This window comes from Pseudomonas sp. Pseusp15 (genome assembly GCF_059492165.1).
On the sequence record NZ_CP168523.1, the window covers coordinates 5,161,027 to 5,622,399 of the forward strand.

Consider the following 461,373-nt stretch of genomic DNA (forward strand, 5'->3'; position numbering starts at 1 on the left):
GCAGGTGCAAGGACAGGAACAGCAAAATCCCGGTCCACAGCGCGATGACCACCACCAGCACATAAGGGCTCTGAACGAACATCGGCACAAAAAACACCGCCGCCGCCGCACCGAGCAAGGTACCCGCCGCGCGATACAACGCCTTGGAGCTGGTAGGGCCGAGGAACGGGCTGGAAACGATGTACACCGTGGCCATCGCCCAATACGGACGAGGCATTTGCATGAGCATGGCGATGTACAGCGCAATCATCGAGGCCGCGAACGTGCGCACACCGTAGAACCAGTCCCGCGCCGGGGGCACGCCGGTGAAAAAACCGCTCAAGGCTGAACCACCGGCAGATGATTGGCCGCTTCGAAGGCTTTGAGTACCCGCAGTGCCGCTTCCAGATCACTCTGGTCGATGCCTTCGAGCACGTCCTGGCGCAATCGCACCAACTCGGCTTCGACCGCCTGCACCAACTCGCGACCGGTCGCGGTCAGGCTCAGGCATTTGGCGCGTCGGTCATGAATGTCTTCGGTACGGCAGACGTAACCGGCATGACACAGCTGATCCAGCAACCGCACCAGCGACGGACTCTCCATCCCCGCCGCCTGCGCGACCGTCACCTGCCGCACACCCTCGCCCAAGCGCCCGATCATCAACAGCGGGACAGCGCAGGCTTCGGAGATTCCATAGTTGACCAGCGTGGTCTGGCAGATCTTCCGCCAATGCCTGGCGGCCACCACCATGGAGCTGCTGATGTTCATCTGGAGAGCGGCGAGGTTCTTTGGCACGAGGGAATGCACACACTGTTAGTTTGCTAACTATCAATATGGCATTCGAGGGGAAAGTTGGTCAAGTTTTGAAACAAATTGGCGAGCAACGGCCAGACGCGGAAAAAGCTAACAAACTCAGTTTCTGCCCAGTTTTTTTTACCACTCACCAGTTTTTTTTACATTTCGCCATTTCTCTCCAGATTTTTTTACACCCCCCGCCCCTTCCTCAGCATTACATCCAGCTGATCCACCACCTCCGCCCAATCCGCGTCATCCAGAATTTCCTCACGCAGCAACTCTGCCTGGCTCTCGCTCCAGAAGAACGCGTCCGCCAGGTGCAATTCGGGTTTGAGCGGCGAGTGGGTAGCGATGAATTTATCAATGCTTTCGGGGTCGTCAGGCAGGCCGAGTTGTTTGAACAGGGCCGGGAGGCTGTGGGTGGGGGATTCCATGTGGGGCTCCTTTGTGATCGCGTATTGGATGGGTGACTGTGGCGCGGCCATTCGCGGGCAAGCCTCGCTCCTACAGGGACGCGCGGTCGAATGTAGGAGCGAGGCTTGCCCGCGATGACGGCAGTTATGTCGACACTAGGCCGACAGACTCAACTCGCAGACCTCGGCATGCGGCACCATTTTCAGATATTCAGGCACGCTCATGTGTACCAGGTTGTTGTGGTTGCCGGCTTCGAGGTAGATGTCTTGCTGCCGGGTCAGCAATGGGTCGATGACCATGTCCAGGCCATAGGATTCGCCCAATGCAGGCACAGCGCCGCGTTCGCAATCGTCGAACAGGTGCGGCAGGTTGCTTTCCCGGGTGACTTGCCATTCGCTGCTGCCACGGACTTTGCTCAGGTCCAGGTGACGGCTGGCGGGCAGTACGGCCATCAAGTAATGCCCGTGGCGATCGTCGAGGATCACCGATTTGGCCACCCGTTCAGCAGGAATGCCTGCGAGCCGCGCCGTTTCAAGGCTGCTGGCCGAGTGCGGATGGGAAACGATGTCATATTCGCAGTGCGCCTTGTCCAGGCTGGTCTGCACGGTTTTTGCCATACGCATGATGCACCTCGGTGTCCGCAACAACGAATGGCGGACGATGGTTAGAATTTTTTCTCTCCATTAAAAGTCTAGGCCCGCGGGTGGAATCCGGCGGGAAATCCGCCCGTCGGAGGCGGTCAACAACTGGTCAAAATTCATACAGCCACAGGCTCAACTAGACTTGTACACAGAGCCACGAACGGCTCGCGGACGGATGACTCTCCCGGAGGGTCAAGTGAACATTCGTTGCTGTGTAATTACGCTGCTGTTGGCCTTGAGCGGACCGGTTTTCGCAGCGGACACCGTTGTAGTGCTGGTTCCCGACCCGATCGGGATCTGGCTGATCACCTTCGGCATCGTGTTTATGATCGCCGAGGCGGTCTTGCCCAATTTCGGCGTGGTCGGTTTTGGCGGCATTGTGATGTTCGTGATCGGCGCACTGATTCTGACCGATGCTGAAGTGCCTGTTCCCTTGATCATCGGCCTGGGGCTGATCAGCGCACTGCTGCTGATTTTCCTGCTGATCCGCGCCTTGAAAACCCGACCGCGCCGCAACTTCAGCGGCGACGCCGAATTACTGGGCAGCGTGACGCCGATAACGTCGTTGCAGGCTGGCAATGCTTATGTCGGCTGGGTGCACCTGCAAGGCGAACAATGGCAAGTCATGAGTGCCACACCGCTGAAACCGGGACAACAGGTCCGGGTGGTGGCACGCAAGGGTCTACTGCTGCAAGTGGCCGCGACTGACGCGGCACCGGGTGGAGAATAGTCATGGGTCTGCAATTGGGTTTTGCCGCGCTGCTGTTATTGCTGATTGCACTGGCGGGGTCGACTTTCCGCATTCTGCGCGAATACGAACGCGGCGTGGTGTTCCAGCTCGGACGCTTCTGGCAGGTCAAGGGCCCGGGTCTGATCCTGCTGATTCCGGCGGTTCAACAAATGGTTCGTGTCGACCTGCGGACCGTGGTGCTCGACATACCGCCACAAGACGTGATCACCCGCGACAACGTCTCGGTCAAGGTCAATGCAGTGCTGTATTTCCGCGTGCTCGATCCGCAACGGGCGATCATTCAGGTCGAGGACTTTCTCATGGCCACCAGCCAACTGGCCCAGACCACGTTGCGGGCGGTGCTCGGTAAACATGAACTCGATGAATTGCTGGCCGAACGGGAACGGCTGAACGTCGACGTCCAGCAAGTGCTCGATGCCCAGACCGATGCCTGGGGCATCAAGGTGGCCACCGTCGAGATCAAGCACGTGGACCTCAACGAATCGATGATTCGCGCCATCGCCAAACAGGCCGAAGCCGAACGGGAACGCCGGGCCAAGGTGATCCACGCCGAAGGCGAATTGCAGGCCTCGGAAAAACTCATGCAGGCTGCCGAAATGCTCGGGCGTCAGCCGGGGGCCATGCAGTTGCGCTACATGCAGACGCTGAGTTCGATTGCCGGTGACAAGAGTTCGACCATCGTCTTCCCGCTGCCGATCGAATTGCTCAAGGGGATGGCGGATTTGTCGTCAAAATCCTGATCCACCGATAACCTGTGGCGAGGGAGCTTGCTCCCGCTGGGTCGCGAAGCGGCCCCAACATCTGCGACTGCTACGCAGCCGAGCGGGAGCAAGCTCCCTCGCCACAATAAGATTATATTTTGCGCAATTGTTCCAACGCCTCATACGGTTCCCGCGCGCAGCGTTCCACCCGTTCATGAAGCAACGCCGAGGCTTCGCGACGCTTGTCATCGCTGTCGCCGACAAACACCTGCGACGGCTGCTTGGCATGTTGCCCCACCGCTGCAAACACTTGCCGGCGCTGCTCGATGTCCAACGCAAAGAACGCCGCCAACCGCCCCGCCATCGCCTGCGGCAGTTCGCTGTAATTCACCACCCAGCCACCAAATGCCTGGCATTGCGCCAACCCCGACGCCAGCAACCGCCCCAACCGCCGAGCGATGTAATCCTCACGGCCGCTGAATGGAAATTCGTCATCCAGCACACTGGCGCCGATCATCCCCGGCACCATGTGCACGCCCGGGCGACGCAGATGCGAGACAGCAATCTCCAGCGGATCGCGGTAAAGAAACAGCCACGGTGTTTCAGGGAAGCACTCGCGCAGTAACGGCAGTTCACCGATGTTCCAGGCGTCGAGTTTGATCACCAACCGTTGCTCCACGCCACGTCGACATTGCCCGTAGGCCGACAGTAACCCTTTGATCGCCGCACGGCGCTCGACAGCAGGCAAATCGCTGCGTAGCAACGCGTCCAGTGGCGGGGGTTCGCTGATGACAATGTGGTTGTCGAGTCGCGCCAGCATCTGGCTGACCAGGGTCGAGCCACAACGGGAGGCGTGAAAGATAAAGGCGCTCGGTGTCAGGCCGGGACTGCAAGCCTGCCAGTCCGCAAGGGTCGACAATGCCGTTTTTCGACGGAATGCCTGATTGAACGGCAGTCGCAGCGCATCCTCCACGGCGTCACGAAAAAACGGCTGATGCAGCCGCGTGTCACCGAACCAGCACCAATCGACTTGCCATTGCCCAGCCTCTTGCCACACGCGAATCGGCAACCAGCCTTCGAGGTTCAGGCGCTCCATTGTTCAGTCCACTGGCGGCGACCATCGCGCATCGCCGCACGCAGTTCTTCACGGGTAAACGCAAGGCCGCGCTCGGCGGCCAGCTCCAGAGTGCGGGCGACAAAGGCTTCGTTGTCCCGCAATCCCTGCAAGGTCTTGCACAGCTGCGGTTCGCCGGCCAGCAGTGCCTTGAATTGCTCTAAAGCTTGATCACCGATTAGCGGCGACGGCGTGGTTGCCACCCCATCGATAATCGCCTGCTCCAGCCAGGCACCGGGCCGGCAATCGAGCACCAGATGGATCCGTGCCTGGGTATCGCGATTGTCCACGCGATGAGGTCGCGCCAGGTCGAGGTACCAGCACTCGCCAGCGGCCATCGGCATGCGCTGGCCGTCCAGCATGAAGTCCACTTGAGAGGGGCTGAGCAGCGGGATGTGCAGGCGCAAGTCCGCATCCGGTTCGCCCAGGTCATAGTCGCGATGTTCATGGATACGCCCGCCCGGACCGAGTCGCAACAGGCGCGCGCAGACGATCTGCAGCGGCAGATCCCGCAGCCCTTGCTGCCATCGACCATCCCGTCGCCAGGGTTCGCGCACTCGAGGCTCACCGCTTCCGGGCGCCAGCTCGGTCAAGGCATCGGCCGCGGAAATCAGCGCCACGCCGCTCCAGTCACCTGTGTAGTAAGCGCTGTTGAAATGACCGTGCCAGTCGTCCTCACCGATCGCCGCCAGCGCCTGCAACAGCAACGGCAAATCCACCGTCACCGGCAATCGGGAGAATGCCGGCCGGCTCATCGTTTTGGCAGCACCGCGCATTCGCCGAGCCAGGTCAGCAAACGGTCAAGACAGGCCTCGACCGATTGCGCGCCCGTATCGAGCACCAGCGACGCACACGGCGGTGGTTCGTAAGGCGCGGAAACACCGGTGAAGCCCGCCAACTCACCCCGTCGAGCCCGGGCGTAATGACCTTTGGGATCACGCTGTTCACACACCGTCAAAGAGGCGCTGCACCAGACTTCGCGGTAATCCTCGCCCAGCCGTCGGGCAAACAGTTCGCGCAACTCCACCAAGGGCGCAATCATCGCGAGGATGACAATCTGCCCATTCTCGACCAACAGCGCCGCCACTTCGCTGGCGCGGCGGATGTTTTCCAGGCGATCACTGTCGGTGAACCCCAGATCGCGATTGAGCCCGACCCGCAGTCCATCGCCATCGAGCACCACACTCTGCACGCCATGTTCGAACAGCTCGGCGTGCAGTGCCTGGGCCAATGTCGACTTGCCCGCCGCCGGTAAACCGGTCAGCAGAATCGCCGTGCCGCGATGGCCGTTGCGGGCCTCCCGTTGGGCGCGGCTGATGCTCGCCGTCGGCGCCAGCAGGTTAGCGGACCGGGGCATGGGCCACCGGCGGTACTGAGATGTTGCCCGCCGCCCACGCCGCTTCGCGATTGGCCAGTGCGGTGGCGATGGACTGGACTTCGGTAGATTGCACCTCGTCCGGCAGCGGATCGAGACCGGCACTGGCGAAGATTTGCCCGTAAGCGTTGCGCAGGTCAGCGTAAGACAGGTCGCGACGCAGATCCGCCTGCAACGTGTTCAGTTCGCCCTGGATCAGATCCAGCTCACCCAGCCCGGCCGCCTGATAGCGGTTGCGCAGCTGGCCGATGATTTGCCCGTCGATGTTCGACAACTGCTGATTGGTCTGGAACTGCCGCAGTGCTTCGCGGTAGTTGGCGTTGGCCACGTAGAGCTGGGCCAACACTGCGATGGACATCGCCTGACGACGTGCCGCGGCGACTTCTTCGCCGGCCTTGGCGACATCGATCGCGGCGGGTGCGGAAATCACATTGAACAGGTTCCAGGTGACTTTCACCCCGTAATCCGCCCAGCTCTGTTCCACCAAAAACGAGTTGCTGTCGTAATGCCCGCCAGCGGAGAACTCCAGCCCTGGTAACAGGCGCAGCATGGCTTTGCGGGTTTCGGCCGCGCTGATGCGGGTCTGGTAATCCTGCTCGCGCAACTCCGGCCGACTGGTCAGGGCTTCCTGCTCCAGGCTGGCGAGGTCGACCTTGAGTTCCGGAATGTCGTAATCGTCCTGGGTCGCCAGCGTCAGCTCGGTATTCAGTGGCAGGTTGATCAGGGTCGCCAACTCGGTTTTTGCCAGCGACAGCGCGCGGCGTTGCTCTTCCAGTTGCCGGGTGGCTTCGATCAGCGAGCGCTGATAAGCCAACGACTGGATCGGATCACCGATACGCTGCTGGCTCATGCTCTGGCTATTCTCACGGGCGGTATCGACCCGGGCCATCAGGCTGTCGATTTGTTTGAGCAAACGTTCGGCGGCCACGGCTCGCCAATAGGCCGAGCGCACGTCCTGGACGATGGTGTTGATCACCTTGCGCCGACGTTCCTGCACGATCAGCCGCTGATCGCCCTGCTGCTTGGCGCTGATGTAGCTGACGCCGAAGTCGAGCACGTTCCAGACCATGGTCAGGTCCGCCACGTCACGGTCGCGGTCCTGGGAGGTCGACGGTTCCAGAGACTGGGTGCCGGTGCGCACGCTCTGGCTGCTGGAGGCGTTGACGTTGTTGCGCCCCACGTAACCGGCATCCAGCGCCATGCGCGGCAGCATGTCGAAACTGGCGAGGTCGAGTTGGCGCTTGGCCAGGGCTTCTTCCATGATCTTGAGCCGGCCTTCGAGGTTGTATTTCACCGCGCGGGCCATGGCCTGGTGCAGGGTCAGCGGGCCGCTGAGGGGCTCCTGACCCTTGTACATGTTTTGCAGATCGCTTTTGGCACGCTGTTGGCTGACGCTGCGTTCGATCGGTTGACTGGTGACTGCACATCCGCTGATCGCCAGCGCCAGCAGGCTGGCGCCGAACAATTTATGACTTCTTTTCATCCTTGTATTGCCCCCAGTGCCGTACTGCTTTAATGGTTTTTTCAGGCCTGCATTTCACTGATACCGACCTGTTGCAAAGCCGCGGCCAGGCTGTCGACCTGCCGTTGCTCGGTGTCTTTGAGCTGTTGTAATTGCTGGCCAAGACTCGGTGCGCCAAACACGCCGCGCAGCCCTTGGGAAGCATCCCCCGCCCTGATTGACTGATTACCAAAGGTGTTCAGCGAATCCCCCTCGCTACTGGTGGCCTGATTGAACAGGCTCGACAGCGTGCTGCTGCCGAAGACCCCGCCATCGCCCCCGCCAAAGCCGAGGAAGCCGTGGCCTGAGCCATCGCCACCGTTGTCGCTGCTGGTGAATACCTGGGCAATAAAACTCGGCGTCAGCGCCCCGTGGTTTATGAAAATGTCGCCCAGAGGCCGAATGCCATTGCCCATCACCCGTTGTTCAAACAACGGGGCAAAGGTCAGTGGCGAGCCGAGATCGCCAGTGGGTGGGGTGAAGATGATCGGTTGCAATGGCACGTTCGGCGGATCGGCGACGACCACCGGTGTCAACACCAAGGGGGGTGGCGTCGGTACGGTGTTGATTGTGTAGTTATTGGATACCGCGACGCTGGCGCCCAGGTTGCCCGCCAGGTCCGTCACATTGCTGGTGTCCAGCGCAATGAAGTTGCTCGGGTCGGTAATGTTCGCGGTGGGCGTGAAGGTCCCGGTCCAGGTCTTGCCGCCGTCGCTGCTGGCCAGATTGGTCAGTTCACCGTTGGTCACGCTCAGGTCCGACAAGTCGAAGTTGCTGACCGCTTCGCTGAATGTGAAGGTCACCAGTGTCGTCTGGCCAATTCCCAACACCGGATTGGCAACCACGATGCTGACGGTCGGACGGGTCGCATCAAGTGCGTAGTTGTTGGAGATGGCGATGCTGGCGCCGGCATTGCCCGCGGCGTCGAGCACATTGCCGGTGTCGAGCAGGATCAGGTTAGTCGCATCGTTGACGCTCGCGGTCGGCGTGAGTGTGGCGGTCCAGGTCACTCCGCCGTCGCTGCTGGCCAGGTTGGACAACACGCCATTGGCCACGCTGAGGTCGGACAGGTCGAAACCGGACACCGCTTCGCTGAAGGTAAAGGTCACCGTGGTGGTCTCGCCGATACCCAGTTTATTGTCCGCGACCACAATGGTCGCGGTTGGACGCACGGTGTCGATGGCGTAGTTGTTGGAGTCGGTCACGCCGACGCCGCTGTTGCCCGACACGTTGGTCACACCGCTGTTGTCCAGGCGGATCAGGTTAGTGGTGTCCGTGACGCTGGCGGCAGGCGTGAAAGTCGCCGTCCAGGTCACGCCGCCATCGCTGGAAGAAACACTGCTGAGGGTGCCGTTGGCGACCGTCAGGTCAGCATTGGTGAAACCGCTCACCGCTTCGCTGAAGGTAATGGTCACCAGCGAGGTTTCACCGGCCTTGAGGGCACTGTCGGCAACGACGATGGTGGCGGTCGGCACCTGGGTTTCCACCACATAGTTGGCCGAGTTGGTGGTGCCCGCTCCAGTGTTGCCGGCCACGTCCGACACGCCGCTGTTGTTCAGGGTAATGATGTTGCTGGCGTCGGTAACCCCGGCAGTCGGGGTGAAGGTCGCGGTCCAGGTGATGCCGCCGTCGCTGCTGCTCACCGCGCTCAAGGTCCCGTTGGCGACGCTCAAGTCACTGTTGTCGAAACCCGTCACCGCTTCGCTGAAGGTGATGGTCACCAGGGCCGTTTCCCCCGGTTTCAAGGTCGAATCACTCAACACGATGGTGGCCGTCGGACGCTGGCTGTCGATGGCGTAGTTGTTGGAATCAGTGGTGCCGCTGCCGGCGTTGCCCGCCAGGTCGCTGATCCCGGTGTTGTCCAGGGTGATCAGGTTAGTGGTGTCGTTGATGCCCGCCGAAGGCGTGAAGGTCGCCGTCCAGGTGATGCCGCCATCGCCGCTGCTCACCGCGCTCAGCGTACCGTTGGCGATGGTCAGGTCGGCGTTGGTAAAACCGCTCACCGCTTCGCTGAAGGTGATGGTCACGAGCGAGGTTTCGCCGATTTGCAGCGCCGTGTCCGCGACCACGATGGTAGCCGTCGGGCGCACGGTGTCGATGGCGTAGTTGTTGGAATCGGTAGTGCCGCTGCCCACGTTACCGGAGGCGGCCGCCTGCACGCCGGTGTTGTCCAGGGTGATCAGGTTGGTCGCGTCGGTGATGCTGGCGGTCGGGGTGAACGTGGCCGTCCAGGTGATGCCGCCATCGCTGCTGCTCACTGCCGTGAGCGTACCGTTGGCGATGGTCAGGTCGGCATTGGTGAAACCGGTCACCGCTTCACTGAAGGTAATGGTCACCAGCGACGTTTCACCGATTTTCAGCGCGTTGTCGGCCACCACGATGGTGGCCGTTGGCAGCACCGTATCGATGGTGTAGTTGCCCGAGTTGGTGGTGCCACTGCCGGTGTTGCCGGCCACATCGGTCACACCGGTATTGTTCAGGGTGATGACGTTGCTCGTGTCATTCACGCCGGCGGTTGGGGTGAAGGTCGCGGTCCAGGTGATGCCGCCATCGCTGCTGCTCACTGCCGTGAGCGTACCGTTGGCGATGGTCAGGTCGGCATTGGTGAAACCGGTCACCGCCTCGGAGAAGGTGATCGTCACCAACGATGTTTCTCCGGCACTCAGGGCGGCGTCCGCCAGGACGATGGTGGCCGTCGGGCGTTGGCTGTCGACGGCGTAATTGTTGGAGTCGGTAGTGCCGCTTCCAGTATTGCCGGCCCCATCGGTCACCCCGGTGTTGTCCAGGGTAATCAGGTTGGTCGCATCGGTGATGCTCGCTGCCGGTGTGAGGGTGGCGGTGTAGGTGATGTTATCGCTGGTGCTCAGACTGCTCAGGGTACCGTTGCTCACCGTCAGGTCGGCGAGGCTGAAGCCGGTCACCGCCTCGGAGAAGGTGATCGTCACTACCGAAGTCTGACCCACCGCCAGCGCCGAGTCCGCAACCACGATGGTGGCCGTCGGGCGCACGGTATCGATGGCGTAGTTGTTGGAATCGGTGGTGCCGCTGCCCACGTTACCGGAGGCGGCCGCCTGCACGCCGGTGTTGTCCAGGGTGATCAGGTTAGTCGCGTCGGTGATGGCGCTGGTCGGTGTGAACGTGGCCGTCCAGGTGATGCCGCCGTCGCTGCTGCTCACCGCCGTGAGTGTACCGTTGGCGATGGTCAGGTCCGCGTTGGTGAAATCGCTCACCGCTTCGCTGAAGGTGATCGTCACCAGTGAGGTTTCACCGATTTTCAGCGCGTTGTCGGCCACCACGATGGTCGCCGTCGGCAGCACCGTATCGATGGTGTAGTTGCCGGAGTTGGTGGTGCCGCTACCGGTGTTGCCCGCCAGATCACTGACCCCGGTGTTGTTCAGGGTGATGACGTTGCTCGAGTCATTCACGCCGACGGTCGGGGTGAAGGTCGCGGTCCAGGTGATGCCGCCGTCACTGCTGCTCACCGCCGTGAGCGTACCGTTGGCAATCGTCAGGTCGGCGTTGGTGAAACCGCTCACCGCTTCGCTGAAGGTAATGGTCACCAGCGAGGTTTCGCCCGCGGTCAGCGTTGTATCGGCCAGCACAATCGTGGCGGTCGGGCGCACGGTGTCGATGGCGTAGTTATTGGAATCGGTGGTGCCGCTGCCGGCGTTGCCCGCCAAATCGCTGATCCCGGTGTTGTCCAGGGTGATCAGGTTGGTGGTGTCGTTGATGCTCGCCGAAGGTGTGAAGGTCGCGGTCCAGGTGATGCCGCCGTCGCTGCTGCTCACCGCAGTGAGTGTGCCGTTGGCGATGGTCAGGTCCGCGTTGGTGAAACCACTCACCGCCTCGGAGAAGGTGATGGTCACCAGCGAGGTTTCGCCGATTTTCAGTGCCGAGTCCGCGACCACGATGGTAGCCGTCGGGCGCACGGTGTCGATGGCGTAGTTGTTGGAGTCGGTCGTGCCAGTGCCCACGTTACCGCTGGCGGCCGCCTGCACGCCGGTGTTGTCCAGGGTGATCAGGTTGGTCGCGTCGGTGATGCTGGCAGTCGGGGTGAACGTCGCCGTCCAGGTGATGCCGCCGTCGCTGCTGCTCACCGCCGTGAGCGTACCGTTGGCGATCGTCAGGTCGGCGTTGGTAAAACCGGTTACGGCCTGATCGAAGGCGATGGTCACCAGTGAGGTTTCGCCGATTTTCAGTGCGTTGTCGGCTACCACGATCGTCGCTGTCGGCGGAGCGGTGTCGATGGCGTAGTTGTTCGAATTGGTGGTGCCGCTGCCGGTGTTGCCCGCCAGATCACTGACCCCGGTGTTGTTCAGGGTGATCAGGTTGGTGGTGTCGTTGATGCCCGCCGAAGGCGTGAAGGTCGCAGTCCAGGTGATGCCGCCATCGCTGCTGCTCACCGCGCTCAGCGTGCCATTGGCGATGGTCAGGTCGGCATTGGTGAAACCGCTCACCGCTTCGCTGAACGTAATGGTCACCAGCGAGGTTTCGCCCGCGGTCAGTGTTGTATCGGCCAGCACAATCGTGGCGGTCGGGCGCACGGTGTCGATGGCGTAGTTATTCGAATCAGTGGTGCCGCTGCCGGTGTTGCCCGCCAGGTCGCTGATCCCGGTGTTGTCCAGGGTGATCAGGTTGGTGGTGTCGTTGATGCTGGCGCTCGGGGTGAAGGTTGCGGTCCAGGTGATGCCGCCGTCGCTGCTGCTCACTGCCGTGAGCGTACCGTTGGCGATGGTCAGGTCCGCATTGGTGAAACCGCTCACCGCTTCGCTGAACGTAATGGTCACCAGCGAGGTTTCGCCGATTTTCAGTGCCGTGTCCGCGACCACGATAGTGGCCGTCGGGCGCACGGTGTCGATGGCATAGTTGTTGGAGTCGGTCGTGCCAATGCCCACGTTACCGCTGGCGGCCGCCTGCACGCCAGAGTTGTCCAGGGTGATCAGGTTGGTCGCGTCGGTGATGCTGGCGGTCGGGGTGAAGGTCGCCGTCCAGGTAATGCCGCCGTCGCTGCTGCTCACCGCCGTGAGTGTACCGTTGGCGATGGTCAGGTCCGCGTTGGTGAAACCGCTCACCGCCTGATCGAAGGTGATGGTCACCAGTGAGGTTTCGCCGATTTTCAGTGCGTTGTCGGCGACCACGATGGTCGCGTTCGGCGGGACGGTGTCGATCATGTAGTTGTTCGAATTGGTGGTGCCGCTGCCGGTGTTGCCCGCCAGATCACTGACCCCGGTATTGTTCAGGGTGATCAGGTTGGTGGTGTCATTGACACTGGCCGACGGCGTGAAGGTCGCGGTCCAGGTGATGCCGCCATCGCTGCTGCTCACTGCGCTCAGCGTGCCGTTGGCGATGGTCAGGTCGGCGTTGGTGAAACCACTCACCGCTTCGCTGAACGTAATGGTCACCAGCGAGGTTTCACTCGCGGTCAGCGTTGTATCGGCCACCACAATCGTGGCGGTCGGGCGTACCGTATCGATGGCGTAGTTGTTGGAGTCGGTGGTGCCGCTACCGGCGTTGCCCGCCAGGTCGCTGACTCCGGTGTTGTCCAGAGTGATCAGGTTGGTCGTATCGGTGATGCTGGCGGTTGGGGTGAAGGTTCCCGTCCAGGTGATGCCGCCATCGCTGCTGCTCACCGCCGTGAGCGTACCGTTGGCAATCGTCAGGTCCGCGTTGGTGAGACCGGTGACCGCTTCATTGAAGGTGATGGTCACCAGCGAGGTTTCGCCGACTTTCAGCGCATTGTCCGCCACCACGATGGTCGCGGTCGGGCGTACGGTGTCGACCGTGTAGTTATTGGAGTTGGTGGTGCCGACGCCGGCGGTGCCCAGGCCGTTTATCACGCCGGTGTTGTCCAGGGTGATGACGTTGGTCGTATCGGAAATACTGGCGGTCGGGGTGAACGTTGCCGTCCAGGTGATGCCGCCATCGCTGCTGCTGACGGAGCTCAGGGTGCCGTTGGGGATAGTCAGGTCCGCGTTGGTGAAACCGGTCACGGCCTCGGAAAAGGTGATCGTCACCAAGGACGTTTCGCCGATGCTCAGTGTGGTGTCGGCGACCACAATGGTCGCGGTCGGCGGTGGCGAATACGCGGTGTTGAGTACGCCACCGTCGTTGTAGATAGTCGAGAAAGAGGTCGGCGAGGTGCCGGTTGAACCCCCGCCCTGAGCGGTACCGCCTGCGCCACTGGCTGCGGCATTGCCGGCCAGGGCCGCGAAGTTGGCGGCCGTCATCAGCAGCGTGCCCTTGTTCCAGATCGCACCGACGCCCCTGCCGCCAATGCCGCCATTACTGGCATTGCTGCCTTGGCCACCACCACCGCCACCGCCGCCACCGGCACCGATGTTGTTGCTGATGGTCGACGTGCCGATGACGGTGATGGTGCCGCTGCTGGCGTTGTAGATCCCGCCCACCGCGTTGCCGCCAGCGCCACCGACCTTGTCCCAACCGGACCCGCCGCCGCCACCGCCAATGGAAATCGTGCCATTGGTGGCCGTCGCACCGTTACCGCCATTGCTGTAATAGGAAACGCCCACCCCGCCAGCACCGCCAGTGGTGGAACCACCGCGACCGCCCATGTGGGTGGCGTCATAACCGCCGCCATAACCACCGACACCGGCGCTGCCCGCCTGGCCGCCCAATGTGCCGGTGCCCGGCCCTGCCGAACCGCCGTGCCCGCCGCCCTGGCCGCCTAAACCGCCACCGCCACCGCCGCCACCGCCGTAAAAAGCGCCCGTGACACCGCCGCCGCCACCGCCACCGGAAGCGGCGTTGGAGGTCACGGTAACGTTTTTCAGGGTCAGAATCCCTGCGTTGAAAATCCCCCCCGCCATCGCGCCCGTGGCACCGTAGCCACCGTTGCCACCGTTGCCCGCCACCAGGCCACGGGTGATCACCAGGCCATCGAATGTCACCGTGCTGCCAGACGCCACTTCAACCACTCGGGTCTTGTACTGACCATCAAGAGTCACATCTGCCACACCGTCGTTGTTCAAGTCGCCATCAACGTAGACGCTCTTGTTGATCAGCAACTCGGAGGTCAACTGCACCGTCATGCCGGTGCTGAATGTGACGATATCGCCGTTCTGCGCCGAGGCGAGGGCGGCACGCAACGAGCCGACGCCCGTGTTGGCGTTGTTGGTGGCGGTCCAGGTGGCCAGGCCCCAGTGATAGTCGTTCATGGCCGTGGTCGAGAGCACGTTGGCGCTTTCGATGTTGCCGGTGGCAATTTCCAGATTCCAGTCGCCACCCACCCCGGTGCGGTTGCTGGAAGCGGCGATATCACGGCCGGTCAGTTGCGCCAGCGAGTCGACGAAACTCAAGCCGCGCTCGCCTTCGGCGGTGTAGCAGCCGTAGATCATGATGTCGCCGCCGACGTTCATGTCCTTGCCGATTTCCGCCAGCACGGCGCTGCGGGCCGCGACGTTATCGGCCGACAGATAACTGTTACCCAGCCACAGATCGCCTGCGTTGCCGTGGGCGATGATCTGCACCGAACTGATGCCTTGATGGGTATCGAGGTAGTCGGCAATCTGCTGCAAGCCGTCCTTGCTCGCGTCCAGTTGAACCACCTGAGTGCCAGGTGCGACGCCTTTAAGCAGGCTGTCGGCGTCCTTGACCCGCGAATCGACGAACACCACGCTTTGTCCCGGTACCGCGACAGGCGTCGGGGTTGGCGTGGCATCGGCCTGGCTGTGGGTGTCCTTGCTGGCGACCGACTTGTCGGCAGTCGGTGCCTTGACCGCGTCGGCCGTGGTATGGGTGTCAGCCTGGGCAGTATCGGCCACTGTGGCGGCCACCGCACCATCGAACAGCATGCGCGGCTCCAGGGACATGATCATTGGCGAGGCCAGCGCTCGTGCGCCTTGAGTAACCCGCGACTTGCCTTTGCTCCACCACATGCTGCTCACCCGGACTCGAACTTTTTGACAGACCAATGAAAACGCCGCGATCAACTGATCGCGGCGTCGGCTTTCATACGAATGACATTGGCGGCGCTGGCTGAGCCATCGAGCCAAAAGGACAACTCGGCGTATTGCTTGAACAAATCCGGCGGCAGGATCGTGCGCCTGGACTGCAATTGAACCTTGGCCTTCACCTTGTGCAGTCCCGAGAGGCCAAGGGCCTGGTCGAATTCCGGCGCGTCGTAGGCCAAATGATCGAAATCATGTTCGAACCAGGGTTCACCGATGAAGTCGTAAACCAGCCGCATCACCCGCTCTGGCGCCTGGCTCAGCAGGTCGTAATCGATGATCAGCAGTGAGTCGGCGTGTTCGCCGTAATAGGCTTCCTTGAGGGCGGCCCAGGAAAACCCCACCAACCGATTGCGTTGGGCCAGGGTTTCGCAGCGGCTGTAGACCGTGTTGCGCTCAACCGCATCGCCGAACAGCTTGGTGTTTTCGAAGGGATTGGCGCGGTACAGGCGCTCGATGCTGTCCATGACCCAGGCGACATTGCGCACACAGGCAATGATCTTGGCTTGAGGGAACAGATCGCTGATCGCCGGCAGGCGCGAACTCCACAAGCGGTTGGTGTCGAACACCACCGGTTTGTCGGCCTTGTCGGCGTAGTAAGAATCGAACAGACCACGCAACAGGCGGCGACGCAGGTCGGTGTCGATCACCGCGCCGAATTCGCTGCCGGCGCTGCATTGCTCCAGAACGCCGGAAAAGAGTGCGCCCACGGGGCTGGTCATGCCGGCATGGAAACGCGGATTCTGCAAAAGAATGGCAGAAAGCAGGGTCGAGCCCGAGCGCGGCAAGCCGGAGATAAAGTGGAATTGTTGCAATCCATTCACCCGTCATTCAGTCCTTTGTACGACGGAGCGTAGACCATGAATGGCCTTACAGCTAGTGGTGTTTTGATATCAAATTGGAGCTAAATCGACTGGAAAACGCAATTGATATAACTGTTTAAAAGTTGAATCGTTTAAGCCCTGAAACCACGAATTACTTCAGCACATACAAGCGTGCCACGGCGCCTCCCCCCCGGGCTTCGTCGACGCGTTGCCAGCCCGCGGGCAATGGAGCGAACTCGTCCGCCCCCTCGAGGGTACCGACCAGCCATACCCGACCAGTGCCTTTGGGCAAGGCATCGAGGCTATCCAGGTAGATGTCATTGGTCACCAGCGTACCGAAACCGTAGGCGTTCGGCCGGCTCGACCGGCCATCGGCCAATGGTGGCGTGTACAGCATCGGTTTGGCGTTGGTCTGGTTGTAATAGACGTAACTCAGGTACCAGAGCATGTCACTGGTGACGATTCGGTCGCCGGGCATGAAGTGCTGGTTCACGTGTTTGGCCATGACGCTGATCTGATCCTCAGTATCCACCGTGGCATTGTTCTTCACCCCCACCAGCTCGACACCGACAAACAGCAGCAGCACGGCCAGTGCCAAGACCTTGAAGTCTGCGTACAAGCGATCGACGGCCAGTGCGACAACCATCGGCAGACCCAAGGCGTAAGCGGTCAGGTAACGCTCGATGAACACCGGCGAGACGAACGACACCGCAAACACCAGCAATAACGGGACCGCGGTGTAGATCACCGCCAGCACACTGCCACGGAACACACTGCGGTCGCGGGCCAGCGCCACGCCCGCCAGGGCCACCAATGCCAGTGGCAGCGCGATAAAAATCAGCGTGGGCAGGTTCTCGCCATCGTCCTGGATCAGGAGCGACCAGATCATCGACGGCAATGAGTCGAGCATGACGGGGGGCTCCCATCCCACATCACCATTGGCCTTGAGCAGATCCAAGTGCTGGATCAGATCGATCAGGCTGGGCACCCACGGCAAGTACAACAGCACGATGGCCACATTGGCCAGCCACCAGCCCGAGCGCTGAATGTGCCGCAGTCGGTACCCTGGCTGCACACGGATCAGGCCCAGATACAACCAGTGACACAGCACGCACAGCGCGGTGAAGTAATGGGTGTAGAACGCCGCTGTCATCAGCAGGGTGTAGATCACCAGATAGCGCGTGCGTTGTGGCCGTTTTATCCAATACACCAGGGCGATCGTGGCGCCGATCAGCCACATCCCCAACAGCGAATACATCCGCACTTCCTGGCTATACCGCACCGCCGTGGGCAACAGCGCCAGCAGAACCCCGGCCAGCAACGCGGCGCGGCGGGTCGCGAGCAGGTCCACCAGCCAGACACCGAGCCCGACCGTGGCAATCCCCGGCAGCGCGCTCAGGCAACGAATCGAAAGAATGCCGTCGCCGAACAGCCCGATCCAGCCGTGCAGCAGCATGAAATACAGCGGCGGATGCACATCATGGGCTGCATGTTCCCAGATCCCGGCCAGAGAGTACTGGCTCAACAACAGGCTGGACCCTTCGTCCCCCCAGATCGCCGCCGCCGTCAGGTCGTAAAAACGCACCAGCGCAGCCAATGCCAGGATCGGCAGCAGCCAGTGCTCCCGCGCCCACCGCAATAAGCGACGGGCAGCCGCCCATGAGCCCGGTGTCGCGTGCGGATCCTGAGTGTCACCCAGCGGTGTTTCTCTGCGCGCCTCCATTGCCTCCCCTTGTTTCAACCTGATGTGCCTCGACCTAATGAACTTCGACCAGTGAATACGCAATTTTCTCAAGCACTGTAGGACAGGCTCAAGCCCGTCGTCGATGCTGGCTTTACGACGGACGACGTCCGGCAATCATTCCGATCAGCGTCTACGCTTTGGCGTGGCGTGACCCAGCCACGGAGATGAACGGAGTCGGCTGATCACTGCGATCCGCCCGGATAACCGGGCCTGCGATGTGACATATCAGACACTAACCTGAGGGATGAGGAACTATGGAAGTATTCATGGGCACTATCCAACCTTTCGCCTTTAACTTCGCCCCCAACGGCTGGGCCCTGTGCTATGGCCAGACGCTGGGGATCTCGCAATACCAGGCGCTGTTCTCACTGCTGGGAACCTACTATGGAGGCAATGGCACCACCAATTTCATGCTGCCCAACCTGCAAGGCCGCATGCCGATTGCCCAAGGCAACGGCCTGGGCCTGACCCCGCGTGTCATCGGTGAGGTCTCCGGGACCGAAAACGTCACCGCAACCATCAATAACCTGCCCAACCACACCCACGCCCTGTCCGGGCTCACGGCCACCACCACCCTGCAACTGGCCAGCCCGGCGAGCAACCCGGTCACCAACCCGACCGCAACCAACTCCTACATCGGTGCCTCGGGCGGCGGGCCAGGCTCGGCGAGCATCTACTCCGATCAGCAAGGTGCTGCGGCGGTACCGCTCAAGGGTGTCACCAGCACCGTGACGGGGGAAATCTCGTCCGCCGGCAATGGTTTGCCCATGACGGTGATGAACCCGTTCCTGGTGCTCAACTTCAGCATCGCCCTGAACGGATTGTTCCCTTCACGTAACTGAGGGTCTGGCCGGGGGATGCACATCCCCCGGCCACTTTTGCTTGATGGAGGGATGCCATGCTGCAACAGGTTCAAAGCCAACACTTTCAGGCACTGCTGGGCAAGACCGGGACGCTGCGGCTGCCCGATGGCAGTGAATTGCCGATCCATATCGACACCCTTAAAGAAACGCCCCATTCACAGATGCCCAAAAGCGAGCGCATGCCGTTCAGCGTCGAGCTCAACAGCCTGCAACCCACCGACTTTGTCGATGGATTGTGTGCGCTAGAGTTGCCGGAACTGGGCCAGGTGGAAAATATTTTCGTCTCGCGAGTACCGACCATGGGGCGGGATCCCGACGTGGGTTATTTCTACATCGCCTTCAACTGAGACTTTGTGGGAGCGGGCTTATGTGGTGAGCCCCTCACCACAGTTTTTTGTATTGCTCTTAACCCTGCGGGTACCACACCAACCGCTCCGCCGCCGGGTTGCGCTCTTCAACCTGAAACCCCAGCGCCAGGTAATGCTGGCGCGCATGGGGATTGTTGGCCCAGACCACCGTCGCCACCGGGCAGCGGATTTGTTGCGCGGCTTTCTGCACGCCTTGCAGCACCGTCCGCCCGTAACCCCGGCCTCGGGCCTGGGGGATGAACGCCAGGTACAGCACGCGAATTTCATTGGGACCGAAGTCGGTGGTCAACGCGCCGATGGCTGTGTCGAGTTTCTCGATCACGTAATGCATGGCGTCGGGAAAGTTTTCCCCCAGTCCTTGTTCCTGCACGGTGAATTGCTGGGCAACCACCTGTTGGACCACTTCCTGCTCGCCGTCGATCCATTGCAGATCCGGCCGCGCCGCCTGGTAAAGGCTGTGCAGAAAAGGTCCATCGCTGGCGCGCGAAGGCCTGACCACCAGGCCGTCCGCTGCCACTGAATCGCTGTTCGCCATCGCTGTTCTCCCTAGAAACCGCTTTCCCTGACCCCCAGGGCTGCCATGCGCCGCCAGGCAACGCCCAACAACGATTCGCCGCTGCCCTGCAACACCACAATGCCGCGCAAAGGTTGCACCGGCGTCGGCGTCTCTTCGAGGACGCTCAACCGCGCGCCATACTGCGCCTGCACCGGCTCGGCGCGCTGATGCTCATCCCGGCGTACGGCAATCGGCCCGTGATGATCGGAAGTCAGCGCCTCTTGATCGACATAGGCCGCGCCGTTGGTATCGATTTCGCTTAATTGCACGGCAATCGCCGGGTGCATCGGGTCATCGGCGATGAACCGCCCGCGAGCACCCGAAGCAACACGCCAGAGCTCGGCTTCAGCCAGATAACCGCGCAACCGCGCGCCGTCTTCGACCACCCGCACCAAAGGATCTTTAGTCGAAAGCCAGCGACCGACCGTTAACTGCGGCAACAGGTCGCGCACCTTGCCGGCGCGGGGCGCACGCAATAGCAGTCGCTCACGCTGGGCGACCAGGCCGCGGTATTCAGCCACCGCTTCCGCCAGGCGCTGCTCGACGATTCCGGCGTCGGCCGCGGTTTCGCTACGGCTGGCCTGACGACGCATCTGCAACTGCTGAATCTGGATCTCGCGGCGGACGATGGCCTGGCGTGAGTCCAGGTCCGGTGATTCCAGCTCGATCAGCACCTCGCCCTGGGCGACAACCTGACCGTCATGCACATTCACCGTTTTTACCCGCGCCGCCACCGGCGCGTGCAAGGCGCTGGTGTGTCCCGCCTCCAGCATCGTCGGCAGCTCCACCGCGCTGCGCCACGGCAGCGCCAGCAGCAACAACAGCCCGAACAATGTCAGGCTGCTGAGCAGTACCCGAGGTGTATGCGCCTGTTCGCGACGACTCCACCATTGCCGCCACTCGCTCAGGATCGGCAGGAAGATGAACCACACCAGCTCCACCAGCATCAGGAAGATCCCCAATACCTTGAAGAACAGGTGATAAACCGCCAGCGCAATCCCGAAAAACAACGCCGCGCGCCATAGCCACGAGCCGTATCCCCAGATCAACAACCGCCGCTGCATCCTCGGCGCCCACGGCTCCGGCGCCGGGGCAGCGTAGCCGAACAGGAACTCGCGCAATCGCCAGCGACACAAGGCAAAGGCACGTCCCTGAAGGTTGTCCACTTCCCAGAAGTCGCTGAGCAAGAAGTAGCCGTCGAAACGCATGAACGGGTTGAGGTTGATCACCAGCGTAGTAATCCAGGTCGCACTGGCGAGCATGAACGCCGCCGTGCGCCCGGGGCCATCGGGCAGCAGTGACCAGGCGAGCAGCGCGATACAGGCCAGCACCAGTTCCGCCAGCACCCCGCCGGCGCCGATCAGCAAACGCGCACGTCTATCGTTGACCCGCCAGGCGTCGCTGACGTCCGTGTAGAACATCGGCAGCAGCACCATGAACGCCACGCCCATGCTCTGCACCCGACAACCGGCGCGCTTGGCCATGAAGGCGTGGCCGGACTCGTGGCACAGCTTGGCGAAAAACAGCGCCACCGCGAACGCCAGCGCACCACCGAGGCTGAACAGGTGTGGAAAGGTGGCAATGAATCGCTGCCAGTCCCGCGACACCAGAAACACCCCGAGCCCCAGCGTCGCGGGCAATCCGTAGCGCAATGCGCGCGGGCCGAAACGCTCCAGCCACGGCCAGACGCGATTGAGAAAGGCGTCCGGACGCCACAGCGGAATCCGGAAAAACAGGTATTGATGCAGCAGGATTTTCCACAGGCTCTGGCGCTGAGCCGCGGCCTTCAGGCTGTAACTGGCGCGCTGCGATGGGTCGAGGGCGCTGATCAGGTCGTGGCCGCGCAAAAATTCCAGCAATTGCTCAAGCGCCGCGCCGTCCAGCGGCAGCCCTGGCTCGCGGTTGGCGGCACGCAGCACCTGCTCGGGATCACCCAGGGACCAATGACGCAGCAAGCGCATCGCCGCCGCGCCGAGTTTGAAATAACGTCCACGCACCGGGTCGGCCAGGGTCCAGCATGGTGACCCGTCGAGGGCCGGCGCCGCCGTCGACAATTGCAGGTCTGCCCGCAGGCTCGGCAGGCTCATCTAAAGGCCTACGCTCTGACGCAACCCGGCCAGCGGTCGACGCAACAGGTACAGCGCCAGCGGCGCACGGTCACCGAAGACTTTCGCCGTGCCACGCAAGCCAATGCGCGGCGGTGCGCCGTCGAATGTCGCATCCAGTCGATAAGCCAGTTGCCCGCCAGCTGTTGGCTGCGCTTCATAGGCCGAACGTTCGAGCCTGGCCTGGTGCCGCTGCAGTGGATCGCTGTCGAGAAACAGTGCGACCTGCGCCCCAGGCTCCAGGGCGATCGCATCGCCCACGGCCAATTCGATGCGCAACTCGGCCTGATTCGGGTCGGCGAGTTCCATCAAGCGCTCGCCGGTCTGTACCGGTTTGCCGGTCCAGCGTTCGGCATCGGCGAACACCGCGATGCCATCCCGCTCGGCACGCACTTCGCTGCGTTTGAGCAGTTCACGGGCGTAATCCCGTTCGGCGCGTTTCTGCTCGACACGTGCGGCCAGCAGATCGATTTTCGAACTGGATTCGGCATCGGCGAAGGAACGTTGGGAATTGGCCTTGAGTTCCGCTTCGGCAACGCCCAGAGCGCGCTCGGCCACATCAGCCTGAGCCTTGAGCGTGGTGCTTTCGAAGCGCAGCAGCAGGTCGCCGGTCTTCACCGTCTGGTTGGGTTTGACCAGGAACTCGGCGATCACCCCGTCCAGCGGCGCCGCGACCACCCGACCGCCCAACGGGACGACCTCAGCCGGCGCCAACACCGATTGGCGCACCGGAATCAGTAACCCGAGCAACAACACGGCGACCAGTGCCACCTGACGCTTGCGCGTCCAGCGCAGTCGCCAGGGTTTGCGCGGTTGCAGCGCCAGCCAGGCATGGCTGTAGGTGTCGCCCAGTTGCGACAACAGCACCTGCTCGGCAGGGTTCCACGGCACATCCCGCGCCAGCCACAGCCCGCCGAAGATCTCGCCCTGATGATCAATCAGTGGCAACCAGAACACCTGAGCGGCCGACAGACTTTGCCAATCGGCCTGAATCGATTCACTGAGCAGATCGGGCGCGATCACCCGTGCCTGTTTCAGCACCTCGAGCTTGAACAACTGCGCGACCGCTTGCTCGACAAACGCCACAAACGGCGCATTCGGCTCCACCGCACTGACACCGGTCACCGCCTGCACCTTGCCGGCGATCAACAATGCGGCATGGCGGAAACTGAACAGCGACTGACCGTCATTGACCAGGCTGTAGGCCAGTTGCGAAGAATTACGAGCCGCGCGGGTCTGGCGTTCGAGGTCGAGAAACCTGGCGAACACCTGCTCGGCGCCGCCCGTTACCGGGGCGTTCACTTGAGCTCCGCGAAACGGGCCGTTCCGCTCATGCCGGCCAACAGGCCGCTGGCGTTGGGCAGTGTCGCCACCAGCAGCAAGGTCTGGCTGCCTTCGTCGATCCGCGCGCCGAGGCGCTTGACCGTGGCATCCAGCGGCTGACCGGTTTCATCGGGGACAAAACTGAACGTCTGGCCGGGCTTGAGCTTGCCCATCCAGCGTGAAGGCACCAACAGGTGAATTTCCAGGGTGCGGTTATCGACCACATCCAGCAACGGCGCACCGGCGGCAACGCTTTCGTAGCGCTTGACCTTGCGCTCGACGACCTGGCCATCGAACGGCGCGACCACGCTGCAGCGTTTGACCTGAACCTGATAAACCTGAGATTGCGCCTGGGTTTCGCTGACCTTGGCCTCGGCCCGCGCCACTTCAAAGCGCCCGACCGAATTCAACGCCGCCAGTTGCCGATTATGGGCCAGCTCCTCACCGGCGCCACGATTGGCGGCCTGTGCCGCGTTGAGCTGAGCCTGATAAGCCGAACAGTCAAACCGCGCCAGGGTGTCGCCCTTTTTGAACGACTCGCCCTCACTGAACGGCAACTCGACAATCCGCCCCGACAACTCACTGGCGAGCACCGCCTGATCCCGGGCTCGCAACACACCGCGCGCCTCACTGCTGGCTGACGCGTTACCGCCGACCGCGTTGCTTTCCAGCAACGGATCGTCTGGCGCAGGCGCTTGCGCCTGTACTACGCACGTTACAAAGGTCAATCCCGCAACCCAAACACGAAAACGCCGCATAACCGTAACTCCCTGACGGATGAGCGGAGTCTACGACAGCGGGGGAACGCGTCAAGCGGATGGCCATCATTGGTTGGAGCGCGCGTTGGCGGATAGGTATTAATTTCCTTACAAATCATCCATATCAACGCTGCGCCATCTCCGCCACCGGATACACCGACTCCCATTCCCCACCCAACGCCTTGTACAACCCCACCATCGCCAACGACACCCCGGTCGAGCTTTCGACCCACTGCTGCTGGGTCGCCAGCAATTCGCCTTGCACGGTGAGGATGTTGATCTGATCTGGATTGATTCAGACGCAATGCTAGCAAACATCCTTCTGACTGATGTATTGGCAGGTCTGCCGCCATCGCGGGCAAGCCCGCGAAGGGGCCAGATCAGACACCGCAAAACTCAGCGCTGCATCCCCCAACGCTTCACCGTCACCCGCTCCAACGTATCAAACACCAGATTCTCCACCAGCAAACCGATCAGGATTACCACCGCCAACCCGGCAAACACCTTGTCGGTGTACAGCTCATTACGGTTCTGGAAGATGTACCACCCCAACCCACCCTTGCCGCTGGTAGCGCCGAATACCAATTCGGCGGCGATCAATGTGCGCCAGGCGAAAGCCCAGCCGATTTTCAACCCGGCGAGGATCGACGGCAACGCGGCCGGGATCAGGATGAACAATACGAAACGCATGCCCTTGAGGCCGTAATTGCGCCCGGCCATGCGCAGGGTTTCCGAAACGCCAAGAAACCCGGCGTAGGTGTTCAACGCCAACGCCCAGAGCACCGAATGCACCAGTACAAAAATCAGGCTGTTCTGCCCCAGCCCGAACCACAGCAGCGCCAGCGGTAACAGGGCGATGGCCGGCAACGGGTTGAACATCGAGGTCAGCGTGCTCAGCAGATCGCGACCCAATTGTGTCGACACCGCCAACGTGGTCAGCGCAAACGCCAGCACAATCCCGATCAGGTAGCCCTTCAACAACACCACCAGCGAAATCCACACCTTGCCCAACAACTCACCGCTGAGCAGGCCGTCGTACAGCGCGCTGGCGGTTTGCAGAAAGCCTGGCAGCAGCAGGTCGTTATTCTGGTAACGGGCAACGGCTTCCCAGAGCAGCGCGAGCACAATCAGGATCAGGCTTTTACGCAACCAGCCCTGTTGCCAGAGACGCTGACCGAGGGCTAACTCACGCTCCAGCGGGACGCTCGTCAGCGGCTGCAAAACGGTTTCGTACTCTTTACGCGCGGATGATAGCGGGCTCATCGGGCACTCCTCTCAATGGCTCAATAAGCGATGCGAATATCGGCGAAATCCAGCTCACAGGCGGTTTCCGGGGACTGGCCTTCATCGAACAACAGCCGATGAATCCGCCGTGCCGATTCCTGGAACGCCACCCCCCCGAGGCTGTGCAAATCGTATTGATGGCTGTGGACTTCGGCTCGTACCCGCCCCGGATGAGGCGACAGCAGCAGAATCCGATTACCCACCACCAACGCCTCTTCGATGGAGTGAGTAACGAACAGCAGCGTGAAACGCACCTCTTCCCAGAGCAGCAGCAACTCTTCCTGCATCTTGCGCCGGGTCAGCGCATCGAGGGCGGCGAAGGGTTCATCCATCAACAGGATTTTTGGTTGCATCGCCAACGCCCGGGCAATCGCCACCCGAGCTTTCATGCCGCCAGACAGGGTATGCGGATAGGCATCGGCAAACGCCGCCAGACCGACCTTGTCCAGATAGTGCAGCGCCCGCTCTTCAGCCTCTTTACGCTTGAGGGTTTTGGAAGCGAGCAGCGGAAACATCACGTTCTGTTTGACGGTTTTCCACGGCGGCAGCTGATCGAACTCCTGGAACACCACGATCCGGTCCGGCCCCGGCGCATCGACCCGCTGGCCTTGCAGGCGAATCTCGCCCTCACAGGGCGGGATGAACCCGGCGACCGCCTTGAGCAACGTCGATTTTCCGCAGCCGGACGGACCGAGCAACACAAAGCGGTCCGCCGGATCGATCTCGAAACTGACCTGATGGGTCGCTCGAACCACACGCGCAGGCGTGCGGTATTCCAGGCTGACCTGGTCGACCGACAGCAGCGCTTGCGCGGCCGCGATCGGATTGCTGGCCGTGTGGCCTTGCAAGGGGGCGTTCATGTCGATCAGCTCCCTTGCAGCGGCTTGGCATCCTGGAAGAAGTAATCCTTCCACGAATCCGGTTTGTTTTTGATCGCGCCGACGCGGTAGAGGAACTCGGCCAGCGGGTAAGTGTTTTTCGGCGTGACGGTAAATTCGAACTGCGGGTTGTCGATGATTTTCAGCAATGCCGCACGGTCGATTTTTGCCTTGGTGACACGGATGTATGTGTCGGCCGCCGCGCCTTTATCGTTCTGCGCAAACTCGGCCGCTTCGGTCAGCGCCGCGATGAAGGCTTTATAGGTTTTCGGGTTCTCGTTGCGGAATTTCTCGGTGGCGAACAACACGGTCGGCGAGTTCGGGCCGAGCAGGTCATAGGTGTTCAGCACCACGTGCACGCTGGGGTTTTCCAGCGCCTGATCCTGGAAGGGCGGGTTGGAGAAGTGCCCGGTCAACTCGGTGCCGCCAGCGATCAGTGCCGCAGTGGCATCCGGGTGCGGAACGGCGATGGTGTACTTGTCGAGGCGATTGAACTCTTTGTCGCCCCATTGCTTGGCCGCTGCGTATTGCAGGAAGCGCGACTGCACCGACACCCCGACCGCCGGCACCGCAATGCGGTCCTTTTCGGTGAAGTCAGCGATGGTTTTGACCTTCGGATTATTACTCACCAGGTAGTAAGGGAAGTTGCCCAGGGAAGCCACGGCCTTGACGTTCTGTTTGCCGTGAGTGCGGTCCCAGATGGTCAGCAGCGGCCCGACGCCAGCGCCGGCAATGTCGATGGAGCCGGAGAGCAACGCATCGTTGACCGCCGAGCCGCCGGAGAGCTGGGTCCAGTCGACCTTGATGTCGATGCCTTCCTGCTTGCCGTATTTCTCGATCAGGTTCTGATCGCGCACCACGTTGAGCAGCAGATAAACGATGCCGAATTGTTCGGCGATACGAATTTCACCCTCGGCGTGGGCCACGGTCGGCGCCAACAGGCTGCCGGCGAGCAGGCTGAAACCCAGGCCGATAGCGGCGGCCAACGGTGCAAATGGAAGACGTTTGGACATGAGGGTTCTCCGAAATCAGAAAGGCGCGTCGCCCTGGATGGTGGTGCGATACAACTTGCGGCGCAGATGGCTGGGGCATCCGGCGGCGAGGTGAATCAGCGAGCGGTTGTCCCAGAACACCAGGTCGTGGGCCTGCCATTGATGGCGGTAAATGTTTTGCGGCAACACGCTGTGGGCGTAGAGCTCGTCGAGCAATTGTTTGCTCTCGTCTTCCGGCAAACCGACGATGCGGGTGGTGAAGCCCTCGCTGACGAACAACGCCTTGCGACCGTTTTCCGGGTGGGTGCGGACGATCGGATGAACAACTTCAGCGACCTGAGCCAGTTGCTCCGGCGTCAGGGTCGGACGCCAGTTGCCCTCGAATTTGCTCTCGCTGTAGCGCGCCGTGTAGGAATGCGCGGCCGAACGACCTTCGACGGCTTTACGAAGCGCCTCGGGCAAGCTGTCCCAGGCTTTGTGCATGTCGGCGAACAGCGTGTCGCCGCCTTCGGAGGGCAGCTCCTGGGCATGCAGCATCGAGCCCAGGCTCGGCAGTTCTTTATAAGAGAGATCGGAGTGCCAGAACTTGCCGGCATCACCGAGGCCGATGGATTGGCCGTTTTCGATGATGTTGGAAACGATGAGGATTTCCGGATGCCCGGCCAGCAGGAATTGCTTGAGCACGTGGATCTGCAACACGCCGAAACGGCGGCTGAAGGCGATCTGCTGTTCGGGGGTTATGCGCTGGTCGCGGAACACCACCACATGATGATCCAGGTGCGCACGGTGGATTCGGGAGAAGTCCTGGTCATTGATTGGGCGGGACAAATCCAGGCCGATGATTTCGGCACCGACGGCACCGCTGAACGGGCGGATTTCGAAGGCTTGCGACGCGAGGGTGGCGGCGCTTGTTGGCTCAGGCTTTGGGGAAAAAGAGACAGCTGGCATAAAAATCACTCCCACGCACGGCGCGCTCAAGGGCGCGCGTCGATCAGAAACTCACGGAGGTCCCGTGTTGGTTCGTGTCGTGCGGCGCGCCGATTGGTCGGCAGGTACGCAGGGAAGTGACTTTATAGGTATAAGAATTTAAATTTAAATACCGTTAGCGAATAACGATATGGCTTTTGAAGTGTGGTGTCTTTGAGGACGCTTTCGCGGGCAAGCCTCGCTCCTACAGAAGCCCCGCGTCCTGTAGGAGCGAGGCTTGCCCGCGAAGAGGCCATCAGCCTCACCCGAAAACTACCGCTCGTGCAACGCCTCGGCGCGAGCCCGGATAATCGGCTTGAGCAAATAACTCAGTATGGTCTTCTTGCCAGTAATGATATCCACCGACGCCACCATTCCAGGAATGATCAGCAACGGCTTTTCATCCGTCCCGAGGTGGCTGCGCTCGGTGCGCAGTTTGATGATGTAGTACGTGGTCTTCTTGTCTTCGTCGGTGATGGTGTCGGCACCGATCTGCTCCAGCTTGGCTTTCAGCCCGCCATAAATGGTGTAGTCGTAAGCCGTGAACTTCACCGTGGCGTCTTGCCCCGGATGCAGGAAGGCGATGTCTTGCGGGCGAATCTTGGCTTCCACCAGCAAGGTGTCGTCCAGCGGCACGATTTCCACCAGGTCGCTGCCCGGCTGGATCACGCCACCGATGGTGTTCACCAGCAACTTGTTGACGATGCCCCGTACCGGCGATGTCACCAGCGTTCGGCTGACCCGGTCTTCCAGCGCTTTGCCGGTAGCCTGGGCCTTGTTCAGATCGGTGCGCGCTTCGTTGAGTTGAGTCAAGGCTTCACTGCGGAATTTGCCGCGAGTCTCGTCGATCTTGCGCTGAACTTCCTTGATCGCCGATTCGGCGCGAGGGATCGCCAGGGTGGTGGCGTCCAATTGGCCGCGGGTTTCGACCTCGGCACGCTTGAGTCGCAATACCTCAACCGGGGATACCGCGCCCTGAGCCACCAACGGCTCGGACATGGCGATTTCCTGACGCTGCAAGGCCAGACCGCTGCGGTACTGGGCCTGTTTGGAGGTGAACTCGCGCAGCTCCTGTTGCTTCTGGATCAACTGCTCCTGCAAGCCACCGATCTCATCGTGCAGTTGCTGACGACGGCTGACGTACAACGATTCTTCGCTGGCAGCCTGGCCAGGCACGGCTTTGAGCACATCGGCGGGGAAATTCAACGGACGGTCATCGACCTCGGCGCTCAAGCGCTCCACGCGCAACAGCATCGACAGCCGATCGGCCTCGGTTTCGCCAACATTGGAGGCAAACCGTGTGTCGTCCAGACGTATCAGCGGCGCGCCAGCCTCGACGATTTGCCCTTCCTTGACGAACAGCTCGGAAACGATGCCACCCTCAAGGTTCTGGATTTTCTGGATCTTCGACGACGGAATCGCCTTGCCGTCGCCCTTGGTGACTTCATCGATCACCGCAAAATTGGCCCACAGCATCAGGAACACGAAGAAGCCGATGATCGCCCAGATCGTCAACCGCACCACGCGCGGGGCGTCCTCGATCAGCGCTTTGTTGACCTCGGGAAGGGGCTGGCCTTGCAGCGACGCGGAGCCTTTGAAGTAGCGGCGGATGGATTCTTTGACCCCGGACTTAAGCAACACTGATCTGCCCCTTTTTCAACGCTTCCATCACGGCGGCTTTCGGGCCATCGGCGAGAATCTGCCCGCGGTCGATCACCAGCAGGCGATCCACCAGCGACAACAGCGAGGCCCGGTGCGTCACCAGCACCACGGTCTTGTTTTCCACCACGGCAGCGAGGCGTTGTTTCAGGCGCTCTTCGCCAGTGTTGTCCATGGCGCTGGTGGGTTCGTCCAGCAACAGGATCGGCGGGTTGAGCAGCAGCGCTCGGGCCAGGGCCACGTTCTGGCGCTGACCGCCGGACAGGTTCTGCCCACGCTCACCGACTTGCAGCTCATAACCTTGCGGGTGCAGGCGGGCGAACTCGTGGACACCAGCCAGTTCCGCGGCTTGCAGCACCAATTCGTCTTCGACATAGCGCGCGCCCGACACCAGGTTGTCGCGCAACGTACCGGCGAGCAATTGGATGTCCTGGGGCACGTAGCCAATATTGTGGCGCAGTTCGCTAACGTCGATCTGGCGGATATCCACACCATCCACCAGCAACGCGCCGTCGTCCGGCTGATAGAGGCCCACCAGCAGTTTGGCCAGGGAGCTTTTGCCCGAGCCGCTGCGACCGATGATGCCGATCTTCTCGCCCGGCTTGATGATCAGGTTGATGCCCTTCAGCGCGGGGTTCTGTTGATTCGGATAGGTGAAGGTCAGCTGACGGCATTCAATGGCGCCTTGCAGGACCTTGCGGCTCAGCGGGCGCTCGTCGAAATTGCGCTCCTGAGGCAACTCCATCATCTGATCGACCGAGGTCATGGTCACGCGGGCTTGCTGGTAGCGGGTCAGCAGACCGGACAGCGAGGCCAGCGGGCTGAGGGCGCGACCGCTGAGCATGTAACAGGCGATCAAACCGCCCATGCTCAGGTTGCCGGCAATGATCTGGTACACGCCGAAGACGATCATGATCACCCCGGCCAATTGCTGAATCAGCAAGGTGATGTTCATCGCCAGACCAGACAGCATTTTCACCCGCAGCTCAAGGCGGCTGAGGGTGCCGATAGTCTGTTCCCACTGATACTGGCGTTCGCTTTCAGCGTTGTTGACCTTGACCGCATCAAGACCGGCGAGGGTTTCGATCAGGCTCGACTGGCGCTCGGCGCCCAGGGCCATGGTTCGCTCCATGGTCGCCACCAGCGGCTTCTGCAAGGCATAACCGATCAGCAGCGCAATCGGGAACGCCAGCACCGGAATCCACACCAGATGCCCGCCGAGGATCGCGATGACCAGGAAGATCAACAGCGTAAACGGCAGGTCGATCAGGCTGGTGAGGGTCAGCGACGCAAGGAAGTCGCGCAGGCTCTGAAATTCATGGATGTTCTGGGCAAAGCTGCCGACCCGCGCCGGACGGTACTTCATGGCCATGCCGACGATGCGCTCAAACAGCGTCGCTGAAATGATCAGGTCGGTTTTCTTGCCGGCCAGGTCCAGGCACAGACTGCGCAGGCTCTTGAGAATCAGGTCGAACACATAAGCGCCGGTGATGCCGATGGCCAGCACCCAAAGGGTCGATTCGGCCTGGTTCGGCACCACGCGGTCGTAGACATTCATCACGAACAGCGGCGCGGCCATGGCGATGATATTGATCAGCAGACTGGCAGCGATGGCGTCGACGTACAGCCAGCGCGAACGCTTGAGGGTGTCGCGAAACCACGAACGCGCGCGCGGGATCAGCGTGCCGTGATTGACGTCGAATTTGTGCTGGGGTTGGGCGAAGAACACTTTGCCGCTGTAGTCGTCGGCGAGCAGTTCACGACTGACGCAGACTTCGCCACCATCGCTTTCACTGAGCAGCAAGCGGGCCTGGTCTTCACCGTGCCAGCCGAGCAGCACCGCACTGCGTCCGTCCTTGAGCAGCAACAGCGCCGGCATGGCGATCGCTGGAATCTGCTCCAGCTTGCGTTGCAGCACCCGCCCTTGCAGCCCGGCACGAGCAGCCGCACGAGGCAGCAGTTCGACGCTCAAGCGCTGTTTGGGCAACGGCAGGCCGGTGGTCAGCATCGCCGCGCTGGCCGGCTTCTGGTGCAACGTGCAGAGGGCTAGCAGGCCGTCCAGTAACGGATCGTCATGCAGCGCGCGTGGATCATGAATGAGTTGCACTCGACTGACTTCTGATTCCACGCTCGACACTCTTGGCTAACAGTTGAAATGGGGCAGGACTCAATTCATCCCAGGCAGCTGGACCTTGGGCTTCACGTCATTCTGCACAACGGATGCCAACGGTGCGACCACGCCCTGACTTTTGAGCAATTCGCCCATGGTCGCCTTGATTCGGTACTGAGTAAATAACTGAATGTTTTTGATCTCGACCAGCCGACGGGAAGCGGTGAACAGCTCGTTTTCACTGTCGAGCAAGTCAAGCAGCGTCCGTTCGCCGAGGCTGAATTGCTTCTGATACGCGCCGCGCACGCTGGCGCTGCGATCGACATATTGCTGGGCGATCGGCACCTGGGCGTTGGCGTTGTTCAGGGCATTCCAGGCCAGGCCCAGTTCTTCATTCAACACACGCAGGGCGTTGTTGCGAATATCCAGCGCCTGGTTCGACAGGTAGGACTTGGATTCCAGATCGGCCTTGTTGCTGCCACCGGCAAACAAATTGAAGCGCATGCGCAGCATGGCCTGCCATTCGTTGTTGTGACCGTTCTGACCATCGAGGTCGTTGTCGGCGGTGCGACCCAGTTCGGCATCGAAGCGCGGGTAGAAGCTCGACTTGGCGGCTTCGTACTGTTTCTCGGCAGCAGCGATATCCGATTCGGCGGAACGCAGGATCGGGCTGTTTTCCAGCATCTGCGCCCGGGCTTCATTCAGGTTGGCTGGCAACAGCGCCATAAAATCGGCAGGCCGCTCCAGTTGATCGGGCATTTGGCCGACGGCACTGAGGAAGTTGGTCTGGGCGTCTGCCAGGTTGGTCTGCTCGGTGATCAGGTTGTTGCGGGCCTGGGCCATGCGTGCTTCGGCCTGATCGAGATCGGCGCCGCTGCCCACGCCGCGCTGGGTGCGCAATTTGATCTGGTCAAAAATCCGTTCGTGGTTTTTCAGGTTGTCTTCGGCCAGGCGCACGAATTCGCGGCGGGTCAGCACATCGAGATAAACCTGAGCGACGGTCAACGCGGTGCGTTCCGAGGTGCCCATCAAGGAATAAGCACGGGAATTAACGGTGGCTTGTTGACGCCCCACTTCGCTGGACGTCGCAAAACCGTCAAAAACCATCTGTGACAGACGTAAACTTGACTCGCTCCGGTTCAGCGTTTCCCAGTGGTTGCTGCCGCCAGCGGCACGGGTGGAGACACTGTCGGTGCCTTCGCGACCATAACCGCCCAGCAGATCGACCCGTGGCAGGTATCCACCTTTTGCAGCCTTTAATTGATAATCCGCGGCCAGCCGACTATTGACCCCTGCCTGGATTTCCGGATGGACATCCAGTGCCTGTTGCATGGCCTGCGGAAGGGTTTGCGCCTGAACAACGCTGGCGGCAAAGGCGAAGGGTAGAACCTTGAACAGGTGCAAACGCATAGTTGGAATTTCCCGGGACTTCTTGTCTTGAATCACTGCAGAACATGGCGCTGCATCGCATGGTGGCAACCGGAATGACCGTATGTCGGAAAGTTCAAAATCGGAACTGGATCACACGCTGTAGGACAGGTCGCCGCTTAAATATCAATGTGACATTACCTTGACGATTGTTTAGGATGACTCCCATAAGGTCAATAGTTTGGCATAAAGTTAATTTCGAAAAAATATAGCCAAATTATTGACGGTTACGCGTCAAAGCTATGTATCGAATTTTGTAAGAACGTCCAGCCCGATCGGCGAACACGCCCGAGCGGTTCATGGAAGTCAACTGAACGTGACACCCGGAGAGTCTTCAATGAGCAGTGTTGTTGCCATCGTCAAAAGCATTGTTGGTCAGGTTTTCGCGGTGTCCCCAGAGGGCATCCGCCGCGTACTCGTTGAAGGCGACCGGTTGTTTGTGGGCGACCAAGTGGACACCGGTGCCGCCGGCGCCATTACCCTTGAACTGGCTGACGGGCGGACCCTGGACCTGGGCCGCGACACTCAGTGGAGTGGCAGCAATCCGGACTCCAGCACCGACCTTGCACAAGCCACTGCACAAGCCGCGCCATCGGTTGACGAATTGCAGCAAGCCATCGCTGCCGGTGTCGACCCGACCACCGCTCTTGAAGCCACCGCGGCCGGCCCTACTGCCGCGAGCGCGGGCGGCTCTGCCGGTGGCGGCCACAGCTTCGTGGCTCTGGAGGCAACCGCTGCCCGGGTCGACCCGACCATTGGCTTCCCTACCGCAGGCCTCGCCACTGCGGCTTTGGCAACACAAAACACCACTGGCGGCCAGACCGCCAATACCAGCTCCAATGCTCTGCGCGAATCGACCCTGAGCCTGAGCGCCACGCCGACCATCACCGAGGCCGGTGGTGTACTGGTTTACACCGCGACCCTGACCCAGGCACCGCTGACCGACCTGACCATCACCCTGTCCAACGGCGCGGTGATCGTGATCACAGCCGGCCAGACTACCGGTACCGTCAACGTTCCTCTGGCGCCGAACGACACTGTTTATAACGATCCGACCCAAATCGACGTGACCGTCACTGGCACCACGGGTGGCAGCGGTATCGTGGTCACCCCGCCGACTGCTCCGGCCGTGACCCAGGTCACCGACACCGTCGACACCACTACCGTTACGCTGACAGCGGGTTCAAGCGTCACTGAAGGTGGCCAGATCACCTACACCGCCACCCTGACTAACCCGGCGCAAACACCGGTCACCGTGACCCTGTCCAACGGCTCGACCATCACCATCGAAGCCGGAAAAACCACCGGTTCCGTGAATGTCGAAACCCCGGCCAATGATGTCTACAACAACGGCAGCACCGTCAGCACCACGATCACTGGCGCTACCGGCGGTAACTTCGAAAACCTGGTGCCGAACCCGACGCCGGCGGTCACCACCATTACCGACTCGATCGACAGTACCGGCCTGACCCTGACTGCCACCGGCAGCGTCACGGAAGGCGGCCAGATCACCTACACCGCGACATTGACCAACCCGGCGCAGACGCCGGTCACCGTTACCCTGTCCAACGGTTCGACCATCACCATCGAAGCCGGAAAAACCACCGGCTCCGTGAATGTCGAAACCCCGGCCAATGACGTCTACAACAACGGCAGCACCGTCAGCACTACGATCACCGGTGCCACCGGTGGCAATTTCGAGAACCTCGTACCGAGCACCACGCCGGCCGTCACCACCATTACCGACTCGATCGACAACACCGGCCTGAGCCTCAGCGCCACCGGCACCGTTGTCGAAGGCGGCCAGATCACTTACACCGCCACCCTGACCAACCCTGCTGGCACGCCAATGACCGTGACCTTGAGCAATGGCTCGGTCATTACCATCGAAGCGGGCAAGACCACCGGCAGCGTGACCGTCGATACCCCGGCCAATGACGTCTACAACAACGGCAGCACCGTCAGCACCACGATCACCGGTGCGACCGGTGGCAATTTCGAGAACCTCGTACCGAGCACCACGCCGGCCGTCACCACCATTACCGACTCGATCGACAGTACCGGCCTGACCCTCAGCGCCACCGGCACCGTTGTCGAAGGCGGCCAGATCACTTACACCGCCACCCTGACCAACCCTGCTGGCACGCCAATGACCGTGACCTTGAGCAATGGCTCGGTCATTACCATCGAAGCGGGCAAGACCACCGGCAGCGTGACCGTCGATACCCCGGCCAATGACGTCTACAACAACGGCAGCACCGTCAGCACTACGATCACCGGCACCACCGGCGGTAATTTCGAACAACTGACCCCGAGCACCGAGCCGGCACTCACCACCATCACCGATTCGAAAGACGACACCGGCCTGAGCCTGTCGGCGTCCACCGAAGTGGCCGAAGGTGGTCAGATTCTGTACACCGCGACCCTGACCAATCCGGCGGGCACGCCAGTCACCGTGACCTTGAGCAACGGGGCCGTGATCACCATCGCTGCAGGCGCGACCACTGGCAGCGTGAGCGTCGCCGCCCCTGCCGATGACGTTTACAAAGACACCGGCACGGTCCAGGCCACCATCTCTACCGCCACCGGTGGCAACTTCGAGAACCTGGTGCCGAGCACTGCCCCGGCAGTCACTACCGTCAACGACACCATCGACACCAGCACTGTTTCGCTGACTGCGACCGCGAACGTCGCCGAAGGTGGGACCGTGGTGTACACCGCGTCCGTGTCAGCGCCAGTCACCGGCTCGCCAGTCGTTGTGACCCTGTCCAACGGCCAGACCATTACCATTCCGGTCGGCGCCAGCAGCGGCTCTGTCAATTTTGTTGCACCCAACGATGCGTTGGCGGGTGGCGGCTCCTTGAGCGTCAAGATCGACGACGCCAAGGGCGGCAACTACGAGAAGCTGGAAGTCGACGGCAAGTCGGCGGATACCTCGGTGACCGACACCCCAGACACCACCACCCTCAGCCTGAGCGCAACCGACTCGGTGGCTGAAGGTGGTTCCATTGTTTACACCGCAACCTTGACCAACGCCGCCGGCACACCCGTGACCGTGACGCTGAGCAATGGCGCCGTCATCACCATCGAAGCAGGCAAAACCACCGGTTCCGTAACCGTCGATGCGCCGAAGGATGACGTCTATAAAGACGCCGGAACCATTGAAACGACCATCAAAGACGCCACCGGTGGCAACTTCGAGAACCTGGTGCCAAGCACCACCCCGGCGGTCACCACCGTCACCGACACCATCGACACCAGCACCGTTTCGCTGACTGCGACCGCAAACGTGGCCGAAGGCGGCACCGTGGTGTACACCGCGTCCGTCACTGCTCCGGTGACTGGTTCGCCAGTCGTTGTGACCCTGTCCAATGGCCAGACAATCACCATTCCGGTCGGCGCGAGCAGCGGTTCTGTCAACTTCGTTGCACCCAACGATGCCTTGGCCGGCGGCAACTCCCTGAGCGTCAAGATCGACGATGCCAAGGGCGGCAACTACGAGAAGCTGGAAGTCGACGGCAAGTCGGCGGACACCTCGGTGACCGACACACCGGACACCACCAACCTCAGCCTGAGCGCGACCGACTCGGTGGCTGAAGGTGGTTCCATCGTTTATACCGCAACCTTGACCAACGCCGCCGGCACGCCAGTGACCGTGACCCTGAGCAATGGCGCCGTGATCACCATCGAAGCGGGTAAAACCACCGGCTCCGTAACCGTCCCGGCTCCATCCGATGACGTTTACAAAGATGCCGGTACGGTCCAGGCCACCATCTCTACCGCCACCGGTGGCAACTTCGAGAACCTGGTGCCGAGCACTGCCCCGGCAGTCACTACCGTCAACGACACCATCGACACCAGCACTGTTTCGCTGAGTGCGACCGCGAACGTGGCCGAAGGCGGCACCGTCACTTACACCGCGACCGTCGGTGCGCCAGTGACTGGTAGCCCGGTCACCGTGTCCCTGGCCAACGGCCAGACGATCACCATCGACGTCGGCAAAACCACCGGTACCGTGACCACCGCCGCGCCGAACGACGCGTTGACCGGCCACGCTCCGCTGACCAACTCGATCACCAACGTCAGCGGCGGCAACTACGAGAACCTGGTGGCGGACAAAACGCCGGTCAGCACCACCGTGACCGACACCGTCGACACCACGACCCTCAGCCTGAGCGCGACCGACTCGGTGGCTGAAGGCGGTTCCATCGTTTACACCGCGACCCTGACCAATGCCGCCGGCACTCCGGTCACCGTGACCCTGAGCAACGGCGCCGTCATCACCATCGAAGCGGGTAAAACCACCGGCTCCGTGACCGTCGATGCGCCGAAGGACGACGTCTACAAAGACGCCGGCACCGTTGAAGCAACCATCAAGGACGCAACCGGCGGCAACTTCGAGAACCTGGTAACCAGCAATACGCCTGCGCTCACCACCGTCACCGATACCATCGACACCAGCACCGTTTCGCTGACTGCGACCGCAAACGTGGCCGAAGGCGGCACCGTGGTGTACACCGCGTCCGTCACTGCTCCGGTGACTGGTTCGCCAGTCGTTGTGACCCTGTCCAATGGCCAGACAATCACCATTCCGGTCGGCGCGAGCAGCGGTTCTGTCAACTTCGTTGCACCCAACGATGCCTTGGCCGGCGGCAACTCCCTGAGCGTCAAGATCGACGATGCCAAGGGCGGCAACTACGAGAAGCTGGAAGTCGACGGCAAGTCGGCGGACACCTCGGTGACCGACACACCGGACACCACCAACCTCAGCCTGAGCGCGACCGACTCGGTGGCTGAAGGTGGTTCCATCGTTTATACCGCAACCTTGACCAACGCCGCCGGCACACCCGTGACCGTGACGCTGAGCAATGGCGCCGTCATCACCATCGAAGCAGGCAAAACCACCGGTTCCGTAACCGTCGATGCGCCGAAGGATGACGTCTATAAAGACGCCGGAACCATTGAAACGACCATCAAAGACGCCACCGGTGGCAACTTCGAGAACCTGGTGCCAAGCACCACCCCGGCGGTCACCACCGTCACCGACACCATCGACACCAGCACCGTTTCGCTGACTGCGACCGCGAACGTCGCCGAAGGCGGCACCGTGGTGTACACCGCGTCCGTGTCCGCGCCGGTGACTGGTTCGCCAGTGGTTGTGACCCTGTCCAACGGGCAGACCATTACCATCCCGGTTGGCTCGAGCAGCGCCAGCGTCAACTTCACCGCGCCGAACGATGCGCTGGCCGGCGGCAACTCCCTGAGCGTGAAGATCGACGATGCCAAGGGCGGCAACTACGAGAAGCTGGAAGTCGACGGCAAGTCGGCGGATACCTCGGTGACCGACACGCCGGACACCACGACTCTCAGCCTGAGCGCGACCGACTCGGTGGCCGAAGGTGGTTCCATTGTTTATACCGCAACCTTGACCAACGCCGCCGGCACGCCAGTGACCGTGACCCTGAGCAATGGCGCCGTGATCACCATCGAAGCGGGTAAAACCACCGGCTCCGTAACCGTCCCGGCTCCATCCGATGACGTTTACAAAGATGCCGGTACGGTCCAGGCCACCATCTCTACCGCCACTGGTGGCAACTTCGAGAACCTGGTGCCGAGCACTGCCCCGGCAGTCACTACCGTCAACGACACCATCGACACCAGCACCGTTTCGCTGACTGCGACCGCGAACGTCGCCGAAGGCGGCACCGTGGTGTACACCGCGTCCGTCTCCGCCCCGGTGACTGGTTCGCCAGTGGTTGTGACCCTGTCCAACGGGCAGACCATTACCATCCCGGTTGGCTCGAGCAGCGCCAGCGTCAACTTCACCGCGCCGAACGATGCGCTGGCCGGCGGCAACTCCCTGAGCGTGAAGATCGACGATGCCAAGGGCGGCAACTACGAGAAGCTGGAAGTCGACGGCAAGTCGGCGGATACCTCGGTGACCGACACGCCGGACACCACGACTCTCAGCCTGAGCGCGACCGACTCGGTGGCCGAAGGTGGTTCCATTGTTTATACCGCAACCTTGACCAACGCCGCCGGCACGCCAGTGACCGTGACCCTGAGCAATGGCGCCGTGATCACCATCGAAGCGGGTAAAACCACCGGCTCCGTAACCGTCCCGGCTCCATCCGATGACGTTTACAAAGATGCCGGTACGGTCCAGGCCACCATCTCTACCGCCACTGGTGGCAACTTCGAGAACCTGGTGCCGAGCACTGCCCCGGCAGTCACTACCGTCAACGACACCATCGACACCAGCACTGTTTCGCTGAGTGCGACCGCGAACGTGGCCGAAGGCGGCACCGTCACTTACACCGCGACCGTCGGTGCGCCAGTGACTGGTAGCCCGGTCACCGTGTCCCTGGCCAACGGCCAGACGATCACCATCGACGTCGGCAAAACCACCGGTACCGTGACCACCGCCGCGCCGAACGACGCGTTGACCGGCCACGCTCCGCTGACCAACTCGATCACCAACGTCAGCGGCGGCAACTACGAGAACCTGGTGGCGGACAAAACGCCGGTCAGCACCACCGTGACCGACACCGTCGACACCACGACCCTCAGCCTGAGCGCGACCGACTCGGTGGCTGAAGGCGGTTCCATCGTTTACACCGCGACCCTGACCAATGCCGCCGGCACTCCGGTCACCGTGACCCTGAGCAACGGCGCCGTCATCACCATCGAAGCGGGTAAAACCACCGGCTCCGTGACCGTCGATGCGCCGAAGGACGACGTCTACAAAGACGCCGGCACCGTTGAAGCAACCATCAAGGACGCCACCGGTGGCAACTTCGAGAACCTGGTAACCAGCAATACGCCTGCGCTCACCACCGTCACCGATACCATCGACACCAGCACTGTTTCGCTGACTGCGACCGCGAACGTCGCCGAAGGCGGCACCGTGGTGTACACCGCGTCCGTGTCAGCGCCAGTCACCGGCTCGCCAGTGGTTGTGACCCTGTCCAATGGCCAGACCATCACCATTCCGGTCGGTGCCAGCAGCGGTTCTGTCAACTTCGTTGCGCCAAACGATGCCCTCGCTGGCGGCGGTTCTTTGAGCGTGAAGATCGACGACGCCAAGGGCGGCAACTACGAGAAACTGGAAGTCGACGGCAAGTCGGCGGACACCTCGGTGACCGACACACCGGACACCACCAACCTCAGCCTGAGCGCGACCGACTCGGTGGCTGAAGGTGGTTCCATCGTTTATACCGCAACCTTGACCAACGCCGCCGGCACACCCGTGACCGTGACGCTGAGCAATGGCGCCGTCATCACCATCGAAGCAGGCAAAACCACCGGTTCCGTAACCGTCGATGCGCCGAAGGATGACGTCTATAAAGACGCCGGAACCATTGAAACGACCATCAAAGACGCCACCGGTGGCAACTTCGAGAACCTGGTGCCAAGCACCACCCCGGCGGTCACCACCGTCACCGACACCATCGACACCAGCACCGTTTCGCTGACTGCGACCGCGAACGTCGCCGAAGGCGGCACCGTGGTGTACACCGCGTCCGTCTCCGCCCCGGTGACTGGTTCGCCAGTGGTTGTGACCCTGTCCAACGGGCAGACCATTACCATCCCGGTAGGCTCGAGCAGCGCCAGCGTCAACTTCACCGCGCCGAACGATGCTCTGGCCGGCGGCAACTCCCTGAGCGTGAAGATCGACGATGCCAAGGGCGGTAACTACGAGAAACTGGAAGTCGACGGCAAGTCGGCCGACACCTCAGTGACTGATACCCCGGACACCACTACCCTCAGCCTGTCGGCAACCGACTCGGTCGCCGAAGGCGGCTCCATCGTCTACACCGCGACCCTGACCAATGCCGCCGGCACACCGGTCACCGTCACGCTGAGCAACGGTGCCGTCATCACCATCGAAGCGGGTAAAACCACCGGTTCCGTAACCGTCGATGCGCCGAAGGACGACGTCTATAAAGACGCCGGCACCGTTGAAGCGACCATCAAAGACGCAACCGGTGGCAACTTCGAGAACCTGGTGCCAAGCACCACCCCGGCAGTCACTACCGTCAACGACACCATCGACACCAGCACCGTTTCGCTGACTGCGACCGCAAACGTGGCCGAAGGCGGCACCGTGGTGTACACCGCGTCCGTCACTGCTCCGGTGACTGGTTCGCCAGTCGTTGTGACCCTGTCCAATGGCCAGACCATCACCATTCCGGTCGGTGCCAGCAGCGGTTCTGTCAACTTCGTTGCGCCAAACGATGCCTTGGCTGGCGGCGGTTCTTTGAGCGTGAAAATCGACGACGCCAAGGGCGGCAACTACGAGAAACTGGAAGTCGACGGCAAGTCGGCGGATACCTCGGTGACCGACACGCCGGACACCACCAACCTGTCGCTCACTGCGACCGGCGCTGTAGATGAAGGCGGTCAGATCACCTATACGGCGACCCTGACCAATGCCGCCGGCACTCCGGTCACCGTGACCCTGAGCAACGGCGCCGTGATCACCATCGATGCCGGTAAAACCACCGGCACCGTGACCGTCCCGGCTCCATCCGATGACGTTTACAAAGATGCCGGTACGGTCCAGGCCACCATTTCCACCGCCACCGGTGGCAGTTTCGAAAACCTGGTGCCGAGCACTGCCCCGGCAGTGACCACCGTCACCGACACGATCGACACCATCACCGTTTCGCTGACTGCGACCGCGAACGTCGCCGAAGGTGGGACCGTGGTTTACACCGCGTCCGTGTCAGCGCCAGTCACCGGCTCGCCGGTGGTTGTGACCCTGTCCAATGGCCAGACCATCACCATTCCGGTCGGTGCCAGCAGCGGTTCTGTCAACTTCGTTGCGCCAAACGATGCCTTGGCTGGCGGCGGTTCTTTGAGCGTGAAAATCGACGACGCCAAGGGCGGCAACTACGAGAAACTGGAAGTCGACGGCAAGTCGGCGGACACCTCGGTGACCGACACACCGGACACCACCAACCTGTCGCTCACTGCGACCGGCGCTGTAGATGAAGGCGGTCAGATCACCTATACGGCGACCCTGACCAATGCCGCCGGCACTCCGGTCACCGTGACCCTGAGCAACGGCGCCGTCATCACCATCGAAGCAGGCAAAACCACCGGTTCCGTAACCGTCGATGCGCCGAAGGACGACGTCTATAAAGACGCCGGCACCGTTGAAGCAACCATCAAGGACGCAACCGGCGGCAACTTAGAAAACCTGGTTCCGAGCACTGCACCGGCAGTCACCACCGTCAACGACACCATCGACACCACGACCGTGACCCTGAATGCCACCGCTTCGGCAGCCGAAGGCGGCACCGTCACTTACACCGCGACCGTCGGTGCGCCAGTGACCGGCAGCCCGGTCACCGTGTCCCTGGCCAACGGCCAGACGATTACCATCGATGTCGGCAAAACCACCGGTACCGTGACCACCGCCGCGCCGAACGACGCGTTGACCGGCCACGCTCCGCTGACCAACTCGATCACCAACGTCAGCGGCGGCAACTACGAGAACCTGGTGGCGGACAAAACGCCGGTCAGCACCACCGTGACCGACACCGTCGACACCACCAACCTCAGCCTGAGCGCATCCAACTCGGTAGCCGAAGGTGGCCAGATCACTTACACCGCGACCCTGACCAACGCCGCCGGCACTCCGGTCACCGTGACCCTGAGCAATGGCGCCGTAATCACCATCGACGCCGGTAAAACCACCGGCACCGTCACCGTCCCGGCTCCATCCGATGACGTTTACAAAGATGCCGGTACGGTCCAGGCCACCATCTCCACCGCCACCGGTGGCAGTTTCGAAAACCTGGTACCGAGCCCTGCCCCGGCGGTCACCACCGTCAACGACACCATCGACACCACGACCGTGACCCTGAATGCCACCGCTTCGGCAGCCGAAGGCGGCACCGTCACTTACACCGCAACCGTCGGTGCACCAGTGACTGGCAGCCCGGTCACCGTGTCCCTGGCCAACGGCCAGACCATTACCATCGATGTCGGCAAAACCACCGGTACCGTGACCACCGCCGCGCCGAACGACGCGTTGACCGGCCACGCTCCGCTGACCAACTCGATCACCAACGTCAGCGGCGGCAACTACGAGAACCTGGTGGCGGACAAAACGCCGGTCAGCACCACCGTGACCGACACCGTCGACACCACCAACCTCAGCCTGAGCGCATCCAACTCGGTCGCCGAAGGCGGTCAGATCACTTACACCGCGACCCTGACCAACGCCGCCGGCACTCCGGTCACCGTGACCCTGAGCAATGGCGCCGTAATCACCATCGACGCCGGTAAAACCACCGGCACCGTGACCGTCCCGGCTCCATCCGATGACGTTTACAAGGATGCGGGCACGGTCCAGGCCACCATCTCCACCGCCACCGGTGGCAATTTCGAAAACCTGGTGCCGAGCACTGCCCCGGCAGTGACCACCGTCACCGACACGATCGACACCAGCACCGTTTCGCTGACTGCGACTGCGAACGTCGCCGAAGGCGGCACCGTCACTTACACCGCAACCGTCGGTGCGCCAGTGACTGGCAGCCCGGTCACCGTGTCCCTGGCCAACGGCCAGACCATTACCATCGATGTCGGCAAAACCACCGGTACCGTGACCACCGCCGCGCCGAACGACGCGTTGACCGGCCACGCTCCGCTGACCAACTCGATCACCAACGTCAGCGGCGGCAACTACGAGAACCTGGTGGCGGACAAAACGCCGGTCAGCACCACCGTGACCGACACCGTCGACACCACCAACCTCAGCCTGAGCGCATCCAACTCGGTCGCCGAAGGCGGTCAGATCACTTACACCGCGACCCTGACCAACGCCGCCGGCACTCCGGTCACCGTGACCCTGAGCAATGGCGCCGTAATCACCATCGACGCCGGTAAAACCACCGGCACCGTGACCGTCCCGGCTCCATCCGATGACGTTTACAAGGATGCGGGCACGGTCCAGGCCACCATCTCCACCGCCACCGGTGGCAATTTCGAAAACCTGGTGCCGAGCACTGCCCCGGCGGTCACCACCGTCACCGATACCATCGACAAAACCGAAGTCAGCATCAGCGGCAGTACCTCGGTGACCGAAGGCCAGACCGCCAGTTACACCGTCAGCCTGACCCACCCGGCGCAGACCGAAGTGACCCTGAAAATCGTCTACAGCGGTACCGCCGCCGACGGTTCGGACTTCACCGGCGTGTACACCGTGAAGATCCCGGCCGGTGCCAGCAGCGTGAGCTTCAACGTCGCGACGCTGGACGACAAGCTCACCGAGGGTACCGAGAACTTCGTGGTCAAGATCGACTCGGCCACCGGCGGCAACTTCGAAAACCTCGCGGTCAGCAGCACCAACGGCAGCGTCAGCACCTCGATCATCGACAACGATGCCGCGCCGGTTCTCGACCTGGACGCCAACAACTCCAGCGGCGCCACCGGGGCCAACTACAACGTGACCTTCACCGAAGGCACCACCGGCCAGGGCGTCTCGATCGGCGACACCGACCTGAGCATCACCGACCCGGACAGCACGATGCTGACCGGCGCCACTATCGTGCTGACCAACCGTCAGCCGGGCGATGCGCTGAACCTCGGCAACAGTGTCAATGGCATCAGCATCAACGCCAACAGCCAGGACGGTACGGTCACCCTGACCCTGTCGGGCAACGCGACGCTGGCCGACTACATGCAGCAGATCAAAAACATCAGCTTCACCAACAGCAGTGAGGATCCAAGCACCGTGCCGCGGATCATCACCGTGACGGTGACCGATGGCAGCAATTACTCCAACACCGCAACCACCACGGTCAACGTGGTGGCCGTGAATGACGCACCGACCGCCGCGCCAGTTAACGTCACCGGCACCGAAGACACACCGTTGATCCTCGGCTGGTCGACCTTCGGCGTCAGTGATGTCGACAGCCCGACCGCCAACCTGGGGGTGAAAATCACTCAGCTGCCGGGCGACGGCAAATTGCAGTACCTGGACGGTACGACCTGGAAAGACGTAACGACCAACCAGACCATCAGCAAGGCCGACATCGACGCCGGCAAGTTGCGCTTCACTCCGGATGCCAACGAATCGGGTGTTGATGGCTACAACGGCAGCGGCGTGGGCAATAACCAGGCGGACTACGCGCAGATCAAGTTCCAGCCCACCGACGGTCAACTGTTGGGCAACACCGGCACGGTGAAAATCGACATCACACCGGTTGCTGACGCGCCATCCCTGAGCGTCGCGGACAACAGCGTCAAGTCCACCGGACTGATCAAGGAAGTCTGGACCGGCCTGTCGGGCCTGGGCACCGATGGTAGTGGCGCGCCGTCCGGCACGCTGAAATCGGTCATCGACGCCGCAGGCACGCCGAACTCCACCGGCACCGTGACCAACGTTCAGTCCGACGGCGGCGTCACCGCCGGCACGGCCTCGAAAACCTCCGGCCTGATCTACCTGGAAGCCGGCAAGACGTACACCTTCAGCGGTACCGGCGATGACAGCCTGTTGGTGACCATCGGTGGCCAGAACGTGGCCGCGACGACTTGGGGTGCAGGCGGCAAGCTGAATGGTTCGTTCACCCCGACCACCAGCGGTTACTACACCCTGGACATCTACCACCACAACCAGAGTGGCCCCGGCAGCTATGACGTCAACCTGTCGGTCAACGGCGGTACAGCGGTCGACCTGAGCAGCGCCGGCGTGCCGCTGTACACCGGCGTGGCGGATCTGGCCGCCTCTGGCGTGACGGTTTCCGACCTGCACGGCACCAATGGCGAAGGCTACTACAACGGCTACAAACTCAACGAAGGCGCCGAAGGCACCAGCGTTCATCTGTCCGCGATCAAGACCGCACTGACCGACACCGACGGCTCTGAAAGCCTGAGCGTGAAGATCAGCGGCATGCCGGCGGGCTCCGTGCTCAGCGATGGCGCGGGCCACACCTTCACCACCACCAACGGCGAAGCCAACGTTACCGGCTGGAATCTCGGCAGCCTGACCGTCACCCCGCCGCCGTACTACAACGGCCAGTTCACCCTGACCGTGACCTCGACATCCACCGAAGCACTCGGCGGTTCGGCACTGAGCACCGCGCAGATTCCGGTCACGGTATACCCGGCGGTCTACAACGCCGTGACCGCCACGGCGGCCGACGACACGATCACCGGCACCGACGGCAACGACATCATGATCGCCGACATCGGCGGGCTGACCGTGGTGCCAGGCACCAATTACAACATCGCGTTCATGGTCGACAGCTCGGGCAGCATGAGCAGCACGTCGATCAATGCCGCCAAGGATTCGTTGACGGCGGTGTTCAACACCCTCAAGCAAAGCCTGGGCGGCAACTCCGGGACCGTGAATATCTTCCTGGTGGACTTCGACACCCAGGTCAACAAATCAGTGTCGGTGAACCTGAACGACCCGAACGCGCTGACCTTGCTCAAATCCGTTCTGGATTCGATGTCGTCGGGCGGCGGCACCAACTACGAGGACGTGTTCAAAACCACGGCCAATTGGTTCCAGAGTGCTGACGCCATTGCCAACACCGGTGCGAAGAACCTCACGTACTTCATCACCGATGGCAAGCCGACCTACTACCAGAGCGGCGAGCAGACCAACCCGACCTTGTACGGCAACGTGAAGCTCGATGATGTCATCACCACCACCAACTACAAGTTGGGGCAGACCTATTCCAACTATCTGGACAGCACTCACTACCTGAGCATCGACAGCGCCGGCAACGTCACGCTGCAGACTCTGAAAAACTCTGGTCGCTGGAGCAGTTCCGAACTGGGCACCCTGCATGCCGAGGGTAACGGTACGTACGAATTGTCCTATCGCGATGGCACCGGCAGCAGCACCGATTCCACTACCATCGACAACTCCGGCAGCAGCTTCACGTTGCTGAGCAACGTGTCGACGGTGGAGGCCATCGGCCTGAACAAGGACGTCACCCTCACCGACCTCAAGCCGTACGATTCGGATCAAACGCCACAAACCAACATCGACCCCAAGGACCTGGCCAACTCGATCATCGGCCATACCGAAGCGACAATGCCGGGTGCCGACACGGTCAGCGGCGGTGACGGCAACGACCTCCTGTTCGGCGATCTGGTGAGCTTCAATGGCATTGCCGGCGAGGGTTATCAGGCGATGCAGGCGTTCGTCGCCCAGCAAACCGGCGTCGACGTCAGCAAAGTCACCACCAGCAACGTGCACCAGTACATCACCGAGCACTACACCGCGTTCGACGTGTCTGGCGCTCACGATGGTAACGACACGCTGCTGGGTGGCGCGGGCAACGACATTCTCTTCGGCCAGGGCGGCAACGACCTCCTCGACGGCGGCAAGGGCAATGACATCCTGCTCGGCGGCACCGGCAATGACTCGCTGATCGGCGGCCAAGGTAACGACATCCTGATTGGCGGCTCAGGTGCCGACACCTTCATCTGGAAGGCTGGCGACACCGGCAGCGACGTGATCAAGGACTTCAAGGCCAGCGAAGGCGACCGCATCGACCTGCGTGATTTGTTGCAGGGTGAAAGCGGCAGCACGATTGACCACTTCCTGAAGATCACCACCGTGGACGGCGTGTCGTCCCTGCAAGTCAGCTCCGCCGGCAAGTTCAACGGCGCCGATGCCGCAGCGACCACCCCGGACGTGACGATCAAACTGGAAGGTAACAATTGGTCCAGCGCCAGCATCAACTCGCTGATTGCCGGTAGTGACCCGACCATCAAGATCGATCACAACAACAGCTGATACGCAGGCTGACGGCCGCCCCAACCGGGCGGCCGTCATGTATGCCCACACCTCACGGGTGACGATTTCGTCGTCGCACCGCATACTCGCCTGCGTTGGCCTATGCTGCTGACAGCACGACGCTGGTCCATTTCCGAGGGATGCTTAATGTTTTACGTGCAACGCGATGCGCAAGGTCAGTTAGTGCGCGTGGAAGCCACGGCCTACGCCGAGGCCACGGAAACGCTGCCGGCCGACCACCATGAAATCCAGGCCTGGTTTGCCCACGAAGTGGTGGAGACCAGCCTCAAGCAGCTCAAGCAGAGCGACCTGGAGATGATTCGGGTACTCGACGACTTGATTCAGGTGCTGACCCAAAAAGGCGTGATCCGCGTCACCGACCTGCCGCCGGCTGCGCAAGCCAAGCTGATGGACCGGACCCAGGCACGTGAGGCGTTGGGCGGGTTGAGCCAGTTGATCGATGATGATGAGACGGGGTTGATTTAACCCCTGACGCCGATCATTCCCACGCTCTGCGTGGGAATGATGAGCGGGCTACTGCCAAGGCTTCGGCTCACCAAACAACTGCCCCTGAACCCCGTACAACCCCATCTCGCGAATCACCGACAACTCCCCTTCGGTCTCGACCCGCTCGGCAATCAACGGCAAATCGATGCTGTGCGCCGCTCGCTGAATCGCCTCGATGAACAGACGCTTGTCGCTCTCCTGATCAATCGCGCGGATGTAACTGCCGTCGATCTTCAGATACGCCAGCCCCAGCCGCGCCAGGTTGCCGATCATGCTGAAGCGCCCACCAAAACGCTGCAGACTCAGCGAGAACCCAAGCTCACGCAAACGCCGCGTCAGCTGCTCCAGTACCGCCTGCTCGGGCAGTTGCTCTTCGCCGATTTCCAGGGTCAGTCGTTCGCCAAGATTCGAATGCTGACGCAGGATATCGAACACTGCGTTCAGCGCCTGCGGGTCCGCCAGTGTCGCCGAAGACAGGTTCAGCGCCAGCGACTCCTCATGGTCGACCATCTGCTCGAGCACCAACTCCAGCATCAAACGGTCCAGTCGCGCGGTCCAGCCGAAACGCTCAAGCCATGGCAAGAAACGCCCGGCGGGAATGGTCTGGTCCTGCTCGTCGAGCAGGCGCGACAGCACTTTGTAATGCAGCACCAACTCTGTGTCGTGGCTGGCCACCACCGGCTGGAAATACAGCTCGAAACGCTGCTGGTCCAACGCCTGATCCAGCAGGGTGTGCCAGGCGTGGTGATCGTCGCCAACCCGCGCCGGCGCGCCCTGATCGAGGCATGCCCAGCTCGGTTCACCCTGGCTTTCTGCCTGGGCCAGTGCCTGATCCGCCAACCCGATCACCGCTTGCGGCGAGTCGCCATGGGCAAACGGCGCCAACCCGATTGAAGCCACCGAAGCCACGTCCGTGGCGCCCGTCGCATGCAGGCTCCCCAAGGCACTTTCGAGATTACTCGCCAGTTGCAGCGCTTCTTCACGCACCAGCCCCGGTGCCAGCACGGCGAATTCCCCGCCACGAATACGCGTCACGAGGTTCTGGGTTTCCGGGTACTTGGCACACTCGCGGGACAACTGCTCGCCGACCGCTTTCAACAATTCATCGGTACGCTGACCGCCCAGCCGCTGGTTCAAACCGGCCAGATCCTTCACCCGCAACAGCAGCAAATAACCGGAGCTGGCCTGCTCCGAGTTGTTCAAACGCGCGTTCAATTGCATTTCGAAATAGCGCCGGTTGGCCAGGCCGGTCAGGTTGTCCTGATAGGACTCGGCCCGCAGCTTTTCACTGCGTTCGGCCTGCTCCTGGAACAGCGCCTTGAGCTTCTCGACCATCTGGTTCATGGCCTGCACCACCCGGCGCAGTTCCGGGGTGCGCGGCAGTTCTGGCAGGCTTAAGAATTCCCGGCGAGCAATGGCATGGGATTGCTTGACCATGTAGTCCAGCGGCTTCAGTTGCCGACGCAGCAACAACGCGCCCAGCACCGCACTCACCGCGCCGCAGAGCAGCAACCAGCCGAGGCTGCCCAACGCGCTCTGCCACAGCTTGGCCAACGCGAACATCGGATGGCTGACCACCTCGACCCGCGCGGCCTGCTCCCAGCCACGGCTGACAATCGCATCGCCACCGGCCGGTTCCAGGCCGATCAGTTTGACGAACCAGTCGGGCACGTTGGTGACCGCGGGGATGCCGCTGCGCTCGACAATCGTCTTGTCATTGGCCAGATCGACCACGCGGATGCTCGCGTAGTAACCGCTGTCGAAGATCGAGCTGACCAGCAACTCGACCATCGCCGGGTCGTCGATGTTCGGCGTCAGGGACAGCGCCAATGCCGTCGCGGCGTCCTGGGCGTGAGAACGCAACTGGTTGACGTACTGGGTGCGAGAGCTTTCCAGACTGACCATGAAGCTGCCGGTGAAGGCGACCACCAGGAACAGACAAATAGCGATCAACAGCTGTTTGAACAAAGACATCTGAGCGCGTGCTCCTAGTTAATCGTCTCGACCGGGAAACCTTCGGCCTGCATTTTCTTCAACACGTCCTGCCAGCGAGACAGGCGTTTGGTGTCTCCGACCTTCTTGTTGCCCTTGGCACCCGGCAGCCACAACCCTTCGGCATTGAAAGAGTAGACCGGCAGCAAATCGGTTCGCTGGTTGGCGGGCTTGATTGCATCGATCAGGCTGTCGAGCACCAAAGGCATGGCCTCGGGGCTCGCGTAGTAGGTCAGCACCATGTGCGCGCGGTTCAGGCGCAAAGCCTTGACGTAGGTAATGCGCAGCTTGTCACTGGAGACACCAAGATGACGCAGACTGAAATACTTGGCGATAGCGTAGTCTTCGCAATCGCCGGCGCCCTTCCACAAGGCTTCGATGGGAGTTTCCCAATAATCGACCTCGTGCCACAGGTCGATGTCTTCTTCGTAGCGCATCTGCCTGTTGAAGAACTGGTTGACCACGTTGAGCTGCTCCAGCTCGCCGACTTGTTTTTGCGTGGCCAGCAACTGCTGCCAGGCATCAATGCGCTGCCGCCCTTCACCCAAAGGCCCGTACAATGCCTGCGCACGACGGCTGATCAGCGAAAAATCCCAGTCGGCATGCAGCCCGCCCAGCATGACGCCGGCCAGCAGCAGTGCGCAGCCTAGCCAGCGCAAAGTCCGAGGGATCGCGAAACGTACCGCCAATGCGAGGCATCCAGATCAGGCAGATGGAAATCTGGCTTGATGGTGAAGGTTAGTCTGCTAAAAGACAATGGCACGGTGAGATCACCGCCAACACGCTAAACTTTGCATTACGGGTGCAATAAAAAGATCGCAGCCTTCGGCAACTCCTGTGGCGAAGTCTGCAGGAGCTGCCGAAGACTGCGCCTTTTGACCGTTTGACAACCCGTCAGGCAGTCACTAGTGTCCATTTGGATCCAAATACTTCAGCCAATCAGGGTGCGTTTGTCGTGACACAGAAGCCCAACCCTCTCAGCAGCATCAAGGTCAACGGGCCGATTCCCGCTCATCTGGCACGCTCGGTGATCGAAGAAACCCTGCGCGCGGCCATTCTCGACGGTCGCATTCCTTGCGGCACCGCCCTGCGTCAGCAAGACCTCGCCGACCTGTTCGGCGTTAGCCGCATGCCGGTGCGCGAAGCCTTGCGCCAGCTTGAAGCGCAAGCGCTGCTCAACGTGATCGCCCATAAAGGCGCGGTGGTCGCACCGTTGGTTCAGGGCGATGCGGCAGAGACGTATGAGTTGCGGATCCTGCTGGAGTCCGAAGCCTTGCGTCGGTCGATCCCCCTGCTTGAAGACGCCGATTTCAAACAGGCTGCACACTACATCGACGAGTTGGAAACGGAACACGACTACACCGAGATCGGCCGGCTCAATCGCCTGTTCCACATGGCGCTTTACAACAAAGCCCCCAACCAGCGGCTGCTGAAGCTGGTCGAAGACGGGTTGAACGAAGAGGAACGCTTCCTGCGATTCAACCTGGAAGCCATGGGCCTGGGCAAACTGTCCCAGGAGGATCACCGAGCGCTGTTGCGGGCCGCCGAGGACCGGGATATCGAGCACTCGGTGATGTTGCTCGAAAACCACCTCAACCGGGGTGTCGAAGTCATTACGCACTACCTCGCAAGCCCTGAGGCGCAGCGCAGGAAAACCTCGAAGTAAACCGCAGTGACAACCCCGAGCGAGCCATTGAACGGCTCGCCGCGATTTCTGGTTGATCCGCCCCTGGACTGCTCGACGAACAAATCTGCTTACAAATCCCCCTTTCGCCCACACCGCGCCGGTGTGCAGCGACTTCATGCCCACTCCCAAAGCCCTGTCACCCACGAGCCCGATAATTGCACCTATCAGATCATGCAGGGGTGATAGCGAGCGCCGTGAATTACGCTCACTCTTGAGCTGCCAACGAATAATGACGGGCGACGCACCGCACCCCGGAGCAGTCACCCGCACCACAAGAACCAACGGAAGGAGTCTTGTCACGGGAAAGGAAGAACCGGCGTCGCTCCCAGCCAACTTCCACCCCCTCAGATCACATCAATGACCCAAGTAGAAAGTTGCTTCGAGTGAGGCATTCACTCTTTATTTGAATTTTGGCTTATATACGCCGAAAGGAGCAACTACGCCCAAATAAAACTTTATATAAAAGTCTTATTGGAACTTGTCGCACTCGAAAAAGTTAAACTTTCAATTAATTAAAAAAACACTTGCCCGACACTTTATTCATGCATTAGTTTTTCTCCGTCGCCCACAAACACCGGGGCCAAGCACTACTCAGCGATTGCATAACCCTAATAAGCATCAATTCAATTGAGGCACCCGCTCGCCAATAGAAAACTTCAAGCAACCGTTACTTATTGATCAACACCCCCTCAACGGTATTCCAGATCACTTATAGGCTCGCTCATGAAACCGACTAAAGATCGTCTTAATCAGAAGAAAGCAGAACTTAGTGCGCACCCGATCTTTTCTGAAATACATTCGTTATCGGTGCTTCAACGCTTCATGGAAACCCATGTGTTCGCAGTGTGGGATTTCATGTCGCTGACCAAACGCCTGCAACAGGAACTGACCTGCGTTCAGCTGCCCTGGCTACCGCCACGAGATCCGCAGGCCGCGCGTCTGATCAACGAGATCGTGCTCGGTGAAGAGTCCGATGATCGTCCCGCCCAAGGTCACTACAGCCATTTCGAGTTGTACCTGGATGCGATGCGCGAAGTCGGTGCAAGCACGGTCGCCGTCGAACGCTTCGTGGCGTTGCAAAAAGAAGGCGTGAGCTACGACGTGGCCTTGCAAAGCGTGGACGTCGACCCGGCGGCCGCACAGTTCGTACGCCACACCTTGCACACCGCGTTGCATGCGCCGGGGCATAGTGTGGCGGCGGCGTTTCTGCACGGCCGCGAGAGTGTCATCCCGCAGATGTTCCAGCGGATTCTCGACGACTGGGGCATTGGCATCGAACAAGCGCCGACCTTCCGTTACTACCTGGAACGGCACATCGAAGTCGACTCCGAAGACCACGGCCCGGCGGCGGAAAAACTCCTCGCACGCCTGGTCAATGGCGATCCGCAGCGCGAAGAAGACGTATACGCCAGCGCCATCGCCGCCGTGGAAAGTCGCATCGCGCTGTGGGACGGCTTGCGCCTGAGCATGAGCGAACCGGTTGCCGAGGTGAACGCATGAACGCCGCCGACTACCAATCCTTCGCCGACGCCTGGGAAAGCCGCGCAACCATTCGCACCCGCCCCCGGCGTGTGCTGGAGAACGACGACAAGCTGATCTATCCGCTGAGCCGCCAGCCGCTGGTGCTGAGCGAAACCTTCCTGCGCGAATGCCCGGAACAACGGGATTTCGCCCTGGTACAGACGCTCTACAAGTTCATCAATGACGTGGTGATTTTCGAAACCGAGATCGTCGACAAGACCGCCCGCAGCATCGCTAAAAACCGCTTCAGCGTGGCGTTCCCGTTCGCCTGTCGCTACGACGCCATGACCGTGGTGGTGGACGAGGATTACCACGCCCTGGTGGCCATGGACTTCATGCAGCAGACCGTCGCCATGACCGGCATCACCCCCATCGAACTGCCGGATGAAATCGAACTGAGCCGTGCCATCCCGGCGGCCGTGGCCCTCGCACCGGAGCACCTGCGCAGTGCCGTGGAACTGATCTGCGTGGCCATCGCCGAGAACACCGTGACCGGCGATGTGGCGGCGTTCGCCAAGGACGACACGGTCAAGCAATCGATCAAAGGCCTGATGGCCGACCACTTGCTGGACGAGGGCCGTCATTCCGGGTTCTGGTCGCGGTTGGTGCGCATCTACTGGCACACCGCAAGCGAAGACGATCGCCAGTGCATCGCGCACATCCTGCCGGTGTTCATCGGCCATTACCTGACCAACGACATCCAGAAGTCCTTCGACTTCCGCCTGATCGACGCCTTGCAGATCAGCGACGCAGCACGTCAGGCCCTCAAGAGCGAAATGTCGGGGCTGGCCTTCCCGATCAATCGCCATCACCCGCTGGTCGCCAACATCGTGCGGTTTTTCCGCAGCAGTTCGCTGCTCGATTCACCGTGCGTGCAAAGCGCCCTGAGCGACTACCTGGTTTAACGAGGAGAACATCATGAGACGTCTCGATATTTTGCTCATCGGGCAAAGCCAGGCCCTGACCGAACTGGCGCTGGAGCTCGAACAACACGGTCATTCACTGGCGCGACTTGCGAATGTGGAAGAACCACCGCCAGGCCTATTTGATTTGCTGATCGACGATGCGAGCCTGCCATTTCGGGACTTCGGCAATGCGCCGCACCTGATGCTGCAAGTGGGTGTCGGGGTGCCGGGAACTAGCGGGCTGCCACCGCTGGACCTGCTGTGCACGTACAACTCGACGCCGTTGAGTCGCGTGCCGGTCGCCGAAGAGTTGTCCGGCAACGGCCAGGCATTGCGCCTGCGAGCGGTGGCCGAGCTGGTCGATCATGTGGCGCTGCTGGTCAGCCGCTTCTCCCGGGATGCCGACTATTTCCTGCAGGCCGAGCCGACGATTTCCGCGCACTTCGAACAGGTGGAAAACCTGCTGTTTTTAGAGCACCTGGCCTTCGTCCACCGTCTCAACAACACGGCAGAACCACGACTTCTGCAACTTGGGCAGATCCCGATGATCGAGCGGCTTGAACAGCGCTTTATTCAGTCTGCCGAGCGTGCGGCGCTGAACATCGCCGGCACGTCGCTGACCTATCGAGAACTGCACGCCCACAGCCGCGCCATCCAACAGCGATTGCAACCGTTGCTCGATCAGCATCAAGGGCCTCTGGTGGTCGGAGTTTGCCTGCCAAAATGCAGTGCGTTGTATGCGGGGATTCTGGCGATCCTCGGCAGCGGTGCGGTGTACCTGCCGCTGGAGCCGAGCCACCCGCTGCAACGTCAGCAGTACATTCTGGAAAACGCTGGAGCGGTGTTGTTGCTGCATGACGGAGAGCATCCACTCAGCGAGACGATGCCGGGGCTGGACATCAGCCGTATCGACAGCGGCGATGTGAACCTCGATCAACCCTTGATGCGCCAACGCCCCGATCTCGACGCGCCATGCATGGCGCTCTACACCTCGGGCACCACAGGTCACCCCAAAGGCGTGCTGCTCAGCCAGGCCAACCTCGCGCACTTCACCGCGTGGTACGCCGACTACGTGCAGCTGACCGAACAGAGCCGGGCGTTGCAGTTTTCATCGTTGAGTTTCGACTCGTCATTGATCGATATCTTCCCGACCCTGCTGCAGGGTGCAGAGCTGATCGTGCCCAACGAGGACCAACGTCGCGACCCGCTGCAACTGGTCGAGCTGATCCGCCACCAACAACTCAGCCATGCCTTTTTGCCGCCAGCCTTGCTGAGCATCCTGCCGCTGGATCAGTTGCAGGTCCTCGATCATGTGATGACCGGCGGCGATGTCTGCGAACCCTACGTAGTCCAGCAACTGACCCGCCAAGGCAATCTCTACAACCTCTATGGCCCGACCGAAGCCACGGTGCTGATCACCGCGCGGCAACTGCGTACCGGCGACAGCAACCGGACCCTCGGTGCACCGATTGCCAACAGTCAGGTGCTGATCCTTGATGAGGATTTGCAACCGGTGACCGAGCAAACCGTCGGTGAGTTGTACATCGTCGGCCCGGGGGTGTGCCTGGGTTACCTGAACAATCCGCAGCAGACTGCCGAACGCTATCTGAACCTGCACCTGCCGAACGGCCAGAGCCTGCGCGCCTACCGCTCCGGCGACATGGCCAAGTGGACCGCCGACGGTATCGAGCTGTGCGGACGGCGAGACAATCAGGTGAAGATTCGCGGCTTTCGGGTCGAGCCGGAAGAGATCGAACGCTGCCTGCGCGACAGCCAGCTATACCGTCAGGTGGCAGTGGTCATCGATTGTCATCGACGGATTCTGGCCTTTCTCGCGCAACCCCAGGAAGCGCAACCCGGTGCCGCTCGCGAAGCCTTGAAAGCCCATGCGATGCAGTTTCTGCCGGACTACATGCAGCCGATCGCCTGGACTGAACTGGCGAGCATGCCGTTCGCCAGCAACGGCAAGGTCGACCGCAAAGCGCTGCTGGAATTGCCCGTCAACGTGACCGAAAACAGCCCACGGTGTTTGCCCGCCAGCGCCGATGAAGCGCTGTTGTTGGAAATCTGGGCTGAGCTGCTGGAGCTACCCGCCAGCGACATTTCCACCGACGAAAGCTTCTTCAACCTCGGTGGGCACTCGATCCTGCTGTCGCGCATGCTCCTGCGTTTGCGTGAGGAGTTCGGCCGCAGTATCTCGATCAACCGCTTCATCGAACTACCGACGATTGCGAAGCTGGCGACGTTGGTGCGCGGCTCCGGGACCGAGGAAGTGTTGAGTGAAAAAGCCCTGGCCGATGCCTTCCGTGAACTGGACATCGAGCCGCTGCCGATCAGCCGAATGGGCGATGTGCACAAGGTGATCGTCACCGGGGCCAACAGCTTTGTCGGTGTGCATATCGTCGAAGCGCTGCTGGCCTGGGGCGCCAGCGAAGTGGCGTGCCTGGTGCGCGATGGCGGTGGGCAATCGGCGGCGCAACGCTTTGCGGATGCGTTGCGGGAAAACCGCCTGGAGCATCTGGACCTGAGCCGGGTGCAGGTTTACGCGGCAGACATCACTCGCCCGCAACTGGGGCTCAGCGAAGCGGTTTACGAACGGCTGGATCGAGAGTTCGGCGCACTGGTGCACAACGCCGCCAACGTCAATCACGTCCTCGATTACGAGTCGTTGGCGCGGGATAACGTCGAACCGATTTTCGAGTGTCTGCGCCTGTGTGAAGGACGCAGCAAGAAGATCTTCAACTTCGTCTCGACGCTCTCGGCGTCCAGCACGATTTCCGACGATGGCCGGGTGCTGGAGTTGCCCGCCGCGCAGACACCGCCGATCTACATCAAGAACGGCTACAACCTGTCCAAATGGGTCGGCGAGCGGATCCTCGAAAGGGCGCGGGAACGTGGGGTTAAGGTCAATCTTTATCGCCCCGGCAACATCAGTTTCAACAGCCTCACCGGCGTCTGCCAGCCCCACAAGAATCGCCTGATGCTGATGCTCAAGGGCTCGATCCAGCTCGGTCAGGTACCGGAGTTCGCACTGAATTTCGACTTGATGCCGGTGGATTTTCTCGCCCGTTTCATCGCCTTCCATGCCAGCCGTTACCAGGCCGAAAAAGCGGTGTTCAACCTGCACAACCCCGAACCCCTGAGCTGGGACACCTACGTGGCTTCCTTTCGCGAAGCCGGTCGGGAGTTCTCGATGGTCAGCGTCGCCGACTGGCAGCAGCAATTGGGCCGGGTCGACAGTGATAACGCGCTGTTTGGCGTGCTGGGTTTCTACCTCAACGGCTTCGAGGAAGACATCGGCGACATCTCGATGATTGGCCACGACAACGCCCAGGCCGGTGTACGGCAGATGGGCGCGCACTACCCGGAAAAATCCCCGGCGCTGCTGCGACGCGGCTGCGACTACCTCAAAGAAATCAACTTCATCTGATTCACCCTAACCCCGCACGGAGCAAAAAACATGAATACTCTGCAACCCGATACCCTGATCAAAAACCCTCAAGGCTGCCACGTTGTGTCTTCGGTGGAAGTACCGGCCGACGCGGCGCGAGTCTGGACAGTGGTCGGCAATTTTGCCGGCTTCGACCGATTCATTCCGGCGCTGTCGCACATCGAGATGACCGGCGAAGGTGTGTCGTCGCTGCGCAAGAAGTTCTTTAAGGACGGCAACCTGGTGGTCGAGCAGCTCAACTCCCGCAACGACCAGGCGCTGAACATGACCTGGACCACGATCTACAACACCTTGGGCGTGGCCAATTTGTGGGCAGCGATGAGTGTGGAATCCCTGGGTACAGACAACTCGCGGGCGACCTGGACGATCATTGCCGAGCCGGCCCAGGGCGGCGCCGAGGCCCTGCCAGGGTTCAAGCAGTTCGTTCAGGGGTTTGCCGATGATGCGATGGGGAATGTGGTGAAGCTGTTTGTGTAGCACTTCGGTTCAGCGGTGACTGATCTACCGCTATCGCAGGCAAGCCTCGCTTCTACAGGTTAGCTCTTGTAGGAGCGAGGCTTTCACGCGAAGAACGATAACGCGATCCTACTGACCTCAATCAGATCTTGAAGCTATCAACCAGTTGCTTCAAACGATTGGCCTGCTGGGACAGCGCATCACAATCCTTCAATGTTTCATTGAGGTTGGCCACGCTCTGCTGGTTCAGCAGGTTGATCTGGTTGACGTCGACGTTGAGGGTTTCGACCACGGCCGTCTGCTCTTCGGTCGCCGCGGCCACCGATTGGTTCATGCCGTCGATTTCGCCGATGCGTTGGGTCACGCTGACCAGTCGCAGGCCGGCCTGGTTCGCTACTTCGACGCTCTGCTCGCTGGACACCTGACTGGCGTTCATCGTAGTCACCGCCTCGCGAGAACCGATCTGCAGCGAGCTGATCATCTTGTGGATCTCTTCCGCCGACTCCTGGGTGCGATGAGCCAGGTTGCGCACCTCATCCGCCACTACCGCAAAACCACGACCGGCCTCACCGGCACGGGCCGCTTCGATGGCCGCGTTGAGCGCCAACAAATTGGTCTGCTGGGAGATGCCTTTGATCACATCCAGAATGTGGCCGATGTTGTCGGTGCTCGCGTTCAGGGTTTCGATCTGCGTGCAGGACAGGCTGATTTTCTGCGACAGCTCGGTCATGGCCTGGATGGTTTGTTCCACCACCTGACGGCCGTCATCGGCCTGCTCGCTCGCGCCGCTGGCGTGTTGCGAAGCATCAGCGGCATTGCGGGCGATTTCCTGGGTGGCGGCGCCCAATTGGTTGATCGCCGCGGCCACGCTGTTGGTGCGGGCGCTTTGTTCGTCGGAGCCGATGATAGAAGCGTTGGACGATGCCATCACCCGTTGCGACAGATCATGAACCTGGCGGGTCGCCGAGGACACTTCGCAAATCGATGCGTGAATCCGCTCCACGAACTGGTTGAAGGAACCACCCAACTCGCCGAACTCGTCTTTGCTTTCTACGACCAGACGACGGGTCAGGTCGCCCTCGCCCTGAGCGATGTCCTGCATCGCACGGCCCATCGTGGTCAGCGGACGCATCAGCACGTTGATCAGCAAGCTCAGCAGCACGGCAATGGCCGTCACAGCGATGAACATCGCGATCAGCGCCGAGGTGCGGAACTGGCTCAGTGGTGCATAGGCCTTGGCCTTGTCGATCGATAGACCAACGTACCACTCGGCATTCGGCAAACCGCTCACCGGTGTGAACGAGAGGATGCGGTCCTGCTTGTTCAGTACGACTTCCTGGATGCCTTTCTCGATGCGAACACTGGAACCCGGATAGATGTCTTTCAGGTTCTTCATCACTTGGTCTTTGTCCGGACTGACGATCACCTGACCGTCGGCACTGACCAGGAATGCGTGACCGATACCACCGAAGTCCACCGAGTTGATGATTTTCACCAGGGTTTCCAGGCTCAGGTCACCGCCGACCACGCCCAGCAGTTCGCTGTTCTTTTTCACCGGTATGGCAACGGTCACCACCAGCCCGCCGACCGCCGCCATATAAGGCGGGGTCAGCATGGTCTTGTCGGCGACCACGGCTTGTTTGTACCAGGGGCGCTGACGCGGATCGTAGCCGTCTGGCATCTTCGCGTCGGGGCGCTGGGTGAACATGCCATTGGCCTGCCCGACGTAGGTGAACTGGAAGTTCGAGGTGAGGGCCGGTTGATCGACCAGCCCTGGCAAGTCAGCATTGGCACCCTGATGGGCGACGTTCTGCGCGAGGTTTTCCAGGACCAGCACGCGGCCGCTCATCCAGTTCTGCACGCTGCTGGCAGTCAGGTCGCCTGCTTGCTCAACGGAGGACTCGATGTTCTGCCGAATGGTGTTTCGTTGCAGATAGTCGTTGTACAAAGTGAACAACGCAAACGCCAACACCACGACGCCTGAAGCGGCCAGCAGGATTTTATGGCTGAACTTGAGATTCATTTCATGGGACTTCTTATGCCAAAAGTGGGGATGCGTTCCGGGTTGCAACATTCCATGTAACAGCGCAGACGGCATTCTGAAGCCGCTCTACTTTGGTGCACGCATGTCTCACCAGTCTTTCGGCACGAGCGGGAGAAAACTTAAGGATTTGTACAAAACTCGCCAGATAACCGCCGAACGGCGTGCTAGAAGGGACGGATTATTGGGCTTACCGCACGTCATGATCGCGGTGTTGGGTGTTTTGGCTGTGGTGTAACGATGAGGGGGGGTCTATATCTGATGCTACTGGCTCGAAGGAGTAGCGAGACACGCAGACCTGGATTTGACCCGCTTCAGACTTAGACTTCTATAAGCCCAGAAAGACAAAACCCCTGTCTGCATAAGCAGACAGGGGTTTCGGAATTTAATCTTGACGATGACCTACTCTCACATGGGGAAACCCCACACTACCATCGGCGATGCATCGTTTCACTTCTGAGTTCGGGATGGGATCAGGTGGTTCCAATGCTCTATGGTCGTCAAGAAATTCTGTGACCAGCCCGTTACAGCGGTAACGTGCCAGCAAAATTGGTGACTTCTACTAAAACAAAACCCCTACCTGCATACGCAGATAGGGGTTTCGGAATTTAATCTTGACGATGACCTACTCTCACATGGGGAAACCCCACACTACCATCGGCGATGCATCGTTTCACTTCTGAGTTCGGGATGGGATCAGGTGGTTCCAATGCTCTATGGTCGTCAAGAAATTCGGGTACCGAACCGTCTTTCGACGCTTCAGCAAATTGGGTATGCGATAGTTTGTGCGGTTTTTGTGAATGCTTGCGAACTTTCGGTTCATTGCGTCTTCACACACCGCAATCTGGTGCCCTTTCGCTTTTCAGCTCGAAGCATACAAATTGCTTGGGTGTTATATGGTCAAGCCTCACGGGCAATTAGTATTGGTTAGCTCAACGCCTCACAGCGCTTACACACCCAACCTATCAACGTCGTAGTCTTCGACGGCCCTTCAGGGGACTCAAGGTCCCAGTGAGATCTCATCTTGAGGCTAGTTTCCCGCTTAGATGCTTTCAGCGGTTATCTATTCCGAACATAGCTACCCGGCAATGCCACTGGCGTGACAACCGGAACACCAGAGGTTCGTCCACTCCGGTCCTCTCGTACTAGGAGCAGCCCCTCTCAAATCTCAAACGTCCACGGCAGATAGGGACCGAACTGTCTCACGACGTTCTAAACCCAGCTCGCGTACCACTTTAAATGGCGAACAGCCATACCCTTGGGACCGGCTTCAGCCCCAGGATGTGATGAGCCGACATCGAGGTGCCAAACACCGCCGTCGATATGAACTCTTGGGCGGTATCAGCCTGTTATCCCCGGAGTACCTTTTATCCGTTGAGCGATGGCCCTTCCATACAGAACCACCGGATCACTAAGACCTACTTTCGTACCTGCTCGACGTGTCTGTCTCGCAGTCAAGCGCGCTTTTGCCTTTATACTCTACGACCGATTTCCGACCGGTCTGAGCGCACCTTCGTACTCCTCCGTTACTCTTTAGGAGGAGACCGCCCCAGTCAAACTACCCACCATACACTGTCCTCGATCCGGATAACGGACCTGAGTTAGAACCTCAAAGTTGCCAGGGTGGTATTTCAAGGATGGCTCCACGCGAACTGGCGTCCACGCTTCAAAGCCTCCCACCTATCCTACACAAGCAAATTCAAAGTCCAGTGCAAAGCTATAGTAAAGGTTCACGGGGTCTTTCCGTCTAGCCGCGGATACACTGCATCTTCACAGCGATTTCAATTTCACTGAGTCTCGGGTGGAGACAGCGCCGCCATCGTTACGCCATTCGTGCAGGTCGGAACTTACCCGACAAGGAATTTCGCTACCTTAGGACCGTTATAGTTACGGCCGCCGTTTACCGGGGCTTCGATCAAGAGCTTCGCGTTAGCTAACCCCATCAATTAACCTTCCGGCACCGGGCAGGCGTCACACCCTATACGTCCACTTTCGTGTTTGCAGAGTGCTGTGTTTTTAATAAACAGTCGCAGCGGCCTGGTATCTTCGACCGGCGTGGGCTTACGCAGTAAATGCTTCACCCTCACCGGCGCACCTTCTCCCGAAGTTACGGTGCCATTTTGCCTAGTTCCTTCACCCGAGTTCTCTCAAGCGCCTTGGTATTCTCTACCCAACCACCTGTGTCGGTTTGGGGTACGGTTCCTGGTTACCTGAAGCTTAGAAGCTTTTCTTGGAAGCATGGCATCAACCACTTCGTGTTCTAAAAGAACACTCGTCATCAGCTCTCGGCCTTAGAATCCCGGATTTACCTAAGATTCCAGCCTACCACCTTAAACTTGGACAACCAACGCCAAGCTGGCCTAGCCTTCTCCGTCCCTCCATCGCAATAACCAGAAGTACAGGAATATTAACCTGTTTTCCATCGACTACGCTTTTCAGCCTCGCCTTAGGGACCGACTAACCCTGCGTCGATTAACGTTGCGCAGGAAACCTTGGTCTTTCGGCGTGGGTGTTTTTCACACCCATTGTCGTTACTCATGTCAGCATTCGCACTTCTGATACCTCCAGCAAGCTTCTCAACTCACCTTCACAGGCTTACAGAACGCTCCTCTACCGCATCACCTAAGTGATACCCGTAGCTTCGGTGTATGGTTTGAGCCCCGTTACATCTTCCGCGCAGGCCGACTCGACTAGTGAGCTATTACGCTTTCTTTAAAGGGTGGCTGCTTCTAAGCCAACCTCCTAGCTGTCTAAGCCTTCCCACATCGTTTCCCACTTAACCATAACTTTGGGACCTTAGCTGACGGTCTGGGTTGTTTCCCTTTTCACGACGGACGTTAGCACCCGCCGTGTGTCTCCCATGCTCGGCACTTGTAGGTATTCGGAGTTTGCATCGGTTTGGTAAGTCGGGATGACCCCCTAGCCGAAACAGTGCTCTACCCCCTACAGTGATACATGAGGCGCTACCTAAATAGCTTTCGAGGAGAACCAGCTATCTCCGAGCTTGATTAGCCTTTCACTCCGATCCACAGGTCATCCGCTAACTTTTCAACGGTAGTCGGTTCGGTCCTCCAGTCAGTGTTACCTAACCTTCAACCTGCCCATGGATAGATCGCCCGGTTTCGGGTCTATTCCCAGCGACTAGACGCCCTATTAAGACTCGCTTTCGCTACGCCTCCCCTATTCGGTTAAGCTCGCCACTGAAAATAAGTCGCTGACCCATTATACAAAAGGTACGCAGTCACCCAACAAAGTGGGCTCCCACTGCTTGTACGCATACGGTTTCAGGATCTATTTCACTCCCCTCTCCGGGGTTCTTTTCGCCTTTCCCTCACGGTACTAGTTCACTATCGGTCAGTCAGTAGTATTTAGCCTTGGAGGATGGTCCCCCCATATTCAGACAAAGTTTCTCGTGCTCCGTCCTACTCGATTTCATTGACAAGAGATTTTCGCGTACAGGGCTATCACCCACTATGGCCGCACTTTCCAGAGCGTTCCGCTAATCTCAAATCAACTTAAGGGCTAGTCCCCGTTCGCTCGCCACTACTAAGGGAATCTCGGTTGATTTCTTTTCCTCAGGGTACTTAGATGTTTCAGTTCCCCTGGTTCGCCTCTTGCACCTATGTATTCAGTACAAGATAACCATCTTATGATGGCTGGGTTCCCCCATTCAGACATCTCCGGATCAAAGTCTGTTTGCCGACTCCCCGAAGCTTTTCGCAGGCTACCACGTCTTTCATCGCCTCTGACTGCCAAGGCATCCACCGTATGCGCTTCTTCACTTGACCATATAACCCCAAGCAATCTGGTTATACTGTGAAGACGACATTCGCCGAAAATTCGCATGCTCAATTAAGAGCAACTCACAAATTTTACCTTAGCCTGATCCGTTACCAGTGAAAGTAACGTTCAGTCTATCTTTCTATCACATACCCAAATTTTTAAAGAACGATCTAATCAAAAGACTAGAAATCAATATTCACAGCGGAATATTCATTTCTAAGCTTTAACGATTCAAGGCCACCTCACATGGTCAGCCTATCGTCTTCTTCAATGAATCAAGCAATTCGTGTGGGAACTTATGGAGCAGCTGATGTCGTCGATTAAGGAGGTGATCCAGCCGCAGGTTCCCCTACGGCTACCTTGTTACGACTTCACCCCAGTCATGAATCACACCGTGGTAACCGTCCCCCCGAAGGTTAGACTAGCTACTTCTGGTGCAACCCACTCCCATGGTGTGACGGGCGGTGTGTACAAGGCCCGGGAACGTATTCACCGCGACATTCTGATTCGCGATTACTAGCGATTCCGACTTCACGCAGTCGAGTTGCAGACTGCGATCCGGACTACGATCGGTTTTATGGGATTAGCTCCACCTCGCGGCTTGGCAACCCTCTGTACCGACCATTGTAGCACGTGTGTAGCCCAGGCCGTAAGGGCCATGATGACTTGACGTCATCCCCACCTTCCTCCGGTTTGTCACCGGCAGTCTCCTTAGAGTGCCCACCATTACGTGCTGGTAACTAAGGACAAGGGTTGCGCTCGTTACGGGACTTAACCCAACATCTCACGACACGAGCTGACGACAGCCATGCAGCACCTGTCTCAATGTTCCCGAAGGCACCAATCCATCTCTGGAAAGTTCATTGGATGTCAAGGCCTGGTAAGGTTCTTCGCGTTGCTTCGAATTAAACCACATGCTCCACCGCTTGTGCGGGCCCCCGTCAATTCATTTGAGTTTTAACCTTGCGGCCGTACTCCCCAGGCGGTCAACTTAATGCGTTAGCTGCGCCACTAAGAGCTCAAGGCTCCCAACGGCTAGTTGACATCGTTTACGGCGTGGACTACCAGGGTATCTAATCCTGTTTGCTCCCCACGCTTTCGCACCTCAGTGTCAGTATCAGTCCAGGTGGTCGCCTTCGCCACTGGTGTTCCTTCCTATATCTACGCATTTCACCGCTACACAGGAAATTCCACCACCCTCTACCATACTCTAGCTCGACAGTTTTGAATGCAGTTCCCAGGTTGAGCCCGGGGATTTCACATCCAACTTAACGAACCACCTACGCGCGCTTTACGCCCAGTAATTCCGATTAACGCTTGCACCCTCTGTATTACCGCGGCTGCTGGCACAGAGTTAGCCGGTGCTTATTCTGTCGGTAACGTCAAAACAATTACGTATTAGGTAACTGCCCTTCCTCCCAACTTAAAGTGCTTTACAATCCGAAGACCTTCTTCACACACGCGGCATGGCTGGATCAGGCTTTCGCCCATTGTCCAATATTCCCCACTGCTGCCTCCCGTAGGAGTCTGGACCGTGTCTCAGTTCCAGTGTGACTGATCATCCTCTCAGACCAGTTACGGATCGTCGCCTTGGTGAGCCATTACCTCACCAACTAGCTAATCCGACCTAGGCTCATCTGATAGCGCAAGGCCCGAAGGTCCCCTGCTTTCTCCCGTAGGACGTATGCGGTATTAGCGTTCGTTTCCGAACGTTATCCCCCACTACCAGGCAGATTCCTAGGCATTACTCACCCGTCCGCCGCTCGCCACCAGGTACAAGTACCCGTGCTGCCGCTCGACTTGCATGTGTTAGGCCTGCCGCCAGCGTTCAATCTGAGCCATGATCAAACTCTTCAGTTCAAACATCTTTGGGTTTTTAAGAAACCCTAAACTTGGCTCAGCAATCGTTGGTTACATCTTTGATTTCTCGCGGAGTAACTTGTGATGCTGATAATCTTGTTGACTATCAGTCTGACTCCACAAGCACCCACACGAATTGCTTGATTCAGTTGTTAAAGAGCGGTTGGTTAAGAGCTTTCGTCTCAACCGAGGCGCGCATTCTACAGCAGCCTCTGTTGCTGTCAAGCGGTTATTTTCAGAAGTTTTCAAAGTTTCCTTTGCAACTTCAACCACTTGCGCTTCCGATCTCTCGTTAGCGGGAGGCGAATTCTACAGCGTTAGTCGCTGCTGTCAACACCTCTTTTTCTCCGCTTTCGACCGAGAAGATCGAACCGTCAATAAGGCGACAATACCCTGCCTTACCAACTCCTTCTGGCTTCGATGAACTGAAGCATAACCGCTGTCAAAAACTGCGTAACTCGTTGTTTACCAAGGAGTTTTCCGTTTCGACTGCGCCGGAAGTGGGGCGAATTATAGACGTCCAGAATCTGCCGTCAACCTCTAATTTGGCTTTTCTATCAATAGCTTGCAGAAAGCCGGAAAACCGCCCGTTTTCCTTCTATAGAGGAGAGCAAAACCACTCCCTCTATATAGAAGAGGACTTCAGAGCACCCCCGCCTCTTTGAAAGCAGCGACTGCACCGGCATCCAGACCCAATACCCGCTGCAAAACCTCCAGTGTGTGCTCACCCAATAAAGGAGGTGCGCTACGGTACTCCACTGGCGTCTCGGACAGGCGTATCGGGCTCGCAACTTGAGGTACGATCCCGGCCAAAGCATGAGGCAGCTCAATAGCCAACCCTCGAGCCTGAACCTGAGGGTCGGCAAACACCTGGGCCAAATCATTGATCGGCCCACACGGCACGCCTGCCTGCTCCAACTGCGTCACCCATTCAGCAGTGGTCTTGAACACGGTCGCCTGGCGGATCAGCGGGATCAGCACCGCCCGATTTGCCACCCTTAACTTATTGGTCGCAAAACGCGGATCATCCGCCCACTGCGGCTGCCCGGCCACCTCCGCAAATTTGCGGAACTGCCCATCATTACCCACGGTAAGGATGAAGTCGCCATCGGCTGTAGGGAAGTCCTGATAAGGCACGATATTCGGATGGGCGTTGCCCAGGCGCTTAGGCGCAATGCCCGTAGTCAGGTAGTTCATCGCCTGGTTCGCCAGACACGCCACCTGAACGTCCAGCAATGCCATATCAATGTGCTGACCGCTGCCACCATGATCCCGATGAGCCAGCGCAGCCAGGATCGCTACCGTTGAATAGAGTCCAGTCAGAATGTCTGTCAGCGCCACGCCAACTTTCACCGGGCCTGCACCTTCATCTCCTTCGGGGCGACCGGTCAAACTCATCAGACCGCCCAAGCCCTGGATCATGAAGTCATAACCCGCACGCTTGGCATACGGGCCGGTCTGACCGAACCCGGTGATCGAGCAATAGATCAGCTTCGGATTGGCCACCTTTAGCGACTCGTAGTCCAGCCCATATGCCGCAAGACCACCGACCTTGAAGTTCTCGATGAGGATATCCGACTTCGCCGCCAACTCACGCACCAGCCGCTGCCCCTCTGGTCGCGTGAAGTCGATGGTCACCGATTGCTTGTTGCGGTTGGCGGACAAGTAATAAGCCGCCTCGCTGGTGTTCTCGCCATAAGCGTCCTTAAGGAACGGAGGCCCCCAGGCACGCGTGTCATCGCCATTACCCGGGCGCTCGACCTTGATGACGTCAGCGCCAAGGTCCGCAAGAATCTGCCCGGCCCAAGGCCCGGCGAGCACCCGCGACAAATCCAGTACCCGTAGATGCGAAAGCGCGCCCATGGCCGTTCTCCTATTAATAGAACGCCTGGAGGCCGGTCTGCGCGCGACCGAGGATCAGCGCATGGACGTCATGCGTACCTTCATAGGTGTTCACCACTTCCAGGTTGACCAGGTGGCGAGCCACACCGAACTCATCGGAGATACCGTTGCCACCCAGCATGTCGCGCGCCATGCGGGCGATGTCGAGGGACTTGCCGCAGGAGTTGCGCTTCATCATCGAAGTGATCTCGACCGCAGCAGTACCTTCATCTTTCATACGCCCCAGACGCAGGCAGCCTTGCAGCGCCAGAGTGATTTCGGTCTGCATGTCGGCCAGCTTCTTCTGAATCAACTGAGTGGCCGCCAATGGACGACCAAATTGCTGACGATCCAGGGTGTACTGGCGAGCGGTGTGCCAGCAGAACTCGGCAGCGCCCAGTGCACCCCAGGAAATACCGTAACGCGCCGAGTTAAGGCAGGTAAAAGGGCCTTTCAAGCCACGGACATCCGGGAAAATGTTCTCTTCAGGAACAAACACGTTGTCCATGACGATCTCGCCGGTGATGGATGCTCGCAAGCCGACCTTGCCGTGTATCGCCGGAGCGCTCAGACCTTTCCAGCCCTTCTCCAGCACAAAGCCACGAATGTCACCCGCATCGTCCTTAGCCCAAACCACGAATACATCAGCGATCGGACTGTTGGTGATCCACATCTTGCTGCCGGTGAGGCTGTAGCCACCTTCCACTTTGCGTGCACGCGTAATCATCGCGCCCGGGTCGGAACCGTGGTTGGGCTCGGTCAGACCGAAGCAACCAATCCATTCACCCGTGGCCAGCTTCGGCAGGTATTTCTGCTTCTGCGCTTCGGTACCGAATTCATTGATCGGAACCATGACCAGCGAAGACTGCACACTCATCATCGAGCGATAGCCGGAGTCGACACGTTCGACCTCACGGGCAATCAGGCCGTAGCTGACATAGTTCAGGCCGCTGCCACCGTATTGCTCAGGGATGGTCGCACCCAGCAGACCCACCTCACCCATCTCACGGAAGATCGCCGGGTCAGTCTTCTCATGACGGAAAGCTTCGAGAACACGCGGTGCGAGCTTCTGCTGAGCAAACTGCTCGGCCGTGTCGCGAATCATGCGTTCTTCTTCAGTGAGCTGTTGATCCAGCAACAGGGGATCGATCCAGTTGAAGCTAGCTTTACCACCCATGAGTGAGTCCTCTCGAATCGGGTCAAATAACGTGGATTGATCCTAGGCCGGGTTCGGCGTCCCGGCAAACGAGGTTTTCGCATACTGTTGTGCTAATTTCTCACTTCGAAACGTTGCAAAATCGCCTTTATGCAATGCATTAGTGAGGTTGACGTACATGCGCAGGAAGATCCCCAGCACAACAGCCCTGATCAGCTTTGAAGCGGCAGCGCGCCACGAGAGCTTTACCAAGGCTGCCCAGGAGCTTTCTCTCACTCAGGGAGCGATTTGCCGACAGATAGCCAGCCTCGAGGAGTTCCTCAATGTCGAGCTGTTCCGGCGTTCACGGCGCGGAGTGAAGCTGACAGAAGCCGGGCTTTCCTACAGTCGCAGGGTGGCCACCCAACTCGACGCGGTTGAACGGGACACCTTGTCAGTGATGGGCCAGCAAGGCGCCAACTCGATCGAACTGGCGGTGGTTCCGACCTTCGGCACTCAGTGGCTGCTGCCACGACTCAAGGATTTCCAGCACAAACACCCGGAGGTGACGGTCAACCTCACCAACCGTACGCGCCCCTTCCTGTTTGCCGACACCGACTTCGATGCCGCCATTTATTTCGGCGACGCGGACTGGCCAGGTACCGAATCCCACAGGTTAATGGGCGAGAACCCGATGCCGGTGTGCAGCCCCACGCTGCTGGGCCAAAAAACCAACCTGAGCCCCGGTGAAATCGCCGAGCTTCCCTTGCTGCAACAGACCACTCGCCCTTATGCCTGGCGCCAATGGTTCAACTCCCAGAACCTGAATATCCCGCGAGACATGACAGGGCCGCGTTACGAGCTATTCTCCATGCTCGCCCAGGCAGCGATGCATGACATGGGGATCGCGCTGATTCCGCCATTCCTGATTCAGCGCGAATTGGCAGAGAAGCGCCTGGTCATTGCCAATACCCAAGCACTATCGAGCATCAAGGCCTACTACCTGATGATTCCTGATCGAAAGGTCGAATCAGCCTCTTTAAAGGCATTTCGCGATTGGCTGGTGAATCAGGCACACAGCTACAACCTAGAAGGATAAAGGCTCACAGCCATTAGCTGACCGCGTAGTCAGCAAAACAAAAGCACTACAGATATAAGTATTTGGCGCATATTGACAGACTGTACCGACAAACAGCACAAACGTCCCACAAGCGTTTGAGTACGTGGCTTTGAGCCTCTATTGGCAGGCAATGACAACCTATTCACCGTGCGGATGTGTAAATTCTTGAATTTTGGCAAAAATCCTTAGAAGCCACGGCCTGCAAGGGATTTAACGGAAAGGTGCGACATTCGGTCACGGGGTGACTTGTAGTTAATTTTCCGTCACCCGTCATAATCCCTTGAAGGGCACAAAGTTCGCCTGCAAAATGCCGCGCCCCGCCCTGATTTGGTGGGGTCGTGCTGATCGGCCGCCCCAGCCGCACCATCCGAAGTGCCTGGGTTTACTCAATAAGATCACGCAGGAGATTTGACGTGCACATTGGTGTTCCTCTCGAAACCCAGACGGGTGAAACACGGGTTGCTGCAACCCCGGAAACCATCAAGAAGCTGATCGGCCAGGGTCATAAGGTCACTGTACAAAGCGGCGCCGGCATTAACGCCAGCGTTGTCGACAGTGCTTATGAAGCGGCAGGCGCAACCATTGGCAGCGCCAACGATGCGTTTGGTGCCGAGCTGATTCTCAAGGTGGTCGCCCCCAGCGACAGCGAACTGACGCTGATCAAGAGCGGCACCGTAGTGGTCGGCATGCTCAACCCGTTCAGCAATGAAACCATCGCCAAACTGGCCGAATGCGGCATTACCGCGTTTGCGCTGGAAGCTGCGCCACGCACCTCCCGCGCCCAGAGCCTGGATGTGCTGTCCTCCCAAGCGAACATCGCCGGCTATAAATCCGTGCTGCTGGCCGCTCACTACTACCCACGCTTCATGCCGATGTTGATGACCGCCGCGGGCACTGTGAAAGCGGCGCGCGTGCTGATTCTCGGTGCCGGTGTGGCCGGTTTGCAGGCGATTGCCACGGCAAAACGTCTGGGTGCCGTGATCGAAGCGTCCGATGTGCGTCCTGCGGTGAAGGAGCAAATTGAATCCCTGGGTGCGAAATTCGTCGACGTGCCGTACGAAACCGATGAAGAGCGCGAATGCGCCGTCGGCGTCGGCGGCTATGCACGCCCCATGCCGGCCAGCTGGATGCAGCGTCAGGCCCTGGCCGTACACGAACGCGCCAAGCAGGCTGACATCGTCATCACCACGGCACTGATCCCGGGTCGCAAGGCGCCGACGCTGCTCAGCGCCGAAACCGTGGCGCAGATGAAGCCAGGCTCGGTGGTTGTCGACCTCGCCGCAGCGCAGGGCGGCAACTGCCCGCTGACCGTGGCGGACCAGGTCGTGGTCTCGAATGGCGTGACCATTGTCGGCCCGACCAATCTGGCCGGTGCGGTGGCGGCAGACGCTTCGGCGCTGTACGCACGCAACCTGCTGGACTTCCTGAAGCTGGTCTTCAACAAGGAAGGCCAGTTCGAAGTGAACCTAGAAGACGACATCGTCGCCGCGTGCCTGATGTGCCGCGACGGCCAAGTCATCCGCAAAAACGCCTAAGCAGGGATTCAGACGATGGAAGAGCTTATCTCCCCCGGTATCTACAACCTGATCATCTTCGTGCTGGCGATTTATGTCGGTTATCACGTGGTCTGGAACGTTACACCTGCACTGCACACGCCATTGATGGCGGTGACCAACGCCATTTCGGCGATTGTGATCGTCGGCGCGATGCTGGCGGCTGCCTTGACCGTAACACCATTGGGCAAAACCATGGGCACCCTGGCGGTGGCTCTGGCGGCCGTGAACGTGTTCGGTGGTTTCCTGGTCACCCGTCGCATGCTTGAGATGTTCAAGAAAAAAGCCCCGAAAGCCGTAAAAGAAGAGGCGCCCAAGTAATGAGCATGAACCTGGTAACGACGCTGTACCTGATCGCGTCGATCTGCTTCATCCAGGCCCTCAAAGGCCTGTCGCACCCGACCACGTCGCGGCGCGGCAACGTGTACGGCATGCTCGGCATGGCCTTGGCGATCCTCACCACCATCGGTCTCATCTATAAGCTGGCGGCGCTCTCCATTGAGCAAGGCGGTGCTACCGCCGGCATAGGCTACGTCATCGTCGGTCTGCTGGCCGGCGGTACCGCCGGTTCGATCATGGCCAAGCGCGTTGAAATGACCAAAATGCCGGAGCTGGTCGCCTTCATGCACAGCATGATCGGTCTGGCAGCGGTGTTCATCGCCATTGCAGCCGTCGTCGAGCCGCAGTCGTTGGGCATCGTTAAACATCTGGGCGATTCGATTCCGGCGGGTAACCGTCTGGAGCTGTTCCTCGGCGCGGCCATCGGTGCAATCACCTTCTCCGGTTCGGTGATCGCGTTTGGCAAGCTGTCGGGCAAGTACAAGTTCCGCCTGTTCCAGGGCGCACCAGTACAGTTCAGCGGTCAGCACAAACTGAACCTGCTGCTGGGTCTGGCGACGCTGGCACTGGGTGTCACGTTCATGCTGACCGGCAACTTCAGCGCCTTTGCCCTGATGCTGATCCTGGCCTTCGTGATGGGCGTGCTGATCATCATCCCGATCGGCGGCGCCGACATGCCCGTCGTGGTGTCGATGCTCAACAGCTACTCCGGTTGGGCGGCAGCGGGTATCGGCTTCTCGCTGAACAACTCGATGCTGATCATTGCCGGCTCGCTGGTGGGCTCAAGCGGTGCGATCCTCTCGTACATCATGTGCAAGGCGATGAACCGTTCGTTCTTCAACGTACTGCTCGGCGGCTTCGGCAACACCGCGGATGCTGGCCCGGCGGGCTCCAAAGAAGCCCGTCCGGTGAAATCCGGTTCGGCTGATGACGCCACCTTCCTGCTGACCAACGCCGACACCGTGATCATCGTTCCAGGCTATGGCCTGGCGGTAGCACGGGCGCAGCACGCCTTGAAAGAGCTGACCGAGAAACTGAGCCACCGCGGCGTGACCGTGAAGTATGCGATTCACCCGGTTGCCGGCCGGATGCCTGGTCACATGAACGTCTTGCTGGCCGAGGCCGAAGTGCCTTACGACCAGGTGTTCGAGATGGAAGACATCAACTCCGAGTTCGGCCAGGCCGACGTGGTGCTGGTGCTCGGCGCCAACGACGTGGTAAACCCGGCAGCCAAGAACGACCCGAAATCGCCGATTGCCGGCATGCCGATTCTCGAAGCGTTCAAGGCCAAGACCATCATCGTCAACAAGCGCTCGATGGCCAGCGGCTATGCCGGCCTGGACAACGAGTTGTTCTATCTGGACAAGACCATGATGGTTTTCGGCGATGCCAAGAAAGTCATCGAAGACATGGTTAAAGCCGTCGAGTAAACCCCTTCGGCAACCTGAACGCCCCGACTCGTCGGGGCGTTTTTGTTTGCGTCTGTTACCGATCCTGTAAAGGTGTTTTGCTTGAAAGCACCGGAATAGACGCCTCGAATGCGACCTTGGTAGCGGGACGGGCACGGCTCGAATTCACTAGACTGCGCATCTTGCTTCCGCTGCCCGAGATAACAATCATGTACCGTGACCGTATTCGCTTGCCTTCATTGTTGGACAAGGTAATGAGCGCCGCCGACGCTGCCGCTCTGATTCAGGACGGCATGACCGTCGGCATGAGCGGCTTTACCCGAGCCGGCGAAGCCAAGGCCGTGCCTCATGCACTGGCCGAGCGCGCCAAGGTCACGCCGCTGAAAATAAGCTTGATGACCGGCGCCAGCCTGGGCAACGACCTCGACAAACAGCTGACTGAAGCCGGTGTACTGTCGCGACGCATGCCGTTCCAGGTGGACAGCACTCTGCGCAAGGCGATCAATGCCGGCGAAGTCATGTTCATCGACCAGCACCTGTCGGAAACCGTAGAACAGCTGCGTAACCAGCAACTCAAGCTGCCGGACATCGCGGTGATCGAAGCCGTGGCGATCACCGAGCAGGGCCATATCGTGCCGACCACCTCGGTGGGCAACTCGGCCAGCTTTGCGATTTTCGCCAAACACGTGATCGTCGAGATCAATCTGGCGCACAACCCTAATCTCGAAGGTCTGCACGACATCTATATCCCCACCTACCGGCCGACCCGCACGCCGATTCCACTGGTGAAGGTCGACGATCGCATTGGCAGCACCGCCATTCCTATCCCGCCGGAAAAGATCGTCGCGATCGTGATCACTAATCAATCCGACTCGCCATCGACTGTGCTGCCGCCGGATGTGGACACCCAGGCCATCGCCGACCACCTGATCGACTTCTTCAAGCAAGAAGTGGCTGCCGGTCGCATGACCAACAAACTCGGCCCGCTGCAAGCCGGTATTGGCAGTATCGCCAACGCGGTGATGTGCGGCTTGATCGACTCGCCATTCGAAGACCTGACCATGTACTCCGAAGTGCTGCAGGATTCGACTTTCGATTTGATCGACGCTGGCAAGTTGAGCTTCGCTTCGGGCAGTTCGATCACCCTGTCGAGCCGGCGCAATGCCGATGTATTCGGGAATCTGGAGCACTATAAGGACAAGCTGGTGCTGCGCCCCCAGGAAATCTCCAATCACCCCGAAGTGGTGCGGCGCCTGGGCATCATCGGCATCAACACCGCGCTGGAGTTCGACCTGTACGGCAACGTCAACTCCACTCACGTCTGCGGCACGCGGATGATGAATGGCATCGGCGGCTCGGGCGACTTCGCGCGCAATGCGCACCTGGCGATTTTTGTCACCAAGTCGATCGCCAAGGGCGGGGCGATTTCCAGCGTGGTCCCCATGGTCAGCCACGTCGACCACACAGAACATGACGTCGATATTCTCGTGACCGAGATCGGCCTGGCCGACCTCCGTGGCCTGGCCCCGCGCGAGCGGGCCCGCGTCATTATCGATAACTGTGTTCACCCGGACTATCGCCAGGCCCTGAATGACTACTTCACTGCTGCTTGCGCAGTCGGCGGGCATACCCCGCATATCCTGCGTGACGCACTGAGCTGGCACATAAACCTGGAAGAAACCGGGCGCATGCTGGCGGTGTAATTGATACAGATAGCAGCTGACGCAAACACAGTTTCGTCAGCTTGCTATTGGAGTATTCTTTTCAATCAAAAACTGTACTGCTGTACCGGTCTTTTCCTACCGTAATTGCCTACCTTTTCCAGCCTAACCCCTATAAATGCACCACAATGGTGCTGATAGGTACAGTTGCTTCAATTTAGACCAGTACACCACCGTTTAACAGTTAACTGGTCTCTCACAATACAGGTGAACTGTATCTACAGAGACTGGCCAAACGAGAGGATCATTGGCATCAGTCAAAGTTAAACCACTACCTAATCCCGCCATAAGCGGAAGGATGTCAACCATGGAACGTACACTCAGTTCCGAACTGTTCTTCGAAGACACTGCTGCAAAAACCCAGGCTTCCCTGCCTTTGCGCGTTATCGCCAACCTGATGCTGTGGCAGCGCCGCATCTCCAGCCGCCATCAACTGGCTCGCCTGGATTCGCGTCTGCTGGCTGACGCCGGGATTAGCGAAGCACAACGCTACGAAGAGCTGAGCAAGCCGTTCTGGCGCTAAGTTAGCGTCGCTGGCTCTGACCCACCGGGTCCACCGCCAGCAACCCGAATTGAACAAACAGAACCCGTCGTGGGAAACCACGACGGGTTTTGTCGTTTTAGGGCTTCATATTGGGGGCGTACAGAAGAGAAAACTACCGACAGTTACAGTTTTTAAATATATAAAAACAACCAGTACAGTTTATTCTAAGGGTGTCTGCGCTCGCCTGCATGAACAAGCGGGACTGTTCTAACCGATGTACGCAGGCCTAATATCTGTATAAACCGTGGCGAACGCTTTAAGACGACAGGCGTCTGATCCTGTGCCACCTCTCTATCGGTCTATCCAAAGGAGCTACCTCATGTCCCCCCTTCGCCTGCTCAGCGCTGCAGCCCTGCTTGCCATGGCTGCCAATGCCCACGCCTCCAGTTTTATCGTGACCACCGACTCCATCGTTAATGGCCTGAAAGCTTCCTCCGACGCGACTTCGGATGTCTCGTCCTCCTTCCGCGACAACAAAATCGTCCGTGCTGCCCGTGACGATGCCGCCAGCTTCGTTGCCAGTGACGGTGCCATCCGTGGCGTGAAACTGGAAAGCGCGCTCAACCATATCCGCCAACAGGCTCCACAACTGAATGCGACCGACGCACAACTGGCCCAGGCCATCCTGACGATCTAGGCAACTGCGCTGAACCGGGACACGCCCGTCGTGTCCCAATGTTTCGGCGCTGGCTCTAGCCCGGGCATTGCGCTAGCCTTGGGGCTCGCTTTCAGCTATCGAGCCTCATGCGTTTTCTTTCAAGCCTGTTGATCACTCCGGTTTTTCTCGCGGCCTGCTGGTCGGGCTCGGCCCATGCCTTCGACGCTTTCAACCTGTCTACACAAGGCACCGTAGCCAGTGGTTACGCCACCAGCATGGTGACCTCCGCCCCCTTCGACCATAAAATGCTGATCGCCGCCCGGGATGACGCTGCAGCGTTCATCGCCAGTGACGGCCAACTGCGAGGAGCACAACTGGAATCGGCCTTGATCTACCTGCGCCGGACCCAGCCAAAACTTCATGCCAGCGACCTTGAACTGGCGCAGGCAATTCTCGTCCAATAGTTATCCTTGTTTCTCCGGAGTCACTCCATGCGTAGCCCGCTGATTGCTGCCACCCTTGGCCTGCTGTTGTTGGCCGACGTGGCCCAGGCCCACACCCTGGTAGCCACCAGTAACATGATCATTCGTGCCTCCCAGCGCACGCTTGATTTCACTTCCGATACCACCACGTCCATCCGCGATTCGAAGATCGTCCGTGAAGCCCACGACGATGCGGCCAGTTTCGTCGCCAGCGAGGGTGAAATCCGTGGTGCACACCTGGAGGCGGCCTTCGACACCTTGCGCACCCGCGTACCGGAAGCCCGCGACGCCAGTGATCAGGTCCTCGCCGAAGCCATCCTCGCACTGTGAAATCACTAAGCACCTGGCTGCTGGCCGGGGTTGTGTTGCTGCTTGGCAACACGGCCCAGGCCGGCCTGCAATTACGGCTCAAGACCGAAGGCCTGAGCCCCGCGCAACAGCAGGCCAGTCAGGCGCTGCTCGATGAAGCCATGCAGGCGTTACCGCCACGCTTCATCGAGCAGCTGGACCGGCACATCGATGTCGGCTGGACCGACAACATGCCGAGCAATGCCTATGGCCAGGCATCGCTGGTGTCCGAGCTCGACCTGAATCGCAACCTGCTCGCCAGCCTCACCGACGGCAGCGCCGCGACCAAAAAAACCTATCGTCCCCACGGCACCGTGCGCCAGGAACTGCTCGCCACGGTGTTGCACGAACTCACCCACATCTACGACCGCGCACGCCTGTGGCCGGACGCCGAGCGCACACTGATCCAGCGCTGCACACAACGTAACAGCAGCTCCGGACTGATCGGCATCCCGGATCAGTGCCGCGGACAGACCGACCGACGCTGGACCCTCAGCGACGACCCTCGCCTGCTCGATCTGGCCGGCTGGCCGCAATACGTCGGTCGGCGCGGTGAGCGCGAACAGCACAACCGGCAGATTGCCCGCAGCCCGGACATCTACGAGACGAGCAGCCCGAAGGAGTTCGTCGCGGTCAACATGGAGTACTTCCTCCTCGACCCAAGCTATGCCTGCCGTCGCCCTGCGCTGTATCGCTACTACAAAGAACACTTCGGCTGGGCGCCCGCCGCCAAAGACACCTGCGCCCGATCATTCGCCTTCCTCAATGCCGGTAATGATTTCGCCAAACAGCCCTTGGGCCAGGTCGATCCGGAACGGGTGTATGCCGTCGACTATCTGCTGGCAGAAGCCAATCAGAACTGGGTCAGCCGCTGGGGTCACAGCATGCTGCGACTGGTGATCTGCGCGCCCGGTCGGCCTCGCGGGCCGGATTGCCGCCTCGATCTGGATCAACATCTGGTGCTGTCCTACCGCGCCTTCGTCGGCGACGTACAGTTGTCGAGTTGGGATGGGCTGGTGGGCAAATATCCATCGCGCCTGTTTGTGCTGCCGCTGGCCCAGGTGATCGACGAATACACCAAGACCGAACTGCGCAGCCTGGCCTCGGTACCGCTGAACCTGTCGCGCAGCGAGATCGAAGACGTGGTGGAACACGCCGCCGAGATGCACTGGAGTTACGACGGCAATTACTTCTTCCTGTCCAACAACTGCGCCGTGGAAAGCCTGAAGCTGCTGCGCAGCGGCAGCAATAATGCCCAGCTGACAGGGCTCGACAGCATCATGCCCAACGGCTTGCTGGAAGTACTCAAGAGCCGCGGACTGGCGGATACCAGCGTGCTCGACGACCCTCGCGAAGCGTTACGCCTGGGCTATCGCTTCGACTCCTTCCGCGAGCGTTATCAAGCGATGTTCGAGGTGCTGAAAAAGCACTTGCCGATCAAGCAGGAAAAGGTCGAAGACTGGCTGGCATTGAAAGCTGATGAGCGCCGCAAATGGATTGACCAGGCGGACCTGCGCACCAGCGCGGCATTGCTGTTACTGGAGCAGGCGAGCTTCCGCCAACAATTAGTATTGGCCCAGGACGAAGTGAAGCAACGCTATCTGGGCGCTCAGGAATTGAACAACGGCAGCATGGATAAGGCCAACGCGACCTTGAAGCAGATTCTCGCCAACAGTGGCTTCCTCAGCCGTCCGGCCGAACTGCTCGGCACCGGTGGCTATGGTTTGCCGCAGCCGAACGAGTGGACACGCCTGGAGTCGGAAAGCAATCTGCGTCAGAAGCAGCTTCAAGTGCTGACCGGAGACCTCGACAAGGAAGTGCGAGCGCTGCTCGAGCCAAGCCGCGCTGCTGAAATGGCCGCCAACGAAGAGAACCTGAAACAGGTTGGCGAACATTTGAGGAAGTTGCACAAGGCTGCGGGTGGGTTGGAGTTGCCCTGAAGCATAGGCCCCCGAAAGAGCAGAATCACTGTGGCGAGGGAGCTTGCTCCCGCTGGGGCGTGAAGCGGCCCCCGAAATCGACCAGACACCATAGGATGATGGCTTCGCCGCCGAACGGGAGCAAGCTCCCTCGCCACAGCCGGTCTCCTGATCGCTTAGCTGTGTATCAATACAAGCCCCCATCGAGACATACAGCAAAAAGGGCTTCAGAACGTAGTCCTGAAGCCCTCGGTCTTGCTGTATGTGCTGTGCCGCGAGGCACTAATTCCTCTCTTACTTTCAGCTGACCCGCGCTTTACGCACGCCGTCGGACAAGGCCGCGCACAGGCTGAGTACGCCCTCCACAGCCTGATCAGGGGTCGAGGCGTTGGCGATGTGATCAATCAGCGCCGACCCCACCACCACACCATCAGCCAGACGCGCGATGGCCGCTGCCTGTTCCGGTGTGCGAATACCGAAGCCGATGCTGATCGGCAGATCGGTATGGCGACGCAGACGGGTGACGGCCTCTTCGACATGTTCCAGAGTCGCCGCGCCCGCACCGGTCACACCCGCCACAGACACGTAGTAAACAAATCCGGAACTGCCATTCAGTACGGTCGGCAGACGCCCATCGTCAGTCGTCGGAGTGGTCAGACGGATGAAGTCCAGGCCCGCCGCCTGTGCCGGGTCGCACAATTCAGCGTTATGTTCTGGCGGCATGTCGACCACGATCAGGCCATCGACACCGGCTTCTTTGGCTTCAGCGATGAAACGCGGCACGCCGTACATGTGAATCGGGTTGAAGTAACCCATCAACACCAGCGGAGTCTCGCTGTTGCCTTTGCGGAACTCGCGAACCATTTGCAGTGTTTTCGCCAGGTTCTGCTTGGCGCCCAAGGCACGAATGTTGGCCAACTGGATCGCCGGACCATCGGCCATCGGATCAGTGAAGGGCATGCCCAACTCGATCACGTCGGCGCCGGCACCGGGCAAGCCTTTGAGGATCGCCAGGGACGTGTCATAGCTCGGATCGCCGGCGGTCACGAAGGTCACCAGGGCGGCGCGGTTCTGTTCCTTGAGTTCGGCAAAACGCGTTTGCAGGCGGCTCATCAGTGTTTCTCCTGCTTGGACTGCACTTGTTGAGAGTTTTCCATGTGGTGCATCACGGTTTGCATGTCTTTGTCGCCACGGCCGGACAGGTTGACCACCATCAGGTGATCTTTCGGCAGGGTCGGTGCGCGCTTGAACACTTCGGCCAGGGCATGGGCGCTTTCCAGTGCAGGAATAATCCCTTCCAGGCGGCAGCACTTATGGAATGCGTCGAGGGCTTCGTCGTCGGTCACCGAGGTGTACTGGACGCGGCCGATGTCATGCAACCAGGCATGTTCCGGGCCGATGCCTGGATAGTCGAGACCGGCTGAAATCGAGTGCGCGTCAATGATCTGGCCATCATCGTCCTGCAACAGGAACGTACGGTTACCGTGCAGCACGCCTGGTACGCCACCGTTCAGGCTGGCCGCGTGCTTGCCGGTTTCGATGCCGTAACCGGCCGCTTCGACGCCGATGATCTCGACGCTCTTATCATCGAGGAACGGGTGGAACAGGCCCATTGCATTGGAACCACCGCCGATGCACGCCACCAGGCTGTCTGGCAGACGACCTTCCTGGGCTTGCAACTGCTCGCGGGTTTCCTTGCCGATGACGGCCTGGAAGTCGCGAACCATGGCCGGGTACGGGTGCGGACCGGCCACGGTGCCGATCAGGTAGAAGGTGCTGTCGACGTTGGTCACCCAGTCACGCAGGGCTTCGTTCATTGCGTCTTTGAGGGTGCCGGTGCCCGCGACTACCGGGATCACTTCGGCGCCCAGCAGCTTCATGCGAAACACGTTGGCTTGCTGACGTTCGATGTCAGTGGTGCCCATGTAGATCACGCATTCGAGGCCGAAACGCGCGGCCACGGTGGCGGTCGCCACGCCGTGCATGCCGGCGCCGGTCTCGGCGATGATGCGTTTCTTGCCCATGCGCCGCGCCAGCAGGATCTGGCCGATGCAGTTGTTGATCTTGTGCGCGCCGGTGTGGTTCAGCTCTTCGCGCTTGAGGTAAATTTTCGCGCCACCGCAGAACTCAGTCAGGCGTTCGGCGAAATACAGTGGGCTTGGACGTCCGACGTAATCACGCTGAAAGTAGGCCAATTCTTCTTTGAATGCCGGATCTTCCTTGGCTGCTTCGTATTCACGGGCCAGATCGAGGATCAACGGCATCAGGGTTTCGGCGACGTAACGGCCACCGAACGCGCCAAACAGGCCGTTGGCGTCGGGGCCGTTGCGCAGATTAGTCTGGGTCATGGGTCGCTCCAGTTGTATTCGAGAGGTGACGATGGGGTTCACTCTACCCCTGACATCCCACGCTGAAAACCGATAAGATCGCCGCAACCTGTCAGGAAAACTCACAGATCCCATGAGCCATGACCTCCCCCCGCTGAACGCGCTTCGCGCCTTCGAAGCCACTGCCCGCCTGAACAGCGTCAGTCAGGCTGCCGAACAGCTGCACGTCACCCATGGCGCGGTCAGCCGGCAACTCAAGGTACTGGAGGAACACCTCGGCGTGAGCCTGTTCATCAAGGATGGACGCGGCCTTAAACTCACAGATGCCGGCGTTCGATTGCGCGATGCCAGCGGCGAAGCCTTCGAGCGTTTGCGCAGCGTTTGCGCCGAGCTGACCCAAAGCACCGCCGATGCGCCGTTCGTGCTCGGCTGCTCGGGCAGTCTTTTGGCGCGCTGGTTCATTCCGCGTTTGGGGCGCCTGAATGCGGACCTGCCGGATCTGCGCTTGCACCTGTCGGCTGGCGAAGGCGATCTCGATCCACGACGGCCCGGTCTGGATGCCCTGCTGGTGTTTGCCGAGCCGCCGTGGCCGGCGGATATGCAGGTCTACGAGTTGGTGAGCGAACGCATCGGCCCGGTCATGAGCCCGCGATTTGCCGGCTACGAAAGGCTACGAAACGCACCAGCAAGCACACTGTTGAGCGAACCCTTGCTGCACACCACCTCACGTCCGCAAGCCTGGCCGATCTGGGCACAGCAAAGCGGCCTCGACGACAAGGCGCTGAAGTACGGTCAGGGCTTCGAGCATTTGTATTATTTGCTGGAAGCGGCAGTGGCCGGGCTGGGCGTGGCCATCGCGCCCGAGCCGCTGGTGGCCGAAGACGTGAAGGCCGGTCGCCTGGTTGCGCCATGGGGCTTCCGTGAAACCCCGGCGCAACTGGCGTTGTGGCTCCCCAAGCGCGCCGCGGACGGGCGCGCTCGGCAGTTGGCGCAGTGGCTTAAAAACGAACTGCGCCAGACACCTTAATGACCGCGCTTGAACAATAAATAGGCCGCAAGCAATCCCAGCGCACCAACGGCAACACCGGCTGTAGTCCAAGGGTGCTCCTGGGCGTAGTCACGAGTCGCGATCCCGGTTTCACGGGTTTTGACCTTAACCTCTTCATAAGCATCGGCGAGCAGATGGCGTGAGTGTTTCAGCGCGTTCTCGGCGTTGCTTTTCAACGTCTTGATAGTTTTACGCGACTCGTCCGAGGCGTCGTCCTTCAAGCTTTCCAACGATTTCAACAGACTCTCGATCTCGGCTTCCATGCTTTGCAATGAGGCGTTGCGTAACGACGTGTTGGCCATGATGGCTCTCCTGCATTGTTGATGAGTGACGTGTGTTGGTTGGGACTTCAGGGGTTCGAGAAAGTGCAGTAAATCTGAACGTCACTACGGATTGGTCGACAGAAGAAATAAGAAAAATCACTGCTAGGCTGTATTTCACACCTCAAGGAGAACGCCATGTCTGACCATCACACCTACAAGAAAGTCGAACTGGTTGGCTCGTCCACCAGCAGCATTGAAGACGCCATCAACAATGCCTTGGCCGAAGCCAACAAAAGCCTCAAGTACATGGAATGGTTTGAAGTGACCGAAACTCGCGGGCATATCAAAGACGGCAAAGCTGCACACTTCCAGGTGACACTCAAAGTCGGGTTCCGGATTGCCAGCAGCTGAGTTTGAGCCAGCCGTCTGAACTTGCGCGACGACTGAATGCCATAGGAAACAGCAAAGCGCTACAGAATGAGCGCATCCGGTAGCTGGATGCCCTCCCTCTCTTGATCCGACCAAGGAGTGCAACCCATGAAGAAGTTTATTCTGGCGGTAGGTTTGTTGAGCCTTGCGGGAACAGCCTTTGCCCAGGTCAAGTCGTGTGAAGAGCTGAAAGCCGAAATTGCTGCAAAACTGGACGCCAAGGGTGTTTCCAATTACACGCTGGAGATCGTCGACAAAGGCACTGCTGCCGGTGGAAAAGTCGTCGGGAAATGCGAGAAGGGCTCCAAGGTAATCGTTTACAAACAGGGCTGACTTCCCTCAATAACGAAAAGCCGACGCCATGGCGTCGGCTTTTTGTGGATGCCGTTTAAGTGTCAGCCCTTCATGACCTGCGCCAACAGTTCATAGGAGTGCACGCGATCGGCATGTTCATACAGGTCACAGGTGAAAATCAGTTCATCCGCCTGGGTCTGTTCGATCAGCACCTCAAGCTTGGCGCGGATTTTCTGCGGGCTGCCGACCATCGCCAGCCCCAGGAAATCACCGACCGCTTCTTTCTCATGGGGCAGCCACAGGCCGTCCATGGTCTTCACGGGTGGGCGTTGCACCAGGCTCTGGCCACGCATCAACGCAAGAATCCGCTGGTACACCGAAGTGGCCAGGTAATCGGCCTGCTCGTCGGTGTCTGCCGCCACCAGCGGCACACCGAGCATCACGTAAGGCTTATCCAACACCGCTGATGGCTTGAAGTGGTTGCGGTAGACGCGAATCGCTTCATGCATGAAGCGCGGTGCGAAATGTGAAGCGAAGGCGTAGGGCAATCCGCGCTCACCGGCCAGCTGCGCACTGAACAGGCTCGACCCCAACAACCAGACCGGGACATTGGTGCCGGTACCCGGCATGGCAATGATCCGCTGATCCGGCGTGCGTGGGCCGAGGTAGCGCATCAACTCGGCCACGTCTTCCGAGAAATCGTCGGCGCTGCCGGAACGCTCGCGACGCAAGGCGCGGGCGGTCATTTGATCGGAGCCGGGCGCGCGCCCCAGGCCCAGGTCGATCCGGCCTGGATACAGGCTTTCAAGGGTGCCGAACTGCTCGGCGATCACCAGCGGCGCATGGTTGGGCAACATCACGCCCCCCGAGCCGACACGAATGGTCGAAGTGCCACCGGCCAGATAGCCCAGCAGGACCGAGGTCGCCGAGCTGGCGATCCCGTCCATATTGTGGTGTTCGGCGACCCAAAAGCGGTTGTAGCCGAATTTTTCGACGTGCTGGGCCAGGTCCAGGGAATTGCGCAGAGACTGGGCCGCACTGCCGTTCTCGCGCACGGGCACCAGATCGAGGGTCGAAAACTTGATCTCAGACAGTCGTTTCATAAACCTGCTTCTCCAATGGGTAAGCAGGTTTTTTCACCAACGAAAACCTGCCGAGGCTATAAGCGTGTTCTCTGCAATGAGGGCATATACCCGAGTTTCAATAGGAGAGACAAAATTCCTGTGCAATTAGAGGACTGATCAGATGAGGTGAACTTTGCCCGACGGTCTATCCTCAGAACCCTGGTAACCGAAAACCACGAAGGCGCGACGTTTCGCACCGGATCTTGAGGAGGCAGACATGGCTATCACAAAGAAAGCATCGGCTCATTGGGAAGGTGACCTGAAAACCGGCATTGGCTCAATCTCCACGGAAACCGGCGTACTCAGAGAAGCCCCTTACGGCTTCAAGGCCCGTTTCGAAGGCGGTAAAGGCACCAATCCGGAAGAGTTGATCGGTGCGGCCCACGCGGGCTGTTTCTCCATGGCATTTTCAATGATTCTCGGCGATGCCGGCCTCAAGGCCGACAGCATCGACACCAATGCCGAAGTCACTCTGGACCAGGTGGACGGCGGCTTTGCAATCACCGCAGTGAAACTGATCCTCAAGGCGAAAATCCCTGGGGCGACCCAGGCGCAATTCGAGGAATTGAGCAACAAGGCCAAAGAGGGCTGCCCGGTGTCCAAGGTGCTGAATGCGAAAATCAGCCTGGATGCGACGTTGGTCAGCTAAACCGATAAAAGATCGCAGCCGTCGGCAGCGCCTGGATTATTGATTGATCGGTAGGCGCTGTCGAAAGCTGCGATCTTTTTTTGCGTTGGAACAAAACATGGCTGGCGTAATTGTGGTCGAATAAATGACAGCAGCTTTAGCGCATCACCGTGCGCGCTGCCTCAAGGGAGCTTCAACCATGAAACGTTTTGCCTTGGCGGTTATCTGTTGCACGCTGGCCACATCGGCTCTCGCGGTAACCAAATCGTGTGAGGAACTCAAGGCTGAGATCGAAGCCAAGATCCAGGCCAATAACGTCTCGTCCTACACCCTGGAAATCGTCACCAACGACGAAGTGCACGATCAGAATATGGTGGTCGGCACGTGCGACGGCGGCACGAAGAAAATCATCTACCAAAAAAATGACCGTTGATTCGCCTCACATGAGGCAGTAGCTCTCGCGATCTTCGGCGACAATCTCCCGCTTGGCGTTATACAGCCGGGCGCTGGGGGTGAACGCTATGGAGCGAGCCTCCAACAGATAACGCTGGCCGGCCTCGAAATGGTCGTAATTGATGGTCAGGTAGCATATTCGCTCCAGAGGAGTGTTCAGCAACCCCGGCCCTCCGCCAAACACTTCAAAGTCAAAACGTACCCTGAGCTCATGACTACCCGGGGTGACCTGAAAGTAACGGCCATCGCTCAACCGCTGGTTGTCCAGACGATCGGCCATCAGCAGTTTCCCGCCGGGAACTGGCGTAGCGAAGTCGACCCAGGCCATCTGCGGATTGACCGCCGGCAACGGACTCGTGCAGCCGACAAAGGCACCTGCAGCGAGCAACAGCAACAACCTGCGCATGATGAATATCCCAAGGACTGATCATTCAGCATAGCGCCGATCAGGTGCGTTGGCAGCCCGCTGGCTTACCCTGCCCAATCACTTTTCGCTGCTGATCATAAAGCTTTGCCCACGGCCGAAAGCCGATATTCCCCGCTTGCAGCTGATACCGCTGCCCGGCGTTGAAGTCCTTGAATTTCACATTCAACTGGCAGTCGCGCCACAACGGCTCGGCATCGGGGCCAATGTTGGTCGGCTGGACCGCGAACAAATAGCGAACCTTCAGCTCATGGCTGCCGGGCTGCACCTGGAAGTAGCGCTTGTCGATGGACGCCTTGTCATCGACTTTCAGCGCTTGCAGCGCGGCGTCTTGTTGTAATGGATCAAGATCGATCCAGGCCTGCGAAGGATCAGGGGTGGGCAATCCGGCACAGCCGGCCAGCATCAGCAGGCCTCCCGTCAGCATCAATTTGCGCATAGCGGAGCTCCAATAGGCGGGATAGTCTTGCGGGCAGACTTTCCAGGGATTTTTTTATTTTGATCAGGCCGCGTCCAAGCCTTGGGTTACTTGATCGCGTTTTACGCATTTTGTTTCCGGGTGTTTTTCTTTTGTCGCTCAATGGCTGCGCGAGCGTCAGCTATTACGGCCAATTGGCCAGTGGTCAGCTGCACTTGCTGCGGGCCCGGGAGCCGATTGCCAATGTGATTGCCGACCCCGACCGCGATCGGCAATTGCGTGCGCACCTGGCCCAGTCACAAAAGGCCCGAACGTTCGCCAGCCAACACCTGCATCTGCCGGACAACCAGAGCTACCGCTTGTACGCCGACATCGGCCGACCGTTTGTAGTCTGGAATGTCTTCGCCACGCCGGAGTTTTCGCTGAAGCCGCAGAACCATTGCTTCCCCGTCGCCGGCTGCGTCGCTTATCGCGGTTTTTACAGTCAGAGCGCTGCTCGCGGTGAGGCCGCCTTGCAACGCCTGCAAGGTATGGACGTGTCGATCGGCGGCGTCGAGGCCTATTCGACGCTCGGTTGGTTCAACGATCCGATTATTAGCTCGATGATGGCGTGGGGCGACGAGCGGTTGGCGACGCTGATATTCCACGAACTCGCGCACCAACGTTTTTATGTGAAAGACGACACCGAGTTCAACGAGTCCTTCGCCACGTTCGTCGAACAGGAAGGCACTCGCCAATGGCGCGCCTTCCGAGACATGCCGCCGGATAATGGAGCGTTGGTACGCCAACGCGACCAGTTCATCCAATTGATTCTGGACACCCGCACCCGGCTTGAACGGCTTTACGCCCTACCGCTGCCGGCCGACCAAATGCGTGAGCGAAAAGCGGCCGAGTTCGAACAATTGCGCCGTGAGTACAGGACCCTGCGTGACAGCCAATGGGCTGGCAACAATCGCTACGATGCATGGATCAACGCCCCGATGAACAACGCCCGATTATTGCCGTTTGGTTTGTATGACCAGTGGGTGCCAGCGTTTACCGCACTGTTCAGGCAGGTCGATGGTGATTGGGTGAGGTTTTATGCGGCAGTGGAGAAGGTGGGCACGTTGCCGGTTGGGGAGCGCAAGGCGGCGTTGAGGGCGTTGGCAGGATCAGCGAATTCCGGTGGCTGAACGGGCACCTTCGCGGACTTGCCCGCGAAGGGATTTGATCAGCGCTGCAAAAACGCCTGATGCAACTCATCCAGCGTCTCGAAGTGATACGCCGGTGCTTCGGCGCTCAACTCTTCCCGGCTGCCAAACCCATAACCCACCGCTGCCGCGTCCAGCCCATTGCTGCGAGCACCGATCAGGTCGTGCTTACGGTCGCCGACCATCAGCGTATTGGCCGGGTCGAGACCCTCTTCGGCCATCAAGTGTGCAATCAGCTCGACCTTGTTGGTCCGCGTGCCATCCAGCTCACTGCCATAAATCATCTTGAAATGCTTGGCGAAGTCGAAGTGCCGGGCAATTTCCCGGGCGAAAACCCATGGCTTGGAGGTCGCGATGTACAGTTGCCGCCCTTGGCCACCGAGGGTTTCCAGTAGAGGCGTGACGCCGTCGAACACGCGGTTTTCATACAGGCCGGTGACCTTGAAGCGTTCACGATAGAAGTTCACTGCCTCCCAGGCCTTGGGTTCGTCGAAGTCATAGAACTGCATGAACGCCTGCAACAATGGCGGGCCAATGAAATGTTCGAGCCTGGTCAGGTCCGGTTCATCGATACCCAGTTTGCTCAGGGCGAACTGGATGGAGCGGGTGATGCCTTCGCGCGGGTCGGTCAGCGTGCCATCGAGGTCGAACAGTACGGTTTGGTAATGCATGGAAATTCCTGAGCAATAGCGAGACGCTTTCCGTTATCAAGCGGCTTAGAGCTGGTCGTAGCCTTCGGCCAGATGCAGGTCCTTGAGCTTCACGTAATTCGCTGCACTGTAGGTGAAAAAGGCTTTTTCCTTGTCCGTCAGCGGCCGGATCTGTTTCACCGGGCTCCCGACATAAAGGAAACCGCTTTCCAGGCGCTTACCCGGTGGCACCAGGCTACCGGCGCCAATGATCACATCGTCCTCGACCACCGCACCGTCCATGACGATGCTGCCCATGCCGATCAGAATCCGGTTGCCCACGGCGCAACCATGAAGCATGACTTTATGCGCGATGGTCACATCGTCGCCGATCAGTAACGGAAAGCCATCGGGGTTGAATGGCCCTGCATGGGTGATGTGCAACACGCAGCCGTCCTGCACGCTGGTGCGCGCACCGATCCGGATGCGATGCATGTCGCCGCGGATCACCGTCAGCGGCCAGACGGAGCTGTCTTCGCCGATTTCGACGTCGCCGATCACCACTGCCGAGCCGTCGACAAAAGCGCCTTTGCCCAGCAGCGGCGTGTAGTTCTGATACTTGCGAAGGGTCACGATAGGGTTTCTCTCTGTTGCCGATAGCTGCGGTGAACGTCGATTGTAATTAAGATGGGCGCATGTTTCTTCCCGCATGTTTTCCAGCCAAGGTGCCAACCGTGAGCGTGAACAACCCTCTTCTGCAGTCCTACGACCTGCCGCCGTTCTCGGCGATCCGTGCCGAACACGTGCAACCGGCCATTGAAAAGATCCTGGCTGACAACCGCGCCGCCATTGTCGAAATCCTCAAGACCCAGGCCAAACAACCGACCTGGGCCGGCCTGGTGCTGGCGATGGACGAACTCAACGATCGTCTGGGCGCCGCCTGGAGCCCGGTCAGCCACCTCAATGCCGTGTGCAACAGCGCTGAGTTGCGCGAGGCTTACGAGTCCTGCCTGCCGGCCCTGAGCGCCTACGCCACCGAGCTGGGCCAGAACCGTGAACTGTTTCAGGCCTATGAAGCGCTGGCGAACAGTCCTGAGGCCGCCGGTTTCGACGTGGCGCAGAAAACCATCCTGGAGCACGCCCTGCGTGACTTCCGCCTGTCGGGTATCGACCTGCCTGAAGCCGAACAAAAGCGTTATGCCGACGTGCAGAGCAAACTGTCGGAGCTGGGCAGTCGCTTCTCCAACCAGTTGCTCGACGCCACTCAGGCCTGGACCAAGCACATCACTGACGAAGCCGCCCTCGCTGGCCTGACCGATTCGGCCAAGGCGCAGATGGCCGCCGCCGCGCAAGCCAAAGACCTCGACGGCTGGCTGATCACCCTGGAATTCCCGAGTTACTACGCGGTGATGACCTACGCCCAGGACCGCGCCCTGCGCGAAGAAGTCTACGCCGCCTACTGCACCCGTGCGTCGGACCAAGGTCCGAATGCCGGTCAGAACGATAACGGCCCGGTCATGGAAGAAATCCTCGACCTGCGTCAGGAACTGGCAAAACTGTTGGGTTTCACCAGCTTCTCGGAGCTGAGCCTGGCGACCAAAATGGCCGAATCCAGCGATCAGGTACTCAGCTTCCTACGCGACCTGGCCAAGCGCAGCAAGCCGTTCGCCGTCCGGGATCTGGAGCAGCTCAAGGCCTACGCCGCCGAACAGGGTTGCCCGGACCTGCAAAGCTGGGACAGCGGTTTCTACGGTGAAAAACTTCGTGAGCAGCGCTACAGCGTTGCCCAGGAAACCCTTCGCGCGTACTTCCCGATCGACAAGGTTCTGGGTGGGCTGTTCGCCATCGTCCAGCGGCTGTACGGCATCGAGATCGCCGAGCTGAAAGGCTTCGATACCTGGCACCCGGACGTTCGCCTGTTCGAAATCAAGGAAAACGGCCAGCACGTCGGCCGCTTCTTCTTCGACCTCTATGCCCGCGCCAACAAGCGTGGCGGTGCCTGGATGGACGGCGCCCGCGATCACCGCCGTACAATCAATGGTGTGCTGCAAAGCCCGGTAGCGAACCTGGTGTGCAACTTCACCCCGGCCGACAGCGGTAAACCAGCCCTGCTGACCCACGACGAAGTGACCACCCTGTTCCATGAATTCGGTCACGGCCTGCATCACCTGCTGACCCGTGTCGAGCACGCTGGCGTATCCGGCATCAACGGCGTGGCCTGGGATGCGGTCGAGCTGCCAAGCCAGTTCATGGAAAACTGGTGCTGGGAGCCGGAAGGTCTGGCACTGATTTCCGGTCACTACGAAACCGGCGAACCGTTGCCTCAGGATCTGCTGGAGAAAATGCTCGCGGCGAAGAACTTCCAGTCCGGCCTGATGATGGTCCGCCAACTGGAGTTCTCGCTGTTCGACTTCGAGTTGCACGCCACTCACGGCGACGGCCGCAGCGTGCTGCAAGTGCTCGAAGGGGTACGTGATGAGGTTTCGGTCATGCGTCCACCGGCCTACAACCGTTTCCCCAACAGCTTCGCCCACATCTTCGCCGGTGGCTACGCGGCGGGTTACTACAGCTACAAGTGGGCTGAAGTATTGTCGGCCGATGCCTTCTCGAAGTTCGAAGAAGACGGCGTGCTCAATGCCCAGACCGGTCGTGCCTTCCGCGAAGCGATCCTGGCACGAGGTGGTTCCCAGGAACCGATGGTGCTGTTCGTCGACTTCCGTGGCCGTGCGCCATCGATTGACGCACTCTTGCGCCACAGCGGCCTGACCGAGGACGCGGCAGCATGAGTGAGGGACCTGTGATTACCAAAAAACGCTTTATCGCCGGGGCGGTCTGCCCGGCCTGCAGCGAGCCCGACAAGTTGATGATGTGGAACGAAGATACCGTTCCACATCGCGAGTGTGTGGCCTGCGGTTATTCCGACACGCTGAATGAACAAGGCCTGTCGGTACCCAAGGAATTGGGCACCCGGGTTAACACCTCGGCACTCAAGGTGCCGGACGCCAAGGTTCAGGCCGTGCAGTTTTTCCCGAACCCGAAGCTGAAGAAAAAGCCTGACGAGCAACACTGAGTATCGAAAAACACCTTCCACTGCGCAACGCAGTGGAAGGTGTTACTTACTCGACATGGGCCGAGTTGAACCAACTCTTCATCGAACACATGGCAAACGGACTTGTGCTGCAATCACCATTGGCCAGCGCCGTACGAAGTTTGTCGACATCGGCCTGCATCATGTAGCGAATGCCGTCCTTGAAGTGGGTGCTATCGCCAAAACCGCCCTGAGTCATTTCACTCAGCGCATCTTCCTTACTCCAGCCCTGCACCACCACACGGTACATCGCCGCCATCAGGCCGGTGCGATCCGAGCCGTGTTTGCAGTGCATGAGCACAGGCCCTTTGGCCTCCGCGCTCTGAATCGTGCGAAGGGCCTTGAGCACATCACTGTCATCCACATGATTGGTGCGGTAGGGCAGTTGTATCTGGGTGATTCCGGGTTTTGACAACCAGCTCGAGTCCGGTTCAGGCAGGAAGTTGATGACGGTGGCGACCTTGAGTTTTTCCAGCAACGGCACCGCCCCCTTGTCCGGCAACGCACTGCGATAGAGGGTCGGGGACATCTGATAGAGGTTGTACTGAACCTCCACCGATTGAGCCCAGTCCGCAGGCCGGGATAGAGCAGCGTCGTCAGCGTGGGCCAGCGTCAGGTTGAAAAGTGCGGCCAGCGACAAAAGAAGCGTCGCAGGTAGAAGGCGCAGTAGGGACATGCTCAGGCGACCGTGAAGTGGTGGATAAGTGATCGATAGCCTGAACTCGGGACAGTCAAAGACCTGTGAGGGTACTGTCAAAGAATCGTGAATAGAACAGCAAATGCCCGAGGCTGGTTGTCATTCAGATCAGTCAGACTGTCCGACATCGCTAGTTGCCTGAGAGACACTATCCGGCAAGACCTTGAGTTAATAGACACCGATAAAACCAGGCCTGCATGGAGTTTCATGCAGACCTGGCAACAACTATCAACTTCAGGGATTTACGATACTGGAATAAGCCTTGGCCAAGGCCAGCAGTTTTGCTTTGTCATCACCATCGATATCGCCATCACCGTCCACATCGCTGTTAATGGTTTTGATCGTGAAGGACTGACCACCATCGCTGGAAACCGCTGTCACATAGATGGAATCGACCAGTGCCTCTGTCTGCACTTCATTTACCGCATCCCATCCCGGCTCTTTACGGGCAAGCTGCATCGATACTTGTGCTTCGCGAGGATTGGTTATGCTGGGCGCCAACAGTTGTAAAAAAATACCACGCTGATTAAAAAACGACATGACTAAATCCTTTTAATTAATAATCCACGACAACTTCGTGTGGCGAGGATAGTACTAACAGCCTTTGTAATTGCGCCACTTTATATATATTTCCAGTGATGACAGTTGCGCGATGCGCTTGATCCATAAACTTGTCTTGTTAGTTCCTTTATATAATCTCCGATGTTCACTCGCCGAACGGCACTGGCTTGTCGCTTTCCTCCTTGATACTGTATGCACATACAGCCAATGGGTTTTTATCGATGAACACGCCTCTGCCACCCCGCGGTCGCGGCACCGCCACCAACCCTCACAACCGTTTCGCACCGAACCGTTCGGTGGCCGAGGATGACGGCTGGTATCAGGAAGCGCCAATCACCCAAGGCACCGAGGTGCGCATCGAGACGGCGAAGACCATCATTACCCGCAACAACTCGCCGGACTTGCCCTTCGACCGCTCGATCAATCCCTATCGTGGCTGCGAGCATGGCTGTATCTATTGCTATGCTCGGCCCAGCCACGCCTACTGGGACATGTCGCCAGGGCTGGATTTCGAAACCAGACTGATCGCCAAGACCAACGCCGCCGATGTGCTGGAAGAACAACTGTCCAAACGCGGCTATCAATGCGCGCCGATCAACCTGGGCTCCAACACCGATCCTTATCAGCCGATCGAGCGTGAATACAAAATCACCCGCAGGACCCTCGAGGTGCTGCTGCGCTATCGCCATCCGGTGACCATCATCACCAAGGGCTCGCTGATTCTGCGCGATCTGGACCTGCTGGCCGAACTCGCCGAACAACGACTGGTGGCGGTAATGATCAGCCTCACCACTCTGGACGATCAGCTCAAACGCATCCTCGAACCCCGTACGGCTGCGCCCAAGGCACGACTGCGGGCGATCCGGGTAATGCGTGAAGCGGGGATTCCGGTGGGTGTCTTGTGTTCACCGATGATTCCGATGATCAACGACAGCGAACTCGAAAGCCTGCTGACTGAAGCCCATGCGGCCGGAGCGCAAACTGCGGCTTATATGATGTTGCGCCTGCCGCTGGAAGTGGCGCCGCTGTTCGAAGAGTGGCTGGCCGCCCATTATCCTCAGCGTGCAGCTCATGTGTTGAGCCTGATCCGCCAGAGCCGTGGTGGGGAGCTTTACGACAGTCGGTTTGGCGCCCGTATGCGCGGTGAAGGACCGTTTGCCGATCTGCTGGCGCAGCGCTTTTCCAAAACCATCAAGCGCCTGGGGCTCAACCGTCGGGAAGGTTTCGATCTGGACTGCAAAGCCTTTTGTCCGCCGGGTCGCCAGATGTCATTGATTTAAGGACAATCGGACCTATGGTGGAGTAGTGAAAAAAGTACGTCGCGTTCAAGCTGGTCATATTTCTTATGACCTGGAACGTACGTTCTAGAGCGCTTGATTCAGTTTGAGTTAAGCTTCGGCCGCTACCTTGTTCATCGAGTGACTGATGGGTCTGCTTTTCGACCTGGATGTTTTTTATACAGCCACTGGCTTCACATCGGACAAAACGGGAAAATTCCCTGACTCCGCCAAAGAGGATGAATCATGAGTGACAAGGATAAACAGCCTTTGGCTGCGTCGGCTTCAGCCCAACCCGAGGCGGAAACCGCCGATGCAGCGCTGCAGCATATCGTTGACGGCTTTTTGCATTTTCATCACGAGATCTTTCCGCAGCAGGAAGAACTCTTCAAAAAACTCGCCACGGCCCAGCGGCCTCGGGCGATGTTCATCGCGTGCGCCGATTCGCGCATTGTTCCCGAGCTGATCACCCAAAGCGCCCCCGGCGACCTGTTCGTCACCCGTAACGTCGGCAACGTCGTGCCGCCTTATGGGCAAATGAACGGTGGTGTTTCCACAGCCATCGAATACGCAGTGCTGGCGCTTGGCGTGCAGCACATCATCATCTGCGGCCACTCCGACTGTGGCGCCATGCGCGCAGTACTCAACCCGCAGAGCCTGGAAAAGATGCCGACGGTCAAAGCCTGGCTGCGCCATGCGGAAGTGGCGAAAACCATGGTTCAGGACAACTGCCATTGCTCGAATGAAAGCGAGAGCATGCACATCCTTACCGAAGAGAATGTGATCGCTCAGTTGCAACATTTGCGCACGCACCCGTCGGTGGCCTCGCGCATGGCCAACGGTCAGCTGTTTATCCATGGTTGGGTGTACAACATCGAAACCAGCGAAATCCAGGCTTACGACGCGGATCAGGGTTGTTTCCTGCCGCTCGATGGCAGCCATCCGATTCCGGTGGCGACGCCCAAAGCGCGCTTCTAAATCCTCTTCGTAGCCTGTCTCACAACAACGTTTGCGAGACAGGTCAACAGATCCCTGTGTGGTTTAGCCGAGGCTGCTGATCAGGCAGCCCGGCTTTGCCATGCCTGAAGAAAACTTCGGGAGAGTCACCATGCGTGCCGCTCAATTAAAAGCTGTTCTGCCACGGGAGCTGCTGGCTTCGGTGGTTGTGTTTCTGGTTGCCCTGCCTTTGTGCATGGGCATCGCCATCGCCTCGGGGCTGCCACCAGCCAAAGGCCTGATCACCGGCATCATCGGTGGGCTGGTTGTTGGCTGGCTTGCCGGTTCACCGCTGCAAGTCAGCGGTCCGGCGGCAGGCCTGGCGGTATTGGTGTTCGAACTGGTGCGCCAGCATGGTATCGCCATGCTCGGGCCGATCCTGCTACTGGCGGGTTTTCTGCAATTGGTAGCCGGGCGTTTGAAACTGGGTTGCTGGTTTCGGGTCACGGCGCCGGCTGTGGTGTACGGCATGCTCGCCGGCATCGGCGTGTTGATCGTGCTGTCGCAGGTGCACGTAATGCTCGATGCCGTGCCCAAGCCCTCAGGGCTGGATAACCTGGCGGCCTTTCCTACTGCAGTGATTCAGGCTTTGCCTTCGTTTGGCTGGCAAGCGGGTTTGCTCGGGCTGTCGACCATTGCCGTGATGTGGCTGTGGGAAAAATTCCGCCCGCATTCCCTGCGTTTCGTTCCCGGCGCATTGCTCGGGGTCGGTCTGGCAACAATCGCCAGCCTGGCGCTCGCCTTGCAGGTCAAACGTGTGGAGGTCCCGGCTAACCTGGCGGAGGCCATCGATTGGCTACGCCCGGCGGATCTGCTCAACCTGGCTGACCCAACCCTGCTGATCGCCGCCTTCGCCGTGGCCTTTATCGCCAGCGCCGAAACCCTGCTCTCGGCCGCCGCCGTGGATCGCATGCACAGTGGTCAACGCTCGGACTTCGACCGCGAATTGTCGGCACAAGGTGTGGGCAACATGTTGTGTGGCCTGCTCGGCGCGCTGCCGATGACCGGGGTGATCGTGCGCAGCTCGGCCAACGTTCAAGCCGGCGCCACCACCCGCCTGTCGACGGTGTTCCATGGCCTGTGGTTGCTGGCTTTCGTGTTGCTGCTATCGAGCGTGCTGCAAAGCATTCCGGTGGCGAGCCTGGCGGGCGTGCTGGTTTACACCGGTTTCAAACTGGTGGACCTCAAAGCCTTTCGCGGCCTGGGCCGTTATGGCCGGATGCCGATGTTTACCTATGCGGCGACTGCACTGGCAATCATCTTCACCGACCTGCTGACGGGCGTGCTGATCGGCTTCGGCCTGACGCTGGCCAAACTGGCCTGGAAAGCGTCGCGCCTGAAAATCAGCCTGATCGATCTACCGGCGGACGGCGAGATGGAGCTGCGACTGGTGGGGGCGGCGACTTTCCTCAAGGTGCCGGCGTTGACCCAGGTGCTGGGGAGCATTCCCGCTGGCGCGACGGTGCATGTGCCGCTCAATAACCTGAGCTACATCGATCACTCGTGCCTTGAGTTGCTGGAGGAGTGGGGCCGGGCCAATGCGGCCAAGGGTTCGAAGTTGGTGATTGAAGCGCGGGGGTTGAAGCGCAGGCTTGAAGGGCGGTTGCGGACCACCACCGGGGTAGGCTCAACGGCCGGTTGAAGCCCCCTGTAGGAGCGAGCGGTGCGGCGATCCGACTTGCCCGCGAAGCTTTTGGCGTACTTGGGGACGCCTTCGCGGGCAAGCCTCGCTCCTACAGGGTTGCATAGACTTACGCGGCTGGTTGATCCAGCTCCAGCTCCACGCCCAATTGGCGCGACAGGCACGGCCAGCGCTTCCACGCGGCGCCGGTGTCCGGGCTGTTGAGTTTCTCGCGGTAGGCCTCCACCGACTCCAGCGCGAAACTTTCATCGTCAAGCATCTCGTCCACGGCGTGATGCACCGCCTCATCCAGTTGGTTGGCAAATTCCTCGCCAATCAATTGGTGGGCAATCAGGTTGGCGACAGTCATGTCCAAGGGGATCAATGGCTGACCAAAATGCTTGATGTACAGGTCGTTGACCTCTTCGACCAGGCGGTGCGCCAGATAAGCTTCGTCCAGCAGGCTGTCCAGGCCAACGTGACCGGCCATGATCGCCGGCGGTTGGAGGAAGAACTGCTCGGCGATTGTCAGCACCGGCTTGATCTGCGATTCGATGCCCGCTTCCCTGGCGACTTCATTGGCTGCATCCAGCAGGTCTGGCACTTGTTCTATATACGCGGCCACAAAACGCGTCATCACGCCGTTAGCGTCGACATCCGGCAATTGGATGGCGGAGTGAAGGTGCGGCAGTTGGGTTTCCAGCTGACGAGTCAGCAGGCCGGTCTCGGCCTCGTGTTGTTGGGCTTGTTGGATCTGCTCGCGCAATGCGGCGGTGTTCATGAAAACTCCAGGAAACAAAGGCAATGAAATAGGGAAGACATAACTTAGCTGGCTCAGGAAAAAGGCTAAGACGCATTTGTCATAATTATTTCATCCTTGAGACATCGAAGTTATATCGATTTGCCACCACTCGTCTGCATCCTTCTCCATTCGTGACCTGGAACGCAAGTCCAACCTGTTTCAGCTGATTTACCCCATCGCGTTGCGAGGTGGCAGTCGCTGTCTATACTCGGTTCTGAATGGAGTTAGCTGATGACACCCGACTGCATACGCAGCAAGGCTCGGCGATTCAAGTTCGTGGTCTGAAAATGCCGCTCCCTTGCCGCAGGCGTTACGCCTACGGGATAACAAGAACGATAAGGGGAACCCGCAATGATGCGACATCCACATGTCTGGATGGGCCTCCTGTTGTGGTCGATTTTCAGTCAGGCGCAAGCGGCCTGGACTGTCAATATGGCGCCTGGAGCGACTGAGATCAGTCACGCAGTATTCGATCTGCACATGACCATTTTCTGGATTTGTGTGGTGATCGGCATCATCGTCTTCGGCGCCATGTTCTGGTCGATGATGATCCACCGCCGCTCGACCGGGCAGGTGGCCGCAAAATTTCATGAAAGCACCACCGTTGAAATCCTCTGGACCATCGTCCCCCTGCTTATCCTGGTGGCCATGGCGGTCCCTGCAACCGCCACACTGATCAAGATGTACGACAACACGGAGCCGGATATCGATATCCAGGTCACCGGCTATCAGTGGAAGTGGCATTACAAATACCTGGGTCAGGACGTCGAATTTTTCAGCAACCTGACTACCCCCGCCGATCAGATCCACAACAAGGAAGCCAAGGGCGAGCATTACTTGCTGGAGGTCGACAAGCCACTGGTGCTGCCGATCGGTGCCAAGGTGCGTTTTCTGGTGACCTCCGCCGATGTCATCCACTCCTGGTGGGTGCCGGCCTTCGCAGTCAAGCGCGATGCTATTCCGGGCTTCGTCAATGAATCCTGGACCCGTGTCGAAAAGCCCGGCATCTACCGTGGCCAGTGCGCCGAGCTGTGCGGCAAGGACCACGGCTTCATGCCGATCGTGGTTGAGGTCAAGGAAAAGGCCGACTACGAAAAATGGCTGGGCGAGCGCAAGGCGGAAGCCGCGCAACTCAAAGAGCTGACCAGCAAGGAATGGACCCTCGACGAGCTCAAGGAGCGCGGCGACAAGATTTATCACACCACTTGCGTGGCCTGTCACCAGGCCGAAGGCCAGGGCCTGCCGCCGATGTTCCCGGCACTCAAGGGCTCGAAAATCGCCACCGGGCCGAAAGAGGCTCACCTGAGCCTGGTCTTCCACGGCAAGCCCGGCACCGCCATGGCGGCGTTCGGCAAGCAGCTCTCGGAAGTCGATATCGCGGCGGTCGTGACCTACGAACGTAACGCCTGGGGCAACAACAAAGGCGACATGGTCACCCCTAAAGAAGTGCTGGAGCTGAAACAGGCGGAAAGCAAATGACCCGGTCTATTGCGTACTCAAGGAATCGGTCGGGGCATGACGTCCCGGTTCGCCCAGCCCAGCCGTTTGCAGGAGACAGGACATGACTGTTGTAGTCGATGACCATGTTCATACCGATACCGCCCACGCCCACGGCCCTGCCAAAGGCCTGATGCGTTGGGTGTTGACTACCAACCACAAGGATATCGGCACGCTGTACCTGTGGTTTGCATTCACCATGTTTCTGCTCGGCGGCTCGTTCGCCATGGTGATCCGTGCCGAGCTGTTCCAGCCGGGACTGCAAATCGTCGAACCGGCGTTCTTCAACCAGATGACCACCATGCACGGTCTGGTGATGGTCTTCGGCGCGGTGATGCCGGCCTTCGTCGGCCTCGCCAACTGGATGATCCCGTTGATGATCGGCGCGCCGGACATGGCCCTGCCGCGAATGAACAACTTCAGCTTCTGGCTGTTGCCGGCCGCGTTCCTGCTGCTGGTATCGACCCTGTTCACGCCCGGTGGCGGGCCGAACTTCGGCTGGACCTTCTACGCACCGCTGTCGACCACCTACGCGCCGGAAAGCGTGACGTTCTTCATCTTCGCCATCCACTTGATGGGGATCAGTTCGATCATGGGCGCAATCAACGTGATCGCGACCATCCTCAACCTGCGCGCCCCCGGCATGACGTTGATGAAAATGCCGCTGTTCGTCTGGACCTGGCTGATCACCGCGTTCCTGCTGATCGCGGTGATGCCGGTGCTGGCCGGCTGCGTGACCATGATGCTGATGGACATCCACTTCGGCACCAGTTTCTTCAGTGCCGCCGGTGGCGGTGATCCGGTGCTGTTCCAGCACGTGTTCTGGTTCTTCGGCCACCCCGAGGTGTACATCATGATCCTGCCGGCCTTCGGTGCCGTCAGCTCAATCATTCCGGCGTTCTCGCGCAAGCCGCTGTTTGGCTACACCTCGATGGTCTATGCCACGGCCAGTATTGCGTTCCTGTCATTCATCGTCTGGGCGCACCACATGTTCGTGGTCGGCATTCCACTGGTGGGCGAGTTGTTCTTCATGTACGCCACGCTGCTGATCGCAGTGCCGACCGGCGTGAAAGTGTTCAACTGGGCCAGCACCATGTGGCAAGGCTCGCTGACCTTCGAAACGCCGATGCTGTTCGCCGTGGCGTTCGTGATTCTGTTCTCCATTGGCGGATTCTCCGGGTTGATGCTGGCCATCGCCCCGGCGGACTTCCAGTACCAGGACACCTACTTCGTGGTCGCGCACTTCCATTACGTGCTGGTGCCGGGGGCGATCTTCGGGATCTTCGCCTCGGCTTACTTCTGGCTGCCGAAATGGACCGGCCACATGTACGACGAAACCCTCGGCAAGCTGCACTTCTGGCTGTCTTTCATCGGCATGAACATGGCGTTCTTCCCGATGCACTTCGTGGGCCTGGCGGGCATGCCGCGGCGGATTCCGGACTACAACCTGCAATTCGCCGACTTCAACATGGTGTCGTCGATCGGCGCGTTCATGTTTGGTGCCACGCAGATCTTCTTCCTGTTCATCGTGATCAAGACCATTCGCGGCGGCGAGCCGGCACCGGCCAAGCCGTGGGATGGTGCCGAAGGCCTGGAATGGAGCATTCCATCGCCCGCGCCGTATCACACCTTCACCACACCGCCGGAAGTGAAATGAACGCACTAGCCTTTGTGGAAGCGAGCTTTTGTGGCGAGGGAGCTTGCTCCCGCTCGGCTGCGAAGCAGACGCAAAACTTTTGGGGCTGCTTCGCGACCCAGCGGGAGCAAGCTCCCTCGCCACAAGGGCCTGCTCCCAGCGGGTTATGCGTAAAGGTTCGAAGCCATGGCTGACTCGATCTCGATGAAGAAGCTGGTCACCCGCCTGTTACTGGTGGTGGCGGCGATGTTTGTCTTCGGCTTTGCCCTGGTGCCGATCTACGACGTGATGTGCAAGGCATTCGGCATCAATGGCAAAACCGCCGGGCAGTATGAAGGCGAGCAAACGGTCGACGCCTCGCGGCAGGTTCGCGTGCAGTTTCTGTCGACCAACGCTGCTGACATGCCTTGGGACTTCTACCCCAAGACGGATGAGCTGACCGCGCACCCCGGGGCGGTGAACGAGATGATTTTTATCGCCCACAACCCCACCGACCGGCCGATGAGCGCCCAGGCGGTGCCGAGTATCGCGCCGAGTGCAGCTGCGGCGTACTTCCACAAGACCGAATGTTTCTGCTTTACCCAGCAAGTGCTGCAGCCCGGTCAACGCATCGAGATGCCAGTACGGTTCATCGTTGACCGCGACATGCCCAAGGATGTGAAGCACCTGACGCTGTCCTACACGCTGTTCGATATCACCGCACGTCATCCGCCCGTGGCTGTTGCAGCAAGCACGGGTGGCTAGGCGTTAAAGCGTGCCCGATAAGGAGAACAATAAATGGCAACTCATGAACATTATTACGTTCCAGCCCAGAGCAAATGGCCGATCATCGCCACGATCGGCATGCTGGTCACGGTGTTCGGCCTGGGCACCTGGTTCAACGACCTGAAGGCTGCGCGGCCGGAATCCCATGGCCCGCTGATCTTTTTCGTCGGCGGACTGCTGCTGGCCTACATGCTGTTCGGCTGGTTCGGGACGGTGGTCAAGGAAAGTCGCGCGGGGTTGTACAGCCCGCAACTCGACCGCTCGTTCCGCTGGGGCATGAGCTGGTTCATTTTCTCGGAGGTGATGTTCTTCCTGGCCTTTTTCGGTGCGCTGTTTTATGTGCGCAACATCGCGGGCCCGGCACTGGGTGGTGAAGGCACCAAAGGCATCGCCCACATGCTGTGGCCGACGTTCGAGTTCACCTGGCCGCTGCTGAACAACCCGGACTCGAAACTCTTTCCTCCCCCCAAGGAAGTCATCAGCCCCTGGGGCCTGCCGTTGCTCAACACCGTGCTGCTGGTGAGTTCCAGCGTCACCGTGACCATCGCTCACCACGCCTTGAAGAAAGGCCATCGCGGGGCGCTGAAAATCTGGCTGGCGCTGACCGTGTTGCTCGGTTGCGGCTTCCTGGGCTTTCAAGCCAAAGAATACCTGCACGCCTACCACGAGCTGGGCTTGACCCTCGGTTCCGGCATCTACGGCGCAACGTTCTTCATGCTCACCGGTTTCCACGGTGCCCACGTGACCATCGGCACCATCATTCTGTTCGTGATGCTGATGCGCATCATGCGCGGGCACTTCAATGCAGACCACCATTTCGGCTTCGAGGCGGCGACCTGGTACTGGCACTTCGTGGATGTGGTGTGGATCGGGCTGTTCGTTTTCGTCTACGTACTTTGAGCCTGGCACTCATGGCTACCAAGGCACGTGGGACACCAGTTGGCCGCTGAAAAAACCCCAGGCGATCAAGCCGACAGTAATGGCGGCCAGCGCAACACGAATACTCAAGGCGATGACCAGGCGATTCGAGCTGCTGTCGTCCTTGACCAGAAAAAACAGGCCGCTGAACAGGCTGACAACCGTGGCAATCAGCATCAGGACGATGGCTGCTTTGAGCATGGTGACACTCCGGGGGACAGGCGATGCATGTGAGTATAGCTATCGCGACGACCGACTTTCTGGCGACGCCATGAAGCGCTTCCGGCTGGGCCTCGTGCCGACTCTGGTGGTCGCGGTGCTGCTGCCCTTGCTGGTGTCACTCGGCTTCTGGCAGTTGAGCCGGGGCGCGGAGAAAAGCGCGCTGCTGCAAAATTACGCTGAGCGCCGGGCGGCCGAACCGATGGCCAGCACCGAACTGCAACACACCGAAGATCCGGCCTTTCGCCGGGTTCGCCTGCACGGCCAGTTCGATGCCGAACACAGCCTGCTGCTGGATAACCGGCAGCGCGACGGCAAGGTCGGGGTCGAGCTGTTACAACCGTTTCAGGATCAGGCAAGCGGGCTCTGGTTGCTGGTCAATCGCGGCTGGCTGCCGTGGCCGGATCGGCGTACCCCGCCGTCATTCACCACACCGACTCAGGTGTTGAGCCTCGACGCCTGGGTCTACGTCTCCCCCGGCGCAACGTTCCAGTTGCACGCCGACCCCAACACCACGACCTGGCCACAACTGATCACCGCCGTTGAACCGGCCAGGTTGTGGACGGCGCTTGAACGTGACGGTTTCGCCTACGAATTACGCGCGCAAAGTGGCCCTGCGACCTACCGCGCCGATTGGCCGGTGGTGGCCATGGGGCCGGAAAAGCACCTGGCTTACGCCGTGCAGTGGTTCGCCCTGGCGATCGCGCTGTTCGGCCTTTATCTCTATCTCGGCTGGCACAACGCAAAGGAGAACAATAATGGGAGTGGCCATGAATCCACCCGGCATGTCTGAGGCGAAAACACCGGTGAATCGGCGGCGCGGACGCTTGCAGTTGCTGCTGATTCTATTGGGGGTGATCGGTCCGATGATCCTCGCCACCGGCATGTACAAATTGCAGTTCTGGGTACCCGAAGGCCGCAGTTATCACGGTGAGCTGATCGGCAACGGCCAGACCCGCGCCGACATTGGCGTACAAGCGCAAGAAGAACGCTGGCAGTTGCTGGTGACGGCGCCCAAGGACTGCTCGGTGGACTGCCAACAGCTGGTTTATCTGGCGCGGCAGATCCAGATCGGCCTCGGTCGCGATGCTGCCCGTGCCAGCCATGCGCTGGCCATCGCGCAGCCGCTGAACAGCGATTACGAGACTAAACTTCAACGCGAGTACCCACAGTTACAACGCTATTCATTGGACCTGCCGTCCTACATCAAAGGCGCACAGAGCAATGACACGCCGCACCTGTGGATCATCGACCCTCACGGCAATCTGGTGCTGCGTTACGACCCGACGGTGAAGGGCAAGGATCTGCTCAACGACCTGCGCCACCTGCTGAAACTGTCGAACATCGGATAAGGGCATCGTCATGGCCAAACCTGGATTTCGCCTCGCGCTGTTTGCCACCTTGCTGGCACTGATTGTGGTGTTGCTCGGCGCTTACACACGCCTGACCCACGCCGGCCTCGGCTGCCCGGACTGGCCCGGCTGCTACGGTTTTATCAGCGTGCCGCAAAGCGAAGCCCAGCTGGCTCATGCCGAACTGCATTTTCCAGACACCCCGGTGGAAGCCCACAAGGGCTGGAACGAAATGGTCCATCGCTACTTCGCCGGCACGCTGGGGCTGCTGATCGCGGTGCTGGCGGGCCGCGCCTGGGTCCATCGTCATCATCCGGGGCAGCCGGTGAAGTTGCCGCTGTTCCTGCTGGCGTTGGTCATTGGCCAAGCGGCTTTCGGCATGTGGACGGTGACGCTCAAGCTTTGGCCGCAAGTGGTCACCGGACATTTGCTCGGTGGTTTTGCGACCTTGAGCCTGTTGTTTCTGCTGACCTTGCGCCTGTCCGGCGTATTGCCAGCGCTGACCGTGCCTCGACGTTTGCAATACTGGGCAACCGCCGGCTTGCTGCTGGTGATCCTGCAAATTGCTCTCGGTGGCTGGGTCAGCTCCAATTACGCGGCGGTAGCCTGCATCGACTTTCCGACCTGCCACGGCCAATGGCTGCCGCCGGCTGATTTCGCCAACGGTTTTCACCTGACCCAGCACATCGGCCCGAATTATCTGGGCGGGCAGCTGGACAGCGATGCCCGCACCGCGATTCACCTGACTCACCGCATCGGCGCATTACTGGTCACCTTTGTTCTGCTCGGTCTGGCCTGGCAACTGAAGGTCGTCGGCATGACGCGCCTGGCCGTCATGGTGCTGATCGCCCTTGCCGCACAAATCACCTTGGGCATCAGCAACGTGGTGTTCCACTTGCCGCTGCCGGTGGCCGTCGCCCACAACGCCGGCGGTGCGGCGCTGTTGCTGACGATGGTGCTGGTCAATTATCACGCGCGAACCAGCCTGGTTCGGGTCAAGCATCAGCCCCCTCGTCGCTGGCGTCTACGCCTGCGTAAACACTCGGCCGGGCCCATAACAATAAAAGGAGAGATGCCATGGCGACTCTGATCGGCGAACGTCACAGTCAGGCCATCTGGCGAGACTATCTGGAACTGACCAAGCCGAAAGTGGTGGTGTTGATGCTCATCACCTCGCTGGTCGGCATGTTCCTCGCGACCCGCGCCGGGGTGCCATGGACGGTGCTGGTGTTCGGCAATCTGGGAATCGCCCTGTGTGCCGGCGGTGCCGCGGCGGTCAATCATGTGGTGGACCGGCGCATCGATGCGGTCATGGCCCGGACCCACAAACGGCCCCTGGCCGAAGGCCGGGTATCTCCAGCCGCCGCGCTGACCTTCGCCCTGATACTGGCGATGCTCGGCCAGGCCTTGCTACTGACTTTCACCAACCCGTTGACGGCGTGGCTGACCCTCGCCTCCTTGCTCGGTTATGCCGTGGTCTACACCGGTTTCCTGAAACGCGCGACGCCGCAGAACATCGTCATCGGCGGCCTCGCCGGAGCTGCCCCGCCACTGCTCGGCTGGACCGCCGCCACCGGTCATGTCGGCGCCGAACCATTGTTGCTGGTGCTGATCATCTTCGCCTGGACCCCACCGCACTTCTGGGCGCTGGCGATTCACCGCAAGGAGGAATACGCCAAGGCTGACATTCCGATGCTGCCGGTGACCCATGGCGAGCACTACACCAAAGTCCACATCCTGCTTTATACCTTTGCGTTGCTGGCCGTCAGCCTGATGCCCTACGTGATCCACATGAGCGGCGTGCTCTACCTGATGTGTGCCCTCTTACTGGGCGCCAGGTTTCTGCAATGGGCCGTGGTGCTGTACCGTGGCACTCGGCCGCACGCGGCGATCAACACGTTCAAGTACTCTATTTACTACTTGTTCCTGCTGTTCATCGCGCTGCTCGTAGACCACTACTTACTGTTGATCCTATGACCCGAACCCAGAAAACCGTCTTCATCCTCGTTGCCCTGATCGCGCTGATCCTGGGCCTGACCGTCAATAAAGTACTGACCGGGAAGAACCAGGGCGACCCGACGGCGCTGATCGATGCAGGGATCATTCTGCTGCCCCAAAGCCGTAATCTGCCGGACGTGAAGATGACCGATCAGGACGGCAAGCCAGTGGCGGTCAACGAACTGAAAGGCAAGTGGAGTTTGCTGTTCTTCGGCTACACCTTCTGCCCGGACATCTGCCCGACCACCCTCGCCCAGCTGCGGCAGATCAAGAGTGAACTGCCGGCGGATGCGGTGAACAAGTTGCAGGTCATCCTGGTCAGCGTCGACCCTAACCGCGATACGCCCAAGCAACTCAAGCAGTACCTAGGCTACTTCGATCCGCAATTCATCGGGCTGACCGCAGCCTCGGTCGAAGACCTTCAGAAAATGGCCAACGCGGTGAGCATTCCGTTCATTCCGGCGGACACCAGCAAGCCGAACTACACCGTCGACCACAGCGGCAACCTGGCGGTGATCGGACCGGACGGGACTCAACGCGGGTTCATTCGTGCACCGCTGAATAACCAGAAACTGGTGGCGCAGTTGCCGGTGATGCTCAACCGTCAATAAGCACCACACTCTTTGTAGGAGCCAGGCTTGCCGGCGAAGGCGATCTCACGGGCGCCTTCGCCGGCAAGCCTGGCTCCTACAGAACGGGGCAAACAGACAAAAAAAGGGGCGCATTCAATTCAATGCGCCCCTTTTTCGTTTACGTCAGCCGATCAGAACGCCGGCAATACCGCGCCTTTGTACTTCTCGAGAATGAAGGCTTTCACTTCCGGGCTGTGCAGGGCAGCAACCAGTTTCTGCATTGCCGCGCTGTCCTTGTCGTCCGGACGGGCAACGAGGATGTTCACGTACGGCGAGTCGCTGCCTTCGATGACCAGCGCGTCCTTGGACGGATCGAGCTTGGCTTCCAGCGCGTAGTTGGTGTTGATCAGCGCCAGGTCGACCTGAGTCAGCACGCGGGGGATGGTCGCGGCTTCCAGTTCACGGAATTTCAGATCCTTGGTGTTCTCGGTGATGTCCTTCACGGTCGACAGGATATTTTTCGAATCCTTCAACTTGATCAGGCCAGCCTTCTCCAGCAGCAACAGCGCACGGCCGCCGTTGGTGGCGTCGTTCGGGATCACCACGTTGGCGCCGCCCGGCAGCTCTTCCAGTTTCTTGTACTTGCTGGAGTAAGCGCCCAGCGGCTCCAGGTGCACACCGGCAACGCTGACGAGGTTAGTGCCCTTGGCCTTGTTGAATTCATCCAGGTACGGTTGGTGCTGGAAGAAGTTGGCGTCCAGACGCTTCTCGGCCACCTGTACGTTTGGCTGGATGTAGTCGGTGAAGACTTTGACTTTCAGGTCCACGCCTTCTTTGGCCAGGGCTGGTTTAACGAACTCGAGGATTTCCGCGTGGGGCACCGGGGTGGCCGCAACGGTCAAGGTGTCGGCAGCGTGGGCGGAAAAGGCTGCAATGGCAGCGAATGCGACGAGTAGTTTTTTCATTCAGCTAACTCCTTGTGAGGCGCCAGTCTTCGGCGCCTGCCAGCGAATGGCCGGCTCATGTCTTAAGTGACGAAAACTGTTTATTTGCGGGAGAAATGAACCACCAGCTTGTCGCCGACGGTTTGCAGCACTTGAACCAGCACCAGCAGCAAGACCACGGTGACCACCATCACGTCGGTCTGGAAACGCTGGTAACCGAAACGGATCGCCAGGTCGCCCAAGCCGCCAGCGCCGACCACACCGGCCATTGCTGTGTAGGACACCAGTGTAATCGCTGTCACCGTAATCGCTGCGAAGATGCCCGGGCGGGCTTCCGGCAGCAAGGCGTTGGTGATGATCTGACGGGTCGTCGCGCCCATGGCCTGGGTCGCTTCGATGATGCCGCGATCCACTTCACGCAGGGCGGTTTCCACCAGTCGCGCGAAGAACGGCGTGGCGCCCACCACCAGCGGTGGGATCGCACCGGCGACACCGAGGGAGGTGCCGGTAATCAATACGGTGAACGGAATCATCACGATCAGCAGAATGATGAACGGCAGCGAACGCAGAATGTTCACCACCAGCGATAGCATCGCGTAGACGCCTTTGGCTTCCAGCAACTGGCGCGGGCTGCACAAGAACAACAGCACGCCCAACGGCAACCCCAGCAGCACGGTGAACAACAGCGAACCGCCAAGCATCAGCAGGGTGTCGCCGGTGGCCAGCCAGATTTCGTACCAGTCGATATTGGAAAAGAAACTCATCAGGACTTCCATCAGCGCAGCACCTCCATATGGACATCAGCTGCGGTGAAGTGAGCAAACGCCGCTTCCATGTCGCCACCGGTGACGGCCAGGGTCAATTGGCCGTAGGGAACCTCTTTGATGCGATCGATACGACCGGCCAGGATGCTGTAGTCCACGCCCGTTTCCCGGGCGACGGTACCCAGCAATGGTGCGTAGGTCGCTTCGCCCTGGAAGGTCAGACGCACGATGCGGCCCGGCACATGAGCGAAGTCGTCGCGCTGTTCGTTCTCGTCGATCTGCTCGTCTTCCTGGACGAAGCGCTTGGTGGTCGGGTGCTTGGGGTGCAGGAACACTTCGGCCACCGAACCTTGCTCGACGATCACACCGGCATCCATCACCGCCACCTGATCGCAGACTCGACGAATCACATCCATCTCGTGGGTGATCAGAACAATGGTCAGCTTCAGCTCGCGATTGATCTCGGCCAGCAATTGCAGAACCGACGCCGTGGTCTGCGGGTCGAGGGCACTGGTGGCTTCGTCGCACAGCAAAATTTTCGGCTTGGTTGCCAGGGCGCGGGCGATGCCGACACGCTGCTTCTGACCACCGGACAGTTGCGCCGGGTATTTTTTCGCATGGTCGGCCAGGCCAACCCGCGCCAGCAACTGCGCCACACGCTGGTCGATTTCGCTACGCGACAGCTCACCGGCGAGGGTCAGCGGCAGCGCGACGTTATCGGCCACGGTCTTGGACGCCAGCAAGTTGAAGTGCTGGAAAATCATCCCGACCTGCTGACGGAAACGTCGCAGGCCGTTGGCATCCAGCGCTGTGACTTCTTCACCATCGACGATGATCTTGCCGCCACTGGAGTTTTCCAGGCGGTTGATCAGGCGCAGCAGGGTACTTTTTCCCGCACCGGAATGGCCGATCAGGCCAAAGACCTGACCGTTCTCAATCGTCAGACTGGTCGGATGCAGGGCGGGAATATCCTTACCGGCGACGCGGTAAGTTTTGTGGACGTTTTGAAACTCGATCACGTAGCGAACCTTGTGGGGCGCGTTAGAAAAGGATCAGCGGTTAGCCGGGCGCGCATTTTAGCCTGTCCGTATAGAGGTTCTTAGCATTTATTTCGCCTTCAACCAGCGATTTGGCAATAAGGCGATCAAAGGTAGGAACCTGGGACCGAGGCAATTGCGGCCTGATGCATCTAGAAAAGCAAAAGATCGCAGCTTGCGGCAGCTCCTAAACGGTCCGTTGGAGCTGCCGCAGGCTGCGATCTTTTCTTTATGGCTTGCGAGGGCTCAAAACCATCTGCGCCGGAATATTGCGCAGAATCTGCTTCTCAAGCTTCAGATCAAACCCCGAATCCAGCTTCTTCACCCGTTTGGTCAGCAACGTGGCCAACCATGGGTAGTCCTGAGTACGGGGAACCTGAATGCTCACGTCGCACTGATAATTCACCACATCGGCGGCGATAGCATCCAGTTGACGACGAAGTTTGCTCATATCGTTGAGGTTCAATGCCACCGTCGTGCTTTCAGCCGTCGGGTCGATCACTTTGGCCTGCGGTCTGGCTTCGGCAGCCTTGAGGGCCGCTTCGGCTTTATCCAGTTCAGCCTTGCGTGCATGAACGATGGCATTGTTAACGCCACCGGTCAGCGCCGGGGCCTTGGGCATCAATACCCGGGCACGGCTGAGGGCAGTGGCCGCGGCATTCACATCACCTTTTTGCAACACGATCTGGCTGCGCAGTAAATAGGCTTCGGCCAATTGCCGCTGGTATTGCTCAAGGGATTGATCGTTGGGCGACTCGGCCTGCAAGGCCGCCAATTGATCCTCGGCGGTGGCCAGCTCGCTGCTGGCCAGGCTTTGTTCCAGTTGTGCAATAGCCGTGGCCCGTGCATCGGGGACCTCGGTGGCCGCCGGCGGCGTGCTTTGGCAAGCACCCAGTAGCAGCGAAAATGCGACAAGGAGCAGATAACGGGAGGCGAACGGCTTCATTCCTGCGACTCTCTATTTGCGCAAAAAACGAGCAAGTCTACACCCCTCGGCGGGGCAGGACAAAACTCAGCAGAAACAACGCGGCGGCCGCCACCACAATCGACGGGCCAGCCGGGGTGTCCTTGAACCAGGACAACGCCAGCCCGCCACACACCGCGAGCATGCCCAGCAGGCTCGCGCCCAGTGCCATCTGCTCCGGCGAGCGGGCGTGACGTTGTGCCGCAGCCGCCGGAATAATCAGTAACGAAGTAATCAGCAACACGCCGACGATTTTCATCGCCACCGCGATCACCACGGCGATCAGCAACATCAGGACCAGACGCAACGCCGCCACCGGCAAACCTTCCACCCTGGCCAGTTCTTCATGCACGGTGATCGCCAGCAAGGGTCGCCACAGCGTGACAAGCAATACCAGCACCGCCGCGCTGCCGCCGAGGATCCAGGCCAGATCGATCGGGCTGATCGCCAGCAGGTCGCCGAACAGATAGGCCATCAGGTCGATCCGCACTTCATGCATGAAGCTTAGTACCACCAGGCCCAGGGAGAGCGTGCTCGGTGCGAGAATTCCCAACAGCGTGTCAGACGCCAATGGCTGCCGCTGTTGCAGCGTCACCAGCAACACTGCCAGCAACAGGCAGCCTACGGTGACAGCCACGGTCGGGCTGACATCCAGCAGAAAGCCCAGCGCCACACCCAGCAGCGCAGCGTGGGACAGGGTGTCGCCGAAATAAGCCATGCGCCGCCAGACCACGAACGAACCCAACGGGCCCGCAACCAGCGCCAGGGCCAGACCTGCAAGCAGGGCGAAGAGCAGAAAATCAGCCATGCTTGCAGCTATCTCCATGAACGTGGGTATGGGCCGACGGGGTCGCAATGACCACCGAGCCATGCAGGTCGTGAGCGTGGTCGTGATGGTGGTGATAAATCGCCAGACTTTGTGCGTTCTTTCCGAACAGTTCGACGAACGCGGGATCGCCGCTGACCTGCTCGGGATGCCCGGAGCAGCAGACATGGCGATTCAGACACACCACCTGGTCGGTGGTGCTCATCACCAGATGCAAATCGTGAGAGACCATCAATACGCCGCAGCCATGACGGTCGCGCAGACGTGTGATCAGGCTATAGAGCTCAGCTTGACCGGCCACGTCGACGCCTTGTACCGGCTCATCGAGCACCAGCAACTCCGGCTCGCGCAGCAATGCCCGGGCCAGCAGTACTCGCTGCATTTCGCCACCGGAAACACTTTGCACCGGGCTGTCGATCACCTGCTCGGCGCCGACTTCCTTGAGGGCGGCCAAGGCCCGAGCGCGGTCCACGCCAGGGACCAGACGCAAGAAACGCAGCACTGATAGCGGCAGGGTTGGATCGACATGGAGTTTTTGCGGCATGTAACCGACGCGCAACTTCGGCTTGCGCCAGACGCTGCCGCTGTCCGGCTTCAACAAACCGAGCACCGCGCGCACCAGCGTGGTTTTGCCGGCGCCATTAGGGCCGATCAGGGTAACGATCTGCCCCGGCTCGACGCTCAGTTCGATGTTATCCAGCACGTTTTGCCCGGCAAAAGTGACGGCCACCTGCTCAAGACGGATCAGCGCATTGCTCATTAAGCCCCCTGGCAACCCGAGCAGAGACCGATGACTTCAACGGTCTGGGCCTCGACGATAAATCCGACGTCCCTGGCGCTGCCGACGATCGCGTCGCTGATGGACTTCTGTTCAAGCTCAATGGCGGCGTGGCATTGGCGGCAAATCAGGAACTGGCCTTGGTGAGCGTGTTCCGGGTGATTGCAGCCGACGAAGGCGTTCAGCGAGGAGATGCGGTGTACCAGGCCGTTTTCCAGCAGAAAATCCAGCGCGCGATACACGGTCGGCGGCGCAGCTCGGCGGCCGTCCTGCTCGCTGAGCACCGCCAGAATGTCGTAGGCACCCAGCGGTTTATGGCTTTGCCAGACCAGTTCCAGCACCCGCCGGCGCAAAGCGGTCAGGCGTAGCCCCTGACGTGCGCACAAGGCATCGGCCTCAGACAATGCGCTATGGACGCAATGAGAGTGGTCGTGGGGACGACTGGCAATCGGTGTTTTAGGCATGAGCGGCGACGAGTGTTGTGAGAGACGTTATTATGTTACCCGTTCTCGCCTCTTCGAGTGGTCATCGTGTCCCGACTTTTTTCTATCTTTGTCGCATTTGTCGCAAGTTTTCTGCTGATCGGTTCAGCCCAGGCCGAAGTCAAAGTACTTACCAGCATCAAGCCGCTGCAGCTGATTGCTGCTGCGGTGCAGGAAGGTGTGGCGATTCCGGAAGTGTTGCTGCCACCCGGGGCATCGCCGCATAACTATGCCTTGCGCCCATCCGACGTACGGAAGGTGCAGTCGGTGGACCTGGTTTACTGGATCGGTCCGGACATGGAGGGTTTTCTGCCTCGCGTACTGAAAGGTCGTACGCTGCCCAGCGTCGCAGTGCAGGATTTGCCTGGCCTGAAGCTGCGACGTTTCGCCGAAGACAGCCACTCCCACGCCGAAGAAGCCGATGAGCATGACCACGATCATCGCCCCGGCAGCCTGGATGCGCACTTGTGGTTGTCACCGATCAACGCCCGAGTGATCGCCAGCAAAATGGCGGCCGATCTGAGTGCAGCCGATCCGGCTAACGCGGCGCGCTATCAGAGCAACCTCAAAGCCTTCGATGAACGCCTGGATGCCCTGGACCTACGCCTGAAGGCTCGCCTGGCAGGGATCGCGAACAAGCCTTACTTCGTGTTCCACGAAGCCTTCGACTACTTCGAAGACGCCTACGGCCTCAAGCACGCCGGTGTGTTCAGTGTCGCAGCCGAAGTACAGCCCGGTGCCCAGCACGTCGCGGCGATGCGCGCGCGGTTGCAGGAAGTCGGCAAAACTTGCGTGTTCAGCGAACCGCCGCTGCGCCCGCGCCTGGCAGAAACCCTGGTGGCCGGGCTACCGGTGAAACTGGCGGAGCTGGATGCATTGGGCGGATACACACCAGCGACTGCCCAAGGGTATGAGCAGGTGCTGGAAAAGTTGGGGAATGATTTGGCCGGGTGCCTGGAGTCGTTGTAAGCGGGAAGTTTGGTGGTGAATCGTTCGCGGGCAAGCCTCGCTCCTACAGGGATCGCGCACATCCTGTAGGAGCGAGGCTTGCCCGCGAAGCTTTTAGAGGGCGAAAGGCAGCGGCGTGTCGACCTTCTGCCGCTGCGCCAAGCGCAGTTGAAACTCCATCGGATCGTGAATCAACACGTCCTGCCCGGCGAAAGACTCCGCCGCAATCAACCGCGACAACCAGAACCGCACGCACGCCACGCGCAGCATGGTCGGCCACAACTCAGCTTCGGCAGCGGTGAACGGTCGCAGCGCGGCATAAGCGCCCAGCAACGCCCGCGCCCGAGCCCCGTCGAGCTGCCCTTGCTCATCCGAGCACCAGTCGTTCAAGGCAATCGCCACGTCATAGAGCATCGGCCCTGAACAAGCGTTGTAGAAGTCGATCAACCCGGTCAGGTGCGTGCCTTCGAACATCGCATTGTCGCGGAACAGATCCGCATGGATGTTGGCCCGCGGCAGCGCCAGAATTTTCGTCTTCTGCTGGGTGATCTCTTCCAGAGCCCGTTGCAGCAAATCGCTTTGTTCGGCGTTCAGGTGCGAGAGAAACTGCGTGCCCTCTTCCAGCATCCAGTCCAGGCCACGATCGGTTTTGCGCTTGATCATGTTGGCCTGGGTCGCCAGGTGCAGGTGAGCCAGCAGCTCGCCGACCTGAGCGCAATGCTGGGCGTTGGCGTCCTTGATGTGCTTGCCCGCCAGACGTGGCTGCAACAGCGCAGGTTTACCGGCCAGCTCGCGCAATGCAACGCCGTCGGTGGTGCGCAGGGCATAAGGCACCGGCAGGTTGGCGTCGTGCAGCACGTCGAGCAGTTCGATGAAGAACGGCATCTCCTGCACCGGACCGCGCTCGACCAGGGTCAGGACAAACTCGCCCTGCTCCAGGCTGATAAAGAAATTGGTGTTTTCGCTACCGGCGGCGATCCCCTGGAAATCAAGCAGGCGGCCGAGCCCGTAAGGGGCGAGAAAGGTTTCCAGCTCGGGCCGAGCCAGGGGGGTGAACACAGACATGGTTAAAACTGCCAGTACGGGCGCCGCGGTTGAGCCAGCGCCGATTGAAATTAAGAAACTACTTCCACTCAAAGATTTTCCACGAGGGAATCAGCATATCCGGCTGATCCGAGCGGATATAGTTTGCATCTGTTCCGTCCGCACGTATCAGAAAGTACGGTTTTCCGACCTTCGGGGTGACCTTGATCGCGTACACGAAGCCGTTCTGGCGATACTCCTGAATGGTTTTATCGCCTTCCGTGCGGATCGTTACTTCCGGGTCCGCCGAGGGCTTGTCATCCGCCGCCATGACAGCCAATGGAGTGATTGCAAACAAGCCAGCCAGCAACAAGCGATTTAGTGTGCGCATGATAACCTTGTCCCTTTGTCGTCAACGGTCCCGCTATTCTAGCGCCGGACCCGCCGAAAAGGTTGATCCTGCTCATGAGCCAAGCCCCCCTCGTCCTGGTGGACGGTTCTTCTTATCTGTACCGCGCCTTTCACGCGCTGCCTCCGCTGACCACGTCCAAAGGCCTGCCGACCGGAGCGGTCAAAGGCGTGTTGAACATGCTCAAGAGTCTGCGCAAGCAGTACCCGGACAGCCCGTTCGCCGTGGTGTTCGACGCCAAGGGCGGGACGTTCCGCGACGCGATGTTCGCCGAATACAAGGCCAACCGCCCAAGCATGCCTGACGATATGCGGGTCCAGATCGAGCCGCTGCACGCCAGCGTCAAGGCCTTGGGCTTTCCATTGCTGTGCGTGGACAACGTCGAAGCGGACGATGTGATCGGCACCCTGGCCCGCAGCAGCGCGGCCGCCGACCGTCCGGTGGTGATTTCCACCGGTGACAAGGATATGGCACAACTGGTCGACGGGCACATTACCTTGGTCAATACGATGACCGGTAGCGCGCTGGACGTGGAAGGCGTGAAGGAGAAATTCGGCGTCGCTCCCGAGCAGATCATCGATTATCTGGCGTTGATGGGCGATTCGTCCGACAACATCCCGGGCGTTCCGGGTATCGGTCCGAAGACCGCTTCCGGCCTGCTGGTTGGCGTGAATGGCGGCCTGACCGAGCTCTATGCGCAGCTCGATATCGTCCCGACCCTGCCGATTCGCGGCGCCAAGACCCTGCCGGCCAAGCTCGAAGAGCATAAGGAAATGGCCTTTCTTTCTTACCGATTGGCAACCATCAAGATCGACGTGCCGCTGGACATCGGCCTCGACGATCTGCAGATGGCCCCACCGGATCACGACAAGCTTGCCGAACTCTATTCCCTGCTGGAGTTTAAGAGCTGGTTCGAAGAGAACCAGCGCGACGCCAAGCGTTCGGGTCAGGACATCGTCGAGGTCGCCCAGGAGCAGCCGGGTGCCGCCGAAGCGAAATACGAAACCATCCTCGACCAGAAGCGCTTCGAGGCCTGGCTGGACAAACTCGACAAGGCGCCGCTGATCGCCTTCGTCACCGAAACCAACGGCAGCGATGCCCAACACGCGCAACTGGTAGGCCTGTCGTTCTCTGTCGCGGCCAACGAAGCAGCCTACATTCCGCTGACCCATTCCTACATGGGCGTACCGGAACAACTGGACCGTGACACCGTGCTGCTGGCGTTGAAACCGCTGCTGGAAAACCCGAATAAACTGAAAGTCGGCCAACATGCGAAGTTCGACACCAATATCCTCGCCAATTGCGCCATCGGTGGCGATCAGAACAACGGGATTACTGTTCAGGGTATTGCCTACGACACCATGCTCGAGTCCTACGTACTGGACTCAACGGCCACCCGCCACGACATGGACAGCCTGGCGCTCAAGTACCTGGGCCAAAGCAAGACCGACATCCAGGAGATTGCGGGCAAAGGCATCAAACAGCTGACCTTCGACCAGATTTCCCTTGAGCTGGCGGGTCCCTATGCCGCCGAAGACGCCGATGTCACCTTCCGCCTGCATCTGGTATTGCAGGAAAAACTGGCCGCGACGCCAAGCCTGGTCAAAGTGCTCAACGAGATTGAAATGCCGCTGATGCCGGTCCTGGCCCGTATCGAGCGCCAGGGCGCGCTTGTAGACGCCAACCTGCTGGGCATCCAGAGCGTCGAGCTGGGCGAGAAACTGGTCGCCCTTGAGCGTGAGGCCTTTGCCATTGCCGGTGAAGAATTCAACCTTGGCTCGCCAAAGCAACTGGGCGTGATTCTCTACGAAAAGCTCGGTTTGCCTGTACTCAGCAAAACCGCCAAGGGTCAGGCGTCGACTGCCGAAGCCGTGCTGGCCGAGTTGGCAGAACAGGACTACCCGCTGCCCAAGGTGCTGATGCAATACCGCTCGCTGAGCAAGCTCAAAAGCACCTACACCGACCGTTTGCCAGAGCAGATCAACGCACGCACCGGGCGCATTCATACGTCTTACCAGCAAGCTGTCGCAGCCACCGGGCGTTTGTCGTCCATCGACCCGAACCTGCAGAACATTCCGATCCGTACCGCCGAAGGTCGCCGGATTCGTCAGGCGTTCGTCGCGCCGAAAGGCTACAAACTGCTGGCCGCGGATTACTCGCAAATCGAACTGCGGATCATGGCGCACCTGGCCAAGGACGAAGGCTTGCTGCATGCCTTCCGCAACAACCTCGACGTCCACCGGGCCACGGCCGCAGAAGTGTTCGGCGTCGAGCTGGATGCGGTCACCAACGATCAGCGTCGAAGCGCGAAAGCCATCAACTTCGGCTTGATCTACGGCATGAGCGCGTTTGGCCTGGCCAAGCAGATCGGCGTTGACCGCAAACAGTCCCAGGCCTACATCGACCGTTATTTCGCCCGTTATCCCGGCGTGCTGCAGTACATGGAGCGCACGCGCGCCCAGGCCGCCGAGCAAGGCTTCGTCGAAACCATCTTTGGTCGTCGCCTGTACTTGCCGGAAATCAACGCGAAAAACCAGGCCCTGCGTAAAGCTGCCGAGCGCACGGCGATCAACGCCCCGATGCAAGGCACCGCGGCGGACATCATCAAGAAAGCCATGGTGGCGGTGGACAACTGGCTGGCATCGTCAGGCCTGGACGCCAAAGTCATCCTGCAGGTACACGATGAATTGGTGCTCGAGGTGCGTGAGGACCTGGTCGACCAGGTACGCGAGGAGATTCGCGTGCACATGAGCAACGCCGCACAACTGGACGTACCGCTTCTGGTTGAGGTGGGCGCAGGCAACAACTGGGATGAGGCGCACTGAGCCACCTGAAAAGACGTTTGTGCTGCGGCCTGGCGCCGCAGCACATGACGAAGGGCTATAGAGCGAAAAACGACAGTGATTATTTCCAAAGGATTTTGAAAATAGTCTGAACTAAATCCGCGAACCGCCACTCAGAGATACTGAATGGCTGGTGAAGCCCTTCGATGCTCCTATGTTGTGTTAAGTGTTGGCAGATATCTGGACCCCGCCCTAGCGGTCCGGAACTTGAACCCCGGAACTTCTCCCTCCCCATACGAAGTCCGGGGTTTTTTTTGCCTGCCAATTGGCCTCGAGAGACTTACTCGGCAGCCTCGGCACCCTTGTCCGCCAACTCCATCCAGTCCGCCAGCACGGTGTAGGCTTCTTCCAGGCCCATGCGCTTGGGGGCCGAAAACAGCTGGATAGTGATCGTATCGCCCCAACCCTTGCGGATTTCCGATTGAACCTTGAGCAGCGTGTTTTTTGCCGCGCCGTAGGTCAGTTTGTCGGCCTTGGTCAGCAGAATATGCATCGGCATGCCGCTGGCGACGGCCCAATCGAGCATCAACAGGTCGAAGTCGGTCATTGGATGACGGATGTCCATCATCAGAATCAAACCTTTCAAACTCTCACGGCCACCCAGATAGGCTTCCAGGTGACGCTGCCAGTGCATCTTCAACGGGATCGGTACTTTTGCATAACCGTAGCCTGGCAGGTCGACCAGACGGCGTTCATCGTCTAGCTTGAAGAAGTTCAACAGCTGTGTGCGACCCGGTGTTTTCGAGGTCCGCGCCAGGCTGGCGTGGGTCAGAGTATTCAACGCGCTGGACTTGCCGGCGTTGGAACGCCCGGCGAAGGCCACTTCAAAGCCTTCGTCGTCGGGACATTGGTCGACTTTGGCGGCGCTGAGCATAAAGGTGGACTGTTGGCACAGGCCGAGGATGGGATTCTTGAGTTGCATGGGATTTCCGATGTGGGCGGCGCCGGGAATGGACGCGGCAAGCAGTGTCGTTTCCGTTTCAGTGACGCCAGTATATAATGCCGCAGATTTTGTGTGCGCTTTGTCCCAGCGTAGGATGAAGTTCACGAGAGCGATTGACCTTGATTGCGCATTAGAACGCAGCACGCTCTCAACCCTGAAAAGGTCGTTTTATGACGAAATGGCTGCTAGCTGCCGGTGTCTTGATGCCGCTTTACAGCGCTCAGGCTACACAGGATCCGGAAGCTGTGTACAACCGTGTTTGTGGTGCCTGTCATTCCGGCCAACTACCCATGGCGCCCCGCAGGGGCGATCAGGAAGCTTGGACGCCGAGGTTGGCGAAAGGTATGGAGACGCTGGTGCAACACGTGACCCAGGGTTTCAAGGCGATGCCGCCGCGTGGTTTGTGCATGGACTGCAGTGCCGAGGATTACCGAGCCATCATCCAGTGGATGAGCGAGTAAACCCGGTCCATAACTCTTTAACCCTTAGCCGTAGTTGGATTAGCTGATGAACAAATTGATCGTGAGTCTGCTGTTGACCGTGGGGATCTCCGGTATTGCCCATGCTGCAGGTGATGCGACTGCTGGTCAGGCGAAAGCCGCAGTATGTGGCGCCTGTCATGGCCCGGATGGCAATAGCATGGCGCCTAACTTTCCGAAACTGGCAGGCCAGGGCGAGCGTTATCTGAACAAGCAGCTGCACGACATCAAGTCCGGCAAACGCACGGTACTGGAAATGACCGGCCTGCTGACCAACCTCAGCGATCAGGACCTGGCCGATATCTCCGCCTACTTCGCCAGCCAGAAAGGCAGCGTCGGTGCCGCCGACCCGAAAATCGTGGCTCGCGGTGAAGCACTGTTCCGTGGCGGCGACCTGGCCAAAGGGCTGCCAGCCTGCACCGGCTGCCACTCGCCCAATGGCGCAGGCAACGCAGCTGCCGGCTTCCCGCACCTGGGCGGCCAGCATGCTCAGTACGTCGGCAAGCAATTGACCGAATTCAGAAAAGAAGAAGGTGGCCGGACCAACGACGGCGACACCAAACCAATGCAAAGCATCGCTAAAAAGCTGAGCGACGAAGATATCGCCGCCGTCTCCAGCTATATTCAAGGCTTGCACTAAGGCCTGTGATCGAGCGTTGTGAGTGATGTACATCTCTTGCAACGTTAACTCTCGATTAATCCGTCGATGCAAACATAAAAAGGGTAGCTTTGGCTGCCCTTTTTTGTGGCCGCTGCCGTTACACTACAGAACTCAAGCCCGCCGGAATCTGTCTGAAAACAGGTCGCGCGAGGCGCCCAAATTGTCCAGGAGTAAAGCATGCGTAATCTGATCATCAGCGCCGCACTCGTCGCTGCCAGCCTGTTCGGCATGACTGCCCAAGCCGCCGAAAAACCTGAAGCGCCCTATGTCGAACTGAGCAACCCGGTCCCGGTGGCCGAGCCTGGCAAGATCGAAGTCGTGGAGCTGTTCTGGTACGGCTGCCCGCATTGCTATGCCTTCGAACCCGTCATCAACCCATGGGTTGAAAAGCTGCCTTCCGACGTGAATTTCGTACGTATCCCGGCCATGTTTGGCGGCCCTTGGGATGCCCACGGCCAGATGTTCCTGACGCTTGAGGCCATGGGTGTCGAGAGCAAGGTTCACGCTGCGGTGTTCAACGCAATCCAGAAAGAACACAAGAAACTGACCGACAAAGAAGACATGGCGGACTTCCTGGCGACCCAAGGTGTAGACAAGGAAAAATTCCTGGCCACCTTCGACTCCTTCGCCATCAAGGGCCAGATCAACAAAGCCAAAGAGCTTGCCAAGAAATATGAAATCTCCGGCGTGCCTACCATGATCGTCAATGGCAAGTATCGCTTTGACATCGGCTCTGCCGGCGGCGCCGAACAAGCGTTGAAACTGGCTGACCAACTGGTCGCCAAAGAGCGAGCGGCAACCAAGGCCGTTGCCAACTAAGCGCGGCGACCGCCATGCGCCGCTGGGGAACTGAACGCATCGTTGGCCTGCACGACCCGCGGGTCAACGAGCATCACCTGGAATCAACGGGGTTGCCCGTGGACAGCCGTCTGCGTTTGCTCAGTTTCAATATCCAGGTCGGCATCAGTACCGAGCGTTATCGGCACTATCTGACCCGCGGCTGGCAGCATCTGCTGCCGCACACCGGGCGTGCCGACAACCTGCAAAAAATCGGCAATCTGCTGGGCGACTTCGATCTGGTCGCCTTGCAGGAAGCCGATGGCGGCAGCCTGCGATCGGGCTACGTCAATCAGGTCGAACACCTGGCGCAGCTCGGCGCCTTCCCTTATTGGTATCAACAACTCAATCGCAATCTCGGTCATCTCGGCCAGCACAGCAATGGCGTGCTCAGCCGCCTGCGCCCGTGGGCGATCGAGGATCATCCGCTGCCGGGGCCCAAGGGTCGCGGGGCCATTCTGGTGCGCTTCGGCGAAGGTCCGGAGGCGCTCGTGGTGGTGATGATGCACCTGGCGCTGGGCGCTCGCGCCCGTAGCATGCAACTGGCTTACATCCGCGAGTTGATCGGCGGTTATAAGCACCAGGTGCTGATGGGCGATATGAATACCCACGCCGGTGACTTGCTGCAACATTCCCCGCTGCGCGATTTAGGCCTGCTCGCGCCGCAGATGGAAGCGACCTTTCCCAGCTGGCGCCCACAGCGCTGTCTGGACCACATTCTGCTCAGCCCCACCCTGACGCTTGAAAAGGTCGAGGTGCTGGCACAACCCATTTCCGATCACCTGCCGGTCGCGGTAGAGATTCGTCTGCCGGGCTCGCTCACGGCCGATGCATTCCCCGCGTTGAGTCCTGCCTGAATGAGCGACGAAGCACAGCGCTGGAAAGAGAAATACCTCAAAAGCATCGAACAACAGGAAAAGCTCGAACGTCGATGGGACGCCCGGCTCGACCTGCTGCGTCGCGGGCTGGTGCGCAGCACCCTGGCAGCCGAAGGTACCGATCGCGCCGTTGACCAATGCATGAAGGAAATGCGCGAAGTCGTACGCACGGACGACATGGACGCCGGCCTGGCAGCCTTGCTGCCGCGCCTGGAAAAAGCCGTGCTCGACTCCGAGCAGCGCCGGGAAACCCGGGTTGATCAAGTCAGCGCCGCACTGACGGCGCTGGTCTCCCAGTTGCAAGCATTGCCACTGCCACGGGAAGTGAGCCAGCCACTGAAGAGTTTCGCCAAGCAGCTGAACGGACGTGTCGGCCAGGCTCGCGAAATCCCGTTGCTGCTCAGCGAACTGAGCGGCTTGCAAGGCAAAGCCTTGAGCCTGTTGGAGAACCCTGTGGAACCGGGTCGTCCGGGTTTTCTGCAGCGCCTGTTCGGTAGCCGGGATGCAGACGAGGCTGCGCCACAGATCGCCGCCCCCGAATTGCCAATGCCTGCACCGCAACCTGTCGAGCCGGTTGCAGCTCCACTGGCCGAACTCCCACTCGCGACGGTCAATCTCGCGCCAGCCGCCAACAAACCGCAAGCGGTAATGCCAACCGTTGAAGCTGCCCTGCCCGCCGCTGCGCCCGCTGAACCCGTGGACACTCCGGCTCCCACAGCAACAACGGCCCCCATAGCCGAAGTCGTGGCGTTCGCCCCGCCCATCCTGGAGCCAGAGGCCACGAGCAGCCAGGCCCCGGAGCCACAAATCCAGCCGAACCTCGAACACCCGCAAGAGCCGGCTCCATCGATCGCCGTACCAGCCACCCAGGCTCCGCCGGCAATCAACCCGGATGAACTGATCCCGGAGGCCAGCGATCCGCAAACGTCAGAACACGACATTCTGTATGCCCTGCCGGACTCGCCGGAACCGTCCTACAGCTCTGTGGCCAAGCACATCGAAGACACTCTGCTGGGCCTTCTCGACGACCTGACGCTGCCCGAACGCCATCGACCGCAAGCCGAAGCGATGCGCAATCGTCTTCAAAACGGCTTGAATTGGTACGAACTGCTACCCATCCTCGATGATCTGGCAACATTAATGCTGGCCATTACCGACAGCGGCCAACACGAATTCGAAGCCTATCTGCAACGACTCAACGAACGCCTCGAATCATTTCAGAGCAACCTGCAAGCCGCCAGCGAAGGCCACGCCGACAACCGCTCTGCCGCGCGAGTGATGGACACGCAGATTCGCGAGCAAGTCGACGGCCTGCAAAGCAGCATGCAGGACGCGGCGGACCTCGATGACCTCAAGCACATGCTGGAAGACCATCTCGAAGGCCTGCTCGGCACCATGGACCAGCACCAGAAGCAACGCGACGAGCGCGAGCAGGAAGTCGCTGCCCGCCTGCAAAGCCTGGCTGAAAGGGTGGCCCACATGGAGCAGGAAGCGCTGGGCTACCGCGAGCACCTCGAAGAACAGCGCCAGAAGGCTTTGATCGATCCGTTGACCGGCCTGCCGAATCGAGCGGCCTGGAGCGAACGGCTGGACCACGAAATCAGTCAATGGCAACAACACGGCAATACCCTGTTGCTGGCGATGCTCGACCTCGACCATTTCAAACGCATCAATGACAACTACGGCCATCTGGCGGGCGACAAGGTGCTGAAAATCATCGCCAGTGTGCTGCGCAAGCGTCTGCGCGGGACGGACTTCATAGCCAGGTTTGGCGGTGAGGAGTTTGTGCTGTTGATGCCTGCCACGGCGCCGATGGTCGGCGCGAAACTGCTGGAAACGTTGCGCGCATCGATCGAAGCTTGCCCGTTCCATTTCAAGGGCGAGCGAGTCACTATCACCATTTCCATGGGACTGACCGCCTTCAGACCGGGCGAACATAGCGACCTGGTGCTTAAAAGAGCCGATCAGGCGCTATATCGCGCGAAAAATACCGGCCGTAACCGGATAGAACTGGGCTGACCGTTAATTGTTCCATTTTGTTTAAAGGCGCGCTTTTGCGGTCGGCGCGCAAGGCAATACGTTACACTGTTGCATTATCGTCTCGCGTGTATTGCCTCCACCATGAAATTTCTTGCTCTTATTGCTTCGCTGCTTGTATTAGCCGGTTGCGCCAGCGGTCCCCGGATTGACACCAGCCACCCTTCAGTCAATCACGACAGCCGTATTCAGTTCGTGGTGATGCATTACACCTCCGCATCCCTGGAGGACTCGCTGCAATTGCTGACCCATGGCGAAGTCAGCAGCCACTACCTGATCGGCGACGACGAGCACGCCACCATCTATAAGCTGATGGATGAAAATCTTCGAGCCTGGCACGCCGGCGAAAGCCAATGGCAAGGCCGGACCTGGCTGAATTCCAGTTCCATTGGCATCGAAATCGTCAATCCGGGCTTCCAGGACACCCCGACCGGGCGTCTCTGGTATCCCTACAGCGAAGCCCAGGTCCAATCGATGATCTTTCTGCTCAAGGACATCAGCAAGCGCCAGGGCATCAGCCCTCGCCATATCATCGGCCATAGCGACATCGCCCCCATGCGCAAGCTCGACCCTGGCCCGCTGTTCCCCTGGAAACGCCTGGCGGCCGAAGGCCTGGGAATCTGGCCGAACGAGCAGGCCGTGGCGCGTCAGCAAGCGCAGTTCGCCGTGCAGCTGCCAAGCATCAGTTGGTTTCAGGCACAACTTGCCCGCCTGGGCTACGCCACGCCACAAACCGGCGAACTGGATGCAGCGACACGCAATGTGCTGGCGGCTTTTCAGCTGCATTTTCGCCCGTCCCGTTTCGACGGCACGCCGGACGCGCAAACCGCGGCGCTTCTCCAGGTGTTGAACCAGACAAAATAATGACGCCCGCCCGACGGTCAGGGTCTTTTCCCAATCAGCAGCTATAACTCATTGGTAATCCTTCGGATATTCCATGATGACGGCTGCTCGAGAGAAGCTGCGTAGCTGGTTCTATCGCCCTTGGTTTCTGGCGACGCTGGCGGCTGCCTTGAGTGCCACGCTGCTGATGACCGGCAGTCTGTTCATTGCGATGCATCAGGTCGAGGACAACGAAAGCCAGGAGATGAACGCCCAGGGGGAGCGCTTTCTGGTCCGTCTGGAGCAGCTGTTCGGGCAACTGCGCGAAAGCCTCGATGACCTTGAAGCTCAACCGCTGCGGGGCTGCGACGATGAAATGATCGCCACATTGCAGCAAGTCAGCTTCAATTACCGCTTCGTTTACGAAGCCGCTTACATGGATGCTTCAGGAATCTGCTCCAACCGCCCCCGCCAGGAAGGGCTGTCGGTGATCCGGCCACCGGACATCGAGGGCCCCACCTACAGCTATTGGTTGAACACCACCACCGAACCCGATGAGAACCGCGCCGCACTGATGCTGGGGCGTGGCAATTTCCGGGTGGCTACGTCTCGCGGGCATTTGACCGACATGGTTGATCTGTCTCCGGGGAGCAGCCTGCTGGTGGTGCTCGACCACGACACCCGCGCGATTCCCGTGCTCGGTGCCGAGCAGGAGTGGCCCCCGACGCAACCCTGGCCCCCGAAAAATCACGATGCACTGCAAGTCACCCCTACCCGCCTGATTTACCGAATGCCGACCAACACTCCCGAATACCAACTGGTGCTGATCACCCCGCGTACCGGGATGCATGTGCCGGCCGTTTGGTGGTGGCTGCTTCCGGCCAGCCTCGCGCTAAGTGCCTGCGTAGGCATTCTGGTGTTTCTGCTGGTGCGCCAGCGTCAATCACTGGATGCCGAACTGCACGGCGCGATACAACGAGGCGAATTGCAGGTGTTGTATCAACCGATCTTCGACCTCGACAGTCGCAACTGTGTCGGAGCCGAAGCCTTGCTGCGCTGGCGAAGGCCGGACGGCACCTTGACCAGCCCCGAGCTGTTCATTCCCATGGCGGAAAACACCGGCCAGATCCGCCAGATGACTGATTTCGTATTACAGCGCCTGCTGGAACAGCTCGGACAACTGTTGCGCGCCAATCCGCAGTTGTATATCTCGGTCAACCTGGCGGCCTGCGACGTCATGGTGCCGCGTATCGGTCAGGTGATGGCGCGCCTGCTGGCCTTGCACCGTGTAGCCGCCAGACAGATTGCCTTTGAGGTGACCGAGCGCGGATTGGTTGATGTCGTGGTGGCCAGAGAAAACCTGCAGGCCTTGCGCGATGTCGGGCATCAGGTGCTGATCGATGACTTCGGCACTGGCTATTGCAGCCTCGCCTACCTGCAAACACTGCCCGTGGACTGCCTGAAAATCGACAAGGCATTTATCGACGCGCTGGGTCATGACGCCGCCAGCAGCGGCGTGGCACCGCACATCATTCGCATGGCCCAGGCCCTGCAACTCAAGGTGATTGCCGAGGGCATCGAACATGAAGCCCAGGCAGAGTTTCTGAGCAGCGAGGGGGTGAAGTTCGGTCAGGGCTGGCTGTTCGCGCACCCATTGAGCGCTGTGCAATTCATCGAATTGATTACCCGTGGCCGCCGACAGGCAACGCGGCGTCTGGATGACGAAGACTGAGAGGGTTCAGGCTTATACCGCCAGCGCCATGTAGAACTGCGAACCCTGCCCCGGCCGTGAATACACGCCCATCCGCCCACCGTGCAACTGCACGATCTCCTTGCACAGCGCCAGACCGAGCCCGGCGCCGCCCTTCTTGCGGCCGACCTGAACAAAAGGCTCGAATATCCTTCCTTGCTGGCTGTAGGCAATGCCTTCGCCGTTGTCTTCGACACTGATAATCACCCGCTCCCCATGACGTCGAGCCTGCAAACGAATCAGCCCGTCGCGGGAGGTATGACGCAAGGCGTTGTCGATCAGGTTATCGAGCACCCGCTCCAGTTGCGCCTGATCGGCTTGCAGCCGTGGCAACGTTCCCTGCACTTCCACCAACAGCTCAATGCCCTTCTCCTGCGCCGGGCCGGCAAAGCGTGCCTGGGCCTGCTCCAGTAAATCTTTGATGGAGCACGGCGCCAGGGTGAGTTTTTGCAGGCCATTCTGATAGCGAGAGAAATTCAGCAGGTCGTTGATCAACTGCATCAAGCGCTGCATTTCTTCATTCACGGTGTTCAGCAAGTCGGCCTCACGGGAATCCTCGGCAAAATGCGCCCGCTCGCGGAACAGGCCGAATGCCATGTGCATCCCGGTGACTGGCGTGCGTAACTCATGGGAAGCACGCAAGACGAACTCGCTGCGCACCCGTTCGAAGGCACGCTGTTCGGTGACGTCATGCAACACCATCACGGCGCCGAGAATATGCCCCTGGGTATGGCTAACCGGTGTCAGGCTATACGTCAGCAATCGCGACTCCCCGTCAACCTCGATGCTCAGGTCGTCCGGCACTCGCTCCAGGGTGCCGCCGCGCAGCACCAGGTGCAGTTGTTCATCCAGTTCGGGACGCTCAAGTGCCGTGCCCAGCCCTTGGCCGAGACGCTCGGTGTCCCAGCCTAACTGGCGCTGAGCCACCGGGTTGAGGTGCTCGAGCTGACCTTGACGATCAATGATCAGCAAACCGTCGTCGATGCTATCGAGCACTGCTTGCAAACGCTGCTGTCCGGCGAGTAGCTCGTCGATATTAGTGGCTTGGTGCTGTCGCAGGGCCTCGGCCATGATTCCGAAGCGTCGGGTCAGCTGGTTCATTTCCACTGCGGAGGAAATCGGCAGAGTCACTTCGAAATTGCCTTGGCCGATGTTGTCAGCGGCCGCCGCCAGGGCCTCGATCGGAGCTCCGAAACGCTGGGCGATCGCATGGGCGGTAATGAACCCGATGAACAGCACCCCCACCCCGATCAACCCGAGCAGGCCGGCAATCAGCAACGCGCGGTCCCGGGCCTGGCGTTCGGTTTCACTGATGTTATCCAGCGCGCGCTTCTGTTCGGCGATCAAACCGTTGCGCAGCGTGTTGAATTTTTCCGTGAGATCCCCGCCCCCAGTGAGCACCTGTGCCGTATCGCGGGAAAGATCGTAGGCCTGCAGAAAGCTCTGGTAATCAGCCTTGGCCTTTTTGAAACCGTACTGGGCGCCCTCGCTGGACGGCTCGCGAGCAATGCCTTCATCGAGCAATTCGAGGTAATGCTGTCGGGATGCCTCGAGCGCCGCGGGATCAGGCTTCTCGCCGAGCATGATGATCAGTTGATCACCCAGGGTCTGGCGCAGCTTCAATCCCAGATCCAGCCTGACGAAGTTGTCACGGATCAGGGCCTCCTGCGTACCAGCCATCTGCATCACGCTGACCAGCCCGAGCAACAGCCCGAGCAGCGCCACGGTGATCAAGGCTGAAATACTCAGGAACAACCGGGTGCGCAATGTCATCGCCAGTTTCATCGGGTGCAGCTCACAGGTTGTACTGCTTGCGTTTGCGGTACAGGGTCGAGGCGTCGATACCCAGGGTCTTGGCCGCCTGATCCAGGGTATCGGCGGTGGCAAGGACCGCGCCGATGTGGGCTTTCTCCAACTCATCCAGGCTCAACGCGGCGCCAATGCGTGGCGTATTGTTGGTCGGAGCTTCGGCCATGCCCAAGTGGCTGATCTCGACCCGCTCCTGCGGACAAATAATGCTCGCCCGTTCCACCACGTTGCGCAGCTCGCGGATATTGCCGGGCCAGCGGTAGCTGAGCAGCGCCTCGCGGGCCTCGTCGCTGAAACACCGGGCCGGACGCGAGTATTCCTTGACGAAGCGCGCCAGGAAACGGTCAGCCAGGTTCAGGATGTCTTCCCTGCGTTCGCGAAGCGGCGGCAGGTGCAAAGTGATGACGTTCAGCCTATAGAGCAAATCCTCACGAAAGCGCCCGTCGCGGACCATGTCTTCAAGGTTGAGGTTGGTAGCCGCGAGGATTCGCACGTCGGCGCGACGGGTCACCGGGTCACCCACACGCTCGTATTCCTTGTCCTGGATGAAACGCAGCAACTTTGGCTGCAAAGTCAGGGGAAAATCGCCGATCTCGTCGAGAAACAACGTTCCGCCATCAGCCTGATTGACACGCCCCAAGGTGCTTTCGCTGGCACCGGTGAACGCGCCACGGCTGTGGCCGAAGAGTTCACTGTCCATCAATTCCGCTGTCAGGGAGGGGCAGTTGATGGTGATGCAGGATTTCTTCTGGCGTTTGCTCCAGCCATGAATGGCCTGTGACAGCTCACCTTTACCGGTGCCAGACTCTCCGAGAATCAGAATGTTGGCGTCGGTACTGGCGACCTGGCGGGCGGTTTCAAGCACCACTTTCATCGCCGGGCTGTGGGAGTCCAGCCCCTCCTTGGGTTTACGCACTTCACCTTCGAGGGCTTCCAGGCGTGCCGAGAGTTGCCGCACTTCCAGCTGTTTGGCGGTGGCCAGACGTAACTGATCGGGGCTGCAAGGTTTGACCAGATAGTCGGCGGCACCGGCCTGAATTGCATCCACGGCAGTGTCTACGGCCGAGTGAGCGGTGACGATCACCACACGCATCCAGGGCGCCTGAATTCGCATCTGGGCCAGCACATCGAGGCCATTGTCTTCACCCAGGCGCAAATCGAGGAAGCACAGATCGAAAACCTGACGCTGCAACAAGGCTTCGGCCTGAGCAGCGCTGGTCGCGGTGGCCACGCTGTAGCCTTCGTCTTCGAGGCAATAGCGAAAGGTTCGAAGGATGGCGGATTCGTCGTCCACCAGCAGAATGCGGCCTTGATGCTCAGTGGCTGATTCCATGTTCCTACGCTCCTTTAATAGGTGTTCTTGGTTAGTCCCGGAAAAATCGGGCAAGTTGCATGATTGATTCTGGTCGATTCCAGCCACAACAGGCTATCTATCTACTCAGAGTGCAGCTAATACGCTGATTTATTTGAACTTTTATTTACAGACCATTCTTTCAGCGATTGCCTGCGTCCCTTTCTGACATCTACGCCCTCCCCGCAATTCCAAAAATATTGAAAGTGCCTGCGAACTCATCGTGCATTACGCACGACTGCAAACGGATCATCGTGCAGGATGCGTCTAAAACGTTTTCTACAAACACAATAACCTTTTGATTTCTATCGTATTTATTCTTTATTAAAGCTGGCATGCAGGCTGCAATGGTCTAGGTAATCAGGGCATTTAATGAACCAGCGCCCGCCAAAGATCACTACCCGTATGGGAGGAACTTCAGGATGAATCGCCAAAGTGCCGCCCAATTGCGTCTTTCGCCACTGCATGTCCAGCAAGGCTTGTTTGCCCTGTTGGCGTTGTTGATCACCCTGATTGGTGGCCAGCAGTACATGCGTTGGGAGCAGAGCGAGCAACCGGCGCCAGTGCACCTTTCGATTCCACATCCCCCCCAAAGCCACTTCAGCGCCGTCAGCAGCAACCCGGCTGACAACGCCTCAATACGAATGATGGGCGTCGACCAGGCCCGGCCTGTGGACGAGATGCCCTCCCAGGAACGTTGGGTGTTTTAAGCAAACGAACTTGGCGCGCTCAACGCGCCGGGAAATGCACCACAAGCAACATCCTTAAATAGAAGCGTAAGGAGAATCACCATGTTGAGCTGGGCAATCACATTCCTGATCATTGCCATCATCGCTGCAGTATTGGGCTTCGGTGGTATCGCGGGCACCGCCACGGGTATCGCCAAGATTCTCTTTGTCGTATTCCTGGTGATGTTCATTGCTTCCTTCTTCTTTGGCCGTCGCGGTCGAGGTTGATATGTGTGTTTTGGTTAAAGACATTGGCGGCCGCCCTGCTTCTGGGCGGCAGTGCCATGACGATCGCGGCCACCCACGCGACATGCCGACTACCGCTTACTCGGTAAACCGGACGAAGGCATGCAGAAGATGTGGATGGCGCGACTGAAGAAAGATCCACGCCGGTATTGAGTTCGAAACACGAAAGAGGCCTCACGCTTCTTTCCACTGCGCTACCCGAGGACGGTAGACGCATGACCAAGGGGTCGGGACGTTCTGACTGCTTCAGGGTCGGAGTGACCTACGGGTACAGGGAGTAGCCGCGCAAGGGCCGGGTCAGGTGAAGCTGCGACGCAAGTTCGTCGGCCTAGCGTGGCTCGACGGACTTGCGGAGAGCTTCAACGTGCAAAACGTTGATCTAGAGCATTCTGCTCATATGTTCTTGCTGCATATTCCCCGCAAAACCGTTTCGCGGTGTTTCTTCGTGACCGTATATCGAGAAAGCTCTGACTTTCATGAGAAGAAAAATCGCAGTCGAACGTAGGACATCTCCTAAATTTTCACTGGTTCAAAAAAACATCAACCGGCGCTGAAATGGCCGGTTCACGGCACTTATACCTGCCGAAATGTCGCATTCGAACCGGCTGGGACGTGGGTTTCAGTTGAAAAATCTCATGCCGATTCGGCATAGGGTAGGCGTTTACGGCATTAGACGGCGCTTCCCCGCATCGGAATAGTTGCGCCTTTTTCGCTGCCAGAGAGCTGTAAATGCTCGCTCGCGGGGACCTTATACGGGGGTTGGTGCAAGACGGCTTCGCCATTGAGCGTTGCAGTTCATGCATCGGCCTGAGTCAAACGCAAGTAAGGGTAAAGATATGAAGAAGGCAAAGCTTAGCCTCGCCTGGCAGATCCTCATCGGTCTGGTTCTGGGGATAGCAATAGGTGCACTGCTCAACCACTTCAGCGCTGAAAAGGCCTGGTGGATCAGCAACGTCCTGCAACCAGCAGGCGATATCTTTATCCGTCTGATCAAGATGATCGTGATCCCGATCGTAATCTCCTCGCTGGTCGTCGGCATCGCTGGCGTTGGGGACGCGAAAAAACTCGGGCGTATCGGTCTGAAGACCATCATTTACTTCGAGATCGTCACCACCATCGCCATTCTGGTCGGTCTGGTGCTGGCCAACGTGGTCCATCCGGGCAGCGGCATTGACATGAGCACCCTGGGTACCGTGGATATTTCCAAGTACCAGGCCACTGCTGCCGAGGTTCAGCATGAACACGCGTTCATCGAAACCATCCTCAACCTGATCCCGTCGAACATCTTTGCGGCCATGATGCGCGGCGAGATGCTGCCGATCATCTTCTTCTCCGTGTTGTTCGGTCTCGGTCTGTCGAGCCTGCAATCGGACCTGCGCGAACCTCTGGTGAAGATGTTCCAGGGCGTGTCGGAAAGCATGTTCAAAGTCACCCACATGATCATGAACTACGCCCCGATCGGCGTGTTCGCACTGATCGCGGTGACCGTGGCCAACTTCGGCTTCGCCTCCCTGCTGCCACTGGCCAAGTTGGTCGTCCTGGTTTACTTCGCCGTCGCCTTCTTCGCCTTCGTGGTGCTGGGCCTGATCGCTCGCCTGTTCGGCTTCTCGGTGATCAAGCTGATGCGCATCTTCAAGGATGAGCTGGTCCTGGCCTACTCCACCGCCAGTTCCGAAACCGTGCTGCCGCGCGTGATCGAGAAGATGGAAGCCTACGGTGCGCCGAAAGCCATTTGCAGCTTCGTGGTACCGACCGGCTACTCGTTCAACCTCGACGGTTCGACCCTGTACCAGAGCATCGCGGCGATCTTCATTGCCCAGCTGTACGGCATCGACCTGTCGATCAGCCAGCAACTGCTGCTGGTGCTGACCCTGATGGTCACCTCTAAAGGCATCGCCGGCGTACCGGGTGTGTCCTTCGTGGTGTTGCTGGCCACTCTGGGCAGCGTCGGTATTCCGCTGGAAGGCCTGGCATTCATCGCCGGTGTCGACCGCATCATGGATATGGCCCGCACCGCGCTGAACGTGATCGGCAACGCCTTGGCCGTGCTGGTCATCTCGCGCTGGGAAGGCATGTACGACGACGCCAAGGGCCAGCGCTACTGGAACTCCCTGCCGCACTGGCGCAGCAAGGAAAAGCTGCCGGTTGGTGAAACCTCCAGCAACTAATGCCCGCTCCCACAAGAGCCCCCAACAAACCCCGGAGAAATCCGGGGTTTGTCGTTTCTGCCTACCCCGCTATCATTCGCCGCATCTTCCGGGGGATTTGACTGATGCTTAATGGCCTGTGGCTTGGCTTCTTCATCGTGGCAGCCGTATCGGCGCTGGCGCAGTGGCTGATCGGTGGTAACGCCGGGATCTTTGCGGCGATGGTGGAAAGTATTTTCGCCATGGCCAAATTGTCGGTCGAGGTCATGATCCTGTTGTTCGGCACCCTCACCCTCTGGCTGGGCTTTCTGCGGATCGCCGAGAAGGCCGGGATCGTCGAGTGGCTGGCCAAGGCGCTGGGGCCACTGTTCCTGCGCCTGATGCCGGAAGTGCCGGCCGGCCATCCCGCCATCGGCCTGATCACCCTGAACTTCGCCGCCAACGGCCTGGGCCTGGACAACGCCGCCACACCGATCGGCCTCAAAGCCATGAAGGCGCTGCAAGAGCTCAACCCCAGTGCAACGATCGCCAGCAACGCGCAGATCCTCTTCCTGGTGCTCAACGCCTCCTCCCTGACCCTGCTGCCCGTGACGATCTTCATGTACCGCGCCCAGCAAGGCGCGCCCGATCCGACGCTGGTGTTCCTGCCGATCCTGCTCGCCACCAGTTGCTCAACCATCGTCGGCTTCCTGACCGTAGCGTTCATGCAACGCCTGCGCATCTGGGACCCGGTAGTGCTGGCATACCTGATTCCCGGCGCCCTCGCCCTTGGCGGCTTCATGGCACTGCTGGCGACGCTCTCGGCGACCGCGCTGGCGAGCCTGTCATCGGTCCTCGGCAACGTGACGCTGTTCGGCTTGATCATGCTGTTTATGATCATCGGCGCATTACGCAAGGTGAAGGTCTACGAGGCATTCGTCGAAGGCGCCAAAGAAGGCTTCGACGTCGCCAAGAACCTGCTGCCGTATCTGGTGGCGATGCTCTGCGCCGTGGGCGTGCTGCGAGCATCCGGAGCGCTGGATTTCGGTCTGGACGGGATTCGTCACCTAGTGGCGTGGGCCGGTTGGGACACGCGCTTTGTCGATGCCTTGCCGACCGCATTGGTCAAACCCTTTTCCGGCAGTGCCGCCCGGGCAATGCTGATCGAAACCATGAAGACCGAGGGGGTGGACAGCTTCCCGGCGCTGGTGGCGGCAACGATCCAGGGCAGTACCGAAACGACCTTCTATGTCTTGGCGGTGTATTTCGGCGCGGTGGGCATCCAGCGTGCACGGCATGCAGTGGGCTGTGCGCTGCTGGCGGAGCTTGGCGGGGTGCTGGGGGCCATCGGGGTTTGCTACTGGTTCTTCGGCTAAACGAAAACCCTGTGGGGGCAAACCCACTCCCACAGGGTTCAGCGGTGGCTTCAGGGCCTCAGCGGCGGCACGACTTTCTGACCCTGCTCCACCGTCCAGGCCACCACCTGCGCCGTCAACTGGTCGCTGGCCTGGCCGAACCCGGCGACCACCGCCGGCACCTTCACATCGCTCAACGGCTGACGCACTTCAAAGCGCCGACTGGCGAGGATGCGCTGGTCATACCCACGCACCAGCAATGCATCCAGCCGCACGACCACGCTCGCCGTCGTGCCTTGGTATTCGGTCTGGAACGCCTGCAGGTTGCCGCCCAGCTCCAGGTCCGCCTGCAAATTGCTGTCATCGGTGCTGAGCAACGGCACCCGACCGTCACGCTGGAAACCATCGAGCAGACGATTGCGCAGCAGCACCGGCGCCGGGTCGCTCCAGCGGGAAGCCTTGTAGCTGCTGATCAGGTCACCCTGAGGGATCACGGCGATCTTCGGGTTGTTCAAGGCTTCGCTCGTCTGCGGCTTGGCCAGCCGCAGCGACCAGTGCAGCGCCGTGCTGTGATTGGCCGGTGCGCCGCTCTGGGCCGAGGGCAACCGGTAGACATCGGATGGCTCGGACTTGGGCAGAATGGAGCAGGCACTGGTCAGGGCAAAACCGACAGTCAAGGCTAACGGGATCAGCTTCATGGCGTGAACTCCTTGTTCTTGTCACTGCCCAGCAGGTAACCGCTGGGGTTGGCCTCAAGCCGCTGGGAAATGGTGCGCAGCGAGCTCAAGGTGTCGCGCAACTCACGCACTGCCGGCGCCAGGCCATTGAGGCCCTGCATGCCGTTGTTGAGGGAATCCTGATTAGTAGTGAGCAATGAGTTGATGGTCGCGCTGCTCCGTTCCAGGGACTTCATGGCTTGCTCGGCACTGCCAAACATCTGCTTGCCCTGATCGTTGAGCAGGCTGTTGGCGTTGCGCATCAGCCCAGCAGTTTGTTCGAGTGTGGCGGAGGCCTGTTTACTGATCGACGCCAGTTGCTGCATGGCTTGGCCGATGTCGCCGCGCTGGTCGGCGATGATGCCGGTGGTTTGCTCCAGATGCTCAAGGGTCTTGCTGATGCGCTCGACGTTTTCCGAAGAAAACATCTGATTGGCGTTCTGCATCAACACGTTCACACCGGTCATCAGATCGTTACTGTCGCTCATCAAACGGGCGATAGGCGAGGGTGATGCCACGATGGTCGGCAAATTGCCGCCCTTGCCCTTGAGTGTCGGACTTTGCGGCGTGCCGCCGCTGAGCTGAATGATCGAGGTGCCGGTGATCCCGGTCAGCGCCAGTTTGGCCTGGGTGTCTTCCTTGATCGGGGTATCGCCGCCCAGGCGGATCCGCGCCAACACCCGGCGCGGATCATTCGGGTCCAGGCGCAGCGTCACTACGTCGCCGACCTTGATCCCGCTGTACTGCACGGCGCTGCCCTTGGACAAACCGCTGACCGCCTCGTTGAAGACGATTTCGTAATCCTTGAATTCGGTGTCGACGCTGGACTTGGCCAGCCACAGACCGAAGAGCAGGGCGCCTGCCACCACTATGACGGTGAACAGGCCGATCAATACGTGATGGGCTCGGGTTTCCATGTCAGACCTCGTTGAGCTGGTTAGCGGCCGTCAGCGCCGCGCGGCCGCGAGGGCCATGGAAGTATTCGTGAATCCACGCGTCGTCGGTTTCCGAAACCTTGTCGATGGCATCCGCCACCAGTACTTTCTTTTGCGCCAGCACCGCCACCCGGTCGGTGATGGTGTAGAGCGTGTCGAGGTCGTGGGTGACCAGAAACACACTCAAACCCAACGCGTCGCGCAGGGTCAGAATCAATTGATCGAACGCCGCCGCGCCAATCGGGTCGAGACCAGCGGTGGGCTCGTCGAGAAACAGAATGTCCGGGTCCAGCGCCAGCGCCCGGGCCAGGGCGGCGCGCTTAATCATGCCGCCAGACAGTGAAGCAGGGTACTTGTCGGCCGCCGACAAGGGCAATCCGGCCAATGCCAGTTTCACCGCCGCCAAGTGCTCGGCATCGGTACGGCTCAGGCCGGCGTGTTCGATAAGGGGCAGGGCGACGTTCTCGGTCACTGTCAGCGAAGAGAACAGGGCGCCTTTCTGGAACAACACACCGAAGCGCCGTTCGACCAGCGAGCGCTCGTGCTCCGACAAGCTCGGCAAGTTCTTGCCGAAGACCTTCACCAGCCCTTCGCTGGGCTGGCGCAAGCCGACGATGCTGCGCAACAGCACCGATTTGCCGCTGCCGGAACCGCCGACCACCGCCAGAATTTCGCCTTTGTACAAATCCAGGTCGAGGTTCTCGTGCACGCTCTGGCGGCCGAAGCGATTGCACAGCCCACGGACTTCGATCACCGCCTCGGAAGGCGCTCGGGGTAGACGACTCACCAGCCCATCTCCATGAAAAACAATGCGGCCACGGCATCGAGGACGATCACCACGAAAATCGACTGCACCACACTCGACGTGGTGTGCGCACCGACGGACTCGGCGCTGCCGCTGACCTTGAAGCCTTCAAGACAGCCGATGGCGGCGATCAGGAACGCAAAAATCGGCGCTTTGACGATCCCCACCAGGAAGTGCTGAACGCCGATGTCCGATTGCAGCAGCGACAGGAACATCGCCGGCGATATATCCAGCGACAGCGCACACACCACGCCACCGCCGACAATCCCCGACAACATCGCCAGGAAGGTCAGCATCGGCAGCGCCACCAGCAACGCCAATACCCGCGGCACCACCAGCAACTCCATCGGGTCGAGGCCGAGGGTGCGGATCGCATCGATTTCTTCGTTGGCCTTCATCGAGCCGATCTGCGCGGTGAACGCACTGGCGGTGCGGCCGGCCATCAGGATCGCGGTGAGCAACACGCCGAATTCGCGCAAAAAAGAAAACGCCACCAGGTCCACGGTAAAAATGCTCGCGCCGAAGCTCGCCAGCACAGTCGCACCGAGAAACGCTACCACGGCGCCCACCATAAAGGTCAGCAGGGCGACGATGGGAGCGGCGTCGAGGCCAGTCTGCTCAATGTGCGCGACCATCGGCGTGAGGCGCCAGCGCTTGGGACAAAACAGCCCGCGCGCGATGGTTTGCAGGATCAGGCCGACAAAACCCAGCACCTGCAGGGCGTCCTGCCAGACCGCATCGACCGCACGGCCGATACGGGTCAGCAGTTGAATGCCGACGCTGATTTCCGGCTCTTTGATCGGCACGCAGAAATCAGTCAGCGAGCAATACACCGTCTGCAACAAGGCGCGATCGGCGGAGGAAAGGGTGCAATCAGGGTGTTCGGCGGACTTGCCCAGACGCTCGGAACCCAGCAACTCCACCAACAGCGATGCACCCGCCGTGTCCAGGGCACCGAGGCCGTTGAGGTCGATGGGGGTGTTGTTGTCGTATTGGCCACGGAGCTTTTCGCTCAGGTGGCTGAGATCGGCGTAATGAGCGAGCGTCCAGTCACCCGTGACCCGCAGCAGGGCAGGGATGTGCGAGGTATCCAGTCGGACATTGCCAGGCGTTGTGCTGCTGGTCATAAGCTCCTGCTTGTTCGGCAATTGCGCAGACCAGATTAATAGCACGAACCGCGTTACTTATCTTTGATGGGTGTGCTGTCCATGACCTTGAAGCGCAGCACGCCGATCAACTGGCCGTCTTCGGTGAGCACCCGAACTTGCCATTTACCCGCGGGATTGCCGGGGAAATTCTGCTTGTGGGTCCAGGCGCGGTAGCCTTCCTTGCGCCCGCCGTGGATATCCAGAGGGATGCGGTCGACCTCTTTACCGTTGAACATCCAGACGTGATAAATCCGCTCGTCCAGCCCCCGTGGGGCATTGATCGCGGTGTAGGCGTACAAACCGTCGCCACGAATCTGCTCGGCGCTGACTTCTTCCAGGCTCTTGCCGGGGGTGCGGTCCTGCATTTGGGTGCTGATCGCCACATCGGTCATCCACAGGGTGGCCGGCGGAACCCAGGAACGCAGCACCCAGCCGACAGCGCCGATGCCCACGGTGATGCTGAGGATCGCCAACGCATTGCGCACGGTCCGAATCGGGAAGATCGACGCCAGACTGGGGAACGACAGCACCATGGCGATGCCCAGCGCCAGTTTGAAGCTCTGGGAGGTGGTCAGGTGCAGGATGACGGGCAGGGCGGTCAGCAGGGCGGCGAAGAGGGTCAGGGTATGCAGCGCCAGGAACGCCCAGCGGCGCGGCGCCAACCACTTGTAGTAGAGCGGGTCGATGATCGAGATCAGCGCCGCCATGCCCAACAACCCCGTGAAAAACAGTTGGCCGCTGTTCCAGGTGGTGGTGATGAAAAAGAACGGCAGGACGAAGAACAGGCTTTCCTGGTGGATCATCTGCGTCGCATAACGCAGCAGGGGCTGGGGTATTTCGCGCTTGAAGACCTTGGCGAACAACTCAGTGAGGCTGTTTTCCAGCATCAGCCAGACCCAGCTGACCAGCATGATGGTGGTGATCCAGGTCGCCAGGCTTTGTTGGCGATCCACCAAGATGAAGCTGCCGACCCCGGAAATGAAACCGCCGAGCGCGATGACCCCGGGGTAGCGCTTCATCAATTCCAGGATGCGCTGTATGTACAGGGTCAGAGTCGGCATTCGGCGGTTCACAATAGTCGTGGGAAAAATCCCCGACAGGGTACCGTCCGAGGGGGCCTGTGGCGAGGGTTCCGGTTACGTTGACCAACCCCAAACCCTGTGGCGAGGGAGCTTGCTCCCGCTGGGTCGCGAAGCGGCCCTAAAACCACCCACCGCGTAATTTCAAGTAGATCTCCGATACCGGTTTACGGCTGCTGCGCAGCCGAGCGGGAGCAAGCTCCCTCGCCACAGGGAAATAACTACTTTCTGCGGTGAACACGCCAACCCAATGCCCCAAGCACCATCAATCCAAATACCCCGGCAATCGCCCACATCAACTGGTCATAACTCACCAACGGCTTCTCGATCCGCAAATACCCCGGTTGCAGCAGCAACTCACGCATCGCCTGGTTCGCCTCGGCCAGCGTCACTTCTTGCAGTGCCTTGGCCGGGTTGGTGAAATGGCCGTCCTCGTAGTCCCCAAGGGCGCTCCAGTAGTAATCCGCCAGGGCGCTGTTGCCTTGCACGGCCCAGGCCTGACGGGCGATGGCGGCCTGCTTGAGGCGGGCGAAGGTGGTGGCGTCGAGACCGTCCTTGAGCAAACCGGCTTTGAGCTCATCCAGCACCTGTTCAGCTGCCGGCACGTCGCCGCGTTCAAGATCGGCGTTCAGGCTCATGAAGCCCACTCCGCCAAACACCTCACGCTCGGCCGAGGGCCCATAGGACAAGCCATGGACCAGGCGCAGTTGGCGATAAAGCGCCCAGTCCAGGTAGTCCTTGAGCAGATCGAACGTTTCGTCGGGCTGGTCTTCCTGCACCGGTTCCGGCACCAGCCAGTGCAACTTGGCGCCGCCACCGACAAAACCGTGGCTCAGAGTACGCTCGTGGGCCGCGCTGGCCTGGATTGTCGGCAAGGGCAGGTGATCGGCAGGCTCGACGGCTACGAGCGCGCCATACGCCCGTTCCAGATAGGCCGGCAGCAGGCGGTCGAGCTCGCCGACCACGATCAGGGTCATGTTGTTGGGCGCGTACCAGGCTTTGCGCACCTTCTCCAGTTGCTCGCGGGTCAGGTGACTGACTTCGGCGCGCTCCTGGCATTTGAGGCCCAGTTCCACCGCCAACTGATTACTGGCGGTGTGGCCCAGGTCCTGGCGATCCAGCCAGCGTTGCAGGTGCGAATAATGGCCACCGTCTTCGCGCTCGACCACCTGCTTGGCGACGTTGATAGCGTTGTCGTCGATACGGGTCTGGGTCAGCAGAGCCAACAACAGATCGAGGGCCTTACGCTGGTTTTTCGCCGGTGCTTCGATGACGAACGTGGTGTCGGCGTTGCTGGTGTAAGCGTTCCACTCACCCCCCAGGGCCTGCATGCGCTCCTCCAGACCACCTTCGCCGGTGGCGTCGATGCCGCTGAACAGCAAGTGTTCGAGCAGATGCGGCAGCTCCTTGTCGGCGCAGCTGAAATCATCCAGACCCACGCCGACTACCAGCCGAATCGCCACATGCCCGCGCTCGGTGCCCGGTTTGAGGACCAATTGCAGGCCGTTGGGCAGCGTATAGCCCTCGACCTGAAAGCGATCCAGGGCAAATGAGGGCAGGGCGCCGAGCAACAGACAAGCGAATAGCAGACAGCGCATAACGAGTTTCCGTACGACAGCGTAAGTACAACAGACTTCAGGCAACTGTGGACGTTCAGGGTGAATGAGTGATGTCAGCCAAATCGTCGACCGCCAGAGCACCGGTGTCCGAAGTGCCCAACACCGCATAGGCACTGCTGCAAAACAGCGAATTGAGGCGCCTCATATCAGCGATCAGCTCCAGATGCAGCGAACTGGTCTCGATGCTTTGCACAATCTTACGGTGCAAACGACTGACATGAGCGTGGGCCAGGCGGCGTTCCTGTGCGCGAAAGCGACGTTTCTCACGCAGTAACTGGCGAGCACTTTCCGGATCGGAACTGAGGAACACCGACAACCCCAGGCGCAGGTTGGCAATCAGCTGGCTGTGCAGGCCCGCCAATTCTTCCAGACCGACCTCGGAAAACGACCGCCGCTGCGCGGTTTTCTGCTGCTGAACCTTGCGCAGCATGCGTTCGATCAGGTCACTGGCCAGTTTCAGGTTAATCGCCAGCTCGATGGTTTCAGCCCACCGTTGGCTATCTTGTTCGCTGAGGTCTTCCCGAGGCATTTGCGCCAGATAGAGTTTGATCGCGCTGTAGAGCGCTTCGACATCATCGGTCAGGCGTCGGATTTCCTGGGTAACGGCGGTCTGTTTGCCACGCAGTACGGCGAGCATGGCTTCGAGCATGTTGTCGACCAGATCGCCGATGCGCAGGGTTTCCCGGGCGGCATTGGCCAGCGCCAGGCTAGGGGTCACCAAAGCCGTCGGGTCAAGGTGCCGCGGCTTGGCCGTGCCGTTGATGTCCGGCCGCTCCGGCAGCAGCCACGCACAGAGCCTGGCCATCAGCCCGACGCTGGGCAACAGGATCAGGCAGCGCGCGGTGTTGTAGAGCAGGTGGAAGCCGATGACCATTTCCTGAGCGCTGAAGTCGAAGCTGTCGATCCAGTGCACCAGTGGGTCAAGCACCGGAATAATCAGCAGCAGACCAATCAGTTTGTACAACAGGCTGCCCAGCGCCACCTGACGGCCGGCGGCGTTCTGCATGCTGGTGCTGAGGAAGGCGAGAACGCCGCTGCCGATGTTGGCGCCGATCACCAGGCCGATGGCCACGGGCAGGCTGATCACGCTGGCACCGGCGAGAGTCGCGGTCAGCAATACGGCGGCCAGGCTGGAGTATGAAATCATCGCGAACAGTGCACCGACCAGCGCATCGAGCAAGATATCGCCGGTCAGAGAGGCAAAAATCACCTTCACTCCCTGAGCATGAGTGATCGGCGTGGCGGCCTCGACGATCAGTTGCAGCGCCAGAATGATCAGCCCCAGACCGATGCTGACCCGCCCCATCTGCCCGACCCGGGTCTGCTTGCGCGACAGAAAGAAAATCACCCCGAGGAAGATCAGCAGCGGTGACAGCCACGACAGGTCGAGGGTCAGTACCCGCGCCATGAGTGCGGTACCGACGTCGGCACCGAGCATCGTCGCCAGGGCCGGGGTCAGCGCCATCAGGCCCTGACCGACAAACGAGGTGACGAGCATGGCGGTGGCGTTGCTGCTCTGGACCATGGCGGTCACCATGATCCCGGCGATAAACGCCAGCCAGCGCCTGGCCATGTTCTGGCCGATCACATGGCGCAAGTTGGAGCCATAAACCCGCAGGATGCCGGTTCGGACGATGTGCGTGCCCCAGATCAGCAAGGCCACGGCCGATAACAAATTGAGCAGGGTGAGCATACAGGCCCCCTGTGGTGGTAGCGCCCCAGCGGGGCAAGTTAACGATGCCGCGTTCTTCTACGTTCTGTACTTAAGCTGTAGTTGGCTAACGGTCTGGACGCCAGCATCGCATAGCTAAAGAAGCGATTGAAACAAAACTGTCATGAAAACAGTTTGATGCAGACATGACAAAGGGGCCCGAAGGCCCCTTTGTCACAGCAGGGTGTTCGGGTTACTGACCCGGAACATCCTTGCGCAGTTTCACCGGCTCTTGCTGTGTGCGTTTTTTCGCAATCGCGGTGCGCATCCTGATGTTGATCGCTTCCACTGCCAGCGAGAACGCCATGGCGAAGTAGACGTAGCCTTTCGGCACATGCACATCGAAGGATTCGGCAATCAGCACGGTACCGACGATCAACAGGAAAGACAGCGCCAGCATTTTCAGCGACGGGTGCTTGTCGATGAACTCGCTGATGGTGCCGGAAGCCCACATCATCACCAGCACTGCGACGATGATTGCCGCGACCATGACCGGTACGTGGGACACCATGCCAACGGCAGTGATGACGGAGTCCAGCGAGAACACGATGTCGATGATCGCGATCTGGATAATGGTGTAGAGGAAGTTACCGCCCTTGCCACTTGGCTCGTCGCTGGTTTCATCCTCGCCTTCCAGCGCGTGATACATCTCTTGCGAGCTTTTCCACAGCAGGAACAGACCACCGAAGAACAAGATCAGGTCACGCCCGGAAATACCCTGGCCGAACACTTCGAACAGGTCCGCGGTGAGACGCATGACCCAGGTGATCGACAGCAGCAACAGAATCCGGGTGACCATGGCCAGCGCCAGGCCGAAGATCCGGGTACGCGCCTGCATGTGTTTGGGCATGCGGCTGACCAGGATCGAGATCATGATAATGTTGTCGATGCCCAGGACGATCTCCAGGGCGGTCAGGGTGAAGAAGGCAACCCAGATTTCAGGGTTGGTCAGCCATTCCATGTGTATTCCTTTGAGGATGTGTTTAAACCACGAAGGGCCCAGGCTTCAAACAAAGCCTGGACCCCTCATGGCGAGTCTTGGCTTATAGCGTGCTGAACAGTGGAAATATCCCCATCAGCAAGGCTGCCACCAGTATGCACAGGCAAACCAGCACCGCCCACTTCAGGGTGAACCGCTGATGGTCACCGAATTCGATACCGGCCAGGGCCACCAACAGGTAGGTCGATGGTACCAGCGGGCTCAGCAAGTGGACGGGCTGACCGACGATCGAGGCACGTGCCATTTCTACCGCGGTTATACCGTAATGACTGGCGGCTTCAGCAAGCACTGGCAACACGCCGTAATAAAATGCGTCGTTCGACATGAAGAACGTGAACGGCATGCTCACCAGCGCGGTGATCACGGCGAGGTACGGGCCGAGGAAATCCGGGATGACTGCCAGCAGGCTCTTGGACATGGCGTCGACCATGCCGGTGCCCGTCAGGATACCGGTGAAGATACCCGCGGCAAAGATCAACCCGACCACCGCCAACACGCTACCGGCGTGGGCCGCAACGCGGTCCTTCTGCTGTTGCAGGCAAGGATAGTTGACGATCATCGCGATACTGAACGCCACCATGAACAGCACTGGCAGCGGCAACAGGCCGGCGATCAAGGTGCCCATCAGTGCCAGGGTCAGCGCGCCGTTGAACCAGATCAGCTTTGGACGACGGGCGTCCGGGAACTGCGAAACGCTGATTTCGCTGTGGTCGATTTCATCACCGACCAGATGCAATTCACCCAGACGCGCACGCTCGCGTTTACCGTAGACATAGGCAATCGCCAGAATCGCCACCACACCGGCCAGCATCGCCGGAATCATCGGTACGAAGATCGCGGACGGGTCCACATGCAGCGCACTGGCCGCACGAGCGGTCGGACCGCCCCAAGGGGTCATGTTCATCACGCCACCGGCGAGGATGATCAGACCGGCCATGATCCGCGGGCTCATGCCGATGCGGCTGTAGAGCGGCAGCATGGCGGCCACGCAGATCATGTAAGTGGTGGCGCCATCACCGTCCATGGACACGATCAGCGCCAGCACCGCGGTACCGACCGACACCTTCAACGGGTCGCCCTTGACCAGTTTGAGGATCTTGCGCACGGCCGGGTCAAACAGGCCGGAGTCGATCATCAGGGCGAAGTAAAGGATGGCGAACATCAGCATCACGCCGGTCGGCGCAAGCTTGGTGATGCCTTCGAGCATCATCGGGCCGATCTTCGGCGAGAAACCGCCGAACAGGGCGAAGATGATCGGGATGATAATCAGGGCGATCAGCGCGGACAGGCGCTTGGTCATGATCAGGAACATGAACGTGATGACCATGGCAAAGCCAAGGAAAGTCAGCATAGGAATACTCCAGGCGTAGCGCGGCTAGGGAATGGGCGAACCGATGAGGTCAGCGCAGAACGGGAAGCACGAAACGTACGGGCGGAGGTGCAGCGAAGAGGCGGATAGGAGCGGACATCAGAATCACCATTGTTGTTGTTAAATGGGCCGGGCGGGCAATGAAACACTCGCGTTGGCCAACCGGTCTGTTGCCGGCAGTGAGGCGATCCTAATCGGGGAAGCTTTCAGCCAGCTTTCGCGGATGAAAGCATTGACCGAATGTACGACCGGTCGTCGGCCGGGTTGAAAGTCTGTAGATGTGGGTCAGGAGCAAGACATTGGCGACCCCATGCAGGATATCGCCCACTGCCATTGCTCGATTTGCCGTCCGGCGAGGCCGAAGAACAACTCTGATCAGAAAACAGACAGGTCCAGCGGCCGGATCGCACCCATCCAGATCGCGTGTTCGGTGTGGTCGAGCAGATCGTTGCCGGTATCCGGGTGCAGGAACACCACCAACCCCTTGCGATTGAGCGCCAGCCACGGCAATACCTCGCCAAGATGTTGCGGCTCGAAGGCCAATTGGCAGCTCCAGTCCGGGTGCGGGCCAACCAGGCGTTCATGCACGCGGCCCATCTTCAGTGGAAACAATTGTGCGGCCTGCTCACACAAGGCCCGGGCCTGCGGGAGAGTATTGGCGTCGAAATAGACATGGGCGTGGTAGCCCTTGATCTGTTGCATCTGAAACCCCTTTGAACCTGGTCGAACCCACACCGTTCCCCACAGGTCTTACTTTATATAGGCAGGACGTTCGGAGCACAGCCATGAAAAATGCCGAAACCCCGGTAGTGAAGGTAGTGCTTTATGGTGCCATGAGTAGCCTGGGCAGTGCGCTGATGGCGGAAATGCTGCGGCGCCAACATGAAGTGATCGCGATTCTCGATGACCTGACGGCACTCGCGCCACGCCCCGGATTGCGCACCAAGGCCGGCAATCTGTTCGATGCCAAACGGGTCAAGCAAAGCGTGGCCGGCTGTTCGGCGGTGATCTGCCTGCTGGATGCGCCGGGGTTGCCGATGAACAGCGAACACATCGAAAAATCCATCGTGCCTGGCCCGGTCGAGCAGGTGCTGGCAGTGGATGCACTGATTGACGGCATGCAGGCCGCGGGTATCGCTCGGTTGTTTGTGGTGGGTGATTTCGAGGTGCTGGACGATCCGGAGATAGAAGACGAACTGCAACGCCACGCCGCAGAAGAAATCCGCGAGGCACTGCAAAGCAGCCCATTGCACTGGACCCTGGTGAATGCCCCACGCGGCGTACCAGGACTGTCCATCGAGCATTTCAGTCACGTCAGCACGAGCCTGGAACCCGGCCTGGCCGAACCGCTGGAACGGCTGAACCGAGTTGCCGTCGGGATTGCCGATGAGTTATGGCTGAATTTGCATGTCGGTCAGCATGTGAATTTTGTCGCGACTTCGGAACCGTAAAGCCCTCATACCGCAATCGATGGCAAAGGAAGGCCATTAAGCGATTGCGCACTGCTGGCCTGTTCCGCCATCAACCAATCCACAAATGTTTGAATCAACGCCCCGCGCCGTTTGCGCTGGGGCAGGACCACGTAATAACCCAGCCTGGAAATCACTGTCTCGGCAATCGGTCGACACAACAGACCTTGCGCCAGCAAGTTATCCACAAGGTGCCGCCAACCGATCGCAACGCCCTGGCCGCCAATCGCCGCTTGAATCAGCAAGGTGTAATTGTCGAAGCGCAGTTGCCCCGGCGCTGGCGCCGACGTGATCCCCAGTTCGCGAAACACGCCGCTCCAGTCGAACCAGTTGCTGCTGTGTTCGCCACGCAGGTGCAACAGCGGAAACTCCAGCAATGACTGAGCCGGCAAGGGCAGGGGACGATCCTTCAAAAGCAGCGGGCTGCACACCGGAAACACTTCTTCACTGAACAACCAATGGCTCTCGCCTTGCTTGAACCGGCCATCGCCGAACAGCACCGCCACATCGATATCAGTGCGCAGCATGTTGTGGCTGCGCTCACTGGTAACCAGGCTGACGTCCACTTGAGGATGGGCGGTATGGAAGCGGTGCAGCCGTGGCATCAGCCAGTACGCGGCGAAGGCGAAGTCGGTGGCCACCTGCAACACTTCGTGTTGCTGCTGTGCACTGATCGCGCTCAATCCGGCGTCGATATTCTGTAAACCGAGCTGAACTTGCTCAAACAGAATCGCGCCAGCCTCGGTCAGTTCGATACCGCGATAAATGCGGTCAAACAATCGTGTAGCGAGCTGCTCCTCCAATCGTTTGATCTGCTGACTGATGGCCGGTTGCGTGGTGCCGAGCTCCACTGCAGCGGCAGTGAAACTGCGCTGGCGGGCCGCGGCTTCAAAGGCGCGCAACAGGTCCAGAGACAAATCACCGAGGGCGTCATACATAAGCTGTGCTTATCCTAGTCATTGCCTGGCGTGGGCTTTACCACAAGTTCCATGGGTTGCATGCTCGATCACAGCACTCTCGCATAAATATCCACTATGGAATGCCGCGATCACATGAAGCGCAAAAATATTCTTTTCATCATGGCCGATCAAATGGCCGCGCCAATGTTGCCGTTCTACGGCCCTTCGCCCATCAAACTGCCGAATCTGAGCCGCCTCGCCGCCGAAGGCGTGGTGTTCGACGCCGCGTACTGCAACAGCCCGCTCTGCGCACCGTCACGTTTCACCCTGGTCAGCGGTCAGTTGCCGAGCAAGATCGGCGCTTACGACAACGCGGCCGATTTCCCCGCCGACGTTCCGACCTATGCCCACTACCTGCGGCGCCTCGGTTACCGCACCGCGCTGTCGGGCAAAATGCACTTCTGCGGTCCGGACCAGTTGCACGGCTATGAAGAACGCCTGACCAGTGACATCTACCCGGCCGACTACGGTTGGGCGGTGAACTGGGACGAGCCGGACGTGCGGCCGACCTGGTACCACAACATGTCGTCGGTGCTGCAAGCCGGGCCCTGCGTGCGCACCAATCAGCTGGATTTCGACGAAGAGGTGGTGTTCAAGGCCCAGCAATACCTGTTCGATCACATCCGCGAGGATGGCGATCAGCCGTTCTGCCTGACCGTGTCGATGACGCACCCACACGACCCGTACACGATTCCCAAGGCGTTCTGGGATCTGTACGACGACGCCGACATCCCTTTGCCGGAAACACCCGCACAGGATGAACTCGATCCTCACTCCCAGCGCCTGCTCAAAGTCTATGACCTGTGGGACAAGCCACTGCCTGTGGATAAGATTCGCGACGCGCGCCGTGCCTACTTCGGGGCGTGCAGCTATATCGACAGCAACGTCGGTAAACTCCTGCAAACACTCGAGGAAACCGGGCTGATCGATGACACCATCATCGTGTTCTCCGGTGACCACGGCGACATGCTCGGCGAGCGCGGCCTCTGGTACAAGATGCACTGGTACGAAATGGCCGCCCGCGTACCGCTGCTGATCAGTGCGCCGGGGCAATTCGGCGCCGGACGGGTCAGCGCAGCGGTATCCACCGCCGACCTGCTGCCGACCTTTGTGGAACTGGCCGGTGGCTCATTGGAGCCAGGCCTGCCGCTGGACGGCCGCTCGCTGGTTTCACACCTGCAAGGGCAGGGCGGTCACGACGAGGTGTTCGGTGAATACATGGCCGAAGGCACCATCAGCCCGTTGATGATGATTCGTCGCGGCGCCTACAAATTCATCTACAGCGAAGACGACCCTTGCCTGCTCTTCGATGTGCATAACGACCCGAGTGAAGAGGAAGAACTCAGCCATTCGCCGCAACATCGTCAGCTGTTCGAGGATTTTCTCGCCGAAGCACGGGCCAAATGGAATATCCCGGCGATCCACCAACAGGTGCTCGCCAGTCAGCGACGCCGGCGTTTCGTCGCCGACGCCCTGACCATCGGCAAGCTGAAGAGCTGGGACTACCAGCCGCTGGTAGATGCCAGTCAGCAGTACATGCGCAACCACATCGACCTCGACGATCTGGAGCGTAAAGCCCGTTATCCACAACCCTGCCAAAACCAATAATGTTAAGGGGACGTCCATGCAAAAGTTATCCACAGTACTGACAGTCGGGCTTCTGGCTCTGGGCAGCACCTCGGCCTACGCCGAGCAAAGCTGCGAAACGGTGAAGATGGCCGACCCTGGCTGGAGCGACATCGCCGCCACCAACGCCATCACCGGGTTTCTGCTGGACGGCATGGGCTACAAGGCCAAGGTCGACACGCTGGCGGTGCCGATCACCTTTGGCGGTCTGAAGGATGGCCAGGTGGACGTCTTCCTCGGCAACTGGATGCCGGCGCAGCAAGGCTTTTACGACAAGTTCGTGGCCAACGGCGATGTCACGCAGCTGGCGAAGAACCTCGACGGCACCGAGTTCACCCTGGCGGTCCCGGATTACGTCTGGGACGCGGGTGTGCATAACTTTGATGACTTGAACAAGTACGCCGAGCTACACCCCAAAGAAGTCGACAAGAAGATCTATGGCATCGGCTCCGGCGCCCCGGCGAACATTTCGCTGCAAGAGATCATCAAGAAGAATGACTTCGAGATGGGCCAGTGGAAACTGATCGAGTCCAGCGAGCAGGCGATGCTGGCCGAAGTATCCCGCGCGGTGAAGAAACAGAAGTTCGTGACCTTCCTCGGCTGGACGCCACACCCGATGAACGTGCAGTTGAAAATGCATTATCTGAAGGGTGGCGAGAAGTACTTCGGTGACACCGGCAGTGTTTATACACTGACCCGCAAAGGTTATGCACAGGCCTGCCCGAACGTCGGCAAACTGCTCACCAACCTGAGTTTTACTCAGGAAATGGAGAACAGCATCATGGCCGAAGTGGTGAACAAGAAGGTCAGCAACGCCGACGCGGCCAAGGCGTGGATCAAGGCCAATCCGGTGGTGCTGGATAAATGGCTGGAGGGCGTGAAGACCGTGGACGGCAAGGATGCTCTGCCGGCGGTCAAAGCCAAGTTGTAAGGTTCCCCTGTGGCGAGGGAGCTTGCTCCCGCTGGAGGGCGTAGCACTCCCATTTCGGCAAACCCGGTTTATCAACCTCACCGAGTTGTCCGGATTTGCGACTGCTGCGTAGCCGAGCGGGAGCAAGCTCCCTCGCCACAATGATCTGCCCACTACGAGCCAATGCTTTACCCTGACGATTTACCCCGTACCGAGAGGTCCCATGGCCTTCCCCAGCCGCCATTCACTCTTTCCCTTCCTGACCTGGTTGCCCCGGCAAACCCGCGCCAGCGTCGGTCGTGACCTGATCGTCGGCCTGAGCGGTGCGATTCTCGCGTTGCCACAATCCATTGCCTACGCCCTGATCGCCGGCCTCCCACCGGAATATGGCCTGTACGCCGCCATCATCCCGGTGCTGATTGCCTGCCTCTGGGGTTCGTCGTGGCATTTGATCTGCGGCCCTACGGCGGCCATTTCCATCGTCCTGTATGCCAGCGTCAGTCCTCTGGCCGTCCCTGCATCGCAGGACTACGTCACGTTGATCCTGCTTCTGACTTTCCTTGCGGGCATTTTCCAGTGGTTACTGGGTTTGCTGCGGTTCGGTGCCCTGGTGAATTTCGTCTCTCACTCGGTGGTGCTGGGCTTCACCCTCGGCGCGGCGGTGGTGATTGCCATCGGGCAGCTGCCGAACCTGCTGGGGCTGGATGTGCCCAACCAGGCCACGGCGCTCAACAGCTTGATGACGCTGCTCAATCATCTCGGCGAAGTAGACAAACCCTCGCTGCTGCTGGGCCTGGCCACAGTCGCAGTTGGCATCGTGCTGAAACTGCTGGTGCCACGCTGGCCGACGCTGCTGATCGCTCTGGCCCTGAGCGGTTTGCTGGTATGGCTGTGGCCAGCGATGTTCGGTCATGTGAAGCTGGTCAGCGCGTTTGTCGGGCGGCTGCCGCCCTTCAGCTCGGTGCCGCTGGATCTGGACCTGATATTGCGCCTGCTGCCCAGTGCGGTGGCGGTCGGCATGCTCGGGCTGGTGACGAGCCTGTCGATTGCCCGCTCCCTGTCGGCCCGCTCGCAGCAGTTGCTCGATGCCAATCAGGAAGTTCGCGCCCAGGGTTTCTCGAACATGGTCGGGGCGTTTTTTTCCGGTTCGCTGTCCGCCGGTTCCTTCACTCGCTCGGGCCTGAGCTACGATGCCGGCGCCTGTTCACCGCTGGCCGGGGTTTTTTCGGCGCTGTGGGTGGCTCTGTTCGCGATCTTCGGTGCGGCATTGATTGCGCACATCCCGATCCCGGCCATGGCTGGCAGCATCCTTTTGATCGCTTGGGGATTGGTGGATCATCGCGGCATTCGTGCCTTGTTGCGGGTCAGCCATGCCGAATTCCTGGTCATGGCGCTGACCTGTGTCGCCACCCTGTTGCTCGAGTTGCAGACGGCGATCTACGCCGGGGTGCTGGCGTCACTGTTCTTCTACCTCAAACGCACCTCACAGCCACGGGTGCAGCACTGGCGCAATGGTGACGAAGACATCCTGAGGGTCGGCGGCTCGATCTTTTTCGGCGCCAGCCATTACCTGCAAGTGCGCCTGCAACGGATGCAAGGCCCGCGAGTGGTGATCGAAGCACAGCAGATCAACTTCATCGACTACTCGGGCGTGGAAATGCTGCACCAGGAAGCACGACGGCTGCTGCGTCAGGATCGCAGCCTGACTCTGCGGCAGGCACGGCCGCAAGTGGTGGAGGAATTGAGGAAGCTGGAAGGCGCGGAGAAATGCCCGATCCGGTTTGAGGACTAAACGCCACTGTTTTGACAAACAGATAACCTGTGGCGAGGGAGCTTGCTCCCTCGCCACAGAACTACAGCGCCAGTTGCCGGCGAAGTTCGGCCAGCACCGGCGCCGTATCCGGGCGCACACCGCGCCACAGATAGAAAGCTTCCGCCGCCTGCTCGGCCAACATGCCCAAGCCATCCATCGACACGCCAGCCCCATGTTCACTGGCCCAACGGCAGAACGAGGTTGGGTCCTTGCCGTACATCATGTCGTAGCAAACCGTCTTGCCCGGTTCGATCAAACTGCCGGCAATCGGCGGTACATCGCCGGACAAACTGGCGGATGTGGCGTTGATGATCAGGTCCACCGGCTCGCGCAGCCAGTCGAAACCGCTGGCCGACACCGGCCCCAGATCGGCAAACAATTGCGCCAGCAATTCGGCTTTTTCCACGGTGCGGTTGGCAATGATCACCGACGCCGGTTGCTCCGCCAGCAGCGGCTCCAGCGCGCCGCGCACCGCACCACCGGCCCCCAGCAGCAGGATGCGTTTGCCCGCGAGGCTGAATCCGGCGTTGACCGTCAGGTCCCGCACCAGCCCGGCACCATCGGTGTTGTCGCCCAGCAGACTGCCATCAGCCAGTTTGCTCAGGGTATTCACCGCGCCGGCCCGTTGCGCCCGCTGGGTCAAGCTGTTCGCCAGGCGATAGGCGTCTTCCTTGAACGGCACTGTCACATTCGCCCCACGGCCTTCGCGGAAAAACTCCAACGCACAGCCGGAAAAATCGTCGAGAGGTGCCAGCAAGGTGCTGTAGTCCAATTTCTGCCCGGTCTGCTCGGCGAACAGACGGTGGATCAGCGGCGACTTGCTGTGGCCGATCGGGTTACCGAATACGACATAACGGTCCATCAGAATTCCTCGTTCAGGCCTTGGCCAACCAATCGCGGTCTTGCAGGAAGTATTCGGTCAGGCGTGCTTCTTCACTGCCCGGCTCGGCCTTCCAGTCGTAGGCCCAGCGTACTTGCGGCGGCAGCGACATCAGAATCGACTCGGTACGCCCGCCCGATTGCAGGCCGAACAGCGTGCCGCGGTCATAGACCAGGTTGAATTCAACGTAACGACCACGGCGAAACTCCTGGAACTCACGCTGTTTGGCGGTGAACGCATCATTCTTGCGACGTTGCACGATCGGCAGGTACGCGTCGATGAACGCATCGCCGATGGCGCGCATGAAAGCGAAGCTGGTATCGAAGTCCCACTCGTTCAAGTCATCGAAAAACAGGCCGCCGATGCCCCGTGGCTCATGGCGATGCTTGATGTGGAAGTAGCTGTCGCACCAAGCCTTGTAGCGCGGGTAAACGTCCGGGCCAAACGGCGCGCAGGCCTGTTCGGCGACGCGGTGCCAATGCACGCAATCTTCTTCATTGCCGTAATAAGGGGTCAGGTCGAAGCCTCCACCGAACCACCAGACCGGCTCTTCACCTTCTTTTTCGGCGATGAAAAAGCGCACATTGGCGTGAGACGTCGGCACATGGGGGTTATGCGGGTGAATCACCAACGACACGCCCAAGGCTTCGAAGCCTCGACCGGCCAATTCCGGCCTATGAGCACTGGCGGACGGTGGGAGACCGCTGCCAAACACGTGGGAATAGTTGACGCCGCCCTTTTCGATGACTGCGCCGTTCTCAATCACCCGGGTGCGACCACCGCCGCCGGCAGGCCGGGTCCAGGCGTCTTCGACGAAACGCGCGCCGCCGTCTTCGGCTTCCAGGGCAGCGCAAATACGGTCTTGCAGGTCGAGCAGGTAGGCTTTTACGGCCTCGGTGCGGGTAGTCATGGCATCACCTTGAATCGGGCAAAGCTACGCGGCGCTCCATCAGAGCGGGGGGCCGGCGCAAATGGGTCCGTAGCATAACATCGCAGGCGAGCCTGCCGCAGTTGACGAAGATCAAGCTTGGGAGTTCGATAGGGCGCTTGGCGCTACGACTCTAGAAGCCAAAGACCTAAGGAGAGAGCAGATGGCAAAGCGTATCCAGTTCCGCGTCCATGGCGGCCCCGAAGTGCTCGAATACGTGGATTACCAACCCGCCGAGCCCGGCCCGCAACAGGTACGCGTGACCAACAAGGCCATTGGCCTGAACTTTATCGACACCTATTACCGCAGCGGCCTTTATGCGCCGCCAGCCCTGCCATCGGGCCTGGGCGCCGAAGGCGCGGGCGTGGTCGACGCAGTCGGTAGCGAAGTCACCCGCTTCAAGGTTGGCGATCGCGTGGCTTATGGCAGTGGCCCGTTGGGCGCCTACAGCGACGCGCATGTCTTGCCGGAAGCCAACCTGGTGCACCTGCCGGACGCCATCAGCTTCGAACAAGCCGCCGGCGTGATGCTCAAAGGCCTGACCGTGCAGTACTTGCTGCGTCAGACCTATGAACTCAAGGGTGGCGAAACCATCCTGTTTCACGCCGCGGCCGGCGGCGTCGGATCGCTTGCCTGCCAATGGGCCAAGGCCCTGGGGGTGAAGCTGATCGGCACGGTCAGTTCAGCGGAAAAAGCCGCCCTGGCGAAAGCCAATGGTGCCTGGGCGACCATCGATTACAGCCATGAGAACGTCGCACAACGCGTGCTGGAACTGACTGACGGTAAAAAAGTCCCGGTGGTGTACGACGGTGTAGGCAAAGATACCTGGCTGACATCGCTCGACAGCGTTGCGCCTCGGGGGTTGGTGGTGAGCTTTGGTAATGCTTCAGGCGCAGTAGACGGGGTGAATCTGGGGATTCTCGCGGCCAAGGGTTCGCTGTACGTGACCCGGCCGACGCTGGCGACCTACGCCAACAATGCTGAAAACCTGCAACGCATGGCTGATGAACTGTTCGAGATGATCATCAGCGGCAAGCTGAAGGTGGACATCAGCCAGCGGTATCCACTGGCTGATGCAGCGAAGGCGCAGACTGAGTTGTCGGCGCGCCGTACGACTGGTTCAACGATTCTGTTGCCTTGAGGGCCTCTTCGCGGGCAAGCCTCGCTCCTACAGGATTTGTGTCGTTCACACGATCACGGAACGACATTGATCCCTGTAGGAGCGAGGCTTGCCCGCGAAGAACGATGACGCGGTCTCAATCCGGGCGCACCACATGCCCCGTCGCCAGATCGCGAATCACACTCGGATTCTTGCGCCCGCCCAGATTGCCACCGAGTACATAATCAACCTGCCCCCGGAAATACTGCTCCACGCGAATCCGCGTCCGTGCCGCCGGTCGGCCCTGAGGGTTCGCCGAGGTCGACACCAGCGGGCCGACCACCGCACACAAGTCCCGCACCAGAGGGTGGTCGCTGACCCGCAACGCCACCGTTTCATGCACACCGGTAATCCACTGGGGCAACAGATTCTGATGCGGCACCAACCAGGTGTTGGGGCCCGGCCAGGTGCTGGCCATGCGGTCCATCCACAACTCCGGGAAGTCTTCGAACAGGAAGTCGAACTGACGAATATTGTCGGCCACCAGAATCAGGCCCTTATCCACAGATCGGCCCTTGATCATCAGCAGACGATCCACCGCCTCTTCGTTCCACGGGTCGCAACCCAGTCCCCAGACGGCTTCCGTTGGGTAGGCAATGACCGCCCCGGCGCGAATTTCTCGTGCGGCTTGTTGCACACGCCAACTGTTAACCATGAAAAAACTCTCCGGAATAAGGCTCTGCGCAGTTTACCGATCTTCCTTATAAAACCTAGTTTACCCGCGCAAACCATCGACCGCTCTCACAGACCGCCCGGCCATCCATCTCCAGCTCCGTCAGCGCTGCCAGCACTTTCGACAAGGCCCAGCCGCTGGTGACCGCCAGGGCTTCGCTGGTATGAGGCGCCGCGTGGAGCAACATGAGCAGTGGATGAGTTACCGTCGTTTGCGGCGTTTCTGTGGATAACGGCAGCCGTTGCCAGCCGCGCAAGGCCTCAAGGATGTGTTCGATGGTTTCCACCAGCACCGCACCGTCGCGGATCAACTGATGGCAACCCTTTGCGCCAGGGTGGTGAATCGAACCTGGAATCGCATACACCTCACGCCCCTGTTCCGCCGCCAGCCTCGCGGTAATCAATGAACCGCTGGCAATACTTGCCTCGACCACCAACACACCAAGGGACAAACCGCTGATGATTCGATTGCGCCGGGGGAAGTTGCCCGGGGAAGGCCCGGCGTCCAGCGGGAACTCCGAAAGTACCGCGCTTCCCGAGGCGATCATGGCGTCCGCCAGTCGTCGATTGCGCTGTGGATAAAAATTTTCAAGTCCCGTGCCAAGCACCCCTACCGTTTGCCCGCCAACGTCCAGAGCCGCCTGATGCGCGGCGGCATCGATGCCCAGGGCCAGACCGCTGGTGATGACAAAACCGGCGCCGGCCAGACTGCGGGAAAACGCACTGGCGGTATCCATGCCCGGTCGCGATGCGCGACGGCTGCCGACCATCGCCAACTGCGGTTTTTCCAGAATGCCCGGATCGCCCGCGACGAATAATAGCGGCGGCGCATCACTGATTTGCGCCAGCAGCGCGGGGTAGTCAGGTTGGTCCCACATCAGTAAATGCTGGCCCGGACGCTCTAGCCAGGCCAATGCGTGGCTGGCGCCATCACGAATTTCACTGCAGCGCCGGGCCTCCGCGCAAGCGAGGGGCAGGCCCAACGCGCGCCAGGCACTGGCGGGTGCGCTGATGGCTTTGGAGGCAGAACCGAAAGCCTCCAGCAACTTCTTGAAACGTGCCGGACCGAGTTCAGGCAAAAGGTGCAGGCGTAAACGGGCTTCCAGTTCCGCAGGGGAAACGGACGTACAGGCAGACAGCGACATGGATCATCCTTGATCGTTATAAGGTCCCGTCGAATCGGGAATAAACTGTGGATAACTCTGTTGGTAACTTGTGAGCAGGCTTAAGGATTTCGCACCTTGTCCATCACCGCCAAGGAGCGCGATGCGTTGAGCACCAGCCCGTAGCTGAGCTTGTCGTAGGTGCGGAATACCATCAGCAGGCCGGCCCGTTCGTCGGGGATTTTCAAGGGCTGACCGGTGATCCGGTCGCGCACGGTTTCGCCGGTTTTCATCACCACCAGCACATTGCCCTCGGCCAGGCCATCGCGCTGCCCCTTGTTCAGCGTGACGACATCCAGCGCGCCAATCTGGGTGACCCCACGCGGCACATCGATGATCAGGCCATTGATGTCGGTGCTTGGCGCACTGGGCATGAAGGTCGAATTGATCGAGCGCTCTTCGCCGCTGAACAACCGGTCGCCGAGTCGCACCTCCTGAGTGGTGCGTTGCAGGGCCAGGGTGGCGACGTCACCTTCAGTGGCAATGATCTCGCCGCCACCGATGTCGTCGGCGTTGATCCCCAGGAACTCCTTGCTCTGTGGATCGGTGTAGACCTTGCCCTGACGAAAGATGCCGTAGACCGGTTGTGCCGGATCGAAATGGCCACGCGCGAAGATTCGATCGCCGGTGCCGCTGAGTACCCGTTCGGCATCTCCGGCAACGATGTAGGGCGCCTTGTCGAAATCCTCGACCTTGTCGACGATGCGATTGCTCAACAGAAAACTGTTGATCGACTTCAGCGGAATGCTCGGGATGGCGTCGGCCACCGGCGAACTGCGGACTCGTGGCGACAGCTTGATAGTGCCCCGGGAAGCGCCGCGGTTGAGGGTCAGGCGTGGCTGACCGTTGACGTAGACCAGCGACAGCGTATCGCCGGGATAGATGAGATTGGGGTTTTCAATCTGTGGATTGGCTTGCCAAAGCTGCGGCCACTGCCACGGCTCACGCAGGTATTTGCCGGAAATGTCCCAGAGTGTGTCCCCTGCCACCACGGTGTATTGCTGTGGAAAACCTTCCCTGAGTTGCACTTGCCCATGCGCAAAACCGGCCGAGGCCAGAAGGAGCAAGGCGAGTAGTGATTTCCTCATGCGGTGAATCCCTTTATTATGTACGTTCGCGTGAAACGCCAGAGCCCTCGTGGCTCGCCTCCGGCTCATTATTGAAAAGCCGGAAGCTACGTTCACAACGGTAGCCTGCATCTTCGGACTCGCCAGGCCATCGACCCGACTTTACCTCACACGTGCAGCAATTAAGCTTATGGCCATTTTAGACATCCTCGAATTCCCCGATTCGCGCCTGCGCACTATCGCCAAACCAGTGGCCGTAGTGGACGACGAAGTGCGTCAGTTGGTCGATGACATGTTTGAAACAATGTATGAAGCGCCAGGCATCGGCCTCGCCGCTACCCAGGTCAACGTGCACAAACGTATCGTCGTGATGGACCTCTCCGAAGACCGCAGTGAACCGCGGGTGTTCATCAACCCCGAGTTCGAAACCCTGACCGACGAGATGGGTCAGTACCAGGAAGGCTGCCTCTCGGTGCCGGGCTTCTACGAAAACGTCGATCGCCCGCAAAAGGTCAAGATCAAGGCCCTGGACCGCGACGGCCAGCCTTACGAACTGATCGCCGAAGGCTTGCTCGCCGTGTGCATCCAGCATGAATGCGACCACCTCAACGGCAAGTTGTTCGTCGATTACCTGTCCACGCTCAAACGCGACCGGATCAAGAAGAAACTGGAAAAGCTCCACCGCCAGAACGCTTGATGCCCTTCTTTCAAAGGCTTGCCGCGGCAAGCCTTTTTCTTTTCAAGATGCTTTGCAATTGAGAGCTTCCATGACTGAGCCACTGCGCATTGTCTTTGCCGGCACCCCGGAATTCGCCGCCGAACACCTCAAGGCCCTGCTGGGCAGTCCTTACGAGATCGTTGCGGTCTACACCCAACCGGACCGTCCGGCGGGCCGTGGACAGAAGCTGATGCCAAGCCCGGTCAAGCAATTGGCTCTGGAGCACAACATCCCGGTGTTGCAACCGCCAACCCTGCGCAACGAAGACGCTCAGGCGGAACTGGCCGCGCTGAAACCGGATTTGATGGTGGTGGTCGCCTACGGCCTGATCCTGCCGCAAGTGGTGCTGGATATCCCACGCCTGGGTTGCATCAACAGCCACGCCTCCTTGCTGCCACGCTGGCGCGGTGCGGCGCCGATCCAGCGTGCCGTTGAAGCGGGCGACAGCGAAAGCGGCGTGACCGTGATGCGCATGGAAGCCGGCCTCGATACCGGGCCGATGCTGCTCAAGGTCACCACGCCGATCAGCGCCGAAGACACCGGCGGCAGCCTCCACGATCGCCTCGCAGAGATGGGCCCACCGGCCGTGATCCAGGCGATTGCCGGCCTGGCTGCGGGCACACTGGAAGGCGAAGTGCAGGACGACAGCCTCGCCACCTACGCACACAAATTGAACAAGGACGAAGCGCGCATCGACTGGAACCGCCCGGCGGTTGAGCTGGAGCGTCTGGTTCGCGCCTTCAATCCATGGCCGATCTGCCACAGCACGCTGAACGGCGAAGCGCTGAAAGTGTTGGCCGCAAGCCTGGCCGAAGGGCAGGGCGCACCGGGGAAAATCCTCAGCGCCAGCAAGGACGGCTTGATCGTCGCCTGCGGTGAACAGGCGCTGTGCCTGACCCGTCTGCAATTACCCGGCGGCAAGGCACTGAACTTCAGCGACTTGTTCAACAGCCGTCGTGAGAAATTTGCCGTCGGCACCGTCCTCGGTCAAACGGCAGACGCTCAATGAACCCACGTCTGGCCGCCGCCAAGGCACTTGCTGCAGTCCTTAACGGAAAAGCCTCACTCAACAGTTCTCTGCCGACACAAATGGACAAGGTCGAAGACCGCGATCGCGGCTTCACCCAGGACCTGGCGTTCGGCACGGCTCGCTGGCAGCCGCGTTTGTCGGCGTTGGCGGCCAAGCTGCTGCAAAAGCCGTTCAAGGCGGCTGATGCCGATGTCGAGGCGCTGTTGCTGGTGGGGCTTTATCAACTGCTCTATACCCGCGTCCCGGCTCACGCCGCCATCGGCGAAACCGTCGGTTGCGCCGATAAACTGAAAAAGCCGTGGGCCAAAGCCTTGCTCAACGCCGTACTGCGCCGTGCCCAACGGGAAAACGAAGCGCTGCTGGCCGAGCTGGAACGCGACCCGGTGGTGCGCACCGCCCACCCGCGCTGGCTGCAAAAATCCCTCAAGGCCTTCTGGCCTGAACAATGGGAAGCCATTTGCGCAGCGAACAACGCACATCCGCCAATGATTCTGCGGGTCAACCGTCGTCATCACACTCGCGACGCTTACCTTGGCTTGCTGAGTGACGCTGGCGTGGCCGCCAAGCCCTGCATTTATAGTCGCGACGGCATCATTCTCGATGCTGCTGCCGACGTGCGCAGCCTGCCGGGTTTCGCCGAAGGCTGGATCAGCGTGCAGGACGAAGCCGCTCAATTGGCCGCCGATCTGCTGGACCTCGCGCCGGGCCAACGAGTGCTGGACGCCTGCTGCGCACCGGGCGGCAAGACCTGCCACATCCTTGAGGCCGAGCCCAAACTGGCCGGCGTGGTGGCTGTGGATCTGGAAGCCAAGCGTCTGGTGCGGGTGCGGGAAAACCTCGCACGCCTGGGCCTGAGCGCAGAATTGATTGCCGCCGACGGTCGCGACACCGCCACCTGGTGGGACGGCAAACCGTTCCAGCGCATTCTGCTCGACGCGCCATGCTCGGCCACCGGGGTGATCCGCCGTCACCCGGATATCAAACTGACCCGCCAACCCGACGACATCGCCGCACTGGCGGTGCTTCAGGGCGAACTGCTCGACGCCATGTGGATAACTCTGGAGGTGGGCGGCATTCTGCTTTACGCCACCTGCTCCACGCTGCCGACCGAAAACACCGAAGTCATCGAAGCGTTCCTCGCCCGCACGCCAGGCGCCCGTGAACTGGACCTCGCCACGGCCGCCGGCATCAAGCAGCCCCATGGTCGCCAGTTGCTGGCCCAGGAAGGCGGCCACGACGGGTTCTACTACGCCAAGCTGATCAAGATTGCCGCCGCGCGCGGTTAACCGGGTTTAAGGGAGTGACTGGATGAAGATCATCATCCTCGGCGCAGGGCAGGTCGGCGGTTCGCTGGCAGAACACTTGGCCAGCGAGGCCAACGACATCACCGTGGTCGACACCGATGGCGAACGCCTGCGCGACCTTGGCGATCGGCTGGACATCCGCACCGTGCAGGGTCGCGGTTCGCTGCCAACCGTACTGCGGCAGGCTGGTGCCGACGACGCTGACATGCTGGTGGCCGTGACCAACAGTGACGAAACCAACATGGTCGCCTGTCAGGTCGCCCACACCCTGTTCCACACCCCCACCAAGATCGCCCGGGTCCGCGAAGCCGCGTACCTGACCCGTGCCGAACTGTTCGACAACGAAGCGATTCCGGTCGACGTGCTGATCAGTCCGGAGCAAGTAGTCACCAATTACATCAAGCGCCTGATCCAGCATCCGGGCGCGTTGCAGGTGATCGACTTCGCCGAAGGCAAGGCGCAGCTGGTGGCGGTCAAGGCGTACTACGGCGGGCCGCTGGTGGGCCAGCAATTGCGCCAGTTACGCGAACACATGCCGAATGTCGAAACCCGCGTCGCGGCGATTTTCCGTCGTGACCGGCCGATCCTGCCCCAAGGCGATACGGTGATCGAGGCTGACGACGAAGTGTTTTTCATCGCCGCCAAAGCGAACATTCGCGCAGTGATGAGCGAAATGCGCCGCCTCGATGAAAGCTACAAACGCATCGTCATCGCCGGTGGCGGGCAGATCGGTGAACGCCTGGCCGAGGCCATCGAAAGCCGTTACCAGGTGAAGATCATCGAGATGAACCCGGCCCGCTGCCGCTACCTCTCGGACAACCTCGACAGCACCGTGGTGTTGCAGGGCAGTGCTTCAGACCGGGATCTGTTGCTGGAAGAGAACATCGCCGACGCCGATATTTTCCTCGCCCTGACCAACGATGATGAAGCCAATATCATGTCTTCGCTGCTGGCCAAGCGCCTGGGCGCGAAGAAGGTGATGACGATCATCAACAACCCGGCCTACGTCGACCTGATCCAGGGCGGCGACATCGACATCGCCATCAGTCCGCAACTGGCGACCATCGGCACCTTGCTGGCCCACGTCCGGCGCGGCGATATTGTCAGCGTGCACTCACTGCGCAGGGGCGCGGCGGAAGCCATCGAGGCGATTGCCCACGGCGATGCGAAGTCGAGCAAAGTGATCGGCAAGGCCATCGAAAACATCGGCCTGCCACCGGGCACCACCATCGGCGCGATCATCCGCGATGAAGAAGTGATCATCGCCCACGACGACACCGTGATCGAAACCGGCGACCATGTGATTCTGTTCCTTGTGGATAAGAAGCATATTCGGGATGTGGAGAAGCTGTTCCATGTGGGGTTGAGCTTCTTCTGATCCGAAGGCCTCTTCGCGGGCAAGCCTCGCTCCTACAGGTTTGAGCCGTCCAGCTATTATGCGAACGACTGAACCGTGTAGGAGCGAGGCTTGCCCGCGAAGGCGATTTCGAACTCCCCCAAAAAACCAGAGGTGCCACCCAATGATCGAATCCCTGGAAAAAATGCTCGCCAAGGGTGTGGATAACTCATTGCTGCGCTTCGGCCTGGGCAAGGGTTATCTGGATCTTGGGGAAAACGCCAAGGCCGCAGAGCATTTCCAGCGCTGCGTCGAGTTCGATCCGAAGTATTCGGCAGCCTGGAAGCTCTTGGGCAAGGCCCATCTGGCGCTGGCGGATTACGCGGCGGCGCGACAGGCCTGGGAGCAGGGTCTGGAAGCTGCCCGCGCCCATGGCGACAAACAGGCAGAGAAGGAGATGACGGTGTTTCTGAAAAAGCTTGAACGTCAGGCGCACTGATCAGCGGTAACGCAGGCCAAGATCAATAGATCGCAGCCTGCGGAGTTATCCACAGCAACCTCAATACCAGCGTTCTTCACCCGGCGGACGCTTCTTGAAGCGCTTCATGCTCCACATGTACTGGCTCGGATAAGCCCGCACGTAGCGCTCGACTACCTGGCTCATGGCCGCGCAGGAGGTTTCGGTATCGGTGCTGTACATGGCCTCTGGCGCGGCTTCGAGAATCACTTTGTAACCCGAACCGTCCGGCAGCCGCAGGGCATGCAGGAACACGCCGACCGCTTTGCCACCGGCGAGCATGTTCGGCACGAATTTGCTGGTCAGGGCCTGAGTGGCGAAGAACGGCACGAAGATCCCGGCGGATTCGGCCGGTTCCGGGTCAGCCGGAATGCCTACCGCGCCCCCCTTGCGCACTTCCTTGATCACGCTGAGGATGCCTTCCTTGGTGGAAGCCGCCACGCGGTTACCCAATTGCACCCGCTGCTTGCGCAGCAACTCATCCACCGCCTTCAGTTTTGGCGGACGGTAGAAAATGATCGGTTTGCACTGGCTGCAATAGAAGTGGTTCAACACTTCCCAGTTGCCCAAGTGGCTGGTGATGCCAACCACGCCTTTACCGGACGCCAACGCCTCTTTCAAAACGTCGAGGCCTTCGACTTCGCGCACCAGTTCAATGGAACGCTGGGCCGGCCAGATCCACGCGCAGGCGCTTTCAGTCAGAGACTTGCCGATGTCTTTCAGGCTTTGACCCACCAGACGCTCACGCTCGGCCGGGTCCATCTGCGGAAAGCACTTGGCGAGGTTGATCCGCACCACGTCGCGGGAACGGTTGGGGGTTTTCCACATGATCCAGCCAATCGCCGAACCCACCGCCTGCACTGCCCGCCATGGCAGTAGGGCAAACAGCCGCAGAGCGCCTACCAGCAAGGCGCCTTTAAACTTATCCACAGGTCACTCCTGATCTTGTGCTGTGCGCGAGGCGGCTATTCTAACCGCCGTTCGTCAACGTGGCGTAGCGATCGCAATCCAGGGTGTGGTCCATGACCATGCCTGAAGCCTGCATCAGCGCGTAACAAATGGTCGGGCCGACGAACGTGAAGCCGGCTTTTTTCAGGCCTTTACTCATCTCGATGGCGGCCGGTGTCACCGCCGGCACTTCACTGCGATCCTTGAAATGATTGATCACCGGCGTGCCGCCGACGAACGACCAGAGAAACGCCACCGGGTCTTCCAGCTCCAGCCAGGCCTGGGCATTGCGCCGGGCTGCGTTGAGTTTGAGACGATTGCGAATGATCCCCGGATCGAGCATCAGTTCATCGATTTCCGCATCGCTCATCTGCGCCACGCGCTGCACGTCGAAGCCGAACAGCACCTCGCGATAACGCTCTCGCTTGCGCAATACAGTGATCCAGGAAAGCCCGGCCTGGAACCCTTCGAGCAAAAGCAACTCGAACAATCCCTGCGCATCGCGTAGCGGCGTGCCCCACTCCTGATCGTGATAAGCCATGTACAGCGGATCTTCGGTACACCAAAAGCAGCGTGGCATAAGGCTCCAGGGGGCGTGCGCAGGACCGAATCGGGTATACTCCCGCTCTTTAAATCGCAGCCCAAGAAACAGGTGAATTTCGTGAGCCAGCCTACGCCAGCCGTGCGTACCTTCCAAGACTTGATCCTCGCCCTCCAGCAATACTGGGCCGAGCAAGGTTGTGTGGTACTTCAGCCCTACGATATGGAAGTAGGCGCCGGCACTTTCCACACTGCCACGTTCCTGCGCGCCATTGGCCCGGAAACCTGGAACGCCGCTTATGTGCAGCCCAGTCGTCGCCCGACTGACGGCCGCTACGGTGAAAACCCGAACCGTCTGCAGCACTACTATCAGTTCCAGGTAGTGCTGAAGCCGAACCCGGACAACTTCCAGGAACTGTACCTGGGCTCCCTCAAGCACGTGGGTCTGGACCCGCTGGTGCATGACATCCGTTTCGTCGAAGACAACTGGGAGTCGCCAACGCTGGGCGCCTGGGGTCTGGGCTGGGAAGTCTGGCTCAACGGCATGGAAGTGACGCAGTTCACTTACTTCCAGCAAGCGGGCGGCATCGAGTGCTACCCGGTGACGGGCGAGATCACTTACGGTCTGGAGCGTCTGGCCATGTACCTGCAAGGCGTGGACTCGGTCTACGACCTGGTCTGGGCTGACGGTCCGTTCGGCAAGGTGACCTACGGCGACGTGTTCCACCAGAACGAAGTGGAGCAGTCGACCTACAACTTCGAACACGCCAACGTCGAGAAGCTGTTCGAACTGTTCGACTTCTATGAAAGCGAAGCCAAGCGCCTGATCGAACTCGACCAGCCGCTGCCGTTGCCGAGCTACGAAATGGTGTTGAAGGCTTCCCACACCTTCAACCTGCTGGATGCGCGCCGGGCGATCTCGGTGACCGCGCGTCAGCAATACATTCTGCGTGTACGCACCCTGGCGCGTTCCGTTGCGCAAGCCTATCTGCTGGCTCGCGCCAAGCTCGGCTTCCCGATGGCGACCCCGGATCTGCGTGATGAAGTACTGGCCAAGCTGGAGGCTGCACAATGAGTGCTCAAGATTTTCTGGTTGAACTGGGCACCGAAGAACTGCCACCCAAAGCCCTGAACACCCTGGCCGAGGCATTCCTGGCCGGTATCGACAAAGGCCTGCAAGCCGCTGGCCTGAACTACGAGAGCAAAACCGTCTACGCCGCGCCGCGTCGTCTGGCCGTGCTGATTACCGCGCTGGCGACCCAGCAGCCTGATCGCAGCATCAACCTCGACGGCCCACCACGTCAGGCTGCGTTCGATGCCGAAGGCAACCCGACTCAAGCGGCCCTGGGCTTCGCCAAGAAGTGCGGCGTCGAGCTGAGCGAAATCGATCAGAGCGGCCCGAAGCTGCGCTACAGCCAAAGCATCGCCGGCAAGCCGACCGCGAGCCTGATGCCGACCATCGTCGAAGATTCCCTGAACGACCTGCCGATCCCCAAGCGCATGCGCTGGGGTGCCCGCAAGGAAGAATTCGTTCGTCCGACCCAATGGTTGGTGATGCTGCTCGGTGACCACGTCATCGACTGCACCATCCTCGCCCAGAAGGCCGGCCGCGATTCCCGTGGTCACCGCTTCCACCACCCTGAAAGCGTGCGCATCACCTCGCCGGCCAACTACCTGAACGATCTGCGAGCTGCTTATGTACTGGCCGATGCCAACGAGCGTCGCGAGCTGATCAGCAAGCGCACCGAAGAACTGGCGACGATGCAGGAAGGTACGGCCATCGTGCCGCCAAACCTGCTCGACGAAGTGACCGCGCTGGTTGAATGGCCGGTGCCGCTGGTGTGCTCGTTCGAAGAACGTTTCCTCGACGTGCCGCAAGAAGCGCTGATCACCACCATGCAGGACAATCAGAAGTACTTCTGCCTGCTGGATGCCGACGGCAAGTTGCTGCCTCGTTTCATTACCGTGGCCAACATCGAAAGCAAGGATCCACAGCAGATCATCGCCGGTAACGAAAAAGTGGTTCGCCCACGCCTGACCGACGCCGAGTTCTTCTTCAAGCAAGACAAGAAGCAAAAACTCGAAGAGTTCAATCTGCGTCTGCAAAACGTGGTGTTCCAGGAAAAACTCGGCAGCGTCTACGACAAGGCCGAGCGCGTGTCGAAGCTGGCGGCCTACATCGCCGCTCGCATCGGCGGCAATGCTTCCTGGGCGGCGCGTGCCGGCCTGCTGTCCAAGTGCGACCTGGCGACCGAGATGGTCGGTGAGTTCCCGGAGATGCAAGGTGTCGCCGGTTACTACTACGCCCTCAACGACGGCGAGCCGGAAGACGTCGCCCTGGCGCTGAACGAGCAGTACATGCCGCGCGGTGCCGGCGCTGAACTGCCTACCACCCTGACCGGTGCGGCCGTGGCCATTGCCGACAAGCTCGACACCCTGGTGGGCATTTTCGGTATCGGCATGCTGCCGACCGGCAGCAAAGACCCGTATGCCCTGCGCCGCGCCGCGCTGGGTGTGTTGCGGATCCTGATCGACAAGAAGCTCGACCTCGACCTGAACGACGCCGTGGCCTTCGCCGTGAATGCGTTCGGTGCCAAGGTCAAGGCTGCCGGCCTTAATGATGCCGTGCTGGAGTTCATCTTCGACCGTCTGCGTGCCCGTTACGAAGACGAAGGCGTGGACGTCGCGACCTACCTGTCGGTACGTGCCCTGAAGCCGGGTTCGGCCCTGGACTTCGACCAGCGTGTACAAGCGGTAGAAGCGTTCCGCAAATTGCCGGAAGCCGCTGCCCTGGCCGCCGTGAACAAGCGCGTGTCGAACCTGCTGAGCAAAGTCGAAGGCTCCGTGCCGACGGTCGTTGAAGCCAAGTACTTCGACAACGCCAACGAGTTCTCGCTGTATTCGGCGATCCAGCAGGCAGACCAGGCTGTGCAGCCAATGGCCGCTGCCCGTCAGTACAGCGAATCGCTGGCGCGTCTGGCCGCATTGCGCGAACCAGTGGATGCGTTCTTCGAAGCCGTGATGGTCAACGCCGAAGACGCCAAGGTGCGAGCCAACCGCTATGCGCTGCTGGCGCGTCTGCGTGGGTTGTTCCTCGGCGTCGCCGACATTTCGTTGCTGGGCTGAGGAGCTGCTGTTGAAACTGCTGATTCTCGATCGGGACGGGGTGATCAATTACGACTCCGACGCGTACATCAAGTCGGTGGAGGAGTGGATTCCACTCCCCGGTTCGATCGAAGCGATCGCGCAGTTGAGCAAGGCCGGCTGGACGGTGGCGGTCGCCACCAACCAGTCGGGCATCGCTCGCGGCTATTACGACATCGCCACCCTGGAGACCATGCACGCTCGCTTGCGCGAGTTGGTGGCAGAGCAGGGCGGCGAAGTCGGTCTGATCGTCTATTGCCCGCACGGGCCAGACGATGGCTGCGATTGCCGCAAGCCAAAACCCGGGATGTTGAAAACCATCGCCGCGCATTACAACGTTTCGCTGACGAATCTATGGTTCGTCGGCGATACTCTCGGTGACCTGGAGGCCGCCAAAGCCGTCGACTGTCAGCCAGTTTTGGTAAAGACCGGGAAAGGCGAAAAGACTCAGGGCAAGACCCTACCGGCAGGCACCTTGATTTTTGACGATCTGGCGGCGATTGCCGCAGAACTTATCCACAACTAAGGCTCTTCTGACATCCTGGCCAAGGACTGATCGGGAGTGCGCTTGAATAGGCGGGCAGTGCCCGCAACGGTAAATGTCGCCATGTCGATACTGCAGGCCATCAGAACTTTCCTCTTTTACCTGCTGCTGGGCACCAGTTCGTTGCTCTGGTGCACCCTGAGCTTTTTTATCGCGCCGTTTCTGCCGTTCAAGGCGCGTTATCGCTTTATCAACGTGTATTGGTGCCGCTGCGCCTTGTGGCTGAGCAAAGTCTTTCTGGGTATTCGCTACGAAGTGAAGGGCGCCGAGAATGTGCCTGAACAGCCCTGCGTGATTCAGTCCAACCACCAGAGCACCTGGGAGACGTTCTTTCTCTCGGCCTACTTCGAACCGTTGAGCCAGGTGCTCAAGCGCGAACTGCTCTACGTGCCGTTCTTCGGCTGGGCCATGGCCATGCTGCGGCCGATCGCCATCGACCGCGACAACCCGAAAGCCGCGCTCAAGCATGTAGCGAAGAAGGGCGATGAACTGCTCAAGGACAATGTCTGGGTGCTGATTTTCCCGGAGGGGACTCGCGTTCCCTACGGCACCATCGGCAAGTTCTCCCGAGGCGGCACCGCGTTGGCCGTCAATGCGTCATTGCCCGTGCTGCCAATTGCACACAATGCCGGCAAGTTCTGGCCAAAAACCGGTTGGGCCAAAAAGCAGGGAGTGATCACCGTGATCATCGGCGCCCCGATGTACGCCGAGGGTAGCGGGCCACGGGCCATCGCCGACCTGAATGACCGGGTACAGGCCTGGAACGAACAGATGCAGCGCGAAATGGGTTCGCTGCCAGCAGCCCCGGCAGCACCGAGTGCGACCGACCAAGTGACTGTCTGAAGTTCTGTGGATAACCTGTGTACCGTTTTGTTGAAAATCGCTGTATTTAGTTTTTAAGCTTTTGATTTTAATACATATTTCTTAAGCAAATAAAACTTCGGAAAACGTGCATAAGTTTTTTTCGGACGTAAAAAAACCGGCTGATATAGCCGGTTTTTTTATGCCTGTAAAAATGATCAGGCTCACTCGCTCAAAAGGGGTAGCTGGACACTGAACGTCGTGCCTTGTCCCACCACGCTATGACAGGAAATCCGCCCGCCATGACGATCCACCACCGCCTTGACCATGGACAACCCCAACCCCAGGCCGTCACTGCCGTGAGCCGATGCAAAGCGTCGATACTGACTGAACAGCTCAGGAAGCTCTTCGACGGCAATCCCTCGGCCCTGGTCGACGATCTCGCACGTTAACCAACCCTCGGTACAACTCACCCGCACGGTGATCCGCGAACCCGCCGGACTGTACTTGATGGCGTTTTCCAGCAGGTTGAACAGTGCCCGTGTCAGTAACGACTGATCGGCCAGGACCAGCGCTTCAGCATCTTCGTCGAGGTCATGCAGCAACTGAATGTTCTTCAGATGAGCGATGCTCGAGGCCTGGTCGAAAGTATCGAGCAGCAACATCGCGAACATGCTCGGCTGAAACTGATAGGCCTCGGATTCAGCCTTTGCCAACTGCACAAAGGCCTCGGTCAGGTTCAGCGCCTTGCGCACTTGTAACTCGATCTGACTGAACACTTGAGTGTCGCCAGACACCTGATGCCGCTGAACGTCGAGCAAAGCCAGAATCGCCGAGTGGGGGGCCCTCAGGTCATGAGACAGAAAACGCAGCAACACGGCCCGCTGCTCCTCGGCGTCCCGTTCGACGCTCAAGTCAGTGAGGCTCAGTAACCAGCCAATCACCGAGTCGCCCTCGGCCGGCAACAGCGGCGCCAGGTCCAGACGCAGGCTGCGTGCCTGAGTGTCACGAAACTCCAGCAGCTCCAGGGTCGACAACGCCGGCAGCGTTCCATCGGACGGCACCGGGTAACCCAACTCGCTCAGTTGCTCGAGCATCTCCTCGCCCACCAGGCTGCTGGAAAATATCTCCCGAGCCTTACGGTTGGCCAACAGAATGCGCCCATTCGGATCGCTGATCAGCGTCGCCACCGGCAAGTACTCAAGGCCATCGGCAATGAAACGCCGGGTGTCACGTGTCCGGCTCATGGCCTGTTCCAGCGCGACGATTTGCCCTTGCAGCACATCGCCAGCCGGGGCCTGGGTCCGGCGGCGTTCGGGAAACACTTTCGGCTCGCTGTCCAGACGCGCCAGTTCCCAGCCGAAATAGGCGAGCACCGCATTCAGCCTTCGCCAATTCCAGATCAGGTAACCCAACAGCATACCCAGCAGACTCGCGGCCGGTGACCACCACCAACCAAGACGCAACAGCAGGCTCGAACCCAGCAGCGCGACCGCCATTGCCCCCAGGGTCAGCCATAACGCGCGACGCGGACGCACCAGCATAAGGCCCAGCAACTCACCGACAATCACCACCGATAACAACGCCGCCAAACGTTCATCGAGAGCCACAATGTTGCGCTGTTGCAGCAACCCATTGAGGATATTTGCCTGAATTTCGATGCCCGGGGTGGTGCCCATGCTCGCCGATTGCGGTGTCACGTAACGGTCCCCCAAACCTGGAGCGGTGGAGCCGATCAGGATCAAGCGATCGCGCAGCAATTCGGGCGGGACTTCACCGCGCAAGACGCTGACGTAGGGCACACTGGGAAAACCCGCATCGGAACGGATGAAAGGAATCCGTATTTTGTGGGCTCGCTGCCAGCCTTGCGTCGACGGCAGGGCCGGGGTCCCGGGCATCGGTACATTCTCCTTGTCGGCAAGGGTCTGTTCGTACAGCAGCCAGGCCAGTTGCGCGCGTGTTTGTTGTGCCGGTCCTTCGCTTAAATACACACTGCGCACGATCCCGTCGGCATCCGCTTGGGCATTGATGTGCCCGATGCCTTTGACGCAATGGCTCAGTGGCGCCACCGGTTCAATTTCCCCCAAAGGCTGTCCATAACGCGCCACGCCTTCACGCAGCAACGGCACGAAGACATTTCCGGCACGGCAGGCCGCCTGGGCCAGAAGCTGATCGTTGCCGGGATGGCTATCGGGCTCGCTGAAAATCACGTCGAACAGAATGCCTTTGGCGTTCGCAGCGCCTAGCCGATCAAGCAACTGCGCGTGCATGGCCCGCGACCAAGGCCATTTGCCTAGCTGCTGCAAGCTGTAGTCATCGATCGTGACGATGAGTATTCGTGGGTCCACCGGCAGCGGGCTCAGCCGACGCAGGTTGTCGTACAGCAGATTGCTCAAGACCAGGCCATGGGTCATGGACAGCACTGCCGTCAGCGGCAACAGGATCAGACTGACCCACAGCCACTCGCGGACCATCCGCCGAAACAGCCGCTGAGCCTGGGTCGGCTCGCGGCCGTCCTTCCTTGGGCGGCCCTTCATCGGTCGTCGGCCAGGGCGCTATTGGACACGCGTGGTCCTGGGGTAATAGAAAATGTCATACACCCCGGTCTCTCCTTCTAGCCCCTGAGCGTCATACGCCGACAGGCGAACATGGTAGAACAACGCTTTCAGCCCGCTGAATTTGACCTCGGGCGTGCTGGAAAATTGCTCTTGCTTGATGTCCAGAAAGGCCGCGTCGGTGGCCACTTGCGCCCGATAACGCGTGGCGCCTTCGATGGGCTTCATGATCAATTGCCAGACAGGCACATTACCCGTTTGACCGGCCTGCCCCAACAAACGTGGGGCAGGTAACAAGTCGATTGGCGTCAACGTGCCTTGTTTCTGAATACGCAAGCCCTGACGGGCCATGACCTGGACTTCATCATCCTCAGGGCCCTGAGTCCGTTTGGCAGTGGAGCGGGCAGAGCGGGGGCGCGACAGTTCCTCATCACGATTGACCGCCACTTGCCCGTTCAGCACTTCCAGTAATGCCTGGCCACCATCATCGTTGCGCACCCGGAAGTGCGTACCCCGTACGCCCAGTACACCGACCGGCGTGACGATCTGAAAACGATCATGGTCGCTGGCACGCTTGATCACATACGACTCGACCTGGCCCTGCTCGAGGATAACCTGAGGGATCGAATGTTCTTCATTGAGGTGTAGCGTGATCTGGGAGCTGGAAGGCAGCACTACCCGTGAGCCATCACCCAGGGAAAGGCTGACAAACGCCGAGGGCGAGGTCTTGACGCCTTCCTGCTCGTCGATCGGCATGCCTTCCTGCAGTGGTGTCTGTTTACCTTTGGCATCCAGCTTCCAGGCTTCGCCAGTCAGATGTTCGACAGTCGCGGGCAGCGGTTGGCCGCGACATTGTTGATTATCATCGATATAAGGCAGACGTTTTGCCGAGGCGGCAGCCGCCGATGCACTCTGGGTGAACAATTCCATCAACCCGGCAACCAGTAAAAGACAAACGCCAGAACGGCGTGGGAGCAATAAGGTCATGAGGTTCATGGATTGGCTTTTATGCTCTTATACAAATCATGCCGGGAAACGCCCGCGCTGACGCACGATACCTGACCGGATGCTCTGGCAGATAGCCATGGGTGCAAAGGAAAGGAAATGACACATCCCTGTGTCGGAACCGAGCAGGCACTCCATGTGTTTTTCCCCTGAACTGCAGACCCGCCGAAAACCGGCGATCGACGGTCCTGCAGTTTGGCATTGACGCTCCCTGCGTCGGAGCACATCCCAATGCCCCTGTGCCGCTCAGCGAAAACGAATTTACCGGCATAAGCGACCTTGCGCGGTCATTCTCAATATTTGTTCAGAATTGACTGAAGGCGCCTAAAACACCCAACGTTGTTGCGCCGAACGAATGTCGAGCTGGGCGGCTTCCACCTGTGCGGAGTGCACCGGGGCAAAGCCTGGCGAGTCGCCCATCACCGTGTTCGTCTCTGCCGGGCCGAAGTAATGCGGTGCAACATTCTGCTCGATGACAGATATTGACTGGACCGTGGTGCATCCCAATCCGAGACCCGCGGCCAACATCAACGCTGTTAATCTTGTAAACCCGTTAAAGATAATCTTTAGACGCATTTTTTCCCACAGTCCCTCTGGAGCATTCTGCCGATAATTCATCGCCTACCGGCTAAGTGATATCAGCGTATCCACACTTGGGAAGTTCACAGCAATTCGCCACAATTGTTCAGATTCAACCAATCAGCCTAAACTCCCGCAGGAATTTTCTTAACCGTTGCACTTACGAGATGAAGGAAGCACTCGGCATGCGTGTCGCAATACTGGATGACGAACCCGCCGAACTCCGCCGGGTGGAACAGACACTGCGACAGATCCCCGTCACGGGGGAGCAGACGTGGACGTTGCACAGTTTCGAGCGGGGAGAGGACCTGTTACGGCAACTTCGCCGGGAAACTTTCGATCTGCTGATCCTCGACTGGCAATTGCCCGACATCAGCGGTCTGTCGTTGTTGCGCTGGACCCGGGAACACATGGACTCACCACCGGCCGCGATCATGCTCACCAGTCGCGATACCGAAAGCGATATCGTCCAGGCCTTGAACGCCGGAGCCGACGATTACGTGAGCAAACCGTTCCGTCCTAATGAGCTGATGGCTCGGGTGAGCGCCGTACTTCGTCGGCATGGACTGCAACGCGCGGCAGCCACCGAAATACTCACATTCAATGACCTCGAATTCGACGACGCCGAACTCACTGTCACCCGTGCCTCCACCCCCATCAGCCTGACCGAACGGGAATACCGTCTCGCCCGCTGCCTGTTCGCCAATCTGGGCCGACCTTTGTCCCGTGAATACTTGTATGAGCGCTTTTGGACCCATGAAGAAATCGTGTCCTCCCGGCCTCTGGATACTCATATTTATCGCCTGCGCAACAAGCTGGGTCTGACGGCTGATCGCGGTTGGCAACTGCTGACGATTTACGGGTATGGGTATCGGCTTGAGAGCGTAGCGACTGCCAGCGAGTGAACAGCTGTTACATTCCTTCGATCAATAAAAAAGGCCAACGCATAGCGTTGGCCTTTTTTGTTTTAGCGGTCCTGCCGGATCAGAAGTCCAGGTTGGACACCGCCAAGGCGTTGCTTTCGATGAAGTCACGGCGAGGTTCGACCGCATCACCCATCAGGGTGTTGAAGATCTGGTCGGCGCCGATGGCGTCTTCGATGGTCACTTTGAGCATGCGGCGCGAGCCCGGATCCATGGTGGTTTCCCACAGCTGATCAGGGTTCATCTCACCCAGACCTTTGTATCGCTGGATGGTATGACGCTTGGTGCTTTCGGCCATCAACCATTCAAGGGCTTCCTTGAATTCGGTGACGGCTTTCTTGCGTTCGCCACGCTGGATATAAGCGCCATCGTCCAACAGGGTGCTCAGTTGAGCGCCCAGGGAAACGACGGTCTTGTAATCGTTGCTGCCGAAGAAGTCGCGGTTGAAGGTGACGTAGTTCGACAGGCCGTGGGAGATCAGTTCGACCTCTGGCAGCCAGACGTTACGTTCACGGTCTTCGCGCAGGCTGGCCTTGTAGACCAGGCCGGACTTCTCGACGGTGCGCAGGCGAACTTCGTACTGAGCCAGCCAATCCTGCATCGCTGCGTGATCGGACAGTTGCTCCATGCTCACGGCTGGCAGGTAGATGAAGTGCTCGGTCAGTTCCTGCGGGTACAGGCGCGACAGGCGCTTGAGGGTCTTCATCACCAGACGGAAGTCATTCACCAGACGCTCGAGAGCTTCACCGGAGATACCCGGGGCTTCTTCGTTCAGGTGCAGGCTCGCATCTTCCAGGGCCGACTGCGTCATGTACTCTTCCATGGCGTCGTCGTCTTTGATGTATTGCTCTTGCTTGCCTTTCTTCACTTTGTACAGCGGCGGCTGAGCGATGTAGATGTAGCCACGCTCGATCAGCTCCGGCAGCTGACGGAAGAAGAAGGTTAGCAGCAGGGTACGGATGTGCGAACCGTCGACGTCAGCATCGGTCATGATGATGATGTTGTGATAACGCAGCTTGTCGATGTTGTACTCGTCGCGACCGATGCCGCAGCCTAGCGCGGTGATCAAGGTACCCACTTCTTGCGAAGAGATCATCTTGTCGAAGCGCGCCTTCTCGACGTTCAGGATCTTGCCCTTCAATGGCAGGATGGCCTGGGTCTTGCGGTTACGACCCTGCTTGGCGGAGCCGCCAGCAGAGTCACCTTCCACGAGGTACAGTTCGGAAAGGGCAGGGTCTTTTTCCTGGCAGTCCGCCAGTTTGCCCGGCAGGCCGGCGATGTCCAGCGCGCCTTTACGACGGGTCATCTCACGGGCTTTACGCGCCGCTTCACGAGCACGCGCCGCGTCGATCATCTTGCCGACGACCAGCTTGGCTTCGTTCGGGTTTTCCAGCAGGAAGTCGGAGAAGTACTTGCCCATTTCCTGTTCGACCGCGGTCTTCACTTCGGAAGACACCAGCTTGTCTTTAGTCTGGGAGCTGAACTTCGGATCCGGCACTTTCACCGAAATGATCGCCGTCAGGCCTTCGCGGGCATCGTCACCGGTGGTGGCGACTTTGTGCTTCTTCGCCAGGCCTTCAGCTTCGATGTAGGTGTTCAGGTTACGCGTCAGTGCCGAACGGAAACCCACCAGGTGAGTACCGCCATCGCGCTGTGGAATGTTGTTGGTGAAGCACAACAGGTTCTCGTTGAAGCTGTCGTTCCACTGCAGGGCGATTTCCACGCCGATGCCGTCTTCACGCTGGATGTTGAAGTGGAACACCTGGTTGACCGCAGTCTTGTTGGTGTTCAGGTATTCAACGAATGCACGCAGACCACCTTCGTACTTGAACAACTCTTCCTTGCCGCTGCGCTCGTCCTTGAGGACGATGCCGACACCGGAGTTGAGGAAGGATAGTTCGCGAATCCGCTTGGCCAGGATGTCCCAGCTGAAGTGGATATTCTTGAAGGTGTCAGCCGAAGGCTTGAAGTGAATCTGGGTACCGGTGGATTCGCTGTCGCCAACGATTTTCATCGGTTCTTGCGGAACACCGTGGACGTAGGTCTGTTCCCAGATCTTGCCGCTGCGGCGAACGGTCAGGACCAGTTCTTCGGACAGGGCGTTAACCACCGATACACCTACACCGTGCAGACCACCGGAAACCTTGTAGGAGTTGTCGTCGAACTTACCGCCGGCGTGCAGCACGGTCATGATGACCTCGGCCGCCGAAACGCCTTCTTCTTTATGCACGTCTACCGGGATGCCACGACCGTTGTCGCGAACAGTGATGGATTCATCCGGGTGGATGATGATGCTGATGTCGTCGCAGTGGCCGGCCAAAGCTTCGTCGATCGAGTTATCGACCACCTCGAACACCATGTGGTGCAGACCGCTGCCATCGTCGGTGTCACCAATGTACATACCGGGACGTTTGCGTACGGCATCCAGGCCTTTCAGCACTTTAATGCTCGTTGAGTCGTACGTATTTTCTTCGCTCAATGCCTTCACTCCCGATGGTCGTGGGTCTGGGTGATACGGCCCTGTTCCACGTGGAACAAAGCGACTGGCGTTTCCGTCTGCCAGCCTTCCCTCAATAATTCGTGATCTACACAGGTGATAAAGACCTGGCAGCGTAAGTCTTCCAACAAGCGGCAAAGCGCGCGACGGTGGTGCTCGTCCAGTTCGGACGGCAGGTCATCCACCAGATAAATACACTGGCCGCGTCGGGCCTGGCTGACCAAGTGCCCTTGGGCAATCCGCAATGCACAGACCACCAACTTCTGCTGACCACGGGACAAAATGTCCGCGGCGTTATGTGCGCCTAATCGGAGACGCAAATCAGCCCGTTGTGGTCCGGCCTGGGTATGACCCATTTGCTGATCCCGCTGAAGGGATCCAGCGAGCACCGCACTCAACTCACGGTCTTTGTCCCAGCCTCGGTAATAGCTGAGCGTCAAGCCCTCAAGCTCAACCAGTTCGCTCAAGGTCTGTTCAAAGACTGGTTTCAAGGCTTTGATGTAAGCGCGGCGGTATTCATCTATTTCATCGCTGGCCTGGCACAGTTCCCTGTCCCAAACCGCTTGCGAAACGGCGTCAAGTGTACCATGCCGCAGCCAAGAGTTTCTCTGGCGCAAGGCCTTCTGCAAGCGCTGCCACGTAGACATGAATCGCGGTTCCACGTGGAACACACCCCAGTCGAGAAACTGCCGGCGAATCTTCGGCGCGCCTTCCAGCAGGCGGAAGCTGTCCGGGTTGATCAACTGCAGCGGCAGGATCTCCGCCAGTTGTGCCGCACTACGGGCGTTTTGCCCGTCGATGCGGATCTGGAACTCTCCCTGACGATCGCGAGATATCCCCAATGCGCTGTGCCCGCCCTCGGCCAACTCGACCTGGCCAAATACCGTGCACGCCAATTGCTCGTACTGAATGACCGGCAACAGCCGGGTGCTACGAAACGAACGGGCAAGCCCCAGCAGATGAATGGCTTCCAGAACACTGGTTTTGCCGCTGCCGTTGGCGCCGTAAAGAATGTTGATTCGGGGGGAGGGGGAGAAGGTCACCGGGTGCAGATTGCGCACCGCGGTGACCGAGACGCGACTTAAGGACATCTAGCTTCTGCTGAGCATGATTACAGACGCATCGGCATGACAACGTAAGCCGAGTCGTCGTTGTCGGACTCTTGCACCAGCGCACTGCTGTTGGAGTCCGACAGGATCAGGCGAACCTGCTCGGTGGTCATCACGCCCAATACGTCGAGCAGATAGCTCACGTTGAAGCCGATTTCCAGAGAGCCGCCGTTGTACTCAACGCCCACTTCTTCTTCCGCTTCCTCTTGCTCCGGGTTGTTCGCCTGGATCTTCAGCTGACCGTTGGCCAGTTGCAGACGGATGCCGCGGTACTTCTCGTTGGACAGAATCGCGGTACGGCTGAACGCTTCACGCAGGGCCTGGCGATCGCCGAGTACCAGCTTGTCACCACCTTTAGGCAGAACACGCTCGTAGTCAGGGAATTTACCGTCGACCAGTTTCGAGGTAAAGGTGAACTCGCCGGTGGTGGCACGGATGTGGTGCTGGCCCAGCACGATGCTGACGTTGCCGTCCGGTTCGGTCAGCAGACGTGCCAGTTCCAGGATACCTTTGCGTGGCACGATGACCTGATGACGATCCGGCTGACCGATATCGGCCTGCATCGAGCACATGGCCAGACGGTGACCGTCGGTCGCCACGGCGCGGATGATCCCGGCCGAGACTTCCAGCAGCATGCCGTTGAGGTAATAACGCACGTCCTGCTGCGCCATGGCGAAGCTGGTGCGTTCGATCAGGCGACGCAGTTTGCTTTGCTCAAGGCTGCAGGTCAGCGAACCCGGGCCTTCTTCCACCGTCGGGAAGTCGTTGGCCGGCAGGGTCGACAGGGTGAAGCGGCTACGGCCGGCCTTCACCACGAGCTTCTGCTCATCGACCTTGATGTCGATCAGCGCGTCGTTTGGCAGGCTCTTGCAGATGTCCATCAGCTTGCGCGCAGGCACAGTGATGGAGCCCGGGTCTGCAGGCTCTTCGAGTTGCACACGACCGACCAGCTCGACTTCCAGGTCGGTACCGGTCAGCGACAGTTGCTGGCCTTCGACAACCAGCAGCACGTTGGAAAGCACCGGCAAGGTCTGTCGGCGCTCGACGACGCCTGCGACCAGTTGCAGGGGTTTCAACAGGGCTTCGCGTTGAATGGTGAAATGCATGGTCTAGTCCCTTGCCTTAATAAGCTGCGCTGGTGTTCATCAAGTGGTCAGTGTACGCAGCAGGTTCTTGTAGTCCTCGCGGATGTCCGCGTCGGATTCCTTAAGCTCGTTGATCTTGCGGCAGGCGTGCAAAACAGTCGTGTGGTCGCGGCCGCCAAACACATCGCCGATTTCCGGCAGGCTGTGGTTGGTCAATTCCTTGGACAACGCCATAGCGACCTGACGCGGACGTGCTACCGAGCGTGAACGACGCTTGGACAGCAGGTCGGAGATCTTGATCTTGTAATACTCAGCGACGGTGCGCTGAATGTTATCCACAGAGACCAGTTTATCTTGCAACGCCAACAAGTCTTTCAGGGATTCGCGAATCAACTCGATGGTGATGTCGCGCCCCATAAAGTGCGAGTGGGCGATCACGCGTTTGAGCGCGCCTTCCAGCTCACGGACGTTGGAGCGAATACGCTGGGCGATGAAGAATGCCGCGTCGTGTGGCAGATCGACTTTGGCCTGGTCGGCCTTTTTCATCAGGATCGCTACACGGGTTTCCAGCTCCGGCGGCTCGACGGCAACCGTCAGGCCCCAGCCAAAGCGGGATTTAAGGCGTTCTTCAAGGCCTTCAATTTCTTTCGGATAGCGGTCACTGGTGAGAATGACCTGCTGGCCACCTTCGAGCAGGGCGTTGAAGGTGTGGAAAAACTCTTCCTGCGAACGTTCCTTGCGAGCGAAGAACTGAATGTCATCGATCAGCAACGCATCCACCGAACGGTAGAAGCGCTTGAACTCGTTGATCGCGTTCAACTGCAGCGCCTTGACCATGTCGGCCACGAAACGCTCCGAATGCAGGTACACGACCTTGGCATTCGGGTTCTTCTTTAATAGGTGGTTACCCACAGCGTGCATCAAGTGGGTTTTACCCAAACCGACGCCACCATAAAGGAAGAGCGGGTTGTAACCGTGCTTGGGGTTGTCCGCCACCTGCCAGGCCGCAGCCCGTGCCAGTTGGTTGGACTTACCTTCGACGAAGTTCTCGAAGGTGAAAGTGCGGTTCAGGTAGCTGGTGTGCTTGAGCGCACCTTCGACCTGCACCGTGCGCTGCTCGGAACGAACCGGGGCCTGTTGCGAACTGGCGCCGGCCATAGGGTCGAAGCTGTCGCGGGACGGCTCTTCACTGACCTCGGCAACTTTTTGCGTCGAACGCTTGGTCGGTGCCGCCGCCGGAGCAGGGGCTGGAGCGCTGACCGGTGCGGCCGCCGCCTGAGCCTGGGACGCCGCAGCGGCCAACGGGGCATTGGGTGCCGCACGCGGTGCCGAACTGCGTTTGCTGCCTATTAATAAGGAAAGCGCCGGCGCCATGCCATTGCCATGCTCATCCAGCAGTTCAAGGACGCGGCCCAGGTACTTTTCGTTGACCCAGTCGAGAACAAAACGATTCGGTGCGTAGACACGCAACTCGTCGCCTTCGGCTTCGACCTGTAGCGGGCGGATCCAAGTGTTGAATTGTTGGGCAGGCAGCTCATCGCGCAAAAGCTCCACGCACTGCTGCCAAAGTTCCACTGACACGGATATCCCCTAAGTTGAAAGCCGGTGAGGCAAAAACAAGCGGTCATTGTAGCGGCCAGACGCCCACTTATCCACATGCAGGTTGCGCACAGGGCATGAATTATCAACGCGTTAACCCTCAAAAAGAAGACCAACGGTATGTGCATAAGCTCTGTGGATAACCGCCCATGAGGGCACTGGACAAGTGGGGGCGAAACTCGGTGGATAACCTGCCTGTGGATAACTGACCTTTCCACACACAGCTTATCCGATAGCGCAGCACAGGCTGATCACCGTTTTCCACTGTAGTTGTCATTCTCTGTACATCACGGTTTTTAAGGGCTTAAGGCAGTTATCCACAGATGATCGCGTGCCTAGCTTTTACAAGCTTTACAGAAAAGCTTTAAATAATTCCCTTCTTTATTTCTATATCTAGCGAACGACCTGCGGACGAGCAAATCCTCTGGAGATCTATTTATAAGGAAACGTTGGTTGGAAATTGACCTAGAGGCTTGCTTTCTCTAGAATCCCCGGTCTCTTAAAACGGGGGCCATTCCGGCCCGTTGTGGACGAACCAGGTAACACGACAATGAAACGTACTTTCCAACCAAGCACTATCAAACGCGCTCGTACCCACGGTTTCCGTGCTCGCATGGCTACCAAGAACGGTCGTGCCGTCCTGTCGCGTCGTCGCGCCAAAGGTCGTGCGCGTCTGGCAGTTTGATAATCCGGCACTGGAGGTGAGTCAGGACTTCAGTCGGGATAAGCGTCTGCTTACTCCCCGGCATTTCAAGGCAGTCTTTGACTCCCCTACCGGCAAGGTTCCGGGGAAAAATCTCCTGCTCCTTGCGCGCAATAACGATCTTGATCACCCCCGTCTCGGGCTGGTTATCGGGAAAAAGAGCGTAAAGCTCTCCGTCGAGCGCAATCGCCTCAAACGTCTGATGCGCGAATCGTTTCGCCTGAACCAGGATTCACTGGTCGGTTGGGACATTGTTATCGTCGCGCGCAAAGGTTTGGGTGACGTAGAAAACCCCGAATTGATTCAGCATTTCGGCAAACTCTGGAAACGTCTGGCACGCAGCAAGCCGGTACCAGCAGTCAAAGCCGAAACTGTAGGGGTAGACAGTCCCGATGCGTAAACTGGCACTCGTTCCGATCCAGTTTTATCGCTATGCCATTAGTCCCCTGATGGCCAATCACTGTCGTTTCTACCCCAGTTGTTCCTGCTACGCGTTAGAAGCCATAGAAAATCATGGCCTTCTGCGCGGTGGCTGGCTGACCTTTCGTCGTTTAGGTCGCTGTCATCCGTGGAATCCCGGTGGTTATGACCCGGTTCCACCTATCCCTACCTCCCGTTCTTCTTCGATGGCCGAGTAATCATGGATATCAAACGCACGATCCTGATCGTCGCCCTGGCAATCGTGTCCTACGTTATGGTTCTTAAATGGAACCAGGACTATGGCCAGGCTGCCCTGCCGACTCAGAATGTTGCTTCCAGTACTACCGCACCGGGTCTACCGGATACGGCGACTGGCAATAATGCTTCCGCCAGTGACGACATCCCGCGCGCCGCAAGCGATACCAGTGCAACTGCACCTGCTGAAACGCCAGTGGCTGCAAGCAAAGACCTCATCCAGATCAAAACGGATGTGCTCAACCTGGCCATCGATCCACAAGGTGGCGATGTTGCCCAGTTGACGCTGCCGCTGTATCCACGTCGCCAGGACCATCCGGAAATTCCATTCCAGTTGTTCGATAACGGCAACGAGCGGACTTATCTGGCTCAGAGCGGCCTGATCGGCACCAACGGTCCGGACGCAAGTCCTGCCGGTCGTCCGGTTTACTCCTCCGAGAAGAAGATTTATCAACTGGCTGACGGTCAGGACCAATTGGTCGTGGACCTGAAGTTCAGCAAGGACGGCGTCAACTACATCAAGCGTTTCACCCTGAAACGTGGCCTGTATGACGTAACCGTTTCCTACCTGATCGACAACCAGAGCGCTCAGCCCTGGTCCGGTGCAATGTTCGCGCAACTGAAGCGTGACGCCAGTTCCGATCCTTCTTCCAGCACTGCCACCGGCACCGCGACTTACCTGGGCGCCGCCCTGTGGACAAGTAACGAGCCGTACAAGAAAGTGTCGATGAAGGACATGGACAAGGCTCAGCTGAAAGAAACCGTCAGCGGTGGCTGGGTTGCTTGGTTGCAGCACTATTTCGTGACCGCATGGATTCCGGCCAAGGGCGAAAACAACGTCGTCCAGACCCGTAAAGACAGCAAAGGCAACTACATCATCGGCTACACCGGTCCTTCGCTGACTGCTGCGCCAGGTGCCAAAGTTGAAACCAGCGCCGTTCTGTACGCAGGTCCAAAAAGCCAGGCTGTGCTGAAACAGTTATCCCCAGGTCTGGAACTGACCGTCGACTACGGCATTCTGTGGTTCATTGCCCAGCCAATCTTCTGGTTGCTGCAACATATCCACGCACTGGTTGGTAACTGGGGCTTCTCGATCATCTTCCTGACCATGCTGATCAAGGGGATTTTCTTCCCGCTGTCGGCCGCCAGCTACAAATCCATGGCGCGCATGCGTGCAGTGGCACCGAAACTGGCCGCGCTGAAAGAGCAACATGGCGAAGACCGGCAGAAAATGTCGCAAGCCATGATGGAGCTGTACAAGAAAGAGAAGATCAATCCACTGGGTGGCTGCTTGCCAATCCTGGTGCAGATGCCGGTTTTCCTTTCGCTGTACTGGGTTCTGCTGGAAAGCGTGGAAATGCGCCAGGCGCCATTCATGCTGTGGATTACTGACCTGTCGATCAAGGATCCGTTCTTCATTCTGCCGATCATCATGGGCGCAACCATGTTCATCCAGCAGCAGTTGAACCCGACGCCTCCGGATCCAATGCAGGCCAAGGTGATGAAGCTGATGCCAATCATCTTCACCTTCTTCTTCCTGTGGTTCCCGGCCGGTCTGGTACTGTACTGGGTAGTGAACAACTGCCTGTCGATCGCCCAACAGTGGTACATCACTCGTAAGATCGAAGCGGCTACCAAAGCAGCTGCCTGATTTACACTGTGGATAACCACTCAAAACGCCCCCTAGTGGGGCGTTTTGCTATCTGTCACTTTTGTCTGGATACCGGTTTATGAGCGTTCCTCGTGAAACCATCGCTGCCGTTGCCACCGCTCAAGGTCGCGGCGGTGTGGGCATCGTCCGTATTTCCGGGCCGCTGGCGAGTGTGGCGGCCAAAGCCATCAGCGGCCGCGAGCTGAAACCGCGGTTCGCCCATTACGGCCCGTTCCTCAGTGAAAACGAAGAGGTGCTGGACGAAGGCATCGCACTGTATTTCCCGGGACCGAATTCGTTCACCGGCGAAGATGTGCTGGAGCTGCAGGGCCACGGCGGACCAATCGTCCTGGATATGTTGCTCAAACGCTGCCTTGAACTGGGCTGCCGTTTGGCCCGACCGGGTGAATTCAGCGAGCGCGCCTTCCTCAATGACAAGCTTGATCTGGCTCAGGCCGAAGCCATTGCCGACCTGATCGAGGCGAGTTCTGCACAGGCAGCACGAAATGCCCTGCGTTCGTTGCAAGGGGCGTTTTCCCAACGTGTGCATAACCTTACCGAGCAATTAATAGGCCTGCGCATTTACGTCGAAGCGGCTATCGACTTCCCTGAAGAAGAAATCGACTTCCTCGCCGATGGCCACGTGCTGAGCATGCTGGACAAAGTACGCGACGAATTATCCACAGTGCTTCGGGAAGCCGGGCAGGGGGCCTTGCTGCGTGACGGCATGACGGTAGTCATTGCCGGCCGGCCGAATGCCGGCAAGTCCAGCCTTCTGAATGCCCTGGCCGGACGTGAAGCCGCGATCGTGACCGAGATTGCTGGCACGACCCGGGACATTCTTCGCGAACATATCCACATCGATGGCATGCCGTTGCATGTGGTCGACACTGCCGGGCTGCGGGATACCGACGATCAGGTCGAGAAAATCGGCGTCGAACGAGCATTGAAAGCCATCGGCGAGGCGGATCGGGTATTGCTGGTGGTCGATGCCACGGCTCCCGAGGCCCTTGATCCATTTGCCTTGTGGCCTGAATTCCTCGAAACCCGCCCGGATCCGGCAAAAGTGACGCTGATTCGTAACAAGGCAGACCTGACGGGCGAAGCAATTGCCCTGGAAGTCAGTAACGATGGCCACGTCACGATCAGCCTCAGTGCCAGGTCCGCCGGCGAAGGCCTGGAGTTGTTGCGCGAGCATCTCAAGGCCTGCATGGGTTACGAGCAGACCTCTGAAAGCAGCTTCAGTGCTCGCAGGCGTCACCTGGAGGCACTGCGTCACGCGAGTGCGTCCCTCGAACACGGCCGCGCACAGCTGACGTTAGCGGGTGCCGGTGAACTGCTGGCCGAAGATTTGCGGCAAGCCCAGCAGTCTTTGGGCGAGATCACCGGGGCATTCAGCTCCGATGATCTGCTGGGCAGGATCTTCTCCAGCTTCTGCATCGGTAAATAGTCCTTCTGCGTTACCCACAGACAGGCCGTTCTGGCCTGTCTGCCCCTCTTCTTCTGAAATAGCCCTCCGCTCCCGAGCAGATTTTTCTGTTCGGGCAGATTTTCCGTGCCCGGGATTTGCTCGGTCAGCCCTTTTCTGTGGATTAAGCCCTGTGAATAACTGCCGCTAAGGGCAGTTGATAACAAGGCCTCAAAACTGAAGATAACCGCCTCTGTGGATAACAGCCCCTTTCATCCACAGGCTTACACCGGTTATCCAAGGGCCTCCTCGGCACATGACCACAGGGTTTTGAATCTCTGTACACATTGAAAATAAAGGCCTGTATGAATCTATCCACAGAAAGGTGGGTCAGTAGAAATAAACATAAAAACAAAGATTTAATAAATTTCTCTCTTTTTAATTTCTATAACCCCGACTTCTCCACAGCTGGTTAAATTTTGTGCAAAGGGTTCTTTAGGAAGGGCGAAGTCCCTATACTTGCCGACCAGGTCCAAGAACCTGAGCTCAAACTATTCCGGATTACCTGACTAAAGCAGGCACGAGGTGCGTGGTGGATTTCCCTTCCCGTTTTGAAGTGATCGTCATCGGCGGCGGTCATGCCGGTACCGAGGCAGCACTTGCATCAGCACGTATGGGGGCAAAAACCCTGTTGCTGACGCATAACGTGGAAACCCTCGGTGCCATGAGCTGCAATCCCGCCATTGGTGGGATCGGTAAAAGCCATCTGGTCAAGGAAATCGATGCCCTGGGCGGCGCGATGGCCATGGCTACCGATAAAGGTGGTATTCAATTTCGCGTATTGAACAGCCGCAAAGGCCCGGCCGTGCGTGCAACTCGCGCCCAGGCAGATCGGGTTCTGTACAAGGCCGCTGTCCGCGAAGCTTTGGAAAACCAGCCGAACCTGTGGATATTTCAACAGGCCGCGGACGACCTGATCGTCGAACAGGAACAAGTGCGCGGCGTTGTCACGCAAATGGGCCTGCGTTTCTTCGCCGACTCCGTGGTGCTGACGACGGGCACCTTCCTCGGTGGACTTATCCACATCGGGATGCAGAATTATTCCGGCGGTCGCGCCGGTGATCCGCCTTCGATTGCTTTGGCACGTCGTCTGCGTGAACTGCCATTGCGTGTCGGTCGCCTGAAAACCGGTACTCCGCCGCGTATCGACGGTCGGTCTGTGGATTTCTCGGTCATGACCGAGCAAGCCGGTGATACGCCGATCCCGGTCATGTCGTTCATGGGCTCCAAAGAACAGCACCCGAAACAGGTCAGTTGCTGGATCACCCACACCAACGCCCGGACCCACGAAATCATTGCCGCCAACCTCGACCGTTCGCCGATGTATTCCGATGCCGGGTTGATCGAAGGCATCGGCCCACGTTATTGCCCATCGATCGAAGACAAGATCCACCGCTTTGCCGACAAGGAAAGCCACCAGGTCTTCATCGAACCGGAAGGGTTGACCACTCACGAGCTGTACCCGAACGGGATATCCACATCCTTGCCGTTCGACGTGCAATTGCAGATCGTGCAATCGATCCGCGGCATGGAAAACGCGCACATCGTGCGTCCGGGCTACGCCATCGAGTACGACTATTTCGACCCGCGTGACCTGAAGTACAGCCTGGAAACCAAAGTCATCGCCGGTCTGTTCTTCGCCGGGCAAATCAACGGCACCACCGGTTACGAAGAAGCCGGCGCCCAGGGTTTGCTGGCTGGAGCCAACGCCGCACTGCGAGCCCAGGGCAAAGATGCCTGGTGCCCGCGTCGTGATGAAGCGTACATCGGCGTTTTGGTTGACGACCTGATTACCCTCGGTACCCAGGAACCGTATCGGATGTTCACATCCCGCGCCGAATACCGCTTGATTCTGCGCGAAGACAACGCCGACCTGCGCCTGACCGAAAAAGGTCGCGAACTGGGTCTGGTGGATGACGCGCGTTGGGCGGCTTTCTGCAAAAAACGCGAAAGCATCGATCTGGAAGAACAACGCCTGAAAAGTACCTGGGTTCGCCCGGGCACCGAGCAGGGCGATGCGATTGCCGAGAAGTTCGGCACGCCGCTGACCCACGAATACAATTTGCTCAACCTGCTGAGCCGTCCGGAAATCGACTACGCTGGTCTGATCGCCGTGACTGGCGGGGGCGCAGAAGATCCACAGGTCGCCGAACAGGTCGAAATCAAGACCAAATACGCCGGTTACATCGACCGTCAACAGGATGAAATCGCACGCCTGCGGGCCAGCGAAGACACCAAACTGCCTGTGGATATCGATTACACGAACATCTCCGGTCTCTCCAAGGAGATCCAGAGCAAGCTCGGTGCGACCCGTCCAGAGACTTTGGGCCAGGCGTCGCGTATTCCGGGCGTGACCCCAGCGGCGATTTCGCTGTTGATGATTCATTTGAAAAAACGCGGCGCGGGCCGTCAGTTGGAGCAAAGCGCTTGAGTTCGTTGGTTACCTCGCAACATGCAGAAGAGTTATCCACAGGTGCTCGCCAGCTCGGTGTCACACTGACGGAAGCCCAGCACGCTCAGCTGCTGGGTTATCTGGCCTTGTTGATCAAATGGAACAAGGCTTACAACCTGACCGCCGTGCGTGATCCGGACGAAATGGTCTCCCGTCACCTGCTCGATAGCTTGAGCGTGATGTCGTTCGTCGAAAATGGTCGCTGGCTGGACGTTGGCAGCGGCGGAGGCATGCCGGGTATTCCGTTGGCGATCCTGTTTCCTGAGTCCCAGGTGACCTGTCTGGACAGCAACGGCAAGAAAACCCGCTTCCTGACCCAGGTCAAACTCGAACTCAAACTGGATAACCTGCAAGTTATCCACAGTCGCGTCGAAGCCTTCCAGCCTGAACTGCCATTCAACGGGATCATTTCCCGGGCGTTCAGCAGCATGGAGAACTTCAGCAACTGGACTCGCCATTTGGGCGACGCCGATACACGCTGGCTGGCAATGAAGGGCGTTCATCCCGCCGATGAGCTGGTAGCATTGCCGGCAGACTTCCACCTCGATAGCGAACACGCCCTGGCCGTACCCGGTTGCCAAGGCCAACGCCATCTGCTGATACTGCGCCGCACGGCATGATTGGGAACACAAGCAAGAATGGCTAAGGTATTCGCGATAGCGAACCAAAAGGGTGGTGTGGGCAAGACCACCACCTGCATCAACCTCGCAGCTTCCCTGGTCGCTACCAAGCGTCGGGTGCTGTTGATCGATCTTGATCCACAGGGCAACGCCACCATGGGTAGCGGTGTGGATAAACACGGTCTGGAAAACTCGGTCTACGATCTGTTGATCGGTGAATGTGATCTGGCCCAGGCCATGCACTATTCCGAACACGGTGGTTACCAGTTGTTGCCGGCAAACCGCGATCTGACCGCGGCCGAAGTCGTTCTGCTGGAAATGCAGATGAAGGAAAGCCGCCTGCGCAGCGCGTTGGCGCCGATCCGTGAAAACTACGATTACATTTTGATCGACTGCCCGCCATCGCTGTCGATGCTCACGCTCAATGCGCTGGTTGCCGCCGACGGGGTCATTATCCCCATGCAGTGTGAGTACTTCGCGCTCGAAGGGTTGAGCGACCTTGTGGATAACATCAAGCGCATTGCCGAACTGCTGAACCCGAACCTGAAAGTCGAAGGCCTGTTGCGGACCATGTATGACCCGCGCCTGAGCCTGATGAACGACGTCTCGGCGCAGCTCAAGGAACACTTTGGCGATCAGCTCTACGACACCGTGATTCCGCGCAACATCCGTCTGGCCGAAGCGCCAAGCTATGGCATGCCGGCGCTGGCGTACGATAAATCATCGCGCGGCGCGATTGCCTACCTGGCATTGGCCGGCGAGATGGTTCGCCGTCAACGCAAAAATTCACGCACCGCCGCTGCCCAGGCAACTTAAGGAATCCCCATGGCCGTCAAGAAACGAGGTCTCGGACGTGGACTGGATGCACTGCTGAGTGGTCCGACTGTCAGCTCGCTGGAAGAACAAGCGGTGCAAGCCGACCAGCGTGAGCTGCAGCACCTGCCCCTGGACCTGATCCAGCGTGGCAAGTACCAGCCACGTCGGGACATGGATCCTCAGGCGCTGGAAGAGCTGGCGCAGTCGATCAAGGCTCAGGGCGTGATGCAGCCGATCGTGGTTCGCCCGATTGGCAGCGGTCGCTTCGAAATCATCGCCGGCGAACGCCGCTGGCGCGCCAGCCAGCAGGCTGGCCAGGAAACCATCCCGGCGATGGTCCGCGATGTGCCGGATGAAACCGCCATCGCCATGGCGTTGATCGAGAATATCCAGCGCGAAGACCTCAATCCGATCGAAGAAGCGGTGGCCTTGCAGCGTTTGCAGCAGGAATTCCAGCTGACTCAGCAACAAGTGGCCGAGGCTGTGGGTAAGTCCCGCGTTACCGTGGCCAACCTATTGCGCCTGATTTCGTTGCCGGAAGTCATCAAGACCATGCTGTCTCACGGCGACCTGGAAATGGGTCATGCCCGTGCCTTGCTGGGTTTACCGGAAAACCAACAGGTTGAAGGGGCGCGACATGTTGTCGCACGGGGGCTGACTGTGCGCCAGACTGAAGCACTGGTTCGCCAGTGGTTGAGTGGCAAACCGGAGCCTGTGGAACCGGCAAAACCGGACCCGGATATCGCTCGGCTCGAGCAGCGCCTGGCCGAGCGCCTAGGCTCTGCGGTGCAGATCCGCCACGGAAAGAAGGGTAAGGGGCAGTTGGTGATCGGCTACAACTCTCTTGATGAACTTCAAGGTGTGCTCGCACACATCCGCTGAAACAATTCCTCTTGTAGCGTGAAGTCGGAAATCACTACCTGACAGTTGAATAGGGGCAGAACCGCCCCTATACTCTGCGCGCATTTTGTCGGCACAAATTATGCCAAGTTATTGAATTTCGGCAGCCGACCATTGGGGAGCAAAAGTGATGGAAAACCGCACGCCAGACCGCTTGCCTTTCCATCGATTGGCTGTTTTTCCGGTGTTAATGGCTCAATTCGTCGTTTTGCTGATTGCCGCTTTGGCGCTCTGGCGATGGTATGGAGTCGTTGCCGGGTACTCAGGACTTTGCGGAGGCCTGATAGCCTTGCTTCCCAATATTTATTTCGCTCACAGGGCATTTCGGTTTTCCGGCGCCCGAGCAGCTCAAGCTATCGTCCGGTCTTTTTATGCCGGCGAGGCGGGCAAACTGATTTTGACGGCAGGGCTGTTTGCACTGACGTTTGCAGGTGTGAAGCCATTGGCGCCGCTAGCAGTATTCGGCGTCTTCGTGCTGACCCAACTGGTCAGCTGGTTCGCTCCCCTGCTTATGAGAACAAGACTTTCGAGACCTTAGGGCGTTTGAGGCAACCATGGCAGAAACAACCGCTTCGGGCTATATCCAGCACCACTTGCAGAACCTGACCTTCGGTCAGCTACCCAACGGCGGCTGGGGCTTTGCCCACTCCGCAGCAGAAGCCAAGGAAATGGGCTTCTGGGCTTTCCACGTCGATACCCTCGGCTGGTCGGTCGCGTTGGGTCTGATCTTCGTTCTTCTTTTCCGCATGGCGGCAAAGAAGGCGACTACAGGTGTACCTGGTGCTTTGCAGAACTTCGTTGAAGTATTGGTCGAATTCGTCGATGGCAGCGTGAAAGACAGCTTCCATGGCCGTAGTCCAGTGGTTGCACCGCTGGCACTGACCATCTTCGTCTGGGTCTTCCTGATGAACGCCATCGACCTGGTACCGGTTGACTGGATTCCTCAGCTGGCCATCCTGATCTCCGGCGACCACCACATCCCGTTCCGCGCCGTGTCGACCACCGACCCGAACGCTACCTTGGCCATGGCCTTCACGGTGTTTGCGCTGATCATTTTCTACAGCATCAAGATCAAGGGCCTCGGCGGCTTCATCGGCGAGCTGACCCTGCACCCGTTCGGTAGCAAGAACATCTTTGTTCAGGCGCTGCTGATTCCGGTGAACTTCCTGCTGGAATTCGTGACCCTGATCGCCAAGCCGATCTCCCTGGCTCTGCGTCTGTTCGGCAACATGTATGCCGGTGAGCTGGTGTTCATTCTGATCGCTGTGATGTTCGGCAGCGGTCTGCTCTGGCTGAGCGGCCTGGGCGTAGTTCTGCAGTGGGCGTGGGCTGTGTTCCACATCCTGATCATCACCCTGCAGGCATTTATCTTCATGATGCTGACCATCGTCTACCTGTCGATGGCGCACGAAGAAAACCATTAAGACCAGTCTCGACTGGTCTGATGTCCCACCCGGTCAAACGGGTGGGTGCCCTAAACGGGCTATGAAACGATTTGTTTTACCGCTTTAAAATCTAAAAAACCTAAACCATACGACGTAAAAGTCGGGAGGAAAGATGGAAACTGTAGTTGGTCTAACCGCTATCGCTGTTGCACTGTTGATCGGCCTGGGCGCACTGGGTACCGCAATTGGTTTCGGCCTGCTGGGCGGCAAGTTCCTGGAAGGCGCAGCGCGTCAGCCAGAAATGGTTCCAATGCTGCAAGTTAAAATGTTCATCGTTGCCGGTCTGCTCGACGCCGTAACCATGATCGGTGTTGGTATCGCTCTGTTCTTCACCTTTGCGAACCCGTTCGTTGGTCAAATCGCTGGCTAATTACTCGGATCTTCCGGGTAATTTGGTGTGATGGACAACGTAACTGCGAGGTGTTGGCGTGAACATTAATGCGACCCTGATTGGCCAGTCCGTTGCGTTCCTGATTTTTGTACTGTTCTGCATGAAGTTCGTATGGCCTCCGGTCATCACGGCTCTGCACGAACGTCAAAAGAAGATCGCTGATGGTCTGGACGCTGCCAGCCGAGCAGCTCGCGACCTGGAGTTGGCCCAAGAGAAAGCGGGTCAGCAACTGCGCGAAGCGAAAGCTCAGGCAGCTGAAATCATCGAGCAAGCCAAGAAACGCGGTACCCAGATTGTCGACGAAGCCCGTGAACAGGCTCGCGTCGAAGCTGACCGTGTGAAGGCTCAGGCTCAGGCCGAGATCGAACAGGAACTGAACAGCGTCAAAGACGCGCTGCGCGCCCGAGTGGGTAGCCTGGCCGTTGGCGGTGCTGCGAAGATCCTGGGTGCCACAATCGATCAAAACGCGCACGCAGAGCTGGTTAACCAACTGGCTGCTGAAATCTAAGCGAGGGCGATCATGGCAGAACTGACCACGTTGGCCCGACCTTACGCTAAGGCGGCCTTCGAGCACGCTCAGGCCCACCAGCAACTGGCCAATTGGTCAGCCATGCTCGGCCTGGCAGCAGCGGTGTCGCAAGACGACACCATGCAGCGCGTGCTCAAGGCCCCGCGACTGACGAGCGCAGAAAAGGCCGCCACGTTCATTGACGTGTGCGGCGACAAGTTTGATGCCAAGGCACAGAACTTCATTCACGTCGTTGCCGAAAACGACCGTCTCCCGCTTCTGCCGGAGATCGCCGCTCTGTTTGACCTGTACAAGGCCGAACAAGAGAAATCGGTAGACGTTGAAGTGACCAGTGCTTTTGCATTGAACCAAGAACAGCAAGACAAACTCGCCAAGGTTCTCAGTGCACGACTCAACCGGGAAGTGCGCCTGCAAGTCGAGGAAGACTCATCCCTTATTGGTGGTGTTGTCATCCGCGCCGGCGACCTGGTTATCGATGGCTCGATTCGCGGCAAAATCGCGAAACTTGCCGAAGCATTGAAATCTTGAGTTTGAAGGGGCAGCAGAGCAATGCAGCAACTCAATCCTTCCGAAATAAGTGAAATTATCAAGGGCCGCATCGACAAGCTCGATGTGACCTCCCAAGCCCGTAACGAAGGCACTGTCGTCAGCGTATCTGACGGTATCGTGCGGATTCACGGTCTGGCCGACGTTATGTACGGCGAGATGATCGAGTTTCCGGGCGGCGTCTTCGGTATGGCTCTCAACCTGGAGCAAGACTCTGTAGGTGCCGTTGTATTGGGCGCATACCAGACTCTGGCTGAAGGCATGAGCGCCAAGTGCACCGGCCGCATCCTCGAAGTTCCGGTTGGTAAGGAACTGCTGGGTCGCGTAGTCGACGCACTGGGTAACCCAGTTGACGGCAAAGGTCCGCTGAACAACACCGAGACCGACGCGGTCGAGAAAGTTGCTCCAGGCGTGATCTGGCGTAAGTCGGTAGACCAGCCTGTACAGACTGGCTACAAGGCTGTCGATGCGATGATCCCTGTCGGCCGTGGCCAGCGTGAGCTGATCATCGGTGACCGTCAGATCGGTAAAACCGCTCTGGCGATCGACGCGATCATCAACCAGAAAGACAGCGGCATTTTCTGCGTCTACGTAGCTATCGGTCAGAAGCAATCGACCATCGCCAACGTAGTTCGCAAGCTGGAAGAAAACGGTGCACTGGCTAACACCATCATCGTTGCAGCGAGCGCTTCGGAATCTGCAGCACTGCAATTCCTGGCACCGTACTCCGGTTGCACCATGGGCGAATACTTCCGCGATCGCGGTGAAGACGCGCTGATCGTTTATGACGATCTGTCCAAGCAAGCAGTGGCTTACCGCCAGATTTCCCTGCTGCTGCGCCGTCCACCAGGCCGTGAAGCTTACCCAGGCGACGTGTTCTATCTCCACTCCCGTCTGCTGGAGCGCGCATCCCGCGTTTCGGAAGAATACGTAGAGAAGTTCACCAACGGCGCAGTGACCGGCAAAACCGGTTCCCTGACCGCACTGCCGATCATCGAAACCCAGGCTGGCGACGTTTCTGCGTTCGTTCCGACCAACGTGATTTCCATCACCGACGGTCAGATCTTCCTGGAATCGGCCATGTTCAACTCGGGCATCCGTCCTGCAGTGAACGCCGGTGTTTCGGTATCCCGTGTGGGTGGTGCCGCTCAGACCAAGATCATCAAGAAGCTGTCCGGTGGTATCCGTACCGCTCTGGCTCAGTACCGTGAACTGGCGGCATTCGCCCAGTTCGCTTCTGACCTGGACGAAGCGACCCGTAAGCAACTTGAGCATGGTCAGCGCGTTACCGAGCTGATGAAGCAGAAGCAATACGCGCCAATGTCGATCGCCGACATGTCGCTGTCGCTGTATGCCGCTGAGCGTGGGTTCCTGACCGACGTTGAAATCGCCAAGATCGGCAGCTTCGAGCAAGCGCTGATTGCTTACTTCAACCGCGATCACGCCGACTTGATGGCGAAGATCAACGTGAAGGGTGACTTCAATGACGAAATCGATGGCGGCCTGAAAGCCGGTATCGAGAAGTTCAAGGCCACCCAAACCTGGTAAGCCGCAGCGGGAGCCTAGCGGCTCCCGCTTGCTAACCTGATAGGTGTTACATGGCAGGCGCAAAAGAGATTCGCAGTAAGATTGCGAGCATCAAAAGCACGCAAAAGATTACCAGCGCCATGGAAAAAGTGGCGGTCAGCAAAATGCGCAAGGCACAAATGCGCATGGCTGCTAGCCGTCCTTATGCGGAGCGCATCCGCCAGGTTATTGGCCATCTGGCCAACGCTAACCCGGAATATCGCCACCCGTTCATGATCGACCGTGAAGTAAAGCGCGTTGGTTATGTCGTAGTGAGCAGTGACCGTGGTCTGTGTGGTGGCTTGAACACCAACCTGTTCAAGGCTTTGGTCAAGGACATGGCGGTAAACCGCGAAAACGGCGTCGAGATCGATCTGTGTGTCGTTGGTAGCAAGGGTGCGGCTTTCTTCCGCAACTTCGGCGGTAACGTCGTTGCAGCTATCAGCCACTTGGGTGAAGAGCCGTCGATCAATGATCTGATCGGCAGCGTCAAGGTGATGCTGGATGCCTACCTGGATGGCCGTATTGACCGCCTGTCCGTGGTGTCCAACAAGTTCATCAACACCATGACACAACAGCCTACCGTGGAGCAGTTGATTCCACTGGTGGCAACCCCGGATCAAGAACTCAAGCACCACTGGGATTATCTGTACGAACCGGACGCCAAAGAGCTGCTTGACGGCTTGATGGTCCGTTACGTGGAGTCGCAGGTCTACCAGGCGGTGGTCGAGAACAACGCGGCTGAACAAGCTGCGCGGATGATCGCGATGAAGAACGCTACCGACAACGCCGGTGATTTGATCAGCGATTTGCAGCTGGTCTACAACAAGGCGCGTCAGGCTGCGATCACCCAAGAGATCTCGGAAATCGTCGGCGGCGCTGCCGCGGTTTAACGGTTCAAATATTCAGAGGATCCAGCTATGAGTAGCGGACGTATCGTTCAAATCATCGGCGCCGTTATCGACGTGGAATTCCCACGCGACAGCGTACCGAGCATCTACGACGCCTTGAAAGTTCAAGGCGCCGAAACCACTCTGGAAGTTCAGCAGCAGCTGGGCGACGGCGTGGTTCGTACCATTGCGATGGGCTCCACCGAAGGCTTGAAGCGCGGTCTGGACGTCAACAACACTGGCGCAGCCATCTCCGTACCGGTCGGTAAAGCGACCCTGGGCCGGATCATGGACGTACTGGGCAACCCGATCGACGAAGCTGGTCCGATCGGCGAAGAAGAGCGTTGGGGCATTCACCGTCCTGCGCCAACCTTCGCTGAACAAGCGGGCGGCAACGAGCTGCTGGAAACAGGCATCAAGGTTATCGACCTGGTTTGCCCGTTCGCCAAGGGCGGTAAAGTCGGTCTGTTCGGTGGTGCCGGTGTAGGCAAGACCGTAAACATGATGGAACTGATCCGTAACATCGCCATCGAGCACAGCGGTTATTCCGTGTTCGCCGGTGTGGGTGAGCGTACTCGTGAGGGTAACGACTTCTACCACGAGATGAAGGACTCCAACGTTCTGGACAAAGTGGCACTGGTTTACGGTCAGATGAACGAGCCGCCGGGAAACCGTCTGCGCGTAGCACTGACTGGCCTGACCATGGCCGAGAAGTTCCGTGACGAAGGTAACGACGTTCTGCTGTTCGTCGACAACATCTATCGTTACACCCTGGCCGGTACTGAAGTATCCGCACTGCTGGGCCGTATGCCTTCGGCAGTAGGTTACCAGCCGACCCTGGCTGAAGAGATGGGCGTGCTGCAAGAGCGCATCACTTCGACCAAGCAAGGTTCGATTACTTCGATCCAGGCGGTATACGTACCAGCGGACGACTTGACCGACCCGTCGCCAGCGACCACCTTCGCCCACTTGGACGCCACTGTCGTACTGTCCCGTGACATCGCTTCCCTGGGTATCTACCCTGCGGTAGACCCACTGGACTCGACTTCGCGTCAGCTGGACCCGAACGTGATCGGCAACGACCACTACGAAACCGCTCGCGGTGTTCAGTACGTGCTGCAGCGTTACAAAGAACTGAAGGACATCATTGCGATCCTGGGTATGGACGAGCTGTCGGAAGCCGACAAGCAGTTGGTAAACCGTGCTCGTAAGATCCAGCGTTTCTTGTCGCAGCCGTTCTTCGTGGCTGAAGTCTTCACCGGTGCTTCGGGTAAATACGTTTCCCTGAAAGACACCATTGCTGGCTTCAAAGGCATCCTCAACGGTGACTACGACCACCTGCCAGAACAAGCGTTCTACATGGTCGGCGGCATCGAAGAAGCGATCGAGAAAGCCAAGAAACTGTAATCCCGGCGCCCGGCAACGGGCGCTAATTTAGGTTGAGGCAATCAGATGGCTATGACAGTCCATTGCGATATCGTCAGCGCGGAAGGGGAAATCTTTTCCGGCCTGGTCGAGATGGTGGTTGCGCACGGTGCACTGGGTGATCTTGGTATCGCCCTGGGTCACGCGCCGCTGATCACCAATCTCAAGCCGGGCCCGATCCGCCTGATCAAGCAGGGCGGGGAAGAGGAGGTGTATTACATCTCCGGTGGTTTCCTCGAGGTTCAGCCGAACATGGTCAAGGTTCTCGCCGACACCGTGCAACGCGCTGCCGACCTGGACGAAGCCGCAGCTTTGGAAGCCGTTAAGGCTGCCGAGAAAGCCTTGCATGAGCGAGGCGCGGAATTCGATTACGGTTCTGCTGCCGCACGTCTGGCCGAGGCTGCAGCTCAGCTGCGCACCGTCCAGCAGATCCGCAAGAAGTTCGGCCACTAATCGGCCATCGACTTGTTGCGCGATTGATTAAAAAGGGTAGCCTCGGCTACCCTTTTTTCTTTTTCGATATTCATCACCTGGTCGCAGTTGCTGACCACCCAGGATTGGTAGCCAGTCATGTCCCTTGAAATCGTTATCCTCGCTGCCGGCCAAGGCACTCGCATGCGTTCGGCCTTGCCGAAAGTCCTGCATCCGATTGCCGGTAATTCAATGCTCGGCCATGTTATCCACAGCGCCCGGCAACTTGATCCACAGCGCATCCACGTGGTGATCGGCCATGGTGCCGAAGCGGTGCGCGAGCGTCTGGCCGCCGATGACCTGAATTTCGTCCTGCAGGACCAACAGCTGGGTACCGGTCATGCGGTGGCCCAGGCTGTGCCGTCCATCGAGTCCGATACCGTGCTGATTCTCTACGGTGACGTGCCGTTGATCGAAGTCGAAACCCTGCAACGTCTGCTCAAGCAGGCTGCACCGCAGCAATTGGGTCTGCTGACTGTCGAGTTGGATGACCCGACTGGCTACGGCCGTATTGTCCGTGATGCCGCCGGCAAAGTGACTGCCATCGTCGAGCAGAAAGATGCCAACGCGGTTGAGCGTGCGATCACCGAAGGCAATACCGGCATTTTGGCGGTGCCTTCCCAGCGTTTGGGCGATTGGCTGGGCCGCCTCTCCAACAACAATGCCCAGGGCGAGTACTACCTGACCGACGTGATTGCCATGGCGGTCAGTGATGGTCTGGTGGTGGCCACCGAACAACCCCATGACGCCATGGAAGTGCAGGGCGCCAACGATCGCAAACAACTGGCCGAACTGGAGCGTCATTATCAGCTGCGCGCCGCTCGTCGCTTGATGGCTCAAGGCGTAACCCTGCGCGACCCGACACGTTTCGATGTGCGCGGTGAGGTTACCGTTGGTCGCGATATCCTGATCGACATCAACGTGATTCTCGAGGGCAAAGTGGTCATCGAGGACGACGTGGTGATCGGCCCGAACTGCGTGATCAAGGACAGCACCCTGCGCAAAGGCGTGGTGATCAAGGCCAACAGTCATATCGAAGGCGCGATTCTCGGCGAAGGCAGCGATGCCGGCCCGTTCGCTCGTTTGCGTCCCGGCACAGTGCTGGAAGCCCGCGCACATGTGGGTAACTTTGTTGAACTGAAGAACGCTCACATGGGCGAAGGTGCCAAGGCCGGTCACTTGACGTATCTGGGCGATGCCGAGATCGGTGCGCGCACCAACATTGGCGCCGGCACCATCACCTGCAACTACGACGGTGCCAACAAGTGGAAAACCGTGCTGGGTGAAGATGTGTTCATCGGCTCCAACAACTCGTTGGTGGCGCCTGTGGATATCTCCTCCGGTGCGACCACGGCGGCCGGTTCGACCATTACCCAGAATGTGGATAACGCTCAATTGGCCGTTGGCCGGGCTCGACAGAAGAACATCGACGGCTGGAAGCGGCCTGAGAAGATCAAGAAGAGTTAAGTTATCCACAGATCAAAAGATCGCAGCCTTCGGCAGCTCCTACAGGGAATTCGTGTTCACTCTGTAGGAGCTGCCGGAGGCTGCGATCTTTTTTTGAGTTATCCACACATCTTTTTTTCTGACGTTGGCTTGACGAAGTTTCGCTGATAGGTTTTGATTGCTTACGTTATCTTTCGAATCGAAACTTACCAAGTCATGTCAAAGCGCAACACGCCCCAACGCCGCCACAATATCCTCGCCATGCTCAATGAGCAGGGTGAAGTCAGTGTGGACGAGCTGGCCAAACGCTTCGAAACCTCGGAAGTTACGATTCGCAAGGATCTGGCCGCGCTTGAAAGCAACGGTCTGTTGCTGCGTCGTTATGGCGGCGCGGTCACCATGCCGCAGGAGCTGGTCGCCGACATCGGCCAACCGATTTCGAAATACAAGCAGGCCATTGCCCGCGCCGCCGTCACGCGGATTCGCGAGCATGCGCGCATCATCATCGACAGCGGCAGTACCACCGCCGCGATGATCCCGGAACTCGGCCAGCAACCGGGCCTGGTGGTGATGACCAACTCCCTGCATGTCGCCAACGCGTTGACTGAACTCGAGCACGAACCGGTGCTGTTGATGACCGGTGGTACCTGGGATCCGCATTCCGAATCCTTCCAGGGGCAGGTGGCAGAGCAGGTACTACGCTCATATGACTTCGATCAGTTATTTATTGGCGCCGATGGCATCGATCTGGTACGCGGGACCACCACCTTCAATGAATTGCTGGGACTGAGCCGTGTCATGGCCGAGGTCGCCCGCGAAGTGATCGTGATGGTCGAAGCCGACAAGATCGGCCGCAAGATTCCCAATCTGGAGCTGCCTTGGAGCAGTGTCCATACCCTTATTACCGATGATCGCCTGCCGCTTGAGGCCCGCGATCAGATTCAGGCCCGCGGCATCAATGTGATTTGCGCCGCTGTCAGTCAGGAGAAATAGCATGTGTGGAATTGTCGGTGCAGTCGCAGAACGGAACATTACCGCCATCCTGCTCGAAGGCCTCAAGCGTCTGGAATACCGTGGTTATGACAGCGCCGGCGTGGCGGTGTACACCAACGATGAAAAACTCTTGCGCCTGCGTCGGCCGGGCAAGGTCAGCGAACTGGAACAGGCGCTGATCGAAGAGCCTCTGGTCGGTCGTCTGGGCATTGCCCACACCCGCTGGGCGACTCACGGTGCGCCGTGCGAACGCAACGCTCACCCGCATTTTTCGGGCGATCTTGCGGTGGTGCATAACGGCATCATCGAGAACCACGAAGCCCTGCGCGAGCAACTCAAGGCCCTGGGCCACGTGTTCACCTCGGACACGGACACTGAAGTCATCGCCCATCTGCTCAACGAAAAACTCAAAGAGCAGCCTGACCTGACCGCGGCCCTGAAAGCGACCGTCAAAGAACTGCACGGCGCATACGGTCTGGCAGTGATCAGCGCTCGGCAACCGGATCGCTTGGTAGCAGCCCGCAGCGGCAGCCCATTGGTAATCGGTCTGGGCCTGGGTGAAAACTTTCTCGCCTCCGACCAATTGGCCCTGCGCCAGGTCACTGACCGTTTCATGTACCTGGAAGAAGGCGATATCGCCGAAATTCGCCGCGACAGCGTGCAGATCTGGGACATCAACGGTGTGCTCGTCGAGCGTGAAAGCATTCAGTACCGTGACGGTGCCGAAGCCGCTGACAAAGGCGAGTTCCGGCATTACATGCTCAAGGAAATTCACGAGCAACCAGCCGTGGTGCAACGCACGCTTGAAGGTCGCCTGAGTCAGAATCAGGTGCTGGTCCAGGCGTTTGGTCCACAAGCGGCCGAGCTGTTTGCCAAGGTGCGTAATGTACAGATCGTTGCCTGCGGCACCAGTTATCACGCCGGTATGGTTGCCCGTTACTGGCTCGAAGAACTGGCCGGCATTCCGTGCCAGGTCGAAGTCGCCAGCGAATTCCGCTACCGCAAAGTAGTGGTGCAGCCCGATACCCTGTTCGTGAGCATCTCCCAGTCAGGCGAAACCGCCGACACCTTGGCCGCGCTGCGCAACGCCAAGGAACTGGGTTTCCTTTCCAGCCTGGCAATCTGCAACGTCGGCATCAGCTCCCTGGTGCGTGAATCGGACCTGACGCTGCTGACCCAGGCCGGTCGCGAAATCGGCGTGGCCTCGACCAAAGCCTTCACCACTCAATTGGTGGGTCTGCTGTTGCTGACCCTGGCCCTGGGTCAGGTTCGCGGCACGTTGGCCGCAGGCGTCGAAGCCACTCTGGTGGAAGAACTCCGTCGCCTGCCGACCCGTCTGGGCGAAGCCCTGGCCATGGACAGCACTGTCGAAAAAATCGCCGAGCTGTTCGCCGAGAAGAACCACACCCTGTTCCTCGGTCGCGGTGCGCAATTCCCGGTGGCGATGGAAGGGGCGCTCAAGCTCAAGGAAATCTCCTACATCCACGCCGAAGCCTACCCGGCGGGCGAGCTGAAACATGGCCCGCTGGCGCTTGTGGATAACGACATGCCAGTGGTCACCGTGGCGCCGAACAACGAGTTGCTGGAGAAGTTGAAGTCCAACCTCCAGGAAGTCCGCGCCCGCGGCGGTGAACTGATCGTCTTCGCCGACGAGCAGGCCGGCATGACCAACGGTGAAGGCACTCATGTTGTGCACATGCCGCACATCCACGACATCCTGTCGCCGATCCTCTACACGATTCCGTTGCAGCTTCTTTCGTACTACGTGGCGGTGTTGAAAGGTACTGACGTTGACCAGCCACGAAATCTGGCGAAGTCGGTGACGGTGGAATAAGTTATCCACAGGTGATCGAACCAATAAAAATCGCAGCCTACGGTTGCGATTTTTTTTACCTGAACGAAGGACATACCCGATGGACCGATTCCAGGAAATGCAGGTCTTCGCCGCTGTCGCCCAGGACCAGGGTTTCTCGGCGGCGGCGCGGCGCTTGGGGATGTCAGCAGCCAGCGTCACCCGGGCAGTGGCGGCGCTTGAGCAGCGCATTGGCACTCAGTTGCTGACGCGCACCACCCGTAGCGTGCATTTGAGCGAGGTGGGCCAGCGTTATCTGGAGGACTGTCGGAGAATTCTCGCCGAGGTGCAGGAAGCCGAGGATTCGGCCGCCGGGAGCCATGCCCAGCCCCGTGGGCAACTGACGATCACCGCGCCGGTATTGTTCGGCGATTTGTTCGTCACGCCGCTCATGGTCGGTTACCTGACTCAATTTCCTGAAGTCAGCATCAACGCTGTATTGGTCGACCGGGTGGTGAGCATGGTCGAGGAGGGCATCGATGTGGCCGTGCGTATCGGTGAATTGCCTGACAGCAATCAGCACGCAATTCGAGTGGGCGAAGTGCGGCGAGTGATCTGCGCTTCCCCTGGATTCCTGACTGACCATGGTCGGCCTCGGCATCCGGCAGACTTGAGCCGCGCCCCGATCATCGCCACCTCGTCCATCGGGCAGCCCAGAAGCTGGCCGTTCCTTGAGGCGGGAGAGCCGATCAGTGTTCGTCCGGAGCCACGTCTTGTGGTCTCTGCCAATCAAGCGGCGATCACTGCCGCCGCCATGGGCCTGGGATTGACCCGAGTCCTGTCGTATCAAGTGGCGAGCAAGATCGCCACCGGTGAGCTGGAAATCGTCCTGGCTGACTTCGAACTGCCGCCATTGCCCATTCATGTGGTCTACCAGGGTGGGCGCAAGGCCCCGACGCGGGTTCGAAGTTTTGTGGACTTTGCGGTGAAGGTGCTGCGCGAACATCCTGCGCTGCACGGCTGAAGGGTTATTGCACTGGCTGAAATAATGGATTGCGTTTGCTGGTTATTCTGTTGCTTTGGTTGTGGATGGAAGATAGCGCTCCATCGGCGCTGATCTTTCCTGAGCGGCGCCACCACCCAGCGGAGTCGACCATGCAAGCCATCAAACTCTACAACTTCCCCCGTTCCGGCCATGCTCACCGTGTAGAGCTGATGCTGTCGTTGTTGCAACTGCCGACCGAGCTGATCTTCGTCGATCTGGCCAAGGGCGCACACAAACAAGCGGATTTTCTTGCGCTCAACCCGTTTGGTCAGGTTCCGGTGATTGAGGATCAAGGCATGGTGCTGGCCGATTCCAACGCGATCCTGGTCTACCTTGCGCAGAAATACGGCAACGGTCGCTGGCTGCCAACCGATCCGGTCGGTGCCGCCAAGGTTCAGCGCTGGTTGTCGGTCGCCGCCGGGCCGATTGCCTTTGGCCCCGGCAGGGCAAGGCTGATCACTGTATTCGGTGCGCCTTACAACGCTGAAGAGGTGATCGCCTATTCTCACACCTGGCTCAAAGTGATCGATCAGGAACTGGGCGCAACGGCCTATCTGGCCGGTAGCGAGCCGACCATCGCCGACATCGCCGCCTACAGCTACATCGCCCATGCTCCGGAAGGCAATGTGTCGCTGGACGACTACGCCAACATCCGGGCCTGGCTGGCGCGCGTTGAAGCCTTGCCAGGGTTTGTCGGCATGCCGCGCACCATCGCCGGTTTGCAAAAAACTGCCTGATGTTCACGGCCCTATTCAGTCGGGCCGTTCTTATTGCGCAATGAGCGCAGGGGAGAAGCCGTTATGGAACGTTCACCTTGGCACGCAGGCGAGAAAAAATTGCAGGCCCATGTGGGTGTCGCGGAGCGAATGGACGCATTGGGTCGTAGGGTGATTCGCGGCGAAATGCCGGACCAGCACCGCACGTTCTATCAGCAACTGCCGTTCATGCTGTACGGCGCGGTGGATGCCGACGGCAACCCTTGGGCCAGTATTCTTGAAGGGGCGCCGGGCTTTGCGCAGTCTCCCGAGCCTGGGCTGCTGCGGTTCGGCAGCGTGCCTGGCGGCGACGACCCTGCGCAACTGCAAGACGGGGCGGCGATAGGCCTGCTCGGTATCGAGCTGCACACCCGGCGTCGCAATCGTCTCAATGGTCGAGTCGGCGCTGTAACGGCGAGCGGCTTCGAGGTGACGGTGGAGCAATCCTTCGGCAATTGCCCGCAATACATTCAATTGCGCCAGTTTCGCTCGGTGCCATTGGCGGATCCGGCGACCCGTGTTGCGCAGCATCTCAATGAGCTGGATGACGCGGCCAAAGCCATGATTGCCAGCGCCGATACCTTCTTTGTCGCCAGCTATGTGGACGTCGATGGCCAACGCTCGGTGGACGTTTCTCATCGGGGCGGTCAGGCCGGTTTCGTCCAGATAGAAGGCAATCGCCTGACCATCCCGGACTTCGCCGGCAACCTGTTCTTCAATACCTTGGGCAACCTGCTGATCAACCCTCGGGCCGGTTTGTTGTTCATCGATTTCGAGTCGGGGGACCTCCTGCACCTCAGCGGTCGCACGCAAGTCATCCTCGAAGGCCCGCAGATCGAAGCCTTTCAAGGCGCCGAGCGGCTGTGGACATTCGAGGTGGAGCACGCGGTGCGTCGGCCCGCGGCACTGGCCTTGCGCTGGCGCTTTGACGGCGTGTCGCCCACCAGTCTGCTGACCGGCACCTGGACGCAGGCGAATGCACGCCTGCAAGCCCAGGCGCTGGGGAATCGCTGGCGGCCGCTGCGAGTGACGCGCATCGAGCGGGAGAGCCACAACATCCGTTCAATCTATCTGGAGCCTGCCGATGGCGCCGGGTTGCCGGTGTTTCAAGCCGGGCAACATTTGCCCTTGCGGTTCAACATCGCAGGCGATGTGCACATCCGCACGTACAGCTTGTCGAGCGCGCCATCCGATGACTTTTTCCGCATCAGCGTGAAGCGTGAAGGCCTGGTGTCCTCGCACCTGCATGAGCAGATTCGTGTCGGCGATGTGCTTGAAGCCCGCTCGCCTCAAGGGCATTTCACCGTGGCACCGAATGAGCGTCGGCCGCTGGTGCTATTGGCTGCCGGCGTGGGGATCACGCCGCTGCTGTCGATGCTGCGGGAGGTGGTTTATCAAGGCCTGCGCACGCGGCGCATCCGTCCTGTGTGGTTCTTCCAGAGCTCGCGGACCTTGGCCGATCAACCGTTTCGCCCTGAGCTGGATCGCCTGCTCGACGGCCTCGGTGATGAGGTGCGGGTGCTGCGTTTGCTCAGTCAGCCGGAGGCCGATGCCCGTGAGGGTGAAGATTACGACCTGACAGGGCGCATCGACGCCGACTTGCTCAAGACCACTCTTGAGGTGGAGGACTACGACCAAGTGGATTTTGTCCTGTGCGGTCCGGGAAGTTTTACCCAGGGGCTGTACGACAGCCTGCGGGATCTGGATGTCCCTGATTCAAGGATTCATGCCGAAACCTTTGGCCCGTCGACGCTGCGTCGCAAGCCGGACCCGGACGCGGTGGTCATCGAGCAATTGCCGGCCGCTACCGTTTCGGTGCCCGTCGTGTTCCAGCGCTCTGCCAAAGAAGCGCGTTGGCAGCCGGACGGCGGCAGTTTGCTGGAGTTGGCGGAGAGCCGTGGCTTGCGCCCGGAATTCAGTTGCCGCGGCGGCTCCTGCGGGACCTGCAAAACCCGGTTGATCAGCGGAGAGGTGAATTATCCACAGCCTCCGGCGGAGGCTCCCGATGCGGGTGAGGTGCTGATTTGTTGTGCGGTGCCGGCGCAGGGTTCGCAGCCGTTGGTGTTGGATCTGTAACTGAACCAGACAACACAGAAAATCCCCTGTGGCTTACTCGCGAAAGCGGTGTCTCAGACAACTTCCACGTTGAATGTTAAACAGCCTTCGCGAGCAAGCCCGCTCCCACATTCGATCTCGGCTGGCCTGAAAATATTTGCGAACATCCTACAAATTTGGCTGTTCTGAAGGACAAATCCGACAAGTTCTAGCGGTTGTCGTATCAGAAGTCCGAGGGATAGGCTTTGGGAGTCACTGCAAATTCAGTGATCGGGTTTGGTCGCTCAGGTTTAGAATGGCGCACTTTTGTGCTTGCTTCATGGCGAGCTGTGCGCGGGAGGGCTTAGGCCCTGCCGGGTTCCATTCCCTGGTCGACCAACCCGCGTACGGTTCGCCACCCTTCTGCTTGGTCGCAGTGTTGGCGAACTCCAGTTCTCGAATGGAGTTTCACCATGTTCAAAGCCACACCGAATCCCCCGGAAACCGACGACGTTTCCCCCTACGAATCCCTCGATTCAAAAAAGCTCAACGAAGCCGCCGAGCGCGCGCTCGATCACTACCTCAACCCCTCCGCCCTCAAATCCCCCGCGGCCCGCAAGCCGAGCACGATGTTTATGGTTGCGCCGGATATCAAAGACGAAGACCTGTTGGCCCACACCTGTGAATCGTTGGCCCAGGCCAGTGTGATGGCGAGTGATTTTGCGGGGTATCTGCAAGGGCCGCACCGGCATACGGCGATGGCGATTCAACAGATCGTCATGCTGGCGGAACTGGCGGTGAACCGGATGCTGGATAACCTTGCCATCCCGAAACCTGCGCCACACAGCTGAACAATGTGGGAGCGAGCAAGCCCGCTCGCTCCCACAAAAGCATTCAGGCGCTGGACGCAGTGGTGGCGAAGAATCAGGTGATCATTGCCTGCAAGCCGATAGCTGAGTAGGCTGCCGGGAATTCGTAACCGATCAATTGTGGCGAGGGAGCTTGCTCCCGCTGGGCTGCGAAGCAGCCCCTTCATATCATCAGACACACCACATGGGCTGCATTTTGCGACTGCTGCGCAGTCGAGCGGGAGCAAGCTCCCTCGCCACAGAGGATGAGGGTGGGCATTGTGTTTTTCATTCGCTTGTCGGCCTTGCTTGGCGCATTGATGTTGCTCAACGGTTGCAAGCAATCGGACGCGCCGCCGCTCGATCAGCAACTCTATGTCTGGCAACGGCAATGGACGCCAGCCCATGACGCCGCGCTGCGCGACAGCCACACCGATTTCTCGACCTTGCGCGTGCTGGCCTTGCAGGCATTTCCACAGTCTGGCTGGAGCCGGGCGCGGATCGATCCGGCGCTGCTCAAGCGTGATGGCCGACCGCTGATTGCGGTGGTTCGTCTGGATGGCCAGCTCAACGGGCTGGACCGGGACGAGGTCACGGCGCAGATCCAGCAGGTGCTCAGCGATTGGCAAGGGCAGGGGCTGACCCTGTCCGGCGTGGAAATCGACCACGATGCGGGCAACGCCCGGCTACCGGCCTACCGCGAATTCCTCACCCATCTGCGTGGCGTTCTGCCGGCGTCCTTGCCACTGAGCATCACCGCGTTGCCGGCCTGGCTCGACAGTTCTGAATTGCCGGCGTTGCTGGCAACGGTCGACAGCAGCGTGTTGCAGGTGCACGCGGTGAGCGATCCACGGCGTGGGCTGTTCGACCCGGATCAGACACGGCAGTGGGCCAGGGCCTGGAGTCGCAACACATCGAAACCGTTTTATCTGGCGCTGCCGGCTTATGGCGTGGCGCTGTTGCCAGGAGCCGGTGGCGCGCCGGTCGTGGAAAGCGAAGTGCCCATCGAGCAAGGCGGCGAACGTCGGGAGTTGCTGGCAGACCCGCAGCAACTGAGCAAGCTCGGCGCCGAGTTGCGCGCCGATCCACCGGCCCATCTGGCCGGGCTGATCTGGTTTCGCCTGCCCCTGGCCAATGATCGCAGGGCCTGGAGCCTGACGACGCTGGGCGCTGTGGCGCGCGGCGATACGCTCGACAGTCATGTGGGGCTGAAACTCTCGGCGCAGGACGGCCTCTACGACATCAGCCTCAGCAACCAAGGCAACCTCGACAGTGCCTGGCCCGAACGTCTGACGCTGGCGGTGCAGGGCTGCGAGGGCGCCGATGCGCTGGCCGGTTATGCGTTGCAACAGCGCCCGGATCTGCTTACCTTCATCCGCCTGCGTGACGGTCGAATCCCGGCCGGCGGGCAGCGCGCTATCGGTTGGGCTCGCTGCGCACACATTGATCAAGGAGGTTCGAATGTTTACCCGTAACTGGCCCCGCCATGTGCTTTGCCTGAGCCTCAGCCTGCCATTGGGTTCGGCGCTGGCCTGCGGGCCGGACTTCCCCATGCGCCTGCTCGACAACCGTGGCCAGTCGCTGGCGGAACTGCCGGAAGGCAACTTCAACCTTGAGATCAGCCGCCTCGGGCATGCCATCGCGGGACTGAAAAATGTCACCGCCGCCACCAACATTCCGGGGGACGGTTACGGCGATGCGCCTGATTACACCCATCAGCGCGATACCGCTGAACAGGCCGGTCTGACGCCTGAGCAGCAAGCGCTGGTGAAACAACTGCGCAACCTGACCGATGCCCGTCAGGTTGAAGAGCAAGGCGCGAATCTGCCGCCCGAGCACAGACTCTATCTGGCTGGCGCCGTGGCGTTCAACGCCGGTGACCATGGCCTGGCCGCCGACTACTTCCAGAAAGTGCTGGCGCTGCCGGAGGAACAACGCCCGTTGCGTAGCACCTGGGCGGCGTACTCGTTGGGCCGGGCGCTGTTTGCCATGAGTTCAGAAGCAGGCGCGACCCCTGACCTGTTGGCTCAGTCCCGCAAGGCCTTCGAGCAGACCCGTCAACTGAGCATCGACGGCTTCAGCGACCCATTGGAACTGGGTGTCGCCAGCCTCGGTGAAGAGGCGCGAGTGGCCCGCACCGCGGGTGATTGGGACAACGCCATCCAACTCTACGCCACGCAGAACCTTCACGGCTCGGCGGTGGGCTACACCTCGCTGAAGCTGTTGATGGCCGATCTGGCCGCAATGCCCGACGAGCAACTGGCTGGGTTGCTCAAGGGCAAAGCGGTGCAGCAACTGGTGACGGCGTCGTTGATCAGTCGGCTGGGCTGGTCATTCGGTGATCAACCGCCGAACGAACAGAAACTGATCAAACTGCTGCAAAGCAGCACCCGTGGCAGTCTGGATAATGCCGATCGCCTGGCGGCGATGAATTATCAACAGGGCGATTACGCCAGCGCCAAAGCCTTCCTCGAACAGGCTGGTGACGGTGGCCTTGCGTGGTGGTTGCGGGCGAAGCTGGCGGTGCGTGATGGCGACAAAAACGCCGCCGCAGCGGCCTATGCCAAAGCCGCCCAGGCCTTCCCGCAGAACGAATCCTGGGGCGAGCGGCGGACGCCCGACTGGGATTACGAAACGCTCCAGCCCAAGTGCCGGGTAGAGGGTGAAAGCGCGATCCTGGCCCTGCAACGCGGGGATTACCTGCAGGCCTTCGATCAGCTCTATCGCAGCCAGGGCATCTACTGGTTCGACGCGGCCACCGTGGCTGAGCGGGTGCTGACCCTCGATGAACTCAAGCAGTACGTCGACACCCAGGTGCCGGCACCGCCACCGCTCAGCCAGCAGGATCGCGACAATTATGTGCCGTTGCCGGTGGCTGCGAGCCTGCGCAATCTGCTCGGGCGGCGTTTATTGCGTGAAGAGCGTTACGATGAGGCTCCGGCTTACTTCGACAACCCGGATTTGCAGGCCAAGGCCAAATGGTATGGGCAATTGCGCAAGGAGGCCGAATCCAAATGGTGGCCGACCTCCAAGGCATTCGCTTATTACTACGCCGCGACGCTGGCTCGCTACGATGGGATGGAGCTGTTGGGCTACGAGATGTCCCCGGATTACGTGACCTTCGGTGGCAATTACAGCCTGGAAGCTCCGGAGCTCAAGGTCGGACCGCTGATGAGCGAGGGCGAAGTGCAGCGTCAGCAAGCTACGGTGGCGCAACCTGATGAGCGTTTCCATTACCGTTATGTCGCCACGGCTCTGGCGAGTAAGGCCGCCGATCATCTGCCCCACAGCAGTCAGGCGTTTGCTTCGGTGCTATGCAAGGCCTCAGGGTGGGGCACCAACCTGCAAGAGCAAAGCGCGTTCTATCGTCGTTATGTAGAGGAGGGGCCCTATGTGGTCTGGGCCGGTGATTTCGGTCATCAATGCCAGGAGCCGGACTTCCAGAATGCCGACAAGCGCTACGTGACCCAGGTCACCGACGCTATGCGGTCCACGCTGCGACCCTACAAAAAACCATTGCAGATCGGCGCCGTGTTGGCCGTTACGGCAGCGGCGCTGTTGTTGATCAGTCGCCGCCGTCGGAAAGCGCGATAACGCTCAAGCTTGTTGAACAAAGGTCAGCCGCACAGCAAAACCAATCAACAGGCTGCCAAACAACCACTGTTGTACCCGTTGGGCCGATGGACTGCGTTGCAGCCAACGGCCCAACGCAGCGCCGACCAGCGCGTAGGCGCTGTCGAACAGCAAGCCGACGCTGACCAGCATCATGCCCAGGGTCGCAAATTGCGCGAGCACCGGTCCGGCTTGAGGGTTGATGAACTGCGGCAGCAGCACCGAGCAAAACAGCAGCGCCTTGGGGTTGAGCAGGTTAGTCAGCAAACCGCGCTGGATCGCCTCCGGCCACCGTGGTTTAGCAGTCGTTGCGTCTGCACCGTTCAAGCTCGGCAGCATCGTGGTGCGCAGGCACTGAATGCCGATCCAGAGCAGGTACGCGGCGCCGGCCAGGCGCACCACGTCGAAGGTCCAGGGCGCAGTCCTGAACAGCGTCGCCAAACCCAATGCCGCCAATGCCACATGACAACCGCGCGCCACGCCCAGCCCCAATGCCGTGGCCAGCGCCGCGCCTTTGCCCTGACGAGCGCCGGTCTGCAACAGCAGAATCATGTCCGGGCCCGGCAACAGGTACACCACTGTCAATGCCATGAAAAACAGCCAGAGTTCTGTCATGTTGCCCCCATTCGTTGTCGATCTGGTGGGTTCAGTCTACGGCCGAGGGGCAGGGCAGGTGGTTGCGTAGTCAGCTTCTAAAGCTTCGATATTTGGCATAACCTGCCAGTTTGTGATGATCGAACCATCAGGATCTGCCAAAACATGAAACTGGACGCCTACGACCGCAAAATTCTCACGGCGCTGCAACGGGACGGACGCCTGAGTAACGTACAACTGGCCGATGAGATCGGCTTGTCGGCCTCGCCCTGTTTGCGCCGGGTCCGGATGCTGGAAGAGGCCGGTGTGATTCGTAGCTATCAGGCCAACCTCGATCGAGATGAAGTGGGCCTTGGGCTGACGGTGTTTGTCGGGGTCAAGGTCGAACGGCATAACGATGAACAAGCCGAAGCGTTTCGGCTGGCCGTGACGGCATTGCCTGAGGTGATTTCGGCGTTTCTGGTGTCCGGGGAATCGGATTTTCTGCTGCAAGTGGTGGTACCGGACTTGCGCGCCTATGACCGTTTCCTCACCGGGCGATTGCTGAAATTGCCTGGCGTGAGCGATATCCGCAGCAATTTTGCAATTCACACGGTGAAGACGCCGGGAGCGTTGCCGTTGGGGCATTTGCCTGATTGAAAAAGCGAAAGATCGCAGACTTTGGCCGCGATCTTTTGATCGTTCTAAATCTGCGTCGCCATCCCTTCCACATTCATCGCCGCCTGGCGCAAGGCCTCGGAGCGGGTCGGGTGTGGATGGCAGGTCAGGGCGATGTCTTCGGCCGAGGCGCTGAACTCCATGGCCACGCAATATTCGCCAATCATTTCGCTGACGCTTGGGCCCACAAGGTGTACACCGAGAACTTCGTCGGTGCGCTCATCGGCCAGTACCTTGGCGAAGCCTTCGGTTTCGTGGTTGATCTTCGCCCGGCTGTTGGCGGTGAAGGGGAATTTGCCGACCTTGTAGGCGCGACCTTCGGCCTTCAGCTGTTCTTCGGTCTTGCCGACGCTGGCCAGCTCCGGTTTGGTGTAGATCACGCTGGGGATCAGGTCGTAATTGACCTCGCCAGCCTTGCCGACGATTTGCTCGATGCAGGCCATGGCTTCGTCTTCGGCCTTGTGGGCGAGCATCGGCCCTGAGGTGACGTCACCGATCACCCAGACCCCCGCGGCTTCAGTGCGGTGGCCCTTGTTGGCGAGCATGCCGCGTTTGTCGGTGGCGAGGCCGACGTTCTCCAGCCCCAGGCCCTGGGTGTAAGGACGACGACCGATAGCCACCAGCACGTAGTCGGCTTCCAGCAGTTCGGCGGTGCCACCTGCGGCCGGTTCGACACTGAGTTGAACACCGCTCGCCGAGGAGGTGGCGCTGGTGACTTTCGAACTCAACTTGAAGCGGATGCCTTGCTTGCTCAATGAGCGCTGAAGGGTTTTACCGGCTTCAGCATCCACACCCGGGCAGATCCGGTCGAGAAATTCGACGACCGTCACCTGAGCACCCAGGCGCCGCCATACCGAACCCAGTTCCAGACCGATCACTCCAGCGCCGATCACCACCAGGTGCTTCGGTACTTCAGCCAGCGACAGCGCGCCCGTGGAGTCGAGGATGCGTTGGTTGTCGATGTCCACGCCTGGCAGGGGAGTGGGTTCGGAACCGGTGGCGATGATGATGTCTTTGGCGCTCAGCCGGGTCTTGCCACCCTGATTGTCGGTCACCGTGACGCTACCCGGCCCGTCGATGTGGCCCCACCCCTTGATCCAGTCGACCTTGTTTTTGCGAAACAGAAACTCGATGCCCTTGGTCAACCCTGTGACGCTTTCATCCTTCTGTTTCATCATCTGAGCCAGGTTGAGCACAGGTTTGACCTCGATCCCGAGGTTGGCGAATTCCGCCCCCATGGCCGCGTCGTAGAGCTCGGAGGCATGCAGCAATGCCTTGGACGGCATGCAACCGACGTTCAGGCAGGTCCCGCCGAGGGTGGCGCGGCCTTCCACGCAGGCCGCTTTCAAGCCCAACTGCCCGGCGCGGATCGCTGCGTTGTAACCGCCGGGGCCGGCGCCCAGAATCACGACGTCATAGGTGCTCATGGTGCAACTCCTGGATTGAGAGGGGCGGGATCGATAAAAAGTAGTCTTCAATAAAAATTACGAACGTAATATGTGCGTTTCTCACCATTTCGGTCAAGGCTTCAGCTTGGCGACAGGTTCAGCGTTTTTAGATAGAACGATTCAGGACGAAAATTTCACCATTTTCGTTATATCGTAACGAATTGTGATGTGAGCAATGGCTGGGGTGGTATGCAAGTCGATCTCGATGGCGATGGAGCACAGATAGCAGGGCTGCCGCGCTTCCAGCAGGCGGTCGTTCAAGGACGTCGATTGCGCCAATGGGCAATCGGTTTGGGTGCCTTGGCGGCCGCAGGGCTGGTGCTGGCGTTTTTTGTCGGGCTGTTTGCACCGCAGTCGCTCTGGCCCGCGTTGCTGGCCAATCAGAGTGCCGGTTTGCTGGTGTTGGTCGCCGGTCTGCAGTCGGCCTGGTGGGTAACGCAGTGGCGTGCACGAGCGATGAATCCATCAGTGTTGGTGCCGGTGGCTATCACCGAAGAAGTCGTTGTCGCCGAAGGTTGGTACGAGCGGTTGCTGGACGGCATCAGTCAGCGTTGGCTGCGGTTGCTTGGGCAGATCGGTGCACCGACGCTCTGGCTTGGCGGCTGGGCGTTGTTGAGTTTGTACAGCATCGAGCAGGTCTGGAACCTCGCTTTGCCACCCGCTGCGTTGGGATTATCGGCCAGTATCGGCGCGGCGTTGTCGTTGCTGCTGGCGTTCGGTTTGCTGGTGCTGGAGCGGCAACTGGCGCAGGAAAATGTCGCCCAATGGCCTGAAGCCGGGTCGTTGGCGCAGCTGGCGCGGGTCGCGATTATTGGCCTGGTGCTCAGCGCCTTGTGTCTGTTGTTCGGTAGCGAAACAGCCGTCTGGCCGGTGCGTCTGGCGGTGCTGATCGGCTTGTTGCCGGGGCTGGTCGCCATCGAGTTGTTGCTGCGCGCCGTGTTGTCGCTGTTCAGCCCCCGTCGTGAACAGCTTGAACCGACCTTGCTGGCGCGAAGCTTCGTCGCCGATATGTTGCGCTGGCCGCCACAGCCCCTGCTCGCATTGCAGCACGAGTTGCACAACCGCTTCGGTATCGACCTGCGACAAATCTGGGCTTTCACCTACATGCGTCGGGCGTTTTTGCCGGTGCTGGCGGTGGTGGCAATCGTCGGTTGGTCGCTCACCGGCATTCATGAAATACCGCTACAGGGGCGGGGCATCTACGAACGTTTCGGCAAACCGGTGGAAGTGTTTGGGCCCGGTTTGCACGCCGGTTTGCCGTGGCCGCTGGGTCGCGTGCTGAGCGTCGAGAACGGCGTAGTCCATGAGTTGGCCACCAGCGTGGGCGAAGCATCGGCCCCGGTCGCGGCCGAACCTGCCGAAGGCCCGGCACCGGCCATTGCCAATCGCTTGTGGGACGCCAGCCATGTGAATGACAAATCCCAGGTCATCGCCAGCAGCCGTGCCGACAAGCAGAGCTTTCAGATCGTCAACATGGACGTGCGCTTCGTCTATCGCATCGGCCTGAGCGATCAGGCGGCTCTGGCCGCGACGTACAACAGCGCCGACGTGCCGACGCTGATTCGCAGCACCGCCAGCCGGATTCTGGTTCATGACTTCGCCTCAAGAACCCTCGACGGTTTGCTCGGCGAAGACAGGGTAGGGCTCTCTGAAGAAATCGGCCGCGCCGTGCAAGCGGATCTGCAAAAACTCGACAGCGGCGTGGAAATTCTCGCCACGGTGGTCGAGGCCATTCATCCGCCAGCGGGGGCTGCCAATGCTTATCACGGCGTTCAAGCAGCGCAGATTGGCGCCCAGGCATTGATCTCCCGCGAGCGCGGTGCCGCAGCGGAGGCGACCAACCAGGCGCAATTGCAGGCCAGCATCGCTCGCGATCAAGCCACGGCCAGTGCGCATGAGATCAACTCGAGCGCTCGGGCCGCCGACCTGAAATTTGCCGCCGAGCGAAAGGCGTACTCCAGCGCCGGCCAGGCTTTTGTACTGGAGCAATACCTCAGCCAACTGACCCAGGGTCTGGCTAACGCCAAGCTGCTGGTTCTCGATCACCGTCTGGGTGGCAGCAGCAATGCGCCGACCATCGACCTACGTACATTCACGCTGCCGGCTGACCCTGCGCCGTCGCGTAATACCGCTCAGCCAGGAGCCGCCCATTGAGCCAGTCGACGCCTACTCACGATCATCACGACCACGATGACCACGCCGGCCACGATCACGGCCATGGCGGGCATCACCACGGTCATCATCACCATCACCACCATGGTGATCCGCACGAAGCTGGCCCTTTTCCGTGGCGGCGAATGGGCTGGGCGGCGCTGCTGGTGGCCTTTGCCGTTGCGGCGGCAAGCCTGGTGCAAGTGCGCTCGGGGGAGGCCACGGTGATTACGCGCTTTGGCAATCCATCGCGGGTGTTGCTGGAGCCGGGTCTTGGCTGGCGTTGGCCGGCGCCGTTCGAGGCGGCGATTCCGGTTGATCTGCGGCTGCGCACCACCTCCAGCGGTTTGCAGGATGTGGGCACGCGCGACGGTCTGCGCATCATCGTGCAAGCCTACGTGGCCTGGCAGGTACAGGGCGACCCGGACAACGTGCAACGCTTTATGCGCGCTGTGCAGAATCAACCCGATGAAGCCGCGCGGCAGATTCGTACCTTTGTCGGCTCGGCGCTGGAAACCACTGCCAGCAGTTTCGACCTGGCCAACCTGGTGAACACCGACGCCAACCAGGTGCACATCGCCGATTTCGAAGCGCAGCTGCGCCAGCAGATCGATCAGCAGTTGCTCACCACCTATGGCGTGCGAGTGCTGCAAGTCGGTATCGAGCGCTTGACGCTGCCATCGGTGACGCTCACCGCGACGGTCGATCGTATGCGCGCCGAGCGTGAAACAATCGCCACTGAACGCACGGCTATCGGCAAACGTGAAGCGGCACAAATCCGTTCTGCGGCCGAGCGTGATGCGCGAATCGTACAAGCTGATGCCACTGTGAAAGCCGCAGACATCGAAGCCCAATCCCGCGTCGAAGCCGCGCAGATTTACGGCCGCGCCTACGCAGGCTCACCGCAGCTCTACAATTTGCTGCGTTCGCTCGACACCTTGGGCACCATCGTTGCACCTGGCACCAAGCTGATTTTGCGCACAGATGCGGCGCCGTTCCGGGTGTTGGTTGATGGCCCACCGACGCTCGATAACAAGTCCGGGTCGCAGCCATGAGTTTGGTTCCACGTGGAACAAATGAATTGAGCAGCCCCTGGATTCAGGCCGGGCGCTTGGCTTTTCTCGCGCTTTACGCCGTGACCGTGCTGGCTGCTTTGGCGTGGGCATTTTCCAATGTGCGGCAGATCGACCCGCAGAATCGCGCCGTGGTGCTGCACTTCGGCGCGCTGGATCGCATTCAAAATTCCGGCTTACTGTTGGCGTGGCCGCGACCGTTTGAGCAGGTGATCTTGTTGCCGGCAGCGGACCGGGTGATCGAGCGTCGGGTGGAAAATCTGCTGCGCACCGATGCCGCGTTGCAGGCCGACCGGGTGGCGAGCTTCGCCACACCCCTCAGCGATGCGCTCGCCGGCTCCGGTTATCTGCTGACCGGTGACGCGGGCGTGGTGCAGCTGGATGTGCGGGTGTTCTACAAAGTCACTGAGCCCTATGCCTTCGTTCTTCAGGGTGAGCATGTGTTGCCGGCTCTGGATCGACTGGTGACGCGCAGTGCCGTGGCACTCACCGCGGCGCGAGACCTGGACACCATTCTGGTGGCTCGACCGGAACTGATCGGTGCCGACAATCAGGCTGCCGAACGTCGCGAACGTCTGCGCGGCGATCTGGTGCGAGGCATCAATCAACGCTTGGCCGAACTGACGGCGACCGGGCAGGGCTTGGGTATCGAAGTGGCGCGGGTCGATGTGCAATCGAGTCTGCCCGGCCCGGCAGTGAGCGCGTTCAACGCCGTGTTAACTGCCAGCCAGCAAGCTGACAAGGCCGTGGCCAATGCGCGCACGGAAGCCGAGAAGCTGACTCAGTCCGCCAATGAACAAGCCGACCGCACGCTGCAAGTGGCTCACGCTCAGGCCAGCGAACGCCTGGCCAAAGCCTCCACCGACACCGCCACAGTATTAAGCCTGGCCAAGGCGCAACAGCAGGGCACCGATCCGCAAATGCTGCTGCGTATTTACCGTGAGCGGATGCCGAAGATTCTCGGGCAGGCCGGTTCGGTGACGACGGTCGATCCGAAAGACGATTCCCGCCTGATCATTCAGGGAGCTGCGCAATGACTGCCCAAACCGCCGCCGCGCCGAGCATGTTGTCTTCGGCTGAACAACGTAGCGCCGCGCGCCAGTTGACCCTGGCCATGCTTGCACTGGGCTTGCTTGCGCTCGGCCTGATCTGGCGCTGGTTGTTGCCGGAGCAGACCGGGGTCAGCCAATTGCTGTTGGGTTTTGCTTCGTTGCTGGTGGCCGTGCCGGTCATGCGTTCGGCGTGGTACAGCCTGCGTTATCCGAGCCTGCACGGGATCACCGATCAGTTGATTGCCCTGGCCATGCTCGGCGCTTGGGCCACTGGCGATCTGCTTACTGCGGCACTGCTGCCGATCATCATGATCTTCGGCCATGTGCTGGAAGAGCGCAGCGTGATCGGCTCACAGGAAGCGATTCATGCCCTCGGCAAACTGACGCGTAGCCATGCGCGCAAGATTCAGGCTGACGGCGCTATCGTTGAAGTCGATAACGGCACACTCAAGGCCGGCGACCTGGTGGAGGTGCGTGCGGGTGATCGCGTGCCGGCCGATGGTCGGGTGTTGTCCGGTCAGGCGAGCCTCGACACTGCATCGATCACCGGTGAGTCGGTGCCCATAGAGGCCGTTGTGGGCATGCCGGTGTTCGGCGGAGCGATCAACCTTGATGGCTTGTTACGCATTGAAGTGACCCGCACCGGTCACGAGTCGACACTGGGTAAAGTCATCGCGCTGATGCAAAACGCCGAACGCTCCAAGCCGCCGATCACCCGTTTGCTCGAACGCTACGCCGGCAGTTATATGGTGCTGGTGTTGCTGCTGGCTGCCGTAACCTGGTTCGTCACCAACGATGCCCAGGCGATGCTTGCGGTGTTGGTGGCGGCCTGTCCTTGCGCACTGGTGTTGTCAGCACCGGCCACGGCGATTGCCGGGGTGGCGGTCGCAGCTCGGCACGGGATTCTGATTCGCAGCTCGGCGTTCCTCGAAGAATTGGCTGACCTGACGTCGTTGGTGGTCGACAAGACCGGAACCCTGACGTTCGGCACCTTGCGCCTGCAATCGATCGACAGTCCGCTGAAAGATCGCAGTCACGTACTGAAACTCGCCGCCAGCCTTGGCTCTGCCAGCAGCCACCCGGTCAGCCGCGCGTTGGCCGGGTTGGTCACTCAGGAACATTTTCTGCTGCTCTCCGACATTCGCGAGCGTCAGGGGCTGGGTGTCGTGGCGATGACGGAGCAGGGCGAAGCGGCCCTCGGTCGTCCGGAGCTGTTCGCGCAATTGGGCATCGTCACCTCAGCTGTTCCCGGCCACGATGGCCCGATTGCGGGGCTGGCCCTCGACGGTGAATTTCTCGCCTGGCTGTTGCTCGCCGACAGCGTCAAACCTGAGGCGCGGTTTGCCCTGAGCGAGTTGCGTGAACTGGGCCTGGGTCGTCAGTTGTTGCTGACCGGGGATCGACAAAGCGTGGCTCATACGCTGGCCCGGGATGTGGGCATCAGCGATGTCGAAGCCCAGGCCTTGCCCGAGGACAAACTCAATCGCGTGTTGAAAGAAATCGACAGCGGTTTCCGGCCGATGGTGGTGGGAGACGGCATCAACGATTCCCTGGCGCTGAAGGCCGGTGTGGTCGGCGTGGCCATGGGCGCGGGCGGCGCGGACATCGCGCTGGCCTCGGCCGATATCGTACTGATCGGCAGCGACCTGCGCCGGCTCGGAACCTGTGTGCGCCTGAGTCGCCAATGCCGGCAGACTTTACAGGTGAACGTAATCATCGGTCTGGGCTGGACCCTGGCGATTGTCGCCTTTGCCGCATTCGGCTGGCTGGGCGCGGCCGGGGCGATGATTGCCGCGCTGTTGCACAACTTGAGTACGTTATTGGTGCTCGGTAATGCTGGGCGTTTGCTGCGTTTTCAGGAGCCTTTGCTCAAGCTCAAAGATGAGGTTTGAGCGAGGCGAAAAGTTTTTTCATCGCCTCTGTAACGCCGTCAGGGCAGCGCTCTCTAGTGCTGTGTCGGGACTGAACAACCTTCCAGCCGACACCCCTGACGATTACTGAGGATATACAAATGAACTTCAAAACCGCCACCGCCGGTGCCGCTCTCGCCTTTGCCGCTGCAACAATGTTCGCAGGTGTTGCCACTCAGGCTCAGGCCGCCGACGCTGCACAGGTTCACTGCTACGGCGTGACATCGTGCAAAGGCATGAATGACTGCAAGACAGCCGAAAACGCCTGCAAAGGTCAGGCTGTCTGCAAAGGGCATGGCTTCAAGGCAATGACTCAGGCCGAATGCATGAAGGCAGATGGAAAAGTCGGCGAATAACTGACTGCCGAATGCCGTCGCGGTGGCTCTCTTGCCACTGCGGCACTTTGCGAGGAGTCCGCAAAATGTCTGCTTCCCTTTCTTGTCTGGGCTACGGCCTGGGTTTGCGCAGTGCCTACTACCAACAGATTCTTGAACAGTCGCCAGCCGTGGACTGGTTTGAAGTGGTCTCGGAAAATTTCATGGTCCAGGGCGGCAAGGCCCTGTACTACCTGGACGCCATTGCCGAACGGTATCCTGTAGTGATGCATGGCGTATCGCTGTCTATTGGCGGTCCTCATGCCCTCGATCCGCAGTATCTGCAACAGCTGAAACTTCTGGCGGAGCGAGTTGAACCGGCATGGATCTCCGATCACTTGTGCTGGAGCCGTGGCAACGCCCATCAACTCCATGATTTGTTGCCGCTGCCCTACACCGAAGAAAGTCTTTATTACGTAGCCGGCCGAGTGCGGCAGGTTCAGGACGTCTTGCAGCGTCCGCTGGTGCTGGAAAACGTCTCCAGTTACGTGCGCAGCGCTGGCGACGAATTCAGCGAATGGGAGTTTCTTGATGCGCTCAGCCGGTTGAGCGACTGCGAGCTGTTGCTGGACATCAACAACGTCTATGTCAGCTCCCGCAATCATGGCTTCGATCCGTGGACATTCATTCAAGGGCTGCCGGCCAAAAAGGTTCGACAGTTGCACCTGGCTGGCCACAGCGACCACGGCGATTACGTGATCGACACCCATGACCAGCCGGTGAGTGATCCGGTCTGGGCGCTCTATCAACAAACCCTGGGACACCTCGGGCCAGTCGCGACACTGTTGGAACGCGATGATCATTTCCCGCCTTTTGAAGAGCTACTTACCGAGTTGCAAAAGGCCCGGGCATTGGGTGATAGCGTGTTGACCCGGAGACTGAGATGCGCCTGAACGACTGGCAGCTGGCCTTTGAAACGTATCTGCTGGGTGAGCAGACAGCAGCCGATACCGCGCTAGGTGCGAGTCTTATGGGGGGGCCGACACTGGATGTGAGCACCGGGCTGGCGATCTATCACAACGCCTATCAGGCAAGGCTTCAGGAAGTTCTGCGCGGCGACTATCCGGTCATTTGGCATTGGCTGGGTGACGATGAATTCGAGCAGCTCGCGGCGGCTTACATTCGCCAGTGTCCGTCTGTTCATTACAGCCTGAGGTGGCTGGGTGAAGGGTTCGAGTCGTTTATTCGACAGCATTTAGTGCCAGAGCAAAGTGCAGCGCTGGGGGAGTTGGCGGCACTTGAGTGGGCATTCACGCTCGCGTTCGACGCGCCTGAAGGCGCGCCGCTGACGATACAGGACATGGCCGCCCTGAAGCCTGAAGACTGGCCGACGTTGCGGGTCAGCCCCAGCCCCTCTGTGCAATGGCTTGAGTGTGCTTTCAACAGTGTTGCGTTGTGGCGGGCAGTGAAGGATGAAACCGGGTTCCCCGGTAGTGCAGCGTTAGGGGCGCCCCAAGTATTGGTGATCTGGAGAGCGGGGCTGGTTTGTCATTACCGCAGCCTGGAACCTGCGGAGGCGGCAGCTCTAGACGGCTTGTTTCAGGGCGACTGGGATTTCGCTGAACTGTGCTCCGAATTAGCAGTCATCTATGGTGAGGATGCACCCCTTCAGGCTGTTACATGGCTGAAACAGTGGGTTCAGGACGGTTGGTTGCAGCCTCGAATCATAGAGAGCAGCTATTAAATCGATAGCCGGCTATTTTTCAAGGATGGACTACCCTCAAATCAGACGTCTGAAAATCAGGGGGATTATCCATGCTCGCGCAACTTCCACTGGCCTTACAGAATCTGCAGTTGCCGCTTCGCTTGCGACTCTGGGACGGCCATGAGTTCAACCTGGGGCCGACGCCCAGCGTCACCATTGTGGTCAAGGACCCGCACATGGTTACCCAGTTCACCCATCCGAGCCTGGACGCGCTGGGGGCGGCGTTTGTCGAAGGCAAACTGGAGCTGGAAGGCTCCATCAGCGACGTGATTCGTGTCTGCGATGAATGGAGTCAGGCGCTGATCAGCGAAGACGACGATGCGCAACCGGTGCGCCTGGTTCACGACAAGGAAACCGACGCCAAAGCCATCTCCTACCACTACGACCTTTCCAACGAGTTCTATCAGCTGTGGCTCGACAGCGACATGGCGTATTCCTGCGCCTATTTCGAGACCGGCAGTGAAACCCTTGAGCAGGCTCAACAAGCCAAGTTTCGCCACCTGTGCCGCAAGTTGCGCTTGCAGCCAGGGGAGTATCTGCTGGATGTCGGTTGCGGCTGGGGCGGGTTGGCGCGGTATGCCGCGCGGGAGTTCGGCGCGAAGGTGTTCGGGATCACGCTCAGTCAAGCGCAATTGGATTTGGCTCGTGAGCGGGTGAAAGCCGAAGGCCTGGAAGACCAGATCGAACTGCAACTGCTCGACTACCGCGATCTGCCTCAGGACGGGCGTTTCGACAAGGTGGTCAGCGTCGGTATGTTCGAACACGTCGGCCACGCCAATCTGGCCGAATACTGCAAGACCTTGTTCGGCGCGGTGAAAGAGGGCGGTCTGGTGATGAACCACGGGATTACCGCCAAACACACCGACGGTCGTCCGGTCGGGCGCGGTGCTGGTGAGTTCATCGAGAAGTATGTGTTCCCCAACGGCGAACTGCCGCACCTGGCGATGATCTCGGCCGAGATCAGCGAAGCGGGGCTGGAGATTGTCGATGTCGAGAGCCTGCGCCTGCATTACGCGCGGACCCTGGACCACTGGAGCGAACGCCTGGAAGACAATCTGGAAGCCGCCGCCAAACTGGTACCGGAGCAGGCACTACGGATCTGGCGGTTGTATCTGGCGGGATGCGCCTATGCCTTCGCCAGAGGCTGGATCAACCTGCATCAAATCCTCGCGGTGAAAGCCCATCCCGATGGCAGCCATGAACTGCCGTGGACCCGCGACGACATCTACAACTAGAGAATCGGCGAAATAAGCCGGGCGATCCGCATGCCGACCTGTTGCAGGCGGTGGGTTTCCCGGCTTTCTTCTTTGGCGATTTCGTGAGCCTGGGCGAAATCGTGGTTGAGCATCTGCTCCACTTCGGCGGCAAACCCGCTGTCGACCGTCAGCAGCATCACTTCGAAATTCAGCCGGAACGAACGGTTGTCCATGTTGGCGCTGCCGATGGCGCTGATTTCGTCGTCGATCAGCACCACTTTCTGATGCAGGAAGCCGGGTTGATAACGGAACACGCGCACCCCGGCACGTACAGCTTCGAAGGCATAAAGGCTGGAAGCGGCGTAGACGATCCGGTGATCCGGCCGCGATGGCAACAGGATCCGTACATCCACACCGCGCAGCACCGCCAGTCGCAACGCGGCGAACACCGCTTCGTCGGGGATGAAGTAAGGGCTGGTGATCCACACGCGTTCCGTCGCCGCATGGATGGCTTCGACGAAGAATAGCGAACAGGTTTCGTAGGAGTCCGCCGGGCCGCTGGCCAGTAATTGGCAGAGCACGCCGTCATCTGGATAAACGTCTGGCAGGATCAGCGGGGGCAGCGAGCGGGCTGCCCAGAACCAGTCTTCGGCGAAGGACTCCTGCATGCAGGCCACCACCGGCCCGCGAACTTGCACGTGGGTATCGCGCCAGGGCGCCAGGGGTGGTTTCTCGCCCATGTACTCGTCGCCGACATTGAGCCCGCCGACAAAGCCGACAAGCCCGTCGACCACTACGATCTTGCGGTGGTTGCGGAAATTCACCTGGAAGCGGTTGAGCCAGCCGCTGCGGGTGGCGAAGGCTTTGACCTCGATACCGGCATCTCGCAATGGTTGCACATACTCGTGGGGCAGGGAGTGGCTGCCGATGCGGTCGTAGAGCAAGTAAATCGCCACGCCCTCGGCGGCTTTCTTCGTCAGCAGGGTGTGCAGGCGTTGGCCGAGGCGGTCATCGTGGATAATGAAAAACTGGATCAGCACCGCTTCACGGGCGTTGCTGATGGCGTCGAAAATTGCATCGAACGTGGCTTGGCCGTCGATCAGCAAGTGCACATCGTTGTTTGCCAGGCATGGCATGCGCCCCAGCTTCGGCATGGCCCGCAAAGACGCGTAAGCGCTGGAGGCACGCGCAGCCAGTGCCTCTTCTACCCAGGGGCGCCAGTTCAGTTCGGAGATGGCCTTGCGCATTTCCTCGTTGGCTTGCCGTCGGGCCTTGATGTAACCATCGAAGGTGCTGCGACCGAAGACCAGATAGGGGATCAGCGTGAGGTAGGGAATGAACAGCAGTGACAGGGCCCAGGCGATCGAGCCCTGAGCGGTCCGAACGGTCAACACGGCATGGATGGCGGCGATCGAGCCCAGTGTGTGCAACAGTGCGATCAGATAACCGAATACATGCGGTCCGAAATAATCCATGGGGCAGCCTTGCTCCTTGAAGATTCAATGCTTAACAGACCATGTTCCGGGCAGAATGTCGCTATTTAATTGGCCCATGAACCGAAGCCCGTGGCCGACGTCTAACGGCCACTAATGATCAGGAGTTACTCGATGAACGTTCGTCTGCTGGGTTTGGCCATGGCGTTTGGTTTGGCACTTCCTGTGGCCGCTCAGGCACAGATGCTGCAACCGGGCTTGTGGGAGTTGACCTCAAGCAACATGAAGGTCGATGACCAGAACATGCCCGATCTGCAATTGATCCTCGGCCAGCTACAAAACCAGATGACCCCCCAACAGCGGGCGATGCTGGAGAAACAAGGTATCACCATGGGCGGTAAAGGGATTCGGGCGTGCCTGACACCTGAGCAGGTGAAGAGCGACAACATTCCGCTGACGGACCCGCAATCGGGCTGCAAGCAGGAAATTACCGAGCGTAGCGGTAACCAGTGGAAATTCCGTTTCAGCTGTCCGAAAGCGCAGGGCAGCGGAGTGGCCACTTTTATGAGTGACCGTGAGTTCACCACCAAGGTCAACGGCACCTTCAACGCCACCGGCATTCAGCAGAAGGGTAGCCTCGATACCCGCGCTGTGTGGTTGGGTCAGGATTGCGGCACAGTGAAGCCAAGAGCCTAAAAGCTTTGCGGGTAGGCTCGTTCCCACCAGGTCATATGTGATCCCTGTGGAAGCGGGCTCGCCCGCGAAGGTGTCCGCTCAGGCACCAGCAGTCTTGGGCGGGTTCAACAAATCACACACCGCCTCAATCCCTTTCTCCCCGAAATCCTCCCCGCTGCCACTGCGCATGCTGACAAACCCACCGTCCTTTTCCTTCTCTCCGACCACCAACAGGTATGGCACCTTCTGGCTGTGCTGGCGAATCTTGCGGCTGATTTTCTCGTGACGCAGATCCGAGTTGGCGTGCAGTCCGCGCCGGCGCAGCGCTTCGGTCACCGAGTGCGCATAATCGCTCTGACGCTCATCGATATTCACAACCACGACCTGGGGTGGCGCTCGCCAGGTGTCCAGTTCCTGTTGGCTGGACCAACACGTGCCATAGATTCGTTGCTGCAACGTGCCGCTGATGTGGTCCAGTGCAAAGGCCTGCAACACTTTGGTGGTGGGAACATGCGGGCCTGCCGCGAAACCCTCGAAGTCCCCCAGACGATACAGCGATAGCCTTTCGGTTGGCGTTTGCTCCTGCCGGCGGATCGAATGGTTGGTCGCCGCCAATTCGCGCATACGCGCTTCGATCACTGGCAGAGCGGCCAGGGTTAAGGATCGCTGGAAAGCAAACTCATAAAAGAAGCCGTCACCCAGCGCCGATCCGGCCCGCAACTGCGTATTCGGATGCAGCTGTTTTACGGCCATGGCCAGCATCAGCGCACAGGAACGCCGGAGGATCTCCAGACCGTCGGGTTCCTGGGACGTGACGATGCTGACCCGCGCATCGCACTTGATCAGAAATCCGCAGTCCACCAGCACGCCGTCCACCCGACCCGCGAGCGCTGCATTAGCCAGGCCGAGGCTGATACTCGCGGCAACCTCAAACACGGACAGCGGTTGGTCATACTCACGCAATGAACCATCAGGCAGGGTGATGTGGATCATGATCGGTGTTCTCGAATGTTTTCGATAACGTGCGTCAGCGCATAAACCGTAGCGGTAAGCCCTGACAGTTATCATTAAGACGTTTGTCGTGCCACGCAATTTGTCCCGACACGATCGTTGTGCTGACGCTGTGGCGAAAGCGATGCCGGGCGAAGGGCGTCCAGCCACATTGCGAAAGGATGGGTTGCCGGGAAACGGCCACGCCATCGGGCTCGTGTTTGATCAACACCAGGTCGGCCCAATACCCTTCGCGCAGGTAGCCGCGGTCGGGGATGGCAAACAGATCGGCGACCCGATGACTGGTTTTGGCCACAAGGGTGGTGATCGGCAGGATCTCATCAGCCACCAGTTCCAGCAGCGCGGGCAGGGCGTGTTGCACCAACGGCAAACCGGACGGCGCCTGGTTGTAGGGGCGCTGTTTTTCGGCCCAGGTGTGAGGTGCGTGATCGCTGCCGATTACGTCCAGCCGATTACTCAACAGCGCTTTGCGCAAGGCATTGCGGTCGGCCTGGGTCTTGATCGCCGGGTTGCATTTGATCAGGTTGCCAAGGTTCGGGTAGTCGCGGTCGTCGAACAGCAAATGATGCAGGCAAGCCTCGGCAGTGATGCGTTTCTGTGCCAGCGGCTTGTCTTCGAACAGTGCCAGCTCACGGGCGGTGGTCAGGTGCAAAACGTGCAGACGGGTGCCGTGACGTCTGGCTAGATCGACGGCCATTGAGGAGGATCGAAAGCACGCTTCGGCATTGCGGATAAGCGGGTGAGCGGCGGGCGGAAGGTGGTCGCCGAACAGCTCTCGCAGGTTCGCCGCGTTGGCTTCAATGCTGGGCGTGTGTTCGCAGTGGGCCAACAAAAGGGTCGGCACCTCGGCGAATAACCGCTCAAGAGTTCGCGGATCGTCCACCAGCATATTGCCCGTGGAGGCGCCCATGAACACTTTGACCCCGGCCACTTCGCAAGGATTGAGCGCGGCGACGGTGTCGAGATTGTCGTTGCTCACGCCGAAATGAAAACCGTAATTGGCCACTGAGTGAGTTGCCGCTCGACGCTTCTTGTCTGCCAGCGCGGCGAGGGTCAGGGTGGCCGGCGAGGTGTTGGGCATGTCCATGAAGCTGGTGATGCCGCCGGCCACCGCCGCTCGGGACTCGGTATGGAAGCTGCCCTTGTTCGGTGCTCCTGGATCACGGAAATGCACTTGGTCATCGATCATGCCTGGCAGCAGCCATTGGCCGTTTGCGTCGATTTCCACGGCAGCTGTTTCACCTTCGATGCTGCTGGCGATCTTGACGATGCGACCGTGGCTTACCAGCAGATCACCGTCGAATTCCCGGCCTTCGTTCACTAGTCGGGCGTTGCGAATCAGCACGCTGCTCATGGTCAGAACTCGTTCTGCAGGGCTTTGTAGCCGCGCACCAAATCGACGTTGGTGCGTGCTACGTCTTCGGAAAACTCCGAGGCGCTGACGCTGACGGGTGGGAACTGCGACAGGTCGGTGTTGGGGCCGATGCGTGTGGTGGAGGGCACGTAGAAGGCGTCAGGCAAGTCACGACCATCGACTACCGAGTTGTGCCGCACCACGCAACCGTCGCCCACCGCGCAGTTGAACAGCACGCTGTTGAAACCGATGAACACGCGATTACCGACCCTGCAGGGTCCGTGGACGATGGAGCGGTGGGCGATGGAGCTGAACTCGCCGATGGTCACCGCCGCGCCGGACTTGGAGTGGATCACCACGCCATCCTGGATGTTCGAATTGGCGCCGATGGTGATTGCTTCCATCTCGCCCGAGTCGTCCACTTCATCGGCGCGAATCACCGCGTAGGGGCCGACGAAGACGTTCTCGCCGATCACCACTTTGCCGCAGATGATTGCGGTTTTATCCACGTACGCCGACTCCGCAATCAATGGCAGATCACCTGAAGGATTCTTGCGGATCATGGCTTGCTCAATGCCTCGTACAAAGTGTTGAGGTTGTATTCGAACAGCCCGGTGAAGGTGCTGGCCGGGCCAGTTGCAGCGAGGGCATCGGAGTACAACGTGCCACCGATATGCGCGCCGCTTTCATCAGCGATTTGCTTGAGCAGGCGCGTGTCCTTGATGTTTTCCATGAACACCGCTTTGACCTTGGCCTGACGGATCTGTGTGATCAGCGCAGCGACTTCGGCGGCCGAAGGTTCGCGTTCGGTGGACAGACCTTGCGGCGCCATGAAGTTGATGCCGTAAGCCTGACCGAGATAGCCGAAGGCATCATGGGAGGTGACGATTTTGCGATTACCCGGCGGCAGCGAACCGAGCTTGGCTTTAGCCTCGGCGAGCAAGGCGTAGATCTTTTTCAGATAGGCCTGGCTGTTGTGTTCGTAGTCAGCTTTGTTTGCAGGGTCGGCGGCGATCAGCGCTTTGGTGATGTTGCTGATGTACAACTCGGTGTTCGCCAGGTTGTGCCAGGCGTGCGGGTCGGGAATGGTTTCGCCGTCTTCATCCAGCGAGCGCGGAATGACACCGTGGCTGGCGTTGATGACTGGGGCTTTGGTTTCGGTGCTGGTCACCAGGCGGTCCAGCCATGGCTCGAAACCCAGCCCGTTCTTGATGATCAGTTTGGTGTTGAGCAGTGCCTTTGCATCATCCGGCGTCGGTTCGTAGGTGTGGGCATCGGCGTCCGGACCGACCATGTTGGTGATCTGAATATGGTCGCCGCCAACCTGATGGGTCATGTCGGCGAGGATGCTGAAGCTGGTGACCACCTGGAGTTTTTCCGCGGCAGACAGCGACATCGACAGCATCAGACTGAACAGCACGAGTAAAGCGCGCATTGGGTTACACCTCATTGGGATGTGAGCAAAGGCGGGCGGCGCAGTAAACCGTGTACCGGGCCGAACACCACGGACAGCAGATACCAACCGCCAGCCACCAGCACGATTGCCGGGCCGCTGGGCAGCGAGTAGTAGAACGACAGCAACAATCCGAGCCAGACCGAGAGGCTGCCGAGCAACGCGGCGATGATGACCAGCACCGGCAAACGACGACTCCAGAAGCGAGAAGCGGCGGCCGGCAGCATCATCAAACCGACCACCATCAGCGCGCCGATAGCCTGGAAACCGATCACCAGGTTCAGCACCACCAACGTCAGAAATACCCCGTGAGCCAGCGGCCCGAGACGGCTGACGGTTTGCAGAAAGAGCGGGTCGAGGGTGTCCAGCAACAGTGGTTTGTAGATCAGGGCCATGGCGAGCAGGCTGAAGCCCGAGACCCAGAGCATGCCGGTCAAGGTCGGGCCATCGACCGCCAGCGCCGAACCGAATAACAGGTGCAACAGGTCCAGCCGCTTGCCGGCGATACCGAGGATCAGCACGCCGCTGGCCAGCGATATCGGGTAAATCGCGGCCAGGCTCGCGTCCTCCCGCAAGCCGGTGCGGCGGGTAATCCAGGCGGCCAGTCCGGCCATGCTCAGGCCGGCACCGAGGCCGCCAATGGTCAGCGCGGGCAGGCTCAAGCCTGCGTACCAGAAGCCCAATGCGGCGCCGGGCAAGATGCCGTGAGCCACTGCATCGCCTATCAGACTCATGCGCCGCAGAATCAGAAACACCCCAAGCGGCGCCGTGCTGCAGGCCAGAACAAGGCCACCCAGCAGTGCCCGACGCATGAATACGAATTCGTGAAACGGTTGCCAAAGGTGAGCAGCAGCGATCATCAAGCCACCTGCGTCTGAGGTTGTTGGCGAATCAGCTCGGTACTGGGGCCGAGGACGCAGCCGCTGCTTTTGATCAGTAGCGCTTGTGGAATCTGTTGGCGCACGGCGGCCAGGTCATGACACACCACGACCAGGGTTCGACCGTCTGCATGCCAGGCGTGGAGGTGTTTCCAGAGCAGCGCCTGGCCGAGTTCGTCGAGCGCGGCGTGGGGTTCGTCGAGCAGCAGCAAGGGCGCTTCGGCGAGGCTCAGTCGGGCGAGTAGGGCACGTTGCAATTCGCCTCCGGAGAGGGCCATTAACGGGCGATGTTCCAGACCGCTCAGGCACCAGTCTTCCAGTGCAGCCTTGAGTCGCTGGCTGCGAATTTCCGGAGTTTGCTTGCTGCCCCAGAAACCTGCGGCCACCAACTCTTGCAGGCTGATGGGGAACTGCCGGTCCAAGTGTTGTTGCTGAGGCAGGAACGAAAGGCCGCCCTTGCGTGGAACATCAATGACGACGTTGCCGGCCAGTGGCTTTTGCAGGCCGGCGATGACTTTCAGCAGGCTGCTTTTGCCCGACCCGTTGGCGCCGATGACGGCGGTCAGACTCCCCTTGGGCAGTTCGAAATCAACCGCTGGAGTGAGCGGCTGACCGGGTGCGCCCCAGCGCAAGGCTTGGCATCGGATCATGCGGCCTCCCAGTTCCAGCGGCTTTCGGCGACGGCATCGTGGGCGTGAAGGCTTTCGGCGTGGACGACTCGCACGTGAAAGGCGTTGATGCCCGGGGAGCGTTTCAATGCCAGGTTCAAGCGTCGCGCGGCATCTTCGCAGAACATCAGGTTCTGACCGTTGGCGAGGGCGAAAGCTTGTTCGTCGGCGCGTTTCACGGCGGTTTGCACAGCAGTGCCGAGAGCGGCTTCCGCGTCGTTGATCGCGGCGATCAACGGCAGGTCATCCAGATAGTCATCCAGACGCAGCTGCAATTGCGCATTACTGCGTTGGCTATGCGGCGTCGCGACGATGCCTTTCGTGGAACCGAGCCAAGCCAGAACGTCTTCGTGTTGCAATGGTTGATTGGCGAAGTCATCAACGAATTGCTGCTGAATCAACTGCCTCGAAAGGGCTGCTGAGCATGGACAGGTTGAGGAATAAGGCACGTCGATTTTTAGTTCCACGTGGAACATCGCGTTTTTCAGACTCGCCTCGATGCTCACCGGATAGGTTTTCCAGCCGGCCAACGGACTGACGAGCGCGGGTCTTTTGAGCAGAAGTTCGGTGTGAATTTTTAGGTAAGCGTTGTGGGAAAGTCCTTCATGAGTCTCGAGAAAACTCAGCAAGACTCGCCGCAACAACGCGGGTGAAAGGTTTTCCTGCTCAAGCATTTCCAGCGCCAGGTACAGCCGCGACATATGGATGCCACGCGCCTCTCCATCGTCGAGGCTAACGCCAGCGTCGGCTTTTGCACTCAGTCGCTGGCCATCGAATAAAACAGGAAGAGCAATGCCGCACATGCCCACCCAATCGAGTGGCAGGGCTTGGCGTGAGGCCTGCGCGGCGATATCCGGCAGAGTCAGCGCATTCATGAGCAGGTCCATCGTGGGAGTTGATTTGGCATGTTATATTATAACAATCAAATCGACGATGCCTTTTTCGTGAACGAGCTTTCATCATGCACAGACGTCACTTGCTCAACCTGATTCTGGCCGGCGCGGCCTTTGCGTTACCTTTTGGTGTGTCGGCCACGCAAATTCGCAATGCACGACTGTGGCGTTCGGACGACAAGCTGCGACTGGTGTTCGATCTGAGCGGGCCGGTGCAGTACAAAACTTTTTCCCTGAGTGCTCCGGAGCGGCTGATCATCGATCTGAGTGGCGCCAACTTCAGTGGCGACTTCAGTCAGCTGGCGCTCGACAACTCGGTGATTCGCGCGATCCGTTCCGGGCATTTCGGTCAGGGCGATACGCGGATCGTCCTCGACCTCAGCGGTCCGGTGCAGCTCAACAGCTTCCTGTTGCCACCACAGGATGGGCAGGGGCACCGATTGGTGCTCGATCTGAAGGCCATTGCTCCGCTACAGATCGCGGCGGCGCCGTCGGAAAAACGTGAGCCCATCATCGACAAGGCTCATCCCAAGCGCGACGTCATTGTGGTGGTCGACCCTGGTCACGGCGGCAAAGACCCGGGCGCGGTCGGCGCCAAAGGTGAGCGGGAGAAAGACGTGGTGCTATCGATCGCCCAGCTGTTGGCCAAGAGGCTGAAGCGTGAAAAGGGCTTCGACGTGAAACTGGTGCGTAACGATGACTTCTTCGTCCCACTGCGCAAGCGCGTGGAGATCGCCCGCAAGCACAAGGCCGACATGTTCATCTCGGTCCATGCGGACGCCGCGCCGCGCCTCACCGCTTCAGGTGCGTCGGTGTACTGCCTGTCCGAAGGCGGTGCGACCTCGGCCACGGCGCGCTTCATGGCGCAACGGGAGAACGGCGCGGACCTGTTGGGCGCCACCAGCCTGCTCAATCTCAAGGACAAGGATCCGATGCTCGCCGGAGTGATTCTCGACATGTCGATGAACGCCACCATCGCCGCCAGTTTGCAGCTGGGCAACACGGTGCTCGGCAGCCTGGCGGGCATTACCACGCTGCATCAGAAGCGTGTGGAGCAGGCGGGATTTGCGGTGTTGAAGTCGCCGGATGTGCCGTCGATTCTGGTGGAAACCGGCTTCATCTCGAACGCCCGCGACAGCCAGCGACTGGTGACGGCGCGGCATCAGCAGGCCGTGGCGGATGGTTTATTCGAAGGCTTGCAGCGTTACTTCCAGAAGAATCCCCCAATGAACAGCTATATCGCCTGGCAGCAGGAGCAGAAAAAGGCACAGGCCTAGCAACCGGTCATCCGGCTACAGGTGAACTTCGCGCTGCTGCCCCCGGAACTGGAGAACCGATTGATGGTTGTCCAGCCAACCCGGCGGTTGTAACCGACCCAGGCTTCGCCATCGGATGCGAGGCCGGTAAAGAACGTCAGTTGCCCGTAGCGGCTGTTGGTTTGCGCCCAATGGCGTTTGCCGGCCACTTCAAAGCCGCGCAAGTAGATCGTGCTACCGACGGTGTTAACGCTGTAGGCATTGCCGTCGGCATCCACGCAGGCCAGCAGATTGGCGCTACGGGTGCATTTGGCCAGGCTTGGGATCTGTCCCCAGGCATCGACCGCAATCAGCAGCGAAAGGCTCAACAGCGAGAATCTCAGAGCGTTTCCCATGGCATTTCTCAAGGGGCGGACGGGTTAAAGCATCGTGCCCTTTGTCGTTGTGGGCAAGAGGGGGAGTGGCTTGTTTGTGTTGTTATACTATAACATAAATTAAGCCCGACATTGCGACCGGGCATCCCTGTGAGGAATACCTGATGCCCAATCGTCTCCCCGTGACCGTCCTGTCGGGCTTTCTCGGCGCCGGAAAAAGTACACTGCTGAATTACGTACTACGTAATCGCGATAATCTGCGGGTCGCGGTGATCGTCAACGACATGAGCGAAATCAACATCGATGGCAGTGAAGTTCAACGCGATGTCAGCCTGAACCGTGCCGAAGAAAAACTCGTGGAAATGAGCAACGGTTGCATTTGCTGTACGTTGCGCGAAGACCTGCTCGAAGAAGTCAGCAAACTCGCCAGGGACGGTCGTTTCGATTATCTGCTGATCGAGTCCACCGGCATTTCCGAGCCGCTGCCCGTGGCGGAAACCTTCACCTTTCGCGATGAAGAAGGGCAGAGCCTGGCCGACATTGCGCGGCTCGACACCATGGTCACCGTGGTCGACGGCATGAACTTCCTGCTCGACTACCAAGCCGCCGAAAGCCTCGCTTCCCGTGGTGAAACCCTGGGCGAGGAGGACGAGCGCTCGATCACTGACCTATTGATCGAGCAGATCGAATTCGCCGACGTGATCCTGATCAGCAAGATCGATTTGATCAGCAGCCGCGAACGCCAGGAGCTGATCGCGATCCTCGAACGGCTCAATGCCCAGGCCGAGATCATTCCGATGGTCATGGGCGAGGTGCCACTCAAGAAGATCCTCAACACTGGGCGTTTCGACTTCGAGAAGGCCGCTCAGGCACCAGGATGGTTACAGGAATTGCGCGGTGAACACGTGCCGGAAACCGAGGAGTACGGTATTGCCTCCACGGCTTATCGGGCGCGGCGACCGTTTCATCCGCAGCGCTTTTTCAGCTTCATCGATCGCCCGTGGGTGAACGGCAAGCTGCTGCGTTCCAAGGGTTTTTTCTGGCTGGCCAGTAAACACATGGATGCCGGTAGCTGGTCCCAGGCCGGCGGCTTGATGCGTTACGGGTTTGCCGGGCGCTGGTGGCGTTTCGTGCCGAAAAACCAGTGGCCGCAAGACGAAGAAAGCACCGCCGGGATCATGGAGAACTGGACGGCCGCCACCGGCGATTGCCGGCAGGAACTGGTGTTTATCGGTCAGAACATCGACTTTGCACAACTCACCGCCGAACTTGATAACTGCCTGCTGACGGATGATGAAATGGTCTTGGGCGTCGAGGGGTGGCGGCTGTTGCCCGATCCGTTCGGTCCCTGGCACGAAGAGGCGGCTGCCTGATGCTGGCGCCCAGTCTGAAGCGGCGACCGGTCATTGCTCAGGTTCAAGGTGAAACGCCAAAGGTGCTGACCGGGATTCTGGACGACGGGGTGAACCTCGCCCTTTGGCAGCGCCAACTGCCGGCGCACATTGCCGATTTCGGTCGCTTGCTGTTGTCCCTGAACCAGCCGCTGGCCGAGTCGCTTTCCCTTGAAATGGCCAGTGATGAAGCCGAACCCAATCTCCACGGTTTAGCCTCAGGCTTCAGCGATCTTGAAGGTTACGAAGGTTTTATCGCCGACGTTTCCTGGCTGGTCAGCGCGTTCGCCTGCCTGTTGGGCGCCCAACGCATCGGCCTACGCCTGCGGGTTCTGGACAAAGCCATGTGCCCGCGTTTCCACGTCGATCATGTGCCGGTGCGGTTGATCACTACCTACGCAGGGGTCGGCAGCCAGTGGCTGAAAGAAGGGGCGATGGATCGCCGCCGATTAGGCGAGCCTGACGCCGAACCCCAGGATGATTCGCTGATCCAGCGTATCTCCAGCGGCGAAGTGGCGCTGCTTAAAGGAGAGAAGTGGCACGGCAACGAAGGTTTCGGTCTGGTTCACCGTTCGCCGCAGCCGGCACCGGGCGAGCGTCGTTTGATCCTGACCCTCGACTGGCTGGGCTGACAGCTCAAGGTTTGAGCCAGGTTCCCTGGCTCTGGGCTTCGCAAAACGGCTTCAGATACGCCGCATCGGTGGCCACGCCGTAATAGTGAATATCCTGCCGGTAAGGCATATTGGCGACTTGAGCGTTGCTGCATACCCCGAACGCGCCGGCGGGGCATTGGTCGACGTACTGCACCTCGACTTTCTGCCCGGCCAGATTCGGCTGGCAGAAGCCGTCGGCGAACAGTTTTTCCGGGATGTTGCGGTTCTGCTGGCAGACCTTCACGTCCAGCCGCTCAGCCGTACTATGTACCACGCAGGCTTGGGCCAGCGCTTCACCCGACATGAGCGCCAGAAGCAACGACCATCCCATCAACCGCATCCTTTACCTCCTCAGAAAACTTCGACCATGTTGCAGAACATTCCCACCCACGTCATCGCCGGCCCGCTGGGTGCCGGCAAGACCAGTCTGATCAAGCACCTGCTGGCGCAGCGGCCGGCCGGTGAGCGCTGGGCGGTGCTGATCAACGAGTTCGGCCAGATCGGCCTGGATGCTGCGCTGCTGACCCAGGACGTCGATGGTATCGCACTGGGGGAAGTGGCCGGGGGGTGTTTGTGTTGCGTCAATGGTGCGCCGTTTCAGGTCGGCCTCGGGCGGCTGCTGCGCAAGGCACGACCGGATCGACTGTTCATCGAGCCCTCCGGGCTGGGGCATCCGGCGCAGTTGCTCAGGCAATTGAGCGAGGCGCCGTGGCAAGGCGTCCTGGCGGTGCAGCCTTGCGTGCTGGTGCTGGACGCCCAGGCGCTCGCGGCTGGAAAACCGCTGCCAGCGGCGCAACTGCAAGCCTTGGACAGTGCCGGGTTGCTGTTGCTGAACAAGGCAGAAAGCCTCGACGACAGTGATCGCCAGCGAGTTGTCGCACAGTTGCCGTCGCGTCCTTTGTACTGGACGCAGCAAGCTGTCTTGCCGCTGAGCGAGTTACCGGGCCTCAAGGCTCAGGCTGTCGCGGGTGTGGATAACTTCATCGTGCCCAAGGGGCTGGCACAGATGCCGGCCATCTGGACTGACCCTGCGCAGCCGATTTGCTTGAGTCAGGCGCAAGAGGGTGGCTGGAGCGTCGGCTGGCGCTGGCATCCGAGTCAGACATTCGATGCCGTGCTTGTCGGAAAGTGGCTTGAGAGCCTTGAATGGCTGCGGGCGAAGCTGGTTATCCACAGCGTCGAAGGTTGGGTGTCGGCCAACGCGCTGAATAACTCGTTACTGGATTGGCAACCCAGCGAATGGCGACGGGATTCGCGCATCGAGCTGATTTTCAGTGAAGTGCAGGATGTTGAGTCGCTGCAAAGAGATCTGGCCGATTGCCGGTCGGTTTGAAGATCAAAAAATCGCAGGCTGCGATCTTTTGATCTTCAGGGACGCCACTTGGTGTGTTCTTGCCGCCACTGGCTCAATTCAATCACCTCGGCGCTGGGTTTTGCGACTTCGACCACCGGCGGTGTGTCGTCGAATGGCATTGGGTAGGGCGCGAGCTCGATCTGTGCGCTATGGGCGCCGAACTGAGTGATGGTGCCGTTGTGGCGGGTTTCGCCGGTCACGGTAAATTCGAAGCTATACACACGGGCCAGGCGCCGACGGCCGTTGGCGTCTTTAATGAAAGCGATCTTCTTCAAGGCTACGTTGCCGTCCAGCAACTCGATCCGCAGCTTGGCGCAATGCTGCTGAACCCGCTCCAGTGCGCGTTCGCGCAAGCCGTGGTTGTGCCACAGCCATGCGCCACCGGTGGCGAGCAGCATCAGCACGAAGATATTTCCTAGGGTCAGCATCAACAGGGTGCTCCAACAAGATAGTGTCAGCTTAACTGCGTCTCTGGTCTGTCGTACAGGCTGCGTTTAGTCGCATACTGCGCGGCTCGAATTTCAATCGGTTTATGGAAAACTCACCGCATGAAACGTACGCCCCATCTGCTCGCCATCCAGTCCCATGTGGTGTTCGGCCACGCTGGCAACAGCGCCGCGGTTTTCCCGATGCAGCGGGTCGGGGTGAACGTCTGGCCACTCAATACCGTGCAGTTCTCCAACCACACGCAATATGGCCAGTGGGCCGGGGAAGTGCTGGCCCCGCATCAGATTCCGGAATTGGTGGAGGGCATCGCGGCGATTGGCGAACTGGGCAACTGCGACGCCGTGTTGTCCGGCTACCTCGGCAGCGCGGCCCAAGGGCGGGCGATTCTGGCGGGAGTGGAGCGAATCAAATCGATCAATCCCAAAGCCTTGTACCTCTGCGATCCGGTGATGGGCCATCCGGAGAAGGGCTGCAGTGTTCCAGCCGAAGTCAGCGATTTCCTGCTGGAAGAGGCGGCGGCGTTAGCCGACTTCATGTGCCCGAATCAGCTGGAGCTGAACAGCTTCTCGGGGCGCAAGGCGCAGTCACTGTTCGATTGCCTGGCCATGGCGCGGGCGCTGCTGGCGCGCGGTCCGAAGGCGGTGTTGGTCAAGCATCTGGACTATCCCGGCAAACTGACGGATGGCTTCGAGATGTTGCTGGTGACCGCTGAAGGCAGCTGGCACTTGCGTCGGCCGTTGCTGGCGTTCCCGCGTCAGCCGGTGGGCGTTGGCGATCTGACTTCCGGGCTGTTCCTGGCGCGTGTGCTGCTGGGTGACAGTCTGCTGAGCGCCTTCGAATTCACCGCGGCGGCGGTGCATGAAGTGCTGCTGGAAACCCAGGCTTGTGCCAGCTATGAACTGGAACTGGTGCGGGCGCAGGACCGGATCGCCCATCCCCGGGTGCGGTTCGAGGCGGTAGCGATCAGTTTGTAACGGTGTGGCGGTAGAAAAGATCGCAGCCTGCGGCAGCTCCCGCGCGTCTGTGGGCGCTGCCGCAGGCTGCGATCTTTTGCTTTAAGCGTCGCCCTTGATTTCCTGATAGCGCTTTTCCAGTTCCTGACGAATCTGCCGACGCTGCTGGGCCTGCATGTACCGACGCTTGTCTTCGCTGTTCTGCGGTTGCAGTGGCGGGACGGAGGCCGGTTTACGCTGGTCATCCACCGCGACCATGGTGAAGAAGCAGCTGTTGGTGTGGCGCACCGAGCGCTCGCGAATGTTCTCGGTCACGACCTTGATGCCCACTTCCATCGAGGTATTACCGGTGTAGTTGACCGAGGCCAGAAAGGTCACCAGCTCACCGACATGAATCGGCTCGCGGAAGATCACCTGATCCACCGACAAGGTCACTACGTAACGGCCGGCATACCGGCTGGCGCAAGCGTAGGCCACTTCATCGAGGTATTTGAGCAGGGTGCCGCCGTGGACATTGCCAGAGAAGTTGGCCATGTCGGGGGTCATCAATACCGTCATCGACAGCTGGGCGTTTCCGGGTTCCATAACGTACTCACGGGTTCAAGGCAGGGTTTGGGGGGCACCTCTGTGGGTGCTTGTCGGTGTTTTTCAAACCAACAGTTATCGGGACGCCGGGCGGGGAGGCGCCGTCACGCCCGAAGCGATCTGTTTCCATATATTGCACCGTCTTTGCGCCGGAAGTCGTGGTGTTACCCTTCAAAAGCCCACCCCCGAAGGAGCCACACACCATGCATGCCATCAGTTTCATTCAGGATCTGGCAGTGATCATGTTGATCGCGGGTGTGGTGACCGTGCTCTTTCATCGTCTTAAACAACCGGTGGTGCTCGGCTACATCGTCGCCGGTTTCATTATCGGCCCGCACACGCCGCCCTTCGGCCTGATCCACGACGAAGAAACCATCAAGACCCTCGCCGAGCTCGGGGTGATTTTCCTGATGTTCTGCCTGGGGCTGGAGTTCAGCCTGCGCAAGCTGTTCAAGGTCGGTGCCACGGCGTTTATCGCGGCCTTCCTGGAAATCGTCCTGATGATCTGGATCGGCTACGAAATCGGCCGCTGGTTCGACTGGAATACCATGGATTCGCTGTTCCTCGGCGCGATCCTGGCGATTTCCTCGACCACCATCATCGTCAAGGCGCTCAACGACCTGAAGATGAAGAACGAGCGTTTTGCGCAGTTGATCTTCGGCGTACTGATCGTCGAGGACATCCTCGGTATCGGCATCATCGCCTTGCTGTCGAGCATCGCCGTCAGCGGCACGGTCAGTTCCGGCGAAGTCTTTTCCACCGTCGGCAAGCTTTCCCTGTTCATGATTGTCGCACTGGTCATCGGTATTCTGCTGGTGCCGCGACTACTGGCCTATGTGGCGAAATTCGAGAGCAACGAGATGTTGCTGATTACCGTGCTGGGCCTGTGTTTCGGCTTCTGCCTGCTGGTGGTCAAGCTTGAATACAGCATGGTTCTCGGCGCGTTCCTGATCGGTGCGATCATGGCCGAATCGCGCCAGCTGCTGAAGATCGAGCAGTTGATCGAGCCGGTTCGCGACCTGTTCAGTGCCATCTTCTTCGTCGCCATCGGCCTGATGCTCGACCCGATGATCCTGCTGCAATACGCCTGGCCGATTGCGGTGATCACTGTGGCGGTAGTGCTGGGCAAGATGCTGTCCTGCGGCCTTGGCGCGTTTATCGCTGGCAATGACGGACGCACCTCACTGCGCGTGGGGATGGGGCTTTCACAGATTGGCGAATTCTCTTTCATCATCGCCGCGCTGGGCATGACGCTGCAGGTCACCAGCAGCTTTCTCTATCCGGTGGCTGTGGCCGTCTCGGTGATCACCACGCTGTTGACGCCCTATCTGATCCGCGCGGCCGATCCGCTGTCGATCAAGCTTGCTGCCGTGATGCCGCAGCGTCTGGCTCGTGTGCTGGGGATGTATGGCGAATGGCTGCGCAGCATCCAGCCTCAGGGCGAGGGCGCGCTGTTGGCGTCGATGATTCGGCGGATTCTGTTGCAGGTGGGGGTCAATCTGGCGCTGGTGGTTGCGATCTTTTTATCGGGCGCCTTCTTCGCCGAGCGCATGTCCGTTTACCTGCAAGACTGGATCAGCGACCCGAGCTGGCAAAAAGCGTTGATCTGGGGCGGGGCGTTGCTGTTGTCGCTGCCGTTCCTGATCGCCGCCTATCGCAAGCTCAAGGCGCTGTCGATGCTGCTGGCAGAAATGGGGGTGAAGTCGGAGATGGCCGGCCGCCACACGCAGCGAGTGCGTCGGGTGATCGCCGAAGTGATCCCGATCCTCTCGCTGCTGGTGATTTTCCTGCTGCTGGCGGCCTTGTCGGCCAGTATTCTGCCGACCAACAAGTTGCTGGTGCTGATTGTCGTGGTCGCGGCTGCGATAGCGGCGCTGCTCTGGCGCTGGTTCATCCGCGTGCATACGCGGATGCAGGTGGCCTTGCTGGAAACCCTGGATAACCACAAGGATTCGTCCGAGCATTGAGCGTGACGAGTCCCTGTAGCAGCTGCCGAAGGCTGCGTTCGACTGCGCAGCAGTCGCCAATCAGGCTACGAGGTGATTCAGGTTAACCGAGTGTCAGGGTTTACGACTGCTTCGCAGCCGAACGCAGGCTGCGCCAGCTGCTACAAAAAATCGTGCAGGGGTACATCAGCTTTCCAGCCAGACGTCCCGTGCCCAGTGCCAGACCGATTCCCAGGTTTCTTCGGCGAGTAACTCTTCTTCGGCCAGCCACAACACCACGGTGCCGTCTTCTTCGACGCAGTAGTAGTTGTCACCGTCCTGGCAGATCGGGATCAGGCTGCGATCAACACCAGCGTCCCAGGCGTTGGCGGCAACGTCCGGCAGGTAGGTGTGGGATTGCGGGTCGGTGACGGTCACCGGCTCCAGGCTGCCGTAGACAACATCGCTGACGGTCAGCAGAAATTCTCTGAATACGAAGGGAATGTCGATGAACAGTTGCTCTTCGATTTCTACCAGCAGATCTTCGTCGGGCAACTCCAAGGGGACCGGTACCGGTTCGTTGGCTTCACGCAGTTGTTCGATGATTTCTTCCACGTCCGGGATCCTCTTGCTTGATGGCGCGGTTTAGTTTGGGCGGTTTATACAGTAGCTCGCTATAGATGCAACCGTGAAATAGAAAACCCCGGCAGAGCCGGGGTTTTCATTACAGCATGCGAAACGCGGAGTTATCAGCCGTTCTGGCGGATACCTGCGACCAGCCAAGGCTGGTTTTCGCCCTGTGGACGTTCCATGTTCCAGCTTTCGCTGAACACTTCGCCCTGGTCGAAACGCGAGGTCTTCGACACGCCGCTGAAGGTCAGGGTGGCGATGGTCTTGTCCGCACGGTCATCAACGCCGTCCAGTTGTACCTGGAGGTTGTCGATGTAGGTCGACTGGAAGCCGTCGCCCAGGTCGGCACGTTCGCGCTTGAGGAACTCCAGCAGTTGCGGGGTCACGAACTCGGCGATCTTGTCCATTTCGTTGGCGTCCCAGTGCTGTTGCAGGGACTGGAAATGGTTGCGCGCGGCTTCAACGAAGCGCTGTTCGTTGAACCAGGCCGGAGCATTGATCACCGGACGGGCAACAGGTGCAGCCGAACCGCCGAAGATCGAACCCATGGCTGGCTTCTGCTCGAACACTTCACGTTGCATCGGCGCGCCGGCCGGAGCCATATGCTCCTGCTGTTTGCGACGACGAGCGGCAATGAAGCGGAAGACCAGGAAGGCGATGACCGCCATGATCAGGATGTCGAAGAACTGCATGCCCTGGAAGCCGCCGCCCATGAACATGGAAGCCAGCAGGCCACCGGCCGCGATACCGGCCAGAGGGCCGAGCCAACGCGAAGCACCGCCGGCCTTGGCGGCAGCGCCAGCGGCACCGGCCGCGCCGGCAGTGGCGGCTGCACCGCCCACGCCAGGAGAAGAAGGAGCCATTTGGCTGGTCTGGTGAGTCGGCGCAGCGCCGACACTCTTGCCGCCACCAAAGCGCTTGGCGTTGGCGTCCAGGCTCATCGTCAGGCCGATGCACAACGCCATGGCGATGCTAAGAAAACGTTTCATAAAGGGAATTCCCATTTGTGGATGGCACGCGCGCCATGTTGCACAGCTGAAGTGTTACTGGCTAGCGGCAGAGTGTTTCGGGCTTTTGCCTGACAGGTTGTGTTCAGCTTCAGTCAGCGCAATAAGGCCTGTTAGCGTTAGTCTGTAGGACGAGTGGACAGCTTCTGTAGGAAGGATGCTTAGCGCCGCAGCGCCAGCATGACGACACCGGCCGTAATCAGGCCGATTCCGCTCCATTGGCGCAGGTCGAGTTTTTCACCCAGCAGGATTACGCCGAGCACCGCCACCAGCACCACGCTGAGCTTGTCCACCGGAGCGACCAACGAGGCCGGCCCCAGTTTCAGCGCGCGGAAGTAGCAGATCCACGAGGCACCGGTGGCCAGTCCCGACAGCAGCAGGAACAGGTAGCTCCTGGCCGAGATCGATCCTAATGACTGATATTGGCCCGTGGCGTACAAAATCAAGGCCAGGCTGACCAAAACCACCACCGTGCGCAGCAGCGTGGCGAAGTCCGAGTTAACGTTTTCGATGCCGATTTTGGCGAAAATCGCGGTCATGGCGGCAAACGCCGCCGACATCAGGGCCCAGAATGTCCAGGAAGAAAAGAAACCCGAGCCCATGTTTTTGCGCCTTTTATAAGATCAATCTGAAACACAGAACCTTGTGGGAGCGAGCAGGCTCGCCCCCACAGTAAATCACTGGCAGGTTTTAGATCGCTTCCAGCTTGGCGTAACCGAGCATCAGCCACTTGCTGCCTTCGCTGAAGTTCACCTGCACCCGCGCCTGAGCACCGGCGCCTTCGAAATTCAGGATCACACCGTCGCCGAACACCGAATGCCGCACAGTCTGGCCGAGGCTGAACCCGGTGTCCGGGATCTCGCTGCCGCCGAACAGGCTGCTGGAACTCTGCTGCTGGCCTCCGCCGAACGGACGGCTGACACTGTTGGACAGTCGCACTTCCTGGATCAGGCCTTTCGGCACTTCACGTACGAAACGCGACACCTTGTTGTAGGTCTCGCTGCCGTACAAGCGTCGGGTTTCAGCATACGTCAGCACCAGGTTCTGCATCGCCCGGGTGATACCGACATAGGCCAGACGACGCTCTTCTTCAAGGCGACCGGGTTCTTCCAGGCTCATTTTGTGCGGAAACAGGCCTTCTTCCATGCCCACCAGGAACACGTAAGGGAATTCCAGGCCCTTGGCGCTGTGCAGGGTCATCAACTGAATGCTGTCTTCGTGCTCGTCGGCCTGGGTGTCCCCGGCCTCCAGCGAGGCGTGGCCGAGGAATGCCGCCAGTGGCGATTGCTCTTCGTCCTCTTCCGGGTTTTCGAAGTTGCGCGCGGCGCTGACCAGTTCCTCAAGGTTTTCTACCCGGGCCTGGCCTTTCTCGCCTTTTTCCGCCTGGTGGTAGGCGATCAGCCCCGACTGCTCGATGACGGTCTGGGTCATCAGGTGCAGTGGCATTTCCATGCACTTGGCGGCGAGGTTCTCGATCAGCTCCATAAACGCCCCAAGTGCACCGGCAGCGCGCCCGGTCAGGCCCTTGTTGGCCACCAGCTGACGCATGGCTTCCCACATCGACACGTCGCTGTGGCGCGCATGATCGCGAATCGCTTCGACGGTTTTTTCGCCGATGCCACGGGCCGGAACGTTGATCACCCGCTCCAGGGCCGCGTCGTTGCCACGACCTTCCAACAAACGCAGATACGCCATGGCGTTCTTGATTTCTGCCCGTTCGAAGAAGCGCTGACCACCATAAATGCGGTACGGGATGCGCTCGCGCAGCAAGGCTTCTTCCAAAACGCGCGATTGGGCGTTAGAGCGGTACAGAATCGCGATATCACTGCGAGCCAAGCCGGTTTTCAGCGCGCTTTCAATGGTTTCAACCACGTAGCGTGCTTCATCGTGTTCGTTGAACGCGGCGTACAGATTGATCGCTTCGCCTTCGCCACCATCGGTCCACAGCTCTTTGCCCATGCGCCCGGTATTGTTGGCGATCAGGGCGTTGGCGGCCTTGAGGATTCCGGCGGTGGAGCGGTAGTTCTGCTCCAGACGAATGATCTCGGCATCCGGGAAGTCGTCGGAATACTGATAGATGTTCTCGATTTTCGCGCCGCGCCAGCCATAGATCGACTGATCGTCGTCGCCGACCACCATCAGGCTGTCGCCACCCTTGGCCAGCAGACGCAGCCAGGCGTACTGCACGGCGTTGGTGTCCTGGAACTCGTCCACCAGAATGTGCCGGAAGCGCTTCTGATAATGGGCGAGCAGCCCCGGGTGGTCGCGCCACAGATCGAGGGCGCGCAGCAGCAGTTCGGAGAAGTCGATGACGCCGGCACGCAGGCACGCAGCCTCGTAGGCTTCATAAATGCTGCGCATGGTCGCCAGGAACAGATCGCCGCTGGCTTGAATATGTTGTGGACGCAGACCTTCGTCTTTCTGCCCGTTGATGAACCACTGGGCCTGCCGGGCCGGCCAGCGTTGCTCGTCCAGGCCCAACTCGCGGATCACCCGCTTGACCAGCCGTTGCTGGTCGTCGCTGTCGAGAATCTGGAAGGTCTGGCTCAGGCCCGCCTCTTGCCAGTGCGCCCGCAATAAGCGGTGTGCCAGGCCGTGGAAGGTGCCGACCCACATGCCGGCCGGGTTGATACCCATCAGCTGCTCGATGCGATGACGCATCTCGGCAGCGGCCTTGTTGGTGAAGGTCACCGACAGAATGGAGTGGGGCGAGGCGTTTTCGACCTGGATCAACCAGGCGATACGGTGCACCAGCACTCGGGTTTTACCGGAGCCAGCACCGGCCAGGACCAACTGACGACCCACGGAGGCAGCTACGGCCTGGCGTTGGGCATCGTTGAGGGAGTTCAGCAGAAGGGAGAGATCATCGCGCATCGGGGCATTCTAGGGTGCGACGTCACACCGGGCAAACCGAGCTTTGCATTAGCCGATGAAAGAAGCACCGATGACGACCGGTCGGTCACTGGCTGCGAGCAGGGGCGGGGCTCGCCTGGCGGCTTTTACCCCGGATGCGGGCGACTAAAACTTTTGTCTATTTTATGACCTGAGGCAGTTTGGTCCGGGCATTTGCTTGTGTATGCTCCGTCCACAATTCGGGCTCGCATGCTCAACTATAAGAACAAGAACATCGCCTATGACCCTCAGCTCCGACCTGTCGGGCCCCTCCGTGGAGCCTCGGGCTATCCGCAAACAGTACGCCATGGAGATGGCGGTCGAACGCACGCGTCTGCTGTACCAGGGCTCGCTCTTGCCGACGCTTTTCATGTTGATCAACGGTCTGGTCTGCGCCGGGTTGCTCTGGAGCCCGCAGCGTTACTTCGTGGTCAGCGTCTGGCTGATCTGGTTGCTGTCGCTGGTGGCGTTGCGAGTGATTCAGGTCGCGGCCTTCGATTCGGCGATTCCCCACCGTCAGGCCCATCCGATCTGGCGTCGCATGTTTCTGCTCGGTTCGGCGATGACCGGCCTGACGCTGGCCGGTGCCGGCATTGCACTGGTGCCCGCTGACAATTTCATCCAGCAAGCCTGGGTATTCGGTCTGATCGGCGCCGCAGCCCTTTCGGCCAGCGTCGCTTATGCGGTCAGCCTGCCAGCATTTCTATCCTTTACCTTGCCCTGTCTGTTGCCGGCCATCGGCTATCTGTTCTGGGGCGGCGATGAACAGGAGCAGGGCTGGGGCTGGTTCGGGCTGATTCTTCTGGGCTCGTTGAGCGTGGTCGCCTGGCAGGTCAATCGGTTGATCGATCAGGGTTTGTTGCGGCGTTTTCAAAATCAGGCGCTGATCGAACACTTGCAGCAAGCGCAAAGTCGCAGCGAGCAACTCAATCACGAGCTGGCCAAGGAAATCGACCAGCGTCGTCGCGCTGAAGAAGAATTGCGCGAAACCCAGGTCGACCTTGAAAACCGGGTTGCCCAACGCAGTCTGGAACTGGATGCGGCCAACCAGGCTTTGAGCAAGAGCGAAGCACGGCTGGCGCTGGCGTTGAAGGCGAGCGAACTCGGTTTGTGGGACTGGAACTTGCAGACCGACGAAGTTCATCACACTCAGCTCCAGGAGTTGTTCGGGCTGGAGCCGGAATACGTGACGGCAATGCTCCGCCACCTCAAGCCGAGGCTGCACCCCGACGACTTGCCAGCGCTGAAGCGGGCGCTGGTCGAGCATTTGAAGGGCCGCACCGAGGATTATCAGATCGAGTACCGGGTGCGACATGGCGATGGCCATTGGGTCTGGATCGAGGACCGTGGTCGAGCGGTCGAGCGTAGTGAAAACGGCCGGGTGATCCGCATGGTCGGCACCCGTCGCGATATCAGCGCCAGCAAGCACCTGGAAGAACAGCGCCAGCTGGCGGCGACGGTGTTCGAGGCGGCCAGCGAAGGCATCGTGATTTTCGACCCGAATTACGCACTGATCGCGGTCAATCAGGCTTTCAGTCGGGTAACTGGCTATGAAATCGACGACATGCTCGGGCGCAACGTGGTCGATTTGCCTTGCAGCCGCGACGCCCGTCGGCATTACGCGGCGATTCGTCAGGCGCTGGAGCAGCACGGTAGTTGGCAGGGCGAGTTGGTCGAGACCCGCAAGAATGGCGAGTTGTATCCGCAGTGGCTGCAACTGAATGCCGTACGCGATTTGCGGGGAAATGTCAGTCATATCGTCGGCTTCTTCGCCGATCTGTCCGCTCGGCGTGAATCCGAAGAGCGCATGCGCTACCTCACCCATTACGACGAGCTCACGGGGCTGGCCAACCGTTCGTTATTCCGTGAACGACTAAGCGAGGCTCATCAGCGGGTGCGTCAGGGCGGTCGGCGCAGCCTGGCGCTGCTGCACATCAATCTGGATCGCTTCAAGTTGCTCAACGACAGCCTCGGCCACGAAATCGCCGATCAGCTGTTACAGAAAATGGCCCGGCGGTTGGTCAATGCGTTGCCGGAAGCGGACACCATCGCCCGGTTGTCCGGCGATGAATTTGCGGTGCTGTTCGACGCCTACGGCAACCTGTCGAGCCTGGCGCGCGTGGCGACCCGATTGTCGACCAAGCTGCGTTTGCCGATCACTGTCGAGGGGCATGAACTGGTGATGAGCGCGTCCATGGGCATCAGCCTGTTGCCGGACACCGCACGGGAGATTTCCGCGCTGGTCAGCCAGTCGAACATGGCCATGCAGCATGCCAAACACTTGGGCGGCAACAACTTCCAGTTCTACACCGACAGCTTGCAGGCCAGCACGCTCGAGCGTTTGCAGCTTGAGAACCAATTGCGCAAAGCCATCGAAGAAAAGCAGTTGAAGGTGTTTTATCAACCGAAACTCTGCCTCGCCACCGGCCGGTTGAATGCCGCCGAAGCGCTGGTGCGCTGGAATCACCCGACCCTTGGCCAGGTACCGCCGGGGGATTTCATCGGTCTGGCCGAGGAAACCGGCCTGATCAACGCTATCGGCGAGTTCGTCTTGCGTCAGGCCTGCTGGCAAGCCTGCGAATGGCAACGTCAGGGGCTTGAGCCGATTCGGGTGTCGGTCAATCTGTCGGTGCATCAGCTGCGTCAGGGGAAACTGGTCAGCCTGGTGCGCCAGGTGCTGGAAGAAACCGGCCTGGCGCCGCACTACCTGGAACTGGAACTTACTGAAAGCCAGTTGCTGGACAGCGTCGAGCACATCATCGCGACCTTCCAGCAATTGCGCGATCTGGGGGTGAAGCTGGCGATCGACGATTTTGGTACCGGGTATTCGTCTCTGAGCTACCTCAAACGTATTCCTGTGGATTACGTGAAGATCGATCAGGCATTTATCCGTGGGCTGGGGGAGAGCAGTGAAGATGCGGCGATCACCCGGGCGATTATTGCCATGGCCCACGGTCTGTCGTTGAAAGTGGTGGCCGAAGGCGTCGAACGGCCGGAGCAGCTGGAGTTTCTGAAGGTCGAGCATTGCGATGAAGTGCAGGGTTATTGGATCAGCCGTCCGGTTGAGGCTGCAGACCTGGCTGAGCTGTTGCGCGCGGACGAAAAAACCTCGTAGGTGCTACATGGAGCATATGTCGCGTGATATGGGGACATTGAGTTACGCATTGAGCAGGCAAAAAGCCGATTCATGTAGTATAACTACAAGCGTGCTACATCCCCGGCACCTGCCAATGACAAAGAGTCCAGCCCCTTGAATCTGCTGCAACACATCGCCCAGTCACGCCACCTGTTACGCAAGTCGGAGCTCAAGGTCGCCGACCACGTGCTGCTTGATCCTGCGGCGGTGATGCACAGTTCCATGGCCGACCTGGCCCACAGCGTAGGCATCAGCGAGCCGACCATCGTGCGGTTTTGCCGCGCCATCGGTTGCTCCGGGTTCCAGGATTTGAAACTGAAGCTGGCGCAGAGCCTGGCGGCCGGCGCGAGCTTCGGGCAATTCGCGATCCATGAAGACGATTCGGTTGCCGACTACAGCCTGAAAATCTTCGACACCACCCTGCACACCCTGATGGAAGTTCGCGAGAAACTTGACCCGGTAGCGTTGCAGAAAGCCGTGACCGCGATGTCCCAGGCCCAGCGTGTCGAGTTCTACGGCTTCGGTGCGTCGGGTGCGGTGGCGGCGGATGCCCAGCACAAGTTCTTCCGTTTGTTGCTGACCGCGGCGGCGTATTCCGACCCGCACATGCAGGCGATGTCGGCGGTGACCTTGAAGCCGACCGACGTGGCGATCTGCATTTCCCAGTCCGGTCGCTCAAAGGACCTGTTGATCACCGCCAACCTGGTGCGCGAAAGCGGCGCCACGCTGATCACCCTGTGCCCGAGCCAGACACCGTTGGCCGAGCTGTCGACCGTTAACCTGGCGATCGACGTGCACGAAGACACTGAAATCTACACGCCACTGACGTCGCGCATCGCCCACCTGGTAGTGATCGATGTGTTGGCGATGGGCGTGGCCATGGCCCGTGGGCCGAGCCTGGTCAATCACTTGAAGAGCGTCAAGCGCAGCCTTCGCAGCTTGCGGTTGTCGCCAAAGTCAGTAAAAGCGCTGGACGATTGATTCTGGCTGGAATTGTGGCGAGGGAGCTTGCTCCCGCTCGGCTGCGCAGCAGTCGCAAAATCTTAGGGCCGCTTTGCGACCCAGCGGGAGCAAGCTCCCTCGCCACAGGTTCGCAGTCAGCCGGTGAGGTTCATCGTTCTGTAACCCTCCCGCCGCCAAACCGTCATCCCTCGCGCCTATCTTGAAACTCCCGTACTCGCCTTGGGAGACTCGAAATGGCCCAGCCCTACGAAGAACGCAACAGCGCCGTCAAAACCCGTCGTCAGCAAGAAGACCAGCGCCGCATGGAATTTCGCCGCGCCATCGAAGATCGCTGCGAGCGCCGCCAGCTTCTGGCCGAAATCGGCGAATTTCCCGACGACCTCGAACTCAACTACTGGCAGGCAGCACCGGTAACTTCCCGTCGAAACGCTCAACCAGTGCGCTGATTTGCGCTCGTTCGCTGCGGATAAACGCAAGGAATGCGTGGGCCACCGGCGATAGCCGTTTGGCCTTGGCCTGCACCAGGCACCAGCTACGCAGCAGCGGCAGCTCTTCGACCGGCAGCTCGATCAGGCCACCGGTCGCCAACTCAAGGTTCAGGGCGTGGCGCGTCAGCAGCGCCAGGCCCAGACCCGCCAGCACGCATTCACGCTGAGCTTCCGCCGAGGCGACCTCCTGGGTCTGGGTGAAGTGCACGCGCTTCTCTTTGAAATACTCCTCGCAGGCCAGTCGCGTGCCGGAACCGGGTTCGCGCAGCAGCAGCGTGTAGGGTTCCAGATCCTGCAAGCGCAATGGACCCATGTGGCACAGCGGATGATCCGGTGGCGCCACGGCTACAATCGGGTTGTTGAGGAACGGCAGGAATTCCAGCCCCATGTCCTGGGGGACCATCGACATGATCACCAGATCATCGCGGTTATCCGACAGGCGCCGGATGACCTGGCCACGGTTGACCACCGTCAGGTGCAGGTTCACTTCCGGGTGCTGGCGCTTGAACGCGGCAAACAGGTGCGGCACGAAATACTTGGCGCTGGACTCCACCGCCAGTTTCAGCTGACCTTGCAATGAGCCTTGCATGTCCGACAGCTGCATATCGAGGTTTTCCAGGCGGCCGAAAATGTCCCGGCTGGCGCGCTGCAGCGCTTCGGCCGCCTCGGTCATGTAGAGTTTTTTGCCGACATAATCGAACAAGGGCTGACCGATCAGCTCTTCAAGTTGACGAATCTGTAGGCTCACGGCAGGTTGTGTGAGAGACATTTCGTCGGCAGCGCGGCTGTAGGACCTTAAATCGCACACCTCATTGAAGATCTGCAATTGACGCAATGTCATACGCATCAATGACTTACGCATTTTCTATAAATCCTGAGCGAAGGTCGATGACTCAACTATAAGTCTTTGCTTATGTCTGACCCAATTATTATTCATTTTTGTTAATCCCTTGCGACAGCTAGTGTGGAGCTGCGACTGAATTGAAACATTTGGTCACGCGTCGACCTGTCTAATCGGGTCGTGGGTGCCACCGGCTCAAGGGAACCTCCAAGTGATAAAAAAGATCCTGATTGCCAACCGTGGTGAGATTGCCGTACGAATCGTGCGCGCCTGCGCCGAAATGGGCATTCGCTCGGTCGCGATCTATTCCGACGCCGACCGTCATGCTTTGCATGTGAAGCGTGCGGACGAGGCCCACAGCATCGGTGCCGAGCCATTGGCTGGCTACCTGAACCCGCGCAAGCTGGTGAACCTGGCGGTGGAAACCGGTTGCGATGCGTTGCACCCCGGCTACGGCTTTCTTTCGGAAAATGCCGAGCTGGCGGACATCTGCGCCGAGCGCGGAATCAAATTCATCGGCCCGTCGGCGGAAGTCATTCGCCGCATGGGCGACAAGACCGAAGCGCGCCGCAGCATGATCAAGGCCGGCGTGCCGGTCACACCGGGCACCGAAGGCAACGTGTCGGGCATCGAAGAGGCCCTGACCGAAGGCGACCGCATCGGTTACCCGGTGATGCTCAAGGCTACCTCCGGTGGTGGCGGACGCGGCATTCGTCGTTGCAACAGTCGCGAAGAACTCGAACAAGCCTTTCCGCGAGTGATTTCCGAAGCCACCAAGGCTTTCGGTTCGGCGGAAGTGTTCCTGGAAAAATGCATCGTAAACCCGAAACATATCGAAGCGCAGATCCTCGGCGACAGCTTCGGCAACGTGGTGCACCTGTTCGAGCGTGACTGCTCGATCCAGCGTCGCAACCAGAAGCTGATCGAGATCGCTCCGAGCCCGCAACTGACTCCGGAACAGCGCGCCTACATCGGCGACCTGTCGGTTCGTGCAGCCAAGGCCGTGGGTTACGAGAACGCCGGTACCGTGGAGTTCCTGCTCGCCGAGGGCGAGGTGTACTTCATGGAGATGAACACCCGGGTGCAGGTGGAACACACCATCACTGAAGAAATCACCGGCATCGACATCGTTCGCGAGCAGATCCGCATCGCATCCGGTTTGCCGCTCTCGGTGAAACAGGAAGACATCCTGCACCGTGGTTTCGCGCTGCAGTTCCGGATCAACGCCGAAGACCCGAAAAACAACTTCCTCCCGAGTTTCGGCAAGATCACCCGTTACTACGCGCCCGGCGGTCCCGGCGTGCGCACCGACACAGCGATCTATACCGGCTACACCATTCCGCCGTTCTACGATTCGATGTGCCTGAAACTGGTGGTCTGGGCGCTGACCTGGGAAGAGGCGATGGACCGTGGCCTGCGGGCCCTCGACGACATGCGTCTGCAAGGGGTCAAGACCACCGCCGCGTACTACCAGGAAATCCTGCGTAACCCGGAATTCCGTAGCGGCCAGTTCAACACCAGCTTCGTTGAAAGCCACCCTGAACTGACCAACTACTCGATCAAGCGCAAACCCGAAGAGCTGGCCCTGGCCATCGCCGCCGCCATCGCCGCCCACGCAGGCCTGTGAGGAATAGAACAATGAGCAAACAAATCCACGTTACCGACACAATCCTGCGCGACGCCCATCAATCGCTGCTCGCCACCCGCATGCGCACCGAAGACATGCTGCCGATCTGCGACAAACTCGACAAAGTCGGTTACTGGTCGCTGGAAGTCTGGGGCGGCGCGACCTTCGACGCCTGCGTACGCTTCCTGAAAGAAGACCCGTGGGAGCGTCTGCGCCAACTGCGCGCCGCGTTGCCTAACACGCGCCTGCAAATGCTCCTGCGTGGCCAGAACCTGCTGGGCTACCGCCATTACAGCGACGACGTGGTCAAAGCCTTCGTCGCCAAGGCCGCGGTCAACGGCATCGACGTGTTCCGTATCTTCGACGCCATGAACGACGTGCGTAACCTGCGCGTGGCCATTGAAGCGGTGAAAGCTGCCGGCAAACACGCCCAGGGCACCATCGCCTACACCACCAGCCCGGTGCACACCATCGAGGCTTTCGTGGCGCAAGCCAAGCAAATGGAAGCCATGGGTTGCGACTCGGTGGCGATCAAGGACATGGCCGGTCTGCTGACCCCGTACGCCACGGGTGAACTGGTCAAGGCACTGAAGGCCGAGCAATCGCTGCCGGTGTTCATCCACTCCCACGACACCGCCGGCCTGGCTGCGATGTGCCAACTCAAGGCCATCGAAAACGGCGCCGACCATATCGACACCGCGATCTCCAGCTTCGCCTGGGGCACCAGCCACCCGGGCACCGAATCGATGGTCGCCGCCCTTAAAGGCAGCGAGTTCGACACCGGCCTGAACCTGGAGCTACTGCAAGAGATCGGCCTGTACTTTTACGCCGTGCGCAAGAAGTACCACCAGTTCGAAAGCGCGTTCACTGCCGTCGACACTCGCGTGCAGGTCAACCAGGTTCCGGGCGGGATGATTTCCAACCTGGCCAACCAGTTGAAAGAGCAGGGCGCCCTGAATCGTATGAGCGAAGTGCTGGCTGAAATCCCGCGCGTTCGCGAAGACCTCGGCTTCCCGCCGCTGGTGACCCCGACCTCGCAAATCGTCGGCACCCAGGCGTTCTTCAACGTGCTGGCCGGCGAGCGCTACAAGACCATCACCAACGAAGTGAAGCTTTACCTGCAAGGCGGCTACGGCAAGGCGCCGGGCACTGTGAACGAAAAGCTGCGTCGTCAGGCCATCGGCAGCGAAGAGGTGATCGACGTGCGTCCGGCCGATCTGCTCAAGCCGGAGATGACCAAGCTGCGTGCCGAAATCGGCGCAGTGGCCAAGTCTGAAGAAGACGTGCTGACCTACGCCATGTTCCCGGACATCGGCCGCAAGTTCCTCGAAGAACGCGCAGCCGGCACCCTGACACCGGAAGTGCTGCTGCCGATTCCGGAAGCAGGCGGTGTAGCTTCGGCCGGTGGTGAAGGCGTGCCGACCGAGTTCGTCATCGACGTTCACGGCGAAACCTACCGCGTCGACATCACTGGTGTGGGCGTCAAGGCTGAAGGCAAACGCCACTTCTACCTGTCCATCGACGGCATGCCGGAAGAAGTGGTGTTCGAACCGCTCAATGAATTCGTCAGCGGCGGCAGCAGCAAGCGCAAGCAAGCCACTGCACCGGGCCACGTCAGCACCACCATGCCGGGCAACATCGTCGACGTGCTGGTCAAGGAAGGCGACACCGTGAAAGCCGGCCAGGCCGTGCTGATCACCGAGGCGATGAAGATGGAAACCGAAGTCCAGTCGGCCATCACCGGCAAAGTCACCGCCATCCACGTGGCCAAGGGCGACCGGGTGAACCCGGGCGAGATCCTGATCGAGATCGAAGGCTGAGTTAACAGCCTCGATATACCGCTTTAAACCTCGGGGGGGCATGTGCTCCCCTTTTTTTTCGCACTGGGTTTGTGGCTGTTAGAAACTCATTCGCCACTGACCCGTCACGCCGTGGTTACGGCTGTCGGTGCCGATCTCGCCAGTGAGTCCGATGCCCAGGGTGTGTTTTGCTGACAATCCAAGGTCCAGCCCTGTATCGACCAGCAGGCTGTCACGATCCAGCGGCGCACCGGAAACGGTGAAGTTTTTTCCGCCCGTTACCAATCGTTGGCGGGTATCGCTGTAGACGTCCCCGTAAGTATGTTTCCAGCCGGCACTGAACCGTGGCGTCAGTTGCATGCCGTTATCCAGAGTGTTGAGCTTTGCCAGCCGCAGGCCGAACGTGCTGTTCAAATTGTTCTGCGTTTGACCGTGTACCTTCAGAGCCGCAGCGCCACCTTTTTCCGTGTAAGTGTCGCGCTGATAGCGCTGGTAGCCCAGGCTGGCAAACGGTTCGATGCTGACGTTCGTCCGCCCCAGGTTGTAACCCAATTCCGCAAAGGCCTGCTGGGTGTTGGCATCGTAACGGCCTTCGGGGCGGTCGCTGAAACCTTTGAAGGCAACCCGGCGTTTAGTGCTGCCATCGTGACTGCTGTAGGTCGCACCCAGGCGCAGGGACATTGGTCCGTTTTGACGCAGGGCATAAGCTCCCAAATGCCAGCTGTCGAGATCGCCGTCGAGTCCGCGGCTGTCCAGGCGCGTTTCGGATTTTCCGCTCATCACCCCGATGCGCCATTCTTCATCGATGCCCCAATCAGCTCCCAGTACCAGACCGTGGGTTGTGTGTTTCAGAGCGTCGTAGTCGCGATCCAGCGTTCCACCGTGACCCATTGCTTGAAGCCAGACTCGGCCATTGTCTTCGCTGCCGGCGGCCAGGCGTGGCGCATTGCGTCTGGTGGAATTGCTGTAGCTACTGGCGCTGTGCAGCTGACGCATGGCCGAGAGCATGGTCGCGCTGATTGGGCTGTCACTGTTCAGGGTCGCTTTCGCAAGGTTGGCGTTGTTGCCGCCGTCCAGCTGGTCGATGGCCTGGGAGGCTGTTTCGGTGGTGGAGGCAAGCAGGGCCGTGACAGCGGCGTTCGCGGTATTGGGAGGTGTCTGCGCCGTTGGACTGGCTTTGGGTTCTTCAATACTGCGGGCGAGTTCCCGACTGTTTTTGTTGGTCGCGAGACTCTCGAAAGGCACTTCGTTGCGAGCGTAGGTCAGGCGGACGGCCTTTTCGTCGCTGTAGTCCGGGGTGGCCGTCATGAATGCGAGATTGTTTTCAATATTGCCAAAATGCCCATCGACCTTGTCGGCCTCGATAATGGTGTACTGGGTGGTTTGCGGATAGTCACCCGATACTGCGACGATTTTCAGGGTGGCATTGCCGAGGCTGGCGGTGCCGTCGACTTTGATCGTCTCGTGACGGCCGTCGGGGTTGACCTCATAGGCCAGGATGGCCGAGTTGGACAGGTTCAAATTGCCTTTGACCCTTGGGGCGCCATGCAATCCATCGACGTTGACGCGGCCGGAGACATCCAGGCCACCGACGGTGCCTGCACCTGCAAAAGTACCGCCGTGCGCGACTGTTACATGACCTTTGATGTCGCCATTGTTGAAGAGCTTTCCGACCGTAATCGCCCCACCTTCGATTTTCCCGTCATTGGTCAGGATGCCGTCATCGAGCACCACCACACCCTTGTTGAAATCTCCGGTACTGGTCAGCGTCCAGGATCCCTGCGAAACATACAGGCCGTTGAAGTTGCGGGTATTCCCCAATCGGCCACCGTCAGTTGCATCAAGCTGTATGACGTTGGTTCCTTTGCCGCCATCGACCCGACCTTCGAAGCTTCCACCATTTTTGACGATGATGAGGTCATCTCTATTTTCCGGTCTCAGGGAAGTACCTCGCCGAGCGGGCTGCGGCGCATCAATCACCGTTTGAAAGGTGGTGTCCGCCTCGATAAAGGCTAGAAGCCGGGTAAGCGGGTGCGGCTCAGTATCAAGCTGCCCGGTTACCTCAGCGATATTCGTCGCCTCAGCTTGCGCGGGTAGTTGTTGGGCGCTTGAAAATTCGGCGCAACCCAGCGCAAGCGCAATGGCCAGCGCCAGGTGTTGTGGTCGGTATTTGTGTTGAACGGGCATCGAGTACGGCCTCTTTTGATGGGAGGCCAAACTCTAAAAGTGAGGCTATAGGTGCCGATGTCAGCTGCTTCCGGCGGGCTTGCGGGGGGTGTCAGCAGGTTGTGTAGAAAATAGCCAGCCGCTTGAGGGCGGCTGTTTTTACCCATTTGAACTGGACGCTTTTTCTTACAGTGAATGAGGACAAGGGGGCTGGCGCTCCAGCAAAAATGCATCTGTCGCGGATCAAAAAAAGCGCAGCTCTCGACGGCTCCTACCGGCTTACGTACGCCTTCCCGTAATGCCGTTCCATCCGCGCCTGAATCAGCTCCAGTCCAATCGACATCAGCCAATAAATGATCGCCGCCGTCGTCAGCATTTCGATATAGCGATAGCTCGAGCGCCCGTACGATTGCGCCAGGAACATCACTTCCCAAACCCCCATCACCGAGATCAGCGACGAGTCCTTGAGCATGGAGATGAACTGGTTGGTGGTGGGCGGGATGATGGCGCGCATGGCCTGGGGCAGGGTGACGCGCCAGAAAATCACGGTTTCGCGCATGCCCAGGGCCAGCGATGCTTCGCGTTGGCCGTGGGGAACGCCGAGGATGCCGGCGCGGAAGATTTCGCTCAGGTAGGCGCCATAGTTCAGCGACAGGGCGATGATGCCGGCGGTGATGGCGCCCGGCACGACGCCCAATTGCGGCAAGCCGAGGTAGATCAGCAATATCTGGATCAGCAGCGGCGTGCCGCGAAAGAACGAGGCATAGAAGCTTGCGATGCCGAACGCCACGGCGCTTTTCGACAGTCGAGCCAGGGCCGTGATGAAGCCCAGCAGCGACGAAGCCACAATCGAGCACAGGCACAAGAATAGCGTCAGTGCCGCGCCTTGCAGAAAGCCGTTGGGCGCCAGGTGCAGGCCGATCAGGTTCGGCAGTTTGTCGAGGATGATCGAGAACTTCAGGTCGAAGCTCAGGAAGAAACTGGCGAACAAGCCGAACATCGCCGCCCAGGTCAGGTACAGCCGGGTACGGAAGCCGAAGACCCGTTGCAGTAATGACTCAGCCACCGGTTGCGGCGGCTGAGGAGGTTTGGGGAAGGAAGTCATTTGCTGATGTCGGCGCCGATCCATTTTTGCGACAGCTTGCTCAAGGTGCCGTCCTGTTTCAACTGAGCGAACACATCACGCACTTTGGCGTCCCACTGCGCGTCACCTTTTTCGATGGCCACCGAGTTCGGCTCCGAGTACAGCGGCTGGCCGGCGAGCTTGAAGCGCTTGTCTTCGTTCAGGCGCGGTTGCGCGGTGACGAGGTTGGTGAGGATCGCGTCCAGACGCACGCCAGCGCCCAGGCCCAGATCCTGGAACGCGACGTTGTCGGTGTCATACGGGGCGATCTGCACGTTCTCGAACGGGTACTGCAATTGAGTGTCTTCGGCGCCTTCGATCACCAGGTTTTTGTTCAGGTAGCTTTCATAGCTGGAGGCGCTGGTGAGACCGACTTTCTTGCCGCTCAGGTCCTTGGCGCTGTGAATGCTATCGTCCTTGGCATTGACCACGATCACGGCAGGGGAGGCGTAGTACTCGACCGGGAAGTCGAAGACTTCGGCGCGGGCCTTGCTCGGGGTCATGGAGCAGATGCAGATGTCGTAACGCCCGCTCCAGCGGCCGGCGGCGATCACATCCCAGGACGGCGTTTCCAGACGCAGCTTGACGCCCAGCTTGTCCGCCACGGCCTTGGCCACCTCAACGTCGAAGCCGTCGAGCTGGTTTTGATCGTTGAGGAACGAGAAGGGTGGGTAGCTTTCCATCAACACACCGACCAGTTCTTTCTTTTGTTCGATGCGATCCAGGGTGGCGCCCGCAAAGGCTTGGGTGGAGGCAGCCAGAATCGTCAGGCCCAGGGCCAGCAGCGGTTGAAGTTTCACAGTTGATCCCTGAAAAAAGAGGTTGTTATTAACCGTATGGTGCGCATTAAATAGTTATAAGAACGACTCTGATAGTGAGTTATTTTCATAAGCTTATGAGTGAAAAGCATATGGGCGCAGACAGCACGGTAATTCTGGATGGCGGCATGGGTCGTGAACTGCAACGCCGAGGGGCGCCGTTCCGGCAACCCGAGTGGTCGGCACTGGCCTTGAGCGAGGCGCCACAAGCCGTAGAGGCGGTGCACGCGGCCTATATCGAAAGCGGTGCCAACGTGATCACCAGCAACAGTTACGCGGTGGTGCCGTTCCACATTGGCGAAGAACGTTTCGCCGCTGAAGGCCAGGCCCTTGCGGCGTTGGCCGGCGAGCTGGCTCGGCGTGCAGTCGATGCTTCGGGCCAATCGGTGCGCGTGGCCGGTTCATTGCCGCCTTTGTTCGGCTCCTACCGCCCGGACTTGTTCGACGCTGCCCGGGTGACTGAACTGCTGACCCCTCTGGTCAATGGCCTGGCGCCTCATGTCGACCTGTGGCTGGCCGAAACCCAGAGTTCGATCGTCGAAGCACGGGCGATCCATGCCGGTCTGCCGAAGGACGGCAAACCGTTCTGGCTGTCGTTTACCTTGAAAGATGAAGACACCGACGAAGTGCCGCGTTTGCGCTCCGGTGAACCGGTGGCTGAGGCCGCTGTGGTGGCGGCTGAGTTGGGTGTCGAGACTTTGCTGTTCAACTGCAGCCAGCCGGAAGTGATCGGGGCGGCGATTGATGCGGCGCGGGAAACCTTCGAGCGCCTGGGGGTGAAGATTCACATTGGCGCATACGCCAACGCCTTCCCGCCGCAGCCGAAAGAGGCCACGGCCAACGACGGTCTGGACCCGTTGCGTGATGATCTCGACCCGCCGGGTTATCTGCAGTGGGCGGCCGATTGGCGCAAGCGCGGGGCCAGCCATTTGGGCGGGTGCTGCGGGATCGGGCCGGAGCATATTGCGGTACTTGCCCAGACATTAGCGTGATGCCATTCGCGGGCAAGTCGGATCGCCGTGCCGCGATCCGACTTGCCCGCGAAGGTGTCGTCCGGGCGCCGAAGCTTACCCGCGGCACTCCGTCAACGTTTTCACCTGCCCCGATTCCGTCTGGTTTTCATCGCTCAACCACCGCTCGAACCCCGCCTGAATCGCCGGCCATTCCGAATCCAGAATCGAATACCACGCCGTGTCACGGTTCTGACCCTTGACCACCATGTGCTGGCGGAACACCCCCTCAAAACTGAATCCCAACCGCTCTGCTGCGTACTTGGAGCGAGCGTTGCCGTTGTTGCACTTCCATTCCAGGCGCCGGTAACCCAACGCAAAGGCTTCCCTGGCCAGCAGGTAAACCGCCTCGGTACTTTTCGGCGAACGCTGCATCGGTGCGCCGAAGGTCACATGGCCGATCTCGATACGCCCCTGGGCAGGAACGATCGACATCAGGCTGAGCAGGCCCTGCACCTCGCCGCTGACACGGTCGATCACACTGAAGAAATACGGATCGCTGTTGGCCGCATGGTTGTTCAGCCAGTCATTGAACGCACTGCGTTCCGGGAAAGGACCGTAGGGCAGATAGTCCCAGAGTTTCGGGTCCGAGCCCGGGCCTTCAAGGGCTTTCCACAAACCGTCGGCGTGACGCGCCGGGTCGAGTTTTTCCAGGCGAATGAAACGCCCTTCGATCAGTTGGACCGAGGGCGCCGGAACGCCTTTCCAGTCTGCGAGTGAAGTCGACATGGTGTTCTCCTTGAACCTTAAAGGGCTTTGCGAAACTGGATGAAACCGGGCCGTTCGGCGATGCGCTCGTAGAGCTGGATCGCGGTGGCGTTGGTTTCGTGGGTCAGCCAGTGGACCTTGCAGCAACCGTCGGCCTTGGCTGTGCTGTAGACGAATTCGATCAGTTGCCGACCGACGCCGGTGCCACGAGTTTCGGGTGTCACCAGCAAGTCTTGCAGGTAACAGGAGTTTTCGATGCTCCAGTTCGAGCGGTGATAGATGAAATGCACCATGCCCACCGCTTTACCGTCGACCCAGGCCAGCGCCCCGTGGGTCGGTTCGCTCGGGTCGAGCAGGCGCTGCCAGGTGCTTTGAGTGACCGCCTCGGGCAGCTCGGTGTTGTAGAAGCGCAAGTAGGCTTGCCACAACGGCAGCCAGGCAGCGTGATCGTCGGCGGTGACCTGGCGGATGTCGATCTGACTCATGTTCATTCCTTAACGCGTCAAAGTGGCAGGTACATGGAAAATTCCTTGGCGAATGCCTTCATCCTAGGCAGGCTAATGGTCTGTTGTAAGAGCCATTAATGACCAATTTCATAGGTCCATTGTCATGTCGAATACGCCGCTTCCCTCGTCGTTCAACCCGGCGGGTATCGAACTCGACCGCCGCCAGGGCCTGAGTCGACAGCTCTATCAAGCGCTGCGGGTACGCGTACTCGACGGACGATTGGCCAGCGGCACACGACTGCCGGCCAGTCGCGATCTGGCTACGGCCTTATCGATTTCCCGCAACAGCGTGGTTCGTGCCTACGATCAGCTTTACGCTGAAGGCTTCATCGAGGGGCGTGTGGGTGACGGGACTTACGTGGCGCAATTGCCTCAGGCGGCGTTGCCGGCGAAAAAATTATCCACAAAAGTATCCACAGGGTTTTCAACAGGGTTACCCACAACCTTATCCACAAATTGGCTGGATTTACCTGTTGTTCCATCCAGTAAAGTTATCCACAGCAGTGCTTTGGGGCGCGTTGAAAAGAATCATTTGGCTGTGCCGCCCGGTGGTCCGCCGCGCGCATTCAGGGTTGGCGTGCCGGCGTTCGATCTGTTCCCGTTCGAGGTTTGGGCCAAGCTGAATGCGGCTTTCTGGCGTAAGCCGGATTTACAGCAGCTGTGTTATGGCGACCCGGCAGGTGATGAACGCTTGCGCGGATTGATTGCTGCCTACTTGCGCAGCTCGAGAGGGATGCAGTGCGCCGCTGAGCAAATTGTGATCACCAGTGGCGCGCAGCAGGGGATCAGCCTTTGTGCACAGTTGCTGGTGGAGCCTGGCGATGGGGTGGGCATTGAAAATCCGGGTTATCGTGCTGCCGGCCATGCCTTTGCGGTAGCCGGGGCGCAGCTGCACGGTGTGCCGGTGGATGAGGAGGGGATCGACTGCAGCGCCTTGGCGCAGTTGAGCGATTGCCGGCTGGCTTACGTTACGCCTTCCCATCAATACCCGACCGGTGTGGTCATGAGTCTGGCCCGGCGTCTGGAACTGCTCGCCTGGGCCGAGGGCAACCAGGGCTGGATCATCGAGGACGACTACGATGGCGAGTACCGTTACAGCGGTGCGCCACTGGCGCCGCTGGCGGCACTCGATCGCCATGGGCGGGTGCTGTATGTCGGCACCTTCGGCAAGGTCGCTTTTCCGGCGCTGCGCCTGGGTTATCTGGTGCTGCCGCCGGGCCTGGTGGACGCATTCGCGCAGCGTCGGGCGGTGGATGTGCGGCATTCCGAAGTGAGCACTCAAGCGGTGATGGCCGAGTTCATGGCCGCCGGGCATTTCCAGCGGCACATTCGCCGGATGCGGCGTGCCGCCCTCAGCCGTCGCAATTGTTTGCTGGGCGGCTGGCCGGCGGGGATGACCGGAGTGGGTAGCCTGCCCACCGTCTCCGCCGGGCTGCACATGACGGTTTCGGTGGACAGCTTGGCCCGCGAACGGCGACTGATCGAACAAGCGGAAAGCGTGGGTGTGGAGATCAATGGCTTGAGCAACTATTGGCTACCGGACTCCAGGACACCAGTCGATCAGCGCGCCGGTCTGGTACTGGGTTTCGCGGCGGTGCCAGAGCCAGCGATAGAGTCGGCGCTGGCACGGTTGCGACAGGTCTGGCGGGATTGAACGATGGCCTCCCGGTTTTTAAATGAACCGCTGATCTATGAAAAACACTGAGGCGGCGAGTGTGCGACTGATCTCGCCGCGATAAATGGCGATGAGTTCCTGATTGCTGCCACCCGCGCAGATCAAAGCCCCCCCTATTAGCCGTTGACCAAAAAAGACCCGCGATGGCGCGGGTCTTTGATTCACCGGGTGTTTCAGGTCCCGGACTTGATCTTGGTCCAGGCCCGGGTCCGTGCCCGTTCAGCATCGCGAGGCAAGGGTTGCAGGGTGTAAAGCGTGCTCATCGCCGTTTCGGTCGGGTACAGGTTCGGGTTGTTGCGAATCGCCGGGTCGACCATTTCCGTGGCGTCCTTGTTCGGGTTCGGGTAGCCGACGAAGTCGCTGACCGGTGCGATGACCTGGGGTTGCAGCAGGTAGTTGATGAAGGTGTAGGCGTCTTCCGGGTTTTTCGCGCCTTTGGGGATCGCGAGCATGTCGAACCAGATCGGCGCGCCTTCCTTGGGCAGGCGCATGTCGACGATCACACCGTTCTTGGCTTCCTTGGCGCGGTTGGCGGCCTGGGAGAAGCTGCCGGAATACCCGACCGCGACGCAGATGTCACCGTTGGCGATGTCGGCCATGTACTTGGACGAATGGAAGTAGGTGATGTACGGCCGGATCTTCATCAACAGCGCTTCAGCCTTGGCGTAGTCCGCCGGCTTCTTGCTGTTGGGGTCCAGGCCGAGGTGTTGCAGGGCCAGCGGCAGGATCTCCGAAGGTGAGTCGAGCAGGGCCACGCCGCACTGCTTGAGCTTGCTGATGTTCTCTTCCTTGAAGATCAGGTCCCAGCTGTTCACCGGTGCGTTGTCACCCAGCGCAGCCTTGACCTTGGCCGGGTTGAAACCGATCAGGATGGTGCCGTACATGTAGGGCACGGCAAATTTGTTACCCGGGTCGTTGGCTTCGATCAGCTTCATCAGCTTGGGGTCGAGGTGGTTCCAGTTCGGCAGTTTGCTGCGGTCCACTGGCTGGAATACGCCGGCTTCGATCTGCTTGGCGAGGAACACGTTGGACGGCACCACCACGTCGTAGCCGGAGTTGCCGGTCAGCAGCTTGGCTTCCAGCGCTTCGTTGGTGTCGAAGATGTCGTAGACCAGTTTGGTCTGGGTGTTCTGAGTCTTGAAATCGTCCAGGGCTTTGGGGGTGATGTAGTCGAACCAGTTGTAGACCCGCAAAGTACGTTCTTCAGCATGGACGGCGCCACTGAGCAGTGTGGCGCAGAGCGCTGGAGCGATAAGACGCTTGAGTCTGTTCATTCTTCTAATTCCTCATTGGGCGCTTTCAAAACCTTCGAGAACGTTCACGGCGTTGATGCCGATTTCTTCTACCGCGTAACCGCCTTCCATCACGAACAGCGTCGGCTTGCCGAGGCCTGCGATGCGGGTACCCATCGCCAGGTAATCCGGGCTGTCGAGTTTGAATTGGGAGATGGGGTCGTCCTTGAACGTATCGACGCCCAGGGACACGACAACGATGTCGGCGCCGTACGTTTCGATCTCTTTACAGGCTTGCTCCAGCGCGGCGCTCCAACGGTCCCAAGCGCTGCCGGCGGGCAACGGGTAGTTGAAGTTGAACCCTTCGCCTGCGCCTTCACCGCGTTCGTCTTCGTAGCCGAGGAAGAACGGAAACTCGGCTTCTGGATGACCGTGGATCGAGGTGAACAGCACGTCGCTGCGTTCGTAGAAAATCGATTGAGTGCCGTTGCCGTGGTGGTAATCGACATCGAGGATCGCGACCTTTTTATGGCCCTGATCGAGGAAGGCTTGAGCGGCGATGGCAGCATTGTTGAGGTAGCAATAGCCGCCCATCAAATCGCTGGCGGCATGGTGTCCCGGTGGACGGCACAGGGCGAAGGCACTGCGGGCGCCGCGCTGGATCGCCGCTTGGGCCGTGAGGGCAACTTGCGCTGCGCTGTACGCCGCTTGCCAGGTGCCGGCGGTAATCGGTGCGCCGCCGTCGAAGCTGTAATAGCCGAGTTGGCCGTGCAGGCTGGTGGGCATGATTCGGCGCAAGGTGCGGGCCGGCCAGGTGTAGGGCAGCAAGTCGCCGTCGGTATTGAATGCGGTCCAGCGCGCCCAGGCGCCTTTGAAGAAGTCGAGGTAGTCGCGGCTGTGGATGCGCGCGATCGGATCAAGGCCAAAGTCTTTCGGCACTTCAACCGGGCCGAGGTTCTGGTCCTTGACCCGTTGCAATACGTGATCGGCCCGTGAAGGCATTTCGAAGCAGGGCATCAATTGCCCGTCCATCAATTCACAACGGCCGTGGTGCAGGTGGTGATCGTCCGAGTAGATCGTCAGCATTGTTGTTCTCCGCAGGCTGATTCGGTTTGAACACAGTCTTGCGGCAGGCGACGTCTGGGAGAACGGCAGGAAAGGCCAAAAGGGGATCTATGTGGCCAAAACATTTGACCGAAATTCGCCCCCCCCTGTGGTGTGGGAGCTTGCTCCCTCGCCACAGGGGGGCTCAAGGGCGGAACTGGCTGGGTGCCACGCCACTCCAGCGCACAAACGCATGCCGGAAGCTCGCGGTCTCGCTGAACCCCAGTGCTTCGGCGATTTGATAGATCGGCAGTTGATCCTCGCAGAGCATGCGTTTGGCCTGTTCGAATCGCAGTTCATCGAGCAGTTCCTGATAGCTGCATCCCAGGTCCTTCAGATGTCGGCGCAGGGTGCGCGACGAGCAATTCAGCTGCTCGGCCAACCCGTCCAGGCCTGGCGCCGCGCTCAGTTGCGCGGCGAGCAATTGGCGGATGCGCCCGAGCCAGGCCTGACGCCCGGTGAACTCGGTGTTTTGCTTGCGGCAGCGTTCGGCCATGGCCTGGTGGGTAATGGCGTCGGCCAGTGGCAGGGGGTGTTCGAGCCAGCGCTTGTCGAAGGCAAATCCGTTGGACGCTGCATCAAACTGCAACGGACAGTCGAAACGCTCGCTGTAGCGCGTCTGATAGTCCGGTGCCGGGTAATCGAAGCGAGCGCCAAGCAGAGGTAGAGGGTGGCCGAGCAGGTCTTCGCAGGTGACTTTCATCGAGACCAGGCAAAACTCGACATTGAACGGTGCCAGCGCGGGGTTTTCCCGATAGTCGCCCGCGGTGAGCCAGATGCGCTCGCCATCCTCCTCCAGGCTCAACTCGAACAGTGTTCCCAATAGCGCCGGGTAGTGCAGCGCCAACTGCAAGGCGTCACCTAAAGTGGCGCTGGTGAGTAAGGCGTACCCGAGCATGCCATAGGACGAAACGTGCATCCGCCGGCCCAACTCCAGACCGATATCGCGGCGCAGCGCGACGGCATTGGCGCACACCAGCATCTCTTGATTGGTGGTGATGCGCGTGTCCGCCCGGCTCAGATCCGCCACGCTGATGCCGCTGCCGGCCAATAACGCCTCGCTGGACAGGCCTTCGGCCTTGAAGGTGTTGAGCACCAGGGAGACGGCGTTGAGGGTGGTGAGGTGGGAGTGGAGCATGGAGTCTTCCAGCGTCGAGATGCTGGAACGGGAGCAAGTTATGTGCCCAATAACGATCTTGTGGGAGCGGGCTCCCACAAGGTTATGTGTTGTGTCAGCTCAGTTCGCCACACAGGTCGAGTTCGATCAGCCGCCGAACTTCAGCGGTTTCAAGCCCTGCACCGAGCAGCCCATGCAACTTGCCGAGCGCCGCCTCGCGAGTCATGCCGCCACCGGACAACAGGCCGGCATCGCGCAAGCGGCTGCCCGCCTCATACACGTCGAGCTTCACGCCACCCTCATGACATTGGGTGACCGCAACCACTACCACGCCATTGTCTCGTGCCCGTTCCAGGCTGGCGATAAACCCGGGGTTGTCGCTTGGTCCGGTACCGCTGCCATAACATTCCAGCACCAGACCCTGAATACCGCTGTTGAGCAGGCCATCCAGTTGCTCGGCGCCGATGCCGGGGAACAACGGCAGCACCGCGACCTTCGCCAGTTGCCTTGGCTGGTTGTAGTTCAGTTGGGCAGGTATCGAGGAAGCTTTCACGCCGCCGCCCTGACGCTCCAGTCGCTTGAACGGATGACGACCGAAACTGCGAACCTTGGCGCAGCGGGTCGGGTCGAGCAGTTCGCCGTGGAAGTACAGATGAACACCCGGCGCCAGGCCTTGGCCAAGGGCACCCAGTGCACCACTGATGTTTTCCCAGGCATCACTGTCGGTCACACCGGCCGGCAGCATGGAGCCGGTGAAACATACACGGGCGTTCAGGCCGAGCAACTGGAAGCTCATGGCCGCGGCACTGTAGGCCAGGGTGTCGGTGCCATGCAGGATCAGCACGCTGTCGCAGCCCTGGGCATCAACGGCGTCGACCACCGCTTCACGCAGTTGCTGCCAGTACGCAGGGGTCATGTTGGCGCTGTCGATCAGTGGCGACATCTCGCGAAAGCGCCACTGCGGCACCACCAACTCAGGCTGGCTGTGCAGGTAGTCGCGCATCCGCGCTTCGAAACCGGACGCCGGGGCCAAGCCGTGGGCGCTGGCTTGCATGCCGATGGTGCCACCGGTGTAGAGCACCATGACGTGCTGCGCGGCAGGGTAAGAGGCGGAATTCATTGATGGGTCTCCTGGACGAATGCACCTTGCGCCGCAGCATGCCTGCGTGCGCAAGGTGTGTCACGTCGAGTGGCAGGACGCCACTCGTTGCGGTCTGTCGCGGCGGGGGGCGGGGAGCCACCCGCCAGGGCGATCAGCGTTGCGTGGCAGGCGTGCCCTGGGCTGCGCCTTGCTCGCGTGGAGCCGATTGGCTTGGGCTGCTCGGCCAGGCCTTCAGGTCCAGGTCCAGATCGGTGAATTTGCTGGAGTCGAACACTGGCTGCTTGACGCCGGCGCGGCGCTGCTCGTCGTAGTCGCGCATCACGCGCAGGCCGACCTTGAACAACATGGCCAGGGCCATCAAGTTGACGAAGGCCAGGCAGGTCATGGTGATGTCGGCGAAGGCGAACACGGTCGACAGGTCCTGCATCGAACCCCATACCACCAGCGCCAGAACCAGGCCGCGGAAAACCATCAGCACGGCGCGGTTGCGGCTGAGGAACTGCAGGCTGTTCTCGCCCAGGTAGTAGTTGTAGAGGATGCAGGTGAAGACGAACAGCGACAGCGCGACGCTGACGAACACGCGGCCCCAGTCACCGACCACGGCGGCCAGCGAGTTTTGGGTCAGGACGATGCCGTCACCTTCGAAGCCCGGGGTGTAGAAGCCCGACAACAGGATCAGCAGCGCGGTGCAGGTGCAGATCACGAAGGTGTCGAGGAACACGCTGAAGGCCTGGACCACGCCCTGGGCGCCCGGGTGCTTCACGGCGGCCACGGCGGCGACGTTCGGCGCACTGCCCAGGCCTGCTTCGTTGGCGAACACGCCACGCTTCACGCCCATCACGATGGCGCTGCCGAGCAGGCCGCCGAAGGCTGGGTCGAGGCCGAAGGCGCTCTTGAAGATGGTTTCCAGCATGGCTGGCACGTGTTCGATCTGGGTGCCGATCACGTACAGGGTCACGCCGATATAGGCCAGGGTCTTGACCGGTACCAGCAGGTCGGACACCGCGGCGATGCGTTTGATGCCGCCGATGAAGGTAATGGCCAGCAGCACCGCCAGGACGATACCGGTGTGGCGTGGGTCGAAGGCAAAGGCGTTCTGCAGCGAGTGGGTCACGGTGTAGGACTGCAGGCCGATGAAGGCGAAGCCGTAGGTGACCAGCAGCAGGATGGAGAACACCACCGCCATGCCTTTCAGCTTCAGGCCGTGCTGGATGTAGTAGGCCGGGCCCCCACGATACAGGCCGTCGCCTTCGGCGCGCTTGTAGACCTGGGCCAGGGTGCATTCGAAGAAGCTGCTGGACATGCCTACCAGTGCGGTGACCCACATCCAGAACACGGCGCCCGGGCCGCCGAGGGTCACGGCGATGCCGACACCGGCGATGTTACCGGCGCCGACGCGGCCGGCGAGGCTCAGCATCAGGGCCTGGAACGAGCTCAGCTGGCCTGCCTGGCCGTGAAGGGACTCTTTGAAGACACTGAACATGTGGCCGAAATGGCGGAACTGGACGAAACGCGAGCGGATCGTGAAGTAGCTACCGAGCCCGACAATGAGCGCGATCAGTACTTTCCCTGAGAGGAAGTCGTTGATGACTTCGAGCATGGATTATTCCTCGCTATTTTTTGTGTGTGCGAATACTGGGTGGTCGACACATCGCGTTACACCAGGTTGTGCGTGGCACAACAGGTGGGTCGAAGGTTCGTCCCTGTTCCATTTCGCGGGTTGTTATTAGTTCGGCTTTCGCATGGGCTTGGGTCTCGTTATCGACGACCGCTCACGCGAAGAGGGCCGGCACTATACATAGGAGAGTGCCGTCCGTCTGCACAGTTGTGGTGCAATCGACGAAACGAAAGTGCTGCAAAATCAAAAAATCGCAGCCTTCGGCAGCCTCTACGGGTCTCTGTCAAACCCTGTAGAAGCTGTCGAAGGCTGCGATCTTGGCGGCACTGAAAACATTCAACATGTTCGTAAAATCCGCAAAGTGTTGGAAAAAAAAGGGCTTGAGGGAGTAAATCCCCAAGCCCTCAAAAGGTGAGAGGTGTCTAGTCCCTCGACCTGGTGAGCGTGCTCTTCAAAAGAGCCTGCGTTTGGTTAAGCCTTCAAAGGCACCAGACGCGGAGCAATCATGTTTTCCGGGCGCAGGATGTCGGCGAGCATTTCTTCGTCGAGCAAGCGTTCCTCGCGCACCAGTTCCAGCACGCCGCGGCCGCTTTCGAGGGCAACACGGGCAATGCGGGTGGCGTTTTCATAGCCGATGTACGGGTTCAGCGCGGTGACCAGGCCAATCGAGTGTTCGACCAGTTCACGGCAACGCTCTTCGTTGGCGGTGATGCCGACGATGCAGTGCTCGCGCAGCATGTCCATGGCACGTTGCAGCAGGCGGATCGAGTCGAAGATCTTGAAGGCGATCAGCGGCTCCATCACGTTCAGCTGCAGCTGGCCGCCTTCGGCCGCGATGGTCAGGGCCAGGTCGTTGCCGATGATCTGGAACGCCACCTGGTTCACGGCTTCAGGGATAACCGGGTTGACCTTGCCTGGCATGATCGAGCTGCCTGGCTGACGCGCCGGCAGGTTGATTTCGTTGATGCCGGTGCGTGGGCCGCTGGACAGCAGACGCAGGTCGTTGCAGATCTTCGACAGCTTGACCGCGGTACGCTTGAGCATGCCGGAGAACAGCACGAAGGCGCCCATGTCGGAGGTGGCTTCGATCAGGTCGGCGGCTGGCACCAGCGGTTGACCGCTGATCAGGGCCAGACGCTGAACGGCCAGGGCCTGGTAACGCGGGTCGGCGTTGATGCCGGTACCGATCGCGGTGCCGCCCAGGTTCACTTCGGTCAGCAGTTCAGGCGCCAGGGATTTGAGGCGTGCCAGGTCTTCGCTCAGGGTGGTGGCGAAGGCGCGGAATTCCTGGCCGAGGGTCATCGGCACGGCGTCTTGCAGCTGGGTACGGCCCATCTTCAGGACGTGGCTGAATTCTTCACCTTTGGCGGCGAACGACTGGATCAGGCTGTCGAGGCTGGCCAGCAGCGCGTCGTGACCCAACAGCAGACCCAGGCGGATAGCCGTCGGGTAGGCGTCGTTGGTCGACTGCGCCATGTTCACGTCGTTGTTCGGGTGCAGGTACTGGTATTCGCCCTTGCTGTGGCCCATGGCCTCCAGCGCGATGTTGGCGATGACTTCGTTGGCATTCATGTTGGTTGAAGTGCCAGCGCCGCCTTGAATCATGTCCACCACGAATTCTTCGTGGAAATCGCCGCGGATCAATCGGGCACAGGCTTCGCTGATGGCAGCGTGCTTGGCTTCGCTCAGGTGACCCAGCTCGCGGTTGGCGTCAGCGGCGGCCTGTTTGACCATCGCCAGACCAACAACCAGTTTTGGGTAATGCGAAATCGGAACGCCGGAGAGACGGAAGTTGTTCACCGCTCGCAGGGTCTGGATGCCGTAATACGCTTGAGCAGGTACTTCGAGTACGCCAAGCAGGTCTTTTTCTGTGCGGAAAGATGCAGCGGAGGACATGATAGAAATCATCTCGATATGGACCCGGTCTATGCCGGAATAGCGCAAATGCTAGGCTTGAGAAGAATTTTGGGCCAATGCTGTTAAACACTGGGCTATGCACATTCGGCATAATGTCGGTGTGACGCCGCGTACGTGGCGAACGTGTGACCTAAATTGGTGCATGTCCGGGAGGGCGTGATGAATCTGGAAAGCAAATGGCTGGAGGACTTTAGTGCTCTGGCTGCCACCCGCAGCTTCTCCCAGGCGGCCGAAAGACGCTTCGTGACTCAGCCCGCCTTCAGTCGGCGGATCCGCAGCCTCGAAGCCGCGCTGGGGCTGACCCTGGTCAATCGCTCTCGCACCCCGGTCGAGCTGACGGCAGCGGGGCAGTTGTTTCTCGTGACCGCGCGAACCGTGGTCGAACAGCTGGGTGAAGTGTTACGTCATCTTCATCACCTGGAAGGCGGGCAGGGCGAGGTGATCCAGGTCGCCGCCGCCCACTCCCTGGCACTGGGTTTCTTTCCACGCTGGATCGCACAATTGCGCAACGAAGGGCTGAACATTGCCACGCGGCTGGTGGCCACCAACGTCGGCGATGCGGTGCATGCGCTGCGTGAAGGCGGGTGTGATCTGATGCTGGCGTTCTATGATCCGGACTCCGCGATGCAAATGGACCCGGAAATTTTCCCGTCACTGCATCTGGGAGACACTGAAATGCTCCCGGTGTGCGCCGCGGACGCTGACGGCAAACCGTTGTTCGACCTGGAAGGCGAGACCAGCGTGCCTTTGCTGGCCTACAGCGCCGGGGCATTTCTCGGGCGCTCGGTGAATATGCTGTTGCGCCAGCGTGCCCTGAGGTTCACCACTATTTACGAGACCGCCATGGCCGACAGCCTGAAAAGCATGGCGCTGGAAGGCCTGGGCATCGCCTGGGTGCCGCGCTTGAGCGCGCGCGCCGAATTGGCTCGCGGCGAGTTGGTCATCTGCGGTGGCCCGCAATGGCATGTGCCGCTGGAGATTCGGCTGTATCGCTGCGCGCTGGTGCGCAAGGCGAATGTGCGGTTGCTCTGGCGCAAGCTGGAAGGCGGCACAGCGCCAAACCCGGCAGGTTAATGATTTTTTGTAGGCGTCGGGCTGACCCTGAAGTCAATAAAACCGGTACTTTGCGCCGTATGACAGATGGTCGTATGGGGGGCTGTTTATCTGCTTCATTGAGGTATACTGCGCGGCCTTCGGCCGGTTTGACTGGCCATAATTCGTACAATCAAGCCACGCATTTTGCGTGGCTTGTTGTTTTTTGACGCGCCCGCGGGCGCCCAGAGAGAAGAGGCACGACGATGAGCGCACTGGTTGGCGTGATCATGGGCTCCAAGTCCGATTGGTCCACCCTTAGCCACACCGCCGATATGCTGGAAAAGCTCGGCATCCCTTACGAGGTGAAAGTGGTCTCTGCCCACCGCACCCCGGACCTGCTGTTCCAGTATGCCGAAGAGGCTGAGGCCCGTGGCATCGAGGTGATCATCGCCGGTGCCGGTGGCGCGGCCCACCTGCCAGGCATGTGTGCGGCCAAAACCCACCTGCCGGTGCTGGGCGTGCCGGTGCAGTCGTCGATGCTCTCGGGTGTCGATTCGCTGCTGTCTATCGTGCAGATGCCAGCCGGCATTCCGGTCGCCACCCTGGCCATCGGCAAGGCCGGTGCGATCAACGCAGCCCTGCTCTCGGCGAGCATCCTGGGCGCCAAGCATCCGCAGTTTCATACCGTGCTGAAAAAATTCCGCGCTGAGCAGACAGACAGCGTCCTGGACAATCCAGACCCACGCATCGCCTGAGGTTGTTGACGATGAAGATCGGTGTAATCGGTGGCGGCCAGTTGGGTCGCATGTTGGCGCTGGCGGGCACTCCGCTGGGCATGAACTTCGCTTTCCTGGACCCGGCGCCGGATGCTTGCGCAGCCGCATTGGGCGAACACCTGCGGGCCGATTACGGCGATCAGGATCACCTGCGTCAGTTGGCCGATGAAGTCGATCTGGTGACCTTCGAGTTCGAAAGCGTCCCGGCCGAAACCGTGGCCTTCCTGTCGCAATTCGTTCCGGTGTACCCGAGCGCCGAAGCGCTGCGCATTGCCCGCGATCGCTGGTTCGAGAAGAGCATGTTCAAGGACCTGGGGATCCCGACTCCCGCGTTCGCCGACATCCAGTCCCAGGCCGATCTGGACGCCGCCGTGGCCTCCATCGGCCTGCCGGCCGTGCTGAAAACCCGCACCCTGGGTTACGACGGCAAGGGTCAGAAAGTCCTGCGCAAGCCTGAAGATGTGGTCGGCACCTTCGCCGAACTGGGCAGCGTCGCCTGCTTGCTGGAAGGCTTCGTGCCGTTCACTGGCGAAGTCTCGCTGATCGCCGTGCGCGCTCGCGATGGCGAAACCAAGTTCTACCCGCTGGTGCACAACACCCACGACAGCGGCATCCTCAAGCTGTCCGTGGCCAGCACCGACCACCCGTTGCAAGCGTTGGCTGAAGACTACTCCAGCCGGGTACTCAAGCAGCTGGACTACGTCGGCGTGATGGCGTTCGAGTTCTTCGAAGTCGACGGTGGCCTCAAGGCCAACGAGATCGCCCCGCGTGTGCACAACTCCGGGCACTGGACCACCGAAGGTGCCGAGTGCAGTCAGTTCGAAAACCACCTGCGGGCCGTTGCCGGTCTGCCGCTGGGTTCGACGGCCAAGGTCGGCGAGAGCGCGATGCTCAACTTCATCGGCAAAGTCCCGGACACCGAGAAAGTCCTGGCCATCGCCGATTGCCATCTGCATCACTACGGCAAGGCCTTCAAGGTCGGCCGCAAGGTCGGTCACGCCAACCTGCGTTGTGCTGACCGTGCGACGCTTGCCGCGCAGATCCTCAAGGTCGAAGCGCTGATTGCCGAATAGTTTCATGTGGCGGCGGCGGAACCTTCCGAGGCCGCCGTTCTCTGATGGCAGGATGCCAAAGTCTGGCTAGGCTTTAGCCAATTCAATCAGAGGGAAATGCCATGGGAATTATCGGAACCATCTTTATCGGCTTGATCGTCGGCCTGCTGGCTCGGTTTCTGAAACCGGGCGATGACAGCATGGGCTGGATCATGACCATCCTGCTCGGTATCGGCGGTTCGCTGGCGGCCACTTACGGCGGCCAGGCCCTGGGCATCTACCATGCGGGTCAGGGCGCAGGGTTCATCGGTGCGCTGGTGGGCGCGGTGATATTGCTGGTGGTCTACGGCCTGATCAAAAAGAACTGATTCAAGCGACAAAGCCCTCTCTGCGCCAACACCGGAGAGGGCTAGAATGCTTGGCGTTCCACCGTCCTTTCCTTTGCCGAGCACCTTCATGCGCCGTCTTCTGTTGACTCTTCTCTTCCTGGGCAGTGGTTTGGCCCATGCCGGCGAACTGCCGGAAACCGACTGGCTCGAACTGATGCCCAAATCGGACCAGAAGGCCCTCGAGGCCATGCCCGAAATCGATCACAACTCACCGGAAGCCAATGGCACCTTTACCCAAAAAGGTGGCATGAAGCAGAGCAAGGGCTTGCCGGCGGTGATGTATTCGACCAAGACCGTGCCGTCGATGAACGACAAGCACATCCGCATCGGCGGTTATCCGGTACCGCTGGAATCCGATGCGAAGGGCCGCAGCACGTTGTTCTTCCTCGTGCCGTACCCAGGCGCTTGTATCCACGTGCCACCACCGCCGCCTAACCAACTGGTGCTGGTGCGTTATCCCAAAGGCCTGAAGCTGAATGACATCTACACACCGCTGTGGGTGACCGGTACGCTGAAGATCGAGAAGGTCAGCAACGACCTGGCGGATGCGGCGTATGCGCTGGATGCGGCGCAGGTGCGGGTGGTCAAGGAGTCGGATTTGTAGGTTTTTAAATGTGGGAGCAAGCCTGCTCCCACATTTATTGTGTGGTGTTAAAGCGGTTTGCTGGCGATGCTCACGCCCAGGGTATGGCTAGCCCCCGGCGCCAGCGTCACCACATCATCCATCACATTTGCCGTTTCAATGCACAACATGCGCTGCCAGCCATCGTCAGCCATGTCGCTGAACGCCGCCGCACGGTCGACCCACGGGTTCCAGATCACCGCCGAGCGCGAACCGCTGCTGGTCAGTTCAATGCGTCGCTCCCAATGCGGGTCAACGATGCTCAATGTCGGCGGGGTATTCAGATAGATGCGGTCGGTCTCACCGGTAAAACGCAGATCACCGGTCTGAGTGACGGTTTTCCAGTCGTCCAGTGTCTCGATGTAACTCAAGCCATCCAGCCCTTCAACGTGCACGTTGCGCACATCGCTGACCGCGAAATAGCTGTGCAGCGCCTGGCTGATCGTGACGGGTTCGGCGCCGTTGTTTTCGCTCGTCAGGCTGATATGCAATTGTTCATCCAGACGAATGCTCAGTTTCAAGTCCACCTGATGCGGCCAGCCTGGCAGTCCGCCTTCAGGGTAGGGCAGGACGAATTCCACCTTCAGGCTTTCGCCCTCGGTTTCGATGCTGCCCAGTTCCCAGTCCATCGCTCGCACCAGCCCGTGAGCGGTCGGCGGCTCCTGGCTGATGCGCATGGCCTGGACACTCTGCGGGTTGCGCGACAGATTGCCGAACCACGGCCAGCACACCGGCACACCGGCACGAATAGCTTTGCCGGTCTTGAACACTGCCTCGTCGTTGAGCCAGATCAGCGGCGGTTGGCCGGCCAATTGATAACTGAGGATGTGCGCGCCTTGCTGGGCCACCAGCAATTCGGCCTGACCGTGGCGGATGCGCCAGCAGTTCAGTTCATCCAGTTTCACGGCTTCGACGGTGGGCGTGCTCATGGGGCGACTCTCAATCAGGAACAATGACTGCTATGGACCGCAAAACGGTCACCGCGTTTAACGAGCGCCTTGTTTAACGAGCTCTGGGCGGAACCGAACGAGTGCGGCCGCTGCCGTCGATGGCTACGAACACAAACACGGCTTCGGTCACTTTACGCCACTCGCTGGACAGTGGATCGTCGCTCCAGACTTCGACCATCATCTGAATCGAGCTGCGACCGATTTCCAGGGCCTGGGTATAGAAGGAGAGCTGAGCGCCCACCGCCACCGGCACCAGAAACGCCATGCGATCGATCGCAACGGTGGCCACGCGACCACCGGCAACCTTGCTGGCCATTGCGGTGCCAGCCAAATCCATCTGCGCCACCAGCCAGCCGCCGAAAATATCGCCAAAGCCGTTGGTTTCACGCGGAAGCGCGGTAATTTGCAGGGCCAGGTCGCCTTGCGGGATTGGATCTTCTTGTTCGAGCTCTATCATGCCGGGGGTGCCTCTGACCCGTGACTCTCATTGGTACTTCAGGTGAATAGCCGTCTCAAGGAAAAACGATTCAGCCCCGAACATACTACGTTCGTCACGTTTTTCGTAAGGCGCCTAAAGGGAAACTCTGCGAAATCGGCTGACGGGTGCCAACGACGGTTTCGCACAGCAACCCCTTACAAACCGTTGCAACGTTGTGAGTATATCGGTCGATAGACTTCGAGACGACCGTCCGGTTCTCATTTCGACCGTCAAATACGCACCTCTATGTGCTTTTTCGAACAATTTGCTATCGTGCCGAACCTGCCCAAGCCTCCGCCAGCGTTGTTGAGGTTGCAGATCCGACTATAAGAGAAGCCCTTGCCATGACCACAGCGCCCTCGAGCATCGCGCAACCAGCCCAACCTGCACGTCCGCTGACCCGCAACGACTACAAGACATTGTCGCTGTCTGCCCTGGGCGGTGCGCTGGAGTTTTACGACTTCATCATCTTTGTGTTCTTCGCCACAGTGGTCGGCAAACTGTTCTTCCCCGCCGACATGCCCGAGTGGCTGCGCCTGATGCAGACGTTCGGCATTTTCGCCGCAGGCTATCTGGCGCGGCCGCTGGGCGGCATCGTCATGGCGCACTTCGGTGACCTGCTGGGACGCAAGAAGATGTTCACCCTGAGCATTTTCATGATGGCGGTGCCGACCCTGATCATGGGCTTGCTGCCGACTTATGCGCAGATAGGCATGTGGGCGCCGATCCTGTTGCTGCTGATGCGGGTGATCCAGGGCGCAGCGATTGGCGGAGAAGTGCCGGGAGCCTGGGTATTCGTTTCCGAACACGTGCCGCAGCGGCACATCGGTTATGCCTGCGGCACGCTGACCAGCGGCCTGACTGCCGGCATTCTTTTGGGCTCGTTGGTCGCCACCGCGATCAACAGCCTCTATACGCCGGTGGAAGTGGCGGATTACGCCTGGCGGATCCCGTTCCTGCTGGGCGGCGTGTTTGGCCTGTTCTCGGTCTACCTGCGCCGCTGGCTGCACGAAACCCCGGTGTTTGCCGAACTGCAATTGCGTAAAGCCCTGGCCGAAGAAGTGCCGCTGCGCGCTGTGCTGCGTGACCATCGCGGTGCGATTCTGATTTCCATGCTGCTGACCTGGTTGCTGTCCGCCGGGATCATCGTGGTGATCCTCATGACGCCGACTGTATTGCAGACCGTTTACCACTTCCCGCCGACTACCGCGTTGCAGGCCAACAGCCTGGCCATCGTGTTCCTGAGCCTGGGCTGTGTGGCCTCCGGTGCACTGGCTGACCGTTTTGGCGCCGGGCGGGTGTTCGTGTTCGGTAGCGCGTTGCTGCTGCTGACCTCGTGGACCTTCTATCACAGCCTGTTCAATCATCCCGACTGGCTGTTCCCGATGTATGCCCTGACCGGTTTGCTGGTCGGCACCATCGGTGCAGTGCCGTATGTGATGGTCAAAGCCTTCCCGGCGGTGGTGCGCTTCAGCGGCCTGTCGTTCTCCTACAACTTGGCCTACGCCATCTTCGGCGGTCTGACCCCGATGGTCGTCACCCTGCTGCTCAAGGAAAGCCCGATGGGGCCGGCGTATTACGTGGCGATTATTTGCGGCGTCGGGATTGTGGTGGGTGGTTACCTCTGGAAGAAAGGTCGCTAAGCCGACCGATGCCTTCGCAGGCAAGTCGGATCGCCGCACCGCTCGTTCCTACAGGTCATGCGCCAGTTTTGAAATGACACTGATCCTGTAGGAGCGAGGCTTGCCCGCGAAGAACGATGACGCGATATCCCTTCAAAAATCCAAATACTGGCCTTTCATCCAATTGTCATATTTCAGCCATAGAGTGTTCACACGGCCTGCTGATACTTGGCCCCGACTTAACACACCCTATCTGCTAGGAGTAAGGCATGAAACTGAAGCGTTTGATGGCGGCAATGACTTTTGTCGCTGCTGGCGTTGCGACTGCCAACGCGGTTGCCGCTGTTGACCCTGCTATCCCGAGCTACACCAAGACCACTGGTGTGTCGGGCAACCTGTCCAGCGTCGGCTCCGATACCCTGGCCAACCTCATGACCCTGTGGGCTGAGAACTACAAAAAAGAATACCCGAACGTAAACATCCAGATTCAGGCCGCTGGCTCTGCCACCGCGCCACCTGCGCTGACTGAAGGCACCTCCAACCTGGGCCCGATGAGCCGCAAGATGAAGGACACCGAACTGGCGGCCTTCGAGCAGAAGTACGGCTACAAGCCAACCGCTATCCCGGTGGCCGTGGACGCCCTGGCGGTCTTCGTACACAAAGACAACCCGATCCAGCACCTGACCATGGAACAAGTCGACGCGATCTTCTCCTCGACTCGTCTGTGCGGCGCCAAAGCTGATGTGAAAACCTGGGGCGACCTGGGTGTGACCGGCGACCTGGCCAACAAGCCAGTACAACTGTTCGGCCGTAACTCGGTATCCGGCACTTATGGCTACTTCAAAGAAGAAGCCCTGTGCAAAGGCGACTACAAGCCAAACGTTAACGAACAACCAGGTTCGGCTTCGGTCGTGCAGTCGATCAGCTCCTCGCTGAACGGCATCGGTTACTCGGGCATCGGCTACAAGACCGCCAGCGTGAAGACCGTGGCCCTGGCCAAGAAAGGCAGCACTGACTTCATCGAAGACAGCGAAGAAAACGCCCTGAACGGTAAATACCCGCTGTCGCGTTTCCTCTACGTATATGTCAACAAGGCCCCTAACAAGCCTCTGGCCCCGCTGGAAGCCGAGTTCGTGAAACTGGTTCTGTCCAAGCAGGGCCAGGAAGTTGTAGTGAAAGACGGCTACATCCCACTGCCAGCCAAGGTTGCTGCAAAAGCTCTGGCTGACCTGGGTCTGGCGGAAGGCGGCGCTGAAGTCGCAAAAAAGTAAAACCCTAGGTCCGGGGTAAACCCGGACCTGCAGGAGCGAAGCTTGCCCGCGAAGGAATCGCCGCATCGCTCGCTCCTGCAAAGGCTCAGGGTTGCCACGCTGGCAACCCGGCCCCCCAAATTTCCGATCCACTGCCAGTTTCCACTGGCGGCGGATTTGTTGCGTCACTGCATTGTCATCTTTCTGTCATACAGGATCGCTAGGGTGTGCGCATGAATGATCTGGCCAATTCCACCATGACTACAAATCCCCCCAAGCGAATTGACTTCAATACGCCTGAGCTGCACCGCAAGCGCCGTATTCGTGCGCTGAAAGATCGCCTGACCCGTTGGTATGTGCTTGTCGGCGGCCTCGCCGTCCTGGGCGCGATCACCCTGATCTTCTTCTTCCTCGGTTATGTTGTCGCGCCGCTGTTCCAGGGGGCTGATCTGACCGCCAAAGACGCCATCACGCCCGCCTGGATGCAAGACGCCGGCAAGCCGCTGATGATCTCCCTTGAAGAACAGAACCAGGTGGCCATGCGGGTTTCCGACAAGGGCCAGGCGCTATTCTTTGATATCGATAGCGGCGCCGAACTGCGTCGTGTCGACCTGCCGATCCCGGCCGGTACCAGCGTGACCTCCATCGGTGAAGATCAACCCGGCCATCCATTGGTCGCAGTGGGGTTGTCCAACGGTCAGGTGCTGGTGTTCCGTCACACCTATAAAGTCAGCTACCCGGACGGCAAGAAAACCATCTCGCCGGCCATCGAATACCCGTACGGCGAAACGCCAATCGCGCTGAACGAGGCGGGCGGCGCTCTGGAGCACGTCAGCCTCAATGCCACCGATTCGACCCTGCTGCTGGCTGGCTCCACTGGTGCGCAACTGCATGTCATGTCGCTGACCAGCGAAGAAAACATGATGACCGGCGAAGTCACCAACGAGCAGAAACGCATCGACCTGCCGCAAATGACCGAGCCGGTGAAGAACATCTTCGTCGACCCGCGTCAGCAGTGGCTGTACGTGGTCAACGGTCGTGCTCAGGCTGACGTTTTCAGCCTGCGCGACAAGAGTCTCAACGGTCGCTACAAATTGCTCGAAGACGGCGATGCCGAGATTACCGCCAGCACCCAGCTGGTGGGTGGTATCTCACTGATCCTCGGCGACTCCAAGGGCGGTCTCGCCCAGTGGTTCATGGCTCGCGATCACGATGGCGAACTGCGCCTGAAGCAAATCCGCACCTTCCAGATGGGCGCTGCGCCGATTGTTGAAATCACCGCCGAAGAACGTCGAAAAGGCTTCGTTGCCCTTGATGCGTCCGGCAAGCTCGGCGTGTTCCACAGCACCGCGCACCGCACTTTGCTGGTGGATCAGGTGGTCGACGGCCAAGGCCTGTTCGGCCTGTCGCCACGGGCCAACCGCGTGATCGTGGAGCAGGGCGGCAAGCTGCAACCGTTGCTGCTCGACAACCCGCACCCGGAAGTTTCCTGGAGCGCGTTGTGGAGCAAAGTCTGGTACGAGAACTACGACGAGCCTAAATACGTCTGGCAATCGACTGCCGCCAACACCGACTTCGAACCCAAGCTGAGCCTCTCGCCGCTGACCTTCGGTACCCTGAAAGCCGCGTTCTACGCCATGCTGCTGGCCGCGCCCCTGGCCGTCGCCGCGGCGATCTACACCGCGTACTTCATGGCCCCGGGCATGCGTCGCAAGGTCAAACCGGTGATCGAACTGATGGAAGCGATGCCGACGGTGATCCTCGGCTTCTTCGCCGGCCTGTTCCTCGCACCGTATGTAGAAGGGCATTTGCCGGGCATCTTCAGCCTGCTGATGCTCCTGCCGATCGGCATTCTGGTGGCCGGTTTCGTCTTCAGTCGCCTGCCTGAGTCGATCCGCCTGAAAGTGCCGGACGGCTGGGAAAGCGCGATCCTGATTCCGGTGATTCTGTTCGTGGGCTGGCTGTCGCTGTACATGAGCCCGTACATGGAAGCCTGGTTCTTCGGCGGTGACATGCGTATGTGGATCTCCCACGACCTGGGCATCACCTACGACCAGCGCAACGCTCTGGTGGTCGGCCTGGCCATGGGCTTTGCAGTCATCCCGAACATCTACTCGATCGCCGAAGACGCCGTGTTCAGCGTGCCACGCGGCCTGACCCTCGGTTCCCTGGCCCTTGGCGCCACGCCGTGGCAGACCATGACTCGCGTGGTGATCCTCACCGCCAGCCCGGGCATCTTCTCGGCGCTGATGATCGGCATGGGCCGTGCGGTCGGTGAAACCATGATAGTGCTGATGGCCACCGGTAACACCCCGGTCATGGAAATGAACCTGTTCGAAGGCCTGCGCACACTGGCAGCCAACGTCGCGGTGGAAATGCCCGAATCGGAAGTCGGCGGCAGCCACTACCGCGTGCTGTTCCTCTCGGCGCTGGTGCTGCTGTTGTTCACCTTCATCATGAACACCCTCGCGGAACTGATTCGTCAGCGTCTGCGCAAGAAATACTCGTCGCTTTAACAAAGGTAGAAGTCTGTGAAACAGAACTCCCTGAATGGATGGTTCAAGAGCGGCGCCCCCGGCGTCTGGATCAGCGGCGGCGCGGTGTCCATTGCGGTCATCATGACCATTGGCCTGCTGGCGGTGATTGCCGTGCGCGGTCTGGGGCACTTCTGGCCGGCGGACCTGATCCACGCCAATTACGACGTGCCGGGTCAGGCCAACCACCTGGTCATCGGCGAAGTGGTGCAGAAGGAAGAAGTGCCACGCGAGCGCCTGAAAACCGCTGGCCTGCCGGTGCCCGATCAGGGCCCGGAGTTCATGACTCGCGAGCTGATCAAAGTCGGCAACCGTGATCTGAACGGCACGGACTTCACCTGGATTGTCGGCGAGTGGCTGACCAACCAGAAAACCCCGCCAGAGCTGATGACCATCGAGCGTCGCGAGTGGGGCAACTTCTACGGCTATCTGGTCAACGTTAAAGAGGACGGCAAGGTCGTCGCTGAAGGCGAAGCCGCATGGCCTGAGTTGCAGGCCCGTGTCGATCGCGTCAACCAGTTGGCTGGGCAGCTCAAGAGCCTGGAAAAAACCGACATCGGCGCGATCAACGCCGGTCTCGAACGTGTTCGTCTGCACGGTCGCAAGCTGGAATTGGCCGGCCGTCTCGACGCTACCGCACAGGCGGACCTGGAGTCTGAGCGCGCCGAGCTGAATGCCCGTTATCAGGAAATCGAAGCGCGTCTGAACGACCTGCACAAGCAGTTCAACCGTGACAGCCTGACGGCTCGTGACGCGAACGGTAAAGAGGTCGAGATCGGCATCGGCAAAGTGGTTCACGCCTATCAGCCGAACGCCATGAGCACCTTTACCAAGGTGGGCTTCTACTTCAGCAAGGTCTGGGAATTCCTCAGTGATGACCCGCGCGAAGCCAACACCGAAGGCGGGATCTTCCCGGCGATTTTCGGCACCGTGATGATGACCCTGATCATGGCGATGATCGTCACTCCTTTCGGTGTGCTGGCGGCGGTCTACCTGCGTGAATACGCCAAGCAGAACACCCTGACCCGAGTGATCCGTATTGCGGTGAACAACCTGGCGGGCGTACCGGCGATCGTTTACGGCGTGTTCGGCCTGGGCTTCTTCGTTTATGTACTGGGCGGCTCGATCGACCGGTTGTTCTTCCCCGAAGCCTTGCCGGCGCCGACCTTCGGTACACCGGGTCTGTTGTGGGCTTCGTTGACCTTGGCCCTGCTGGCTGTGCCGGTGGTGATCGTGGCCACCGAAGAAGGCCTGGCGCGGATTCCTCGCACCGTGCGCGAAGGCTCGTTGGCCCTCGGCGCGACCAAGGCCGAGACCTTGTGGAAGATCGTGCTGCCGATGGCCAGCCCGGCAATGATGACCGGCATGATCCTCGCCGTGGCCCGCGCCGCCGGTGAAGTGGCGCCGCTGATGCTGGTGGGTGTAGTGAAACTGGCGCCGTCGCTGCCGCTGGATGGCAACTACCCGTACCTGCACCTGGACCAGAAGATCATGCACCTGGGCTTCCACATCTATGACGTCGGCTTCCAGAGCCCGAACGTAGAAGCCGCGCGGCCGCTGGTGTATGCCACGGCGCTGCTGCTGGTGCTGGTGATCGCGACATTGAACCTGTCGGCCGTTTATATCCGTAACCACCTGCGCGAGAAGTACAAGGCGCTGGATAGCTGATCAACACCGAACTGTAGGAGCCGGCTTGCTGGCGAAGGCATCACCGCGGTGAGCCTGCGGGACCGAGTTGTCTGCATCGCCAGCAAGCCGGCTCCTACAAAGAATTGCGTAACCGCGGGCCTGGCCTGCGGCCCCGAACCGAATTTGTTAGCACAGGGAGCCTCCCATGCAGCACGAAGCACACACTCACGGCATCAACATGTCGGCCCTGGGCCGCGACAAACAGAGCCTGAGTCTCGAGCAGGAAACCGTGGCCATCGAAGTGCCGGGGTTGAGCCTGTTCTACGGCGACAAACAAGCGCTGTATGACGTCAGCATGAACATCCCGAAACAGCGCGTGACCGCCTTCATCGGGCCGTCCGGCTGTGGCAAGTCCACGCTGTTGCGCACTTTCAACCGCATGAACGACCTGGTGGATGGCTGCCGCGTCGAAGGCGCGATCAACCTCTACGGCAACAACATCTACCGCAAGGGCGAGGACGTGGCCGAGCTGCGTCGTCGCGTCGGCATGGTGTTCCAGAAGCCCAACCCGTTCCCGAAAACCATCTATGAAAACGTGGTTTACGGCTTGCGCATCCAGGGCATCAACAAAAAGCGCATCCTCGACGAAGCCGTCGAGTGGGCGTTGAAAGGCGCGGCGCTGTGGGATGAAGTCAAGGATCGTCTGCACGAGTCGGCACTCGGTCTGTCCGGTGGTCAGCAGCAACGTCTGGTGATTGCCCGCACCATCGCCGTGGAGCCGGAAGTGCTGCTGCTCGACGAACCGTGCTCGGCACTCGACCCGATCTCCACGCTGAAAGTCGAAGAGCTGATCTACGAACTGAAATCCAAGTTCACCATTGTTATCGTGACCCACAACATGCAACAGGCCGCGCGGGTTTCCGACTACACGGCGTTCATGTATATGGGCAAACTGGTGGAGTTCGGCGACACCGACACCCTGTTCACCAATCCGGCGAAGAAGCAGACCGAAGACTACATCACCGGTCGTTACGGCTAGGAAGCTGTTGTTGCTCACTGAACTGACGCTGCGGCCCACCGCACCTTACCGGACGCTCCAAGGACGCCAACATGATTAGTAAAGAAGGCCTTACCCATCACATCTCCCAGCAGTTCAACGCTGAGCTCGAGGAAGTGCGCAGCCACCTCCTGGCCATGGGCGGGCTGGTCGAGAAGCAGGTCAACGACGCGGTCACCGCGCTGATCGAGGCCGACTCCGGCCTGGCCCAGCAAGTGCGCGAGGTCGACGACCAGATCAACCAGATGGAACGCAATATCGACGAAGAATGCCTGCGCATTCTGGCCCGTCGTCAGCCGGCGGCGTCGGACTTGCGTCTGATCATCAGCATCTCCAAATCGGTGATCGACCTCGAGCGTATCGGCGACGAAGCCACCAAGATCGCCCGTCGCGCCATTCAGTTGTGTGAAGAAGGCGAAGCGCCGCGCGGTTATGTCGAGGTTCGCCACATCGGCGACCAGGTGCGCAACATGGTTCGCGATGCCTTGGACGCATTTGCCCGTTTCGACGCCGACCTGGCGCTGTCGGTGGCGCAGTACGACAAGATCATCGACCGCGAATACAAGACCGCGCTGCGCGAACTCGCCACCTACATGATGGAAGATCCACGCTCTATCTCGCGTGTCTTGAGCATTATCTGGGTGCTGCGTTCCCTTGAGCGAATCGGCGACCACGCGCGCAATATCTCGGAACTGGTGATTTACCTGGTGCGCGGCACCGACGTGCGTCACCTGGGCCTCAAGCGCATGAAGGAAGAAGTGGAAGGCACAAGTGCCGAAACCGCTAATGTTCCGGACAAAGCTGACGATAAGTAAGGTTGCCCAAGAAAAAGCGCCCGGCCTCTTGGCCGGGCGTTTTTGTTTGTGTGGCTTTTGAACTGAAAAGCCGAATTGAAAAGCAGCACCCGCGAACGAAAAGTCCCGGCGTGACTGAAGAGTTTTGGCAAAGTGCCATCAGCCAGCGTTATGCTTGCCGGGATTTTTAAAGGGGTGTTGGATGAGCAAGATCAGTGTGTTGGTCGTGGACGATGCGTCGTTCATTCGTGACCTGGTAAAAAAGTGCCTGCGCAACTACTTCCCGGGGATCCGGACCGAAGATGCAGTCAACGGTAAAAAGGCCCAGGCCATGCTGGCCAAGGAAGCGTTCGACCTGGTTCTGTGCGACTGGGAAATGCCGGAAATGTCCGGTCTGGAGTTGCTGACCTGGTGCCGTGAGCAGGACAACCTCAAGGCCATGCCGTTCGTGATGGTGACCAGCCGTGGCGATAAAGAAAACGTGGTCCAGGCGATCCAGGCCGGGGTTTCCGGCTACGTCAGCAAGCCATTCACCAACGAGCAGCTGTTGACCAAGGTCAAGCAGGCCCTGAACAAGGTCGGCAAGCTCGATACCTTGATGAACAGCGCGCCGACCAAAATGAACTCGGCGTTCGGCAACGATTCCCTGAGCGCATTGACCGGTGGCAAAGCGGCGGTAGTCGCACCCTCGGCTGCAGCGGTCAACCCGTTTGCCAAACCTGCCGCCGCCGCGCCAGCCCCGGCTGCGGCGCCGTCTCGCGGCCTGCTCAACAATCCACCGGTCAAGGCGCCTGCCTCCGCATCAGCTGGCGGTCGTGGCCAAGGCCAACTGCGTCTGTCGAGCGGCACACAGCAATGCGTGATCAAGGCCTTGAGCATCAAGGAAGCGCTGCTGGTGGTGAAACGCACTGACACCTTGCCGCAAGTCCTCGACAACGCCGTACTCGACCTGGAGCAGGGCGACAATGCCGAAACTGCCCGTCTTAACGGCTACTTGCACGCCATCGTCGCCCACGAGCCGAAGCCGGACAGCGAGTGGCTGCAACTGACGTTCCGCTTTGTCGACCAGGATGCACAGAAGCTCGACTACATCTCCCGCCTGATCGCCCGTGGCACCGCGCAGAAGCACTTCGTACCGGGTGCGTAACGTGTACCGCTGATCGTTCCCACGCTCTGCGTGGGAATACCTCCCCGGACGCTCCGCGTCCGCTTCGGATGGGACGCAGAGCGTCCCGTGCTGCATTCCCAGGCAGAGCGTGGGAATGATCATTTGAAACATCTGTCGACTACGCAGGTCCATTTCTGCTGCTAGGCTCCTTCCCAGGCCTACTCAACAGAATTTTGCCCATGCTCGCGCGCCTGCTGTTTTTCTGTGGTCTTTTCATGGCCTCCACCTCGGCTGTGGCCATGACGATCTATAAGTCCACTGATGCCAGTGGCGTGGTCTCTTACAGCGACCGCCCCACCAAAGGCGCGAAGGTGTTCGTTTTTCGCGACCGAATGGTCGAACACCTTGAGCGGCAGGTGTACCTCGACATCAAGAGGCTGAATGGCATGGACAGCGTGTTCGTGCGCAACGACCTGTATGCGCCGGTCGAGATCGAGCTGAGTTTCGACCGGTTGCAGAACGTCAGCGGAGCGCCGAGCCGACCGATCCGGCGGGTGATGCCGGCGCGCAGTAACCTTCGTCTGGCCCTGCTCACGCCGACGAAGGCCGGAAGGCCGATCGTGTATAACCCAAGGTTCGCATATTTCCTGGGCGACCCCTCAGGGGCTGCCATGGCCTATCGATATCCGTTGCCCTGGCGTGGCGGTCCGTTTCGGCTGACCCAGGGCCCCAATGGCCAATACAGCCACTACGGACCGAAGAACCGTTACGCGATGGATATCGCCATGCCCGAAGGCACGCCGATCATCGCGGCGCGCGGCGGGGTGGTGGTGAAAACCGAGAATGGCCAGACCGGGCGCGGCAACGATCCATCGGGCAATTTCGTGCGGGTGTTGCACGATGACGGGACCATGGGCGTGTACCTGCACCTCAAGAAAGGTTCGGTCTGCGTACGGGAAGGTCAGCGGGTAGTGGTGGGCAGTGCGCTGGCGCTGTCGGGCAACACCGGCAACAGCAGCGGCCCGCACCTGCACTTCGTGGTGCAGCGCAATACCGGGTTGGGCCTGGTGTCGATTCCGTACCAGTTCAATCAACCGGTGGGGGCGTTGCCCAACTTTGCGTTGGGCAGTAGGAGCCGGCTTGCTGGCGATGAACGATAACGCGGTATAACAGAGACACCGCAGCGCTCCTGATCGCCAGCAAGCCGGCTCCTACAAGGGCGTGGCTCAGTCCAGCATCAACACCTTGGCCAATATGATCTTCGGCCCTTTCATCTTTTTGATGATGATCCGCAAACCTTCGACTTCCAGCACTTCTTCCTCTTCCGGCACCCGTTTCAGGGTTTCGTAGACCAGCCCGGCGAGGGTTTCGGCTTCGATGTGGTCCAGGTCGATGCCCAGCAGGCGTTCCACCTTGAACAGCGGCGTATCACCCCGCACCAGCAGCTTGCCCGGCTGATACGCGAGGATCCCGCGTTCAGCCTTGCGGTGTTCGTCCTGAATGTCGCCCACCAGCACTTCCAGCACGTCTTCCATGGTCAGGTAGCCGATGATGTTGCCGTCGGCTTCCTCGACCAAGGCGAAGTGCGAGCCGCCCTTGCGGAACTGCTCCAGCAGTTGCGACAGCGGCATGTGCCGCGATACGCGCTCCAGTGGTCGGGTCAGTTCGGCGAGGTTGAACGACTCGGGAATGTGATCAAGGGCGGCCAGTTCCAGCAGCAGATCCTTGATGTGCAGCAGGCCGACGAACTCCTTGCGCTCGCTGTCGTACACCGGGTAGCGGCTGAACTTGTGGCGACGGAACAACGCCAGGATTTCCTTGAGCGGAGCGTTGAACTCGAGGGTGACCAGGTCTTCCCGGGAGTTGGCCCAGTCGACCACTTCCAGCTCGCCCATTTCCACCGCCGAGGCCAGTACGCGCATGCCTTGGTCGCTTGGGTCCTGGCCACGGCTGGAGTGCAGGATCAGTTTCAGTTCTTCGCGGCTGTAATGGTGCTCGTGGTGCGGGCCGGGCTCACCCTGCCCGGCGATGCGCAGGATCTGGTTGGCGCTGGCGTTGAGCAGGTAGATGGCCGGGTACATGGCCCAGTAGAACAAGTACAGCGGCACCGCCGTCCACAGCGACAGCAACTCGGGTTTGCGGATGGCCCAGGATTTTGGTGCCAGCTCACCGACCACAATGTGCAGGTACGAAATGATGAAGAACGCCGTGAAGAACGAAACCGCCTTGACCACTTCAGCGGAATCTACACCCACGGCACTCAGCACAGGCTCCAGGAGGTGCGCGAACGCCGGTTCGCCGACCCAGCCCAGACCCAGAGAGGCGAGGGTGATACCCAATTGGCACGCTGACAGGTAAGCATCGAGCTGACTGTGTACGGTGCGCAGGATATGCCCGCGCCAGCCGTGCTGTTCAGCGATGGCTTCGACCCGGGTCGAGCGCAGTTTGACCATGGCAAACTCTGCCGCAACGAAAAAGCCGTTGAGCAAAACCAGGATCAGAGCAAAAAGAATCATGCCGAAGTCGGCGAATATTGTTGCGAGGGTCAAGCCAGGGGAAGGGTCCATGATGGAGTTTTGCGGGTTCCGTGTATTCAAAAAAGGGGGAAATGCAGTGCCTGAAGGGCAGGCACAAGTCAGCCAATGTAGCGGCTGACTGATCGATTGCCTAGTGGCGAGTGCTAGTCGGTATCAGTCCGCGGCGCTGATCACGCGGGATTTGGTGACCTGGGCCGGCGCAAAATGGCAGGTAAACGTGCTGCCATGCCCCGGCACACTGCTGATTTCCATGCGGGCCCGGTGGCGCAGTAGCACGTGCTTGACGATGGCCAGCCCCAGCCCGGTGCCGCCGGTGTTGGAATTGCGGCTGGAATCGACGCGATAGAAGCGTTCGGTCAGGCGCGGCAGGTGTTTGCTGTCGATGCCGATTCCCGAATCCTGCACGCTCAGGTGTGCACCTTGCTCGTCGCCCCACCAGCGAATGCGGATATTGCCCTCGGCCGGGGTGTATTTCACCGCGTTGAACACCAGATTGGAAAACGCACTGCGCAGTTCGGCTTCACTGCCCTTGAGCAGAATCGTCGGGTCGGCTTCCAGGGTGATGCGCTGATTTTTCTGACCCGACAGCTGCTGGGCGTCGCTCTTGATCGATTGCAGCAGGCTATCGATGGACACTGGTTGGTTGTCCGATGGGTAATCGGTGGCTTCCAGTTTGGCCAGCAGCAGCAAATCGTTAAGCAAGGTCTGCATGCGCCCGCCTTGCTGCTGCATTTGCTGTAGGGCACGGGTCCAGCGCGGATTCACGTCCTCGACGTTATCGAGCAGGGTTTCCAGGTAGCCGCAAATCACCGTCAGGGGCGTGCGTAGTTCGTGGGACACGTTGGCGATGAAGTCTTTGCGCATCTGCTCCAGCTGATGGATACGCGTCACGTCGCGCACCAGCATCAAGTGCTCGTTGTTGCCGTAGCGGGTGATGTACAGCTGAATGCGCAGGCGATCATTGATCGGTGACGGAATCTCCAATGGTTCGGCGTAGTTGTCCTGCTCGAAGTATTCCTTGAAACGCGGATGGCGCACCAGGTTGGTCACCGGCTGGCCGCTGTCCTGAGGAGTCTTGAGGCCGAGCAGGGTTTCGGCGGCGCGGTTCCACCACTCAAGGTTGCCGTCGCTGTCGAGCATGATCACTGCGTCTTTCAGCGCGGCAGTGGATTCCTGGACCCGGTCGATCACCGCTTGCAGGCGCCCGCGTACCCGTTGGTCGCGGCGTTGCAGGTGATAGATGCTGTCGAACACTTCGCCCCACAGGCCATAGCCGTCGGGCGGTGCTTCATCGGGTTGGTGCAGGCGCAGCCATTCGTGCAGGCGCAGCAGCTGTTTGAGGGTCCAGGCCAGGTAAACACCCAGGCCCACGGCGAGACTCCAGCCGTAGTAGCCGGAAATCAGGCCGATCACCAGGCAGGCGGTGACCAGCAACAGCATGTGGCGAATCAGGGTGCCATGCCAGTTTTGGTTCACGGAAAATATGCGTCCTTGTCAGCGAGGCTGGCGGTCTGTTCAGGCCTTGGTGGAAAACCGGTAGCCGGTGCCGCGCACGGTTTGTACCAGATTTTCATAGGCATCGCCGAGGGCTTTGCGCAGGCGACGGATGTGCACGTCGACAGTGCGCTCTTCGACGTAGACATTGCCGCCCCAGACCTGATCCAGCAACTGGCCGCGGGTGTAGGCGCGTTCCTGGTGGGTCATGAAGAATTGCAGCAAGCGGTACTCGGTGGGGCCCATCTCGGCAGGTTTGCCGTCGATGGTCACGCGGTGGCTGATCGGGTCCAGCAGCAGGCCGCCGACTTCGATCGGCGCTTCGCCATCGGTCGGGCCGGCGCGACGCAGCACGGCTTTGAGGCGGGCCACCAGTTCGCGGGGGGAAAACGGTTTGGTGATGTAGTCGTCGGCGCCGACTTCCAGGCCCTGGATCTTGTTGTCTTCCTCGCCCTTGGCGGTGAGCATGATGATCGGGATATCCCCGGTCAGTTCATCGCGCTTGAGGCGGCGGGCCAACTCGATGCCGGAGGTGCCGGGCAGCATCCAGTCGAGCAGAATCAGGTCCGGTTTGCGGTCGACGATAATGGCATGGGCCTGCTGGGAGTTCTCCGCCTCCAGGCAGTCATAGCCGGCCATTTCCAACGCAACGGCGATCATTTCGCGAATGGGCGCTTCGTCGTCGACGATCAGAATGCTCCTGCCAACCATGCCTTAATCCTCTTGTCATTTAACTGTCTTGCGCCGCATTAGATAACGGAATTATTGCAGTCGTGTGACAGTATTTTAGCCGGCCTGCGATTGTCGCGATCCTGAACTAAGCTCTAATTCCGAATCCTGACAACCACAAAAGGAAGGTTTCCATGAATCACATTGCTAAATCCTGGAAGGTCCTGCTGGTCACGGCTGCGTTAACGCTGCCGTCCCTGGCCTTTGCGGCAGAACCCGCCATGATGAAAGGCGGCATGATGGTCGATCAGAAGGGTATGACCTTGTATACCTTTGACAAGGACAAGGACGGCAAGTCGATGTGCATGGGTGAGTGTGCGAAGAACTGGCCGCCGATGATGGCTCCGATGGATGCCAAGCCCATGGGTGAATGGAAGCCGATCAAGCGTGACGACGGCACAATGCAATGGACTTACGACGGTAAGCCAATGTACACCTACAAAATGGATAGCAAGCCGGGAGACATGAAAGGCGACGGCATGATGAAAATGTGGCACGTGATTGGCGAACACAAGTAAGCGATTTGCCTGCCCTGTAAACAGTCTGTAGCAGCTGGCGAAGCCTGAGTTCGGCAGCTGCTACAGATGAATCGCAGTCAACGCAACGCGTAATCCAGCACAATCCCCACGAAAATCGCCAACCCCGCCCAGTGGTTATGCAAAAACGCCTGGAAGCAACGCATCCGGTCTTTGCTGCGGGTGTACCAGAACTCCCACGCAAAGCAGCCTGCCGCCACCAGCAACCCAAGGTGGAACCAGCCACCGAGATGGAATTTCGAGCCAGCCAGCAACAGGCAGCCCAGCGCCAGGCCTTGCAAGGTCAGAATGATCACCCGGTCGGCATCGCCAAACAGGATCGCGGTGGATTTCACCCCGATCTTCAGGTCATCGTCGCGGTCGGTCATGGCGTAATAGGTGTCGTAGCCCACGGTCCACAGCAAGTTGGCGATCCACAGCAACCAGGCTGTCGCCGGCAGCTCACCGGTCTCGGCGGTGAACGCCATCGGCATGCCCCAGGAGAACGCCGCTCCCAGCACCACTTGCGGGTAATAGGTGTAGCGCTTCATGAACGGATAACTGGACGCCAGGGCCAAACCGCCCAGCGATAGCCAGACAGTCGCCGCGTTGGTGCACAGCACCAGCAGGAAGCTCACACCCATCAGCACCGCGAAGAACACCAGGGCTTCTTTGGAGCTGATCTTGCCGCTCACCAGCGGCCGTTGCTCGGTGCGTTTCACATGGCCATCGACCTTGCGGTCCGCCCAATCGTTGATCACGCAACCGCCGGCACGGGTCAGTACCACGCCGAGCACGAAAATCACGATATTGGCCAGTGACGGCGAACCTTCACCGGCAATCCACAGAGCCCACAGCGTCGGCCACAGCAGCAGGTAAATGCCGATCGGCTTGTCCATGCGGGTCAGCTGAATGAAATCCCAGGCCCGAGGATTCACGCGGTTCAGAGACTTGAGCAGGTTCTGGTACATCAGCAGTTCTCCGGATGCGCGCGGGCGGCGCTCCACAGGGTCGGCAGGAAAACCTCGGCCACCAGCACGCTCAGGGCGCCACGGTCGAAACGCGAGCGCCGGCCCCACAGTTCAGGCGCCTGAGCCTCCATCGGCAACCACGCTTGGGGATAGTGACAAACCTCGATGGCCCGGCGCTGAAACGCCCGATCGCAAAACAGCAGTTCGCCCAGGGAGCGGCTACCCAGCTCATCCATATGCAATCCGTCGCCCTGCAGCGCGCTACGCGCCGCCACGCTGCGGGCAAACACCCAAGCTTCACCGTGGCCGCGCAGATACACCTCGCGCACCCAGCCTTCGCTGCCTTCGGCCAGCTCCAGCGCGGCACATTCGTCGGCGCGCAGCGATTGCCAGCCTTCGAACAGCGGCGTGACGCTGAAACCGTCATTCGACAAACGGGTCAGGCGTCGGGTCAGTGACCCTTCATCGAACAACCAATCGAGCGTAGACGTGTCGGGGCGGGGCATCAGTTGGCTTTGAGAAAGCCAGAGCGGCGTCGGGGAGGGGGCTTTTGAGTGCGGCACAGTGAGTCATTATTGGCAGCAAATGAGGCGGCGAGCTTACCATGTCAGGCGGCGAGTTTGATTGATCCGGCCTGCCGTTGCGCCGAACAGGCTTGCATCTGTCGGGCCCGATCAGTACAAAACGCCCTGAGCCGGACGGCAACGCTTCATCTATCGACCGTTCGCGCCGGCAAAAGCCTGAATCCCGAGGAAGTACCTGAATGAAAAAGTGGCAATGTGTGGTCTGCGGCCTGATCTATAACGAAGCCGAAGGCTGGCCGGACGACGGTATTGCGGCGGGCACACCGTGGCAGGACGTGCCGGAAGACTGGCTGTGCCCGGACTGCGGCGTGGGCAAAATGGATTTTGAAATGATTGAAATCAACTAAGCATCCAAGGAGCTAGGAATGAACGCACCTGTCGTGATCGTCGGCACTGGGCTGGCTGGCTACAACCTGGCCCGGGAGTTTCGCAAACTCGATGGCGAAACCCCGCTGCTGTTGATTACCGCAGATGACGGACGCTCCTACTCCAAGCCGATGCTTTCCACCGGCTTTGGCAAGAATAAAGACGCCGATGGCCTGAGCATGGCCGAACCGGGCGCCATGGCCGAGCAATTGAAAGCCGAAGTGCGCACCCACACGCGCATCAGCGGCATCGATCCGGGCCACAAGCGCCTGTGGATCGGCGAAGAATCAGTGATCTATCGTGACCTGATCCTGGCCTGGGGCGCGGAAACCGTGCGCGTGCCGATCGAAGGCGACGCGGCCGACGCGGTTTTCCCAATCAACGACCTTGAAGACTACGCACGTTTTCGCGCGGCGGCGGCCTGCAAGCGTCGGGTGCTGCTGCTGGGCGCCGGTTTGATTGGCTGCGAATTTGCCAACGACCTGATTCTCGGTGGCTACGAAGTGCAACTGGTTGCGCCCTGCGAACAAGTCATGCCGACCTTGCTCCACCCGGCGGCGGCTGCTGCGGTCCAGGCCGGCCTGGAAAGCCTGGGCGCGCGCTTCCACCTCGGGCCGGTGCTCAATCGCTTGCAGCGAGTGGCGGACGGCCTGGAAGCGCATCTGTCTGACGGCCAGGTCATCCCTTGCGACGTAGTGGTGTCAGCCATCGGTCTGCGTCCGCGCATCGACCTGGCGGCCGCTGCCGGGGTGCAGGTCAATCGTGGCGTGGTGGTTGACCGTCACCTGAAAACCTCTCACGCCAACATCTACGCCCTGGGCGATTGCGCCGAGGTCGATGGGCTGAATCTGTTGTACGTCATGCCCCTCATGAGCTGTGCGAGAGCGCTGGCCCAGACCCTCGCCGGAAACCCTACGGCGGTGAGTTACGGCCCGATGCCGATCACCGTGAAAACCCCGGTCTGCCCATTGGTGGTTTCGCCGCCGCCACGGGGCGCGGAGGGCGTCTGGACGGTCGAAGGGCAGGGCGCGGACATCAAGGTGCTGTGCCGCGACAGCGCCGGCAAATTGCTGGGCTATGCCCTGACCGGCGCGGCGGTGATGGAAAAACTCGCCCTGAACAAAGAACTTCCGGCCCTGTTGGCGTAAATGCCGGTCGTTCTGTCGGAATCACCCCGTTTTTGCTCCCACAAAGGTCGCAGGGAGACTGGCGCCACTCTTGCGCGCATGCCATCCTCATTCCCGTCTGCCGCAGAGTAGAGCACCTGCGGCGCCTTGGGCGCTGTTCCAACGAGAACAGCACGGACATAACAACAAAAAACCGTCAAAGGGGCTTCACTCATGCGTAAACCAGAACTCGCCGCTGCCATCGCGGAAAAAGCAGATCTCACCAAAGAACAGGCCAATCGCGTTCTCAACGCCGTTCTCGAAGAAATCACCGGCGCTCTGCATCGCAAGGATAGCGTCACGCTGGTGGGCTTCGGCACCTTCCTGCAACGCCATCGCGGTGCCCGCACCGGCAAAAACCCGCAAACCGGTGAGCCAGTCAAAATCAAGGCCAGCAACACTGTTGCGTTCAAGCCAGGCAAGTCGTTGAAAGACAGCGTTAATCCGTAACACGCACCGACTTCCCGCACAGCGGGCGAGCGGGATAAAAAATGGGCACGCCAACGAGGTTGGGTGCCCATTTTTTCTATCTGGCGGATCAGCCGAGTCGACTTTGTTTCCTGGCGAGAATCGCTGCTATTTCCGGCTCATTCAGGTGATCCAGCGCGCGCTCTACCAACAAATGCACCCCGTCGGCCATGCGGCTGAGCGCCTCATTCCTCGTCCAAATCTTCCTCATCGATCAGTCCTTGAACGAAACGGAGGAAGTTCGAGCAAATAGGCTTCTCGGATTCAGCCTGGTTCTCTTCCGGGCTAAGGTCACTATCAAACGTGTCAGTCGTGAAATAACTGATGGCTCCCGAATCAAGGTTCAAGCAAAAGAAATTGCCGCCCAGGTCGTCTGCGAAAGGAAGGAGATGTGCAGGAAGAACTTGTTTCTTCAGCATCAACTGATAGGTGGACAGCAGCGTGGGTTCACCATAGGTAATCGGCCTGAAAGAGGCGACTTCGATGGGGTCGAAAAAGTCTTCGCTGACCCAATAAGCTCGTTCCGGCATGCCGCCGTTGTACTTGAGGTAATGGTTTCGAAAGGGAGCCGGTAGCTTCTTGCCGATGACGGACTCCAGCTGGTCCAGATTCGCTGGGGTAATGGCCTTTTCGTAATCTGAGAATTTGTTTTCAAGCATTGAAATCTCCAATCATGAGCAGCGCCCAGGTTTGACTTTGGTGTTGGGAATCTTGTTGGCGAGCCAGCCTTTCTTAGACGCTGCTAGGACTGATTCGCTGCTGTCGTAATTAACTTTGAAATGTTTCTCATATTGCGCAACTGAGCCGCCATGGGGATAGGTGGCTTCGTGGGCAGATTTCCTGACAAGCTGCATCGTTGTGTTACCCGTTTTAGGGTCGAAGTCATCAACGTGGTGCCAGGTATAGTCCTTCTTGGCACTCCTTGGAATACCGGCTTCTTTATAGGCTTGAGTAAAGTCACGCGACCTGGAGCCTTGCATCTTGATAGTCACGATATTTTTTTGTGCGCCTTTAATCGGATACAAATCACTGCTTCCCGTGAAATCTACCCCGGCATACGCCCAGCCCCATGGATCCGCCCAACCGATAGGGTTCGGAGCGTATTGGTAAAGATTGAGCCCACCTTCCAACCCAATCGGATCCGGCGTCGTAAACCGCCCCACATCCGGATCATAAAACCTGAACGTATTGAAATGCAGCCCCGTCTCCCGGTCCAGGTACTGTCCCTGAAACCGCAGGTTCTGCTCTTCAATGTAATACGGCTCGCGCACCTCTTCTAACGTGTTGCCCCACACCCGATAACTTGCCTTCCAGACATTGTGGCCGTCTGCCTCGGTGAGTTGTTCCGGCAGGCCGTTGAGGTCGTTGTGGTAGTAGCGGATTTTTTGCAGTGGGCCGGTGCCGTCGACGCGGGCCAGGGGCTCGTAACCTTCGTCTTCGTAGAGGTAGAGGCTGGTCTGTTGATGGCGATGTTCCTGCAACAGGCGCAGGCCGTCCCAGGTGAAGCGGGTTTCGCCGAGAGGGTAGCCGTTGGTGTCGTGTACGGTTTTTTCGATGCGCCGGCCCAGCGGGTCGTAGGTCATCCTGACCACGCTGCCGTTTGCGTTGCGCACTTCGATCAACCGGCTTTCGGCGTCGTAACCGAAGCGTTGCAAGCCCCGTTGAGCGCTACGTTTTTCGATCATCCGGCCAAACGCGTCATAGCGATAACGCTTGTCCTGATAGGTCAGCAGTTTGTTGTGAACCACCAGCCCGGCGCCGGGTTGTGGGCCGTCCAGCAGGTTGGCGGCGGCGTCGTAGGCGAAGGTTTCGCGCTGGCCGTGCAGGCTGTCCTGGCTGGCGATGATGCGGCCAGTGGCGTCGTAGTGCAGCAGTTGGCGGTGTTGTGCGGCGGGTTGCTGGTCGAGTTTGCCGATCAGGTTGTCGGCGGGGTCGTACTCGAAGTGCTTTTGTACCGCTGCCGGCATCAGCGATGGCTGACTGCTGTGACGGCGTTGGCGTGAGCGTAAACGCCCGCTGCGGTCGTATTCGCTGCGGGTGCTGATCTGGCCCTGGGTGCGCAGCACTTCGCGGTGCAGGCGGTCGCGTTCGAAGTCGCTGATGACCTGGCCGTCGAGGTTGATCTGGTGCAGGTGGCCGCTGCCGTAGTACAGGCGATTGAGCCAGCGGCCGTCGGGCAGTTGGGTCTGGATCAGGTTGCCGAGTTCGTCGTAGTGGTAGTGCAGGTTGCCGGCCGCGCTGTGTTCTTCGAGCAACTGGCCGAGGGCGTCGTAGGCGAAGCTCAGGGTTTGTGCGTTGCCCTGGTGGTCGGTGAAGGTGACGGCGGTGAGCTGGTCCAGTGGGTCGTAGGAGTAGTCGGTGCGGCCATCGTCGGTGATTTTGGCGATCAGCCGGCCGACGGCGTCGCGTTCCAGTCGGTGAACGATGGGAGCGGGGGGCGACTCGGGGACGACGGCCAGGCCGTTGCCGTAGGGCGCCGGAACAGCCGTGACCGCCGCGACGTTATCCAGCAGGTCATAGGTGTAGCGCTTGGCACTGCCATCCAGATCCTGTTGTTCTGTCAGCCGATCTCCAGCGTCCCAGGCAAACCGATAACTCTCGCCGTTCTCATTGGTCAGCGCCTGCAGCCGCCCGTAGCGGTCATACCCGAACTGCACCTGTCGGCCGTGGGCGTCGGTGCGCTGACGCACCTGGCCGCGACGGTTGTGTTGATACAGCGTGGTGTGCCCGGCCGGGTCGGTGTAGCCGATCAACTGGCCGCTGACGTCGCGCTGATACTGCTCGGTGCGGCCGTCCGGCAATTGGCTGCTGAGCAACCGTCCCTGGGCGTCGTAACTGAATTGGGTGCGTTCGCCGAGGGCATCGGTGATCGTTTGCAGATAGCCCCGGTTGTCATAGCTGAACCGCGTCGGATAACCCGAGCAATCGATGTGTTCGACCAGTTGGCCGAACGGGTTCCAGCGCAGCCTTTTGCTTTTGCCGGTGGCGTCGATGATCTCGACGACCTGGCCCTGGGTGTCGTAGCGGTACCGCGTTACATGGCCCAGCGGATCGGTTTCGGCGATGCAGTTGCCGCGCTGATCGTAGCGATATTGCCAACTGTTGCCCGCGGTATCGGTTTCCACCAGCGGCAAGGCCCAGTGCTCGAGCCATAGGGTCGATTCACTGCGGCCCAGCGGGTCGGTTTCGCCGATCAGGTTGCCGGCGTCGTCGTAGCTGTATTCATAGCGCCCGCCCAGCGGGTCGGTGGCACTGAGCAATTGGCGTTCGTCGTTCCACTCGAACTGCCAGGTCTGGCCGAGGTTGTCGGTGTACTCGGTGATCTGGTGCTGGGTGTTCCAGTGGCGAGTACTGATGCGCTGTGAGCCGTCGGTGATGCGCGTTGCACCGGCGTTCAGGTCATAGTCGAACTGGTAAGTGTCGCCTTCGTCGGTCCAGTGCCCGACCACGCGCCATTCTTTTTCCTCGATATAAGCCCATTCATAGAAACACCGCAGCCCCGTGGGCAACTGATGCTCAACCATACGCCGCCCGGCGTCGTAGGCGAAGCGCCGTTGCACCTGGCCGGTGGCGTCGCGCACTTCGGCCAGGTTGCCGGCTGCGTCATAGCCGTAACTGACGAGTACTTCGCGGTGTTGGTCGGGGTACAGGCGTTCCACCCGAGCCACGCGACGGTCTTCTTGAATCAGCTCGACCTGCACCAGATCGAAGGTGTCCCGCAGCCGAACAAGCTGCCCGCCGTCGTCATAGTCGAGGTGGATGCGGTTGTCATTGCGGTCACCGAGCTGGTTCAGGCGCAACAACGACGGATTACCGGGTGTACCGTCGAACAGCCGATACAACCCGTCATCGCTTTCAATCAACAATTCCCCATTGCGATGCCGCCGAACACTCAGCCCTTCACCCGCACTGAACACCGCGCCGCCCAGAGGAATCGAGCCCATATCGATGCGCCGGCCCTGTTCATCGGTGTACACCAGCGTTTCCCCGCCCTCCGGGTGAGGCAGGATTTCAACCCGCACCTCGTAGGACACGCTCCAACCCGCTCCGAACAAGCTGTCGCGGCGTTCGTCGCGGCTGTTGTAGAAGCGCTGCCAATCGATCGGCAAGATGCCCGGCAGCACGAAATCCAGCTCTTCGTCCCCACCCAGCACCTTGGCCCCGGTCGCAGCATGCACCGGGTTCGACGAACCCATGGCGGCGTTGGCCATGGCGCCCATGGCGCTGCTGACAGCCATCGACGCCGCGCCGCCGATCAGCATGCACGGCAATTTGCTGAAGAACTTGCCCTTGCCGCCCTTGAGCATCAGCAACGCGGTGACCGCCAGGCCCACGCCCGGGGTCTTGCCGCTGCGGATCTCGCGTACCACCACCGAGCCGCCGCCAATGGTCACGTTGGAGGAAATCAGCCCGGACGATACGACCTTGGCGTCGCAGGTGCTGCGGTCGCCGCTGCGCACGGCAGGCTGGCCGTTGATGGTGACCTTGTCCGAGCCCTCGGCCATGAACTGCGGCGGCATCGGCGGATGCTTCATGCAGACGAGCAGGTCCAGCGGCTTGGGCACGGCGCCGGGCGCCGGAGTGGCGACGGTGGGGCGCCACATCTGCGAGAAGAAGCTCTCGGCCATGTCCAGGTAGCTGGGCTCGGCTTCGGGCTCGGGTGCCTCCAGCTCGGTGCCGGCCGGCGCAACATGGGACGGAATCGCCCCGGCGGCGCGGGCGGCGGGGATGTTGTTGGTGAGGGTGTTGGTGGAACCGGTGAGAATATTCGCCTGCACCGTGGGCGGAAACAGCGCATTGCTGAAGCTCTCGCACAGGTTGCTCAAGCCCTTGTCGGCCCCGGTCTTGCTCATGGCAAGGCCGACGATGGTGCCCACCACCGCGCCGAGCAGGAAGCAGCCGAGGCCGCCGGTGGCGACGGTGATGCCCGTGGCCGCCACCACGGCAGCCGTCGCCAGCGCGGTGATCGCGATGTTGGCCGCCACCTCCAGCACGCCGCCGAGGATGTCGGCCATCATCGAGGTGTGGTCGAGGGCATCGCCCAGGCGGGCGGCCCAGAGTGCGTCAGACATGCAGGGTGCTCATCAGGCCGGAACGTCGAACAACAGCGAACTCTTGATGGTTGCCCAATGCGCGGCTTCGGCATCGCCGAGTTTTTCCGCCTTCACGTAGCTCAGGGCGAGCATTTTGCGGGTGCCGGGCAATACCAGCGCCAACTGATATTGGAAGACTTTGTCGTTGCCCTTGTTGAACTGGCTGCGCAACTCGATGCCTTCGACCTCCTGGCTGGCGCCCAGGCGCACGGCGACACCCGGCTGAAAACGCAAGTCCTGCACTTGTTTTTCCAGGCGCTTGAGCTGGTCGTCGAAGTTGCTTTGCAGGGTTTCGCCCTCGGCCAGCAAGCTGCGGCTGACAATCAGCGAGGTGCCCAGTTCGGGGAACTTGAGGATGTTGATCGTCGCGTCTTGCAGCTCGCCTGCCGGCAGCTGGAACTGGAACTCATTGATGCGGTAAGTCATGGCGCTTGAATCTCGTGGTTAGCCCTTGGGCTTGGGGAATGCGGCATTGATATTGGCGTCGATGCTGGCCTTGACGCCCTGGCCGTCAGGCGTGGCGCCAGGGCCGCCGCCGTTGTTCAGGTGCAGCACGCCGCCGGTGTTGATCTCGGCGTCACCGCTGGCATAGAAGCTTATTTGCACGCCGGTCAGGTTGATCTGGCCGCTGGCATTGAGCTCCAGGATGCTTTCGCCGCATACCAGCCGCAGGTTTTCGCCCACTTCGATGACGTAGCTCTGGCTGATGCTGTCGGTCTTGCGCTGGCCCACCGACAGAATGTCTTCCTGCTTGACGATGCGCAGCCGGTTGTTGCCGATGGTCACCGTCTCGTTATGCCCGATACTTTTGTTGCGGTCGTGGCCCACCGAGTGGCTTTCATCCACCTCGACCACGATGTCCTGATTGCGCTCGGCATGGATGTACAACTGCTCGGCGCCTTTTTTGTCTTCCATGCGAATTTCGTTGAAATTGGCCGGCGAGCCGCCCTTGCTCGAACGGCTTTTCATGCCGCTCTGGGTAGCGTTTTCCGGCAAGTCGTAGGGCACGGTCTGTTCGGCGTTGTAGACGCGGCCGGTGATGATCGGCCGATCCGGGTCGCCTTCGAGGAAGCTGACGATGACTTCCTGGCCGATTCGTGGGATTTGCATCGAGCCCCAGTTTTTTCCGGCCCAGGATTGCGACACGCGAATCCAGCACGAGCTGTTTTCGTTGGATTGGTCGTGACGGTCCCAATAGAAATGCACTTTCACCCGGCCGAACTGGTCGGTCCAGATTTCCTCACCCTTGGGGCCCACCACCAGTGCGGTCTGCGGGCCTTTGACGATGGGGCGGTGGGTGTTGGGCAGCGGGCGATAGCTTTGTTGTGCGTCGATGCAGGTCAGGCTGCTTTCGAACTGTGCCGAAGCCACGCCACCGCTGGTTTCCAGGCTTTCCTGGTCAATGTGGTAGCGGGCGCCGACGATCAGGTATTCGCGGTTCTGGTCCTGGCGGCTGAAGCCGGTGAGGCTGAACAAATGACCCGACCCCAGGCCTCGGGCGTTGCCGGCCAGCTCGACCTGTTCGTGCAGGGTCTGCAAGGCTTCGATACGGGTACGTGCGTAGTGTTCGCCGTCTTCGCTTTGCACATAGGTGCCGGGGTAGTCGTACAGCGGATAATCGCCGGCGGTGTGCGGACGGGGCATGGCCGAGCGCACGTCAATCCGCGCGCCAGGGCGCTGGAAGTCATAGTCGTTGAGTTCCAGCGAGCCCGGCTGGACTTGCTGGGCCAGGTGCCAATCGTAGATGTGATCGCGTTCGCGCTGCTGCTCATTCTTGGGGTAGTAGGGCACCGAGGCATAGCCGGGCACGTTGGCATGGGCGCCGTAGGCATCGGCCAGCACCAGCACATGACGACCCTGTTCATGGCGGAAGAAGTAGTAGATTCCTTCCTGTTCCATCAGGCGGCTGACGAAGTCGAAGCTGGTTTCGCGATACTGCACGCAGTATTCCCACTCGCGATAGGGCCGGCTCAGGGTATCTTCGAAATCCGAGAAACCCAGGTCACGAAACACCTGCTTGATGATCTGCGGGATGGTCAGGTTCTGGAAAATCCGGCAATCGGACGTGCGGGTCAACAGCCATAGCCAGGGCCGCAGCGTGACCTGGTAACTGGCGAACTGGCCCTGGTCGACGTTCTGGCTGCAACGGGCAACGATGCCATGGAAATGACGCTCGCCACCGCCGTCCAGTTGCAGGCTCAGGCACATGGGTTTGCCGAGCAACTGGTTGAGGTCGATGGCGTTGTCCAGCGAGTGCAGCTGCAACTCATAGTTGAACAGCCGCCCCAATTCTTCGTCTCCGCCCATGTCCTTGAGCAACAGCACATCCGGCCCCAGGGGGCTGGTGATCTTTGCCAGGCGTGAGAGTTGCTTGAATAGCATCAGTTATCCCTTGTCACTGCTCGGTTCCTTCCTACGGAGGAAGGCCGCTTAGGCGGCGTCGCTGAAGTCGTAGTGCAATTCGTTGTCCCGGGCGCTGATCCGCACCCCTGCCAGCGCTTTGCCTTCGAGCATGCGGGTGAGGAATTCGCGGCTCATGTCCGGTAGCAGGCTGTTGGTCAGAATGGTGTCGATCATCCGCCCACCACTTTCGGTTTCGGTGCAGCGGGAGACGATCAGGTCGATCACCGCGTCGTCGTAATCGAACGCCACTTTGTGGGTGTTCTCCACGCGCTTCTTGATGCGGTTGAGTTGCAGGCGGGTAATGGCCTTGAGCATCTCGTCGCTGAGCGGGTAATACGGAATGGTCACCAGGCGGCCCAGCAATGCCGGCGGGAAAATCTCCAGCAGCGGTTGGCGCAGGGCCTTGGCGATTTCTTCGGGCTCCGGCACGTTTTGCGGGTCTTTGCAGACCTGGGCAATCAGTTCGGTGCCAGCGTTGGTGGTCAGCAGAATCAAGGTGTTCTTGAAGTCGATCACCCGGCCTTCGCCGTCCTCCATCACACCTTTGTCGAAGACCTGGAAGAAGATCTCGTGCACGTCCGGGTGGGCCTTTTCCACCTCGTCCAGCAGCACCACGCTGTAGGGTTTGCGCCGCACGGCTTCGGTCAGCACGCCGCCTTCGCCATAGCCGATGTAGCCCGGTGGCGCACCCTTGAGGGTGGACACCGTGTGAGCTTCCTGGAATTCGCTCATGTTGATGGTGATGACGTTTTGCTCGCCGCCGTACATGGCTTCGGCCAGGGCCAGGGCGGTTTCGGTCTTGCCCACGCCGGAGGTGCCGGCGAGCATGAATACCCCGATCGGCTTGCTCGGGTTGTCGAGGCCGGCGCGGGAGGTCTGGATGCGTTTGGCGATCATCTGCAAGGCGTGGTCCTGGCCGATGATGCGTTTTTTCAGGTGCAGGTCGAGGTTGAGCACGGTTTCCAGTTCGTTACGGGCCATGCGGCCCACCGGAATCCCGGTCCAGTCGGCGACCACCGAGGCCACGGCCTGGTAATCGACCGTCGGCAGAATCAACGGGGTTTCGCCTTGCAGGGCGCTGAGACGCTGTTGCAGGTCCACCAGCTTTTCGCGCAAGGCGTGGCTGGTCTCGCTGCCGTCCTCGCTGTCCACCACGCCGACGCGTTCACGCAGGGTGGCGCGGGTGGCGAGCAATTCGTCCACCAGGGTTTTCTCTTCGGCCCAGCGACTTTCCAGCTCGGCGAGGCGTTCGCGTTCGGCACTCAGTAGGTTTTCACTTTGGGTTTGGCGGGCGCCGATGACGATGCCGATGGCGTGCTCGCGGGCGATGATCTGCAGCTCGGTTTCCCACGCCTCGATGCGCCGACGGCTGTCGTCCACTTCGGCCGGCACGGCGTGCAGGCTGATGGCAACGCGGGCGCAGGCGGTGTCCAGCAGGCTCACGGATTTGTCCGGCAGCTGGCGCGCGGGGATGTAGCGATGGGACAGTTTGACCGAGGCTTCCAGGGCTTCGTCGAGGATCTGCACCTGATGGTGTTTTTCCATGGTCGAGGCCACGCCGCGCATCATCAACAGCGCCTTGTCTTCCGACGGCTCGGCCACTTGCACCACCTGGAAGCGGCGGGTCAGGGCCGGGTCTTTTTCGATATGCTTTTTGTACTCGGCCCAGGTCGTGGCGGCCACGGTGCGCAGGGTGCCCCGGGCCAGGGCCGGCTTGAGCAGGTTGGCCGCGTCCCCGGTGCCGGCGGCGCCACCGGCACCTACCAGGGTGTGGGCTTCGTCGATAAACAGGATGATCGGTTTTGGTGAGGCCTGGACGTCTTCGATGACTTGGCGCAGGCGCTGTTCGAATTCACCTTTCATGCTCGCGCCGGCCTGCAACAGGCCGACGTCCAGGCTGCGCAGTTCCACATCCTTGAGCGCCGGCGGCACGTCACCGGCGACGATGCGCAGGGCAAAACCTTCGACCACGGCGGTTTTACCGACGCCGGCTTCACCGGTCAGAATCGGGTTGTTCTGCCGACGACGCATGAGGATGTCTACCAATTGGCGGATCTCTTCGTCACGGCCGACGATCGGGTCAAGCTTGCCACTGCGCGCTTGTTCGGTGAGGTCGACGGTAAAACGCTTGAGCGCTTCCTGCTTGCCCATGGCACTTGGGGCCATGGCGCCACTGGCTTCACCGGGCACGCTGCCGGCGTTGAAACCATCGCTGGCGCTGAGTGCATTTTCCGGCGAGTCGCCGACGTACTCGTCAAAACGCTCGCTCAGGGCCTCGACCTTGATCTTGTCGAACTCTGCCGACAGTCCCAGTAATCCATGGCGCAGGCTTGGGGTCTTGAGGATGCCCAGCACCAGATAACCGGTACGCACCTGGCTTTCGCCGAACATCAGGCTGCCGTAGACCCAGCCACGCTCCACGGCTTCTTCCACATGGGAAGACAAGTCAGTGATTGACGTCGAGCCCCGTGGCAAACGGTCCAGGGCGTCGGTCAGGTCCCGGGCCAGGCGCGCCGGCTCGATATTGAACTGGCGGATGAGGCGGTGCAGGTCCGAATCCTGCAATTGCAGCAACTGATGAAACCAGTGGGCCAGTTCCACATAAGGGTTACCGCGCAACTTGCAGAACACGGTGGCGGCTTCGATGGCTTTGTAGGCCACGCTGTTGAGTTTGCCGAACAACGCGGCGCGACTGATTTCACCCATGCTCTTGGCTCCTTGAGATCTGTGAGGTGTTGGCTTGCTCGGCGTAATGCCGGGCCAGTATTAAGTCCTTGGCATCTTTTGCGGGCTTGCCCACCCAGGTATTGAACCCCAGGCGGAAGCGGCCATTGAGTTGCAGCGTCGGCACTTCGGGCTGTTTCAGAACCAGGTTCAGATCCCAGTCCAGTTCATGGCCCAGGTATTCGGCCACCCAGGCCACCAGCTCATTGAAGGATGGGCTGCCGGGCAACATGCTCATGTAGTCATCCAGCTTGAGCGGCCCCAGGCGAATGCGGAATTTGTGCTGGCGATCCCAGACGCAACGGCCCAGGCAAAAATCCACGCCCAATTGATGGGCGCTGACGCCCACGCGGCTGCGCTCCGGCAGCACCAACCATTGACCGACGTATTCTTCGATCTCCACCGGCAGGCCGAAGTACTCGCCGATGATTGCCTTCAAACCGTCGGGATAGCGGGTTTGTGCCGACAGATGACCGCTGTAATGCAGCTTCGCCGTGTCGGGTATCAGGCCTTGTTTGAGCAGGCTCGGCATGCCTCGACCGCTCAGCGCTGCCAGACGTGCCGACCAGTAGTCATCGTCCGGGCGATCATGGCTGACTGTCGGTCGCGCTTCGGCCCAGGCCCGGTAAAACAGGCTCAGCAGGCGATGGTGGAATACATCCAGAAAGCGTTTGCTGGTGCTGTCGGCGTTGTTGCGCTGGCGTTCACGCACATATTCGGTGAGGTGCAACGGCAACGGGCCGTTGGGGCCGCCGAGGCCAAAAAAGAATTGTTCCAGACGTGCCGGCGAACCGTCGATGCCCGGCTGTACCGAGGCCAGGGTCGAGGGGGCGAAGGTGCAATCGGCTTGTTGCCCAAGGCGCAAGGGGTCATCGGCCAGGCGCAACGAATGACCCAGGCGCGGAAGCTCAGGCGATTCGCACTCGATGCGCCGTAATGCCTGGAAGAAGTCGTATTCCCAGGGCTCCTGGTGCATCGCGTCCAGGGTATTCACAGGGTCGGACGACGTCCGGGTTTGGCTTTCCATCGCATGATCTCGCCGCGCTCGGTGGTACGGATCACCGTCTCGGTAAAACTGTTGATCGACACGTAACGTGCCAGGAAGCGCTCGAACACTGCACCGAGCAAAAAGACGCCCGTGCCACGAAACGCGTTCTCATCGAATTCCAGGGTGATCTCCAGGCCGCGGCCAAACACGATCGGGCCCGGCATTGGCAAACGTCGGGTGCAGGCCTTGCTGCTGACTTCGCGCAGGCCTTCGATCTGCAATTGCAAGGCTGCATCGTTGTCGTCGCCATACAGGCGCAGCAGCTCGCGCAGGGCGGCGGCGCCCTGGCCTTGCTCGCTGAGGGACAAGTAATTGAGCGAAAGCTGGCTGATCAACCGCCAGGCCTTGGCGTCGTGGGCATGGCTGGCGCGTGGGCGGCTCGGGCCGGCCACGCAGCGTACCGCCGCTACCGGTGCGCTGTCGGCCAGGGTGAAGTCGGTCTTGTTGTTGCCCACGCTCATGAACAGGGGCAGGTCGCGGTTGGTGCATAACGCCGTTACGCCCAATTGGCGCAGGTCGTGACGATAGGGCGCCTGCTGGCTGTCCACCAGACTGACGAAGGTTTCGCTGCCGATGTAAGTCGAACGTGGGCCGTTGCGCCGCTGGCCGCTGGAGAGCATGCGGGGTTCGCGCCGCACCGTGTAATACGCCTGATCGCGGCCGTAGCGAGACGGATCGCGGACGGCGTAGAACGGCAAAAAAGGCTGTTCCGACCCGGTGCCATGGCCGGTGAGGGCGGTCAGGGAATGAATCTCGAAATCCATCGGCCGGGTACGGTCGGCGATCACATGGTGTTCATTCACCCGTTCCGACAAGTGGATGCGATCCAGGCGCTTGGGAAACAAGTTGATTGCCGGGGTGCAGAACGGCAGGAACTGTGCGGCACCGACACTGCCTTCCAGGCTCGGATCGTGACGGTCGAACAGCACGATCAATTCCAGCTCCTGGCCCTGGCAGCGTTTGACCGCCCGGCTCAACCCGGTGAAGTCGACAAACAGAAAGCGGCGGGGCAGGGCGAAGTATTCCTGCAACAGGCGATAGCCCTGGAAGGCTCGCGACACCACGGGCAGCGCGGCGTCGGTATCGTCGAACCCCACGGAGCGCAGTGCATCCTGGGGCAGGCGTTCTACCCAATCGCCGCCGGGCTGACGGGCGAAGACGGCGCAGGCGTTACCCAGCAACTGTTCGTAGAGGCGAAAGGGTTGTTCGTCGGCGCCGTTGAGGTACAACGGCAGGTTGTCCAGGGCCAGACTGTTGAAAGGCAGTTCGGCACCGGTGCGCAGGGTCAGGCGCAGGCCAGCCTTGGCCTTGGGGGCACTGGCGGCCAGGCGCCCGAGCACGGCGGACGGGTTGCCGAAGTACTCGGCCTGGCTGACCTGCAATGGCCACAACGTCACCGCATGGGCGGTGCGGTACTCACAGCAGGTTTGGCTTTCGCGACCCAGGGCTGCGCGCAGAACCGTATCCCGGGGCAACGGGAAGCCGCTGCTCAGTGAGCCTTCATCGGGGTCTGCCTGAAATTGCACCACGGTCATCGACGGTGTTGGCGCCAGGTAATGGGGGTACGCGATTTCCAGCAGGTTGTGGGTGAAGGTCGGGTATTCGGCATCGAGCTTGAGCTGTACCCGCGCCGTCAGGTAGGCGAACCCTTCCAGCAAGCGCTCGACGTACGGATCGGCGCAGTCCATGCCGGACAACGTCAGCCGGCTGGCGATTTTCGGGTACTCCTGGGCGAACTCCGCCGCGCTTTCGCGCACGTGGTGCAGTTCCTGGTTGTACAGTTCCAGCAGGCGCGGGTTCATGAGTGTCTCCGCTGGTCGGCGTTGACCACTCGCACATGGCCGGATTCCAGGTCCAGGTCGGTTTGCAGCATCAGGCGCAGCGGCACTGGCTGCGCCCAGAGATCGCCTTCGATCTCGAAACTCAGGGCGTTGTGATTCATCTCGGCGGATGCCCGGGCCCGCACGCGCAGGGTATGGCGCAGAATTCGCGGCTCGAACGTGGCGATGGCCTGGTGGATCAGTGCTTCAAGCGCCGCGATATCGACGTTCGATGCACTGTTGCCGGCCAGGGCTGGCAGCCCGAAGTTGACCACCGAAGTGCCGGCCGGTGTGTGCAGCGTCGCATCGGCGCTGAGCAATGACGTGGTGTTGAGCAGCCACGCCAGGTCCCGCAGCACCGAGGCTTTGAGTTGGGTCAGGGACAGCACGCGCTTGTCGGCGCTTTCCTTGAGGTTGCCTGGGTCGTCGTCGGTCAACCGATCCAGCAGGGACGGTTGCAGGCGATCGCGGGTGGCGATGTCGGTTACCACGTAAATGGCGCTACATACATTTTTTGGTCCCCTCCCGTGCCGCAGGACGCAAACGTGTTGACCGCTCCCGCCTCCAGCCCTCCCGGGATCTGGCGGATAGCCTGCATTTTGCTGAGGCAGTCGCGGCTGGGCGCAGGCATGTGCTCGCTGCGCCAGACCGAAAATATCGGGATGTTGTTGAACGTTTCTACGCGCAGTTGCTGTTGTTTATTCAGGCTGAAGCTGCAAGGCCATTCCATGTCCAGCTTCATGCGACTCTGGTCGGGTTTGACCAGCGTGCATTGACCCTGGTCGTTAATCAGGCTGAGTTGCTGCCCAACAAAGACGGCCTGGGTTGTTGGCATCTGGGCATGTTCGGCGCATGCGCTCAGGCTGGTCAGGCTTATCGCCAGGCACATGGCGAGCCGGTGATTTTTCATTATGCGAGCTCCCAGAACCAGACAGCTCTGGATCTGTAAAAGAGGTCGCCGGTTTGGGTCAGGCCCCGATTCCATAGATCAATATGATCGCCAGTACGATTGTCCGCCGACTCCCCTGACTGCTGGAAACAGTCCTTGAAGAAGATAAGCCCGGTCTTGCCCATCAACGTGCGACGCTCCTCGGCGCTGTTACCCAGAATGGTTGGCCGCCCCAGATGATGCTTCCACAACCAGTTCGCCAGCGACTCGGCACCCCGGGCGTGCTCATGTGCACACTTGGGTTCGGTATAGGTGGATTTGTTGACCTTGATGGTCAGCTCTGCATTGAGTGTCGCGCTCATGCGGATAGCACACTGGTTTTCCCAAGGGCCCTCACAGGGCTTGGCGTCAGGATACGTAACCAGAAGGTCGGAATAGGCTTTCCACAAATTGACAAACGAAGGCTTGGCCATGACTCAGACACCGGATGGGAAAGGATTGGATTCGAGCAAGCACCAAAATGCCCCCGGCGCATAACGACGGGGGCACGTTCGATTACACCTTGACGTTCTGGCGGATGTTCCAGCCGAACTTGATCGGCCCGCCTTCCTTGGTGCCGTCGGCTTTTTGCGGCTGGTAGTCCACCAGCACCTTGGCGAAGTTCAGGGTGACGTTTTCAGTCAGACGATCATCGCTGCCCGAGCCGCCGGTGCTCAGGGAACTGATCAGCACTTCTTCCAGGTTGATGATCATGTACTCGACCTGGCTTTCGCCGCCGGCCTTGCGCACGGTCAGCTTGACCTTGTCGATGTGCTTGCCGCTGGCGCAGTGCATCATCAGGTTGGGTGTAGCCTTGTCGACGTACTTGGTCAGCGACAGGTCCTGGACGTTCACCTTGCCGGCTCCGCCGCCGCCGCCCACGTGCATATTGCCGGACTGAGACATGCCCCAGCTCCAGTTCAAGACGTCGATTTCGTCCTTGTGGGCCTTGTCCATGGACTCGCCCTTGATGTCGCCGATCTTGATGAAAATATCAACAGCCATGTTCTCTCCCTGTGTGGTGTCTACCACGTTGTGTTTTTCTGATCGTTCCCACGCTGAGCGTGGGGACGATCACATCAAGGGCGGTGTTACGCGCCTTTGGCCGAAGGCAGCTTGGATACCAGGCGCAGTGACACAGTCAGACCTTCGAGCTGATAGTGCGGGCGCAGGTAAAACCGGGAGTTGTAATACCCCGGGTTGCCTTCCACCTCTTCGACAATCACTTCGGCCGCCGCCAATGGGTGCTGGGCCTTGGTGGTTTCGGTGGAGTGCGCTGGGTCACCGTCGACGTAGTTGAGGATCCAGTCCTGCAACCAGCGCTGCATTTCGTCCTTCTCTTTGAAGGAGCCGATCTTGTCGCGCACGATGCACTTCAAGTAATGGGCGAAACGGCAGGTGGCGAACAGGTAGGGCAGGCGCGCGGCCAGGTTGGCGTTGGCGGTAGCATCCGGGTCGTCGTACTCGGCCGGCTTTTGCAGCGACTGGGCGCCGATGAACGCGGCGAAGTCGGTGTTTTTCTTGTGCAGCAGCGGCATGAAACCGTTCTTCGCCAGTTCCGCTTCACGGCGGTCCGAAATGGCGATTTCGGTCGGGCACTTCATGTCCACGCCACCATCGTCGGTCGGGAAGGTGTGCGCCGGCAGGTTCTCCACTTCACCACCAGACTCCACGCCACGAATGCGCGAGCACCAGCCAAAGTGTTTGAACGAGCGGTTGATGTTCACCGCCATCGCGTAAGCGGCGTTGGCCCAGGTGTACTTGGAGCTGTCGGCGCCGTCGGTGTTTTCTTCGAAGGCGAAGGCTTCCACCGGGTCGGTCTTGGCACCGTACGGCAGGCGTGCCAGGAAGCGCGGCATGGTCAGGCCGATGTAACGCGAGTCTTCCGATTCACGCAGCGAGCGCCAGCCGGCATATTCCGGGGTGGTGAAGATTTTGGTCAGATCGCGCGGGTTCGACAGTTCCTGCCACGAGCCCATGCCCATCACGGTCGGCGATGCGGCGGCAATGAATGGTGCGTGCATGGCGGCGCAGACTTTCGACAGTTCGCCCAGCAATTCGACATCCGGCGGCGACTGGTCGAAGTAGTAATCGCCCACCAGGCAGCCGTAAGGTTCGCCGCCGAACTGGCCGTATTCTTCTTCGTACATCTTTTTGAAGATCGGGCTCTGGTCCCATGCGGTGCCCTTGAATTTCTTCAGGGTCTTGTGCAGGTCGGTCTTGGAGATGTTGAGCACGCGGATCTTGAGCTGCTCGTCGCTCTCGGTGTTGTTGACCAGGTAGTGCAAGCCACGCCAGGCGCTTTCCAGTTGCTGGAACTCCGGGTGATGGATGACCTGGTTGACCTGGGCGGTGAGCTTGGCGTCGATGGCGGCGATGATCGACTCGATCGACTTGATGGCGTCGTTGGACACCAGGTCGGTCTGCGCCAGGGCCTGTTCGGCCAGGGTGCGCACGGCGGTCTCGACGGCTTCACGGGCGCGTTCGGTCTTGGGTTTGAATTCTTGCAGCAGCAGGGAGGCGAACTCGCTGGCTTCTTCGGTGGTGCCCAGTGTCTGGGCGCTTGCGCGTACTGGATCGGTCATGATCATTCGTCCTGATTAAGCCTGAGGCTCGGCGGGCTTGGGCGCACTGGCAAGTGCCTGGAGCAGCGCCGGATCCTTGATGGCCTTCATGATGATTTCTTCGGCACCGGTCTTGCCGTCCATGTAGGTCAGCAGGTTGGCCAATTGAGTGCGCGCTTCGAGCAGTTTGTTCAGCGAGTCGACCTTGCGCGCCACGGCGGCCGGGCTGAAGTCGTCCATGCTTTCAAAGGTGATGTCCAGGCTCAGGTTGCCTTCGCCGGTCAGCTCGTTGGGCACGTGGAACGCAACGCGTGGCTGCATGGCCTTGAGGCGGGAGTCGAAGTTGTCCACATCCACTTCAAGGAACTTGCGATCGGCCACAGGTGCCAGAGGCTCGGCCGGCTTGCCGGCGAGGTCAGCCATAACGCCCATTACGAAGGGCAACTGGACCTTTTTCTCGGCGCCGTAAAGCTCGACGTCGTACTCGATCTGCACTCGAGGCGCACGGTTGCGCGCGATGAATTTCTGAGAACTTTGCTTCGCCACGTTGCTGCTCCTGGTCGCTCAAGCGACGGTGTTGGCGTCATCGGCGGTGCCGGTGACGTGACTGCGTGATCCGTACGCTTTTTATTCGCTGTCTGGTCCGCGCAGGTTTTCAAATTGGCTGATGCCGTCGGGAATCAGGTTGCGCACGATCGCCGCGAAGTCGGCGTGCACCAGATTCTTTGCCCGATTCAACAGCACCGGCAGGGGGCTGGAGGGCTCGTGACGGGTGTAATACGCAAGAATCCGGTCCAGGCTGCGCAGCACGTCGTCACGGTTGTTGATTTCGCCGCTGCTGGCGTTAGCGTTGGCGTTGCGCGGCGCGCTTGGCGCGGTGGGGTATTCAACCGGCGCGGCACTGTCGTCGCTGATGGCATCGGGCTGGGGGCTGTCGCCGCTCTGCGGGGCGAACTGGCCGAGAATCTGCAAGGCCATTTTGAGCGGTTGCTTCAATGGGCCAAGGTCAACGCCCTGGGCGGAGCCGACTTGTTCGCTGACGTGTTGCTCGATGGTCTCGGCGGCGCTACGGGCCTCGTGCAAGGCTTTGCGGATGATGTCCAACTGTTCGGGATCGCTGTCGAGGAACGCTCCGGCGAGTTGTTCGGCGCCGAGGTTTTCGTCAGGGAAGCTTTGCAGACCGCTGGCGTTGGCGGCGGCGCGCAGGCTGACAGCGCCAAAGGTTCGCGAACGGGCCAGGATACTTTCGCGCAGCAGGCGAATGGTGGCATCGGACGCCAGGCCGGCGAGGGCATTGATGCGCACGGTGGGATCGTTGTCGTCTTCGGCATCCAGGCGTGGATGCAGGTCGGCCCAGTATTGCTTGAGCAATTCGCTGATCAGCGTCAGGACGCGGGCCAGGCCGGGGACACCTTCCAGGGCAAGGGAGCTTTGCAAAAGGAAATGGGTGATACGCAGGTCTTTGCTGCGTTGCAACAAATCCAGGCTTTGCTGCTGGATGCTGCGCCATTCAGGCGGTTCGGCAGGCAATATCGAATCGCCCATGCTGCGCTCGGGCTGGCCTTGGGAATCGCGTTCCAGGCGCAAAAAGTCAGCGTCGTATTCCAGATCTTCGCCACAAGGCGAAGTCGCGGAAACGGCGGCGAGCAGCAAAGGCACTTCCACTGAAATTGATCTCCCTATCGCCCGCGACAGAAACGGGCAGTTCACACGTTAGTTCCAAGTGGAACTTCGCATGTTTCCTTGTGTGTAATGGCCCTTTGGATCCTCTGTGATCTTAAAGTGCCATCACTGTATTCAAGAAAGTTGTTCATTTTTGGTGTAGTACTTATGGCTTGTCAAGGTAAGCTATTTCTCCTGTGTGACAGATGTGAGGTGCTTAACAACCCTCGCGACCGGTAGGTCCAAGAAGGTACTGACGCAGATTTTTTGTCACGTAAACCGGTTAAGATCAGCAAATGTGCTGGTAAAAAGCTGTTTTTTAGGTTGTTTGCAAGGTTTGTCGGCGAGCTTCGCGGGGATTGATCCCTTCATTCGCCGGCGCGCAAAGTGTGCAGCAAGGAGGCAAGATGCCGCTGTGTTTGACTATCACTAGTTATCACAAGATTACCCCTGGTCAATGCTCTGAAAAATCCATGGATCAGGGAGTAATGGCAATTGGCCGTAATTCTGATAATGACTGGGTATTGCCCGATCCAGAGCGCTTGGTTTCCGGAAAGCATTGCGTTATTCAATATAAAGATGGCCGGTATTATTTAACCGATAACAGCACTAATGGTGTGGAATTGGTTAAGGCCGGCATTCGTCTACGCAAAGGAAACAGCGAGCCATTGCAAGATGGGGAAGTTATCCGCATAGGTGATTATGAAATCCAGGCGCGCATCGATTTCAATCTGCCGGTGACTGACAACAACCCTTTTGCCGATTCGTCCAACAGCTTCGAGGCTCTGATGGGGCGTCAGGGCGCCGGCGTGGCTGCGCCGACATCGTCGCCCATGACACCACCTGCACATTTCCAGGGTGTGTCGGCCATGGACACGCTGCCGGACTTGTTCGACTTTCTGGCACCGACCACCGTCCCGCCGGCCACCCAGTCCGACCATGTCCCGGCTGAGCAGCACGACTTCCGCCCACCGACCCCGATCCCCAACCCGACGCCCATGGCCGAGCCTGTGCCGCTGGCGTCGGCCCCAGCCCCGGTGATTCCGGAAGATTGGGACCTGTTCAGCGACCAGCCTGCGCCGATGGCGATTGCTCCCTTGCCTGTTGCAGAAGTTGCGCCACCACCCGTACCTCAAATCAGCGTGCCGATCGAGCCGGCACCCCTGCGCGAACCGCCCGTGGCTATCGTTGAGCCCCCGGTCAATCCGGTCAGCCCGGTCGACCATTCGCAACCCGACCTGTTGCGAGCCTTTCTGCGCGGCGCCGGGCTGGATCAAGTGCGCCTGGAAAAGGCCCAGGCCGAAGCGCAGATGGAAAGCATAGGCCGCAGTTATCGATTGATGGTCGAAGGCCTGATCGATGTCCTGCGCGCCCGCAGCAGCCTCAAGGGCGAGTTTCGCATTCAGCAGACGATGATTCAGCCGGTGGAAAACAACCCGCTGAAATTCGCTCCCAACGTCGATGAGGCCTTGCTGCTGCTGTTGCGCCACACCAATCAGGCGTTCATGGCGCCGGACCTGGCGGTGCGCGACAGCTTCGATGACTTGCGTGCCCACCAGTTGGCGGTGATGGCCGGTGTGGAAGCGGCGATCAAGCATCTGCTGGCGCGTTTCGAGCCGGCACAACTGGAAGAGCGCATGGGCAAGCCCGCTGGCCTGTCGAGCATTTTCAATGGTTCACGACAGGCCCAGTACTGGCAGCAGTTCACCGAGCTCTACAGCAATATTTCCCGTGAGGCCCAGGAGGATTTCCAGGACCTGTTCGGTCGGGAATTCAGCCGTGCCTACGAAGAACACAGTACCAGGCAACGCCGCCGCTGAGCGTGGCCGTTGCATAACGGCATTCAGAGCAAAGAACGGAACAACGGATAGCTGAAACGTCATTGAGGACGCAGGATGATTCACAGGTTTTTACTCGCAGTCGCCACCGCGCTTCTGCTGACCGCGTGTGCCAAGGAGGCCACCAAACCCCAGCCCGAAGAGGCTGAGGCCGACACGGCCGCCGTCGAGTTGCACTTTCACGCCATCGCCGGGCTCAACCCCGGAGCCACTGGCCAGCCGGCCCCGGTCCGGGTGCGCATTTTCGAATTGAAGAATGCCGCCACCTTCGGTCGTTCCGATTATTTCGCACTGGCCGAACGAGCCCAGGCGACGCTCGGTGCGGATCTGATCGACCAGGACGAAGTGCTGATCCAGCCTGGCCAGCAGTTGAGTCTGCAGCGTGACCTCGATCCGGCCACCCGCCATATCGGCGTGCTGGTGGGGTATCGCGAGCTGGATCAGTCGCTGTGGCGCACGGTGATGAACGTCCCGCCGCGCCAATACACCGAATACCAGATCAGCCTCGACGTGCGAGCCGTGCGCAGCGCCGTCGCGGTTCCCCCATCCAGCCCTGCCCAATAAACAATCGGAGCCCCCCATGTCCTGGAACAATCGCGTGGTCTGGTCGGAAGGCATGTTCATTGGAACGCAGCACTTCCAGCAGCATGACCGTTACCTGGAGAATCTCATCGACGCCCGGAGTCGCCCATTGTCGGCCGGTGCCTGGGGGTTTTCTGAGTTGCTGATCGACCAGGGCCTGCTGGCCCAGGGCAAACTGGCGATCATCTCGGCGCGGGGCCTGTTGCCAGACGGCACGCCATTCAACATTCCCCAGGATGACCTGGCGCCGAGCCCGCTGAATATCGATGACAACCTGCGCGATGGTTTGGTGTACCTGGCCTTGCCGCTCAAGCGCGCCGGCGCGCGTGACACCGTTGACGAAGGCGAGGCCCTGGGCGCTGCGCGCTATGTGAGTCAGGTGCGCGAAGTGCGGGACGACAACGCGCCGTTCGAAAACCAGGCCCCGGTGGCCGTGGGGTCGAGGGCACTGCGATTATTGGTCGCCCGGGATGGCATCAGCGACTACGCGGCCATCGGCCTGGTGCGAATCAAGGAGAAACGCGCCGACCGCGCCTTGGTGCTCGATGACACTTACATCCCGCCGCTGCTGGATGTGGTCGCCTCCACGCCCTTGGCTGCGTTTCGCAACGAGCTACTGGGCCTGCTTCATCAACGCGGAGAAGCGCTCGCTGGGCGGGTGGTGGCGTCCGGTGCCGGCGGTGCTTCGGAGATTGCCGACTTCATGCTGCTGCAACTGGTCAACCGTGCTCAGCCGTTGATCCAGCACTTGAGCCACTTGAGCCCTTTGCATCCCGAGCGCTTCTACAGCGAGTTGGTGAGCTTGGCCGGGGAATTCTCGACTTTTACCGCTTCCGGGCGGCGACCGCAGGAATTCCCGCAGTACCAGCATGATGACCTCGCGCTGAGCTTTGCGCCGGTGATGCAAGCCCTGCGTGAAGCGCTGTCGATGCTGATCGACAGCAAGGCCACGCCGATTCCGATCGTCGAAAAAGCCTATGGCATTCATGTGGCCATGCTGGCTGACAAGACCCTGCTCGACAACGCCAGTTTTATTCTGGTGGTGCGCGCCGATGTACCTGCCGAGACCCTGCGCAGCCGCTTCGGCCTGCAGAGCAAAATCGGCTCGGTGGAACACATTCGCGACATGGTCAACCTGCAATTGCCGGGCATCGGCCTGCTGCCGCTGCCGGTGGCGCCACGGCAGATTCCCTATCACGCCGGCTCCACCTATTACGAACTCGACCGGGGCAGCGAGCATTGGCAACAACTGGCCAACTCCGGCGGTTTTGCGTTCCACATCGCGGGTCAGTTCCCGGGGTTGAACCTGGCTTTCTGGGCGATCCGAGGATAAACCGCGATGAATAACGACGATCGTACCCAGTTCATGCCGACACCCGGTGGCCGTGGCGCCGAGCCGGCCCGCCCGGACCCTGGCCGCGCCCAGCCCGCGCCACTGTCGATGCCGGCCGCGCCGCTGTTGACCGGCAAAGCCGAAGGTCTCAACCCCCTGGAGAGCGCCGCGGGCCCGCTGCTGGCTTTGCTGACCCGCTTGCGCAACACCATTGCCCACCCGGCACCGGCGAGTCTGCGGGCGCAACTACTGGCCTACCTGCGCCAGTTCGAGGAGCGCGCCGAGGCCGCCGGCGTGGTGCGCAACGATGTGTTGCTGGCCCGTTACGCCTTGTGCACCGCCCTGGATGAAGCGGTGTTGAGTACGCCGTGGGGCGGCACCGGCGACTGGGGCAAGCAGAGCCTGCTGATCACCGTGCACAACGAGGCCTGGGGCGGCGAGAAGGTGTTCCAGCTATTGGAACATTGCCTGCAAAGCCCCCGCGAACGTTTGTATCTGTTGGAGCTGTTGTACCTGTGCATGTGCCTGGGTTTCGAAGGGCGTTATCGGGTCATGAATGATGGTCGCAGCCAACTGGAGGCGTTGCGTGAGCGCACCAGTGCGGTTATCCGCAGCGCCCGTGGCGAATATGAGCGTGAACTGTCGCCCCATTGGCGCGGCGTGACCGTGGCGCGCGATCGACTGGCGCAATTCATGCCGCCATGGATCGCGGTGGCCATCGGTGTGGCGTTGCTGCTGGCCCTGGTGTTCGGCCTGCGCTTGAAACTGGCCGCCGATGCCGAGCCGGTGTTTAAAAACATTCATGCGCTGGGCGAGATCCCGGTGCAGGCCATCGACCGTCCGGTGGTGCAGCCGAAACTGGTCGAGCGGCCACGCTTGGCCGGTTTTCTCGCTGATGAAATCAAGGCCGGCCGGGTGGCCGTGGAAGATGCCGTTGACCGTTCAGTGGTGACTATCCGTGGCGATGAGCTGTTCGCCTCGGGCAGCGCCAGTATCGTCGACAATTTCCAGCCGCTGATGCTGCGCATCGCCGATGCCATTCGCAAGGTCAAGGGCCAGGTCCGGGTGACCGGTCACAGTGACAATCGCCCGATTGCCACCTTGAGGTTTCCATCGAACTGGGCGTTGTCCGAGGCACGGGCCACTTCGGTGCTGCAAATCCTTTCGGCCAAGACCGGCCAGCCCGAGCGCTTCAGCGCCGAAGGCCGCAGCGACACCGAACCGTTGGCCTCGAACGCTACGACCGAGGGCCGCGCACGCAATCGTCGGGTCGAAATCACAGTGTTGGCGGAGGGGGTCGAGTGAAGGCGTTTTTCAGTTTTATGACCCGCTGGGTCATTCCGTTGCTGGGGCTGATCGCCCTGAGCCTGATCATCTGGTTTGTCGGGCCGCTGCTTGAGCTCCTGGTGCCCGAAGGCCGGCGCTGGGCGCTGATCATTCTGGTATTCGCGGTGTGGATCGCCTATCGGGTGTTTCGCATCATCCAGGCCCGCCGTCAGGCCGCCGAAGTCATGCGCAGCCTGGCGGCGCAAACCCCGCCGGACCCGACCAGCATCGCTACGGCCGAAGAGCTCGAAACCCTGCGCCAGCGCATGGACGAAGCCCTGACGCTGTTGAAGAAAGCCAAGCTGGGCGGCGACGAACGACGCAATCTCTACGAATTGCCGTGGTACGTGATCATCGGCCCGCCGGGTTCGGGCAAGACCACGGCGCTGGTCAACTCCGGTCTGCATTTTCCGTTGGCCGCGCAGTTGGGCGCCGGTGCGGTGCGCGGCGTCGGCGGTACGCGCAATTGTGATTGGTGGTTTACCGACCAGGCTGTGCTGCTCGACACCGCAGGCCGCTACACCACTCAGGACAGCGACGCGACGGTCGACAAGGCCGCATGGCTGGGCTTTCTGGGTCTGTTGAAAAAACAGCGGGCCCGTCGCCCGATCGACGGTGCATTTATCGCCATCAGCCTCTCCGACCTGTTGCTGGGCAGCGACGCCGAACGCGCCGCCCATGCCGCTGCGATACGCCTGCGCATTCAGGAGCTGTACACCCAACTGGGCGTGCGCTTCCCGATCTACCTGATGCTGACCAAGCTCGATCTGGTGCCCGGGTTCATGGAGTATTTCGACACCCTGAGCAAGGAAGAGCGAGCTCAGGTCTGGGGCATGACCTTCGCTCTGGATGACGGCAAAAGCAATGACAGCCCGCTGGCCCATCTGCAAAGCGAATTCGCCGGTCTGGAGCAACGCCTGAACGATCGGCTGGTGGAGCGCTTGCAGCAGGAACGCGACCCGGCGCGACGCGATCTGATCTACGGTTTTCCACAGCAGTTCGGCGCGTTGAAGGATTGCCTGCAAAGCTTCCTTGAGGGCGTGTTCAAACCCAACGCCTTTGAAGAGCGGGCGCTGTTGCGCGGGGTGTATTTCACCAGCGGCACCCAGGAAGGCAGCCCGATTGACCGGCTGATCGGCTCCATGGCCCAGAGCATGAACCTGGACCGCCAGCACCTGGTGCGCCAGAACGGCACCGGGCGCAGTTACTTCATCGAAAAGCTCTTCAGCGCCGTGGCCTTTGCCGAGCGTGGGCTGGTGGGTGTCAATCCGAAAGTCGAACGTCGACGCAAGTGGATCGCCCAGGGCGTGCTGGCCTCGACTGTAGCCTTGGTGCTGGTGGTCGGGACCTTGTGGTGGGTCAGCTATCGCGCCAATCAGGCGTATATCGCGCAAGTCGATCAGAAAGTCGTGCCCTTGGGCCAGGCCGTGCAGAACCTCAGCCCGGCGCAGCGGGACGTGCTCGCCGTGTTGCCCTTGCTCAACGCAGTGAAGCACTTGGCCGATGATGCGCCGAACTGGGCCGAAGGCTTGGGTCTGTATCAGGGCGACATGCTTGAAGCCGAGTCCGGCAGCGTTTATCGCAAGCTGTTGATCGCGGTCTTCGCGCCGCGCTTGCTCACGCGTATCGAGGAGCAACTGCACGGCGGCGGCAATTCGGACTTCCTTTACGAAGGCTTGAAGGCCTACCTGATGCTCGCCGACAGCGAGCATTACGATGCTGATTTCATCAAGGCATGGATCGCCCTGGACTGGGACCGCAGCCTGCCGCGCGACTTACCGGCCGAGCAGCGCGTAGCCCTCGGTGAGCACTTGCAGGCGCTGTTCGAACGCCATCCGCCCACTGCGCGTCTCGACCCACGCCTGATCGACGATTTACGCCGGCAGTTGCAACAGCTGCCGGTGGCCCAGCGTGTCTACGACCGGATCAAACGGCAGAAGCTGCCGGACGGCATTGCGGACTTTCGTCTTAACGAAGCGGCCGGGCGCGATGCTGCGCTGGTGTTCAGCCGCAAGAGCGGCAAGCCGCTGGGCGACCCCTTGAGTGGCTTCTTCACGGCCAAGGGTTACCGCCAAGGGTTTTTGCTCACCAGCCTGAACCAGACCGGCACCTTGGCCGAGGAGCAGTGGGTGCTCGGTCGCGATCAGGCAGAACAACAGAACGTCGCCAGCCTGGCTGCCGATGTACGCCGTTTGTATTTCCAGGATTACCAGCGCCAGTGGGACGCCTTGTTGGCTGATATCGACTTCGTGCCGATCACCAGCGTGGCCCAGGCCGCCGATGTGCTGCGGGTGATTTCCGGGCCGACTTCACCGTTGAAAAAACTGCTGGTGGCGGTGGCGAAGGAAACCGACCTGCAACAGGAAGAACGCGTGCTGGCCGCCAAGGGCGCGCCGGTGGAGGGCGGGGTCGACAAGCTCAAAGAGCGCTTGGGCACTTTGCTCGGCCAGGAGCAGGCGATGCAAAACACGCCTGAGGCCAGTGACGATCCAGTCACCGCGCATTTTGCCGAACTCAACCGCATCGTCAGCAAGAACGAAGGCGAGCCGGCAGCCATCGACGGCCTGCTGGCCGACATGAACGCCCTGTATGTGCAGGTCAGCGCCATGGTCGGTGCCAGCGGCGACGCCTTGCTTGGCGAAGCCAAGAACCAGGCCGCAGCGGCGGCGACGCGGGTCAGCCTCAACGCCGAGCGTCAACCGGCGTTGGTGCAGGGCCTGGTCAAGTCGGTGGTCAACTCCACCACCAACAGCATGATGGGTGGAGTACGCAATCAACTGAACGCGGCCTGGACCAGCGAAGTGGTGAACATCTATCGCCAGTCCCTGGCCGGGCGTTATCCGATGTCGCCAGGCAGTGCACGGGACGCGACCCTCGACGACTTCGGTCAGTTCTTCGGCGTGGGCGGGGTGATGGACAACTACTTCCGCAAATACCTGCAGCCCTATGTGGATACCTCGACCCAGGCCTGGCGCTGGCAACCGGGCGCCGCGCAGAAGCTCGGCATCGCCCCGGGCGTGCTGCAAACCTTCCAGCGGGCAGCGACCATCCGGGATGCGTTTTTCCGTTCCGGCGGTACCCAACCGATGGTGCGCTTCGAACTCAAACCCGTGGCCATGGATTCCACCATCACCCAGTTTTTGCTCGACCTCGACGGCCAGCAATTGAGCTACGACCACGGACCTAGCCGTCCGACCGCCATGCAATGGCCCAACCCCGGCAGCATCGGCGTGGTGCGGATCTCGATCATGCCGCCCACGGCCAGCGGTCGGTCCGGCATCACCCTGGACGGGCCCTGGGCCTGGTTCCGCCTGCTCGAGCAATCGGACCTGACCGCCGGCAACTCGCCGGACCGCTTCAACCTGCGGCTGCGGGTCGACGGCGCCAGTGCCTCTTATGAGCTACGGGCCAACAGCGCCTTCAACCCGTTCAAGAGCCGTGTGCTCAGCGGTTTCAGCCTGCCGGAGCGCTTATGAGCACGCCGGGCTTCTATGGAAAGTTGGCCAGTCGTGGGGACTTTGTCAGCCGTGGCTTGCCGCAGAGTTTTATCGGCCCCTGGGATTCGTGGCTGGCGGCGGGGCTGCTCGCCAGCCAGAGCCTTGGCGACCGTTGGCTGAATGCCTATCTGGTCAGTCCGCTGTGGCGCTTTATGGTTGCGCCCGGTGTGTGTGGGCCGCAGGCCGCCGTGGGGGTGGTGATGCCGAGCATTGATCGGGTTGGCCGGTATTTTCCGCTGACCGTCGCGGTGCTGCTGGATCACGACGCTGATCCTGCGTCGGTGATAGGCGGCTCGGATATCTGGTTTGAACAGGTCGAGCAATTGCTGTTGAGCACCTTGAACGTGGAGGCAAGCTTCGAGGCCTTCGGTGCAGGACTGGAGGCGCTGGGCAGCCCGGCTTATCTGCGACGCACCCCGAGCGGCCGTTTTGCCGGGTTGCACCGCTTTGATGCCACTGATCCGCAGGCGCGAATGATCGCCCTCGCCGAACAGGCCTGCGAAGGGGCCAGTGTGTGGTGGGGCCAGGGTTCGGAGCGCATCGCCCCCGGTTTATTGCGGTGCCAGGGCCTGCCGGCCGCCGCTGATTTTGCGCAATTTTTGCTCGGCCAAGAAGGTGTTGTGTAGATGTGTTCAAACGTGGGAAGGACCCTCAAGTCTGCAAGCAAAAGCCATGTCGGCATGGTCCGCCAGGTTAACGAAGACGCTTGCCTGGACCTGCCGCAAAAAGGCCTGTGGGTGGTCGCCGACGGCATGGGCGGGCACGCGGCGGGCGACTACGTCAGCAGTCTGATTGTCGACAGTCTGCGTAGCATTGCTGTGGGCCGTTCGCTGGATGAATACGTCGCGGCGTTGAAAACCGACCTGCTGCGGGTCAACGCCGCCGTGCGTGAAGAAACCGCCAACCGCGGCGTGACCATGATGGGCAGCACGGTGGTGGCGCTGGCGGCGCGTGACTTGCGTGGGGTGTGTCTGTGGGCGGGCGACAGCCGCTTGTATCGCCTGCGTGACGGCCGACTCAAACGCATCTCGCGGGATCACAGTTACGTCCAGGATCTGCAGGACAGCGGCCTGCTCAGTGAAGCCGAAGCCCGGGTGCACCCGCGGTCCAATATTGTCACCCGCGCCATCGGGGTCCAGGCACAGCTGGAACTGGCGATGGTCGAGTTGCTGTTGAAGCCCGGCGACAGTTACCTGTTGTGCAGCGACGGGCTGAACAAAACCGTTGAAGATCATGAGATTCGCGAGGTGCTGGGCCACGACGAGCCAGGGGAAATCGCCAGCAGCCTGGTGTCCCTGGGCCTGATGCGCGGCGCTCCGGACAACATCACCGTCATCGTCGTGAAGGTGCCTTCATGAACCTCACCGCGAACATTCTGATCCCGGGCTACGACATCGACGGTGAGATCGGTGAGGGCGCCATGGCCAGCGTTTACCTGGCGACCCAACGCTCGCTGGAGCGCAAGGTGGCGTTGAAGGTCATGGCCGCCGCGCTGGCAGCCGATCCGAGTTTCTGCGAGCGCTTCCTGCGCGAAGGCAAAACCCTGGCGCGCCTGTCTCACCCGCATACGGTCACCATCCATGACATCGGCAATGTCGGTGAGCTGTATTACATGGCTATGGAATACCTGCCCAATGGCACGCTCAAGGAGCGCATTGCCGCCGGCCTGACGCCGGAGCAGGGCCTGATCTACATCCGCCAGATCGCCTCGGCGCTGGGCTATGCCCATGGGCTGGGGCTGGTTCATCGCGACGTCAAACCGGCGAACATTCTGTTCCGCGCCGATGGCACAGCGGTGCTCTCGGACTTCGGCATCGCCAAGTCGCTGGACGACCGCACCCAGTTCACCCAAGCGGGTTTCGCCGTCGGCACGCCCAGCTACATGAGCCCGGAACAGGCGCGGGGCCAGGACATTGACGGCCGGGCCGATCTTTATGCCCTGGGCGTGGTGCTCTACGAAATCCTCGTCGGCAAACTGCCGTACACCGGCAACGACGCGCTCTCTACGGCCCTGGCGCATTTGACCGAACCGCTGCCGGAGCTGCCGGTGCACCACGGCCGTTATCAAGAGGTGCTGCGCAAGCTGTTGGCCAAGGATCAGGCCGAGCGTTTCCCGGATGCAAAGGCGTTGTTGCAGGCGCTGGATAATCTGCCCGGGGAATCGGTTGAAGCGACCACGATCCGGCCGTTGCCCCTTCCAATGAACAATGACCTGGCGGGACTGACGCCGGTGTCCATCGACATTCCGACGAGCCCCGCACGGCCACAACCCCAAGCCAAGCCTGTTGCGCCGACGGCGAAGTCGACGCCGCAATCCCCGGCCTCGGAGCAGCGCAAGGGACCGGTGTTCGCGCTTGCCGTTGTTGCGGTAGCCGTGGTGCTGGCCTTGGGCGGCGCGGGTTATTGGTGGCTGTCCGGTGACGTCGAGGCGGACGCCAAGGTGCCAGTGGCTTCAGTGCCTCCAGTCAAAACACCACCACCAGCCGTGGCGCCACCGGTGAACCCCCCTGTGGCGACAGACGTCGATAATGGTCAGCGCCCGCTGCTGATGGCCGGCAAAAAAACCTTGTTCCAGCGGGTGCTCAGCAAGCCGGGAGCGAAACTCGCCAGTGAACCGGGGGCAGCACCTGACAAGGCCTTGCCGGCGTTTTCCGTGCTTTACGTCTATCAGCGCCAAGAGGTGGCCGGCAGCCCGTGGCTACGCGTCGGCGCCGCCACCGACGGGCGCAGTGACGGCTGGTTGCCAGCCGAGCAAGTCAGCGACTGGAAGCAAAGCCTGGTGCTCAAGTTCACCGAACGCTCCGGTCGTGCGCCGGTGATGTTCCTGCGTCAGCCCGGCGAAGTGGAGCGGCTGCTGGCCGATCCGTCGGCTGCAAAAAACCTGTTGCTCAAGGCCCAGCAGAACCGTGAAGACAATCAGCAGGTGCTGGCCCTGGAACCGGCCGCCAGCGCGGTGCCGCAGAACCAGTTTTATCTGTTGCCGATCTTTGATTCGCGCGAGAGCTTCGATGAAAACGGCCAGCCGGTGCAGTTGCTGAACGTGGCGTCCATCGACCCCGGCAATGCACCGAAGGCCACTGTCGGCAACACTCCGATCAGCGCCGCCAATGCCGATGCATTTCGCACCGCTGTGGTGTTGGTCGTCGACACCACGGTGTCCATGCAGCCCTACATCGATCAGGTCCGCGACGTGGTGCACCAACTGCAAACCCGCATCGCCGAGCGGGGCGAGCTGGACAGTGTCAGCTTTGGCCTGGTGGGGTTTCGAAACAGCATCCAGAAAACCCCTGGCCTGGAATACGTCGCCAAAACCTTGATCACCCTGGACCAGGGCCGCGACCCACAGCGCTTCATGGACCTGGCGCGGCAGGTCAAGGCGTCCACGGTCTCGAGCCATTCGTTCAACGAAGATGCGTTTGCCGGCGTGATGGAAGCGGTCGAGGGCATGGACTGGTCCGGTTATGGCGGACGCTTGATTCTGTTGGTCACCGATGCCGGTGCGTTGCGCAAGAACGACCCGTATGCCGCCACGCAAATGAACGAGGCCGAAGTGCGTCAGGCCGCATTGGGCAAACAGATCAAAATCTACGCCTTGCACCTGCTCAGCGATGCCGGCAAGAAAACCCATGGCGGTGCGCAAAGCCAGTATCGCACCCTGACCGCCGACGCCAACCCGCAGATCGGCGATCTGTACATCCCGGTGCCGGGCGCCGATGTGCGCAAGTTCGGTGAACGGGTGGACGAGATCGGTTCGGTGTTTGCCGACCTGGTGCATCAGGTGCGCAGCAACAAGTCGCAGACCGTGCCGCTGCTGAGCGCCGCGCCGAGCCTGGCCGACAAATCGGCGGCCATCGGCTACGCGATGCACATGGACTTCCTGGGGCGAAAAGCCGCCAGCCAGGCGCCGCAACTGGTCAGCGCCTGGACCGCCGACCGCGACCTGACCAACCCGGCCCTGCCGGCGTTCCAGGTGTGCGTGATGCTGACCAAACTGCAGCTCAACGACTTGCAGCAATCGCTGAAACTGATCGTTGACGCCGCCCGCAAGACCCAGACCTCACCGAAGAATTTCTTCCAGGAAATCGCCAGTGCCAGTGCCTACATGAGCCGCGATCCCTCGGCCTTGCGCAAGGGGGGCAATCTGGCCGATGGCGGGGTTTTGGGGGAGTACCTGGAAGGACTGCCTTATCGCAGCAAGTCGCTGAACATGACCCAGGATTTGTGGCTTTCCCTGAGCGTGGCCGAGCAGGAGGACTTTATCGACGAGCTGGACTCGAAAATCCGCCTCTATGAAACCTTCCACAACGACCTGGCCAACTGGGTGCGTTTCGGCGATGCGGAACCGGGTGATGCCTTGTACCGCGTTCCATTGTCGACGCTGCCGTGATGCTGAACATGAGCGCAGTGCACAAAAGCCGGGGCGCCGGCAGCCAGCGCTACAGCCTGGTGATTCCACGGCTGCAACTGCGTGCCGGTGAACAACTGGCGGTGGTCGGTCCCAGTGGCTGCGGCAAAAGCACGTTGCTCGATTTGCTGGCGCTGGTGCTGGCGCCGGATCAGGCCGGGCAGTTTGATTTTGCGTCCGGCCAAACCACGACGGACATTGCCGGGCTGTGGCGCGCAGATGCGCAAAGTGCCTTGGCGAACCTGCGCAGCCGGCACTTGGGCTACGTGCTGCAAACCGGTGGCCTGCTGGATTTTCTGGACGTGCGCGGCAACATCGACCTGTCGCGCCAACTGCTCGGCTTGAAAGACGACGGCAGCGTGGATCGCCTGGCCGGGGCGTTGGATATCACCGATCAACTGGGCAAAAGACCGTGCGACTTGTCCGTCGGCCAACGGCAACGGGTGAGTTGTGCCCGCGCCCTGGCTCATGGGCCGCGCCTGCTGTTGGCCGATGAACCGACCGCTGCCCTCGATCCGCTGAACGCGGAACGCGTGATGCAGTTACTGGTGACCCAGGCTCGTGAACACAGGGTGTGCTGCGTCGTTGCCACCCACGACGAGTCACTGGCCCGCGCCAGCGGTTTGCAGGTGCGACGCATCAGTTGTCATCGCGACGTCGATGGCGGTGTCACCGCCACCCTTGGGGAGGCCTGCTGATGCGCGGCGCGCTGGTGGCTTCCCTGGCCTGGCAGGATTACCGCAACGATGCCTGGCTGTCGGCCTGCTCGGTATTGGCGCTGGTGGCGGTGATCGCACCGCTGCTGGTGCTGTTCGGTTTGAAATTCGGCCTGGTCAGCAGTTTGACCGAGCGCCTGGAAAACGACCCGGCCACCCGGGAGATCATCCCCCTCGGTGGCGGTCGGTTCAGTGCCGCGTTTATCGAGCAGTTGAGCCAGCGCAGCGACGTGTCGTTCGCGTTGCCGCGCACCCGGCAGATTGCCGCGACAGCGGATCTGACCGCTGGCGCTTCGACGGTGACTGTGGAAATGATCCCCACCGCCGCCAACGATCCGTTGCTCGGCAGTCTGCCGGTACCCCAAGGGCTGGATCAGGTGCTGCTCAGCCAGACCGCCGCCGAAAAGCTTGGGGCCAAGGCCGGTGATTGGTTGCAGGCCGGTTTTGGCCGGCAGGTGGCCGGTCGTGGCGAGGCGCAGCGCACTCGCGTTCAGGTGCTGCAGGTTCTGCCGCTGGAAGCTTTCGCCCGGGACGGATTGTTCGCGCCGTTGACGTTACTGGAAGCGGCTGAAGATTACCGGGACGGCCGCGCCGTGCCTGCGTTCGATTGGCCAGGTGATGCGGTGGGCGCGACGGAGCAGCGGGTATATCCGGCGTTTCGCCTGTACGCCCGCAGCCTCCAGGATGTCGAACCGCTGCGCCAATACTTCGCTGCACAGAACCTGCTGGTCTCGACCCAGGCCCAGGCCATCGCCCAAGTGCAATCGCTGAGCCGCAACCTGTCGATCGTGTTCTGGATCATCGCCGGATTAGCCGTGGCGGGAGCGTTCGCGGCGATTTTTGCCGGGGCACTGGCGGCGGTCGAGCGCAAGCGTCGAGCGTTATCGGTGCTGCGCTTGCTGGGGTTTTCCACGGCAGCGTTGCTGTTGTTTGTGGTGGTGCAGGCGCTGTACAGCGCCGGCCTTGCCGCCCTGTTGAGTGCCGGGCTGTATGGCCTGGCGCAATCGGGCCTGAACCATTTATTTGCGCAGATGCCGGGCGAGTACGCCAGCCATCTGCTGGCGCGTCACTACGCGTTGGCCCTGGCGGCCGTGCTCGGCGTCAGTGCCGTGGCGGCGCTCTGTGGTGGCTGGCGAGTGGCGCGTATCCAGGCGTGTGAAGGAATCCGAGATGTATAAGTTACTGGGCGCCGCTATGGCGCTGAGCCTGGCCGGCATGGTCTGGGCCGATGAAGGCACCGACAAACTGGACAACCCCAAGCCGTTGCCCGATGACGTCAGCCTGCCGCTGCCGTGCGAAGGGCAGATGGTGTTCCGTTACGTCTACATCCTGGCCCAGGGCAGTCTGGACGACCGCGAGATCAGCCTCGGTTACCCGTTCAGCGAAGGTGAGGCCGGCTATCAGCAGTCGTTCATTTCCGGTTATCGCCGGGACTTCATCAATGGCCAGTTCACCCTCAAGGATCTGCCCAAGGACTGGAGTAAAAGCATCACCCCGTTGATGCCCAAGACCGACGCCAACACCCCGCTCAAACCAATGCTCTATTTCATCGGCAAATACGAAGTCACCGCCCGCCAATACGCACAGGTCATGGCCCAGGCGCAATCGTTGGCCAGCGGCGAGCCGGCGCCGGCTTGCGAGGCGTTGCAGGCTGAAATTCCGCAAGGCATGGCCGGGCGTTTGCCCAAGGTGAAGCTGTCGCGATTCGAAGCTGAACGCTTCTCGGCGGTGTACAGCGCCTGGCTGATGAAATACCACAAGGACCTGCTGCCGGTGAGCGGTCGCGGCACCTCGGCAGAGGAGGGCGGGCTGGGTTTTGTGCGCTTGCCGACCGAAGTCGAATGGGAATTTGCTGCCCGTGGCGGGCAGGCCGTCAGCCGTCAGGACCTGGAAGGGCGCCTGTTTCCCCGGCGCCTGGACGGCAGCGAAAGCGACGGACCGCTGGCCGATTGGGCGGTCTTCAATCAGGTCGCCGGCGGCACCGGTCAGGCCGCGCGGTTGATGCCGATCGGTACCAAACTGCCAAACCCCATTGGCTTGTTCGACGTGATCGGCAACGCCGCCGAAATGGTCCAGGAGTCCTTCCAGCTGGTGCACGCCGGACGCCGCCAGGGCACCTACGGCGGCTTCGTGGTCAAGGGCGGCAATTACCTGGAAGGCGAGGGCACCTTGTTCACCGGGATGCGCCGCGAGTACCCGCTGTTCGCCGCCGACGGCACCGAGCAAAACAACGAAACCACCGGCTTCCGGGTCGCGGTTGGCGCGTTGTCGGCGCCCCGTTCGCGCTACAAGGAACTGTTTGCCCAATGGCAGAAAGAAGGTCGGCTAGCTTCGCTGACCGATGCCATCGATGACGCCCAGGACCCGACCAAACGCCTGGACAGCATCATTGCCGCCAGCGTCGATCCGCGTTTGCAAGCCGAGTTGGGGCTGGTCAACGAAGAGCTCAAGCGCAACGTCTCGCTCATCGCCCAACAGCGCGAGGAAGCGGCCGGCAACCTGATCCAGTCGGCGGCCCTGGTGGCCGAGACCGTCAACAACTACAACATTCGCCTGACCAATTTGCAGAAGAGTCGCCAGCAGGCCGTGGACGCCAAGGACGAGGCCAGCGCCAAGCTGTTCGCCATGGCCATCGACAACGGCCGCAGCGCGCTGGACGGCGCGGTGGCGATCTACATCGACAACCTGGCGACTGGCACGCGCTACACCGATGCCGTGATCCAGGCGCAGTTTCAACGCATCAAGGAAGAGTTGGAGCGCAAGCCGGTACTGGGCAAGAGCCTGGTGACGCGCGCGACGTTATTCGTTCGCCATGTCGGTGATTATCGTCAGCAACGACGAGCCGACCCGGCGGCGATATTGAAGGAATTGCTCGCATCGAACGCTCAGCGGTCTTGATCGTTCGTTGTACAGCGAGCTTGGAAGGGACTCAGGCGGCGATGGGCCGTGCTGAGCTGGTCAAACTTAAACGAGAACACAACTATGCTTTCCTCCCGTAAAGCTTTTGCTTCGGTTTCCAAGCGTCACTTGCTGCTGATCGCTGTTGGCTTCAGCACCGTACTGACCGGTTGCGCTACGTCGCCGACGTCCAAGGTCGCCTCGAGCACCAAGGTCGAGTACTACCCGAACTGCTACGAGCCGGTGCAGCACCTGCGCGCCACCGATTCGAACATGACCAAGTCGGTGGTTACCGGTGCGGCTGTCGGCGCTGTCGGCGGTGCACTGTTGGGCGCCCTGACCGATTCCGAGAACCGTGGCCGCAACGCCGCCATCGGTGCAGCAGGCGGTGCCCTGGCGGGCGGCGCGGTCGGTTACTACAACGAGCGTCAGAAGCAGATCGCCGATGACAACCAGCGCATCGCGTCCTACGCCTCCGACGTCAACAAAAGCGCCGCCGACATCGACCGCAGCACCGCGTACGCCAAGGCTTCGCAACAGTGCTACCAGAGCGCGTTCACCAAACTGGTCGCCGACCGCAAGGCCAAGACCGTCAGCGACACCGAGGGCCGCAAGCGCCTGGCAGAAATCGTCGCGGGCCTCAAAGAGTCCAACGACCTGATCGTCGCGGTGAACGGTAAAGCCAGCGAAGACCTGAACAACTACACCCAGGCCTACGAAAAAGACCTGCAGCAAGTAGGCGTGCAGCGCACTGACGTGGTCACCGTGGCGACCGCCGACACCTCACCGGTCGTGACCCCGACCAAGAGCAAAAAAGCGGTGAAACCGGCGAAAAAACCGGTGCTGCCAACCGTGCCGAAAGAAGCGGTCACCACCGAGAAAACCCTGCAAACCGCACAAGCCAAACAGGCGGAAAGCAAGCAAGTCGCCAGCGCAGGCACCACTCAGGTCAACAGCATGTGCAAGAACCCGGACCTGGGCGACTGGGCACCGGTACCTTGCCCGAATGTTTGATTGAGCTTTCTGTAGGGCTTTGATCATTCCCGCGCGCTGCGTGGGAATGATCTGTACTGGCTACGCCTGGGCGCCATGCGCCGCCATCTCCTGCGCTGGCAAATGATCCAGCGCTCGCTTCACCAGCAACTGCGGATTGTCCGCCATTCTGCTCAACGCCAATTTACATCCCTGCCAGCCTCCGTAGGGGATGCCGAGTTGGAGCAAGCGCAAACTACCCGACACGCTTACAAGCGAACAAAAGAATGATGTCGGACGCCTCCAGAAAGTACGTCAGAGTTTTCCGCGTTTCAGAATGTTGCGTCAGCAACGCGCGAAGGGCTTTCGATACTTTTGTAAGAAATTTGAGGCGAACAGAATATGTATTTGGAGAGAAGTGGATCAAATACAAGGCGCCATCATTTTGACGGAATCTTGTATTGCTTATTGTCTGTCACTGCTATGTCCATAGATGACTGTAACTTTTCGGAAACCTCCTACATTTTTCATTTTTTATTTTTGTCATGCTGGGTTCCGCTTCAGGGCGTGAATGTTCAGTGATTATCCACTGGTTTGATAAACCGCTCTGGCCCAATGGTTTCGGGGGCAATTCGTCGAGATTGGAGGGTTAAAGCCAGCGTCAGGGAATCCCCTGTCACATATAGGGCTTTCTCCTACATGCAATAGAGAAACCGCCGTTTTATTGTTTATTTGGGTGCTTGCTAATGGCCATCATTGTGATTAGGATGCGCGCACTTGAAAGAGCACGAACTCAATTGGATGAGACTCATCGCAGCTCTTTGATACTGTCCGGCGCCATTGCAACTGCAATGGCCGCATGACCGTTTTCCTAATTAAAGGCCATGGATGTCCTACTCAAGCAAACTTTCTGCCCATTACCTTGAACTCGCAAAAGCCTCTGTTTCCCAAGAGAGTTTCGCGGGCGAGGATGTTCGCTTTTCGAGCGAATACGAGGCATTGGAAAGCGAACTGGCCAAAGCCCAGTCCATGCACGAAAGTGGTCAGATCGACTGGCTGAAAATCCGTGAAAACAGCGAAAACCTGCTGCGCACTCAATCCAAGGATTTGCGTGTCGGCGCGTGGCTGACCTGGGCGCTATACCAGCGTGAATCCTTCCAGGGGCTGCTGGCCGGCCTCGGTTTGTTGCACCATCTCTGTGAAAACCATTGGGCCGAAGTTCACCCGAACAAGGCCCGCACCCGCTCCGCCGCCATCAGCTGGTTGGTGCCGCGTCTTGAGCAGGTGCTGAACGAAAACGTTGCGATCAAAGAGCAGCTGCCGCTGTTCCGCCGGCTGGTCGAGCATCTGGAAGGCCTCGACGCCGCGTGCACCGAGCACTTGGGCGATGACGCGCCGTTGCTGCTGCCGATCTCCCGCCGCTTGAAAAACATGGTTCAGCGCGCTGCCGACAACCAGCCGGAGCCCGGTGTGGTGGGCGCCGCAGTCGCCCAGGTCAAGCAGGCTGCGACTCAGCTGTTCACCCCCGGCGCACCGATCGACAACGAGAAAGAAGCCCATAAGGCCCTGCGCGCTCAGCAGGAAAGCGCCCGTCCGTTGTGCGCCTGGTGGCTCAAGCAGAAAGCCACCGACCTGCGCGCCCTGCGCCTCAATCGTACGCTGCTGTGGCTGCCCATCGACGCGGTGCCCGAGCGCAATGCCGAGCAGATCACCGTCCTGCGTGGCGTGCCGGCAGACAAACTCAAGGCCTATCAGGACCGCTTCGACCAAGGGAAATACGCTGATCTGCTGGTAGAGCTGGAGGCGAGCCTGGCGAAGGCGCCGTTCTGGTTCGATGGCCAGCGAATGGTCTGGGAATGCCTTCAGGGGCTGAACGCCGAGATGGCCATGCGCGAAGTGGAAATCCACTTCGCGCTTTTGGTTCAGCGCCTGCCCGGCATTATCGAATTGCGTTTCCACGACGGCGCGCCGTTCGCCGACCCGGCCACCCGCGCCTGGATCAGCGCCCACGTCATGCCGCACCTGCAAAGCGCCAGTGCGCCGCGCAAGGTCGAAGTCGCCGATACCCAGCCGGCCTGGGAACTGGCCCTGGAAGAAGTCATGCCGATTCTGCGCAAGGACGGCCTCAAGGCCGCCGTGCAGATTCTCAAGCAGGGCCTGCAAAGCGCCCACGGCGGGCGGGTTCGGTTCTTCTGGCAGTTCGCCCTCGCGCGGTTGTGCTTCATGGCCAAGAAATACGAACTGGCCAAGACCCAACTCGAAACCCTCGACCAAACATTACAGGACTCAGGCCTGCACGCCTGGGAGCCCGATCTTGCGCTGAAAGTGCTGCATTTGCTGCATAGCTGCTGCGAGTTGTTACCGCAGAACCATGCAGTGCGTGAACGCAAGGAAGAGATTTATCGCAGGCTGTGCCACCTCGATCTCGAAGTGGTACTCGAATAGGCCCCAGGGCCACAACCGCAAGGAGAAAAGCCATGGCCAAAGAAGGCTCGGTAGCCCCCAAGGAACGCATCAACGTCACCTTCAAACCCGCCACCGGCGGTGCTCAGGAAGAGATTGAACTGCCGCTGAAACTACTGGCAATCGGTGACTACACCCACCGCAAGGACGAACGCAAAGTCGAAGATCGCAAGCCGATCAGCATCGACAAGATGACCTTCGACGAAGTGCTGGCCAAGCAAGAGCTGAGCCTGACGCTGAGCGTACCGAACCGTCTTCAGGAAGAAAGCGACACTGAAGAACTGGCCGTGCAACTGCGCGTCAACTCGATGAAGGACTTCAACCCGGCATCCTTGGTCGAGCAAGTGCCTGAGCTGAAAAAACTGATGGAACTGCGCGACGCGCTGGTGGCCCTCAAAGGCCCGCTGGGTAACGCGCCTGCGTTCCGCAAAGCCATCGAAGGCGTGCTCGCCGACGACGAATCCCGCGGTCGCGTACTCGGTGAGCTGGGCCTGAACGCCGCAGCCCAGGACGCCTGAGCCCCCATCAGCCAAGGAAGCCAACACAATGAGCACTAGCGCAGTACAGCAAAAGAGCAACGAGAACGGCGAATACAGCATTCTCGACAGCATCATCGCCGAAACCCGCCTGACCCCGGATGACGAAGCCTACGACATCGCCAAGCGCGGTGTGTCGGCGTTCATCGAAGAGCTGCTCAAGCCGCAGAACAACGGTGAGCCGGTCAAGAAGGCCATGGTCGACCGCATGATCGCCGAGATCGATGCCAAGCTCAGCCGCCAGATGGACGAAATCCTGCACCACCCGGACTTCCAGTCCCTGGAATCGTCGTGGCGTGGCCTGCAGTTGCTGGTCGACCGCACCAACTTCCGCGAAAACATCAAGATCGAAATCCTCAACGTCTCCAAGGACGACCTGCTGGATGACTTCGAAGATTCGCCGGAAGTGATGCAGTCGGGCCTGTACAAGCACATCTACACCGCTGAATACGGCCAGTTCGGTGGTCAGCCGGTTGGCGCGATCATCGCCAACTACTACATGTCCCCAAGCTCGCCGGACGTGAAACTGATGCAGTACGTGTCCAGCGTAGCCTGCATGTCCCACGCGCCGTTCATTGCTGCCGCCGGCCCGAAATTCTTCGGCCTGGAAAGCTTTACCGGCCTGCCGGACCTGAAAGATCTGAAGGATCACTTCGAAGGCCCACAGTTCGCCAAATGGCAGAGCTTCCGTCAGTCGGAAGACTCCCGTTACGTTGGCCTGACCGTGCCGCGCTTCCTGCTGCGTAACCCGTACGACCCGGAAGAAAACCCGGTCAAATCGTTCGTGTATAAAGAAACCGTCGCCAACAGCCACGAGCACTACCTGTGGGGCAACACGGCCTACGCGTTCGGCACCAAGCTGACCGACAGTTTCGCCAAATTCCGCTGGTGCCCGAACATCATCGGCCCGCAAAGCGGTGGCGCGGTTGAAGACCTGCCGTTGCACCACTTCGAAAGCATGGGCGAAATCGAAACCAAGATTCCTACCGAAGTATTGGTTAGCGACCGTCGTGAATACGAACTGGCCGAGGAAGGTTTCATCTCCCTGACCATGCGCAAAGGCTCCGACAACGCGGCGTTCTTCTCCGCAAGCTCGGTGCAGAAGCCGAAGTTCTTCGGCATCAGCGCTGAAGGCAAGGCTGCAGAGCTGAACTACAAGCTCGGCACCCAACTGCCGTACATGATGATCGTCAACCGCCTGGCTCACTACTTGAAAGTGCTGCAGCGCGAGCAACTCGGTTCGTGGAAAGAACGTACCGACCTCGAGCTGGAACTCAACAAGTGGATCCGCCAGTACGTGGCCGACCAGGAAAACCCGAGCGCCGAAGTCCGTGGCCGTCGTCCACTGCGCGCAGCCCAAATCATCGTCAGCGATGTTGAAGGCGAGCCGGGCTGGTACCGCGTCAGCCTGAACGTGCGCCCGCACTTCAAGTACATGGGTGCCGATTTCACCCTGTCGCTGGTTGGCAAGCTGGACAAAGAGTAAACGGAGCGACTCATGACTGGATACGGCAGCCTTTTCGAACGCCTGGGTGGCGACGCGGACAAACGCGTCGGCTGGAGCCGCGAGGTTTCCGCCATGGCGTCGGTGGCTGCCCATCTGGCCAAGATGCTCAGCACCCGTGCGGGCAGCGTGCAAACGCTGTCCGATTACGGGCTACCCGATCTCAATGACATGCGCCTGAGCCTGCACGACTCCCTGAGTCAGGCCCGCCGGGCCATCGAAAGCTTCATCGAAGCCTACGAACCGCGCCTGAGCAACGTGCGTGTCATCTCCCTGCCGCGTGACAACGATCAGCTTCGCCTGTCCTTCAGCATCGAAGGCCTGCTGGAAGTTGATGGTTTCAAGCGCCAGGTCAGTTTCGCCGCGCGTCTGGATGGCAGCGGTCAAGTAAAGGTCAACTAAGGAGATTCGTATGTCCGGCAAACCAGCAGCCCGCGTATCCGACCCCACCGCTTGCCCGCTCCCCGGCCACGGCACCAACCCGATCGCCGCCGGTTCCGGCGACGTGTTCTTCGACGGCCTCGCGGCCGCCCGCCAAGGCGATGCCTCGGCGTGTGGTGGTGCGATGGTTGGCGACCTTGCAACGACTGTTTTGATTAACGGTAAACCGGCGGCGACCGTGGGTTCCGTTGGTGCTCATGGCAATAAAGTTACGGCCGGGTCTTCGACGGTGATTATCGGGAACTCGCATTCGCCGGCGCCGTTTGTTCCGCCTTTGCCGGTGGAGATTCAGTGGCCGTTTAACGAGCACTACGTGATCAATTGCCAGGATACCGGGAGGCCGTTGGCTGGTGTCGAGTACACACTTAAGACAGCCTCGGGAAAGATCATTTCCGGTGTCACAGATAGCGACGGCAAAACGCAGAAAATCTTTTCGTCAATAGCGGAAGAGTTTGAGTTGGTGATAGAGCCGCAGACTAAAGTGGTGCTCGCGTAACGCTAGTTGTAGGAAGAAAACCTGTCCGTTGACGGGTGTTATGAATATTCATTGGGCGGAATAAAAATGGCAGCGACAACTATCAAGTCAATCATGACGCCGGCAAGTAATCAGGTCGGACAAACTGTCGCTGTGCGTCAATTTAGAATCACTGATATCCCAGCGGCAATGAAAAAAATTCAATGGCCGGTTGCGGCAGATTTGATGTTGCACTGGTTCGCTGGCAAACCATGGCCTACGACAAAAGATGGCGGCATGGAAGAGGAAGTTAAAAGTCATAAAAAATTTGCCCCTGACGAATACATTAACGAAAGCATAGTAAAAATGAGCTGGGCTCTTAAATTCGCCAGAACAAAAGAGTCGGTCGAGCGTCTGCGCACTAAATGGAATAATCCAGCGGGGATAGCTCTCATCAAGAAAAAAATGATTCCAGTTTACGGTGGTAGAACTCCGGGTGTTTATCCATTTGCTTTCAATGGTGTAGCCAGTGCAGTAGAAAGATTCGGATATGCTAATAGTGAGACGATTGAGTTTAATCAGGACGGTGAAGACGAAGTCAACGAACTACGTGCGGCTTTAGCTAATTTTAATATTCATGTGTTTGCGGAGGGAGAAATAATAGTTACTAAGAAAAACGTCGTTTTCCTTCCGGTTCGGATTGGTTTTTATATTGAAGATTCTTACGACTTCAATGATGGTCTTTCCCTGTACAGTCAAGGGCTTGGCTACTGGAACTTTGACGGCATTGAGGCAGATATCGTTGAGGGTGCCAAAAAAAATTCGAGCTACGCTCTTGAAAAAAACAAGATCAGATTTAACTCTCGCGGTGGAATGAGTCCCGAAAAACAGGCTGCCTTTAACGAGTTGGAAAGAAAGCATTATATGCTTGTACAGAATAGCGATTTTCGAGAGTACCGTGAGAAAAATCGGAAAGGCGGGGACTTTCGGGTTTATTCCGACATTCTTTATGAGAGCGTAACCGCTGCACCGATTGAGATCTTGGTTAAATGAACAGTTATAAAAAATCAATTACCGTTATTGCTGTTTTGGTGGCGGTGTTTTCTATGTGTTTTTTTGTGGTTAATCGCGAGTTGACGCGTACACCTTATGTCTCACTTGTCACCCAGTCAGGCGATTACCAAATCGAAGCGGTTCGAGCTAGTTGGCTTTTGAGTGCTTCCGGCATGGTTTATCTCCGTTTTGTTGAAGTAAAGAATTCCAATCATGTTTATCGAACGCCGCTGACTTCAGAGACGTCGTTGGATATGCAGTCTTTTGAAGATGAAGGCACGGTCGGGGTTACATGGATAGACCTGAGCAAAAGTCAGGGAGTGTTTACATTGTCAGTTCCGAATTGGAGAGAGCATTGGGCGAATTTTGTAATCAGTAACACCCCTTACAAAGTTTTGGATAACTGATGTCATATCCTAAATACCAGGACGCGAATAGTTATGAGCATGGTTGAAATGGAGGGCTACCTGGCTGGGGTGGCCGACAGTGATTTGTTCGGCAGCCTGGCATTGCTCTGTCTTGTGCTGCTCCTGACGGCACTCCATCGCGGGATGCGGCAGTCACGCTTGCATCGGACGCTGATGTTTGTCGCCCTGGCTAGCATCGTCGCTATACAAGTCGCGGGTTCTTATTACGGGAGTCTGGATCCGGCATGAACAAAAACATTCGCGCCGTCATGTGCCTGTTGTGCCACGCTCTGGGGTGTATTGCCTACGCGTTTCTTAACGATGCAGTTGTGAGTGCCTACAAGGTTCTGAACGGTGGCTTCACCTCGCACGGTGTCGGTATCGGAATGGCCAGTTACGCGCTTTTTTATATTTTTCTGGCCATGAACCTGGTTGTTGCATTGGTACCGAACCTCATGGTCAAGCTTTTACTGCTGAGCGTGATGGTCGGTTTCATCCTGCTCTGGATGCTGCCTGAGAATCCTCTACGGGCGCTGTTCTATAGCGTCGCCCAGGGTTGTGTCACGTTGCTGGCGATTCTGGCGACGCAAGTCATTGAGTTGCGTTGGGTACAGAGAACGTTCATTCACCGCGTTGGGCAGAGCCCATCTACAGGCGAATGCGAATGACCAGTGCTCCCGACTATTTGTTTCCGACAGCGGGGCGAACGATGCTTAGCAGAGGTCGCCTGAGTTTTCTGTTGGTCGCCCTGTGGTGGCCGCTGCCAGTGTTGCTGGGGATTTTCTTCGTCAGCTTGCTGGGCGGCTATTACACGAAAATCGACTCAACGTATTCCGAGTGGATGTATCTGCTGTGGTGGGGAATTCCTGGCTACTTGGTGTTTGCGTTGTGGACGACCCGCTCCGTGATAGGGCGGGATGAAGCCCAAGTATTGCGGATGGTTTGGCTTGCTCCTTTAAAACTCCTCCCTTTTTATGCCGCGCCGTGGGTCGTCTACGACTTGTGCCATGCGTTCAACGGGCAGTCCGAAAGCCTTTACATGTTACTCGGCTGGGTCACGATTTTGCCTTACCTATTGGTGGTGGGCTACGTGTGTGCCTGTCTGACAGTCGCGCTCTACAGGACAGTTTTTTCATGAGTTCCACTACCAGGCAGCCCACCCATGTCCTTTAACCACTACTACCAAAGCGAACTCACCGCACTTCGCCAGTTAGGTCGTCGTTTCGCCGAGCGTAGCCCGGCGTTGGCGCCTTTCCTTGGTCAGGCCGGGCGGGATCCGGATGTGGAGCGGTTGCTGGAGGGCTTTGCCTTTCTGACCGGTCGTCTGCGCCAAAAGCTCGACGACGAGTTGCCGGAGCTCAGCCACTCGCTGATGCAGTTGCTGTGGCCGAACTACATGCGGCCGCTGCCGGCGTTCAGCATTTTGCAGTTCGATCCGTTGAAGCGTTCCGGGCCGGCGTTGAGGGTTGAGCGTGATACGCCGGTCGAGAGTGTGCCGGTCGATGATGTGCGCTGCCGTTTCCGTACGTGCTACCCGACCGAGGTGCTGCCGCTGGATCTGGCTGCGCTGAATTACTCGGTGAAGGGTGACGGTTCGCTGTTGAGCCTGCGCCTGGAGATGAGCGCGGATGGTCACCTCGGCGAGTTGGAGCTGAGTCGTCTGCGCCTGCACTTTGCCGGTGAGCGTTACATCAGCCAGATGCTTTACCTGAGCCTGTTGCGCAACCTCGAAGGCATTGAGCTGATCCCGCTGGACGGCGCCGGCAAGCCCATCAACGGCGTAAGCGGTCAACCGATGGCGTTCAAGATGCCCGGCGACCGTGTGCAGCCGGTGGGTTTTGCCGAAGAGGAAGCGTTGATCCCGTATCCGCTGAACACCTTCCGCGGCTATCGCTACCTGCAGGAGTATTTCGCTTTCCAGGACAAATTCCTGTTCGTTGATATCAACGGTCTGGACCTGCTCAAGGCATTGCCGGAAGACACCCTCAAGCAAATGCGCGGCCTTGAATTGCGCTTCGATATTCGCAAGAGCGGCATCATGCGGATGCGTCCGACCCTGGACAACGTGAAGCTCTATTGCACGCCGATCGTCAACCTGTTCGAGCACGATGCGCTGCCGATTCGCCTCGACGGTAAACAGGACGAATACCTGCTGCTGCCGGCTGAATACGACCTGGAAAACTGCGGCGTGTTTTCGGTGGAAACCGTGACTGGCTGGAAGCCCGGCGGTCTCGGTTATCAAGAGTACGTGCCATTCGAATCCTTCGAGCACGACCCGAGTTTCGACGTGCCCACCAGCCGTCCGCATTACAGCATCCGCCAGCGTTCGTCCTTGCTGCACGACGGCCTCGACACCTACTTGAGCTTCGGCATCCGCCATACCGAAGCCCACGAAACCCTGTCGATCGAGCTGATGTGCACCAACCAGAACCTGCCGCGCAAGCTCAAGCTCGGCGACATCCGCATGGCCTGTGAAGAGACGCCGGAGTTTTTGAGCTTCCGCAACATCACCCCGGCTACCTCGAGTTTCGCGCCGCCGCTGAACCGCGACTTCCTCTGGAAGCTGATCAGCAACATGTCGCTCAACTATCTGTCGCTGGCCGACGTCAACGCGTTGAAGGTGATTCTCGAAACCTACGACCTGCCGCGCTACTACGACCAGCATGCGGAAAAAGTCAGCAAACGCCTGCTGGGCGGGCTCAAGTCGATCAAGCACCAGCATGTCGACAGATTGCACCGAGGGTTGCCGGTTCGCGGGTTGCGCACCGAGCTGACCATCGACCCGGAAGGGTATATCGGCGAGGGCGACCTGTTCGTGTTCGCTTCGGTTCTTAACGAGTTTTTCGCGCTTTACGCCAGTCTCAATTCGTACCACGAGCTGCGGGTAAAAAGCACACAGGGAGAGGTGTACCAATGGACACCACGTATGGGCCTGCAGCCCCTGCTTTAAGCGGGCTGACCCGGGTAATACGCGAGTACTCGCTGTTTCAGGCCGTGCTGCTGGTGATTGACCGGCTGCGCGATGCACACCCGCACCTGAGCGAAGACGACCTGTACGACCAGCTGGAATTCCAGGCCAACCCGAGCCTGGGTTTCCCTGGCAGCGACGTCGATCGCGTGGAGTTTTTCGAAGAACACGGGATGAGGCGCGCGCGTCTGCGTTTCAACCTGATCGGCCTGGTCGGCTCCGGTTCGCCGTTGCCTGCGTTTTATGGCGAACAAGCGCTGGGTGACAGCGAAGACGGCAACCCGACCCGTAACTTTCTCGACCTGTTTCACCATCGCCTGCAACGGCTGATGCTGCCGATCTGGCGAAAGTATCGCTACCGCGCCAGTTTCCAGAGTGGCGCGCTCGACCCGTTTTCGGCGCAGCTGTTTGCCCTGATCGGCCTCGGCGGCGAAGAGATCCGCAAGGCCCAGGAACTGAACTGGAAACGCCTGCTGCCGTACCTCGGCCTGCTCAGCTTGCGGGCGCACTCGGCGGCGTTGATCGAAGCGGTGCTGCGCTACTACTTCAAGCACGCCGAGCTGACGATCGAACAGTGCATCGAGCGCCGCGTCGAAATCCTCGACGAGCAGCGCAATCGCCTCGGTCGCGGCAACAGCATGCTCGGCGAAGACCTGGTGCTGGGCGAACACGTGCGCGACCGCAGCGGCAAATTCCGCATTCACATCCGCGAGCTCGACTGGCAACGCTTTCACGAATTCCTGCCGATCGGTTTCGGCTACCAGCCGCTGTGCGCGCTGGTGCGGTTCACCCTGCGTGACCCGCTCGATTACGACATTCGCCTGGTGCTGCGCCAGGAAGAAATCCGCGAACTTCGCATCGGTGAGCAGAACGCCTGTCGCCTGGGGTGGACCAGTTGGCTCGGCCGCGAAAAAGCGGACGGCGTGGTGACCCTGGGCAGCAAAATTCATTAAGGACAGATGACACATGATCAACGTAGACCTGCAACAACTTATCCAGGCGCTGGACGCCGAAACCCGTCGTGACCTGGAAAGTTCTGCCGAACGCTGCGTCGCCCGTGGCGGCAGCAAGATCCTCGTCGAAGACTTGCTACTGGGCCTGCTGGAGCGTCCGCAAGGCCTGCTCGCCCGGGCGTTGCAGGATGCCGAAGTGGACGCTGGCGAGCTGAGCGCCGCGCTGCAATCGCGGGTCGAGCACAGCGCCTCGCGCAACCCGGTGTTCGCCCCGGAACTGGTGCAGTGGCTGCAGGACGCCTTGCTGGTGGCCAACCTCGAACTGGGCCAGAGCCAGGTCGAGCAGGCCGCGTTGATCCTCGCATTGCTGCGCAACCCAATGCGCTATGCCGGCAGCCGTTATCAGTCGTTGCTGGCCAAGCTGAACATCGAGCGTCTGAAAGAATTCGCCCTGTCGCAGAAAGAACAACCGGCCACCGGCAAACCGGCGGTGCCCGGCGAATCACTGCTGGAGCGCTTCACCCACAACCTGACCCAGCAGGCTCGCGACGGCAAACTCGACCCGGTGCTGTGCCGCGATGGCGCGATCCGTCAGATGGTCGACATCCTCGCTCGTCGCCGCAAGAACAACCCGATTGTGGTGGGTGAAGCGGGCGTCGGTAAAACCGCTATCGTCGAAGGACTGGCCTCGCGCATCGCCGCCGGTGAAGTGCCGCAAGTCTTGAAAGGCGTTGAGCTGCTGTCGCTGGACATGGGCCTGTTGCAGGCCGGCGCCAGCGTCAAAGGCGAGTTCGAACGTCGCCTCAAAGGCGTGATCGACGAAGTCAAAGCCTCGCCGAAGCCAATCATCCTGTTCATCGACGAAGCCCATACCCTGATCGGCGCTGGCGGCAACGCTGGCGGTTCCGACGCGGCCAACCTGTTGAAACCGGCCCTGGCCCGTGGCGAGTTGCGCACCATCGCCGCCACCACCTGGGCGGAGTACAAAAAATACTTCGAGAAAGACCCGGCCCTGGCCCGTCGTTTCCAACCGGTGCAACTGCACGAACCGACCGTCAGCGAAGCGGTGACCATTCTGCGTGGCCTGGCTCAGGTCTACGAGAAGAGCCACGGCATCTACCTGCGCGATGACGCGGTGGTTGCCGCGGCTGAGTTGTCCGCCCGTTACCTGGCGGGTCGTCAGCTGCCGGACAAGGCTGTCGATGTGCTCGACACCGCCTGCGCCCGCGTACGCATCAGCCTCGCCGCCGCCCCGGAAAGCCTGGAACGCCTGCGTGGCGAACTGGCCGAAGGTGGCCGTCAGCGTCAGGCCCTGCGTCGTGACGCCGAAGCCGGTCTGCTGATCGATCACGAAGCGCTGGACGCTCTGGAAGATCGTCTGGCTGATGCCGAAGACGAAAAGGTCGCCCTCGAAACGCTGTGGACCGAGCAGAAAGAACTGGCCGAGCGCCTGCTGGAGCTGCGTCAGCAACTGGCCAAGGCTCGCGAAGCCGCTGCTGTCGAACCGAGCATCACGGTTGAAGAAGACGCCGAAGGCAACGTGATCGAAACGTTGCCGGTGGACGAAGCGCAAAGCGTTGAAACCCTGGAAACCGCGCTCAACGAAACTCACAAAGCTCTGACCGAGCTTCAGGTCAAAGAACGCCTGGTGAGCTTCGAAGTCTGCCCGCGTCTGGTGGCCGAAGTGATCAGCGCCTGGACCGGTGTGCCATTGGCGCAACTGGCCCGCGAACACAACGCCAAGGTCGCAAGCTTCGCCACCGACCTGCGCACGCGCATTCGTGGTCAGGAACAAGCCGTTCACGCCCTTGATCGCTCGATGCGCGCCACCGCTGCAGGCCTGAACAAACCTGATGCGCCGGTCGGCGTGTTCCTGCTGGTCGGCCCGAGCGGTGTCGGCAAGACCGAAACCGCGCTGGCCCTCGCCGATTTGTTGTACGGCGGTGATCGTTTCATCACCACCATCAACATGTCCGAGTTCCAGGAGAAGCACACCGTGTCGCGTCTGATCGGTGCGCCGCCGGGCTACGTCGGTTACGGCGAGGGCGGCATGCTCACCGAAGCCGTGCGGCAGAAACCGTACTCGGTGGTGTTGCTTGATGAAGTCGAAAAAGCCGACCCGGACGTGCTCAACCTGTTCTACCAAATCTTCGACAAAGGCGTGGCCAACGACGGGGAAGGGCGCGAGATCGATTTCCGCAACACGCTGATCCTGATGACCTCGAACCTGGGCAGCGACCGCATCAGCGAGCTCTGCGAAAACGGCGCGCGGCCGACCGCCGAAGTCCTCGAAGAAACCATTCGCCCGGTGCTCAGCAAACACTTCAAGCCGGCATTGCTGGCGCGCATGCGCGTGGTGCCTTACTACCCGGTGGGCGGCCCGGTGCTGCGCGAGCTGATCGAAATCAAACTCGGTCGTTTGGGCGAGCGCCTGAACCGCCGTCAGCTGGATTTCACTTACTCCCAGGACCTTGTCGATCACCTGGCTGAACGCTGCACTCAAAGCGACAGCGGTGCGCGCCTGATCGACCACTTGCTCGACCTGCATGTGCTGCCGCTGGTGGCCGACCGTTTGCTCGATGCGATGGCCACCGGTGAAAGCCTCAAGCGCGTGCATGCGACGCTCGACGGCAATGCCAGCGTGACGTGCGAGTTCGCCTGAGGTGGGTGTGATGTTCACTCAAGTGCCGCAACCGCTGGTCTATGCCGAAGCCTTGCTGGCGCAGTTCGCCAGCCTGTCGCGGGCGGCGGACAGCGCTGTGCTGCTGGGTGACTTCGTGCGCGGCCTGGCCGAGCTCAGCGGTTGCGAGCTGACGCAGTTGTACCTGCTGGATGCGACCCACACTTGCCTGGGGATGAACGCCGAGTGCCTGAACGGCGTTCTGCAACCCCGGGAAGGGGCCAGCCTGCCGGCGGATTACAACGGTGAACAACTGCTGCAATTCGCCCTGTGCCAGAACCGCGTGGTGTGCCTCAGCGAGCTGAGCGGCAGCCTGCACGAAACCAGCTTCCTGCCGCCCCAGGCCACGCCCTGGCAGTCGCTGCTGTGCGTGCCGCTAGTCAATCAGCAGAAGGCTGTCGAAGGTTTGCTGCTGTGCGCCAGTCGCCGGGTAATCGACCTGCAAGGCTTTGCCGATTCCCTCGGTCAACTGGGCTCGTTCGTGCTCGGCCAACTGCACTTGCTGCAGCGTTTGCGTCAGCCGAACGGTGATACACGCCCGGCGCCGCTCAACGTCCCGAGCGCCAGCGGTTATGGCCTGATCGGCAAGAGCGCGGCGATGCGCCAGACCTATTCGCTGATCAGCAAAGTCCTGCACAGCCCCTACACCGTGCTGCTGCGCGGTGAGACTGGCACCGGCAAGGAAGTGGTCGCGCGGGCGATTCACGATTGCGGCCCGCGCCGGTCCCAGGCGTTCATCGTGCAGAACTGCGCGGCGTTCCCCGAGAACCTGCTGGAAAGCGAGCTGTTCGGCTACCGCAAGGGCGCCTTCACCGGTGCTGATCGCGACCGTGCCGGGCTCTTCGATGCGGCCAACGGCGGCACCTTGCTGCTCGATGAAATCGGCGATATGCCGTTATCGCTGCAAGCCAAGTTGCTGCGGGTATTGCAGGAAGGTGAGATCCGCCCGCTGGGTTCCAACGACACCCACAAAATCGACGTGCGGATCATTGCCGCGACGCACCGGGATTTGTCGGTGCTGGTCAGCGAAGGCAAGTTCCGCGAGGACTTGTACTACCGCCTCGCGCAATTCCCGATCGAACTGCCGGCGCTGCGTCAGCGCGAAGGCGACATCCTCGACCTGGCGCGGCACTTCGCCGACAAGGCTTGCGCGTTTCTGCAGCGCGATGCGGTGCGTTGGTCCGACGCGGCGCTGGATCACCTGTCCGGTTATGCCTTCCCCGGCAACGTTCGCGAACTCAAGGGTTTGGTCGAGCGCGCAGTGCTGCTGTGCGAGGGCGGCGAGTTGCTGGCCGAGCATTTCTCCCTGCGCATGGAAGCCATGCCGGAAGACAGCAGCCTGAACCTGCGCGAACGCCTGGAGCAGGTCGAGCGAAGTCTGCTGCTCGACTGCCTGCGCAAAAACGACGGCAACCAGACCCTCGCCGCCCGCGAACTCGGGCTGCCACGGCGCACGCTGCTGTACCGCCTCGGGCGGCTGAATATCAATTTGGGTGATTTCGATGGCTGATCTCGATTTCTACAACCCGACCACTCAGGTTGGAATGCCCCCTGTGGCTGGCGAATTCCCTGTGGCGAGGGAGCTTGCTCCCGCTGGGCTGCGCAGCAGCCCCAAAACCCTGCGCCGCGGTGTGGCAGTCAAACCGCACCCTCTGTTTTACGACTGCTTCGCAGCCGAGCGGGAGCAAGCTCCCTCGCCACAAAGGCGATGCGCAAGGCCTCTGGCTGGAGCGCTCGAATCCACCTCATCTGCTTCTGATAGCGCCACCCGAAAGGGTCGGCGCTTTGTGCTTTGTCTACCTCTGGAGACCCTCTGATGCCTGTTCGTCACTGGCAAGCCGTCCTGCTGACCTTCGTCGTTCTATGCGGCCTCGGCGGCTGTAGCGGCAATTACAAATACAACGACAACACCTATCGCCCATTGGGTGATCCGCAGGCGGTCAATCGCGGCAAGTGACCGCAAGGAGCATCATCATGGAACTGGTTTTCGAAATGCTGAACACCAAGCAGTTCGTGCCCACGGATTTGTGCCAGAAGACCTTCAAACAGGCCGGTGGCGTGATCGGCCGGGGCGAGGATTGCGACTGGATCATCCCCGACCGCAAGCGTCATCTGTCTAACCACCACGCGGTGATCAGCTACCGCGAAGGCACGTTTTTCCTGACCGATACCAGTAGCAACGGGATTCAGGACAGCGAAAGCGGCGCGCGCCTGCGCAAGGGCGAGCCGATGCGCATCGAACACGGCAGCGTGTATGTGCTGGGTGACTTCGAGATTCGCGCGCGACTGGTGCGCGACCCGGCGACGTTCGACGTCGAAGTCGGCCGTCCGCAGGCCGCGGGCAGCATCATCCCGGACGATGCGTTCCTCGACCTTGACCCGCTCAATGCCCTCGACCAGCAAGAACGCGTGTACTCGGAGATCGAGGAGCTGATTTCCCCGAGCACGGTGATCGAGGACACCCGTCAGCGTGCCGACTACGCGCGCATCGACATGGAAAGCCTGATGGTGCCGGAGCTGATCGCCGCCCCGGCAGAACCAGCGCCAGCCCCGCTGCCAAAAGCGGTTGAGCGTCAGAGCGAAGGTTTCTGGGAGCACTTCGGTGCGGCGTTGGGCGTGGACCTCAAAGGCCTCGACCACGATGCCCGCGAAGCCCTGGCCCTGAACGCCGCACGCCTGCTCAAGCAGAGCGTCGGCGGTTTGCAGCAGAGCCTGCGCACCCGAAGCGAGCTGAAAAACGAACTGCGCCTGGCCCAGACCACCGTGCAGGGCAGCCAAAAGAACCCGTTGAAATTCGCCGTCGATGCCGGTGAAGCGCTGGGCATTCTGTTGCAGGGCAACAAGCCGGGTCAATTGCCGGCCGAGCAAGCGATCTCCCGTGCGTTCCGCGATTTGCAGGCGCATCAGGTGGCCTTGCTGACCGCCAGCCGCGCCGCCGTTCGCGGCACTCTTGAGCACTTCTCGCCACAACAGCTGACCCTGCGTTTCGAGCGCGACAACAAGCCGTTGCTCGCCACCTCCGGCAGTCGCTGGAGAGCTTATGGGCGTTATCACCAGGCCCTGCGTCAGGACGATGACTGGAGCGAGCGCCTGCTGGCCCGCGACTTCGCCCAGGCCTACGAAGAACAGATCCGCCTGATTTCCACCCTTCACACCGACCACCAAGGATGATGCGCATGTCTCGCTGTTCCACCGCTTTTTTCAAGATGCTGACTGCGTTCGCTGCTTTGGTGCTGCTGGCTGGTTGCTCGTCGCTGTCGCCGTATTCCACCGTGACCAAACTCAACCTGAAGCTGACCGCCAGCGATCAATTGAACCCGGACCTCAACGGTCGTCCATCGCCGATCGTCGTGCGCCTGTTCGAGCTCAAGCACCCGGTGGCCTTCGAGAACGCTGATTTCTTCAGCCTCTACGAACGCGCCAAGGAATCCCTGGCCCCGGACCTGGTGGCCAGCGAAGAACTGGAACTGCGCCCAGGCGAAACCGTCGAGCTCAAGCTCAGCGTGGAAGAGGGCAGCCGTTACGTTGGCGTGCTCGCCGCCTACCGCGACCTGCCGGAAACCAAGTGGCGCTACACCGTGCAAATCACTCCGGTGCAAGTCACCGCGGCTGATCTGACCCTCGATCAGGCCGGCATCCGCAACACCCATGAAACGCTCGCCAAGGCGGATGACTGAACATGAATGCCCATAAAGTCATTTGGCAGGAAGGCATGCTGCTGCGTCCGCAGCACTTCCAGCACAACGATCGTTACTACGACCACCAGATGAAGACCCGCACCCAGTTGCTGGGCAGCTACACCTGGGGCTTCCTCAACCTGGAAATCGACTTGCAGTTCCTCAACATGGGCAAACTGGTGATCAGCCAGGCCTCGGGGATTCTGCCCGACGGCAGCCTGTTCGAACTGGGCGGCAACACCGAGCCGTTGGCCCTGGACGTGCCGCCGAACACCGGCAATACGCCGATCTACCTGGCACTGCCGTTGGTGACGGGTAACCACATTGAGGCCCGCCGCCCGGAGCAATCCGACGTGCTGGCGCGCTACACCGCGTATGAAGCGGAAGTGGCCGACTCCAACGCCGGTGATGACTCCGCCAGCCAGGTCAGTTGCGCCCGTCCGGACTTCAAGCTATTGCTCGGCGAGCAGCAGAGCGATCAGGCCTACGTGAAGCTGAAGATCTGCGAAGTGCTCGACACCACGCCTGACGGCGTGATCAGCCTCGACCCGGATTTCGTGCCGACCTACATTCAGGCGCACTCGTCCAGCTACCTGCTGTCATGCCTCAAAGAAGTGATCAGCATGCTCGGCCACCGGGGCGACACCATCGCCGACCGGATCCGCTCCAACGGCAAGGTCGGCGGCGCGGAAGTCGGCGACTTCATGATGCTGCAACTGATCAACCGCACTGAACTGTTGCTGCGCCATTACCTCGGCCTGGAACAGGTTCACCCGGAAGAGTTGTACCGCACGCTGCTGACCATGCTCGGCGATCTGGCGACGTTTTCCAGCGACAGCAAACGCCCGCGTCTGGACAGCCGTTACCAGCACAGCGACCAGGGCGCGAGCTTCCGCAAACTGATGGAAGCGATTCGTCAGGTGCTGTCGATGGTGCTCGAACAGCACGCCATCGAACTGGTTCTGCAAGCGCGTCAGTACGGGATCATCGTGTCGCCGTTGCACGACCACAAACTGCTGGGCTCGGCTTCGTTCGTGCTCGCGGCCAGTGCCAACTGCGACTCCGAAGAACTGCGCCATCGCCTGCCGGCGCACCTCAAGGTCGGCCCGGTGGAGCGCATCCGCCAACTGGTCAACCTGCACCTGCCGGGCATCAAGGTCAAACCGTTGCCGGTGGCCCCACGGCAGATCGCGTTCCACTCCAACAAAACCTATTTCATCCTCGAACTCAGTTCCGAAGACCTGGCGCAACTCGAACGCTCCGGCGGCTTCGCGTTCCACGTGTCCGGCGAATTCGCCGAGCTTGAACTGAAATTCTGGGCCATCAGGAACTGACCGACATGATCAAGGACATGGAACACACCCAGGACGACAAAACCGTCCTGCTCGACCGCCAGGGCCACGGCCCGGCCTCGAGTCCGCTGACTGACTTCGCGGCACCGCCGCGTTTTGAACAGTTGGAAGAACGGATGATCTACGCCGCGCGCCTGCGCCCGGCCGAAGCGTTCAACATCAGCCTCAATTCGCTGGTGGCGGCGGCGTCCGAGCTGCTGTCGGAAGTGGTGCGTCTCAAACACAGCGACACCCGCGAAGACCTGTACGCGCTCAACGAGCGGCTGACCGCCGGGCTGAAACTGTTTGAAGTGCGGGCGCTGCACAACGGTGCTGAAAGCAGCCAGGTGATGGCCGCCCGTTATGTGCTCTGCACCGTGGTCGACGAAGCTGTCGTGACCACGCCGTGGGGCAACGAAAGCGAGTGGTCGCAGATGAGCCTGCTCAGCAGCTTCCACAACGAAACCTTCGGTGGCGAGAAGTTCTTCCAACTGCTGGATCGCCTGTCGAAAAACCCGGTCAAGCACCTGCCGATGCTGGAGCTGATGTACCTGTGCCTGTCCCTCGGCTTCGAAGGCAAGTACCGCGTGCAGGCCCGCGGCATGCTCGAGCTCGAAGGCATCCGCGACGCTCTGTATCGGCAGATTCGCCAACTGCGCGGCGACGTGCCTCGCGAATTGTCGCCGCATTGGGAAGGCTTGAACGATCAGCGTCGCAGCCTGGTGCGCATCGTGCCGGCGTGGATGGTGGTGCTGTTCACCGTGGTGTGCCTGGTGGTGATGTATTCGGGCTTTGCCTGGGTGCTGGGCGAACAACGCGAAACCGTTCTGCAACCTTATCAGCAGCTTGATCCGGCCACGGCTCAGCCGCAGTCGAAGCCGTAAACAGGGACGTGTGATGAAAAAGTTTTTCAAGAAAGTCGGCGCATTCCTGCGCCAGACCTGGGTCTGGACCCTGTTGCTGGTGCTGTTCGTTGCGCTGCTGGTGTGGTTCGTCGGGCCGCTGCTGGCGGTCAATGACTACAAATTCTGGGAAGGTTCGACCTCCCGTTTGCTGACCATCAGTGTGCTGTTCCTGATCTGGGGCCTGACCATGGTCTTCGTCAGCTGGCGCGCCGGTGTGCGCAAAAAAGCTGTGGAAGCCACCGAAGACGGCCAGGACCGTATCCGCCGTGAAGAGCTGATCGACGAAGAAGAGAAAGAGTTGAAGGTGCGTTTCAAGGACGCCCTGAAAACCCTGAAAACCTCGAGCCTGTATCGCGGCCGCAGCGAACGCTGGCGCAGTGATTTGCCGTGGTACTTGCTGATCGGCCCGCAGGGCAGCGGCAAGACCAGCCTGCTGGACTTCTCGGGCCTTGAGTTTCCGATCAACAAGATCGACCGCAAACTCACCCGCGACACCCTCGGCACGCGGCACTGCGACTGGTACTTCGCCGACCACGGCGTGCTGATCGACACCGCCGGGCGTTACCTGACCCAGCCGGATGCCGAAGTCGATGGCAGTGCCTGGAGCACCTTGCTCGACCTGCTGCGCAAGCGTCGCCGCAACCGCCCGTTGAACGGCGTGCTGGTGACCATTCCGGTGGAAACCCTGCTGGGCGGCAGCGAGCAGGACCTCGAAACCCTGGCCCGCCAGGTGCGTGCGCGCCTGCAAGACGTGCATCAGAAACTGCACGTCGATGTGCCGATTTATCTGGTGTTGAGCAAGGCCGATCGCCTGCTCGGTTTCGACGAGTTCTTCGATCAACTGACCCGCGAAGAAAGCGATCAGGTCCTCGGCACCAGCTTCCGCAAAGAGCAGAGCGGCACCGATGTGGCTGTGCTGCGCGCCGAGTTCGAAGAGCTGCTGCGTCGCCTCAACAGCCAGGTGATCATGCGCATGCACCAGGAGCGCGACACCCAGCGCCGTGGCCGCATCCTCGACTTCCCGCATCAACTGGGGCAGATCGGCGAGCGCCTGTGCCTGTTCGTCGACCTGGCGTTCACCGGCAACCGCTACCAGCGTGTCAGCCAGTTGCGCGGTTTCTACCTGACCAGCGCACCGCACCTGACTCAACAGATGGACCAGACCACCGCCAGTATCGGCGCCAACCTGGGCATGAGCGCCGGCATGCTGCCAACCCTGCGCAGCGGCCGTTCGCGGTTCATTCACCATTTGCTCAGCCGGGTGATCTTCCCCGAGGCCGACCTGGCCGGTCTGGACAAGCGCGAGCGCAGCCGCATCCACTGGGGTCAACGTGCCCTGTACGTGGGCGCACTGGCGGCATTGGGGCTGTTCGGCATGCTCTGGGCGGGCGGCTTCTCGACCAACTATGAGCGTCTGGAAAACCTGCGTTCCCTGGCACAAACCTGGAACCAGCAACGCTCGGCCCTGACTGCGCGCGATGATTCCATGGCGGTGCTCAAGACCCTCGACACCAGCTACGCGGCGACACAAGTGTTCCCGAACAAAGGTGACGTGTCGTACCACGAACGTGGTGGCCTGTACCAAGGCGAAGACGCCAACCCGGTGGTCAAGAGCGCCTATGAGCGTGAACTCGAAGCGCAACTGCTGCCACGGGTTGCGACGCTGCTGGAAGGGCAGATCCGTGCCAACATGAAGGACCGCGAACGCCTGCTCAACAGCCTGCGCGCATACCTGATGCTGAACATGAAAGATCGCCGCGATGCGGCATGGCTGAAGGATTGGGTCGCTACCGAATGGTCCCAGCGTTACGCCGGCAACACCGCGGTGCAGAACGGTTTGAACACCCACTTCGAGCGTTTGCTCAAGCAGCCGTTTATCTACCCGCTCAACGAACAACTGGTGGCGCAGGCGCGTCAGGTGCTGCGCAGCGAGTCGCTGGCCAACGTGGTTTACCGGATGCTGCGCGAGCAGGCTCGCAACCTGCCGGAATACCGCCTGAGCCAACACATCGGCCCGCAGGGTTCGTTGTTTGTCGGCACCGATTACGTGATTCCGGGGTTCTACACCCAGCAAGGCTATCAGCAGTATTTCTCGGTCCAGGGCGCTGCGCTGGTCACCGATATCCTGCGTGATAACTGGGTGCTGGGCGAAGGCTCGGGCATCAGCGGCATGGACTTGCGTCGCCTGATGGTCGAACTGGAGCAACTGTACTTCCGCGACTACGCCAACTTCTGGAGCGAAGCTGTGGGCCAGGTGGCTCTGCCCGCGATCAGCGATTTCAGTGAGGGTGCCGAGCAACTGGCGGGCCTGACGTCGGCCAATTCGCCGGTGCTGCAACTGCTGGTGGAAGTGCGCGAGAACACCCGCTTCCCGGCGGAAGCCGAACCGGTTGATGAAGCCGCCGATGCCGCCGCAAAACTGGGCGAGCAGAAGGGCAAGCTCGGCAAGTTGGGCAAACTGGCGTCGGCCGCAGCGGACGCGGCGTCTGACATGGCCGCGACCAAAAACCTGCCGGACACCGCGAAGAAATCCCTGCAACGTCGCTTCGAACCGCTGCACCGCTTGCTGGATGACAACAACGGCCCGGCCGCTGATTTGACTCCGGCCCTGCAAGCCCTCAACGACCTGCAAATGCAAATGGCAAGCCTGGCCCGCGCCAGTTCGCCAGAGCAGGCTGCGTTTGAAATGGCCAAGACCCGCATGAGCGGCCAGCGTGATGCGCTGAGCACCCTGCGCAATGCGTCGAACCGTCTGCCGCGTCCGGTGAGCGTGTGGTTCAACGTGCTGGCCGAAGACACCTGGCGTCTGGTGCTCAACGATTCCTACCAGTACCTGAACCAGCGTTATCAGAGCGAGCTGTACAGCTTCTACGGCAAGGCGATCAACAAGCGTTACCCGTTCAGCGCCCACAGCACCAGCGACGTTGCGATCAGCGACTTCCGCGAGTTCTTCAAGGCCCAGGGCATCGCCGATCGGTTCTTCGATACCTACATGCGTCCATTCGTCAGTGGCGATCCAGGCAACTACCGCCTGCGCAGCATCGACGGTCACAGCATGCCGATCTCCAAGGTCTACCTCGACCAGATGGCCGCGGCACAAGTGATCCGCCAGAGCTTCTTCGCCATCAACCCGGCCGAGCCGCAAGTGCAGTTCAAACTGGAGCCGTACACCCTCGACCCGGCGGTCAGCCGTTCCGAGTTCAAGTTTGGCGACAAGACCATCGAATACCGCCACGGCCCGATCGTGCCGGTGTCGTTCAAATGGCCGACCGATGCCGAAGACGGTCGCACCAGCCTGGTTCTCGACAAAATGGCTGGCCGCCCGATCGGCATCGAGAAGAACACCGGCCCATGGTCGTTGTTCCGTCTGTTCGACCTGATGCAGACCGAGTACCTGACCGGTCGCGACGTGCTGGTGCTCAAGGCTGATGTGGGTGGCCTGCGCGCCAACTACTTGCTGTCGAGCCAGCGCACGCCGAACCCGTTCGACATGGGCGTGCTGCGCACCTTCCGTATGCCGGTGCAGCTCTGATGCTGGTTGCCAGCCCCTGGCGCAGCGCTGCGCGTACCGATCCGGGCAAGGTTCGGGCGCGCAACGAAGATGCCTTTCTCGACTGTCCACAGCAGGGGCTGTGGGTGGTCGCGGACGGCATGGGCGGTCATCAGGGTGGCGACATCGCCAGCCAGTTGATCGTCGCCAGCCTGGCGGAATTGCCGGTGCAGGACGACTTCGACGAACGACTCAAAGGCATTCGCCAGTGCTTGCACTGGCTCAACCGCCGCCTGGGTCAGGAGTTGACCGTCACCGCCGGCCGTCACGACAGCATCATGGGCAGCACCGTGGTGGCGCTGCTGGTGGAAGGTAATCGCGCGGCCTGCATCTGGGCCGGCGACAGCCGCTGCTACCTGTGGCGCGGCCAGCGTTTGTATCAGCTGTCCAAGGACCATTCGCTGCAACAACAACTGATCGACGAACAGAACATGAGCGTCGAAGACGCTCGCGCGCATCCTGCCGCTCATGCGCTGACCCGTGCGGTCGGCGCTGCCGAGCAACTGACGCTGGATGTGTTGGAACTCGAGATCTATCCCGGCGATGCGTTTCTGTTGTGCAGCGACGGTTTGTATCAAGGGCTGACCAGCGATGCCCTGGGCAACGCCCTGAGCCTGACCGCGCCGCACGTTGCGCTGGAGCGTCTGTTCGACGGCGCTCTGCGTGGCTCGGCCCGGGATAACCTGACTGCCGTGGTGATCCGCCAATGACTGAATTCATGCCACCGATCGACGACCTGCTGGTGACCGAGGAAGAAGCCAATAACCTGACTTACTTCGCGTTCGCCAAGCCTCTAAACGGAAAGCCGCATCAGGCCGAGCTTGCGCTGGCGCCGACCCGGGCCAGCATCGGTGAACTGCCCGACGTGCTCGCGGGGCGTTACCGCATCGAGCGTCTGCTGGGGGCCGGTGGCATGGGCGCGGTTTACCGTGCGCGGGATCTGCTGCGCGAACAGTTCGGCGACCCCGACCCTTACATTGCGCTGAAAATCCTCAGCGAAGAATTTTCCGAATCGCCGGACGCCAGTGCCTTGCTCTACAGCGAGTTCACCCTGACCCGACGACTGCGCCACGACAACGTGCTGCGTTTGCACACCTTTGAAGTGGACACCGACTGCCAGCGGGCCTTCATCACCATGGAACTCATGCGTGGGCTGACCCTGGACAAATTACTCTGCGAGCGGCCCCTGGGCCTGCCGTGGTTCGAGCTGCGCGACATCGCGCTGCCGCTGCTTGATGCGCTGGCCTACACCCACGCTCGCGGCGTGCTGCACGGCGACCTGAAGCCGAGCAACGTGATGCTCAGCGAAGAGGGCGTGCGCCTGTTCGACTTCGGTCTTGGCCAGGCCGAAGAGGGCATCTTGCCCGGTCTGCCGCACCTGAGCCGAGACCGCTTCAACGCCTGGACCCCCGGCTACGCCGCCCCCGAACTGCTCGAAGGCCAACCACTCTCGGCCAGCGCGGACGTGTACGGCGTGGCCTGCGTGCTCTATGAATTGGCGGGCGGCAAACACCCGTTCCGCCGCTTGCCGTCGACCGAGGCCCGCGACGGCCACCTCGACCGCGAGCTGCACGCACCTCGGAATCTACCCAAACACTGCTGGCCAGCCCTGCGAACGGCGCTGGCTTTCGATGCGGCCAAGCGCACCATCACCGCCGCCCAATTGCGTGACGCCATGGGCGCCACTTCGTCTTTGCTGCAACGCCTTCGACTGCGGGCGTAACGGATGACTACCGAACAGGGAGCAAGCAATGTTCAACTCAGCTAACGAAACGCACTTCAGCCTCACCGTCGAAGACTACGTCGGCGACCTGCAAGTGCTGTCGTTCACCGGCACCGAAGGCATCAGCCAGCCGTATCGCTTCGACCTGGAACTGGTCAGCGAAAACCCGGACCTGGATCTGGAAAAACTCCTGCACAAGCAGGCGTTCCTGGCGTTCGACCCGAAAGGCAGTGGCATCCACGGCCAGATCTACCGCGTCGCCCAAGGCGATGCCGGCAAGCGCCTGACCCGCTACAAAGTCTCCCTGGTGCCGCACCTGCAATACCTGCATCACCGTACCAACCAGCGCATCTACCAGCAGATGTCGGCGCCGAAAATCATCGCCCTGATCCTCGAAGAACACGGCATCAAAGGCAACGCCTACAAATTCCAGTTGAGCCAGCCGTGCCCGGACCGCGACTACTGCGTGCAATACGACGAAACCGACCTGCACTTCGTCCAGCGCCTGTGCGAAGAAGAAGGCATTCACTACCACTTCCAGCACAGCGAAAAAGCCCACCTGCTGGTGTTCGGCGACGACCAGACCGTGTTCCCCAAACTCGGCCAGCCCACCGCCTACGTGCAAGGCAGCGGCATGGTCGCCGACGAGCCGGTGATCAAAGGTTTCAAGCTGCGCCTGGAAACCCGCACCGGCCGCGTCACCCGCCGTGACTACGACTTCGAAAAGCCCAACCTGCGACTCGAAGCGGCGTACAAACCCGACGGCGAAAGTACCGAACCGGACCTCGAAGACTACGACTACCCCGGCCGCTTCCTCGACCGCGCCCGCGGCAAATTCCTCAGCCAGCGCGCCCTGGAATGCCACCGCGCCGACTACCAGCAAGCCGAAGGCCATGGCGACCAGACCACCCTCGTCAGCGGCCACTTCCTGGAAATGTCCGACCACCCACGCACCGAGTGGAACGACCTCTGGCTGCTCACCGAAATCGTCCACGAAGGCAAACAGCCACAAGTGCTCGAAGAGGCGGTGACCAGCGACACCACCGACAACAAAGACGACTTCCACCAGGGCTACCGCAACCGCTTCCTCGCCACCCCGTGGAACGTGTTCTACCGCCCGGCCCTGGAACACCCAAAACCCCGCGTCCTCGGCAGCCAGACTGCCATGGTCACCGGCCCCAAAGGCGAAGAAATCCACTGCGACCCATACGGCCGCATCAAAGTGCAATTCCACTGGGACCGCGAAGGCCTGGCCGACGACAAAACCAGCTGCTGGCTGCGCGTCTCTTCGAGCTGGGCCGGCGACCGCTACGGCGCCATCGCCATCCCGCGTATCGGCATGGAAGTACTCGTCACCTTCCTCGAAGGCGACCCCGACCAACCGCTGGTAACCGGTTGCCTGTACCACAAGGAAAACCAGGTTTCCTACGACCTGCCGGCGAACAAAACCCGCACCGTCTTCAAAACCCTCAGCTCACCGGGGGGCGGTGGGTACAACGAACTGCGGATTGAAGACAAGAAAGGGGCGGAGCAGATCTTTATTCATGCCCAGCGGGATTGGGATGAAAACATCGAGCACGACCAGAAGATTCGCGTGGGGAATGAACGCCACGATACGGTGGTGAAGAACACTTACACCGAGCTGAAGGCCGAAGAACATCGCACCACGATTGCTGATCGCAAGACAGAAGCGCGGATGGATGATCACCTGACGGTGGGGCAGAACCAGCACATCAAGCTGGGGACTGCTCAGCTGACCAGTGCCGGGAAGGAGATTCACCTGAAGGCTGGGGACAAGATTGTTATCGAAGCAGGAATGGAACTGACGGTAAAAGCGGGCGGAAGCTTCATCAAGCTCGATGCCGGTGGGGTTACCGTGGTTGGGCCGGTGGTGAAGATTAATGCCGGTGGATCGGCGGGGAGTGGGACCGGGATCGGGATTAAGCCACCGGTACTGCCGGGGGCGGCGGATAAGGATAAGGCGGGGAGTTTGATGGATCAGGCGTTGGGGAATGCTCCGCCTGAGAAGGTTAAACCGAAGGCTTTTTTTGTGTTTTCTGAGTGATCGACATGAATGGTGTTTTGAAGAAGAGCAATGGCTTCGCTTTAGCGGTTTTCACCGCCTCGCTGCTGAGCCTGTTTCATGGCAGCGCTTATGCGGATGAATGTCCGTCTGAAGATTTTGCCCAGTTCCTTCCGGCGTTCTCTGCGAATGCTGAAACTCAGCAGCGGTTGACTGCGATGACGGTGAAGTCGCTGGTTTTGAAACCGGTGGGAGAGCATGGAGTTTTTGAGCCACAAACGACGGGAGTTAACAGCTCCAATTTGGCGTTTCCGCTAATGGCGCCTGTGGGCACAGACAAGACTGAGGGTGTTGAGGTCGAAGCGATCGACGATAGTCATTTCAACGTAGTGGATAAGCGAGCGGGCAACAGCAACATCAAGATTTTTAACTTTTCCCGTCAAGCGTGCTGGGTGCTAGAGGGGGTCGAGGACTGGTCGATTAGTGCGAAAGACCTAGTTATGGCGAGTACTCCGACCATGAACGCTGCCGAGAATTTCTGCTTTCAGCGTGCGGAAGCCTACGGAGGACTGGGGGGAGTGGAGCAGTACCGGTTGACAGGCGAATTTTTTGAGGCCTCGCTGGAAAACTATCTGTGCGCTGCAGCTTCGGGGGATCCTCAAGCCAGCTTGAATGCTGCCAGTTTGAGTCTCTCAGGTATGGCTCCACAGCTTGAGACGGAGAAGGTTGAGGCGCTTTTCAAGGCAGCGGCGACCACTCTCGCCGATGGTGCCGCCTCTCTATCAACGTTTTATTGCTACGGAAATAACCCTGCGGCTGAAGGCCCTTGCCAGCACCCCGAACAAGCTGAAAAGGAGCTTATTCGCGCGGCATCGATGGGCTCAGCTGATGCTATGAATTATTTGGGTTACTCCTTTGAAACAGGGGAGTTGGTGACCAAGGATATGTCTAGAGCGCTGGCGTGCTATCGCTTGGCTGCCGACAAAGGTAACGGCACCGCTCTGAACAATTTAAATCGATTGAAAACGCAAGCGACTGAAGCGGCTCGAGCCGGCAGCAATTGCTACTAATTTGCAGGATGCAGAAATGATAGAGCCACTTGATTTAAAGAACAACTACACCGGCGGTGATTACGTTTATCTGATGGGCGGGGACGGTGTTAGAACAAACGCTGCGGGTAAAAAACTGATTGATTGTTCCCATATGGTGAACTTGTTGCTCACCGGAGCTGGTTACCAGATTCCGTATGAAGAAACACGCACCATGGAAAATTCCACTTACTACACAACGGTCCTACCACAAGATGTACGACGAGGTGACATCGCGCTTTGGATCAATGCGGCCCCAAACAGACCCGGTTCGCCTTTGTTCCATACGGGCATCGTTGAAGACTTCAATCCGGCTACCAAGGTCGGACATATATTTGGTGCTCAAAACAGCACCGGCCCGGCCAAAGCGATATTTGGCCCAAAACCTCCCAGCTTTTACTGGCCAGTAGTTACTAAATTTCTGCGAGCTAAAGAAGAGTTCAGAACAGGAGCTGCACCTGCACCTGCACCTGCACCAGCTCCGGCACCAGCCAGCCCAGCTCCCCTGATGAACTTTCAATATCCATTCAGAAAAGCAGATGGTAAGCAGTTCACTGACGCTGAAGAAGTCTATAAGGCGATCGAAAGTGAAGCGTCGGGCCATTACCTGCTGGGCAGCAACAAATTTTGGCACGGTGGCATCCACATCTCCGACAGGAGCGCTCCACAGTGCGTGCTGAATGAGCCGGTTCGCTGTATGGCCGATGGTGAGGTCGTCGCGTACCGGTTGAATCAGGACTATCTGGAGTCGACTTTCGGTGATAACGAGAAAAAGCTGAAGTACTCCAACTCCTTTTGCCTGGTGCGTCACGAGTACAAGTCTGCGCCAAACCCGGAAGAAGGGCCGAACAAGGGCAAGCAAAACAAGCTGACTTTCTACAGCCTATACATGCATTTATTGCCCTATGATCGCTATCCGTTGGCGCCAGAGGAAACACCGAAACCTGTAGTGACCATGAATTTTGGTGACTATAAGGGTTACGACAAGGCTCCTTGGATACCCGACGCGCACTCCTACGGATTAATAAAAAAGGGTACAAAGCTAGAAGTTCTTGATCAGGTGGTTGAGGGAACCAAAACCTACGCCAAGGGAAAGATTCTTGCTGGATCAGTCAAGAGCGGCTCAAATAAAACGCGTAACGTCGGAGATGAAATCTGGTTCGCTTATAAAGAGAACGATATCCCCTATCAAAACTCGCAGCACAAGGCTATTTGGACCGCGGACAAAGTGCCTCAACGACTGAGGCCCAATTATTGGCAGGGAAAAGTTAAGGCTACCGCAGTCAATAAGCTTGACCTTTACGAAGCCCCTGCGACGCCTCAAAACGGCCAACCCGCGGGCGCGCGAATGGGGACAAAGCAGCTTATTCCCGGCAGTGTCGTTGAGTTTAATAGTAAAGAAGTGCTGAATCTGATCGTTGAAGGCAAAATTCGGCGAATGGCGAAATGCACCAAAATCAGTGGCGACTTGGCTGCTGCGGGGGCTGTACCCGAAGTTTTTTGGACATGTATAGAAAATAGTGCCGATTACCACATGGTCGACTGGACATCTCTGATACCTACCAGTTTCGATTCGGTTGAAACGGCAAGCACAGGAATCAAGGCAGGCGATCCGATTGGATATTTGGGGCAGACAGAAAATCTCACCGGCGAAGACGGCGGTGTGTCCAGTAAGTATCAGGTTCACGTCGAGATTTTTACTGCCGAAGCTGACGTCAAAGATTTCCTCAAGAACGTTGCGGGTTTGAAGGTAGGTAAGCAGTACCTTCATCTGGCGGTCGGCGCTGAACTAAAGAAAAAAGCGCCTGCTACTGGATCGACACCTCTCAAGCAAGAGCACGCAGTTGACTTGGGCAAGGCACGTGTCATCAAAGACGCTGGTGAAGACTGGTACGAAGTCAGAGTGACCGAAGACGATCAACCGATTACTGGGCTCATGAAGAAGACAGGCGCAGAAATCATCACGCAGCATGATTGGGAGAAACTGGGCTTTCAGATCGTTGAGGAGACAAACGCCGCCGCAGATGGATTCCTCGACCCTGAAGACATGCCCCAATTCTTCAAGAATCTTTACGCAAAAATCGACAAGAACCATGACGGTGAAGTCGATCCTGGCGAACTTGCAGAGGCGCTGAAAAATGCGGAAACCCGAGCTCAGTGGGCGAAGCTTGTTGCGCACCACCCTACAGAATGGAAAAACAAAGCAGATGCTGCTAAATGGAGCCGACTTGATCAACTCTTGGAAGATGCTCCAAAAACGTTGAAGCACGAAAAAGAAAGGATCACAAAATACGTTTTTTGGGAAGATCTAACTGGTAATGCTGCCGTGAGCACGGATTTGATTTGGCATTTTCATCCGATTGAAATGCTGAGTAACTTTATGAGCCGTTCTAATCTTATTGATGTTGATCGATTTGTTGCTATGTATGCTGAGCAACATGCTTCATTTCAAGCTGGAGCGCCTGGTCTCTCTGCAGCTTCTAAGTTGAATCTTCGGCGGATTGTTGAAAACATAAATAAGTATATAGGAAAAACGAAAGATATTTATACTATATATGAGTGGTCTTATATGTTTGCGACTGCTCGTCACGAAGCTTATCAATTTATGATTCCGGAATACTTTAGTGCTGCTCCGGAGTATGGTGAGACTTCATATTTTGACAAGTACGATCCTGTGCTTGCGGATACAGCTGTGCGCAGACAAACTGCAGTGGAAAATGGTAATACGGTACAGGGTGACGGTTTCAAGTATCGTGGCCGCGGCCTTGTCCACTTGACTTGGAAGAAGAACTACCAGAAGGCAAAAGACTATTTTGGTATTGATTTTGTTAGTAGTCCTGATGAAGCCGCTGGCTTTGAAAATTCGGTGCCAATTATGATTTGGGGTATGAAAGAAGGTATATTTACTGGCAAGAAACTCGGTGATTACATTAATAATTCAACTAAGGACTATGAAGGGGCTCGCAAAATAATTAATGGGTCTGACCAAAAGGCTCTAATTGCGAGTTATGCTGTCAAGTTTGAATCGATATTAAGAGCTACTTCCAGTGCGCCGGAGACAAAATAAATATGAAGCTTAAATTTCAGGTTGCCATAGCAATCGTGGCTGTTGCGCTGGCTAATTTTGTGTTGGCAAATCAAGATGATGTTTATTTTGCTGACTCGAAGGATAAGGTTTTAAATATAACTTGGTCGGGTGGCAGTAAAAAAATTGAGGGTGTTGTTGGTAGTGAGGGAGAGGCTACTAGAGAGCTTGTGGATTTTAACGGTAGCAAAGCGCTGCATTATGAGAATTTAGCATCGCGGTCGCCTTTTGAAGCGTATTTCACTTTGAATCGGAACGAAAGTCAGATTGTAATAGATTGTATTTATGTAAGTGTTCGAAATGAGCAAAACGGCATTCTTATTAATAAGGCCGTGTGTGGGCTAGATCGTCCTCTAGCAGAGGGATATGAGGATGCGGTTTATGAGTTTTCAGATCAGTGGAAAAATTCGACTGCCAACATTGCTATAGCGCAGCTTTTGAAAACGCCCCCGATATCACTAGAGCTAAAGGAATCGGAAGTTGGTGGTGTGGAGTTGTTTCGTGTTTATAGGGATAAAAAAAATTTGAGCACTTCAGCTCCTGAAGCAATTCTCAAGAAAGGAGCTAAACAGTATTCGTTTGGCTCAGGTTTAGTATTTTCTGTTTATAAGTTTGGTGAGTTGACTTCTCCTGCCTATCTAGATGTCTCATCTGAGGGCTTAGCGGGAAAATTTATCAGATATGATCGTGATGCCGTAGATAAGCTGTTCTGATATTGGTGGGTACCTTGTTCAACGAATAGTCTGAATTATAAGGGGGCGGATTTGTTTTCTAGTTCGCCCCACGCAACTTTCTTAAGTTTTAGCGAAAAGGGGACGGATTTATTTTTGTGTTTTGTGAGAGGTGGGTACGCCTATTTCTCGGGCTTGGTAACCGCAACGGAATTCGATAGATAGATCCGCCCCGATTGTTTTTGCGTAAAGAGGGGGCGGATTTATTTGTGGAGTAGATTTAACTTTCGATAAATAAATCTATCTCCTTTGTTCGGTTCGCTTTGTTCGTTGTCCAGGGAGATATTTTTGAGCTTTAACAGCCGTTGGTTATATGTAATTCTGTTGCTGGTGTCTTCAGCGTGGGGCGAGGGTAAAAAGCTCGCATGCGATGCGGATACCAATATTTGCTCTGTGGCCATTGCAGAGAATTATTGTGGGTCTGACGGTGTAGCCAAGTCCAGGTGGGACATCCGAAGTGGAGATTATGTGCTGAGCTGTGAATGTGACTGCACTACTCAAGAGAATAGCTTCTGGTTTGTCAGTCAGGATGGAAAAGTTAAAACTCTTGAGGCGAGCAAGGTTGTAAGTACGGTAGATATTGTAAAAAATAAATCGGGTGTTCCTGACTCATTCGGAACGGTACCCTACTGTAAAGCACTAAAAACAAATCAGGATCGACTTGTTTATTTGCAGAAGGGACCAAGTACCTCTGAGTCATCGCAACCTTACTGTTACTCAGTCATCGAACAAGATGCAGCGGAAGCCTGTACAACTGAAGACTGCATGCGGAAACAAAAACTGGTAGAGAAAACTGTTGCGAGCCTGAAGGGTGAGGTTCTGACAGAGTTTAGGAATGCAACATCTCGGCTTTATAAAAATAAAGAAGTGTTCGTGAGTTTTCCGAAACGAGGTTTTATAGAGAGGTATGTAGCTGGCAATGGTTACTCAGGTGGTGACCAGCAAAGCTTCAATGATATTGCTTATTTTTGGCAGCAGGCTGGATTCAATGATGATGCTATTTGGTTGTTGGGAAAAGTCATTGTCGATAATCCGAAGCGAGTTGTGGCCTATCTCAATATTGCAGATGCATATTGGTCGGAAGGCGACAAAGCTACCGCCGCGAAAAACTATAAAACGTATAACGAGCTTATGATCGCAGGCGGTAAACAGCAAAAAATTCCTGAGCGTGCAAAGGAGCGTAGTGTTCTGAAGTAGAAAATAAAGGGGGGCGATTTGTGAGGTGGCTTTTGTTGAGGTCGGTATATAAATCAGTCCACTGATTTTCCAGTTAACGGTGAAAGGGAATTTTCCATGAATCAGCGTCTTCTCGCGGGCAGCCTTTCGCTGCTGCTCTCGTTTCCAACCTTCGCCGCGCCTGCGGATGCCTACACCCAACGCGATGTCATGCAATGTGGTGGCGTTGAGGTGGTGTTGGTGTCGTCCTGTCGATCCGTGACGGTGCAGGACACTGAAACCCACGTAATCCCGGTCTGCTCCGACCAGACGATCAACATCGGCAGCAAAGTGCTTCGGCGCAACATCGACAAAGTGTCACAGCTCACGTCCGGCGGTGCGAAGACGAAGATGTTGAGTAACGTGGTAGTGGCGATGGATTGCGTGAAAGGAACCAAGGGCAGCCTGGTTTCAATCGGCGGTTATGGCGGGTGCGGATCCTGCCCGGAGTGGCGCGGGTATTACTCCACGGCCGGCCGGTTAGAGCATTACAGCTACAGCAATAGCTATCGGTCGTTTGGTTCGAAAGGTTCTTGGGAAGGGCTCATCGAGGCTTATGGCGTCACGAAGAGACAACTGCAATCGGAAAGCCCTGCAGTGAAAAGGATCGTTTATGGCCAGCCTTAAGTGGGTATTGATGTTCGGCAGCCTGTTTGTCGCCAGAGCCTTTGCCCAAGACCTGCCAATAGTCGGTGTCGGCGGACACTCAGTGACGTTTCGGGCGACAGAATGGACGATGCCCGGTGTGGAGTCGGCGACTGCTTGGTTCACCGCAAGTGGTAAAACGTTCCCGCTCTTCAGCATCGACGTTGGTGCTGATGGGCACTCCGGTTGGCTCAGTCCTGACAAGAAAACCTTGTTGCTCGACCCGGTGAGCTTCGGCATGTTGTCGGTCGAGAGTGGTGAAGAAAAACTGGTGTCGCAACAGCATTGCGATGTGATCTCGATGGAGACCGGTTGCGTGCTGGCTGAGCGTTCTGCCAGCTTTTGTGTCGGTAAATGGGTGGGCAATCAGTGGGTTTCCAACGACGGTGAAGTGTTCAATCCCGTCCTGGAGACGAAGCCCCCAAAGGACTTGTTGAGGCATGTCGTGGACATCGAGCCGGCGCAGTCCCGCGCGGAATCCATCGAATGGAGCCTGAGCTTTTTGAGTCCGGAGTCCTACATGGCGTGTCATCCACCGGCGCGTAATGTTCAGGCGTTCAATGACTTGGGTTTCTACTTGGCCGAGGGTGGTAACGATGAGCTTGCACTGAAATTTTATCGAGGCGTTGAGGCGCTCGGTAAACGCACAGTGTTGATGTTGAACATCGCCGATTCACTGTGGCGCCTTGGTCGCGAAGACGAAGCGCAGCGCTATTACAGCCAATACCGCGACGCAATGAGCGCCGACGGCAAGGCGCAGAAAATTCCGCAACGTGTAGTTGAGCGATCTGTAATTCAGGGAATGAAAAATTGAATATGTTTGTGCGCTGTATCGCGTTGTCCTTTGGATGCCTGTTTGCCTCCATCGCGATGGCCAAGGACGAATGCAAAGAGACCACCGTGAGCTGGCAGATCGATCTGTGCGTGGAAGCGGCACGCAAAGAAGCCGACGCACAGCTCAATGCTAGTTACAAGAAACTGCTAGCGCGGTTCGAGTCTCAGCAGCGGCGCGACCCTGAACAGGGCAAGGCGTTGATGGCGATGGCCAGAGAGGCCCAGCGCGCGTGGATCAAGCTGCGCGACACCACGTGCCCGCTCGAAGCCACGGAAAGCGAGCCCGGTGTGGCGCTGCATGTTACGACTATCAACAACTGCGTGGCCAGAATGAGCCTGGAGCGTGCGGCTTATCTGGACACTATCGTCGCTGATGAGCCGGGTAATGTGGTTGATCTCAACAAGGTGTTCCTGTCCGGCTCCCAGCGCTTCGGCGATGTCGTAGCGCGTTATGTCAGCACCTTTGGCAGCCCTTGTTTGACGGTTCAGATTTTGGCGCCTAACGGCGGTTGGAGAGTGCTTTCCTCCAAGCGGTTTTGCAGTTTTGACGGCAAATCGTTTTGGGATGGCTATGCCAGTGCGTTGTTTGAGGATCATGCATTTTCTGCCGATGGTTTACACCTGACGCTCAGCTTGTTCGAGCTTCGTGGGGACGGAGAGAAGCGTCTCGCCTGCGTGATTCCGATTCAGAATGAGCAAATCAAAGAACTGAAGTGCGGCGCACCTGAGGCAGCGTGAAACCATCAGTGTAAACATTTGAAAATTGATCAACAGGGAAGTGGGTGGAATTGGCCAGGCTCTTAAGTTTTATTGCTGCGCTCGGATGCATGGTCGGTTTGTCGGCTCAACCGGCATCGGCAAGTGACCTACAAACCATAGGCGAGCTGCATCCGCCGGTGGTTGCTTCGTTGGGTGATCAAAAGATCACGGTGTTCTTTTTGAAGAACAACCTTAAAGGTCAGGTTGGGGGCGTGCATGTGCCTGATGCTGAAATTTTCTACGCACCCATGAATGCGGTGAAGCCTTCGCTGAATTATGTGTGGAAGGTCGAAGGCGAACAAATTGCCTCGGTGTTCTTCTTCGAGCGCAAATTCCCTGAGCGAGCGGGGAAGTCCATGTTTGTTCTGACAAAACACAAAGTCTCGCACAGCCATTTCGAAGGTGATTCCTATTCGGTGCTGGAACTGCCGCTCTTCAAGGACGGCGATCACTTGTCCTTGCAGTTTTTTCGCGGTGACCCGCCAGACCCTGAGTTGCAGAACTGCCGCGACGGTCTAAATCTGGAAGATGACGTAGAAGTCGAGTGTGCTTACAAGGATGCGGCGAGCATTAAGAAGCGCTTGGCAGACTTGGATGCAAAGATGATTGCGAATTCAAAACTGGGTCAGGGCAACCGTCAGAAGACACTACAAGCCGATGGTGACGCGGCCAGTGACTCTTGCCCCTCGACCGACTTTTCAACGTTCCTCTCAGCTTTCTCCGAACGCGCAGACGTGCAGAAAGCCTTCGTCCAACAACCGCTGAAAATGGTCACGACTGTGGCGGGAGATCCCGAGCCTGAGATGGAAAAACGCAGCGTCAGCGGCGATCAGATCAAGTTTCCAATCATCCCGGATCGCGTGAAACGAGAGGCCGATGGTCTTACGTTGACCGTCAAGGAAGAACGGGGCAACAACGCCACGGCGATCCTGCAGAAGCCGGATACCGATTATGTCTTCGAGTATCAGTTTGTTCGTGGGCAATGTTGGCGGCTTGCAGAAGTCTCGGATTTTTCACTTTAGGCATGCGGTAAGCTCGCACGTCATCGTTTTCAAAAAAATGAGATCAGAGGGATCTGTGAAGAAGTTATTTTTAATGCTGTTGTTGGTATTGCCGCTGACGGCCCGTAGTGAGATCACAACACAGGTCTCGTGTTTCCGTTCGCTGGAAGGTAAAAACATCAATTTCGAATTCAGAACCTATTACGACTCGGTCACCCAATGGAGCGGCGCGGGGGTTAGGTATAGCAAGTCAAAGAAGGCCATTCCTCTCGTCTATCGGAACACTGTGGAAGAAATCATGACGGAGGACGGGCCTTATCAGTTCACGACGACTTGGGTGGAGGTTTCTGACGGTGTGGTGACGGGGGAGTATGAAAGGGCGACTCAGGGGGCTCGGGTAAACTCGATGTACTACACGAATTACAAATCCGGTAAGAAATATTCGTTCGATCAGGATATCAGCATGGAGGCGTCATCAGAGACAGGCTGTCAGTGGTGAGTCGAGATCATCGAGAAAGGGGACTCAACGTCCCCTTTCTCTTTCCGCGATTTCGCTACGCCTTCACCCGATGCTCCGCCGGATTCGGCGAATCGATATGATCCAGCGCTCGCTCCACCAACAACCGAACCCCATCTGCCAATCTGCTTAGCGCCAAGGCTAAGGAGCGCCGTTCTCCATCAACATCGTCGGCCAGGCTGGCGGCGATGGCGCTGATGGACAGCAGGTCTTCTGAGGCGTTGGCCAGGAGGGCTTCGGTGTCGATGTCGGGGGAGACGGTGAAGAGTTTGCCTTTGCGCTTGGGTTTTTCTTTGGGGGGTGGGGCGAAATGGTGGTCGAGGGCGCGTTCGGCGGCTTCGTGGAGTTTTCTGGAATCTAAGGATTCGTAGGGGGATGTAGCTGGGTTTTCTGGGGGATTCGGTGTTGGCTTGAACATAAAGTGTTACTCCAAAATTTAAGGAGCTGACACCGTTTCGCGTGCACTTCGAAAGAGGTGGCAGCTGTGCATAGGTGTGCAAGACCGGTGGAGTCACCCGGCAGACCCGAAGGTCTCCCATACACAGCAGCCATAACGATTCGCGAGCATAGGAAAACGCTCGATGAATTGCCATAACCGAATGTGTACTCCATCGGACTTGCACGTCCGAATCACCGATTTTTGCGGTGACGGATAGAGGTTATCGGTGAACGCCAAAGTCGCCTAGTTCACGGACAGCCCGGCGTTTTGAAGGAAATGTCCGAGAGGTTTGAGGGCATCAAGATCAAAAGATCGAAGCCTTCGGCAACTCCTACAGAAATGTGTTTCTTCAGGTGTAGGGCGGGTGTGGGAGGTGACACGCGGCGTCACGGGATGCATTCCCACGCGGGAGCGTGTGAACGATCAAGGTTGAGGCGGGAAAGCGTGACTTGGCGGTCATCATGCGGGAAAAGCAGCTCATCTTCTTCTAACGCAACACGATGGTGGCGTTCTGGCTTGGAGCGGCTACACTGCGCCGGCCGTTCATTTTTCTTTTGAGGCTGTGCGCATGAAATTTCGTTTTCTTCTGTGGATGATGGGTTTGTTGATGGGTAAGGCCAGTCGGACTAATCCTGCGTTTCAGCAGCAGTTGGGTGACAAGGCGTTGGTGTTTCAGCTACAGACCCTGGACGGGAAGGTAGCGCGGCATTTCGTGGTGAAGGATCAGCGCATTACCAGCAAGTCCGGCGTGTATGCCGAACCTGCGTTTGCGATTGCCTTTAAAGACGCGGCGTATGGCTTTGCCACGATGCAGGCGAAGAACAAGCAGTTGGCGTTTATGACGGGGATTCAGGACAAGTCGATTCAGATCAAGGGCAACCCGGCGCTGGTGATCTGGTTTCAGGGGTTGACCAAGTATTTGAAGCCTAGGAAGGCGAAGGCTAAGGCCTGAGAACCTTGATCCAGTCAGGAGTGGAGGAGGCTTTTGTGGCGAGGGAGCTTGCTCCCGCTGGGCTGCGAAGCGGCCCTAAAGCCTGAGACTTCGGTTGTATCTGACACACTGCGGCGGCTGGGTTGCGACTGCTGCGCAGTCGAGCGGGAGCAAGCTCCCTCGCCACAGGGGTTGGTGTATTTCAGTCAGACCGAGGTGGATTCATCGCGGGCAAGCCCGCTCCCACAGGGATTACCTGAGTCCTGTGGGAGCGTGGCTTGGTCCGGGCGGCGATCCGACGATGCTTTTAGGCCTGGCTAAATTGCGAAGCCAATTCGCGCAGCAGCACTTCAGCTTCAAGCACTTTGCTGACGACATCATTGGCTTTGTCGCGCGTCAAACCAACGCGTTCCAGCAACGCATCCGGAATATCTTCATCCGGCCCCGAACCAATCCCGCGACTACGCAGCAAGCGCACTGCCAGGCACACGAGGTTTGGGTACTCGGCGTAGTCGCCGTCGTAGCTTGGGTCGTGCTGGAAGCGCAGGGCGGTGGCCAGTTCTTCGGGCATGTCCCAGTAGCGCATCAGCCATGAGCCGATCTGTTCGCGGCTGATGCCCAGCAGGTGTTGCTCGACGTAGCTGTGGCACAGGTGCGGGTTGACCTCCAGGTGGCGGCAGATCAGCGAGAAGTGCGGCGGGAAGACGTGGGCCAGCAGCAGGTAGCCGAAGTTGTGCAGCAGGCCGGCGAGGTAGGTCAGGCCGGCTTCCGGGCGCTGGGCGCGGGGCATGGCGCGGGTCAGGCCTTCGATGACGGCGGCGGTGTAGATCGATTGCTGCCAGTACGGCGTGGTGTGTTGCGGGTGGTCTTTGGGCAGGCTCAGGGTTTTGCCCAGGGCCAGGCCCAGCGCCAGGTTGATCACCAGGTCGAAACCCAGCACGCGGACGATGGCGTCTTCCACTGAACGAATCTTGCCCGGCGAGGCGTAGTACGGCGACGCCGCCCAGCTGACGACTTGGGCGGCCAGGGCTGGGTCGGTTTCGACCACGCCGGTGATGTCGTCGATGGTGGCGTTGGGGTCGACCCGCAGTTTGATGATTTTTTGCGCGGTTTCGGCCAGCGGCGGTATCTCGATGGTCGCTTCCAGGCGTTGCTGAATGCGCCGCGCGGTGAACGCTTGCACGGCCTGGGTGATTTCCTCGCGGTCATCGTCGGGGCGGTCGAGGTTCGGGCGGATGCTGTGCACGGCTTCGCCGAAGTTGCCGGCGCTGGCCTTGGTCAGCATGGTTTTGAAATCTTCGCTGGTGATTTCCAGCAGCACGCCCGGCTCGCCCGAGTTGATCAGCAACTTCGGTTCGCGCAGCAGGCTTTCTTCATACAGGCACGGTGAGCTGGTGAGCGCCGGCAGGCCGGGCAGCAGGCTCAGGCTGTGTTTGCCGAGCATTTTTACCAGGCGTTCGGTGGATACGGCGGTCAACCGGCGGCCGGTGAGTTCTGCGAGGCGGTTGAGGTCGAGCAATTGACTTTGCGGAAACAGCACCATGAGCGCGCCGACGGCATCGTCCAGCAAAACCGCCTGCACTTTGCGCGCGGCATTCAGGCCGTGATGGTCGAGGACTTCCTGGTAGGCGATGCCCAGTTTGCCGAGCAGCAGCCGAATAACAGACGGAGCGTGCGGGGTTTCAGGGGCGAGGGCAGCTTCTGTCATGGTCTGTATCCGTTTTCAAACAATTGCAGGAGTATAACCAGCTTGTTTAAGGCCAGGGTCCAGAAACTGCGACAGTGCTCACACTTGGCCGTATTGCTGCCCATGGCGTAGCCAGCGGTCGAGCAGCGGGCTGACGTGATCCGGCCAGCGTTCGAGCAAGGCTTGGGCGGCGTCGCGCACGGCGGGCAGTAAATCGGCATCGCGCATCAGGTCCGCGACCTTGAATTGCAGCAGGCCGGTCTGGCGTGTGCCGAGCATTTCGCCGGGGCCGCGCAGTTCGAGGTCTTTTTCGGCGATGACAAAACCGTCGTTGGTTTCGCGCATGATGCCCAGCCGCTGACGGCCAATCTGCGACAGCGGCGGATGGTAAAGCAGCACGCAATGGCTGACGGCGCTGCCCCGGCCGACACGGCCTCGCAGTTGGTGCAGTTGCGCGAGGCCAAGGCGCTCGGGGTTTTCGATGATCATCAGGCTGGCGTTGGGCACGTCCACGCCGACTTCGATCACGGTGGTGGCGACCAGCAGTTGCAGGTTGCCGGCCTTGAATTCGGCCATGACGGCAGCTTTTTCGGCGGGCTTCATGCGGCCGTGGATCAGGCCGACCTTCAACTCGCCGAGGGCGGCGGTGAGGTCTTCGTGTGTGGTTTCGGCGGCCTGGCAGGTCAGCTCTTCCGACTCTTCAATCAGCGTGCACACCCAATAGGCCTGACGGCCCTCGGCACAAGCGCCGCGCACCCGTTCGATCACTTCGACGCGCCGGGTGTCGGTGACCAGCACCGTATTCACCGGGGTGCGGCCGGGGGGCAATTCGTCGAGGATCGAGGTGTCGAGGTCGGCGTAGGCGCTCATGGCCAGCGTCCGCGGGATCGGCGTGGCGGTCATGATCAGCTGGTGCGGACACATCCGCCCGCCGACGCCTTTCTGCCGCAATGCCAGGCGCTGCTGCACGCCGAAGCGGTGCTGTTCGTCGATGATCGCCAGCGCCAGGTTCTTGAATTGCACTTCGTCCTGGAACAGCGCGTGGGTGCCGACCACCATCGGTGCGCCGCCCGCGATCTGCTCCAGCGCGGCCACGCGGTTTTTGCCCTTGAGCTTGCCCGCCAGCCACGCAACTTCGATGCCCAGCGGTTCGAGCCAGCGCTTGAAGGTGATGAAGTGCTGCTCGGCGAGGATTTCGGTGGGCGCCATCAGTGCGACCTGATAACCCGCTTCCAGCGCTTGAAGCGCGGCGAGGGCGGCGACTACGGTTTTGCCCGCGCCCACGTCGCCCTGAATCAGCCGCAGCATCGGTTCGTGCTGGCTGAGGTCGTAAGCGATTTCGTTGCCGACCCGCTGTTGGGCGCCGGTCGGGGTGAAGCCGAGGTTGGCCAGATACTGTGCTGGCAGCTTCGTGGCTTTGGGCATGGCCGGCGCGCGTAGGGCACGCATGCTTTCGCGCAGGCGTTGCTGGGACAGTTGATGGGTCAGCAGCTCTTCGAAGGCCAGGCGGTGCTGGGCCCAGTGATGACCGAGGGCGAGTTCGTCGACGTCGGCATCGGCGGGCGGGTGATGCAGGTAGCGGATCGCATCGGCCAGCGGCGCCAGTTGATAATCCCGGGCCAGTTCGGTCGGCAGCCAGTCGGGCAGGCTGCTGGGGCCGAGCAGGGTCAGGGTTTGCATGCACAACTGGCGCAAACGCTGCTGGGTCAGGCCTTCGGTGAGCGGGTAGACCGGGGTCAGGGTTTCATCCACCGGCGGCGGCTCGTCACCGGTGATGGCGCGGTATTCCGGGTGGTAGATCTCCAGCCCCGAGGCGCCGGGCCGCGCTTCGCCGTAGCAGCGAATCCGCGTGCCGCGTTTGAGGCCTTCTTTCTGGGCGTTGCTGAAATGATAGAAGCGCAGGCTGAGCCCGCCGGTGCCGTCCTGCAGACGGACAACCAGGCTACGGCGCCGGCCCATGACCACATCGGCGCCGCTGACGGTGCCTTCGATCACCGCGTCTTGCCCGGGTCGCAAATGGCCGATCGGGACCACGCGAGTGCGGTCCTGATAGCGCAACGGCAGGTGGAACAGCACGTCCTGGAGATTCTCCAGACCGACCTTGGCGAGTTTCTCGGCCATGGCTTCGCCGACACCCTTGAGTGCCGTCACCGACACTTGCGACAACTCGGTCATGACAGCGACTTAACCGGCCACCACCGGCGCTGGCGGCTTGGCCACCGAGCACAGGCGAATGGAGTCGGCGAGGATTTCAATCGCCTTGGGCCGCGGGAAGCTCGCGCGCCAGGCGATGGCTACGGTGCGGAACGGCACCGGCGCACTCAATGGACGCACTTCGATCACGCCGGGGGCGTAGTGGTGGCTGTCCACCGCCGACAGCGGCAGGATCGAAATGCCCAGGCCAGAGGCGACCATGTGGCGGATGGTTTCCAGCGAGCTGGATTCCACCGTGGTGTGCTTGGCGCCGTCGTTGCCTTTGGCCAGGGTCGGGCAGGCTTCCAGCACTTGATCGCGGAAGCAGTGGCCTTCGCCGAGCAGCAGCAGGCTCTTGTCGTTGAGCAGGGCGGCGTCGATGGATTCTTTTTGCGTCCACGGGTGCTGGGCCGGCATCAGGACGTAGAACGGCTCGTCGTAGAGCTGCAACGTCAGTACATCGGCTTCGTTGAACGGCAGGGCGATGATGATCGCGTCGAGCTCGCCGTTGCGCAGTTTGTCGCGCAGCACGTGGGTGAAGTTTTCTTCGATGTACAACGGCATCTGCGGGGCGACCCGGTGCAGTTGTGGAATCAGGTGCGGGAACAGGTACGGGCCGACGGTGTAGATCGCGCCGACTTTCAGCGGGGCGGTCAGCTGGTTCTTGCCGGCCTGGGCCAGTTCGCGGATGCCTTGGGCCTGTTCCAGGACTTTCTGTGCCTGGGCAACAATGCCTTCACCGACCGGGGTCAGGCGCACGGCGCTCTTGCTGCGCTCGAAAATCAGCACACCGAGTTCGTCTTCAAGCTTTTTCACGCCCACCGACAGGGTCGGCTGGCTGACGTGGCAACGCTCGGCCGCGTGACCGAAGTGCTGCTCTTGGGCGAGGGTAACGATGTAGCGTAATTCTGTGAGAGTCATAGCAAGCGTCCATGAAGTTGCGGGCCAAGCATACCGGCTGCAATCGATAGACGCACGTTATCAGACTGAGTGTGTTAAGTGACACTGGGCAATGCAGGTTTGCCGTTTCCAGATATGCAAAAAGGCACCTTTCGGTGCCTTTTATAGGTTTTGTAACCGCCGAAGAACCTGTGGGAGCGGCGGTGTTTTAGCGTCGGCGTTCCAGCGAGTAAACAAACGGTGCAACGATTTCGATGGTGCCGTTGTTCAGCATGTCGGCCGGTGGCTTGGGCAGCGGTTGGGCGCGGCGGATCATTTCCAGGGTAGCCCGGTCCAGATCGGCGTTGCCGGAGCGGCCCACCAGTTCGAACGACAGCACGTTACCTTCGGCATCCACCACAAAGCGCAGACGGTTCAAACCTTCCTTGCCGCGTTGCTGTGCGCTGGCCGGGTACTTTTTATACTTGGCCAGGTGCGCGAGCAGGGTGCCTTGCCAACTGGCCTTGGCGGCTTGTTGCGCGGGCGATGGGCCGGGTGCCGGCTGAGCGGATTTCTCCGTCGGCGCCTGGGTTGGCTGCGTGTCGCTAGGCTTCTCCTCGGAAGGCTTTTCCTTCGGTGGCTCCGGCTTTTTCTCCACAGGCTTGGGCGGTTGCGGCTTCGGCTTGGGTTTGACCGGCTTGGGCACGGCAATCTCGGCCTTCGGCGCTTCAGCGAGTTTTGGAATCGGCAGTTCTTCCACCGGTGCCGGTGGCTGTGGCGGCGTGATCACCTTCGGCGGTGCGGGCGGTGGCGGGGCCGGCATCGGCGCCAGCTCGACCATCATCGCTTGCGGCGGCAGCTCGATCGGCGGGCGCGAGGTCCAGTTCAGCGCGAGCGCAATGGCCAGCGCATGGACGCCCAGCACCACGGCCAGGCTACCGCTGTAACGCGTCAGCTTTTGGCGCGTGTTGATCATTTTTTGGCTGCCGTCTCGAGTCCGACCAGGCCGACCTTCAGGTAACCGGCGGCGCGCAGGGCGTCCATCACGCTCATCAGGTCGCCGTAGTCCACGCCTTTGTCGGCCTGGAAGAAGATCGTCGTGTCTTTCTTGCCCTGGGTCTTGGCGTCGAGTGTGGCGCCGAGGGCTTCGGTCTTCACTTCGTCTTCGCCGAGGAACAGGCGCTGGTCAGCTTTGACGCTGAGGAACACCGGTTTCTCTGGCCGCGGCGCCGGTTTGGCGGTGGAGGCGGGCAGGTCGACCTTGATGTCCACGGTGGCCAGCGGCGCTGCCACCATGAAGATGATCAACAGCACCAGCATTACGTCGATGAACGGCGTGACGTTGATTTCGTGGTTCTCGGCCAGATCGTCGTCTGCGCCTTCTTTCAAATGCAGGCCCATGGCCGATTACCCCACTTTCACCATGTGCGGTTGCGAGCTGCGCTCGGGCGGCTGGTGGTCGAGGTCGCGGCTGACCAGCAGCAGGACTTCCGCCGAGGCGTCGGACACTTGTGCCTTGTAACCGGCAATGGAGCGGGCGAAGACGTTGTAGATGACCACCGCAGGAATCGCTGCAACCAGACCCAGCGCGGTCGCCAGCAGGGCTTCGGCGATGCCGGGGGCCACGACGGCGAGGTTGGTGGTCTGGGTTTTGGCGATGCCGATGAAGCTGTTCATGATGCCCCATACGGTACCGAACAGGCCGACGAACGGCGCGGTGGAACCGATGGTGGCCAGCACGCCGGTGCCGCTGCTCATGTTGCGACCGCAGGCTGCGACGAGGCGCTCGAGGCGGAAGCTCACGCGTTCCTTGATGCCTTCCTTCTCGCGGCTGTTGGCCGACAAGCGCATTTCTTCCAGCGCGTCGTGGACCAGCAGGTTGGCCAGGGTGCCTTCCTTGGCCGCCGTGGTGCTGGCTTCCTTAAGGGTGGCGGCTTTTTTCAGATGAGCGATTTCAGCGCGCAGACGACGCTTGGCGCCCATCAGCTCGAAGCCCTTGGCGATCCAGATGGTCCAGGTGATGATCGAGGCGATGGCCAGGCCGATCATCACGATTTTCACGATAATATCGGCGTTCTTGTACATGCCCCATGGCGACAGGTCGTGGGCCATGCCCAGGGAGTTGTCGGCTTCGAGAGCTTGCGGCATGTCCGCGGCGTCTACGGCCTGGACCGGATCGGTCGCGACAGGTGCGGTTTGAACGGCTGGTGTTTGAGTAGCCGCAGGCTGTGTGGCCGGCGCTTGCGCATCGGCGAATGCGGCGGTCGGCGCCAGCATCAGGCTGAGCAGCAGGGCGGCTACCGCGCTCCAGGCGCGAGGTCGTTTGGTTGGCGAAGCGGAGAGTTGATTGCGTGTCATGCTGGCCGGACCTGAGAGGAAAAGACGGTAAGTGTTCTTCCAGGCCTCGTAAGGCCGAGAACAAAAGTGGCTGGCATTATTGCAATTAATTCTTGTTAACAAAAGTAATAGCGTCTCTTTTTTTCTTCCATTGCTAGCTGCTTATCCATTTCGGGCGCTAGTCTGTACCTTTCTTGAGGGAGTCTTCTGATGTCCGCGCCTTCTGTTTTGATCGCCGGCTGCGGTGATGTCGGCAGCCGTCTGGCTACGCAATTGCTGGCAGGGCACTGGCAGGTTTATGGCCTGCGCCGCAATGTGTCGCGCTTGCCGGCCGGAGTGGTTGGCGTTGCGGGTGACCTGTTCAGCGCGCAATGCCCGGCTGACTGGCCGACCACGCCACTGGACTATCTGGTGTACAGCGCCGCTGCCACCGACCACGACGAGGCGGGCTATCGCGCCGCCTATGTCGAAGGCTTGCAGCATGTGCTGGGGTGGTTGAAACAACATGGCCAGCAGCCAAAGCGCATTCTGTTTGTCTCCAGCAGCAGTGTTTACGGTCAGCAGGACGGTGAGTGGGTCGATGAAACCTCGCCGACGGTGGCGGGCGGTTATTCGGGGCGTTTGATGCTGGAGGCCGAGCAAGTGGCGCGTGATAGCGGCATCCCGGCCACCATCGTGCGTCTGACCGGTATTTATGGTCCGGGTCGAGAGTGGCTGCTGACTCAGGTTCGTCGCGGTTATCGCGTGGCGATCGATCCCCCGCTGTACGCCAATCGCATTCACGTCGACGACGCGGCGGGGTTGCTGGCGTTTCTGCTTGAGGCGGATCGGCGTGGAGTGGCGCTGGATGATGCCTATATAGGTGTCGATGATGCGCCTGCGCCAATGGCAGAGGTGGTGGGCTGGTTGCGTGAGTATCTGGGCGTGACCGAATGGGCCGATGATGCCAGTGTGCGTCGTGCCGGCAGCAAGCGCTGCAGCAATGCTCGGGCGAAGGCGTTGGGCTGGGCGCCGAAGTATTCGAGTTTCCGCGAGGGCTATGCCGCGATTCTTGAAGGTCGCTGCTGACTTCCGGTCACCTCAAACCAAATGTGGGAGCGGGCTTGCTCGCGAAGGGGTCATAACATTCAACATCATCGTTGATTGTTACACCGCTTTCGCGAGCAAGCCCGCTCCCACATGGGTTCTGCGTTGGCCTCAGGGCCGGCTTACTGCTTTTCGAGCAACCACTTGCGATCACCCGGTGTGAACGAAGGCATCTCGTCCGCCAGTGCCGTGTTCACCGTCTGGAAAATCTCCAGTTCTTTGCCCTTGCGCGCAAAGATCCAGGTATTGCCCTGGCCATTCAACTGCAGCCAGATGTTGTCGTTGCCGCCGCTCATCGACGCGCAATCGCCCGCCAGGCACAGGGCATAGCGATCTGCACCGGGCAGACCGGCGACCTGACCGTCTGCCTGGAACTGGACGGTGCTGCCTTCGCCCGGGCCGCTGAGGATTTTCCAGCTGCCGCCCATGTAAGCCGAATACAGCGCGCGCTCGAAACTAGCGCCAATAGGCGCTCCTTCCGGAACCTGGACCGATGCACGGTCGAAGACTTGCTCGGGCTCGTTGTCGTTGGCAGCCTGGTTCAGTCGCTTGCCATCACGCTTCAGCTCGCTGGCGGAGCTGCCATAAAAGTCGACATTCCAGGCGCCGGACTTTTCGCCCAGCAGCTTGCCTTCGACGTTTTCAAAACCATTGGTGTAGCGGGCCTGACCGGCTCTGGTGTTGACGTTCCATTCCAGATTCGGGCCATAGGCCTGGAGCGCTTCACGCAGGGGGCCGCCTTTGGATGCGGCATCGATCGCCACCTGGTTGATCCAGGTGCCGCTGATATCACGGTCGGCAGGGTTGCTGGCACATCCGCCCAAGAGTAGGGCGACCAGCGAGAGAGCTAGCGCGTGGCGCATGGTGGAATCCTTTCAGAACCCTTTGTACAAGATCAGTCGGCGCAGCCTCGCAAGGCTGCGCCAGACACATTACTCGATGACCAGAATGGCATCCATTTCAACCTGCGAACCCTTTGGCAGGGCTGCAACGCCGATGGCGGCGCGGGCTGGGTAAGGCTGGTCGAAGTACTTGCCCATGATCTCGTTGACCTTGGCGAAGTGGCTCAGGTCGGTGAGGAAAATGTTCAGTTTGACGATGTCTTTAAACGAACCACCGGCGGCTTCTGCCACGGCTTTGAGGTTCTCGAAGACCTGGACGGTCTGGGCTTCGAAGCCTTCGACCAGTTCCATGGTTTTTGGGTCCAGAGGAATCTGACCCGACATGTACACGGTGTTGCCAGCCTTGATCGCCTGGGAGTAAGTACCGATGGCGGCCGGGGCCTTGTCGCTGTTGATAACGGTCTTGGTCATGTATGACTCCTTGTGAAGGGTGGGCTACGCGCGCATGCGGGTGATGCGGATGACCCCGGTCAGGGCGCGCAGTTTCTTGATCACGCGGGCCAGGTGCACGCGGTCGTGCACGCTGACCACCAGTTGGACCACGCTGATACGACCGTCGCGTTCGTCCATGCTGATTTTTTCGATATTGCCGTCGGCCGCGTTGACGCTGCTGGCCAGCAGGGCGATCAGGCCGCGCTGGTGTTCCAGTTCGACGCGCAGCTCGACGTTGAATTCGCCGGTGACATCCTTGGCCCACGAGAGCTGGATGCATTTTTCCGGGTTGTGGCGGATTTCGCTGATGTTGCGGCAGTTGTCCAGGTGCACCACCATCCCTTTGCCGGCGGACAGATGGCCAACGATCGGGTCGCCAGGGATCGGCGTGCAGCACTTGGCGTAACTGAGCACCAGGCCTTCGGTACCGCGAATGGCCAGCGGACCTTCCGGGCTTGGCAGCTGTTCGCCTTCGCCGAGCAGGCGGCGGGCGACTACGTAAGCCATGCGATTGCCCAGGCCGATGTCTTCGAGCAGGTCTTCGATCAGTTCCAGGCGATATTCGTGGAGCATCAACTGCACGCGCTCGGCCGGGACTTTTTCCAGCGAGCTGTCGAAGCCGTTGAGCACCTTGTTCAGCAGGCGTTCGCCGAGGCTGATGGATTCGGAGCGGCGTTGCAGCTTAAGCGCATGGCGGATGTGGGTCCGCGCCTTGCCGGTGACCACGAAGTTGAGCCATGCCGGGTTCGGCCGTGCGCCGGGGGCGCTGACGATCTCGACCGTGGAGCCGCTTTGCAGCGGTTCGGACAGCGGCGCGAGACGACGGTTGATCCGGCAGGCAATGCAGCTGTTGCCCACGTCGGTGTGTACCGCGTAAGCGAAGTCGACCGCCGTGGAGCCTTTTGGAAGCTCCATGATCCGGCCCTTGGGCGTGAACACGTAGACCTCGTCCGGGAACAGGTCGATCTTCACGCTCTCGATGAATTCCAGCGAGTTGCCGGCCCGTTGCTGCATCTCCAGCACGCCTTTGACCCACTGGCGGGCGCGGGCATGAGTGCCTTTGGGCTGTTCGTCGCCGCTGGATTTGTACAGCCAATGGGCGGCGATGCCATTGTTGGCCATCTCTTCCATTTCACGGGTGCGGATCTGGATCTCGATCGGTACACCGTGCATGCCGAACAGCGTGGTGTGCAGCGACTGGTAGCCGTTGGCCTTGGGGATCGCGATGTAATCCTTGAAGCGCCCCGGCAACGGTTTGTACAAATTATGCACAGCACCCAGCACGCGGTAGCAGGTATCGACCTTGTCGACGATGATCCGGAACGCGTAGACGTCCATGATCTCGTTGAAGGCCCGACGCTTGCCGCGCATTTTCTTGTAGATGCCGTAGAGGTGTTTCTGACGACCGCTGACCTCGCCCTGGATGCCATCAATGGCCAGGCAGTGGCTGAGGGACTCTTCGATCTTGTTGACGATTTCCTTGCGGTTGCCCCGGGCGCGTTTGACCGCCTGGTTGATCCGCGCGGAACGCATCGGGTGCATGGCCTTGAAGCCGAGGTCTTCGAATTCTATGCGGATGGCGTGCATGCCCAGCCGGTTGGCGATGGGCGCATAGATTTCCAGGGTTTCCTTGGCGATCCGCCGGCGTTTTTCGCCGGACAGCACTTCCAGGGTACGCATGTTGTGCAGGCGGTCGGCCAGCTTGACCAGGATCACGCGAATGTCGCGCGCCATGGCCATGGCCATTTTCTGGAAGTTTTCGGCCTGGGCTTCGGCTTTGGTCTCGAAGTTCATCTGGGTCAGTTTGCTGACCCCGTCGACCAGTTCGGCCACGGTTTCGCCGAACTGCGCTTGCAGCGCTTCCTTGGCAATACCGGTGTCTTCGATCACGTCATGCAGCATTGCAGCCATCAAGCTTTGATGGTCCATGTGCATGTCGGCAAGAATATTCGCCACCGCAAGAGGATGCGTGACGTACGCCTCACCGCTGCGGCGGCGTTGACCGTCGTGGGCTTGTTCGGCGTAGAAGTACGCTCGGCGGACCAGGTTGACCTGGTCCTTGCCGAGGTAGGTCGATAAGCGATCGGCGAGGGCGTCTATGCTCGGCATGATAATTCCTGCCGTTTGCTATGACCCCGCGCCGTGCTACGTCGACCAGGCATGGCTTATACTGCCTCGTTGGACTCGTCCTCGAACGCTGCGAACAGCGGTTCGTCTTCGACGATTTCAGCGTTGGCGATGAACTCGTAGCTCATCAGGCCTTCAGCGATTTCACGCAGCGCTACAACTGTAGGCTTGTCGTTTTCCCACTGAACCAGGGGCTCTTTGCCACCAGTGGCCAGTTGACGGGCACGCTTGGTAGAGAGCATGACCAGCTCAAAGCGGTTTTCCACGTGTTCTAGGCAGTCTTCAACGGTTACGCGGGCCATGGTATTCCTCGGAGCGAATGCAATATGCGCGCTGCCCGGTTGGGCGAGCGGACTCAACAGTTTAAAAAATCACCAGCGATTAGGGAAGCGCTGATTTTTTGACCAGGCTCTTCAACGCGCTATAAGCACCAATGTAAAGCCCTTGCAGCGGTTTTGGGAAGAGCTGATTAGCCGAGCAATTCAGCTAATAATTTGCCATGACGCTGCTGCTGACGCTTCTGATGCAGCTGATTGGCGCGGAAAATCGCCTTCAGATCGTCCAGTGCGTGGGCGAAATTGTCGTTGATGATCAGGTAATCGTAGTCGACGTAATGGCTCATCTCGCTGACGGCTTCGCGCATCCGGCCTTCGATGATCTCGTCACTGTCCTGGCCGCGATTGGTCAGGCGTTGGTGCAGGGCCTCCAGGGACGGCGGCAGAATGAAGATCGAACGGGCCTGGGGCATCAACTTGCGCACTTGCTCTGCACCCTGCCAGTCAATTTCCAGAATCAGGTCGTGACCTTCATCCAGGGTCTGCTGCAGGTGGCTTTGCGAAGTGCCATAGAGATTGCCGAACACTTCGGCGCGCTCGAGGAAATCTCCGTGCTCGATCATCTTCACGAACTCGCTGCGTTCGACGAAGTGATAGTTCACGCCGTTCACTTCACCAGGGCGCATGGCGCGGGTGGTGTGGGAGACCGAGACGCGGATCTCCTGATCAGCGTCGGTCAGGGCTTTGACCAGGCTGCTCTTGCCCGCACCCGAAGGTGCGGAAATGATGTACAGGGTGCCGGTACTGTGGGTCATGTCAGGTTTGCCTTACTCAATATTCTGTACTTGTTCGCGCATCTGCTCGATCAACACCTTGAGGTTGACCGCCGCTTGGGTGCTGCGCGGGTCGAAGGCTTTGGAGCCCAGTGTGTTGGCTTCGCGGTTGAGCTCCTGCATCAGGAAATCCAGGCGTCGACCGGCAGCGCCGCCGGATTTGAGCACCCGGCGAACTTCGATGATGTGAGTGCTCAGGCGATCCAGTTCTTCGGCGACGTCGCTCTTTTGCGCGAGCATGACCATTTCCTGCTCCAGGCGCTGCGGGTCGAGGTCGGCCTTCATGTCGGTGAAGCGGTCGAGGACTTTCTGACGCTGCGTGGCGAGCATCTGCGGGACCAGCTCACGCAGGATCACCACATCTTCTTCAATGGACGTCAGGCGTTCGTTGATCAACCGCGCCAGCTCCGCGCCTTCGCGCTCGCGGCCGGCCTTGAGTTCTTTCAGGCCTTGGTTGAACAGCGCCATGGCTTCGGCATTCAGCGCTTGCGGGTCGGCGGCGTCGGCCACCAGCACGCCGGGCCAGGCCAGGACTTCCAGCGGGTTCAGCGCGGCAGGGTTCTTGATCAGGCTGGCGACGGTCTCGGCGGCAGCGACCAATTGCGCGGCGCGCTCGCGGTCCACTTGCAGCGGTTTGCCAGTGCTTTCTTCGGTGAAACGCAGGGTGCATTCGAGCTTGCCCCGGGAAATTCCCTGGCGCAGGGCTTCGCGGACGGCGCCCTCGAGGTCGCGGAAAGATTCCGGCAGGCGCAGATGGGGTTCCAGGTAGCGGCTGTTGACCGAGCGCAGCTCCCAGCTCAGGGTGCCCTGGACGCCGGCTTGCTCGACGCGGGCGAAGGCGGTCATGCTGTGCACCATGGAGGTACCTCGCAATGCAGGTCGGCGCGTAACCCATGGTTCGCGGACCCGCTATCTGTGAATTAAAGCCGACAGGCAGCAAAGGCGCAGGATTGTAGCGCAGTGGGGCGGATGCGCCCAATCACACGCTGTGACAATGGGCTGCAGGCCGTCGGCTACGCTCTATTCAGAGCCTTCAATCGTCGGGTGATTTTTTTAGAAGTGCCCACTCGCGGCCCACGGCTCTATAATGCTCGGCAGTTTTCCGTCCCCCGTACAGGTAATCCCTATGAAACGTCCAAGTGGTCGCGCTGCCGATCAGCTCCGCTCGATCCGCATTACCCGCAACTACACCAAACACGCCGAGGGATCTGTACTGGTCGAGTTCGGTGATACCAAGGTCATCTGCACCGTCAGCGTCGAGAACGGCGTGCCGCGTTTCCTCAAGGGGCAGGGCCAGGGCTGGTTGACCGCTGAATACGGCATGCTGCCGCGCGCCACTGGCGAGCGTAACCAGCGTGAGGCGAGCCGCGGCAAGCAAGGCGGCCGCACTCTGGAAATCCAGCGGCTGATCGGTCGTTCCCTGCGCGCTGCGCTGGACATGTCCAAGCTGGGCGACGTCACCTTGTACGTCGACTGCGACGTGATCCAGGCTGATGGCGGCACCCGCACCGCGTCCATCACCGGCGCCATGGTTGCACTGGTCGATGCCTTGAAAGTGATCAAGAAGCGCGGCGGCCTCAAAGGTGGCGACCCGCTCAAGCAAATGATCGCTGCCGTTTCGGTAGGCATGTATCAGGGCGAACCTGTGCTTGACCTCGACTACCTGGAAGACTCGGCTGCCGAGACTGACCTCAACGTGGTGATGACCAGCACTGGTGGTTTCATCGAAGTCCAGGGCACTGCCGAAGGCGCACCGTTCCAGCCGGAAGAGCTGAACGCGATGCTGGCACTGGCGAAGAAAGGCATGATCGAGATTTTCGAACTGCAGAAGGCTGCACTGGCTGACTGATTGTTTTGATGTCCGGCAAAGGAGAGCGCCATGAGTGATGAACAGCAGTTGCTTCCCACCCCGAGCTCCGAGGCTCGCCAGTGGGCGATGTTTTGTCACCTCTCGGCGTTTCTCGGTGTCTGGTTTCCGTTCGGTCACCTGATCGGGCCGCTGATACTCTGGCAGTGGAAGCGTGAAGCCGACCCGTTCATCGATGCCCAAGGCAAAGAAGCGCTGAACTTTCAGATTACCGTGGCCCTGGTCTCGGGCATCTGTTACGTGCTGATGCTGGTGTTGATCGGTTTTGCGCTGCTGCCGTTGGTGCTGATCGGGGCGATGGTGCTGTGCATCATTGCCGGGCTCAAGGCCAATGACGGGGTGCCTTACCGCTATCCCTTCACCTGGCGGTTGATCAAATAACAGGCAGTAAAAATCAGCGCGCACAAAAAAGCCGACAGCAATGTCGGCTTTTTTGCATCTGCGAAAAGACGCTTAGATCGTCAGCGTCCAGTCGTAGTCCACGATCAACGGTGCGTGCTGCGAGAACCGTGGCTGACGTGGCAGGCGTGCGCTGCGTACGAAGCGGCGCAGGCCAGGGGTCAGCAACTGGTAGTCGAAACGCCAGCCCAGGTTGAGCATCTCGGCCTGTTCGTTGTCCGGCCACCAGCTGTACTGGTCGCCTTCGCGGCTGACTTCCCGCAGGGCGTCGACATAACCCATGTTGCCGACAATCTCGTCCATCCAGGCACGCTCAGGCGCCAGGAAGCCCGGGGATTGCTGGCTGTCGCGCCAGTTCTTGATATCCAGCTTCTGTTGCGCCACGTACAGCGAGCCACAATAAATGTACTCGCGACGTTTGCGTCGCTGTTTATCCAGATAACGGGCGAAGTCGTCCATTAGCTTGAACTTCTGGTTCAAGTCTTCATCGCCATTCTGCCCCGAAGGGAGCAGCAAGGTCGCGATGCTGACCTTGTCGAAATCGGCTTGCAGGTAGCGCCCGTAGCGGTCGGCCGTCTCGAAGCCGAGACCGCTGATGACAGCCTTCGGTTGCAACCGCGAGTACAAAGCCACGCCACCTTGGGCGGGAACTTCGGCTTCGCAGGCATAAAGGAAGTAGCCATCCAGTTGGAAGGCTGGATCGTCCAGTTCAAAGGCGGAGGCGCGGGTGTCCTGCAGGCAGATGACGTCGGCATTCTGTGCTTGCAGCCAACTGAGCAAACCACGCTCGACTGCAGCCTGAATACCATTGACGTTCACACTGATGATCCGCATAAGTGGCCCCAAAAATCGCGTGCGGGTATGATACACGGCGTCTACCTAATTAGCTAAATCCGTGGTATTTGGGGTTTTTTTCATGCAAGCGTATCAACGCGATTTCATTCGTTTTGCCATCGATCGCGGCGTTTTGCGCTTCGGTGAGTTCACCCTGAAGTCCGGGCGCACCAGTCCATACTTCTTCAATGCCGGCCTGTTCAACTCAGGGAAGGCCCTGGCACAGCTGGGCCGTTTCTATGCGGCAGCCATCGTCGAGAGCGGTATTTCCTTCGACGTACTGTTCGGCCCGGCCTACAAAGGCATCCCGTTGGCGGCAGCCACCGCCGTGGCACTGGCCGAACATCACGACCGTGACCTGCCATGGTGCTTCAATCGCAAGGAAGCCAAGGCCCACGGCGAAGGTGGCAGCCTGGTTGGCGCGCCATTGACTGGCGACGTGCTGATCATCGACGACGTGATCACCGCGGGCACCGCCATCCGCGAAGTGATGCAGATCATCGCTTCCCAGGACGGCGCCAAAGCTGCCGGTGTGCTGATCGCCCTGAACCGTCAGGAGCGTGGCAATGGTGAGTTGTCGGCCATCCAGGAAGTGGAACGTGACTTCGGCATTCCGGTGATCAGCATCGTTTCGCTGAACCAGGTGCTGGAGTTCCTGGCTGACGATCCGCAGCTCAAGCAACATTTGCCTGCGGTTGAAGCCTACCGCGCCCAGTTCGGCGTGTAATCACGCTCCCACAGGGATTGCAGACAGCAAAAGACCCCGCTCAGCATGTTGAGCGGGGTCTTTTGTTTATGTATGGCCCAGTCCCCCAGCATTATTTTTTGCTGGTGCTGCTGAATGTCTCGGCTTTTTTGATCCCGCTGGGTTCATTGGTTTTCTCCGGGTACGGATCAGCCACAGCATCGCCCTGGCCAGTCAGAATTCTCCAGCCATGACGGGTGTGTGCGGTCTTGCGGAGTTGCGGGCAGGGCGGCATCGATGTTTTGCCCTGATTCGAGTATTCGTGACCGCAATCGACACAGGCATAGGTGCCAGGTGAAACATCGCTGCCGTAAGGGACGTAGTCTTTTTGCATGGGTAGACCTCCTGTGGATTCAGAGAAGATCCTATGCAGATTGCTTCCTTCGTGAAGTCGGACGTTTCGCCCAATCAGGTCAGGCATTTCCGGCGCGCATAAAAAAGATCGCAGACTTCGTCAGCTCCTACAGGTTTTTCGTACATCCGAAATCCGTAGGTGCTGCCGAAGGCTGCGATCTTTTTAAGGTTTTGAATCAGGGACGCTTGCGATTGCTGATCAGCGTACCCACACCGGTGTCGGTGAAGATTTCCAGCAGAATTGCATTTGGCACCCGACCATCAATGATCAGCGAGCTGCCCACGCCACCCTGTACCGCTTCCAGCGCGCAACGGATCTTCGGCAGCATGCCGCCGTAGATGGTGCCGTCGGCGATCAGGTCGTCGACTTGCTGGGTGCTCAGGCCGGTCAGGACCTTGCCGCTCTTGTCCATCAGGCCGGCAATGTTGGTCAGCAGCATCAGCTTCTCAGCTTTCAGAGCCTCGGCCACTTTACCGGCCACCAGATCGGCGTTGATGTTGTACGACTCGCCGTTGGCACCGACGCCGATCGGCGCGATCACCGGAATGAAATCGCCTTTGACCAGCAGGTTCAGCAGGTCGGTGTTGATCCCGACCACTTCGCCGACGTGGCCGATGTCGATGATTTCCGGCTGGGTCATCTCAGGGGTCTGGCGGGTGACGGTGAGCTTCTTCGCGCGAATCAGCTCGGCGTCTTTACCGGTCAGGCCGATGGCGCTGCCGCCGTGACGGTTGATCAGGTTGACGATGTCCTTGTTGACCTGGCCGCCGAGGACCATTTCCACCACGTCCATGGTCGCGGCGTCGGTGACGCGCATGCCATCGACAAAGTGGCTCTCGATCGACAGTCGCTTGAGCAGGTCGCCGATTTGCGGGCCGCCGCCGTGAACCACCACCGGGTTGATGCCGACGGCTTTCATCAGCACGATGTCGCGGGCGAAGCCGGTTTTCAGCTCCTCGCTTTCCATCGCGTTGCCGCCGTATTTGATCACCAGCGTCTTGCCGACATAGCGGCGAATGTAAGGCAGCGCTTCGGACAGGACCTTGGCGGTGTTGGCGGCGGCTTCGCGTTCGAGGGTCATTCAGGGCTCCGGGTGCTTCAATAGATCAAAACGGTAGTTGGAGATCAGGTGCAACGCGCTTCAGCTGGACGTGGAATACATCCTTGATGCGCTGCAATTCAGCCTCGTCATCGGCCTCGAAGCGCAGCACCAGCACCGGTGTGGTGTTGGAGGCGCGAACCAGGCCCCAGCCTTTGGCATAGTCGACTCGCACGCCGTCAATGGTGGTCAGGTCGGCGCCTTCACCCCACTGTGCGTCGTGCAGTGCATCAATGATGCTGAATTTGCTCTCTTCGGTCACATGGATATTGATTTCCGGCGTAGAAATATCGTTCGGGAAGGTCGCGAACAACTCTTCCGCGGTGGATTTCTCTTTGCTGAGGATCTCCAGCAGCCGCGCGGCGCTGTAAATGCCGTCGTCGAAACCGAACCAGCGCTCCTTGAAGAAGATATGCCCGCTCATTTCGCCGGCCAACAGGGCGCCGGATTGTTTCATTTTCTTTTTGATCAGCGAGTGACCTGTTTTCCACATCAGTGGGCGACCGCCATATTCTTTGATCAGTGGGATCAGGCGACGGGTGCATTTGACGTCGAAGATGATTTCCGCGTCGGGGTTGCGTGCTACCACATCCTTGGCGAACAGCATCAGCAGGCGGTCCGGGAACACGACGCTGCCGGTGTTGGTGACCACGCCTACGCGGTCGCCATCGCCGTCGAAGGCCAGGCCCAGGTCGGCGTTGGTTTCCTTGACCTTGGCGATCAGGTCTACCAGGTTTTCCAGCTTGCCCGGGTCCGGGTGATGGTTCGGGAAGTTGCCATCGACATCGCAGAACAGCGGGATGACTTCGCAGTTCAGGGCTTCGATCAGTTGCGGGGCAATCACGCCGGCCGCGCCGTTGCCGCAATCGACCACCACTTTCAGGCGGCGGGCGAGTTTGATGTCCTGGACGATTTCGGTGTTGTAGCGGTCGAGGATCTCGACCTTGGTGATGCTGCCCTTGCCGCTGCTCAGGTTGTTGGTCTTGAGACGGTCGTGCAGGGCCTGGATCTGTTCGTTGGCCAGGGTATCGCCAGCAATGACGATCTTGAAGCCGTTGTAGTTCGACGGGTTGTGGCTGCCGGTGAGCATCACCCCGGATTTGCCGGCCAGTACGTTGGCGGCGTAGTACAGCGCTGGCGTTGGCACCAGGCCGACGTCGCTGACGTGGCAACCGCTGTCGGCCAGGCCCTGAATCAGTTGTTCCACCAGTTCCGGGCCGGACAGGCGACCGTCGCGGCCGACGGACACATTGGGTTCGCCCTGGGCCAGGCTCTGGGAGCCGATGGCGCGACCGAGCCAATAAGCGGTTTCAGCGTTCAAGAATTCCGGGACGGTGCCGCGAATGTCGTAGGCGCGGAAGATGCTGTCGGGGAACTTGGGTGCGACTTGGGCTGGGGTGCTCATCTGTAGGAATGCTCCATCTCGAAAGTGGCTGGACCTGCCGGCGAAGAACTCGTCGGCTGGCTCGGACTGAAGGGTATGACGGCGTTTTCCGCAGAGAGTTCGTGGTGCGAAAAGGCCATGCCACCAATGTCGACGAGTATTGGGTCGATCAATGCCTTGATTTTCAGTGGTAAACCTTCCAGATGACGTCTGTGTGATTTGTGGCGAGGGAACTTGCTCCCGCTTGAGTGCGCGGCACTCACAAAGTCGGCAATTGTTGCCAGAATCATGGGGCCGCTACGCTTTCCAGCGCGAGCAAGCTCACTCGCCACAGGGGGCATATCAGTGGCTGCCGGAATGTCCGAAGCCGCCGGTGCCGCGCTGGGTTTCGACAAACTCTTCGACCATTTCGAAGTGCGCTTGAACCACTGGTACCAGAACAAGTTGTGCGAGGCGTTCGCCAACGACCATGTTGAAATCGGTCTGGCCACGGTTCCAGCACGAGACCATCAGCGGGCCCTGGTAATCGGAGTCGATCAGGCCGACCAGGTTGCCCAGCACGATGCCGTGCTTATGGCCCAGGCCGGAGCGCGGCAGAATCAAGGCCGCCAGGCCCGGATCGCCGATATACACCGACAGGCCGGTAGGGATCAGCAGGGTCTCGCCCGGCTTGATGACAGTGTCTTTTTCCAGCATGGCGCGCAGGTCGAGGCCGGCGGAGCCGGGCGTGGCGTACTGCGGCAGCGGAAATTCGCTGCCGATGCGTGGGTCGAGGATCTTGGCTTGCAAAGCGTGCATGTAAATTAAACCTGGTTCAGACGTTCGGCGATAAAAGTGATCAGCTGGCGGGCAATCTTGCCTTTGCTGGTCTGGGCAAAAATAGTGGCGTGCAGCTCCCGGTCGATCACGCTGCAGGCGTTTTCTTCGCTGTTGAAGCCAATACTCGGGTTGGCGACGTCGTTGGCGACAATCAGATCGAGGTTCTTGTCTTTCAACTTGCGGGCAGCGTAGTCGAGCAGGTGTTCGGTTTCGGCGGCAAAGCCGACACTGAACGGACGGTCGGGACGGGTGGCGATGGTGGCCAGAATGTCTGGGTTGCGCACCATCTGTAGCAACAAGCCGTCGCCGCTTGTAGGGTCTTTCTTGAGTTTCTGTGGGGCCACGACTTCCGGACGGTAGTCCGCGACCGCTGCCGAGGCGATGAACAGGTCGCAAGGAATCGCGGCTTCACAAGCGGCGAGCATGTCCCGGGCGCTGACCACGTCGATGCGGGTGACGCGATCCGGGGTCGGCAGGTGCACGGGGCCGGTGATCAGGGTCACGCGGGCGCCGGCTTCTACCGCGGCTTCGGCCAGGGCAAAGCCCATTTTGCCGGAGCTGTGGTTGGTGATGTAGCGCACCGGGTCGATGTTTTCCTGGGTCGGGCCGGCGGTGATCAGCACGTGTTTGCCGGTCAGCGCCTGGCGCTGGAAGCAGTCTGCCGCGCATTGGGCGAGGTCGGTGGCTTCGAGCATGCGGCCCATGCCGACGTCGCCGCAGGCCTGGCTGCCGGAGGCCGGGCCGAAGATTTTGAAGTCGCGGCTTGCGAGGGTTTGCAGGTTGGCCTGGGTCGCCGGGTCGCGCCACATGGCTTGATTCATCGCCGGCGCCACGGCGACTACTGCGTCGGTGGCCAGCACCAGCGTGGTCAGCAGGTCGTCGGCAATGCCTTGGGCCAGGCGAGCGATCAGGTCCGCAGTGGCGGGGGCGATCAATACCAGGTCGGCCCATTTGGCCAGTTCGATGTGACCCATGGCGGCTTCGGCCGCCGGGTCCAGCAGGTCCAGGTGGACCGGGTGCCCGGACAGGGCCTGCATGGTCAGCGGGGTAATGAATTCGCTGCCGCCACGGGTCATGACCACGCGCACTTCGGCGCCCTGGTCGATCAGGCGGCGAACCAGCTCGGCGCTCTTGTAGGCAGCAATGCCGCCGCCGACGCCCAGAACGATGCGTTTCCGATACAGCCGCTGCATAGGTCTGCCTTTCATTTCGTTGATGACTGCATGGCGATACCCCCTCCCCAGGGGTGAAATCGCCCGCAAAAAAGATGGGCTACGATATCACAGCGACCGCTACGGAACAGCGGCGCCCACTTACATGGAGGTGTTATGAGCATTCGCGATTGGCCAGCGGCGGAGCGACCGCGGGAGAGGTTACTTGAGTTGGGTTCGGCGAGTCTTTCGGACGCCGAGTTGCTAGCGATTTTTTTACGTACCGGTGTATCGGGTAAAAGTGCAGTAGATCTGGCACGACATCTGCTGAGTCAGTTTGGCAGCCTGCGTTCACTGCTCGAAGCCGATCAAACTGCGTTCAGCAGGCAATTGGGGCTCGGGCCGGCGAAATTCGCTCAGTTGCAAGCGGCACAGGAAATGGGCAGGCGGCATTTAGCCGAACGTGCGCGCCAGAAATCGGCACTGGAAAATCCGCAGGCGGTTCGTGATTACCTGAAGTCGATGCTGCGCCATGAGCCTCACGAGGTATTCGGCTGTCTGTTTCTGGATTCAAAACATCAAGTGCTGACCTTTGAAGTGCTGTTTCGCGGCTCCATCGACAGTACCAGTGTCTATCCAAGACAAGTGGTTAAACGCGCTTTGGCCCACAACGCCGCAGCGTTGATCCTCTGCCACAACCATCCGTCGGGTAACTCCAATCCCAGTCAAGCCGACCGGATGCTGACCAAGCGCCTGCAAGAAGCGCTGGACCTGATCGATGTGCGGGTGCTCGACCATTTCATCGTCGGTGATGGCGATCCGTTGTCCATGGCCGAGTACGGGTGGATGTAGAGACAAGTCCGAAGCTGCAAGCTCTAACCTTGCAGCTTGAAACCTCGGATTAATGTAATTTAGACAAGGTGGTATTGGTGTCTTTGGTTTAATGGTTATTTGTTTTTCTTATCAATTTCAAGACTTCTGCTGCTATCTCGGCAGCATTGTTGTCCCACTTCTTATAGAGTTTGTCGCTTAGTAGGAAGTTTTCGCTAAGAATGTCTTCCGCATTTCCGCTTACTAGGGGTAGTAATTTATTTGTGCCGTTTGTTATTTCGCTGTTTAGGACTGCATTGATTTCTTTTTGAGGCCACTTTTTTCCTACCGAATTGTCAGACATGATGGCAATAACATATTTAGATTTGTGAAGTGCCTTGTTGATGATGTCAATAAGCGATTCACCCCATCCAATCTCCTCTGAGTCCAAAAAGACACTTAGCCCAAATTTTTGGAGTTCTTCGTAGAGTGGCCGAACAATGGCTTCCTTGTCTTCTGAAGCGTGGCACAGGAATACGTCATACATTTTGTGCTCTCCTTTAATTTTTTGCACGAATTTAGGTGGTTGATTGTCGTGCTGTGCCATTTTTAGAATTAGATTGATGTAGGTTGGATCATCCTGTCCTTTGACCATTGCCATGAACGAAAGGCGACCGTAAATATTTGCTTTTAGTCTTGCTCCGTCGTCTGAGGCAACAAAGTCTTTTTCGTCTTCGCCCCTGATATCTACGTAATACTTTTTTTCTGCCTGCTGGGGGTTGTCAATCCATTGCTTGATTGCTGATCGCAATTTGTTCTTATATTCAACGGGAATGTTGGTTTTTTTGTTTACGATAAGTCCTGTTACTTCCTGTCGGCTGTATCTTGGTTGTAGCCGGCTTTTATTAGGGTTTACTTCGAATCTTGCCCGTTCAAAAACATTTTTTAGGTCGTCACCTACAATGGTTTTTCCCTCGCTTGTATAGGCTATTTCCTTGGGGAAATTCCTGCGAGCAGAGATTGTCATGTCATCAGCATATCTTGAGTACGTAAGGCGATACTTTTGAACTAGGCGTATCACCTTGTTATCAAGCATGCTTGCTATTATGTTAGCTATGACTGGTGAAGTGGGTGCGCCTTGCGGAAGTCGATTCTCATGCGTGCATATTTGGGCTATGACGGTGGCTACTTCATTTGACATTTCAAAGGGTTTTGCAAGAAAGGCTGCCCTAACACGACCAAAGTTGATTGATCCGAAAAAGTCTTGAATGTCTACGTTCAAAACCCAGTTTGATTTTTTGTGTAAAAGTGCGTTTTTGCAGATGCCTTCTTTCTTTACAAAACCTTTCACGCAAGATTTGAACGAGATTTGTTCCGAGAGGAGATTAGCTAATCGTTTCTGTATGAGGCCCAATCCCTTTTTTGGAGCGTCAATCCGCCTAACTCCACCTCGTTTTTTTGGGATTTCAAAAGAAGTGTACTTGTCTTGAGGAAGTCGTCTGTAGCAAATATATAGAAGCTGTCCTTGCTGGACGTCAAGCAATGAGCAAAGGCTGTCAAGGGAGGACAGTCCGCGGAGAGGGTTCTTGTCTGGCTCGAATAACTTCAAGAATGGCTCCTAGCCCAAGTGTTCGCCTCAAAAGAGATGGGCTCCTCCCTGCCTTTTACCTTACGCCCCATCGCTAACCTCTAGCATAGGCAACCATTCAGCGCTAACGAGAATGGCGTATGTGCGTACATCACAGATTATTGCAGTGGTAACACTGCATAGTTAAAGCTTGAGGGAGGAGCCCCATCCGATTAAGCCCTATTCGATGTGAGGTTGCAATGGGCCACTACTCTAAATGATTGCCCCTTCAGGCTCGTGCAGCGTAGTTTTGTTTCAGGCGTAGAGTTGGCTGCTGACCAAGCGCCTGCAAGAAGCGCTGGACCTGATCGATGTGGGAGTGCTCGACCATTTCATCGTCGGCGATGGCGATCCTTTATCCATGGCCGAGTACGGGTGGATGTAAGAGGGGATTAAGCGAAAACCATGCAGGCGCGGGCCTGTGGCGAGGGAGCTTGTCGGAACGCCGCACCGCCCCGTTTGAGTGCGTAGCACTCACAAAATCTTTGGTGCATCCGAGATTTTGGGGCTGCTTCGCAGCCCAACGGGGGCAAGCCCCCTCGCCACAGGTTTCTTTTGGCGACGCTGACTACTTGAAGTTGACCTTGGAGTAATCCTGCCGGCCAAACGGGCTGACCCGATAACCCTCGACGTCTTTGCGCGTCAGGGCGAAGGCCGTGGGGTGGGCCAGTGGCAGCCACAATGCCTGTTGCTGTATTTGCGCCTGGGCCTGTTCGTAGAGCTTGGTGCGTACACCTTGCTCGCCAGTGGTCTTGCCGGCGCTGATCAGCTTGTCCAGATCCTGGTTGCAGTAACGGGCGAAGTTGGTGCCGGCTTTGATCGCCGCACAGGAAAACTGCGGCGTGAGGAAGTTGTCCGGGTCACCGTTGTCGCCGGCCCAGCCCATGAACAGCAGGTCATGCTCGCCGGCCTTGGCGCGGCGAATCAGTTCGCCCCATTCGATCACGCGGATCTCTGCTTGAATGCCGATTTCCGCCAGGTCGGACTGAAGCAATTGCGCACCGAGGCTCGGGTTGGGGTTCAGCAGGCTGCCGGAAGGACGGGTCCAGATGGTGGTCTGAAAACCGTTCTTGAGCCCGGCCTTGGCCATCAATGCCCGGGCTTTCTCGACATCATGCGGGTAGCCCGGCAAGTTTTTGGCATAGCTCCAGGTGTTGGGTGGGTAGGGCCCATTGGCAGGCTCGGCGGTGTCTTCGAATACGGCCTTGAGGTAGTTGGCCTTGTCGAACGCCAGGTTGATTGCCTGGCGCACTTCCGGCTTGTCCAGCGGCGGATGTTGGCTATTGATGCCGACGAATGCGGTCATGAAGGCGTCAGTCTTTTCCACCTTCAGGGTCGGCTCCTGCTTCGCAGCCTGTACGTCCAGCGGCTTCGGCGACAGGGCGATCTGGCACTCGTTGCGGCGCAATTTCTGCAACCGCACGTTGGCGTCCGGGGTGATCGCGAAGATCAACGGGTCCACCGATGGCTTGCCCTGGAAGTAGTCGCGGTTGGCCTTATAGCGAATCGAGGCATCTTTCTGGAAACGCGTGAAGATGAACGGGCCGCTGCCGATCGGCTGGCTGTTGAGCTTCTCCGGAGTACCGGCCTTCATCAGTTGCTCGGCGTACTCGGCCGAATAGATCGAGGCGAAGCCCATGGTCAGGGTCGGCAGGAACGTCGAGTCCGGGTGATCGAGGGTGAAGCGGATGGTGAGCGGGTCCAGGGCGTCGATCTTTTTGATCAGTGTCGGTAACTGCATCGACTGAGCGTGCGGGAAGCCGCTCTGGGCGATTTTGTGCCACGGGTTTGCCGGATCGAGCATGCGGTCGAAACTGAATTTCACGTCTTCGGCGGTCAAGTCGCGCGTCGGGCTGAAATACTCGGTGCGGTGAAATTTCACCTGCGGATGCAACTTGAAGACGTAGGTCAGGCCGTCGGGCGTGACGTCCCAGCTGTCCGCGAGGCTGGCGACCACTTTGCCGCTGGCCGTGTCGAAGTCCACCAGGCGGTTCATCAGCACGTCGGCCGAGGCGTTGGTGGTGGTCAACGAGTTGTATTGCACCACGTCGAACCCTTCCGGACTGGCCTCGGTGCAGACGCTCAGGGCGGCGGCATGGGCCAGGGGGCTCAGCAGAAGCGGGGCGAGCAACAGTGGTAGGGCAGCGAGGCGCATGGTCGGATTCCTTTACAGATAGAAGGCCCATCTGCAAGTGCAGTCTGGAAAAGGCTTACCCTAGTGGGCTCTTTTGCAAATGACTATCCCCTTTTTCATTTTCAGGGGAGTATGGGCGATTGTTTTCGGTGAGTGACGGTTGAGAAAAACCCTGAATTGTCCCGTTGGCCGATTCTCTGCGACGAGCGGTCGCTATCGGGCTTAGCCTTTGCCCAAGGCGCTCTGCGCCCGAAAAAACGGGTTTTTATCAACTCAATTCACACCGGTTGTTGTTGCTCTCTGGTCTTTCTGGTATAAAGCAGCGCTCTTTTCTAGGGGCCCGGTTCCTTCGTTTGTAGGTGTAGCCGGTAAGACCCTTAAAGAAACGCGGCGCCTGGCGCCAAATGACTGAGAGATTAAGCGGCCAACCCATGCCGGGTTGGGCATGTGGTTTTAGAGGGCTGAGGCATGTCGAGAGTCTGTCAAGTTACCGGTAAGGGTCCGGTGACTGGGAATAACATTTCCCACGCAAACAACAAAACCCGTCGTCGTTTCCTGCCGAACCTGCAGCATCACCGCTTCTGGGTTGAGTCCGAGAAACGTTTTGTGCGTCTGCGCGTATCTGCCAAAGGCATGCGTATCATCGACAAGCGTGGCATTGATGTCGTGCTGGCCGAAATCCGTCGCGATGGCAAGATCTAAGGGAGCTAATCATGCGTGAATTGATTCGTTTGATTTCGAGCGCCGGTACTGGTCACTTCTACACTACCGACAAGAACAAGCGCACTACTCCGGACAAAATCGAGATCAAGAAATATGATCCGGTTGTTCGTAAGCACGTGATCTACAAAGAAGGCAAAATCAAGTAATTGATTTTTCCTCCTTACGAAAAAGGCCCGTATCGCGAGATACGGGCCTTTTTTGTTGCCTGTCGGTTCAAGCGGCACAAACCCTCAAGCCTTCTGTTCAAACACCACATAAATCTTGCGGCACGGCTCCAGCACTTCCCAGGTGCCTTTGAAACCGGCCGGAATCACGAAGCGATCGCCCACGCGCAGGGTCTTGGCGCCGCCGTTGTCATCGCGCAGCACTGACACCCCCTGAACGATTTCGCAGTATTCGTGTTCGGTGTAGTTCACCCGCCACTGACCGACTTCGCCTTCCCAGACACCTGCACTCATCTGGCCGCACGGGCTGTTGTAGTGGTTGTACACCGTTTGTTCGGGGTCGCCCTTGAGGACTTTGGCCGGGTCTGGCCGATAGCGATCGGGCTGGGTGGTGGCCTGACTGAAATCGACGATATCCTGAATGCTCATGTTGGTATTCCCACGTGATTGCGGCGCGACTGACTGGAAAGTTGAAAGTCTATGTTTATTAAAATGAACATCGCAAGGCCATTTAACGGTCCTTTGTCAAATATATTGAAACTTCACCCGTCGCTGGTTTAGGGTAACGATTGCCTTGAGCCGAAAAGCAGGCTGGCCGGGCAGAATTCCTGACAGCACCCGCGAAGAGCGCGGGCGCTCGTATTCAATAAGAGGAGGACACTCGTATGACCACCCTGACTCGTGCCGACTGGGAACAACGGGCTCGCGATCTGAAGATCGAAGGCCGTGCCTACATCAATGGCGAATACACCGATGCAGTCTCCGGTGAAACGTTCGAGTGCATCAGCCCTGTCGATGGCCGTCTGCTGGGCAAGATTGCCAGCTGTGACGCCGCCGACGCCCAGCGCGCCGTGGAAAACGCTCGCGCCACGTTCAATTCCGGCGCCTGGTCGCGCCTGGCGCCGACCAAACGCAAAGCCACCATGATTCGTTTTGCCGGCTTGCTGAAACAGCACGCCGAAGAGCTGGCCCTGCTCGAAACCCTGGACATGGGCAAGCCGATCAGCGATTCCCTGTACATCGACGTTCCTGGCGCGGCGCAAGCCCTGAGCTGGAGTGGTGAGGCCATCGACAAGCTCTACGACGAAGTCGCCGCCACCCCGCACGATCAGCTGGGGCTGGTGACTCGCGAGCCGGTCGGTGTGGTCGGTGCGATCGTGCCGTGGAACTTCCCGTTGATGATGGCCTGCTGGAAACTCGGCCCGGCGCTGTCCACCGGTAACTCAGTGATCCTCAAGCCTTCGGAAAAATCGCCGCTGACTGCTATTCGTATTGCAGCGCTGGCAGTTGAAGCCGGCATCCCGAAAGGTGTGCTGAACGTGCTGCCGGGTTACGGTCATACCGTCGGCAAGGCCCTGGCCTTGCACAATGATGTCGACACCTTGGTGTTCACCGGTTCGACCAAGATCGCCAAGCAACTGCTGATCTACTCCGGCGAATCGAACATGAAGCGTGTCTGGCTCGAAGCCGGTGGCAAGAGCCCGAACATCGTGTTCGCCGATGCGCCGGACCTGCAAGCCGCCGCCGAATCGGCTGCCAGCGCTATTGCCTTCAACCAGGGCGAAGTCTGCACCGCCGGTTCGCGCTTGCTGGTCGAGCGTTCGATCAAAGACAAATTCCTGCCGCTGGTAATCGAAGCCCTCAAGGCCTGGAAGCCAGGCAATCCGCTGGACCCGGCGACCAACGTCGGTGCGCTGGTGGATACCCAGCAGATGAACACCGTGCTGTCCTACATCGAATCCGGTCACTCCGATGGCGCCAAACTGGTGGCTGGTGGCAAGCGTATTCTTCAGGAAACCGGGGGCACCTACGTCGAGCCGACGATTTTCGACGGTGTCAGCAACGCGATGAAAATTGCCCAGGAAGAAATCTTTGGCCCGGTGTTGTCGGTGATCACTTTCGATACCGCCGAAGAAGCCGTTGCGATTGCCAACGACACCCCTTACGGCCTCGCGGCGGCAGTATGGACCACGGACATCTCGAAGGCCCACCTCACCGCCAAGGCATTGCGTGCGGGTAGCGTTTGGGTCAACCAGTACGATGGCGGCGACATGACCGCGCCGTTCGGTGGCTTCAAACAGTCCGGGAACGGTCGCGACAAGTCATTGCACGCGTTCGACAAGTACACCGAGCTGAAGGCGACCTGGATCAAGTTGTAAGCCTGTGTGGAGCCCGATCGAACATCGGGCTCCCGAGCGACACAGATCCCCTGTGGGAGCGGGCTTGCTCGCGAAGGCGCCGTAACAGCCAACGATGATGTTGGATGTGATGGCCTCTTCGCGAGCAAGCCCGCTCCCACATTTACTTTGTGCGGCCAGTAAAAATAACAATCCACAGGAGCGTGGAACATGCGTTGGGCGACTTATTTCGCCGTCTTGGCGTCTGTCTTGAGTGTCGGCCTGGCCCTGGGCGTCAGCATGCCGTTAGTGTCGCTGCGCCTGGAAGGCTGGGGTTACGGCTCGTTCGCGATTGGCGTGATGGCGGCGATGCCGGCCATTGGCGTGTTGCTGGGGGCGAAGATCTCCAGCCATCTCGCGGCCCGTCTTGGCACGGCCAATCTGATGCGCCTGTGCCTGTGGGCCGGGGCGGTGTCCATCGGCTTGCTAGCGCTATGGCCGAGCTACCCGATCTGGCTGGTGCTGCGGTTGATGATCGGGGTGATCCTGACACTCGTATTCATCCTTGGTGAAAGCTGGATCAACCAACTGGTGGTCGAGCAATGGCGCGGCCGATTGGTAGCGCTGTATGGCAGCAGTTATGCGCTGAGTCAGCTGGCCGGGCCGCTACTGTTGGGGGCGTTGGGCACCGAGCACGATTACGGTTTCTGGGTGGGCGTCGGTTTGCTGATGACGTCACCGTTCCTGCTGCTGGGCCGTAGCGGAGCGCCCACCAGTGAGGCCTGCAGCGTGACCCTCAACGATTTGCTGAACTTCTGCCGCGGCCTGCCGGCAATTGCCTGGGCGGTGTCGCTGTTTGCTGCGTTCGAAGCGATGATCCTGACCTTGTTGCCGGTCTACTGCCTGCGTCAGGGCTTCACCACGGAAATCGCCCTGGCGATGGTCAGTACGGTGGTGGTGGGGGATGCCTTGTTGCAGTTGCCGATTGGCGCGCTGGCTGATCGCTTGTCGCGGCGTACATTGTTTACCGGCTGCGCGATGCTCTTGCTGCTGTCGAGCCTGGCGATTCCATTGTTGATCGATACGTTGCTGATCTGGCCGCTGTGGGTGTTGTTTGGCGCCAGCGCCGGCGGTCTGTTCACCTTGTCGCTGATCCTGATCGGTGAGCGTTACCGCGACGATGCGCTGGTGCGGGCCAATGCCCATATCGCGCAGCTGTGGGGGATCGGTTGCCTGATCGGGCCGTTGGCGGCCGGTGCCGGGAGCCAGTGGATCAGCGGGCACGCCTTGCCGTTGCTGATGGCGGCGGGCGCGTTGGGGTTGGTGATTCTGGTATCGCGGCAAGGGGCGTTTGGAGTGGTTGCCGAGCCGGCCTGAGCGCTGCACAAAACCTGTGGCGAGGGAGCTTGCTCCCGCTGGGGCGCGCAGCGGCCCTAAATCATGTGCTGTCGCTTACTCAGGTGGAGCGTGGACGTCGATTTGCGACTGCTGCGCAGCCGAGCGGGAGCAAGCTCCCTCGCCACAATTTATCACCAGACTCCTGACTACAGCATTTTCTCCAGGCCAATCGTACTGCTGAACCACGAATTGAAATGCCGCCACCAGCTCCCCGGTTCCTTGGTCAATGTGTGCTGCTTACCGTCGTCTTCGGTGATCCAGACTATCTGACCCTTTTCCAGTCGCGCGTGATAGCTGAGGGCCGGGGCCATACCCTCCAGCGCCAGTTCGCGCACACGCTCGGCAAGTTCCGGGTTGTCCACCAGCACCCCGACTTCGGTGTTCCAGAGCACCGAGCGCGGGTCGAAATTGAATGAGCCGATGAAGGCTTTTTGTCGGTCGAAGATCATGGCCTTGCTGTGCAGGCTGGAATCGGAGCTTTGGTTGGATGATCCTCTGTGAAACAGGCTCGGTCCGCTGCCGCCGTTGTCCCCGGGCTGGCGGCGTAATTCGAACAGCTGCACGCCATGCTCCAGCAAGGCTTTGCGATAAGGCGCATACCCACCATGCACGGCAGGAACATCGGTGGCTTCCAGTGAGTTGGTCAGCAAACTGACCGACACCCCGGCATCGGCGCGACCGGTCAGGTACACCAGTCCCGGTTGGCCGGGTACGACGTAGGCCGAGATCATGATCAGCTCTTTGCTGACCCCGTTGAGTTCAGGCGCCAACTGGGTGGTCAGCAGCAAGTGCGGATCAGGTTCTCCGTCGGACAACACCTTGCTCGGTGCGTCCCATAGCGCCTTGTTCCAGGCCCAGATCAATTCCTGCCGCCAAACGTCCATGCGTGGATGAGTGGTGTAGGTCATCAACTGCAGATAGAGCGCGTGGTTCTGTTTGCGCGTTTCTTCCAGGGATTCGTCCAGGCGGGTCCGGGTATTTCTCAGGTCCCTGGCGCTCGGCCTGCTTGAGAGAAACTGCTCGATCGGCTTGCTCAGGGCGCTGTTCCAGTATTGGTCGAAGCTGTGTCCCAACTGCTCTGCAACCGGGCCGACACTGAGCATGTCGATGTCGGTGAAATTCAGTTTGGGCTCGGCATCGAAATACTCATCCCCCAGGTTGCGCCCGCCCACGATTGCCACGCTATTGTCCGCCACCCACAGTTTGTTGTGCATGCGGCGATGTTGCTGCGACAGGTTGAACAGCCGGCCCATGGTACGCGTCACGACGGTGCTGCGGCCCAGGTGCAGCGGGTTGAAGACGCGGATCTGAATCTTCGGATGGACAGCGAGGGTTGCGATGATCTGGTCCAGGCCATCGCTGGTGGTGTCGTCGAGCAGAATCCGCACCCGCACGCCTCGGTCGGCGGCTTTGAGCAGCTCGCTGATCAGTATCCGTGTGCTGATGCCGTCATGGACGATGTAATACTGCAAATCGAGGCTGCTTTGGGCATTTCGAATCAGCTCGGCGCGGGCGGTGAAGGCCTCGGTGCTATCGGATAGCAAGCGGAAGCCCGACTGACCCTGGTGGGGAGCGGCCTGGGCCTGGATCGAGCGGCCGAAAGCAGAGTCGGTCGCCGGCAGGGCCTGGCTCGGTTCGCGAGGGACGTGGAGCGTCGTGCAGCCACCCAGGAACGAGGCGAGTAACAGCAGAGCAAGCAGGGGCTGTCTGATTCTCACGGCGCATATTCCGGATGGTGGCGGATAGCATATGGACGCCGTATCCCGAAGAAAGGTCAGTCGGTTTCCGCCAGCAGTTTGATTGCTGTCGCACCGACCTTGCGCACAGCTTCTTCAATCTGCGGGGTCGTTTTGGCAGCGTAGTTCATCCGCAGGCAATTACGGTATTTGCCCGAGGCGGAAAAGATACTGCCCACGGCAATCTGTACGCCCTGATCATGCAGTGCACGATTGAGTTTCAGGGTGTCGAAGCCCTCCGGCAGCTCAACCCACAGCATGAAGCTGCCTTGCGGACGGCTGGCGCGGGTGCCGGCCGGGAAATAACGGGTGACCCAATCGATCATTGCGTCGCGATTGCGCTGGTATTGCATCCGCATCCGCCGCAAATGTGGTTCGAAGTGCCCGGCCTTGAGAAATTCGGCAATCGCAATCTGTGGTTGCGTCGCGGTGGAGCCGGTGCTGATGTACTTCATGTGCAGCACGCGCTCCAGATACCGGCCCGGCGCGACCCAGCCAATGCGCAGGCCCGGTGCCAGGGTCTTGGAAAAGGAACTGCAGAGCAGGACGCGGCCGTCTTCGTCGAAGGATTTGATCGTGCGCGGGCGGGGGTAGGTGTAGGCCAGTTCGCCATACACATCGTCCTCGATAATCGCCACGTCGAAACGCTGTGCGAGGTTCAACAGCGCACGTTTGCGTGACTCCGGCATGATGTAGCCCAGCGGGTTGTTACAGTTGGGGGTCAACTGTATGGCTTTGATCGGCCATTGCTCCAACGCCAGTTCCAACGCTTCGAGGCTGATGCCGGTGAGCGGGTCGGTGGGGATTTCCAGCGCTTTCATGCCCAGGCCCTTGAGGGTCTGCATGGCGCCGTGAAAGCTTGGCGAATCCACTGCGACGATGTCACCCGGTCCGCAGATGGCGCGGATGCTGGTCGACAGCGCTTCGTGGCAACCGGTAGTGATTACCAGATCGTTGGCGCTCAATTGGCAGCCGGAATCGAGCATCAGGCGGGCGATTTGTTCGCGCAGTTCGAGGGTGCCGCAGATGTTGTCGTAATACAGGCCTCGCATGTCCTGCTGGCGGCTGATACGTGCGAGGTTGCGCAGCAGCGGTTTCATGGTCGGCGAGGTGATGTCCGGCATACCGCGGCCCAACTGCACGACATCCTTGCGCGGCACGGCGCGGATCAGTTCCAGCACCTGATCCCACTGTGAAATATCCACCGGTCGTTGGGCTGGGCGGCCGACCACGGGTAGCTCTGGCAGTTCGCGGCTCACCGGTACGAAATAGCCGGATTTGGGTTTGGGCATCGCCAGGCCTACGTCTTCCAGCACTCGATAGGCCTGTTGCACCGTGCTCAGGCTGACCCCGTGCTCGACACTCAGCGCCCGCACCGAGGGTAGCCGGTCACCGGGGCGATAGAAGCCCTGTTCGATACGTGTGCCGAGCAACTCGGCGAGGTTGACGTAAAGGGTCATGGTGCAGTCTCGATGTGGGTGATTCGGTTAACCAATACAGATGGGGCAAAAATAAGCGATTCAGAGGCTGGAACAGAAAAACTGTATGGAATTAATACTGCCCTGTTGAATCTGTAATGCTTTTTGCCGTCCGCGCATCATGAAAGCTCTGGCTACCCAAGTAAACAGGAGCGACGAAAATGAACGGCTTGAGCGATGTGCGGCTGACGTTACACAGTCAGGAACTGGCGGCAGGGCAACAGAACGGCGCGCGCGAGGCAATTATGTGCAACGCACCGTCCTGCCTGGGGCGCTGGGGTCTGTTCTGGCATCGTCTGCACACGCGTAAGGCGTTGTTGGAGCTGACGCCGGAGCAACTCAAGGATGTCGGGTTGAGTCGGGAGCAGGCGCGGGAGGAGGGGCTTAAACCTTTCTGGCATCTGTGAGATGAACCGCGATCCCTTGCAGGTGCAGCCTTCGGCAGCTCCTGCAAGGGTTCAGGTCAGTTCTTTAAGACGATGCCAAAGCATTCCCAACGCCAACAACGGCGAGCGCAAATGTTTGCCGCCTGGAAAGGTAATGTGCGGCACCTTGGCAAACAGATCGAAACCACCACTGTGCTGGCCGCTGATGGCCTCAGCCAACAACTTGCCTGCCAGGTGCGTGGCGTTTACGCCATGACCAGAATAGGCCTGGGCGTAATACACATTCGGTTGCTCCTTGAGCCGGCCGATCTGCGGCAGGCGATTAGCCCCGATGCCGATCATCCCGCCCCACTGATAGTCGATTTTCACCCCGGCCAGTTGCGGGAACACCGCCAGCATCTTCGGACGCATGTATGCGGCGATGTCTTTCGGATCGCGTCCTGAATAATGGCAGGCGCCGCCGAACAGCAGGCGGCGGTCCGCCGAGAGTCGGTAATAATCCAGCGCTACCCGTTGATCGCAGACCGCCATGTTCTGCGGTAGCAGCGCGTGAGCCTGCTCTTCACTCAAGGGTTCGGTGGCGATGATGTAACTGCCGGCGGGCAGCACCTTGCCGCCAAGTTGCGGGTTGAGATCGTTGAGGTAGGCGTTGCAGCCCAGCACCAGGGTCTTGGCGCGGACCGAGCCCCGGGCGGTGTGGACCTTGACCTCGCGGCCATAATCGATGCGGGTTACAGCCGATTGCTCAAACAGTTTGGCGCCCAATTGCCGGGCTGCGGCCGCTTCGCCCAGTGCCAGGTTCAGTGGGTGCAGATGCCCGGAGCCCATGTCGATCAAACCACCGACATAGCGATCGGAACCCACCACGCTGTGCATTTCGTTGGCTTGCAGCAGACGGGTTTCGTAACGGTAACCGAGGCTGCGCAGCTCGCTGGCGTCTTCAGCGAAGCCTTCCAGGTCATGGGCCTTGTTGGCGAGGTCGCAGTAGCCCCAGGTCAGGTCGCAAGCGATCTGAAAGCGCTCGATTCGCTGGCGGACGATTTCCACCGCTTCCAGGCCCATCAGTTTCATCTGACGCACGCCGTCTGCACCGATCACATTGGCGAACTGATCGAGGCCATGGCCGACGCCGCGAATCAATTGCCCGCCATTACGTCCGCTGGCGCCCCAACCGATCTTGTGCGCTTCAAGGAGCACCACGCGCAAGCCTCGTTCAGCCAGTTCCAGCGCGGTGTTCAGCCCCGAGAACCCGCCGCCCACCACGCACACGTCTGCAACCAGCTCACCTGTGAGCGCCGGAAGGTCGGGTTGCGGCAGGCTGCTGGCGGCGTAATAAGAGGCGACGTGCCGGTGGTTAGGGGCAGGTTGCTGAACGGGGGCGTTCATGGACGTTATCCTGATGCGTGTGTTTGAAAAAGTTGACGGAGCATAAGCCGCCCCTTCGGATACGGGCAACATTGGTCGGTTGGCGCTGTCTGGATTGGGGCTTTTGCGTCAGAATCCCGGTCTATTCCGCATTCGGGTCACCGCTTCGATGAGCTGCAACAGTCAGAAAATTCGCACGCTGCGCCAGCAAATTCCCACCTTCGAGTGCGTGCCCGGCTGCCATGACTGCTGTGGGCCGGTCACCACCTCGCCCGAAGAAATGTCCCGCCTGCCGCGCAAGACCCGGGCCGAGCAGGACGCGGCGATGGACGAACTCAATTGCGTCCATCTGGGGCCCAACGGGTGCACGGTGTATGACGAGCGCCCATTGATCTGCCGTCTGTTCGGTACCACCAAGACATTGCCATGCCCCAATGGACGGCGGCCAGTGGAGCTGATTCACCCGCGGGTCGAGAAGCAGATCCACGAATACATGGCCAGTACCCGGCAGGTGTTGGTGTAGGGCTCAATCCGGAATTGGCAGACTCAAACTCTCTTTCACTTCTTCCATCACGATATAGCTCTTGGATTCGCGCACATGCGGCAACTTGAGCAGGATGTCGCCCAGCAATTTGCGGTACGAGGCCATCTCGGAAATCCGCGCTTTCACCAGGTAATCGAAGTCCCCTGACACCAAATGGCATTCAAGTACGTGGGGCAGTTTCAGCACCGCGCGTCGGAACTCTTCGAAAGTATCGCCGGATTTGTAGTCGAGACTGATCTCGACGAACACCAACAGACTACCCTTCAGGTGCTGCGGATTCAGCCGGGCGTTGTAGCCCATGATGATCCCTTCGCGCTCCAGGCGCCGTACCCGTTCAGTGCAGGGGGTGGTGGAGAGGCCGACCTTTTCCCCCAGTTCGGTGAAGGAGATACGCCCGTCCGCTTGCAGGATCCGCAGGATGTTGCGGTCGATCTTGTCCAGCTCACGTTTGGTCTGAGTGTTGGTCCGCATAGGGGATGCGCCTCCGTGAAAAGGGTTTTTGCCGAGAATTGTCGCCAAATATAAGCACTTATATAGTGAAAAGCACTGGCTAATCTTTTTTAAACTGCCCACATCTTCGGTCTGCACAATAAACGTCAGCGGTAAGCCGCGATGAGGGATATGAAAATGCGCGTTCTGGTCTTGGGTAGCGGCGTCATCGGTACCGCCAGTGCCTATTATCTGGCACGAGCCGGCTTTGAAGTGACGGTTGTGGACCGTCAGCCAGCGCCGGCCATGGAAACCAGTTTCGCCAACGCCGGGCAGGTTTCGCCGGGTTATGCCTCACCGTGGGCCGCACCGGGCGTGCCGCTCAAAGCCATCAAGTGGCTGTTGCAGCGTCACGCGCCATTGGCGATCAAGGCCACTGCCAATATCGACCAATACCTGTGGATGGCGCAGATGCTGCGCAACTGCACCGCCAGCCGTTACGCGGTGAACAAAGAGCGCATGGTGCGTCTGTCCGAGTACAGCCGCGACTGCCTCGACGAATTGCGCGCCGAAACCGGCATTGCCTACGAAGGCCGTAGCCTGGGGACTACCCAGCTGTTCCGCACCCAGGCGCAGCTCGATGGCGCCGCCAAAGACATCGCCGTGCTGAAAGAGTCCGGTGTGCCGTTCGAACTGCTCGACCGCGCCGGCATTGCCCGGGTCGAACCGGCCCTGGCCAGCGTCACCGACATCCTCGCCGGTGCCTTGCGCCTGCCGAACGACCAGACCGGCGACTGCCAGATATTCACCACCCGCCTGGCCGAAATGGCCGTGAAACTGGGTGTGGAGTTCCGTTTCGGCCAGGACATCCAGCGCCTCGACTTCGCCGGTGATCGCATCAACGGTGTGAGGATCGATGGCAAGCTGGAAACCGCCGACCGTTACGTGCTGGCCCTCGGCAGTTACTCGCCGCAGTTGCTCAAGCCGCTGGGCATCAAGGCCCCGGTGTACCCACTCAAGGGTTACTCGCTGACCGTGCCGATCACTAACCCGGCGATGGCCCCGACGTCGACCATTCTCGACGAGACCTACAAGGTCGCGATCACCCGCTTCGACAACCGCATCCGCGTCGGCGGCATGGCTGAAATCGCCGGTTTTGACCTGTCGTTGAACCCGCGCCGGCGCGAAACCCTGGAGATGATCGTCAACGACCTTTATCCTCAGGGCGGCAATCTGCCCGAAGCGAGTTTCTGGACCGGCCTGCGTCCGACCACTCCGGACGGCACGCCGATTGTCGGTGCCACACCGTTCAAAAACCTGTTCTTGAATACGGGCCACGGTACGCTCGGCTGGACCATGGCTTGTGGGTCCGGTCGTTTGCTGGCTGACCTGATGGCCAAGAGAACGCCGCAGATCAGCGCCGAAGGCCTCGATATTTCCCGTTATGGCAACACACTTAAGGAGCCTGCAAAACATGTCAATCCAGCGCCAGCTCACCAATGAGCGCATGAGCCAGATCGTTGTCCATAACGGTACTGTGTATCTGGCAGGACAGGTCGGCGACGACATGAGCGCCGGGATTGAACAGCAGACCCGTGAAGCCCTCGCCAACATCGAGCGTTTGCTGGATCTGGCCGGGACGGACAAGAACCGTCTGCTGTCGGTGACCATTTACCTGAAAGACATCGACGCGCACTTCGCAGGCATGAATTCGGTGTGGGACCAGTGGCTGCCAAAAGGCGTCGCGCCGGCCCGTGCCACGGTCGAATCGAAGCTGTGCGAACCGCAAATCCTGGTCGAGCTGTCGGTCGTTGCCGCGCTGCCATAAACGCTCTGCCATAAATCAAGTCACAAAGATCCCTCTCCCGGCGCTGTTGGTGGTTCACGCTGTCAGCCAGCGCCGGTTTTTTTCCCAATGACCGACTAGAAGTCTGCCGCCATGCGTCCTGCCCGTGCCCTGATCGACCTTCAAGCCCTGCGTCACAACTACCGGATTGCCCGTGAAGTCACGGGTGCCCGTGCCCTCGCGGTGATCAAGGCCGATGCCTATGGCCATGGCGCGGTGCGTTGCGCCCAGGCGCTGGAAGCCGAGGCGGACGGCTTTGCCGTGGCGTGCATTGAGGAAGCTCTGGAGCTGCGCGCCGCCGGTATTCGTGCGCCGGTGTTGCTGCTGGAAGGTTTTTTCGAAGCCGATGAGTTGGCGCTGATCGTCGAGCATGACTTCTGGTGTGTGGTGCATTCGTTGTGGCAACTCGAAGCCATCGAAAAAGCCACGCTGAGCAAACCGATTACGGTGTGGCTCAAGCTCGACTCCGGCATGCATCGGGTTGGTCTGCATCCAGCGGATTACCAGGCCGCCTATCAACGGCTGCTGGCCAGCGGCCAAGTGGCGAAGATCGTGTTGATGAGTCACTTCGCCCGCGCCGATGAACTGCACTGCCACGCCAGCGTCGATCAGGTCGCGGTATTCGAAGCGGCGCGTAAGGGGTTGGCGGCCGAAATCAGCCTGCGTAACTCGCCGGCGGTGCTTGGTTGGCCGCAGATTCCGAGCGACTGGGTGCGCCCGGGCATCATGCTCTACGGCGCGACGCCGTTCGAAGAGGCCAATGCCGTGGCGTCTCGCCTGCAACCGGTGATGACCCTGGAATCGAAGGTGATTTGCGTGCGTGAACTGCCGGCCGGCGAGCCGATTGGTTACGGCGCGAAATTCGTCACCCCCAAGCCGATGCGTGTGGGTGTGGTGGCGATGGGGTATGCCGATGGTTATCCGCGCCAGGCACCGAGCGGCACACCGGTGCTGGTGGCCGGGCAGCGCAGTCAATTGCTGGGGCGGGTATCGATGGACATGCTCTGCGTCGACCTGACCGACGTGCCGCAAGCCGGCCTCGGTTCGCCCGTCGAGCTATGGGGTAAAAATATCCTCGCCAGTGATGTCGCGACAGCCGCCGACACGATTCCTTATCAGATCTTCTGCAACCTGCGTCGGGTTCCGCTGCTCTATTCCGGGGCCTGACAAACAGCGCTACCGACCGAAAGTCGCTTCGCCAGGCTGGATTCGGGCGCAAGTGTTGTAAATACTGAACGCTGTCGCCATGATAACGCTCAATATTCTTGCAACCTGAATCCCTGGAGGCTCCAGCATTGGACGTCGGTGAACGACTGCAATCGATCCGTAAGCTCAAAGGTCTTTCCCAGCGTGAGCTCGCCAAACGCGCGGGTGTTACCAACAGCACCATATCGATGATCGAGAAGAACAGCGTCAGCCCCTCGATCAGTTCGCTGAGGAAGGTACTGGGCGGGATTCCCATGTCCATGGTCGAGTTCTTTTCCGAAGAAATCCTGCAGGAAAAGCCGACTCAGATCGTCTACAAAGCCCACGAGCTGATCGATATTTCCGATGGCGCAGTGACCATGAAGCTCGTCGGTCGGGCTCACCCGAGCCGGGCTATCGCGTTCCTCAACGAAATCTACCCGCCAGGCGCCGACACCGGCGAGGAGATGCTCACCCACGAGGGCGAGGAAACCGGGATCCTGGTGGAGGGTCGGCTGGAACTGGTGGTAGGGCTCGAAACATTTGTGCTCGAGGCCGGCGACAGCTACTACTTTGAAAGTACCAAGCCGCACCGTTTCCGGAATCCGTTCGATGCCCCGGCGCGACTAATCAGCGCAGCCACTCCAGCGAATTTCTAAGAGGCACGGCGTCGTGCCCGGATTGCACAGACGCCCATGCTGTATTCCCGCCTTGTGATAAGACCCCTTCGACTTTGGGGTTGTTTCAGTGTGGCGGGCTTACCGCTATACTTGCGCCCGCCTGCGAACCGTGGCCGCAGGCGTGACTAGCCACCATTGAGGGTGTACGCGTGAACCTAATTATGAAAATGCTGGCCGCACCAGCAACCGTATTGGCCCTTTGGGCAGTCAGCGCACAAGCTGCGACCAACGACGATATCGCTAAACGTCTTGAACCAGTCGGCCAAGTCTGTGTGCAGGGTAAAGAATGCAAGGGGATGGAAGTCGCTGCTTCGGTTGGCGGCGGTGCGTCGAAAACTCCTGACGAAATTATTGCCAAACACTGCAATGCTTGCCATGGCACCGGCCTGTTGGGCGCACCGAAGATCGGTGATGCCGCAGACTGGAAAAAACGTGCCGATAAAGAAGGCGGCACCGCTGCTGGCTTGGCGAAGGTAGCGTTGAGCGGGCTCAATGCGATGCCACCAAAAGGCACATGCAGTGACTGCGAACTGAAAGACCTTGAAGGCGCCATCCAGAAGATGTCTGGCCTGAAATAAGCCTGTTTTCAACAAAAAGCCGCTTGCGAGCGGCTTTTTTGTGCCTGCGATTTGCCTGAGGCTATTCTTTGCAGCAAAGACCCGGCAAGCTCGGTTCAACCCAATTCATGGGTTGGGCGGGAGGATCAGATGGTGCAGTTGTGTTCTATCGAGCAGGCGGTCGATGACGTTCTGGCACGGTTGCCGGCGCATATCCACATGGGCCTGCCGCTGGGGCTGGGCAAACCCAACCACTTCGTCAACGCGCTGTATCAACGCATTGCGCAACTGCCCGAGCGGCAGCTGACGGTCTACACCGCCCTGTGTCTCGGCCGTCCGCCCTTGGGTGATGGCTTGCAAAAGCGCTTCCTCGAACCCTTCATCGAGCGGGTGTTCGGCGATTACCCGGAACTGGATTTCCTCGCCGACCTGCATCGCGACAGCCTGCCGAACAACATCCACATTCATCAGTTTTTCATGCAACCGGGCAGCCTGCTGAACAGCGCCCCGGCCCAGCAGGATTACGTCAGCAGCAATTACAGCCACGCCGCACGGGACATCAATGCCGCCGGTTTGAATCTGGTGGCGCAACTGGTCGCCAGCCATAGCGAACATCCCGATCGCCTGAGCCTGAGCTGCAACCCGGACATCACCCTCGACCTGTTGCCGATGATCGCCAAGCGCCGGGCGGCGGGGGAGACGATCCTGATGGTGGGCCAGGTGCACAACGATTTGCCGTACATGCCCGGTGACGCGGAAGTCGGCATCGACACCTTCGACCTGCTGATCGACGCCAAGGACAACACCACGTTGTTCTCCACACCGAACATGCCGGTAGGTTGCCAGGATCATTTCATCGGGCTGCACGCCAGCACGCTGGTGCGCGATGGGGGCACCTTGCAGGTCGGCATCGGCGCCATGGGCGATGCCCTGACGGCGGCGTTACTGGCGCGGCAGGCGGACAGTGACGGTTACAAGGCGTTGCTGGCGGATCTGAATCTCAGCCAGTGGGCGCAGTTGATCGAGCGCGAAGGTGGCGTCGAACCGTTTGCCAAGGGCCTTTACGGTTGCAGCGAAATGTTCGTCAACGGCTTGCTGGTGCTGGCGGACGCCGGGATCGTGCGACGCAAGGTCTACCCGGATGTGCAGACCCAGCAGCAGGCGAACGCCGGGACGCTGAATGAGTCGGCGCAAACCGATGGCATCTCGGTACATGGCGGGTTTTTCCTCGGGCCGCGCAGTTTCTACGAGCGCTTGCGCGAGTTGCCGCAGAGCAAGCGGCTCGAATTCAACATGACCCGCATCAGTTACATCAACGAGCTCTACGGTCAGGAAGAACTCAAACGCTTGCAGCGCCTTGATGCGCGCTTCATCAACACTGTGTTCACCATGACGTTGCTCGGTGCGGGCGTGGCGGATCAGCTCGAAGACGGGCGGGTACTCAGCGGCGTTGGCGGGCAATACAACTTCGTGGCCCAGGGTCATGCACTGGAAGGCGCGCGCTCAATCCTGCTCCTGCGCAGTTGGCGCGAGTCGGGCGGTGAGGTCAGTTCGAACATCGTCTGGGAATACGGCCATTGCACGATCCCACGGCATCTGCGGGACATCGTCATCACCGAGTACGGCATCGCCGATTTGCGGGGCAAGACCGACGCGGCGGTGATCGAGGCGTTGCTGAACATCAGCGACTCACGCTTCCAGCCGGGGCTGATCGAACAGGCGCAGAACGCTGGCAAATTATCGAAGCATTTTCGCCTCGATCCGCGTTTCGCCGACAACAGCCCGCAGCGTTTACAGGCCATTCAGGCCCGGCATTCGAATCTGTTTCCGGAATATCCGTTGGGCTGTGATTTCACGGCGCAGGAGCGGGATTTATTGCGGGCGCTGAACTGGTTGAAGAGCAAGTTCAAGCTCACGGAGATTCTGGAATTGGGCAAGGCGGCGCTGGATGCGCCGGAGCCGGCGGAGTTTCCCGAGCATCTGGAGCGCATGCAGCTGACGAAACCCGAAGGATTGAAAGAGGATTTGTTTCAGCGGTTGCTGCTCACCGGCCTGAAGGCCACCGCGCAGTAATAGCCACCACAAAAACTTGTGGGAGATTCTATGGTTGAGGGGAAGTCCTCAATTAACTAGTGTATTGGATTTACGCTCACGGATGGACTAAGGAAGTCTATATGATAACCAGAAGACCCATCGCCAATGGCTAAGTGAACCCCGCTGATGCCTTCATTCAATTGTGAGTTGATTTTGTAATCAATATTTGACGCGATAGCCTCGTTTACCCCGATGGCGAACTCCGTCAGCTTAAGTCCACGGGAGCCAGCTGCAAGATCTAGAAGCTTTACGTGCTCCTCGTTTCTTATTTTTAGTGAGGTGATGGTGTTGTGTTTAATTGACAAGAGTGCACCTTCTTCCGATATTAGATCACTCAGCCATTTAAGTGAGGTTTTCAAGCCTTCTGGTAGTATCGGATTTGGTTTTCTAAGTACTGTCAATATTCCAGAAATTTTTAACGTGCCGGTAAAAGAAAACGGACAGGGCTCTTGTGGGTTCATATGAGCGTAATGAACTTCAAAAAACTCTGCTACGGACTGAACAAAGTCGTGAGACACGTCTTCGGCAAGTAGTGCATAAGGCTGGGCGTGCGGAAAAACTGAGACCTGCGCATCAGCGTCGTTACCAGACAGGAAAAATGACTCATTTGAATTGAGCATGTTTAACACGGATCGCTGTGTGCGTAAGGCATGTTCAAAATTACAGCTCAGCAAAAGCTTCAGGCTATAGAGCGCAGTAGCTACGGTGGGCTCGAACACTTGAGTTGCGCAGAAAACACTTCTCTTGCGTTCTGTGTTTTTTGCTAGCTCAAACGTCATTTTCGCAGCGTCATTGCTAAAAGAAAAAACAATACTATTTTTTGGTAACTTCTCTAGTTCAAAAATATTGGCCGTATTGAACCCTAAGAGTGCACATTCTCTGAGGAAGTCCTCTGAGTCCGCAATAATTGATAATTCTTCATGGCCGAAGAGTGTCGATATCATATTCGGTAGTGACATATAATTCTCCTGATTTTTCCAATGCGCGGCAAGAATGCTTGTCGCGCATTGGTATTATTTACTCTTCAGTGTGAGCCCAAGCCAACGGTGCCCACCCAAAATTATCCGGGCCAGAAGTGATCCGGTTAAGTTTTTCTTTGACATTTTTTTCATTTTTCATCTGATCATCCTTTTTCATTTTTTTGGTTTTTGCTCCCTGAGCTGCTTGGGAGTGGAATAATTAATACATAATTTTTTTGGTGTGTTAAATGGTTTGTTAGGCATTTTTTAGAATTAATTTATCTGCCAAGCTTCTCGGAGGGTTTAATTCGGTTATTTGTGTGGGGCGCATCTGTAGTCTTGTTCTGAAAATTTTATATTTTCCATTTTTTTGTTGTGGTAGATGATCTTGTGTCGTTAGGTTTATTTATGGGCTTGGTTATCTGGCTCGATATTCAACTGTAGATTGAGGATTATATAGTGCGTGCATCAAAGAAATACCTGACAGATACGTCTGTCCATCAGGCCCTATTACTGGTTGATCTAACCGAAACAAACGATCCCGATCACGCTGTTCGATTGCTGCTAAATGAAATCCTCCAGGGACTCTCTGAAAAAGGTTGGCCCCAAGCGCAACTACAAACTGGGCCGCGGATTGTGTCTGCTGAAGAAAATTACGGTCTGCTCGGTTATGACCCTGCAGAGATTACGCTCGGGAGCGAGCACACCCGTTGGGTCGATGAGTGCTCGCTGTTGCGAACACAAACCACCAGTCAGATTCCGGTAGCGCTTCAGCGAGCGGCTCAGGTGCGGCAGTCGGGACAGACGATACTGCTGGCAGCACCAGGTATTACTTTCCGTCGTGATAGTCGGGATCGTTGGCATTGCGCGGAACCGCATCAAATGGATATTTGGGTGCTGGGTGATCCGGAGCTGGCAACGCACGAACATCTGTTGCGTTTGGTCGGCGATATTCTTAAGTCTGCCGTTCCCGATAAATCTTGGGTCTACAGCGATAGTCCGCATCACTACACGGAGGGCGGAATCGAAGTAAATGTGTTGAATGACGGGGCTCCGGTTGAGGTGCTGGAGTGCGGTCGTATTGCGAGGTCTTTGTTGGAGCGTTTGAACATTGATCCGCTGCATCATGGAGGGCTGGCGCTTGGGATGGGGCTGGATCGCCTGACGATGTTGCGAAAAGGCATTCCGGATATTCGCTTGCTGCGTGATCAGAACGTGCGAGTGCAGGCGCAGATGCATGATCTGAATCCATGGACGGCGGTATCTCGTTTGCCGTCGATTGCTCGTGATATTTCGTTGGCGGTAACGCCGGGGCTGAGCGAGGAAGTGTTGACCGAAAGAATGTTGCAGGCGGCCGGCGACTGCTCTGACTGGATCGAGGAGATGCAAGTCAAGGGAAGGTGGGAGTTCTCGGATTTACCCGCGCAGGCAATTGAAAGGCTCGGGCTGCTGCCGGGTCAGGAGAATGTGCTTTTACGCGTGGTGCTGCGTGATTGTTCGCGATCAATCACTACCGTTGAGGCGAACGCTTTGTATGCGGACATTCAGGCGGCGATGCATGAAGGAGCGCCTGGGGCGGGTTACAGAATGGACCTGTCAAAGGCTTGAAACCGAAGTGGGAGCAAGCAGGCTCGCTTGTATGCTGGTACTTGAAGGGAGGAGGAGGGACAAGGCTCGATTCTGACTGTTGGCGCAGTACAGATCCGTGGGAGATTTCGCCCCTCCTCCTTTCACCCAAGCGCCGATAAAGAATGCATCTGGCTAGACCGACGATAGGAACAAGCCTGCGCCTCTGGGTGAGCCCTTCAAGTGCTCAAAACCATATCTCGGGGGGGTGTTCAATGGCAATGTCGGTTTCTGTTTCCAAGCCAATCGTGGGCGTGGATGTCGCCAAAAATGAACTGGTGATCTACCAGACCGAACTGGATCTGCTGGAGACGCTTCCCAATAACAAGCCAGCCATCAAGAAATGGCTGAAAGCCTTGCCGGAACCGGTCGACGTAGCAATTGAGTCGACCAATATCTATCACTTGGAATTCGCCGACCTGGCCCATGATGCCGGCTGCACGATTTACATGGTCGGTGGCTATGAACTAAGCCACTACCGCAAAGGTGTGAAGGTTCGCGCCAAAACCGACGCGCTGGATGCAAAGCTGCTCGCCCGTTATCTGAAAAACGAATATGAAGAGCTTCACCCATGGACTCCACCATCGCCGCTGTATCGTCAGCTCTTGAGCCTTTTCCGCCGGCGCGCCGCGCTGGTTCAGGCACGAGTTGGCCTGGTACAGAGCTGGGCAAGTGAGCCGCTGCTCAAAGCCGCTTTTGCCGAGCAAATAGCCTCAATGCAGAGGCTTGAAGTGCTGGTCGAGAAGATGATCAACGACCTCCTTAAAGAGGCCGGTTTACTTACCCATCTAAGGCGCTGCATGAAAGTTGAAGGCATAGGCTTTTTGACTGGAGCTCGCCTGATCGCGGCGTTTCAGCGGGGCGAGTTTAAAAACGCTGACGCATTCATCGCTTTTTTGGGGATGGATTTACGGGTTTCACAGTCGGGACAGAAGGACGGTCGCCGCAGTCTGACAAAACGAGGTGATCCGGAGGCGCGCCGACTTTTGCACAATGCAGCCATGTCGGCCAGCCGAACGGCAACCTGGAAAGGTTTTTATGAAGAGCAACGAGCTAAAGGGTTCAGCACCACTCAGGCACTGGTGATTCTGGCCCGTAAACTTGCTCGGGTCGTATTCGCACTACTGAAGGGGCAGAGCGAATACCAGCCGAAAGCAAGTTGAGGGTTTCCCCTCAACCATAGAATCTCCCACAAGGCATAGGCGGTGTGGCTTTATTCGATGAAGGTTACAACGCCATCCTTCAGCGACTGCACCCGAGCCAACGATTCCACGCGATAACCCTGGGCATCCAGTTCCGCACGGCCACCCTGGAACGACTTCTCGATCACGATGCCCAGACCGGCCACGGTCGCGCCGGCCTGTTTGATGATCGAGATCAGCGCTTGCGAAGCCTTACCGTTGGCCAGGAAGTCGTCGATGATCAGCACGCGGTCGCTGCTGGTCAGGTGACGCGGGGAGATCGCCACAGTGCTTTCGGTCTGCTTGGTGAACGAGTAGACAGTCGCCGACAGCAGGTTTTCAGTCAGGGTCAGGGACTGATGCTTGCGCGCGAAAATCACCGGTACGCCGAGGTTCAGGCCGGTCATGATCGCCGGGGCGATACCCGAGGCTTCGATGGTGACGATCTTGGTGATGCCCGAATCCTTGAACAGCGAGGCGAATTCGTCGCCGATCAGCTTCATCAGGGCCGGGTCGATCTGGTGGTTCAGAAAGGCGTCGACTTTCAGGACCTGGTCGGAAAGCACGATGCCTTCTTCGCGAATTTTCTTGTGCAGTGCTTCCATGAAGCTGTCCTCTGTTGGCGTCTTTTGTGCCGAAGGTCTAAATAAATGTGGCTAATTCTAGCGCTTTAACATCGCGCGTATATCTGCCAGCGCGCTGTTGCCGCGAACGGCTTTGACTTCGGTCGGGGTGTCGTCGTTGCCTTCCCAGGCCAGGTCGTCCGGCGGCAGTTCATCGAGGAAGCGGCTGGGCGCGCAGTCGATGATCTCGCCGTATTGCTTACGCTTGGCGGCGAAGGTGAAAGCCAGCGTCTGACGCGCTCGGGTAATCCCGACGTAGGCCAGGCGGCGTTCCTCTTCGATGGTGTCGGCTTCGATGCTGGAGCGGTGCGGGAGGATTTCCTCTTCCATGCCCATGATGAACACGTAAGGGAATTCCAGGCCCTTGGAGGCGTGCAAGGTCATCATCTGCACCCCTTCGGCGCCGTCTTCCTCTTCCTGCTGACGCTCCAGCATGTCGCGCAGCACGAGTTTGCCGATGGCATCTTCGACGGTCATCTCACCGTCTTCGTCTTTCTCCAGCGTGTTCTTCAGTGCCTCGATCAGGAACCAGACGTTACCCATGCGGTAATCGGCGGCCTTGTCACTGGAGCTGTTGGTGCGCAGCCAGTTCTCGTAGTCGATGTCCATGACCATGCTGCGCAGGGCGGAGATCGGGTCTTCGCCGGCGCACTGCTCGCGGACCTTGTCCATGAAGCGCTTGAAGCGCGACAGGCGATCGGTGAAGCGGCTGTCCAGGTGTTCGCCCAGGCCGATTTCGTCGGTGGCGGCGTACATCGAGATTTTTCGCTCGGTGGCGTAGTTGCCCAGCTTCTCCAGGGTGGTCGAACCGATCTCCCGGCGTGGGACGTTGATCACCCGCAGGAAGGCGTTGTCGTCGTCCGGGTTCACGATCAGGCGGAAGTAGGCCATCAGGTCCTTCACTTCCTGGCGTCCGAAAAAGCTGTTGCCGCCGGACAGTCGGTAGGGCACCTGGTGATGTTGCAGCTTCAGCTCGATCAGCTTGGCCTGGTAGTTGCCGCGATACAGAATCGCGAAATCGCTGTAGGGCCGGTCGGTGCGCAAGTGCAGGCTGAGGATTTCCACGGCCACGCGCTCGGCTTCGGCGTCTTCGTTGCGGCAGCGGATCACGCGGATCTCGTCGCCGTGACCCATTTCACTCCACAGCTGCTTTTCGAATTCGTGCGGGTTGTTCGAAATCAGCACGTTGGCGCAGCGCAGGATGCGGCTGGTGGAGCGGTAGTTCTGCTCCAGCATCACCACTTTCAGGGACGGGTAATCGTCCTTGAGCAGCATCAGGTTTTCCGGGCGGGCGCCGCGCCAGGCGTAGATCGACTGGTCGTCGTCGCCTACCACGGTGAACTGGTTGCGTTTGCCGATCAGCAGTTTCACCAGCAAATACTGGCTGGCGTTGGTGTCCTGGTATTCGTCCACCAGCAGGTAGCGGACCTTGTTCTGCCATTTTTCCAGGATGTCGTCATGTTCCTGGAACAGTTTTACCGGCAGCAGGATCAGGTCGTCGAAGTCCACCGCGTTGAACGCCTTGAGCGTGCGCTGGTAGTGGGTGTAGACGATGGCGGCGGTCTGTTCCTTGGGGTTGCGTGCGTTTTCCAGGGCTTCGGGCGGCAGGATCAGGTCGTTTTTCCAGGCGCCGATCATGTTCTTGATCTCGTCGACGCCGTCGTCGCCCGAGTATTCCTTCTGCATGATGTCGGTCATCAGGGCTTTGACGTCGGTCTCGTCGAAGATCGAGAAGCCCGGTTTATAGCCCAGCCGCACATGTTCCTTGCGGATGATGTTCAGGCCCAGGTTGTGAAAGGTGCACACCGTCAGGCCGCGGCCTTCACCGCCCTTGAGCAGCGTGCCGACCCGTTCCTTCATCTCCCGCGCGGCCTTGTTGGTAAAGGTCATGGCGACGATGTACTGGGCACGGATGCCGCAGCTCTGGATCAGATGCGCAATTTTGCGGGTGATCACGCTGGTCTTGCCGGAGCCTGCGCCGGCGAGCACCAAAAGAGGGCCGCCGACGTAGCTCACGGCTTCTTGCTGCCGGGGATTGAGTCGGGACATACGAAATCAGGGAGTCGTTAGCGAAATGGGCCGGCATTTTAACAGGCTCAGAGAATTGTGCTGCTCTCTCCGACTTGTGACGCAACACGCGATCTCTATTTGCCGGTTTTGATACTTTCACGCAGGATGCGCAATGAATTCGCGTCTAATGTACGTATTCAAGACTCGAAGTCGTGTTTGATAACCGATGATATTGGGTCATTGGTTACCCGAGCGGCATAATGCGCGCCGCCTACATCTTTGCAGAGTCTAGGGAGCTAGCTTGTCTACGCCTGTCGAACCCTTGCGTTTGCTGCTACTGGCCCAAGAGCCGGCGTGGGCAGCGTTGTTGCGCGAGTGTCTGGCTCCAATGGGGAGTTCGGCAGTGCTGCTCAGCGCGCCGAGCTGGGAGTCGGTCAGCAACTTGTTCGATGACAACCGCAGCGCGGTGTTGTTGACGATTCCTGCTCTGCAGCCAGCACCCGGCCGTTGCAGCCTGCCGACGGTGTTGCTGCTCGAACACGAACCGCTGGTGCCGCCCGACGGTGTGAGCGACTGGCTGGTGCGCAACCTGCTGGATCCCGGCATGTTGCGCCGCTGTCTGCGTCATGTGCGTGAGCGCGGGGTGCTGGAAAACACCTTGCAGCGCCTGGCCGAGCAGGATCCGCTGACCGGCATCGCCAACCGTCAGGGTTTCCAGACCTTGCTGGCGGCGCGTCTGGCGGACAACGACGGCCGCGGCCTGGCCCTCGGTCACCTCGACCTCGACAACTTTCGACACGCCAACGACGCCCTCGGCCATCAGGCAGGCGACCGGTTGATTCTGCAAGTGGTCTCGCGGCTGAAAAGCCAGCTGGAGGCCGGCGATCAACTGGCGCGGCTGGGTAGCGATGAATTCGCCCTGCTGATCGACACCCGCCGCGCCCCTCAGCGCGCTGAATGGATGGCCGAACGGATTACCGAAGCCCTGTCCGAGCCCTACTGGATCGACGGCGAAAGCCTGTTGATCGGTTCCAGTCTCGGCATTGCTCACGCCCGGGCGCAGGCCGGCGCCGACCCGTTGATGTGGCATGCGCACATCGCCATGCAGCAGGCCAAGAGTACTCAAGGCTGCACCTTTCACATCTTCAACGAGCGGATCAATCGCAATGCCCGCAGCATCGCCGACCTTGAAAGTGAGCTGCGTCGGGCCTTGCGTCGCGATGAGCTGGAGTTGCATTACCAGCCACGCCTGAACCTTGCGGACGGCCAGATCGTCGGCCTCGAAGCCTTGGTGCGCTGGCGTCATGGCGAACGCGGTTTGCTGCCCCCCAGCGAATTCGTGCCACTGGCCGAGCAAAGCGGCTTGATCGTGCCGCTGGGTTACTGGGTGATTTCCCGAGCCCTGCGGGACATGCAGGCGTTGCGTGAGCGGGGCCTGCCGGCGCTGCACATGGCGATCAACCTGTCGTTCCGGCAGTTTCAGGACAGCCAGTTACTGTCGACCCTGAGCCGGTTGATTGCCGAGCGTGGCGTCGAGGCGCAATGGCTGGAATTCGAACTGACCGAAACCGCGGTGATGCGTCGCAGTGACCTGGTCAAGCAGACCATGGACGCCCTCGGACGGCTCGGTGTGCGCTTTTCGCTGGACGATTTCGGCACCGGGTTCTCATCGTTCGTGCACCTGAACAGCCTGCCGATCGCCTTGTTGAAGGTCGACAAGAGCTTTGTCGGCGGCATGGAAGAACGGGAAGAGAATCGCAAACTGGTGCACGCCATGATCAACCTGGCGCACAACCTCAACCTCGAAGTGGTTGCCGAAGGGGTGGAAACACCGGAGCAGCTGGATTTGTTGCGCGGATTTGGTTGCGATCAGGTGCAGGGGTATCTGATCAGCAAGCCGTTGCCGTTGGCGGAGTTGGTTGAGTATTTGACCTTCGGCTCCAGCCAGCAGGCTGTGCTGGCTTAACAACGTACCGTAGGAGCGAGGCTTGCCCGCGAAGGCGGAGTGTCAGTCGATATTGTTGTTAACTGACACTCCGCCTTCGCGGGCAAGCCTCGCTCCTACAGGGTTTAATCAGGCTGGGTGATTTGGAAGCTCGGCTGCGACGATGGCTCGCGCCGAATCATCCGCGTCATCTTCCACTCAAACGCCAGCGTCAGGCTCACCGCCGCACACGCCAGCCCCAGCGCCAACCCCCACCAGACGCCCGTCGGCCCCCAGTTCAGATGGAAGGCCATCCACCAAGCGGCCGGCGCACCAATCAGCCAATAGCAGCCCAAACCTACCAGGAACGTGGTCTTGGCATCCTTGAGTCCGCGAATGCAGCCCATGGCAATGGTTTGCGTGCCGTCGAACAGCTCGAACCACGCCGCCACCGCCAACAAGCTCACGGCCAGTTCGATGACCGGGCGAAACGCCGGGTCGTTGTGGTCCAGGAACAAGCCGATCAGCTGATTCGGCAGTAGCCAGAAGACCATCGCGAACCCCAGCATCGACACCGCCCCGAAGGCGATCCCGACCCGTCCGGCCAGCCGCGCATCCAGCAATTGCCCGGCGCCGTAATGCTGGCCGATGCGCATGGTGATCGCGTAGGAAAGCCCCGCCGGCACCATGAACGCCACCGAGACGATTTGCAGGGCGATCTGGTGCGCCGCCAGTTGCGTACTGCCCATGGTGCCCATGCACAGCGCGGCGAAGGCAAACAGGCCGACTTCCACCGCATAGGTGCCGCCAATCGGCAGGCCCAGGCGCCACAATTCCTTCAAGTACTGACGATTGGGCCGCGACAGCCCCTGGCGCAACGGATAAGCGTCATAGGCCGGGTGCCGACGAATGTGCAGCGCGAGCGCCAGCGCCATCAGGTTGGCCACGATCGCTGTGACCAGACCGATGCCCATCAGGCCCATTTTCGGCAGGCCGAACATGCCGGTGATCAACGCATAGTTGAGCAGAAAGTTGGCCACGGTGCCGCCGAGGCTGATGACCATCACCGGCGTCGCCCGGCCGATGGCGCTGGTGAAGCCGCGCAGTGCCATGAAACTCAGGTAGCCGGGCAGGGCGAACGGCAGGATCAACAGAAACTGGCCGGCGGCCTGGACGTTGGTTGCGGTCTGGCCGAACAGCAGCAACACCGGTTTGAGGTTCCACAGCAGCAGACCCGCCACCAGCGCCATCAACCAGGCCAGCCACAAACCGGCCTGGGTCAGCCGCGCTGCGCCGATGATGTCGCCCGCGCCCTGACGGATCGCCACCAGGGTGCCGACCGCCGCGATCACGCCGATGCAGAAGATCGACACGAACGAATACGTCGCCGCGCCCAGACCGCCGCCGGCCAGCGCCTCGGGACTCAGGCGCGCCATCATCAAGGTGTCGGTGAGGACCATCAACATGTGCGCCAACTGCGAGGCAATCAACGGCCCCGCCAGCCGCAGGATGGCCCAGAGTTCAATACGCGCTGGATGCTGCATGATCATCACGCTCGATTGTCAGAGAGAACAGGAAGCGTCGATTCTCGGCGCTCTGCGGGGTTTCCACAAAGGGATAAAAAGGATGGGTAGCATGATTAAAACTCATGCTCGGGACTTTCTGATAAGTTGAGGCAATCGCGCTATAGGAGGTTTCCCAATGTCTCGTCGTCTCCCTCCCTTGTATGCCCTTCGAGCATTCGAAGCGGCGGCGCGGCATAGTTCGTTTACCCGCGCCGCCGAAGAGTTGTCGATCACGCAAAGTGCGGTCAGCCGGCACATTCGTACGCTCGAAGAGCATTTCGCCTGTCGGCTGTTTCATCGCAGCGGGCGCAACCTGCAACTGACCGAGTCAGCGCGGCTGATCCTGCCGGGCATTCGCGAAGGCTTCACCGCCCTTGAGCGGGCCTGCAACACCTTGCGCGCCGAAGACGACATCCTGCGCATGAAAGCCCCGTCGACCCTGACCATGCGCTGGCTGTTGGCGCGGCTCAGTCGGTTTCGCCACCTGCGACCGGGGAACGAGGTGCAATTGACCAGCGCCTGGATGGACGTTGATACGGTGGACTTCAACCACGAACCCTTCGACTGCGCCGTCATCCTCAGCAACGGGCATTTTCCACCGGACTGGGAGACGACTTTGCTGTTCCCCGAAGAGTTGATTCCGGTGGGCGCGCCGAATCTGCTGAAGGATCAACCGTGGGACGTTGCGCGCCTGGCCAGCACCGAACTGCTGCACCCGACGCCGGACCGCCGTGACTGGCGCAACTGGCTGGAGCGCATGGGCCTGAGCGATCAGGTCTCGCTCAAGGGCGGGCAGGTGTTCGACACCCTGGAACTGGGCATGATCGCTGCCGCCCGTGGCTACGGCGTGTCCATGGGTGATTTGCTGATGGTGGCGGAGGATGTCGCGCAGGGACGTCTGAGTTTGCCGTGGCCGACGGCCGTCGCCAGTGGTGAGAATTATTACCTGGTCTGGCCGAAAACCCGCCCGGGAGGTGAACGTTTGCGCCGGCTCAGCGATTTCCTGCAAGGCGAAGTCCGGGCCATGGAATTACCGGATGTCGAACGCCTGGGTTGAATCGATGGAGCCGCTGCGATGGCGGCCTTGAGCCATATCCCCGTTAATCACTCAAGTATTCGGCTTTGCCGCCGAAAATCTGCTGATGGAACCTTCGTACCAGGCTCCACGTTTTCCCCTCTATCAGAAATTTAGCCGAGTGCGACGGGATCAGGATGATCCGGCCCACTGGGTCAGGAGCTGTCATGTCTCAACCTCGTGCTCGGATTGCCTCACAGCTGGGTCTTGCGCTTGCCGTGATACTGGCGATTGTCATCAGCGGCAGCACCGTGTTTGCCCTGCGCTCGCTGGACGCCGCCAACCTCGCCACCCGCGAAGAGCACCTGGCCAGCGAGGCGCGGCTGCTGGCCGATCAGCTGAGCACGTTCCACGGCACGTTGCGTGAGAGTACCCAGCGCCTCAGCGGCCTGTTCGAGAAGCGCTTCAGCGCCGGTTTGAGCGTGCATCCGGATGAGCCGGTGACCGTGGCGGGCGTGCAGACCCCGGGCCTGCACCTGGGTGGCGAAGTGTTGAACAACAACTTCAAGGAAGTGGATGAGTTCAAGCAAATGACTGCCGGCGTTGCGACGCTGTTCGTGCGCAGTGGCGAAGACTTCATCCGGGTCAGCACGTCCCTGAGCAAACAGGACGGCACCCGGGCCATCGGCACATTGCTGGATCACGCTCACCCGGCTTATGCGCGCTTGATGGCCGGGCAGAGCTACGTCGGTCGCGCCTTGCTCTTCGAACGGTCCTACATGACTCAGTACACCCCCGTACGCGACAGCGGCGGTAAGGTGATTGCCGTGCTGTTCGTAGGATTCGATTACACCGACGCCCAGAACGCCCAGTTCGAAAACCTCAAGCGCTTCCGCATCGGCCAGACCGGCTCCCTGGCGCTGCTCGATGAGCAGAACAAATGGCTGGTGCCGATCGCCGGTGTGCAAGCGTTGGACGTGGCAGCACCGGCCATCGTCGGTCTGGCCAAGACACCGGGCAAGGGCGATTTCTGGAGCGACAAGTCGCAAGACTTCTACAGCATTGCCGTACCGTTCGAAGGCGGGCCGTGGTCGGTGGTGGCGAGCATGCCGAAAGCGGAAATCCGCGCGGTGACCTGGAGCGTCGGCATTCGCCTGGCCATCGGCAGTCTGTTGGCGATGTTGCTTGCGGTGGGTTCGGCGGTCTGGTTGTTGCGCAGCAAACTGGCGCCGCTGGGGGATCTGGTGCGTCAGGCCGAAGCCTTGGGTGCCGGTGATTTGAGCGTGCGCCTGAACGTGTCGAGCAACGACGAAATCGGTCAGTTGGCCCGCGCTTTCAACCAGATGAGCCAGGCCTTGTCGACCATGGTCGAGCACATTCGTAGAGCCTCGGAAGAGGTCAACAGCCGCGCCCAGGCGTTGTCCGGTCTGTCTGGCGGTGCCTATGAAGGGATGGAGCAGCAGTCCGGCGAAATCACCAGCATGGCCGGCGCCGTGGAAGAATTCAGCGCCACCTCGCTGAACATCGCCGACAACATGGGCAACACCCAGCGCCTGGCGCAGGAAAACGCACAGCAAACCCAGATCGGTCGTACGTCGATGGACGAAGCGTCCTCATCCCTGGAGCAAATCGCCGGTGCGCTGAACAGCACCGCGACGGTAATCAACACCTTGGGTCAGCGCTCCCAGGAAATCGGCGGCATCGTCGGGGTGATCACCGCGATCGCCGAGCAAACCAATTTGCTGGCGCTCAACGCTGCCATCGAAGCCGCCCGTGCCGGTGAACAAGGTCGTGGGTTTGCGGTGGTGGCCGATGAGGTGCGCAACCTGGCTTCACGCACTCGCCAGGCCACTGACGAAATTTCCGGGATGATCCAAAGTATCCAGCAGGAAACCGGCAACGCGATCAGCACCATGGAGCAGGGTAACGTGCTGATGCAGGAAGGCTTGTCGCGCAACGCCAACGTCGCCTCAGCCCTGGCGCGAATCGATGAGCAAAGTCGCTCGGCCGGTCAGCAATTCGCCGCCATCACCACCGCGACCCAGGAGCAAAGCAGCACCGCGACCTTGCTCAGCAGCAACCTGCAAAGCATTGCCTTGGCGAACAGTGAGCAGCGGGAAGTGGTGTCGAACCTGGCGGTGACTGCCAAAGAGCTGGAGAAGCTCGCGGCGGACTTGCGGCATGAGGTTGACCGGTTCCGCTGAGGCACCTCCGAAACAGCCATCGCGAGCAGGCTCGCGATGGCATCAACTCGATTCTGCGCGTTATCCACAAGCCCCGTATCGACGATCATTTGGCATTTGCCGTCGTGATCTCGATTTTTATGCTTGCTGAAACGTTTCTTCAAGTTTATAAAAATGGCACAACTCCAAGAAAGGCTGCTGCCATGACCCCGCTCAAACTCTTCGTTGCCTTCAGCGCACTGTCCGCTGCTTCCCACGCCATGGCCTGGGATTACGTCCTGCTCGATACCGACAAAGCCGCCCAGAACTGGCAGATCACCAGCCAGCAACTCGGCGTGAAAACCGACAAACCCTTCTCCGTGACCCTGCGCACCTTGCATGGCGGTCGGCAGGAGGGCGTCAGCATTGTCGACATCGATAATGGCGCGATGAAACTCTCGGTGGTGCCGACTCGCGGCATGAACGTGCTGCAAGCTTCGGTCGGCAATGTGCGCATGGGCTGGGATTCGCCGGTCAAGGAAGTGGTCAACCCGTCCTTCATCGAACTCAACGGCCGCGGTGGCCTGGGCTGGCTGGAAGGTTTCAATGAACTGGTCACCCGCTGCGGCTACGAATGGGTCGGCCATCCCGGCATGGACAATGGCGAGCTGCTGACCCTGCACGGTCGCGCCGCCAACATCCCGGCCAACAAAGTCACCCTGCACATTGATGAAAAACCGCCATACGCCATCAGTCTGCGCGGTGAACTGAAAGAGCAGGCATTCAAGAAAGTCGACTTCTCCGTCGCGACCGAACTGGTCACCGACCCCGGCAGCGTTGTGTTCGCCCTCAACGACACTCTGACCAACAACGGTGATTATCCGAAGGAATACCAAGCGCTGTATCACAGCAACTTCAGCACCCCGTTCCTGGAACAGGGCGCCCGCTTCGCCGCGCCGGTGAAGCAGGTGTCGCCGTTCAACGACAAAGCCAAGGGCGATTTGCCGGACTGGCAAACCTACCGCGCACCGACCAAGGACTACGACGAAACGGTTTACAACGTGGTGCCGTATGCCGATGCCAAGGGCGATACGTTGACCGTGCTGCATAACAAGGCCGGCAGCCTGGGTGTCTCGGTCGGCTTCAACACTCAAACACTGCCGGTGTTCTCCCTGTGGAAAAATACCGATACCCAGGGCCAGGGCTATGTTACGGGGCTGGAGCCGGGAACGAGCTTTTCCTATAACCGCCGGTATCAGCGGCCACTGAACCTGGTGCCGACAATTGCGCCGAAGGAACAGAAGCAGTTCCGTATCAGCTACAGCTTGTTGGCGGATAAGGCGGCTGTGGATAAGGCGTTGAAACGGGTGAGCGAGATTCAGGGCGGGCGCGAGACTGAAGTGCGGCAGACGCCGTTGGTTGATCTGACCAAGGGGTGATACGGACTAGAGCGTTGTTGGCCGATATTGCAGCGCTTCGGCCAGGTGTTCGCGTCTGATCCCGTCAGCCTGCTCAAGGTCCGCCAGCGTGCGCGCGACCTTGAGCAGTCGATGGGCCGCTCGCAACGACAGCGTTAAACGCTCGCAGGCGGATTCCAGCCAGTTTTCATCGGCTGTGGATAACTTACAGTGCCGGCGTAGGCCTGGCAGGTCGAGGAAGGCATTGGCGCAACTCTGGCGTTTGTGTTGCCGCTCTCTTGCATCAGCAACCAACTCGGCGGCGGTGGCTGTATCGTCGCCGGGATTCAACGCAGGATTCAACGCCGTGGCCTCACGAGCAACCGTCAGGTGCAGATCGATGCGGTCCAGCAGCGGCCCCGACAGTTTGTTGCGATAGCGCTGCACCATGTCCGGCGTGCAGGAACAACGACCACTTGGCTCGCCAAGATATCCACAGGGGCAGGGATTCATCGCAGCCACCAATTGAAAGCGCGCCGGAAAGCGAACGCGGTCCTTGGCGCGGGAAATCACGATGTGGCCGGATTCCAATGGCTCTCTCAACACCTCCAATACCTTGCGATCAAACTCTGGAAGCTCATCGAGGAACAACACGCCATGGTGGGCGAGGGTGATTTCGCCGGGTTGCGGTTTCGAGCCGCCACCCACCAGTGCCGGGCCTGAGGCGGAGTGGTGTGGCTGTCGGAAGGGACGCTGTGGCCAATGACTCAACGGCACACAACTGGCGACCGATTGAATCGCCGCGACTTCCAGTGCTTCGCTCTCGGCCAATGGCGGTAACAACCCCGGCAGACGACTCGCCAACAACGTTTTCCCCGTCCCCGGCGGACCGCTGAACAGCAGGTTATGAGCCCCCGCTGCTGCAATCAGCAAGGCTCGCTTGGCCGCAAGTTGTCCCTGAACTTCATTCAAGTCGGGATAGGGTTTGCTGGCGTAGAGCAAACCGTTGGAAGCGTAGGGTTCGATGGGCGTGTGACCATTGAAATGCGCGACCGCTTGAAGCAGATGATCCACCGCAATCACCTTCAACCCCGACGCCAGGCAGGCTTCTTCAGCGTTCGCTCGCGGGACTACCAGCGTGCGCCCGGCCTTGCGCGCCGCCAGCGCCGCCGGCAAAACCCCGCGAACCGCACGCACCGCGCCCGACAGCGCCAGCTCTCCCAGGCACTCCACGTCATCCAGCGTCAACGTCGGCACCTGCACGCTGGCCGACAGAATCCCCAAGGCAATCGCCAGATCGAACCGCCCGCCGTCCTTCGGCAAATCGGCGGGAGCGAGATTCAAGGTGATCCGCCGCGCAGGGAATTGCAGTCCCGAATTGATGATCGCGCTACGCACCCGATCCTTGCTTTCCTTAACCGCCGCCTCGGGCAGCCCGACCATGGTCAGCGACGGCAAGCCGTTGGCCAGATGCACTTCTACGGTGACGGCGGGCGCATCCACGCCAATCTGGGCGCGGCTGTGGACGATGGAGAGGGACATGGTCGTTCCTTGAGCTGACGGGGAACCGCTTCCTGCGGCTTTTTTAAAGCGTAGTAGGAGAGGGGCGCTTTAACGTGGCAGAAGAGCCGCCAAACTTTCGCAGGATGTTGCTGGGGCCGGTGAGTTGATTCCAGCCAGTTAAGCCATAACACGATCCGTAGCAGCTGGCGGAGCCGGCGCACGGCTGCGCAGCAGTCGTAAAATCAGATCACGCGGTGGATCAGGCAGACCGTACAACTTGGATTTACGACTGCTGCGCAGTCGAACGCAGCCTTCGGCAGCTGCTACAAAGGTTACGTCGCGGCTGGTATTTGGGCGTAATCAACCGAGGAGCTAGATTTCTTTGTAGGACCGGGCCTGGATAGATGAAGGACTTCGGTGAAAGAGTTCGGACGCTCTTGTCGGATCGGGGGGGATGCTTATGATCACAGCTGATCAAGCCCTAAGGAGGGGAGATGAGCAATTCTGGAATGCGGCCGATTCATCCTGGCGAAATCCTTGAAAAGGAGTTTCTAGAGCCTCTGGGCATTACGGCGACTGGTCTGGCTAGCGTGTTGAATGAAGGCACGGATGAAGTGAGTGCCCTTTTCATGCAGGAGAGAGGTATTAGTCCTGAGCTCACAAAGAAGCTATCGCGCTACCTGAAAACCACGCCCGGATTCTGGTTAAAACTGCAATCGACCTACGATCAGCGCAGGGCCGAAATCGAGCGTGGTTGAGCTTCGGGTACTTAAAAAGACTGCAGCGTCCGCGAAGCACGCTTGAACGATGGTTCCCACGCTCTGCGTGGGAACCATCCCGTGACGCTCTGCGTCACATCTGGAGCGTCCCTGGCGGCGTTCCCACGCAGAGCACGGGAACGATCAGGTTACTCGGCGTCAGCAGGTGGATTGAGCTTCGCTTCCAGCTCCGCCACTTTCGCCTCCAAGCTCTCCAACCGGGCGCGGGTCCGCGCCAGCACAACCATCTGGCTGTCGAATTCTTCACGGCTTACCAGGTCCAGCTTGCTGAAGCCGCTCTGCAACAAAGCCTTGAACTGGCTTTCGATTTCGCTTTTCGGCAGTGGGGTGTCGCCGCTGAAGAGGCGGGAGGCGGTGCCGCTCAGGGCGTCGAGGAAGTCTTTGGGCGCAAGCATGGGAAATGTCCTGTCAACAATGGCGGGCAGTGTATCACGCAGTGTCTATAGTCAATCTCGAAGGCTGGGATGCACGCTTTTCGCGCATGCGAGTGGACAGCCACGCACTGTTGTTGTGCGTAACCGTGGCGTCAATCGGCTGGAGAGGTCTGCGTTAGCGGCCAAGGGCTTGAAATCAATGGGTTTTGGATAGATGGCAAGCTTTCTGCTTAGTCGCTGGTGACCCATGCACTGATGCAGTCGCTGTGACGAATGCAGTGCGCCAAGCGGAACGGGGGAAGTTTCGTGCGGAGTGGTTAGCTGGCGTCGGATGGGCAGGTAAGGCCGACGATGCGTTACAAAGCCAGGCACTGCGCTTAGACTTGAGTCGGGTTTGTTTTCCTGGGGCAAGTCCACCAATTCGGGAGAGAGTTTTCATGAAGCTAGTCACTGCCATCATCAAGCCGTTCAAACTGGACGACGTGCGCGAGTCGCTGTCCGAGATCGGCGTGCAGGGCATTACCGTTACTGAGGTCAAAGGCTTCGGTCGGCAGAAGGGTCACACCGAGCTGTATCGCGGCGCGGAGTACGTGGTCGATTTTCTGCCTAAGGTGAAGATCGATGTCGCCATTGACGACAAGGATCTGGACCGGGTTATCGAGGCGATAACCAAGGCCGCCAACACCGGCAAGATCGGTGACGGCAAGATCTTCGTGGTCAATCTGGAACAGGCGATTCGCATCCGTACCGGCGAAACCGATACCGACGCAATCTAAGCCGCCACAAACCCAACGCCCCAGGAGAAAACAAAATGACTCTGCGTAAATTCGCAGGGCTAGGAGCCCTGTTGTCCATCGTAATGCCTGGCCTGGCCATGGCGGCAGATCCGGTGGCGCCTCCAGTCCTCAATTCCGGCGATACCGCCTGGATGATGACCTCGACAGCCCTTGTGCTGTTCATGACCATCCCCGGCCTCGCGCTGTTCTACGGCGGCATGGTTCGTTCCAAAAACGTTCTTTCGTTGATGATGCAATGCTTCGCCATTACCGGCCTGGTCACCATCCTGTGGTTCCTTTACGGCTACAGCATGGCGTTTGACACAACGGGTATGGAAGCTAACGTCGTCAACCTCAATTCGTTTGTCGGCAGCTTCGCCAAGGCATTCCTCGCCGGCATCACGCCTGCCAGTATTACCGGCCCCGCGGCGCTGTTTCCCGAGGCGGTGTTTGTCACCTATCAGATGACCTTCGCCATCATCACCCCCGCGCTGATCGTCGGTGCTTTCGCCGAGCGGATGAAGTTCTCCGCAATGCTGGTGTTCATGGGGATCTGGTTCACCCTGGTTTACGCGCCGATTGCGCACATGGTCTGGAGCGGTCCGGGTTCGCTGTTGGGCGACTGGGGCGTGCTCGACTTCGCAGGCGGCACCGTGGTGCACATCAACGCCGGTGTGGCCGGGCTGATCGCCTGTCTGGTACTGGGCAAGCGTAAAGGCTTCCCAACCACCCCGATGGCTCCGCACAACCTCGGCTATACCCTTATGGGTGCCGCGATGCTCTGGGTTGGCTGGTTCGGTTTCAACGCCGGTTCCGCTGCCGCAGCCAACGGCACTGCCGGTATGGCCATGCTGGTGACTCAGATCGCTACCGCCGCCGCAGCCTTGGGCTGGATGTTTGCCGAATGGCTGACCCACGGCAAACCGAGCGCACTGGGTATCGCTTCGGGCGTGGTGGCCGGTCTGGTTGCGATCACTCCGGCGGCGGGTACCGTTGGCCCGATGGGCTCGATGATCATCGGTCTGGCGGCGGGCGTGGTGTGCTTCTTCTGCGCCACGACTCTGAAACGCAAAATGGGTTACGACGACTCCCTCGACGCTTTTGGCGTGCACGGTATCGGCGGTATCCTCGGCGCGATCCTGACGGGTGTGTTCGCTGCACCGTCCCTGGGTGGTTTCGGCACCGTCACCGACATCGCGGCTCAAGTCTGGATTCAGTGCAAAGGCGTGGGCTTCACGGTGATCTACACCGCGATCGTCACCTTCATCATCCTCAAGGTGCTGGACGCTGTCATGGGTCTGCGCATCACCGAGGAAGAAGAAGCAGTCGGCATCGATCTGGCGCTGCACAACGAACGCGGCTACAACTTGTAAGCACGCCTATAAAAAATGCCCGGCTTGCCGGGTATTTTTTTGTCTTGATTTTGTCAGTGAAGGAAAGGCTGAAAGGTTTTTTCATACACGTTCAGGGGCGTTTACAACGGGTGTTTTTCTGCGGCCAATGGCTTACACGATTGAAGGAATATTAGGGCCTTTGTTTTTTCCCAGAGCGCGCTAGAATGCGCCCCGAACGTGCGGAGAACTGTATGTGGCAACAGACTCTGATTACCCTGCGGGCACGGCCCCGGGGCTTTCATCTGGTAACGGACGAGTTACTCGCCGGCTTGCCTGAACTCAAGGCGTGTCGGGTCGGTCTGTTGCATTTGTGGCTACAGCATACCTCGGCGTCGTTGACCATCAACGAGAACGCCGATCCGGCGGTACGTCGCGACTTCGAACGATTTTTCAATCGTCTGATCCCACAAGGAACGGACGACTATGAGCATAACGACGAAGGCCAGGACGACCTCCCGGCGCACTTCAAGGCCAGCGTACTTGGCTGTCAGCTCAGTTTGCCGATCTCGGCAGGCCGACTGGCGTTGGGAACCTGGCAAGGCGTTTATCTGGGCGAGCACCGTGATCATGGCGGTGCCCGTAAAGTCCTCGCCACCGTGCACGGTGAAGGGGAATAAACCGCTGGTCACCAGCGGTGGTTGAATTTTTTCCGGCGGCCTTCGACAGAAGGCAAAGCTGGGCTATAACTAATCTGCTTTTCGCAAGTCATGAGGTAGAACATGAGCGACGATGATCTGGAAAACGACGACCTCGAAGTAGGCGACGACGACGAAACCGAAGAAGGCCTGGAAGCGGCGGCTGAAGACGTCGCTGAAGACGACGGCGGTGATGTGCCCGTTCCGACTGCCAAAGGCAAAGCCAAGGCAGCGGTATCGGTCGATGAGCTGCCGAGCGTTGAAGCCAAGAACAAGGAACGCGATGCCCTGGCCAAGGCCATGGAAGAGTTTCTGGCACGGGGCGGCAAGGTGCAGGAAGTGGAGGCCAATGTGGTCGCCGATCCTCCCAAGAAGCCTGATAACAAGTACGGCAGCCGGCCTATCTAAGCGCCTGCTTCCTGCTTGCTGAAAAAAGCCCGCCGTCGCTGCGGGCTTTTTCATGGGTGAAAATCAAAAGATCGCAGCACCTCAAATATCGACTGAGTTCCAGCGGGCGAGCAGTGCAGGCAACTCGGTCAAACTGCGAATCTCGGCATCCGGCGCCTTCTCGGCTTCCCACACTTTGCCCGCCGGGTTAAACCAGATCGCTCGCAACCCCGCCTGCTGGGCTCCGGCAATGTCATCGCCAGGATGATCGCCGATATGCACCGCGGTTTCGGCGGTCGCGCCGCCCCGTTGCAACGCTTCATGAAACAGTCGCGCATCCGGTTTGGCGATGCCGATGTCTTCGGCGCACAGGGCAAACCTGAAGTAATCCGCCAGGCCCAGTCGGCGCACATCGGCGTTGCCGTTGGTCACTACACCGAGGGCGTAGTGCTTGGCGAGTGTCTCCAGCGTCGGCTCGACTTCGGGGAAAACTTCCAATTGATGCCGGGCATGCAGAAACACTTCAAAACTTTGATCAGCCAGGTCTGAGGCTTGACCATGGTCGTAACCAGCCTCTTCCAGAGCATGAAAAAGCACCCGCCGACGCAGCGCACTGATTCGGTGCTTGAGGTTCGGCTCGTTGCTCAACACCCGCTCGCGAATCGACCACAAATGCTCCACCGGCACCGCGCCCAGGTTCGGCGCATGCTCGGTCAGCCATTCACGCAATATGGCTTCGGCGCTGGCGATTACCGGGGCGGTGTCCCACAGGGTGTCGTCGAGGTCGAAGGTGATCAGTTGGATGGTCATGAATCATCGCCTTTAATGCGTTTGGCCCGTGGATGGGCGCTGTCGTAGACCGTCGCCAGGTGCTGGAAGTCCAGATGGGTGTAGATTTGGGTGGTCTTGATGTCTGAGTGGCCGAGTAGCTCTTGCACGGCGCGCAAGTCCTGAGAGGACTCCAGCAAATGGCTGGCGAAAGAGTGTCGCAACATGTGCGGGTGCAGGTTCTGCCCCAGCTCGCGCTCGCCGGCGGCCTTGACCCGCACCTGAATCGCCCGAGGACCGAGGCGCCGACCTTGCTGGCTGACAAACACTGCGTCGTCCGCCGGGTTGGTCATGGCCCGCAACGGCAGCCACAGTTCCAGTGCTTCGCGAGCCTTTTTACCCACTGGCAACAGCCGGGTCTTGCTGCCTTTACCGAGGACCTGGACCATGCCGTCAGCCAGGTCCAGCTGATCGAGGTTGAGCCCGGTCAGCTCCGAAAGCCGCAAGCCGGAGGAGTAGAACAACTCCAGAATCGCCTGATCCCGACGGGCCAGGAAATCATCCTCCACCGCGCCTTCCAGCAGTTGCAGCGCACGGTCGGTATCGAGGGTTTTCGGCAGACGACGCTCGCCTTTGGGCGGTGCCAGGCCGTTGGCCGGATCGTGGTCGCACAGGCCTTCGCGGTTCAGATAATGATAGAGCCCGCGCACCGCCGACAGTAGCCGTGCCAGGCTGCGGGACGATTGGCCTTGTGCATGCAGACGGGCGATCAGGCTGCGCAGCCGCTGGATATCCAGTGCGGCCCAGCTGCCGATGTTCTGTTTGACGCACCAGCCAAGCACTTTATCGAGGTCGCGGCGGTAGGCGTACAGCGTATGCGGCGACACTTGCCGCTCACTGCGCAGGTGTTCGCAGTAAGCGTCCAGTTGCCGTTCCACGATCAGCGTACCGAGCGCAGGGAGTTGTTGACCCGTGGCAGTACGCGACCCATGACTTCGGCGATGTAGCTGAGGAACAATGTGCCCACCGAACTCTTGTAGTGCTGCGGATCGCGGCTGGCGATGGCCAGAACACCGTGGATGCCCTGGTGGCTGATGGCGACGACGGCGGTGGAGCCGATCTGCTTGCGCTGTTCTTCGCCGAACAGGAAGTCCAGTTCATGCTCACGCAGGCTGCCGCAGACGCTCTTGTCTTCCGAGAGCAGGCCGCCGATGGCCGTTTGTGCGTCGGCGTGGGTGACCCAGCGGCCTACCGGCATCGGGTTGTCGCCCAGCAGGATCAGGCTGACGAAGGGCACCTGAAAGTCCTGGCGCAGGCTGTCTTCGACGCCGATCACCACGTCTTCCAGGCTGGTCGCGTCCATCAACGTGAGAATCAGACGGCGGGTTTTGTCGAACAGGCGATCGTTGTCGCGGGCCACGTCCATCAAGTGCGAGAGACGATGACGCAACTCGATGTTGCGATCGCGCAGAATTGTCATCTGGCGTTCGACCAGCGAAATGGTGTCGCCGCGCTGGTGCGGAATGCGCAGGGCCGGGAGCAGTTCTTCATGCTCGATGAAGAAATCCGGATGAGCCTCCAGGTACGCGGCAATCGCCGCCGCCTCAAGGCTTTCGGAAGGGGATTCGTCGGGCTGTAGGGCGGGAACCTGGGGCTTGTCGGTCATGGATTTCGCTCACTCAAAGACGCACTTGTCCTTCGTATACGCGTACTGCCGGGCCGGTCATCATGACCGGTTGGCCAGGGCCTGCCCATTCAATGGACAGGCGCCCGCCGGGCAGGTCGATCAATAGCGGCGAATCCATCCACCCCTGGCTGATCGCGGCCACCGCGGCAGCACAAGCGCCGGTTCCGCAGGCCTGGGTTTCCCCGGCCCCGCGTTCCCAGACGCGCAACTGCGCGCGGTTCCGGTCGATGACCTGGAGAAAACCGACATTGACCCGTGCCGGAAAGCGCGGGTGATGTTCGATTTTCGGCCCCAGTTCATGCACCGGTGCTTTGTTGATGTCGTTGACCCGCAACACGGCATGGGGGTTGCCCATGGACACCGCAGCCAGTTCGACCATGGTGCCGTCGACGTCGACCTGATAGCTCAGGGCCTGGCTTGGGGCTTCGAACGGAATCTCGGCCGGCACCAGGCGCGGGGCGCCCATGTTGACGCTGATCTGGCCATCGTTGCGGATGTCCAGTTCGATGATGCCGCTTTTGGTCTCGACGCGAATCTGCCGCTTGGCGGTCAGGCGCTTGTCGAGCACGAAGCGGGCGAAGCATCGAGCGCCGTTACCGCACTGTTCCACTTCGGAGCCGTCGGCGTTGAAGATCCGATAGCGGAAATCCACGTCCGGGTTGCTGGGCGCCTCGACGATCAGCAACTGGTCGAACCCGATGCCGGTGTGCCGATCGCCCCATTGCTTGGCATGCTTGGGCAGAATGTGCGCGTGCTGGCTGACCAGGTCGAGAACCATGAAGTCATTGCCCAGGCCGTGCATCTTGGTAAAACGCAGCAGCATGGGGTTACTCCGGCAGCAGGCTTTCGCCAGCAAACAACTCGGCTACCGTCTCGCGGCGACGCACTTCAATTGCCTGATCACCGTCCACCAACACTTCAGCGGCGCGGCCGCGAGTGTTGTAGTTGGAACTCATGACAAACCCGTAGGCACCGGCCGAATGCACGGCCAGCAGGTCGCCTTCTTCCAGCGCCAGTTGACGATCCTTGGCCAGGAAGTCGCCGGTTTCGCAGATCGGGCCGACGATGTCGTAGGCACGCGCGGCGGTATCGCGAGGGCGCACGGCGGTAACGTCCATCCAGGCCTGGTACAGCGCCGGGCGGATCAGGTCGTTCATGGCCGCATCGACGATGGCGAAGTCTTTGTGTTCGGTGTGCTTGAGGTACTCGACCTGGGTCAGCAGCACGCCGGCGTTGGCAACGATGAAGCGGCCTGGCTCGAACACCAGCGCCAGGTCACGACCGTCGAGACGTTCGCGCACGGCCTTGATGTAGTCGGCGGCCAATGGCGGCTCTTCATCGCGATAACGCACGCCCAGACCGCCACCCAGATCGATGTGGCGCAGGTAGATGCCGCAATCGCCGAGGCGGTCGACCAGGCCCAGCAGGCGGTCGAGGGCATCGATGAAGGGCGGCAGGGTGGTCAGTTGCGAGCCGATGTGGCAATCGACGCCGACCACTTCCAGGTTAGGCAGTTGCGCGGCGCGGACGTACACGTCTTCGGCGTCGGCGATGGCGATGCCGAACTTGTTTTCTTTGAGACCGGTGGAAATGTACGGGTGCGTGCCGGCATCGACGTCCGGGTTGACGCGCAGCGAGATCGGCGCGCGAACGCCCAGCTCGGCGGCGACTACTTGCAGACGCTCGAGCTCGTCGGTGGATTCGACGTTGAAGCAGTGCACGCCGACTTCCAGGGCGCGACGCATATCGTCACGGGTCTTGCCGACACCGGAGAACACGATCTTTTCGGGGCTGCCGCCAGCGGCCAGTACACGCTCCAGCTCGCCACGGGAAACGATGTCGAAACCGGCGCCCAAACGGGCCAGGACATTCAGTACACCCAGGTTGGAGTTGGCCTTGACCGCAAAGCAGACCAGGTGAGACGTGCCGGCCAACGCATCGGCGTAAGCCAGGTACTGGGCTTCGATGTGGGCACGGGAGTAGACGTAGGTCGGTGTACCAAAGCGTTCGGCGATGGCGGACAGGGCAACACCTTCCGCGAACAGCTCACCGTCACGGTAGTTAAAAGCGTCCATGGCGTTCCCTTATTGGTAGACGTCGTGTTTGTGTGCTTTCGACGGAGACTGTTGCGACGACTTGGCCTGCTCTGCAGGATCCTGGCTGTCATCGGGCAGGTACAGCGGGCCTTTTTGACCACAGGCCGATACCAGGCAGGCAACCGCGACGAGCGCAGCAAGGGAAGAGATCAGGCGCTTCATGGCGAAATCCTTGAAAATGCGTTAATTGCGCCGGAGTATACCGGCCACCCGGCAGCTTGCCTATGTGACGCGGCTCCCGTCCGGCGGGCCTTTGACTGTGGCGCAGTAACTTGTCCTGCGTTGCGCAGGGATATTTCGTACCGCACCTCGTCCTTGGTGGTTATTCTTTGCAATCATCGGGGCTCGCCCGTATCTTGCGGCGCTTGAGCGTGAGTAGACACTTTTTGAGGTTCCCGTAATGAGTTTGACTGAAGCCCGTTTTCACGACCTGGTCGATGCCACCCAGCAGACGCTGGAGGATATTTTCGATGAGAGTGACCTGGATATCGATCTGGAGAGCTCGGCCGGTGTGCTCACCGTCAAGTTCGAAAACGGCAGCCAGTTGATCTTCAGTCGCCAGGAGCCGTTGCGGCAATTGTGGTTGGCGGCGGTGTCCGGCGGTTTCCACTTCGACTATGACGAAGAGAGCAAGCGCTGGATGTGTGACAAGAGCGACGAGCAACTGGGTGAGATGCTCGAGCGCATCGTCAAGCAGCAAGCCGACGTCGAACTCGATTTCGAAGGTCTGTGAGATCGTGACCCAGCCTGCGCCCGTTCGCCCGCCCAAACCGCTCTATAGCAACGTCAGCCCGGCAGTGCCTTCGCCGTGCAGCGGTGTGTGCCGGCTGGATGAGCAGAAGGTTTGCCTGGGGTGTTTTCGGCATGTCGAAGATATCCGCGAATGGCGCTCGGCCGATGATGAGCGGCGGCGGGTGATTTGTGCGCAGGCTGTACAACGCAAGATCTTGTCTTAAGGGCTTTTGTGGCGAAGGAGCTTGCTCCCGCTCGGGTGCGAAGCAGCCGCAAGGTTTTTAGGGCCACTCCGCGCCCCAGCGGGAGCAATGGTCAGCGCTGGGCCGTGGTCGCCCCCGGCTTGTTTATTTATTGAGCTGTGATAGTGTCCAGATACGCCTCAACCCATCGAGGCTCGTGAAAACCCCGCCTTTTTCTGGCGGGGTTTTGCTTTTTTCGTGCAGAAGAAAGGAGTCTGCCCTGATCATGACCGCACCTTCCATCACCCTTACCCGTCTGGACGTGCAACGTCTGGAGCGCCTGATCGACAGCCTGGATGACTCGCTGCCGGGCGTTATCGCGCTGCAAACCGAACTGGATCGCGCCGATACCCTGGTCGGTCACGAAGAGGTGCCGGCCGATGTCGTGACCATGAATTCTAAAGTGCATTGCCGCGAAGAAAGCAGTGGCAAGGACTACCACCTGACCCTGGTCTACCCCAAGGATGCCAACGCCGACGAAGGCAGGATTTCCATTCTGGCGCCGGTGGGCAGTGCGTTGCTCGGCCTGAAGGTTGGCCAGCACATCGACTGGCCGGCACCGGGTGGCAAGACCCTCAAACTGACCCTGCTGGAAGTTGAATCGCAGCCTGCCAATGGCGGCGCGTTCCCGGAATGAACCCCTCAGACCTGCTCGAGCGCCTCGTTCAATGCGCGCTCCAGGTCGGCCTTGTAGCGCAAATACAGATTGCTTGAACTCTGACCATCACCGAGCAGGCCCGACAGGTCCAGGTCGGTGATGTAGCAGCGATAGCGTTCGGTCTCGCGGCGCTGTTCGACGATTTCCCGGGCGACCACGCTGAACAGTTGGTCGCCATGTTCCAGCTCTGAAAATTCCCGCTGATTGCAATACAGCGTGACTTGCACCTGTCCTGGTGCGGCTTTGCCGACGATCGCCTGCACGTCATAGAACGGTTTGTTGACCGGGGTTTGCGGCGCCGGTCGGGCTTCGACCCGACGCGCCCGCGCGGAGCCTGAAGGCAATAACTGGTAATACAAAGTCTCCAGGCTCAGCGGCTGGGCGGCGTCCATCGGTAGCAAGGCGTCGCGCCGGTACTGGATCGATTGCAGAAAACGTTGCAGCGGCACCAGCAGGCTTTGTTCGTCGTGATAGGGCAAGCGTTGTTGCCACAAGGCATTGAACTCATCCAGTACGTACAGATCGGCCTGGTGTTCGTTGATCCGGTAGAACACCTGAACGCAGTCGGGTTGCCCCATGGGCAGGATCAGCGCCAGGTCGTGGTCTTCCAGTGCCATCGGGTCCAGATGCAGCGGGCTGTAGCTGGCCAGCTCTTCGCCAAGGTAGTCAAACAGCGCCGGCAGCGTGGCGAGGGCAACGTGATTGACCTGGCCGGGCACCAGCTCCAGCACGTGGTAATGCTGCTGGACCTGAATCAGGTAGCGATGATTGAGTTTGCTCAGCAGCAGGTTTTGCGCGGTATCGAGAACTTCTTCGACTCGTCGGGCTATGAATTGCGCGCGGTTGTGGCAGAAGCAACGTACCCGCAGCTTGGGCTGCTGTGGCCCGTCCGGCAGGTTGTTGAGGTAATCGCGCAGGCAGTCGAGCAGGGCATGGGGACCGTCAAAGCGGCTGACCAGCACCTCGTTCCAGCTGTTTAGCGTGACCTGATCCAGGGTCAGCACCAGATTTTCCCGCACGCCGGCGTAGCTCAGGGAATCGGTGCGCTCGGTGGTCATCAGGATGTTCATGTCGCGATGGTGCTTGAGCGGATCGACGCCGACGTTCACCAGAATCAGTATTTCGCTCGGCACGCTGGCGCGCAGCAAAGGCTCTTCGGCGACGGTGGTCAGGGGCAGGGCGATGCTTTGCTGCAGGCTGCCGAGCAGGTTGAACAGTTCGAACTCGCTCAAGTCGCTGGTGCCGGGGTGCAGGGCCAGGCGGGTGCTGCTGTCGATCACGCCGTTACGGTGACACCAGGTGAGCAGTTCGAGTAACTGGCGGCTGCGCTTGATCGGCGCGAAATGCTCCCACTCATGAGCGGTCAGGCTGCCGTTGTACAAACCCCATTGGGTTTGCCCCGGCTCTCTCTTGTTCGGGGCCTGCACCAGCGTCAGGGTGTCTTCGGCCAGATCGGGGGCGATGCCCGGGTTGATGCATTCGACCTTGTCGGCCTTGCGCTCGAAGGCCGCGTACAACCGCCGGCCCAGCACATTGAGGTCGCGCTTGTTGATCAGGCTGACGGTCTGCTCGTTACGGGCAAACTGTGTCAGGAAGCGGTAGCTGTAATTCAGTTCGCTGACCAAGGCACGGCGCTCGGCGCTGACCTGGCGGACTTTCCACTGGCTGCGGCTGTCGAGCAACGCCAACTGACGCTGATCCCAATGCCATTCGTGGGCCAGACGTTCGAGCAGCGAACGCTGCCAGCTCTGGGTGCGACCGCTGCTGCCGGTGAGCTTGCGATTGACCTTCAGGTACAGCGCACGACGTACCAGTTCGAGCCGCTCCGGTTCGCCCCGAGCCGTGAGGTATTCCTCGATGCGCCGGTAAACCACCATGTACGGGTCCAGTTCATCGAGGTCCAGTCGATTGGCAAACACCGCCTGTTTGAAACGCAGGCTCAGGCAGTGGACTTTCGGGTGTTCACTGGCGTAGACCTCGGTCAGCAGCAGTTTGAGCACTGATTTGTAGGGCGATTCGATGCCTTTGAACAGCTGCCAGAGCCCGGCACCGATGAACTCCCCGGGAGGGATGTACGCCAGATGCCCCAGGTCCAGGGTTTCGTCGGCACGGATGAAGCGTTTGGAAAGCAGCGTGTGGGTGTAACGGTCGTACGCAGCCTCTTCGTAGACCGGCACCAGCCACCAGATGGGGGTGCGTCCGGCCAGCCAGATCGCGGTTCGATAGAACTCGTCCAGCAGCAGATAGTGCTGGGTGGTGCCACAGTCTTCCGAGCTCAACTGCGTATCGCGCTCGCCGAGCACGAAGCGGGCCGGGTCGATCAGGAAAAAGTGCGCCTCGGCGCCCTGGCTGGCGGCCCAGACTTCCAGCAACTGGCATTTCTTGCGCAGTTCAGCGAGCTCGCTTTCGCTCAGGTCCGGCCCATGACAGACCCACACGTCCATGTCGCTCTGATCGGCCTGGGCCAGAGTGCCGAGGCTGCCCATCAGGAACAGGCCGTGAATGGGGCGCGGCGGATTGCTGCCGTGGCGCGGTTTGTAGGAAAACGAGCGGGTCAGGCGTTGGGCTTCGGCGAGGGTGTTGGTGTCGGGGTCGTAATTCGACAGGCCGGCCGGGGTGCTACCCGAAACGTAACCCGGCAATAGCGGATGATTGACGTGGAAAAACAGCGGCAGCAGGGTCAGCACCGTTTGCTGGCGGGTCGACAACCCTTCCATCGCACGGGCCATGCGACCCTCGTTGAGCTTCAGGAAACGGGCGCGCAGCTGGCTGAGAACCTTGCGATCGATTCCCTCGTCCAGATCGGGGCGGATTTCATGGGTGCGGGTCATGTCAGCTCAATCCGGCTCGCGGGGCTCGGACATAGGAGGGCTCAGGGTGAGGGGCAGTTTAGCGCCTCGGCCCCGGGACTTTTAAGCTGATTTTGTTTTCCTGGCGTCAGATTTCTATCGTTTGGCGACGGCAGGTAACAGGGCCAGTCATCAAGTGTGCCCGCGGAAATCCCGTGACAGAGCTTTCCGTGGGCTATGCAGTGATGCTCAGGCTGTTTCCCGCACGGACAGAATGGTGAGAACGGTTTGCACGTTTTGTGCGGCGTCACGCCCCAGGCTGGTCAGGTAACCGCCATCGGGCTGGGTGATCAATTCTTTGTCGAACAGTCTTTGTGCGGCGGCAATGGCTTTCGGGGCAGCGGTCTGATGAATTTTCAAACCTTCCTGGGAACTGTCCAGGTTGAAGAGTGCGAGGATTTCCAGTTCGGCAACCAACTCAGGGGTAAGCGACATAAGGACTCCAGACTTTCTAGGAATTAGACGATAGCGTCCCTAAGGTGAACCCGTCGGTGAGGCATGTCCAGTGCTGGCAACAGGGTTTTTCTCCCCGAGAGGCATTCCTCGGAAGGTGGTACGGACAGCGGGGGTGGTTTCTGTAGGAGCGAGCGCGCTCCTACAGGGGGGGCGGGGTTATTGCTTTTCCGGCGGCAACTCTGGCAGTGCGCGCAGCGCCGTTTCATACCATTCGGTGTCGAATGCACGGTCCTCATCGAGCATGGCGTCGATCTCGTAGGCCAGCACATGGGCCATCAGGTTGAGGATTTCTTCACGCTCGTAACCCACCAGGGTCAGCTTGTTGAAGGTTGCCTTGGCCGCTGGCGGGTTGTCGCTTTCGATCTGGTTTTCGATTGCTTCGATCAGCGTCGTTTCGGCGAATTCTTCTTCGTCGTTGTCGATGTCGTTTGGCTCGCTCATGGCAGGCTCCTCAAGGAAAGGCGGCCAGTTTACCTGCATTCAGCATTGTGATGCTGCTGGCAAGAAGTGCCTGGGCGTTCTATAACTGGCGCTGCCAACCCCCTGCACGGCCTGGAGGCTATGTAATGCTCAAGCTTTATGGATTTTGCGTCAGCAACTATTACAACATGGTCAAGCTGGCGTTGCTCGAGAAGGGACTGCCGTTTGAGGAAGTACCGTTTTACCCAGGCACCAGCCCCGAGGCGCTGGCCATCAGCCCGCGCGGCAAGGTTCCGGTACTGGGCGTCGAGCAAGGTTTCGTCAACGAAACCAGCGTGATTCTCGAGTACCTCGAGCAGAGTCAGAAAGGCACACCGCTGCTGCCGAGCGAACCCTTCGAGCGAGCGCAGGCGCTGGCTTTGGCCAAGGAAATCGAGTTGTACATCGAACTGCCAGCGCGAGCCTGCTACCCCGAAGCGTTTTTCGGCATGTCAGTGCCGGAAGCGATCAAGGACAAGACCAAGGCCGAGTTGCTGCTGGGGTTCGCCTCACTGGGCAGGCACGGCAAGTTCGCCCCTTACGTGGCGGGCGACCGTCTCAGCATTGCGGATTTGTATTTCCTGTACAGCGTGCCGATGGCTTGTGCCGTGGCGCAGAAGCTGTTCGATATTGATCTGCTGGCTGAGATGCCGGCGGCCAGGGCGCTGCTGGAGCGTCTGGGGCAGAATCCGAACGTGCAGCGAATTGCGGCAGAAAAGGGCGCAGCAATGCCCGCGTTTCTGGAGATGATCGCGTCGAAGAAATAGATTGTGTAACGATCTTGAGAATGCCTTCGCGGGCAAGTCTCGCGCCTGAGGGGTACGGTCCCCTGTAGGCGCGAGCGGTGCGGCGATCCGACTTGCCCGCGAAGCTTTTAACGGCTGGCGAGTAGTGCCTGACCGCGAGCCACGGCAGCCTTGACCTGTGCCGGCGCGGTTCCGCCGATATGGTCACGGGCATTCACCGAACCTTCCAGGGTCAGCACGGCAAACACGTCCTGCTCGATCTGGTCGCTGAACTTGCGCAGCTCTTCCAGGCTCATTTCCGCCAGGTCCTTGCCGCTGTCTACGCCGTACTTCACCGCGTGGCCAACGATCTCGTGGCAATCACGGAACGGCAAGCCGCGGCGTACCAGGTAGTCGGCCAGGTCGGTGGCGGTCGAGAAACCGCGCAGGGCCGCTTCGCGCATCATCGCGTGCTTGGGCTTGATCGCCGGGATCATGTCGGCGAAGGCTCGCAGCGAGTCGCGCAGGGTGTCGGCGGCGTCGAACAGCGGTTCCTTGTCTTCCTGGTTGTCCTTGTTGTAGGCCAGGGGCTGGCCTTTCATCAGGGTCAGCAGGCCCATCAGCGCGCCAAATACCCGGCCAGTCTTGCCGCGAACCAGCTCCGGCACGTCCGGGTTTTTCTTTTGCGGCATGATCGAGCTACCGGTGCAGAAACGGTCCGGCAGATCGATGAACTGGAACTGCGCACTGGTCCACAGCACGAGCTCTTCGGAGAACCGCGACAAGTGCATCATCGCGATGCTCGCGGCCGAGCAGAACTCGATGGCGAAGTCGCGATCGGACACGTTGTCCAGGGAGTTGCCGCCAACAGCGTCAAAGCCCAGCAACTGAGCGGTGTACTCGCGGTCGATCGGGTAAGTGGTGCCAGCCAGCGCAGCACTGCCCAGCGGCATGCGGTTGGTACGCTTGCGGCAGTCCACCAGGCGCTCGTAGTCGCGGCTGAGCATTTCGAACCAGGCCAGCATGTGGTGCCCGAAAGTCACCGGCTGCGCGGTTTGCAGGTGGGTGAAGCCTGGCATGATGCTGCCGGCTTCGCGCTCGGCTTGCTCCAGCAAGCCTTTTTGCAGGCGGGTGATCTCGGCCAGGATCAGGTCGATCTCGTCACGCAGCCACAGACGAATGTCGGTGGCGACCTGGTCGTTGCGGCTACGGCCGGTGTGCAGCTTTTTACCGGTCACGCCGATGCGGTCGGTCAGGCGCGCCTCGATGTTCATGTGCACGTCTTCGAGGTCGATGCGCCAGTCGAACTGGCCGGCCTCGATTTCACCCTGGATGGTCTTCAGGCCATCGATGATGCTGTCGCGCTCGGCATCGGTCAGCACGCCGACCTTGGCCAGCATCGTGGCGTGGGCGATCGAGCCCATGATGTCGTGGCGATACAGGCGCTGGTCGAAGGTGACGGAGGCGGTGAAGCGGGCAACGAAGGCGTCGACGGGTTCACTGAAGCGGCCGCCCCAGGACTGATTGGTCTTGTCAGTGCTCATGAATTCGCTCGTATCGGCTTGAAGAAAGATGGCGTGGAACGCTGACGCGGATAATAACAGGGTTGCCAATCCTGTCGCTGACACTGGTCGATACGTTTTTTTCTCATGGGGCGATCCATACTCGAAGCCAGCGATGCGCAAATTGCGCAACGATATTTCTCATTTGAGCAATATCGTCGCGGCAACCGTCTACAGTTGGACAGTAGGATCAGCGCACTTCTCGATGCTGCAGCTGACTATAGAGAGAAGAGGGGTGTTCATATTGTGTATCAGCAAACCTTATGGCGATGCCTCGCCAACGCGGGCCTGGGCCGTCAGTCACCCGGCAGATGAAAATTTAGCCGCCGGTCTTGCGGCACTTTTTGGCCCTCGCGCTAGTCTTAGCGTGGATCGCGGTGACGGACGTCACTTCACCTGTCTACGCTATCTTTGTGCGAGACTCACGCAGGAATCCAGCGCAATATGAATGTCCTGATCGTTGATGACGAACCCCTGGCCCGCGAGCGCCTGAGCCGAATGGTCGGCGAACTCGAGGGATACAACGTCCTGGAGCCCAGCGCCACGAATGGCGAAGAGGCGTTGGCACTGATCGACAGCCACAAGCCGGATATCGTACTGCTCGATATTCGCATGCCGGGCCTCGATGGCCTGCAAGTGGCGGCACGATTGTGCGAACGCGAAACCCCGCCCGCCGTGGTGTTTTGCACAGGGCCCGATGAATTTGCCTTGGAAGCCCTACAGGCCAGCGCCGTGGGCTATCTGGTGAAGCCAGTGCGCACAGAACAGTTACATGAAGCATTGAAAAAAGCCGAACGCCCCAATCGCATCCAGCTCGCCGCCTTGACTCGTCCCGCCGCCGAAACCGGCAGCGGCCCACGCAGCCATATCAGCGCCCGCACCCGTAAAGGTATTGAACTGATCCCGTTGGGCCAGGTGGTCTACTTTATTGCCGACCACAAGTACGTGACCTTGCGCCATGAAGGTGGCGAAGTGCTGCTGGATGAGCCACTCAAGGCCCTCGAAGACGAATTCGGCGACCGTTTCGTGCGGATCCACCGCAACGCACTGGTCGCCCGCGAACGCATTGAACGGCTGCAACGCACCCCCCTGGGGCATTTCCAGCTGTTTCTCAAAGGCCTGAACGGCGACGCCCTGATCGTCAGCCGACGCCATGTGGCCGGCGTGCGCAAAATGATGCAGCAGCTTTAATCCGCCATTCAGGGCGGATTTCTACCCTGTTTTAGGGCCTTGAGGGCCAGGGAGGCCATGCAGTTTCTGATACAAGTCAAAGTGGATTTGGCTGAGCTGTTATTATCCGCCGTATCTATTCAGTACGGATTGATCCATGTCCTCTCGCGAAATCCGCATCGCCACCCGCAAAAGTGCTCTCGCCCTGTGGCAGGCCGAATACGTCAAGGCTCGTCTGGAACAGGCCCATCTGGGCCTGCTCGTGACACTGGTGCCCATGGTCAGTCGCGGCGACAAGCTGCTCGATTCGCCCCTGTCGAAAATCGGCGGCAAGGGCCTGTTCGTCAAGGAGCTGGAAACCGCGCTGCTGGAAAACGAAGCCGACATCGCCGTGCACTCCATGAAGGACGTGCCGATGGACTTCCCCGAAGGCCTCGGTCTGTTCTGCATCTGCGAGCGCGAAGACCCGCGCGATGCATTTGTCTCCAATACCTTCGCCAGCCTGGATGAGTTGCCACCAGGCAGCATCGTCGGCACCTCCAGCTTGCGCCGCCAGGCTCAGTTGCTGACCCGTCGCCCGGATCTGGAAATCCGCTTCCTGCGTGGCAACGTCAACACGCGCCTGGCCAAGCTCGATGCCGGCGAATACGACGCCATCATCCTCGCCGCGGCGGGTTTGATTCGTCTGGGCTTCGAACACCGCATCACCTCGGCCATCAGTGTCGATGACAGCCTGCCGGCCGGAGGCCAGGGCGCGGTCGGTATCGAGTGCCGTAGCGCCGACACTGAGATTCATGCACTGCTCGCGCCGCTGCATCACCAGGATACGGCCATCCGCGTGACCGCTGAACGTGCCCTCAACAAACATCTGAATGGCGGCTGCCAGGTGCCGATCGCCTGCTACGCCGTGCTTGAAGGCGAGCAGATCTGGTTGCGTGGCTTGGTGGGCGATCCGAACGGCGGCCTGTTGCTCTGCGCCGAGGCCCGAGCGCCGCGCAGCGAGGCCGAGGCCCTGGGCGTGCAAGTGGCCGAAGACCTGCTGAGTCAGGGCGCCGACGCCATTCTCAAAGCAGTCTACGGCGAGGCTGGGCACGAGTGACTGGCTGGCGCCTGCTGCTGACGCGCCCTGCGGATGAATCGGCGGCGCTTGCCTGCGTGTTGGCTGACGCGGGGGTTTTCAGTAGCAGCTTGCCGCTTTTGGACATCGAGCCGATGCCGGCCTCTGCCACAATGCGCGCAGTGATTCAGGACCTGGATCACTATTGCGCGGTGATCGTGGTCAGTAAGCCGGCCGCCAGAATCGCTGTCGAGCTGCTCCACCAGCATTGGCCGCAACCGCCGGTTCTGACGTGGTTCAGCGTCGGCGCGGCAACGGCGCAGATCCTCGAGGCTAACGGGCTGGATGTGAGTTTCCCGGCCGACGGTGATGACAGCGAAGCCTTGCTTGAACTTCCACGATTGCGCGAGGCTATCGCCCGTCCCGATCCTCGGGTGTTGATCGTGCGTGGGGAGGGTGGGCGCGAGTTGCTGGCTGAGCGTTTGCGCGAGCTTGGTGCTAGTGTCGAGTATCTGGAGTTGTACCGACGCGGCTTACCGCAGTACCCACCGGCAGCGCTGCCTGAGCGGATCGAGGCGGAACGCTTGAACGGGCTGGTGGTCAGCAGTGGACAGGGTTTTGAGCACCTGCACCGATTGGCTGGCGATGCCTGGCCGATCATGGCGCGGTTGCCGTTGTTTGTTCCAAGCCCCAGGGTCGCCGAGCTGGCACGCGCCGCCGGGGCCCAAACAGTTGTGGATTGTCGTGGCGCCAGTGCCGCGGCCTTGCTGACGGCGTTACGGGAGCACCCCGTACCCGTTTTCTAATGCAAAGGATGGATACGTGAGCAAAACAGCCTTGCCTAAAGATGACGTCCAGCCGGTGCTCGATGCGCCGGTAGAAGCGCCGGTTGTAACCGGGCCACCTGCTACTGAGCCGCGCCGAGGCAATGGGCTGGCAATCGTCGCGCTGCTGTTGGGCGCTGCCGGTGTTGCCGTGGGCGGTTGGGGCGTCTGGCAGGTGCGTCACCTGCAAGCCGATAACCTGCAACAGTTGAGTCAGGTACAGGCGTTGAACGATCAGGCGCAGAGCCTGAAGCTCAACGAGCAGCGTCTGACCGCTCGCCTCGAACAAATGCCTGCCGCCGAAGAGCTCGATGCGCGCAGTCGCTTGGTCACTCAACTTCAGGGCGATCAACAGCGTTTGAATCAACGCTTGGAAACCGTCCTCGGTGCCAGCCGCAAGGATTGGCGTCTGGCCGAGGCTGAGCATTTGCTGCGACTGGCCAGCCTGCGTCTGTCGGCGTTGCAGGACATCAGCAGTGCCCAGGCCCTGGTGCAGGGGGCCGATGAGATACTCCGTGAACAGAATGACCCGGGGGCTTTTGCCGCTCGCGAGCAAGTGGCCAAAACCCTGGTGGCCCTGCGCAGTACCGAACAGCCGGATCGCACCGGGTTGTTCCTGCGACTGGGTGCCTTGCGCGATCAAGTGATCAGCCTCACCGAACTGGCGCCCGAGTACAAGGACCGTGGCGAATCCCTGCTGGGCCTGACGGCCGATGGCGACGGCGCCAGTCGCTGGGCGCAATGGTGGGATCAGATCTCGCGTTACATCCGAATCGATTTCAACGCCGACAAGAATGTCCGTCCATTGCTGGCAGGGCAGAGCCTGAGCCAGGTGCGTCTGGCCTTGAGCCTGGCGCTGGAACAGGCGCAGTGGGCCGCGCTCAACGGTCAGGCTGCGGTCTACACTCAGGCGCTGACCGAGGCGCGGGACGTGCTCAAGGGTAACTTCAACCCGGACAACCCTCAGAGCAAGATCATGCTGGAGCAGGTGGCCGAGTTGAGCAAACAGCCAGTCACGGTGGTCACGCCGGATCTGACAGGCACGTTGAGCGCCGTCCAGGCTTACCTTGAGCGACGCAACGTCAACGCCGAGGACTCAGTGAAACCTCTGGCCAAACCTGCCGCGAGCACTGCGCAGGAGGCCACACCATGAAGCGTCTCTATGTGATCGTGTTCGTGGTCATCGCTGCCGCCGCCGCGTTGGGGCTGGCGATTGCCGAGCATTCCGGCTACGTGCTGATCGCCTACAAGAGCTTCCGTTACGAATCGAGCCTGTGGGCAACCCTGGCCTTGGTGGCCGTGCTGTGGCTGGTGTTCTGGGGCATCAAGGCGCTGGTCGAACTGGTGACAACTTCCGGTGGGGTGGTCAACCCATGGTCGCGGCGCAATCGCAGTCGACGGGTGCAAGTGGCGATCGAGCACGGCCAGCTGGATTTGGCCGAGGGCCGCTGGGCCAGTGCGCAGCGTCACCTGTATCGCGCGGCAGAAGCCGAACGTCAGCCGCTGCTCTACTACCTGGGTGCTGCCCGCGCCGCGAACGAACAAGGTCTCTACCAGGAAAGCGATAACTTGCTGGAGCGCGCTTTGGAGCGACAGCCCCAGGCCGAGCTGGCGATTGCCTTGAGTCATGCCCAATTGCAGACCGACCGCGGCGACACCGACGGCGCCCTGGTCACCCTGCAAGCCATGCACGAGCGTCATCCTCATAACGTCCAGACCCTGCGCCAGTTGCAACGCCTGCATCAGCAGCGGGGCGACTGGTCGGCAGTGATTCGCTTGCTGCCGGAGTTACGCAAGGACAAGGTGCTGCCGCCAGCCGAGCTGGCTGAACTGGAGCAACGCGCCTGGGGTGAGAATCTTTCGTTGGCGGCGCACCGGGAAGAGGACGGAACGGTCGGTTTGCAATCGCTCGCTCGTGCCTGGCAGCAGCTCACCGCCGCTCAGCGGCAGGAACCGCAACTGGTGCTCGCCTATGCCGAGCAACTGCGGCAACTGGGAGCGCAGGTCGAGGCCGAAGAGGTTCTGCGTATGGCTCTCAAGCGCAAATACGACAGTCATCTGGCACGCCTGTACGGTCTGGTTCGCGGTAGCGATCCGGCCAGACAGCTGCACACCGCTGAAGGTTGGCTCAAGGATCATCCGGCCGACCCGAGCCTGTTGCTGACGTTGGGCCGTTTGTGTCTGCAAAGCAGTCTGTGGGGCAAGGCCCGGGATTATCTGGAAAACAGTCTGCGTGTACAGCGTAATCCTGAAGCCTGCGCCGAACTGGCGCGGTTGCTGGCGCAATTGGGTGACACTGAACGCAGTAATCAGTTGTTCCAGGAGGGCTTGGGCCTGCTGGACGAGCGCTTGCTGTCGGCTCCGCTGCCGGTGCCGGCTCATGCTTGATGCCGGCCTGTAGCCGCTGCCGAAGGCTGCGTTCGGCTGCGCAGCAGTCGTAAATCAGGCGCCGCAGTCGGATCAGGTGAGTCGTGTTAAACCGACTACGACTGCTGCGCAGCCGAACGCCGGCTGCGCCAGCTGCTACAGGGGGAGTCGTTCGTCAGGGCAATCCAACCGCTCCGAGTCTGCCACTGTTTTTGAGTTGTGGTCCTGGTCTGGCAAAGTCCTACAGCGGACTACATCTTATCCTCTCGACTCTGTCGGGAATTCCCTACACTTCTGGTGAAGTGTCCGTGCTGGCCTGCCTTGAAAGGCTGCTGCGCTTTCCTCTACCGTAACCGCTTGTCTCTACAGTTACGGAAAAGCCATGTCTTTGGCCTGCTCACGCTCCTTGTTTTTCATGGTTTTCATTGCAGGTGCCCTGGCCTTGGGCGTTTCCTATTACCTGGAATATGCGGTCGGCCTCAAGCCTTGCGGGTTGTGCCTGTTGCAACGGGTTTGCCTGGCGCTGCTCACGGGTGTCTGCCTGATGGCTTCGGTGCAGGGGCCTGGTCGCTTCGGATCATTCCTGTATTGGTTACTGGGTCTGCTATGCAGTGTGGCGGGTACCGTCACGGCGTGGCGGCAGGTTGTGTTGCAGAGCGATCCGGTGCATCAGCTCTCGGCATGCTCGCCCAACCTGACTGATCTGTTTGCCAGTACGCCCTGGTTGTGTGCCTTGCAACGGTTGTTCAAGGGAACCGACGACTGCGCGGAAATTTCCTGGACGCTGTTCGACCTGAGTATCCCGGAATGGAGCCTGTTGTTCTTCGTTGCGATGATGATTCTGGGCGGGTATCAATTGCTGCGCCTTGTCTGGATCGCCTGTCAGCGACCGCTCAGCGGCGAGTCGTCGCACCGGGTATTGACGGGCGATTAAACACTTGTATGAACTTTATCTCCTGCGTACCTTGAAGCCATAGGCGCGCGGGCATAATCTGGCCCGCACGTATCATTGGAATTATGTTGCTCGTTGCTGTTCTGCCTGACCAAGACCGGATGTGCCGAGTCTTGGTCAGGCGTAGAACGGCATGACCCATTAGGGAAGAGAGATCGCCATGTTAGATAGTTGTCAGAATGCTCAGGAACGCTGGGGTGGGGTTCATAAGCTCATTGACCGCTGGCTACAAGAGCGTGAAGAGTTGGTAAAGTCGTTCCACGACTTGCGAAATGCCAAACCGGCTTTCGCCGACAAGTCCTTGAACGGTCGGTTCTGCGAGATTCTTGTCGATTACGTTTCTGCCTGGCACTTCGAAGTGAGTGAGCATCTGGTCAATGAGGCCAAGGCCTTTGGCGACGATGGCGGCCTTGAACTGGCGGAGCAGATCAACCCGCGTATCGACGTGAGCACCGAGATGGCGCTGTCGTTCAATGATCATTGTCACAAGGGTGACTGCAATGACACCGAGCGTTTCGCCGAAGCGCTGGAAAAGCTGGGCAGCCAACTGCGTGAACGCTTCGAACTGGAAGATTGCCTGATCGAAGTGCTGCACACCGCCCACAAGGAAGAGAGTTCGGTTCAGGCCTGAACCCTTCCCGGCTAGACACTGAAAACGGTGCGCAATGCGCACCGTTTTTCGTTTCCGGCATTCAGCTTGTAGCACCACGCAATTCGACTTCGAATACCAGCGGCGTGAACGGCGCGATCAAGTCGCCGGCACCGTCGGCGCCATAGGCTTGCGCCGATGGAATTACCAGGCGCCATTTTGCGCCGACCGGCATATTTTGCAGCGCGCTACGCCAGCCGCTGATCACACTATCAAGACTGAACCACTGCGGCTGACTGTTCTGATCGAACACGGTGCCATCAGGTAGACGACCGATATACAGCACCTGGACTTTGCCGTTCGGTCCTGCCTTCGCGCCGGTTCCGGGAGCCAGCTCGGTCAGCAATACTCCATCTGCCAATTGACGGACGCCAGGTTTGGTTTTTTCCTCATCGAGAAAGCGCCGCTCTTTTTCGAGGGCAACTTCGCTTTGCGCGACGGCGGGTTGCTCGGCGACCTGGGCTTCGTGCTCGGCAAGAATCTGTTCGATCTGCTCGTCTTTCAGCGCTAGCGGCTTACCTTGGTAGGCTTGCTGCAAACCTTCGAGCAGTGCCTGAAGTTGCAGGTCCGGAACCTCCTGGCGCAAGCGTTCGCCAAGGCTCGCACCCAAGCTGTAAGCGAGATCGTGAGCGTCATTTGTGGTGGTTTTTTCGGCGGCCTGGATCACGGAAAAAAACATGCACAGCGATAAAAAAAGGTAGCGCGACATAGGCACTCTCCGACCTGAGATGCGCAGGATTATGCCAGTGTGAATGCTCTCGAAGGTGAACTGGTTTTGCGTAAGCGCAGAACATTTTTACTTCGTTGCAACGCAGCGCTTTCGATACTGTCAACATGCCCTAGCGGCGGTTGCAGCAGAGGTCTAGTATGAGCCGCATTCACGTCAGCCAGGAGGTAAACCATGTCGGCCACCAAGAAGCCAGTAAATACTCCGTTGCACTTACTCCAACAACTCTCGGGCAGCCTGCTCGAGCACTTGGAAAACGCTTGTTCCCAAGCCTTGGCTGATGCTGAAAAACTGCTCGCCAAACTGGAAAAGCAGCGCGGAAAAGCGCAGGAAAAACTGCATAAATCCCGCACCAAATTGCAGGACGCTGCGGCGGCCGGCAAAGCCAAGGCACAAGCCAAGGCCAAAGATGCGGTGAAAGAACTTGAGGACCTGCTCGACGCCCTCAAGGCTCGTCAGTCCGAAACTCGCAGCTACATCCTGCAACTCAAACGCGACGCTCAAGAAAGCCTGAAACTGGCCCAGGGTGTCGGTCGTGTCCAAGAGGCTGTCGGCAAGGCGTTGTCCCTGCGTTCGGCCAAGCCAGCCGCGGCACCTGCGAAGAAAGCCGCTGCCAAACCGGTTGCTGCAAAAGCACCGGCCAAGCCTGCTGCGGCTCCTGTTAAAAAAACCGCTGCCAAAGCACCGGTAAAAGCTGCAGCGAAACCAGCCGCAAAACCTGCGGCGAAAAAACCAGTCGCTGCCAGCGCTGCGAAACCAGCAGCTAAAACGACAGCTGCCAAACCTGCCGCTAAGCCAGTCGCTGCCAAAACAGCTGCCGCTAAACCCGCTGCGAAAACCACGGCTGCCAAACCCGCCGTGGCGAAAACTGCAGCTGCAAAACCGGCCGCTAAACCAGCAGCCAAAACTGCCGCCAAACCTGTCGCGGCTAAAACCGCTGCAGCCAAGCCTGCTGCAAAACCGGCGGCGAAACCTGCTGCAAAAACTGCAGCCAAACCCGCCGCTAAACCGGCTGCCAAAACTGCTGCTGCGAAACCTGCCGTCGCTGCCAAGCCAGCCACTGCCGCCAAACCAGCTGTAGCGAAACCAGCAGCCAAACCTGCCGCTGCCAAACCGGCTGCCAAACCTGCCGCCAAGCCAGCAGCAAAACCGGCCGTGAAAAAGCCAGTCGTTGCTGCGAAGCCGACTGCCGCACCTGTCGCCAAGCCAGTAACCCCGGCCCCGGCCCCGGCTGCATCGGCTTCGCCGGCTCCGGTAGCCACTACCTCGACAGCTTCGCCTGCGCCAGCGGCATCGTCGAGCACCAGCACTACCCCAACCAGCGCTTCCTAAGTGCCGGTTACCGCGACGCGCAGCTGATGCAGCGCGTCGCGGCTCAGGTTGGCGGCGCCTGCTGCCATACCTTCCAGCCAGGCCGTTAGATCGGTCGCTTCACACTGCGGCCAACTCTGCGCCAAACGCTCCAGTCGCAACAGCAAATGCCTTTCGGCTTCCATCTCCAGTGTCTTCACTTGTTCGCGTAAATCATCCAGACCGGCATCCTCGCTGGCAGCGGCTTTCCATTGCTGGCGCAAGGTGCGCAACGGTTGCACGACATCCGCGTCCCAAGGCCCGGCTACATCGCGTAGCAGCTGCAGGCGTTGTTCGTTGCAGGCGACTCCACATTTCCCCAGCCACAATCCACAGAGCAGCAGGCACACATTCACACCCGCTGCCTGCAATTGCAGGCAGGCGTGTTCAACGCCGGGACGGGCGTAAGTGTCGAGGGAAAAGCTCCACAGGTCAGAGGACATAGTGCTACTCGCGCCAGTTGCGAGCGAAGCTGGTAGACTCCGCCGCCATTATGATTCGACTTCAGAACCTGACTTTACAGCGTGGCCCGCAACGTCTGCTAGAAGACGCCGAGCTGACCCTGCACGCCGGCCACAAAGCCGGCCTCATCGGTGCCAACGGCGCCGGCAAATCGAGCCTGTTCGCCTTGCTTCGGGGCGAACTGCACCCGGACTCGGGTGACTGCTTCCTGCCGGCCGACTGGCGCATCGCCCACATGCGCCAGGAGGTCGACACCCTCGAGCGCCTGGCGGTCGACTACGTGCTCGATGGCGACCTGCGCCTGCGTCAGGTGCAACGCGACCTGGCGGCGGCCGAAGCGGCCCATGACGGTGCCGCTCAGGCCCGCCTGCACTCGGAGCTCGACAGCGCCGATGGGTACACCGCCGATGCCCGGGCTCGCAAGCTATTGGCGGGCCTTGGGTTCACCAACGAGCAAATGGACCGGCAAGTAGGAGATTTCTCCGGTGGCTGGCGGATGCGTCTGAATCTGGCGCAGGCTTTGATGTGCCCCTCGGACCTGTTGCTGCTCGACGAACCGACCAACCACTTGGACCTCGACGCCATCATCTGGCTCGAAGAGTGGCTCAAAAGCTACCCCGGCACTTTATTGCTGATTTCCCACGACCGAGACTTCCTCGATGCCGTGGTCGATCACGTAGCTCACGTCGATCAACGCAAGATCACCCTGTATCGCGGCGGTTACACCGCGTTTGAACGTGCCCGTGCCGAACGTCTGGCACAGCAACAGCAGGCGTACGAGAAGCAACAGGCGCAACGTGCGCACATGGAAAGCTACATTGCCCGCTTCAAGGCCCAGGCCACCAAGGCCCGTCAGGCCCAGAGCCGGATCAAGGCGCTGGAGCGGATGGAAGAGCTGTCCGCCGCGCACGTCGATTCGCCGTTCGATTTCGTCTTTCGCGAATCGCAGAAAATCTCCAGCCCGCTGATCGATCTATCGGACGCTCGCTTGGGTTATGGCGAAAAAACCGTGCTGGAGAAGGTCAAGCTGCAACTGACCCCTGGCGCGCGGATCGGTTTGCTCGGCCCCAACGGTGCCGGTAAATCGACCCTGATCAAGAACCTCTCCGGTGAGCTCGAGCCATTGGCGGGCCGACTGACTCGGGGCGAGAACACCGTGGTCGGTTACTTCGCCCAGCATCAACTGGATTCCCTCGATTCCAAGGCCAGCCCGTTGCTGCACTTGCAGCGCCTGGCGCCAACCGAACGTGAGCAGACCCTGCGTGACTTCCTCGGTGGTTTCGACTTCCGGGGTGCACGTATCGATGAGCCGGTGTTGAATTTCTCCGGTGGCGAAAAGGCGCGACTGGCCCTGGCGCTGATCGCCTGGGGCCGGCCGAACCTGTTGCTGCTCGACGAACCGACCAACCACCTGGACCTGGAAATGCGCCTGGCGCTGACCATGGCCTTGCAGGAATTCAGTGGCGCGGTTCTGGTGGTCTCCCACGATCGTCATTTGCTTAAAAGCACCACCGACAATTTCTATCTGGTGGCAGACGGCAAGGTCGAGGAGTTCGACGGCGACCTGGAAGACTACACCCGTTGGCTGGTGGAGTACCGTCAGCGCAACGTGCCGGTCAGCAATACCCCGGTCAACCCGGACAAGACCGACAAGAAAGCCCAGCGCCAGGCCGCCGCCGCGTTGCGTCAGCAACTGGCACCGCACAAGCGCGAGGCCGACAAGCTCGAAGCCGAGTTGGGCAAGCTGCACGAGAAACTGGCGAAGATCGACGCCGGCCTCGGCGACAGCGATATTTACGAGCCGGCACGCAAGAACGAATTGCGTGATCTGCTGGCCGAGCAGGCCCGGCTGAAGGTGCGTGAAGCCGAGCTGGAAGAAGCCTGGATGGAAGCGCTCGAATTGCTCGAAAGCATGCAGGCGGAGCTGGAGGCGCTGTCTTGATGGAGGCCTTCAAGCTGCCGTTGCCGGCGATGTGGGTCGAGCCGCTCTGGCTGGTCGTGCAAATCCTGCTGATCCTGCTGGCCGGCTATGTCGCTCAACGCGTCGTCGCCAAATGCCTGACTCGCCTGGGCGAGCGCTACCCGTTCCCGCCGCAGTTCTTGATGCCGCTGCGCGGTGGTTTGCGTTGGCTGATCATGGGCAGCGCGCTGATCTTCGTGCTGGAACGCCTTGGGGTGTCGGCCACAGTGCTCTGGACCGCGTTGTCCGGTTTCGTGGCGGTGGCTGCCGTGGCGTTTTTCGCCATGTGGAGCGTGCTGTCCAACCTGTTGTGCGCGATCCTGATCTTCACCGTCGGCCCATTCCGAATCGGCGATGTGGTCGAGCTGGTGGACACCACCGACAAGCCCGGCGTCAAGGGCCGGGTGGTGGCGATCAATCTGCTCTACACCACGCTGATCGAAGCCGAAGAACTCGGTACCGGAAGTGCCATGGTGCAAGTGCCCAACAGCTTGTTCTTCCAGCGCTCGGTTCGACGCTGGCGCGGTACTGATGTATTCCCTTCAAACGGGTCCGAAAAACAGGCTCGATAGGACGCTACCGCCATCAACGCTGGTCGGCAGTCACTCTGTCCTGCAAAAAATCGATAGTCATTGATCGTAAGGCGCATTAGCTTAGACGTTTGTCACGAGTCTGAGTCGAGGTGTGCAATGCTGCTTCAAACATGGCTGGCATTTTTTGCCGCCTGCTGGGTGATCAGTCTTTCCCCCGGTGCCGGCGCCATTGCGTCGATGTCCAGCGGCCTGCGCTACGGTTTCTGGCGCGGTTACTGGAACGCCCTGGGTCTGCAACTGGGCCTGGCGTTGCAAATTGCGATTGTCGCTGCCGGTGTCGGTGCGATCCTCGCGGCCTCCGCCACTGCCTTTTATGCGATCAAATGGTTCGGCGTGGCTTATTTGGTCTACCTCGCGGTCAAGCAATGGCGCGCGCTGCCCAATGAGATGAGCGACGACGCTGCCATTCGGCAGATCGGCAAGCCGATGGCGCTGGTGTTCCGCGGTTTTCTAGTGAACGTCAGCAACCCCAAGGCTTTGGTGTTCATGCTCGCGGTGCTGCCGCAATTCATCGATCCCCATGCGCCGCTAGTGGCCCAGTACCTGATCCTCGGCGTGACCATGATCTGTGTCGACCTGATCGTCATGGCCGGCTACACCGGGCTGGCGGCCAAGGTCCTGCGTTTGTTGCGCACGCCCAGGCAGCAGAAACGCATGAACCGCACTTTTGCCGGGCTGTTCATCGGCGCGGCGGCATTCATGGCGACTTTGCGCAAAGCAGCGACATAAAGCTTCAGGCACAAAAAAGGCGACCTATCGAGGTCGCCTTTTTCATTACTACAGAGTGGCCAGTCTGAGATCAGTGCAGAATCACCGGCGCCGTATCTCGCGGCAGGTTATTACGCAGCGGTGCCTGCCCCGGCTGCTCGTAACCGCCACCACCGAGCTGTTGGCTCAGTTGTGAAGCCACGTCTTCACCCAACGCCTTGGACACGTCACGCACCACCCGTGGGCGGTTCAGGGAAACCCGGATGTCCCGGCCATTCACCAGTTTGGTGTCCTGACCTTCGCCCATCGCCGTGAAGGCCGAGGTGATCTCGAAGGTCTTGGTGTTGATCAGGCTGAAGTCCGCCACCAGCGTCAACGCCAGCACCGCCGAGTAACTGTCGGTGTTGGCCAGCTCATTCATGTCGCGGGTGAAGTCGATGTCTGACACGGTGCCGAACAGCACATAGTCGGCACCCTTGAAGCTACCGGCCTTGATGCGCTTGATCACGTCATACACGTCGCCTTTGGACGATGCCGTGTAAGGCGTGCCCTGCACCAACTGGAACATCCCGGTGCGCAGGATCTCGCCCTTGATGTCGCCGGTGAATTTGCGCAACTCGCCTTGCTCGATGTAGCTGTTGGTGGCTTCGTACTCTTCGTAACTGGAAGAACCACTGGCGCCGTAATAACTCTGGCTATGGTTACTCTGTGCCGAAACAGTGTGGACGTATTGCTCCACGCGCTCCTGGTACGCCAGATCCGCTACTGCAACTTTCGGGGCCGCTTGCACGCTGAACGCGCAAGCCAGGGCCATCATGCCAATCCATGTGCGCATCGATTAACGCTCCGTGGTTTTGCGGATCTCTTTTTCGTCCATCCACTCGGCCAGACCGCTTTCAACGTCGATCAATTGCAGGCTGAATTTGTAGAAGACGTCCTTGTAGTCGCTGCTGCGCTTGACGATCGAGCTGATCGAACCTTCAAGACGGTATTGGGCGGCAATCATGTTGCCGGTCTTGGCCACGGTGCTCTTCTTGTACAGGCCGCTCTGGTTTTGCAGCTTGAGCTGGTCGACCTGGCTCTGCATTGCGGTGTTGTCGCTGGCGAAACGGGCGACGCCGGACTTCATCAGCTGGGTCTTGATGCTGGTAGTGATTTCGCGGGTATCGATGTACTCGCTGGTCTTGTTCTTCACGTCGTAGACCTGAACCACCGGACGGCCTTGCAGGATGCCGGACTGGGCCAGGGAGCGGGTCATGGATTCGGCGATCATCTGCAGGTCGGTGGAGCCGAACTCGTTGGTCACGGTTTCAACCGCTTTGGTGTCGCCGTAGCTGATGTTTTTGCTGCCCAGCGTCGGCGAAGTGTTGGCGCAACCGCTGGCCAGGAGGGCGATGACGGCGATGAACGAAAAGCGTGCAAACATGGGAATGCTCTCTAGAACTGAACGAATAGGGTGTCGGGCTTAAGGCGTTTTGATTTCGAGACGGAAATCCACGGCTTTGGCGGTTGGCGCAATGGCCTGGATGAAACTGGTCTGCTCGCCGTACATCATCTGGCTTTTCCAGGTTTCCTCTTCGGCAACCGGGAAGCCTTCAGGGCCGAGCCAGGCAAAGCGGTAGTAGAAAGTCTTGTTGTTGTAGCTGGTGTTGCTCAGCTGTGCGTTGACCGTCATGAAGCCGTTTTCCCGCGCCACGCGCATGGCGCCGACCACGATGTTCTTGAGCTTGCCCATGGCCACGACCTTGCTGGCAGCGCTGCCTGGCTCTGGTGGTGGCGGGGTGGCGCAGCCGGCCAGCAAGGCCAGGGCGACGACAGTGATGAGTTTGAAGCGCATGCAAAGACTCCGTTCTTAAGGTTGTTTGAGGCTGGCCACGGTGGTCGGGTTGGCGCTCGGGATCACATGAGCGGCCTGGCCGCTGGCGAATACCTGATTGCCCACGGCGCGCAGGCTGATGACCTGATAGCGCTGATCGACGGTGATCTTGACCACCGAACCACCTATGGCACTCGGCAGCGAGACGTGATGCTCGCCTTTCTTCAAGCGCAGACGCACCACTTGAGTGGTGTCTGGCAGGGTGCGCCATGTACGGGTATCGGCACCTTCGAGCACCGCTGAAGAGATACCGACCGCCAGGCCTGCCAGCGGGTTGGTTTCGTTGATCTTCTTCTGCGCCACGCCTTTGGTCACGGCACGGACGGTGGTGCGCACGATGATGCCCGGCATGTCATCACGCAGCGCGCGGCGGGACATGGCGGTGGTGCTGTTGAGTTGCGTCAGGTTCACCTGCTGACCGTCTACGCCGATCTGGGCGAAGGTGGCGGTGGAGGTGTCTGGCTTGATGATCGGGAACGACAGCGGAGTGATCACCACGTTGTTGCTGATCGGCAATGGCAGCGGAATACGAATCGAGTCGCGGGACGGCGCCAGGCCACTTTGCACGACGATCAGGATGTCGCTGTCGTCGTCCTTGGCGGGTTTATCCAGGTTCACGAGTGCCTGTTCCAGCAGCGGGGTGTTCGGGCGCAGCTCGGCAGCTTTGCGATAGCCCGGCGCGGCCAGGTCTTTCTCGCCCAGGGCTTCGTAGACGAAACCGGCCAGGTAATGGCTGAACGCGCTCTGGTAGCTGTTTTTCAGGCTGACCACTTCCGGCGCGTCGAGACTGGCCACCGGATAACCCTGGAGATCCTTGTACTGGGTTTTGACGCCTTCCTTCTCGGCCTGCTCTTCGCTCTTGAGGTATTCCTTGTCGCGCAGGTCGGCGATCACCGCTTCACGTTCGTGAGTTTTCTTGATCGCGGTGCGCGCGCCGTCGAAGTCATTCACCGCCAGCAGGTTGAGGGCCATCTGCGTGGTCAGCATGACTTTTTCGTAGTCGTAGCCTTCGTAGCGACGGACTTTGTCATTGACCAGGAAGCTGCCGAACTGAGCCAGGTACTTTTCGGTGTCGAGCTTGACCGAGTCTTCCCACTTGCCCACCACCTGATCGGCGCTGCTCCAGGCGTTCTGGCTGCCGGACAAGTCACCCTTGGCGCGCAGCAGTTCACCCTTCTCGAAGTAATAGAGCAGGTCTTTGTCGGCGCCGGTGTTGTTCTTTTCCAACAAGGTCAAGGCGGCGTCGACGTTGCCGGCAGCCAGTTGCTGGTTGGTTTGTGCCAGTTCGGAATCGTAGTTGCGAAAAGCCGAACAGCCGGAGAGCAAGGTGACAGCGCTGAGCGCGATCGAGGTAAGGGCGCGAGAGGCCATAGGGGGTACTTCTTCCCTGAGTATTAGCAGCCGCGCGTGCTGGTCGGGCTGTTGGGACCTATCGGCAGGGAGACTGGCGTCCTGCCAATTCCTCATAAAAAGAGGAGCTTAAATGCCGTATCGTGATAACGACGGCGCGGCATTATAAACAGGGATGCTGGCTATGTAATGGCTTTTTAATTGTATGTTTTCACAACGTGCCATTACTTATTTCTGGCCTGATACCACACTGCTTTCAGGCGCAACGGCAGGTTCGAAAGCCACTCCGTTGCTGTAAATCCGCTCTCCCAGCGCTCGCAGGGTTATGACCTGATGGTTTTGCTCGATGCGGACTTTCAGGGGTGCGGCGCCCGGCGCGTTGGGCAGGCTGATCAGGTGCTCGCCTTTTTTCAGGCGTAGGCGCGCCACCAGGGTGATGTTGGGCAAGGTACGCCAGGTTCGGGTGTCCGCGTGCTCAAAGCCATCGTGCTGCGTCACGTACGAGGCTTTGCTCGGGTCGCGTCGGTTGTCCGTAGCCTGAACAGAAGCGGCCAGGTAGGCACGATATGCGGTGCGCTGAATGATGCCCGGCATATCGTCGCGCAACGTGCGTAAAGACATGTCGGTGATGCTGTTTACAAGGATCAGTTGCTGTTTGCGACCGTCGATCGTCATCTGCGTGAACGCCGGGGTCGACGTGTCGGGAACCATCACCGGAAACGACACGTTGGCGACGATCACCTGATTGTCTTCCAGCCGCACCGGGTAGGGGACACGAACCGAACTGCGCGCTGGCGCCAGGCCACTTTGAACGATGATCAGCACATCACTTTCATTGGCCTTGGTGGCCGGTTTGTCGAGTTCGCGCAATGCTTGCTCGAAGAAGGGCAGGTCGGGTCGCAACTCGATGGCCTGGCGATAACCCGGGGCGGCAAGATCGCGCTCACCCAGCGCTTCATACGTAAACCCGGCCAGGTAGTGACTGAATGCACTCTGATAGCCGTTTTTCAGCGCGATCACGGCGGGCGCATCGAGGGTCATCACGGGGTAGCCCTGGAGATCCTTGTAGTGCACGCGAACGCCCTGGGCCTTGGCTTCCTCTTCAAGTCGCTCGTATTCCTTTTCCCGCTGACGGGCAATCAGAGCTTCACGTTCGTGGGTTTTCTTGATGTCGGCGCGAGCACCGTCGAAGTCATTCACGGCCAACTGGTTCAGGGCCATTTGCGTGGTCAGCATGACTTTTTCGTAGTCGTAGCCATCGTAGCGACGCAGTTTGTCGTTGATGATACTGCCCCAATGATCGCCCATCGCGGACAAGAGCTGTGTGCCGGCAGACTCGACGGTGTCCTGGCGCTGGATCACCATTTGCTCTGCACTGCGCCAGGTAACCTGGCTTTGCTGCAGCGCACCACCGGCACTCAGGACTGCACCTTTTTCGAAGTAGTAGAGCAGGTCCCGTTCTTCTGACGGATTGTGCAGCTCCAGCAGTTGGAGAGCGCCCTGCGGATTTCCCGCTTTCAACTGGGCGGTCGTTTGCTCCAGTTCCAGGTCGTAGTTGCGGTAAGCGGCGCAACCAGTCAGTTGCAGGGCAAGGCTTAACAGCAACGAGAAAAACAGGCGTGAATGCATGGACGTTGATTCTTCCCTGAACGAAACTGACGGAGGGTGGCAATTGGCCACTGAATTTATACGCAGCTACGCAGGAAATTCCAACAAAGCTTGAGCGAAACTCATTGGAAGTGAACAATGTGTTACTTCGTATTTCCATTTGAGATTTATTCATGACTGGCTCCTCTCGTTTTCTGGCGTGGCTCGTGCTGCCGATGATCGCGTTCTGCAGCTTCAATGCGCTGGCCGAAACCGCGGAGGGTGCGCCCAAGGCCTTGCATTTGCTCGATTACATTGCCGCCGATTACCCGACGGCGGTCGAGGGAGGCAAGGTTATTGATGAGGCTGAGTATCTCGAACAGCAGACATTCCTGGGGGAGCTGCAAGGGTTGATCGCCGATTTGCCGGCCAAACCCCAGCGTGCCGAACTGGAGCAGGGCGTTAACGGTCTGCGCACCGCGATCGCCGCTCGCAAGGACGGCGCGGACGTCACCCGTCAGGCGCGTCAACTGGGGGCAAAACTGGCGGTGACCTATGAAGTCAGCCAGGCTCCGGTCATTACCCCGGACCCGACCCGCGGCGCGCCGCTGTATGCCCAGCAATGCTCGGTGTGCCATGGCGATACGGGCATCGGTGACGGCCCGGCAGGTGTCGGCATGACGCCACCGCCGACCAATCTGCGCGATGCCGCGCGACTGGACCGTCTGAGCCTCTACGCGCTTTACAACACGCTGGGTATGGGCGTCGAAGGTACTGACATGCCGGCCTTCGCCGATCAGCTGGACGATCGTCAGCGTTGGGACCTGGCGACCTACATCGCCGGCTTCAGCGCCGATCCGGCCGCGGCAAAATCCGAAAAAACCTACAACATCGCCGACCTGGCGCGTCAGACGCCAGCCGAAGTGCAGGCCGTCGAAGGTCCGCAAGCGGCCGCGACCTTCCGCGCGCAACGAGCGCAACCGCCGCAGGTCAAGCGTGGCCCGGGGCAATTGCTTGAATACACGGCGGCCACGCTGGACAAGAGTATCGCCGCCTATCGCGCTGGCGAGCACGATCAGGCCTACGACCTGTCGGTGGCGGCGTACCTGGAAGGCTTCGAACTGGTTGAAAGCTCTCTGGACAACGTCGACGCCAACGTACGCAAAGACACTGAAAAGTCCCTGATGGCTTACCGTCAGTCGTTGCAGGACGGCTTGCCAGTGGCCCAGGTCGAGCAACGTCTGGAAGTGGCCAAGGCCAAGCTGAAAGAATCCGCTGGCCTGCTCGGTAGCGATGGCTTGAGCTGGTCGCTGAGCTACATCTCCGGTCTGTTGATTCTGTTGCGAGAAGGTCTGGAAGCCATTCTGGTGCTCGCGGCGGTCCTCGCGTTCCTGCGCAATACCGGCCAGCAATCGGCGGTGCGCAGCGTCAACATCGGTTGGGGCCTGGCGCTGTTGGCCGGGCTGGCGACCTGGGCGGTGGCGGCGTATGTGATTGACGTCAGCGGGGCCCAGCGTGAGCTGCTGGAAGGGGCCACTGCGCTGTTTGCCAGTGTCATGGTGCTCTGGCTCGGCGTGTGGATGCACGACCGTCGCCACGCAGCGGCCTGGCAGGATTATATCAAGAGCAGCCTGGTGAGCGGCGGTGGGCGTTTCGGGTTTGCGATCCTGGCGTTCTTCTCGGTGTATCGCGAACTGTTCGAAGTGATCCTGTTTTACGAAACCTTGTGGTTGCAGGCGGGGCCTGCGGGGCATAACGCCGTAATGGCTGGCGGCGCGACGGCGCTGGTTATGCTGGTCGGTCTGGCCTGGGTGATTCTGCGCGGCTCGGCAAAGCTGCCGCTGGCACTGTTCTTCGGCATCAATGCCGGATTGCTGTGCGCGTTGTCGGTGGTGTTTGCCGGCCATGGCGTGAAGGCTTTGCAGGAAGCCGGGGTCTTCGGCACGCGGCCGGTACCGTTCTTTGACTTCGACTGGTTGGGGATCCACGCTGACGCGTATTCGCTGAGTGCCCAGGCTGTGGCGATCATTGCGATCATCGTGCTGTACAGTCGCAGCCGGATGGCCGAGAAGCGGCAGTTGCCGGCTTCTTAAAAGCATTCGCTGCGCTCATATTCGCGGGCAAGCCCGCTCCCATAAGGTTCAGCGCTAACCTTATGGGAGCGGGCTTGCCCGCGATGCTTTTCAATAGAGGAAATCCAATGCGCGTATGGATCGATGCTGACGCCTGCCCTCGGGCAGCCAAGGATCTAGTGGTGAAGTTCGCCCTCAAGCGCCAGTTCGAAGTGGTACTGGTGGCCGGTCAGCCGCAGATCAAGCCGGGCCTTGCGCTGGTGAAACTGATCGTGGTGCCCAGCGGCCCGGATGCCGCCGACGATTACCTGGTGGAACACGCGGTGCCGGGGGAGTTGGTGATTTGCAGCGATGTGCCGCTGGCGGATCGGCTGGTGAAGAACGGCGTTGCGGCGCTGGATCCGCGGGGTAAGGAGTTCGATGCGCAGAACATGGGCGATCGACTCGCGGTGCGTAACCTCTTCACCGACTTGCGCGAGCAGGGGCAGATGAGCGGCGGCCCGGCGCCGTTCGGCGAGCGCGAGAAACAGGCGTTCGCCAATGCGCTGGACCGGATATTGACCCGGTTGTCGCGTAAAGCTTGAGCAAGACGGTAATGATCGTTCCCACGCGGAGTGGGAACAATCACGAGTGTTACTCGTCGTTTTCGTGGGTCAGTTCCAGTACGCGGTCGACCAATTTGTTGATGCCGGAAGCGGCTTCGCTGATCGATTGCGCGAGCATGTACGCCGGCGTGCTCACCAGCTTGCGCGCCTTGTCTTCGACAATGTCGGTCACGGCGCACTCGGCGTGGGTGGCGCCCATCTTGTTCATCGCGGCGGCGGTATCGGCATCGTTGCCGATGGTGCAGGTCACGCCCGGGCCGTAGATTTTTGCCGCCAGGGCCGGCGAGATGCAGATCAGCCCCACCGGTTTGCCAGCCTCGGCGAACGCTTCGGTCAACGCCAGGACGTCAGGTTGAACGCTGCAGCCGGCGCCTTCGACGGCAAAGTTCGACAGGTTCTTGGCCGCCCCGAAACCGCCGGGAACGATCAGCGCATCGAAGTCTTCGACGTCCGCTTCACGGATATCCTTGATGTTGCCCCGGGCGATACGCGCCGATTCCACCAGCACGTTGCGCGATTCGGGCATTTCTTCGCCAGTCAGGTGGTTGACCACATGCAACTGCGCGATGTTGGGTGCAAAGCACTGCACCTGGGCGCCGCGCTGGTCCAGCCGCAGCAGGGTGATCACGCTTTCGTGGATCTCGGCGCCGTCGTACACGCCACAGCCGGAAAGGATCACTGCAATTTTTTTGCTCATGGGCTTTTCTCCAGATTCATGGCGTTAAATGTCCACTAATTTGTCACTCGTTGCCATAGGGTTAATTCGCGGCTACACCTAATCTCTGCTGAACGATTCCGATCAGGTCGCGTCATGAACTTCATTCTGTATGCGGTGCCGTTTTTCTTTGGGCTGATTGCGGTCGAGTTGTTGGCCGACCGTTGGCGCGGGGTGAGCAATTACCGCGTGGCAGACGCGATCAACAGCCTCAGCACCGGCGTATTGTCGACTACCACGGGCCTGTTGACCAAAGGTGTCGGCCTGGTCACTTATGCCTTCGCCCTGGAACATCTGGCCTTGATCGAGCTGTCGGCCGACAGTGTCTGGGTCTGGGTGTTTGCATTCGTCTTCTACGACTTCTGCTACTACTGGCTGCACCGGATGGGCCATGAGCGCAACATCCTCTGGGCCGCGCATTCGGTGCATCACCAGAGCGAGGACTACAACCTCTCCACGGCCCTGCGCCAGACCAGCACCGGGTTTCTGTTGAGCTGGATTTTCTACCTGCCCCTGGCCGTGCTCGGCGTGCCGCTGCTGGTGTTCGTCAGCGTTGCGGCGTTGAACCTGCTGTACCAGTTCTGGGTGCATACCCGGCATATTCCCAAACTTGGCTGGTTCG

At 59.7% G+C, this 461,373-nt stretch carries 404 protein-coding genes, 4 rRNA genes and 5 pseudogenes (2 of these 413 cut by a window edge); 230 read left to right on the forward strand and 183 right to left on the reverse strand.

The genetic code is table 11. The features are described 5' to 3' along the window. The 4 genes from ACEN8R_RS23305 to ACEN8R_RS23320 form a co-directional block, all read right to left on the reverse strand. Window positions 1-322, reverse strand: the 5' portion of a protein-coding gene (locus tag ACEN8R_RS23305; RefSeq protein WP_026286663.1) for an FUSC family protein. It extends 1,751 nt beyond the left edge of the window; only the first 322 of its 2,073 coding nucleotides appear in the window; the start codon lies at window positions 320-322; the stop codon falls past the left edge of the window. Further along, the gene (locus tag ACEN8R_RS23310; protein WP_018929386.1) at window positions 319-747 is read right to left on the reverse strand and encodes a MarR family winged helix-turn-helix transcriptional regulator; all 429 of its coding nucleotides are present in this window, start codon (window positions 745-747) and stop codon (window positions 319-321) included. Before ACEN8R_RS23310 ends, ACEN8R_RS23305 begins: the two co-directional genes overlap by 4 nt. Before the next feature lie 215 nt (window positions 748-962). Further along, window positions 963-1,208 carry a DUF2789 domain-containing protein gene (locus tag ACEN8R_RS23315; protein ID WP_018929387.1) on the reverse strand — a complete coding sequence of 82 codons (246 nt, stop codon included), beginning with the start codon at window positions 1,206-1,208 and terminating at the stop codon, window positions 963-965. Between the two features lie 135 nt (window positions 1,209-1,343). After that, entirely contained in the window at window positions 1,344-1,811 is a 468-nt protein-coding gene (locus tag ACEN8R_RS23320) for an aminoacyl-tRNA deacylase (protein WP_018929388.1), read from the reverse strand. 214 nt (window positions 1,812-2,025) lie between these two features. Here ACEN8R_RS23320 and ACEN8R_RS23325 point away from each other — a divergent pair, with 214 nt between their 5' ends. Continuing rightward, entirely contained in the window at window positions 2,026-2,559 is a 534-nt protein-coding gene (locus tag ACEN8R_RS23325) for an NfeD family protein (protein ID WP_018929389.1), read from the forward strand. Window positions 2,560-2,561: 2 nt separating this feature from the next. Further along, window positions 2,562-3,320 carry a slipin family protein gene (locus tag ACEN8R_RS23330; RefSeq protein ID WP_018929390.1) on the forward strand — a complete coding sequence of 253 codons (759 nt, stop codon included), beginning with the start codon at window positions 2,562-2,564 and terminating at the stop codon, window positions 3,318-3,320. Window positions 3,321-3,432: 112 nt separating this feature from the next. Here ACEN8R_RS23330 and ACEN8R_RS23335 read toward each other — a convergent pair whose 3' ends face one another. From ACEN8R_RS23335 to ACEN8R_RS23365, 7 genes are all read right to left on the reverse strand, one after another. After that, window positions 3,433-4,377 carry a sulfotransferase family protein gene (locus tag ACEN8R_RS23335; RefSeq protein WP_495624384.1) on the reverse strand — a complete coding sequence of 315 codons (945 nt, stop codon included), beginning with the start codon at window positions 4,375-4,377 and terminating at the stop codon, window positions 3,433-3,435. Next, window positions 4,365-5,150 carry an aspartyl/asparaginyl beta-hydroxylase domain-containing protein gene (locus ACEN8R_RS23340; protein ID WP_495624385.1) on the reverse strand — a complete coding sequence of 262 codons (786 nt, stop codon included), beginning with the start codon at window positions 5,148-5,150 and terminating at the stop codon, window positions 4,365-4,367. Before ACEN8R_RS23340 ends, ACEN8R_RS23335 begins: the two co-directional genes overlap by 13 nt. Then, a complete protein-coding gene (gene cysC, locus ACEN8R_RS23345) occupies window positions 5,147-5,752 on the reverse strand; it encodes an adenylyl-sulfate kinase (RefSeq protein ID WP_018929393.1) in 606 nt (201 codons plus the stop codon). The genes ACEN8R_RS23340 and cysC overlap by 4 nt, the downstream gene beginning before the upstream one ends. Then, the gene (locus ACEN8R_RS23350; protein ID WP_064615746.1) at window positions 5,736-7,253 is read right to left on the reverse strand and encodes a TolC family protein; all 1,518 of its coding nucleotides are present in this window, start codon (window positions 7,251-7,253) and stop codon (window positions 5,736-5,738) included. The genes cysC and ACEN8R_RS23350 overlap by 17 nt, the downstream gene beginning before the upstream one ends. 41 nt (window positions 7,254-7,294) lie before the next feature. Continuing rightward, on the reverse strand, window positions 7,295-15,166 hold the full coding sequence (locus tag ACEN8R_RS23355) for an Ig-like domain-containing protein (RefSeq protein ID WP_495624386.1): 7,872 nt from the start codon (window positions 15,164-15,166) through the stop codon (window positions 7,295-7,297). 50 nt (window positions 15,167-15,216) lie between these two features. After that, entirely contained in the window at window positions 15,217-16,062 is an 846-nt protein-coding gene (locus tag ACEN8R_RS23360; protein ID WP_018929397.1) for a sulfotransferase family protein, read from the reverse strand. Window positions 16,063-16,213: 151 nt separating this feature from the next. After that, window positions 16,214-17,785, reverse strand: a complete 1,572-nt coding sequence (locus ACEN8R_RS23365) for a glycosyltransferase family 39 protein (RefSeq protein ID WP_495624387.1) — start codon at window positions 17,783-17,785, stop codon at window positions 16,214-16,216. A gap of 275 nt (window positions 17,786-18,060) precedes the next feature. Here ACEN8R_RS23365 and ACEN8R_RS23370 point away from each other — a divergent pair, with 275 nt between their 5' ends. Beyond that, the gene (locus ACEN8R_RS23370; RefSeq protein ID WP_018929399.1) at window positions 18,061-18,648 is read left to right on the forward strand and encodes a phage tail protein; all 588 of its coding nucleotides are present in this window, start codon (window positions 18,061-18,063) and stop codon (window positions 18,646-18,648) included. A 56-nt stretch (window positions 18,649-18,704) separates the two neighbouring features. Beyond that, a complete protein-coding gene (locus ACEN8R_RS23375; RefSeq protein ID WP_007940987.1) occupies window positions 18,705-19,016 on the forward strand; it encodes a DUF6916 family protein in 312 nt (103 codons plus the stop codon). A 58-nt stretch (window positions 19,017-19,074) separates the two neighbouring features. Here ACEN8R_RS23375 and ACEN8R_RS23380 read toward each other — a convergent pair whose 3' ends face one another. The 12 genes and pseudogenes from ACEN8R_RS23380 to ACEN8R_RS23435 all read right to left on the reverse strand — a co-directional run bounded on the left by ACEN8R_RS23380 (window position 19,075) and on the right by ACEN8R_RS23435 (window position 33,078). Next, window positions 19,075-19,572 carry a GNAT family N-acetyltransferase gene (locus ACEN8R_RS23380; protein ID WP_018929400.1) on the reverse strand — a complete coding sequence of 166 codons (498 nt, stop codon included), beginning with the start codon at window positions 19,570-19,572 and terminating at the stop codon, window positions 19,075-19,077. An 11-nt stretch (window positions 19,573-19,583) separates the two neighbouring features. Continuing rightward, on the reverse strand, window positions 19,584-21,680 hold the full coding sequence (locus ACEN8R_RS23385; RefSeq protein ID WP_495624388.1) for a site-2 protease family protein: 2,097 nt from the start codon (window positions 21,678-21,680) through the stop codon (window positions 19,584-19,586). Beyond that, entirely contained in the window at window positions 21,681-23,000 is a 1,320-nt protein-coding gene (locus ACEN8R_RS23390; protein ID WP_018929402.1) for an efflux RND transporter periplasmic adaptor subunit, read from the reverse strand. Further along, window positions 22,997-23,779, reverse strand: a complete 783-nt coding sequence (locus ACEN8R_RS23395; RefSeq protein WP_138866594.1) for an efflux RND transporter periplasmic adaptor subunit — start codon at window positions 23,777-23,779, stop codon at window positions 22,997-22,999. Before ACEN8R_RS23395 ends, ACEN8R_RS23390 begins: the two co-directional genes overlap by 4 nt. 124 nt (window positions 23,780-23,903) lie before the next feature. Next, window positions 23,904-24,065, reverse strand: a pseudogene (locus ACEN8R_RS23400) (efflux transporter outer membrane subunit); the annotation flags it as partial. A 110-nt stretch (window positions 24,066-24,175) separates the two neighbouring features. Then, on the reverse strand, window positions 24,176-25,042 hold the full coding sequence (locus ACEN8R_RS23405) for an ABC transporter permease (protein WP_028939519.1): 867 nt from the start codon (window positions 25,040-25,042) through the stop codon (window positions 24,176-24,178). A 20-nt stretch (window positions 25,043-25,062) separates the two neighbouring features. Next, complete coding sequence (locus tag ACEN8R_RS23410) at window positions 25,063-25,923, reverse strand: ABC transporter ATP-binding protein (RefSeq protein WP_495624389.1); 861 nt, start codon at window positions 25,921-25,923, stop codon at window positions 25,063-25,065. Window positions 25,924-25,928: 5 nt separating this feature from the next. Continuing rightward, window positions 25,929-26,954 (reverse strand): ABC transporter substrate-binding protein, encoded by a 1,026-nt coding sequence (locus tag ACEN8R_RS23415; protein WP_018929407.1) that lies wholly within the window; start codon window positions 26,952-26,954, stop codon window positions 25,929-25,931. 15 nt (window positions 26,955-26,969) lie between these two features. Further along, window positions 26,970-27,881 (reverse strand): TauD/TfdA dioxygenase family protein, encoded by a 912-nt coding sequence (locus tag ACEN8R_RS23420; protein WP_018929408.1) that lies wholly within the window; start codon window positions 27,879-27,881, stop codon window positions 26,970-26,972. 291 nt (window positions 27,882-28,172) lie between these two features. Beyond that, entirely contained in the window at window positions 28,173-29,540 is a 1,368-nt protein-coding gene (locus ACEN8R_RS23425) for an HlyD family type I secretion periplasmic adaptor subunit (RefSeq protein ID WP_018929409.1), read from the reverse strand. Then, complete coding sequence (locus tag ACEN8R_RS23430) at window positions 29,530-31,686, reverse strand: type I secretion system permease/ATPase (protein ID WP_018929410.1); 2,157 nt, start codon at window positions 31,684-31,686, stop codon at window positions 29,530-29,532. The genes ACEN8R_RS23425 and ACEN8R_RS23430 overlap by 11 nt, the downstream gene beginning before the upstream one ends. A gap of 39 nt (window positions 31,687-31,725) precedes the next feature. Next, window positions 31,726-33,078, reverse strand: coding sequence for a TolC family outer membrane protein (locus ACEN8R_RS23435; RefSeq protein WP_018929411.1), 1,353 nt, complete (start codon window positions 33,076-33,078; stop codon window positions 31,726-31,728). A 355-nt stretch (window positions 33,079-33,433) separates the two neighbouring features. Between ACEN8R_RS23435 and ACEN8R_RS23440 the strand changes: the two genes are divergently transcribed. Further along, entirely contained in the window at window positions 33,434-47,863 is a 14,430-nt protein-coding gene (locus tag ACEN8R_RS23440; protein ID WP_495624390.1) for a retention module-containing protein, read from the forward strand. A gap of 147 nt (window positions 47,864-48,010) precedes the next feature. After that, window positions 48,011-48,349: a hypothetical protein gene (locus tag ACEN8R_RS23445; RefSeq protein WP_018930300.1), complete on the forward strand. Its 339-nt coding sequence runs from the start codon at window positions 48,011-48,013 to the stop codon at window positions 48,347-48,349. 48 nt (window positions 48,350-48,397) lie between these two features. Here the strand turns inward: ACEN8R_RS23445 and lapD are convergent, their stop codons facing one another. Together lapD and lapG are read right to left on the reverse strand one after the other, a co-directional pair. After that, window positions 48,398-50,344: a cyclic di-GMP receptor LapD gene (gene lapD / locus ACEN8R_RS23450; protein ID WP_018930301.1), complete on the reverse strand. Its 1,947-nt coding sequence runs from the start codon at window positions 50,342-50,344 to the stop codon at window positions 48,398-48,400. 14 nt (window positions 50,345-50,358) lie between these two features. Further along, on the reverse strand, window positions 50,359-51,051 hold the full coding sequence (gene lapG, locus ACEN8R_RS23455) for a cysteine protease LapG (RefSeq protein WP_018930302.1): 693 nt from the start codon (window positions 51,049-51,051) through the stop codon (window positions 50,359-50,361). A 266-nt stretch (window positions 51,052-51,317) separates the two neighbouring features. Between lapG and ACEN8R_RS23460 the strand changes: the two genes are divergently transcribed. From ACEN8R_RS23460 to ACEN8R_RS23480, 5 genes are all read left to right on the forward strand, one after another. Next, window positions 51,318-52,028: a GntR family transcriptional regulator gene (locus ACEN8R_RS23460; protein ID WP_018930303.1), complete on the forward strand. Its 711-nt coding sequence runs from the start codon at window positions 51,318-51,320 to the stop codon at window positions 52,026-52,028. Between the two features lie 744 nt (window positions 52,029-52,772). Then, on the forward strand, window positions 52,773-53,549 hold the full coding sequence (locus ACEN8R_RS23465) for a DUF3050 domain-containing protein (protein WP_019582916.1): 777 nt from the start codon (window positions 52,773-52,775) through the stop codon (window positions 53,547-53,549). Further along, window positions 53,546-54,475 carry a diiron oxygenase gene (locus ACEN8R_RS23470; RefSeq protein WP_018930305.1) on the forward strand — a complete coding sequence of 310 codons (930 nt, stop codon included), beginning with the start codon at window positions 53,546-53,548 and terminating at the stop codon, window positions 54,473-54,475. The genes ACEN8R_RS23465 and ACEN8R_RS23470 overlap by 4 nt, the downstream gene beginning before the upstream one ends. 13 nt (window positions 54,476-54,488) lie before the next feature. Next, complete coding sequence (locus ACEN8R_RS23475; RefSeq protein WP_018930306.1) at window positions 54,489-57,905, forward strand: non-ribosomal peptide synthetase; 3,417 nt, start codon at window positions 54,489-54,491, stop codon at window positions 57,903-57,905. Between the two features lie 30 nt (window positions 57,906-57,935). Then, window positions 57,936-58,403 carry an SRPBCC family protein gene (locus tag ACEN8R_RS23480; RefSeq protein WP_018930307.1) on the forward strand — a complete coding sequence of 156 codons (468 nt, stop codon included), beginning with the start codon at window positions 57,936-57,938 and terminating at the stop codon, window positions 58,401-58,403. Window positions 58,404-58,524: 121 nt separating this feature from the next. Here ACEN8R_RS23480 and ACEN8R_RS23485 read toward each other — a convergent pair whose 3' ends face one another. The 7 genes from ACEN8R_RS23485 to ACEN8R_RS23515 form a co-directional block, all read right to left on the reverse strand. Beyond that, window positions 58,525-60,405, reverse strand: coding sequence for a methyl-accepting chemotaxis protein (locus tag ACEN8R_RS23485; RefSeq protein WP_018930308.1), 1,881 nt, complete (start codon window positions 60,403-60,405; stop codon window positions 58,525-58,527). 407 nt (window positions 60,406-60,812) lie between these two features. Continuing rightward, window positions 60,813-60,928, reverse strand: a 5S ribosomal RNA gene (rrf, locus tag ACEN8R_RS23490). A gap of 107 nt (window positions 60,929-61,035) precedes the next feature. Continuing rightward, window positions 61,036-61,151, reverse strand: a 5S ribosomal RNA gene (gene rrf, locus ACEN8R_RS23495). Between the two features lie 168 nt (window positions 61,152-61,319). Further along, window positions 61,320-64,211: ribosomal RNA gene (locus ACEN8R_RS23500) — 23S ribosomal RNA — on the reverse strand. A gap of 316 nt (window positions 64,212-64,527) precedes the next feature. Beyond that, window positions 64,528-66,066 (reverse strand): 16S ribosomal RNA (locus tag ACEN8R_RS23505). The 16S, 23S and 5S rRNA genes sit together here, the layout of an rRNA operon. A 642-nt stretch (window positions 66,067-66,708) precedes the next feature. Further along, window positions 66,709-67,929 (reverse strand): CaiB/BaiF CoA transferase family protein, encoded by a 1,221-nt coding sequence (locus ACEN8R_RS23510; RefSeq protein WP_018927225.1) that lies wholly within the window; start codon window positions 67,927-67,929, stop codon window positions 66,709-66,711. A gap of 13 nt (window positions 67,930-67,942) precedes the next feature. Further along, the gene (locus ACEN8R_RS23515; RefSeq protein WP_018927226.1) at window positions 67,943-69,124 is read right to left on the reverse strand and encodes an acyl-CoA dehydrogenase; all 1,182 of its coding nucleotides are present in this window, start codon (window positions 69,122-69,124) and stop codon (window positions 67,943-67,945) included. A gap of 157 nt (window positions 69,125-69,281) precedes the next feature. Here ACEN8R_RS23515 and ACEN8R_RS23520 point away from each other — a divergent pair, with 157 nt between their 5' ends. From ACEN8R_RS23520 to ACEN8R_RS23565, 10 genes are all read left to right on the forward strand, one after another. Further along, window positions 69,282-70,181 carry a LysR family transcriptional regulator gene (locus ACEN8R_RS23520; protein WP_018927227.1) on the forward strand — a complete coding sequence of 300 codons (900 nt, stop codon included), beginning with the start codon at window positions 69,282-69,284 and terminating at the stop codon, window positions 70,179-70,181. A 434-nt stretch (window positions 70,182-70,615) separates the two neighbouring features. After that, complete coding sequence (locus ACEN8R_RS23525) at window positions 70,616-71,737, forward strand: Re/Si-specific NAD(P)(+) transhydrogenase subunit alpha (RefSeq protein WP_018927228.1); 1,122 nt, start codon at window positions 70,616-70,618, stop codon at window positions 71,735-71,737. 15 nt (window positions 71,738-71,752) lie between these two features. Further along, window positions 71,753-72,076, forward strand: a complete 324-nt coding sequence (locus ACEN8R_RS23530) for an NAD(P) transhydrogenase subunit alpha part 2 (protein WP_003187010.1) — start codon at window positions 71,753-71,755, stop codon at window positions 72,074-72,076. Continuing rightward, the gene (locus tag ACEN8R_RS23535; RefSeq protein WP_018927229.1) at window positions 72,076-73,524 is read left to right on the forward strand and encodes an NAD(P)(+) transhydrogenase (Re/Si-specific) subunit beta; all 1,449 of its coding nucleotides are present in this window, start codon (window positions 72,076-72,078) and stop codon (window positions 73,522-73,524) included. Before ACEN8R_RS23530 ends, ACEN8R_RS23535 begins: the two co-directional genes overlap by 1 nt. Window positions 73,525-73,712: 188 nt before the next feature. Further along, window positions 73,713-75,206, forward strand: coding sequence for a succinyl-CoA:acetate CoA-transferase ScpC (gene scpC, locus ACEN8R_RS23540; protein ID WP_018927230.1), 1,494 nt, complete (start codon window positions 73,713-73,715; stop codon window positions 75,204-75,206). 325 nt (window positions 75,207-75,531) lie between these two features. Continuing rightward, window positions 75,532-75,747 (forward strand): DUF1127 domain-containing protein, encoded by a 216-nt coding sequence (locus ACEN8R_RS23545; protein ID WP_018927231.1) that lies wholly within the window; start codon window positions 75,532-75,534, stop codon window positions 75,745-75,747. Between the two features lie 340 nt (window positions 75,748-76,087). Then, a complete protein-coding gene (locus ACEN8R_RS23550; RefSeq protein ID WP_018927232.1) occupies window positions 76,088-76,405 on the forward strand; it encodes a DUF2388 domain-containing protein in 318 nt (105 codons plus the stop codon). Between the two features lie 107 nt (window positions 76,406-76,512). Beyond that, on the forward strand, window positions 76,513-76,830 hold the full coding sequence (locus ACEN8R_RS23555) for a DUF2388 domain-containing protein (protein ID WP_018927233.1): 318 nt from the start codon (window positions 76,513-76,515) through the stop codon (window positions 76,828-76,830). Between the two features lie 27 nt (window positions 76,831-76,857). After that, window positions 76,858-77,178 (forward strand): DUF2388 domain-containing protein, encoded by a 321-nt coding sequence (locus tag ACEN8R_RS23560; protein WP_018927234.1) that lies wholly within the window; start codon window positions 76,858-76,860, stop codon window positions 77,176-77,178. Further along, a complete protein-coding gene (locus ACEN8R_RS23565) occupies window positions 77,175-79,136 on the forward strand; it encodes a DUF7844 domain-containing protein (protein WP_018927235.1) in 1,962 nt (653 codons plus the stop codon). Before ACEN8R_RS23560 ends, ACEN8R_RS23565 begins: the two co-directional genes overlap by 4 nt. Window positions 79,137-79,415: 279 nt before the next feature. Here ACEN8R_RS23565 and trpA read toward each other — a convergent pair whose 3' ends face one another. Both trpA and trpB read right to left on the reverse strand, forming a co-directional pair. After that, window positions 79,416-80,228 (reverse strand): tryptophan synthase subunit alpha, encoded by an 813-nt coding sequence (gene trpA / locus ACEN8R_RS23570; protein WP_018927236.1) that lies wholly within the window; start codon window positions 80,226-80,228, stop codon window positions 79,416-79,418. Next, entirely contained in the window at window positions 80,228-81,463 is a 1,236-nt protein-coding gene (gene trpB / locus ACEN8R_RS23575) for a tryptophan synthase subunit beta (RefSeq protein WP_018927237.1), read from the reverse strand. The genes trpA and trpB overlap by 1 nt, the downstream gene beginning before the upstream one ends. A gap of 112 nt (window positions 81,464-81,575) precedes the next feature. Here trpB and ACEN8R_RS23580 point away from each other — a divergent pair, with 112 nt between their 5' ends. Beyond that, complete coding sequence (locus ACEN8R_RS23580) at window positions 81,576-82,469, forward strand: LysR family transcriptional regulator (protein WP_018927238.1); 894 nt, start codon at window positions 81,576-81,578, stop codon at window positions 82,467-82,469. Here the strand turns inward: ACEN8R_RS23580 and ACEN8R_RS23585 are convergent. Then, entirely contained in the window at window positions 82,466-82,792 is a 327-nt protein-coding gene (locus ACEN8R_RS23585; protein ID WP_018927239.1) for an ElaB/YgaM/YqjD family protein, read from the reverse strand. The genes ACEN8R_RS23580 and ACEN8R_RS23585 overlap by 4 nt on opposite strands. A 156-nt stretch (window positions 82,793-82,948) precedes the next feature. Between ACEN8R_RS23585 and ACEN8R_RS23590 the strand changes: the two genes are divergently transcribed. Beyond that, the gene (locus ACEN8R_RS23590) at window positions 82,949-83,164 is read left to right on the forward strand and encodes a dodecin (protein ID WP_018927240.1); all 216 of its coding nucleotides are present in this window, start codon (window positions 82,949-82,951) and stop codon (window positions 83,162-83,164) included. Between the two features lie 126 nt (window positions 83,165-83,290). Continuing rightward, on the forward strand, window positions 83,291-83,515 hold the full coding sequence (locus ACEN8R_RS23595) for a DUF1161 domain-containing protein (RefSeq protein ID WP_018927241.1): 225 nt from the start codon (window positions 83,291-83,293) through the stop codon (window positions 83,513-83,515). A 62-nt stretch (window positions 83,516-83,577) separates the two neighbouring features. Here ACEN8R_RS23595 and ACEN8R_RS23600 read toward each other — a convergent pair whose 3' ends face one another. Then, window positions 83,578-84,579, reverse strand: a complete 1,002-nt coding sequence (locus ACEN8R_RS23600) for an LLM class flavin-dependent oxidoreductase (protein ID WP_018927242.1) — start codon at window positions 84,577-84,579, stop codon at window positions 83,578-83,580. A gap of 238 nt (window positions 84,580-84,817) precedes the next feature. Between ACEN8R_RS23600 and ACEN8R_RS23605 the strand changes: the two genes are divergently transcribed. Further along, complete coding sequence (locus ACEN8R_RS23605) at window positions 84,818-85,249, forward strand: OsmC family protein (protein ID WP_008152515.1); 432 nt, start codon at window positions 84,818-84,820, stop codon at window positions 85,247-85,249. Between the two features lie 178 nt (window positions 85,250-85,427). After that, window positions 85,428-85,661 (forward strand): DUF1161 domain-containing protein, encoded by a 234-nt coding sequence (locus ACEN8R_RS23610; protein ID WP_018927243.1) that lies wholly within the window; start codon window positions 85,428-85,430, stop codon window positions 85,659-85,661. A 6-nt stretch (window positions 85,662-85,667) separates the two neighbouring features. Here ACEN8R_RS23610 and ACEN8R_RS23615 read toward each other — a convergent pair whose 3' ends face one another. Both ACEN8R_RS23615 and ACEN8R_RS23620 read right to left on the reverse strand, forming a co-directional pair. After that, the gene (locus ACEN8R_RS23615; RefSeq protein ID WP_018927244.1) at window positions 85,668-86,087 is read right to left on the reverse strand and encodes a PA0061/PA0062 family lipoprotein; all 420 of its coding nucleotides are present in this window, start codon (window positions 86,085-86,087) and stop codon (window positions 85,668-85,670) included. 40 nt (window positions 86,088-86,127) lie between these two features. Beyond that, complete coding sequence (locus ACEN8R_RS23620; RefSeq protein ID WP_018927245.1) at window positions 86,128-86,544, reverse strand: PA0061/PA0062 family lipoprotein; 417 nt, start codon at window positions 86,542-86,544, stop codon at window positions 86,128-86,130. A 59-nt stretch (window positions 86,545-86,603) separates the two neighbouring features. Here ACEN8R_RS23620 and ACEN8R_RS23625 point away from each other — a divergent pair, with 59 nt between their 5' ends. After that, a complete protein-coding gene (locus tag ACEN8R_RS23625) occupies window positions 86,604-87,695 on the forward strand; it encodes an aminopeptidase (RefSeq protein WP_026286505.1) in 1,092 nt (363 codons plus the stop codon). A gap of 38 nt (window positions 87,696-87,733) precedes the next feature. Here the strand turns inward: ACEN8R_RS23625 and ACEN8R_RS23630 are convergent, their stop codons facing one another. Together ACEN8R_RS23630 and ACEN8R_RS23635 are read right to left on the reverse strand one after the other, a co-directional pair. Continuing rightward, window positions 87,734-88,384, reverse strand: coding sequence for an HAD family hydrolase (locus tag ACEN8R_RS23630; RefSeq protein ID WP_018927247.1), 651 nt, complete (start codon window positions 88,382-88,384; stop codon window positions 87,734-87,736). 45 nt (window positions 88,385-88,429) lie between these two features. Next, window positions 88,430-88,975, reverse strand: coding sequence for a gamma carbonic anhydrase family protein (locus ACEN8R_RS23635; RefSeq protein ID WP_007940736.1), 546 nt, complete (start codon window positions 88,973-88,975; stop codon window positions 88,430-88,432). A gap of 62 nt (window positions 88,976-89,037) precedes the next feature. On the opposite strand from ACEN8R_RS23635, the gene prlC reads away from it, so the two are divergent. Beyond that, window positions 89,038-91,128 carry an oligopeptidase A gene (gene prlC / locus ACEN8R_RS23640; protein ID WP_167331187.1) on the forward strand — a complete coding sequence of 697 codons (2,091 nt, stop codon included), beginning with the start codon at window positions 89,038-89,040 and terminating at the stop codon, window positions 91,126-91,128. Continuing rightward, entirely contained in the window at window positions 91,125-91,412 is a 288-nt protein-coding gene (locus ACEN8R_RS23645) for a YheV family putative zinc ribbon protein (RefSeq protein ID WP_018927249.1), read from the forward strand. The genes prlC and ACEN8R_RS23645 overlap by 4 nt, the downstream gene beginning before the upstream one ends. A 46-nt stretch (window positions 91,413-91,458) precedes the next feature. Here the strand turns inward: ACEN8R_RS23645 and ACEN8R_RS23650 are convergent, their stop codons facing one another. Then, complete coding sequence (locus ACEN8R_RS23650; RefSeq protein WP_026286506.1) at window positions 91,459-92,106, reverse strand: dual specificity protein phosphatase family protein; 648 nt, start codon at window positions 92,104-92,106, stop codon at window positions 91,459-91,461. 255 nt (window positions 92,107-92,361) lie between these two features. Then, window positions 92,362-92,667, reverse strand: a complete 306-nt coding sequence (locus ACEN8R_RS23655; protein ID WP_018927251.1) for a hypothetical protein — start codon at window positions 92,665-92,667, stop codon at window positions 92,362-92,364. Window positions 92,668-92,909: 242 nt separating this feature from the next. On the opposite strand from ACEN8R_RS23655, the gene ACEN8R_RS23660 reads away from it, so the two are divergent. From ACEN8R_RS23660 to ACEN8R_RS23670, 3 genes are all read left to right on the forward strand, one after another. After that, on the forward strand, window positions 92,910-93,968 hold the full coding sequence (locus ACEN8R_RS23660; RefSeq protein WP_018927252.1) for a PA0069 family radical SAM protein: 1,059 nt from the start codon (window positions 92,910-92,912) through the stop codon (window positions 93,966-93,968). 243 nt (window positions 93,969-94,211) lie between these two features. Beyond that, window positions 94,212-94,943, forward strand: a complete 732-nt coding sequence (locus ACEN8R_RS23665) for a carbonic anhydrase (RefSeq protein WP_018927254.1) — start codon at window positions 94,212-94,214, stop codon at window positions 94,941-94,943. A gap of 130 nt (window positions 94,944-95,073) precedes the next feature. Further along, on the forward strand, window positions 95,074-96,603 hold the full coding sequence (locus tag ACEN8R_RS23670) for a SulP family inorganic anion transporter (protein WP_018927255.1): 1,530 nt from the start codon (window positions 95,074-95,076) through the stop codon (window positions 96,601-96,603). A 109-nt stretch (window positions 96,604-96,712) separates the two neighbouring features. Here ACEN8R_RS23670 and ACEN8R_RS23675 read toward each other — a convergent pair whose 3' ends face one another. Beyond that, window positions 96,713-97,363 (reverse strand): hypothetical protein, encoded by a 651-nt coding sequence (locus ACEN8R_RS23675; protein ID WP_018927256.1) that lies wholly within the window; start codon window positions 97,361-97,363, stop codon window positions 96,713-96,715. Between the two features lie 372 nt (window positions 97,364-97,735). Here ACEN8R_RS23675 and coxB point away from each other — a divergent pair, with 372 nt between their 5' ends. The 4 genes from coxB (at window position 97,736) to ACEN8R_RS23695 (ending at window position 102,182) form a co-directional block, all read left to right on the forward strand. After that, a complete protein-coding gene (gene coxB / locus ACEN8R_RS23680) occupies window positions 97,736-98,863 on the forward strand; it encodes a cytochrome c oxidase subunit II (RefSeq protein WP_026286507.1) in 1,128 nt (375 codons plus the stop codon). Window positions 98,864-98,945: 82 nt separating this feature from the next. Beyond that, window positions 98,946-100,538, forward strand: coding sequence for a cytochrome c oxidase subunit I (gene ctaD, locus ACEN8R_RS23685; protein WP_018927258.1), 1,593 nt, complete (start codon window positions 98,946-98,948; stop codon window positions 100,536-100,538). A gap of 165 nt (window positions 100,539-100,703) precedes the next feature. Beyond that, entirely contained in the window at window positions 100,704-101,261 is a 558-nt protein-coding gene (locus tag ACEN8R_RS23690) for a cytochrome c oxidase assembly protein (protein WP_018927259.1), read from the forward strand. Between the two features lie 33 nt (window positions 101,262-101,294). After that, a complete protein-coding gene (locus tag ACEN8R_RS23695) occupies window positions 101,295-102,182 on the forward strand; it encodes a cytochrome c oxidase subunit 3 (protein WP_018927260.1) in 888 nt (295 codons plus the stop codon). 15 nt (window positions 102,183-102,197) lie between these two features. On the opposite strand, the gene ACEN8R_RS23700 is transcribed toward ACEN8R_RS23695, so the two are convergent. Next, window positions 102,198-102,401: a twin transmembrane helix small protein gene (locus ACEN8R_RS23700; RefSeq protein WP_018927261.1), complete on the reverse strand. Its 204-nt coding sequence runs from the start codon at window positions 102,399-102,401 to the stop codon at window positions 102,198-102,200. A 70-nt stretch (window positions 102,402-102,471) separates the two neighbouring features. Between ACEN8R_RS23700 and ACEN8R_RS23705 the strand changes: the two genes are divergently transcribed. From ACEN8R_RS23705 to ACEN8R_RS23725, 5 genes are read left to right on the forward strand one after another with little or no spacing between them, the layout of a single operon-like run. Beyond that, window positions 102,472-103,212: an SURF1 family protein gene (locus ACEN8R_RS23705; protein WP_018927262.1), complete on the forward strand. Its 741-nt coding sequence runs from the start codon at window positions 102,472-102,474 to the stop codon at window positions 103,210-103,212. Beyond that, complete coding sequence (locus ACEN8R_RS23710) at window positions 103,178-103,771, forward strand: PA_0111/PP_0108 family redox-active disulfide protein (protein ID WP_026286508.1); 594 nt, start codon at window positions 103,178-103,180, stop codon at window positions 103,769-103,771. Before ACEN8R_RS23705 ends, ACEN8R_RS23710 begins: the two co-directional genes overlap by 35 nt. 10 nt (window positions 103,772-103,781) lie before the next feature. Then, window positions 103,782-104,861 (forward strand): COX15/CtaA family protein, encoded by a 1,080-nt coding sequence (locus tag ACEN8R_RS23715; protein WP_018927264.1) that lies wholly within the window; start codon window positions 103,782-103,784, stop codon window positions 104,859-104,861. Next, window positions 104,849-105,748, forward strand: a complete 900-nt coding sequence (gene cyoE / locus ACEN8R_RS23720; RefSeq protein WP_018927265.1) for a heme o synthase — start codon at window positions 104,849-104,851, stop codon at window positions 105,746-105,748. The genes ACEN8R_RS23715 and cyoE overlap by 13 nt, the downstream gene beginning before the upstream one ends. Next, window positions 105,745-106,380, forward strand: coding sequence for an SCO family protein (locus ACEN8R_RS23725; RefSeq protein ID WP_018927266.1), 636 nt, complete (start codon window positions 105,745-105,747; stop codon window positions 106,378-106,380). Before cyoE ends, ACEN8R_RS23725 begins: the two co-directional genes overlap by 4 nt. Before the next feature lie 152 nt (window positions 106,381-106,532). On the opposite strand, the gene ACEN8R_RS23730 is transcribed toward ACEN8R_RS23725, so the two are convergent. The 7 genes from ACEN8R_RS23730 to zur form a co-directional block, all read right to left on the reverse strand. Next, window positions 106,533-107,306 carry a MetQ/NlpA family ABC transporter substrate-binding protein gene (locus ACEN8R_RS23730; RefSeq protein ID WP_018927267.1) on the reverse strand — a complete coding sequence of 258 codons (774 nt, stop codon included), beginning with the start codon at window positions 107,304-107,306 and terminating at the stop codon, window positions 106,533-106,535. Window positions 107,307-107,386: 80 nt separating this feature from the next. Beyond that, the gene (locus ACEN8R_RS23735; protein WP_018927268.1) at window positions 107,387-108,061 is read right to left on the reverse strand and encodes a methionine ABC transporter permease; all 675 of its coding nucleotides are present in this window, start codon (window positions 108,059-108,061) and stop codon (window positions 107,387-107,389) included. Then, the gene (locus tag ACEN8R_RS23740) at window positions 108,061-109,068 is read right to left on the reverse strand and encodes a methionine ABC transporter ATP-binding protein (protein ID WP_007940716.1); all 1,008 of its coding nucleotides are present in this window, start codon (window positions 109,066-109,068) and stop codon (window positions 108,061-108,063) included. Before ACEN8R_RS23740 ends, ACEN8R_RS23735 begins: the two co-directional genes overlap by 1 nt. A 247-nt stretch (window positions 109,069-109,315) precedes the next feature. Beyond that, window positions 109,316-110,032 carry a PA5502 family lipoprotein gene (locus tag ACEN8R_RS23745; protein WP_018927269.1) on the reverse strand — a complete coding sequence of 239 codons (717 nt, stop codon included), beginning with the start codon at window positions 110,030-110,032 and terminating at the stop codon, window positions 109,316-109,318. A 37-nt stretch (window positions 110,033-110,069) separates the two neighbouring features. Then, window positions 110,070-110,858: a zinc ABC transporter permease subunit ZnuB gene (gene znuB, locus ACEN8R_RS23750; protein WP_018927270.1), complete on the reverse strand. Its 789-nt coding sequence runs from the start codon at window positions 110,856-110,858 to the stop codon at window positions 110,070-110,072. Further along, the gene (znuC, locus tag ACEN8R_RS23755) at window positions 110,851-111,636 is read right to left on the reverse strand and encodes a zinc ABC transporter ATP-binding protein ZnuC (protein WP_007940713.1); all 786 of its coding nucleotides are present in this window, start codon (window positions 111,634-111,636) and stop codon (window positions 110,851-110,853) included. The genes znuB and znuC overlap by 8 nt, the downstream gene beginning before the upstream one ends. Beyond that, on the reverse strand, window positions 111,636-112,118 hold the full coding sequence (zur, locus tag ACEN8R_RS23760; RefSeq protein WP_026286509.1) for a zinc uptake transcriptional repressor Zur: 483 nt from the start codon (window positions 112,116-112,118) through the stop codon (window positions 111,636-111,638). The genes znuC and zur overlap by 1 nt, the downstream gene beginning before the upstream one ends. 66 nt (window positions 112,119-112,184) lie before the next feature. On the opposite strand from zur, the gene ACEN8R_RS23765 reads away from it, so the two are divergent. Further along, on the forward strand, window positions 112,185-113,105 hold the full coding sequence (locus ACEN8R_RS23765; RefSeq protein WP_086945255.1) for a zinc ABC transporter substrate-binding protein ZnuA: 921 nt from the start codon (window positions 112,185-112,187) through the stop codon (window positions 113,103-113,105). A gap of 93 nt (window positions 113,106-113,198) precedes the next feature. Here ACEN8R_RS23765 and ACEN8R_RS23770 read toward each other — a convergent pair whose 3' ends face one another. After that, window positions 113,199-114,149, reverse strand: coding sequence for a homoserine kinase (locus ACEN8R_RS23770; RefSeq protein WP_018927273.1), 951 nt, complete (start codon window positions 114,147-114,149; stop codon window positions 113,199-113,201). A gap of 58 nt (window positions 114,150-114,207) precedes the next feature. Further along, complete coding sequence (locus tag ACEN8R_RS23775; protein ID WP_018927274.1) at window positions 114,208-114,498, reverse strand: DUF2782 domain-containing protein; 291 nt, start codon at window positions 114,496-114,498, stop codon at window positions 114,208-114,210. A 74-nt stretch (window positions 114,499-114,572) separates the two neighbouring features. Between ACEN8R_RS23775 and polA the strand changes: the two genes are divergently transcribed. Then, window positions 114,573-117,341, forward strand: a complete 2,769-nt coding sequence (gene polA, locus ACEN8R_RS23780) for a DNA polymerase I (protein ID WP_495624391.1) — start codon at window positions 114,573-114,575, stop codon at window positions 117,339-117,341. A gap of 298 nt (window positions 117,342-117,639) precedes the next feature. Here polA and yihA read toward each other — a convergent pair whose 3' ends face one another. After that, the gene (yihA, locus tag ACEN8R_RS23785) at window positions 117,640-118,281 is read right to left on the reverse strand and encodes a ribosome biogenesis GTP-binding protein YihA/YsxC (RefSeq protein WP_007940707.1); all 642 of its coding nucleotides are present in this window, start codon (window positions 118,279-118,281) and stop codon (window positions 117,640-117,642) included. Window positions 118,282-118,472: 191 nt separating this feature from the next. On the opposite strand from yihA, the gene ACEN8R_RS23790 reads away from it, so the two are divergent. The 7 genes from ACEN8R_RS23790 (at window position 118,473) to ACEN8R_RS23820 (ending at window position 125,748) form a co-directional block, all read left to right on the forward strand. Continuing rightward, a complete protein-coding gene (locus tag ACEN8R_RS23790) occupies window positions 118,473-118,763 on the forward strand; it encodes a c-type cytochrome (RefSeq protein WP_019020904.1) in 291 nt (96 codons plus the stop codon). A 46-nt stretch (window positions 118,764-118,809) separates the two neighbouring features. Beyond that, window positions 118,810-119,421: a c-type cytochrome gene (locus ACEN8R_RS23795; RefSeq protein WP_007940706.1), complete on the forward strand. Its 612-nt coding sequence runs from the start codon at window positions 118,810-118,812 to the stop codon at window positions 119,419-119,421. 198 nt (window positions 119,422-119,619) lie between these two features. Next, window positions 119,620-120,261 (forward strand): thiol:disulfide interchange protein DsbA/DsbL, encoded by a 642-nt coding sequence (locus tag ACEN8R_RS23800; protein ID WP_018927277.1) that lies wholly within the window; start codon window positions 119,620-119,622, stop codon window positions 120,259-120,261. 14 nt (window positions 120,262-120,275) lie between these two features. Further along, complete coding sequence (locus ACEN8R_RS23805; RefSeq protein ID WP_007940704.1) at window positions 120,276-121,136, forward strand: endonuclease/exonuclease/phosphatase family protein; 861 nt, start codon at window positions 120,276-120,278, stop codon at window positions 121,134-121,136. Continuing rightward, window positions 121,137-123,176, forward strand: coding sequence for a diguanylate cyclase (locus ACEN8R_RS23810; protein ID WP_018927278.1), 2,040 nt, complete (start codon window positions 121,137-121,139; stop codon window positions 123,174-123,176). A 102-nt stretch (window positions 123,177-123,278) separates the two neighbouring features. Further along, window positions 123,279-124,058, forward strand: coding sequence for an N-acetylmuramoyl-L-alanine amidase (locus ACEN8R_RS23815; protein WP_018927279.1), 780 nt, complete (start codon window positions 123,279-123,281; stop codon window positions 124,056-124,058). Window positions 124,059-124,131: 73 nt separating this feature from the next. Then, window positions 124,132-125,748, forward strand: coding sequence for an EAL domain-containing protein (locus ACEN8R_RS23820; RefSeq protein ID WP_018927280.1), 1,617 nt, complete (start codon window positions 124,132-124,134; stop codon window positions 125,746-125,748). A 12-nt stretch (window positions 125,749-125,760) separates the two neighbouring features. Here the strand turns inward: ACEN8R_RS23820 and ACEN8R_RS23825 are convergent, their stop codons facing one another. Next, window positions 125,761-127,551, reverse strand: a complete 1,791-nt coding sequence (locus ACEN8R_RS23825) for a KinB sensor domain-containing domain (protein WP_018927281.1) — start codon at window positions 127,549-127,551, stop codon at window positions 125,761-125,763. Between the two features lie 10 nt (window positions 127,552-127,561). Beyond that, complete coding sequence (algB, locus tag ACEN8R_RS23830) at window positions 127,562-128,908, reverse strand: sigma-54-dependent response regulator transcription factor AlgB (protein ID WP_018927282.1); 1,347 nt, start codon at window positions 128,906-128,908, stop codon at window positions 127,562-127,564. A gap of 440 nt (window positions 128,909-129,348) precedes the next feature. Between algB and ACEN8R_RS23835 the strand changes: the two genes are divergently transcribed. The 5 genes and pseudogenes from ACEN8R_RS23835 to ACEN8R_RS23855 all read left to right on the forward strand — a co-directional run bounded on the left by ACEN8R_RS23835 (window position 129,349) and on the right by ACEN8R_RS23855 (window position 133,402). Beyond that, window positions 129,349-129,636, forward strand: coding sequence for a hypothetical protein (locus ACEN8R_RS23835; RefSeq protein WP_018927283.1), 288 nt, complete (start codon window positions 129,349-129,351; stop codon window positions 129,634-129,636). Window positions 129,637-129,717: 81 nt separating this feature from the next. Then, a complete protein-coding gene (locus ACEN8R_RS23840; RefSeq protein WP_003177151.1) occupies window positions 129,718-129,882 on the forward strand; it encodes a DUF1328 domain-containing protein in 165 nt (54 codons plus the stop codon). A 66-nt stretch (window positions 129,883-129,948) separates the two neighbouring features. Continuing rightward, window positions 129,949-130,053: pseudogene (locus tag ACEN8R_RS23845) on the forward strand (inhibitor of vertebrate lysozyme family protein); the annotation flags it as partial. A gap of 683 nt (window positions 130,054-130,736) precedes the next feature. Beyond that, complete coding sequence (gltP, locus tag ACEN8R_RS23850) at window positions 130,737-132,068, forward strand: glutamate/aspartate:proton symporter GltP (protein WP_018927284.1); 1,332 nt, start codon at window positions 130,737-130,739, stop codon at window positions 132,066-132,068. 104 nt (window positions 132,069-132,172) lie between these two features. Beyond that, window positions 132,173-133,402, forward strand: a complete 1,230-nt coding sequence (locus tag ACEN8R_RS23855; RefSeq protein ID WP_018927285.1) for a nucleoside recognition domain-containing protein — start codon at window positions 132,173-132,175, stop codon at window positions 133,400-133,402. 50 nt (window positions 133,403-133,452) lie between these two features. Here the strand turns inward: ACEN8R_RS23855 and ACEN8R_RS23860 are convergent, their stop codons facing one another. The 10 genes from ACEN8R_RS23860 to ACEN8R_RS23905 all read right to left on the reverse strand — a co-directional run bounded on the left by ACEN8R_RS23860 (window position 133,453) and on the right by ACEN8R_RS23905 (window position 144,465). After that, the gene (locus ACEN8R_RS23860; RefSeq protein WP_018927286.1) at window positions 133,453-134,079 is read right to left on the reverse strand and encodes an ABC-type transport auxiliary lipoprotein family protein; all 627 of its coding nucleotides are present in this window, start codon (window positions 134,077-134,079) and stop codon (window positions 133,453-133,455) included. After that, the gene (locus ACEN8R_RS23865) at window positions 134,076-135,014 is read right to left on the reverse strand and encodes an MlaD family protein (RefSeq protein WP_018927287.1); all 939 of its coding nucleotides are present in this window, start codon (window positions 135,012-135,014) and stop codon (window positions 134,076-134,078) included. The genes ACEN8R_RS23860 and ACEN8R_RS23865 overlap by 4 nt, the downstream gene beginning before the upstream one ends. Window position 135,015: 1 nt before the next feature. After that, window positions 135,016-135,819, reverse strand: coding sequence for an ABC transporter ATP-binding protein (locus tag ACEN8R_RS23870; protein ID WP_018927288.1), 804 nt, complete (start codon window positions 135,817-135,819; stop codon window positions 135,016-135,018). Further along, a complete protein-coding gene (locus ACEN8R_RS23875) occupies window positions 135,816-136,964 on the reverse strand; it encodes an MlaE family ABC transporter permease (protein WP_018927289.1) in 1,149 nt (382 codons plus the stop codon). Before ACEN8R_RS23875 ends, ACEN8R_RS23870 begins: the two co-directional genes overlap by 4 nt. A 53-nt stretch (window positions 136,965-137,017) precedes the next feature. Further along, entirely contained in the window at window positions 137,018-138,046 is a 1,029-nt protein-coding gene (locus ACEN8R_RS23880; protein ID WP_018927290.1) for a DUF5924 family protein, read from the reverse strand. Between the two features lie 239 nt (window positions 138,047-138,285). Continuing rightward, window positions 138,286-139,662 (reverse strand): M16 family metallopeptidase, encoded by a 1,377-nt coding sequence (locus ACEN8R_RS23885; RefSeq protein WP_018927291.1) that lies wholly within the window; start codon window positions 139,660-139,662, stop codon window positions 138,286-138,288. A 55-nt stretch (window positions 139,663-139,717) separates the two neighbouring features. Beyond that, on the reverse strand, window positions 139,718-141,376 hold the full coding sequence (locus tag ACEN8R_RS23890) for a Na/Pi cotransporter family protein (protein WP_018927292.1): 1,659 nt from the start codon (window positions 141,374-141,376) through the stop codon (window positions 139,718-139,720). 211 nt (window positions 141,377-141,587) lie between these two features. Beyond that, window positions 141,588-142,355: a TerC family protein gene (locus tag ACEN8R_RS23895; RefSeq protein WP_018927293.1), complete on the reverse strand. Its 768-nt coding sequence runs from the start codon at window positions 142,353-142,355 to the stop codon at window positions 141,588-141,590. Between the two features lie 82 nt (window positions 142,356-142,437). Then, window positions 142,438-143,745: a CitMHS family transporter gene (locus ACEN8R_RS23900; RefSeq protein ID WP_018927294.1), complete on the reverse strand. Its 1,308-nt coding sequence runs from the start codon at window positions 143,743-143,745 to the stop codon at window positions 142,438-142,440. A 393-nt stretch (window positions 143,746-144,138) separates the two neighbouring features. Continuing rightward, window positions 144,139-144,465, reverse strand: a complete 327-nt coding sequence (locus ACEN8R_RS23905) for a DOPA 4,5-dioxygenase family protein (protein WP_018927295.1) — start codon at window positions 144,463-144,465, stop codon at window positions 144,139-144,141. Between the two features lie 83 nt (window positions 144,466-144,548). Here ACEN8R_RS23905 and ACEN8R_RS23910 point away from each other — a divergent pair, with 83 nt between their 5' ends. Further along, window positions 144,549-145,214, forward strand: coding sequence for an NAD(P)-dependent oxidoreductase (locus ACEN8R_RS23910; protein WP_018927296.1), 666 nt, complete (start codon window positions 144,549-144,551; stop codon window positions 145,212-145,214). Window positions 145,215-145,219: 5 nt separating this feature from the next. Here the strand turns inward: ACEN8R_RS23910 and ACEN8R_RS23915 are convergent, their stop codons facing one another. Continuing rightward, on the reverse strand, window positions 145,220-146,170 hold the full coding sequence (locus ACEN8R_RS23915) for a choline sulfate utilization transcriptional regulator (protein WP_018927297.1): 951 nt from the start codon (window positions 146,168-146,170) through the stop codon (window positions 145,220-145,222). A gap of 114 nt (window positions 146,171-146,284) precedes the next feature. On the opposite strand from ACEN8R_RS23915, the gene betC reads away from it, so the two are divergent. The 3 genes from betC to ACEN8R_RS23930 all read left to right on the forward strand — a co-directional run bounded on the left by betC (window position 146,285) and on the right by ACEN8R_RS23930 (window position 150,519). Beyond that, complete coding sequence (gene betC, locus ACEN8R_RS23920) at window positions 146,285-147,799, forward strand: choline-sulfatase (RefSeq protein ID WP_018927298.1); 1,515 nt, start codon at window positions 146,285-146,287, stop codon at window positions 147,797-147,799. A 16-nt stretch (window positions 147,800-147,815) separates the two neighbouring features. Further along, complete coding sequence (choX, locus tag ACEN8R_RS23925) at window positions 147,816-148,748, forward strand: choline ABC transporter substrate-binding protein (protein WP_018927299.1); 933 nt, start codon at window positions 147,816-147,818, stop codon at window positions 148,746-148,748. A gap of 202 nt (window positions 148,749-148,950) precedes the next feature. Then, window positions 148,951-150,519, forward strand: coding sequence for a SulP family inorganic anion transporter (locus ACEN8R_RS23930; protein WP_018927300.1), 1,569 nt, complete (start codon window positions 148,951-148,953; stop codon window positions 150,517-150,519). 61 nt (window positions 150,520-150,580) lie between these two features. On the opposite strand, the gene aroE is transcribed toward ACEN8R_RS23930, so the two are convergent. Next, on the reverse strand, window positions 150,581-151,402 hold the full coding sequence (gene aroE / locus ACEN8R_RS23935) for a shikimate dehydrogenase (RefSeq protein ID WP_018927301.1): 822 nt from the start codon (window positions 151,400-151,402) through the stop codon (window positions 150,581-150,583). 13 nt (window positions 151,403-151,415) lie between these two features. Then, window positions 151,416-152,330, reverse strand: a complete 915-nt coding sequence (gene hemF / locus ACEN8R_RS23940; protein ID WP_018927302.1) for an oxygen-dependent coproporphyrinogen oxidase — start codon at window positions 152,328-152,330, stop codon at window positions 151,416-151,418. A 181-nt stretch (window positions 152,331-152,511) separates the two neighbouring features. Here hemF and ACEN8R_RS23945 point away from each other — a divergent pair, with 181 nt between their 5' ends. Then, window positions 152,512-153,489 (forward strand): NADPH:quinone reductase, encoded by a 978-nt coding sequence (locus ACEN8R_RS23945; RefSeq protein ID WP_086945248.1) that lies wholly within the window; start codon window positions 152,512-152,514, stop codon window positions 153,487-153,489. A gap of 115 nt (window positions 153,490-153,604) precedes the next feature. Here ACEN8R_RS23945 and tsaC read toward each other — a convergent pair whose 3' ends face one another. From tsaC to ACEN8R_RS23960, 3 genes are all read right to left on the reverse strand, one after another. Beyond that, the gene (gene tsaC, locus ACEN8R_RS23950) at window positions 153,605-154,162 is read right to left on the reverse strand and encodes an L-threonylcarbamoyladenylate synthase type 1 TsaC (protein ID WP_018927304.1); all 558 of its coding nucleotides are present in this window, start codon (window positions 154,160-154,162) and stop codon (window positions 153,605-153,607) included. Between the two features lie 55 nt (window positions 154,163-154,217). Further along, complete coding sequence (gene dprA, locus ACEN8R_RS23955; protein ID WP_018927305.1) at window positions 154,218-155,324, reverse strand: DNA-processing protein DprA; 1,107 nt, start codon at window positions 155,322-155,324, stop codon at window positions 154,218-154,220. An 80-nt stretch (window positions 155,325-155,404) separates the two neighbouring features. Further along, the gene (locus ACEN8R_RS23960) at window positions 155,405-156,430 is read right to left on the reverse strand and encodes a LysM peptidoglycan-binding domain-containing protein (RefSeq protein WP_018927306.1); all 1,026 of its coding nucleotides are present in this window, start codon (window positions 156,428-156,430) and stop codon (window positions 155,405-155,407) included. A 169-nt stretch (window positions 156,431-156,599) separates the two neighbouring features. On the opposite strand from ACEN8R_RS23960, the gene def reads away from it, so the two are divergent. The 5 genes from def to ACEN8R_RS23985 all read left to right on the forward strand — a co-directional run bounded on the left by def (window position 156,600) and on the right by ACEN8R_RS23985 (window position 161,296). Then, window positions 156,600-157,106, forward strand: coding sequence for a peptide deformylase (gene def, locus ACEN8R_RS23965; protein WP_007941507.1), 507 nt, complete (start codon window positions 156,600-156,602; stop codon window positions 157,104-157,106). A 70-nt stretch (window positions 157,107-157,176) separates the two neighbouring features. After that, entirely contained in the window at window positions 157,177-158,136 is a 960-nt protein-coding gene (fmt, locus tag ACEN8R_RS23970; protein ID WP_018927307.1) for a methionyl-tRNA formyltransferase, read from the forward strand. After that, window positions 158,133-159,443: a 16S rRNA (cytosine(967)-C(5))-methyltransferase RsmB gene (gene rsmB, locus ACEN8R_RS23975; RefSeq protein WP_026286510.1), complete on the forward strand. Its 1,311-nt coding sequence runs from the start codon at window positions 158,133-158,135 to the stop codon at window positions 159,441-159,443. The genes fmt and rsmB overlap by 4 nt, the downstream gene beginning before the upstream one ends. Before the next feature lie 22 nt (window positions 159,444-159,465). Next, the gene (trkA, locus tag ACEN8R_RS23980; RefSeq protein WP_018927309.1) at window positions 159,466-160,839 is read left to right on the forward strand and encodes a Trk system potassium transporter TrkA; all 1,374 of its coding nucleotides are present in this window, start codon (window positions 159,466-159,468) and stop codon (window positions 160,837-160,839) included. Between the two features lie 142 nt (window positions 160,840-160,981). Continuing rightward, window positions 160,982-161,296: a tetratricopeptide repeat protein gene (locus tag ACEN8R_RS23985; RefSeq protein WP_018927310.1), complete on the forward strand. Its 315-nt coding sequence runs from the start codon at window positions 160,982-160,984 to the stop codon at window positions 161,294-161,296. Between the two features lie 60 nt (window positions 161,297-161,356). Here ACEN8R_RS23985 and ACEN8R_RS23990 read toward each other — a convergent pair whose 3' ends face one another. Next, window positions 161,357-162,244, reverse strand: coding sequence for a lysophospholipid acyltransferase (locus tag ACEN8R_RS23990; RefSeq protein ID WP_018927311.1), 888 nt, complete (start codon window positions 162,242-162,244; stop codon window positions 161,357-161,359). Between the two features lie 40 nt (window positions 162,245-162,284). Then, entirely contained in the window at window positions 162,285-162,842 is a 558-nt protein-coding gene (gene tag / locus ACEN8R_RS23995) for a DNA-3-methyladenine glycosylase I (protein ID WP_018927312.1), read from the reverse strand. Between the two features lie 81 nt (window positions 162,843-162,923). Here tag and glyQ point away from each other — a divergent pair, with 81 nt between their 5' ends. From glyQ to ACEN8R_RS24015, 4 genes are all read left to right on the forward strand, one after another. Further along, complete coding sequence (gene glyQ / locus ACEN8R_RS24000; RefSeq protein ID WP_003213601.1) at window positions 162,924-163,877, forward strand: glycine--tRNA ligase subunit alpha; 954 nt, start codon at window positions 162,924-162,926, stop codon at window positions 163,875-163,877. Continuing rightward, window positions 163,874-165,928, forward strand: a complete 2,055-nt coding sequence (glyS, locus tag ACEN8R_RS24005) for a glycine--tRNA ligase subunit beta (RefSeq protein ID WP_018927313.1) — start codon at window positions 163,874-163,876, stop codon at window positions 165,926-165,928. The genes glyQ and glyS overlap by 4 nt, the downstream gene beginning before the upstream one ends. Window positions 165,929-165,932: 4 nt before the next feature. Further along, a complete protein-coding gene (gene gmhB / locus ACEN8R_RS24010) occupies window positions 165,933-166,472 on the forward strand; it encodes a D-glycero-beta-D-manno-heptose 1,7-bisphosphate 7-phosphatase (protein WP_167331188.1) in 540 nt (179 codons plus the stop codon). A gap of 81 nt (window positions 166,473-166,553) precedes the next feature. Beyond that, on the forward strand, window positions 166,554-167,333 hold the full coding sequence (locus tag ACEN8R_RS24015; RefSeq protein WP_018927315.1) for a lysophospholipid acyltransferase family protein: 780 nt from the start codon (window positions 166,554-166,556) through the stop codon (window positions 167,331-167,333). A gap of 182 nt (window positions 167,334-167,515) precedes the next feature. Here ACEN8R_RS24015 and ACEN8R_RS24020 read toward each other — a convergent pair whose 3' ends face one another. From ACEN8R_RS24020 to ACEN8R_RS24030, 3 genes are all read right to left on the reverse strand, one after another. Further along, entirely contained in the window at window positions 167,516-169,828 is a 2,313-nt protein-coding gene (locus ACEN8R_RS24020) for a CHASE2 domain-containing protein (protein WP_018927316.1), read from the reverse strand. A gap of 18 nt (window positions 169,829-169,846) precedes the next feature. Further along, window positions 169,847-170,776: a FecR family protein gene (locus tag ACEN8R_RS24025; protein ID WP_018927317.1), complete on the reverse strand. Its 930-nt coding sequence runs from the start codon at window positions 170,774-170,776 to the stop codon at window positions 169,847-169,849. Between the two features lie 399 nt (window positions 170,777-171,175). Continuing rightward, window positions 171,176-171,379 (reverse strand): hypothetical protein, encoded by a 204-nt coding sequence (locus ACEN8R_RS24030; protein ID WP_177325192.1) that lies wholly within the window; start codon window positions 171,377-171,379, stop codon window positions 171,176-171,178. A gap of 236 nt (window positions 171,380-171,615) precedes the next feature. Here ACEN8R_RS24030 and ACEN8R_RS24035 point away from each other — a divergent pair, with 236 nt between their 5' ends. Continuing rightward, complete coding sequence (locus ACEN8R_RS24035) at window positions 171,616-172,335, forward strand: response regulator transcription factor (RefSeq protein WP_026286512.1); 720 nt, start codon at window positions 171,616-171,618, stop codon at window positions 172,333-172,335. Between the two features lie 79 nt (window positions 172,336-172,414). Here the strand turns inward: ACEN8R_RS24035 and gyrB are convergent, their stop codons facing one another. The 4 genes from gyrB to dnaA are packed head-to-tail and all read right to left on the reverse strand — an operon-like array spanning window position 172,415 to window position 178,625. Then, the gene (gene gyrB / locus ACEN8R_RS24040) at window positions 172,415-174,832 is read right to left on the reverse strand and encodes a DNA topoisomerase (ATP-hydrolyzing) subunit B (protein WP_007934319.1); all 2,418 of its coding nucleotides are present in this window, start codon (window positions 174,830-174,832) and stop codon (window positions 172,415-172,417) included. Between the two features lie 5 nt (window positions 174,833-174,837). Beyond that, on the reverse strand, window positions 174,838-175,941 hold the full coding sequence (gene recF / locus ACEN8R_RS24045) for a DNA replication/repair protein RecF (RefSeq protein ID WP_018927321.1): 1,104 nt from the start codon (window positions 175,939-175,941) through the stop codon (window positions 174,838-174,840). Window positions 175,942-175,961: 20 nt separating this feature from the next. Beyond that, the gene (gene dnaN / locus ACEN8R_RS24050; protein ID WP_007903001.1) at window positions 175,962-177,065 is read right to left on the reverse strand and encodes a DNA polymerase III subunit beta; all 1,104 of its coding nucleotides are present in this window, start codon (window positions 177,063-177,065) and stop codon (window positions 175,962-175,964) included. 39 nt (window positions 177,066-177,104) lie between these two features. Then, window positions 177,105-178,625 (reverse strand): chromosomal replication initiator protein DnaA, encoded by a 1,521-nt coding sequence (dnaA, locus tag ACEN8R_RS24055; protein ID WP_007934322.1) that lies wholly within the window; start codon window positions 178,623-178,625, stop codon window positions 177,105-177,107. Window positions 178,626-179,193: 568 nt separating this feature from the next. Here dnaA and rpmH point away from each other — a divergent pair. From rpmH to ACEN8R_RS24190, 27 genes are all read left to right on the forward strand, one after another. Continuing rightward, entirely contained in the window at window positions 179,194-179,328 is a 135-nt protein-coding gene (gene rpmH / locus ACEN8R_RS24060; protein WP_003213577.1) for a 50S ribosomal protein L34, read from the forward strand. Window positions 179,329-179,344: 16 nt separating this feature from the next. After that, window positions 179,345-179,746, forward strand: a complete 402-nt coding sequence (gene rnpA, locus ACEN8R_RS24065; protein WP_026286513.1) for a ribonuclease P protein component — start codon at window positions 179,345-179,347, stop codon at window positions 179,744-179,746. Beyond that, the gene (gene yidD, locus ACEN8R_RS24070) at window positions 179,739-179,984 is read left to right on the forward strand and encodes a membrane protein insertion efficiency factor YidD (RefSeq protein WP_003213574.1); all 246 of its coding nucleotides are present in this window, start codon (window positions 179,739-179,741) and stop codon (window positions 179,982-179,984) included. The genes rnpA and yidD overlap by 8 nt, the downstream gene beginning before the upstream one ends. 2 nt (window positions 179,985-179,986) lie before the next feature. Further along, a complete protein-coding gene (gene yidC / locus ACEN8R_RS24075; RefSeq protein WP_018927323.1) occupies window positions 179,987-181,672 on the forward strand; it encodes a membrane protein insertase YidC in 1,686 nt (561 codons plus the stop codon). Between the two features lie 79 nt (window positions 181,673-181,751). Further along, window positions 181,752-183,122: a tRNA uridine-5-carboxymethylaminomethyl(34) synthesis GTPase MnmE gene (gene mnmE / locus ACEN8R_RS24080; protein ID WP_018927324.1), complete on the forward strand. Its 1,371-nt coding sequence runs from the start codon at window positions 181,752-181,754 to the stop codon at window positions 183,120-183,122. A 550-nt stretch (window positions 183,123-183,672) separates the two neighbouring features. After that, window positions 183,673-185,571 (forward strand): tRNA uridine-5-carboxymethylaminomethyl(34) synthesis enzyme MnmG, encoded by a 1,899-nt coding sequence (mnmG, locus tag ACEN8R_RS24085; RefSeq protein WP_018927325.1) that lies wholly within the window; start codon window positions 183,673-183,675, stop codon window positions 185,569-185,571. Continuing rightward, on the forward strand, window positions 185,568-186,212 hold the full coding sequence (gene rsmG, locus ACEN8R_RS24090) for a 16S rRNA (guanine(527)-N(7))-methyltransferase RsmG (protein WP_007934329.1): 645 nt from the start codon (window positions 185,568-185,570) through the stop codon (window positions 186,210-186,212). Before mnmG ends, rsmG begins: the two co-directional genes overlap by 4 nt. Before the next feature lie 18 nt (window positions 186,213-186,230). After that, on the forward strand, window positions 186,231-187,028 hold the full coding sequence (locus ACEN8R_RS24095; protein ID WP_007934331.1) for a ParA family protein: 798 nt from the start codon (window positions 186,231-186,233) through the stop codon (window positions 187,026-187,028). A gap of 9 nt (window positions 187,029-187,037) precedes the next feature. Further along, complete coding sequence (locus ACEN8R_RS24100; RefSeq protein WP_007934333.1) at window positions 187,038-187,910, forward strand: ParB/RepB/Spo0J family partition protein; 873 nt, start codon at window positions 187,038-187,040, stop codon at window positions 187,908-187,910. A gap of 148 nt (window positions 187,911-188,058) precedes the next feature. After that, window positions 188,059-188,466: a F0F1 ATP synthase subunit I gene (locus tag ACEN8R_RS24105; RefSeq protein ID WP_018927326.1), complete on the forward strand. Its 408-nt coding sequence runs from the start codon at window positions 188,059-188,061 to the stop codon at window positions 188,464-188,466. 16 nt (window positions 188,467-188,482) lie between these two features. Beyond that, window positions 188,483-189,352, forward strand: a complete 870-nt coding sequence (gene atpB, locus ACEN8R_RS24110; RefSeq protein ID WP_007934337.1) for a F0F1 ATP synthase subunit A — start codon at window positions 188,483-188,485, stop codon at window positions 189,350-189,352. Window positions 189,353-189,485: 133 nt separating this feature from the next. After that, window positions 189,486-189,743: a F0F1 ATP synthase subunit C gene (atpE, locus tag ACEN8R_RS24115; protein WP_003097235.1), complete on the forward strand. Its 258-nt coding sequence runs from the start codon at window positions 189,486-189,488 to the stop codon at window positions 189,741-189,743. 58 nt (window positions 189,744-189,801) lie between these two features. After that, window positions 189,802-190,272 (forward strand): F0F1 ATP synthase subunit B, encoded by a 471-nt coding sequence (locus tag ACEN8R_RS24120; protein ID WP_495624392.1) that lies wholly within the window; start codon window positions 189,802-189,804, stop codon window positions 190,270-190,272. A gap of 12 nt (window positions 190,273-190,284) precedes the next feature. After that, entirely contained in the window at window positions 190,285-190,821 is a 537-nt protein-coding gene (locus ACEN8R_RS24125; RefSeq protein ID WP_064621179.1) for a F0F1 ATP synthase subunit delta, read from the forward strand. A 21-nt stretch (window positions 190,822-190,842) separates the two neighbouring features. Further along, window positions 190,843-192,387, forward strand: coding sequence for a F0F1 ATP synthase subunit alpha (atpA, locus tag ACEN8R_RS24130; protein WP_007969905.1), 1,545 nt, complete (start codon window positions 190,843-190,845; stop codon window positions 192,385-192,387). A gap of 50 nt (window positions 192,388-192,437) precedes the next feature. Next, entirely contained in the window at window positions 192,438-193,298 is an 861-nt protein-coding gene (gene atpG, locus ACEN8R_RS24135) for a F0F1 ATP synthase subunit gamma (protein ID WP_007934344.1), read from the forward strand. A gap of 27 nt (window positions 193,299-193,325) precedes the next feature. Further along, entirely contained in the window at window positions 193,326-194,702 is a 1,377-nt protein-coding gene (gene atpD / locus ACEN8R_RS24140; protein ID WP_007969907.1) for a F0F1 ATP synthase subunit beta, read from the forward strand. Window positions 194,703-194,747: 45 nt separating this feature from the next. Continuing rightward, window positions 194,748-195,173, forward strand: a complete 426-nt coding sequence (locus tag ACEN8R_RS24145; protein WP_007934346.1) for a F0F1 ATP synthase subunit epsilon — start codon at window positions 194,748-194,750, stop codon at window positions 195,171-195,173. Window positions 195,174-195,290: 117 nt separating this feature from the next. Further along, entirely contained in the window at window positions 195,291-196,658 is a 1,368-nt protein-coding gene (glmU, locus tag ACEN8R_RS24150) for a bifunctional UDP-N-acetylglucosamine diphosphorylase/glucosamine-1-phosphate N-acetyltransferase GlmU (protein ID WP_495624393.1), read from the forward strand. A gap of 195 nt (window positions 196,659-196,853) precedes the next feature. Further along, complete coding sequence (locus tag ACEN8R_RS24155) at window positions 196,854-197,630, forward strand: DeoR/GlpR family DNA-binding transcription regulator (RefSeq protein ID WP_495624394.1); 777 nt, start codon at window positions 196,854-196,856, stop codon at window positions 197,628-197,630. Window position 197,631: 1 nt separating this feature from the next. Continuing rightward, window positions 197,632-199,464, forward strand: a complete 1,833-nt coding sequence (glmS, locus tag ACEN8R_RS24160) for a glutamine--fructose-6-phosphate transaminase (isomerizing) (RefSeq protein WP_495624395.1) — start codon at window positions 197,632-197,634, stop codon at window positions 199,462-199,464. 79 nt (window positions 199,465-199,543) lie between these two features. Next, the gene (locus tag ACEN8R_RS24165; RefSeq protein WP_495624396.1) at window positions 199,544-200,446 is read left to right on the forward strand and encodes a LysR family transcriptional regulator; all 903 of its coding nucleotides are present in this window, start codon (window positions 199,544-199,546) and stop codon (window positions 200,444-200,446) included. Window positions 200,447-200,577: 131 nt separating this feature from the next. Further along, entirely contained in the window at window positions 200,578-201,204 is a 627-nt protein-coding gene (locus tag ACEN8R_RS24170; protein ID WP_018927332.1) for a glutathione S-transferase family protein, read from the forward strand. 63 nt (window positions 201,205-201,267) lie between these two features. Continuing rightward, window positions 201,268-203,298 (forward strand): 2Fe-2S iron-sulfur cluster-binding protein, encoded by a 2,031-nt coding sequence (locus tag ACEN8R_RS24175; RefSeq protein WP_018927333.1) that lies wholly within the window; start codon window positions 201,268-201,270, stop codon window positions 203,296-203,298. A gap of 431 nt (window positions 203,299-203,729) precedes the next feature. After that, window positions 203,730-204,107 (forward strand): DUF6124 family protein, encoded by a 378-nt coding sequence (locus ACEN8R_RS24180; protein WP_018927334.1) that lies wholly within the window; start codon window positions 203,730-203,732, stop codon window positions 204,105-204,107. A 275-nt stretch (window positions 204,108-204,382) separates the two neighbouring features. Continuing rightward, on the forward strand, window positions 204,383-205,579 hold the full coding sequence (locus ACEN8R_RS24185) for a DUF3142 domain-containing protein (RefSeq protein WP_026286514.1): 1,197 nt from the start codon (window positions 204,383-204,385) through the stop codon (window positions 205,577-205,579). After that, a complete protein-coding gene (locus ACEN8R_RS24190) occupies window positions 205,566-207,698 on the forward strand; it encodes a hypothetical protein (RefSeq protein ID WP_018927336.1) in 2,133 nt (710 codons plus the stop codon). Before ACEN8R_RS24185 ends, ACEN8R_RS24190 begins: the two co-directional genes overlap by 14 nt. Before the next feature lie 3 nt (window positions 207,699-207,701). Here the strand turns inward: ACEN8R_RS24190 and ACEN8R_RS24195 are convergent, their stop codons facing one another. After that, entirely contained in the window at window positions 207,702-208,331 is a 630-nt protein-coding gene (locus ACEN8R_RS24195) for a LysE family translocator (RefSeq protein WP_018927337.1), read from the reverse strand. A 144-nt stretch (window positions 208,332-208,475) separates the two neighbouring features. Between ACEN8R_RS24195 and ACEN8R_RS24200 the strand changes: the two genes are divergently transcribed. Continuing rightward, entirely contained in the window at window positions 208,476-208,949 is a 474-nt protein-coding gene (locus ACEN8R_RS24200) for an Lrp/AsnC family transcriptional regulator (RefSeq protein WP_018927338.1), read from the forward strand. 44 nt (window positions 208,950-208,993) lie between these two features. Here ACEN8R_RS24200 and lpdA read toward each other — a convergent pair whose 3' ends face one another. Next, complete coding sequence (gene lpdA / locus ACEN8R_RS24205) at window positions 208,994-210,394, reverse strand: dihydrolipoyl dehydrogenase (RefSeq protein ID WP_018927339.1); 1,401 nt, start codon at window positions 210,392-210,394, stop codon at window positions 208,994-208,996. A 210-nt stretch (window positions 210,395-210,604) separates the two neighbouring features. On the opposite strand from lpdA, the gene hflK (ACEN8R_RS24210) reads away from it, so the two are divergent. The 8 genes from hflK (ACEN8R_RS24210) (at window position 210,605) to cfaB (ending at window position 219,915) form a co-directional block, all read left to right on the forward strand. After that, window positions 210,605-212,569: a protease modulator HflK gene (hflK, locus tag ACEN8R_RS24210; protein ID WP_026286515.1), complete on the forward strand. Its 1,965-nt coding sequence runs from the start codon at window positions 210,605-210,607 to the stop codon at window positions 212,567-212,569. Further along, window positions 212,566-213,621, forward strand: a complete 1,056-nt coding sequence (gene hflC, locus ACEN8R_RS24215) for a protease modulator HflC (protein WP_026286516.1) — start codon at window positions 212,566-212,568, stop codon at window positions 213,619-213,621. The genes hflK (ACEN8R_RS24210) and hflC overlap by 4 nt, the downstream gene beginning before the upstream one ends. Further along, complete coding sequence (gene hflK / locus ACEN8R_RS24220; protein ID WP_026286517.1) at window positions 213,618-214,676, forward strand: protease modulator HflK; 1,059 nt, start codon at window positions 213,618-213,620, stop codon at window positions 214,674-214,676. The genes hflC and hflK (ACEN8R_RS24220) overlap by 4 nt, the downstream gene beginning before the upstream one ends. After that, window positions 214,673-216,583 carry a heavy metal translocating P-type ATPase gene (locus tag ACEN8R_RS24225; RefSeq protein ID WP_111453106.1) on the forward strand — a complete coding sequence of 637 codons (1,911 nt, stop codon included), beginning with the start codon at window positions 214,673-214,675 and terminating at the stop codon, window positions 216,581-216,583. The genes hflK (ACEN8R_RS24220) and ACEN8R_RS24225 overlap by 4 nt, the downstream gene beginning before the upstream one ends. Before the next feature lie 119 nt (window positions 216,584-216,702). Then, complete coding sequence (gene bufA2, locus ACEN8R_RS24230; protein WP_018927345.1) at window positions 216,703-216,957, forward strand: BufA2 family periplasmic bufferin-type metallophore; 255 nt, start codon at window positions 216,703-216,705, stop codon at window positions 216,955-216,957. A 65-nt stretch (window positions 216,958-217,022) separates the two neighbouring features. Continuing rightward, window positions 217,023-217,868 (forward strand): MNIO family bufferin maturase, encoded by an 846-nt coding sequence (bufB, locus tag ACEN8R_RS24235; RefSeq protein ID WP_018927346.1) that lies wholly within the window; start codon window positions 217,023-217,025, stop codon window positions 217,866-217,868. After that, window positions 217,859-218,659: an HvfC/BufC N-terminal domain-containing protein gene (locus ACEN8R_RS24240; protein WP_018927347.1), complete on the forward strand. Its 801-nt coding sequence runs from the start codon at window positions 217,859-217,861 to the stop codon at window positions 218,657-218,659. Before bufB ends, ACEN8R_RS24240 begins: the two co-directional genes overlap by 10 nt. 71 nt (window positions 218,660-218,730) lie before the next feature. Beyond that, window positions 218,731-219,915, forward strand: coding sequence for a C17 cyclopropane fatty acid synthase CfaB (cfaB, locus tag ACEN8R_RS24245; protein ID WP_018927348.1), 1,185 nt, complete (start codon window positions 218,731-218,733; stop codon window positions 219,913-219,915). On the opposite strand, the gene cls is transcribed toward cfaB, so the two are convergent. Next, window positions 219,912-221,351: a cardiolipin synthase gene (gene cls / locus ACEN8R_RS24250; RefSeq protein ID WP_018927349.1), complete on the reverse strand. Its 1,440-nt coding sequence runs from the start codon at window positions 221,349-221,351 to the stop codon at window positions 219,912-219,914. The genes cfaB and cls overlap by 4 nt on opposite strands. 132 nt (window positions 221,352-221,483) lie before the next feature. Between cls and ACEN8R_RS24255 the strand changes: the two genes are divergently transcribed. Continuing rightward, complete coding sequence (locus tag ACEN8R_RS24255; protein WP_018927350.1) at window positions 221,484-222,005, forward strand: DUF3617 domain-containing protein; 522 nt, start codon at window positions 221,484-221,486, stop codon at window positions 222,003-222,005. 78 nt (window positions 222,006-222,083) lie between these two features. Here ACEN8R_RS24255 and ACEN8R_RS24260 read toward each other — a convergent pair whose 3' ends face one another. Genes ACEN8R_RS24260 through folE2 form a run of 7 tightly spaced genes read right to left on the reverse strand, consistent with a single transcriptional unit; the run spans window position 222,084 to window position 228,223 of the window. Continuing rightward, window positions 222,084-222,977 (reverse strand): His/Gly/Thr/Pro-type tRNA ligase C-terminal domain-containing protein, encoded by an 894-nt coding sequence (locus ACEN8R_RS24260; protein ID WP_018927351.1) that lies wholly within the window; start codon window positions 222,975-222,977, stop codon window positions 222,084-222,086. A 34-nt stretch (window positions 222,978-223,011) separates the two neighbouring features. Then, window positions 223,012-224,349 carry a dihydroorotase gene (locus ACEN8R_RS24265; RefSeq protein WP_018927352.1) on the reverse strand — a complete coding sequence of 446 codons (1,338 nt, stop codon included), beginning with the start codon at window positions 224,347-224,349 and terminating at the stop codon, window positions 223,012-223,014. 2 nt (window positions 224,350-224,351) lie between these two features. Beyond that, window positions 224,352-224,912 (reverse strand): gamma carbonic anhydrase family protein, encoded by a 561-nt coding sequence (locus ACEN8R_RS24270; RefSeq protein ID WP_018927353.1) that lies wholly within the window; start codon window positions 224,910-224,912, stop codon window positions 224,352-224,354. Next, on the reverse strand, window positions 224,909-225,784 hold the full coding sequence (locus ACEN8R_RS24275) for a metal ABC transporter substrate-binding protein (RefSeq protein WP_018927354.1): 876 nt from the start codon (window positions 225,782-225,784) through the stop codon (window positions 224,909-224,911). The genes ACEN8R_RS24270 and ACEN8R_RS24275 overlap by 4 nt, the downstream gene beginning before the upstream one ends. An 11-nt stretch (window positions 225,785-225,795) precedes the next feature. After that, window positions 225,796-226,662 carry a metal ABC transporter permease gene (locus tag ACEN8R_RS24280; RefSeq protein WP_018927355.1) on the reverse strand — a complete coding sequence of 289 codons (867 nt, stop codon included), beginning with the start codon at window positions 226,660-226,662 and terminating at the stop codon, window positions 225,796-225,798. Beyond that, window positions 226,662-227,330 carry a metal ABC transporter ATP-binding protein gene (locus ACEN8R_RS24285; RefSeq protein WP_018927356.1) on the reverse strand — a complete coding sequence of 223 codons (669 nt, stop codon included), beginning with the start codon at window positions 227,328-227,330 and terminating at the stop codon, window positions 226,662-226,664. The genes ACEN8R_RS24280 and ACEN8R_RS24285 overlap by 1 nt, the downstream gene beginning before the upstream one ends. Beyond that, entirely contained in the window at window positions 227,327-228,223 is an 897-nt protein-coding gene (gene folE2 / locus ACEN8R_RS24290; protein ID WP_018927357.1) for a GTP cyclohydrolase FolE2, read from the reverse strand. The genes ACEN8R_RS24285 and folE2 overlap by 4 nt, the downstream gene beginning before the upstream one ends. A gap of 86 nt (window positions 228,224-228,309) precedes the next feature. On the opposite strand from folE2, the gene ACEN8R_RS24295 reads away from it, so the two are divergent. Next, window positions 228,310-229,518 (forward strand): N-acetylmuramoyl-L-alanine amidase, encoded by a 1,209-nt coding sequence (locus tag ACEN8R_RS24295; protein WP_138866548.1) that lies wholly within the window; start codon window positions 228,310-228,312, stop codon window positions 229,516-229,518. Here the strand turns inward: ACEN8R_RS24295 and ACEN8R_RS24300 are convergent. Next, on the reverse strand, window positions 229,515-229,892 hold the full coding sequence (locus ACEN8R_RS24300) for a hypothetical protein (protein WP_064621165.1): 378 nt from the start codon (window positions 229,890-229,892) through the stop codon (window positions 229,515-229,517). The genes ACEN8R_RS24295 and ACEN8R_RS24300 overlap by 4 nt on opposite strands. Before the next feature lie 143 nt (window positions 229,893-230,035). Here ACEN8R_RS24300 and zigA point away from each other — a divergent pair, with 143 nt between their 5' ends. Both zigA and ACEN8R_RS24310 read left to right on the forward strand, forming a co-directional pair. Continuing rightward, window positions 230,036-231,244, forward strand: a complete 1,209-nt coding sequence (gene zigA / locus ACEN8R_RS24305; protein WP_495624397.1) for a zinc metallochaperone GTPase ZigA — start codon at window positions 230,036-230,038, stop codon at window positions 231,242-231,244. Further along, on the forward strand, window positions 231,244-231,894 hold the full coding sequence (locus ACEN8R_RS24310) for a DUF1826 domain-containing protein (RefSeq protein ID WP_495624398.1): 651 nt from the start codon (window positions 231,244-231,246) through the stop codon (window positions 231,892-231,894). Before zigA ends, ACEN8R_RS24310 begins: the two co-directional genes overlap by 1 nt. A 4-nt stretch (window positions 231,895-231,898) precedes the next feature. Here the strand turns inward: ACEN8R_RS24310 and ACEN8R_RS24315 are convergent, their stop codons facing one another. Continuing rightward, on the reverse strand, window positions 231,899-232,255 hold the full coding sequence (locus ACEN8R_RS24315) for a hypothetical protein (protein ID WP_018927362.1): 357 nt from the start codon (window positions 232,253-232,255) through the stop codon (window positions 231,899-231,901). Between the two features lie 27 nt (window positions 232,256-232,282). Between ACEN8R_RS24315 and ACEN8R_RS24320 the strand changes: the two genes are divergently transcribed. After that, window positions 232,283-233,248 carry a CobW family GTP-binding protein gene (locus ACEN8R_RS24320; RefSeq protein ID WP_064621162.1) on the forward strand — a complete coding sequence of 322 codons (966 nt, stop codon included), beginning with the start codon at window positions 232,283-232,285 and terminating at the stop codon, window positions 233,246-233,248. A gap of 35 nt (window positions 233,249-233,283) precedes the next feature. Here ACEN8R_RS24320 and ACEN8R_RS24325 read toward each other — a convergent pair whose 3' ends face one another. Beyond that, complete coding sequence (locus ACEN8R_RS24325; protein WP_018927364.1) at window positions 233,284-233,697, reverse strand: DUF3301 domain-containing protein; 414 nt, start codon at window positions 233,695-233,697, stop codon at window positions 233,284-233,286. Window positions 233,698-233,817: 120 nt separating this feature from the next. On the opposite strand from ACEN8R_RS24325, the gene pdxY reads away from it, so the two are divergent. Beyond that, entirely contained in the window at window positions 233,818-234,690 is an 873-nt protein-coding gene (pdxY, locus tag ACEN8R_RS24330; protein WP_018927365.1) for a pyridoxal kinase PdxY, read from the forward strand. Window positions 234,691-234,771: 81 nt separating this feature from the next. Here the strand turns inward: pdxY and ACEN8R_RS24335 are convergent, their stop codons facing one another. Beyond that, window positions 234,772-235,254, reverse strand: a complete 483-nt coding sequence (locus ACEN8R_RS24335) for an acyl-CoA thioesterase (protein ID WP_007934430.1) — start codon at window positions 235,252-235,254, stop codon at window positions 234,772-234,774. Window positions 235,255-235,457: 203 nt separating this feature from the next. Between ACEN8R_RS24335 and ACEN8R_RS24340 the strand changes: the two genes are divergently transcribed. Beyond that, the gene (locus tag ACEN8R_RS24340) at window positions 235,458-237,221 is read left to right on the forward strand and encodes a cation:proton antiporter (protein ID WP_018927366.1); all 1,764 of its coding nucleotides are present in this window, start codon (window positions 235,458-235,460) and stop codon (window positions 237,219-237,221) included. A gap of 165 nt (window positions 237,222-237,386) precedes the next feature. Here ACEN8R_RS24340 and ACEN8R_RS24345 read toward each other — a convergent pair whose 3' ends face one another. From ACEN8R_RS24345 to uvrD, 4 genes are all read right to left on the reverse strand, one after another. Beyond that, window positions 237,387-237,794 carry an SMI1/KNR4 family protein gene (locus ACEN8R_RS24345; protein WP_007934432.1) on the reverse strand — a complete coding sequence of 136 codons (408 nt, stop codon included), beginning with the start codon at window positions 237,792-237,794 and terminating at the stop codon, window positions 237,387-237,389. A 134-nt stretch (window positions 237,795-237,928) separates the two neighbouring features. Beyond that, window positions 237,929-238,798 (reverse strand): Tim44 domain-containing protein, encoded by an 870-nt coding sequence (locus ACEN8R_RS24350; protein WP_086945222.1) that lies wholly within the window; start codon window positions 238,796-238,798, stop codon window positions 237,929-237,931. A 179-nt stretch (window positions 238,799-238,977) separates the two neighbouring features. Next, the gene (locus ACEN8R_RS24355) at window positions 238,978-239,418 is read right to left on the reverse strand and encodes an EamA family transporter (RefSeq protein WP_018927368.1); all 441 of its coding nucleotides are present in this window, start codon (window positions 239,416-239,418) and stop codon (window positions 238,978-238,980) included. Window positions 239,419-239,506: 88 nt separating this feature from the next. Further along, complete coding sequence (gene uvrD, locus ACEN8R_RS24360) at window positions 239,507-241,690, reverse strand: DNA helicase II (protein WP_007934438.1); 2,184 nt, start codon at window positions 241,688-241,690, stop codon at window positions 239,507-239,509. A 259-nt stretch (window positions 241,691-241,949) separates the two neighbouring features. Here uvrD and ACEN8R_RS24365 point away from each other — a divergent pair, with 259 nt between their 5' ends. From ACEN8R_RS24365 to ACEN8R_RS24375, 3 genes are all read left to right on the forward strand, one after another. Beyond that, complete coding sequence (locus ACEN8R_RS24365; RefSeq protein ID WP_495624399.1) at window positions 241,950-244,823, forward strand: EAL domain-containing protein; 2,874 nt, start codon at window positions 241,950-241,952, stop codon at window positions 244,821-244,823. 135 nt (window positions 244,824-244,958) lie between these two features. Further along, the gene (gene hexR / locus ACEN8R_RS24370) at window positions 244,959-245,825 is read left to right on the forward strand and encodes a transcriptional regulator HexR (protein WP_017850032.1); all 867 of its coding nucleotides are present in this window, start codon (window positions 244,959-244,961) and stop codon (window positions 245,823-245,825) included. Between the two features lie 215 nt (window positions 245,826-246,040). Continuing rightward, the gene (locus tag ACEN8R_RS24375) at window positions 246,041-246,253 is read left to right on the forward strand and encodes a PA3496 family putative envelope integrity protein (protein WP_019020903.1); all 213 of its coding nucleotides are present in this window, start codon (window positions 246,041-246,043) and stop codon (window positions 246,251-246,253) included. On the opposite strand, the gene ACEN8R_RS24380 is transcribed toward ACEN8R_RS24375, so the two are convergent. Further along, a complete protein-coding gene (locus ACEN8R_RS24380) occupies window positions 246,195-247,157 on the reverse strand; it encodes a LysR family transcriptional regulator (protein WP_018927370.1) in 963 nt (320 codons plus the stop codon). The two genes, ACEN8R_RS24375 and ACEN8R_RS24380, sit on opposite strands and share 59 nt — an antisense overlap. A 190-nt stretch (window positions 247,158-247,347) precedes the next feature. On the opposite strand from ACEN8R_RS24380, the gene ACEN8R_RS24385 reads away from it, so the two are divergent. Together ACEN8R_RS24385 and oadA are read left to right on the forward strand one after the other, a co-directional pair. Next, window positions 247,348-248,763 (forward strand): acetyl-CoA carboxylase biotin carboxylase subunit, encoded by a 1,416-nt coding sequence (locus ACEN8R_RS24385; protein WP_018927371.1) that lies wholly within the window; start codon window positions 247,348-247,350, stop codon window positions 248,761-248,763. A gap of 11 nt (window positions 248,764-248,774) precedes the next feature. Continuing rightward, the gene (oadA, locus tag ACEN8R_RS24390) at window positions 248,775-250,583 is read left to right on the forward strand and encodes a sodium-extruding oxaloacetate decarboxylase subunit alpha (protein ID WP_018927372.1); all 1,809 of its coding nucleotides are present in this window, start codon (window positions 248,775-248,777) and stop codon (window positions 250,581-250,583) included. Window positions 250,584-250,661: 78 nt separating this feature from the next. Here oadA and ACEN8R_RS24395 read toward each other — a convergent pair whose 3' ends face one another. The 3 genes from ACEN8R_RS24395 to ACEN8R_RS24405 form a co-directional block, all read right to left on the reverse strand. After that, a complete protein-coding gene (locus ACEN8R_RS24395) occupies window positions 250,662-252,749 on the reverse strand; it encodes an autotransporter outer membrane beta-barrel domain-containing protein (protein WP_018927373.1) in 2,088 nt (695 codons plus the stop codon). Between the two features lie 250 nt (window positions 252,750-252,999). Beyond that, complete coding sequence (locus ACEN8R_RS24400; protein ID WP_018927374.1) at window positions 253,000-253,833, reverse strand: amino acid ABC transporter permease; 834 nt, start codon at window positions 253,831-253,833, stop codon at window positions 253,000-253,002. After that, window positions 253,830-254,651, reverse strand: coding sequence for an ABC transporter substrate-binding protein (locus ACEN8R_RS24405; protein ID WP_018927375.1), 822 nt, complete (start codon window positions 254,649-254,651; stop codon window positions 253,830-253,832). Before ACEN8R_RS24405 ends, ACEN8R_RS24400 begins: the two co-directional genes overlap by 4 nt. A gap of 110 nt (window positions 254,652-254,761) precedes the next feature. Here ACEN8R_RS24405 and ACEN8R_RS24410 point away from each other — a divergent pair, with 110 nt between their 5' ends. Continuing rightward, window positions 254,762-255,661: a homocysteine S-methyltransferase family protein gene (locus tag ACEN8R_RS24410; RefSeq protein WP_018927376.1), complete on the forward strand. Its 900-nt coding sequence runs from the start codon at window positions 254,762-254,764 to the stop codon at window positions 255,659-255,661. Window positions 255,662-255,736: 75 nt separating this feature from the next. On the opposite strand, the gene ACEN8R_RS24415 is transcribed toward ACEN8R_RS24410, so the two are convergent. Next, entirely contained in the window at window positions 255,737-256,408 is a 672-nt protein-coding gene (locus tag ACEN8R_RS24415) for a GNAT family N-acetyltransferase (protein ID WP_018927377.1), read from the reverse strand. Between the two features lie 17 nt (window positions 256,409-256,425). After that, window positions 256,426-256,872, reverse strand: coding sequence for a GNAT family N-acetyltransferase (locus ACEN8R_RS24420; RefSeq protein WP_018927378.1), 447 nt, complete (start codon window positions 256,870-256,872; stop codon window positions 256,426-256,428). A 124-nt stretch (window positions 256,873-256,996) separates the two neighbouring features. Between ACEN8R_RS24420 and pdxR the strand changes: the two genes are divergently transcribed. Continuing rightward, complete coding sequence (gene pdxR, locus ACEN8R_RS24425; protein WP_026286518.1) at window positions 256,997-258,547, forward strand: MocR-like pyridoxine biosynthesis transcription factor PdxR; 1,551 nt, start codon at window positions 256,997-256,999, stop codon at window positions 258,545-258,547. A gap of 194 nt (window positions 258,548-258,741) precedes the next feature. Here the strand turns inward: pdxR and ACEN8R_RS24430 are convergent, their stop codons facing one another. The 5 genes from ACEN8R_RS24430 to ACEN8R_RS24450 form a co-directional block, all read right to left on the reverse strand. Next, entirely contained in the window at window positions 258,742-259,842 is a 1,101-nt protein-coding gene (locus ACEN8R_RS24430) for a polyamine ABC transporter substrate-binding protein (RefSeq protein ID WP_018927380.1), read from the reverse strand. Window positions 259,843-259,854: 12 nt separating this feature from the next. Next, on the reverse strand, window positions 259,855-260,886 hold the full coding sequence (locus ACEN8R_RS24435; protein ID WP_018927381.1) for a histone deacetylase family protein: 1,032 nt from the start codon (window positions 260,884-260,886) through the stop codon (window positions 259,855-259,857). Window positions 260,887-261,049: 163 nt separating this feature from the next. Then, window positions 261,050-262,042, reverse strand: coding sequence for an AraC family transcriptional regulator (locus ACEN8R_RS24440; protein ID WP_018927382.1), 993 nt, complete (start codon window positions 262,040-262,042; stop codon window positions 261,050-261,052). Window positions 262,043-262,136: 94 nt separating this feature from the next. Further along, a complete protein-coding gene (locus ACEN8R_RS24445) occupies window positions 262,137-263,141 on the reverse strand; it encodes an asparaginase (protein WP_018927383.1) in 1,005 nt (334 codons plus the stop codon). Window positions 263,142-263,274: 133 nt separating this feature from the next. Then, window positions 263,275-264,723, reverse strand: coding sequence for an alanine/glycine:cation symporter family protein (locus tag ACEN8R_RS24450; RefSeq protein ID WP_018927384.1), 1,449 nt, complete (start codon window positions 264,721-264,723; stop codon window positions 263,275-263,277). A 250-nt stretch (window positions 264,724-264,973) separates the two neighbouring features. On the opposite strand from ACEN8R_RS24450, the gene ACEN8R_RS24455 reads away from it, so the two are divergent. After that, window positions 264,974-265,156, forward strand: a complete 183-nt coding sequence (locus ACEN8R_RS24455; protein ID WP_138866537.1) for a hypothetical protein — start codon at window positions 264,974-264,976, stop codon at window positions 265,154-265,156. A gap of 56 nt (window positions 265,157-265,212) precedes the next feature. Here the strand turns inward: ACEN8R_RS24455 and aspA are convergent, their stop codons facing one another. After that, window positions 265,213-266,637: an aspartate ammonia-lyase gene (gene aspA, locus ACEN8R_RS24460; protein WP_007934488.1), complete on the reverse strand. Its 1,425-nt coding sequence runs from the start codon at window positions 266,635-266,637 to the stop codon at window positions 265,213-265,215. Between the two features lie 180 nt (window positions 266,638-266,817). Between aspA and ACEN8R_RS24465 the strand changes: the two genes are divergently transcribed. The 5 genes from ACEN8R_RS24465 (at window position 266,818) to ACEN8R_RS24485 (ending at window position 270,514) form a co-directional block, all read left to right on the forward strand. After that, on the forward strand, window positions 266,818-267,732 hold the full coding sequence (locus ACEN8R_RS24465; RefSeq protein ID WP_018927385.1) for a LysR substrate-binding domain-containing protein: 915 nt from the start codon (window positions 266,818-266,820) through the stop codon (window positions 267,730-267,732). 224 nt (window positions 267,733-267,956) lie between these two features. Then, the gene (purE, locus tag ACEN8R_RS24470; RefSeq protein WP_003196369.1) at window positions 267,957-268,448 is read left to right on the forward strand and encodes a 5-(carboxyamino)imidazole ribonucleotide mutase; all 492 of its coding nucleotides are present in this window, start codon (window positions 267,957-267,959) and stop codon (window positions 268,446-268,448) included. 11 nt (window positions 268,449-268,459) lie between these two features. Next, complete coding sequence (locus tag ACEN8R_RS24475; protein ID WP_007934491.1) at window positions 268,460-269,542, forward strand: 5-(carboxyamino)imidazole ribonucleotide synthase; 1,083 nt, start codon at window positions 268,460-268,462, stop codon at window positions 269,540-269,542. Window positions 269,543-269,643: 101 nt separating this feature from the next. After that, window positions 269,644-269,889, forward strand: coding sequence for a GlsB/YeaQ/YmgE family stress response membrane protein (locus ACEN8R_RS24480; protein WP_018927386.1), 246 nt, complete (start codon window positions 269,644-269,646; stop codon window positions 269,887-269,889). 88 nt (window positions 269,890-269,977) lie between these two features. Continuing rightward, entirely contained in the window at window positions 269,978-270,514 is a 537-nt protein-coding gene (locus tag ACEN8R_RS24485) for a DUF3299 domain-containing protein (RefSeq protein WP_026286519.1), read from the forward strand. Between the two features lie 47 nt (window positions 270,515-270,561). Here the strand turns inward: ACEN8R_RS24485 and ACEN8R_RS24490 are convergent, their stop codons facing one another. Then, complete coding sequence (locus ACEN8R_RS24490; protein WP_018927388.1) at window positions 270,562-271,461, reverse strand: D-hexose-6-phosphate mutarotase; 900 nt, start codon at window positions 271,459-271,461, stop codon at window positions 270,562-270,564. A gap of 73 nt (window positions 271,462-271,534) precedes the next feature. Further along, window positions 271,535-271,939, reverse strand: a complete 405-nt coding sequence (locus ACEN8R_RS24495; RefSeq protein ID WP_007896491.1) for an acyl-CoA thioesterase — start codon at window positions 271,937-271,939, stop codon at window positions 271,535-271,537. A gap of 365 nt (window positions 271,940-272,304) precedes the next feature. On the opposite strand from ACEN8R_RS24495, the gene ACEN8R_RS24500 reads away from it, so the two are divergent. From ACEN8R_RS24500 to ACEN8R_RS24535, 8 genes are all read left to right on the forward strand, one after another. Continuing rightward, a complete protein-coding gene (locus ACEN8R_RS24500) occupies window positions 272,305-273,603 on the forward strand; it encodes an MFS transporter (RefSeq protein ID WP_018927389.1) in 1,299 nt (432 codons plus the stop codon). 248 nt (window positions 273,604-273,851) lie between these two features. After that, a complete protein-coding gene (locus ACEN8R_RS24505) occupies window positions 273,852-274,853 on the forward strand; it encodes a phosphate ABC transporter substrate-binding protein PstS (protein ID WP_018927390.1) in 1,002 nt (333 codons plus the stop codon). Window positions 274,854-275,314: 461 nt separating this feature from the next. Next, on the forward strand, window positions 275,315-277,348 hold the full coding sequence (locus ACEN8R_RS24510) for an ABC transporter permease subunit (RefSeq protein ID WP_177325193.1): 2,034 nt from the start codon (window positions 275,315-275,317) through the stop codon (window positions 277,346-277,348). A gap of 15 nt (window positions 277,349-277,363) precedes the next feature. Further along, a complete protein-coding gene (gene pstA, locus ACEN8R_RS24515) occupies window positions 277,364-279,034 on the forward strand; it encodes a phosphate ABC transporter permease PstA (protein ID WP_018927392.1) in 1,671 nt (556 codons plus the stop codon). Between the two features lie 166 nt (window positions 279,035-279,200). After that, a complete protein-coding gene (gene pstB, locus ACEN8R_RS24520) occupies window positions 279,201-280,034 on the forward strand; it encodes a phosphate ABC transporter ATP-binding protein PstB (protein ID WP_008150054.1) in 834 nt (277 codons plus the stop codon). A gap of 71 nt (window positions 280,035-280,105) precedes the next feature. Continuing rightward, window positions 280,106-280,867, forward strand: a complete 762-nt coding sequence (gene phoU / locus ACEN8R_RS24525; RefSeq protein ID WP_007934507.1) for a phosphate signaling complex protein PhoU — start codon at window positions 280,106-280,108, stop codon at window positions 280,865-280,867. A gap of 181 nt (window positions 280,868-281,048) precedes the next feature. Beyond that, window positions 281,049-281,993, forward strand: a complete 945-nt coding sequence (locus tag ACEN8R_RS24530; RefSeq protein ID WP_018927393.1) for a response regulator — start codon at window positions 281,049-281,051, stop codon at window positions 281,991-281,993. 200 nt (window positions 281,994-282,193) lie between these two features. Then, a complete protein-coding gene (locus ACEN8R_RS24535) occupies window positions 282,194-283,114 on the forward strand; it encodes a peptidoglycan DD-metalloendopeptidase family protein (protein WP_018927394.1) in 921 nt (306 codons plus the stop codon). Window positions 283,115-283,180: 66 nt separating this feature from the next. Here the strand turns inward: ACEN8R_RS24535 and ACEN8R_RS24540 are convergent, their stop codons facing one another. The 3 genes from ACEN8R_RS24540 to phoB form a co-directional block, all read right to left on the reverse strand. Continuing rightward, window positions 283,181-284,521 (reverse strand): hemolysin family protein, encoded by a 1,341-nt coding sequence (locus tag ACEN8R_RS24540; RefSeq protein WP_018927395.1) that lies wholly within the window; start codon window positions 284,519-284,521, stop codon window positions 283,181-283,183. A 123-nt stretch (window positions 284,522-284,644) separates the two neighbouring features. Beyond that, window positions 284,645-285,931 (reverse strand): phosphate regulon sensor histidine kinase PhoR, encoded by a 1,287-nt coding sequence (phoR, locus tag ACEN8R_RS24545; protein ID WP_218585017.1) that lies wholly within the window; start codon window positions 285,929-285,931, stop codon window positions 284,645-284,647. Window positions 285,932-286,006: 75 nt separating this feature from the next. After that, complete coding sequence (phoB, locus tag ACEN8R_RS24550) at window positions 286,007-286,696, reverse strand: phosphate regulon transcriptional regulator PhoB (protein WP_007896474.1); 690 nt, start codon at window positions 286,694-286,696, stop codon at window positions 286,007-286,009. A 152-nt stretch (window positions 286,697-286,848) separates the two neighbouring features. Here phoB and ACEN8R_RS24555 point away from each other — a divergent pair, with 152 nt between their 5' ends. Then, on the forward strand, window positions 286,849-287,232 hold the full coding sequence (locus tag ACEN8R_RS24555) for a COG4315 family predicted lipoprotein (RefSeq protein ID WP_018927397.1): 384 nt from the start codon (window positions 286,849-286,851) through the stop codon (window positions 287,230-287,232). 77 nt (window positions 287,233-287,309) lie between these two features. Here ACEN8R_RS24555 and ubiA read toward each other — a convergent pair whose 3' ends face one another. Then, window positions 287,310-288,200: a 4-hydroxybenzoate octaprenyltransferase gene (gene ubiA, locus ACEN8R_RS24560; RefSeq protein WP_019651311.1), complete on the reverse strand. Its 891-nt coding sequence runs from the start codon at window positions 288,198-288,200 to the stop codon at window positions 287,310-287,312. Beyond that, window positions 288,200-288,763, reverse strand: a complete 564-nt coding sequence (locus ACEN8R_RS24565) for a chorismate--pyruvate lyase family protein (protein ID WP_064621149.1) — start codon at window positions 288,761-288,763, stop codon at window positions 288,200-288,202. Before ACEN8R_RS24565 ends, ubiA begins: the two co-directional genes overlap by 1 nt. 200 nt (window positions 288,764-288,963) lie before the next feature. Here ACEN8R_RS24565 and ACEN8R_RS24570 point away from each other — a divergent pair, with 200 nt between their 5' ends. From ACEN8R_RS24570 to ACEN8R_RS24580, 3 genes are all read left to right on the forward strand, one after another. Further along, complete coding sequence (locus ACEN8R_RS24570) at window positions 288,964-289,131, forward strand: rubredoxin (RefSeq protein WP_007896465.1); 168 nt, start codon at window positions 288,964-288,966, stop codon at window positions 289,129-289,131. 18 nt (window positions 289,132-289,149) lie between these two features. Then, window positions 289,150-290,298, forward strand: coding sequence for an NAD(P)/FAD-dependent oxidoreductase (locus tag ACEN8R_RS24575; protein WP_495624400.1), 1,149 nt, complete (start codon window positions 289,150-289,152; stop codon window positions 290,296-290,298). Between the two features lie 192 nt (window positions 290,299-290,490). After that, window positions 290,491-290,766 carry an HU family DNA-binding protein gene (locus ACEN8R_RS24580; protein WP_003213368.1) on the forward strand — a complete coding sequence of 92 codons (276 nt, stop codon included), beginning with the start codon at window positions 290,491-290,493 and terminating at the stop codon, window positions 290,764-290,766. A gap of 88 nt (window positions 290,767-290,854) precedes the next feature. On the opposite strand, the pseudogene ACEN8R_RS24585 reads toward ACEN8R_RS24580, so the two are convergent. From ACEN8R_RS24585 to tssA (ACEN8R_RS24655), 15 genes and pseudogenes are all read right to left on the reverse strand, one after another. Continuing rightward, a pseudogene (locus tag ACEN8R_RS24585) lies at window positions 290,855-290,968 on the reverse strand (DUF6124 family protein); the annotation flags it as partial. 1 nt (window position 290,969) lies between these two features. Continuing rightward, entirely contained in the window at window positions 290,970-291,443 is a 474-nt protein-coding gene (locus ACEN8R_RS24590; protein ID WP_138866532.1) for an SMI1/KNR4 family protein, read from the reverse strand. 12 nt (window positions 291,444-291,455) lie between these two features. Continuing rightward, window positions 291,456-295,856: an RHS repeat-associated core domain-containing protein gene (locus ACEN8R_RS24595; protein WP_495624401.1), complete on the reverse strand. Its 4,401-nt coding sequence runs from the start codon at window positions 295,854-295,856 to the stop codon at window positions 291,456-291,458. A gap of 12 nt (window positions 295,857-295,868) precedes the next feature. Further along, window positions 295,869-296,303 carry a DcrB-related protein gene (locus ACEN8R_RS24600; RefSeq protein ID WP_052967849.1) on the reverse strand — a complete coding sequence of 145 codons (435 nt, stop codon included), beginning with the start codon at window positions 296,301-296,303 and terminating at the stop codon, window positions 295,869-295,871. Between the two features lie 18 nt (window positions 296,304-296,321). Continuing rightward, complete coding sequence (locus tag ACEN8R_RS24605) at window positions 296,322-298,259, reverse strand: type VI secretion system Vgr family protein (RefSeq protein ID WP_018927409.1); 1,938 nt, start codon at window positions 298,257-298,259, stop codon at window positions 296,322-296,324. Window positions 298,260-298,307: 48 nt separating this feature from the next. Then, window positions 298,308-300,986, reverse strand: coding sequence for a type VI secretion system ATPase TssH (tssH, locus tag ACEN8R_RS24610; RefSeq protein ID WP_495624402.1), 2,679 nt, complete (start codon window positions 300,984-300,986; stop codon window positions 298,308-298,310). Next, a complete protein-coding gene (gene tssG, locus ACEN8R_RS24615; RefSeq protein WP_026286522.1) occupies window positions 300,979-302,031 on the reverse strand; it encodes a type VI secretion system baseplate subunit TssG in 1,053 nt (350 codons plus the stop codon). The genes tssH (ACEN8R_RS24610) and tssG (ACEN8R_RS24615) overlap by 8 nt, the downstream gene beginning before the upstream one ends. Continuing rightward, a complete protein-coding gene (gene tssF, locus ACEN8R_RS24620) occupies window positions 301,995-303,854 on the reverse strand; it encodes a type VI secretion system baseplate subunit TssF (RefSeq protein ID WP_018927412.1) in 1,860 nt (619 codons plus the stop codon). The genes tssG (ACEN8R_RS24615) and tssF (ACEN8R_RS24620) overlap by 37 nt, the downstream gene beginning before the upstream one ends. Beyond that, the gene (tssE, locus tag ACEN8R_RS24625) at window positions 303,851-304,363 is read right to left on the reverse strand and encodes a type VI secretion system baseplate subunit TssE (protein WP_018927413.1); all 513 of its coding nucleotides are present in this window, start codon (window positions 304,361-304,363) and stop codon (window positions 303,851-303,853) included. The genes tssF (ACEN8R_RS24620) and tssE (ACEN8R_RS24625) overlap by 4 nt, the downstream gene beginning before the upstream one ends. After that, complete coding sequence (locus tag ACEN8R_RS24630) at window positions 304,357-304,782, reverse strand: hypothetical protein (RefSeq protein ID WP_018927414.1); 426 nt, start codon at window positions 304,780-304,782, stop codon at window positions 304,357-304,359. Before ACEN8R_RS24630 ends, tssE (ACEN8R_RS24625) begins: the two co-directional genes overlap by 7 nt. Continuing rightward, the gene (locus ACEN8R_RS24635) at window positions 304,782-305,234 is read right to left on the reverse strand and encodes a type VI secretion system amidase effector protein Tae4 (protein ID WP_018927415.1); all 453 of its coding nucleotides are present in this window, start codon (window positions 305,232-305,234) and stop codon (window positions 304,782-304,784) included. The genes ACEN8R_RS24630 and ACEN8R_RS24635 overlap by 1 nt, the downstream gene beginning before the upstream one ends. A gap of 82 nt (window positions 305,235-305,316) precedes the next feature. Beyond that, on the reverse strand, window positions 305,317-305,805 hold the full coding sequence (locus tag ACEN8R_RS24640; protein WP_018927416.1) for an Hcp family type VI secretion system effector: 489 nt from the start codon (window positions 305,803-305,805) through the stop codon (window positions 305,317-305,319). A gap of 86 nt (window positions 305,806-305,891) precedes the next feature. Next, window positions 305,892-307,385: a type VI secretion system contractile sheath large subunit gene (tssC, locus tag ACEN8R_RS24645; protein WP_018927417.1), complete on the reverse strand. Its 1,494-nt coding sequence runs from the start codon at window positions 307,383-307,385 to the stop codon at window positions 305,892-305,894. A gap of 15 nt (window positions 307,386-307,400) precedes the next feature. Beyond that, window positions 307,401-307,910 (reverse strand): type VI secretion system contractile sheath small subunit, encoded by a 510-nt coding sequence (tssB, locus tag ACEN8R_RS24650; RefSeq protein WP_007894500.1) that lies wholly within the window; start codon window positions 307,908-307,910, stop codon window positions 307,401-307,403. Window positions 307,911-307,991: 81 nt separating this feature from the next. Beyond that, window positions 307,992-309,029, reverse strand: a complete 1,038-nt coding sequence (gene tssA, locus ACEN8R_RS24655; RefSeq protein WP_018927418.1) for a type VI secretion system protein TssA — start codon at window positions 309,027-309,029, stop codon at window positions 307,992-307,994. Between the two features lie 404 nt (window positions 309,030-309,433). Here tssA (ACEN8R_RS24655) and tagH (ACEN8R_RS24660) point away from each other — a divergent pair, with 404 nt between their 5' ends. The 44 genes from tagH (ACEN8R_RS24660) to ACEN8R_RS24875 all read left to right on the forward strand — a co-directional run bounded on the left by tagH (ACEN8R_RS24660) (window position 309,434) and on the right by ACEN8R_RS24875 (window position 363,118). After that, entirely contained in the window at window positions 309,434-310,846 is a 1,413-nt protein-coding gene (gene tagH / locus ACEN8R_RS24660; RefSeq protein WP_026286523.1) for a type VI secretion system-associated FHA domain protein TagH, read from the forward strand. Window positions 310,847-310,921: 75 nt separating this feature from the next. Then, window positions 310,922-311,428 carry a type VI secretion system lipoprotein TssJ gene (gene tssJ / locus ACEN8R_RS24665; RefSeq protein WP_018927420.1) on the forward strand — a complete coding sequence of 169 codons (507 nt, stop codon included), beginning with the start codon at window positions 310,922-310,924 and terminating at the stop codon, window positions 311,426-311,428. Window positions 311,429-311,444: 16 nt separating this feature from the next. Further along, entirely contained in the window at window positions 311,445-312,779 is a 1,335-nt protein-coding gene (gene tssK, locus ACEN8R_RS24670) for a type VI secretion system baseplate subunit TssK (RefSeq protein WP_018927421.1), read from the forward strand. 6 nt (window positions 312,780-312,785) lie between these two features. Next, the gene (locus ACEN8R_RS24675) at window positions 312,786-314,084 is read left to right on the forward strand and encodes a DotU family type VI secretion system protein (protein ID WP_018927422.1); all 1,299 of its coding nucleotides are present in this window, start codon (window positions 312,786-312,788) and stop codon (window positions 314,082-314,084) included. Then, a complete protein-coding gene (gene tssM, locus ACEN8R_RS24680; RefSeq protein ID WP_018927423.1) occupies window positions 314,081-317,581 on the forward strand; it encodes a type VI secretion system membrane subunit TssM in 3,501 nt (1,166 codons plus the stop codon). The genes ACEN8R_RS24675 and tssM (ACEN8R_RS24680) overlap by 4 nt, the downstream gene beginning before the upstream one ends. Next, window positions 317,578-318,228, forward strand: coding sequence for a type VI secretion system-associated protein TagF (gene tagF / locus ACEN8R_RS24685; RefSeq protein ID WP_018927424.1), 651 nt, complete (start codon window positions 317,578-317,580; stop codon window positions 318,226-318,228). The genes tssM (ACEN8R_RS24680) and tagF overlap by 4 nt, the downstream gene beginning before the upstream one ends. A 12-nt stretch (window positions 318,229-318,240) precedes the next feature. Continuing rightward, window positions 318,241-318,960, forward strand: a complete 720-nt coding sequence (locus ACEN8R_RS24690) for a PP2C family protein-serine/threonine phosphatase (RefSeq protein ID WP_026286524.1) — start codon at window positions 318,241-318,243, stop codon at window positions 318,958-318,960. Next, window positions 318,957-321,989, forward strand: coding sequence for a serine/threonine-protein kinase (locus ACEN8R_RS24695; protein WP_018927426.1), 3,033 nt, complete (start codon window positions 318,957-318,959; stop codon window positions 321,987-321,989). Before ACEN8R_RS24690 ends, ACEN8R_RS24695 begins: the two co-directional genes overlap by 4 nt. Then, complete coding sequence (locus ACEN8R_RS24700; RefSeq protein WP_018927427.1) at window positions 321,989-322,705, forward strand: ABC transporter ATP-binding protein; 717 nt, start codon at window positions 321,989-321,991, stop codon at window positions 322,703-322,705. The genes ACEN8R_RS24695 and ACEN8R_RS24700 overlap by 1 nt, the downstream gene beginning before the upstream one ends. Then, window positions 322,705-323,901 (forward strand): ABC transporter permease, encoded by a 1,197-nt coding sequence (locus ACEN8R_RS24705; protein WP_018927428.1) that lies wholly within the window; start codon window positions 322,705-322,707, stop codon window positions 323,899-323,901. The genes ACEN8R_RS24700 and ACEN8R_RS24705 overlap by 1 nt, the downstream gene beginning before the upstream one ends. Then, entirely contained in the window at window positions 323,894-325,621 is a 1,728-nt protein-coding gene (locus ACEN8R_RS24710; RefSeq protein WP_018927429.1) for a formylglycine-generating enzyme family protein, read from the forward strand. Before ACEN8R_RS24705 ends, ACEN8R_RS24710 begins: the two co-directional genes overlap by 8 nt. 84 nt (window positions 325,622-325,705) lie before the next feature. After that, the gene (gene tagQ / locus ACEN8R_RS24715) at window positions 325,706-326,635 is read left to right on the forward strand and encodes a type VI secretion system-associated lipoprotein TagQ (protein ID WP_018927430.1); all 930 of its coding nucleotides are present in this window, start codon (window positions 325,706-325,708) and stop codon (window positions 326,633-326,635) included. A gap of 846 nt (window positions 326,636-327,481) precedes the next feature. Further along, window positions 327,482-329,038 (forward strand): type VI secretion system protein TssA, encoded by a 1,557-nt coding sequence (gene tssA, locus ACEN8R_RS24720; protein WP_018927431.1) that lies wholly within the window; start codon window positions 327,482-327,484, stop codon window positions 329,036-329,038. Window positions 329,039-329,070: 32 nt separating this feature from the next. After that, the gene (gene tssB / locus ACEN8R_RS24725) at window positions 329,071-329,574 is read left to right on the forward strand and encodes a type VI secretion system contractile sheath small subunit (protein WP_007934526.1); all 504 of its coding nucleotides are present in this window, start codon (window positions 329,071-329,073) and stop codon (window positions 329,572-329,574) included. Window positions 329,575-329,602: 28 nt separating this feature from the next. Beyond that, window positions 329,603-331,078, forward strand: coding sequence for a type VI secretion system contractile sheath large subunit (gene tssC, locus ACEN8R_RS24730; RefSeq protein ID WP_018927432.1), 1,476 nt, complete (start codon window positions 329,603-329,605; stop codon window positions 331,076-331,078). Between the two features lie 12 nt (window positions 331,079-331,090). After that, complete coding sequence (tssE, locus tag ACEN8R_RS24735) at window positions 331,091-331,498, forward strand: type VI secretion system baseplate subunit TssE (protein WP_018927433.1); 408 nt, start codon at window positions 331,091-331,093, stop codon at window positions 331,496-331,498. 10 nt (window positions 331,499-331,508) lie between these two features. Continuing rightward, window positions 331,509-332,033, forward strand: a complete 525-nt coding sequence (locus ACEN8R_RS24740; RefSeq protein WP_018927434.1) for a PAAR domain-containing protein — start codon at window positions 331,509-331,511, stop codon at window positions 332,031-332,033. Window positions 332,034-332,099: 66 nt separating this feature from the next. Beyond that, entirely contained in the window at window positions 332,100-333,044 is a 945-nt protein-coding gene (locus ACEN8R_RS24745; RefSeq protein ID WP_018927435.1) for a DUF6402 family protein, read from the forward strand. After that, the gene (locus ACEN8R_RS24750) at window positions 333,041-333,451 is read left to right on the forward strand and encodes a hypothetical protein (protein ID WP_155944805.1); all 411 of its coding nucleotides are present in this window, start codon (window positions 333,041-333,043) and stop codon (window positions 333,449-333,451) included. The genes ACEN8R_RS24745 and ACEN8R_RS24750 overlap by 4 nt, the downstream gene beginning before the upstream one ends. A 33-nt stretch (window positions 333,452-333,484) precedes the next feature. Continuing rightward, the gene (locus ACEN8R_RS24755) at window positions 333,485-333,700 is read left to right on the forward strand and encodes a hypothetical protein (RefSeq protein WP_018927436.1); all 216 of its coding nucleotides are present in this window, start codon (window positions 333,485-333,487) and stop codon (window positions 333,698-333,700) included. Next, entirely contained in the window at window positions 333,697-334,119 is a 423-nt protein-coding gene (locus tag ACEN8R_RS24760; protein WP_018927437.1) for a hypothetical protein, read from the forward strand. Before ACEN8R_RS24755 ends, ACEN8R_RS24760 begins: the two co-directional genes overlap by 4 nt. Beyond that, window positions 334,116-334,589 carry a hypothetical protein gene (locus ACEN8R_RS24765; protein WP_018927438.1) on the forward strand — a complete coding sequence of 158 codons (474 nt, stop codon included), beginning with the start codon at window positions 334,116-334,118 and terminating at the stop codon, window positions 334,587-334,589. The genes ACEN8R_RS24760 and ACEN8R_RS24765 overlap by 4 nt, the downstream gene beginning before the upstream one ends. 24 nt (window positions 334,590-334,613) lie before the next feature. Further along, window positions 334,614-336,401, forward strand: a complete 1,788-nt coding sequence (gene tssF, locus ACEN8R_RS24770; protein WP_018927439.1) for a type VI secretion system baseplate subunit TssF — start codon at window positions 334,614-334,616, stop codon at window positions 336,399-336,401. Then, on the forward strand, window positions 336,365-337,372 hold the full coding sequence (tssG, locus tag ACEN8R_RS24775; protein ID WP_018927440.1) for a type VI secretion system baseplate subunit TssG: 1,008 nt from the start codon (window positions 336,365-336,367) through the stop codon (window positions 337,370-337,372). The genes tssF (ACEN8R_RS24770) and tssG (ACEN8R_RS24775) overlap by 37 nt, the downstream gene beginning before the upstream one ends. 13 nt (window positions 337,373-337,385) lie before the next feature. Then, complete coding sequence (gene tssH, locus ACEN8R_RS24780; RefSeq protein WP_018927441.1) at window positions 337,386-340,034, forward strand: type VI secretion system ATPase TssH; 2,649 nt, start codon at window positions 337,386-337,388, stop codon at window positions 340,032-340,034. A 10-nt stretch (window positions 340,035-340,044) separates the two neighbouring features. Next, window positions 340,045-341,562, forward strand: a complete 1,518-nt coding sequence (locus ACEN8R_RS24785; protein WP_018927442.1) for a sigma-54 interaction domain-containing protein — start codon at window positions 340,045-340,047, stop codon at window positions 341,560-341,562. Window positions 341,563-341,868: 306 nt separating this feature from the next. Continuing rightward, entirely contained in the window at window positions 341,869-342,009 is a 141-nt protein-coding gene (locus ACEN8R_RS24790; protein WP_018927443.1) for a hypothetical protein, read from the forward strand. 17 nt (window positions 342,010-342,026) lie between these two features. After that, on the forward strand, window positions 342,027-343,223 hold the full coding sequence (gene tagH / locus ACEN8R_RS24795; protein ID WP_018927444.1) for a type VI secretion system-associated FHA domain protein TagH: 1,197 nt from the start codon (window positions 342,027-342,029) through the stop codon (window positions 343,221-343,223). Window positions 343,224-343,228: 5 nt separating this feature from the next. After that, on the forward strand, window positions 343,229-343,729 hold the full coding sequence (gene tssJ, locus ACEN8R_RS24800; RefSeq protein WP_018927445.1) for a type VI secretion system lipoprotein TssJ: 501 nt from the start codon (window positions 343,229-343,231) through the stop codon (window positions 343,727-343,729). Window positions 343,730-343,731: 2 nt separating this feature from the next. Then, window positions 343,732-345,063 carry a type VI secretion system baseplate subunit TssK gene (gene tssK, locus ACEN8R_RS24805; protein WP_018927446.1) on the forward strand — a complete coding sequence of 444 codons (1,332 nt, stop codon included), beginning with the start codon at window positions 343,732-343,734 and terminating at the stop codon, window positions 345,061-345,063. 5 nt (window positions 345,064-345,068) lie between these two features. Then, window positions 345,069-345,944 (forward strand): type IVB secretion system protein IcmH/DotU, encoded by an 876-nt coding sequence (icmH, locus tag ACEN8R_RS24810; protein ID WP_018927447.1) that lies wholly within the window; start codon window positions 345,069-345,071, stop codon window positions 345,942-345,944. A 13-nt stretch (window positions 345,945-345,957) separates the two neighbouring features. Next, window positions 345,958-349,497, forward strand: a complete 3,540-nt coding sequence (tssM, locus tag ACEN8R_RS24815) for a type VI secretion system membrane subunit TssM (RefSeq protein ID WP_018927448.1) — start codon at window positions 345,958-345,960, stop codon at window positions 349,495-349,497. Then, the gene (locus ACEN8R_RS24820) at window positions 349,497-350,225 is read left to right on the forward strand and encodes a PP2C family protein-serine/threonine phosphatase (protein ID WP_018927449.1); all 729 of its coding nucleotides are present in this window, start codon (window positions 349,497-349,499) and stop codon (window positions 350,223-350,225) included. The genes tssM (ACEN8R_RS24815) and ACEN8R_RS24820 overlap by 1 nt, the downstream gene beginning before the upstream one ends. Beyond that, window positions 350,222-351,238 (forward strand): serine/threonine-protein kinase, encoded by a 1,017-nt coding sequence (locus ACEN8R_RS24825; RefSeq protein WP_495624403.1) that lies wholly within the window; start codon window positions 350,222-350,224, stop codon window positions 351,236-351,238. The genes ACEN8R_RS24820 and ACEN8R_RS24825 overlap by 4 nt, the downstream gene beginning before the upstream one ends. A gap of 28 nt (window positions 351,239-351,266) precedes the next feature. Beyond that, window positions 351,267-353,303 carry a type VI secretion system Vgr family protein gene (locus ACEN8R_RS24830; protein ID WP_495624404.1) on the forward strand — a complete coding sequence of 679 codons (2,037 nt, stop codon included), beginning with the start codon at window positions 351,267-351,269 and terminating at the stop codon, window positions 353,301-353,303. 5 nt (window positions 353,304-353,308) lie between these two features. After that, complete coding sequence (locus tag ACEN8R_RS24835; protein WP_495624405.1) at window positions 353,309-354,331, forward strand: tetratricopeptide repeat protein; 1,023 nt, start codon at window positions 353,309-353,311, stop codon at window positions 354,329-354,331. Window positions 354,332-354,347: 16 nt separating this feature from the next. Then, window positions 354,348-357,416, forward strand: coding sequence for a hypothetical protein (locus ACEN8R_RS24840; protein WP_495624406.1), 3,069 nt, complete (start codon window positions 354,348-354,350; stop codon window positions 357,414-357,416). A 2-nt stretch (window positions 357,417-357,418) separates the two neighbouring features. Beyond that, entirely contained in the window at window positions 357,419-358,147 is a 729-nt protein-coding gene (locus ACEN8R_RS24845) for a hypothetical protein (RefSeq protein WP_495624407.1), read from the forward strand. Between the two features lie 306 nt (window positions 358,148-358,453). Then, a complete protein-coding gene (locus tag ACEN8R_RS24850) occupies window positions 358,454-359,362 on the forward strand; it encodes a tetratricopeptide repeat protein (protein ID WP_495624408.1) in 909 nt (302 codons plus the stop codon). A 96-nt stretch (window positions 359,363-359,458) separates the two neighbouring features. After that, window positions 359,459-360,007 (forward strand): hypothetical protein, encoded by a 549-nt coding sequence (locus tag ACEN8R_RS24855; RefSeq protein WP_495624409.1) that lies wholly within the window; start codon window positions 359,459-359,461, stop codon window positions 360,005-360,007. After that, entirely contained in the window at window positions 359,994-360,839 is an 846-nt protein-coding gene (locus ACEN8R_RS24860) for a tetratricopeptide repeat protein (RefSeq protein ID WP_495624410.1), read from the forward strand. Before ACEN8R_RS24855 ends, ACEN8R_RS24860 begins: the two co-directional genes overlap by 14 nt. Window positions 360,840-360,841: 2 nt before the next feature. Further along, a complete protein-coding gene (locus tag ACEN8R_RS24865) occupies window positions 360,842-361,597 on the forward strand; it encodes a lysozyme inhibitor LprI family protein (RefSeq protein WP_490132833.1) in 756 nt (251 codons plus the stop codon). A 44-nt stretch (window positions 361,598-361,641) separates the two neighbouring features. Beyond that, window positions 361,642-362,640: a hypothetical protein gene (locus ACEN8R_RS24870; protein WP_495624411.1), complete on the forward strand. Its 999-nt coding sequence runs from the start codon at window positions 361,642-361,644 to the stop codon at window positions 362,638-362,640. 55 nt (window positions 362,641-362,695) lie between these two features. Further along, entirely contained in the window at window positions 362,696-363,118 is a 423-nt protein-coding gene (locus tag ACEN8R_RS24875) for a hypothetical protein (protein WP_495624412.1), read from the forward strand. 55 nt (window positions 363,119-363,173) lie between these two features. Here the strand turns inward: ACEN8R_RS24875 and ACEN8R_RS24880 are convergent, their stop codons facing one another. Then, the gene (locus tag ACEN8R_RS24880; protein WP_258612842.1) at window positions 363,174-363,554 is read right to left on the reverse strand and encodes a DUF6124 family protein; all 381 of its coding nucleotides are present in this window, start codon (window positions 363,552-363,554) and stop codon (window positions 363,174-363,176) included. 589 nt (window positions 363,555-364,143) lie between these two features. On the opposite strand from ACEN8R_RS24880, the gene ACEN8R_RS24885 reads away from it, so the two are divergent. Next, complete coding sequence (locus ACEN8R_RS24885) at window positions 364,144-364,527, forward strand: helicase (RefSeq protein ID WP_258612841.1); 384 nt, start codon at window positions 364,144-364,146, stop codon at window positions 364,525-364,527. A gap of 286 nt (window positions 364,528-364,813) precedes the next feature. Here the strand turns inward: ACEN8R_RS24885 and ACEN8R_RS24890 are convergent, their stop codons facing one another. From ACEN8R_RS24890 to exbB, 6 genes are all read right to left on the reverse strand, one after another. After that, on the reverse strand, window positions 364,814-366,214 hold the full coding sequence (locus ACEN8R_RS24890) for an aminoacyl-tRNA deacylase and HDOD domain-containing protein (RefSeq protein ID WP_018927474.1): 1,401 nt from the start codon (window positions 366,212-366,214) through the stop codon (window positions 364,814-364,816). Between the two features lie 78 nt (window positions 366,215-366,292). Then, window positions 366,293-368,368 (reverse strand): ATP-dependent DNA helicase RecG, encoded by a 2,076-nt coding sequence (gene recG / locus ACEN8R_RS24895; protein WP_019650087.1) that lies wholly within the window; start codon window positions 368,366-368,368, stop codon window positions 366,293-366,295. Window positions 368,369-368,377: 9 nt separating this feature from the next. Further along, complete coding sequence (locus tag ACEN8R_RS24900) at window positions 368,378-369,307, reverse strand: hydrogen peroxide-inducible genes activator (protein WP_008007618.1); 930 nt, start codon at window positions 369,305-369,307, stop codon at window positions 368,378-368,380. 187 nt (window positions 369,308-369,494) lie between these two features. Further along, window positions 369,495-370,241 (reverse strand): energy transducer TonB family protein, encoded by a 747-nt coding sequence (locus tag ACEN8R_RS24905; protein ID WP_018927476.1) that lies wholly within the window; start codon window positions 370,239-370,241, stop codon window positions 369,495-369,497. Then, entirely contained in the window at window positions 370,238-370,666 is a 429-nt protein-coding gene (gene exbD, locus ACEN8R_RS24910; protein WP_007934588.1) for a TonB system transport protein ExbD, read from the reverse strand. The genes ACEN8R_RS24905 and exbD overlap by 4 nt, the downstream gene beginning before the upstream one ends. 6 nt (window positions 370,667-370,672) lie before the next feature. Continuing rightward, a complete protein-coding gene (exbB, locus tag ACEN8R_RS24915) occupies window positions 370,673-371,623 on the reverse strand; it encodes a tonB-system energizer ExbB (RefSeq protein ID WP_064621107.1) in 951 nt (316 codons plus the stop codon). 189 nt (window positions 371,624-371,812) lie between these two features. On the opposite strand from exbB, the gene ACEN8R_RS24920 reads away from it, so the two are divergent. Beyond that, window positions 371,813-372,670: an SDR family oxidoreductase gene (locus ACEN8R_RS24920; protein WP_495624413.1), complete on the forward strand. Its 858-nt coding sequence runs from the start codon at window positions 371,813-371,815 to the stop codon at window positions 372,668-372,670. A gap of 140 nt (window positions 372,671-372,810) precedes the next feature. On the opposite strand, the gene ACEN8R_RS24925 is transcribed toward ACEN8R_RS24920, so the two are convergent. The 6 genes from ACEN8R_RS24925 to ACEN8R_RS24950 form a co-directional block, all read right to left on the reverse strand. Continuing rightward, window positions 372,811-373,551 carry a hypothetical protein gene (locus ACEN8R_RS24925; protein WP_018927479.1) on the reverse strand — a complete coding sequence of 247 codons (741 nt, stop codon included), beginning with the start codon at window positions 373,549-373,551 and terminating at the stop codon, window positions 372,811-372,813. Window positions 373,552-373,620: 69 nt separating this feature from the next. Beyond that, window positions 373,621-374,001: a RidA family protein gene (locus ACEN8R_RS24930; RefSeq protein ID WP_003177257.1), complete on the reverse strand. Its 381-nt coding sequence runs from the start codon at window positions 373,999-374,001 to the stop codon at window positions 373,621-373,623. A gap of 24 nt (window positions 374,002-374,025) precedes the next feature. After that, window positions 374,026-376,131, reverse strand: coding sequence for a bifunctional GTP diphosphokinase/guanosine-3',5'-bis pyrophosphate 3'-pyrophosphohydrolase (gene spoT / locus ACEN8R_RS24935; RefSeq protein WP_007934594.1), 2,106 nt, complete (start codon window positions 376,129-376,131; stop codon window positions 374,026-374,028). A 56-nt stretch (window positions 376,132-376,187) separates the two neighbouring features. Continuing rightward, complete coding sequence (gene rpoZ, locus ACEN8R_RS24940) at window positions 376,188-376,451, reverse strand: DNA-directed RNA polymerase subunit omega (protein ID WP_003177259.1); 264 nt, start codon at window positions 376,449-376,451, stop codon at window positions 376,188-376,190. A gap of 167 nt (window positions 376,452-376,618) precedes the next feature. Continuing rightward, window positions 376,619-377,239 carry a guanylate kinase gene (gmk, locus tag ACEN8R_RS24945; RefSeq protein ID WP_018927481.1) on the reverse strand — a complete coding sequence of 207 codons (621 nt, stop codon included), beginning with the start codon at window positions 377,237-377,239 and terminating at the stop codon, window positions 376,619-376,621. Window positions 377,240-377,251: 12 nt separating this feature from the next. Then, window positions 377,252-378,115 (reverse strand): YicC/YloC family endoribonuclease, encoded by an 864-nt coding sequence (locus ACEN8R_RS24950; protein ID WP_495624414.1) that lies wholly within the window; start codon window positions 378,113-378,115, stop codon window positions 377,252-377,254. Window positions 378,116-378,383: 268 nt separating this feature from the next. Here ACEN8R_RS24950 and rph point away from each other — a divergent pair, with 268 nt between their 5' ends. Both rph and ACEN8R_RS24960 read left to right on the forward strand, forming a co-directional pair. After that, window positions 378,384-379,106 (forward strand): ribonuclease PH, encoded by a 723-nt coding sequence (gene rph / locus ACEN8R_RS24955; protein WP_007934600.1) that lies wholly within the window; start codon window positions 378,384-378,386, stop codon window positions 379,104-379,106. Between the two features lie 30 nt (window positions 379,107-379,136). After that, entirely contained in the window at window positions 379,137-379,505 is a 369-nt protein-coding gene (locus ACEN8R_RS24960) for a DUF4870 domain-containing protein (RefSeq protein ID WP_018927483.1), read from the forward strand. A 72-nt stretch (window positions 379,506-379,577) separates the two neighbouring features. Here the strand turns inward: ACEN8R_RS24960 and crc are convergent, their stop codons facing one another. Next, window positions 379,578-380,357 carry a catabolite repression control protein Crc gene (gene crc, locus ACEN8R_RS24965; protein ID WP_007934608.1) on the reverse strand — a complete coding sequence of 260 codons (780 nt, stop codon included), beginning with the start codon at window positions 380,355-380,357 and terminating at the stop codon, window positions 379,578-379,580. Window positions 380,358-380,439: 82 nt separating this feature from the next. Here crc and pyrE point away from each other — a divergent pair, with 82 nt between their 5' ends. Continuing rightward, on the forward strand, window positions 380,440-381,084 hold the full coding sequence (gene pyrE, locus ACEN8R_RS24970) for an orotate phosphoribosyltransferase (RefSeq protein WP_018927484.1): 645 nt from the start codon (window positions 380,440-380,442) through the stop codon (window positions 381,082-381,084). A 91-nt stretch (window positions 381,085-381,175) separates the two neighbouring features. Here pyrE and ACEN8R_RS24975 read toward each other — a convergent pair whose 3' ends face one another. The 5 genes and pseudogenes from ACEN8R_RS24975 to coaBC form a co-directional block, all read right to left on the reverse strand. Next, entirely contained in the window at window positions 381,176-381,436 is a 261-nt protein-coding gene (locus tag ACEN8R_RS24975; RefSeq protein WP_018927485.1) for a zinc ribbon-containing protein, read from the reverse strand. Window positions 381,437-381,632: 196 nt separating this feature from the next. Continuing rightward, the gene (gene argB, locus ACEN8R_RS24980) at window positions 381,633-382,538 is read right to left on the reverse strand and encodes an acetylglutamate kinase (RefSeq protein ID WP_018927486.1); all 906 of its coding nucleotides are present in this window, start codon (window positions 382,536-382,538) and stop codon (window positions 381,633-381,635) included. Window positions 382,539-382,563: 25 nt separating this feature from the next. Next, window positions 382,564-383,940, reverse strand: a pseudogene (locus ACEN8R_RS24985) (phosphomannomutase/phosphoglucomutase); the annotation flags it as partial. 342 nt (window positions 383,941-384,282) lie between these two features. Further along, window positions 384,283-384,738, reverse strand: coding sequence for a dUTP diphosphatase (dut, locus tag ACEN8R_RS24990; protein WP_018927488.1), 456 nt, complete (start codon window positions 384,736-384,738; stop codon window positions 384,283-384,285). Between the two features lie 5 nt (window positions 384,739-384,743). After that, on the reverse strand, window positions 384,744-385,952 hold the full coding sequence (gene coaBC, locus ACEN8R_RS24995) for a bifunctional phosphopantothenoylcysteine decarboxylase/phosphopantothenate--cysteine ligase CoaBC (RefSeq protein ID WP_018927489.1): 1,209 nt from the start codon (window positions 385,950-385,952) through the stop codon (window positions 384,744-384,746). Window positions 385,953-386,087: 135 nt separating this feature from the next. On the opposite strand from coaBC, the gene radC reads away from it, so the two are divergent. Beyond that, complete coding sequence (gene radC / locus ACEN8R_RS25000; protein WP_086944350.1) at window positions 386,088-386,762, forward strand: RadC family protein; 675 nt, start codon at window positions 386,088-386,090, stop codon at window positions 386,760-386,762. 88 nt (window positions 386,763-386,850) lie between these two features. Here the strand turns inward: radC and ACEN8R_RS25005 are convergent, their stop codons facing one another. Then, the gene (locus ACEN8R_RS25005) at window positions 386,851-388,329 is read right to left on the reverse strand and encodes a TIR domain-containing anti-phage reverse transcriptase (RefSeq protein WP_495624415.1); all 1,479 of its coding nucleotides are present in this window, start codon (window positions 388,327-388,329) and stop codon (window positions 386,851-386,853) included. Between the two features lie 292 nt (window positions 388,330-388,621). On the opposite strand from ACEN8R_RS25005, the pseudogene ACEN8R_RS25010 reads away from it, so the two are divergent. After that, window positions 388,622-388,732 (forward strand): annotated as a pseudogene (locus tag ACEN8R_RS25010) (JAB domain-containing protein); the annotation flags it as partial. 183 nt (window positions 388,733-388,915) lie between these two features. Here ACEN8R_RS25010 and ACEN8R_RS25015 read toward each other — a convergent pair. Further along, window positions 388,916-390,502, reverse strand: coding sequence for an ABC transporter substrate-binding protein (locus ACEN8R_RS25015; RefSeq protein ID WP_018927491.1), 1,587 nt, complete (start codon window positions 390,500-390,502; stop codon window positions 388,916-388,918). Window positions 390,503-390,949: 447 nt separating this feature from the next. Between ACEN8R_RS25015 and rpmB the strand changes: the two genes are divergently transcribed. Together rpmB and rpmG are read left to right on the forward strand one after the other, a co-directional pair. Continuing rightward, window positions 390,950-391,183, forward strand: coding sequence for a 50S ribosomal protein L28 (gene rpmB / locus ACEN8R_RS25020; RefSeq protein ID WP_018927492.1), 234 nt, complete (start codon window positions 390,950-390,952; stop codon window positions 391,181-391,183). A gap of 11 nt (window positions 391,184-391,194) precedes the next feature. Continuing rightward, window positions 391,195-391,350: a 50S ribosomal protein L33 gene (gene rpmG / locus ACEN8R_RS25025; protein ID WP_003177274.1), complete on the forward strand. Its 156-nt coding sequence runs from the start codon at window positions 391,195-391,197 to the stop codon at window positions 391,348-391,350. A gap of 84 nt (window positions 391,351-391,434) precedes the next feature. Here the strand turns inward: rpmG and ACEN8R_RS25030 are convergent, their stop codons facing one another. Next, window positions 391,435-391,797: a cupin domain-containing protein gene (locus tag ACEN8R_RS25030; protein ID WP_018927493.1), complete on the reverse strand. Its 363-nt coding sequence runs from the start codon at window positions 391,795-391,797 to the stop codon at window positions 391,435-391,437. A 236-nt stretch (window positions 391,798-392,033) separates the two neighbouring features. On the opposite strand from ACEN8R_RS25030, the gene ACEN8R_RS25035 reads away from it, so the two are divergent. Continuing rightward, window positions 392,034-393,527 carry an aldehyde dehydrogenase gene (locus ACEN8R_RS25035; protein ID WP_018927494.1) on the forward strand — a complete coding sequence of 498 codons (1,494 nt, stop codon included), beginning with the start codon at window positions 392,034-392,036 and terminating at the stop codon, window positions 393,525-393,527. Window positions 393,528-393,716: 189 nt separating this feature from the next. Next, complete coding sequence (locus tag ACEN8R_RS25040; RefSeq protein WP_019650101.1) at window positions 393,717-394,862, forward strand: MFS transporter; 1,146 nt, start codon at window positions 393,717-393,719, stop codon at window positions 394,860-394,862. 167 nt (window positions 394,863-395,029) lie between these two features. Here the strand turns inward: ACEN8R_RS25040 and ACEN8R_RS25045 are convergent, their stop codons facing one another. Beyond that, a complete protein-coding gene (locus ACEN8R_RS25045; RefSeq protein ID WP_018927496.1) occupies window positions 395,030-396,601 on the reverse strand; it encodes a phospholipase D family protein in 1,572 nt (523 codons plus the stop codon). Between the two features lie 56 nt (window positions 396,602-396,657). Then, window positions 396,658-398,079, reverse strand: coding sequence for an aminotransferase-like domain-containing protein (locus tag ACEN8R_RS25050; protein ID WP_018927497.1), 1,422 nt, complete (start codon window positions 398,077-398,079; stop codon window positions 396,658-396,660). A 179-nt stretch (window positions 398,080-398,258) separates the two neighbouring features. Between ACEN8R_RS25050 and ACEN8R_RS25055 the strand changes: the two genes are divergently transcribed. Beyond that, on the forward strand, window positions 398,259-398,504 hold the full coding sequence (locus ACEN8R_RS25055; RefSeq protein WP_064621101.1) for a DUF1127 domain-containing protein: 246 nt from the start codon (window positions 398,259-398,261) through the stop codon (window positions 398,502-398,504). 51 nt (window positions 398,505-398,555) lie between these two features. On the opposite strand, the gene ACEN8R_RS25060 is transcribed toward ACEN8R_RS25055, so the two are convergent. After that, on the reverse strand, window positions 398,556-399,869 hold the full coding sequence (locus ACEN8R_RS25060) for an NAD(P)/FAD-dependent oxidoreductase (RefSeq protein WP_258612837.1): 1,314 nt from the start codon (window positions 399,867-399,869) through the stop codon (window positions 398,556-398,558). 148 nt (window positions 399,870-400,017) lie between these two features. Between ACEN8R_RS25060 and ACEN8R_RS25065 the strand changes: the two genes are divergently transcribed. Further along, window positions 400,018-400,371, forward strand: a complete 354-nt coding sequence (locus tag ACEN8R_RS25065) for a YkgJ family cysteine cluster protein (protein ID WP_007934627.1) — start codon at window positions 400,018-400,020, stop codon at window positions 400,369-400,371. A 3-nt stretch (window positions 400,372-400,374) separates the two neighbouring features. Here the strand turns inward: ACEN8R_RS25065 and ACEN8R_RS25070 are convergent, their stop codons facing one another. Further along, window positions 400,375-400,863, reverse strand: a complete 489-nt coding sequence (locus ACEN8R_RS25070) for an Lrp/AsnC ligand binding domain-containing protein (protein ID WP_003177284.1) — start codon at window positions 400,861-400,863, stop codon at window positions 400,375-400,377. A 156-nt stretch (window positions 400,864-401,019) separates the two neighbouring features. On the opposite strand from ACEN8R_RS25070, the gene dadA reads away from it, so the two are divergent. From dadA to ACEN8R_RS25100, 6 genes are all read left to right on the forward strand, one after another. Then, window positions 401,020-402,324 (forward strand): D-amino acid dehydrogenase, encoded by a 1,305-nt coding sequence (gene dadA / locus ACEN8R_RS25075; RefSeq protein WP_026286530.1) that lies wholly within the window; start codon window positions 401,020-401,022, stop codon window positions 402,322-402,324. Further along, window positions 402,296-402,649, forward strand: coding sequence for a RidA family protein (locus ACEN8R_RS25080; RefSeq protein WP_018927502.1), 354 nt, complete (start codon window positions 402,296-402,298; stop codon window positions 402,647-402,649). The genes dadA and ACEN8R_RS25080 overlap by 29 nt, the downstream gene beginning before the upstream one ends. A gap of 111 nt (window positions 402,650-402,760) precedes the next feature. Further along, the gene (gene alr, locus ACEN8R_RS25085; protein ID WP_018927503.1) at window positions 402,761-403,834 is read left to right on the forward strand and encodes an alanine racemase; all 1,074 of its coding nucleotides are present in this window, start codon (window positions 402,761-402,763) and stop codon (window positions 403,832-403,834) included. A gap of 128 nt (window positions 403,835-403,962) precedes the next feature. Continuing rightward, window positions 403,963-404,511 carry a cupin domain-containing protein gene (locus tag ACEN8R_RS25090; RefSeq protein WP_018927504.1) on the forward strand — a complete coding sequence of 183 codons (549 nt, stop codon included), beginning with the start codon at window positions 403,963-403,965 and terminating at the stop codon, window positions 404,509-404,511. Between the two features lie 170 nt (window positions 404,512-404,681). Beyond that, window positions 404,682-405,110 carry a c-type cytochrome gene (locus tag ACEN8R_RS25095; RefSeq protein ID WP_081625748.1) on the forward strand — a complete coding sequence of 143 codons (429 nt, stop codon included), beginning with the start codon at window positions 404,682-404,684 and terminating at the stop codon, window positions 405,108-405,110. A gap of 129 nt (window positions 405,111-405,239) precedes the next feature. Beyond that, window positions 405,240-407,162 carry an acetyl-CoA hydrolase/transferase C-terminal domain-containing protein gene (locus tag ACEN8R_RS25100; protein ID WP_018927506.1) on the forward strand — a complete coding sequence of 641 codons (1,923 nt, stop codon included), beginning with the start codon at window positions 405,240-405,242 and terminating at the stop codon, window positions 407,160-407,162. A 56-nt stretch (window positions 407,163-407,218) separates the two neighbouring features. On the opposite strand, the gene ACEN8R_RS25105 is transcribed toward ACEN8R_RS25100, so the two are convergent. After that, window positions 407,219-408,142: a CgnE/CgnB domain-containing protein gene (locus tag ACEN8R_RS25105; RefSeq protein WP_018927507.1), complete on the reverse strand. Its 924-nt coding sequence runs from the start codon at window positions 408,140-408,142 to the stop codon at window positions 407,219-407,221. Between the two features lie 459 nt (window positions 408,143-408,601). Between ACEN8R_RS25105 and srmL the strand changes: the two genes are divergently transcribed. Continuing rightward, window positions 408,602-409,750, forward strand: coding sequence for a PheS-related mystery ligase SrmL (gene srmL / locus ACEN8R_RS25110; protein ID WP_019020900.1), 1,149 nt, complete (start codon window positions 408,602-408,604; stop codon window positions 409,748-409,750). Window positions 409,751-409,983: 233 nt separating this feature from the next. After that, window positions 409,984-410,931, forward strand: coding sequence for an IS110 family transposase (locus ACEN8R_RS25115; protein ID WP_495624416.1), 948 nt, complete (start codon window positions 409,984-409,986; stop codon window positions 410,929-410,931). A gap of 50 nt (window positions 410,932-410,981) precedes the next feature. Here ACEN8R_RS25115 and ACEN8R_RS25120 read toward each other — a convergent pair whose 3' ends face one another. Both ACEN8R_RS25120 and rep read right to left on the reverse strand, forming a co-directional pair. Continuing rightward, complete coding sequence (locus tag ACEN8R_RS25120) at window positions 410,982-411,554, reverse strand: xanthine phosphoribosyltransferase (RefSeq protein ID WP_018927509.1); 573 nt, start codon at window positions 411,552-411,554, stop codon at window positions 410,982-410,984. A 57-nt stretch (window positions 411,555-411,611) separates the two neighbouring features. Next, window positions 411,612-413,621: a DNA helicase Rep gene (gene rep, locus ACEN8R_RS25125; protein WP_018927510.1), complete on the reverse strand. Its 2,010-nt coding sequence runs from the start codon at window positions 413,619-413,621 to the stop codon at window positions 411,612-411,614. Between the two features lie 262 nt (window positions 413,622-413,883). Between rep and ACEN8R_RS25130 the strand changes: the two genes are divergently transcribed. Then, on the forward strand, window positions 413,884-415,548 hold the full coding sequence (locus tag ACEN8R_RS25130) for a putative bifunctional diguanylate cyclase/phosphodiesterase (RefSeq protein WP_026286531.1): 1,665 nt from the start codon (window positions 413,884-413,886) through the stop codon (window positions 415,546-415,548). A gap of 104 nt (window positions 415,549-415,652) precedes the next feature. Here ACEN8R_RS25130 and ACEN8R_RS25135 read toward each other — a convergent pair whose 3' ends face one another. Then, window positions 415,653-417,050, reverse strand: coding sequence for a NorM family multidrug efflux MATE transporter (locus ACEN8R_RS25135; RefSeq protein WP_018927512.1), 1,398 nt, complete (start codon window positions 417,048-417,050; stop codon window positions 415,653-415,655). Between the two features lie 157 nt (window positions 417,051-417,207). Between ACEN8R_RS25135 and ACEN8R_RS25140 the strand changes: the two genes are divergently transcribed. The 3 genes from ACEN8R_RS25140 (at window position 417,208) to ACEN8R_RS25150 (ending at window position 421,687) form a co-directional block, all read left to right on the forward strand. Next, entirely contained in the window at window positions 417,208-418,128 is a 921-nt protein-coding gene (locus tag ACEN8R_RS25140; RefSeq protein WP_019580487.1) for a LysR substrate-binding domain-containing protein, read from the forward strand. A 185-nt stretch (window positions 418,129-418,313) separates the two neighbouring features. Beyond that, complete coding sequence (locus ACEN8R_RS25145; RefSeq protein WP_018927516.1) at window positions 418,314-420,290, forward strand: methyl-accepting chemotaxis protein; 1,977 nt, start codon at window positions 418,314-418,316, stop codon at window positions 420,288-420,290. Between the two features lie 182 nt (window positions 420,291-420,472). Beyond that, entirely contained in the window at window positions 420,473-421,687 is a 1,215-nt protein-coding gene (locus ACEN8R_RS25150; RefSeq protein ID WP_495624417.1) for an aldose 1-epimerase family protein, read from the forward strand. 6 nt (window positions 421,688-421,693) lie between these two features. Here the strand turns inward: ACEN8R_RS25150 and ACEN8R_RS25155 are convergent, their stop codons facing one another. After that, a complete protein-coding gene (locus ACEN8R_RS25155; RefSeq protein ID WP_495624418.1) occupies window positions 421,694-423,187 on the reverse strand; it encodes a YifB family Mg chelatase-like AAA ATPase in 1,494 nt (497 codons plus the stop codon). 455 nt (window positions 423,188-423,642) lie between these two features. On the opposite strand from ACEN8R_RS25155, the gene ACEN8R_RS25160 reads away from it, so the two are divergent. Next, a complete protein-coding gene (locus tag ACEN8R_RS25160; RefSeq protein ID WP_086944355.1) occupies window positions 423,643-423,906 on the forward strand; it encodes a HigA family addiction module antitoxin in 264 nt (87 codons plus the stop codon). Window positions 423,907-424,055: 149 nt separating this feature from the next. On the opposite strand, the gene ACEN8R_RS25165 is transcribed toward ACEN8R_RS25160, so the two are convergent. Further along, window positions 424,056-424,322 carry an accessory factor UbiK family protein gene (locus ACEN8R_RS25165; protein WP_007894783.1) on the reverse strand — a complete coding sequence of 89 codons (267 nt, stop codon included), beginning with the start codon at window positions 424,320-424,322 and terminating at the stop codon, window positions 424,056-424,058. A gap of 416 nt (window positions 424,323-424,738) precedes the next feature. Between ACEN8R_RS25165 and glnK the strand changes: the two genes are divergently transcribed. From glnK to sutA, 4 genes are all read left to right on the forward strand, one after another. Then, window positions 424,739-425,077, forward strand: coding sequence for a P-II family nitrogen regulator (gene glnK / locus ACEN8R_RS25170; protein WP_002555808.1), 339 nt, complete (start codon window positions 424,739-424,741; stop codon window positions 425,075-425,077). Window positions 425,078-425,112: 35 nt separating this feature from the next. After that, window positions 425,113-426,450, forward strand: coding sequence for an ammonium transporter (locus tag ACEN8R_RS25175; protein ID WP_018927528.1), 1,338 nt, complete (start codon window positions 425,113-425,115; stop codon window positions 426,448-426,450). 212 nt (window positions 426,451-426,662) lie between these two features. Further along, window positions 426,663-427,088, forward strand: coding sequence for a secondary thiamine-phosphate synthase enzyme YjbQ (locus tag ACEN8R_RS25180; RefSeq protein WP_018927529.1), 426 nt, complete (start codon window positions 426,663-426,665; stop codon window positions 427,086-427,088). A 102-nt stretch (window positions 427,089-427,190) separates the two neighbouring features. Further along, on the forward strand, window positions 427,191-427,514 hold the full coding sequence (gene sutA / locus ACEN8R_RS25185) for a dormancy-specific transcriptional regulator SutA (protein WP_018927530.1): 324 nt from the start codon (window positions 427,191-427,193) through the stop codon (window positions 427,512-427,514). An 81-nt stretch (window positions 427,515-427,595) separates the two neighbouring features. Here sutA and ACEN8R_RS25190 read toward each other — a convergent pair whose 3' ends face one another. From ACEN8R_RS25190 to lptM, 6 genes are read right to left on the reverse strand one after another with little or no spacing between them, the layout of a single operon-like run. Further along, a complete protein-coding gene (locus ACEN8R_RS25190; RefSeq protein ID WP_019650117.1) occupies window positions 427,596-428,303 on the reverse strand; it encodes an HAD family hydrolase in 708 nt (235 codons plus the stop codon). Further along, on the reverse strand, window positions 428,300-429,199 hold the full coding sequence (xerC, locus tag ACEN8R_RS25195) for a tyrosine recombinase XerC (protein ID WP_018927532.1): 900 nt from the start codon (window positions 429,197-429,199) through the stop codon (window positions 428,300-428,302). Before xerC ends, ACEN8R_RS25190 begins: the two co-directional genes overlap by 4 nt. A 2-nt stretch (window positions 429,200-429,201) precedes the next feature. Then, window positions 429,202-429,927, reverse strand: a complete 726-nt coding sequence (locus tag ACEN8R_RS25200) for a DUF484 family protein (protein ID WP_007941280.1) — start codon at window positions 429,925-429,927, stop codon at window positions 429,202-429,204. A 13-nt stretch (window positions 429,928-429,940) separates the two neighbouring features. Next, window positions 429,941-430,771 carry a diaminopimelate epimerase gene (gene dapF / locus ACEN8R_RS25205; protein WP_018927533.1) on the reverse strand — a complete coding sequence of 277 codons (831 nt, stop codon included), beginning with the start codon at window positions 430,769-430,771 and terminating at the stop codon, window positions 429,941-429,943. A gap of 4 nt (window positions 430,772-430,775) precedes the next feature. Next, window positions 430,776-432,023 carry a diaminopimelate decarboxylase gene (gene lysA, locus ACEN8R_RS25210; protein WP_018927534.1) on the reverse strand — a complete coding sequence of 416 codons (1,248 nt, stop codon included), beginning with the start codon at window positions 432,021-432,023 and terminating at the stop codon, window positions 430,776-430,778. A 9-nt stretch (window positions 432,024-432,032) separates the two neighbouring features. Beyond that, window positions 432,033-432,206, reverse strand: coding sequence for an LPS translocon maturation chaperone LptM (gene lptM, locus ACEN8R_RS25215; protein WP_007941283.1), 174 nt, complete (start codon window positions 432,204-432,206; stop codon window positions 432,033-432,035). 238 nt (window positions 432,207-432,444) lie between these two features. Between lptM and cyaY the strand changes: the two genes are divergently transcribed. The 3 genes from cyaY to rnk all read left to right on the forward strand — a co-directional run bounded on the left by cyaY (window position 432,445) and on the right by rnk (window position 433,655). Then, complete coding sequence (gene cyaY / locus ACEN8R_RS25220) at window positions 432,445-432,777, forward strand: iron donor protein CyaY (protein ID WP_018927535.1); 333 nt, start codon at window positions 432,445-432,447, stop codon at window positions 432,775-432,777. 4 nt (window positions 432,778-432,781) lie between these two features. Beyond that, entirely contained in the window at window positions 432,782-433,000 is a 219-nt protein-coding gene (locus tag ACEN8R_RS25225) for a DUF1289 domain-containing protein (protein WP_258612833.1), read from the forward strand. 244 nt (window positions 433,001-433,244) lie between these two features. Beyond that, window positions 433,245-433,655, forward strand: coding sequence for a nucleoside diphosphate kinase regulator (gene rnk / locus ACEN8R_RS25230; protein ID WP_007941285.1), 411 nt, complete (start codon window positions 433,245-433,247; stop codon window positions 433,653-433,655). Between the two features lie 5 nt (window positions 433,656-433,660). Here the strand turns inward: rnk and ACEN8R_RS25235 are convergent, their stop codons facing one another. The 3 genes from ACEN8R_RS25235 to ACEN8R_RS25245 form a co-directional block, all read right to left on the reverse strand. After that, window positions 433,661-436,507 (reverse strand): class I adenylate cyclase, encoded by a 2,847-nt coding sequence (locus ACEN8R_RS25235; protein WP_495624419.1) that lies wholly within the window; start codon window positions 436,505-436,507, stop codon window positions 433,661-433,663. 207 nt (window positions 436,508-436,714) lie between these two features. Further along, window positions 436,715-436,960: a TIGR02647 family protein gene (locus ACEN8R_RS25240; RefSeq protein ID WP_007894898.1), complete on the reverse strand. Its 246-nt coding sequence runs from the start codon at window positions 436,958-436,960 to the stop codon at window positions 436,715-436,717. A gap of 177 nt (window positions 436,961-437,137) precedes the next feature. Then, window positions 437,138-437,422 carry a hypothetical protein gene (locus tag ACEN8R_RS25245; protein WP_018927538.1) on the reverse strand — a complete coding sequence of 95 codons (285 nt, stop codon included), beginning with the start codon at window positions 437,420-437,422 and terminating at the stop codon, window positions 437,138-437,140. 125 nt (window positions 437,423-437,547) lie between these two features. On the opposite strand from ACEN8R_RS25245, the gene ACEN8R_RS25250 reads away from it, so the two are divergent. Next, entirely contained in the window at window positions 437,548-438,207 is a 660-nt protein-coding gene (locus ACEN8R_RS25250; protein ID WP_495624420.1) for a glutathione S-transferase family protein, read from the forward strand. A 107-nt stretch (window positions 438,208-438,314) separates the two neighbouring features. Here the strand turns inward: ACEN8R_RS25250 and argH are convergent, their stop codons facing one another. Next, window positions 438,315-439,709 carry an argininosuccinate lyase gene (argH, locus tag ACEN8R_RS25255; RefSeq protein WP_019580504.1) on the reverse strand — a complete coding sequence of 465 codons (1,395 nt, stop codon included), beginning with the start codon at window positions 439,707-439,709 and terminating at the stop codon, window positions 438,315-438,317. Between the two features lie 462 nt (window positions 439,710-440,171). Between argH and ACEN8R_RS25260 the strand changes: the two genes are divergently transcribed. The 7 genes from ACEN8R_RS25260 (at window position 440,172) to ACEN8R_RS25290 (ending at window position 446,728) form a co-directional block, all read left to right on the forward strand. Further along, window positions 440,172-440,918: a LytR/AlgR family response regulator transcription factor gene (locus ACEN8R_RS25260; RefSeq protein WP_064621063.1), complete on the forward strand. Its 747-nt coding sequence runs from the start codon at window positions 440,172-440,174 to the stop codon at window positions 440,916-440,918. A 136-nt stretch (window positions 440,919-441,054) separates the two neighbouring features. Beyond that, entirely contained in the window at window positions 441,055-441,996 is a 942-nt protein-coding gene (gene hemC / locus ACEN8R_RS25265) for a hydroxymethylbilane synthase (RefSeq protein ID WP_495624421.1), read from the forward strand. Next, entirely contained in the window at window positions 441,993-442,760 is a 768-nt protein-coding gene (locus ACEN8R_RS25270) for a uroporphyrinogen-III synthase (protein ID WP_018927543.1), read from the forward strand. Before hemC ends, ACEN8R_RS25270 begins: the two co-directional genes overlap by 4 nt. 16 nt (window positions 442,761-442,776) lie before the next feature. Then, window positions 442,777-443,931, forward strand: a complete 1,155-nt coding sequence (locus ACEN8R_RS25275) for a uroporphyrinogen-III C-methyltransferase (protein ID WP_064621060.1) — start codon at window positions 442,777-442,779, stop codon at window positions 443,929-443,931. Then, window positions 443,928-445,166 carry a heme biosynthesis protein HemY gene (locus ACEN8R_RS25280; RefSeq protein WP_477748471.1) on the forward strand — a complete coding sequence of 413 codons (1,239 nt, stop codon included), beginning with the start codon at window positions 443,928-443,930 and terminating at the stop codon, window positions 445,164-445,166. Before ACEN8R_RS25275 ends, ACEN8R_RS25280 begins: the two co-directional genes overlap by 4 nt. Window positions 445,167-445,527: 361 nt before the next feature. Continuing rightward, window positions 445,528-446,079, forward strand: a complete 552-nt coding sequence (locus tag ACEN8R_RS25285; protein ID WP_018927546.1) for a disulfide bond formation protein B — start codon at window positions 445,528-445,530, stop codon at window positions 446,077-446,079. Window positions 446,080-446,257: 178 nt separating this feature from the next. Further along, window positions 446,258-446,728, forward strand: a complete 471-nt coding sequence (locus ACEN8R_RS25290) for an Rsd/AlgQ family anti-sigma factor (protein ID WP_018927547.1) — start codon at window positions 446,258-446,260, stop codon at window positions 446,726-446,728. Between the two features lie 61 nt (window positions 446,729-446,789). Here ACEN8R_RS25290 and ACEN8R_RS25295 read toward each other — a convergent pair whose 3' ends face one another. Next, entirely contained in the window at window positions 446,790-447,455 is a 666-nt protein-coding gene (locus ACEN8R_RS25295; protein WP_495624422.1) for an FKBP-type peptidyl-prolyl cis-trans isomerase, read from the reverse strand. 192 nt (window positions 447,456-447,647) lie between these two features. Here ACEN8R_RS25295 and ACEN8R_RS25300 point away from each other — a divergent pair, with 192 nt between their 5' ends. Continuing rightward, window positions 447,648-448,805, forward strand: a complete 1,158-nt coding sequence (locus tag ACEN8R_RS25300; RefSeq protein WP_495624423.1) for an AlgP family protein — start codon at window positions 447,648-447,650, stop codon at window positions 448,803-448,805. Here ACEN8R_RS25300 and ACEN8R_RS25305 read toward each other — a convergent pair. Next, entirely contained in the window at window positions 448,802-449,266 is a 465-nt protein-coding gene (locus ACEN8R_RS25305; RefSeq protein ID WP_258612830.1) for a TIGR02444 family protein, read from the reverse strand. The two genes, ACEN8R_RS25300 and ACEN8R_RS25305, sit on opposite strands and share 4 nt — an antisense overlap. A gap of 50 nt (window positions 449,267-449,316) precedes the next feature. On the opposite strand from ACEN8R_RS25305, the gene ACEN8R_RS25310 reads away from it, so the two are divergent. The 3 genes from ACEN8R_RS25310 (at window position 449,317) to ACEN8R_RS25320 (ending at window position 452,567) form a co-directional block, all read left to right on the forward strand. Beyond that, the gene (locus ACEN8R_RS25310) at window positions 449,317-451,227 is read left to right on the forward strand and encodes an ATP-binding cassette domain-containing protein (RefSeq protein WP_018927551.1); all 1,911 of its coding nucleotides are present in this window, start codon (window positions 449,317-449,319) and stop codon (window positions 451,225-451,227) included. Continuing rightward, window positions 451,227-451,817 carry a mechanosensitive ion channel family protein gene (locus ACEN8R_RS25315; protein WP_018927552.1) on the forward strand — a complete coding sequence of 197 codons (591 nt, stop codon included), beginning with the start codon at window positions 451,227-451,229 and terminating at the stop codon, window positions 451,815-451,817. The genes ACEN8R_RS25310 and ACEN8R_RS25315 overlap by 1 nt, the downstream gene beginning before the upstream one ends. Window positions 451,818-451,934: 117 nt before the next feature. Next, window positions 451,935-452,567 carry a LysE family transporter gene (locus ACEN8R_RS25320; protein WP_018927553.1) on the forward strand — a complete coding sequence of 211 codons (633 nt, stop codon included), beginning with the start codon at window positions 451,935-451,937 and terminating at the stop codon, window positions 452,565-452,567. A gap of 70 nt (window positions 452,568-452,637) precedes the next feature. Here the strand turns inward: ACEN8R_RS25320 and ACEN8R_RS25325 are convergent, their stop codons facing one another. The 5 genes from ACEN8R_RS25325 to ACEN8R_RS25345 all read right to left on the reverse strand — a co-directional run bounded on the left by ACEN8R_RS25325 (window position 452,638) and on the right by ACEN8R_RS25345 (window position 457,401). After that, window positions 452,638-453,381, reverse strand: a complete 744-nt coding sequence (locus ACEN8R_RS25325) for a hypothetical protein (RefSeq protein ID WP_018927554.1) — start codon at window positions 453,379-453,381, stop codon at window positions 452,638-452,640. 3 nt (window positions 453,382-453,384) lie between these two features. Further along, window positions 453,385-453,972 (reverse strand): penicillin-binding protein activator LpoB, encoded by a 588-nt coding sequence (gene lpoB, locus ACEN8R_RS25330; protein WP_007941608.1) that lies wholly within the window; start codon window positions 453,970-453,972, stop codon window positions 453,385-453,387. Between the two features lie 39 nt (window positions 453,973-454,011). Then, on the reverse strand, window positions 454,012-454,383 hold the full coding sequence (locus ACEN8R_RS25335; RefSeq protein ID WP_018927555.1) for a YcfL family putative periplasmic lipoprotein: 372 nt from the start codon (window positions 454,381-454,383) through the stop codon (window positions 454,012-454,014). A 15-nt stretch (window positions 454,384-454,398) separates the two neighbouring features. Continuing rightward, complete coding sequence (locus ACEN8R_RS25340) at window positions 454,399-455,793, reverse strand: COG3014 family protein (protein ID WP_495624424.1); 1,395 nt, start codon at window positions 455,791-455,793, stop codon at window positions 454,399-454,401. A 207-nt stretch (window positions 455,794-456,000) separates the two neighbouring features. Further along, window positions 456,001-457,401, reverse strand: coding sequence for a COG3014 family protein (locus ACEN8R_RS25345; protein ID WP_018927557.1), 1,401 nt, complete (start codon window positions 457,399-457,401; stop codon window positions 456,001-456,003). A 152-nt stretch (window positions 457,402-457,553) separates the two neighbouring features. On the opposite strand from ACEN8R_RS25345, the gene ACEN8R_RS25350 reads away from it, so the two are divergent. Further along, the gene (locus ACEN8R_RS25350) at window positions 457,554-459,452 is read left to right on the forward strand and encodes an FTR1 family protein (protein ID WP_495624425.1); all 1,899 of its coding nucleotides are present in this window, start codon (window positions 457,554-457,556) and stop codon (window positions 459,450-459,452) included. Between the two features lie 107 nt (window positions 459,453-459,559). Further along, the gene (locus ACEN8R_RS25355) at window positions 459,560-460,015 is read left to right on the forward strand and encodes a YaiI/YqxD family protein (protein WP_064621049.1); all 456 of its coding nucleotides are present in this window, start codon (window positions 459,560-459,562) and stop codon (window positions 460,013-460,015) included. Window positions 460,016-460,064: 49 nt separating this feature from the next. Here ACEN8R_RS25355 and elbB read toward each other — a convergent pair whose 3' ends face one another. Next, a complete protein-coding gene (elbB, locus tag ACEN8R_RS25360; protein WP_018927560.1) occupies window positions 460,065-460,733 on the reverse strand; it encodes an isoprenoid biosynthesis glyoxalase ElbB in 669 nt (222 codons plus the stop codon). 114 nt (window positions 460,734-460,847) lie between these two features. On the opposite strand from elbB, the gene ACEN8R_RS25365 reads away from it, so the two are divergent. Then, on the forward strand, window positions 460,848-461,373 hold the 5' end (the start) of the coding sequence (locus ACEN8R_RS25365) for a sterol desaturase family protein (protein ID WP_495624426.1). 710 nt of this gene lie beyond the right edge of the window; only the first 526 of its 1,236 coding nucleotides appear in the window; it begins with the start codon at window positions 460,848-460,850; the stop codon falls past the right edge of the window.

Bases quoted from the DNA above. Each gene is read 5' to 3' on its own strand.
- ACEN8R_RS23310 (WP_018929386.1), bottom strand. From the start codon at position 747: ATGAACATCAGCAGCTCCATGGTGGTGGCCGCCAGGCATTGGCGGAAG.
- ACEN8R_RS23315 (WP_018929387.1), bottom strand. From the start codon at position 1,208: ATGGAATCCCCCACCCACAGCCTCCCGGCCCTGTTCAAACAACTCGGC.
- ACEN8R_RS23320 (WP_018929388.1), bottom strand. From the start codon at position 1,811: ATGCGTATGGCAAAAACCGTGCAGACCAGCCTGGACAAGGCGCACTGC.
- ACEN8R_RS23330 (WP_018929390.1), top strand. From the start codon at position 2,562: ATGGGTCTGCAATTGGGTTTTGCCGCGCTGCTGTTATTGCTGATTGCA.
- ACEN8R_RS23335 (WP_495624384.1), bottom strand. From the start codon at position 4,377: ATGGAGCGCCTGAACCTCGAAGGCTGGTTGCCGATTCGCGTGTGGCAA.
- ACEN8R_RS23340 (WP_495624385.1), bottom strand. From the start codon at position 5,150: ATGAGCCGGCCGGCATTCTCCCGATTGCCGGTGACGGTGGATTTGCCG.
- cysC (WP_018929393.1), bottom strand. From the start codon at position 5,752: ATGCCCCGGTCCGCTAACCTGCTGGCGCCGACGGCGAGCATCAGCCGC.
- ACEN8R_RS23350 (WP_064615746.1), bottom strand. From the start codon at position 7,253: ATGAAAAGAAGTCATAAATTGTTCGGCGCCAGCCTGCTGGCGCTGGCG.
- ACEN8R_RS23355 (WP_495624386.1), bottom strand. From the start codon at position 15,166: ATGTGGTGGAGCAAAGGCAAGTCGCGGGTTACTCAAGGCGCACGAGCG.
- ACEN8R_RS23365 (WP_495624387.1), bottom strand. From the start codon at position 17,785: ATGGAGGCGCGCAGAGAAACACCGCTGGGTGACACTCAGGATCCGCAC.
- ACEN8R_RS23370 (WP_018929399.1), top strand. From the start codon at position 18,061: ATGGAAGTATTCATGGGCACTATCCAACCTTTCGCCTTTAACTTCGCC.
- ACEN8R_RS23375 (WP_007940987.1), top strand. From the start codon at position 18,705: ATGCTGCAACAGGTTCAAAGCCAACACTTTCAGGCACTGCTGGGCAAG.
- ACEN8R_RS23380 (WP_018929400.1), bottom strand. From the start codon at position 19,572: ATGGCGAACAGCGATTCAGTGGCAGCGGACGGCCTGGTGGTCAGGCCT.
- ACEN8R_RS23385 (WP_495624388.1), bottom strand. From the start codon at position 21,680: ATGAGCCTGCCGAGCCTGCGGGCAGACCTGCAATTGTCGACGGCGGCG.
- ACEN8R_RS23395 (WP_138866594.1), bottom strand. From the start codon at position 23,779: ATGCGGCGTTTTCGTGTTTGGGTTGCGGGATTGACCTTTGTAACGTGC.
- ACEN8R_RS23405 (WP_028939519.1), bottom strand. From the start codon at position 25,042: ATGAGCCCGCTATCATCCGCGCGTAAAGAGTACGAAACCGTTTTGCAG.
- ACEN8R_RS23410 (WP_495624389.1), bottom strand. From the start codon at position 25,923: ATGAACGCCCCCTTGCAAGGCCACACGGCCAGCAATCCGATCGCGGCC.
- ACEN8R_RS23415 (WP_018929407.1), bottom strand. From the start codon at position 26,954: ATGTCCAAACGTCTTCCATTTGCACCGTTGGCCGCCGCTATCGGCCTG.
- ACEN8R_RS23420 (WP_018929408.1), bottom strand. From the start codon at position 27,881: ATGCCAGCTGTCTCTTTTTCCCCAAAGCCTGAGCCAACAAGCGCCGCC.
- ACEN8R_RS23435 (WP_018929411.1), bottom strand. From the start codon at position 33,078: ATGCGTTTGCACCTGTTCAAGGTTCTACCCTTCGCCTTTGCCGCCAGC.
- ACEN8R_RS23440 (WP_495624390.1), top strand. From the start codon at position 33,434: ATGAGCAGTGTTGTTGCCATCGTCAAAAGCATTGTTGGTCAGGTTTTC.
- ACEN8R_RS23445 (WP_018930300.1), top strand. From the start codon at position 48,011: ATGTTTTACGTGCAACGCGATGCGCAAGGTCAGTTAGTGCGCGTGGAA.
- lapD (WP_018930301.1), bottom strand. From the start codon at position 50,344: ATGTCTTTGTTCAAACAGCTGTTGATCGCTATTTGTCTGTTCCTGGTG.
- ACEN8R_RS23465 (WP_019582916.1), top strand. From the start codon at position 52,773: ATGAAACCGACTAAAGATCGTCTTAATCAGAAGAAAGCAGAACTTAGT.
- ACEN8R_RS23470 (WP_018930305.1), top strand. From the start codon at position 53,546: ATGAACGCCGCCGACTACCAATCCTTCGCCGACGCCTGGGAAAGCCGC.
- ACEN8R_RS23475 (WP_018930306.1), top strand. From the start codon at position 54,489: ATGAGACGTCTCGATATTTTGCTCATCGGGCAAAGCCAGGCCCTGACC.
- ACEN8R_RS23480 (WP_018930307.1), top strand. From the start codon at position 57,936: ATGAATACTCTGCAACCCGATACCCTGATCAAAAACCCTCAAGGCTGC.
- ACEN8R_RS23485 (WP_018930308.1), bottom strand. From the start codon at position 60,405: ATGAATCTCAAGTTCAGCCATAAAATCCTGCTGGCCGCTTCAGGCGTC.
- ACEN8R_RS23510 (WP_018927225.1), bottom strand. From the start codon at position 67,929: ATGGGCGCGCTTTCGCATCTACGGGTACTGGATTTGTCGCGGGTGCTC.
- ACEN8R_RS23515 (WP_018927226.1), bottom strand. From the start codon at position 69,124: ATGGGTGGTAAAGCTAGCTTCAACTGGATCGATCCCCTGTTGCTGGAT.
- ACEN8R_RS23520 (WP_018927227.1), top strand. From the start codon at position 69,282: ATGCGCAGGAAGATCCCCAGCACAACAGCCCTGATCAGCTTTGAAGCG.
- ACEN8R_RS23530 (WP_003187010.1), top strand. From the start codon at position 71,753: ATGGAAGAGCTTATCTCCCCCGGTATCTACAACCTGATCATCTTCGTG.
- ACEN8R_RS23535 (WP_018927229.1), top strand. From the start codon at position 72,076: ATGAGCATGAACCTGGTAACGACGCTGTACCTGATCGCGTCGATCTGC.
- scpC (WP_018927230.1), top strand. From the start codon at position 73,713: ATGTACCGTGACCGTATTCGCTTGCCTTCATTGTTGGACAAGGTAATG.
- ACEN8R_RS23545 (WP_018927231.1), top strand. From the start codon at position 75,532: ATGGAACGTACACTCAGTTCCGAACTGTTCTTCGAAGACACTGCTGCA.
- ACEN8R_RS23550 (WP_018927232.1), top strand. From the start codon at position 76,088: ATGTCCCCCCTTCGCCTGCTCAGCGCTGCAGCCCTGCTTGCCATGGCT.
- ACEN8R_RS23555 (WP_018927233.1), top strand. From the start codon at position 76,513: ATGCGTTTTCTTTCAAGCCTGTTGATCACTCCGGTTTTTCTCGCGGCC.
- ACEN8R_RS23560 (WP_018927234.1), top strand. From the start codon at position 76,858: ATGCGTAGCCCGCTGATTGCTGCCACCCTTGGCCTGCTGTTGTTGGCC.
- trpA (WP_018927236.1), bottom strand. From the start codon at position 80,228: ATGAGCCGCCTGCAAACGCGTTTTGCCGAACTCAAGGAACAGAACCGC.
- trpB (WP_018927237.1), bottom strand. From the start codon at position 81,463: ATGACCCAGACTAATCTGCGCAACGGCCCCGACGCCAACGGCCTGTTT.
- ACEN8R_RS23580 (WP_018927238.1), top strand. From the start codon at position 81,576: ATGAGCCATGACCTCCCCCCGCTGAACGCGCTTCGCGCCTTCGAAGCC.
- ACEN8R_RS23585 (WP_018927239.1), bottom strand. From the start codon at position 82,792: ATGGCCAACACGTCGTTACGCAACGCCTCATTGCAAAGCATGGAAGCC.
- ACEN8R_RS23590 (WP_018927240.1), top strand. From the start codon at position 82,949: ATGTCTGACCATCACACCTACAAGAAAGTCGAACTGGTTGGCTCGTCC.
- ACEN8R_RS23595 (WP_018927241.1), top strand. From the start codon at position 83,291: ATGAAGAAGTTTATTCTGGCGGTAGGTTTGTTGAGCCTTGCGGGAACA.
- ACEN8R_RS23600 (WP_018927242.1), bottom strand. From the start codon at position 84,579: ATGAAACGACTGTCTGAGATCAAGTTTTCGACCCTCGATCTGGTGCCC.
- ACEN8R_RS23605 (WP_008152515.1), top strand. From the start codon at position 84,818: ATGGCTATCACAAAGAAAGCATCGGCTCATTGGGAAGGTGACCTGAAA.
- ACEN8R_RS23610 (WP_018927243.1), top strand. From the start codon at position 85,428: ATGAAACGTTTTGCCTTGGCGGTTATCTGTTGCACGCTGGCCACATCG.
- ACEN8R_RS23615 (WP_018927244.1), bottom strand. From the start codon at position 86,087: ATGCGCAGGTTGTTGCTGTTGCTCGCTGCAGGTGCCTTTGTCGGCTGC.
- ACEN8R_RS23620 (WP_018927245.1), bottom strand. From the start codon at position 86,544: ATGCGCAAATTGATGCTGACGGGAGGCCTGCTGATGCTGGCCGGCTGT.
- ACEN8R_RS23630 (WP_018927247.1), bottom strand. From the start codon at position 88,384: ATGCATTACCAAACCGTACTGTTCGACCTCGATGGCACGCTGACCGAC.
- prlC (WP_167331187.1), top strand. From the start codon at position 89,038: ATGTTTCTTCCCGCATGTTTTCCAGCCAAGGTGCCAACCGTGAGCGTG.
- ACEN8R_RS23645 (WP_018927249.1), top strand. From the start codon at position 91,125: ATGAGTGAGGGACCTGTGATTACCAAAAAACGCTTTATCGCCGGGGCG.
- ACEN8R_RS23650 (WP_026286506.1), bottom strand. From the start codon at position 92,106: ATGTCCCTACTGCGCCTTCTACCTGCGACGCTTCTTTTGTCGCTGGCC.
- ACEN8R_RS23655 (WP_018927251.1), bottom strand. From the start codon at position 92,667: ATGTCGTTTTTTAATCAGCGTGGTATTTTTTTACAACTGTTGGCGCCC.
- ACEN8R_RS23660 (WP_018927252.1), top strand. From the start codon at position 92,910: ATGAACACGCCTCTGCCACCCCGCGGTCGCGGCACCGCCACCAACCCT.
- ACEN8R_RS23665 (WP_018927254.1), top strand. From the start codon at position 94,212: ATGAGTGACAAGGATAAACAGCCTTTGGCTGCGTCGGCTTCAGCCCAA.
- ACEN8R_RS23670 (WP_018927255.1), top strand. From the start codon at position 95,074: ATGCGTGCCGCTCAATTAAAAGCTGTTCTGCCACGGGAGCTGCTGGCT.
- ACEN8R_RS23675 (WP_018927256.1), bottom strand. From the start codon at position 97,363: ATGAACACCGCCGCATTGCGCGAGCAGATCCAACAAGCCCAACAACAC.
- coxB (WP_026286507.1), top strand. From the start codon at position 97,736: ATGATGCGACATCCACATGTCTGGATGGGCCTCCTGTTGTGGTCGATT.
- ctaD (WP_018927258.1), top strand. From the start codon at position 98,946: ATGACTGTTGTAGTCGATGACCATGTTCATACCGATACCGCCCACGCC.
- ACEN8R_RS23690 (WP_018927259.1), top strand. From the start codon at position 100,704: ATGGCTGACTCGATCTCGATGAAGAAGCTGGTCACCCGCCTGTTACTG.
- ACEN8R_RS23695 (WP_018927260.1), top strand. From the start codon at position 101,295: ATGGCAACTCATGAACATTATTACGTTCCAGCCCAGAGCAAATGGCCG.
- ACEN8R_RS23700 (WP_018927261.1), bottom strand. From the start codon at position 102,401: ATGCTCAAAGCAGCCATCGTCCTGATGCTGATTGCCACGGTTGTCAGC.
- ACEN8R_RS23705 (WP_018927262.1), top strand. From the start codon at position 102,472: ATGAAGCGCTTCCGGCTGGGCCTCGTGCCGACTCTGGTGGTCGCGGTG.
- ACEN8R_RS23710 (WP_026286508.1), top strand. From the start codon at position 103,178: ATGGGAGTGGCCATGAATCCACCCGGCATGTCTGAGGCGAAAACACCG.
- ACEN8R_RS23715 (WP_018927264.1), top strand. From the start codon at position 103,782: ATGGCCAAACCTGGATTTCGCCTCGCGCTGTTTGCCACCTTGCTGGCA.
- cyoE (WP_018927265.1), top strand. From the start codon at position 104,849: ATGGCGACTCTGATCGGCGAACGTCACAGTCAGGCCATCTGGCGAGAC.
- ACEN8R_RS23725 (WP_018927266.1), top strand. From the start codon at position 105,745: ATGACCCGAACCCAGAAAACCGTCTTCATCCTCGTTGCCCTGATCGCG.
- ACEN8R_RS23730 (WP_018927267.1), bottom strand. From the start codon at position 107,306: ATGAAAAAACTACTCGTCGCATTCGCTGCCATTGCAGCCTTTTCCGCC.
- ACEN8R_RS23735 (WP_018927268.1), bottom strand. From the start codon at position 108,061: ATGGAAGTCCTGATGAGTTTCTTTTCCAATATCGACTGGTACGAAATC.
- ACEN8R_RS23745 (WP_018927269.1), bottom strand. From the start codon at position 110,032: ATGAAGCCGTTCGCCTCCCGTTATCTGCTCCTTGTCGCATTTTCGCTG.
- znuB (WP_018927270.1), bottom strand. From the start codon at position 110,858: ATGGCTGATTTTCTGCTCTTCGCCCTGCTTGCAGGTCTGGCCCTGGCG.
- znuC (WP_007940713.1), bottom strand. From the start codon at position 111,636: ATGAGCAATGCGCTGATCCGTCTTGAGCAGGTGGCCGTCACTTTTGCC.
- zur (WP_026286509.1), bottom strand. From the start codon at position 112,118: ATGCCTAAAACACCGATTGCCAGTCGTCCCCACGACCACTCTCATTGC.
- ACEN8R_RS23770 (WP_018927273.1), bottom strand. From the start codon at position 114,149: ATGTCTGTGTTCACCCCCCTGGCTCGGCCCGAGCTGGAAACCTTTCTC.
- ACEN8R_RS23775 (WP_018927274.1), bottom strand. From the start codon at position 114,498: ATGCGCACACTAAATCGCTTGTTGCTGGCTGGCTTGTTTGCAATCACT.
- polA (WP_495624391.1), top strand. From the start codon at position 114,573: ATGAGCCAAGCCCCCCTCGTCCTGGTGGACGGTTCTTCTTATCTGTAC.
- yihA (WP_007940707.1), bottom strand. From the start codon at position 118,281: ATGCAACTCAAGAATCCCATCCTCGGCCTGTGCCAACAGTCCACCTTT.
- ACEN8R_RS23790 (WP_019020904.1), top strand. From the start codon at position 118,473: ATGACGAAATGGCTGCTAGCTGCCGGTGTCTTGATGCCGCTTTACAGC.
- ACEN8R_RS23795 (WP_007940706.1), top strand. From the start codon at position 118,810: ATGAACAAATTGATCGTGAGTCTGCTGTTGACCGTGGGGATCTCCGGT.
- ACEN8R_RS23800 (WP_018927277.1), top strand. From the start codon at position 119,620: ATGCGTAATCTGATCATCAGCGCCGCACTCGTCGCTGCCAGCCTGTTC.
- ACEN8R_RS23805 (WP_007940704.1), top strand. From the start codon at position 120,276: ATGCGCCGCTGGGGAACTGAACGCATCGTTGGCCTGCACGACCCGCGG.
- ACEN8R_RS23810 (WP_018927278.1), top strand. From the start codon at position 121,137: ATGAGCGACGAAGCACAGCGCTGGAAAGAGAAATACCTCAAAAGCATC.
- ACEN8R_RS23815 (WP_018927279.1), top strand. From the start codon at position 123,279: ATGAAATTTCTTGCTCTTATTGCTTCGCTGCTTGTATTAGCCGGTTGC.
- ACEN8R_RS23820 (WP_018927280.1), top strand. From the start codon at position 124,132: ATGATGACGGCTGCTCGAGAGAAGCTGCGTAGCTGGTTCTATCGCCCT.
- ACEN8R_RS23825 (WP_018927281.1), bottom strand. From the start codon at position 127,551: ATGAAACTGGCGATGACATTGCGCACCCGGTTGTTCCTGAGTATTTCA.
- algB (WP_018927282.1), bottom strand. From the start codon at position 128,908: ATGGAATCAGCCACTGAGCATCAAGGCCGCATTCTGCTGGTGGACGAC.
- ACEN8R_RS23835 (WP_018927283.1), top strand. From the start codon at position 129,349: ATGAATCGCCAAAGTGCCGCCCAATTGCGTCTTTCGCCACTGCATGTC.
- ACEN8R_RS23840 (WP_003177151.1), top strand. From the start codon at position 129,718: ATGTTGAGCTGGGCAATCACATTCCTGATCATTGCCATCATCGCTGCA.
- gltP (WP_018927284.1), top strand. From the start codon at position 130,737: ATGAAGAAGGCAAAGCTTAGCCTCGCCTGGCAGATCCTCATCGGTCTG.
- ACEN8R_RS23855 (WP_018927285.1), top strand. From the start codon at position 132,173: ATGCTTAATGGCCTGTGGCTTGGCTTCTTCATCGTGGCAGCCGTATCG.
- ACEN8R_RS23860 (WP_018927286.1), bottom strand. From the start codon at position 134,079: ATGAAGCTGATCCCGTTAGCCTTGACTGTCGGTTTTGCCCTGACCAGT.
- ACEN8R_RS23865 (WP_018927287.1), bottom strand. From the start codon at position 135,014: ATGGAAACCCGAGCCCATCACGTATTGATCGGCCTGTTCACCGTCATA.
- ACEN8R_RS23875 (WP_018927289.1), bottom strand. From the start codon at position 136,964: ATGACCAGCAGCACAACGCCTGGCAATGTCCGACTGGATACCTCGCAC.
- ACEN8R_RS23880 (WP_018927290.1), bottom strand. From the start codon at position 138,046: ATGCCGACTCTGACCCTGTACATACAGCGCATCCTGGAATTGATGAAG.
- ACEN8R_RS23885 (WP_018927291.1), bottom strand. From the start codon at position 139,662: ATGCGCTGTCTGCTATTCGCTTGTCTGTTGCTCGGCGCCCTGCCCTCA.
- ACEN8R_RS23890 (WP_018927292.1), bottom strand. From the start codon at position 141,376: ATGCTCACCCTGCTCAATTTGTTATCGGCCGTGGCCTTGCTGATCTGG.
- ACEN8R_RS23895 (WP_018927293.1), bottom strand. From the start codon at position 142,355: ATGGAATGGCTGACCAACCCTGAAATCTGGGTTGCCTTCTTCACCCTG.
- ACEN8R_RS23900 (WP_018927294.1), bottom strand. From the start codon at position 143,745: ATGCTGACTTTCCTTGGCTTTGCCATGGTCATCACGTTCATGTTCCTG.
- ACEN8R_RS23905 (WP_018927295.1), bottom strand. From the start codon at position 144,465: ATGCAACAGATCAAGGGCTACCACGCCCATGTCTATTTCGACGCCAAT.
- ACEN8R_RS23910 (WP_018927296.1), top strand. From the start codon at position 144,549: ATGAAAAATGCCGAAACCCCGGTAGTGAAGGTAGTGCTTTATGGTGCC.
- ACEN8R_RS23915 (WP_018927297.1), bottom strand. From the start codon at position 146,170: ATGTATGACGCCCTCGGTGATTTGTCTCTGGACCTGTTGCGCGCCTTT.
- betC (WP_018927298.1), top strand. From the start codon at position 146,285: ATGAAGCGCAAAAATATTCTTTTCATCATGGCCGATCAAATGGCCGCG.
- choX (WP_018927299.1), top strand. From the start codon at position 147,816: ATGCAAAAGTTATCCACAGTACTGACAGTCGGGCTTCTGGCTCTGGGC.
- ACEN8R_RS23930 (WP_018927300.1), top strand. From the start codon at position 148,951: ATGGCCTTCCCCAGCCGCCATTCACTCTTTCCCTTCCTGACCTGGTTG.
- aroE (WP_018927301.1), bottom strand. From the start codon at position 151,402: ATGGACCGTTATGTCGTATTCGGTAACCCGATCGGCCACAGCAAGTCG.
- hemF (WP_018927302.1), bottom strand. From the start codon at position 152,330: ATGACTACCCGCACCGAGGCCGTAAAAGCCTACCTGCTCGACCTGCAA.
- ACEN8R_RS23945 (WP_086945248.1), top strand. From the start codon at position 152,512: ATGGCAAAGCGTATCCAGTTCCGCGTCCATGGCGGCCCCGAAGTGCTC.
- tsaC (WP_018927304.1), bottom strand. From the start codon at position 154,162: ATGGTTAACAGTTGGCGTGTGCAACAAGCCGCACGAGAAATTCGCGCC.
- dprA (WP_018927305.1), bottom strand. From the start codon at position 155,324: ATGTCGCTGTCTGCCTGTACGTCCGTTTCCCCTGCGGAACTGGAAGCC.
- ACEN8R_RS23960 (WP_018927306.1), bottom strand. From the start codon at position 156,430: ATGAGGAAATCACTACTCGCCTTGCTCCTTCTGGCCTCGGCCGGTTTT.
- def (WP_007941507.1), top strand. From the start codon at position 156,600: ATGGCCATTTTAGACATCCTCGAATTCCCCGATTCGCGCCTGCGCACT.
- fmt (WP_018927307.1), top strand. From the start codon at position 157,177: ATGACTGAGCCACTGCGCATTGTCTTTGCCGGCACCCCGGAATTCGCC.
- rsmB (WP_026286510.1), top strand. From the start codon at position 158,133: ATGAACCCACGTCTGGCCGCCGCCAAGGCACTTGCTGCAGTCCTTAAC.
- trkA (WP_018927309.1), top strand. From the start codon at position 159,466: ATGAAGATCATCATCCTCGGCGCAGGGCAGGTCGGCGGTTCGCTGGCA.
- ACEN8R_RS23985 (WP_018927310.1), top strand. From the start codon at position 160,982: ATGATCGAATCCCTGGAAAAAATGCTCGCCAAGGGTGTGGATAACTCA.
- tag (WP_018927312.1), bottom strand. From the start codon at position 162,842: ATGCCACGCTGCTTTTGGTGTACCGAAGATCCGCTGTACATGGCTTAT.
- glyS (WP_018927313.1), top strand. From the start codon at position 163,874: ATGAGTGCTCAAGATTTTCTGGTTGAACTGGGCACCGAAGAACTGCCA.
- ACEN8R_RS24015 (WP_018927315.1), top strand. From the start codon at position 166,554: ATGTCGATACTGCAGGCCATCAGAACTTTCCTCTTTTACCTGCTGCTG.
- ACEN8R_RS24020 (WP_018927316.1), bottom strand. From the start codon at position 169,828: ATGAAGGGCCGCCCAAGGAAGGACGGCCGCGAGCCGACCCAGGCTCAG.
- ACEN8R_RS24025 (WP_018927317.1), bottom strand. From the start codon at position 170,776: ATGGAATTGTTCACCCAGAGTGCATCGGCGGCTGCCGCCTCGGCAAAA.
- ACEN8R_RS24030 (WP_177325192.1), bottom strand. From the start codon at position 171,379: ATGTTGGCCGCGGGTCTCGGATTGGGATGCACCACGGTCCAGTCAATA.
- ACEN8R_RS24035 (WP_026286512.1), top strand. From the start codon at position 171,616: ATGCGTGTCGCAATACTGGATGACGAACCCGCCGAACTCCGCCGGGTG.
- recF (WP_018927321.1), bottom strand. From the start codon at position 175,941: ATGTCCTTAAGTCGCGTCTCGGTCACCGCGGTGCGCAATCTGCACCCG.
- dnaN (WP_007903001.1), bottom strand. From the start codon at position 177,065: ATGCATTTCACCATTCAACGCGAAGCCCTGTTGAAACCCCTGCAACTG.
- rpmH (WP_003213577.1), top strand. From the start codon at position 179,194: ATGAAACGTACTTTCCAACCAAGCACTATCAAACGCGCTCGTACCCAC.
- yidD (WP_003213574.1), top strand. From the start codon at position 179,739: ATGCGTAAACTGGCACTCGTTCCGATCCAGTTTTATCGCTATGCCATT.
- yidC (WP_018927323.1), top strand. From the start codon at position 179,987: ATGGATATCAAACGCACGATCCTGATCGTCGCCCTGGCAATCGTGTCC.
- mnmE (WP_018927324.1), top strand. From the start codon at position 181,752: ATGAGCGTTCCTCGTGAAACCATCGCTGCCGTTGCCACCGCTCAAGGT.
- ACEN8R_RS24095 (WP_007934331.1), top strand. From the start codon at position 186,231: ATGGCTAAGGTATTCGCGATAGCGAACCAAAAGGGTGGTGTGGGCAAG.
- ACEN8R_RS24100 (WP_007934333.1), top strand. From the start codon at position 187,038: ATGGCCGTCAAGAAACGAGGTCTCGGACGTGGACTGGATGCACTGCTG.
- ACEN8R_RS24105 (WP_018927326.1), top strand. From the start codon at position 188,059: ATGGAAAACCGCACGCCAGACCGCTTGCCTTTCCATCGATTGGCTGTT.
- atpB (WP_007934337.1), top strand. From the start codon at position 188,483: ATGGCAGAAACAACCGCTTCGGGCTATATCCAGCACCACTTGCAGAAC.
- atpE (WP_003097235.1), top strand. From the start codon at position 189,486: ATGGAAACTGTAGTTGGTCTAACCGCTATCGCTGTTGCACTGTTGATC.
- ACEN8R_RS24125 (WP_064621179.1), top strand. From the start codon at position 190,285: ATGGCAGAACTGACCACGTTGGCCCGACCTTACGCTAAGGCGGCCTTC.
- atpA (WP_007969905.1), top strand. From the start codon at position 190,843: ATGCAGCAACTCAATCCTTCCGAAATAAGTGAAATTATCAAGGGCCGC.
- atpG (WP_007934344.1), top strand. From the start codon at position 192,438: ATGGCAGGCGCAAAAGAGATTCGCAGTAAGATTGCGAGCATCAAAAGC.
- atpD (WP_007969907.1), top strand. From the start codon at position 193,326: ATGAGTAGCGGACGTATCGTTCAAATCATCGGCGCCGTTATCGACGTG.
- ACEN8R_RS24145 (WP_007934346.1), top strand. From the start codon at position 194,748: ATGGCTATGACAGTCCATTGCGATATCGTCAGCGCGGAAGGGGAAATC.
- glmU (WP_495624393.1), top strand. From the start codon at position 195,291: ATGTCCCTTGAAATCGTTATCCTCGCTGCCGGCCAAGGCACTCGCATG.
- ACEN8R_RS24155 (WP_495624394.1), top strand. From the start codon at position 196,854: ATGTCAAAGCGCAACACGCCCCAACGCCGCCACAATATCCTCGCCATG.
- glmS (WP_495624395.1), top strand. From the start codon at position 197,632: ATGTGTGGAATTGTCGGTGCAGTCGCAGAACGGAACATTACCGCCATC.
- ACEN8R_RS24165 (WP_495624396.1), top strand. From the start codon at position 199,544: ATGGACCGATTCCAGGAAATGCAGGTCTTCGCCGCTGTCGCCCAGGAC.
- ACEN8R_RS24170 (WP_018927332.1), top strand. From the start codon at position 200,578: ATGCAAGCCATCAAACTCTACAACTTCCCCCGTTCCGGCCATGCTCAC.
- ACEN8R_RS24175 (WP_018927333.1), top strand. From the start codon at position 201,268: ATGGAACGTTCACCTTGGCACGCAGGCGAGAAAAAATTGCAGGCCCAT.
- ACEN8R_RS24180 (WP_018927334.1), top strand. From the start codon at position 203,730: ATGTTCAAAGCCACACCGAATCCCCCGGAAACCGACGACGTTTCCCCC.
- ACEN8R_RS24190 (WP_018927336.1), top strand. From the start codon at position 205,566: ATGTTTACCCGTAACTGGCCCCGCCATGTGCTTTGCCTGAGCCTCAGC.
- ACEN8R_RS24195 (WP_018927337.1), bottom strand. From the start codon at position 208,331: ATGACAGAACTCTGGCTGTTTTTCATGGCATTGACAGTGGTGTACCTG.
- ACEN8R_RS24200 (WP_018927338.1), top strand. From the start codon at position 208,476: ATGAAACTGGACGCCTACGACCGCAAAATTCTCACGGCGCTGCAACGG.
- lpdA (WP_018927339.1), bottom strand. From the start codon at position 210,394: ATGAGCACCTATGACGTCGTGATTCTGGGCGCCGGCCCCGGCGGTTAC.
- hflK (WP_026286515.1), top strand. From the start codon at position 210,605: ATGCAAGTCGATCTCGATGGCGATGGAGCACAGATAGCAGGGCTGCCG.
- hflK (WP_026286517.1), top strand. From the start codon at position 213,618: ATGAGTTTGGTTCCACGTGGAACAAATGAATTGAGCAGCCCCTGGATT.
- ACEN8R_RS24225 (WP_111453106.1), top strand. From the start codon at position 214,673: ATGACTGCCCAAACCGCCGCCGCGCCGAGCATGTTGTCTTCGGCTGAA.
- bufA2 (WP_018927345.1), top strand. From the start codon at position 216,703: ATGAACTTCAAAACCGCCACCGCCGGTGCCGCTCTCGCCTTTGCCGCT.
- bufB (WP_018927346.1), top strand. From the start codon at position 217,023: ATGTCTGCTTCCCTTTCTTGTCTGGGCTACGGCCTGGGTTTGCGCAGT.
- ACEN8R_RS24240 (WP_018927347.1), top strand. From the start codon at position 217,859: ATGCGCCTGAACGACTGGCAGCTGGCCTTTGAAACGTATCTGCTGGGT.
- cfaB (WP_018927348.1), top strand. From the start codon at position 218,731: ATGCTCGCGCAACTTCCACTGGCCTTACAGAATCTGCAGTTGCCGCTT.
- cls (WP_018927349.1), bottom strand. From the start codon at position 221,351: ATGGATTATTTCGGACCGCATGTATTCGGTTATCTGATCGCACTGTTG.
- ACEN8R_RS24255 (WP_018927350.1), top strand. From the start codon at position 221,484: ATGAACGTTCGTCTGCTGGGTTTGGCCATGGCGTTTGGTTTGGCACTT.
- ACEN8R_RS24260 (WP_018927351.1), bottom strand. From the start codon at position 222,977: ATGATCCACATCACCCTGCCTGATGGTTCATTGCGTGAGTATGACCAA.
- ACEN8R_RS24265 (WP_018927352.1), bottom strand. From the start codon at position 224,349: ATGAGCAGCGTGCTGATTCGCAACGCCCGACTAGTGAACGAAGGCCGG.
- ACEN8R_RS24270 (WP_018927353.1), bottom strand. From the start codon at position 224,912: ATGATCCGCAAGAATCCTTCAGGTGATCTGCCATTGATTGCGGAGTCG.
- ACEN8R_RS24275 (WP_018927354.1), bottom strand. From the start codon at position 225,784: ATGCGCGCTTTACTCGTGCTGTTCAGTCTGATGCTGTCGATGTCGCTG.
- ACEN8R_RS24280 (WP_018927355.1), bottom strand. From the start codon at position 226,662: ATGATCGCTGCTGCTCACCTTTGGCAACCGTTTCACGAATTCGTATTC.
- ACEN8R_RS24285 (WP_018927356.1), bottom strand. From the start codon at position 227,330: ATGATCCGATGCCAAGCCTTGCGCTGGGGCGCACCCGGTCAGCCGCTC.
- folE2 (WP_018927357.1), bottom strand. From the start codon at position 228,223: ATGAATGCGCTGACTCTGCCGGATATCGCCGCGCAGGCCTCACGCCAA.
- ACEN8R_RS24295 (WP_138866548.1), top strand. From the start codon at position 228,310: ATGCACAGACGTCACTTGCTCAACCTGATTCTGGCCGGCGCGGCCTTT.
- ACEN8R_RS24300 (WP_064621165.1), bottom strand. From the start codon at position 229,892: ATGGGAAACGCTCTGAGATTCTCGCTGTTGAGCCTTTCGCTGCTGATT.
- zigA (WP_495624397.1), top strand. From the start codon at position 230,036: ATGCCCAATCGTCTCCCCGTGACCGTCCTGTCGGGCTTTCTCGGCGCC.
- ACEN8R_RS24310 (WP_495624398.1), top strand. From the start codon at position 231,244: ATGCTGGCGCCCAGTCTGAAGCGGCGACCGGTCATTGCTCAGGTTCAA.
- ACEN8R_RS24315 (WP_018927362.1), bottom strand. From the start codon at position 232,255: ATGCGGTTGATGGGATGGTCGTTGCTTCTGGCGCTCATGTCGGGTGAA.
- ACEN8R_RS24320 (WP_064621162.1), top strand. From the start codon at position 232,283: ATGTTGCAGAACATTCCCACCCACGTCATCGCCGGCCCGCTGGGTGCC.
- ACEN8R_RS24325 (WP_018927364.1), bottom strand. From the start codon at position 233,697: ATGCTGACCCTAGGAAATATCTTCGTGCTGATGCTGCTCGCCACCGGT.
- pdxY (WP_018927365.1), top strand. From the start codon at position 233,818: ATGAAACGTACGCCCCATCTGCTCGCCATCCAGTCCCATGTGGTGTTC.
- ACEN8R_RS24335 (WP_007934430.1), bottom strand. From the start codon at position 235,254: ATGGAACCCGGAAACGCCCAGCTGTCGATGACGGTATTGATGACCCCC.
- ACEN8R_RS24340 (WP_018927366.1), top strand. From the start codon at position 235,458: ATGCATGCCATCAGTTTCATTCAGGATCTGGCAGTGATCATGTTGATC.
- ACEN8R_RS24350 (WP_086945222.1), bottom strand. From the start codon at position 238,798: ATGAAACGTTTTCTTAGCATCGCCATGGCGTTGTGCATCGGCCTGACG.
- ACEN8R_RS24355 (WP_018927368.1), bottom strand. From the start codon at position 239,418: ATGGGCTCGGGTTTCTTTTCTTCCTGGACATTCTGGGCCCTGATGTCG.
- uvrD (WP_007934438.1), bottom strand. From the start codon at position 241,690: ATGCGCGATGATCTCTCCCTTCTGCTGAACTCCCTCAACGATGCCCAA.
- ACEN8R_RS24365 (WP_495624399.1), top strand. From the start codon at position 241,950: ATGACCCTCAGCTCCGACCTGTCGGGCCCCTCCGTGGAGCCTCGGGCT.
- ACEN8R_RS24375 (WP_019020903.1), top strand. From the start codon at position 246,041: ATGGCCCAGCCCTACGAAGAACGCAACAGCGCCGTCAAAACCCGTCGT.
- ACEN8R_RS24380 (WP_018927370.1), bottom strand. From the start codon at position 247,157: ATGCGTAAGTCATTGATGCGTATGACATTGCGTCAATTGCAGATCTTC.
- oadA (WP_018927372.1), top strand. From the start codon at position 248,775: ATGAGCAAACAAATCCACGTTACCGACACAATCCTGCGCGACGCCCAT.
- ACEN8R_RS24395 (WP_018927373.1), bottom strand. From the start codon at position 252,749: ATGCCCGTTCAACACAAATACCGACCACAACACCTGGCGCTGGCCATT.
- ACEN8R_RS24400 (WP_018927374.1), bottom strand. From the start codon at position 253,833: ATGACTTCCTTCCCCAAACCTCCTCAGCCGCCGCAACCGGTGGCTGAG.
- ACEN8R_RS24410 (WP_018927376.1), top strand. From the start codon at position 254,762: ATGGGCGCAGACAGCACGGTAATTCTGGATGGCGGCATGGGTCGTGAA.
- ACEN8R_RS24415 (WP_018927377.1), bottom strand. From the start codon at position 256,408: ATGTCGACTTCACTCGCAGACTGGAAAGGCGTTCCGGCGCCCTCGGTC.
- ACEN8R_RS24420 (WP_018927378.1), bottom strand. From the start codon at position 256,872: ATGAGTCAGATCGACATCCGCCAGGTCACCGCCGACGATCACGCTGCC.
- pdxR (WP_026286518.1), top strand. From the start codon at position 256,997: ATGTCGAATACGCCGCTTCCCTCGTCGTTCAACCCGGCGGGTATCGAA.
- ACEN8R_RS24430 (WP_018927380.1), bottom strand. From the start codon at position 259,842: ATGAACAGACTCAAGCGTCTTATCGCTCCAGCGCTCTGCGCCACACTG.
- ACEN8R_RS24435 (WP_018927381.1), bottom strand. From the start codon at position 260,886: ATGCTGACGATCTACTCGGACGATCACCACCTGCACCACGGCCGTTGT.
- ACEN8R_RS24440 (WP_018927382.1), bottom strand. From the start codon at position 262,042: ATGCTCCACTCCCACCTCACCACCCTCAACGCCGTCTCCCTGGTGCTC.
- ACEN8R_RS24445 (WP_018927383.1), bottom strand. From the start codon at position 263,141: ATGAATTCCGCCTCTTACCCTGCCGCGCAGCACGTCATGGTGCTCTAC.
- ACEN8R_RS24450 (WP_018927384.1), bottom strand. From the start codon at position 264,723: ATGCTCGAAGTCATCAACGACTTCCTCTCAGGGAAAGTACTGATCGCG.
- aspA (WP_007934488.1), bottom strand. From the start codon at position 266,637: ATGTCCTCCGCTGCATCTTTCCGCACAGAAAAAGACCTGCTTGGCGTA.
- ACEN8R_RS24465 (WP_018927385.1), top strand. From the start codon at position 266,818: ATGAATCTGGAAAGCAAATGGCTGGAGGACTTTAGTGCTCTGGCTGCC.
- purE (WP_003196369.1), top strand. From the start codon at position 267,957: ATGAGCGCACTGGTTGGCGTGATCATGGGCTCCAAGTCCGATTGGTCC.
- ACEN8R_RS24475 (WP_007934491.1), top strand. From the start codon at position 268,460: ATGAAGATCGGTGTAATCGGTGGCGGCCAGTTGGGTCGCATGTTGGCG.
- ACEN8R_RS24480 (WP_018927386.1), top strand. From the start codon at position 269,644: ATGGGAATTATCGGAACCATCTTTATCGGCTTGATCGTCGGCCTGCTG.
- ACEN8R_RS24485 (WP_026286519.1), top strand. From the start codon at position 269,978: ATGCGCCGTCTTCTGTTGACTCTTCTCTTCCTGGGCAGTGGTTTGGCC.
- ACEN8R_RS24490 (WP_018927388.1), bottom strand. From the start codon at position 271,461: ATGAGCACGCCCACCGTCGAAGCCGTGAAACTGGATGAACTGAACTGC.
- ACEN8R_RS24495 (WP_007896491.1), bottom strand. From the start codon at position 271,939: ATGATAGAGCTCGAACAAGAAGATCCAATCCCGCAAGGCGACCTGGCC.
- ACEN8R_RS24500 (WP_018927389.1), top strand. From the start codon at position 272,305: ATGACCACAGCGCCCTCGAGCATCGCGCAACCAGCCCAACCTGCACGT.
- ACEN8R_RS24505 (WP_018927390.1), top strand. From the start codon at position 273,852: ATGAAACTGAAGCGTTTGATGGCGGCAATGACTTTTGTCGCTGCTGGC.
- ACEN8R_RS24510 (WP_177325193.1), top strand. From the start codon at position 275,315: ATGCAAGACGCCGGCAAGCCGCTGATGATCTCCCTTGAAGAACAGAAC.
- pstB (WP_008150054.1), top strand. From the start codon at position 279,201: ATGCAGCACGAAGCACACACTCACGGCATCAACATGTCGGCCCTGGGC.
- phoU (WP_007934507.1), top strand. From the start codon at position 280,106: ATGATTAGTAAAGAAGGCCTTACCCATCACATCTCCCAGCAGTTCAAC.
- ACEN8R_RS24530 (WP_018927393.1), top strand. From the start codon at position 281,049: ATGAGCAAGATCAGTGTGTTGGTCGTGGACGATGCGTCGTTCATTCGT.
- ACEN8R_RS24535 (WP_018927394.1), top strand. From the start codon at position 282,194: ATGCTCGCGCGCCTGCTGTTTTTCTGTGGTCTTTTCATGGCCTCCACC.
- ACEN8R_RS24540 (WP_018927395.1), bottom strand. From the start codon at position 284,521: ATGGACCCTTCCCCTGGCTTGACCCTCGCAACAATATTCGCCGACTTC.
- phoR (WP_218585017.1), bottom strand. From the start codon at position 285,931: ATGCTGTTGCTGGTCACCGCCTGCCTGGTGATCGGCCTGATTTCCGGC.
- phoB (WP_007896474.1), bottom strand. From the start codon at position 286,696: ATGGTTGGCAGGAGCATTCTGATCGTCGACGACGAAGCGCCCATTCGC.
- ACEN8R_RS24555 (WP_018927397.1), top strand. From the start codon at position 286,849: ATGAATCACATTGCTAAATCCTGGAAGGTCCTGCTGGTCACGGCTGCG.
- ubiA (WP_019651311.1), bottom strand. From the start codon at position 288,200: ATGTACCAGAACCTGCTCAAGTCTCTGAACCGCGTGAATCCTCGGGCC.
- ACEN8R_RS24570 (WP_007896465.1), top strand. From the start codon at position 288,964: ATGAAAAAGTGGCAATGTGTGGTCTGCGGCCTGATCTATAACGAAGCC.
- ACEN8R_RS24575 (WP_495624400.1), top strand. From the start codon at position 289,150: ATGAACGCACCTGTCGTGATCGTCGGCACTGGGCTGGCTGGCTACAAC.
- ACEN8R_RS24580 (WP_003213368.1), top strand. From the start codon at position 290,491: ATGCGTAAACCAGAACTCGCCGCTGCCATCGCGGAAAAAGCAGATCTC.
- ACEN8R_RS24590 (WP_138866532.1), bottom strand. From the start codon at position 291,443: ATGCTTGAAAACAAATTCTCAGATTACGAAAAGGCCATTACCCCAGCG.
- ACEN8R_RS24595 (WP_495624401.1), bottom strand. From the start codon at position 295,856: ATGTCTGACGCACTCTGGGCCGCCCGCCTGGGCGATGCCCTCGACCAC.
- ACEN8R_RS24600 (WP_052967849.1), bottom strand. From the start codon at position 296,303: ATGACTTACCGCATCAATGAGTTCCAGTTCCAGCTGCCGGCAGGCGAG.
- ACEN8R_RS24605 (WP_018927409.1), bottom strand. From the start codon at position 298,259: ATGCTATTCAAGCAACTCTCACGCCTGGCAAAGATCACCAGCCCCCTG.
- tssH (WP_495624402.1), bottom strand. From the start codon at position 300,986: ATGGGTGAAATCAGTCGCGCCGCGTTGTTCGGCAAACTCAACAGCGTG.
- tssG (WP_026286522.1), bottom strand. From the start codon at position 302,031: ATGGAAAGCCAAACCCGGACGTCGTCCGACCCTGTGAATACCCTGGAC.
- tssF (WP_018927412.1), bottom strand. From the start codon at position 303,854: ATGAACCCGCGCCTGCTGGAACTGTACAACCAGGAACTGCACCACGTG.
- ACEN8R_RS24630 (WP_018927414.1), bottom strand. From the start codon at position 304,782: ATGAAAAATCACCGGCTCGCCATGTGCCTGGCGATAAGCCTGACCAGC.
- ACEN8R_RS24635 (WP_018927415.1), bottom strand. From the start codon at position 305,234: ATGGCCAAGCCTTCGTTTGTCAATTTGTGGAAAGCCTATTCCGACCTT.
- ACEN8R_RS24640 (WP_018927416.1), bottom strand. From the start codon at position 305,805: ATGGCTGTTGATATTTTCATCAAGATCGGCGACATCAAGGGCGAGTCC.
- tssC (WP_018927417.1), bottom strand. From the start codon at position 307,385: ATGACCGATCCAGTACGCGCAAGCGCCCAGACACTGGGCACCACCGAA.
- tagH (WP_026286523.1), top strand. From the start codon at position 309,434: ATGCCGCTGTGTTTGACTATCACTAGTTATCACAAGATTACCCCTGGT.
- tssJ (WP_018927420.1), top strand. From the start codon at position 310,922: ATGATTCACAGGTTTTTACTCGCAGTCGCCACCGCGCTTCTGCTGACC.
- tssK (WP_018927421.1), top strand. From the start codon at position 311,445: ATGTCCTGGAACAATCGCGTGGTCTGGTCGGAAGGCATGTTCATTGGA.
- ACEN8R_RS24675 (WP_018927422.1), top strand. From the start codon at position 312,786: ATGAATAACGACGATCGTACCCAGTTCATGCCGACACCCGGTGGCCGT.
- tagF (WP_018927424.1), top strand. From the start codon at position 317,578: ATGAGCACGCCGGGCTTCTATGGAAAGTTGGCCAGTCGTGGGGACTTT.
- ACEN8R_RS24695 (WP_018927426.1), top strand. From the start codon at position 318,957: ATGAACCTCACCGCGAACATTCTGATCCCGGGCTACGACATCGACGGT.
- ACEN8R_RS24700 (WP_018927427.1), top strand. From the start codon at position 321,989: ATGCTGAACATGAGCGCAGTGCACAAAAGCCGGGGCGCCGGCAGCCAG.
- ACEN8R_RS24705 (WP_018927428.1), top strand. From the start codon at position 322,705: ATGCGCGGCGCGCTGGTGGCTTCCCTGGCCTGGCAGGATTACCGCAAC.
- ACEN8R_RS24710 (WP_018927429.1), top strand. From the start codon at position 323,894: ATGTATAAGTTACTGGGCGCCGCTATGGCGCTGAGCCTGGCCGGCATG.
- tagQ (WP_018927430.1), top strand. From the start codon at position 325,706: ATGCTTTCCTCCCGTAAAGCTTTTGCTTCGGTTTCCAAGCGTCACTTG.
- tssA (WP_018927431.1), top strand. From the start codon at position 327,482: ATGTCCTACTCAAGCAAACTTTCTGCCCATTACCTTGAACTCGCAAAA.
- tssB (WP_007934526.1), top strand. From the start codon at position 329,071: ATGGCCAAAGAAGGCTCGGTAGCCCCCAAGGAACGCATCAACGTCACC.
- tssC (WP_018927432.1), top strand. From the start codon at position 329,603: ATGAGCACTAGCGCAGTACAGCAAAAGAGCAACGAGAACGGCGAATAC.
- tssE (WP_018927433.1), top strand. From the start codon at position 331,091: ATGACTGGATACGGCAGCCTTTTCGAACGCCTGGGTGGCGACGCGGAC.
- ACEN8R_RS24740 (WP_018927434.1), top strand. From the start codon at position 331,509: ATGTCCGGCAAACCAGCAGCCCGCGTATCCGACCCCACCGCTTGCCCG.
- ACEN8R_RS24745 (WP_018927435.1), top strand. From the start codon at position 332,100: ATGGCAGCGACAACTATCAAGTCAATCATGACGCCGGCAAGTAATCAG.
- ACEN8R_RS24750 (WP_155944805.1), top strand. From the start codon at position 333,041: ATGAACAGTTATAAAAAATCAATTACCGTTATTGCTGTTTTGGTGGCG.
- ACEN8R_RS24755 (WP_018927436.1), top strand. From the start codon at position 333,485: ATGAGCATGGTTGAAATGGAGGGCTACCTGGCTGGGGTGGCCGACAGT.
- ACEN8R_RS24760 (WP_018927437.1), top strand. From the start codon at position 333,697: ATGAACAAAAACATTCGCGCCGTCATGTGCCTGTTGTGCCACGCTCTG.
- ACEN8R_RS24765 (WP_018927438.1), top strand. From the start codon at position 334,116: ATGACCAGTGCTCCCGACTATTTGTTTCCGACAGCGGGGCGAACGATG.
- tssF (WP_018927439.1), top strand. From the start codon at position 334,614: ATGTCCTTTAACCACTACTACCAAAGCGAACTCACCGCACTTCGCCAG.
- tssG (WP_018927440.1), top strand. From the start codon at position 336,365: ATGGACACCACGTATGGGCCTGCAGCCCCTGCTTTAAGCGGGCTGACC.
- tssH (WP_018927441.1), top strand. From the start codon at position 337,386: ATGATCAACGTAGACCTGCAACAACTTATCCAGGCGCTGGACGCCGAA.
- ACEN8R_RS24785 (WP_018927442.1), top strand. From the start codon at position 340,045: ATGTTCACTCAAGTGCCGCAACCGCTGGTCTATGCCGAAGCCTTGCTG.
- ACEN8R_RS24790 (WP_018927443.1), top strand. From the start codon at position 341,869: ATGCCTGTTCGTCACTGGCAAGCCGTCCTGCTGACCTTCGTCGTTCTA.
- tagH (WP_018927444.1), top strand. From the start codon at position 342,027: ATGGAACTGGTTTTCGAAATGCTGAACACCAAGCAGTTCGTGCCCACG.
- tssJ (WP_018927445.1), top strand. From the start codon at position 343,229: ATGTCTCGCTGTTCCACCGCTTTTTTCAAGATGCTGACTGCGTTCGCT.
- tssK (WP_018927446.1), top strand. From the start codon at position 343,732: ATGAATGCCCATAAAGTCATTTGGCAGGAAGGCATGCTGCTGCGTCCG.
- icmH (WP_018927447.1), top strand. From the start codon at position 345,069: ATGATCAAGGACATGGAACACACCCAGGACGACAAAACCGTCCTGCTC.
- tssM (WP_018927448.1), top strand. From the start codon at position 345,958: ATGAAAAAGTTTTTCAAGAAAGTCGGCGCATTCCTGCGCCAGACCTGG.
- ACEN8R_RS24820 (WP_018927449.1), top strand. From the start codon at position 349,497: ATGCTGGTTGCCAGCCCCTGGCGCAGCGCTGCGCGTACCGATCCGGGC.
- ACEN8R_RS24825 (WP_495624403.1), top strand. From the start codon at position 350,222: ATGACTGAATTCATGCCACCGATCGACGACCTGCTGGTGACCGAGGAA.
- ACEN8R_RS24830 (WP_495624404.1), top strand. From the start codon at position 351,267: ATGTTCAACTCAGCTAACGAAACGCACTTCAGCCTCACCGTCGAAGAC.
- ACEN8R_RS24835 (WP_495624405.1), top strand. From the start codon at position 353,309: ATGAATGGTGTTTTGAAGAAGAGCAATGGCTTCGCTTTAGCGGTTTTC.
- ACEN8R_RS24840 (WP_495624406.1), top strand. From the start codon at position 354,348: ATGATAGAGCCACTTGATTTAAAGAACAACTACACCGGCGGTGATTAC.
- ACEN8R_RS24845 (WP_495624407.1), top strand. From the start codon at position 357,419: ATGAAGCTTAAATTTCAGGTTGCCATAGCAATCGTGGCTGTTGCGCTG.
- ACEN8R_RS24855 (WP_495624409.1), top strand. From the start codon at position 359,459: ATGAATCAGCGTCTTCTCGCGGGCAGCCTTTCGCTGCTGCTCTCGTTT.
- ACEN8R_RS24860 (WP_495624410.1), top strand. From the start codon at position 359,994: ATGGCCAGCCTTAAGTGGGTATTGATGTTCGGCAGCCTGTTTGTCGCC.
- ACEN8R_RS24865 (WP_490132833.1), top strand. From the start codon at position 360,842: ATGTTTGTGCGCTGTATCGCGTTGTCCTTTGGATGCCTGTTTGCCTCC.
- ACEN8R_RS24880 (WP_258612842.1), bottom strand. From the start codon at position 363,554: ATGTTCAAGCCAACACCGAATCCCCCAGAAAACCCAGCTACATCCCCC.
- ACEN8R_RS24885 (WP_258612841.1), top strand. From the start codon at position 364,144: ATGAAATTTCGTTTTCTTCTGTGGATGATGGGTTTGTTGATGGGTAAG.
- ACEN8R_RS24890 (WP_018927474.1), bottom strand. From the start codon at position 366,214: ATGACAGAAGCTGCCCTCGCCCCTGAAACCCCGCACGCTCCGTCTGTT.
- recG (WP_019650087.1), bottom strand. From the start codon at position 368,368: ATGACCGAGTTGTCGCAAGTGTCGGTGACGGCACTCAAGGGTGTCGGC.
- ACEN8R_RS24900 (WP_008007618.1), bottom strand. From the start codon at position 369,307: ATGACTCTCACAGAATTACGCTACATCGTTACCCTCGCCCAAGAGCAG.
- ACEN8R_RS24905 (WP_018927476.1), bottom strand. From the start codon at position 370,241: ATGATCAACACGCGCCAAAAGCTGACGCGTTACAGCGGTAGCCTGGCC.
- exbD (WP_007934588.1), bottom strand. From the start codon at position 370,666: ATGGGCCTGCATTTGAAAGAAGGCGCAGACGACGATCTGGCCGAGAAC.
- exbB (WP_064621107.1), bottom strand. From the start codon at position 371,623: ATGACACGCAATCAACTCTCCGCTTCGCCAACCAAACGACCTCGCGCC.
- ACEN8R_RS24920 (WP_495624413.1), top strand. From the start codon at position 371,813: ATGTCCGCGCCTTCTGTTTTGATCGCCGGCTGCGGTGATGTCGGCAGC.
- ACEN8R_RS24925 (WP_018927479.1), bottom strand. From the start codon at position 373,551: ATGCGCCACGCGCTAGCTCTCTCGCTGGTCGCCCTACTCTTGGGCGGA.
- ACEN8R_RS24930 (WP_003177257.1), bottom strand. From the start codon at position 374,001: ATGACCAAGACCGTTATCAACAGCGACAAGGCCCCGGCCGCCATCGGT.
- spoT (WP_007934594.1), bottom strand. From the start codon at position 376,131: ATGCCGAGCATAGACGCCCTCGCCGATCGCTTATCGACCTACCTCGGC.
- rpoZ (WP_003177259.1), bottom strand. From the start codon at position 376,451: ATGGCCCGCGTAACCGTTGAAGACTGCCTAGAACACGTGGAAAACCGC.
- gmk (WP_018927481.1), bottom strand. From the start codon at position 377,239: ATGACCCACAGTACCGGCACCCTGTACATCATTTCCGCACCTTCGGGT.
- ACEN8R_RS24950 (WP_495624414.1), bottom strand. From the start codon at position 378,115: ATGGTGCACAGCATGACCGCCTTCGCCCGCGTCGAGCAAGCCGGCGTC.
- rph (WP_007934600.1), top strand. From the start codon at position 378,384: ATGAAACGTCCAAGTGGTCGCGCTGCCGATCAGCTCCGCTCGATCCGC.
- ACEN8R_RS24960 (WP_018927483.1), top strand. From the start codon at position 379,137: ATGAGTGATGAACAGCAGTTGCTTCCCACCCCGAGCTCCGAGGCTCGC.
- crc (WP_007934608.1), bottom strand. From the start codon at position 380,357: ATGCGGATCATCAGTGTGAACGTCAATGGTATTCAGGCTGCAGTCGAG.
- pyrE (WP_018927484.1), top strand. From the start codon at position 380,440: ATGCAAGCGTATCAACGCGATTTCATTCGTTTTGCCATCGATCGCGGC.
- ACEN8R_RS24975 (WP_018927485.1), bottom strand. From the start codon at position 381,436: ATGCAAAAAGACTACGTCCCTTACGGCAGCGATGTTTCACCTGGCACC.
- argB (WP_018927486.1), bottom strand. From the start codon at position 382,538: ATGACCCTCGAACGCGAAGCCGCCGCCAACACCGCCAAGGTCCTGTCC.
- dut (WP_018927488.1), bottom strand. From the start codon at position 384,738: ATGCACGCTTTGCAAGCCAAGATCCTCGACCCACGCATCGGCAGCGAA.
- coaBC (WP_018927489.1), bottom strand. From the start codon at position 385,952: ATGCAGCGGCTGTATCGGAAACGCATCGTTCTGGGCGTCGGCGGCGGC.
- radC (WP_086944350.1), top strand. From the start codon at position 386,088: ATGAGCATTCGCGATTGGCCAGCGGCGGAGCGACCGCGGGAGAGGTTA.
- ACEN8R_RS25015 (WP_018927491.1), bottom strand. From the start codon at position 390,502: ATGCGCCTCGCTGCCCTACCACTGTTGCTCGCCCCGCTTCTGCTGAGC.
- rpmB (WP_018927492.1), top strand. From the start codon at position 390,950: ATGTCGAGAGTCTGTCAAGTTACCGGTAAGGGTCCGGTGACTGGGAAT.
- rpmG (WP_003177274.1), top strand. From the start codon at position 391,195: ATGCGTGAATTGATTCGTTTGATTTCGAGCGCCGGTACTGGTCACTTC.
- ACEN8R_RS25030 (WP_018927493.1), bottom strand. From the start codon at position 391,797: ATGAGCATTCAGGATATCGTCGATTTCAGTCAGGCCACCACCCAGCCC.
- ACEN8R_RS25035 (WP_018927494.1), top strand. From the start codon at position 392,034: ATGACCACCCTGACTCGTGCCGACTGGGAACAACGGGCTCGCGATCTG.
- ACEN8R_RS25040 (WP_019650101.1), top strand. From the start codon at position 393,717: ATGCGTTGGGCGACTTATTTCGCCGTCTTGGCGTCTGTCTTGAGTGTC.
- ACEN8R_RS25050 (WP_018927497.1), bottom strand. From the start codon at position 398,079: ATGACCCTTTACGTCAACCTCGCCGAGTTGCTCGGCACACGTATCGAA.
- ACEN8R_RS25055 (WP_064621101.1), top strand. From the start codon at position 398,259: ATGAACGGCTTGAGCGATGTGCGGCTGACGTTACACAGTCAGGAACTG.
- ACEN8R_RS25060 (WP_258612837.1), bottom strand. From the start codon at position 399,869: ATGAACGCCCCCGTTCAGCAACCTGCCCCTAACCACCGGCACGTCGCC.
- ACEN8R_RS25065 (WP_007934627.1), top strand. From the start codon at position 400,018: ATGAGCTGCAACAGTCAGAAAATTCGCACGCTGCGCCAGCAAATTCCC.
- ACEN8R_RS25070 (WP_003177284.1), bottom strand. From the start codon at position 400,863: ATGCGGACCAACACTCAGACCAAACGTGAGCTGGACAAGATCGACCGC.
- dadA (WP_026286530.1), top strand. From the start codon at position 401,020: ATGCGCGTTCTGGTCTTGGGTAGCGGCGTCATCGGTACCGCCAGTGCC.
- ACEN8R_RS25080 (WP_018927502.1), top strand. From the start codon at position 402,296: ATGTCAATCCAGCGCCAGCTCACCAATGAGCGCATGAGCCAGATCGTT.
- alr (WP_018927503.1), top strand. From the start codon at position 402,761: ATGCGTCCTGCCCGTGCCCTGATCGACCTTCAAGCCCTGCGTCACAAC.
- ACEN8R_RS25100 (WP_018927506.1), top strand. From the start codon at position 405,240: ATGGTGCAGTTGTGTTCTATCGAGCAGGCGGTCGATGACGTTCTGGCA.
- ACEN8R_RS25105 (WP_018927507.1), bottom strand. From the start codon at position 408,142: ATGTCACTACCGAATATGATATCGACACTCTTCGGCCATGAAGAATTA.
- ACEN8R_RS25115 (WP_495624416.1), top strand. From the start codon at position 409,984: ATGGCAATGTCGGTTTCTGTTTCCAAGCCAATCGTGGGCGTGGATGTC.
- ACEN8R_RS25120 (WP_018927509.1), bottom strand. From the start codon at position 411,554: ATGGAAGCACTGCACAAGAAAATTCGCGAAGAAGGCATCGTGCTTTCC.
- rep (WP_018927510.1), bottom strand. From the start codon at position 413,621: ATGTCCCGACTCAATCCCCGGCAGCAAGAAGCCGTGAGCTACGTCGGC.
- ACEN8R_RS25135 (WP_018927512.1), bottom strand. From the start codon at position 417,050: ATGCAGCATCCAGCGCGTATTGAACTCTGGGCCATCCTGCGGCTGGCG.
- ACEN8R_RS25140 (WP_019580487.1), top strand. From the start codon at position 417,208: ATGTCTCGTCGTCTCCCTCCCTTGTATGCCCTTCGAGCATTCGAAGCG.
- ACEN8R_RS25145 (WP_018927516.1), top strand. From the start codon at position 418,314: ATGTCTCAACCTCGTGCTCGGATTGCCTCACAGCTGGGTCTTGCGCTT.
- ACEN8R_RS25150 (WP_495624417.1), top strand. From the start codon at position 420,473: ATGACCCCGCTCAAACTCTTCGTTGCCTTCAGCGCACTGTCCGCTGCT.
- ACEN8R_RS25155 (WP_495624418.1), bottom strand. From the start codon at position 423,187: ATGTCCCTCTCCATCGTCCACAGCCGCGCCCAGATTGGCGTGGATGCG.
- ACEN8R_RS25160 (WP_086944355.1), top strand. From the start codon at position 423,643: ATGAGCAATTCTGGAATGCGGCCGATTCATCCTGGCGAAATCCTTGAA.
- ACEN8R_RS25165 (WP_007894783.1), bottom strand. From the start codon at position 424,322: ATGCTTGCGCCCAAAGACTTCCTCGACGCCCTGAGCGGCACCGCCTCC.
- glnK (WP_002555808.1), top strand. From the start codon at position 424,739: ATGAAGCTAGTCACTGCCATCATCAAGCCGTTCAAACTGGACGACGTG.
- ACEN8R_RS25175 (WP_018927528.1), top strand. From the start codon at position 425,113: ATGACTCTGCGTAAATTCGCAGGGCTAGGAGCCCTGTTGTCCATCGTA.
- ACEN8R_RS25180 (WP_018927529.1), top strand. From the start codon at position 426,663: ATGTGGCAACAGACTCTGATTACCCTGCGGGCACGGCCCCGGGGCTTT.
- sutA (WP_018927530.1), top strand. From the start codon at position 427,191: ATGAGCGACGATGATCTGGAAAACGACGACCTCGAAGTAGGCGACGAC.
- ACEN8R_RS25190 (WP_019650117.1), bottom strand. From the start codon at position 428,303: ATGACCATCCAACTGATCACCTTCGACCTCGACGACACCCTGTGGGAC.
- ACEN8R_RS25200 (WP_007941280.1), bottom strand. From the start codon at position 429,927: ATGACCGACAAGCCCCAGGTTCCCGCCCTACAGCCCGACGAATCCCCT.
- dapF (WP_018927533.1), bottom strand. From the start codon at position 430,771: ATGCTGCTGCGTTTTACCAAGATGCACGGCCTGGGCAATGACTTCATG.
- lysA (WP_018927534.1), bottom strand. From the start codon at position 432,023: ATGGACGCTTTTAACTACCGTGACGGTGAGCTGTTCGCGGAAGGTGTT.
- lptM (WP_007941283.1), bottom strand. From the start codon at position 432,206: ATGAAGCGCCTGATCTCTTCCCTTGCTGCGCTCGTCGCGGTTGCCTGC.
- cyaY (WP_018927535.1), top strand. From the start codon at position 432,445: ATGAGTTTGACTGAAGCCCGTTTTCACGACCTGGTCGATGCCACCCAG.
- rnk (WP_007941285.1), top strand. From the start codon at position 433,245: ATGACCGCACCTTCCATCACCCTTACCCGTCTGGACGTGCAACGTCTG.
- ACEN8R_RS25235 (WP_495624419.1), bottom strand. From the start codon at position 436,507: ATGACCCGCACCCATGAAATCCGCCCCGATCTGGACGAGGGAATCGAT.
- ACEN8R_RS25240 (WP_007894898.1), bottom strand. From the start codon at position 436,960: ATGTCGCTTACCCCTGAGTTGGTTGCCGAACTGGAAATCCTCGCACTC.
- ACEN8R_RS25245 (WP_018927538.1), bottom strand. From the start codon at position 437,422: ATGAGCGAGCCAAACGACATCGACAACGACGAAGAAGAATTCGCCGAA.
- ACEN8R_RS25250 (WP_495624420.1), top strand. From the start codon at position 437,548: ATGCTCAAGCTTTATGGATTTTGCGTCAGCAACTATTACAACATGGTC.
- argH (WP_019580504.1), bottom strand. From the start codon at position 439,709: ATGAGCACTGACAAGACCAATCAGTCCTGGGGCGGCCGCTTCAGTGAA.
- ACEN8R_RS25260 (WP_064621063.1), top strand. From the start codon at position 440,172: ATGAATGTCCTGATCGTTGATGACGAACCCCTGGCCCGCGAGCGCCTG.
- hemC (WP_495624421.1), top strand. From the start codon at position 441,055: ATGTCCTCTCGCGAAATCCGCATCGCCACCCGCAAAAGTGCTCTCGCC.
- ACEN8R_RS25280 (WP_477748471.1), top strand. From the start codon at position 443,928: ATGAAGCGTCTCTATGTGATCGTGTTCGTGGTCATCGCTGCCGCCGCC.
- ACEN8R_RS25285 (WP_018927546.1), top strand. From the start codon at position 445,528: ATGTCTTTGGCCTGCTCACGCTCCTTGTTTTTCATGGTTTTCATTGCA.
- ACEN8R_RS25290 (WP_018927547.1), top strand. From the start codon at position 446,258: ATGTTAGATAGTTGTCAGAATGCTCAGGAACGCTGGGGTGGGGTTCAT.
- ACEN8R_RS25295 (WP_495624422.1), bottom strand. From the start codon at position 447,455: ATGTCGCGCTACCTTTTTTTATCGCTGTGCATGTTTTTTTCCGTGATC.
- ACEN8R_RS25300 (WP_495624423.1), top strand. From the start codon at position 447,648: ATGTCGGCCACCAAGAAGCCAGTAAATACTCCGTTGCACTTACTCCAA.
- ACEN8R_RS25305 (WP_258612830.1), bottom strand. From the start codon at position 449,266: ATGTCCTCTGACCTGTGGAGCTTTTCCCTCGACACTTACGCCCGTCCC.
- ACEN8R_RS25310 (WP_018927551.1), top strand. From the start codon at position 449,317: ATGATTCGACTTCAGAACCTGACTTTACAGCGTGGCCCGCAACGTCTG.
- ACEN8R_RS25315 (WP_018927552.1), top strand. From the start codon at position 451,227: ATGGAGGCCTTCAAGCTGCCGTTGCCGGCGATGTGGGTCGAGCCGCTC.
- ACEN8R_RS25320 (WP_018927553.1), top strand. From the start codon at position 451,935: ATGCTGCTTCAAACATGGCTGGCATTTTTTGCCGCCTGCTGGGTGATC.
- ACEN8R_RS25325 (WP_018927554.1), bottom strand. From the start codon at position 453,381: ATGCGCACATGGATTGGCATGATGGCCCTGGCTTGCGCGTTCAGCGTG.
- lpoB (WP_007941608.1), bottom strand. From the start codon at position 453,972: ATGTTTGCACGCTTTTCGTTCATCGCCGTCATCGCCCTCCTGGCCAGC.
- ACEN8R_RS25335 (WP_018927555.1), bottom strand. From the start codon at position 454,383: ATGCGCTTCAAACTCATCACTGTCGTCGCCCTGGCCTTGCTGGCCGGC.
- ACEN8R_RS25340 (WP_495624424.1), bottom strand. From the start codon at position 455,793: ATGGCCTCTCGCGCCCTTACCTCGATCGCGCTCAGCGCTGTCACCTTG.
- ACEN8R_RS25345 (WP_018927557.1), bottom strand. From the start codon at position 457,401: ATGCATTCACGCCTGTTTTTCTCGTTGCTGTTAAGCCTTGCCCTGCAA.
- ACEN8R_RS25350 (WP_495624425.1), top strand. From the start codon at position 457,554: ATGACTGGCTCCTCTCGTTTTCTGGCGTGGCTCGTGCTGCCGATGATC.
- ACEN8R_RS25355 (WP_064621049.1), top strand. From the start codon at position 459,560: ATGCGCGTATGGATCGATGCTGACGCCTGCCCTCGGGCAGCCAAGGAT.
- elbB (WP_018927560.1), bottom strand. From the start codon at position 460,733: ATGAGCAAAAAAATTGCAGTGATCCTTTCCGGCTGTGGCGTGTACGAC.